The organism is Streptomyces sp. NPDC018000 (genome assembly GCF_044328025.1).
Classification (GTDB): Bacteria; Actinomycetota; Actinomycetes; order Streptomycetales; family Streptomycetaceae; genus Streptomyces.
Map to the genome: position 1 here is coordinate 225,204 of NZ_JBIRGM010000003.1, position 461,373 is coordinate 686,576.

Annotated in this window: 381 protein-coding genes, 8 tRNA genes, 15 pseudogenes and 2 riboswitches (2 of these 406 running past the window's edge); of the genes and pseudogenes, 208 read left to right on the top strand and 196 right to left on the bottom strand. The window is 69.5% G+C overall.

The window, feature by feature from the left end:
- Positions 1–239, top strand: the 3' portion of a protein-coding gene (locus tag ACH4EW_RS09520; protein WP_398253785.1) for a class F sortase. It extends 448 nt beyond the left edge of the window; the window shows 239 of its 687 coding nt (coding positions 449–687); its start codon lies beyond the left edge, outside the window; it ends in the stop codon at positions 237–239.
- A 142-nt stretch (positions 240–381) separates the two neighbouring features.
- Here ACH4EW_RS09520 and ACH4EW_RS09525 read toward each other — a convergent pair whose 3' ends face one another.
- The gene (locus tag ACH4EW_RS09525) at positions 382–1,254 is read right to left on the bottom strand and encodes an alpha/beta hydrolase (protein ID WP_398253788.1); all 873 of its coding nucleotides are present in this window, start codon (positions 1,252–1,254) and stop codon (positions 382–384) included.
- A 37-nt stretch (positions 1,255–1,291) separates the two neighbouring features.
- Here ACH4EW_RS09525 and ACH4EW_RS09530 point away from each other — a divergent pair, with 37 nt between their 5' ends.
- Positions 1,292–1,432: a hypothetical protein gene (locus tag ACH4EW_RS09530; RefSeq protein WP_398253791.1), complete on the top strand. Its 141-nt coding sequence runs from the start codon at positions 1,292–1,294 to the stop codon at positions 1,430–1,432.
- Between the two features lie 695 nt (positions 1,433–2,127).
- Here the strand turns inward: ACH4EW_RS09530 and ACH4EW_RS09535 are convergent.
- Positions 2,128–2,201: transfer RNA gene (locus ACH4EW_RS09535), tRNA-Lys, on the bottom strand.
- Between the two features lie 184 nt (positions 2,202–2,385).
- On the opposite strand from ACH4EW_RS09535, the gene ACH4EW_RS09540 reads away from it, so the two are divergent.
- From ACH4EW_RS09540 to ACH4EW_RS09550, 3 genes and pseudogenes are all read left to right on the top strand, one after another.
- Positions 2,386–3,774 carry a peptidoglycan-binding protein gene (locus ACH4EW_RS09540; RefSeq protein WP_398253793.1) on the top strand — a complete coding sequence of 463 codons (1,389 nt, stop codon included), beginning with the start codon at positions 2,386–2,388 and terminating at the stop codon, positions 3,772–3,774.
- Between the two features lie 181 nt (positions 3,775–3,955).
- Positions 3,956–5,077 (top strand): annotated as a pseudogene (locus ACH4EW_RS09545) (SPFH domain-containing protein); the annotation flags it as partial.
- 41 nt (positions 5,078–5,118) lie between these two features.
- Positions 5,119–6,807, top strand: coding sequence for an AMP-binding protein (locus tag ACH4EW_RS09550; protein WP_398253796.1), 1,689 nt, complete (start codon positions 5,119–5,121; stop codon positions 6,805–6,807).
- Between the two features lie 94 nt (positions 6,808–6,901).
- Here ACH4EW_RS09550 and ACH4EW_RS09555 read toward each other — a convergent pair.
- From ACH4EW_RS09555 to ACH4EW_RS09565, 3 genes are all read right to left on the bottom strand, one after another.
- A tRNA-Lys gene (locus ACH4EW_RS09555) sits at positions 6,902–6,975 on the bottom strand.
- A 152-nt stretch (positions 6,976–7,127) separates the two neighbouring features.
- A complete protein-coding gene (locus ACH4EW_RS09560) occupies positions 7,128–7,886 on the bottom strand; it encodes an IclR family transcriptional regulator C-terminal domain-containing protein (protein ID WP_398253798.1) in 759 nt (252 codons plus the stop codon).
- Between the two features lie 193 nt (positions 7,887–8,079).
- Positions 8,080–9,012 carry a D-2-hydroxyacid dehydrogenase gene (locus ACH4EW_RS09565; RefSeq protein ID WP_398253801.1) on the bottom strand — a complete coding sequence of 311 codons (933 nt, stop codon included), beginning with the start codon at positions 9,010–9,012 and terminating at the stop codon, positions 8,080–8,082.
- 219 nt (positions 9,013–9,231) lie between these two features.
- On the opposite strand from ACH4EW_RS09565, the gene ACH4EW_RS09570 reads away from it, so the two are divergent.
- Positions 9,232–10,047, top strand: a complete 816-nt coding sequence (locus ACH4EW_RS09570; protein WP_398253804.1) for a decarboxylase — start codon at positions 9,232–9,234, stop codon at positions 10,045–10,047.
- Between the two features lie 129 nt (positions 10,048–10,176).
- Complete coding sequence (locus tag ACH4EW_RS09575; RefSeq protein ID WP_398253806.1) at positions 10,177–11,277, top strand: LLM class flavin-dependent oxidoreductase; 1,101 nt, start codon at positions 10,177–10,179, stop codon at positions 11,275–11,277.
- A 58-nt stretch (positions 11,278–11,335) separates the two neighbouring features.
- On the opposite strand, the gene ACH4EW_RS09580 is transcribed toward ACH4EW_RS09575, so the two are convergent.
- Positions 11,336–13,207 (bottom strand): putative bifunctional diguanylate cyclase/phosphodiesterase, encoded by a 1,872-nt coding sequence (locus tag ACH4EW_RS09580; RefSeq protein WP_398253809.1) that lies wholly within the window; start codon positions 13,205–13,207, stop codon positions 11,336–11,338.
- 410 nt (positions 13,208–13,617) lie between these two features.
- Between ACH4EW_RS09580 and ACH4EW_RS09585 the strand changes: the two genes are divergently transcribed.
- Positions 13,618–14,862 (top strand): M6 family metalloprotease domain-containing protein, encoded by a 1,245-nt coding sequence (locus ACH4EW_RS09585; protein ID WP_398253811.1) that lies wholly within the window; start codon positions 13,618–13,620, stop codon positions 14,860–14,862.
- 64 nt (positions 14,863–14,926) lie between these two features.
- Here the strand turns inward: ACH4EW_RS09585 and ACH4EW_RS09590 are convergent.
- The 8 genes from ACH4EW_RS09590 to ACH4EW_RS09625 form a co-directional block, all read right to left on the bottom strand.
- A tRNA-Lys gene (locus ACH4EW_RS09590) sits at positions 14,927–15,000 on the bottom strand.
- Positions 14,991–15,692, bottom strand: a complete 702-nt coding sequence (locus ACH4EW_RS09595; RefSeq protein WP_398253813.1) for a bifunctional DNA primase/polymerase — start codon at positions 15,690–15,692, stop codon at positions 14,991–14,993. The genes ACH4EW_RS09590 and ACH4EW_RS09595 overlap by 10 nt, the downstream gene beginning before the upstream one ends.
- A 227-nt stretch (positions 15,693–15,919) precedes the next feature.
- The gene (locus ACH4EW_RS09600; RefSeq protein ID WP_398253816.1) at positions 15,920–16,261 is read right to left on the bottom strand and encodes a hypothetical protein; all 342 of its coding nucleotides are present in this window, start codon (positions 16,259–16,261) and stop codon (positions 15,920–15,922) included.
- Positions 16,262–16,375: 114 nt separating this feature from the next.
- Positions 16,376–17,710 carry an AAA domain-containing protein gene (locus ACH4EW_RS09605; RefSeq protein WP_398253818.1) on the bottom strand — a complete coding sequence of 445 codons (1,335 nt, stop codon included), beginning with the start codon at positions 17,708–17,710 and terminating at the stop codon, positions 16,376–16,378.
- Positions 17,707–19,320 carry a hypothetical protein gene (locus tag ACH4EW_RS09610; RefSeq protein ID WP_398253820.1) on the bottom strand — a complete coding sequence of 538 codons (1,614 nt, stop codon included), beginning with the start codon at positions 19,318–19,320 and terminating at the stop codon, positions 17,707–17,709. The genes ACH4EW_RS09605 and ACH4EW_RS09610 overlap by 4 nt, the downstream gene beginning before the upstream one ends.
- Positions 19,311–20,498, bottom strand: coding sequence for a hypothetical protein (locus tag ACH4EW_RS09615; protein WP_398253823.1), 1,188 nt, complete (start codon positions 20,496–20,498; stop codon positions 19,311–19,313). Before ACH4EW_RS09615 ends, ACH4EW_RS09610 begins: the two co-directional genes overlap by 10 nt.
- Positions 20,383–21,375 (bottom strand): phosphatase PAP2 family protein, encoded by a 993-nt coding sequence (locus ACH4EW_RS09620; RefSeq protein ID WP_398253824.1) that lies wholly within the window; start codon positions 21,373–21,375, stop codon positions 20,383–20,385. The genes ACH4EW_RS09615 and ACH4EW_RS09620 overlap by 116 nt, the downstream gene beginning before the upstream one ends.
- A gap of 506 nt (positions 21,376–21,881) precedes the next feature.
- Entirely contained in the window at positions 21,882–23,234 is a 1,353-nt protein-coding gene (locus tag ACH4EW_RS09625; protein WP_398253826.1) for a tetratricopeptide repeat protein, read from the bottom strand.
- Positions 23,235–23,474: 240 nt separating this feature from the next.
- Here ACH4EW_RS09625 and ACH4EW_RS09630 point away from each other — a divergent pair, with 240 nt between their 5' ends.
- Both ACH4EW_RS09630 and ACH4EW_RS09635 read left to right on the top strand, forming a co-directional pair.
- Positions 23,475–23,924 (top strand): hypothetical protein, encoded by a 450-nt coding sequence (locus ACH4EW_RS09630; RefSeq protein WP_398253829.1) that lies wholly within the window; start codon positions 23,475–23,477, stop codon positions 23,922–23,924.
- 142 nt (positions 23,925–24,066) lie between these two features.
- Complete coding sequence (locus tag ACH4EW_RS09635; RefSeq protein WP_398254767.1) at positions 24,067–25,008, top strand: spermidine synthase; 942 nt, start codon at positions 24,067–24,069, stop codon at positions 25,006–25,008.
- A gap of 319 nt (positions 25,009–25,327) precedes the next feature.
- On the opposite strand, the gene ACH4EW_RS09640 is transcribed toward ACH4EW_RS09635, so the two are convergent.
- The 3 genes from ACH4EW_RS09640 to ACH4EW_RS09650 form a co-directional block, all read right to left on the bottom strand.
- A tRNA-His gene (locus ACH4EW_RS09640) sits at positions 25,328–25,400 on the bottom strand.
- A 126-nt stretch (positions 25,401–25,526) separates the two neighbouring features.
- Positions 25,527–26,129 carry an oligoribonuclease gene (gene orn / locus ACH4EW_RS09645; protein ID WP_398253831.1) on the bottom strand — a complete coding sequence of 201 codons (603 nt, stop codon included), beginning with the start codon at positions 26,127–26,129 and terminating at the stop codon, positions 25,527–25,529.
- A 9-nt stretch (positions 26,130–26,138) separates the two neighbouring features.
- Positions 26,139–27,374 carry a helix-turn-helix domain-containing protein gene (locus ACH4EW_RS09650; protein ID WP_398253834.1) on the bottom strand — a complete coding sequence of 412 codons (1,236 nt, stop codon included), beginning with the start codon at positions 27,372–27,374 and terminating at the stop codon, positions 26,139–26,141.
- A gap of 938 nt (positions 27,375–28,312) precedes the next feature.
- Between ACH4EW_RS09650 and ACH4EW_RS09655 the strand changes: the two genes are divergently transcribed.
- On the top strand, positions 28,313–28,834 hold the full coding sequence (locus ACH4EW_RS09655; protein WP_362208252.1) for a universal stress protein: 522 nt from the start codon (positions 28,313–28,315) through the stop codon (positions 28,832–28,834).
- A 198-nt stretch (positions 28,835–29,032) separates the two neighbouring features.
- Here ACH4EW_RS09655 and glmS read toward each other — a convergent pair whose 3' ends face one another.
- From glmS to ACH4EW_RS09670, 3 genes are all read right to left on the bottom strand, one after another.
- A complete protein-coding gene (gene glmS, locus ACH4EW_RS09660; protein WP_398253837.1) occupies positions 29,033–30,862 on the bottom strand; it encodes a glutamine--fructose-6-phosphate transaminase (isomerizing) in 1,830 nt (609 codons plus the stop codon).
- 43 nt (positions 30,863–30,905) lie between these two features.
- Positions 30,906–31,181: a hypothetical protein gene (locus ACH4EW_RS09665; protein WP_398253840.1), complete on the bottom strand. Its 276-nt coding sequence runs from the start codon at positions 31,179–31,181 to the stop codon at positions 30,906–30,908.
- Positions 31,182–31,342: 161 nt separating this feature from the next.
- Positions 31,343–32,230, bottom strand: coding sequence for a DUF4429 domain-containing protein (locus ACH4EW_RS09670; protein ID WP_398253842.1), 888 nt, complete (start codon positions 32,228–32,230; stop codon positions 31,343–31,345).
- Between the two features lie 172 nt (positions 32,231–32,402).
- Between ACH4EW_RS09670 and ACH4EW_RS09675 the strand changes: the two genes are divergently transcribed.
- Entirely contained in the window at positions 32,403–34,037 is a 1,635-nt protein-coding gene (locus tag ACH4EW_RS09675) for a beta-N-acetylhexosaminidase (RefSeq protein ID WP_398253844.1), read from the top strand.
- Positions 34,038–34,100: 63 nt separating this feature from the next.
- Here ACH4EW_RS09675 and ACH4EW_RS09680 read toward each other — a convergent pair whose 3' ends face one another.
- From ACH4EW_RS09680 to ACH4EW_RS09720, 9 genes are all read right to left on the bottom strand, one after another.
- Positions 34,101–35,903 carry an IucA/IucC family protein gene (locus ACH4EW_RS09680; protein ID WP_398253847.1) on the bottom strand — a complete coding sequence of 601 codons (1,803 nt, stop codon included), beginning with the start codon at positions 35,901–35,903 and terminating at the stop codon, positions 34,101–34,103.
- On the bottom strand, positions 35,903–36,448 hold the full coding sequence (locus ACH4EW_RS09685) for a GNAT family N-acetyltransferase (protein WP_398253848.1): 546 nt from the start codon (positions 36,446–36,448) through the stop codon (positions 35,903–35,905). Before ACH4EW_RS09685 ends, ACH4EW_RS09680 begins: the two co-directional genes overlap by 1 nt.
- Positions 36,445–37,740: a lysine N(6)-hydroxylase/L-ornithine N(5)-oxygenase family protein gene (locus ACH4EW_RS09690; RefSeq protein ID WP_398253850.1), complete on the bottom strand. Its 1,296-nt coding sequence runs from the start codon at positions 37,738–37,740 to the stop codon at positions 36,445–36,447. The genes ACH4EW_RS09685 and ACH4EW_RS09690 overlap by 4 nt, the downstream gene beginning before the upstream one ends.
- Positions 37,724–39,172, bottom strand: coding sequence for a pyridoxal phosphate-dependent decarboxylase family protein (locus tag ACH4EW_RS09695; protein ID WP_398253852.1), 1,449 nt, complete (start codon positions 39,170–39,172; stop codon positions 37,724–37,726). The genes ACH4EW_RS09690 and ACH4EW_RS09695 overlap by 17 nt, the downstream gene beginning before the upstream one ends.
- A gap of 199 nt (positions 39,173–39,371) precedes the next feature.
- On the bottom strand, positions 39,372–41,345 hold the full coding sequence (locus tag ACH4EW_RS09700) for an Ig-like domain repeat protein (protein WP_398253854.1): 1,974 nt from the start codon (positions 41,343–41,345) through the stop codon (positions 39,372–39,374).
- A 313-nt stretch (positions 41,346–41,658) separates the two neighbouring features.
- A complete protein-coding gene (locus ACH4EW_RS09705; protein WP_398253857.1) occupies positions 41,659–42,825 on the bottom strand; it encodes an acyl-CoA dehydrogenase family protein in 1,167 nt (388 codons plus the stop codon).
- Positions 42,826–42,854: 29 nt separating this feature from the next.
- Entirely contained in the window at positions 42,855–43,793 is a 939-nt protein-coding gene (locus tag ACH4EW_RS09710; protein ID WP_398253859.1) for a hydroxymethylglutaryl-CoA lyase, read from the bottom strand.
- Complete coding sequence (locus ACH4EW_RS09715) at positions 43,790–45,877, bottom strand: acetyl-CoA carboxylase biotin carboxylase subunit (protein WP_398254769.1); 2,088 nt, start codon at positions 45,875–45,877, stop codon at positions 43,790–43,792. Before ACH4EW_RS09715 ends, ACH4EW_RS09710 begins: the two co-directional genes overlap by 4 nt.
- Positions 45,878–45,890: 13 nt before the next feature.
- Positions 45,891–47,513, bottom strand: a complete 1,623-nt coding sequence (locus tag ACH4EW_RS09720) for a carboxyl transferase domain-containing protein (protein WP_398254772.1) — start codon at positions 47,511–47,513, stop codon at positions 45,891–45,893.
- A 920-nt stretch (positions 47,514–48,433) separates the two neighbouring features.
- Here ACH4EW_RS09720 and ACH4EW_RS09725 point away from each other — a divergent pair.
- The gene (locus ACH4EW_RS09725; RefSeq protein WP_398253862.1) at positions 48,434–49,180 is read left to right on the top strand and encodes an IPT/TIG domain-containing protein; all 747 of its coding nucleotides are present in this window, start codon (positions 48,434–48,436) and stop codon (positions 49,178–49,180) included.
- Between the two features lie 220 nt (positions 49,181–49,400).
- Here the strand turns inward: ACH4EW_RS09725 and ACH4EW_RS09730 are convergent, their stop codons facing one another.
- Positions 49,401–49,529: a hypothetical protein gene (locus ACH4EW_RS09730; RefSeq protein WP_398253864.1), complete on the bottom strand. Its 129-nt coding sequence runs from the start codon at positions 49,527–49,529 to the stop codon at positions 49,401–49,403.
- Between the two features lies 1 nt (position 49,530).
- Between ACH4EW_RS09730 and ACH4EW_RS09735 the strand changes: the two genes are divergently transcribed.
- Complete coding sequence (locus ACH4EW_RS09735) at positions 49,531–50,475, top strand: IPT/TIG domain-containing protein (RefSeq protein WP_398253867.1); 945 nt, start codon at positions 49,531–49,533, stop codon at positions 50,473–50,475.
- A 12-nt stretch (positions 50,476–50,487) separates the two neighbouring features.
- Here the strand turns inward: ACH4EW_RS09735 and ACH4EW_RS09740 are convergent, their stop codons facing one another.
- The 3 genes from ACH4EW_RS09740 to ACH4EW_RS09750 all read right to left on the bottom strand — a co-directional run bounded on the left by ACH4EW_RS09740 (position 50,488) and on the right by ACH4EW_RS09750 (position 56,192).
- Positions 50,488–53,160, bottom strand: a complete 2,673-nt coding sequence (locus ACH4EW_RS09740) for a discoidin domain-containing protein (protein ID WP_398253869.1) — start codon at positions 53,158–53,160, stop codon at positions 50,488–50,490.
- A 75-nt stretch (positions 53,161–53,235) separates the two neighbouring features.
- A complete protein-coding gene (locus tag ACH4EW_RS09745; RefSeq protein WP_398253871.1) occupies positions 53,236–54,333 on the bottom strand; it encodes a threonine synthase in 1,098 nt (365 codons plus the stop codon).
- Positions 54,334–54,563: 230 nt separating this feature from the next.
- A complete protein-coding gene (locus ACH4EW_RS09750; protein WP_398254774.1) occupies positions 54,564–56,192 on the bottom strand; it encodes an IS200/IS605 family accessory protein TnpB-related protein in 1,629 nt (542 codons plus the stop codon).
- A gap of 339 nt (positions 56,193–56,531) precedes the next feature.
- Between ACH4EW_RS09750 and ACH4EW_RS09755 the strand changes: the two genes are divergently transcribed.
- From ACH4EW_RS09755 to ACH4EW_RS09780, 6 genes and pseudogenes are all read left to right on the top strand, one after another.
- A complete protein-coding gene (locus ACH4EW_RS09755) occupies positions 56,532–57,284 on the top strand; it encodes a GntR family transcriptional regulator (RefSeq protein WP_398253874.1) in 753 nt (250 codons plus the stop codon).
- Between the two features lie 430 nt (positions 57,285–57,714).
- Complete coding sequence (locus ACH4EW_RS09760; protein WP_398253876.1) at positions 57,715–57,912, top strand: SPOR domain-containing protein; 198 nt, start codon at positions 57,715–57,717, stop codon at positions 57,910–57,912.
- Between the two features lie 45 nt (positions 57,913–57,957).
- Positions 57,958–58,362, top strand: coding sequence for a (deoxy)nucleoside triphosphate pyrophosphohydrolase (locus ACH4EW_RS09765; RefSeq protein ID WP_382958247.1), 405 nt, complete (start codon positions 57,958–57,960; stop codon positions 58,360–58,362).
- 211 nt (positions 58,363–58,573) lie between these two features.
- The gene (locus ACH4EW_RS09770; protein WP_398253879.1) at positions 58,574–59,002 is read left to right on the top strand and encodes an ATP-binding protein; all 429 of its coding nucleotides are present in this window, start codon (positions 58,574–58,576) and stop codon (positions 59,000–59,002) included.
- Positions 59,003–59,194: 192 nt separating this feature from the next.
- A complete protein-coding gene (locus ACH4EW_RS09775) occupies positions 59,195–61,744 on the top strand; it encodes a SpoIIE family protein phosphatase (protein WP_398254777.1) in 2,550 nt (849 codons plus the stop codon).
- Between the two features lie 33 nt (positions 61,745–61,777).
- Positions 61,778–62,103 (top strand): annotated as a pseudogene (locus ACH4EW_RS09780) (hypothetical protein); the annotation flags it as partial.
- Positions 62,104–62,474: 371 nt separating this feature from the next.
- On the opposite strand, the gene ACH4EW_RS09785 reads toward ACH4EW_RS09780, so the two are convergent.
- The 4 genes from ACH4EW_RS09785 to ACH4EW_RS09800 form a co-directional block, all read right to left on the bottom strand.
- A complete protein-coding gene (locus ACH4EW_RS09785) occupies positions 62,475–63,677 on the bottom strand; it encodes a glycoside hydrolase family 1 protein (protein ID WP_398253882.1) in 1,203 nt (400 codons plus the stop codon).
- A 106-nt stretch (positions 63,678–63,783) separates the two neighbouring features.
- Positions 63,784–64,707, bottom strand: a complete 924-nt coding sequence (locus ACH4EW_RS09790; protein ID WP_398253884.1) for a carbohydrate ABC transporter permease — start codon at positions 64,705–64,707, stop codon at positions 63,784–63,786.
- Positions 64,704–65,696, bottom strand: a complete 993-nt coding sequence (locus tag ACH4EW_RS09795) for a carbohydrate ABC transporter permease (RefSeq protein WP_398253887.1) — start codon at positions 65,694–65,696, stop codon at positions 64,704–64,706. The genes ACH4EW_RS09790 and ACH4EW_RS09795 overlap by 4 nt, the downstream gene beginning before the upstream one ends.
- 5 nt (positions 65,697–65,701) lie before the next feature.
- The gene (locus ACH4EW_RS09800) at positions 65,702–66,952 is read right to left on the bottom strand and encodes a sugar ABC transporter substrate-binding protein (protein ID WP_398253889.1); all 1,251 of its coding nucleotides are present in this window, start codon (positions 66,950–66,952) and stop codon (positions 65,702–65,704) included.
- Between the two features lie 288 nt (positions 66,953–67,240).
- Here ACH4EW_RS09800 and ACH4EW_RS09805 point away from each other — a divergent pair, with 288 nt between their 5' ends.
- Entirely contained in the window at positions 67,241–68,251 is a 1,011-nt protein-coding gene (locus ACH4EW_RS09805; protein ID WP_398253892.1) for an acetylxylan esterase, read from the top strand.
- A 54-nt stretch (positions 68,252–68,305) separates the two neighbouring features.
- Here ACH4EW_RS09805 and ACH4EW_RS09810 read toward each other — a convergent pair whose 3' ends face one another.
- On the bottom strand, positions 68,306–69,364 hold the full coding sequence (locus tag ACH4EW_RS09810; RefSeq protein ID WP_398253894.1) for a LacI family DNA-binding transcriptional regulator: 1,059 nt from the start codon (positions 69,362–69,364) through the stop codon (positions 68,306–68,308).
- A gap of 524 nt (positions 69,365–69,888) precedes the next feature.
- Between ACH4EW_RS09810 and ACH4EW_RS09815 the strand changes: the two genes are divergently transcribed.
- The 7 genes from ACH4EW_RS09815 to ACH4EW_RS09845 all read left to right on the top strand — a co-directional run bounded on the left by ACH4EW_RS09815 (position 69,889) and on the right by ACH4EW_RS09845 (position 80,891).
- On the top strand, positions 69,889–72,249 hold the full coding sequence (locus tag ACH4EW_RS09815; protein WP_398253897.1) for an ABC transporter family substrate-binding protein: 2,361 nt from the start codon (positions 69,889–69,891) through the stop codon (positions 72,247–72,249).
- A 423-nt stretch (positions 72,250–72,672) separates the two neighbouring features.
- Positions 72,673–74,544 (top strand): translational GTPase TypA, encoded by a 1,872-nt coding sequence (gene typA, locus ACH4EW_RS09820; protein ID WP_398253900.1) that lies wholly within the window; start codon positions 72,673–72,675, stop codon positions 74,542–74,544.
- A 467-nt stretch (positions 74,545–75,011) separates the two neighbouring features.
- Entirely contained in the window at positions 75,012–76,655 is a 1,644-nt protein-coding gene (locus ACH4EW_RS09825) for an ABC transporter substrate-binding protein (protein WP_398253903.1), read from the top strand.
- Between the two features lie 149 nt (positions 76,656–76,804).
- Complete coding sequence (locus tag ACH4EW_RS09830; protein ID WP_398253905.1) at positions 76,805–77,731, top strand: ABC transporter permease; 927 nt, start codon at positions 76,805–76,807, stop codon at positions 77,729–77,731.
- Positions 77,724–78,674: an ABC transporter permease gene (locus tag ACH4EW_RS09835; protein ID WP_398253906.1), complete on the top strand. Its 951-nt coding sequence runs from the start codon at positions 77,724–77,726 to the stop codon at positions 78,672–78,674. The genes ACH4EW_RS09830 and ACH4EW_RS09835 overlap by 8 nt, the downstream gene beginning before the upstream one ends.
- A 14-nt stretch (positions 78,675–78,688) precedes the next feature.
- Complete coding sequence (locus tag ACH4EW_RS09840) at positions 78,689–79,747, top strand: ABC transporter ATP-binding protein (RefSeq protein WP_398253908.1); 1,059 nt, start codon at positions 78,689–78,691, stop codon at positions 79,745–79,747.
- Positions 79,740–80,891, top strand: coding sequence for an ABC transporter ATP-binding protein (locus ACH4EW_RS09845; RefSeq protein WP_398253911.1), 1,152 nt, complete (start codon positions 79,740–79,742; stop codon positions 80,889–80,891). Before ACH4EW_RS09840 ends, ACH4EW_RS09845 begins: the two co-directional genes overlap by 8 nt.
- Before the next feature lie 301 nt (positions 80,892–81,192).
- Here ACH4EW_RS09845 and ACH4EW_RS09850 read toward each other — a convergent pair whose 3' ends face one another.
- The 5 genes from ACH4EW_RS09850 to ACH4EW_RS09870 all read right to left on the bottom strand — a co-directional run bounded on the left by ACH4EW_RS09850 (position 81,193) and on the right by ACH4EW_RS09870 (position 87,365).
- Positions 81,193–82,278: an ABC transporter ATP-binding protein gene (locus ACH4EW_RS09850; protein WP_398253913.1), complete on the bottom strand. Its 1,086-nt coding sequence runs from the start codon at positions 82,276–82,278 to the stop codon at positions 81,193–81,195.
- A 26-nt stretch (positions 82,279–82,304) separates the two neighbouring features.
- Complete coding sequence (locus ACH4EW_RS09855) at positions 82,305–83,342, bottom strand: ABC transporter ATP-binding protein (protein WP_398253916.1); 1,038 nt, start codon at positions 83,340–83,342, stop codon at positions 82,305–82,307.
- A gap of 58 nt (positions 83,343–83,400) precedes the next feature.
- A complete protein-coding gene (locus tag ACH4EW_RS09860; protein ID WP_398253918.1) occupies positions 83,401–84,381 on the bottom strand; it encodes an ABC transporter permease in 981 nt (326 codons plus the stop codon).
- 105 nt (positions 84,382–84,486) lie between these two features.
- The gene (locus ACH4EW_RS09865) at positions 84,487–86,250 is read right to left on the bottom strand and encodes an ABC transporter substrate-binding protein (RefSeq protein ID WP_398253921.1); all 1,764 of its coding nucleotides are present in this window, start codon (positions 86,248–86,250) and stop codon (positions 84,487–84,489) included.
- A gap of 80 nt (positions 86,251–86,330) precedes the next feature.
- Positions 86,331–87,365, bottom strand: a complete 1,035-nt coding sequence (locus ACH4EW_RS09870; RefSeq protein ID WP_398253924.1) for an ABC transporter permease — start codon at positions 87,363–87,365, stop codon at positions 86,331–86,333.
- A gap of 367 nt (positions 87,366–87,732) precedes the next feature.
- Between ACH4EW_RS09870 and ACH4EW_RS09875 the strand changes: the two genes are divergently transcribed.
- The 5 genes from ACH4EW_RS09875 to ACH4EW_RS09895 all read left to right on the top strand — a co-directional run bounded on the left by ACH4EW_RS09875 (position 87,733) and on the right by ACH4EW_RS09895 (position 93,552).
- On the top strand, positions 87,733–89,370 hold the full coding sequence (locus ACH4EW_RS09875; protein WP_398253926.1) for an ABC transporter substrate-binding protein: 1,638 nt from the start codon (positions 87,733–87,735) through the stop codon (positions 89,368–89,370).
- 117 nt (positions 89,371–89,487) lie between these two features.
- Entirely contained in the window at positions 89,488–90,411 is a 924-nt protein-coding gene (locus tag ACH4EW_RS09880; protein ID WP_398253928.1) for an ABC transporter permease, read from the top strand.
- Positions 90,404–91,378, top strand: coding sequence for an ABC transporter permease (locus ACH4EW_RS09885; protein WP_398253930.1), 975 nt, complete (start codon positions 90,404–90,406; stop codon positions 91,376–91,378). The genes ACH4EW_RS09880 and ACH4EW_RS09885 overlap by 8 nt, the downstream gene beginning before the upstream one ends.
- Positions 91,379–91,391: 13 nt before the next feature.
- Positions 91,392–92,369, top strand: a complete 978-nt coding sequence (locus ACH4EW_RS09890) for an ABC transporter ATP-binding protein (protein ID WP_398253932.1) — start codon at positions 91,392–91,394, stop codon at positions 92,367–92,369.
- Positions 92,359–93,552, top strand: a complete 1,194-nt coding sequence (locus ACH4EW_RS09895) for an ABC transporter ATP-binding protein (RefSeq protein WP_398253934.1) — start codon at positions 92,359–92,361, stop codon at positions 93,550–93,552. The genes ACH4EW_RS09890 and ACH4EW_RS09895 overlap by 11 nt, the downstream gene beginning before the upstream one ends.
- Positions 93,553–93,593: 41 nt before the next feature.
- Here ACH4EW_RS09895 and ACH4EW_RS09900 read toward each other — a convergent pair whose 3' ends face one another.
- Complete coding sequence (locus ACH4EW_RS09900; RefSeq protein WP_398253936.1) at positions 93,594–95,726, bottom strand: alpha/beta fold hydrolase; 2,133 nt, start codon at positions 95,724–95,726, stop codon at positions 93,594–93,596.
- 225 nt (positions 95,727–95,951) lie between these two features.
- On the opposite strand from ACH4EW_RS09900, the gene ACH4EW_RS09905 reads away from it, so the two are divergent.
- The 4 genes from ACH4EW_RS09905 to ACH4EW_RS09920 all read left to right on the top strand — a co-directional run bounded on the left by ACH4EW_RS09905 (position 95,952) and on the right by ACH4EW_RS09920 (position 99,775).
- Positions 95,952–96,146 (top strand): hypothetical protein, encoded by a 195-nt coding sequence (locus tag ACH4EW_RS09905; protein WP_398253938.1) that lies wholly within the window; start codon positions 95,952–95,954, stop codon positions 96,144–96,146.
- A gap of 69 nt (positions 96,147–96,215) precedes the next feature.
- Positions 96,216–97,115 (top strand): N-acetyl-1-D-myo-inositol-2-amino-2-deoxy-alpha-D-glucopyranoside deacetylase, encoded by a 900-nt coding sequence (gene mshB / locus ACH4EW_RS09910; RefSeq protein ID WP_398253939.1) that lies wholly within the window; start codon positions 96,216–96,218, stop codon positions 97,113–97,115.
- Complete coding sequence (locus ACH4EW_RS09915) at positions 97,112–97,555, top strand: DUF6113 family protein (protein WP_398253941.1); 444 nt, start codon at positions 97,112–97,114, stop codon at positions 97,553–97,555. Before mshB ends, ACH4EW_RS09915 begins: the two co-directional genes overlap by 4 nt.
- A 417-nt stretch (positions 97,556–97,972) precedes the next feature.
- Entirely contained in the window at positions 97,973–99,775 is a 1,803-nt protein-coding gene (locus ACH4EW_RS09920; protein WP_398253943.1) for a peptidoglycan binding domain-containing protein, read from the top strand.
- 99 nt (positions 99,776–99,874) lie between these two features.
- On the opposite strand, the gene ACH4EW_RS09925 is transcribed toward ACH4EW_RS09920, so the two are convergent.
- The 3 genes from ACH4EW_RS09925 to ACH4EW_RS09935 all read right to left on the bottom strand — a co-directional run bounded on the left by ACH4EW_RS09925 (position 99,875) and on the right by ACH4EW_RS09935 (position 102,983).
- Positions 99,875–100,900 carry an alpha/beta fold hydrolase gene (locus tag ACH4EW_RS09925; RefSeq protein WP_398253945.1) on the bottom strand — a complete coding sequence of 342 codons (1,026 nt, stop codon included), beginning with the start codon at positions 100,898–100,900 and terminating at the stop codon, positions 99,875–99,877.
- A 10-nt stretch (positions 100,901–100,910) separates the two neighbouring features.
- Positions 100,911–102,200 (bottom strand): esterase/lipase family protein, encoded by a 1,290-nt coding sequence (locus ACH4EW_RS09930; RefSeq protein ID WP_398253947.1) that lies wholly within the window; start codon positions 102,198–102,200, stop codon positions 100,911–100,913.
- A 315-nt stretch (positions 102,201–102,515) separates the two neighbouring features.
- Positions 102,516–102,983: a class F sortase gene (locus tag ACH4EW_RS09935; RefSeq protein ID WP_398253949.1), complete on the bottom strand. Its 468-nt coding sequence runs from the start codon at positions 102,981–102,983 to the stop codon at positions 102,516–102,518.
- Here ACH4EW_RS09935 and ACH4EW_RS09940 point away from each other — a divergent pair.
- Together ACH4EW_RS09940 and ACH4EW_RS09945 are read left to right on the top strand one after the other, a co-directional pair.
- On the top strand, positions 102,937–103,167 hold the full coding sequence (locus ACH4EW_RS09940; protein ID WP_398253950.1) for a pentapeptide repeat-containing protein: 231 nt from the start codon (positions 102,937–102,939) through the stop codon (positions 103,165–103,167). The two genes, ACH4EW_RS09935 and ACH4EW_RS09940, sit on opposite strands and share 47 nt — an antisense overlap.
- Positions 103,168–103,599: 432 nt before the next feature.
- Complete coding sequence (locus tag ACH4EW_RS09945; protein WP_398253951.1) at positions 103,600–104,433, top strand: hypothetical protein; 834 nt, start codon at positions 103,600–103,602, stop codon at positions 104,431–104,433.
- Between the two features lie 948 nt (positions 104,434–105,381).
- On the opposite strand, the gene ACH4EW_RS09950 is transcribed toward ACH4EW_RS09945, so the two are convergent.
- Both ACH4EW_RS09950 and ACH4EW_RS09955 read right to left on the bottom strand, forming a co-directional pair.
- Positions 105,382–106,239, bottom strand: coding sequence for a tetratricopeptide repeat protein (locus ACH4EW_RS09950; RefSeq protein ID WP_398253952.1), 858 nt, complete (start codon positions 106,237–106,239; stop codon positions 105,382–105,384).
- Positions 106,240–106,257: 18 nt separating this feature from the next.
- Entirely contained in the window at positions 106,258–107,259 is a 1,002-nt protein-coding gene (locus ACH4EW_RS09955) for a GNAT family N-acetyltransferase (protein WP_398253953.1), read from the bottom strand.
- Positions 107,260–107,375: 116 nt separating this feature from the next.
- Between ACH4EW_RS09955 and fdxA the strand changes: the two genes are divergently transcribed.
- On the top strand, positions 107,376–107,696 hold the full coding sequence (gene fdxA / locus ACH4EW_RS09960; protein WP_018956287.1) for a ferredoxin: 321 nt from the start codon (positions 107,376–107,378) through the stop codon (positions 107,694–107,696).
- A gap of 135 nt (positions 107,697–107,831) precedes the next feature.
- Positions 107,832–108,929: a succinyldiaminopimelate transaminase gene (gene dapC, locus ACH4EW_RS09965; RefSeq protein ID WP_398253956.1), complete on the top strand. Its 1,098-nt coding sequence runs from the start codon at positions 107,832–107,834 to the stop codon at positions 108,927–108,929.
- Positions 108,930–109,006: 77 nt separating this feature from the next.
- On the opposite strand, the gene ACH4EW_RS09970 is transcribed toward dapC, so the two are convergent.
- The gene (locus tag ACH4EW_RS09970; protein ID WP_398253958.1) at positions 109,007–109,405 is read right to left on the bottom strand and encodes an ATP-binding protein; all 399 of its coding nucleotides are present in this window, start codon (positions 109,403–109,405) and stop codon (positions 109,007–109,009) included.
- A 170-nt stretch (positions 109,406–109,575) separates the two neighbouring features.
- Entirely contained in the window at positions 109,576–110,520 is a 945-nt protein-coding gene (locus tag ACH4EW_RS09975; protein ID WP_398253960.1) for a hypothetical protein, read from the bottom strand.
- A gap of 60 nt (positions 110,521–110,580) precedes the next feature.
- On the opposite strand from ACH4EW_RS09975, the gene dapE reads away from it, so the two are divergent.
- Together dapE and ACH4EW_RS09985 are read left to right on the top strand one after the other, a co-directional pair.
- Positions 110,581–111,660 (top strand): succinyl-diaminopimelate desuccinylase, encoded by a 1,080-nt coding sequence (dapE, locus tag ACH4EW_RS09980; protein WP_398253962.1) that lies wholly within the window; start codon positions 110,581–110,583, stop codon positions 111,658–111,660.
- A gap of 87 nt (positions 111,661–111,747) precedes the next feature.
- The gene (locus ACH4EW_RS09985; protein ID WP_398253964.1) at positions 111,748–112,497 is read left to right on the top strand and encodes a TIGR00730 family Rossman fold protein; all 750 of its coding nucleotides are present in this window, start codon (positions 111,748–111,750) and stop codon (positions 112,495–112,497) included.
- Between the two features lie 126 nt (positions 112,498–112,623).
- Here ACH4EW_RS09985 and folP read toward each other — a convergent pair whose 3' ends face one another.
- A complete protein-coding gene (gene folP, locus ACH4EW_RS09990) occupies positions 112,624–113,496 on the bottom strand; it encodes a dihydropteroate synthase (RefSeq protein WP_398253966.1) in 873 nt (290 codons plus the stop codon).
- A 273-nt stretch (positions 113,497–113,769) separates the two neighbouring features.
- Between folP and ACH4EW_RS09995 the strand changes: the two genes are divergently transcribed.
- Together ACH4EW_RS09995 and ACH4EW_RS10000 are read left to right on the top strand one after the other, a co-directional pair.
- The gene (locus ACH4EW_RS09995) at positions 113,770–114,231 is read left to right on the top strand and encodes a DivIVA domain-containing protein (RefSeq protein ID WP_398253968.1); all 462 of its coding nucleotides are present in this window, start codon (positions 113,770–113,772) and stop codon (positions 114,229–114,231) included.
- Positions 114,228–114,815 (top strand): DNA-3-methyladenine glycosylase I, encoded by a 588-nt coding sequence (locus ACH4EW_RS10000; protein ID WP_398253970.1) that lies wholly within the window; start codon positions 114,228–114,230, stop codon positions 114,813–114,815. The genes ACH4EW_RS09995 and ACH4EW_RS10000 overlap by 4 nt, the downstream gene beginning before the upstream one ends.
- A gap of 13 nt (positions 114,816–114,828) precedes the next feature.
- On the opposite strand, the gene ACH4EW_RS10005 is transcribed toward ACH4EW_RS10000, so the two are convergent.
- Entirely contained in the window at positions 114,829–115,641 is an 813-nt protein-coding gene (locus ACH4EW_RS10005) for an enoyl-CoA hydratase/isomerase family protein (protein WP_398253972.1), read from the bottom strand.
- A gap of 313 nt (positions 115,642–115,954) precedes the next feature.
- Here ACH4EW_RS10005 and ACH4EW_RS10010 point away from each other — a divergent pair, with 313 nt between their 5' ends.
- On the top strand, positions 115,955–116,122 hold the full coding sequence (locus ACH4EW_RS10010) for a DUF3117 domain-containing protein (protein WP_003966491.1): 168 nt from the start codon (positions 115,955–115,957) through the stop codon (positions 116,120–116,122).
- A gap of 161 nt (positions 116,123–116,283) precedes the next feature.
- Here ACH4EW_RS10010 and ACH4EW_RS10015 read toward each other — a convergent pair whose 3' ends face one another.
- Positions 116,284–116,949, bottom strand: a complete 666-nt coding sequence (locus ACH4EW_RS10015; RefSeq protein WP_398253974.1) for an O-methyltransferase — start codon at positions 116,947–116,949, stop codon at positions 116,284–116,286.
- Positions 116,950–117,131: 182 nt separating this feature from the next.
- Between ACH4EW_RS10015 and sigE the strand changes: the two genes are divergently transcribed.
- The 5 genes from sigE to ACH4EW_RS10040 all read left to right on the top strand — a co-directional run bounded on the left by sigE (position 117,132) and on the right by ACH4EW_RS10040 (position 122,041).
- Positions 117,132–117,893, top strand: a complete 762-nt coding sequence (gene sigE / locus ACH4EW_RS10020; RefSeq protein ID WP_398253976.1) for an RNA polymerase sigma factor SigE — start codon at positions 117,132–117,134, stop codon at positions 117,891–117,893.
- Positions 117,890–118,903, top strand: a complete 1,014-nt coding sequence (locus ACH4EW_RS10025; RefSeq protein ID WP_398253978.1) for a zf-HC2 domain-containing protein — start codon at positions 117,890–117,892, stop codon at positions 118,901–118,903. Before sigE ends, ACH4EW_RS10025 begins: the two co-directional genes overlap by 4 nt.
- A gap of 110 nt (positions 118,904–119,013) precedes the next feature.
- Entirely contained in the window at positions 119,014–120,678 is a 1,665-nt protein-coding gene (locus tag ACH4EW_RS10030; RefSeq protein ID WP_398253980.1) for a trypsin-like peptidase domain-containing protein, read from the top strand.
- A 99-nt stretch (positions 120,679–120,777) separates the two neighbouring features.
- Entirely contained in the window at positions 120,778–121,263 is a 486-nt protein-coding gene (locus ACH4EW_RS10035) for a sec-independent translocase (protein ID WP_398253982.1), read from the top strand.
- 118 nt (positions 121,264–121,381) lie between these two features.
- Positions 121,382–122,041, top strand: coding sequence for a hypothetical protein (locus ACH4EW_RS10040; RefSeq protein WP_398253984.1), 660 nt, complete (start codon positions 121,382–121,384; stop codon positions 122,039–122,041).
- Between the two features lie 91 nt (positions 122,042–122,132).
- Here the strand turns inward: ACH4EW_RS10040 and ACH4EW_RS10045 are convergent, their stop codons facing one another.
- Genes ACH4EW_RS10045 through ACH4EW_RS10055 form a run of 3 tightly spaced genes read right to left on the bottom strand, consistent with a single transcriptional unit; the run spans position 122,133 to position 125,130 of the window.
- Positions 122,133–123,266 (bottom strand): Mrp/NBP35 family ATP-binding protein, encoded by a 1,134-nt coding sequence (locus ACH4EW_RS10045; protein ID WP_398253986.1) that lies wholly within the window; start codon positions 123,264–123,266, stop codon positions 122,133–122,135.
- Positions 123,267–123,308: 42 nt separating this feature from the next.
- Entirely contained in the window at positions 123,309–123,866 is a 558-nt protein-coding gene (locus tag ACH4EW_RS10050) for a DUF1003 domain-containing protein (RefSeq protein ID WP_398253988.1), read from the bottom strand.
- Positions 123,856–125,130, bottom strand: a complete 1,275-nt coding sequence (locus ACH4EW_RS10055; protein ID WP_398253990.1) for a magnesium transporter MgtE N-terminal domain-containing protein — start codon at positions 125,128–125,130, stop codon at positions 123,856–123,858. Before ACH4EW_RS10055 ends, ACH4EW_RS10050 begins: the two co-directional genes overlap by 11 nt.
- A 204-nt stretch (positions 125,131–125,334) precedes the next feature.
- On the opposite strand from ACH4EW_RS10055, the gene ACH4EW_RS10060 reads away from it, so the two are divergent.
- On the top strand, positions 125,335–126,099 hold the full coding sequence (locus ACH4EW_RS10060; RefSeq protein ID WP_398253992.1) for a hypothetical protein: 765 nt from the start codon (positions 125,335–125,337) through the stop codon (positions 126,097–126,099).
- 81 nt (positions 126,100–126,180) lie between these two features.
- Here ACH4EW_RS10060 and ACH4EW_RS10065 read toward each other — a convergent pair whose 3' ends face one another.
- Together ACH4EW_RS10065 and ACH4EW_RS10070 are read right to left on the bottom strand one after the other, a co-directional pair.
- Positions 126,181–126,702 carry a hypothetical protein gene (locus tag ACH4EW_RS10065; RefSeq protein WP_398253994.1) on the bottom strand — a complete coding sequence of 174 codons (522 nt, stop codon included), beginning with the start codon at positions 126,700–126,702 and terminating at the stop codon, positions 126,181–126,183.
- A 33-nt stretch (positions 126,703–126,735) separates the two neighbouring features.
- Positions 126,736–127,851 carry a magnesium and cobalt transport protein CorA gene (locus ACH4EW_RS10070; RefSeq protein ID WP_398253996.1) on the bottom strand — a complete coding sequence of 372 codons (1,116 nt, stop codon included), beginning with the start codon at positions 127,849–127,851 and terminating at the stop codon, positions 126,736–126,738.
- A 409-nt stretch (positions 127,852–128,260) separates the two neighbouring features.
- Here ACH4EW_RS10070 and ACH4EW_RS10075 point away from each other — a divergent pair, with 409 nt between their 5' ends.
- Entirely contained in the window at positions 128,261–128,845 is a 585-nt protein-coding gene (locus tag ACH4EW_RS10075; RefSeq protein WP_398253998.1) for a suppressor of fused domain protein, read from the top strand.
- A gap of 124 nt (positions 128,846–128,969) precedes the next feature.
- Here the strand turns inward: ACH4EW_RS10075 and ACH4EW_RS10080 are convergent, their stop codons facing one another.
- Positions 128,970–130,202 carry an MFS transporter gene (locus ACH4EW_RS10080; protein ID WP_398254000.1) on the bottom strand — a complete coding sequence of 411 codons (1,233 nt, stop codon included), beginning with the start codon at positions 130,200–130,202 and terminating at the stop codon, positions 128,970–128,972.
- A gap of 157 nt (positions 130,203–130,359) precedes the next feature.
- Here ACH4EW_RS10080 and ACH4EW_RS10085 point away from each other — a divergent pair, with 157 nt between their 5' ends.
- From ACH4EW_RS10085 to ACH4EW_RS10095, 3 genes are all read left to right on the top strand, one after another.
- Complete coding sequence (locus ACH4EW_RS10085) at positions 130,360–130,998, top strand: DUF6758 family protein (RefSeq protein WP_398254002.1); 639 nt, start codon at positions 130,360–130,362, stop codon at positions 130,996–130,998.
- Positions 130,999–131,138: 140 nt separating this feature from the next.
- Positions 131,139–132,014, top strand: coding sequence for a PHP domain-containing protein (locus tag ACH4EW_RS10090; RefSeq protein ID WP_398254005.1), 876 nt, complete (start codon positions 131,139–131,141; stop codon positions 132,012–132,014).
- Between the two features lie 179 nt (positions 132,015–132,193).
- Complete coding sequence (locus ACH4EW_RS10095) at positions 132,194–132,799, top strand: MarC family protein (protein ID WP_398254007.1); 606 nt, start codon at positions 132,194–132,196, stop codon at positions 132,797–132,799.
- Positions 132,800–132,893: 94 nt separating this feature from the next.
- Here ACH4EW_RS10095 and ACH4EW_RS10100 read toward each other — a convergent pair whose 3' ends face one another.
- A complete protein-coding gene (locus tag ACH4EW_RS10100) occupies positions 132,894–133,046 on the bottom strand; it encodes a hypothetical protein (RefSeq protein ID WP_198676864.1) in 153 nt (50 codons plus the stop codon).
- A gap of 221 nt (positions 133,047–133,267) precedes the next feature.
- Here ACH4EW_RS10100 and ACH4EW_RS10105 point away from each other — a divergent pair, with 221 nt between their 5' ends.
- On the top strand, positions 133,268–134,155 hold the full coding sequence (locus ACH4EW_RS10105; protein ID WP_398254010.1) for an NYN domain-containing protein: 888 nt from the start codon (positions 133,268–133,270) through the stop codon (positions 134,153–134,155).
- A 17-nt stretch (positions 134,156–134,172) separates the two neighbouring features.
- Here ACH4EW_RS10105 and ACH4EW_RS10110 read toward each other — a convergent pair whose 3' ends face one another.
- Positions 134,173–135,021, bottom strand: a complete 849-nt coding sequence (locus ACH4EW_RS10110) for an alpha/beta fold hydrolase (protein ID WP_398254012.1) — start codon at positions 135,019–135,021, stop codon at positions 134,173–134,175.
- A gap of 121 nt (positions 135,022–135,142) precedes the next feature.
- Positions 135,143–136,975, bottom strand: coding sequence for a DEAD/DEAH box helicase (locus ACH4EW_RS10115; RefSeq protein ID WP_398254015.1), 1,833 nt, complete (start codon positions 136,973–136,975; stop codon positions 135,143–135,145).
- Between the two features lie 606 nt (positions 136,976–137,581).
- Here ACH4EW_RS10115 and ACH4EW_RS10120 point away from each other — a divergent pair.
- Positions 137,582–138,295: a ferritin-like fold-containing protein gene (locus ACH4EW_RS10120; RefSeq protein ID WP_398254017.1), complete on the top strand. Its 714-nt coding sequence runs from the start codon at positions 137,582–137,584 to the stop codon at positions 138,293–138,295.
- Between the two features lie 65 nt (positions 138,296–138,360).
- Here the strand turns inward: ACH4EW_RS10120 and ACH4EW_RS10125 are convergent, their stop codons facing one another.
- From ACH4EW_RS10125 to ACH4EW_RS10140, 4 genes are all read right to left on the bottom strand, one after another.
- Positions 138,361–138,630, bottom strand: coding sequence for a hypothetical protein (locus ACH4EW_RS10125; RefSeq protein ID WP_398254019.1), 270 nt, complete (start codon positions 138,628–138,630; stop codon positions 138,361–138,363).
- Between the two features lie 209 nt (positions 138,631–138,839).
- Positions 138,840–139,067 carry a DUF3107 domain-containing protein gene (locus ACH4EW_RS10130; RefSeq protein ID WP_398254022.1) on the bottom strand — a complete coding sequence of 76 codons (228 nt, stop codon included), beginning with the start codon at positions 139,065–139,067 and terminating at the stop codon, positions 138,840–138,842.
- 140 nt (positions 139,068–139,207) lie between these two features.
- Positions 139,208–139,849 (bottom strand): TetR/AcrR family transcriptional regulator, encoded by a 642-nt coding sequence (locus ACH4EW_RS10135; protein WP_398254025.1) that lies wholly within the window; start codon positions 139,847–139,849, stop codon positions 139,208–139,210.
- 168 nt (positions 139,850–140,017) lie between these two features.
- A complete protein-coding gene (locus ACH4EW_RS10140; protein ID WP_398254027.1) occupies positions 140,018–140,233 on the bottom strand; it encodes a hypothetical protein in 216 nt (71 codons plus the stop codon).
- Between the two features lie 109 nt (positions 140,234–140,342).
- Between ACH4EW_RS10140 and ACH4EW_RS10145 the strand changes: the two genes are divergently transcribed.
- The 8 genes and pseudogenes from ACH4EW_RS10145 (at position 140,343) to moeZ (ending at position 147,833) form a co-directional block, all read left to right on the top strand.
- Entirely contained in the window at positions 140,343–141,305 is a 963-nt protein-coding gene (locus ACH4EW_RS10145; RefSeq protein WP_398254030.1) for an alpha/beta fold hydrolase, read from the top strand.
- An 8-nt stretch (positions 141,306–141,313) separates the two neighbouring features.
- Positions 141,314–142,573, top strand: coding sequence for a DUF3152 domain-containing protein (locus ACH4EW_RS10150; RefSeq protein ID WP_398254032.1), 1,260 nt, complete (start codon positions 141,314–141,316; stop codon positions 142,571–142,573).
- Positions 142,573–142,725, top strand: a complete 153-nt coding sequence (locus tag ACH4EW_RS10155; protein ID WP_398254035.1) for a hypothetical protein — start codon at positions 142,573–142,575, stop codon at positions 142,723–142,725. Before ACH4EW_RS10150 ends, ACH4EW_RS10155 begins: the two co-directional genes overlap by 1 nt.
- A 180-nt stretch (positions 142,726–142,905) precedes the next feature.
- Positions 142,906–143,118 (top strand): annotated as a pseudogene (locus tag ACH4EW_RS10160) (transferase); the annotation flags it as partial.
- Positions 143,119–143,206: 88 nt separating this feature from the next.
- Positions 143,207–144,592: a hypothetical protein gene (locus ACH4EW_RS10165; protein WP_398254038.1), complete on the top strand. Its 1,386-nt coding sequence runs from the start codon at positions 143,207–143,209 to the stop codon at positions 144,590–144,592.
- A gap of 181 nt (positions 144,593–144,773) precedes the next feature.
- Positions 144,774–145,739, top strand: a complete 966-nt coding sequence (locus ACH4EW_RS10170) for an NAD-dependent epimerase/dehydratase family protein (RefSeq protein WP_398254040.1) — start codon at positions 144,774–144,776, stop codon at positions 145,737–145,739.
- On the top strand, positions 145,727–146,569 hold the full coding sequence (locus ACH4EW_RS10175; RefSeq protein WP_398254043.1) for a spherulation-specific family 4 protein: 843 nt from the start codon (positions 145,727–145,729) through the stop codon (positions 146,567–146,569). Before ACH4EW_RS10170 ends, ACH4EW_RS10175 begins: the two co-directional genes overlap by 13 nt.
- Positions 146,570–146,654: 85 nt before the next feature.
- On the top strand, positions 146,655–147,833 hold the full coding sequence (moeZ, locus tag ACH4EW_RS10180; RefSeq protein WP_398254045.1) for an adenylyltransferase/sulfurtransferase MoeZ: 1,179 nt from the start codon (positions 146,655–146,657) through the stop codon (positions 147,831–147,833).
- Positions 147,834–147,918: 85 nt separating this feature from the next.
- Here moeZ and ACH4EW_RS10185 read toward each other — a convergent pair whose 3' ends face one another.
- Positions 147,919–149,523, bottom strand: coding sequence for an alpha/beta hydrolase (locus tag ACH4EW_RS10185; protein WP_398254047.1), 1,605 nt, complete (start codon positions 149,521–149,523; stop codon positions 147,919–147,921).
- A 178-nt stretch (positions 149,524–149,701) separates the two neighbouring features.
- Positions 149,702–152,482: a YbhN family protein gene (locus tag ACH4EW_RS10190; RefSeq protein ID WP_398254050.1), complete on the bottom strand. Its 2,781-nt coding sequence runs from the start codon at positions 152,480–152,482 to the stop codon at positions 149,702–149,704.
- A 221-nt stretch (positions 152,483–152,703) separates the two neighbouring features.
- Between ACH4EW_RS10190 and ACH4EW_RS10195 the strand changes: the two genes are divergently transcribed.
- The 5 genes from ACH4EW_RS10195 to nudC all read left to right on the top strand — a co-directional run bounded on the left by ACH4EW_RS10195 (position 152,704) and on the right by nudC (position 162,872).
- Complete coding sequence (locus ACH4EW_RS10195; RefSeq protein WP_398254053.1) at positions 152,704–153,123, top strand: MGMT family protein; 420 nt, start codon at positions 152,704–152,706, stop codon at positions 153,121–153,123.
- Between the two features lie 212 nt (positions 153,124–153,335).
- The gene (locus tag ACH4EW_RS10200) at positions 153,336–156,803 is read left to right on the top strand and encodes an ATP-dependent helicase (RefSeq protein WP_398254055.1); all 3,468 of its coding nucleotides are present in this window, start codon (positions 153,336–153,338) and stop codon (positions 156,801–156,803) included.
- Between the two features lie 102 nt (positions 156,804–156,905).
- Complete coding sequence (locus tag ACH4EW_RS10205) at positions 156,906–160,433, top strand: UvrD-helicase domain-containing protein (RefSeq protein ID WP_398254058.1); 3,528 nt, start codon at positions 156,906–156,908, stop codon at positions 160,431–160,433.
- A gap of 52 nt (positions 160,434–160,485) precedes the next feature.
- On the top strand, positions 160,486–161,880 hold the full coding sequence (locus ACH4EW_RS10210) for a dipeptidase (RefSeq protein WP_398254060.1): 1,395 nt from the start codon (positions 160,486–160,488) through the stop codon (positions 161,878–161,880).
- 44 nt (positions 161,881–161,924) lie between these two features.
- Positions 161,925–162,872, top strand: a complete 948-nt coding sequence (nudC, locus tag ACH4EW_RS10215; RefSeq protein ID WP_398254063.1) for an NAD(+) diphosphatase — start codon at positions 161,925–161,927, stop codon at positions 162,870–162,872.
- A gap of 100 nt (positions 162,873–162,972) precedes the next feature.
- On the opposite strand, the gene ACH4EW_RS10220 is transcribed toward nudC, so the two are convergent.
- Positions 162,973–163,227, bottom strand: a complete 255-nt coding sequence (locus ACH4EW_RS10220) for a mycoredoxin (protein WP_093897475.1) — start codon at positions 163,225–163,227, stop codon at positions 162,973–162,975.
- 216 nt (positions 163,228–163,443) lie between these two features.
- Between ACH4EW_RS10220 and ACH4EW_RS10225 the strand changes: the two genes are divergently transcribed.
- The 5 genes from ACH4EW_RS10225 to ACH4EW_RS10245 all read left to right on the top strand — a co-directional run bounded on the left by ACH4EW_RS10225 (position 163,444) and on the right by ACH4EW_RS10245 (position 167,413).
- Positions 163,444–165,636 carry an ATP-dependent DNA helicase UvrD2 gene (locus ACH4EW_RS10225; RefSeq protein ID WP_398254067.1) on the top strand — a complete coding sequence of 731 codons (2,193 nt, stop codon included), beginning with the start codon at positions 163,444–163,446 and terminating at the stop codon, positions 165,634–165,636.
- Positions 165,637–165,800: 164 nt separating this feature from the next.
- On the top strand, positions 165,801–166,133 hold the full coding sequence (locus tag ACH4EW_RS10230; RefSeq protein WP_398254070.1) for a hypothetical protein: 333 nt from the start codon (positions 165,801–165,803) through the stop codon (positions 166,131–166,133).
- A 173-nt stretch (positions 166,134–166,306) separates the two neighbouring features.
- Positions 166,307–166,675 carry a WhiB family transcriptional regulator gene (locus ACH4EW_RS10235; RefSeq protein ID WP_030915514.1) on the top strand — a complete coding sequence of 123 codons (369 nt, stop codon included), beginning with the start codon at positions 166,307–166,309 and terminating at the stop codon, positions 166,673–166,675.
- 32 nt (positions 166,676–166,707) lie between these two features.
- A complete protein-coding gene (locus ACH4EW_RS10240; protein ID WP_398254780.1) occupies positions 166,708–167,031 on the top strand; it encodes a hypothetical protein in 324 nt (107 codons plus the stop codon).
- A 166-nt stretch (positions 167,032–167,197) separates the two neighbouring features.
- On the top strand, positions 167,198–167,413 hold the full coding sequence (locus ACH4EW_RS10245; protein WP_398254073.1) for a hypothetical protein: 216 nt from the start codon (positions 167,198–167,200) through the stop codon (positions 167,411–167,413).
- Positions 167,414–167,497: 84 nt separating this feature from the next.
- Here ACH4EW_RS10245 and ACH4EW_RS10250 read toward each other — a convergent pair whose 3' ends face one another.
- Entirely contained in the window at positions 167,498–168,892 is a 1,395-nt protein-coding gene (locus ACH4EW_RS10250; RefSeq protein ID WP_398254075.1) for an ABC1 kinase family protein, read from the bottom strand.
- A gap of 41 nt (positions 168,893–168,933) precedes the next feature.
- Positions 168,934–170,079 carry a ThiF family adenylyltransferase gene (locus ACH4EW_RS10255; RefSeq protein ID WP_398254078.1) on the bottom strand — a complete coding sequence of 382 codons (1,146 nt, stop codon included), beginning with the start codon at positions 170,077–170,079 and terminating at the stop codon, positions 168,934–168,936.
- Between the two features lie 220 nt (positions 170,080–170,299).
- On the opposite strand from ACH4EW_RS10255, the gene ACH4EW_RS10260 reads away from it, so the two are divergent.
- The 4 genes from ACH4EW_RS10260 (at position 170,300) to ACH4EW_RS10275 (ending at position 174,060) form a co-directional block, all read left to right on the top strand.
- A complete protein-coding gene (locus ACH4EW_RS10260) occupies positions 170,300–170,923 on the top strand; it encodes a M48 family metallopeptidase (protein ID WP_398254080.1) in 624 nt (207 codons plus the stop codon).
- A 107-nt stretch (positions 170,924–171,030) separates the two neighbouring features.
- Positions 171,031–172,593 carry a TerD family protein gene (locus ACH4EW_RS10265; RefSeq protein ID WP_398254083.1) on the top strand — a complete coding sequence of 521 codons (1,563 nt, stop codon included), beginning with the start codon at positions 171,031–171,033 and terminating at the stop codon, positions 172,591–172,593.
- 11 nt (positions 172,594–172,604) lie between these two features.
- Positions 172,605–173,285 (top strand): AIM24 family protein, encoded by a 681-nt coding sequence (locus tag ACH4EW_RS10270; RefSeq protein WP_398254086.1) that lies wholly within the window; start codon positions 172,605–172,607, stop codon positions 173,283–173,285.
- 19 nt (positions 173,286–173,304) lie between these two features.
- Positions 173,305–174,060, top strand: a complete 756-nt coding sequence (locus ACH4EW_RS10275; RefSeq protein WP_398254089.1) for an AIM24 family protein — start codon at positions 173,305–173,307, stop codon at positions 174,058–174,060.
- A gap of 77 nt (positions 174,061–174,137) precedes the next feature.
- Here the strand turns inward: ACH4EW_RS10275 and ACH4EW_RS10280 are convergent, their stop codons facing one another.
- Entirely contained in the window at positions 174,138–174,686 is a 549-nt protein-coding gene (locus ACH4EW_RS10280; RefSeq protein ID WP_398254091.1) for an NUDIX hydrolase, read from the bottom strand.
- Entirely contained in the window at positions 174,683–176,134 is a 1,452-nt protein-coding gene (locus ACH4EW_RS10285) for a zinc-dependent metalloprotease (RefSeq protein WP_398254094.1), read from the bottom strand. The genes ACH4EW_RS10280 and ACH4EW_RS10285 overlap by 4 nt, the downstream gene beginning before the upstream one ends.
- 192 nt (positions 176,135–176,326) lie before the next feature.
- Between ACH4EW_RS10285 and ACH4EW_RS10290 the strand changes: the two genes are divergently transcribed.
- From ACH4EW_RS10290 to ACH4EW_RS10300, 3 genes are all read left to right on the top strand, one after another.
- Positions 176,327–177,469, top strand: coding sequence for an SDR family oxidoreductase (locus ACH4EW_RS10290; protein ID WP_398254096.1), 1,143 nt, complete (start codon positions 176,327–176,329; stop codon positions 177,467–177,469).
- Between the two features lie 94 nt (positions 177,470–177,563).
- Complete coding sequence (locus ACH4EW_RS10295) at positions 177,564–178,025, top strand: molybdenum cofactor biosynthesis protein MoaE (protein WP_398254098.1); 462 nt, start codon at positions 177,564–177,566, stop codon at positions 178,023–178,025.
- 442 nt (positions 178,026–178,467) lie between these two features.
- On the top strand, positions 178,468–179,556 hold the full coding sequence (locus ACH4EW_RS10300) for a PDZ domain-containing protein (RefSeq protein ID WP_398254101.1): 1,089 nt from the start codon (positions 178,468–178,470) through the stop codon (positions 179,554–179,556).
- A gap of 30 nt (positions 179,557–179,586) precedes the next feature.
- Here the strand turns inward: ACH4EW_RS10300 and ACH4EW_RS10305 are convergent, their stop codons facing one another.
- Positions 179,587–180,156, bottom strand: coding sequence for a PPA1309 family protein (locus tag ACH4EW_RS10305; protein WP_398254104.1), 570 nt, complete (start codon positions 180,154–180,156; stop codon positions 179,587–179,589).
- A gap of 127 nt (positions 180,157–180,283) precedes the next feature.
- Here ACH4EW_RS10305 and ACH4EW_RS10310 point away from each other — a divergent pair, with 127 nt between their 5' ends.
- From ACH4EW_RS10310 to ACH4EW_RS10325, 4 genes are all read left to right on the top strand, one after another.
- Positions 180,284–183,223: a UPF0182 family protein gene (locus ACH4EW_RS10310; RefSeq protein ID WP_398254782.1), complete on the top strand. Its 2,940-nt coding sequence runs from the start codon at positions 180,284–180,286 to the stop codon at positions 183,221–183,223.
- 52 nt (positions 183,224–183,275) lie between these two features.
- A tRNA-Met gene (locus ACH4EW_RS10315) sits at positions 183,276–183,349 on the top strand.
- Positions 183,350–183,561: 212 nt separating this feature from the next.
- On the top strand, positions 183,562–185,670 hold the full coding sequence (locus tag ACH4EW_RS10320) for a tetratricopeptide repeat protein (protein ID WP_398254107.1): 2,109 nt from the start codon (positions 183,562–183,564) through the stop codon (positions 185,668–185,670).
- 79 nt (positions 185,671–185,749) lie between these two features.
- Positions 185,750–185,823, top strand: a tRNA-Met gene (locus ACH4EW_RS10325).
- Between the two features lie 63 nt (positions 185,824–185,886).
- On the opposite strand, the gene ACH4EW_RS10330 is transcribed toward ACH4EW_RS10325, so the two are convergent.
- The 4 genes from ACH4EW_RS10330 to ACH4EW_RS10345 all read right to left on the bottom strand — a co-directional run bounded on the left by ACH4EW_RS10330 (position 185,887) and on the right by ACH4EW_RS10345 (position 189,379).
- Entirely contained in the window at positions 185,887–187,029 is a 1,143-nt protein-coding gene (locus ACH4EW_RS10330) for an ABC transporter substrate-binding protein (RefSeq protein WP_398254110.1), read from the bottom strand.
- Between the two features lie 56 nt (positions 187,030–187,085).
- Positions 187,086–187,949, bottom strand: a complete 864-nt coding sequence (locus tag ACH4EW_RS10335; RefSeq protein WP_398254112.1) for an ABC transporter permease — start codon at positions 187,947–187,949, stop codon at positions 187,086–187,088.
- Positions 187,946–188,761 carry an ABC transporter ATP-binding protein gene (locus ACH4EW_RS10340; protein WP_398254115.1) on the bottom strand — a complete coding sequence of 272 codons (816 nt, stop codon included), beginning with the start codon at positions 188,759–188,761 and terminating at the stop codon, positions 187,946–187,948. Before ACH4EW_RS10340 ends, ACH4EW_RS10335 begins: the two co-directional genes overlap by 4 nt.
- 198 nt (positions 188,762–188,959) lie before the next feature.
- Positions 188,960–189,379: a Fur family transcriptional regulator gene (locus ACH4EW_RS10345; protein ID WP_093900545.1), complete on the bottom strand. Its 420-nt coding sequence runs from the start codon at positions 189,377–189,379 to the stop codon at positions 188,960–188,962.
- 161 nt (positions 189,380–189,540) lie between these two features.
- Between ACH4EW_RS10345 and ACH4EW_RS10350 the strand changes: the two genes are divergently transcribed.
- On the top strand, positions 189,541–190,992 hold the full coding sequence (locus tag ACH4EW_RS10350; RefSeq protein ID WP_398254118.1) for a catalase: 1,452 nt from the start codon (positions 189,541–189,543) through the stop codon (positions 190,990–190,992).
- A gap of 63 nt (positions 190,993–191,055) precedes the next feature.
- Here the strand turns inward: ACH4EW_RS10350 and ACH4EW_RS10355 are convergent, their stop codons facing one another.
- The 6 genes from ACH4EW_RS10355 to ACH4EW_RS10380 form a co-directional block, all read right to left on the bottom strand.
- Positions 191,056–191,469, bottom strand: coding sequence for a cyclic nucleotide-binding/CBS domain-containing protein (locus tag ACH4EW_RS10355; protein WP_398254120.1), 414 nt, complete (start codon positions 191,467–191,469; stop codon positions 191,056–191,058).
- A gap of 162 nt (positions 191,470–191,631) precedes the next feature.
- A complete protein-coding gene (hisN, locus tag ACH4EW_RS10360) occupies positions 191,632–192,432 on the bottom strand; it encodes a histidinol-phosphatase (RefSeq protein WP_398254122.1) in 801 nt (266 codons plus the stop codon).
- Positions 192,433–192,538: 106 nt separating this feature from the next.
- Positions 192,539–192,862: a DMT family transporter gene (locus tag ACH4EW_RS10365; RefSeq protein ID WP_398254125.1), complete on the bottom strand. Its 324-nt coding sequence runs from the start codon at positions 192,860–192,862 to the stop codon at positions 192,539–192,541.
- A 90-nt stretch (positions 192,863–192,952) separates the two neighbouring features.
- Positions 192,953–193,969 (bottom strand): ribosome small subunit-dependent GTPase A, encoded by a 1,017-nt coding sequence (gene rsgA / locus ACH4EW_RS10370; protein WP_398254127.1) that lies wholly within the window; start codon positions 193,967–193,969, stop codon positions 192,953–192,955.
- 3 nt (positions 193,970–193,972) lie between these two features.
- Complete coding sequence (gene aroA / locus ACH4EW_RS10375; RefSeq protein ID WP_398254130.1) at positions 193,973–195,289, bottom strand: 3-phosphoshikimate 1-carboxyvinyltransferase; 1,317 nt, start codon at positions 195,287–195,289, stop codon at positions 193,973–193,975.
- A gap of 24 nt (positions 195,290–195,313) precedes the next feature.
- Complete coding sequence (locus ACH4EW_RS10380; protein ID WP_398254132.1) at positions 195,314–196,027, bottom strand: M50 family metallopeptidase; 714 nt, start codon at positions 196,025–196,027, stop codon at positions 195,314–195,316.
- Between the two features lie 65 nt (positions 196,028–196,092).
- Here ACH4EW_RS10380 and ACH4EW_RS10385 point away from each other — a divergent pair, with 65 nt between their 5' ends.
- The 6 genes from ACH4EW_RS10385 to def all read left to right on the top strand — a co-directional run bounded on the left by ACH4EW_RS10385 (position 196,093) and on the right by def (position 201,038).
- The gene (locus ACH4EW_RS10385) at positions 196,093–196,908 is read left to right on the top strand and encodes an SOS response-associated peptidase (RefSeq protein ID WP_398254134.1); all 816 of its coding nucleotides are present in this window, start codon (positions 196,093–196,095) and stop codon (positions 196,906–196,908) included.
- 53 nt (positions 196,909–196,961) lie between these two features.
- Positions 196,962–197,621: an alpha/beta family hydrolase gene (locus ACH4EW_RS10390; protein ID WP_398254137.1), complete on the top strand. Its 660-nt coding sequence runs from the start codon at positions 196,962–196,964 to the stop codon at positions 197,619–197,621.
- Positions 197,622–197,944: 323 nt separating this feature from the next.
- A complete protein-coding gene (locus ACH4EW_RS10395; protein ID WP_189273941.1) occupies positions 197,945–198,601 on the top strand; it encodes a sigma-70 family RNA polymerase sigma factor in 657 nt (218 codons plus the stop codon).
- A complete protein-coding gene (gene rsrA, locus ACH4EW_RS10400; RefSeq protein WP_398254139.1) occupies positions 198,598–198,918 on the top strand; it encodes a mycothiol system anti-sigma-R factor in 321 nt (106 codons plus the stop codon). The genes ACH4EW_RS10395 and rsrA overlap by 4 nt, the downstream gene beginning before the upstream one ends.
- 384 nt (positions 198,919–199,302) lie before the next feature.
- Positions 199,303–200,295 (top strand): hypothetical protein, encoded by a 993-nt coding sequence (locus tag ACH4EW_RS10405; RefSeq protein ID WP_072483827.1) that lies wholly within the window; start codon positions 199,303–199,305, stop codon positions 200,293–200,295.
- Positions 200,296–200,399: 104 nt separating this feature from the next.
- The gene (gene def / locus ACH4EW_RS10410; protein ID WP_398254142.1) at positions 200,400–201,038 is read left to right on the top strand and encodes a peptide deformylase; all 639 of its coding nucleotides are present in this window, start codon (positions 200,400–200,402) and stop codon (positions 201,036–201,038) included.
- A gap of 84 nt (positions 201,039–201,122) precedes the next feature.
- Here the strand turns inward: def and ACH4EW_RS10415 are convergent, their stop codons facing one another.
- The 5 genes from ACH4EW_RS10415 to ACH4EW_RS10435 form a co-directional block, all read right to left on the bottom strand.
- The gene (locus ACH4EW_RS10415; protein WP_398254144.1) at positions 201,123–202,160 is read right to left on the bottom strand and encodes a ribonucleotide-diphosphate reductase subunit beta; all 1,038 of its coding nucleotides are present in this window, start codon (positions 202,158–202,160) and stop codon (positions 201,123–201,125) included.
- The gene (locus ACH4EW_RS10420) at positions 202,160–204,556 is read right to left on the bottom strand and encodes a ribonucleoside-diphosphate reductase subunit alpha (protein ID WP_398254146.1); all 2,397 of its coding nucleotides are present in this window, start codon (positions 204,554–204,556) and stop codon (positions 202,160–202,162) included. Before ACH4EW_RS10420 ends, ACH4EW_RS10415 begins: the two co-directional genes overlap by 1 nt.
- Before the next feature lie 143 nt (positions 204,557–204,699).
- Positions 204,700–204,835, bottom strand: a riboswitch (cobalamin riboswitch).
- Positions 204,836–204,992: 157 nt separating this feature from the next.
- The gene (gene mctP, locus ACH4EW_RS10425) at positions 204,993–206,630 is read right to left on the bottom strand and encodes a monocarboxylate uptake permease MctP (RefSeq protein ID WP_398254149.1); all 1,638 of its coding nucleotides are present in this window, start codon (positions 206,628–206,630) and stop codon (positions 204,993–204,995) included.
- Positions 206,627–206,881: a DUF3311 domain-containing protein gene (locus ACH4EW_RS10430; protein ID WP_398254151.1), complete on the bottom strand. Its 255-nt coding sequence runs from the start codon at positions 206,879–206,881 to the stop codon at positions 206,627–206,629. Before ACH4EW_RS10430 ends, mctP begins: the two co-directional genes overlap by 4 nt.
- A 459-nt stretch (positions 206,882–207,340) precedes the next feature.
- Positions 207,341–208,102, bottom strand: a complete 762-nt coding sequence (locus ACH4EW_RS10435) for a GntR family transcriptional regulator (protein WP_398254786.1) — start codon at positions 208,100–208,102, stop codon at positions 207,341–207,343.
- 330 nt (positions 208,103–208,432) lie between these two features.
- On the opposite strand from ACH4EW_RS10435, the pseudogene ACH4EW_RS10440 reads away from it, so the two are divergent.
- Positions 208,433–208,600 (top strand): annotated as a pseudogene (locus tag ACH4EW_RS10440) (carbohydrate ABC transporter permease); the annotation flags it as partial.
- A gap of 9 nt (positions 208,601–208,609) precedes the next feature.
- Complete coding sequence (locus ACH4EW_RS10445) at positions 208,610–210,169, top strand: glycoside hydrolase family 3 protein (RefSeq protein WP_398254153.1); 1,560 nt, start codon at positions 208,610–208,612, stop codon at positions 210,167–210,169.
- Positions 210,170–210,301: 132 nt separating this feature from the next.
- Here the strand turns inward: ACH4EW_RS10445 and nagB are convergent, their stop codons facing one another.
- Positions 210,302–211,087: a glucosamine-6-phosphate deaminase gene (nagB, locus tag ACH4EW_RS10450; RefSeq protein ID WP_398254155.1), complete on the bottom strand. Its 786-nt coding sequence runs from the start codon at positions 211,085–211,087 to the stop codon at positions 210,302–210,304.
- 124 nt (positions 211,088–211,211) lie between these two features.
- On the opposite strand from nagB, the pseudogene ACH4EW_RS10455 reads away from it, so the two are divergent.
- Both ACH4EW_RS10455 and ACH4EW_RS10460 read left to right on the top strand, forming a co-directional pair.
- Positions 211,212–211,422, top strand: a pseudogene (locus ACH4EW_RS10455) (glucosamine-6-phosphate deaminase); the annotation flags it as partial.
- A gap of 577 nt (positions 211,423–211,999) precedes the next feature.
- Entirely contained in the window at positions 212,000–213,466 is a 1,467-nt protein-coding gene (locus ACH4EW_RS10460) for a histidine kinase N-terminal domain-containing protein (RefSeq protein ID WP_398254788.1), read from the top strand.
- Positions 213,467–213,640: 174 nt separating this feature from the next.
- On the opposite strand, the gene ACH4EW_RS10465 is transcribed toward ACH4EW_RS10460, so the two are convergent.
- The gene (locus ACH4EW_RS10465) at positions 213,641–213,898 is read right to left on the bottom strand and encodes a WhiB family transcriptional regulator (RefSeq protein ID WP_003953983.1); all 258 of its coding nucleotides are present in this window, start codon (positions 213,896–213,898) and stop codon (positions 213,641–213,643) included.
- A 315-nt stretch (positions 213,899–214,213) separates the two neighbouring features.
- Positions 214,214–215,182 (bottom strand): diacylglycerol/lipid kinase family protein, encoded by a 969-nt coding sequence (locus tag ACH4EW_RS10470; protein WP_398254158.1) that lies wholly within the window; start codon positions 215,180–215,182, stop codon positions 214,214–214,216.
- 240 nt (positions 215,183–215,422) lie between these two features.
- Between ACH4EW_RS10470 and ACH4EW_RS10475 the strand changes: the two genes are divergently transcribed.
- Entirely contained in the window at positions 215,423–215,800 is a 378-nt protein-coding gene (locus ACH4EW_RS10475) for a hypothetical protein (protein WP_398254791.1), read from the top strand.
- A gap of 160 nt (positions 215,801–215,960) precedes the next feature.
- Here the strand turns inward: ACH4EW_RS10475 and ACH4EW_RS10480 are convergent, their stop codons facing one another.
- From ACH4EW_RS10480 to ACH4EW_RS10490, 3 genes are all read right to left on the bottom strand, one after another.
- Entirely contained in the window at positions 215,961–216,914 is a 954-nt protein-coding gene (locus ACH4EW_RS10480; protein ID WP_398254160.1) for an RNA polymerase sigma factor SigF, read from the bottom strand.
- Positions 216,911–217,324: an anti-sigma regulatory factor gene (locus ACH4EW_RS10485; protein ID WP_073781878.1), complete on the bottom strand. Its 414-nt coding sequence runs from the start codon at positions 217,322–217,324 to the stop codon at positions 216,911–216,913. Before ACH4EW_RS10485 ends, ACH4EW_RS10480 begins: the two co-directional genes overlap by 4 nt.
- Positions 217,325–217,611: 287 nt before the next feature.
- Entirely contained in the window at positions 217,612–217,872 is a 261-nt protein-coding gene (locus ACH4EW_RS10490; RefSeq protein ID WP_398254162.1) for a UBP-type zinc finger domain-containing protein, read from the bottom strand.
- Positions 217,873–217,907: 35 nt separating this feature from the next.
- Here ACH4EW_RS10490 and ACH4EW_RS10495 point away from each other — a divergent pair, with 35 nt between their 5' ends.
- Complete coding sequence (locus tag ACH4EW_RS10495; RefSeq protein WP_398254164.1) at positions 217,908–219,512, top strand: Na+/H+ antiporter; 1,605 nt, start codon at positions 217,908–217,910, stop codon at positions 219,510–219,512.
- Positions 219,513–219,591: 79 nt separating this feature from the next.
- On the opposite strand, the gene ACH4EW_RS10500 is transcribed toward ACH4EW_RS10495, so the two are convergent.
- The 3 genes from ACH4EW_RS10500 to ACH4EW_RS10510 form a co-directional block, all read right to left on the bottom strand.
- A complete protein-coding gene (locus ACH4EW_RS10500) occupies positions 219,592–220,485 on the bottom strand; it encodes a 1-aminocyclopropane-1-carboxylate deaminase/D-cysteine desulfhydrase (protein ID WP_398254166.1) in 894 nt (297 codons plus the stop codon).
- 348 nt (positions 220,486–220,833) lie between these two features.
- The gene (locus tag ACH4EW_RS10505) at positions 220,834–222,030 is read right to left on the bottom strand and encodes a globin domain-containing protein (RefSeq protein WP_398254168.1); all 1,197 of its coding nucleotides are present in this window, start codon (positions 222,028–222,030) and stop codon (positions 220,834–220,836) included.
- Between the two features lie 98 nt (positions 222,031–222,128).
- Complete coding sequence (locus ACH4EW_RS10510; protein ID WP_398254171.1) at positions 222,129–222,578, bottom strand: RrF2 family transcriptional regulator; 450 nt, start codon at positions 222,576–222,578, stop codon at positions 222,129–222,131.
- Between the two features lie 178 nt (positions 222,579–222,756).
- Between ACH4EW_RS10510 and ACH4EW_RS10515 the strand changes: the two genes are divergently transcribed.
- From ACH4EW_RS10515 to ACH4EW_RS10550, 8 genes and pseudogenes are all read left to right on the top strand, one after another.
- A complete protein-coding gene (locus ACH4EW_RS10515; RefSeq protein ID WP_398254173.1) occupies positions 222,757–224,163 on the top strand; it encodes a family 2B encapsulin nanocompartment shell protein in 1,407 nt (468 codons plus the stop codon).
- A gap of 22 nt (positions 224,164–224,185) precedes the next feature.
- A complete protein-coding gene (locus ACH4EW_RS10520) occupies positions 224,186–225,349 on the top strand; it encodes a family 2 encapsulin nanocompartment cargo protein polyprenyl transferase (RefSeq protein WP_398254176.1) in 1,164 nt (387 codons plus the stop codon).
- A gap of 214 nt (positions 225,350–225,563) precedes the next feature.
- A complete protein-coding gene (locus ACH4EW_RS10525) occupies positions 225,564–226,232 on the top strand; it encodes a DUF6304 family protein (protein ID WP_398254178.1) in 669 nt (222 codons plus the stop codon).
- Positions 226,233–226,326: 94 nt separating this feature from the next.
- Entirely contained in the window at positions 226,327–226,503 is a 177-nt protein-coding gene (locus ACH4EW_RS10530; protein ID WP_398254180.1) for a hypothetical protein, read from the top strand.
- A gap of 83 nt (positions 226,504–226,586) precedes the next feature.
- On the top strand, positions 226,587–227,570 hold the full coding sequence (locus ACH4EW_RS10535) for a DUF1648 domain-containing protein (RefSeq protein ID WP_398254182.1): 984 nt from the start codon (positions 226,587–226,589) through the stop codon (positions 227,568–227,570).
- Positions 227,571–227,572: 2 nt separating this feature from the next.
- Positions 227,573–227,932, top strand: a complete 360-nt coding sequence (locus ACH4EW_RS10540; RefSeq protein WP_398254184.1) for a GntR family transcriptional regulator — start codon at positions 227,573–227,575, stop codon at positions 227,930–227,932.
- An 88-nt stretch (positions 227,933–228,020) separates the two neighbouring features.
- Positions 228,021–228,194: pseudogene (locus ACH4EW_RS10545) on the top strand (reductase); the annotation flags it as partial.
- Positions 228,195–228,561: 367 nt separating this feature from the next.
- Positions 228,562–229,170 (top strand): annotated as a pseudogene (locus ACH4EW_RS10550) (reductase); the annotation flags it as partial.
- A gap of 106 nt (positions 229,171–229,276) precedes the next feature.
- On the opposite strand, the gene ACH4EW_RS10555 reads toward ACH4EW_RS10550, so the two are convergent.
- From ACH4EW_RS10555 to ACH4EW_RS10585, 7 genes are all read right to left on the bottom strand, one after another.
- Positions 229,277–229,756, bottom strand: a complete 480-nt coding sequence (locus tag ACH4EW_RS10555) for a VOC family protein (protein WP_398254187.1) — start codon at positions 229,754–229,756, stop codon at positions 229,277–229,279.
- 402 nt (positions 229,757–230,158) lie between these two features.
- Positions 230,159–230,743, bottom strand: a complete 585-nt coding sequence (locus ACH4EW_RS10560) for an RBBP9/YdeN family alpha/beta hydrolase (protein WP_398254190.1) — start codon at positions 230,741–230,743, stop codon at positions 230,159–230,161.
- 2 nt (positions 230,744–230,745) lie between these two features.
- A complete protein-coding gene (locus ACH4EW_RS10565; protein ID WP_398254192.1) occupies positions 230,746–232,071 on the bottom strand; it encodes an MFS transporter in 1,326 nt (441 codons plus the stop codon).
- A 31-nt stretch (positions 232,072–232,102) separates the two neighbouring features.
- Positions 232,103–233,020 (bottom strand): TauD/TfdA dioxygenase family protein, encoded by a 918-nt coding sequence (locus ACH4EW_RS10570; RefSeq protein WP_398254195.1) that lies wholly within the window; start codon positions 233,018–233,020, stop codon positions 232,103–232,105.
- A gap of 39 nt (positions 233,021–233,059) precedes the next feature.
- Positions 233,060–234,031, bottom strand: coding sequence for a quinone oxidoreductase family protein (locus tag ACH4EW_RS10575; protein WP_398254198.1), 972 nt, complete (start codon positions 234,029–234,031; stop codon positions 233,060–233,062).
- Positions 234,032–234,136: 105 nt separating this feature from the next.
- Positions 234,137–235,195: a 3-keto-5-aminohexanoate cleavage protein gene (locus ACH4EW_RS10580; RefSeq protein ID WP_398254201.1), complete on the bottom strand. Its 1,059-nt coding sequence runs from the start codon at positions 235,193–235,195 to the stop codon at positions 234,137–234,139.
- A 384-nt stretch (positions 235,196–235,579) separates the two neighbouring features.
- Positions 235,580–236,602, bottom strand: coding sequence for an AraC family transcriptional regulator (locus ACH4EW_RS10585; protein ID WP_398254204.1), 1,023 nt, complete (start codon positions 236,600–236,602; stop codon positions 235,580–235,582).
- 505 nt (positions 236,603–237,107) lie between these two features.
- Here ACH4EW_RS10585 and ACH4EW_RS10590 point away from each other — a divergent pair.
- Positions 237,108–238,613 carry a long-chain fatty acid--CoA ligase gene (locus ACH4EW_RS10590; protein WP_398254206.1) on the top strand — a complete coding sequence of 502 codons (1,506 nt, stop codon included), beginning with the start codon at positions 237,108–237,110 and terminating at the stop codon, positions 238,611–238,613.
- A gap of 143 nt (positions 238,614–238,756) precedes the next feature.
- Here ACH4EW_RS10590 and ACH4EW_RS10595 read toward each other — a convergent pair whose 3' ends face one another.
- Positions 238,757–240,301: a hypothetical protein gene (locus ACH4EW_RS10595; protein WP_398254209.1), complete on the bottom strand. Its 1,545-nt coding sequence runs from the start codon at positions 240,299–240,301 to the stop codon at positions 238,757–238,759.
- Positions 240,302–241,275: 974 nt separating this feature from the next.
- Here ACH4EW_RS10595 and ACH4EW_RS10600 point away from each other — a divergent pair.
- The gene (locus tag ACH4EW_RS10600) at positions 241,276–241,557 is read left to right on the top strand and encodes a hypothetical protein (protein WP_398254211.1); all 282 of its coding nucleotides are present in this window, start codon (positions 241,276–241,278) and stop codon (positions 241,555–241,557) included.
- Positions 241,557–242,906 (top strand): PP2C family protein-serine/threonine phosphatase, encoded by a 1,350-nt coding sequence (locus ACH4EW_RS10605; protein WP_398254213.1) that lies wholly within the window; start codon positions 241,557–241,559, stop codon positions 242,904–242,906. Before ACH4EW_RS10600 ends, ACH4EW_RS10605 begins: the two co-directional genes overlap by 1 nt.
- Positions 242,907–243,031: 125 nt before the next feature.
- Here the strand turns inward: ACH4EW_RS10605 and sodN are convergent, their stop codons facing one another.
- Positions 243,032–243,427, bottom strand: coding sequence for a superoxide dismutase, Ni (sodN, locus tag ACH4EW_RS10610; protein WP_072483792.1), 396 nt, complete (start codon positions 243,425–243,427; stop codon positions 243,032–243,034).
- Positions 243,428–243,607: 180 nt separating this feature from the next.
- On the opposite strand from sodN, the gene sodX reads away from it, so the two are divergent.
- Positions 243,608–244,066: a nickel-type superoxide dismutase maturation protease gene (sodX, locus tag ACH4EW_RS10615; RefSeq protein WP_398254215.1), complete on the top strand. Its 459-nt coding sequence runs from the start codon at positions 243,608–243,610 to the stop codon at positions 244,064–244,066.
- On the opposite strand, the gene ACH4EW_RS10620 is transcribed toward sodX, so the two are convergent.
- Entirely contained in the window at positions 243,970–244,599 is a 630-nt protein-coding gene (locus ACH4EW_RS10620) for a CGNR zinc finger domain-containing protein (RefSeq protein WP_398254218.1), read from the bottom strand. The two genes, sodX and ACH4EW_RS10620, sit on opposite strands and share 97 nt — an antisense overlap.
- Before the next feature lie 48 nt (positions 244,600–244,647).
- Here ACH4EW_RS10620 and ACH4EW_RS10625 point away from each other — a divergent pair, with 48 nt between their 5' ends.
- Entirely contained in the window at positions 244,648–245,451 is an 804-nt protein-coding gene (locus tag ACH4EW_RS10625; protein ID WP_398254221.1) for a class I SAM-dependent methyltransferase, read from the top strand.
- 66 nt (positions 245,452–245,517) lie between these two features.
- Here ACH4EW_RS10625 and ACH4EW_RS10630 read toward each other — a convergent pair whose 3' ends face one another.
- The 3 genes from ACH4EW_RS10630 to ACH4EW_RS10640 are packed head-to-tail and all read right to left on the bottom strand — an operon-like array spanning position 245,518 to position 248,206.
- On the bottom strand, positions 245,518–246,279 hold the full coding sequence (locus ACH4EW_RS10630; protein WP_398254223.1) for an amino acid ABC transporter ATP-binding protein: 762 nt from the start codon (positions 246,277–246,279) through the stop codon (positions 245,518–245,520).
- A complete protein-coding gene (locus ACH4EW_RS10635) occupies positions 246,276–247,226 on the bottom strand; it encodes an amino acid ABC transporter permease (RefSeq protein WP_398254226.1) in 951 nt (316 codons plus the stop codon). The genes ACH4EW_RS10630 and ACH4EW_RS10635 overlap by 4 nt, the downstream gene beginning before the upstream one ends.
- A gap of 29 nt (positions 247,227–247,255) precedes the next feature.
- Positions 247,256–248,206, bottom strand: coding sequence for an ABC transporter substrate-binding protein (locus ACH4EW_RS10640; RefSeq protein WP_398254228.1), 951 nt, complete (start codon positions 248,204–248,206; stop codon positions 247,256–247,258).
- Positions 248,207–248,747: 541 nt separating this feature from the next.
- Between ACH4EW_RS10640 and ACH4EW_RS10645 the strand changes: the two genes are divergently transcribed.
- The 3 genes from ACH4EW_RS10645 to ACH4EW_RS10655 all read left to right on the top strand — a co-directional run bounded on the left by ACH4EW_RS10645 (position 248,748) and on the right by ACH4EW_RS10655 (position 252,564).
- Positions 248,748–249,959: an NADP-dependent malic enzyme gene (locus ACH4EW_RS10645; protein WP_398254231.1), complete on the top strand. Its 1,212-nt coding sequence runs from the start codon at positions 248,748–248,750 to the stop codon at positions 249,957–249,959.
- A gap of 206 nt (positions 249,960–250,165) precedes the next feature.
- On the top strand, positions 250,166–251,131 hold the full coding sequence (locus ACH4EW_RS10650; protein ID WP_398254234.1) for a zinc-binding dehydrogenase: 966 nt from the start codon (positions 250,166–250,168) through the stop codon (positions 251,129–251,131).
- 38 nt (positions 251,132–251,169) lie between these two features.
- Positions 251,170–252,564, top strand: a complete 1,395-nt coding sequence (locus ACH4EW_RS10655) for a cellulase family glycosylhydrolase (RefSeq protein WP_398254236.1) — start codon at positions 251,170–251,172, stop codon at positions 252,562–252,564.
- A gap of 69 nt (positions 252,565–252,633) precedes the next feature.
- On the opposite strand, the gene ACH4EW_RS10660 is transcribed toward ACH4EW_RS10655, so the two are convergent.
- The 8 genes and pseudogenes from ACH4EW_RS10660 to ACH4EW_RS10695 all read right to left on the bottom strand — a co-directional run.
- A complete protein-coding gene (locus ACH4EW_RS10660) occupies positions 252,634–253,638 on the bottom strand; it encodes a helix-turn-helix transcriptional regulator (RefSeq protein WP_398254239.1) in 1,005 nt (334 codons plus the stop codon).
- 1 nt (position 253,639) lies between these two features.
- Positions 253,640–254,497 (bottom strand): DUF4097 family beta strand repeat-containing protein, encoded by an 858-nt coding sequence (locus ACH4EW_RS10665; protein WP_398254241.1) that lies wholly within the window; start codon positions 254,495–254,497, stop codon positions 253,640–253,642.
- Positions 254,498–254,792: 295 nt separating this feature from the next.
- The gene (locus tag ACH4EW_RS10670; RefSeq protein WP_224298382.1) at positions 254,793–254,975 is read right to left on the bottom strand and encodes a DUF6104 family protein; all 183 of its coding nucleotides are present in this window, start codon (positions 254,973–254,975) and stop codon (positions 254,793–254,795) included.
- A gap of 219 nt (positions 254,976–255,194) precedes the next feature.
- Positions 255,195–259,028: a multifunctional oxoglutarate decarboxylase/oxoglutarate dehydrogenase thiamine pyrophosphate-binding subunit/dihydrolipoyllysine-residue succinyltransferase subunit gene (locus ACH4EW_RS10675; protein ID WP_398254245.1), complete on the bottom strand. Its 3,834-nt coding sequence runs from the start codon at positions 259,026–259,028 to the stop codon at positions 255,195–255,197.
- 257 nt (positions 259,029–259,285) lie between these two features.
- Complete coding sequence (locus ACH4EW_RS10680) at positions 259,286–260,362, bottom strand: ATP-binding protein (protein WP_398254247.1); 1,077 nt, start codon at positions 260,360–260,362, stop codon at positions 259,286–259,288.
- Entirely contained in the window at positions 260,359–261,096 is a 738-nt protein-coding gene (locus ACH4EW_RS10685; protein WP_398254249.1) for a response regulator transcription factor, read from the bottom strand. Before ACH4EW_RS10685 ends, ACH4EW_RS10680 begins: the two co-directional genes overlap by 4 nt.
- Before the next feature lie 226 nt (positions 261,097–261,322).
- The gene (locus ACH4EW_RS10690) at positions 261,323–262,015 is read right to left on the bottom strand and encodes a spermidine synthase (protein ID WP_398254252.1); all 693 of its coding nucleotides are present in this window, start codon (positions 262,013–262,015) and stop codon (positions 261,323–261,325) included.
- A 147-nt stretch (positions 262,016–262,162) separates the two neighbouring features.
- Positions 262,163–262,576, bottom strand: a pseudogene (locus ACH4EW_RS10695) (nucleotidyltransferase); the annotation flags it as partial.
- Between the two features lie 220 nt (positions 262,577–262,796).
- On the opposite strand from ACH4EW_RS10695, the gene lon reads away from it, so the two are divergent.
- Positions 262,797–265,229 carry an endopeptidase La gene (lon, locus tag ACH4EW_RS10700; RefSeq protein WP_398254254.1) on the top strand — a complete coding sequence of 811 codons (2,433 nt, stop codon included), beginning with the start codon at positions 262,797–262,799 and terminating at the stop codon, positions 265,227–265,229.
- A gap of 123 nt (positions 265,230–265,352) precedes the next feature.
- Here the strand turns inward: lon and ACH4EW_RS10705 are convergent, their stop codons facing one another.
- Positions 265,353–266,111 carry a polysaccharide deacetylase family protein gene (locus ACH4EW_RS10705; RefSeq protein ID WP_398254794.1) on the bottom strand — a complete coding sequence of 253 codons (759 nt, stop codon included), beginning with the start codon at positions 266,109–266,111 and terminating at the stop codon, positions 265,353–265,355.
- Positions 266,112–266,335: 224 nt separating this feature from the next.
- A complete protein-coding gene (locus tag ACH4EW_RS10710; protein ID WP_398254256.1) occupies positions 266,336–267,193 on the bottom strand; it encodes a lysozyme in 858 nt (285 codons plus the stop codon).
- Positions 267,194–267,424: 231 nt separating this feature from the next.
- On the opposite strand from ACH4EW_RS10710, the gene ACH4EW_RS10715 reads away from it, so the two are divergent.
- The gene (locus tag ACH4EW_RS10715; protein ID WP_398254258.1) at positions 267,425–267,922 is read left to right on the top strand and encodes a MarR family winged helix-turn-helix transcriptional regulator; all 498 of its coding nucleotides are present in this window, start codon (positions 267,425–267,427) and stop codon (positions 267,920–267,922) included.
- Between the two features lie 34 nt (positions 267,923–267,956).
- Here ACH4EW_RS10715 and ACH4EW_RS10720 read toward each other — a convergent pair whose 3' ends face one another.
- Positions 267,957–268,742, bottom strand: coding sequence for a protein phosphatase 2C domain-containing protein (locus ACH4EW_RS10720; RefSeq protein WP_398254260.1), 786 nt, complete (start codon positions 268,740–268,742; stop codon positions 267,957–267,959).
- A gap of 365 nt (positions 268,743–269,107) precedes the next feature.
- On the opposite strand from ACH4EW_RS10720, the gene ACH4EW_RS10725 reads away from it, so the two are divergent.
- The 5 genes from ACH4EW_RS10725 (at position 269,108) to ACH4EW_RS10745 (ending at position 275,036) form a co-directional block, all read left to right on the top strand.
- Positions 269,108–272,044, top strand: a complete 2,937-nt coding sequence (locus ACH4EW_RS10725) for a nitrate- and nitrite sensing domain-containing protein (RefSeq protein ID WP_398254796.1) — start codon at positions 269,108–269,110, stop codon at positions 272,042–272,044.
- A complete protein-coding gene (locus ACH4EW_RS10730; RefSeq protein ID WP_398254263.1) occupies positions 272,041–272,520 on the top strand; it encodes a roadblock/LC7 domain-containing protein in 480 nt (159 codons plus the stop codon). Before ACH4EW_RS10725 ends, ACH4EW_RS10730 begins: the two co-directional genes overlap by 4 nt.
- A complete protein-coding gene (locus tag ACH4EW_RS10735; RefSeq protein ID WP_398254265.1) occupies positions 272,517–272,930 on the top strand; it encodes a DUF742 domain-containing protein in 414 nt (137 codons plus the stop codon). Before ACH4EW_RS10730 ends, ACH4EW_RS10735 begins: the two co-directional genes overlap by 4 nt.
- Entirely contained in the window at positions 272,911–273,561 is a 651-nt protein-coding gene (locus ACH4EW_RS10740; RefSeq protein ID WP_398254268.1) for a GTP-binding protein, read from the top strand. The genes ACH4EW_RS10735 and ACH4EW_RS10740 overlap by 20 nt, the downstream gene beginning before the upstream one ends.
- 227 nt (positions 273,562–273,788) lie before the next feature.
- A complete protein-coding gene (locus ACH4EW_RS10745) occupies positions 273,789–275,036 on the top strand; it encodes a styrene monooxygenase/indole monooxygenase family protein (protein WP_398254270.1) in 1,248 nt (415 codons plus the stop codon).
- 82 nt (positions 275,037–275,118) lie between these two features.
- Here the strand turns inward: ACH4EW_RS10745 and ACH4EW_RS10750 are convergent, their stop codons facing one another.
- The 4 genes from ACH4EW_RS10750 to ACH4EW_RS10765 all read right to left on the bottom strand — a co-directional run bounded on the left by ACH4EW_RS10750 (position 275,119) and on the right by ACH4EW_RS10765 (position 278,641).
- Positions 275,119–276,261, bottom strand: a complete 1,143-nt coding sequence (locus ACH4EW_RS10750; RefSeq protein ID WP_398254273.1) for an NlpC/P60 family protein — start codon at positions 276,259–276,261, stop codon at positions 275,119–275,121.
- 338 nt (positions 276,262–276,599) lie between these two features.
- A complete protein-coding gene (locus ACH4EW_RS10755; protein WP_398254276.1) occupies positions 276,600–276,866 on the bottom strand; it encodes a hypothetical protein in 267 nt (88 codons plus the stop codon).
- Between the two features lie 17 nt (positions 276,867–276,883).
- Complete coding sequence (locus ACH4EW_RS10760) at positions 276,884–277,639, bottom strand: TetR/AcrR family transcriptional regulator (RefSeq protein ID WP_398254278.1); 756 nt, start codon at positions 277,637–277,639, stop codon at positions 276,884–276,886.
- 66 nt (positions 277,640–277,705) lie between these two features.
- Complete coding sequence (locus ACH4EW_RS10765; protein ID WP_398254281.1) at positions 277,706–278,641, bottom strand: diiron oxygenase; 936 nt, start codon at positions 278,639–278,641, stop codon at positions 277,706–277,708.
- Positions 278,642–278,854: 213 nt separating this feature from the next.
- Between ACH4EW_RS10765 and ACH4EW_RS10770 the strand changes: the two genes are divergently transcribed.
- On the top strand, positions 278,855–279,973 hold the full coding sequence (locus ACH4EW_RS10770; protein ID WP_398254283.1) for a ferritin-like domain-containing protein: 1,119 nt from the start codon (positions 278,855–278,857) through the stop codon (positions 279,971–279,973).
- A 33-nt stretch (positions 279,974–280,006) separates the two neighbouring features.
- Here the strand turns inward: ACH4EW_RS10770 and ACH4EW_RS10775 are convergent, their stop codons facing one another.
- Entirely contained in the window at positions 280,007–280,891 is an 885-nt protein-coding gene (locus ACH4EW_RS10775) for an alpha/beta fold hydrolase (protein ID WP_398254286.1), read from the bottom strand.
- Positions 280,892–281,087: 196 nt separating this feature from the next.
- Here ACH4EW_RS10775 and ACH4EW_RS10780 point away from each other — a divergent pair, with 196 nt between their 5' ends.
- Positions 281,088–281,924, top strand: a complete 837-nt coding sequence (locus tag ACH4EW_RS10780; RefSeq protein ID WP_398254289.1) for a hypothetical protein — start codon at positions 281,088–281,090, stop codon at positions 281,922–281,924.
- Between the two features lie 9 nt (positions 281,925–281,933).
- Here ACH4EW_RS10780 and ACH4EW_RS10785 read toward each other — a convergent pair.
- Both ACH4EW_RS10785 and ACH4EW_RS10790 read right to left on the bottom strand, forming a co-directional pair.
- Positions 281,934–282,110: pseudogene (locus ACH4EW_RS10785) on the bottom strand (DUF3291 domain-containing protein); the annotation flags it as partial.
- Positions 282,109–282,350: pseudogene (locus tag ACH4EW_RS10790) on the bottom strand (amidase family protein); the annotation flags it as partial. The pseudogenes ACH4EW_RS10785 and ACH4EW_RS10790, both read right to left, overlap by 2 nt.
- Before the next feature lie 172 nt (positions 282,351–282,522).
- Between ACH4EW_RS10790 and ACH4EW_RS10795 the strand changes: the two are divergent.
- Positions 282,523–284,151 (top strand): IS200/IS605 family accessory protein TnpB-related protein, encoded by a 1,629-nt coding sequence (locus ACH4EW_RS10795; protein ID WP_398254799.1) that lies wholly within the window; start codon positions 282,523–282,525, stop codon positions 284,149–284,151.
- Here ACH4EW_RS10795 and ACH4EW_RS10800 read toward each other — a convergent pair.
- From ACH4EW_RS10800 to ligD, 8 genes and pseudogenes are all read right to left on the bottom strand, one after another.
- Positions 284,102–284,959 (bottom strand): annotated as a pseudogene (locus ACH4EW_RS10800) (amidase family protein); the annotation flags it as partial. The gene ACH4EW_RS10795 and the pseudogene ACH4EW_RS10800 overlap by 50 nt on opposite strands.
- A gap of 182 nt (positions 284,960–285,141) precedes the next feature.
- On the bottom strand, positions 285,142–286,599 hold the full coding sequence (locus ACH4EW_RS10805) for a penicillin-binding transpeptidase domain-containing protein (protein WP_398254291.1): 1,458 nt from the start codon (positions 286,597–286,599) through the stop codon (positions 285,142–285,144).
- A 55-nt stretch (positions 286,600–286,654) separates the two neighbouring features.
- Positions 286,655–288,034, bottom strand: coding sequence for an FtsW/RodA/SpoVE family cell cycle protein (locus tag ACH4EW_RS10810; RefSeq protein ID WP_398254294.1), 1,380 nt, complete (start codon positions 288,032–288,034; stop codon positions 286,655–286,657).
- Between the two features lie 155 nt (positions 288,035–288,189).
- Complete coding sequence (locus ACH4EW_RS10815) at positions 288,190–289,557, bottom strand: ATP-binding protein (protein ID WP_398254296.1); 1,368 nt, start codon at positions 289,555–289,557, stop codon at positions 288,190–288,192.
- Positions 289,554–290,330 carry a hypothetical protein gene (locus ACH4EW_RS10820; RefSeq protein ID WP_398254298.1) on the bottom strand — a complete coding sequence of 259 codons (777 nt, stop codon included), beginning with the start codon at positions 290,328–290,330 and terminating at the stop codon, positions 289,554–289,556. Before ACH4EW_RS10820 ends, ACH4EW_RS10815 begins: the two co-directional genes overlap by 4 nt.
- A 116-nt stretch (positions 290,331–290,446) precedes the next feature.
- Positions 290,447–290,788, bottom strand: coding sequence for a zinc-ribbon domain-containing protein (locus ACH4EW_RS10825; protein WP_398254300.1), 342 nt, complete (start codon positions 290,786–290,788; stop codon positions 290,447–290,449).
- A complete protein-coding gene (locus ACH4EW_RS10830; protein ID WP_398254303.1) occupies positions 290,785–292,956 on the bottom strand; it encodes a HEAT repeat domain-containing protein in 2,172 nt (723 codons plus the stop codon). The genes ACH4EW_RS10825 and ACH4EW_RS10830 overlap by 4 nt, the downstream gene beginning before the upstream one ends.
- A 237-nt stretch (positions 292,957–293,193) precedes the next feature.
- The gene (ligD, locus tag ACH4EW_RS10835; protein WP_398254306.1) at positions 293,194–294,093 is read right to left on the bottom strand and encodes a non-homologous end-joining DNA ligase; all 900 of its coding nucleotides are present in this window, start codon (positions 294,091–294,093) and stop codon (positions 293,194–293,196) included.
- 61 nt (positions 294,094–294,154) lie between these two features.
- Between ligD and ACH4EW_RS10840 the strand changes: the two genes are divergently transcribed.
- Together ACH4EW_RS10840 and ACH4EW_RS10845 are read left to right on the top strand one after the other, a co-directional pair.
- Complete coding sequence (locus ACH4EW_RS10840) at positions 294,155–295,234, top strand: Ku protein (RefSeq protein ID WP_398254309.1); 1,080 nt, start codon at positions 294,155–294,157, stop codon at positions 295,232–295,234.
- A 426-nt stretch (positions 295,235–295,660) separates the two neighbouring features.
- Complete coding sequence (locus ACH4EW_RS10845; protein ID WP_398254312.1) at positions 295,661–296,038, top strand: hypothetical protein; 378 nt, start codon at positions 295,661–295,663, stop codon at positions 296,036–296,038.
- 177 nt (positions 296,039–296,215) lie between these two features.
- Here ACH4EW_RS10845 and ACH4EW_RS10850 read toward each other — a convergent pair whose 3' ends face one another.
- From ACH4EW_RS10850 to ACH4EW_RS10865, 4 genes are all read right to left on the bottom strand, one after another.
- Positions 296,216–297,007, bottom strand: a complete 792-nt coding sequence (locus ACH4EW_RS10850; protein ID WP_398254314.1) for an ABC transporter permease — start codon at positions 297,005–297,007, stop codon at positions 296,216–296,218.
- On the bottom strand, positions 297,004–298,005 hold the full coding sequence (locus ACH4EW_RS10855) for an ATP-binding cassette domain-containing protein (RefSeq protein ID WP_398254317.1): 1,002 nt from the start codon (positions 298,003–298,005) through the stop codon (positions 297,004–297,006). The genes ACH4EW_RS10850 and ACH4EW_RS10855 overlap by 4 nt, the downstream gene beginning before the upstream one ends.
- 60 nt (positions 298,006–298,065) lie before the next feature.
- Positions 298,066–298,908 (bottom strand): DUF4097 family beta strand repeat-containing protein, encoded by an 843-nt coding sequence (locus ACH4EW_RS10860; protein ID WP_398254319.1) that lies wholly within the window; start codon positions 298,906–298,908, stop codon positions 298,066–298,068.
- A gap of 110 nt (positions 298,909–299,018) precedes the next feature.
- The gene (locus ACH4EW_RS10865) at positions 299,019–299,537 is read right to left on the bottom strand and encodes a toxin-antitoxin system HicB family antitoxin (protein WP_398254321.1); all 519 of its coding nucleotides are present in this window, start codon (positions 299,535–299,537) and stop codon (positions 299,019–299,021) included.
- Between the two features lie 541 nt (positions 299,538–300,078).
- Between ACH4EW_RS10865 and ACH4EW_RS10870 the strand changes: the two genes are divergently transcribed.
- The 5 genes from ACH4EW_RS10870 to ACH4EW_RS10890 all read left to right on the top strand — a co-directional run bounded on the left by ACH4EW_RS10870 (position 300,079) and on the right by ACH4EW_RS10890 (position 309,756).
- On the top strand, positions 300,079–301,695 hold the full coding sequence (locus ACH4EW_RS10870; protein ID WP_398254324.1) for a DUF2397 domain-containing protein: 1,617 nt from the start codon (positions 300,079–300,081) through the stop codon (positions 301,693–301,695).
- Positions 301,692–303,197, top strand: coding sequence for a TIGR02678 family protein (locus ACH4EW_RS10875; RefSeq protein ID WP_398254327.1), 1,506 nt, complete (start codon positions 301,692–301,694; stop codon positions 303,195–303,197). The genes ACH4EW_RS10870 and ACH4EW_RS10875 overlap by 4 nt, the downstream gene beginning before the upstream one ends.
- Entirely contained in the window at positions 303,194–307,300 is a 4,107-nt protein-coding gene (locus tag ACH4EW_RS10880) for a TIGR02680 family protein (protein ID WP_398254329.1), read from the top strand. Before ACH4EW_RS10875 ends, ACH4EW_RS10880 begins: the two co-directional genes overlap by 4 nt.
- Complete coding sequence (locus tag ACH4EW_RS10885) at positions 307,297–308,829, top strand: TIGR02679 family protein (protein ID WP_398254332.1); 1,533 nt, start codon at positions 307,297–307,299, stop codon at positions 308,827–308,829. The genes ACH4EW_RS10880 and ACH4EW_RS10885 overlap by 4 nt, the downstream gene beginning before the upstream one ends.
- Before the next feature lie 249 nt (positions 308,830–309,078).
- On the top strand, positions 309,079–309,756 hold the full coding sequence (locus tag ACH4EW_RS10890) for a DUF429 domain-containing protein (protein ID WP_398254335.1): 678 nt from the start codon (positions 309,079–309,081) through the stop codon (positions 309,754–309,756).
- A gap of 164 nt (positions 309,757–309,920) precedes the next feature.
- On the opposite strand, the gene ACH4EW_RS10895 is transcribed toward ACH4EW_RS10890, so the two are convergent.
- Complete coding sequence (locus ACH4EW_RS10895; protein WP_398254337.1) at positions 309,921–310,391, bottom strand: GNAT family N-acetyltransferase; 471 nt, start codon at positions 310,389–310,391, stop codon at positions 309,921–309,923.
- A 560-nt stretch (positions 310,392–310,951) separates the two neighbouring features.
- Between ACH4EW_RS10895 and ACH4EW_RS10900 the strand changes: the two genes are divergently transcribed.
- Positions 310,952–311,251: an NIPSNAP family protein gene (locus ACH4EW_RS10900; protein ID WP_398254339.1), complete on the top strand. Its 300-nt coding sequence runs from the start codon at positions 310,952–310,954 to the stop codon at positions 311,249–311,251.
- 1 nt (position 311,252) lies between these two features.
- On the opposite strand, the gene ACH4EW_RS10905 is transcribed toward ACH4EW_RS10900, so the two are convergent.
- The 3 genes from ACH4EW_RS10905 to ACH4EW_RS10915 form a co-directional block, all read right to left on the bottom strand.
- Positions 311,253–314,816, bottom strand: coding sequence for an AAA family ATPase (locus ACH4EW_RS10905; protein ID WP_398254341.1), 3,564 nt, complete (start codon positions 314,814–314,816; stop codon positions 311,253–311,255).
- A 357-nt stretch (positions 314,817–315,173) separates the two neighbouring features.
- On the bottom strand, positions 315,174–315,392 hold the full coding sequence (locus ACH4EW_RS10910; protein WP_398254344.1) for a DUF397 domain-containing protein: 219 nt from the start codon (positions 315,390–315,392) through the stop codon (positions 315,174–315,176).
- An 8-nt stretch (positions 315,393–315,400) separates the two neighbouring features.
- A complete protein-coding gene (locus tag ACH4EW_RS10915; protein ID WP_398254346.1) occupies positions 315,401–316,252 on the bottom strand; it encodes a helix-turn-helix domain-containing protein in 852 nt (283 codons plus the stop codon).
- A gap of 208 nt (positions 316,253–316,460) precedes the next feature.
- Between ACH4EW_RS10915 and ACH4EW_RS10920 the strand changes: the two genes are divergently transcribed.
- From ACH4EW_RS10920 to ACH4EW_RS10935, 4 genes are all read left to right on the top strand, one after another.
- Positions 316,461–316,877: an ATP-binding protein gene (locus ACH4EW_RS10920; RefSeq protein ID WP_398254349.1), complete on the top strand. Its 417-nt coding sequence runs from the start codon at positions 316,461–316,463 to the stop codon at positions 316,875–316,877.
- Positions 316,878–317,270: 393 nt separating this feature from the next.
- The gene (locus ACH4EW_RS10925; protein ID WP_398254351.1) at positions 317,271–319,016 is read left to right on the top strand and encodes an N-6 DNA methylase; all 1,746 of its coding nucleotides are present in this window, start codon (positions 317,271–317,273) and stop codon (positions 319,014–319,016) included.
- Between the two features lie 80 nt (positions 319,017–319,096).
- Positions 319,097–320,311 carry a restriction endonuclease subunit S gene (locus ACH4EW_RS10930; protein WP_398254354.1) on the top strand — a complete coding sequence of 405 codons (1,215 nt, stop codon included), beginning with the start codon at positions 319,097–319,099 and terminating at the stop codon, positions 320,309–320,311.
- The gene (locus ACH4EW_RS10935) at positions 320,311–323,454 is read left to right on the top strand and encodes a type I restriction endonuclease subunit R (protein WP_398254356.1); all 3,144 of its coding nucleotides are present in this window, start codon (positions 320,311–320,313) and stop codon (positions 323,452–323,454) included. Before ACH4EW_RS10930 ends, ACH4EW_RS10935 begins: the two co-directional genes overlap by 1 nt.
- Before the next feature lie 292 nt (positions 323,455–323,746).
- On the opposite strand, the gene ACH4EW_RS10940 is transcribed toward ACH4EW_RS10935, so the two are convergent.
- Positions 323,747–323,821 (bottom strand) — tRNA-Arg (locus ACH4EW_RS10940).
- Positions 323,822–324,290: 469 nt separating this feature from the next.
- On the opposite strand from ACH4EW_RS10940, the gene ACH4EW_RS10945 reads away from it, so the two are divergent.
- A complete protein-coding gene (locus ACH4EW_RS10945; RefSeq protein WP_398254359.1) occupies positions 324,291–325,640 on the top strand; it encodes a hypothetical protein in 1,350 nt (449 codons plus the stop codon).
- Positions 325,641–325,646: 6 nt separating this feature from the next.
- On the top strand, positions 325,647–326,741 hold the full coding sequence (locus tag ACH4EW_RS10950; RefSeq protein WP_398254362.1) for a recombinase family protein: 1,095 nt from the start codon (positions 325,647–325,649) through the stop codon (positions 326,739–326,741).
- Between the two features lie 126 nt (positions 326,742–326,867).
- On the opposite strand, the gene ACH4EW_RS10955 is transcribed toward ACH4EW_RS10950, so the two are convergent.
- A tRNA-Arg gene (locus ACH4EW_RS10955) sits at positions 326,868–326,939 on the bottom strand.
- Between the two features lie 238 nt (positions 326,940–327,177).
- On the opposite strand from ACH4EW_RS10955, the gene ACH4EW_RS10960 reads away from it, so the two are divergent.
- From ACH4EW_RS10960 to ACH4EW_RS11080, 25 genes are all read left to right on the top strand, one after another.
- The gene (locus ACH4EW_RS10960) at positions 327,178–327,591 is read left to right on the top strand and encodes a response regulator (RefSeq protein ID WP_398254364.1); all 414 of its coding nucleotides are present in this window, start codon (positions 327,178–327,180) and stop codon (positions 327,589–327,591) included.
- A 55-nt stretch (positions 327,592–327,646) separates the two neighbouring features.
- Complete coding sequence (gene nrtL, locus ACH4EW_RS10965) at positions 327,647–328,657, top strand: ArgS-related anticodon-binding protein NrtL (protein WP_398254366.1); 1,011 nt, start codon at positions 327,647–327,649, stop codon at positions 328,655–328,657.
- 26 nt (positions 328,658–328,683) lie between these two features.
- Complete coding sequence (gene lysA / locus ACH4EW_RS10970; protein ID WP_398254369.1) at positions 328,684–330,075, top strand: diaminopimelate decarboxylase; 1,392 nt, start codon at positions 328,684–328,686, stop codon at positions 330,073–330,075.
- Between the two features lie 95 nt (positions 330,076–330,170).
- Positions 330,171–331,523, top strand: coding sequence for a homoserine dehydrogenase (locus ACH4EW_RS10975; RefSeq protein ID WP_398254372.1), 1,353 nt, complete (start codon positions 330,171–330,173; stop codon positions 331,521–331,523).
- Between the two features lie 6 nt (positions 331,524–331,529).
- Complete coding sequence (gene thrC / locus ACH4EW_RS10980; protein WP_398254374.1) at positions 331,530–332,600, top strand: threonine synthase; 1,071 nt, start codon at positions 331,530–331,532, stop codon at positions 332,598–332,600.
- Positions 332,601–332,919: 319 nt separating this feature from the next.
- Positions 332,920–333,837 carry a homoserine kinase gene (thrB, locus tag ACH4EW_RS10985; protein WP_398254377.1) on the top strand — a complete coding sequence of 306 codons (918 nt, stop codon included), beginning with the start codon at positions 332,920–332,922 and terminating at the stop codon, positions 333,835–333,837.
- 385 nt (positions 333,838–334,222) lie between these two features.
- A complete protein-coding gene (rho, locus tag ACH4EW_RS10990) occupies positions 334,223–336,235 on the top strand; it encodes a transcription termination factor Rho (RefSeq protein WP_398254379.1) in 2,013 nt (670 codons plus the stop codon).
- A gap of 420 nt (positions 336,236–336,655) precedes the next feature.
- On the top strand, positions 336,656–337,759 hold the full coding sequence (locus ACH4EW_RS10995) for an LCP family protein (protein ID WP_398254381.1): 1,104 nt from the start codon (positions 336,656–336,658) through the stop codon (positions 337,757–337,759).
- 142 nt (positions 337,760–337,901) lie between these two features.
- A complete protein-coding gene (rpmE, locus tag ACH4EW_RS11000; RefSeq protein ID WP_019764351.1) occupies positions 337,902–338,126 on the top strand; it encodes a 50S ribosomal protein L31 in 225 nt (74 codons plus the stop codon).
- 156 nt (positions 338,127–338,282) lie between these two features.
- A complete protein-coding gene (gene prfA, locus ACH4EW_RS11005) occupies positions 338,283–339,359 on the top strand; it encodes a peptide chain release factor 1 (RefSeq protein ID WP_398254384.1) in 1,077 nt (358 codons plus the stop codon).
- Between the two features lie 42 nt (positions 339,360–339,401).
- Entirely contained in the window at positions 339,402–340,247 is an 846-nt protein-coding gene (prmC, locus tag ACH4EW_RS11010; RefSeq protein ID WP_398254386.1) for a peptide chain release factor N(5)-glutamine methyltransferase, read from the top strand.
- Between the two features lie 64 nt (positions 340,248–340,311).
- Positions 340,312–340,959 carry an L-threonylcarbamoyladenylate synthase gene (locus ACH4EW_RS11015; protein WP_398254389.1) on the top strand — a complete coding sequence of 216 codons (648 nt, stop codon included), beginning with the start codon at positions 340,312–340,314 and terminating at the stop codon, positions 340,957–340,959.
- The gene (locus ACH4EW_RS11020) at positions 340,956–341,597 is read left to right on the top strand and encodes a protein-tyrosine-phosphatase (RefSeq protein WP_398254392.1); all 642 of its coding nucleotides are present in this window, start codon (positions 340,956–340,958) and stop codon (positions 341,595–341,597) included. Before ACH4EW_RS11015 ends, ACH4EW_RS11020 begins: the two co-directional genes overlap by 4 nt.
- 156 nt (positions 341,598–341,753) lie before the next feature.
- Positions 341,754–343,019 (top strand): serine hydroxymethyltransferase, encoded by a 1,266-nt coding sequence (gene glyA / locus ACH4EW_RS11025; protein ID WP_398254394.1) that lies wholly within the window; start codon positions 341,754–341,756, stop codon positions 343,017–343,019.
- Positions 343,020–343,110: 91 nt separating this feature from the next.
- Positions 343,111–344,496, top strand: a complete 1,386-nt coding sequence (locus ACH4EW_RS11030) for an MraY family glycosyltransferase (RefSeq protein WP_398254397.1) — start codon at positions 343,111–343,113, stop codon at positions 344,494–344,496.
- Positions 344,497–344,757: 261 nt separating this feature from the next.
- Positions 344,758–345,195, top strand: coding sequence for a hypothetical protein (locus tag ACH4EW_RS11035; RefSeq protein WP_398254400.1), 438 nt, complete (start codon positions 344,758–344,760; stop codon positions 345,193–345,195).
- A 210-nt stretch (positions 345,196–345,405) separates the two neighbouring features.
- The gene (gene atpB, locus ACH4EW_RS11040; protein WP_398254801.1) at positions 345,406–346,242 is read left to right on the top strand and encodes a F0F1 ATP synthase subunit A; all 837 of its coding nucleotides are present in this window, start codon (positions 345,406–345,408) and stop codon (positions 346,240–346,242) included.
- A gap of 73 nt (positions 346,243–346,315) precedes the next feature.
- Positions 346,316–346,546: an ATP synthase F0 subunit C gene (atpE, locus tag ACH4EW_RS11045; RefSeq protein ID WP_030784624.1), complete on the top strand. Its 231-nt coding sequence runs from the start codon at positions 346,316–346,318 to the stop codon at positions 346,544–346,546.
- Positions 346,547–346,597: 51 nt separating this feature from the next.
- A complete protein-coding gene (locus ACH4EW_RS11050) occupies positions 346,598–347,131 on the top strand; it encodes a F0F1 ATP synthase subunit B (protein WP_398254803.1) in 534 nt (177 codons plus the stop codon).
- A complete protein-coding gene (locus tag ACH4EW_RS11055) occupies positions 347,128–347,943 on the top strand; it encodes a F0F1 ATP synthase subunit delta (protein WP_398254402.1) in 816 nt (271 codons plus the stop codon). Before ACH4EW_RS11050 ends, ACH4EW_RS11055 begins: the two co-directional genes overlap by 4 nt.
- Before the next feature lie 138 nt (positions 347,944–348,081).
- Positions 348,082–349,653 carry a F0F1 ATP synthase subunit alpha gene (gene atpA, locus ACH4EW_RS11060; RefSeq protein ID WP_398254405.1) on the top strand — a complete coding sequence of 524 codons (1,572 nt, stop codon included), beginning with the start codon at positions 348,082–348,084 and terminating at the stop codon, positions 349,651–349,653.
- A 3-nt stretch (positions 349,654–349,656) separates the two neighbouring features.
- Positions 349,657–350,571, top strand: a complete 915-nt coding sequence (locus tag ACH4EW_RS11065) for a F0F1 ATP synthase subunit gamma (RefSeq protein ID WP_398254407.1) — start codon at positions 349,657–349,659, stop codon at positions 350,569–350,571.
- Entirely contained in the window at positions 350,571–352,013 is a 1,443-nt protein-coding gene (gene atpD / locus ACH4EW_RS11070) for a F0F1 ATP synthase subunit beta (protein WP_398254410.1), read from the top strand. Before ACH4EW_RS11065 ends, atpD begins: the two co-directional genes overlap by 1 nt.
- A 110-nt stretch (positions 352,014–352,123) precedes the next feature.
- The gene (locus ACH4EW_RS11075; RefSeq protein WP_072483714.1) at positions 352,124–352,498 is read left to right on the top strand and encodes a F0F1 ATP synthase subunit epsilon; all 375 of its coding nucleotides are present in this window, start codon (positions 352,124–352,126) and stop codon (positions 352,496–352,498) included.
- A 134-nt stretch (positions 352,499–352,632) separates the two neighbouring features.
- A complete protein-coding gene (locus ACH4EW_RS11080) occupies positions 352,633–353,079 on the top strand; it encodes a DUF2550 domain-containing protein (protein WP_398254806.1) in 447 nt (148 codons plus the stop codon).
- Positions 353,080–353,181: 102 nt separating this feature from the next.
- Here the strand turns inward: ACH4EW_RS11080 and ACH4EW_RS11085 are convergent, their stop codons facing one another.
- The 3 genes from ACH4EW_RS11085 to ACH4EW_RS11095 form a co-directional block, all read right to left on the bottom strand.
- Positions 353,182–355,053 carry a glycosyl hydrolase family 18 protein gene (locus ACH4EW_RS11085; protein WP_398254412.1) on the bottom strand — a complete coding sequence of 624 codons (1,872 nt, stop codon included), beginning with the start codon at positions 355,051–355,053 and terminating at the stop codon, positions 353,182–353,184.
- A 178-nt stretch (positions 355,054–355,231) separates the two neighbouring features.
- Positions 355,232–355,882: a response regulator gene (locus ACH4EW_RS11090; protein ID WP_398254415.1), complete on the bottom strand. Its 651-nt coding sequence runs from the start codon at positions 355,880–355,882 to the stop codon at positions 355,232–355,234.
- The gene (locus ACH4EW_RS11095) at positions 355,879–357,075 is read right to left on the bottom strand and encodes a sensor histidine kinase (RefSeq protein WP_398254809.1); all 1,197 of its coding nucleotides are present in this window, start codon (positions 357,073–357,075) and stop codon (positions 355,879–355,881) included. The genes ACH4EW_RS11090 and ACH4EW_RS11095 overlap by 4 nt, the downstream gene beginning before the upstream one ends.
- Before the next feature lie 151 nt (positions 357,076–357,226).
- Here ACH4EW_RS11095 and ACH4EW_RS11100 point away from each other — a divergent pair, with 151 nt between their 5' ends.
- Positions 357,227–357,772, top strand: coding sequence for a hypothetical protein (locus ACH4EW_RS11100; RefSeq protein ID WP_398254417.1), 546 nt, complete (start codon positions 357,227–357,229; stop codon positions 357,770–357,772).
- Between the two features lie 55 nt (positions 357,773–357,827).
- On the opposite strand, the gene ACH4EW_RS11105 is transcribed toward ACH4EW_RS11100, so the two are convergent.
- The gene (locus tag ACH4EW_RS11105; protein WP_398254420.1) at positions 357,828–358,400 is read right to left on the bottom strand and encodes a cob(I)yrinic acid a,c-diamide adenosyltransferase; all 573 of its coding nucleotides are present in this window, start codon (positions 358,398–358,400) and stop codon (positions 357,828–357,830) included.
- 215 nt (positions 358,401–358,615) lie between these two features.
- On the opposite strand from ACH4EW_RS11105, the pseudogene ACH4EW_RS11110 reads away from it, so the two are divergent.
- From ACH4EW_RS11110 to ACH4EW_RS11125, 4 genes and pseudogenes are all read left to right on the top strand, one after another.
- A pseudogene (locus ACH4EW_RS11110) lies at positions 358,616–358,708 on the top strand (TetR/AcrR family transcriptional regulator); the annotation flags it as partial.
- A 166-nt stretch (positions 358,709–358,874) separates the two neighbouring features.
- The gene (locus ACH4EW_RS11115; RefSeq protein ID WP_398254423.1) at positions 358,875–359,723 is read left to right on the top strand and encodes a 3-hydroxyacyl-CoA dehydrogenase family protein; all 849 of its coding nucleotides are present in this window, start codon (positions 358,875–358,877) and stop codon (positions 359,721–359,723) included.
- 236 nt (positions 359,724–359,959) lie between these two features.
- Positions 359,960–360,283, top strand: coding sequence for an STAS domain-containing protein (locus ACH4EW_RS11120; RefSeq protein ID WP_073791897.1), 324 nt, complete (start codon positions 359,960–359,962; stop codon positions 360,281–360,283).
- A 244-nt stretch (positions 360,284–360,527) separates the two neighbouring features.
- Positions 360,528–363,047, top strand: a complete 2,520-nt coding sequence (locus tag ACH4EW_RS11125; RefSeq protein WP_398254425.1) for an ATP-binding protein — start codon at positions 360,528–360,530, stop codon at positions 363,045–363,047.
- 50 nt (positions 363,048–363,097) lie between these two features.
- On the opposite strand, the gene nucS is transcribed toward ACH4EW_RS11125, so the two are convergent.
- Entirely contained in the window at positions 363,098–363,769 is a 672-nt protein-coding gene (gene nucS, locus ACH4EW_RS11130) for an endonuclease NucS (RefSeq protein WP_093898543.1), read from the bottom strand.
- Between the two features lie 258 nt (positions 363,770–364,027).
- Between nucS and ACH4EW_RS11135 the strand changes: the two genes are divergently transcribed.
- Positions 364,028–364,420, top strand: a complete 393-nt coding sequence (locus ACH4EW_RS11135) for an SCO5389 family protein (protein WP_398254429.1) — start codon at positions 364,028–364,030, stop codon at positions 364,418–364,420.
- Between the two features lie 232 nt (positions 364,421–364,652).
- On the opposite strand, the gene ACH4EW_RS11140 is transcribed toward ACH4EW_RS11135, so the two are convergent.
- Positions 364,653–365,696: an LLM class flavin-dependent oxidoreductase gene (locus tag ACH4EW_RS11140; RefSeq protein ID WP_398254431.1), complete on the bottom strand. Its 1,044-nt coding sequence runs from the start codon at positions 365,694–365,696 to the stop codon at positions 364,653–364,655.
- A gap of 208 nt (positions 365,697–365,904) precedes the next feature.
- Between ACH4EW_RS11140 and ACH4EW_RS11145 the strand changes: the two genes are divergently transcribed.
- Positions 365,905–366,234: an ATP/GTP-binding protein gene (locus tag ACH4EW_RS11145; protein ID WP_398254433.1), complete on the top strand. Its 330-nt coding sequence runs from the start codon at positions 365,905–365,907 to the stop codon at positions 366,232–366,234.
- A gap of 21 nt (positions 366,235–366,255) precedes the next feature.
- Here the strand turns inward: ACH4EW_RS11145 and ACH4EW_RS11150 are convergent, their stop codons facing one another.
- The 7 genes from ACH4EW_RS11150 to mce form a co-directional block, all read right to left on the bottom strand.
- Positions 366,256–367,110 carry an ABC transporter permease subunit gene (locus ACH4EW_RS11150; protein WP_398254436.1) on the bottom strand — a complete coding sequence of 285 codons (855 nt, stop codon included), beginning with the start codon at positions 367,108–367,110 and terminating at the stop codon, positions 366,256–366,258.
- The gene (locus ACH4EW_RS11155; protein ID WP_398254438.1) at positions 367,107–368,300 is read right to left on the bottom strand and encodes an ABC transporter ATP-binding protein; all 1,194 of its coding nucleotides are present in this window, start codon (positions 368,298–368,300) and stop codon (positions 367,107–367,109) included. The genes ACH4EW_RS11150 and ACH4EW_RS11155 overlap by 4 nt, the downstream gene beginning before the upstream one ends.
- Positions 368,301–368,526: 226 nt before the next feature.
- A complete protein-coding gene (locus ACH4EW_RS11160; protein ID WP_398254440.1) occupies positions 368,527–369,306 on the bottom strand; it encodes an ABC transporter permease subunit in 780 nt (259 codons plus the stop codon).
- A gap of 5 nt (positions 369,307–369,311) precedes the next feature.
- On the bottom strand, positions 369,312–370,346 hold the full coding sequence (locus tag ACH4EW_RS11165) for an ATP-binding cassette domain-containing protein (RefSeq protein WP_398254442.1): 1,035 nt from the start codon (positions 370,344–370,346) through the stop codon (positions 369,312–369,314).
- 86 nt (positions 370,347–370,432) lie between these two features.
- A complete protein-coding gene (locus tag ACH4EW_RS11170) occupies positions 370,433–371,371 on the bottom strand; it encodes a cellulose-binding protein (RefSeq protein ID WP_398254445.1) in 939 nt (312 codons plus the stop codon).
- Positions 371,372–371,555: 184 nt separating this feature from the next.
- Positions 371,556–375,452 carry a polarized growth protein Scy gene (gene scy / locus ACH4EW_RS11175; RefSeq protein WP_398254448.1) on the bottom strand — a complete coding sequence of 1,299 codons (3,897 nt, stop codon included), beginning with the start codon at positions 375,450–375,452 and terminating at the stop codon, positions 371,556–371,558.
- A 203-nt stretch (positions 375,453–375,655) separates the two neighbouring features.
- The gene (gene mce / locus ACH4EW_RS11180) at positions 375,656–376,084 is read right to left on the bottom strand and encodes a methylmalonyl-CoA epimerase (RefSeq protein WP_398254450.1); all 429 of its coding nucleotides are present in this window, start codon (positions 376,082–376,084) and stop codon (positions 375,656–375,658) included.
- 135 nt (positions 376,085–376,219) lie between these two features.
- On the opposite strand from mce, the gene ACH4EW_RS11185 reads away from it, so the two are divergent.
- Together ACH4EW_RS11185 and meaB are read left to right on the top strand one after the other, a co-directional pair.
- Positions 376,220–377,419 (top strand): acetyl-CoA C-acetyltransferase, encoded by a 1,200-nt coding sequence (locus ACH4EW_RS11185; RefSeq protein WP_398254453.1) that lies wholly within the window; start codon positions 376,220–376,222, stop codon positions 377,417–377,419.
- A gap of 65 nt (positions 377,420–377,484) precedes the next feature.
- Positions 377,485–378,441, top strand: a complete 957-nt coding sequence (gene meaB, locus ACH4EW_RS11190; protein WP_398254456.1) for a methylmalonyl Co-A mutase-associated GTPase MeaB — start codon at positions 377,485–377,487, stop codon at positions 378,439–378,441.
- Between the two features lie 90 nt (positions 378,442–378,531).
- Here meaB and ACH4EW_RS11195 read toward each other — a convergent pair whose 3' ends face one another.
- Positions 378,532–379,134: a PepSY domain-containing protein gene (locus ACH4EW_RS11195; RefSeq protein ID WP_398254458.1), complete on the bottom strand. Its 603-nt coding sequence runs from the start codon at positions 379,132–379,134 to the stop codon at positions 378,532–378,534.
- Between the two features lie 117 nt (positions 379,135–379,251).
- Here ACH4EW_RS11195 and ACH4EW_RS11200 point away from each other — a divergent pair, with 117 nt between their 5' ends.
- Together ACH4EW_RS11200 and ACH4EW_RS11205 are read left to right on the top strand one after the other, a co-directional pair.
- Positions 379,252–379,914, top strand: coding sequence for a response regulator transcription factor (locus ACH4EW_RS11200; RefSeq protein WP_398254461.1), 663 nt, complete (start codon positions 379,252–379,254; stop codon positions 379,912–379,914).
- On the top strand, positions 379,911–381,383 hold the full coding sequence (locus tag ACH4EW_RS11205; protein WP_398254463.1) for an ATP-binding protein: 1,473 nt from the start codon (positions 379,911–379,913) through the stop codon (positions 381,381–381,383). The genes ACH4EW_RS11200 and ACH4EW_RS11205 overlap by 4 nt, the downstream gene beginning before the upstream one ends.
- A gap of 20 nt (positions 381,384–381,403) precedes the next feature.
- Here ACH4EW_RS11205 and ACH4EW_RS11210 read toward each other — a convergent pair whose 3' ends face one another.
- From ACH4EW_RS11210 to ACH4EW_RS11225, 4 genes are all read right to left on the bottom strand, one after another.
- Positions 381,404–381,880 (bottom strand): MarR family winged helix-turn-helix transcriptional regulator, encoded by a 477-nt coding sequence (locus ACH4EW_RS11210; protein WP_398254466.1) that lies wholly within the window; start codon positions 381,878–381,880, stop codon positions 381,404–381,406.
- A gap of 125 nt (positions 381,881–382,005) precedes the next feature.
- On the bottom strand, positions 382,006–382,770 hold the full coding sequence (locus ACH4EW_RS11215; protein WP_398254468.1) for an AIM24 family protein: 765 nt from the start codon (positions 382,768–382,770) through the stop codon (positions 382,006–382,008).
- Entirely contained in the window at positions 382,767–383,417 is a 651-nt protein-coding gene (locus ACH4EW_RS11220) for an AIM24 family protein (RefSeq protein ID WP_398254470.1), read from the bottom strand. The genes ACH4EW_RS11215 and ACH4EW_RS11220 overlap by 4 nt, the downstream gene beginning before the upstream one ends.
- On the bottom strand, positions 383,417–384,049 hold the full coding sequence (locus ACH4EW_RS11225; protein ID WP_398254473.1) for an AIM24 family protein: 633 nt from the start codon (positions 384,047–384,049) through the stop codon (positions 383,417–383,419). Before ACH4EW_RS11225 ends, ACH4EW_RS11220 begins: the two co-directional genes overlap by 1 nt.
- Positions 384,050–384,298: 249 nt before the next feature.
- On the opposite strand from ACH4EW_RS11225, the gene ACH4EW_RS11230 reads away from it, so the two are divergent.
- The 4 genes from ACH4EW_RS11230 (at position 384,299) to ACH4EW_RS11245 (ending at position 387,563) form a co-directional block, all read left to right on the top strand.
- Positions 384,299–384,649: a DUF3817 domain-containing protein gene (locus ACH4EW_RS11230; RefSeq protein WP_398254475.1), complete on the top strand. Its 351-nt coding sequence runs from the start codon at positions 384,299–384,301 to the stop codon at positions 384,647–384,649.
- Positions 384,650–384,852: 203 nt separating this feature from the next.
- On the top strand, positions 384,853–385,362 hold the full coding sequence (locus tag ACH4EW_RS11235; RefSeq protein ID WP_398254478.1) for a MarR family winged helix-turn-helix transcriptional regulator: 510 nt from the start codon (positions 384,853–384,855) through the stop codon (positions 385,360–385,362).
- A gap of 63 nt (positions 385,363–385,425) precedes the next feature.
- Positions 385,426–385,758 (top strand): DUF3817 domain-containing protein, encoded by a 333-nt coding sequence (locus tag ACH4EW_RS11240; protein WP_398254480.1) that lies wholly within the window; start codon positions 385,426–385,428, stop codon positions 385,756–385,758.
- Between the two features lie 104 nt (positions 385,759–385,862).
- Positions 385,863–387,563 (top strand): methylmalonyl-CoA mutase, encoded by a 1,701-nt coding sequence (locus ACH4EW_RS11245; RefSeq protein WP_398254483.1) that lies wholly within the window; start codon positions 385,863–385,865, stop codon positions 387,561–387,563.
- A gap of 82 nt (positions 387,564–387,645) precedes the next feature.
- On the opposite strand, the gene ACH4EW_RS11250 is transcribed toward ACH4EW_RS11245, so the two are convergent.
- Positions 387,646–388,275 (bottom strand): TetR/AcrR family transcriptional regulator, encoded by a 630-nt coding sequence (locus ACH4EW_RS11250; protein WP_398254485.1) that lies wholly within the window; start codon positions 388,273–388,275, stop codon positions 387,646–387,648.
- Between the two features lie 336 nt (positions 388,276–388,611).
- Here ACH4EW_RS11250 and ACH4EW_RS11255 point away from each other — a divergent pair, with 336 nt between their 5' ends.
- The 4 genes from ACH4EW_RS11255 (at position 388,612) to ACH4EW_RS11270 (ending at position 392,799) form a co-directional block, all read left to right on the top strand.
- Positions 388,612–389,592, top strand: a complete 981-nt coding sequence (locus ACH4EW_RS11255; protein ID WP_398254488.1) for a tetratricopeptide repeat protein — start codon at positions 388,612–388,614, stop codon at positions 389,590–389,592.
- A gap of 601 nt (positions 389,593–390,193) precedes the next feature.
- Positions 390,194–390,844 carry a DUF6230 family protein gene (locus ACH4EW_RS11260; RefSeq protein WP_398254490.1) on the top strand — a complete coding sequence of 217 codons (651 nt, stop codon included), beginning with the start codon at positions 390,194–390,196 and terminating at the stop codon, positions 390,842–390,844.
- A 97-nt stretch (positions 390,845–390,941) separates the two neighbouring features.
- Positions 390,942–391,511, top strand: coding sequence for a DUF6114 domain-containing protein (locus tag ACH4EW_RS11265; RefSeq protein WP_398254492.1), 570 nt, complete (start codon positions 390,942–390,944; stop codon positions 391,509–391,511).
- Positions 391,501–392,799: a hypothetical protein gene (locus ACH4EW_RS11270; RefSeq protein WP_398254495.1), complete on the top strand. Its 1,299-nt coding sequence runs from the start codon at positions 391,501–391,503 to the stop codon at positions 392,797–392,799. Before ACH4EW_RS11265 ends, ACH4EW_RS11270 begins: the two co-directional genes overlap by 11 nt.
- Before the next feature lie 94 nt (positions 392,800–392,893).
- Here ACH4EW_RS11270 and pyk read toward each other — a convergent pair whose 3' ends face one another.
- The 3 genes from pyk to pta all read right to left on the bottom strand — a co-directional run bounded on the left by pyk (position 392,894) and on the right by pta (position 397,784).
- Positions 392,894–394,324: a pyruvate kinase gene (gene pyk / locus ACH4EW_RS11275; RefSeq protein ID WP_398254497.1), complete on the bottom strand. Its 1,431-nt coding sequence runs from the start codon at positions 394,322–394,324 to the stop codon at positions 392,894–392,896.
- A 74-nt stretch (positions 394,325–394,398) separates the two neighbouring features.
- Complete coding sequence (locus tag ACH4EW_RS11280) at positions 394,399–395,655, bottom strand: acetate kinase (protein ID WP_398254500.1); 1,257 nt, start codon at positions 395,653–395,655, stop codon at positions 394,399–394,401.
- The gene (gene pta, locus ACH4EW_RS11285) at positions 395,652–397,784 is read right to left on the bottom strand and encodes a phosphate acetyltransferase (RefSeq protein WP_398254503.1); all 2,133 of its coding nucleotides are present in this window, start codon (positions 397,782–397,784) and stop codon (positions 395,652–395,654) included. Before pta ends, ACH4EW_RS11280 begins: the two co-directional genes overlap by 4 nt.
- A gap of 307 nt (positions 397,785–398,091) precedes the next feature.
- On the opposite strand from pta, the gene ACH4EW_RS11290 reads away from it, so the two are divergent.
- A complete protein-coding gene (locus tag ACH4EW_RS11290) occupies positions 398,092–399,117 on the top strand; it encodes an ATP-dependent 6-phosphofructokinase (RefSeq protein WP_398254505.1) in 1,026 nt (341 codons plus the stop codon).
- A 66-nt stretch (positions 399,118–399,183) separates the two neighbouring features.
- On the opposite strand, the gene ACH4EW_RS11295 is transcribed toward ACH4EW_RS11290, so the two are convergent.
- Both ACH4EW_RS11295 and ACH4EW_RS11300 read right to left on the bottom strand, forming a co-directional pair.
- Complete coding sequence (locus ACH4EW_RS11295; RefSeq protein WP_398254508.1) at positions 399,184–399,867, bottom strand: response regulator; 684 nt, start codon at positions 399,865–399,867, stop codon at positions 399,184–399,186.
- Positions 399,864–401,555 (bottom strand): ATP-binding protein, encoded by a 1,692-nt coding sequence (locus ACH4EW_RS11300; protein ID WP_398254510.1) that lies wholly within the window; start codon positions 401,553–401,555, stop codon positions 399,864–399,866. Before ACH4EW_RS11300 ends, ACH4EW_RS11295 begins: the two co-directional genes overlap by 4 nt.
- A gap of 131 nt (positions 401,556–401,686) precedes the next feature.
- On the opposite strand from ACH4EW_RS11300, the gene ACH4EW_RS11305 reads away from it, so the two are divergent.
- Positions 401,687–403,054 (top strand): cation:dicarboxylate symporter family transporter, encoded by a 1,368-nt coding sequence (locus ACH4EW_RS11305; RefSeq protein ID WP_398254513.1) that lies wholly within the window; start codon positions 401,687–401,689, stop codon positions 403,052–403,054.
- A 95-nt stretch (positions 403,055–403,149) separates the two neighbouring features.
- Here ACH4EW_RS11305 and ACH4EW_RS11310 read toward each other — a convergent pair whose 3' ends face one another.
- From ACH4EW_RS11310 to ACH4EW_RS11345, 8 genes are all read right to left on the bottom strand, one after another.
- Positions 403,150–404,034 (bottom strand): bile acid:sodium symporter family protein, encoded by an 885-nt coding sequence (locus ACH4EW_RS11310; RefSeq protein WP_398254515.1) that lies wholly within the window; start codon positions 404,032–404,034, stop codon positions 403,150–403,152.
- A gap of 63 nt (positions 404,035–404,097) precedes the next feature.
- On the bottom strand, positions 404,098–405,432 hold the full coding sequence (locus ACH4EW_RS11315; protein WP_398254518.1) for a Dyp-type peroxidase: 1,335 nt from the start codon (positions 405,430–405,432) through the stop codon (positions 404,098–404,100).
- 64 nt (positions 405,433–405,496) lie between these two features.
- The gene (locus tag ACH4EW_RS11320; RefSeq protein WP_398254520.1) at positions 405,497–406,510 is read right to left on the bottom strand and encodes a hypothetical protein; all 1,014 of its coding nucleotides are present in this window, start codon (positions 406,508–406,510) and stop codon (positions 405,497–405,499) included.
- A 44-nt stretch (positions 406,511–406,554) separates the two neighbouring features.
- Positions 406,555–407,088 (bottom strand): hypothetical protein, encoded by a 534-nt coding sequence (locus ACH4EW_RS11325; RefSeq protein WP_398254522.1) that lies wholly within the window; start codon positions 407,086–407,088, stop codon positions 406,555–406,557.
- Between the two features lie 115 nt (positions 407,089–407,203).
- A complete protein-coding gene (glgB, locus tag ACH4EW_RS11330) occupies positions 407,204–409,498 on the bottom strand; it encodes a 1,4-alpha-glucan branching enzyme (RefSeq protein ID WP_398254524.1) in 2,295 nt (764 codons plus the stop codon).
- Positions 409,499–409,561: 63 nt separating this feature from the next.
- Positions 409,562–410,968 (bottom strand): phosphotransferase, encoded by a 1,407-nt coding sequence (locus tag ACH4EW_RS11335; protein WP_398254527.1) that lies wholly within the window; start codon positions 410,966–410,968, stop codon positions 409,562–409,564.
- Between the two features lie 236 nt (positions 410,969–411,204).
- A complete protein-coding gene (treS, locus tag ACH4EW_RS11340; protein ID WP_398254530.1) occupies positions 411,205–412,911 on the bottom strand; it encodes a maltose alpha-D-glucosyltransferase in 1,707 nt (568 codons plus the stop codon).
- Positions 412,908–414,959 carry an alpha-1,4-glucan--maltose-1-phosphate maltosyltransferase gene (locus ACH4EW_RS11345; RefSeq protein WP_398254533.1) on the bottom strand — a complete coding sequence of 684 codons (2,052 nt, stop codon included), beginning with the start codon at positions 414,957–414,959 and terminating at the stop codon, positions 412,908–412,910. The genes treS and ACH4EW_RS11345 overlap by 4 nt, the downstream gene beginning before the upstream one ends.
- Positions 414,960–415,419: 460 nt before the next feature.
- On the opposite strand from ACH4EW_RS11345, the gene glgP reads away from it, so the two are divergent.
- Positions 415,420–418,023: an alpha-glucan family phosphorylase gene (gene glgP, locus ACH4EW_RS11350; protein WP_398254536.1), complete on the top strand. Its 2,604-nt coding sequence runs from the start codon at positions 415,420–415,422 to the stop codon at positions 418,021–418,023.
- A gap of 105 nt (positions 418,024–418,128) precedes the next feature.
- Here glgP and ACH4EW_RS11355 read toward each other — a convergent pair whose 3' ends face one another.
- The 6 genes and pseudogenes from ACH4EW_RS11355 to ACH4EW_RS11380 form a co-directional block, all read right to left on the bottom strand.
- On the bottom strand, positions 418,129–420,165 hold the full coding sequence (locus tag ACH4EW_RS11355; protein WP_398254538.1) for a M4 family metallopeptidase: 2,037 nt from the start codon (positions 420,163–420,165) through the stop codon (positions 418,129–418,131).
- Between the two features lie 404 nt (positions 420,166–420,569).
- Positions 420,570–422,170, bottom strand: a pseudogene (locus tag ACH4EW_RS11360) (peptide-N4-asparagine amidase).
- A gap of 190 nt (positions 422,171–422,360) precedes the next feature.
- Positions 422,361–423,383 carry an alcohol dehydrogenase gene (locus tag ACH4EW_RS11365; RefSeq protein ID WP_398254541.1) on the bottom strand — a complete coding sequence of 341 codons (1,023 nt, stop codon included), beginning with the start codon at positions 423,381–423,383 and terminating at the stop codon, positions 422,361–422,363.
- Positions 423,384–423,824: 441 nt separating this feature from the next.
- A complete protein-coding gene (locus tag ACH4EW_RS11370; RefSeq protein ID WP_398254543.1) occupies positions 423,825–424,793 on the bottom strand; it encodes a ferritin family protein in 969 nt (322 codons plus the stop codon).
- Positions 424,794–425,226: 433 nt separating this feature from the next.
- Positions 425,227–427,098, bottom strand: coding sequence for an ABC transporter ATP-binding protein (locus ACH4EW_RS11375; RefSeq protein ID WP_398254546.1), 1,872 nt, complete (start codon positions 427,096–427,098; stop codon positions 425,227–425,229).
- Positions 427,095–428,966 (bottom strand): ABC transporter ATP-binding protein, encoded by a 1,872-nt coding sequence (locus ACH4EW_RS11380; RefSeq protein WP_398254548.1) that lies wholly within the window; start codon positions 428,964–428,966, stop codon positions 427,095–427,097. The genes ACH4EW_RS11375 and ACH4EW_RS11380 overlap by 4 nt, the downstream gene beginning before the upstream one ends.
- A 165-nt stretch (positions 428,967–429,131) precedes the next feature.
- On the opposite strand from ACH4EW_RS11380, the pseudogene ACH4EW_RS11385 reads away from it, so the two are divergent.
- A pseudogene (locus tag ACH4EW_RS11385) lies at positions 429,132–429,575 on the top strand (ABC transporter ATP-binding protein); the annotation flags it as partial.
- A 76-nt stretch (positions 429,576–429,651) separates the two neighbouring features.
- Here the strand turns inward: ACH4EW_RS11385 and ACH4EW_RS11390 are convergent.
- Positions 429,652–430,851 (bottom strand): RNA-guided endonuclease InsQ/TnpB family protein, encoded by a 1,200-nt coding sequence (locus ACH4EW_RS11390; RefSeq protein WP_398254551.1) that lies wholly within the window; start codon positions 430,849–430,851, stop codon positions 429,652–429,654.
- Between the two features lie 58 nt (positions 430,852–430,909).
- Between ACH4EW_RS11390 and ACH4EW_RS11395 the strand changes: the two are divergent.
- From ACH4EW_RS11395 to ACH4EW_RS11425, 7 genes and pseudogenes are all read left to right on the top strand, one after another.
- Positions 430,910–431,095, top strand: a pseudogene (locus ACH4EW_RS11395) (response regulator transcription factor); the annotation flags it as partial.
- A 19-nt stretch (positions 431,096–431,114) separates the two neighbouring features.
- Positions 431,115–431,246 (top strand): hypothetical protein, encoded by a 132-nt coding sequence (locus ACH4EW_RS11400; RefSeq protein WP_398254554.1) that lies wholly within the window; start codon positions 431,115–431,117, stop codon positions 431,244–431,246.
- Positions 431,247–431,357: 111 nt separating this feature from the next.
- Positions 431,358–432,599 carry an Ig-like domain-containing protein gene (locus ACH4EW_RS11405; RefSeq protein ID WP_398254557.1) on the top strand — a complete coding sequence of 414 codons (1,242 nt, stop codon included), beginning with the start codon at positions 431,358–431,360 and terminating at the stop codon, positions 432,597–432,599.
- A gap of 29 nt (positions 432,600–432,628) precedes the next feature.
- Positions 432,629–433,396, top strand: coding sequence for an enoyl-CoA hydratase/isomerase family protein (locus ACH4EW_RS11410; protein ID WP_398254560.1), 768 nt, complete (start codon positions 432,629–432,631; stop codon positions 433,394–433,396).
- 251 nt (positions 433,397–433,647) lie between these two features.
- Positions 433,648–434,163, top strand: a complete 516-nt coding sequence (locus ACH4EW_RS11415; protein ID WP_398254811.1) for an ATP-binding protein — start codon at positions 433,648–433,650, stop codon at positions 434,161–434,163.
- 379 nt (positions 434,164–434,542) lie between these two features.
- On the top strand, positions 434,543–435,340 hold the full coding sequence (locus tag ACH4EW_RS11420; protein WP_398254562.1) for a polysaccharide deacetylase family protein: 798 nt from the start codon (positions 434,543–434,545) through the stop codon (positions 435,338–435,340).
- A complete protein-coding gene (locus tag ACH4EW_RS11425) occupies positions 435,340–436,497 on the top strand; it encodes a beta-propeller fold lactonase family protein (RefSeq protein WP_398254564.1) in 1,158 nt (385 codons plus the stop codon). Before ACH4EW_RS11420 ends, ACH4EW_RS11425 begins: the two co-directional genes overlap by 1 nt.
- A gap of 48 nt (positions 436,498–436,545) precedes the next feature.
- Here the strand turns inward: ACH4EW_RS11425 and ACH4EW_RS11430 are convergent, their stop codons facing one another.
- A complete protein-coding gene (locus ACH4EW_RS11430; RefSeq protein WP_398254567.1) occupies positions 436,546–437,184 on the bottom strand; it encodes a GNAT family N-acetyltransferase in 639 nt (212 codons plus the stop codon).
- Between the two features lie 165 nt (positions 437,185–437,349).
- Here ACH4EW_RS11430 and ACH4EW_RS11435 point away from each other — a divergent pair, with 165 nt between their 5' ends.
- A complete protein-coding gene (locus ACH4EW_RS11435) occupies positions 437,350–437,565 on the top strand; it encodes an EF-hand domain-containing protein (RefSeq protein ID WP_398254569.1) in 216 nt (71 codons plus the stop codon).
- Positions 437,566–437,637: 72 nt separating this feature from the next.
- On the opposite strand, the gene ACH4EW_RS11440 is transcribed toward ACH4EW_RS11435, so the two are convergent.
- The 3 genes from ACH4EW_RS11440 to ACH4EW_RS11450 form a co-directional block, all read right to left on the bottom strand.
- Positions 437,638–438,615: a terpene synthase family protein gene (locus tag ACH4EW_RS11440; protein WP_398254814.1), complete on the bottom strand. Its 978-nt coding sequence runs from the start codon at positions 438,613–438,615 to the stop codon at positions 437,638–437,640.
- 363 nt (positions 438,616–438,978) lie between these two features.
- Positions 438,979–439,257 carry a hypothetical protein gene (locus tag ACH4EW_RS11445; RefSeq protein WP_398254571.1) on the bottom strand — a complete coding sequence of 93 codons (279 nt, stop codon included), beginning with the start codon at positions 439,255–439,257 and terminating at the stop codon, positions 438,979–438,981.
- 41 nt (positions 439,258–439,298) lie between these two features.
- Positions 439,299–439,922 (bottom strand): nucleotidyltransferase domain-containing protein, encoded by a 624-nt coding sequence (locus ACH4EW_RS11450; RefSeq protein ID WP_398254573.1) that lies wholly within the window; start codon positions 439,920–439,922, stop codon positions 439,299–439,301.
- 234 nt (positions 439,923–440,156) lie between these two features.
- Here ACH4EW_RS11450 and ACH4EW_RS11455 point away from each other — a divergent pair, with 234 nt between their 5' ends.
- Positions 440,157–440,582: an ATP-binding protein gene (locus ACH4EW_RS11455; protein WP_398254575.1), complete on the top strand. Its 426-nt coding sequence runs from the start codon at positions 440,157–440,159 to the stop codon at positions 440,580–440,582.
- A gap of 42 nt (positions 440,583–440,624) precedes the next feature.
- Here ACH4EW_RS11455 and ACH4EW_RS11460 read toward each other — a convergent pair whose 3' ends face one another.
- The 4 genes from ACH4EW_RS11460 to gcvT all read right to left on the bottom strand — a co-directional run bounded on the left by ACH4EW_RS11460 (position 440,625) and on the right by gcvT (position 445,055).
- Positions 440,625–442,007, bottom strand: a complete 1,383-nt coding sequence (locus ACH4EW_RS11460; RefSeq protein WP_398254577.1) for an L-serine ammonia-lyase — start codon at positions 442,005–442,007, stop codon at positions 440,625–440,627.
- Positions 442,008–442,191: 184 nt separating this feature from the next.
- Positions 442,192–443,451: a serine hydroxymethyltransferase gene (gene glyA, locus ACH4EW_RS11465; protein WP_398254579.1), complete on the bottom strand. Its 1,260-nt coding sequence runs from the start codon at positions 443,449–443,451 to the stop codon at positions 442,192–442,194.
- A gap of 19 nt (positions 443,452–443,470) precedes the next feature.
- Entirely contained in the window at positions 443,471–443,848 is a 378-nt protein-coding gene (gene gcvH / locus ACH4EW_RS11470) for a glycine cleavage system protein GcvH (RefSeq protein WP_398254581.1), read from the bottom strand.
- A gap of 91 nt (positions 443,849–443,939) precedes the next feature.
- Positions 443,940–445,055 carry a glycine cleavage system aminomethyltransferase GcvT gene (gene gcvT, locus ACH4EW_RS11475; protein ID WP_398254583.1) on the bottom strand — a complete coding sequence of 372 codons (1,116 nt, stop codon included), beginning with the start codon at positions 445,053–445,055 and terminating at the stop codon, positions 443,940–443,942.
- A gap of 141 nt (positions 445,056–445,196) precedes the next feature.
- Positions 445,197–445,294, bottom strand: a riboswitch (glycine riboswitch).
- Between the two features lie 183 nt (positions 445,295–445,477).
- On the opposite strand from gcvT, the gene ACH4EW_RS11480 reads away from it, so the two are divergent.
- The 11 genes from ACH4EW_RS11480 (at position 445,478) to ACH4EW_RS11530 (ending at position 457,784) form a co-directional block, all read left to right on the top strand.
- The gene (locus ACH4EW_RS11480; RefSeq protein WP_398254585.1) at positions 445,478–446,155 is read left to right on the top strand and encodes an AAA family ATPase; all 678 of its coding nucleotides are present in this window, start codon (positions 445,478–445,480) and stop codon (positions 446,153–446,155) included.
- A 118-nt stretch (positions 446,156–446,273) separates the two neighbouring features.
- On the top strand, positions 446,274–447,044 hold the full coding sequence (locus ACH4EW_RS11485; protein WP_398254587.1) for an enhanced serine sensitivity protein SseB: 771 nt from the start codon (positions 446,274–446,276) through the stop codon (positions 447,042–447,044).
- Positions 447,045–447,219: 175 nt separating this feature from the next.
- Entirely contained in the window at positions 447,220–448,002 is a 783-nt protein-coding gene (locus tag ACH4EW_RS11490; RefSeq protein ID WP_398254589.1) for an enhanced serine sensitivity protein SseB C-terminal domain-containing protein, read from the top strand.
- Positions 448,003–448,449: 447 nt separating this feature from the next.
- Entirely contained in the window at positions 448,450–449,454 is a 1,005-nt protein-coding gene (locus tag ACH4EW_RS11495; RefSeq protein WP_398254591.1) for an ABC transporter permease, read from the top strand.
- A 95-nt stretch (positions 449,455–449,549) separates the two neighbouring features.
- Positions 449,550–451,322: an ABC transporter substrate-binding protein gene (locus tag ACH4EW_RS11500; RefSeq protein ID WP_398254593.1), complete on the top strand. Its 1,773-nt coding sequence runs from the start codon at positions 449,550–449,552 to the stop codon at positions 451,320–451,322.
- A 144-nt stretch (positions 451,323–451,466) separates the two neighbouring features.
- On the top strand, positions 451,467–452,468 hold the full coding sequence (locus ACH4EW_RS11505; RefSeq protein ID WP_398254817.1) for an ABC transporter permease: 1,002 nt from the start codon (positions 451,467–451,469) through the stop codon (positions 452,466–452,468).
- On the top strand, positions 452,465–453,565 hold the full coding sequence (locus tag ACH4EW_RS11510; protein WP_398254595.1) for an ABC transporter ATP-binding protein: 1,101 nt from the start codon (positions 452,465–452,467) through the stop codon (positions 453,563–453,565). The genes ACH4EW_RS11505 and ACH4EW_RS11510 overlap by 4 nt, the downstream gene beginning before the upstream one ends.
- Positions 453,566–453,600: 35 nt before the next feature.
- A complete protein-coding gene (locus tag ACH4EW_RS11515) occupies positions 453,601–454,806 on the top strand; it encodes an ABC transporter ATP-binding protein (protein ID WP_398254819.1) in 1,206 nt (401 codons plus the stop codon).
- An 18-nt stretch (positions 454,807–454,824) separates the two neighbouring features.
- Positions 454,825–455,496, top strand: coding sequence for a trimeric intracellular cation channel family protein (locus tag ACH4EW_RS11520; RefSeq protein WP_398254597.1), 672 nt, complete (start codon positions 454,825–454,827; stop codon positions 455,494–455,496).
- Between the two features lie 114 nt (positions 455,497–455,610).
- Positions 455,611–456,477 carry a thioesterase family protein gene (locus ACH4EW_RS11525; protein ID WP_398254599.1) on the top strand — a complete coding sequence of 289 codons (867 nt, stop codon included), beginning with the start codon at positions 455,611–455,613 and terminating at the stop codon, positions 456,475–456,477.
- 296 nt (positions 456,478–456,773) lie between these two features.
- Positions 456,774–457,784: a helix-turn-helix domain-containing protein gene (locus ACH4EW_RS11530; RefSeq protein ID WP_398254601.1), complete on the top strand. Its 1,011-nt coding sequence runs from the start codon at positions 456,774–456,776 to the stop codon at positions 457,782–457,784.
- 51 nt (positions 457,785–457,835) lie between these two features.
- Here the strand turns inward: ACH4EW_RS11530 and ACH4EW_RS11535 are convergent, their stop codons facing one another.
- Positions 457,836–461,373: the 3' portion of a S8 family serine peptidase gene (locus tag ACH4EW_RS11535; RefSeq protein ID WP_398254603.1), read on the bottom strand. 287 nt of this gene lie beyond the right edge of the window; only the last 3,538 of its 3,825 coding nucleotides appear in the window; the start codon falls outside the window, past its right edge; its stop codon occupies positions 457,836–457,838.

Genomic DNA, 461,373 nt, shown 5'->3' on the forward strand with positions numbered 1-461,373 from the left:
AGGTGGCCCGTGTGGACGGCACGGTCGCCGAATTCACCATCGACGACGTCCAGGTCTTCACCCGGGAACGCTTCGACGCCGACAAGGCGTACGGCCCTCACAAGAAGGGCCGCGCGGAACTCCGCCTGATCACCTGCGGCGGCACCTTCGACCGGGTGTCGCACTCGTACGAAGCGAATGTGGTCGTCTCGGCCTACTTGACCGGCGAGAAGTCCGGCGGGAGCGGCAGCGACCGATGACCCGGGAACTGCCATGCCCCAGAGTTCTTCTGACGCAGCGTCGACGTCGACGACCGAAACGGGTGACGAACTGGTCGACGCAAGGGTGAACGGCGTCCCCGTCGCCGAGAGACCGGCGGCGGGGACGCCGAAATGTGTGGAGCTAGACCAGGCCGGTCAAGAGGTCCGCGAAGAGTTGCGGCCGGCTGAAGTAGCCTACGTGTGACGTGGCGAGGGTGTGCACCTCGAACGGGTTGTCCGGGGTCAGCTCGTCTGCTTTCCGGATCATGTAGTCCTGGACGGCCGGGGTGATGCTGCGGTCCTCGGACAGGCGGACGTAGGTGTGCGGGACGCGACCCCACCCATCGGCCTGGACCACGGCCCCCGGCTCCAGCACCGAATAGTTCTCGTCCGGGTCCATCGAGTCCAGCAGCACTCGGAACTGGTTGTCGGTTGCGTCGGCCATAACGGCGGATTTCAGTTGGGCGAACAGGGCCGGGTCGGCGTGGGCGCTGCGCCAGTTCAGCCGGGTCACAGCGGGGTCAGGCACGTCCGGCACGGTGATCCGTGCCGCCGCCGCGTCCAGCAGGTTGTCGTCCACCACGTCCCACGACTCGGTCGACTCGGTGAGCATGGCCGGGGCGCTGAGGCACAGCGCGGAGAGGTAGACGACGCGGTCGAGCAGGTCCGGCACGGCGTTGGCGACGGCGCTGACCGTCAGGCCACCGAAGCTGTTGCCGACCAGGACGACCGGCCCGTGTTCGGCGAGCCGGCGCACGGCGTCCACCACGTGCTCCACGTTGTCCCGCAACGTGACACCACGCATCGGGGAGGAAGCGGCGGCCAGCGCCACAATGTCCTGGGGCTGCCGGTAGTAGGCGGCGGGGCTGTCGGCGCGGTCACCGTGGCCGGGTAGGTCGACGGCGTACGAACGGTGTCCGAGCAGGGCCAGTTCGTTCTGCAACGGGCCCCAGGCCCGTGAGTTGCTGGAACCGCCGTGCACGAAAACGAAAGTGGGGCGCGAGTTTGCGCGCATGTTGAAGATCCTCGTCATCCGGAGGTGAACGGTGGACGTGGACCCCGATGCCGGCGCGGCCGACACCACGGGTCAGAACGTCGACCGTGTGCGCGTGGCCTGCCAGTTGTGGATGACGGAACTCATGCCGACGATCATAACAGCGCGTCAGTTGATGCCATCGGTTCACGCGAGCTGACGGGTTCTCGGTGGGAAACCGCGGGTTCGTCGTCGTGCTCCACGGTGTTGGATCCGCGAGTTCAACTCCAACTCGCGACCGCGCCGCATCCTCGTTCTCTACTGCCAGTTCGTCGATCTCGGGCAGGAGGGCCCCCGCGAGCTTGCCGCCGCCGCAGAGCCAGACGTCCAAGCCGGTGTCCTCCTCCCGCTTGAGCTCGCGGACGAGGGCGAGCGGGACGGCCGGGACGACGGTGTCGAAGTGCCGGTTGGGCGCGTCGGTGAGGCCCACGGCGGCGCGGTAGGCGGTCGGGACGGTCTCGGGGTACAGCGTGTTGGTCCAGGCGGAGTAGGCGACGGTCTGCTGTTCGTCGCGCCTCCCGCGCGAGTGCGGTCAGCTGCGGCGACATGCCGGACTAGTGCCGCGACCGGCAGGGTTTGCAGCACATTCGATCCGGTTCGGTTCGCGCCGCGTCCCTCGGCCCCGATCGCAAGGGTGAGAAGGGTGGGTTGCCAGTCATACGTGCGGTTTGCGGAACGCTTGCGGAGGGGGTGCGTGGAGGCGTATGCGAGGACTCTTCGAGCCGCTGAGTGACGGGATGGTGACTGTGTGGCAGCTGTGTGCTGCCTATGGGTCCCGCGAAGGTGGCGATGCGGGGTCCGGTTCGCGAACGAGCAAGGCCCCCTCACATGCAGTGAGGGGGCCTTGACTCTGCGTGCGCCGCCAGGGACTCGAACCCCGGACCCGCTGATTAAGAGTCAGCTGCTCTAACCAACTGAGCTAGCGGCGCCTGCTGACCTGGAGAACTCTACCTGAAGGCGAGGTGTGCTCCTGACCATTTCCCATCCGTCACGGCCTGTCGGATGGTCGTTTTTTCTCTCCTGTCCGTCAAAATGCGACATGTCAGGAGAGTTGAGACACTGGCGCCCGTGCAGATGCGCCCAAAGATCTTGACGAATGCGGAGGGGAATCGCATGACTGTGCCGGCTTTCGAGGAGTACGTACCCGCCATCGACTGCACCTGTGCGGGGTGTGCCGCGCAACGGCGTGCCGCTGCCAGTGCCTTGCCCGTGCGGGACGGAGGTCATCCGGCCGCACATGGAGCGCGCCGCGCGCTCGTGCTGGTCACCACGGCCGGAGCGGTGATGAGCGCCGGCGTGGCCGAGGCGGCGAGTGCGCCGGGGGACCGGGCGACGGAGGCGGCCGGGGCCGCCCGTACGGACAAGGCGACGGTGTCGGTGGACCCGGTGGACCCGGCTGACGAGGGTGCCTCGCTCACCCCGGCCGATCCGGGTCCGGACAGTCCGCAGGGCGCACCGGGGCCGCGGCACGGCGCAGGTGCCTCGGGCCCGCCCTCGTCCACCGGGACCACGCTGCGCAAGACCAGCAGGGCCGCGATCATCAACCGTGCGAAGAAGTGGGTGTCCGCGCAGGTTCCGTACAGCATGAACAAGTATTGGTCCGACGGCTACCGGCAGGACTGCTCCGGCTATGTGTCGATGGCCTGGAACCTGCCCGGCAACGAGTGGACCGGCAGCCTCGCCAAGTACGGGACGCGGATCGCACGGGAGAAGCTGCAGCCCGGCGACATCCTGCTCTTCCACAATCCGTCCAACCCCTCGAAGGGCTCGCACGTCACGATCTTCGGCGGCTGGACCGACTCCACGCACACCCGTTACACGGCGTACGAGCAGACGAAGCCGCACACCCGCAAGCAGACGACGCCCATGGCGTACTGGACCAACTCCGGCAGCTACGTCGCGTACCGCTACAAGGGCCTCAGCAGCGGAAGCGGCAGTGGCGGCGGTTCGTCGACGAAAGCGTTCCCGGGCGCCGGGAATTTCGGCCCCGGCAGCAGAAACAACTACGTCACCCAGCTCGGGACGATGCTCGTGGACCGGGGCGGCAAGCGCTTCTACAAGGTCGGCCCCGGGCCGGGCTGGGGTGAAGCCGACCGGCGTGCGACCCAGGCCTTCCAGAAGGCCCAGGGCTGGAAGGGCAAGGAAGCGGACGGCATCCCCGGCCCCGACACCTGGCACCTCCTGGCCAACGGGACCGGTCGCGACATCCCCGGCACCCGGAGCGGGAGCCGGAGTGGGGGCGGCCAGGGTGATTCGAGCTCGGCTCCGACGTTTCCCGGGCGGGGCCACTTCCGGCCCGGCCAGTCGAACAGCCATGTCGACAAGCTCAGCAAGCAACTGGTGAAGAAGGGATTCGGCAAGTACTACCTGTCAGGACCCGGGCCCCGGTGGACCGAGGCGGACCGGCGCAATGTCGAGGCCTTCCAGCGGGCCCAGGGCTGGCGGGGCGGAGCGGCCGACGGCTACCCCGGTCCGGAGACCTGGCGACGACTCTTCGCGTGACAAAACGGACATGACGGAGGCGGGAATGGGATCCACGGTGTCGGACAGCTCCGGAACCCCGGAGAACGGGAGGGAACGGGAAGGGGAGCGGGAGAAGGCGCAGGCTTCGGCGCGGGCGCGGGGCTCGGACCGGGCGAAGGCGCGCGACGGGGCCGAGCGGTCCGGCGACGCCCCGTGGAGGACCGGGCGGCATCACGCGGTCATCGCCCATGAGCGGACCGCCACCATCCCCGTACACCTGCTCTTCCGCGAGGACGCCGAGCCCGCCGACTCGGCCGCGCCCCCCGCCGGTGCGATGCGGCGGGGAGCCGGTGGTGACCAGCCGGCGGCGGGGATGCGTCGGCCGCCGGCGCCGAGGGCGCCGCAGGTGCGGCCTCCGACACGGCCGGCGCCGACCGCTGATCCACAGCTTGCCGAGCGGCCGGGGCCCGCGCTGCCCGGCTGGCTGGCGCTGCTCGCCGCGCTGGCCGGAATCGTTGCCGGTGGCGTTGTCCTCCGGGAGGTCGGCGCGCTGCCCGCCGCCGCGCTCGCCTGGTTCGGAATCGGCTCGCGACCGTACGACGGGATAGGTCCCGGCGCCTGGGCGGCGCTCGCCGCGCTGGTGGTGGCGGTGCTCTTCGCGCTCGGCGGTCTGAGCCGCGGACGGGTCGGGTACGCCTGGGTGCTGACGCTCTTCGGCGAGTACCGGGGCACTGTGCGGCGGACCGGGCTGATGTGGATCAGCCCGCTGCTGCTGCGCCGCCGGGTCGACGTACGCCTGCGGCACTGGCGCAGCGAACCGCTCCCCGCCGTGGACGCCAACGGTACGGCGCTGCGCGTGGTCGTCCTGGTCGTCTGGCGGATCAAGGACACCGTACGGGCGGCGCTCGGGGTCGCGGACCACGAGGCGTATCTGCGCGAGCAGGTCGAGGCGGCGATGGCCCGGGTCCTCTCGCAGCTGCCCGCCGACGCCTTCCACGAGGACGCGCACACCCTGCGCAACGCGGAGGCGGTGGGTGATGCGCTGACCCGGATACTGAAGGCGGACTGCGAGCCGGCCGGCATCGAGGTGTACTCCGCGCAGCCGACCGGAATCGAGTACGCGCCGGAGGTCGCCGCGGCCATGCAGCGCCGCCGGATCGCCGCCATCGACGCCAAGCACCGTGACAGTGTGCTGACTTCGGTGGTCGACGCCGTGGACGACACTGTCAACCGGCTGACCGCGAGGGGGCTTGTGGAGTTGGACGACTACGAACGCAAGGCGCTGGTCAAGGACTTGACGGTGGCCTTTTACACCGGACGCGGTGGCGGGGAGGGGGCCTGAGGGATTCAATTCTGACGTACAGTCAGTTAACGTGCGGCGCCATGGGGAGCGCAGGCACCGTCGCGGAGCTCGTACAGCGCCAATGGGGCGACCACCGGCCCGGACTGAGATCCGAGGACACCGTCCTCAGCCATCACCAGGTCGCCTCGGGCGCTGCCGTACGGGCCGCGCTCCTGGCGGATCTGCTGCCGACGGGCAGCGAACCGCACCTCGGGGTGCTGCTGGACAACACACCCGAATTTCCTCTCTGGCTGAGCGCGGCGGCCCTGGCCGGGGCCGCCGTCGCCGGGATCAACCCCACCCGGCGCGGCGCCGAACTGGCCCGCGACATCCTGCACACCGACTGCCGTGTCCTGATCACCGAACGCACGCATCTGCCGCTGCTCGACGGCCTGGATCTGCCGGGCGTACGGGTGCTGGTCACCGACATCGACGAGTACGCCGAACTGCTCGCCCCGTACACCGGAGCGAAACCGGGCGACACGGTCCTGGCCGATCCCGGGCCCGGAACCCGGATGCTGCTCTACTTCACCTCGGGCTCGACCGGCGCTCCCAAGGCCGCGATCTGCTCCCAGGGGCGGCTGGCGGCGGCCGGGCAGTCCCTCGTCGAGCACTTCGGCGTCCGGCGCGAGGACATCCACTACATCTGTATGCCGATGTTCCACGGCAACGCGGTGATCGCCGACTGGGCGCCCGCGCTGGCGGGCGGGGCCGCGGTCGCGCTGCGCCGCCGCTTCTCGGCCTCCGGTTTCCTCGACGACGTACGGACGCACGGGGCGACGTACTTCACCTATGTCGGCCGCGCCGTGCAGTATCTGCTGGCCACCCCCGAGCGCCCCGACGACCGCGAGCACCCGCTGCGGCTCGGCTTCGGCACGGAGGCCGGTGCGGTGGACGCGGCCCGATTCCGGGAGCGGTTCGGGGTGCGGCTGGTCGAGGGCTACGGCTCCTCCGAGGGCGGCGCGGCGATCCAGCGGACCCCGGACACCCCGGAGCGTGCGGTCGGGAGGGCGGCGGCACGGGACGATCTCGCGGTCGTCGACCCGGAGACGGGTCAGGAGCGGGCCGCCGCGGTCTTCGACGCGTCCGGAAGACTGATCAACGGGGTGGACGCGATAGGGGAGCTGGTCAACCGGGGCCGTACGCCCTTCGAGGGGTACTGGCGCAATGAGGCGGCGGACGCGGACCGGCTGCGTGGGGGCTGGTACTGGACCGGGGACCTCTTCTTCCGGGACGCCGACGGCTTCCTGTACTTCGCGGGCCGCACGGACGACCGGCTGCGGGTGGACAGCGAGAACCTGGCCGCCGCGGTGATCGAGAACATCCTGTCCCGCTGGGAGGACGCGGCGGCCGTGGCGGTGTACGCGGTGCCGGATCCGGTCGCCGGAGACCAGGTGATGGCGGCGCTCGCGATGCGGGAGGGCGTCGCCTTCGACCCGTCCGCCTTCGCCGCGTTCCTCGGGGCGCAGACGGACCTGGGCACGAAGATGGCACCCCGCTTCGTACGGATCGTTCCGGCGATGCCGGTGACGGCGACGAACAAGGTGCACCGGGCGGGGCTGCGCCGCGAGGGGTTCTGGGACGCGGGGTCTGTGTGGTGGCGCGGCCGGGGTGGCGCGTATGACTTCTTCGGGGGCGAGCAACTGGCGGCCCTGCTGAGCGAGTACGAGGCACACGGGCGTGACGGCCTTCTGCTCTCGATCAAACGCCCGCCCGGTGCGGATGTGTAAGGCCGGTCGGTCCAAAACGTTCGTACATTTTGATAGGCAACACAACGCACTGGGCGGTTCACGTGTGTACGTGAACCGCCCAGTGCGTTGTCTGTGCGCCGCCAGGGACTCGAACCCCGGACCCGCTGATTAAGAGTCAGCTGCTCTAACCAACTGAGCTAGCGGCGCCTGCTGACATGAAAATAATACCTGCTTCCGAGGGGTGCTGATGACGACCGGACAAAACGGGACTCACCAATCCAAAACGAACTCTTTCAGCAAGATCAAGTCCGTCCCGGGGCACCCAGACCCCCTCGCGCGAACCTCCATGGACAGAACGCCTAGAGCGCCAGCGACAGAAGCACGGGTGCCGCCCGCCGATTCAGCGTGGCCGCCGCCGCGCGCAGGCGATGCGCATCCTCGACAGGCAGGGACAGTGCCAGGCAGCCCGCCGACGACCCGGCCGTGAGCGGTACCGCCGCGCACACCGTGCCGACCGCGTACTCCTGGAGGTCGAGCACCGGGACCGTCGCCGGCTGGCTGTCCAGCTTCGAGAAGAGCACCTTCTCGTTGGTGATCGTCCGCGACGTGAGCCGGGCCGTCTTGTGGCGCGAGAGGTGGTCGCGGCGGCCGTTCTGGTCGAGCTGGGCCAGCAGGCACTTGCCGACCGCCGAGGCGTGCGCGGAGGAACGGAAGTCCACCCACTCGTTGACCGCAGGGGTACGGGGACCGTCGGCGTACTGCGTGACGCGGATCTCGCCGTCGACGTACCGGCTGATGTAGACCGCCGCGCCGACCGAATCGCGCAGCTGCGCCAGCATCTGCTGGAGCCTGGTCTCCAGGGCCTGTCTGCGGGCCGCGCCGGAGCCGAGGAGCAGCAGCGAGGATCCGATGACATACGCGCCGTCGGTGACCTGCTCGACGTATCCCTCGCGGCGCAGCGTCAGCAGCAGGGGGGTGAGATGCCCGACGGGCAGTCCCGTCTCCCGGGAAATCTGGGTGTCCGTCACACCGTTGCTGTACTTGGAGACCGTTTCGAGAACACGAAGGGCGTACTGCACCGAATGGAACGGTGCGGTCGGTTCGGGCTTCAATGCCACGGTTTCCCCCACCAGGTTGCGGCCGCAAGCTCTGCCACCACGATAGCCTCCAAGAGTCCTTTCCGGGGCGGCTGTTGGCGACTCGATGGGGCGCCCCGGCGCGCAAGCCGAAGCGCACGCGTTTGGCATATGCCATTGTCACAGCCCTTAGGCGAGTGACGAGGTCACAGCACCGCGGTGAGGAACTCTCGCGTCAACCGCGCTGCTTGTCCACCACGTTCGGCAACGGCTCCCCGGCCGCCCAGAGTTCGTACATCTCCACGAACTGCTCGCCCAGCCGGTCCCGCCAGCCCGCCGTGTCGCCGCTCATGTGCGGCGACACGATCAGATCCGGTACGTCCCACAGCGGGCTCTGCGGCCCCAGCGGCTCCTGCTCGAACACATCGAGCGCCGCGCCCGCGATCCAGCGCTTGCGGAGCGCGGCGACCAGATCGTCCTCGACGACCATCGGGCCGCGCCCCACATTGATGAAGCGGGCCGACGGCTGCATCAGCCCGAAGAACCGCGCGTCGAACATGCCCCGGGTCGACTCCGTCAGCGGCGCCGCGCAGATCACCCAGTCGGCCATGGAGGCCAGTCGGTCCAGCTCTGCCACGCCGTGGATGGTGCGCCGCGCGCGACGTCCCACCAGCGCCACCTGGACCCCGAGGGCGATCAGCAGCCGGGCGATCTCCCGCCCGATCGGGCCCGCGCCGACGACCACCGCACGGCTGCCGGCGACCTGCGTGCTCTCCCTGTGCCGCCACAGCCGCCGGTGCTGGAGCTCCAGCGTGCCGGGAAGGTCCTTGGCGAACGCCAGCACCAGGCCCGTCACATACTCGGCGATCGGCCGCTCGAAGATGCCCCGCGCATTGGTCACCACCGTTTCGGAGGCCGTCAGCTCCGGGCAGAGCAGCCGGTCCACGCCCGCGCTCGCCGTATGCACCCATGCCGGGCGCGGTCCGTCACCGGGCCAGGCGGCCCGTACCGCGTCGGAGGTGAAGTCCCACACCAGCAGTACGTCGGCTTCCGGCAGCTGCGCGGCGAGTCCGGCCTCGTCCGTGTACCGGACGGCGGCCCGGCCGGTCAGCCGGCCGAGACGCGGCGACGGGTCGGTGTCCAGGACGAGCAGGGTGGGCTCTGACATGAGAGACGGTCGCTCCGCTGCGTCTGAGATGTGCGGATTGACCACGCTCGCATCCGCGCCCGACTTCGTCAACAGGTCGCAGTGGGGGCGGCGAGGGATGGGGGAATACTGGGGAGAGATGGGCGGAAAAAGTAACGAGACATCTCTTAATTGGGCATCTCGGACCCGACCGGCCTCCGAATACCCGTTCAGGCACCCGCAGGAACAGGAAGGGCGGACATGACGACCCTCGGTTTTCTCTACCCGGGCCACCACTATGCGGAGGACGACTTCCCTCGGATGGAGATCCTGCTCGACGCCGTCAGACTGGTCGTGAACCACACCGGCGTCGACGAGGACGTCTACGGGATCGACGCGCTGGTACGGACAGGCGCGCCCGAATGCCTGGCCGCCGGAGTGGCGGAGCTGCAGCGGGCCGGTGTCGAGTCCGTCGTGTGGGCGAGCAGCGGCGGAAGCTTCCTGTACGGCTGGGAGGGCGCCCATGAGCAGACCGCCGCCCTGGCCCGGGCGGCAGGCGTGCCCGCCTCCAGCACCTCCTTCGGTTTCATCCATGCGGTACGGGAGCTGGGCGCCACCCATGTCGCCGTCGCCGCGACCTATCCCGAGCACATCGCCGCACTGTTCGCCGCCTTTCTCCGGTCCGCGGGCATCGAGGTGGCCGCCACCCACGCTGCCTCTCTCGCCTCCGCCGCCGAGGCCGCCGCCTGGGACCTGGACAAGGTGAAGGAACTCGTCACAGCCGCGGACCGGCCGGAGGCCGAAGTGATGCTGCTGCCCGACACGGCCCTGCACACCGTCTCGCACGTGACGGAGCTGGAGAAACTCCTCGGCAAGCCGGTCCTCACAGGGAACCAGGTGACGGTCCGGGAAGGGCTGCGGCTGGCGGACCGCCGGACCTGGTCCCCGAGGCTCGGCAAGATCTTTGCCGAGCGCGAGGCGCCTCCGGCCCCGGTGGCCAGGTGGGGCGAGGGCCGGGAGCGCGCACACAGCGGAAAGAAGGGGTGGCCCGGAAAGCAGACCCACTCCGGCTGGTGAGCCGAGCGGAAAGCCGGTGGCCCACGGGTCGGCCGGACCGACCGGGGGGAATAAACGGAGACCACCTCCTGTTGCGGTGCTGCGGACGTATGAGCCGGACGAAAGCACATCACCGAAAGAGGCCAGGACGTGGACGAGATCCGAGGCGGCGGCGAGATCCGTGGCAAGGCGGAGGGGGCGGCCACCGTTCCGCTCTCCGTGCTGGACCTGGTGACCGTGGGCCAGGGCCGCACCGCAACCCAGGCCCTGCGCACCAGCGTGAACATTGCACAGCTTGCCGAGCGCCGCGGATTCCACCGCTACTGGGTCGCCGAACACCACTCGATGCCCGGCGTCGCCTCCTCCTCACCGGCCGTGATCCTGGCCCACCTCGCCGCCCACACCGAACGCATCAGGCTCGGCTCCGGCGGCGTGATGCTGCCCAACCACGCACCGCTCGTCATCGCCGAGCAGTTCGGCACCCTGGAGGCCATGGCCCCCGGCCGCATCGACCTCGGTCTCGGGCGTGCCCCCGGCACCGACGGCGTGACCGCGGCCGCCCTGCGCCGCACGGACCGGCTCGGCGAGGGTGCCGAAGACTTCCCGCAGCAGCTCGCCGAGCTGACCCGGTTCCTGGACGACGACTTCCCTGACGGCCACCCCTACGCCCGTATCCACGCGGTCCCCGGCCCGGTCCAGGCCACGGCCGAGGGCGGGGTCCAGTCCCCGGCCCGCCCGCCGATCTGGCTCCTCGGCTCCTCCGGCTTCAGTGCCCGGCTGGCCGGCGTACTCGGCCTCCCGTTCGCCTTCGCCCACCACTTCTCGGCCCAGAACACGGTGCCGGCCCTCGACCTGTACCGCGAGTCGTTCCGGCCGTCCGCGGTGCTCGACGCCCCGTACGCGCTGATCGGCGTCTCGGCCCTGGCCGCCGACGACGAGCGCGAGGCCCGCCGCCAGGTGCTCTCCGGCGCCCTGTCCATGGTCCGCCTGCGCACCGGCCGCCCCGGCCTGGTCCCGACACCCGAGGAGGCGGAGGCATACGCCTTCAGCCCCATGGAGCGGGAGTTCGTGGACAGCTGGCTGGTCAACATCGTCCACGGCACGGCGGACGAGGTCCGTACGGGCCTCGACGACCTGGCCAAGCGCACCGGCGCCGACGAACTGATGATCACCGCCAACGCGCACAGCGGCGAGGCCCGGCTGCGCAGCTACGAACTGATCGCGGACGCGTACGCGCTGCCGAGGCTCTGAGAGCCCGCCGGGGCTATCGCCCCCAGGTCGTAAGGCCGCCCCCATGTGCCGACCGGCCTCAGACCTTCAGGCTTCCGCCGCCGATCAGCTCGGCGATCCGCTCCGGGGCCACCGCGCGTGAGTACAACCAGCCCTGCCCGGTGTCGCAGCCGATTCTGCGCAGCCGTTCCGCCTGGCCTGCCGTCTCCACGCACTCCGCGGTGACCGTCAGGCCCAGGCGGTGCGCCAGTTCCACCATCGCCTCGACGATCGTCTCGTCGGCGGGGCTCGGGCGGTCGCCGTCGTCGCGGCGGAAGCCGCGTACGAACGAGCCGTCCAGCTTCAGTACGGAGACCGGCAGCCGGCTCAGATAGGCCAGGTTCGAGTAGCCGGTCCCGAAGTCGTCGATGGCGATCCGTACACCCATTTCACTGAGCGACTGCAGGGCCTGGAGCGGGCGGCCCGCCGAGCCCATCACGGCGGACTCGGTCAGCTCCAGCTGCAGCAGTCCGGGATCGAGACCGGTCTCGGCGAGGATCTCCGCGACATCGGTGACCAGGTCGGAGTCCCAGACCTGCCGTACGGCGACATTGACGCTGATGAAAAGCGGCGGTTCGTCCGGGTGGTCGAGCTGCCAGCGCCGGGCCTGGCGGCAGGCGGACCGCAGCACCCACCGGCCGAGCTGGACGATCGAGCCGTCCTCCTCGGCGATCGCAACGAACCGATTCGGCGAGAGCATGCCGAACTGCGGGTGGTTCCAGCGGACCAGTGCCTCCACCCCGCGTACGACTCCGTCGGCCATGCCCACCAGCGGTTGGTACTCGATGGTGAACTCACCGCGTTCGACGGCCGGCCGCAGGTTGGAGGAGAGCGTCTGCCGGGTCATCCGGTGGGCGTTGCGCTCCGGGTCGAAGACCGTCCAGCGGGCCTTGCCGTCCGCCTTCGCCCAGTACAGCGTGGTGTCGGCGGCCTGCATCAGAGCGGTTGCCGAGGTGCCGGCCACGGCCCGTTCCACCACCCCGATCGAGGCCGACACGGAGAGCCGCTGCCCGCCCAGGTCGAAGGGCTTCTGCAGTGCGGCGAGGACCCTGCGGGCCAGGTCGGTGAGCTGCTGTGTACCGGCGGAGCCCTCGACCAGGATCGCGAACTCGTCGCCGCCCAGGCGCGCCACGAGATGTGAACCGGGGCGGTGCGGGCCGTCCTGGGCCGCACAGTCGGTGAGCCGTGAGGCGACGGCGGCGAGCAGCCGGTCGCCGATCCGGTGGCCCATCGTGTCGTTGACGGCCTTGAAGCCGTCGAGATCGAGATAGCAGAGCCCGATACGGCCGCGTCCGGCGAGACTGTCGTCCTGGTATGGCCGGGGCTCCAGGGCGGCCGAGAGCCGTTCGAAGAACAGCGTCCGGTTGGGCAGCCGGGTCACCGGGTCGTGCATCTGGAGGTGGCGCAGCCGCTTCTGCAGCTCCCGCCGGTCGCTGATGTCCGCGACGGAGAGCAGCACCCGGCCGGGCCCGGGGCCTTCAGCCCGGCCGGCCTCCGGTTCGGGCATCGGCACGACGGTGATCTCGGCCCACATCGAGCGCCCGTCGGGGTGCTTGAGCGTGCGGGTGCAACGGAACCGTGAGCGCCGGCGGCGTAGCACCTCGCGGTACGCGTGCCAGGTACGGCCGTCCGCCGCGAGGTCGAGCAGATCGGCTGCCGACTGTGTGGACAGCGCCGCGGCGGAGAAGCCGAGGAGGCCGCCGAGGGCGTCGTTGGCGGTGACGACCAGGCCCTCGTGGTCGACGACGGCCATCGGGAGCGTGGCGGCGCGGAAGGCGGCCCGGTAGCCGTGCGGCTCGGACCCTTCGATTCCGGCAGGGGGCCACGGAGGGTGACGCTCCGTGCCCGACGGTCCTGCGGAATGGGGGGGTGTGCCTGCCGCGGGCCTCAGCCCTTCGGAGGTTCCGCTCACCGTTCGCTCCCGCCGTGCAGTTCTGTCCTGAACAGGTGTGGCCGGACTGGCCCGCCGCGCGGGACGCCGTTGTTCGGAGGCGGAAACCACGCGGGAAAGCCTGGTGAAGCATAGAGGTTGGTGCGTCGGCCGTTCCAGCGCCCAACCCCTTCACGCCCCGCGTACGCCCCGCATGGGTCAGTCGCGCGCCGATCCGGTTTGCCCGCGGCTGAACTTTTCTGAGCGGTTTCGTTCTCTCGCGATTTCCTGATGATTGAACGTGACTGTCCGTGAGGGTGAATGTCTCGGCCGAATGCTGACTCGACTGGGGCAGCTCAGCAGGACGAAAGCCTCGAATCGTCACAGTGTGAGTGAGTGACTGCATCTCGCACCCGGAGGTAGATGTGCCGCGCCAGCACAGAACCGGGGGAGTGGAGAGGCCGAGCCTGCGCGGTGTGGTCGCGGCCATGACCTCTCTTCTGGCGCTCGCTTCCACCTCCCTCGTCGCAGGGCCCGCCCTCGCAGTCACCGGCGAAGCGGGTGCGTGCGCGCTGCCCCGGACCGAGGTGCACCACTCGCTCGGCGTGAGGGACTGGAACAACGCCTATCCCCGCCCCGACCACCCCCTCGACGCGGTCATGGTCTTTCTCTCCTTCCCGGATCACCGCCCCACCACCACCCTCAGGGAACTCGCCACCGACCACTTCCCGGCGACCGCCCAGTTCTTCCGGCGCGCCTCGTACGGGAGGTTCACCCTGCGCCCGCACCCGCTGCGGCAGTGGATCCAGATGCCCAAGGCGTCCCACTGGTACGGCATACAGCGCGACTGGAACAACGTGCGGCGCAGCGCCTATCTGCGCGATGCCATCGCCGTGGCCGACCCGAAGGTCGATTTCTCCCGGTTCGACATCGTCTACCTGATCGCCGACCCGGACGCACCGGGGGTCGACTCCGATGCCACCAAGGTCATCAACTTCGACCGGCCGCTGCACGCCGACGGTACGGACATCCGGCGCGTCGTCACCGTCTTCGAACAGCACCCGCCGGACCACAATGTGCTGGCCCACGAGACCGGGCACGTCTTCGACCTGCCGGACCTCTACCACCGGCCGTCCGACGGCAAGGGGGACTGGGACACCTACGTCGGCGACTGGGATGTGATGGGCAGCCAGTTCGGTCTCGCGCCGGACTTCTTCGGCTGGCACAAGTGGAAGCTGGGCTGGCTGGACCGCAGGCAGGTGGTGTGCGTCCAGCGCAGCCGGGACATCACCCTGGAGTCGATGGCCACCGTACCCAAGCCCGGGGCCTCCATCGGTACCCGGCTCGCGGTGATCAGGACCGGTGAGGGCAGCGCCGTGGCCGTCGAGGCCCGCAGCGCGACCGGCAACGACCGGACGACCTGCACCGAAGGCGTCCTGCTCTACCGGGTGCGGAACGGGACCCCGTCCGGCAGCGGCCCGGTCGAGGTCATCGACACCCACCCCGGCACCGACGCCTGCCGGGACCGGTCCGTCTACGCACCGCTCGCGGACGCCCCGCTGCAGGTCGGCGAGACGTACAGCATCCCCGGCGCGCACGCCAGGATCGAGGTCGCCGACCGGACACCGTCGGGGGCCTGGACGGTCCGGATCGCCACGGGAACGCAAGGCTCCCGCGCACACGGAAAGACCCCCTGACGCAGGCATCCCGTGAACACGAAGAAGTCCCCCTCGCTTTCGCGAGGGGGACTTCTTCCGTCTGTGCGCCGCCAGGGACTCGAACCCCGGACCCGCTGATTAAGAGTCAGCTGCTCTAACCAACTGAGCTAGCGGCGCCTGCTGACGTCGTAGACATTAGCACCCTGACCGGCGGGAGGAAAAATCGAACTCCGGGCCGCTGACGAGGGCGTCGACCTGGTCACCCGCACACAGGCCCAGAGCAGTACGTCCGGGCCCGGCAGCCAGGGGCTGCGTGTATCGGGGGCTACCACCCAGCGGGGTCCGGGAGTGGAGGAGGCGCAGGTCAGGGGCGGTACGGTCACCGCGTCCCCGGTGCCGTGGCAGAGCAGCGACGGGACCTTGCCGCCGCCCGGCCCCCGCGCGTCCGTGCCGGTCCGCGGTTCGAGGCCGCCGCCCCACTCCTCCCAGTCGAGCAGCGACGGCAGCCGCTGGGCGGTGCCGGGGGAGGCGAAGAGCAGCATCCGTCCGCGGTGGGTGACGACGGGGCCGGAGCCGGGGCCGTCCGTCCACAGGTGTTCCAGCATCCGGCGCCCGAAGACGGTGGGCACATTCACCACGTCGAAGGCCGAACCGCACGGCAGCACCACGGGCGAGGAGGGGTGGGCCTCCCACTGGGCCAGTGTGCTGTGCGGATACGCCGCGGCGCCGGCGAGCCAGGCGGCACCGGCCGCCGTGACCTGAGCCGTCCGGTTCGCGGCCCGGTCCCGCAGGAGGGCGAAGATGTCGGCGCCGTGGTGGGGGCCGTCGCCGTGATCCAGGGTCATTTCGTCTGGCAGCCATGCGCTCATGCGCCCATGTCTACCGGGAGTGATCAAATGGATTCCGAGAGTTGCCGGAAACCGGGACAGGCTGGGGTAGGGAGGAGTATTTTGCGCTCGGGCATATGCCACTGGTTGGCCCCGGTGTCAGGACCCGGCACGGACGGCCGGTCCGGATGGTCCGGATGGTCCGGGGCGATTGCCGGTCGGGGCCGGGCACACGGGGTGCGGTGGCCGGGACGGAGCCGGTACCGCGGTCAGGGAGCGGATCCGCCCAGCAGGCTCCGGCCGAACTCGACCATCCTCTTGGCATAGTCCTCGGTCCACTCCGCACGCCGCGCAATGTCCGCTGTCGTCAGCCGGTCGAACCGGCGCGGATCGGCGAGCTGGGCCGCGGCGAGCGCCTGGAACTCGACCGCACGGTCGGTCGCGGCACGGAATGCCAGGGTCAGCTCTGTGGCGCGGGCCAGCAGCTCCCCCGGATCCTCCATCGACTCCAGGTCGAAGAAGTGCTCAGGATCGGCGACTGCCGCCGACGGCTCGAAGAGCAGGGGCGCGGGGCGCAGCCGCTGCTGCTCGTTCCGCTCGGGTTGTGCCATGTGGTGCTTCCTCCTTCGGTGGGCCCGACGGCCACCCTCCATTGTCCAACGCCGCGCAAGTGGGCCCCGCGGATACCGCGGAACGGGAGCACGGCCTGCGGTGGCCGGGTGCCGTCACGCCCCCCACCGCACCCGGTGCTCTGCCAGATGCGCCAGCACCGCGTGGTTCGCCTCCCAGCCGTCCGGGAACTTCATCGTGACCCCCAATTGCACCGGTTCCGTCGACGGGTGCTCGTCCAGCAGCTCCGCGACGCCCGCCCGGCACACCACGATGCACGCATGCCGGTGGCGCGAGGCCAGTACGCACAGCCGGCCCGTCTCCAGATGGAACGCCGTGGCGTCCGGGCGGCCGGACAGCGGGTGCAGGACCACCGTCACATCGAACTCGCGGCCCTGGAGCCGGTTCGCCGTGTCCACCGCCACGCCCGTCACACCCAGCTCCGCGAGCGCCGCCCGTACCGCCGCGGCCTGGTCGCGATGGGCGGTGCCGACCGCGACCCGGTCCGCCGTCACCGGAGCCGGATCCGGGGAGCGCTCGCTCGTCGCCGCACCACCTCGGTCGAGGAGCCGGCGCACGACCAGGGCCACCGCCCGTACCGCCTCCGGATCGGTGCGCGGGGTGTGCCGGGCCGGGAGTTCGAGCAGGCCCCAGCCGGACTCCGCGGCCTCGTCCAGCACCCGGTCCGGGGCCGATCCGTCGGACGCGACGCCGAACGACAGCCGCCGGTCGCCGTGGCCCGTACCGCTGCGGAAGGGGGTGTACGGGTAGAACGCGTCCGAGACCAGCGGCGCGGCGGAGGCGGGCAGCCGCCACGACACCGGCAGCCGGTGCTGCGGCAGCCGGGGATTGTGCGCGAGCAGCGTGGAGACCGCGCTCGCGGACGGGTCGTACGACAGCCCCGCCCACTGGTCCGCGCCGACGATCGAGAACGGGTCCAACTGGCCCGGATCGCCGACGAACAGCGCCCGCTCGAAGAGCCCCGCGACGGCCAGCAGCGCATCCGAACGCATCTGGTACGCCTCGTCGACGATCGCGTGGCCCCAGGGCTCGACGTTCTTCACATGCGCCCACTTGGCGGCCGTCGAGATGACGACGTCGAGTCCGGCGAGATCCGGCGCCTTGGCCGACTTCCGCACGTTGGCCAGGCCGTCCAGCACCTTGTCGTACGGGTCGGAGTCATTGCTGTGCAACCGGCCGACGGGCAGCCCCGGGTCCTTCTCGGCCAGCCGCACCACCAGGTCGTCGACCTGGGCGTTGGTCTGCGCGACCACCATCAACGGGTGCCCGGCCGCGGCGAGTTCGAGTGCGGCACGCACCACGAGCGTCGACTTGCCCGCGCCCGGCGGAGAGTCCACCACGATGCCGCGCGACGTACCACGCAGGGTGTCGGCGAGGATCGCGTCGGTCGCCCGCGCGGCCTGGGCGCCCGGGTCGAATACGGCCGTCACAGAAAGTCCTCCGCGGTCACGGGATCGGGATGCTCGGTGCGCTCACCGGCCGCGCCCGGCGGGCCGCCATGCGTCCAGGGCGTCTCCTCGGGGTCCGGCAGCTTCGGACCGCCGCGCTGATCGTGCTCGAACAGCGTCCAGGCGATCCGGTCGCCCGGCTCGGGCACCGAACCCGGGACCGGCTCCTTGCTCCGGCCCATCCGGTCGGTGATCCGCAGCACCAGCAGGGGTGCGGTCCCGTCCTCCGGCTCCGCGGCGTACCCCACGAACTCGGCGGTCTGCGGCTTTCCGTCCAGCGAGCGGTACACCTTGGTGCGCTCGCCGAGATGCGGGCGCTCGTCCGTGCGGACCGTGACCAGCGGGCGCGGGGACGGGCGCTTCGACTCGCTGTACGCCATCGCCACCTCCATCACATCGCCGACGAACGCCTCCCCGGCCAGCCGCCGCCCGGCCAGCACCAGCGGATCGTCCAGGGCCTCCTGCGCCTCCAGTTGGGCCTGCGCCGTCTCGCGCGAGGCCAGCTTCTGCGCCGCCGTCACCGCGTCGTCCCGGCGCGGCTGCGGCGGCTCACCGGACCGAACCCGGTCCCGGTGACCGGTGAACGACCAGCGGTCCCTCGTCCAGCGGTCCTCGGCCCGTGACCCCTCGGGCCGTTCCTTCAGCAGATCGAGCCCCCGCCACACCGCATCCCAGGTCGGCCGCATCACCCCGGCCAGCAGAGCCTTGATCTCCCGCTCGGCGGCGGTCAGTTCGGCGAGTCGGGCATCGGCCGCGAGACCGTCCTCGGCCGCCGCGAGCGAGGTGCGCGCCCGGTCGTACTTCTCGATGGCGGGCGCCAGCAGCCGGTTGTCGAACGCGGGGTCCGTGGCCGGACCGGCCGGCGGGCACAGCAGCTGGCCCTCGCCGTCCCGCCCCAGCTCCGCACGGAGCGCCGCCCGCGCCCCGGACTCACCCGCCGGGGCGTCGACCCACGCCAGCAGCGCGCCCAGATGCTGATCCTCCAGGCTGCTCTGCCCGGTCGCCCAGTGCCGGTTCAGCAGATCCGTCACGGCCAGCAGCAGCGAGGAGCCCGGCACCCTGGCCCGCTCCCCGTAGTGCGTCAGCCAGCGGCCCAGCAGCGGGACGCGGGCGGGGGCGGGGTACGGGGTGTCGGGATCGTCCTGTGCCGTGCGCCTGAACCGCATGGAGCGGCCGAGCAGCCGTACGAAATCGATGCCCGCCCGGCTCGGCACGATCAGCTGCGGCGCGTCCGCGCACAGCTCGACCTCGACCTTGACCTTCTTCCCGGTCTCCGGATCGGTCTCATTGCGCTCCGCGGGCTCGACGACATCCTCGTACGCCTCGATGTGCGGCAGCACCGCCTCGGCCAGCTCGGACAGGAACGCGAACCGCAGATCCCGGTCGCGCGGCTGCGAAACCGCCAGCAGCCGGGGCGCCTCCCGGTCGGTCCCGACGAGCGCGCCCAGCGGGGCGCCCGCCTCACCGGCGGTGGTCAGTGGCACCAGGACGAGCGGGCGGCCGGTGAGATGGCGGTGCAGGACCGTCGTCATCGGCTGTGCCCGGCCGCTCTCCACAGCCTCCAGCCGGGCCAGGGTGCTGATCAGCGACATGCCGCACTGCCCTCCAGCGCCTCGGCACGCAGCGCCGCCGCACGCCGCAGGGCCGCGACCGTCGGATCCGCCGGGTCGCCCTCCTTGCCGGCGGCGGCGGCCAGCACCGCCCCCACCGTCGTCAGCCCGCCGAGCTCGCCCCGCACGCTCCGCCCCAGCGCCTCCACCGCACCGGCCGCGCGGGCCTTCGCCCGGCAGTGGAAGGCCAGTTCACAAGCGGCCAGGCACTCCGGGGCATACGCCGCGCCGACCGATTCGACCGCGGCGACGAGCTGCTGCGGGGAGCACTCGGGATCGAAGGTGGTGCCCGCGGGCAGGGCCGCCGCGATGTCCTCGATCCGGGTCAGCCTGGTCAGCTGGCGTCGGGTGACCGCACGCTGCTTGCGTACGTCGACGACCGAGGCGGTCGGCAGATTGGAGAAGTCCTTCGGACAGACCAGCAGCACCCGGTGGCCGACCTGTGCGCCCTCGGTGAGCTCCGCGATCCGCTCCAGCGCCAGTACGTAGACGGCGGACTGCCGGGCCGCCGCACCGACCTTCGCCGCGTCGGCAGAACCGTCGATCACGGGGAAGGACTTGATCTCGACGACCGTCCAGGTGCCGTCGGGGTGCACCGCCACCGCGTCCGGCTCCAGATAGGCCGGGGAGCCCGCCACCTCCAGGGCCAGCATCGGGTGGTCCAGCAGCGCCCAGCCGCCCGACTCGGTCGCCTCCCGCAGCGCCAGCGCCGTACGCGCCGCGCGGCCCTCGGGACCGGCCGCGGTCAGATCGGGCACCAGGACCTCGCGCGGCGCCTCGGCGCCGGCGCCGAGGCGCTCGCACAGCAGCCGCATCAGCTCCGTACCGCCGTCGGCCTTGACCTTGGCCTCGAAGGCGTTGCCCCGGACGAAAGCGAACTGTGACTGGCCGAAGGGGGCCGGTGAACCGAGCGCCGTGGCCAGCGCGGCCTTGTCCACCCCGGCGCCGTCCAGCAGGGCGCGGCGCCGGCAGCCGGGGTTGGCGGCGAGAGCGGCCAGCGCTCGGGCATCCAGCGGACGCGGTGCGACAGCCGGGCCCCGCAGCTCAGCGAGCCGCTGCCGGAGTGTCGTCCCCCGCTGCTCCCGCCACTGCGGTGGCAGCGGCGTCGGCCCGGGGTACGCGACCGGCCGAGGCGTCTGCGTCGGCCGATGCCGCGGCATCGGTGGAGTCTGCGGAGGCGGTCCGCTGGCCAGGGATTCGCTCACCCGCCGAAGTCTTGCATCCGGCACTGACAACCGGGGACTCCGCGGTCCCGGCGAACCGCGGGAAGCGGGCCGCGAGCGGGCCCCTGACCCGGTCGACGATACGCATCACCGGTCCGGCCAGCAGGGCTCCGACGCCCATCACGGCAGCGCCCGCGACCGCGTCGAGGAAGTAGTGGTTGGCCGTGCCCATCACCACGAACGTGGTGACCAGGGGGTACGCGACACCCGCGGCCCGTACGAGCGGGTGCCGGCCGTGACGCCACAGCAGGATTCCGCACCAGAGCGCCCAGCCGACGTGCAGGCTCGGCATCGCCGCGTACTGGTTCGTCATTCCGCCCATGCCGCGCGGGGCACTCGCCTCGGCGCCCCACCAGCCGTACGAGCTGTACTGCGCCATCGTGTCGACGAAGCCGTACGTGGCGTGGAGCAGCCGGGGCGGGCAGGTCGGTATCAGCGCGAAGCCGATCAGGCCGAGCAGTGTGGAGGTCATCAGCCAGGTGCGGGCTTTGCGGTACAGGACCTGGCGGCGGCGGAAGAGCCAGACCAGCACGGCCGGGGTGACCAGATAGTGTAGGGACGCATATATGAAGTCGGCGGGTATGCCTATCGAGGGGTGGGCGGTCAGCAGCCGGTTGAGCGGGTGCTCGAAGTTGATGTGGAGCGTCTTCTCCAGGTGCAGGATGCTCAGACCGTGGTCGACGGCCGTGGACACGTCGCCGCGCGCCACCAGCCGGCCGGCCGAGTAGGCTGCGTACACCAGCGCCAGCAGCGGCACCTCGGTCCACCAACGAGGCCGCCGGCGCGGCACGTACGCGGTGCTGGCATGGTCCATTCGGAAGCTCTCCATCATGTGTTCATGCGACCGGCGGCGAGCGTTAAACCGTACGGTGCAGGTTGGCCACGGTTCCCCGGGGGTCCTTGCCGGATGCCCCGTGTGTGTACGGATTTCTCCGAGAGGGACGCCAGTTCGGCCCGGCCGGTTGCCTTTCGAAGGCGTGCGCGATGATGGGAAAGCCGGTGATCGTTCCGTCTCGATGCCCGGCCTCGATGAGGTTCACGATCGCCGGACGATCTCGATCCTGCCGACGCACGGCGGAAACCGGCCCGTCCTGCGACCAGTGCCGCGACCGGCAAGGTTCGCCCCGTCGCGACGCCCGGCACGCGCGCTCGCGGCGTTGGCCAAAAGCCCAGGTAGCTCCGCTACAAGGGCTTTTGACCGCCTTGCGATCACACGCACCGGCCGCCGCTCCTTGACGGGCGAACCTTGCCGGTCGCGGCACTAGGACGGAACCGGTCACATGATGCGGGGTGCGTGGAATTCCGCCGCTCGGCGGACTCCTACACCTCCGACTTCGAGACCCCCGCGTGCCGTTCCAGGAACCCCCGTACCTCCGCCGCACCCCGCTGCGGCGCCAGTACCCCCGCCGCCGCCGTCAGCATCGACCGGATACGGGACGACTGGACGCGGCCCAGCAGGTCCAGCACCTGGTGACCGGCCGTCGCCGCCTCCGCGGCCCGGCCCGCCCGGGCCAAATCCTGGGTCAGCTCGGCCCGGTACAGCGCCAGATTCCGGGTGAAGTGCGGGTCCTGGAGCCGCGTCGCCCGCAGCGCATGGTGGGCCGCCCGCGACCAGTCGCCCAGCGCCGACCAGCACTGCGCCTCCAGCATCTCCAGCTCCGCCTCCCGGAAGAAGGACATCCACTCCGGATCGGCGTCGGACGGACCGCGCTCGAACGCGGTGCGCGCCCGGCCGATCGCCCGTTCGCAGCCCGTACGGTCCCCGAGCCCCGCCCGGCCCCCCGCCTCCCGCAGCGCGAGCAGCGCCAGCAGTTGCGGCGAGCCCAGCGGCTGCGCCGCCCGCTGCCCGGCCTCGGCGGCGTGTACGGACTCGCGGGGCCGCCCCGTGTCCCTGGCCAGGAACGACGCATTGCAGAACGCATGCGCCTCCAACGCCGCGTCACCCGCCACCCGCGCCGTGGCCAGCGCCTCCGCATAGTGCGAGCGGGCGTCCTCGAACCGGCCCGAGTCGTGGGCCAGCCAGCCCACCGAGATGGCCAGTTCGCCCGCCACGGCGTGCAGCCGGTCGGCCGTGGAGCGCTTGGTGGCGGTTCTGGAGTCGAGCAGCGCGTACGCCGCCCGCAGCGGCTGGGACGCCTTGCGGTACAGGCCGTCACCGCCGTGCCGGTCGTCGAGCAGCCGGATCTGCCGTACCGCCTTTTCGACGGCGCTCACCTCGGCCTCTCCGACCCGGTGCCGGTCGGGCAGGGCGGCGGCAGCGGATGTGCCGTCGAGGCCGAGGCCCAGGGTTGCGGCCGCCATCGCGGTGGTGCCGCTCGTCATGAATACGCGACGCAGCACGTCGCTCTCCTCGTCGGTGTCGCTGTGGAACGTGGGGGGCGGTGGAGTTTCGGCAGTGGCCCATGCCCCCCGGCCGCGTACCGATTCGCGCGGTGAGAAGCCCAGGTCCGCCAGGGTGGTGCCGGGGAACATGTGCAGGAAGACCCGCTCGTACGCGTAGTTGGGGCAGCGGATCTCGCCGGACTCCACGCGTCCGATGTACCGGGCGTCGCACGCGACCTGCTCGCCGATCTCACGGGCGGACCTGCGTACCGCGGCAGCGAACTCCCCGGCGGAGCGCGATCCGCGCAGCCGCCGGAAGACGAGGTTGGGAACTGCCCCTGTCGACACCATGGCTGAGCCCTCTCTGGAGCAGCCGGGCTCCTGCTTTCGGTGTCCCGGCGGAGCAAGAACGTACCGGTTGTGACGGGCCGCACACACAGTGTTTGCGCATAAAGCGGATATCTCGCCCGCGATCCGCCATGAACTGCCACCCTTTGCGGCGGCGTGGCACCGTAGCCATTGACGCCGTCGGTGCGTTGGTTCTTGTGGAGACGGAATCCGGCTCCGCCCGGCGATGAGAGGAGAGGTCCCTTGTTGCACACCGGCATCGAGACCGGCTCGCGCATGACTGCGACGACCCCGGCCGCAACGGGTGCCACGGCGCCCGCCGCGCCGGCGGAGGACTACGGCGCCGTACCCTGCGACCTGGTGACCGTCCCGGCGCGCCAGGGGCTGGAGGCCGTGGACATCCTGCGCCGGGGCTCCGACCAGGAGGCCGTCGGCCCGGTCCTGCACGACGGCGCCTGCGACACCCTCGGCTTCCTGGTGCCCCCGGGGACCGCCGAGGCATGGGACGTACCGGGCAGCGCCTGTACGCAGACCGACGGCCGCGGGCTGCGCATCCCCGCCGAGCCGCCCGTCACCGGCAGTGGCTGGCTGCTGCCGCCCGAGGAGGACGCCCCGGTCACCGACCCGGCCGTGCTGCGGGCCGCCCTCGACCAGGCGGCCCGGCTGATCGAAGCGGCCGACAACTGCCGCTGACCGCCGGGGCCTGTCCGCGCGCCCACGGCTGACCGAGGGCTCCCCTCCGACGCGCCCATAATGGGCCGGTGGCCGGGATTCCCCGGCACGGCCGGCTGCGTGCCGGCCCGGAGCGATGAGCAGTGAGCAGGCACGAGCAGCAGTGGCACGTCGAGGAGCGTCGAGCGCAGGTACGGGCGCCCGTAAGCGGTCCGACCGCAAGGCCGACGGCAGGACCGAACGCGAGACCGGGCGTGGCGGCGCCGGGCGCAGGACCGAGCCCCTCACCGAACCGGTGGACGGCGGTCTCGCCGAGCTGGTGCCCGACCGGGAGCGCCGACGCGCCTGGACGCTGACGCTCGACGGCGCCCCCCAGTCCCATGTGGACCTCGACGACCCCACGTATCTGTCCTTCGAGTATCAGCGCAGGATCGGCCACATCGCCGACCTCGTCGCACCCCCCGGGCAGCCCCTGCACGTCGTGCACCTGGGCGGCGGAGCCTTCACGCTCGCCCGCTACATCGCCGCGACCCGGCCCCGCTCCACCCAGCAGATCGTCGAGATGGACGCCGCACTCGTGCAACTGGTCCGCCGGGAGCTGCCGCTGGACCCGCAGGCCAGGATCCGGGTCCGCGCCACCGACGCCCGCGCCGGGCTCGGGAAGATCCAGGACGGCTGGGCGGATCTCGTCATCGCCGATGTCTTCAGCGGGGCGCGTACCCCCGCACACCTCACCAGCACCGAGTTCCTCGCCGAGGTGCGCCGGGTCCTGAAACCCGGCGGGAGTTACGTGGCCAACCTCGCGGACGGGCCGCCGCTGACCCATCTGCGCGGCCAGATCGCCACCGCGGCCACGGTCTTTCCGGAAGTGGCGCTCGCCGCCGACCCGACCGTGTGGCGCGGCCGCCGCTTCGGCAACGCGGTGCTGCTCGCCTCGGACCTGCCGCTGAGGGTCGCGGAGCTGACCCGCCGGGTCGCGACCGACCCGCACCCCGGACGTGTCGAACACGGGCGCGCCCTCGCCGACTTCACCGGCGGCGCGGCGGCGGTGAGCGACGCGGACGCCAGGCCTTCACCGGCACCACCGCCCTCGGCGTTCGGCTAAGGGCTGTCCCGTAATCCGTCGTGCGCCCACCAGGGATTACGGGACAGCCCGTAGGGCGTGTTTCGAAAGCAGCGCCGTCCGCCCCCGGCCGGACGGGACAGCCCTTAGGGCCGCGACGGGGCAAACCCTGCCGGTCGCGGCACCAGGAAAGCGCTGGAGGCGTCGGCCGGGATGGCGGACACCGCGAGCGTCCGCAAGTCGTGCTCCTCACGGAACCGATCGTCCGCGACTGCTCGTGACGGCCGTCACATAGCCGCCTGGTGAGGGTGGCTCAGGCGCAAGAAGGGCCCCGGTCGATGACCGGGGCCCTTCCCTTCAGGGTGAGTAACGGGACTCGAACCCGCGACATCCTGGACCACAACCAGGTGCTCTACCATCTGAGCTATACCCACCATGTCCGGTCTTTTTCTGACCGGCCGAGAAAAAGTGTACAGGGTCCGAGAGGGTGCTCGCGCCCCGGTTGCCCAGCCGCTGATCCCGGCCCCCGAAAGGTCCATGACCAGCGGCTTCGCAACGTCCTACGGCGTGGGCGGCGCGACACTGGCCGCGATCGCCTTGGCGCGCTCCGAGTCCGGCCCGGGCTGCGGTACGAAGATCGCCTCGCGGTAGTAACGCAGCTCCGTGATGGAGTCACGGATGTCTGCGAGCGCCCGGTGGTTGCCGTTCTTGGCCGGACTGTTGAAGTACGCCCTCGGGTACCAGCGGCGCGCCAGCTCCTTGACCGAGGACACATCGACGATCCGGTAGTGGAGGTAGCTCTCCAGGGCCGACATGTCCCGCGCCAGGAAGCCGCGGTCGGTGGAGACCGAGTTCCCGCAGAGCGGGGCCTTGCCGGGCTCTTTCACGTGCTCGCGGACATAGGCCAGCACCTGGGCCTCGGCGTCGGCCAGCGTGGTGCCCTGGGCCAGCTCGTCGAGGAGACCCGAGGCGGTGTGCATCTGGCGCACCACCTCGGGCATCGTCTCCAGGGCCGTGTCCGGCGGGCGGATCACGATGTCCACCCCTTCGCCGAGCACATTCAACTCCGAGTCGGTGACCAGTGCGGCCACCTCGATGAGTGCGTCTTCCGTCAACGAGAGCCCGGTCATCTCGCAGTCGATCCACACCATGCGGTCGTTCATGCTCCCAGCCTACGGGGCACTCCGTTGACCCGGCAGGGTCGGGCGCTCGGTGGGGTACGCGTCGGGGCCCGGTCTTCCGTGCTCCTGCTGCCCCGCCCCGACCGTCGCCGACGTGACGACATGCGGATCCGTCGGGGTGGCCGCAGCCGTGACCCGCCGGCCCGCCGAGGTGCCCTGTGAGGGCACGATCGGTTCGGTCGGCGCGGTGGCGGCCTCCGCACCGGCGCCCTGCGGGCGGCGGGCCCGGTAGGCGGCCCGGTACGCGGCGGGGGAGGAGCCCAGCTGGCGCCGGAAGTGCCCGCGCAGTGCGACCGGCGAGCGGAAGCCGCAGCGGCCCGCGACCTCGTCGACCGAGTACTCGGACGTCTCCAGCAGTCGCTGCGCCTGCAGCACCCGCTGGGTGATCAGCCACTGGAGCGGTGCGCTGCCGGTGAGCGAGCGGAACCTCCGGTCGAAGGTCCGCCTGCTCATGTAGGCGCGCGCGGCCAGCGTCTCCACGTCGAACTGCTCGTGGAGATGCTCCAGCGCCCAGGCCACGACCTCGGCGAGCGGGTCGGAGCCGATCTCCTCAGGTAAAGACCTGTCGAGGTAGCGCTCCTGACCTCCACTGCGCCGCGGCGGCACGACGAGCCGGCGGGCCAGTGCCCCGGCGGCCTCCGTGCCGTGGTCGGTGCGGACTATGTGCAGGCAGAGGTCGATGCCGGCCGCTGTCCCTGCGGAGGTGAGCACATCGCCGTCGTCGACGAAGAGCTCACGCGGATCGACATGCACCGACGGATAGCGCTTGGCCAGCGTCGGTGCGTACATCCAGTGCGTGGTCGCCGGGCGGCCGTCCAGCAGGCCGGCGGCGGCGAGCACGAACGCGCCGGTGCACAGCCCGACGATGCGGGCCCCTTCCTCGTGGGCGCGGCGCAGCGCGTCCAGCGCCTCTGCGGGCGGCGGCGAGGTGATCGAACGCCAGGCGGGCACCACGACGGTGCCTGCCCTGCTGATTGCCTCCAGCCCGTAGGGTGCGGTCAGTTCGAGTCCCCCGGTGGTCCGCAGCGGCGCCTCTTCCCCGCCGCAGACGAGGAGTCGGTAGCGCGGAACTCCCGCGTCCTGGCGGTCGATTCCGAACACGGAGAGCGGGATCGAGCTTTCGAAGATGGGGCCGCCGCTGAACAGCAGTACGGCGACGACTTCTCGTCGTCGTCGTCCACTGAGCTTCCGTACAGCCTCCGTTGCGGCGGCGGAGTCCTGGCTCATGACGCTAAGCCCCCCTCGGTGTTCGCGTCTTCCTGGTCCTTACGGGCCTGTCGCTCCTGCACTTTTCCCCTCGGTCCTGCATGAGTCCCCGTCTTCGATACCCAAGATCGAATCTACTGCGTCCCGTGGTGCCGGCGTGACAAGTTCACCAAGCGGCGTTATGTCGACAAGGCAACTTGGCGGGAAGCGTTCGATCACGAAGGGTTTCATTCAGCGGCCGCGCAGGGAAGTGCGCCTCGCGCTCATGGCCCGTCCCCGTCGGGTGGAAGCGTACCGTTCGGTCTCTTCCTGCCTGGTGGCAAGGGGGTTGATCGGCCAATTCGGCAAGGAAGCGACAGGGGTGTGAAGTTGGCTGAAAATAGATGGTTGTGCATACGTGATTCGGTCAGTCGACCGGCGCACAACCCCGATGGGTGGCCGCTCCCTTGCGCCCCCTTGGCAGATCGGATGTTCGATCGTACGAAATGATGCAGCCGCGTCGGCGGGCAGCGTGATCCTGGCCGGCGGGCCGATATCGGTCCACGGCCGGCGGAGAGCTCCGGACGGGGCGGACGGGCCGGGGCGGGCGCGGAGTGGCTCCTGGGAGTGGACCGCCGGCCCGGCGCTCGGCGTCAAGGCGGCATCCGCGCCGGGGTGCTGCGGTCCCGGTGCGCCGCCCGGTGGGTGACGGATACGGCCCCGCCCGGTCACCGAGGGGAGTCGTTCCGGCCCGCCGGCGTCGATGTACAGGGCAGCGGACATTGCCATACGGGGTTCGCCTCGGGCATGCTCCGTGAAACGTCGCACGCGCTTTGTGCGGGTCTGGGCAGTGGAGGAGTGGCGCCGTACCCTTGGGGGTAAGGGGTTGGGAAGATGATTCCCGGACACTGCGACATCGCCCGCTGACGCACCTTCCCCAAGTCGCTCTCCTCACGAGGACTCTCTTCGCCGAGACACCGATGGCCGGTCACGAAATCCCCGAACCCGCCGACCGCAAGCAGGTAGCCGACCCCATGTCGGGCCCGCAGGCGGCCGAAGAAACACGTCATTCCTGCGATCCCGCCTTCCGGCATGGGGTCGTGGTCGGCTTCGACGGCTCGACGTCCAGTGAGCGCGCTCTCGCGTATGCCATCGGGATGGCCCGAAGATCAGGCTCCGGCCTGATCATCGTCCATGTCGCCAATCGGCTGCCGACGACCGTCTGGGCAGGCTGCGAGCCGCCCGTCTTCGTCGATGTGCCCGACCACCGCACCGAGGTACTCGGCCTGGAGCTCGCCTGCGCGGACTACCTCTCCGAGGTTCCCTGGGTGCTCGTCGAGCGCGGCGGGGACATCTGCCATGAGCTGGAGGAGGTCGGCCGGGAGTACTCGGCCGACGCCATCGTCGTCGGCTCCACGCACGGCATCGTCGGCCGCATCTTCGGCTCGGTGGCGGGACGTCTCGCGCGGCGCGCACAGCGCCCGGTCGTCGTCATTCCCTGAGCGTTCCCCGTCCCGGACGTCCCGGACGCCCCTGCCGTCACCTCTCTCACCGGTTCCGGCCCCGCAGCCGTCATGGCGTCAACTCGCCTGCGGAAACCGGCAGTCCGCCGATGCGCACCCGCACGGGAGCGGCCCCGTACCCGCGGTGACGGTGGGTACGGGGCCGCTCTGCTCCGGGCGCAGCCCGTGCGGGGATGCCTACTCGACGGTGACGGACTTCGCCAGGTTGCGCGGCTTGTCTATGTCACGGCCCATGGCCAGCGCCGTGTGGTACGCGAAGAGCTGGAGCGGGATGCCCATCAGGATCGGGTCCAGCTCGTTCTCGTTCTTCGGTACGACGATGGTGTGGTCGGCCTTCTCCTGCACCTGGTGGGCGACGGCGAGGATGCGGCCGCTGCGGGCCTTGATCTCCTCCATCGCGGCACGGTTCTTCTCCAGCAGGTCGTCGTCCGGCACGATCGCGACCGTCGGCATCGCGGGCTCGATCAGGGCCAGCGGGCCGTGCTTCAGCTCGGAGGCGGGGTAGGCCTCGGCGTGGATGTACGAGACCTCCTTGAGCTTCAGCGAGGCCTCACGGGCGACGGGGTAGCCGCGCACCCGGCCGATGAACATCATCGACTTGGCGTCCGCGTACTCCGCGGCCAGCTTCTTGATCTCGTCCTCGTTCTCGAGAATCTCGGCGATCTGCGCGGGCAGCCTGCGCAGCCCCTCGATGATCCGCTTGCCGTCGGCGACGGACAGGTCGCGGATGCGGCCCAGGTGCAGGGCGAGCAGCGCGAACGCGACCACGGTGTTGGTGAAGCACTTGGTGGAGACGACGCAGACCTCGGGGCCGGCGTGGACGTACGTACCGCCGTCAGCCTCCCGGGCGATTGCCGAACCCACCACGTTGACGACACCGAGCACCCGGGCGCCCTTGCGCTTGAGCTCCTGGACGGCGGCCAGCACGTCGTACGTCTCACCGGACTGGGAGACCGCGACGTACAGGGTGTCGGGATCGACGACCGGGTTGCGGTAGCGGAACTCGGAGGCGGGCTCGGCGTCCGCGGGGATACGGGCGAGCTCCTCGATCAGCTGCGCGCCGATCTGGCCCGCGTGGTACGAGGTGCCGCAGCCCAGGATCTTGATCCGGCGGACCCCGCGCGCCTCGCGGGCGTCCAGGTTGAGACCGCCGAGGTGCACGGTGGAGAAACGGTCGTCGATCCGGCCGCGGAGCACCCGGTCGACGGCGTCCGCCTGCTCGGAGATCTCCTTGTGCATGTACGTGTCGTGGCCGCCCATGTCGTACGACTCGGCCTCCCACTCCACGGTGGTCGGCGTGGCCGTCGTGGACGAGCCCTCCGTCGTGTACGTGCGGAAGTCGTCGGCCTTGAGGGTGGCCATCTCGCCGTCGTCGAGGGTGACGACCTGGCGGGTGTGGGCGACCAGCGCGGCGACGTCGGAGGCGACGAACATCTCCTTCTCGCCGATGCCGAGCACGACCGGGGAGCCGTTGCGGGCGACCACGATGCGGTCGTTGAAGTCGGCGTGCATGACGGCGATGCCGTACGTGCCCTCGACCGTGCGCAGCGCCTCGCGGACCTTCTCCTCCAGGGTCTGGGCCTGGGCGCGGGCGATCAGGTGGACCAGCACCTCGGTGTCGGTCTCGGAGAGGAAGACGACACCGTCGGCGACGAGCTTCGCACGGAGCTCGGAGGCGTTGTCGATGATGCCGTTGTGGACGACGGCGACCTTGTTGTCGGCGTCCAGGTGTGGGTGCGCGTTCTCGTCGCTCGGGGCGCCGTGGGTGGCCCAGCGGGTGTGGGCTATACCGGTGGTGCCGGTGAAACGCTTGGGAACGCGGGCCTCGAGTTCGCGGACCCGGCCCTTCGCCTTGACCATCTTCAGCACGGCGGGCTTCCCGGCCGACGCCTTGCCGGTGATGACGATGCCCGCGGAGTCGTAACCCCGGTACTCCAGTCGCTGCAGCCCTTCCAGCAGCAGCGGAGCCACATCACGCTTACCGATATATCCGACGATTCCGCACATAAAGTATCTGCCCCTCCATCGACGTACCTGTAGTGCCCGTTGCTCAGCCGTAGACGATGCGGCGCAGCTGGCGGAGCGAGAGCTCCGGCGGCGCGACCGCCCGGTGCGGCAGTTCGGCCGCGATCCGCTCGAAGATCTCCGTGTTCACCAGGCCGCCGGACTGCAGTTCGCGGTGGCGGCGGCGGACGAAGTCCTCGGTCGTCTCGTCGAAGTACGCCAGCACGTCAAGAACCACCCGGGCGGCCTCACCGCGCTGGAGCGCGGTGCTGCGCACCAGGTGATCAATGAGGTCGTCATGTGACGAGCGGCGTTCGAGCACTCGTTGATATTGCGGTGGACAGGGCGCTTACGCAACAATTCTGCCCGATATCGGGCAGGGGATGATGTGATTAGGCTCTCGGTCGGACCCAAAGGGGAGCCGAGGCGGTCCTCAGGCCGACCGGCACATGGGAGGCGGCGTCCCCCGTGTGCCGGTCGGCCTCAGAGACGCTTCAGGACGGCCTGTTTGGCGGTGGTGAACTCGTCGTCGGTGAGAATCCCCGCCCGGTGCAGCTCGCCCAGCTCTCGCAGCCGACGCAGCAGCACGTCGTGATCGTCGGCGGTCGGTGGTGCGATCTCTGCCCGGGAGCCCTCGACGGCGGCCGCGGCGCCCGTACCCGCCTCCGTCGGGTCCGGCAGCCGGACCAGTACCGCCGCCGCGACCAGTACCGCCGTGTACTCCTTCTTGGACAGCCCCCACAGATCCAGCGAATACGGGTCGAACTCGGCCGCCGGAGCCGGGGTCGGGCCCTTGCCCCGTACGAAGCGCAGATGCCCGTTCTCGAAACCCATGGCGGGCAGCCAGTGCACCCCGGTCACCTCCGACACCGGGAAGACGACCGGGCCGCCCGAGACCTTGGCCTCGTTGGCCTTCCAGTTCCAGGCGAGGCGGATGGTCTTCCCGTCGAACGAGGCCGTGCCGTCCCCGCCGCCTCCGGCGACCGGCACCGCGGGCCCCGGCAGCAGGAACCCGTCCACCGGCCCGGAAGGCACCTGCTCGATCAGCAGGGCGCTGCGCACCTCGCCGACGAAGTACTCCGCTGCTCCGCTCCGGTCCTTTTCCACCGTCAGCTGGTACGGATCCGCGGCGTCCTTGAGCCTGCCGTCCGCGGCCCGCAGGACCGGGCAGGCTCCTTCGCGCAGCCGCAGTCGCAGCCGGCCGCCCTTGCGGTCCGGTTCGAAGGCGATGCCCGACAGGGCCCGGAGCGGGACGACGCACTCACCCAGCTCCTGCCGCAGCGGATGAATGCCCTTCCCCCGGCCGGGCACGATCCGCACCGTCTCGCCGTCGAAGGTCCAGGTTCCGTCGCGCTGGATTATTTCTGCCATGGGCGGATTCTCTCAGCCGCATAACGGGGAAGCGGTCTACACCTTGACCGTGCGTGGGGCAGGCGATACGCATGGTGATGGTTCGTTGCTCAGGAGCTCCACAGGTGTGAGACCGACCGATGCCGCCCTCCATGGGCCGGTCGGTCCGAACCCGTCGAAAGGGACCCGGCTTGTGAGACTGCACAGGACACAGCGCACCGCCCTTCCCCGCCTACTCGGCTCGCTGCTGCTCGTCACAGCGGCCGGTATCTCCGGCGTCGGCGCCGCCCCGGAAGGGCAGGCGGCGAGCAGCGCCCCGGCCACCCCCGCCCCGCCCCGTCCGCTCGGGCAGATACTGCCTGCCCCCGCCGAGGCGAAGCCCGGCGGTTCTCCGTACACCATCACCGCGGACACCAGGATCCGTGTCGAGGACGACTCCCGCGAGGCCCGGAAGATCGGCGACTACCTGGCGGGCGTGCTGCGCCCGTCCACCGGGTACGCCCTGCCGGTCACCGGTCGCGGCGGCGACGGCATCCGGCTCCGGCTCGACTCCCACGACGGGGGATCGGGCGCCGAGGGCTACACCCTGAAGTCGAGCCCCGGCTCCGTCACCATCACCGCACGCCGGCCGGCAGGGCTCTTCCACGGCGTCCAGACGCTCCGTCAGCTGCTCCCGGCCGACGTGGAGAAGCACAGCCGTCAGAAGGGCCCGTGGAAGGTCGCGGGCGGCACGGTCAAGGACGCGCCCCGCTATGCGTACCGGAGCGCGATGCTGGACGTCTCCCGGCACTTCTTCTCCGTCGCCGAGGTCAAGCGCTACATCGACCAGCTCGCCCTGTACAAGATGAACAAGCTCCATCTGCATCTCTCCGACGACCAGGGCTGGCGGATCGCCATCGACTCCTGGCCGCGGCTCGCCACCTACGGAGGGCAGACGGAGGTCGGCGGGGGAGCCGGCGGCTACTACACGAAGAGCGACTACAAGGAGATCGTCCGGTATGCCTCCTCCCGCTATCTGGAGGTCGTGCCGGAGATCGATCTGCCCGGCCACACCAACGCGGCACTCGCCTCGTACGCGGAGCTGAACTGCGACGGTGTCGCGCCGCCGCTCTACACCGGCACCGGCGTCGGCTTCAGCTCGCTCTGTGTCCCGAAGGCCGTCACATACGACTTCGTGGACGACGTGGTCCGTGAGCTGGCCGCGCTCACCCCCGGCAAGTACCTCCACATCGGCGGCGACGAGGCGCACTCCACCAGCCACAAGGACTATGTGGCTTTCATGGACAGGGCACAGGCCATCGTCGGCACGTACGGCAAGACCGTGATCGGCTGGCACCAGCTGACCGGGGGCACGCCGGTGAAGGGCGCGGTCGCCCAGTACTGGGGTTACGACCGGACGGGCGCGGCCGAGCGCAAGCAGGTGGCGGCCGCCGCCGTGAACGGCACGAAGCTGGTGCTGTCCCCGGCCGACCGCAGTTACCTCGACATGAAGTACGACAAGGACACCAAGCTGGGCCTGGCCTGGGCCGGTTACGTCTCCGTCCAGCGCTCCTACGACTGGAACCCGGCGACGTATCTGGACGGCGCCCCGGAGGGTTCGGTCCTCGGCGTCGAGGCGCCGCTCTGGTCGGAGACGCTGACCAACAGCGACGAGATCGAACAGATGGCGTTCCCCAGGCTGCCCGGGGTGGCTGAGCTGGGATGGTCGCCCGCGTCCACACACGACTGGAACACGTACAAGGTGCGGTTGGGTGCGCAGGGGCCGAGGCTCTCGGCGCTCGGCGTCAACTACTACCGGGCGCCGCAGATTCCCTGGGCCGACCAGTGAGGTGACCGATGCCGTCCGGCGACCGTGGTGTTCCCGGTCGCCGGACGGACCCGGCAGATGCCCTCAGTCGCCGGACGGGCCCGGTTTCATGCACTGTCCGGCGATCGGGTTCTTCAACGTGCCGATCAGCTGCAGCGCCCCCGAAGGATCGGTCAGATCGACCATCTGCCTGTTGTTCCGCAGCTGAAGCCGGTTCAGGCAGGACAGCGCGAACTCCTGGGCGAACATGTCGTACTGCTCGAACTTGTCGGCGAGATACGGCACCGACTCCTGGTACCCCATGACGCATTGGGCGACAGTCCGCCAGAACGTCTCCTCGTCGAGTACGCCCTCGCTCGCCAGCCCCGCGCCCAGGAAGCGCAGGAAGCAGTCGAAGACGTCGGTGAGGACCGAGAGCAGTTTCATGTCCTCGGGAACCTCGGCGCGGATCCGCCCGACCTGCGGCGGCAGCACCGCGTCCGGGTCCATGACCGCGATCTCCTCGGCGATGTCCTTGAAGACCGTGCGCCGTACGACCCCGTCCTGAAGGACCAGGATGACGTTCTCGCCGTGCGGCATGAACACCAGGTCGTACGCGTAGAAGCTGTGCAGCACCGGCACCAGGTACGCGTCCAGGTAGTGGCGCAGCCACACCGCGGGGTCCAGCCCCGACTCGGCGATCAGCGCACCGGCGACGGAGTCGCCCTCGTGGTCGGTGTGGAGCAGCGAGGCCATGGTCGCGACCCGCTCGCCGGGGGCCAGGCCGGGGACGGGGCTCTCCCGCCACAGCGCGGCGAGCATTTTCAGGTACGGGGAGCCCTTGGCGGTGGCCGCCTCGTACGTCCGGTGGTGATAGCCGATGGCCGCCCGCTCCCGGATGATCGAAAAGCGGGCCTCGCGCAGCAGCTCGTCGCGCTCGATCAGCTCGGCCAGCCAGTCGTTGATCGCCGGGGTGGCCTCCATGTACGCGGCGGAGAGCCCGCGCATGAAGCCCATGTTGAGGACGGACAGCGCCGTTTTGACGTAATGCCGGTCCGGGTTGCCGGCGTTGAAGAAGGTACGGATGGACTGCTGAGCCAGGTATGCGTCGTCGCCTTCGCCCAGGCAGACCAGATGCTGCTGCGCCAGCTCCCCGGCGAAGGTGACGGCCAGCTTGTTCCACCACTGCCAGGGGTGGACGGGGATCAGCAGATAGCCGTCGAGATCGAGGCCGAGGCCGGACATCGTGGCCCCGAACCGGATCAGGGTCTCCTTGCCGAGCTCGCCCCCGATCAGCGTCTCGTAGTCGAGCCCGGTGCCTGCCGTGAAGGTGGCGCGGTCGCGACGGGCGGCGAGCCAGACCAGACGTATGCCGGCCGCCGCCTCGGGGGCGTACGCCCGGTACTCGTCCACAGCGAAGCCGAGCCGCCCGTTGCTGGCGACGAAGCAGGGGTGGCCCTCGGTCATGCCGGTCTCGATCGCCTGGAACCCGGCCCGGACCAGCTCGGCGGAGGTGACGGGCGGCTTGGTCAGCTTGTACGCGGTGCCGGCCAGGGTGGAGGAGATCTCCTCCAGGTAGACCGGGAGGACCTCTGCCGAGAGGCCGAGCGTGGAGCGCAGCTCGACGATGAACTCGGCCGCATCCAGAGGCAGTTCGCAGCCGCGCCGGTGGCGGGTGATCGAGCCGGCCTCGACCTGCCAGTGGTCGAGGGCGTAGATCCGTGCGGTGAAGCGGTACTCGGTCGCCGCGTCGTCGCTGCGCACCGAGTAGCGGTCGTCGCCGAGCGGTGCGGGGGTCAGCAGCCGTTCGTGGCTGAACTCGGCGAGCGCCTTGCGGATCAGCAGCCGGTTGGCGGTGGCCCAGCGCCCGGGGGTGAGATGGGCGACGCTGTCGATGGTGGCGGACATCAGAGTCCACCCCCGGTCGCCGTGGCGAACTGTTCCCTGGTGCAGGTGCTGAGCAGGGCGTTCTTCTCCGGCTTGGCTATCTCGCCCAGCACCTCGAAGCCGACCGCCTTGTTGAGTGCGTGCACCGCGCTGTTGCGTACATCCGGTTCGACGACGACCCGGCGTACGGACGGGTCGGTGAACATCGTCTCCATCACGGCGGTGATCACGCCGAGCGTGAAGCCGTGCAGCGGGGTGTCGGCCGGGGCGACCAGGAAGTGCATCCCGATGTCGCCGGGCTCGGCGTCGTACAGCCCCTTGAGCTCCACCTCGGCGGGGTCGTACCGCTCCATCAGGAAGGCGGGCTCGCCGTTGTGCAGCCCGATGAAGGCGTCGTGGTGCGGGTGGGCGGCGATCGCCGTGTACTCCCGCTCGACGTCCTGGAGCTTCGCTTCGCCCATCAGCCAGAAGGCGGCCTTGGGGTGGGTGACCCAGCCGTGCACCAGTGCGGCGTCGGCGAGAGGATCGAGGGCGCGAACGGTGAACGTACCGAGGGCAGTGCTCATACGGCGAACTCCTGGAAGGCGATGGACTTCTCGACCGGGTAGTACTCACGGCCGAGCAGCTCGCCGATGATGTACGCGTTGCGGTAGGCACCCATGCCGAGGTCGGGCGAGGTGATCGAGTGGGTGTGCGTGCCCGCGTTCTGCAGGAAGACGCCGTGCCCGGTGATGTCGATGGAGTAGTTGCGGGCCACGTCGAAGCGGCCCCGGCTGTCGTGGCGAAGCCGGTCGGCGATCGGCTCCAGGAAGGCCGGCGGGGCGTAGCGGTAGCCGGTGGCGAGGACCAGGCCCTCGGTGGTGAGGGTGTAGTCCTTGCCCTGCTCGTTCTGGTGCAGCCCCAGCGTGTACGTACCGCTGACTTCCTCATAACTCGCACTGTTCAGCGAGGAGTTGGCGATGAGCCGGGTCGGGGCGGGGCCGGGCAGGTTCTTCCGGTAGAGCAGGTCGAAGATCGCGTCGATCAGCTCGCCGTCGATGCCCTTGAAGAGACCCTTCTGTCCGGACTCCAGCCGGTAACGGGTCTCCTCGGGCAGGGCGTGGAAGTAGTCGACGTACTCCGGGGAGGTCATCTCCAGCGTCAGCTTGGTGTACTCCAGCGGGAAGAACCGCGGTGAGCGCGTCACCCAGTTCAGCCGGTAGCCGTGCACATCGATTTCGGAGAGCAGGTCGTAGTAGATCTCGGCCGCGCTCTGCCCACTGCCGACGAGGGTGATGGACTTCTTTGCCTGGAGGGCAGCCTTCCCTTCCAGATAGCGGGAGTTGTGCAGAAAGTCGCCGCCCAGACCCCGGCAGGCATCCGGGATGTACGGGGGAGTGCCGGTTCCGAGCACGAGCCGCGGCGCCCGGAAGACGCCGCCGGCTGCGCTGCGGACGGTATAGAGCGCGGTGCCCTCGTCGTACGTGACCGAATCGACGGTCGTGTCGAAGCGGACGCTGCCCAGCTTGGCGGCGGCCCAGCGGCAGTAGTCGTTGTACTCGGTCCGCAGCGGGTAGAAGTTCTCCCGGATGTAGAAGGAGTACAGCCGTCCGCGTTCCTTCAGATAGTTCAGGAAGGAGTACGGCGAGGTCGGGTCGGCCATGGTGACCAGGTCCGACATGAACGGCGTCTGGAGATGGGCCCCTTCGAGGAACATCCCGGAGTGCCATGCGAAGTCCGGCTTGGACTCCAGGAACACCCCGTTCAGCTCGTCGATCGGCTCGGTCAGACAGGCGAGCCCGAGATTGAACGGGCCGAGCCCGATCCCGACGAAGTCGTGGGCGCTGCGGGAATCGGGCGGCTCAGGAAGCGCGGTCAAGGGAGTCTCCCAGGTACTGCTCGGCATGGCCGGAGATCAGGTCGAGTACCGCGGCGATGTCCTGCGCGGTCGTTTCGGGGTTGAGCAGGGTGAACTTCAGGTACTGGCGGCCGTCGGCCTTCGTACCGGCGACGACGGCCTCACCGGAGGTGAAGAGGGCCTTGCGGGCGTGGAGATTGGCCCGGTCGATCTCGGCGGGCGCGGTGATGCCGGACGGGATGAAGCGGAACACCAGCGTGGACAGCTGGGGCTCGACGACGACATCGAATCGCGGGTCGGCGGCGAGCAGCCGCCAGCCCTCGACGGCCAGGTCGCAGACCTTGTCGAAGAGCTCACCGATGCCGTCGGCGCCCATGACGCGCAGCGTCATCCACAGTTTCAACGCGTCGAACCGGCGGGTGGTCTGCAGCGACTTGTCCACCTGGTTGGGGATGCGTTCGGCGGCCATCCGCTGCGGGTTGAGGTACTCGGCGTGGTACGTGGCATGGCGCAGCGTGGTCCGGTCGCGGACCAGCAGGGCGGACGAACTCACCGGCTGGAAGAAGGACTTGTGGTAGTCCACGGTCACCGAGTCGGCGTGCTCGATGCCGTCGAGGAGGTGGCGGCGCTCGCGGGAGGCCAGCAGCCCGCAGCCGTACGCGGCGTCGACATGCAGCCAGGTGGAGAACTGCCGGCAGAGCGCGGCGATTTCGGGCAGCGGGTCGATGGAACCGAAGTCGGTGGTGCCCGCGGTGGCGACGACGGCCATCGGTACGGAGCCCCCGGCGACGCACTGCTCCAGGGCGCGGGCCAGTGCCACGGTCTGCATGCGCTTGTTGTGGTCGACGGGGACCGGGATCACCGAGTCCGGTCCGAGGCCGAGGAGTTTCGCCGACTTCTGCACGCTGAAGTGACTGCATTCGGAGGTGAGGAAACGCAGTCGGGTGAAGTGGTGCGGCGGGGTCTTGGCCTCTTCGCGGGCGAGCAGCAGGGCCTGGAGGTTGGACTGTGTTCCGCCGCTGGTGAAGACGCCGTCCGCGGCCGGTCCGAGCCCGATCCTGGCCGCGGTCCAGTCGATCAGCCGCCGCTCGATCAGGGTGCCGCCGGCACTCTGGTCCCAGGTGTCCAGAGAGGAGTTGACAGCCGAGAGCACGGCCTCGCCGAGGACGGCGGGGATGACGACCGGGCAGTTGAGGTGGCCCAGGTAGCGGGGATGGTGGAAGTAGACGGCGTCACGGAGGTAGACGCGGTCGAGTTCGTCGAGGGCGGCGGACGCATCGCCCAGCGGCCGGTCCAGATCGATCGCGTCGACGACGGGAGTGAGCTCGTCGGCGGAAACTCCGGTGAACGGCCGTTCTGTGGCGGCGAGTTTGGCTGCGACCCGTTCGACTCCTGCGGTCACGGAGCGCCGGTAGTGCTCCGCGGTCGTGTCGTTGAGCAGGTGCGAACGCATGAAGGGTCCTCCCGGATGCGGGGAAACTTCATCGGCCCTCAGGGCAGAAGGAAGGGCGAGGACCCGATGTTGAAGTGAGGTTAGCCTAACCTAACTTCAAGCTTTTCCGGGAGTGCGGCGGCCCGATCCGCGCGTACGGGGGGCAGAAGGGCCCCCGGCGGGGGCCCTTCTCCGTCAGGCGGCAGTGGGGTGCTGCCGTCTACTTCGTGAAGTACAGGTACTTCCACGCGCCATGCGTCGTCGAGTTCACGCTGTCGCCCGAGGAACCCTTGATGTACGAGGAGCGCATCCGGGCGCGGATACCGGACTGGCCGGGGGCTTCGAGGCGGACCACGGACTTTCCGTCGGTGCGCAGCGCGAAGTACTCGGGGTCCGTGTCGTACCACTTGCCCTCGTAGTAGACCTGGAGCCCGAAGCGCTGCTGACGGCCCTTGTAGTACGTCATCGACGTGGTGAGGAACGGGTCGGTGCTCTTGTGGAACCAGTAGTACGTGGTGGAGCCGATCTTGCCCGTCTTGTAGTGCTTGGAGACGGAGGTGGAGACCTTCACCTTGGCGTACGCGGTCGACTTCACGGTCTTGGAACCCGAGCGGGCATCGCCCGCGTAGACCGCGGTGACCGCGGTGTTTCGGGTCATGCTCACGGTGACCGACAGGTTGCCCCTGGAGTTGACCGTGCCCTTCTTCAGCAGCTTCTTGGGCTTGTCGGCACCGAAGGGGTCGGCCCAGATCTCGACGGTGCGGTTCTTGTAGGTCTTGCCGAGGTGGGCGGTGAACGAGACTTTGGAGCCGTAGGAGTAGACGCCGCCGTTGCGGTTGAGAGTCAGGGAGGTGGCGGTGCGCGAGACGGCGACCGTGTCCTTGCCCGATGCGGGCGCGTGCGTGGCGTCACCCGCGTACTGCGCCGTGTAGGTGACGTTGCCGCCGGCGGGCGGGGTGTCGCTGAAGGAGAAAGCGCCGGTCGAACCGACCGTCTTCGTGCCGAGCGACTTGCCCTTGGGCGAGTCGATGTCGGTCCGGATGACGGTGACCTTCGTGCCCGCGGGGAAGGACTTGGCGGAGGTCAGTTTGCCGGTGACGCTGAGCTTCTTGGCTCGGGTCGCCTTGGCGGGCGCGGAGACGGAGACCTTGACGGGGTAGCGGGTGGCGTCGTCCAGGACGCGCAGGAACGGCCCGCCGTAGCCGTCGGCGAGTGCGAACAGCTTGGTCCCGTCAGGAGCCCAGGCCAGTCCCCGCGAGGTGATGATGTCACCGCCCGCCGTGCCCTGACCGTATGTGTACGTGCGGAACGGCGCCGTCGCACCGGGCTTGAAGATGTAGATGTCCTTGTCGTACGGGGCGTACGCCGACACGGCGACCGTGCCGTCCGGCGCGATCGCGGCGGAGCTGGGGTCATACGCCTCGACCCGATAGGCACCGGTACGGGTGAGGTCATCGGTGTTGATCGCGGTGGCCGCGTAGGGGGACTCGCCCGAGGCGGCGACGATCTTCTTGCCGTCGGTGCTGAGGGCGAAGTCGTTCATGTAGCTCGTGGCCTCGGGCGGCATGCCCTGCTTGCGCAGGACGGGCGTGCTCGTGGACGCGTCGTACACGGCCAGACTGGACCAGGTGCCGTGGGTACCGAGCACCAGAGTGTTTCCGGCGGACTCCAGTTCGGGGGCGTCGTAATAGCCGACGCCGGGGAGCTGGTCGAGGACGACCTCCGGGCTGTCCTGCGCGGGGTCGAACGAGCCCAGGTGGTGCGAGGGCTGCGCGCCGTACATGAACCAGACCCGCCCGCCCGCCACCGCCAGCGTCTGGGGCCGGGTGTTCTCACCGGTGCCGTACCGGGCGGCGGCCGTCGAGGTGGCCGTCTCGATGGCCACGACGGCGTCGCTGCCCGGAACGGCCGCATAGACGGAACGGGAGCCGGGCGCGATCGCCAGATCCTGTACGCCGGGAAGGTCCCGGACGGTCGCCACGACCTTGCCCGCGTAGTCGGTGACGACGACCTTGTTGCCTTTCGGGTCGCTGATGTAGACCCGCTTGTGGACACCGTCCACGGCCATGTCGCCGTACGACGAGATCGGCAGGGCCTTGCTCGAGTCGGCCACGGCAGGCCCCGTGGTGCCGACGGCCAGCGCCGTCGAGCTGAAGAGGACCGCGAGCGCGGTCGACACGGTGCGCGTACGCACGTTGATGTAACCCCCACAGTGAAACCCGGAGGATGAGCCGGGTGACGAGTCGGGCCGCGCGGCATCCGGACACCATTGTGTGAAGGCGGTGTGCGGGGCGCGGCCGTCACTGTGCAGGTTATGTCATGGCTGTGACAGGCGGGAGCGCATATACGTGGGGGCGGGTGTCTGGGAGTCGCTGACCGGCGCCCCGGCCGACCAGCACCTCGCCGAAGCCGCCGCCCATGGGGAGCGCGACCCGTACGCTGCCTTCACGTCGACCACGGCGCCGGCGGGCCCGGAACCCGGACCCGCCCGGCGCTCAGTCACCCCGTCAGGCCGGCAGCCCCAACTCCCGGGCGATCAGCATCCGCTGCACCTCGCTCGTGCCTTCGCCGATCTCCAGGATCTTGGAGTCGCGCCACATCCTGGCCACCGGGTATTCGTTCATGAAGCCGTAGCCGCCGTGGATCTGGGTCGCCTCGCGGGCGTTGTCGACCGCGACCGTCGACGAGTACAGCTTCGCGATCGCCGCCTCCTTCTTGAAGGGTTCGCCCGCCACCAGGCGCGACGCCGCGTCGCGCCAGCCGATGCGGGCCATGTGCGCGCGCATCTCCATGTCCGCGATCTTGAACTGGATGGCCTGGTTGGAGCCGATCGGCCTGCCGAATGCCTGGCGCTCCTTCGCGTACTTCACCGACTCGTCCACGCAGCCCTGCGCCAGGCCCGTGGCCAGGGCGGCGATGGCGATCCGGCCCTCGTCCAGGATGCGCAGGAACTGGGCGTAGCCGCGGCCCTCCTCGCCCAGCAGGTTCTCCAGCGGGACGCGGACGTCGGTGAAGGACAGTTCGCGGGTGTCCGAGGCGTTCCAGCCGACCTTGGAGTACGGGGCGGCGACGGTGAAACCAGGGGTGCCGGACGGCACCATGATCGAGGAGATCAGCGGGGCGCCGTTCTCCTTGTGGCCGGTCACCGCCGTGACCGTGACCAGGTCCGTGATGTCCGTACCGGAGTTGGTGATGAAGCACTTGGAACCGTTGATCACCCACTCGCCCGTGACCTCGTCGCGCACCGCCGTCGTGCGGGTGCCGCCCGCGTCCGAGCCGGCTTCCGGCTCGGTCAGGCCGAACGCGCCGAGCGCCTCGCCCGAGCAGAGCTTCGGCAGCCACTGCCGCTTCTGCTCCTCCGTACCGAAGCGGTAGACCGGCATCGCGCCGAGCGAGACCCCGGCCTCCAGGGTGATCGCCACGGACGAATCGACCCGGGCCAGCTCCTCCAGGGCGATCCCGAGGGCGAGGTAGTCGCCGCCCATGCCGCCGTACTCCTCCGGGAACGGCAGCCCGAACAGGCCCATCCGTCCCATCTCCCGCACGATCTCGTACGGGAACTCATGGCGCTCGTAGAAGTCGCCGATCTTCGGCGCGATCACATCGTGCGCGAACTCCTCGACGGTGCGGCGCAGTTCCTCGTGCTCGGCGGTCAGCCGGTGGTCCAGGGACATGGCAGGTGTCACTCCTTGTGGGACTGTGTTTATCGCACCGAGAGCGCGCGGACGGTACGGGACGGGCTGGGACGGCCCAGCTGTTCGGCGAGCCACACGCTGGTGGCGGTGAGCGCGTCGAGGTCGACCCCGGTCTCGATGCCGAGACCGTCGAGCATCCACACGAGGTCTTCGGTGGCGAGATTTCCGGTCGCGCTCTTCGCGTACGGGCAGCCGCCGAGGCCGCCCGCGGAGGCGTCCAAGGTGGTCACACCGTGCTGGAGCGCCGCGAGGGTGTTGGAGAGGGCCTGCCCGTACGTGTCGTGGAAGTGCACACCGATGGTGTCGGTGTGCACGCCCTCCTCGTTCAGCTCGGAGAGCAGGTCCTGCACATGGCCGGGCGTGGCGACGCCGATGGTGTCGCCGAGGGAGAGTTCGTCGCAGCCCAGGTCCATCAGGGCCTTGGCGACCCGGACGACCTGGTGGACGGGGACGGGTCCTTCCCACGGGTCGCCGAAGCACATCGACAGATAGCCGCGGACGTGCACCTTGTCGGCCTTGGCCCGGGCGACGACCGGCTCGAACATGGCGAGCGACTCGTCGACGGTGCGGTTGAGATTGCGTTGGGCGAAGGTCTCGGTCGCCGAGCCGAACACGGCGATATGGCGGGCGCCGAGCGCCAGGGCCCGGTCCAGGCCGCGTTCGTTCGGTACGAGTACGGGCAGGGCGACGCCCTCGATGTCTCCGAGGCGGGGGAACAGGTCCTCCGCGTCGGCCAGTTGGGGCACCCACTTCGGGTGCACGAAGCTGGTCGCCTCGATGGTGGTCAGGCCCGCTCCGGCCAGACGGTGGATGAACTCCGCCTTCACCTCGGTCGGTACGACGGCCTGCTCGTTCTGCAGCCCGTCGCGGGCGCCGACCTCATGGATGCGTACCCGTGGGGGCAGATCCCGGGCGGGCACGGTCATGGGCAGGGTGCGGGGTGTCATGCGTCCTCCCCGGGAGCTTCGGCGGGGGCCACCACGGCCAGGATCTGGTCCATGGCGACCGTGGCACCGGCGGCGACATCCAGCTCGGTCACGGTCCCCGCGTGGGGCGCGGAGATCACGTGTTCCATCTTCATCGCCTCGACGACGAGCAGGCTCTGGCCGGCCACGACCTCGTCCCCGACCGCCACCTTCACGACGGTGACGGTCCCCGGCATGGGCGCCGCGAGCGTGTCCGCCCCCGAACGGGCGCCGCCGGCCAGCGACGCCTCCACCGGGTCGTGATCCGTTACGTGCCAGGTGTCGCCGTCGCGGCCCAGCCAGGTCCCGTCCGGGGACGCGGCATGGGTGAACGTGTGGGTGACACCGGCCAGTTCGAGGACCAGGCGGTGCGGGGACAGCTCGATCAGCCTGGCCGTCTCCTTGCCGCCGGGCATCGGGGCCAGCGGGCCGCAGGCGCCCGTCGCGGGCTCCGGCGGCTGTGCGCCCTCCCCGACATGGCCGAACGTCAGCTCGGTGCCCGCCGGGCAGGAGCGCAGCGAGACCTGCACCGGGTCGTGACCCGGCAGCCGGAAGTCGTGCACCGTACGGGCCGGGGTGCCGCCCAGCCGCCAGCCGTTCGCCACGGAGAACGGGTCCACCCAGCCGGAGCCGTCCACGGGGGAGGCGCTCAGCGGGGAGGGCTGCCGCAGCAGCGCCGCCGCCGCGTACACCTCCTCCGGTACCCCCTCCGGCACCAGCCCGGCCACCTCGCGCTCCACCAGACCGGTGTCCAGATCGCCCGCCACCACCGCCGGGTGGGCGAGCAGCCGGCGCAGGAAGCCTGCGTTCGTCGGGACGCCGAGGATCACCGTGTCCGCGAGCGCCGTACGGAGCCGGCGCAGGGCGGCGGCGCGGTCGGGGCCGTACGCGATGACCTTCGACAGCATCGGGTCGTACAGGCTGCCGACCTCGCTGTCCGCGGCGAGGCCGGAGTCCGTCCGTACGCCGTTGCCCTGGGGCTCGTGCAGCGCGAGCACTCTGCCGCCGGACGGCAGGAAGCCGCGGAACGGGTCCTCCGCACAGATCCGGGCCTCGATCGCATGGCCGGTGAGCTTTATGTCCTGCTGCTCGTACGGGAGTTGCTCGCCCGCCGCGATCTTGAGCTGCCACTCCACCAGGTCCAGGCCGGTGATCAGCTCGGTGACCGGGTGCTCGACCTGGAGACGGGTGTTCATCTCCATGAAGTAGTACGAGGCGGGGTCGTTGCCCGGGACGATGAACTCCACCGTGCCCGCGCCCACATATCCGCAGCTGCGGGCCGCCTGGACGGCCGCCTCGCCCATCGCCGCCCGGGTCTCCTCGTCGAGCAGGACGGACGGCGCCTCCTCGATGATCTTCTGGTGGCGGCGCTGGAGCGAGCACTCGCGCTCGCCGAGGTGGACCACGTTGCCGTGGGCGTCCGCCAGCACCTGGATCTCGATGTGCCGGGGCCGGTCGATCCACCGCTCCACGAGCAGAGTGTCGTCGCCGAACGAGGCGCGTGCCTCGCGCCGGGCGGCCGCGATCTCGTCCGCGAGCAGCGCCTCGTCGCGCACCAGCCGCATGCCCTTGCCGCCGCCGCCCGCCGATGGCTTCAGCAGTACGGGCGTACCGATCTCTCGGGCTGCGGTGTCCAGCTGGGCGTCGGTGAGCCCGCTCCCGGACGAGCCCGGCACCACCGGGACTCCGGCCGCCGCGACCGTCTCCTTGGCCCGGATCTTGTCGCCCATCAGCGAGATGGCCGAGGCGGGCGGACCGATGAAGACCAGCCCCGCCTCCGCGCACGCCCGCGCGAAGCTCGCGTTCTCGGCGAGGAAGCCGTACCCGGGGTGGACGGCCTGCGCGCCGGTGCGGCGGGCCGCGTCCAGCAGCGCGGGCACGCTCAGATAGCTCATCGAGGCCGGCGCGGGCCCGATCCGTACCGCCGTGTCGGCCTCCCGCACATGCCGGGCGTCCGCGTCGGCGTCGCTGAAGACGGCGACGGACCGGACGCCGAGCTCGCGGAGGGTCCGGATGACCCGGACCGCGATCTCGCCGCGGTTGGCGACAAGAACGGTGTCGAACATCGTCATCTGTTCCTCACATCCGGAAGACGCCGAAGCCGGGCGCTGCGTGGTCCTTTTGGGGAAGTGGAGCGTTGGCGCACGCGGTCAGAGCGAGCCCCAGCACCTGCCGGGTCTCCAGCGGGTCGATCACGCCGTCGTCCCAGAGCCGGGCGGTGGCGTAGTACGCGTTGCCCTGCGTCTCGTACTGCTCGCGGATCGGCGCCTTGAAGGCTTCCTCGTCCTCGGTGCTCCAGTCGTCGCCCAGCTGGTCGCGCTTGACCGTCGCGAGGACGGACGCGGCCTGCTCGCCGCCCATGACGGAGATCTTCGCGTTGGGCCACATCCACAGGAAGCGCGGTGAATAGGCCCGCCCGCACATCGAGTAGTTACCGGCTCCGTACGACCCGCCGACCACGACGGTCAGCTTCGGCACACGCGTGCAGGCGACGGCTGTGACCATCTTGGCGCCGTGCTTGGCGATGCCGCCGGCCTCGTAGTCCCGCCCCACCATGAAGCCCGAGATGTTCTGCAGGAAGACCAGCGGGATGCCGCGCTGGTCGCACAGCTCGATGAAGTGGGCACCCTTCTGGGCGGACTCGGAGAACAGGATGCCGTTGTTGGCGACGATCCCGACCGGGTGGCCGTGGATTCGGGCGAAGCCGGTGATCAGCGTCGTCCCGTACTCCGCCTTGAACTCGGCGAACCGGGAGGCGTCCACCACCCGGGCGATCACCTCCCGTACGTCGTACGGCGTCCGGGAATCGACCGGGACGGCCCCGTACAGCCCCGCGGCATCGACCTTCGGCTCCTCGACCGGCTGCACCGACCACGGAAGCGCCCCGCGCTCGGGCAGCGTGGCGACGATGTTCCGCACGATCCGCAGCGCATGCGCGTCGTCCTCGGCGAGATGGTCGGTCACCCCCGACGTACGGGAGTGCACCTCGCCGCCGCCCAGCTCCTCGGCCGTCACGACCTCGCCGGTCGCGGCCTTCACAAGCGGCGGACCGCCCAGGAAGATCGTGCCCTGATTGCGGACGATCACGGCCTCGTCGCTCATCGCGGGGACGTACGCCCCACCTGCCGTGCACGAGCCCAGCACCGCCGCGATCTGCGGAATGCCGGCCCCCGACATCCGGGCCTGGTTGTAGAAGATCCGCCCGAAGTGCTCCCGGTCCGGGAAGACCTCGTCCTGCATCGGCAGGAAGGCGCCGCCGGAGTCGACCAGGTACAGGCAGGGGAGCCGGTTCTCCAGCGCCACTTCCTGGGCGCGCAGGTGCTTCTTCACGGTCATCGGGTAGTACGTGCCGCCCTTGACGGTCGCGTCATTGGCGACGATCACGCACTCCCGGCCGCTGACCCGGCCGATCCCGGCGATCACCCCGGCCGCCGGGGCGGCGCCGCCGTACAGCCCCTCGGCCGCCAGCGGGGCCAGCTCCAGAAAGGGGGAGCCCGGATCGAGCAAGGTGTCCACCCGGTCCCTGGGCAGCAGCTTGCCGCGCGCCACATGCCGGGCGCGGGCCTTGTCACCTCCGCCGAGCCTGGCCGTGGCGAGCCGCCTGCGCAGCTCGTCGGCGAGCGCGTGATGCGCCGCCTCGTTGGCCTGCCAGGCCTCGGAGGCGGGATCGGCCGCGCTCACCAGCACCGGTGCCTGCTGCATCGTGTCGAGCCCCCTTGCCCGTACCGCAGTGGTTACGACCTCGCCCACGATTGTCAGCGGCGTCGCCACCACTGCAAATCGTGGGCGAGGTCGTTAATGAGCGTTAACGTCTGCCTTCAGGTTAACGACCGCTAACAGCCTTGTCCAGGCCGATCGGCGGGTGCCCGCAGTGGTTCCGGCGGGTATCGGCCGCGTGCGTCCCGCAGGGGCGGGGGCGCGGCGGGCCCGGAGCGGTGGATTCGCCGGGTACGGCCTCGTCGCCGCGGACCCGGGACGCGAGCTGCCTCTCTCCGGCTGCCCGCCGTTTCTCCCGCTGTCCACCGTTCGAAGTCATCGGGGCCGCTTCGGGTTCCTGGGGCGCATGAGGGGACAGGCGGCGGATTCGCGTCCCCTCGGCGTGCCGATCGCCCCGCCCCTGTGCGCTCGTCTGTTCAGGTGGCCGGCTGTCAGGACGCTTGTGTCATATTCCATTTGTATGGGTCACTTGGGAATCCGAACCGGTGGGCCGCCCATCCCTCTCCGGGGGAGCGCGGAACCGTTCTGTTCGCCGGCCGTCCATGCGTGACGGACTCGGCATCGTTTGCTCCGGACGGCCGCGATGGGCGCCCCTGTAGAGGACTTGGACCCGACCAGTCGTCCCTGCCGGCCAGCGGCAGGGGCTGGTGCGACAGCCCCCGGCCTCTGCAAGGGAGCGGTGCGCGGGTCGTCCGCGCACACCGAGTACCTCGTCGTCGAGGCCACGAGCGTGGCCACGGACTCTCCGGCCCGCGTGCGGTCATTGCCGCCGTGAGCGAGTCGGCATCAGTCACGTGAGCACGACAGCGCCCGGTGGTCCAAGTCATGGCCATGGGCCTTGGTCTGGGTCTGACGTAGAGCCAACTTCCATACGTGACAGGTCAGTTCAAACGCGGAGGACGACCATGCCAATCACTCCGAACCAGGGATCCACCGGTGGCGGCACCACCGTCACCATCACCGGCACCAACCTCACGGGCACCACCGCTGTACTCTTCGGCGCCCACCCGGCCACCGCTGTCACCAACGTCTCGCCCACCCAGGTCACCGCTGTCTCGCCGTCCGGCTCCGGCACGGTCGATGTGACGGTGATCACCCCGGGCGGAACCAGCAATCCGGCACCGTTCTTCTATGTCGGCGCCCCGTTCAAGTCCGGTCTGAGCGTGAGCTCGGGCCCCACCGCAGGCGGCAACACCATCGTCATCAGCGGCACCGGCCTGTCCACCGCCACGGGGGTGTCGTTCGGCGCCAACACCGTTACGCCGACGGTGCTTTCGGACAGCCAGATCAGTGTCGTCGTGCCCGCGGGTGCGGCAGCCGGACCGGTGAGCGTCAGTGTGACCACCGCCGGAGGCACCAACAACGGTCTGTCGTACACGTACATCGACATCCCGACCATCACCGGGACCACTCCGGCTTCCGGGCCGACATCCGGCGGAACGGCGGTGACCATCACGGGCACCAACCTGACCTCGACGAGCCAGGTCACGTTCGGCGGCGTGCCGGCACCGTTCTCGGTCATCAACGCGACGACGGTGTCCGCCGTCACCCCGCCCGGCGCCGCCGGTGCGGTCGACGTCACGCTCTCCAACCCTGCCGGCACGGCCACGGACGTCGGCGCCTTCACCTATGCGGCAGGCCCCGGCATCTGATCCGCCACGAGCGCGGCACCGACTGCCGAAGCGGAACAGCGCCCGGCACCGGTACCGCCTACGGATGCATGACGTCCGCCCCGGTCCGGGACATTACGCGCCCGGCCGGGCGGACCCCCGGCACCACTCGCTCGGCGCCGCCCGGACAGGTCCGGGCGGCGCCCCGGTCCCCGCATCCCGTCCACAACGCCCCGATCACATCCCGTCGATCACATCACCCCTACAGGAGGACGGCTGTGGAGAGCTCCGACAGCTCAATGCCCCACGCTTCGCAATCGTCGACGGCCACGGCGGCCCCCGTCATCACCACGATCAGCCCTTCCTCGGGGGCCGCCGGAACGGTCGTCACGTTGACCGGCACCGGCTTCACCGGTGCCACCTCGGTCGGTTTCGGTACCGTGGCCGCCGCGTTCACCGCCGTCTCCGCGACACAGGTCACCGCGGTGGCCCCCGCCGCGCCCGTCGGCACCGTCGACGTCAGGATCACCACCCCCGGCGGCACCAGCGCCGGGATCCCCTACACGTATGCCGCCGTACCGGCTCTGGGTAGTGTGGCTCCGGCCCAGGGGCCACTCGCGGGTGGGAACAGCATCACCTTGTCCGGGACCGACTTCACCGGAACAACCGCCGTTCGCTTCGGTGCGAACGCGGCGAGTGCGTTCACCTTCGTCTCGCCGAACCAGCTGACCGCGGTTGTCCCCACCGGCATCCCGGGGCCGGTTGCCGTCACGGTCACCACGCCCGGCGGCACCAGCAGCCAAGCCGTCTTCTACTACTACCTCGCCGCACCGACTCTCAGTAATGTCGTTGCCGGGTCCGGCCAGGTCGGCGGTGGCAACTCCGTGACGCTGACCGGCGCGAATCTCCTTCAGGCCACGGCGGTTCGCTTCGGCGCGACGGCGGCGACCAACTACACCATTGTGTCGGCCACGGAGATCAGAGCGACGGCGCCGCCCGGTGCCGCCGGCACCGTCCCGGTCACCGTCACCACGCCCGGTGGCACGAGCAACGGTGTGACCTACGCGTATCTGAGTGCGCCGGTCGTCGTCGGCCTGGTACCCAACCAGGGGCCGACGGCAGGCGGCAACACCGTGACTCTCACCGGCACCGGACTGACGCATGCCACCGCAGTACTGTTCCACAGCGTGCCCGCCGCCTTCACCGTGGTCTCCGACACCCAGCTGACAGCCACGCCACCGCCCGGGGTGCCGGGCACGGTCAGCATCAGGGTCGTCACCCCTGGCGGCACCAGTATCGGCGTTCCTTACACCAGGGTTGACCCACCCGGCGTCTGAGCGGGACAGCCCTCAGGGCTGCGTGACCCTCAACTCTGTTACCCCTGGCGGCTTTTCCACGTCTTCCGAAGCGACCTTCAGCCGCACCTGCCGAGCCACCGCACCCGACCCGTACGGCCGCCAGTCCGTGCCGTTCACCGATGTCTCCAGGAGGTAGGAGGAGAAGCGTGCGTCCGTCCACTCCGGCTCGATCGAGGTCACCGGGGCCGCGCGCCCCAGGTCCACCGTCAGTGTGCCCGTCGCGCCGTTCGGGGACCAGGCCGTGGCCGGGCTGCCGTCCACCGCGGCGGCCGCGTACAGGCCGGGGGTCTCGGAAGTCGCCGTCGCCGGGCGGCAGCGGGCCGCGTCCGTCGTCCGGGCGAGGTCGGGGCGTCGGGTGGCGAGGGTGAGCGTGCTGGTCAGGAGGCGGGGACCGGTGGGGGTGTGGACGGTGAAGGGGGCGCCGGAGGTCAACCGGACCGTCGTCGTCAGGGGTCCGATCGCGATGTCGTACGTACGGCCCCGATAGCGCAGCCCCGTCAGCGTGACGCCCTTGCCCAGCTGCGGCGGCAGCAACGGATCGAGGCGCACTCCGTCCTCCCGCAGCCGAAGGCCCGTCAGACCGTGTGTGAGGACCTGGAGGAATCCGCCCTTCCCGGTGAGGAAGTCCTGGGCGGGGGAGCCCGACAGCCGGTCCTGCGCGCCCGCTTTCGCCCCCCGGGCCTCGCTGAACAGGGCGTACGGGCCGCGCATGAACGGGCGCACGGCACGCTGGAGATAGGTGTACGTTGCGCAGCCGGGTGCCCCGATCGCGGCTGCGCCGATCGCCTGGACCGAGTCCGTCATCGCAGGGCCGTCCGGATCGGTGCGCGCGGCGTAGTAGTCGAGCGTGGACGCCCGGGCACCCGGCTCCATCGGCCATTCGAGTGGGTAGATCAGCAGCACCGCGTCGGCCTGCTTGATCGTCGAGCCGTTGTAGCCCGCGTACTGAAGGAAGAGTTTCCGCTTCGGGTCGTACGGGATGCGCAGACCGTCTGCGATCCGCGTCCACACGGCCGGTGCGGGGTGCCCCAGCAACTGCGCCGCGCGGGTGGCGTTGCGCAGGGCGGTGGCCGCGACCGCGTTGGTGAAAACCCCGTCGGTGACGCCGTTGCTGTACTCGTCGGGGCCCGCGACGTCCTTCAACGAGTAGCTGTCGTCGTCGTTCGCGGTAACCCGCGAGGCCCAGAAGTCGGCGATCCCCTGAAGCAGCGGCCACCCGTGCCCGGCCAGCCAGTCGCGGTCCCCGGTCGCCAGGTAGTACTGCCAGACGGCGAGCGAGATATCGCCCTGGAGGTGAATCTGGGTGATGCAGTGCGGGGGGTCCCAGCTCTGGCACTCGGTCAAGAGCCTGCCCTTGCTCGCGCTCGTCCACGGGTAGAACAGGCCCCGGAATCCCAGCTTCTGAGCGTTGGCACGGGCGGCCTCGCGTGTGCGGTAGCGGTACTCGACGACCGATCGGGCCAGTTCGGGCCGGGTTGCGAGCAGCCCCGGGTACATCCAGGTCTCGGCGTCCCAGAACACCAAGCCGGCGTAGTTGTCGCTGGTCAGGCCGGCCGGTGCGATGCTGTCGCGGGACCCGGTCCGGGTGGAGGCGAGCAGTCCGTACTGCGCCGACCGCAGCCACTTCTGCAGCTCCGGACTGTCCGGTACGGAGATGTCGGCCGCCCAGGCCCGCCGCCAGGCGGCGGCGTTCGCAGCGAGCACACCGGACCAGCCGCGCCGGGCAGCGCGCCGGGACGCCTCACGGGCGGCAGTGCTCGGGGCGGACGCGGTGAGCGCGGTGTCCACTCCGACGTACTTCTCGAAGGTGTACGTGCGCCCGTCGCGTACCCGGAACGTGCTGCGTTCCCGGTCCGTGCTGCGTTCCCGGTCCGTGCTGTGCTCCCGGTCGGTGCCGCTCACCCGCTCCGACTCCGGTCCGTAGGTGCGCATCGTCTGGACGATCGCGCCCGCTGTTCCGGTGCCCCGCGTGCGGAACGTTCCGTCGCTGTTGAGCGTGATCCTGCGTGCGCCCCGCGGGTCGAGGCGGCCGGTGACGGTCGCCGTACCGTTCCAGTGCGGTGTCATGCGCAGTCGTACGGCGCCGGTGTGCACATCGGACCGGTCGGCGAGCACCTCGTACGTCAGGTCCGTCGCGCGCCCGTCGGCTGTGGTCCAGCGCAGCGACGTACGCACCAGGCCGCAGCGCAGGAACACCGTCTGACGGTAGTGCGAGATCCGGCCCGGAGGCGTGGCCGGGCCGTAGGTCTCGTCGCCGACGCGTACGTCGAGGTTCGTCCAGCTCGGCAGTGCGGCGACCACCTCGCGGCCGGCGGCGAGGTCCTTGTCGCGCCCGAACAGGCCGGAAACAAAGGCGCCGTCGTAGCGCGGAGTGAACAGCGGCCAGCCGGTCTTCTCGCTCGAAGCGGCGTATCCGGCGCCCGTGGGGGGCACTCGGTGGGCCAGATATCCGTTGCCGGCGTAGGGGGCGTATCCGCCGGCTTCGCCGAACCGGGTGGAGGTCGGCGCCCAGGAGGGGTCGGTGTCCCGGCCGCAGGCCGTGGACGCGGGCGGCAGGGGAGCGGCCGCGTACGAGAGAGGCGGCAGCGGCGCGAGCAGCGCGCCCGCGACGAGAGACGTCAGGGATGCCAGGGACGTGAGGAGACAGACGCGCGAGAGGCTCACCGTACGAAGGTATGGACGCGCGCGCCGAGCGGTGGTGCACGGCGCGCGGCGCGCGGGTGAACGGCCGGGGCCCCGTCAGCCGGCGAGGCCGGTTTTGAGGCCCGCGCCGCACAGGGGTACCACGACGCTCCGGTCCGTCCAGCCGCCGACCGCCGCCCAGCAGGCGACGCCCGTCGTCTCCACATAGAACCCGCGGGCGGCCAGATCCAGCTGCGCGGTGCGGATCTGATCCTCGGTCACCGTGAGGAAGGTGCCGCCCGATTCCCGTACCGCGGCCAGGATGGCATGGGCGCGCGGCGGGCGTGGGATGGCGATGCCCTCGGCAAGGGTGGGGGTGGCTGCGCCGGCCGGGGTGTCGAGCAGTCCGTCCGCATCCGCGCGGAAGGCGGCGGCCAGCGGTGATACGGCCTCGGCCTGTACGGCGATCAGCGCCGGGCGTTCGTCGATCAGCCCCTGGGCGTGGAGTTCGGCGGTGGCCAGGGCCGCGCCGAGGAGGAGGGTGCCGTTGCCGACCGGTACGGCGATGGCGTCCGGGAGCCGGCCGCCGAGGTCCTCCCACATCTCGTACACGTAGGTCTTCGTGCCGTGCAGGAAGTACGGGTTGAAGACATGCGAGGCGTAGAAGGTGCCTGGGGCGTCGGCGGCGGTACGGGCGGCCAGCGCGGTGGCCTCACGGCCGCCGGGGACGATCTCCAGGCGGGCGCCGTGGGCCCGGATCTGTTCGGTCTTCTTCGGGGACGTGCCTTCGGGGACGTACACCGTGCAGGGGAGTGAGGCGCGGGCGCAGTACGCGGCGACGGCCGTGCCGGCGTTGCCGCTGCTGTCCGCGATGACGCGTTCGGGCGAGAGGCGGCGGGCCAGTTCGGCGAGCATCACGGCGCCGCGGTCCTTGAAGGAGAGCGTCGGCATCAGGAAGTCGAGCTTGGCCGTGACCGTGCCGGTGAGCGGAACGAGCGGGGTGCGGCCCTCGCCGAGGGTGGTCGCCGGCGAGGCGAGGGGCAGCGCCTCTTCGTAACGCCACAGTGAATTTACGCGTCCGGTCAGGGAGTTGAGCGAGAGCGGCCCGGCGACCTCGAAATCGAGGTCCCAGGGGCCGCGGCAGACCGGGCAGCACCAGGTGAGGGTGGTGGTTTCTGCGCGGGTGCCGTCCTGTGGGCAGAGATACATGGCCATGCCTGTCAGCATGTCAGGCGTGTGGCGACCGAATGGTGAAGGGGTTGCACACCTCGACGCACCCTTGTGCGATTCCCATGGATCGGTCAACCTTTCGCTGTCGGCCGGGATTTGGGCGGCACGGAATCCCTTGATTGTCATGCCCATGTTCTTCCGGTTCGGTCCGGCTCTGCCTCCACCTCCAATTCCCATGGCCCCCACCAGTGCACGGCAATCGAGGAGGACCGTTCCTAACCAGTGCGCAGGAGTGGGTCCTGGACCCACTGCTGCGGTCTGGGCGCATCCCGAACGGTGTTGGATGCGCTGGGTTCCCGCTTTCGCTTCCCGTTCGGTGGCGGCCCTCCGGGGAGCCGGTCCGTTGCGGGTGGGCGGTTTCCGTCACGTCCTCGGTTGCCTGGCCTGGCCTGGGCGGTCCGATGCCCCGCACGATCGCTCCGGTCGTGTGGGGGCGGTGCCGTCCGACGCCGGATGGGGTGTCCGAGGGCGCGGCGTCCGATCGCGATGCCGGCGGCATCGTGACGGGACATTCTGCGGTGTGGGGTGGCCAGTGGTTTCTGCCAGTGCTGGGCACCCCATCGGGAGGTGTAGGCGGGGTCGACCGCGACGATGCTCAGGCCTTGTTCGGCGGCCATGGAGACCAGCCGGGCCTTGAGTCTGCCGGTCGGGATGCCGGAGATCATCTGCCGGAACCGCTTTTTGCGGCCGTGTTTCTCGCGGGTCTTGTCGGTGGTGAAGTCGAGGTCTTCGATGGCGATCGCGGCGGCACCGGTCTGCTTGGCCCAGTGCAGCAACTGGGTGAGGGCGTGGCGGATCTGTGCGTCGCGGTGGGTGGTGGTGCCGGAGAGGTCGTAGGGGAAGTGGTGGGGGTTGCCGATGGGGTTGCCGTGTGGGTCGAGGTGGTAGGCGGCGAAGTGGTCGGCGTTGGTGTCGACGCCGATCATGCCCCGGGCCCGGGCGGTCTCCAACGGGATGGTCTGGACGGTGGGGCGTTGCCAGGATGCGGTGAGGTACCAGCGGCGGCGGTCGGTGTCGAGGTGGATGCGGTAGGCGACGGCCCGGTTCGCGGTGATGCGGTCGGCCCACTCCACGCCCCGGTGCGCGAACGCGACGGTGGCGGTGAAGGTGTAGCGGCCGTGTTGGGTGTTGGCCAGGTGGGCGAGCGGGGCGGGCAGCTTGATGGACACCTCGCCGTCCGGGGTGACGCGGATCGTCTCGTTCCCGAACCGCTTCCCCGACTCACCATCCGCCGCGATGAACCAGCGCTCCGCCTCCCAACGCTCCCGCCACCGCTCTTCGGTGAGCTGGGCTTGGGTGAGGTGGTGGCGGGTATTGAGGAGACGTCTGCCACCCCGCACCACACGCACCCGCCCGGCCTGCCGGTCGGCGACGACAGCCGCATGCCGCGCCTCCAGCGCGGCCAGGCGCCGGGACTTGTGGAACCACCCACTCCGGGAGCGGTAGCCGCCCGGGGCCCGCTTCGTCCCCCGCTCGCCGATCGGTAGGGACAGGCGGTGGCGCAGCGTCCTGATCCCGGCTTCCAGTGTCTGGATGTGTGCGGCCTGGCTACGGCGTGCCAGTGCCCACTGGTCGTGCGTGGCCTTGGTGATCGAACCCGCGATCCGCGACGACGACAACGGCGTCAGGTCCCGCTTGCGCGACGCCCAGGTGTCCGCACCGTGCCCCAGACCATCCGCACAGCGGGTTTTGAGATCACGCGAAGCCAGACGGCCCTGATGCTCACCGACCGCGCGCAGAACACTCTCGTCGTGGGGCGTGAGGTGCTTGAGATGGTCCCGGATGGCCACCCCGCGAGGCCCGGGCACCACGAACGGTGCCGCCAACTCCCGCAAACCACCCACCACAACACCCCCTCCCACCGACGCCGGACACCTGCCACCCAGCCCAACGAGCAACAGCTGCCAAGGTCACCTATTCGGCCCCAGAACCCCCGTTCCCACCCCTATCAACCCCACCGACGGACTCACTTGACGGCTCCGTAGGTCGTCGAGTGTGTGTGGGGCGGCCGCATCCGAGGCCGCCCCACACGCCTTGCCGCCGGCGCATCTCCGGCGATCGGCGGCGGGAATGCACGAGATCATGACGAATCATCACTTCGGGTGAAACTCTGGCCTGCGCTTGCGATTCACAACCGACGGTTGTCAGGCTGTTGCAGACTGTCAACCTGTTGGGAGTGGCTTGTGGCTTTCGGTGAGCAGCCCGCCTATCTGCGCGTTGCGAGCGATCTGAGAGAGAAGATTGTCAGCGGTTCGCTGCCGCCGCATGCGCGCCTGCCCTCGCAGGCCCGTATCCGCGAGGAGTACGGAGTCTCGGACACCGTCGCGCTGGAGGCGCGCAAGGTGCTCATGGCCGAGGGGCTGGTCGAGGGACGCTCCGGCTCCGGTACGTATGTGCGTGAGCGCCCGGTCCCGCGCCGGATCGCCCGCTCCGGCTACCGGGCCGGGGGCGCGGCCAGCCCGTTCCGCCAGGAGCAGACGGCGGAGGGGGCGCGCGGGACCTGGGAGTCCCGCAGCGAGCAGGAGGCCGCGAGCGGTGAGATCGCCGGGCGCCTGGGTGTCGAACCGGGCGACCGGGTGATGCGTACGAGCTACACCTTCCGGGAGGCCGGGGAGCCGATGATGCTCTCCACCTCCTGGGAACCCCTCGCCGTGACGGGGCGTACGCCGGTGATGCTGCCGGAGGAGGGTCCGCTGGGCGGCTGTGGGGTGGTCGAGCGGATGGCCGCGATCGATGTTGTCGTGGACAACGTGGCCGAGCAGGTCGGTGCGCGCCCGGGGCTGGCGGAGGAGCTCCTGGCGCTCGGTGGCGTACCGGGCCACGTGGTGATGGTGATCGAGCGTACGTATTACGCATCGGGCCGCCCGGTGGAGACGGCCGATGTGGTGGTGCCCGCCGATCGTTTCCGGATCGGCTACCACCTTCCGGTCAGGTGACCGATGTGCGCAGGGCGCTGTCCGGTGTCACTGCCGACAAGCTGACGCCCTGTCCGGCCCCGTGGCCGAGGGGTAGCCACCGATTGTAGTGGCTTGTCATGTCCCGCTCCTTCTGTCCCGTTCGTGCCCGCACGCGGGACGACGAACGGGAAGGCGCGATGACGGACATGGCCGCATCGAGGGCGGTCGAGGTGCCACAGGGGCCTGGATGTCGCGGCGCCGTGGCCGGTGGATCGGGATGTAACTGCTGCGGGGCGCATCCAATGGGGTGCGCTTCCGTCATTCATGGCCGGAATGTATGGCCGGACCGGTATCTCTTTGTGAAATTACTTATCCGTTGAGTGAAGGTCAGGCGTAGGCTCCGGCATATGCATACCGCGGTTTCCTGGGGATCCTCAGAGATGTGCATGCCGTTCGAGGGAGGGGCGCGATGCCGGGCAGGGGTGCGATGAGCGACAGCGGTGCCGAGCTCCTGTGGCTGGTGATCCGGCAGGACGACAACGGCAATCGCTACCGCGTCGGCAGATATGCCACGCAGGGCGAGGCTCAGGAGATTGCCGACAAGCTCGACACCCATGGCCAGGAACAGCTCTATTGGGTGGAGCGCCTCGGGCAGGGCGCCCGGTAGGAGGCCGTCCGCCGGGAGCGGGGCGGGGGCGTTACGCTCCGGCTCATGAACGATCGTGTGGTGGTGGCCGGAGCCGTCTACGACCGTGGCCGCCTGCTGGCCGCGCGCCGGAGCGCCCCGCCCGAGCTGGCCGGCCGGTGGGAGCTGCCCGGCGGGAAGCTGGAACCGGGGGAGAGCGGCGAGCAGGCGCTCGTACGGGAACTCCGCGAGGAGCTCGGCGTGGAGGCGGAACCGCTGGAGCGCATCCCCGGTGAGTGGCCGCTCAAGCCCGGGTACGTGCTGCGGGTGTGGACGGCCCGCCTGGTGTCCGGGGTGCCCGCACCGCTCCAGGACCATGACGAACTGCGCTGGCTCGGGCCCGGCGAGAGCGACGCGGTCGACTGGCTGGACCAGGATCTGCCCGCGGTCGCGGAGGCGATGCGCCGCCTGCCGGACGGTGCGCCCCGCTGATACGGAATGCTGCGGTGAGTGCTGACGGTGTGGATTCCGGCGGCGCGCGCGGATTGCCCCGTGCGCCCCTCTTTCTGTCTGCATCTATTCGTGCGCGCGGCCATACATCCGTACGCCCCACGTGTCGATCCCGACGGTAATTCACCCCAAGTATCGGGTATGTCCTGATTAGTCCCTGTAAGCAGGACGTCCCCGTTGCAGGTCTTGGGAAGTGATCGGTGTGACCGACACCGAAGGCGACTGCGCCGAGTGGACCTTTCCGGCTGTGCCGGGCGCCGTGCGTTCCGCGCGGCATGCCGTTCATGAGGCGCTGCGCGGCTGGGGGCTCGACGCTGCTCTCGGGGATATGACAGTTCTGCTGGTCAGCGAGTTGGTGACCAACTCCATGCAGTACGCATCGGGCCCTATCGGCGTACGGCTGCTGCGCCCTCATCTCAACGGTCATGCCCCCGCCGCCCGCCCCGGACTGCTCGTGGAAGTCTCCGATCCGCTTCCGGATCCGCCCACCGAACGCAGGGCGGGACCCGACGACGAGGGCGGCAGAGGGCTGCAACTGGTGGCCTGTTCTGCTCGCCGCTGGGGGACCAGACGCGGAAAGACCGGCAAGACCGTGTGGTTCGAGCTGGCTCTGCCTGGTTAGGAGTGGGGTGGGACGCACAGCGATCACAGAGGTCGGGTAGAACCTGGCTGAAATGGACTGAGACCGTGCTGTGATCGTGAACGCCGTGCCGGTAGAGGCCGCAGTGCTGAATACTGCGGGCAGGACCGGTCCGGTGTGTGAGCTGGAGGGGACGGTCGCGTGAGCGAAATACCTGGGACGGCGGGCGACATTGTGTGGCAGAGCAGTCCGCCCGGCTCGATCTATGACTACATCAGGGTCGCCTCCTTCTCGATCGGCCCCGATGGCCTGATCGAGCAGTGGAGTCGGCGGGCCGCCGACCTCTTCGGCATTCCCGCAGATAAAGCGGTGGGCACGGATCCGGTTGAGGCGTTCATGCCTGCCGAACTGCGCACGGACGGCCACCGCCGGGTCCGCGAGATCCTCGACGGCAAGGAGTGGACAGGCCTCGTCCCCTTCCGGATACCGGACGAGGACCCCATGCACGGGCTCGCCGAGATCTATGTGATGCCGAGCGAGACGGAGACCGGGGAACGGGCCGCACTCTGCATCGTCGTGGACGTCCGCGCGCTGCGCCGCATCGAGACGGACCTTGCCGCGTCACAGGCCATATTCGGCCAGTCTCCCTTCGGTTTCGTGCTGTTCGGTATGGACCTCACGGTGCTACGGGCCAACCAGCGCTTCGCCACCGTCTTCGGCGGCCGGGCCGCCGACCACCGCGGCCGTACGGTCGACGACTACCTGTCCCGCTCCGAGGCCGACCGGCTCACCACCACGCTGGAGCGCGTCCTGGAGACCGGCGCATCCGTCACCGATCTCCAACTGGTCGGCACCGCGCCCGGCGACAGCGAAAGCCGCCACTGGTCCATGAACCTCTACCGTGTGCACAGCGGATCGGGCCGACCCATCGGCATCGCCGGACTGGCCACCGATGTGACCCGGCGGCACATCGCCGCCCGCGAGGCCGCCAGCGCCCGCCGCAATCTCGCCCTGCTCAACGAGGCCAGTGCCCGTATCGGCAACTCCCTCGATCTGGAGACCACCGCCCGCGAACTCCTCGATGTCGCCGTGCCCGGCTTCTGCGACCTCGCCGCCGTCGACCTCTACCAGGGGCTGCTCACCGGCGACGACGCGCCGCCCGGCAGCTGGGATTCGCTCCGTCAGGAATCCTTCGGCGGCTCCGTCGAACTGCGCCGCGTCGCCCTTGCCAGCGCCGTGTCGGACGCCCTGCCCGTCACCGCCGCACCCGACACGGGCACCGGCCCGCCCGCGCTCGGCGCCGTACACCGCTTCTCGTACAACTCGCCCTGCGCCATTGCCCTGCGCACCGGTCATGTCGAGGATGTGCCCGGCGACGACCGGGGCTTCGTCCAGTCCACGCTCGCCGTACCGATGGTCGCCCACGACAGGGTGGTCGGTCTCGTCCAGTTCTCCCGCACGAAGGGCAGCGAACCCTTCGGCGAGAGAGACCGTGCACTGGCCACCGAACTCGCCGCCCGCGCCGCGGTCTGCATCGACAACGCCCGCCTCTACCGGCGCGAGCACGAGCGCGCACTGATCCTTCAGCGCAGCCTCCTGCCCCCCGGCGACCCCGTGGCCGCCGGCCTGGACATCGCCTGCCGCTACCTCCCCGGCAACACCGCCACCGAGGTGGGCGGAGACTGGTTCGACGTGATCGAACTCCCCGGCCACCGGACCGCCCTCGTCGTCGGCGACGTGATGGGCCGTGGCCTGCGGGCCGCCGTGGCCATGGGCGAACTGCGCACCGCCGTACGGACCCTGGCTCTCCTGGACCTGGAACCGGCCGAGGTGCTCTCCGCACTCGACGAGGTCGCCCGGGGGCTCGGCACCCCCGGTGGCAGCACCCCCTCATCCGGCGGCTTCGGCGGCGCCCAGTGGCCCTCACGGGCCGCCCACAAGTCCCGCGAGGCAGACCTCTCCGAGGTCTACCTGGCGACCTGCGTCTACGCGGTCTACGACCCGGTCACCCGGCGGTGCACCTTCGCCAACGCCGGCCATCTCCCCCCTGCCGTGGTCGAGCCGGGCGAACCGGCCATGCTGCTCGACGTCCCGCCCGGGATGCCGCTCGGCGTCGGCGGCGAACCCTTCGAGGAGGTCGAGGTCGAGCTGAAGGAGGGAGCCCTGCTCGCCCTCTACACGGACGGACTCGTCGAGTCCCGCGACCACCCGCTCGACGAAGGGCTCGATGCCCTGCGCAGTGCGCTCGTCGAACCGGAACGGCCGCTCGAAGACGTCTGCGACCACGTACTGACCACCCTCGACACCCGGCACGGCGAGGACGACATCGCCCTGCTCATGGCCCGCATCCAGGGGCTGCCGGACGACGCGGTCGGCGACTGGCGGCTGCCCCGCGAACTCCGCTCCGTCGGCCGGGCCCGCGAACTGGCCCGTGGCCAGTTGCTCGCCTGGGACCTCGAGGAGCTGGTGGACACCACCGAACTACTGGTCAGCGAACTGGTCACCAACGCCCTGCGGTACGGGGAGGGCGAGATCCGGCTCCGGCTGCTGCGCGACCGTACGCTCGTGTGCGAGGTATGGGACGCGGGTCTCGTCCAGCCGCGGCGACGGCGGGCCCGCGACACCGACGAGGGCGGGCGCGGGCTGCAGCTGGTCGGGCTGCTGAGTGCGGCCTGGGGGTCCAGAAGGACACCGCGCGGCAAGACTGTCTGGTTCGAACTGGATCTGCCCGACGAGCAGCCGGCCGCCGAGCGCACGGTCGAGCAGCTGCTGAGCATGTTCTGAGCGGCGATGCCGGTCATACTGCGACGGCACACCGACGGCCACTACCTCTCGCTCCTCGACGACCTGCGCGAGCTCACACGGGCCCGCAAGGTCCCCCTGTCGATCGCCGCCCACCAGATCGACCCACTGCCGGCGGCGCGCAGCGTGGTGGGGGCGCTCAGTGGCCGCCTCTGCCGTTCTTCCACGAGGACGACATCGGACACCACGAGGCGGCGGAGACGGTCGCGGCCGCGGTCCGGGGCACCAGACTGGGGCTGGGGCGCACGGACCGCGGCCGGGAACGGTTCGGGGTCGCGCTCTACGTTGACTTCGCGGCGCGGGACGACGACTGGGCGGCGTACCGGAAGGGCTGGAACTGACGACCTCTCCCACTGCCGATCGTGGGTGAGGTCGTGACCTCCGCGCACGCCGCCACAGCGCAGATCAGATGGAGAACCGCTCCTTGGCGAGCAGCGGACGCACCTTCGACCGGAAGCGTGCGGCGGTCCATCAGAATCCCTTCGAAGAAGAGCCACCGGCTGTGGGTGGTGGGCGGATTTCGTTCGTCGGCCGCGAGGGCGCGGGGCGCCGTGATACGTGCGGCACCCGCGCGGGCGCCGCACGTGGGCGGGGCTGGATACGGGCGGCGCCGCACGCGGGCAGAGCTGTACGGGAACCGGCGTCCGTCAGGTACCGCCGGTTCCCGTACGGGCGGGAGCAGTCAGGTTGCTCCCGGTCGGGGGGGCCGACGTCAGTCGGCGATGCGCGGCAGTGCGCGCGTGCGGCCCATCTCGCCCAGCCAGACGGCGGACGGCTTGGGCAGGCGCTCGAAGGTCTCCGGGTTCCAGCCGATCAGGCCGAAGGTCGGCTTGTAGGAGCCCCACTCGTAGTTGTCGAGCGCGCTCCAGGCGAGGTAGCCCTGGATGTTCAGGCCGTCCTCCAGCGCGGACGCGACCTCGTTCAGCGCGCCGGTGTAGTAGTCGACCCGGCGGGTGTCGTCGTCGGTCGCGATGCCGTTCTCGGTCACGATCAGCGGCACGTCGTTGCCGAGGACCTCGGCGGTGTGACGCAGCGCGTAGCCGACCGCGGACGGGTAGTACTCCCACTGCGTGAGGGTGCGCTCGACGCCGTCGGCCGTCGGGATGGGGCCCTCGGGGCCGATCTTGGTCCGGGTGTAGGACTGCACACCGATCCAGTCGTCGCCGCGGGCGGCCTCGATGAAGATGTCCTCGCGAGGGTGACGGTAGGCCGCGGTGACCTCCTCGGCGCCGGGCAGGGCCTGGTAGACCTGGTTGGCGATGGTCCAGCCGACCTGGATGCCGGCGTCGATCGCCTTGACCTCCTTGACGGCCGCGTGGTGCGCGGCGATGACGGCCTGGGTGGTCTCGTCGTCGGGGGTCGGCAGACCGGCGGGCGGGAAGCTGTTGTCGCCCCGCTTGGCCTGGCCGGCCATCACGGCGATCATGTTCGGCTCATTGATGGTGCAGACGTGGCTGACGCCTTCGGCGATCACCGGTGCGCAGGCCGCGACGTAGCGGGCGAAGAACTCGACCGCGCCGTCGGCGGTCCAGCCGCCGCGCGCCTCGAACCACTGCGGCACGGTGAAGTGGTGCAGGGTGATCATGGGGCGCAGGCCGCGCTCGACGGCGCCCTCGACCATGCGGCGGTAGTGGGCGAGCTCGGCCCGGGAGAACTGGCCCTCGGCCGGCTCGATGCGGGCCCACTCGATGGAGAACCGGTAGTCGGTGAAGCCCAGTCCGGCCAGCGTGTCCATGTCCTCGTGCCAGCGGTGGTAGCTGTCGCAGGCGTCCAGGCTGGGCTCCTGGATGTGGGTGCCCGCGGCGTGCTCCTTGACCCACCAGTCGCTGTTGGTGTTGTTGCCCTCGATCTGGTGGGCGGCGGTGGAGGCGCCCCACAGGAAGCCTTCGGGGAACGGGACCTGGGTGTGATTCATCGCAAACTGTCTTTCTGGTGAAGAGGTGTGGCCGACGGGGGTGTGGGGCGCGGCCTCGTACGTTTCGGTGGGGCGGCCGGACGGGCCGGCCTGCCCAGGGGGTCGGCTACTTCATGCCTGCCGTGGCGATGCCCTGGGTGAAGTGCCGCTGGAGCGCGATGAAGACGACCAGGACGGGCAGCACGATCAGGAAGGACCCGGCCATCAGCACGCCGTTGGACCCGCCCGCCTGGTTGGGGTCGGTGGCGAAGGTGGCCAGGGCGACCGGAAGGGTGTACTTGTCGGGGTCGTTGGTCGCGATGAGCGGCCAGACGAAGTTGTTCCAGGAACCCAGGAACGTGAAGATCGAAAGCGTTGCCAGGGCGGGCTTCACCAGCGGCATCACGATCCGCCAGAAGATGTACCACTCACCGGCGCCGTCCATCCGGGCCGCTTCCAGCAGCTCGTCCGGGATCGACTGCATGAACTGCCGCATCAGGAAGACACCGAAGGCCCCGGCGGCGAACGGCAGCACCAGACCGGCGTACGAGTCGATCAGGTGCAGCTTGCTCATCAGCACGAAGAGCGGCAGCAGCATCAGGTTGCCGGGCACCATCAGGGCGCCGAGCACCAGGCCGAAGATCTTGTTGCGTCCGACGAAGTTCAGCTTGGCCAGGGCGTACCCGAGCATCGAGCAGAACACCAGGTTCGAGACGGTGACCAGCACCGCCACGATGACCGAATTCATGAAGTACAGCGGCAGATCGAGCTTGTCGAGCAGCTCCCGGAAGTTCTCCAGGGTCCACTCGGTCGGGATCCACACCGGCGGGCTCGCGGTCAGCTCCTGCGGCGTCTTGAACGCCGAGAGCGCCATCCACAGGAACGGCGCCGACATGATCAGCAGGCCGACCGAGAGCAGGACGTAGACGAGGGGACGCTTCGGATTGCGGGCCTTCTTCGCGCCGCCCGTCTCACCACCGGCCGGCTTCGCGTCCTCGGGCTTCTTCGACGGCGCCGTCGAGACGGCGCCCGGTGCACTGGTGGCGCTCATTTCGTGTTGTCCTTCAGCAGTCGGAGCTGCAGCACCGTGATGCCCATGATCACTACGAAGAGGACATACGCCATGGCACTCGCATAGCCCATGTGGAAGAAGTTGAAGCCCTCGCGGTACATGTTCAGCGAGACGGTGAGCGTGGAGTCCGAGGGGCCGCCCTGGGTCATCACGAACGGCTCCTCGAAGACATTGAGGTAGCCGATGGTCGTGATCACCGTGGCATAGAGCAGCGTGGGCCGCAGCAGCGGCACGGTGATGCTTCTGAACTCCTGCCAGGCACCGGCGCCGTCCAGCCGCGCGGCCTCCCGCACCTCGGTGGGAATGGCCTGTAGACCGGCGATGAAGAGCACCATGACCGTGCCGAGGTTGCGCCAGACCGCCATCGCGATCAACGAGGGCATGGCGAGCGTCTCGGATCCCAGGAAGTCGGGCGAGGTGAGGCCCACTTCGGAGAAGAGCCCCGCGACGAGCCCGTCGACCGGGTCGAGCACGAACCGCCAGACCACGGCGACCGCGACGATGCTCGTGACCACCGGGGCGTAGAAGCCGACGCGGAAGAAGGTCCGTGCCCGGTCAATGCCGTTGTTCAGCAGTACGGCGACGACCAGCCCGAGGAAGATCGTCAGGGGGACACCGATCACCACGAAGTACGCCGTGTTGAACAGCGCCGTGAGGAACCTGTCGTCGCTGAACAGATTGACGTAGTTCTCGAAGCCGACGAAGTTCGCGTCCCACGGGTTCGTGACATTGCGCAGCCCGAAGTCCGTGAAGCTCATCACCAGCGTCGCGACGATCGGGAACGCCATGAAGACGAGGAAGAGGATGAGGAAGGGAGTGGAGAACAGCCAGCCGGCCAGGTTCTGCACGCCCATCGAGGACTTCCTGCCACCCCGGCGACCTGTGGGCCCGGTGGCCGGGGACCCGGAAGTCCCCGGCCCGGCCTGCACCTTGGCCGGCTGAGCGGCCTTTGAGGTCATGGTGCGCATGACTCCTACTTCACGAGGCCTTCGATTTCGGACTGGGCCGTCTTGAGCGCGTCCTCGGCGGAGGCCTTGCCCTGGGTGACCTTGGCGATGGCCTGGTCGACCTTGTCGGTGATCTCCGTCCAGTTGGCCAGCGACGGGGAGGCCTTGGCCGTGTCCATCTGCTTCTTGAAGACCTGAAGGGTGGCGTCGTCGGCGAGGTCGCCGGAGGTCCAGGCGGAGGTGTTGGCCGGCAGGTCGTTGGTGCGCTTGTACCAGTCGGCCTGGCCCTTGGTGTCGGTCAGGTACTTGATGAACTCCGTGGCGGCCGCCTTGTGCTCACTGTCCTTGGAGATCACCAGGGAGGAGCCGCCGGCCATGGAGACGGAGGACTTGTCGGCGGGCACATTGGCCACCGCCCACTTGCCCTTGAGCTGCGGCTGGCCCTCGTTCAGCAGGGTGACGTGCCAGGGGCCGCCGAAGAACATCGGGACGCGGCCGTTGCCGAAGTCCTTCACCACGTCGTAGCCGGGCTGTACGGACTTGTTGGAGAGCCCCTTGTCGAAGTACGAGCCGTACTCCTCGAGTGCCTTGACGGCCTCGGGGCTGTCGATGACGACCTCGCCCTTGTCGTTGATGATCTCGCCGCCGGCCGAGTACAGGAAGGAGTAGAAGTTCTGCACCGTGTCCAGGCCGCTCGGCTGGATGGACAGGCCCCACTTGGTTCCGGCCTTCTTCTGGTAGGCCGACGCGAGGTCCTTCATCTCCTTCCAGTCGGTCGGGGCCTCGGTGATGCCGGCCTTCTCGGCCAGGTCGGTGCGGTAGTAGAGGACGCGGGTGTCGACGTACCACGGCACGCCGTACGCCTGACCGTCCACCTCGCCCTGCTGCCATCCGGCCGGGAAGAAGTCCTTCTCGTCGAACGTCTTGGTGTCGACCGGCTCCAGAACGCCGAGCTCGGCGAACTCGCCCATGTAGCTGCCGCCCATCTGCGCCACGTCAGGCAGGGTGCCGGCGGCGGCCGCGGAGACCAGCTTCTGGTGGGCGACGTCCCAGCCGACCGGGGTCACCTTCACGGTGATGTTCGGATTGGCCTTCTCGTACACCTCGGCCACATCCGCGAGCTTCTCGCCCTCGGCCCCCATGGCCCAGACGGTGATCGTCTGCTTCTCGTCCGCGGCGACGTCGTCGCCACCGGAACTGCCGCACGCGGTGAGACCGAAAGTGAGAGCGGATGCCACTGCGATACCGATCGCGGCGTTTCTGGCGGTGCGGGGCATGGAGGGCTCCTCCTCGAGCAATCCGAATGTATGCGCTGCCTGTAAGCGCATACATCACTCTGCGGCAGAGATTCAGGAATCCGCAAGAGGGTGCTAGGTCACACTCGTGCAACGTGCTGGACATCTGAATGTTCAACTTCGCACGGTAAGTATCCCGTTTGCGGAATGGGGAACGATGTGACCTATTCCGCGGCGTTGATCCATGTGGTCAGTGGTCAGTGGTCAGTGGTCAGTGGTCAGCGGTCAGCGGTCAGCACCGGCGTGGGCGGGGGCGATATTGTCGTGATCATGGCTCCGTTCGAACATGGCTTCCCCTTCGATCCCGCCTACGGGCGCACGCTCGACGACCTGCTGCTCATCCCCGCCCCCGCCGCCCCGGACGACTTCGCCGCCTTCTGGCAGGCCCGGTACGAGGAGGCCCGCAAGGTCGCCACGGAGCCGGAAATCGGCCCGCTGGAGGAGGAACGCGACGGGGTGCGGATCCATGGTGTGACCTTCACCTCGGTGGGCGGCGTGCGGCTCGGGGGCTGGGTCGCGCTGCCTGCCGAGGGGGCCGCGGAGTACGGATTCGTCATCGGGCACGGCTACGGCGGCCGGTCGGAGCCGGGCCCCGATGTGCCGCTGCCGCTGCCCGGAGCGGCGGCGATCCTGCCGTGCGTACGGGGGATGGGCAGCCGCGGGCTGCGGCCCGGCATACCCGACAAGGCCGCGGGCCATGTGCTGCACGGGATCGAGTCGCGCGACACGTATGTCATCGGGGACTGTGTGGCCGACCTGTGGTGCGCGGCCTCGGCCCTCCAGCAACTCGTGCCGAGCCTCGTTCCGCAGGCGGTGCCGGGGCGCGTGCCGGCGGCCGTGCCTCGGCTCGGCTATCTCGGGGAGAGTTTCGGGGGCGGGCTCGGGGCGCTCGCGCTGCCCTGGGACGACCGGTTCGGGGCCGCCCAGCTGACCGTGCCCACCTTCGGGAACCACCCGCTGCGGCTCACGCTGCCCTGCATCGGCAGCGGTGAGGCGGTACGCGGGTACTTCGCGGACCACCCCGGGGTCACCGACGTGCTGAGCTACTTCGACGCTGCCACGGCCGCCGCCCACCTCGAGCTGCCGACGCTGGTCGCCGCGGCGCTCTTCGACCCCTCGGTGCCGCCGCCCGGGCAGTTCGCCGTGCATAACGCGCTGGCCGGGCCGCGTGAGCTCCGGGTGCTCAGCGCGGGGCACTTCGGGTACGACGGACAGGCGGACGAGACCGCCGAGCTGTGCGCGAACCGGCGGCGGTTCTTCGCGGAGCACCTGGGGCGCTGACCCGCCCCGCGGGACGGGCCGGTGGCGGAAGTGCTGCTGAGCCCGCGCCGCGGGTCAGTGGCAGCCGCAGCTGGCCCGGCGGACCATGGATACCGGCAGCATCAGGGAGACCGGATCGCGGTCCCGGTCGGCGAGCCGCTGCACCAGCAGCTCGACGGCCTGCGCGCCGAGCTGTCGTATGGGCTGCCGCACGGTCGTCAGCGGCGGGCGTACGAGCCGGCTCAGCGGAATACCGTCGAACCCGGTCACGGCGATGTCCTCCGGGACCCGGACCCCGCGCCGTTCCAGCGCGCGCAGCGCGCCCACGGCCATCTGGTCATTCGCGAACAGCATCGCCTGCGGCCGTTCCCCGTCCCGGCCGAGCAGGGCATCCGTGACCCGCAGGCCCTCGGCCTGGGTCATCATCGTGGCCCGCACGGCCGGGGCGGACGGCACCGGGAGCCCCGCCTCGCGGCACGCCTCCTGGAAGCCCACGAACCGGGCCTCGGCGTCCGGGGACGCCGCCTCCCCGCCGATGAAGGCGAGGCGGCGCAGCCCGTGGTCCTCGATCAGGTGCCGGGTGAGCGCGCGCTGCCCGTCGGCGTTGGCGACGACGATGTGGTCGAGATGGTCGATGCCGCGCGGGCCCGCCAGCATGACCACCGGCAGCCGTCGCGAGATCACTTCGAGGTCGGCGGTGGGGACGGTGCCGGCCAGAACCGCGAATCCGTCCACCCGGCCCGCCACATTCGCGACGAGACTCTCCGGACCGCCCTTGAGCGAGGCGGCGATCAGCAGGGCGTACCCGTGCTGTCGGGCAGCGCGCTCCATGCCCCGGATGATCTGGTCGGAGTAGAGCATGAAGGCATGGTCGTCGTCCTCGTCGGTCGCCGCCGCCTCGGCCTCGGTGTCCGGGTCCGAGTAGTCGGGGAAGCAGAGGCCGAGCACACCGGTGGTGCGGCTGGCGAGTCCGCGGGCGCTGCCGCTCGGTACGTAGCCCAGTTCGCGGGCCGCCTCCAGGACCCGCTCGCGGGTCTGGGCGCGCACGGAATCCGGGGTGCGGTAGACCCGGGAAACCGTGGCAATGGAGACGCCCGACCGCTCGGCGACGTCGTACACCGTTGGGGCGCTCACTCGACCGACCGTCCGCTTCTTCTTCCGTGCCCAAGCACCTGCTGTTGCATGCACCGACCTTTTTTGAAAGCGCATTCACCCTAGGTCGCGGGCCGTGTGACGAGCAAGACCGCGCTGGAGGATGTCCGAAAGCAGACAGGCAACCTCGCGAGACGGCCTTGTGGTCGCGCACCCGACGGTGCGGGCCAGGTCGGCGAGGCTGTGCTGAACTGCCGTCAATCCTCCGTGCGTTGGCACGACTTGCTCTTGCGGCCTCACCCACGATTGGCAGCGGTCATCTTTCATGCGCCTGAGGATGTCGCGCGTCACGCCCCGGTTGTGAAGAGTCCAGGCCTGCCCGGTCTCGCGGGGCGTTCCGCCGCACGGGTGGGGTTCGAGGGCGCCGGCGCCGTGTCTGCACCGCCTCTCGCGCGGGGGCGCCTTCAGTGGACAGACGAAACCAGTCTGATCAACTGCAAATGCCACCAGAACAATCCTGTCCATCCGCGTGCGGGTGGACCGGGCCGGCCCCGGAGGTATCAGCCATGTCCCACGTCGGCGTCCCGCGGGGGACGGCCCGAAAGCGCCGTTTGCCAGGGCGTGTTTCGAAAGTCCCGTCCGGCCGGGGGCGGACGACGCCACTTTCGAAACACGCCCTGGCGCTGCTTGCGACGGGTGCCCTGACACTCCCCGTACTGGCCGGCTGCAGCTCCGACGACGGTGGTGGCTCTGCCGGGGCCGTCGCCCCCCAGGACATCGCGGTCGCGGCCCGGAACCAGGTCGCCGCGGGGGGCACGGTCAACTGGGCGATCGACGCCGTGCCCACCACCCTCAACGCCTTCCAGGCCGACGCGGACAGCTCCACCACCCGCATCACGGGCGCCCTGCTGCCGACGCTCTTCCCGCTGGACGCCAACGGCAGGCCGCAGCGCGACCCGGACTATCTGGAGTCCGCGAAGGTGGTCGAGCGCGAGCCCAGGCAGGTGGTGCTCTACCGGATCAACCCCCAGGCGGTGTGGAGCGACGGCCGGGACATCGGGGCGTCCGACTTCGTGGCCCAGTGGCGGGCGCTGAACGGCAAGCACTCCGCGTTCTGGACCGCCCGCAACGCCGGCTACGAGCGGATCGAGAGGATCGAGCGCGGCGCCGACGACCAGGAGGTCCGGGTCACCTTCGCCAAGCCGTACGCGGACTGGCGCTCGCTCTTCTCCCCGCTGTACCCGAAGGAGGTGACCGCCTCTCCGGACGCCTTCAACGAAGGCACGCGGACCACCCTCAAGGCCACTGCGGGACCGTTTCGGCTGGACAGCGTGGACACGGTGAAGGGCGAGGTCACCCTGGTCCGTAGCGCGCACTGGTGGGGCAGCCGGGCCAAGCTCGACTCGCTGGTCTTCCGGGCCGTCAAGCCGCAGGTCCGCATCGAGTCCCTGGCCCAGGGGAAGGCCGATGTCGCCGACATCGACGCCGCGGCGGCGGACCGGATCGTGCAGGCGGCCCGCGACAAGGGTGGCAACGGACAGCCGCTCGCCCATGGACCGGGCTCCGGGACGGGTCCGGCCGCCGCGCTGCGTTCCTGGGCCGAGGCACACGGCTCCGACGAAGAGGAGGCGGCGGCCGCGCAGGCGGCCAGGGAGAAGAACCGGGCAGCCGCCGAGGCGTACGCCGCCGAGCAGGGCAGGCTGCGCGCGTATGCGGTCCGCAAGTCGCTGGCGCCCGCCTACACCCAGCTCGCGCTGAACGGCGAGTCCGGGCCGCTCGCCGACGACCGGGTACGCAGGGCGGTCGGCCGGGCCCTGAACCGCCAGGAGCTCGTCGACACCGTACTCAAACCGCTCGGTCTGCCCGCCACGCCGCTCGGCAGCCACCTGGCCGTGGTCGGACAGCCGGCCTACAAGGACAGCAGTGGCGCACTCGGCGGCCAGGACACCGAGGCGGCGCAGGCGCTGCTGGCCGACGCGGGCTGGACACGGGAGGGCGCGGTCAAGAAGCCGGGCGGCGCCAAGGCGGGCAGCGAGGTCACGAAGGGCACGAAGGAGAAGGACGCCACTGCCGGGAAGGGCGACAAGGCGGCCCCGTCCCAGAAGCCCGGCAAGGCCGACAGCGGCAACGACAACAAGCCGGGCGACAGCGACGCAGCCGGCCACGCCCCCCAGGTCCTCGCCCCCGCCCCCGCCGCCGCGATCCACAGCGCCGCTCTGCTGCGCCAGGCCGGGTACCTGGCCGAGGCCGGCGCCTCCGAGGCCGCCGTCCAGGACCAGAGGCCGGGCGGCGCCGCCGGTGCGTACGCCCCCGCAGGCACCGCGGCCCCCGCCCAGGCCCCCGACACGCCCAGTGGCCCGCTCGGCAAGGACGGCAAGGCGCTGACCCTGCGCTTCGTCCTGCCGGCCGGGCCCGGGGCGCAACCGCTGCGTGCCGTCGGGGACAAGATCGCGGCGATGCTCGATTCGATCGGCATCCGTACGGCCATCACCAAGGTCTCCGACGACAGCTACTTCCAGGACCACATCGCTTCCGGCGACTTCGACCTGGCGCTCTACTCCTGGCCGGCGACCGCCTACCCGGCGACCGACGACCGCCCGATCTTCGCCAAGCCGGTGCCTGCCACCGACGGCTCCCTGCTGGTCGAGCAGAACTACACCCGCGTCGGTACGGACCACATCGACCAGCTCTTCGATCAGGCGGCCTCGGAGCTCGACGAGGGGACCGCCCAGGACCTGATGAAGCAGGCGGACGCCCGGATCTGGGCCGCCGCGGGATCGATTCCGCTCTATCAGCGTCCGCAGCTCGTGGCGACCGACAAAAAGCTGGCGAACGTCGGCGCCTTCGGCCTCGGCACGCCCCGCTACCAGGACATCGGTTTCAAGAAGCCGCAGCCTGCCGGAGCCCCGGCAAACAAGAAGAAGTAGCAGGTCAGCAAGGAGAAGTAGCAGGTCGGAACGGCGCCGGAAGCTCGGAACCGGCTCCAGTCCCTTGTCCGCCGGAGCCCCGGCGAGCAAGGTCGTGGGTACCTGCTGACCCGGGCGGCCGCTCCATCCCCCTCTGAGCCCCACACCGGAGCCCCAGCTCCGGGCCCCACCTCAGAGCCCGCTGCTTCGGAGCTCCGGCTCCGAAGTTGTTCGAGTCCCGAGTCCGCCCGCCGCATCGGCATCAGCCGCCTGACGCGAAGCCTTGGGCCTGTCCGGCCGCCGGTAACTCTTGCCCGGGAAGCCGCCACGGCGCCACCCCGTACCATAGGGGGTAGCCGTGGCGCGTCCGCCCGGCGGGCGTACGAGGACCCGAGAGCGACTGAGACGCCTGATCCCACGATCCGAGAGAAGCGCAAGCCACCCATGCCCACGCGCCACGACATCCGTAACGTAGCCATCGTCGCCCACGTCGACCACGGCAAGACCACGCTGGTCGACGCCATGCTCAGGCAGGCCGGTGCCTTCGCCGCGCACGCCGCCGAGAACCTCGACGAACGCATGATGGACTCGAACGACCTGGAGCGTGAGAAGGGCATCACGATCCTCGCCAAGAACACGGCGGTGAAGTATCACCCCAAGGACGGCGGGGACCCGATCACGATCAACATCATCGACACCCCCGGCCACGCCGACTTCGGTGGTGAGGTCGAGCGCGGTCTGTCGATGGTGGACGCGGTCGTGCTGCTCGTCGACGCCTCCGAGGGCCCGCTCCCGCAGACCCGCTTCGTGCTGCGCAAGGCGCTCGCCGCGAAGATGCCGGTCATCCTCTGCATCAACAAGACGGACCGTCCGGACTCCCGGATCGCCGAGGTCGTCGACGAGACGTACGACCTGTTCCTGGACCTGGACGCGGACGAGGACCAGATCGAGTTCCCGATCGTCTACGCCTGCGCCCGTGACGGCGTCGCCTCGCTGACCAAGCCGGAGGACGGCACCGTCCCGGCCGACAGCGAGAACCTGGAGCCGTTCTTCAGCACGATCCTGACGCACGTCCCGGCTCCGGAGTACGACGACGAGGCGCCGCTGCAGGCCCACGTCACCAACCTGGACGCCGACAACTTCCTCGGCCGTATCGCGCTCTGCCGCGTCGAGCAGGGTGAGCTGCGCAAGGGCCAGACCGTCACCTGGATCAAGCGCGACGGCACGATGTCCAACGTCCGCATCACCGAGCTGCTGATGACCGAGGCGCTCACCCGCAAGCCGGCCGAGGTGGCGGGCCCGGGCGACATCTGCGCCATCGCCGGTATCCCGGACATCATGATCGGCGAGACGCTGGCCGACCCGGAGAACCCGATCGCGCTGCCGCTGATCACGGTCGACGAGCCGGCCATCTCGATGACCATCGGTACGAACACCTCGCCGCTCGTCGGCAAGGGCGGCAAGGGCCACAAGGTCACCGCCCGTCAGGTGAAGGACCGCCTCGACCGCGAGCTGATCGGTAACGTCTCGCTCCGCGTCCTGGACACCGAGCGCCCCGACGCCTGGGAGGTCCAGGGCCGCGGTGAGCTCGCGCTGGCCATCCTCGTCGAGCAGATGCGCCGTGAGGGCTTCGAACTCACCGTCGGCAAGCCGGAGGTCGTCACCAAGCAGATCGACGGCAAGACGCACGAGCCGATCGAGCGCATGACGATCGACTCCCCCGAGGAGCACCTCGGTGCGATCACCCAGCTGATGGCCACCCGCAAGGGCCGCATGGAGACGATGACGAACCACGGTTCGGGCTGGGTCCGCATGGAGTGGATCGTTCCTTCCCGCGGTCTGATCGGCTTCCGTACGGAGTTCCTGACGCAGACCCGCGGTACGGGCATCGCGCACTCCATCTTCGAGGGCCACGAGCCGTGGTTCGGCGAGCTGCGCACCCGTCACAACGGCTCGCTGGTCGCGGACCGCGCGGGTTCGGTGACCCCGTTCGCGATGGTCAACCTGCAGGAGCGCGGTGTCATCTTCACCGAGGCCGGCACCGAGGTCTACGAGGGCATGATCATCGGCGAGAACTCCCGCGCCGACGACATGGACGTGAACATCACCAAGGAGAAGAAGCTCACCAACATGCGTGCGGCTTCCGCGGACACCACGGAGAACGTGGTGCCGGCCCGCAAGCTCTCCCTGGAGCAGTCCCTGGAGTTCTGCCGCGAGGACGAGTGCATCGAGGTGACCCCGGAGACCGTGCGTATCCGCAAGGTCGTCCTGGACCAGAAGGAGCGCGGCCGCGCCGCGTCGCGCGCCAAGCGCTGACCGCGTGCGGCCCCTGTCCCCGGTCCGGCCACCGACATCGGGTGACGGATTGTCAGGATGAGCCGCTCGAGTCATTGACATGAGGCCCGGGTTCCCGCAGACACTGTGGGGGCCCGGGCCTTTCGTCAACTCCTTTTCCCGCCCGAGCTGTCCGCATATCGAGCGTCGCTCTCCGGAACATGTGTTAACGGTCCGTTTCGGGGGTGTCTGTCTGGGATCACTTTGTCCGGATTTCGGTCAGCCATGCTGTGCTGATGTTGTAAAACCGAGACCCTTTAAGTGTGGTTTACGGCCCGTGCGTACTCAATAGTTGGCTCCACTGAGCTCGGGTCAATGGGTCACGCACTGTGGGGGGTGCCGACTCACGAGCACACTAGGGGCACTGAAACGATCGCCGTCAGGGGTGTCGGTGTATCAACTCCAGTGCCCTTCTTGTAGTCAAAAGTGGACTCATGAGGAGGAAACCCATGCGTGGTGCCAAGAGCGCCAAGTGGGTCGCGGGAGCGGCAATCATCGCCCTGACGGCGACCGCCTGTGGCGGTGGCGACAAGGACAGCGACAAGGGCATGAACTCGGGCAAGGCGGACCCGAACGGGATCCTGACCGCCCAGCTCGGCGAGCCGCAGAACCCGCTGCAGCCGGCCAACGCCAAGGAGAGCCAGGGCAGCCGTGTCCTGCGCACCATCTTCTCCGGCCTCGTCGACTACGAGCCCGGCACCGGCAAGCTCACGTACGTCAACGCCGAGTCCGTGACGCCGAACGCGGACTCGTCCGTGTGGACCGTCAAGCTCAAGCCGGGCTGGAAGTTCCACGACGGCACCACGGTCACCGCCAAGTCCTACGTGGACTCCTGGAACTGGTCGGCCAACGTCCAGAACAAGCAGACCAACTCCAGCTGGTTCCAGGACATCAAGGGCTACGCCGACGTCCACCCCGAGAAGGGTGCGCCGAAGTCGGACAAGATGTCCGGTCTGAAGGTTGTCGACGAGAACACCTTCACGATCACCCTGACCGGTCCGGTCTCGTACTTCGCGTACAAGCTCGGCTACGACGTCTGGGCGCCGCTGCCCGAGTCCTTCTTCAAGGACCCGAAGGCCGCCGGCCAGAAGCCGATCGGCAACGGCCCCTACAAGTTCGTCTCGTGGGACCACAAGAAGCTGATCAAGGTCCGGAAGTTCGACGACTACCAGGGCCCGAACAAGGCCAAGAACGGTGGCATCGACTTCAAGAACTACACCACCGCCGACGCCGCCTACTCGGACCTGCGGTCGAACAACCTCGACTGGATCGAGCAGATCCCGACGACCTCGCTGACGAGCTACAAGCAGGACCTCGGCGACCGCGCCATCGACGCCGAGTACTCCGCGGTGCAGTCGATCGTCCCCGCGTTCTACACCAAGCAGTTCAAGGACATCGACCCCAAGGTCATCCAGGGTCTGTCGATGGCCATCGACCGTGACACGATCACCAAGACCGTGCTGCACGGCACCCGTACCCCGGCCGACTCGTTCGTCGCCCGCGGTGTGCTCGGCTACAAGCCCGGTGCCCTCGGCGACGTCACGAAGTACGACCCGGCCAAGGCCAAGGCCCTCATCAAGGAGGGTGGCGGCGTCCCGGGCAACAAGATCTCGATCCAGTTCAACGCCGACCAGGACCACAAGCCCTGGGTCGACGCGGTCTGCAACAGCATCCGCAAGGCCACCGGTGTCGAGTGCATCGGCGACTCCAAGCCCGACTTCCAGGCCGACCTGAACGCCCGTGACAACAAGCAGGTCAAGTCCATGTACCGCGGTGGCTGGGTGCTCGACTACCCGGTCAACTCGAACTTCATGCGCGACCTGTACGGCACCACCGCCGCGGGCAACACCTCGGGCTACTCCAACAAGGAGTTCGACGCTCTCGCCTCGAAGGCCGACAAGGCCAAGACGCTCGACGAGACCGTCAAGCTCTACCAGGACGCCGAGCAGCTCCTGAAGAACGACATGCCGGCCATCCCGCTGTGGTTCTACAAGAACAACTCCGGCCAGTCGGAGAACGTGTTCGGCAAGATCGTCTACGGCCAGGACGGCGACCCCATCTTCACCGACGTCCAGGTGAAGGCCAAGAAGTAAGTATCGGGACCCGAAGGCCGGTTCCGCCGCTCCTCGTGTGGGGCGGCGGAACCGGCCCGTAGGCGTAGGCCCCGGGGCTCTCCCCCACACCCCGCGGCGGAGACAACTCTGAGAAGGCCATCGCCGACCCCTCACGGCATGGAGGCATGATGGGGCGTTACGTCGCAAGGCGACTGCTCCAGATGATCCCGGTATTCATCGGGACCACTCTGATTATTTTCCTCATGGTCCACATCCTTCCCGGTGACCCCATCCGGGCGATGTGGGGAGACAAGGCGGCGGACCCCGCGCAGGTCGCTGTACTGCGCCATGAGTTCGGGCTCGACCAGCCCCTGTGGAAGCAGTACATCGACTACATGGGCAATCTCTTCCAGGGCGACTTCGGGCAGACCTTCGGTGGTCGCGAAGTCATCGACGAGATGTCCGAGGCCTTCCCGGTGACACTGCGGCTGGCCGTCGTGGCCTTGCTCATCGAGATCGTCATCGGCGTCGGGCTCGGCGCCTGGGCGGGCCTGCGGGCCGGCAAGGCCGCCGACACCGGCGTGCTGATCTTCACCCTGATCGTCATCTCGATCCCGGTGTTCGTGCTCGGTTACCTCGCCCGCTTCGTCCTCGCGGACCAGCTCGGCTGGGTGGCACCGAACGTCCAGGACTCCACGGACTACTCGCAGTTGTTGCTGCCGGGCTTCGTGCTCGCCATGCTCTCCATGGCGTACGTGGCACGGCTGACCCGCACGACCTTCGCGGAGAACCTGCGCGCCGACTACATGCGTACCGCGATGGCCAAGGGCCTGCCGCGGCGCCGCATCGTCGGTGTCCACCTGCTGCGCAACTCGCTGATCCCGGTCGTCACCTTCCTCGGTACGGACGTCGGCGGCCTCATCGGCGGCGCGGTCGTGACCGAGGGCATCTTCAACGTCCAGGGTGTCGGGAACCTGCTCTTCAAGGCGCTGCAGCAGCGCGAGGGATCGACGATCGTCGGCGTTGTCACGGTCTTCGTCCTCGTCATCCTGGTGATCAACCTGCTCGTCGACCTGCTGTACGCGGTCCTGGACCCGAGGATCCGGTATGCCTGACGTGACCGAGACCAAGACCGAAGCGGTGGTGGACGCCACCGCCGCTCCCTCGGCCGCCGACGGCCACAAGGCCCAGGGCAAGCCGCGCAGCCTCTGGGGCGACGCCTGGTTCGACCTGCGTCACCGCCCGATGTTCTGGATCTCCTCGATCCTGCTGCTGCTCCTGCTGGTCATCGCCGCGTTCCCGGGGCTGTTCACCAGCGCCGACCCGCGCGACGGCGACCTGACCAACCACTTCCTGGCCAAGCCGGAGCTGACGCACTTCTTCCAGCCCGACTGGTTCGGCTACGACGGTCAGGGCCGCTCGATCTACGCGCGTGTCATCTACGGCACCCGCGCCTCGATCATGGTCGGCGTCGGCGTCACCGCGGTGGTCACCCTGGTCGGCGGCCTGCTCGGCATGCTCGCCGGATACTTCGGCGGCTGGCTCGACTCCGTGATCTCCCGGATCACCGACATCTTCTTCGGTATCCCCTTCCTGCTCGGTGCGATGGTCGTCCTCAACGCCTTCACCGAACGCAAGGTGTACGTGGTGATCCTGGCCCTCGCCTTCCTGGGCTGGACCTCGATCTGCCGTGTGATGCGGTCCTCCGTGATCACCGCGAAGCAGGCGGACTACGTGACGGCGGCCCGCGCGCTCGGCGCCGGCACCTCGCGCATCCTCTTCCGGCACGTCCTGCCGAACGCGATCGCCCCGACCATCGTCGTGGCCACCATCGCGCTCGGCGGGTACATCTCGGCCGAGGCGACGCTCTCGTACCTGGGACTCGGGCTTGCGGACCCGACGATCTCGTGGGGCATCGACATCTCCGAGGCCAGCAAGGCCATCCGGGACAACCCGCATGCCCTGCTGTTCCCCGCAGGAATGCTCAGCCTCACGGTCTTCGCGTTCATCATGCTCGGCGACGCGGTACGCGACGCCCTCGACCCGAAGCTGCGCTGAGGAGGGCGTACGACGTGACCAACATGGACAAGACAGCAGACATCCCGGAGCCCCGCGCCGGGGGGGCCGACGACGCCCTGCTCCTCGAAGTGCGCGACCTGCACGTGGAGTTCCACACCCGTGACGGAGTCGCCAAGGCCGTCAACGGTGTGAACTACAGCGTCGACTCGGGCGAGACCCTGGCCGTGCTCGGTGAGTCCGGTTCCGGCAAGTCCGTGACCGCCCAGGCGATCATGGGCATTCTCGACATGCCGCCGGGCAAGATCCCGCAGGGCCAGATCCTGTACCGCGGCCAGGACATGCTCACCATGAGCTACGAGGAGCGGCGGAAGCTCCGTGGCCAGAAGATCGCGATGATCTTCCAGGACGCGCTCTCCTCGCTCAACCCCGTGCTCTCGGTCGGCTACCAGCTCGGCGAGATGTTCCGTGTCCACCAGGGACTCTCCAAGAAGCAGGCCAAACTCAAGGCCATCGAGCTGATGGAGCGGGTGAAGATCCCTGCCGCCAAGCAGCGGGTCAGCGACTACCCGCACCAGTTCTCCGGCGGTATGCGCCAGCGCATCATGATCGCCATGGCGCTGGCCCTGGAGCCCGAGCTGATCATCGCGGACGAGCCGACCACGGCGCTCGACGTGACGGTCCAGGCCCAGGTCATGGACCTGCTCAAGGAGCTGCAGACCGAGTTCAACATGGGTCTGATCCTGATCACCCACGACCTCGGCGTCGTCGCCGACGTCGCGGACAAGATCGCGGTCATGTACGCGGGCCGGATCGTCGAGACGGCGCCGGTGCACGAGCTCTACAAGCGGCCCGCGCACCCGTACACCCGTGGTCTGCTCGACTCGATCCCGCGCCTCGACCAGAAGGGCCAGGAGCTCTACGCGATCAAGGGCCTGCCGCCCAACCTGCTCAAGATTCCGTCCGGCTGCGCCTTCAACCCCCGCTGCCCCAAGGCGGAGGACATCTGCCGCACGGAGATTCCGGCCCTGGTGCCGGTCTCCGAGCGGGACGGCGGCGAGCTGCCCGGACGCGGCAGCGCCTGCCATTTCTGGAAGGAGACGATCCATGGCTGAGCTCGACAAGACGGACGGTTCCATGGACGCCACCCCGAACGTCACCGATGTCGTGGCGGTCGACGCCGTCGACGAGTCGTCGGCGGTCGCGGCCATCGAGGCACCTGTGGAACGCGGTGAGCCGATCCTCCAGGTGCGCAATCTGGTCAAGCACTTCCCGCTGAACCAGGGCATCCTGTTCAAGCGCCAGGTCGGCGCGGTCAAGGCCGTGGACGGGGTCTCCTTCGACCTCTACCAGGGCGAGACGCTCGGCATCGTCGGCGAGTCGGGCTGTGGCAAGTCCACGGTCGCGCGGCTGCTGATGGCGCTGGAGACGGCCACGTCCGGCGAGGTCTTCTACAAGGGCCAGGACATCACCAGGCTGTCCGGGCGTGCGCTGAAGGCGGTGCGCCGGAACATCCAGATGGTGTTCCAGGACCCGTACACCTCGCTGAACCCGCGTATGACGGTCGGCGACATCATCGGGGAGCCGTACGAGATCCACCCCGAGGTGGCCCCGAAGGGCGACCGGCGCGCCAAGGTCCAGGAACTGCTGGACGTCGTCGGCCTCAACCCGGAGTACATCAACCGGTACCCGCACCAGTTCTCCGGCGGCCAGCGCCAGCGCATCGGCATCGCCCGAGGCCTCGCGCTCAACCCGGAGATCATCATCTGCGACGAGCCGGTCTCCGCGCTCGACGTGTCGGTGCAGGCGCAGGTCATCAACCTGATGGAGAAGCTCCAGGACGAGTTCAACCTCTCCTACGTCTTCATCGCGCACGACCTGTCCATCGTCCGGCACATCTCCGACCGGGTCGGCGTGATGTACCTCGGCAAGATGGCCGAGATCGGTACGGACACGCAGATCTACGACCACCCGACGCACCCCTACACCCAGGCGCTGCTGTCGGCGGTCCCGGTCCCGGACCCGGAGGCCCGCGAGCGCGGCGAGCGGATCATCCTCACCGGTGACGTCCCGTCGCCGGCGAACCCGCCGTCGGGCTGCCGCTTCCGTACGCGGTGCTGGAAGGCCGAGGACAAGTGCGCCACGGAGATGCCGCTGCTGGCGGTCCCCGAGCGCTTCAAGTCCTCGGACAGCCCGGCCGCGCACGAGTCGGCGTGCCACTTCGCCGAGGAGCGGAACGTCGTGGGCGCGGCCTCGTAACGCGACACGTGTGACACAGAAGGCCCGGAACCTCAGGTTCCGGGCCTTCTGCCGTGGTCGGCGTACGAGGTCGCCCTCCCCGTCCTCGTCGACCCCGGCCGCCTCCAGGCGCTCGGACATACGGAAGCGCCCGGAACCGATCGGTTCCGGGCGCCTTTCCCGTATACCCGGGAACCGGGCTCGCAGGTGGCTCGGGTCAATGGGCTCGCGTGCTCGGTTCCCTCGGGCCGGGGAAGCCCCGCGGTTCGCGGACCGATCAGGTCCGCGTCGACGAGGGTGCCCCGGGACCGGGCCAGGGGTGTCAGGCCTCGGTCTTGGGGGCTTCGGTGGTCTTCTCGAGCTTCAGCCCCTGAGAGGCGCCACGGGCCTGCGGGACGGACGAAGCGGTCCGGGGGTCCTCGGGGTAGTGGCAGGCCGTCAGATGGCCCTCCCGGCTGTCCTCGGCCCGTACCAGCGACGGAGCCTCGCTCGCGCACTTGTCCGTCGCCTTCCAGCACCGCGTACGGAAGCGGCAGCCCGACGGCGGGTTGACCGGAGAGGGGACATCACCGGTGAGCAGAATGCGCTCCCGGGCCGGCGCCTCGTCGGCCGTGGCCTCGGGCACCGCCGAGAGCAGCGCCCTGGTGTACGGGTGCCGCGGGTTGCCGTACAGGTCGTCCCGGTCGGCGATCTCCACGATCCGGCCGAGATACATGACCGCGACGCGCTGCGAGAAGTGGCGCACCACGGCCAGGTCATGGGCGATGAAGAGGAACGCGATGCCCAGCTCTTTGCGGAGCTCCTGCAGCAGGTTCACCACCTGGGCCTGGATGGACACGTCCAGCGCCGAGACCGGCTCGTCGGCAACGATCAGCTTCGGCTCCAGGGCCAGCGCGCGGGCGACCCCGATGCGCTGGCGCTGACCGCCGGAGAACTCGTGCGGGAAGCGGTTGTAGTGCTCCGGGTTGAGTCCGACGATCTCCAGCAGTTCCCGTACGCGCGCCTCGTGGCCGCCTGCCGGGTTGATGCCGTTGATCTCCATCGGCCCGGCGATGATCTTGCCGACGGTCTGCCGCGGGTTCAGCGAGGCGTACGGGTCCTGGAAGATCATCTGGATCTCGGAGCGGACCGGGGCCAGTTGCTTGCGCGAGGCGTGGGTGATGTCCTGCCCGCGGTAGGTGATCCGGCCGGCCGTCGGCTCCAGGAGCCGGGTGATCAGTCGGCCGGTCGTCGACTTGCCGCAGCCGGACTCGCCGACCAGGCCCAGGCTCTCGCCCGCGCCGACGGTGAAGTCCAGCCCGTCGACGGCCTGGACCGCGCCGACCGTCCGCCGGATCGGGAAGCCGCCCTTGATCGGGAAGTGCTTGGTGAGTCCGGAGACGTCCAGGAGGGGATCTGTGCTGCTCATAGTGGGGAAGTCCCGTCTCTTGTACGTCAGTTGGACCGGGTGTCGGCGAAGTCGGCGAAGAATTCGGTGCGCTGCTCCGGCGTGAGGTGGCAGGCGGCCCCGCGGCTGTCCACCAGCTCCAGCGACGGCTGATCGGTCGCACAGCGCTTGCCGCCGACCTGCTCGGTGAACGAGCACCGCGGATGGAAGCGGCAGCCGGTCGGCGGGTTGAGAAGGCTCGGCGGCGAGCCGGGGATCGGCGACAGCGGTACGTCGACCGGGCCGTCGAGGCTCGGCATGGACCCCAGCAGACCCCAGGTGTACGGGTGCTGGGGCGCCCGCAGCACCTCCTTCTTGGTTCCCCGCTCCACGCACCGGCCGCCGTACATCACCAGCACGTCGTCCGCGATGTCGGCGATGACGCCGAGGTCGTGGGTGATGAAGATGATCGCGGTGCCGGTCTCCTGCTGGAGGTCCTTGAGCAGGTCCATGATCTGGGCCTGCACGGTGACGTCGAGCGCGGTGGTCGGCTCGTCCGCGATCAGCAGCTGCGGGTCGCAGACCAGCGCCATGGCGATCATCGCGCGCTGGCGCATACCGCCGGAGAACTGGTGCGGATAGTCGTCCACCCGCAGGTCGGGCTGGGGGATTCCCACCTTGGTGAGCATCTCCACGGCCCGCGCCCGGGCCTCCCGCTTGGAGGCCCCGGTGTGCTTGCGGTACGCCTCGCCGATCTGCCGGCCGATGGTGTGGTAGGGCGACAGCGAGGCCAGCGCGTCCTGGAAGATCATGGCCATCTTGTTGCCGCGCAGCCGCTCCAGTTCCCGCTCCGATGCGGTGAGCAGATCCTGGCCGTCGAGCAGGATCTCGCCGTCGATCTCGGTGTGGTCGGGGTGGTGCAGGCCGAGGATCGTCAGGTTGGTGACGGACTTGCCGGAGCCGGACTCGCCGACGATGCCGAGGGTCCTGCCCTTCTCCACGTCGAAGGAGAGGCCGTCGACGGCCTTGACGACGCCGTCCTCGGTCGAGAAGTGAACGTGTAGATCCCTGACGGAGAGGAGGGGCTGCTGATCGGTGCTCGTCACGGGGACGCTCCAGGAGGATGTTGCGGGAGAAGGGGATGGGCCGGAACGGGGAGCGGGGTCAGGCGAGCCGGATCCGCGGGTCGATGAGGCCGTAGACGGCGTCCACGACGATGTTGGCGAAGACGATCGCGCCCGCCGCGACGATGGTGACCCCGAGGAGCATGGGCAGGTCGCTGGTGTTGACCGAGCGCACGGACAACTGGCCCAGACCCTGCAGGCTGAAGGTCACCTCGGTGATGATGGCGCCGCCGATCAGCGTGCCCAGGTCGATGCCGAAGATCGTGACGATCGGGCCCATCGCCCCGCGCCAGGCGAAGCGGAAGAAGACCGAGCGACGGGACAGGCCCTTGGCGCGTGCCGTGCGGACGTAGTCCTCGCTGAGCTGTTCGACCAGTTGGGAGCGGGTCATACGGGTGTAGTTGGCGGTGAAGATGATCGACAGCACCAGCCAGGGCAGCAGCAGTCCCGATGCCCACTTCACCGGGTCCTCGGTGAACGGTGTGTACGAGGGCTGGTCGAGCAGGCCCATCTGCTGCACCAGCAGGAACATCGCGATGTAGCCGACGAAGTAGATCTGGAGCGAGGAGCCGAGCAGCGAGGCCGAGCTGGCGATCTTGTCAAGCGCCTTGCCCTGCTTGACCGCGGCGAGCATGCCCGTACCGACACCGAGGATCACGAAGAAGAAGGCCGCGCCCAGCGAGAGCGAGAGGGTCAGCGGAAGCCGGTCCATGATCGTGCCGAAGACGGGCTCGCGGTTGGTGAACGAGTAGCCGAGACAGGGCGCCGGGCAGTGACCGTAGTTGCCGTAGTCACGGCCCATGAAGATGCCGGTCAGCCAGTTCCAGTACTGGACGGGCATCGGGTCGGCGATCCCCAGGTTCTGCTTGATCTGCGTGAGGAGCTCGGGTGTGCAGATCTTCCCGCAGGCCATCCGGGCGGGGTCACGGGGGATCGCGTAGAAGAGGTAGAAGGTGATGGCGCTGATGACCAACAGAATGACGATAGCGCCGGTCACGCGGCGGAGAAGAAATCGAAGCATGGGGTCGTGACTTTCCGGGTGGGGCGCCGTCGCCGAGGGGTGGTGAGCGGGGAGTGACCGGGACCGGGGAAGGGCGGCCGGTCCGGCCGCCCTTCCCCTGCCAGGTCACGCCATGGCGTAGAGCTTGGTGATCGCGATGCCGCTGTTGCCGCCGTCGAACATCACACCGCCGACCTTGGAGCCGTACAGCCAGTTGCGGATCGGCCAGTAGTCCGGCACGACCGCGGCCAGCTCCATGATCTGCCGGTCGATCGCGCCCCAGGCCTTGTTGGCCTCCTCGGCGTCGGTGATCTTGGCCGCGGCGTCGATGGCCTTGTTCACGCCCGCGTCGTTCAGCTGCGGCCAGTTGGAGGCGCCGTTGGCGATCACCCGGCCGTCGAAGGTGGGCTGAAGAGCGGTGTAGCCGCCGGGCCAGTCGGCGGACCAGCCGCATGCGAACAGGTCGTAGTGGTTGTCGATCTGGGCGATCTGGCTGTAGAAGGAGGTCTTGTCGACCTGCTGCGTCACCACGTCGAAGCCCGCCTTGGTGAGCGCGCTCTTGATGGCGACGGCCTGCTTGACCGCGTTGTCGGACTGCTGGAAGGCGATGACGATCTTCTGGCCTTCCTTGCCGGCCTCCTTCAGCAGCGCCTTGGCCTTCTCCGGGTCGCCGGCCGGCTTCGCCTTCTTGCCGTAGAGGTCGAAGTCGGCGTGGCCCGGGGTGAGCGGGCTGATGATGGTGGTGGCGATCTCGGAGGACGAGGCGCCGCCACGGATCAGCTGGCTCTGCTGCGACGGCCAGGCGTAGTTGAGCGCCTGACGGACCTTGACGTCCGTGATGCGCGTGGTGTTGATCGCGTAGTAGTACGTCGCGGCGTCGAGGTGCGTCATGACGCGCTTCTTCAGCGTCGCGTCGCCGAGCACCTTCTGGATGCGCTCCGGGGCGATCTCATTGAAGATCGACAGGGTGTGCTGGTCGTTGCCCTGGTCGGCGATGTAGCGGTCCGTGGTCGCCAGGTTCTGGAAGCCGAACTGCAGCTGGAACTTGTCCGGGTAGGCGTTGCGGATCGGGTCGGTCTTGGGGTCCCAGTGCGGGTTGCGCGACAGCGACATGGACTTGCCGACCTGGCGGGCGTCGATCTTGTACGGGCCGCAGGAGAACGGCTTCTTGTCGTAGTCCTCCTTGTTGTCCTTCTTCTTCGGAACCAGGGAGAAGGCGCGCATACTCAGCGTGAAGTTGAAGTCGCCGCGGGCTTCCTTGAGATGGAAGGTGACGGTCTTGCCGTCGATCTCGATCGAGTCGAGGTGCTTGCCCTCGTAGGGCCCCTTGTACTTGTCGCCGCCGACCAGCCACTCCTGCGGGTAGCGCGGGCCGAAGGTCACGAACTTGGCGAAGAGGCGCTCGAAGGTGTGGCGGACATCGTCCATCGTGACGTCGGAGCCGTCCTCCCACTTCACGCCGTCCTTCAGGGTGAACGACCAGGTCTTGCCGCCGTCCTTCGTGGTGCCGGCGTCGGTCGCGAGGTCGCCCACGAGCGTGGTGGTGCCTTTGTTGTCCACCTTGTAGCCGACCAGGCCGCGCATGAACAGCGGGGTGAGGAGGCCCTCGTAGGACGACCAGATCTGTGCCGGGTCCAGGTGGTCACAGTCGATCTGGTCCATCGTGTAGAGCGTGCCGCCCTTGACCGCGCCCGGGACCTCGGGGGCGGGGCCGGTGGAGTCGGCCTTGGTGCCGACCTGGATCACGGCCCCCTTGTTGCCGGTGACCTTCGGGGTGTCCTTGCCGCCCTTGCCGCCGCCCGCGTCACCGCTGCTGCATGCGCTCAGGACGGTGGAGCTCGCGGCCGCCACACCGGTGGCGATCAGGAAGTTTCTGCGGGAGAAAGACATGCGTATCGGTCCTTGGGATCGGTGGACGATGCAGGTACGACAGGCCGGGCCACAGCGGCCGGGCCGGATGGAGCGGGAAGCTAGCGCTTGGACTTCGGGTCGAGCGCGTCGCGTACCGAGTCGCCGAGCAGATTGAAGGCGAGCACGAAGGTGATCATGGAGACGCCCGGGAAGAGCATGAACGTGATGTCGTCCGTGTAGAAGGACGCTCCGCGCTGGATCATCACGCCCCAGTCCGGGGTCGGGTCGATGATGCCGACGCCGAGGAAGGCCAGGCCCGCCTCGGCCGTCACGAGGGACGGCAGAAGGAGGGTGGCCTGGATCAGGATCGGCGTCCAGAGATTCGGAAGCAGTTCCTTGAAGATGATCCGCGTGGGAGAGGCGCCGGTCACCTTCGCGGCCTCGACGAACTCCCGCTCGCGCAGCGCCAGTACCTGGCCGCGCAGCAGGCGGGCCATCGAGGCCCAGCCGAAGACGGTGAGCATGAGGATCAGACACGTGGCGCGCAGCGACGTCGGGATCTCGTCCTCCGGCGCCACGAACAGTGCGTAGACGACCGGCATGAAGGCGATGAAGAAAAGCGTCGACGGGAACGACAGCAGGATGTCGATGACCCGGCCGATGACGTAGTCCGTCTTGCCGCCCAGATATCCGGCGGTGACACCGATGACCACACCGATGACCGTGATGAGAATGGTGGCCGCCGCCGCGAGCAGCAGCGAGGTGCGGATTCCGTACAGCAGGAAGGTGAAGACGTCCCGGCCCAGCTGCGGCTCGATGCCGAACCAGAAGTCGCCGCTGATGCCCCCGTTGGGCAGCGCCGGATATCCGAAGCCGTTGAGCAGTTCCGGGTTGTCCTGGCCGTACTGCGTATACGGATTCTTGCCGTACAGCTTGGCGATCAGCGGCGCGGCCAGCGCTATCACGAAGAAGAACACGACGATGTAGGCGGAGAGCACGCCCGTCCTGTCGCGCTTGAAGCGCCGCCAGGCCAGCTGGCCTGGACTCCGTGCGTCGGCGCCCTTGTCGGGGCCTGCGGGCTGCCGGGACTCCTCAACGACTTCGGTGGCGGTCGTGTCCACCGAAGCGATGGGGGCCGGGGATGGCGTGGTCATCGAGCTCCTGTCCCCGTACGGAAAGCGGCTTCCTCCGGGCAGGAGGAGCTGAGGGGTTGGGATGGACCCAATCAATCGAGTTGACAACGGTCAATCAGCTGTGGAAGTCCACACTCGCTCTTTAGGTTCTTGACCAGAACTTGACAAAGAGTAGATGTCCTTCAGGTGGACGGTTGTTTTACACACCGGGGCAATCAAGGGTGACTCGGGCGGAGGTGTCCGATCACGGGTGTGTCCCTTTCGTTATGCGGGGCGCTCGAATGACTCGGTGACACATACACACGTACGGCCGCAGATGGGGTGTATTCGTTTCGCTTTGAGGTGATATCTGGCTCTACATGCGACGAAGACCTAGAGGAGGCACTCCATGCGCGGAGCCACACCGGCCAAGTGGGCCGCATGCGCGGTGGCCGTCGCCCTGACGGCGACGGCATGCGGCGGAGGGGGCAGCGGTGGCGGTGGTGGTGGCGGTGGGGTCAATGGAATCGTGAGCTCCTCCTGGGGTGACCCGCAGAACCCGCTGGAGCCGGCCAACACCAATGAGGTGCAGGGCGGCAAGGTCCTCGACCTGATCTTCCGGGGGCTCAAGAGGTATGACCCGAAGACCGGCGCGGCCGTCAATATGCTCGCCGAGAAGATCGAATCCCAGGACAATGAGAATTTCACGATCACCGTGAAGGACGGCTGGACCTTCAGTAACGGCGAGAAGGTCACCGCGAAGTCCTTCGTGGACGCCTGGAACTACGGGGCACTGCTGAAGAACAATCAGAAGAACGCCTACTTCTTCGGTTACATCGACGGATACGACAAGGTCCACCCCGACTCCGGAAGTTCCAGGGCGAACACGCTCTCCGGCCTCAAGCTCGTCAACGACAAGACCTTCAAGGTCAAGCTGTCGCAGAAGTTCTCCCTCTGGCCCGACACCCTCGGCTATCCGGCCTTCGCCCCGCTGCCCAAGGCCTTCTTCACCGACCACGCAGGCTGGCTGTCCAAGCCGATCGGCAACGGCCCGTACACCATCGACACGTACACCAAGGGCTCGTCGATGAGCCTGCGCAAGTGGGACAGGTACCCCGGGGACGACAAGGCGCAGAACGGCGGAATCGACCTCAAGGTCTACACCGACAACAACATCGCCTATACCGACCTGACGGCCGGTAACCTCGATCTCGTCGACGATGTGCCCGCCTCGCAGCTGCAGAACGTCAAGGCGGACCTCGGCGGCCGGTACATCAACACCCCGGCCGGCATCGTCCAGACCCTCGCCTTCCCCTTCTACGAGAAGAAGTGGGACACGCCCGGCGGCATCAAGGTCCGCCAGGGCCTGTCGATGGCGATCAACCGTGAGCAGATCACCAGTCAGATCTTCCGGAAGACCCGAACCCCCGCCTCCGACTGGACCTCCCCGGTCCTCGGAGTGGACGGCGGCTTCAAGAAGGGGCTGTGCGGTGCGCCCTGCGAGTACAACGCGGCGAACGCCAAGAAGCTGATCCAGCAGGGCGGCGGCATTCCCGGCGGCCAGCTCAAGATCTCGTACAACGCGGACACCGGCTCGCACAAGGAGTGGGTGGACGCCGTCTGCAACAGCATCAACAAGGTGATGGGCAACAACAAGGCGTGCGTCGGCGCCCCCGTCGGCACCTTCGCCGACTTCCGCAGCCAGGTCTCCCAGCAGAAGCTGACCGGTGCCTGGCGGGCCGGCTGGCAGATGGACTATCCGCTGATCCAGAACTTCCTGCAGCCGGTGTACTACACCGACGCCTCGTCCAACGACGGCAAGTGGAGCAACAAGCAGTTCGACGGCCTTGTCAACAAGGCCAACGCCGAGTCCGACAAGGCCAAGGCCGTCTCGACCTTCCAGGACGCGGAGAGGGTCCTGGTCGCGCAGATGCCCGTGATCCCGCTCTGGTACCAGAACGGCAGCGCCGGCTACTCGGAGCGGATCACCAATGTGTCGCTGAACCAGTTCAGCGTCCCGGTGTACGAACAGATCAAGGTCAAGTGACCCGTTGAGGCCGGGTGGCCGGTCGCGGCACTGGCACCGGTCACCCGGCTTCCGCATCCCCCGACGCGTCATTCCCCAGCCCCGCGCCTTCGGCCCTCGCGCCCCCCGGAGCCCTTCATGGGACGTTATGTGATCCGGCGGCTGCTGCAGATGATCCCGGTCTTCTTCGGCACCACGTTGTTGATCTTCCTCATGGTGAACGTGATGGGCGACCCCATCGCGGGCCTCTGCGGTGAACGCCGGTGCGATCCGGCGACCGCCGCCCGACTCCGCTCGGAATTCGGCCTCGACAAGCCCGTCTGGCAGCAATACCTCACCTACATGGGCAATGTCTTCACCGGTGACTTCGGCACCGCGTTCAACGGGCAGAAGGTCACCGAGCTGATGGCCACCGCCTTCCCCGTCACGATCCGGCTCACCGTCGTCGCGATCGTCTTCGAGACCGTCATCGGCATCAGCCTCGGTGTCGTCACCGGGCTGCGCCGCGGCCGCCCCGTCGACACCACCGTGCTCGTCCTGACCCTGGTCGTCATCTCCATCCCGACCTTCGTCACCGGCCTGCTGCTGCAACTCCTCCTCGGAGTGGAGTGGGGGGTCATCAAACCCTCCGTATCGCCCGAGGCGCCCTTCAACGAACTCCTCGTCCCCGGGCTCGTCCTCGCCTCCGTCTCCCTGGCCTACGTCACCCGCCTCACCCGGACCTCGATCGCCGAGAACACCCGCGCCGACTACGTCCGTACCGCCGTCGCCAAGGGCCTGCCCAGGCGACGCGTCGTCATCCGGCACCTGCTGCGCAACTCGTTGATCCCGGTCGTCACCTTCATCGGTACGGACGTGGGCGCCCTGATGGGAGGCGCGATCGTCACGGAGCGGATCTTCAACATCCATGGCGTCGGTTACCAGCTCTACCAGGGCATCCTGCGCCAGAACTCCCAGACCGTCGTCGGGTTCGTCACCATTCTGGTCCTCGTCTTCCTGGTGGCGAACCTGATCGTCGACCTGCTGTACGCCGTACTCGACCCGAGGATCCGCTATGCCTGAGCAGACACCGGACGAGGCGATCTCGCCGGCCGGAGCGGGAGGTGCGATGGACCTCGCCCTGGAGGAGGGCGCGACCCTCGAAAGGACACCGGGCGGTCCCGAAGGCACCGGCCCCGCCGAGAAGCCGCGCAGCCTGTGGTCCGACGCCTGGCGGGACCTGCGCCGCAACCCGGTCTTCATCGTCTCCTCCCTGGTCATCGCCTTCCTGGTGATCATCTCGATCTGGCCGTCGCTGATCGCGGGCCAGGACCCCCTCGATTGCGACCTGGGCAAGGCTCAGGAGGGCTCGCAGCCCGGTCACCCCTTCGGCTTCGACGGACAGGGCTGCGACGTCTACACCCGTACCGTCCACGGGGCCAGGAACTCGGTGACCGTCGGCGTCTGCGCCACCCTGGGCGTCACCCTGTTCGGCGGCCTCCTCGGCGGCCTGGCCGGATTCTTCGGCGGCTGGTGGGACTCGGTCCTCTCCCGCATCACCGATGTCTTCTTCGGTATCCCGGTGGTCCTCGGCGGCCTGGTCTTCCTCTCCGTGGTCATCAGCTCCACCGTCTGGCCGGTGATCGGCTTCATCGTGCTGCTCGGCTGGCCGCAGATCGCCCGTATCGCCCGAGGTTCCGTGATCACCGCCAAACAGAACGACTACGTGCAGGCGGCACGGGCGCTCGGCGCCTCCAACTCACGGATGATGCTGCGCCACGTCACCCCGAATGCCGTCGCCCCGGTGATCGTCGTCGCGACCATCGCGCTCGGTACGTACATCTCGCTGGAGGCGACGCTCTCCTTCCTCGGCGTCGGCCTGAAACCACCGGCCGTCTCCTGGGGCATCGACATCTCCGCCGCGTCCCCGTACATCCGCAACGCCCCGCACATGCTGCTCTGGCCCGCCGGAGCGCTGGCGATCACCGTGCTCGCGTTCATCCTGCTCGGCGACGCGGTGCGCGACGCCCTCGACCCGAAGCTGCGCTGAGGAGCCCGGTGCCATGTTGCTCGAAGTGCGCGATCTGCACGTGGAGTTCCACACCCGCGACGGGGTGGCCAAGGCCGTCAACGGGGTCGACTACTCGGTGGCCAGGGGCGAGACGCTGGCCGTCCTCGGCGAGTCCGGCTCCGGAAAGTCGGTCACCGCACAGGCGATCATGGGCATTCTCGACACGCCCCCGGGAAGGATCAGCGGCGGCGAGATCCTCTTCAAGGACCGCGATCTGCTGAAGATGAAGAAGGGCGAGCGCCGGAAGATCCGCGGCCAGGAGATGGCCATGATCTTCCAGGACGCGCTCTCCTCCCTCAACCCGGTGCTCAGCGTGGGGGAGCAGCTCGGCGAGATGTTCGTCGTCCACCGCGGTATGTCCCGCAAGGACGCCAGGCTGAAGGCCGTCGAGCTGATGGACCGGGTCCGTATCCCGGCCGCGAGGGAACGCGTCGGGAACTACCCGCACCAGTTCTCCGGCGGAATGCGCCAGCGCATCATGATCGCCATGGCGCTGGCGCTGGAACCCTCGCTGATCATCGCTGACGAACCCACCACCGCCCTCGATGTGACCGTCCAGGCCCAGGTGATGGACCTGCTCGCCGAGCTCCAGCGCGAGCTGCACATGGGTCTGATCCTGATCACCCACGACCTCGGTGTCGTCGCGGACGTCGCCGACAAGATCGCCGTGATGTACGCGGGCCGGATCGTCGAGTCGGCCCCCGTCCACGAGATCTACCGGGCACCCGCCCACCCGTACACCAAGGGGCTGCTCCAGTCGATCCCGCGCCTGGACCAGAAGGGGCACGAGCTGTACGCGATCAAGGGTCTGCCGCCCAACCTGCTGCGCATACCGCCCGGTTGTGCCTTCAACCCGCGCTGCCCGTTGGCCCAGGAGATCTGCCGGGGCGAGGTGCCGCCTCTCTTCGAGGTGGCCGAGCACCGTGAGAGCGCCTGCTACTTCTGGAAGGAGACGCTCGATGCGCACTGAACCGGGGAGCACCCGCGCGGGCGGCGAACCCATTCTGGAGGTCCGCGATCTGGTCAAGTACTACCCGCTGACCCGGGGCGTCCTGATCAAGAAGCAGATCGGCGCCGTCAAGGCGGTCGACGGGGTCTCCTTCGACCTGGCGACGGGCGAGACGCTCGGCATCGTGGGGGAGTCGGGCTGCGGCAAGTCGACCGTGGCCAAGATGCTGGTGCATCTGGAACAGCCGACCGCCGGCTCGATCAGATACAAGGGCGAGGACATCACCAAGCTGTCGGGGCGCGCCCTGAAGGCCGTGCGCCGCAACATCCAGATGGTGTTCCAGGACCCGTACACCTCCCTCAACCCCCGGATGACGGTCGGCGACATCATCGGGGAGCCGTACGAGATCCACCCCGAGGTGGCCCCGAAGGGCGAGAGGCGCAGAAGGGTCCAGGATCTGCTGGACGTCGTCGGCCTCAACCCGGAGTACATCAACCGCTATCCGCACCAGTTCTCCGGCGGCCAGCGTCAGCGCATCGGCATCGCCCGCGGCCTGGCCCTGAACCCCGAGATCATCGTCGCCGACGAGCCCGTCTCCGCCCTCGACGTCTCCGTGCAGGCGCAGGTCGTCAATCTGCTGGACCGGCTCCAGGCGGAGTTCGGGCTGAGTTATGTCTTCATCGCGCACGACCTCTCGATCGTCCGGCACATCTCCGACCGGGTGGGCGTGATGTATCTGGGCCGGATCGTCGAGATCGGCACCGAAGAGCAGATCTACGACCACCCCACGCATCCGTACACCCAGGCACTGCTCTCCGCCGTCCCGGTGCCGGACCCGATGGCCCGCGAGTACCGGGAGCGGATCATCCTGCACGGCGATGTCCCCTCGCCCGCCAACCCGCCCTCCGGCTGCCGCTTCCGCACCCGCTGCTGGAAGGCGCAGGAGCGGTGCGAACGGGAGGTGCCGCTGCTGGCAATCCCTGCGGCCTTCCGGCAGACGGACACACCGGCCAGGCATGATTCGGCCTGTCACTTCGCGGAGGAGAAACAGGTCGTGCCGCAGGAGAGGCTGCTGGAGACGCCGGGGGAGACGGTGGTGGGAGAAGCCGGGGTCGAGGAGAAGCCGGACGAGCCGGGCCGGGAGGACGCCGTGGGCGAGGGGAACGGCCCGCCGCCCCCGCCCCAGCCCCCGCCGGGCTGGTGACGGGGGCGGCCGGAATCGGCCACCGGGCGCCCCCGGTCAGGTCACCCCCGCAGCCCCAACGACCGCTTCAGGAAGTCCACCTGGAGCAGCAGCAGATTCTCCGCCACCTGCTCCTGCGGTGTCATGTGCGTCACCCCGCTGAGCGGCAGCACCTCGTGCGGGCGCCCTGCCGAGAGCAGCGCCGACGACAGCCTGAGCGAGTGCGCGACCACCACATTGTCGTCCGCCAGACCATGGACGATCATCATCGGCCGGACCTGGTCCGCGGCCTCGGAGAGCCCCTCGTCCGTCAGCACCGAGTTGCGCGCGTAGACCTCCGGCTGGTTCGCCGGGTCGCCGAGGTAGCGCTCGGTGTAGTGGGTGTCGTACAGCCGCTGGTCGGTCACCGGCGCGCCCACCACCGCCGCGTGGAAGACATCCGGCCGCCGCAGCACGGCCAGGGCGGCCAGATAACCGCCGAACGACCAGCCCCGGATCGCCACCTTGCCGAGGTCCAGCGGGAATCGTCCGGCGAGCGCGTGCAGCGCCTCGACCTGGTCGTCCATGGTGAGGACGAGGTCGTTCTTGACGGCCTTCTCCCAGCCCGGTGAACGCCCCGGTGTGCCCCGGCCGTCCGCGACGACCACCGCGAAGCCCTGATCGGCGAACCACTGCGACGTCAGATGCGGATTGTGGGCGGCGAGCACCCGTCGGCCGTGCGGGCCGCCGTACGGATCCATGAGTACCGGAAGCGGGCCGTCCGACTCTTTGTACCCCTCGGGGAGCAGCACGGCGCACGGAATTCTCCGTGCGCCCCCCTCGGTGAGGTGCACCCGCGCCGACAGAACCGGCTCTTCCGCATGACTGGCGACGGTGGCGATCCGCTTGCCGTCCCGGAGCACATCGGCACGGGCCCCCGGCCGCGCCGGCGACTGGGAGACCAGCACCGTCACGCCGCCCGCGCGGACGGCCGAATGCACTCCCGCCCCCTCGGAGACCCGCTCGACGCCCAGCTCATTGACCCGGTACACATGGCTCTCGCCGATCTCCGGCTCCGCGGCCTCCTCGCCCGCCGACGCCGAGACCAGGACATCCGACTCACCGATGTCCAGGACCGCCTGGAGCTGCAACTGTGCCCCGGTCAGCAGCCGGTCGCCGACCGCGAGCACCCGCGCCCCGCCCTCGTCCGCGATCCGCACGAGCCGCCCGTCCGGCGCCCAGGCGGGCACACCGGGGAAGATTTCCAGCCATTCCGGGTCCTCGTCGACGTGCACCGTCCGCGTCGTACCCGTCTCCGCGTCCACCGCGAGGAAGAGCTGGCTCTGCTGGTCACGGGCCTGTACCAGCAGCAGCGGAGCCCCGGCCGACGACCAGTGCACCTGCGCCAGATACGGGTGGCGCGCCCGGTCCCAGACCACTTCGGTACGGGCGCCGTCCAGGCCCACCACGAAGAGCCGCACCTCGGCGTTGGGCGTCCCCGCCGCCGGGTAGGCGACCTCGGCGGGCCTGCGGTCCGGATGCGCGGGATCCGCGATCCACCACCGCCGTACGGGGCTGTCGTCGACCCGGGCGACCAGCAGCCGGTCCGACTCCGGCGACCACCAGAAGCCCCGGGAGCGCTGCATCTCCTCGGCCGCGATGAACTCCGCGAGGCCGTAGGAGACATGTTCGTCCTCCGGCTCCGCGAGCGCCCGGTCTCCGTCGCCCTCGGCGCCCACGACGCGCAGAGCGCCCTTCGACACATACGCGATATGGCGCCCGTCCGGCGACGGCCTCGGGTCGATCACCGGCCCCGGCACCGGCAGCGCCCGCGCCGTACCGGCCCGCAACTCCGCGACGTACACCTTCCCGGAGAGTGCGAAAGCGGCCAACTCGGCTGCTGCGTCGACCGCGTAGCCGACGATCCCCGACGAACCCTCGCGGCTGCGCTCGCGCCGGGCCCGCTCCTGGGCCGACAGCCGCTCCGCCGAACCGCCGAGCAGCGTCTCGGGGTCGGCGACGACGCGCTCCTTCGGTGTGCCGCCCTCCGGCAGATCCAGCACCCACAGCCGGCCCGATCGGTCCGTGCCGGAGCCCGACCGGAGGAAGACCACCCGCTCTCCGTCGGGTGAAACGGTGAACGCGCGGGGAGCGCCGAGGGTGAATCGCATCGTCCTGGCGTGCTGACGGGGGAATGAGATCTTCTGCGAAGTCATGAGCCCGAACCTAGGGCATGTTCCGAAAGCAGCGTCGTCCCCGGCCGGACGGGACTTCCGGAACATGCCCCGGTACCCGACCACCCGGTCGTGCGCCCCTCGTGCTGCTGTGCCCCGATCAATGCGGTGCCACGGATAGTTATGATCCGTAGCGCTTGGCGGGTATGAACCTGCTGGCTCCATGTGTGCTGCCCGTCCCGACCGTACTGATGGAGGTGAACCGCCGTGGCACTCTCGATTTCGGCGGTGGTGCTGCTGGCGATCGTCGTCGTCCTGTTGATCCGCAAATCCGGACTGAAGGCCGGACATGCGTTGGTCTGCGGGCTGCTCGGTTTCTATCTCGCCAGCTCGTCCATCGCGCCGAGCATTTCGAACCTGACCACCAATGTGGCCAGCATGATCGGAAGCCTCAAGTTCTGAGCCCCGGCTCGTCGGCGGCCGGTGTGCGGTCGCGGCCGGCTTCAGGAGCTGTCTCGTAGGGTGGTCCCCATGACGGACCATCCCGCCCGGCGTCTGCTCCTGGTGCACGCGCACCCCGACGACGAGTCGATCAACAACGGCGCCACCATGGCCAGGTATGCGGCCGAGGGTGCCCAGGTCACCCTGGTGACCTGCACACTCGGCGAGGAGGGCGAGATCATTCCGCCCGCGCTCGCCCATCTCGCGGCAGACCGGGACGACGCCCTGGGCCCCTACCGCCAGGGCGAACTTGCCGCGGCGATGAAGGAGCTCGGGGTCACCGACCACCGGCTCCTCGGCGGCCCGGGACGCTTCCGCGACTCCGGAATGATGGGCGCCGAGCAGAACCACCGCCCCGGAGCTTTCTGGGACACGGACGTGGACGACGCAGCCGGGTACCTCGTGGAGGTGATCCGCTCGGTGCGCCCGCAGGTCCTCGTCACCTACGACCCCGACGGCGGCTACGGGCACCCCGACCACATCCAGGCGCACCGCGTGGCGATGCGCGCCGCGTCGCTTGCCGCCGATCCCGCGTATCGCACCGGATCGGGCGCGGTGCACGCCGTCGCCAAGATCTACTGGAACCGGATGCCGCGTTCGGTCGCCGAAGAGGGCTTCGCACGCCTGCGGGACACGGCGCCGGACGCCTTCCCGGGGATCGCCGCCATCGACGACGTGCCGGGTGTGGTCGACGACACGAGGATCACCGCGCAGATCGACGGCTCCGCCCATGCGGCGGCCAAGGGTGCGGCGATGCGGGCCCATGCCACGCAGATCACCGTGGACGGCTCCTTCTTCGCCCTCTCCAACGACCTCGGGCAGCCCGTTTTCACCACCGAGTACTACGAGTTGGTACACGGTGCCTCCGGAGCCCCTCAAGGGGCGCGCGAAGACGATCTGTTCGCCGGTGTACCGGGGGCGGAACAGTGAGCGGCAAGCAGCGCACACCGCACACCGGCCCGCCCTCCAGGGACGTTCGGGGCGCAGGTCTCGCCGCGCCCCTCAACCCCGGGCGGATCGCCGCCTATGCGGGCCTCGCCGTGCTCGGCGTGCTCGTCGGGATCACCGGGGCGCTCGTCCAAGCCGCCTGGTTCCCGGCCGGGTTGCTGCTCGCGCTGGCCGCCTGCGCCGGACTGTTCTACGGCGGGCGATGCGTCTTCGGCACCCAGCTCGGCACCCTGGCACCCGCGGCGGGCTGGCTGATTTCGATCGTTGTTCTGCTTGGCGGACGACCGGAGGGCGATTATGTCTTCGGTGATGAATTGGGCCTCACGCTCTACCTGCTGGGCGGGATGGCGATCGCTGTGATCTGTGCCACCATGTCGCGGTCACCCCAACCGGGCGCCGACAGCGGCCGATCTGGCAAGTAATGTGCCACGTCCGATCCCGTAATGCCCCTTGTCCGTCCGGGGGTCACGCTGTCGTTTCCCCCGGTCGCGGGGTGCCTGTCGGCGGCGGCCAGTAAAGTGGTTCGCGCGCCGAGCCGTCCCCTGGCCTGCGGCATGGGGGAAGTACGGGCGCGGAGCCAATCGGGAGAACCTGCTTTGAGTCGTGAAACTGACAGTTCGTCCTCCGGGTCCCGGGGGCGCGGAGGAGCCGCGTACCCCTCGGGGACGCCGCCGTACGGATCCCGCCAGTATCCGTCGCCGCACCCTTCGCAGGACGCCCCGGAGCCTGCGGACCGGCCTCAGTCCGAGGCGCCGAGGACCGAGACGACGCTGACAACGCGCATCCGGATCAACATTCCGGGATCGCGTCCCATTCCGCCGGTTGTCATGCGTACGCCCATGAGCGACGCCGACACCACCGATGCCGAGCGCACGGCCACCATCCCGCGCCCCGGCACGCCCGCGCCGGGCGGCACGTCGGGTGCGGGCGACGCCGCGCCGGGCGCCGAGGCGAAAGCCGGTTCCGTGCCCGTGGAACCGGCTGCCGACAAGCCGGCCAGGGAGAAGAGCAGCAGCGACTGGTTCGCCCCGCGCAAGGCCCCCACGAACACCTCGGTCGTCGGCGGCAGCGCGACCGGCGCCGATGGCCCCACGGGCGAGGCGCCCACCCCGCCCCGCGCTGGCCTGCCGTACTTCTCGGACGGCCCGCAGCCCACGGGCGACCAGGACGCACCCCGCCCCGGCGGCCCTGCGGGCCCCGCAGCCGGCCCGCGCCCTACGCCGAACCTCGGGGTGCGTACGCCGGGCCCCTCCGGACCCACCACGGGCCCGGTCACCGGCACCTCGTCCCTCACCCCGAACCTCGACGGAGCGGGCGGCCCCGGCCCCGGCCCCGGCGGTCCGGGGGGCTCCGACGGTCCCGCGGGTTCGCAGGGCCCCGGCACCACCGGTGGCGTCCCGCCGCGGATGTCCGACGACACGGCGGTACTGACGCCCCAGTTCGCGGCCCCGGCCTCCGCCGGGCCCGGCGGCAATGTCTCCGGTGACACGCTCACCAGCGGCCTCCCCGTCGTTCCGCCGGAGCATCACTCGCCGTTCCCGAGCCCCGGCGGCCCCGGTGGCGGGCGTCCCGATCTGGCGCCCCGTAGCGCGGACGACGCGATGGGCACCGGACCGGCAGGACGCGGCGGTCCCGTCGCCCCCTCGCCCACCCCCGCCGCCGACCGCCCCACGCCGACGCCCGCGCCGGCGAAGAAGGGCCGCTCCAAGCTGGTGCTCCTCTGCGCCGGTGTCGTCGGTCTGCTCGCTGTCGCGTACGGCGCCGGACTGCTGATGAACCACTCGGACGTCCCCAAGGGCACCACCGTCCTCGGCGTCGACATCGGCGGCGGCACGAAGGAGGAGGGCGTCGCGAAACTGGACGCCGCGCTCGGCAAGCGCGCCGAAGCACCCCTCCAGCTGTCCGTGGACGGCAAGAAGACCGAACTCGCACCGGACAAGGCCGGGCTGAGCCTGGACAGTCAGGAGACCGTGCGCTCCGCAGCGGGCAGCGACTACAACCCGGTCTCCGTCATCGGCTCCCTCTTCGGCGGCGAGCGCACCGTCGACCCGGTGCTCCCGGTCGACGAGGAGAAGCTCGGTGTCGCGCTGACGGATCTGGCGGGCGTCTCCGGCACGGCCACCGACGGCACGATCAAGTTCGAGCCGGGCAAGGCCGTCGCCGTACCCGGCAAGTCGGGCAAGGCGTTGGACGTCAAGCAGTCGATGACCTCGGTGCGCGACGCGTACCGGACCCAGGTGGAGACCGGCCGGGCAAGCACCGTCGAACTGCCCGTCACCACCCGCGAGCCCACCATCGACCAGGCCGAACTGGACCGGGCGATGAAGGAGTTCGCGGAGCCCGCGATGTCCGGCATGATCACCATCAAGGCCGGACCCAAGCAGATCCCGTTCGGCCCGGAAAAGTCGCTGCCACAGATCCTCACGATGGTGCCGGTCAACGGCCGACTGGTCGAGCACTACGACAAGAAGGCCATCGACACCCTCTGCGACGGCGTCTTCGACGGCATCATGATCACCAAGGGTGACGGCAAGCAGCACCAGCTGAGTGCGGACGACGTGGCACACGCCATGCAGACGGCGCTGCTCGGCAAGACCCCCGCCGAGCGGACCGTCACCATCGACCTCGGCGGCAACGGATAACCCGCCCCACCGCCGCGAGCCGCAACGCGTCCTCGCCCCCGTCCGGAAACCCGGCCGGGGGCGAGGTCGTTGGCGCTGTCTGATCAGTGACGCATACCGTTATGCCGACAGGATTCCCAGCAGTGCCGCGCCGAACTCGTCGGGGCGTTCCAGATGCACCGAGTGCCCGGCGCCGGGCACGGCGACCTCCCGCACCAGGCCGCCCTGTGCCGCGTAGCGGTTCAGGACGTGGCGTGTCTGAGCGACCATCGGCTGGGCGGGCGTCCCGTCCCAGCCCGGCACCTCGCCGATCGAGCCCAGGTGCGCCAGGTCGAACATCGAGGTGTCCGAGACGATCAGGTCGTCCTCGCCGCGTATCCACAGCACCGGAGGCTTGGGGTCGATCAGGTGCAAGTCGTCGATGCGGAAATAGAGCGGAGAAAGGCAGTTGAGGACTCCACGGGTGCCGGGTGCGACGCCCGGCCAGGCGGGGGACGCCGTGCTGTCGCCCGGGTAGTGGTCGTCGCCGATACGCGTGGTGAGCATGGACGCGACGTACTCGTCCTCGTGCTCGGGGCGCCACGGCGGCTTGACGTAGCAGTTCGTCAGGACGGAGCGAGGTGAGAGCGGGGAGTCCTCGCCGTGGTCGCCCTTGGCGAGCCGCGCGACGAACTCCGCGTTGGCCGTGCCGCCGCCCGAGCCTGCCCCGTCCTCGGAGTTGAGGGTTCCCTCCACCCCCTGCGTACCGCCGAAGCCGTACGGGGAGACCGGGCTGATCAGGGTCACGGACCGCACCGCGTCCGGATGGTCGCACAGGTACTGCATGACCACGCCCCCGCCCATGGACCAGCCCACCAGGTGTGCCCGGTCGACGCCGAGGGCGGCCAGCAGTGCGGCGAGGTCGTCGACGTGGTCGCGCACGCCGCGTGTCGCGTCGATGGGCAGCGGGTCGGTGCCGCCGAAGCCGCGCAGATCCACGGCGATGGGGCGGTAGCGGTCCGGGAGGCCGGTCAGGGTGGTGCGCCAGAACGCGGAGGACGAGACGTTGCCGTGGATGAAGACGACCGGTTCGCCCTCGTCCCGGACATCGGTGATCTGCTGGGTGAGCCGCTCGGTGGGGACGCGGCGGGTACGGAGTGCGGTCATGTCAGGTCCTTCACGAGAGCCAGGTGGCGACCTGGGCGGTGGCTGAGCTGTGCCAGCCCAGCTGGAGGTGGTTGGCGGTCAGGATGGTGGCCTTGCCGCCGACCGTGGGGATGCCGGTGGTGTCGAGTGCGCTGGAGATGAAGACGACGCCGTCGCTGGGTCCGCGGTTCTCGTTGAAGATGCCGACGATGTTGGGGGATCCGCCGGCCAGCAGATAGGTGGTGACGGAGGCGGGTACTCCGGCGCTGTGCAGCGGCGCGATCAGCGAGCCGGCGTCGATGGCGGCCTGGATGCCGGTGCCCGCGGTGTAGAAGCCCTGGCCGCCGTAGTACGTCGTGTACCAGTCCTGTGCGGCGCCGTCGACTCCGTACACGCCGTCCCAGCGGGCCAGCATCTGGCGCTGGCCGGGGTAGTTGTCGTGGCCGTCAGAGGGAGTCATGGAGAACTCGGGGTGCGCGGTGTAGAGGCCGTAGCAGGTCATACGGGAGTGCGGGGAGGGGGCGTTGATCTTTCCTCCGCACTCCGGCCAGATGGAGAAGTCGTGCGCCCAGCCGTGTGCGTAGGGGTAGTCGTAGCCGCCGTTCGGGCCGCCGAGTGTGATCAGCTTCCGTACGTCACCGGCGTAGGCCCGGCCCCAGCTCGGCTTGACGGAGGAGACGTAGGCGCGGGTCGACATCTCGCCCTTGCTCCAGCCGACCAGATCGACCTTGCTCACGCCCAGCTTCGCCTTGATGACGGCGATCGCGTCGCCGACGATCTGGGCCTGCATCAGGTTGTCGCCCTGCTTGTGGGCGAAGCCGACGGCGAAGACGCGATGGCCGCGCGCGGACAGGTCCTGCATCAGCCCGGTGGACGGGCAGGACATGGTGCCGCAGCCGTAGCCGCCCGACTCACCCGGGTTGGCCCAGGCGCGGTCCGCGGTGTCGTTCGCGCCGTGCACGAGGAGGACGGGCGTGGTGCGGGTGCCGGTGTTCCAGCCGGGGGCCGAGTAGAGCAGGAAGCGGCCGGAGTACGGGCGGGAGACGCCGCCGAAGTACGTCACGCGCTTTCCGTCCTGGTCGCCGCGGCCATCCGGCGGGTAGCCCTCGGTACGGAATCCGGTGGTGGTGTCGAGATAACGCTCCACCTTCTCCCAGCCGTTGGTGACGGTGCCCGCTCCGTAACTCGCCTCAAGGGTGAGGTAGGGGGGCTGCTCGGCGGCGGCCGCGGTGCCACCGGCGGCCGGCAGTCCGGCCACCACTGCGATCAGGAGGGCGAGCAGCAGCCGCCACCGGCCTTCAAGGCTTCGTCTGTACCGCATGTCCTGGCTCCCTTGTCCACGCTTCATGACGCTGTCCGGCGCGGCGCACACGTTAGGCAGAGGCGTGAGTGGGAGGGCATGTATGCGGGCGCCACAAGGGAGGCGGGCCGTATGGGGCGGCGGCCCGGCATGCGCTCGGTGCTGAGGCGGCCAAGCCTTGTCCGTCGGCCATGGGGACCGGTCGGGCCTGCGGATGCGGGCACGTCGGCCGACTCCGGTACGCGGAAAGCCGGTCGGGGCGGTGCGGACTCACGGTCCGCGCCGCCCCGTAGGATTTTCCGGCCGGTGAATGGCTGCGGCGCGGTGCCGACTGCCTCAGCCGTTTTTGGAGGAATCGAGGTGGGCGAAGGCCACCACGTTGTCCTCGTAGTCCTTGATGGCCCTGTTGTACGGGCCTCCGCACGTGATCAGGCGCAGCTGTGCGTCCGGGGTGTCGGCGTAGACCCGCTTGTTCGGGAACTTCGCCTTGCTGAATGTCTCGACGGAGTCGACCCGGAACGTGGCGACCGAGCCGTCGGCGCGGATGATGTTGACCGTGGAACCGGGCTTGAGGAACTGGAGCTGGAGGAACACGGCAGGACCGGTTGTCGTGTCGACATGGCCCGCCACGATCGAGGTACCGCGCTCACCGGGGGTGACACCGCCCTTGAACCAGCCCACCAGGTTGCTGTCGTTCGGCGGCGGCGGGTTCAGCTGACCGGTGGGGCCGATGGACAGCTTGGTGAACGGTGCGTTGATGGCAAGGGACGGAATCTGCAGCTGCTTCGGGACGGAGCGCGACATCGCAGGGCCGACGGCGGACTTCGACGGGGCGGACTTCGACGGGGCGGACTTCGACGGGGCGGACTTCGACGGGGTGACGGGACGGGGGGCGGTATGGGAGCCGAGAACCTCGGGTACGACGGGCGCGATGGCGACGGGCGGGGTCGGTGGCTTGTCGTCGACCGAGGGGTTGATGGTGTCGTAGATGAGGAGCATGCCGAGCCCGGCTGCCATGGCGGGCCACATCAAGGCGCGGCTCAGTGTGGTTCGGGGGGCAGTCCGGGATGGGGTGGAGCCGGGCGACTGCGAGGCGGCCATGGGAACGTGCCTTTCGGTTGTGCGGTTGTGCGGTGTTGCGGAGAAGGGGGAAGGAGGAGACGGAGGGGGAGGGGAGGGGAAACAAGTGGCACAGGGGGTGCAGGGGTGTGCGGACGAAGCCGTCGCGGCCGCCGCCCCGAGGGACGACGGCCGCGACAGATGAACGACCGGTCAGCCGTTGGGTCTCCGGTCAGGCGATCGAGCCCCCCGACGACTGACGGCGGCGCAGCTTGTACGCACCGACGCCGATGCCACCGATCAGCAGCGCCGAGCCGGCGGCCAGGCTGCTGCTGGTCGTCGCCATCCCACCGCCACCCGTGTGGACGCCGCCGCTGGGCTTGCTCTCACCCTGGTCGCCGGCCTGGTTGCCCTGGTCGCCGGCCTGGTTGCCCTGGTCGCCCTGGTCGCCGGCCTGGTTACCCTGGTCGCCGGCCTGGTCGCCCTGGTCGCCGGCCTGGTCGCCCTGGTCGCCGGCCTGGTTACCCTGGTCGCCGGCCTGGTCGCCCTTGTCGCTGCCGCTGCTGCCTTCGTCGCCGCCGCGGCCACCCTCGTCGCCGCTGCTGCCTTCGTCGCCGCTGCTGCCTTCGTCGCCGCTGCTGCCTTCGTCGCCGCCGCGGCCACCCTCGTCGCTGCCTTCGTCGCCGCCGCGGTCACCCTTGTCGCCGCCGCGGTCGGCGAGGACGCCGGCCATGAAGCCGCCACCGGTGTGGACGCCGCCGCTGGGCTTGCTCTCGCCCTGGTCGCCGGCCTGGTTGCCCTGGTTGCCGGCCTGGTTGCCGGCCTGGTTGCCCTGGTTGCCGGCCTGGTCGCCCTTGCCGCTGCCGCTGCTGCCTTCGTTGCCGCCACGACCGCCCTCGTCGCCGCTGCTGCCTTCGTCGCCGCCGCGGCCGCCCTCGTCGCCGCTGCTGCCTTCGTCGCCGCCACGACCGCCCTCGTCGTCGCCGCTCTTGTCGCCGCCACGACCGCCCTCGTCGTCGCCGCTCTTGTCGCCGCCACGACCGCCCTCGTCGTCGCCGCTCTTGTCGCCGCCGCGGCCACCCTCGTCGCCGCCGCGGCCACCCTCGTCGCCGCCTTCGTCGCCGCCACGACCGCCTTCGTCGCCGCCGCGGCCGCCTTCGTCGGAGTCGGACCCTCCGCGCTCGTCGCCGCGTGAGGACGAGGGTCCGTTGCTGTGTCCCGAGTCCGCTGCCGAGATCATGGCGTAGGCGGAGGGACCGGTAATGGCAAGGACCGCCGTAACAGCGGCCGTAGCGAACAGTGTGCGGGCAGAGCGCATCTGAACACATTCCTTTCGCCGCAGCTGCGAAGAGTGGCTGGATGCCGACTCATTGTGGCGCAGTAGCGACGTGATCCACCGTCAGTCAAAATGTGGATTTACGCCAACGGGAAATGCCGCGTGAGGATCATGTCGTGAGCCCTTCGGGTGGCGAAATACTGATAATCACCCCGTTGGCGCGCATTCGGCGCCGCGTGAGGTTTGGGTAGCGGCGGTCCACTCGTTTGCCAGCTTTTCTGACCGGTGAGGCGATCGCTGCCCCGGCCTGCGATGATCGCTCAGTGAACGCCAACACATCGCAGTAGATGTGGAGTTGAGGTCAGTTCTGTGCGTGCGCGATGCCTCGGTGAAGCGCCGCCCGGAGCCGACTTTGAATCCATTTGGCGGCGCTTGTGATGCGCCGATGCCCGAGCTGTTTTTCGATCGCCGTATGTGAAGGTGGAGGGAGGGGCGGACGGGCCTGTGAATCGATCGCTTTGCGGGGCGGACCCCTGCTGTACTCCTCGCGGCACTCGATCGGCCGAGGAGAAGATCACATGCGGAACTCGCATGTTCATTCAGGCTGAATTTCCACCGATCTCGAAAAACAGGGAGCTTCGTGCACCTGCTGAATCCGGGAATTCTGGCGCCGCCACTAAGGGCTGTCCCGCGTAGTCCCTGGTGGGCGCGCGACGGCAGCTGCTTCCCCAAGCTCTCGGCTGCGCTCGAGCAGGGGAGGCCCCATCCTCGCCGCGTTGTCGGAACGCCCCAATACATCCAGTATTCGGGCGTCCCTCCGCCTTGCGATGCACCGCGCGCCGACCACCACGGATTACGGGACAGCCCTTAGTTCAGCAGCGCCCGCGCCGCCCGCGCCCGTCGCCGGATCGCCTCCGCCGCCTCGGGTTCGACCCTGTCGACCACATCCGCGTACTCCTCCATCTCCGCCGCCCCGCGCAGAAACTGCCCGCTCTGTACGAGCAGCTGCGCCCGCTCGTAGCGCAGCCTGGCCGGATGAGAGGGCAGCAGCAGCGACAGGTCCACTGCCCACAGCGCCACATCCGTCCGCTCCGGACGGGCCGCCGCCCACGCCCTGATGTTGTTCAGGATCCGCAGCACGATCTCCAGCGGCCGCGCGGGCACCAGCATCGACTCCTCCAGCGGCTGCCCGGTCACCCCCGCCACCAGCAGCTCCGCGTCCTGCCCGGTCATCGGCCGGCCACCGTCGAACGGGTCGGCCAGCACCCGCTCCGAAGGATCACCGAACCCGACGACGAAGTGACCGGGCAGCGCCACCCCGTATACCGGAGCGCCCGCCCGCCGCGCGACCTCGATCCACACCACGGACAGCAGGATCGGCAGCCCGCGACGCCGGCGCAGCACTTCGTGCAGCAGCGACGACTCCAGCCGCTGGTAGTCCGCCGACGAGCCCGCGAAACCGCACCGTTCGCCGAGAAATTCGGCAAGGGCGAAGGCCCAGGCCCGGCCGCCCCGCGCCCCGTACGGAAGCCGGCCTGCCAGCTCGTCCAGGTCGATCTGCGCCGCGTCGATCCCGTTCGCGTCCAGTGCCGGGTCGGCCACCGCGCCCAGCAACAGGCAGAGCAGCGCGAGGTCCGGCCGCTCGGCGCGCGCCTCCTCGGCGAACTGCCGGCGCAGCTCGTCCAGGCCGGGGCGCTCGGGCTGCTCGGGGTGGTGAGGATTCATCGGGTTCGTCCGTCTCCGTCAGGCCGACCGGAAGTGGTGATACAGATGATGGACCGCGAACCCCATGCCCTCGTACAGCCCCCGCGCACCCTCGTTGTCCGTCTCCACCTGGAGCCACGCCGCCGACGCGCCCTCGTCCAGGGCCTTGCGGGCGAGCGCGGTCATCACGGCGGTGGCGAGCCCGCGGCGCCGGTACGCGGGACCGACCTCGACGGCCATGAAACCGGCCCACCGCCCGTCCACCACGCACCGCCCGATCGCCGCGGGCGCCGCGCCCCCGGTGTCACCGGGCACCGACGCGAACCACACCGAGGGACCACCGCGCAGCACCTCCAGGACGTGCGGCCCCGGGGTGTCGAAGCGTTGATAGCGGGAGAGCCACGTCTCGTCGAGGTCCCGGCTCAGCCGAACCCCCGACACATCCGCGTCAAGATCACCGATCGGTGCCAGCGCGGCGATCCGTACCTCCGCCGTCACCTCGCGCCGCCATCCGCGCTGCTCCAGCTCCGCGCAGAGCTGCTCCTGGGTGCCCTCGGCGCCGGTCGCGGTCTGGATGTACGCGGGCAGGCCCCGCTCCCCATACCACTGCCGGGCGCGCCCGAGCGCCTCGTCGAGCGGCAGGCCCGGATCGCCGAGCGGCAGCACGGAGTTGGCGCGCCGGGTGAACCCCTGCGCGGCGCGCAGCTGCCAGTCGCCCAGCGGCTCGCTCTCCACCGGCTGCCAGGCACGGGCGCAGATGGGCGCGAGCTCGTCGAAGGAGGCCGCGGGGCCGCGCCGCCGGGCAGGGGCGGAGGGCACGACCTTGCCCGCCACCAGCGTCGATTCCGCGATGCGGATGGAGTCTCCGCTTTTCGTTGTGATCGACAGCACACCGCTGTCCCACGATGTGAGAACACCGACCGTGTCGGTGAACTTCGGTCCTTGTGGGCCACGCTCGGTCGTACGCCGGACTGATACCCGTTTGCCCACATCGGCCGGTGTGATTCGGACTTCGAGTTGTCCGCCGATGGTGAATTCCACAGTTCTCTCAGCCCCTCCTGTTCGGTTCGTGCCCGGGAACGGAGATACTAGGTGGGGGCATCGACGACGCCGCGCCCCGCGCGAGAGCCAACGCCCTACCGAGGAGGAACGACAGCGTGACCTACGTCATCGCGCAGCCTTGTGTCGACGTAAAGGACAAGGCCTGCATCGAAGAGTGCCCCGTCGACTGCATCTACGAGGGCCAGCGGTCCTTGTACATCCACCCGGACGAATGCGTCGACTGTGGAGCCTGTGAGCCAGTGTGCCCGGTCGAGGCGATCTTCTACGAGGACGACACCCCGGAGGAGTGGAAGGACTACTACAAGGCGAACGTCGAGTTCTTCGACGACCTCGGGTCGCCCGGTGGTGCCTCCAAGCTGGGCCTGATCGAACGCGACCACGCGTTCATCGCCGCGCTGCCGCCGCAGAACCAGTAGTCAGCGGCCGGCACGTGCGTCGCCTCGGTCCCGTACGGCTCGTCACCGTGCGGGACCGAGGTGTTTTCGCGCCCGAGCGCCCCGAGTGACCCTCGGAGCGACCCTCGGAACTCCCGTACGAGAAAGCAGAGATCCGTGTCCGCAGTCTCCTCCCGTCTCCCGGTCTTCCCCTGGGACAAGCTCGCGCCCTGCAAGTCGACGGCCGCCGCCCACCCGGACGGCATCGTGGACCTGTCCGTCGGCACGCCCGTCGACCCGGTGCCCGAGCTGATCCAGCGGGCGCTCGTCGCCGCCGCGGACAGCCCCGGCTATCCGACGGTGTGGGGGACCACCGAACTGCGTGACGCGATCACCGGCTGGGTGGAGCGGCGGCTCGGCGCGGTCGGGGTGGCGCACGAGAACGTCCTGCCGGTCGTCGGCTCCAAGGAACTGGTGGCCTGGCTGCCGACCCAGCTCGGTCTCGGTGCGGGCGACAAGGTGGCGTACCCCCGCCTCGCCTATCCGACGTACGAGGTGGGCGCACGGCTCTGCGGCGCCGAGCCCGTCGTCTACGACGACCCGACGGAGCTGGACCCGGCCGGCCTGAAGCTGCTCTGGCTCAACTCGCCGTCCAACCCGACCGGCCGCGTCCTGTCCAAGGACGAGCTGATCCGGATCGTCGCCTGGGCGCGCGAGCACGGCGTGCTGGTCTTCAGCGACGAGTGCTACCTGGAGCTGGGCTGGGAGGCCGAGCCCGTCTCCGTGCTGCACCCGGATGTCTGCGGTGGTACGTACGACGGCATCGTCGCCGTCCACTCGCTCTCCAAGCGCTCCAACCTGGCCGGATACCGCGCGGCCTTCATCGCGGGTGACGCGGCTGTGCTCGGCGAACTGCTGCTGCTCCGCAAGCACGGCGGAATGATGACGCCGGCCCCTGTCCAGGCGGCGACGGTCGCGGCGCTCGGCGACGACGAGCACGTCGCCGAGCAGCGGACCAGGTACGCGGACCGGCGCGCGGCCCTGCGCACGGCGCTGGAGGCGCACGGCTTCCGGATCGAGCACAGCGAGGCGAGCCTCTACCTGTGGGCGACGCGCGACGAGCCGTGCTGGGAGACCGTGGCGTACCTGGCCGGGCTCGGCATTCTGGTGGCGCCGGGCGACTTCTACGGGACGGCCGGTGACCGCTTCGTACGCGTCGCGTTCACGGCGACGGACGAGCGGGTGGCCGCCGCGGTCAAGCGGCTGGCCCGATAGCAGGCAGTACACGCGCGAGGGGCCTCGGGAGTGCGCACTCCCGAGGCCCCTCGCGCGTGATGTGCCGACGGATCGGGTCAGCCGATCGGCAGGCCCTGGGTGGGCAGGCCGCCCTTGGGTGCACCGCCGGTGGCGCCGCCGAGGAGCCCGCCCGCGCTGCCCGCGCCACCGCCGGCGGCGTTCTGCACGGCGGGGGCGGCCTGGGTGCGGGCCTTGCCGACGGTCTTGCCCGCGGTCGGGAGGGTCGTCCCGACGATCTTGCCGCCGGTCCCGCCCGCCGTCTTGGTGCCCTGCTTGGACGCGCCGTCGACCGTCTTGCCGAAACCGGTGCCGTCGACGGTGGTCAGACCGCCGAGCTCAGGGGCCTGCGGGAGCTCCGCGGCACCTGCGGCACCGGCCGCGCCGACCACGGGGGCGGCACCCGCGGCGATCAGCAGCGCGGCACGGGCGATCCGGCGGGTCAGGGGGAGGGACATGATGCTCCTTCGACGGGATGAGGAATCTGTCTGGCCGTTGATCGGACGCAATGACAACCGTCGTGAGGGCGGGGGAGGTTGCGGTGAGCCGCGGTAAAGAGTCGGCAATGCGTCACATAATCCACAGCGGAGGAATCCGGACACACGCCCTGGTGCCGCGACACACGTCCTCAGGGCGCGAGCCGCATGCGGACCTCGGTGGTGCCCGATTCCCCCTCCGTCTGCCAGCCCGACCCGGCCTTCCACACCCGGCCCGCGTACGCGACTTCGTCCAGGTGGAGCACCTCGGACTGCGCGACTGCCCAGTGCGCGAGCTCCCAGCCGCGCCGCGCCGAGTCGTCGCCCCCGGAGGCGTGGGCCGCCCGCACCGGCACCGAGACCGTGCTCGTCGCCGACGCACCGGCCGCGCCCGTCCCGTTCTCCGGCGACGGCTTCTGCGCGGGCAGTACGTCCTTGCCGAAGGTGCGCACCAGTTCCGCCCGCACCTTCGCCGCGTCGGCCTTCGCAGCCGTCGTCCGTGGCGGCGTGCAGCTCAGCGCGGCAGGCGTACGGCCGGTCAGCGCGGCCGCGAGCAACGCCGCGTCCGGCTCGTGCTTCGCGTACGCCTGCGGGAAACCACTGCGCTGGACCCGCTGCGCGGCGACCGTCAGCGGCAGCCGCGAATAGCCGGGGATCTCGGCCAGATGCCGGTAGAACTCCCCCGCGGAGTAGACCGGGTCCAGGATCTGCTTCTCGGTGCCCCAGCCCTGCGAAGGGCGCTGCTGGAACAGCCCCAGCGAGTCCCGGTCGCCGTGCTCGATATTGCGCAGCCCGGACTCCTGCAACGCGGTCGCCAGCGCGATCGTCACCGCCCGCTCCGGCAGTCCTCGCGAGGTGCCGACCGCGGCAATCGTCGCGGCGTTCGAAGCCTGTTCCGGGCTCATCCGATACGTACGGCCCTTGCCGGCCGAGCCGTCGGCGGACTCCACGGTGCAGCCTTGGGACACCTTGCTGCCGGTTATGTACTGCATGGTCAGATAGCCGCCCAGCGCGGCGAGTACGAAAAAGGCGGCCGCGATACGGAAGAGGCGGCTGCGGCCGGTGTGTCGGCGGGCGGGGGAGACGGTCCGGGGCACGGAGCCACCGTACTGGAGTGCCCGCCCGAGGCCGAGGGCCCAGTCCTTTAGGGTCGGTTCATGCCCGAAAGCACCCTTGACCTCACCCTGGACGGCCCGGCGCTCACCGCCCGGCTCGTCGACTTCCCGTCGGTCAGCGGTCAGGAGGAGGAGCTCGCCGACGCGATCGAGTCGGCGCTGCGAACCCTTCCGCATCTGACCGTCGACCGGCACGGCAACAACGTCGTGGCCCGGACGAACCTGGGCCGTGCCGAGCGGGTCGTGCTCGCCGGACACATCGACACCGTGCCGATCGCCGACAACGTGCCGTCCCGGCTCGACGACGACGGCGTGCTGTGGGGCTGCGGCACCTCCGACATGAAATCGGGCGTCGCCGTCCAGCTGAGGATCGCCGCGACCGTGCCCGAGCCCAACCGCGACCTCACCTTCGTCTTCTACGACAACGAAGAGGTCGCAGCGCACCTCAACGGGCTCGGTCATGTGGCCGACGCCCACCCCGAGTGGCTGGCGGGCGACTTCGCCGTCCTCCTGGAGCCCTCCGACGGCCAGGTCGAGGGCGGCTGCCAGGGCACCCTGCGGGTCTTCCTCCGCACGGAAGGGGAGCGGGCCCACTCCGCACGCAGCTGGATGGGAGCCAACGCCATCCATGCCGCCGCCCCGGTCCTCGCCCGCCTCGCCGCGTACGAACCGCGCCGGCCGGTCATCGACGGTCTCGAGTACCGAGAGGGCCTGAACGCGGTACGGATCGAGGGCGGCGTCGCCAACAACGTCATCCCCGATGCCTGCACCGTTGTCGTGAACTACAGGTACGCCCCCGATCGCACCGCCGAGGAGGCGCTGGCCCACGTCCACGAGGTCTTCGCGGACTGCGGCGTCGCCGAATTCACCGTCGACGACCACTCGGGCGCTGCCATGCCCGGCCTCGCCCACCCCGCGGCCAAGGCATTCATGGCGGCGGTCGGCGGCACCGCCCGGCCCAAGTTCGGCTGGACCGATGTCTCCCGCTTCGGCTCCCTCGGCGTCCCTGCGGTGAACTACGGCCCCGGCGACCCGCTCCTCGCGCACAAGCGCAACGAGCACGTGGCGGTCGACCGGATCACCCACTGCGAGGAGCGGCTCCGCTCATGGCTTACCAGCTGACCGACGGTATTCCTCTGTCCGTAACCTCCATCGATCTACCCTGACCTGAAACAGGTGGTCATCGATCGTCGTCGGAGGGAGCAGGTCATGGGCAACTTCGAAGGAGCGCACGTCCCCGAGGAGCAGCGGCAGGGCCCGGTACTGCGCCGCAGGGAGCAGGTGCAGCCCGGCACCACCGATCAGCGGCTGCTGGACACCGAGGGGGACTCCGAGTGGGTGCACACCGACCCATGGCGGGTGATGCGCATCCAGTCGGAGTTCGTAGAAGGATTCGGCGCCCTCGCCGAGCTGCCGAGCGCCATCAGCGTCTTCGGCTCGGCCCGCACCCCGGCCGGCGGACCGGACTACGAGGCGGGCGTAAGGATCGGCAAGGCCCTGGTCGAGGCCGGCTTCGCGGTGATCACCGGAGGCGGCCCCGGAGCCATGGAGGCGGCGAACAAGGGGGCACGGGAGGCGAAGGGCGTCTCGGTCGGCCTCGGTATCGAGCTGCCCTTCGAGTCCGGCCTCAACCCGCACGTCGACATCGGAGTCAACTTCCGGTACTTCTTTGTCAGAAAAACGATGTTCGTGAAGTATGCCCAGGGATTCGTCGTTCTGCCCGGCGGCCTCGGCACGCTTGACGAACTGTTCGAGGCCCTCACCCTCGTCCAGACGGGCAAGGTCACCCGCTTTCCGATCGTGCTGTTCGGCACCGCGTACTGGAGCGGACTCGTGGACTGGCTGCGGGACACGGTGGTGGCGCAGGGCAAGGCGTCCGAGCACGACCTGCTGCTGTTCCATGTCACGGACGACGTGGACGAGGCGGTCGACCTCGTGACGAAGGAGGTCGGCCGGTAGAACCGGGGTCTCCGCCCGGACATCCTCAAGCCCTTCCGGCGATTGAGGCCGACCGGTAAATACCGGTAAGCCGACCGGCTGAATGGGGGGAGAAGGAGCGGGGTCCGCGGCGGAGCCCCGATCCGTTCACGCCAGCCCGCGCCGCGCGACGGCCGGCTCCCTGTGCCCCGCGATGGACGCCACCATGTCCAGCACCTGCCGTGTCTCCGCCACCTCGTGCACCCGGTACACCTGCGCCCCCAGCCATGCGGACACGGCCGTCGTCGCCAGCGTCCCGATGACCCGTTCCTTCACCGGCCGGTCGAGCGTCTCCCCGACGAAGTCCTTGTTGGACAGCGATACGAGGACCGGCCAGCCGGTCTCCGTCATCTCGCCGAGCCGGCGCGTCGCCTCCAGTGAGTGCCGGGTGTTCTTCCCGAAGTCATGACCGGGGTCGATCATGATCCCGTCCGGCCTCACCCCGAGTCCGACCGCCCGCTCGGCCAGCCCCACCGTCACCCGCAGGATGTCCGCCATCACGTCGTCGTACGCGATCCGGTGCGGCCGGGTCCGCGGCTCGGCGCCGCCCGCGTGCGTACACACCAGCCCGGCGCCGTACCGCGCGGCGACCTCCGCGAGCTTCGGGTCCACTCCGCCCCAGGCGTCGTTCAGCACATCCGCGCCGGCCTCGCAGACCGCCTCGCCGACATCGTGGCGCCAGGTGTCGACGCTGATCACCACATCCGGGTGGCGGCGCCGGACCTCCGCGACGAAACCCACCGTGCGACGGGCCTCCTCCTCGGCGGTCACCTCCTCACCTGGTCCCGCCTTCACACCCCCGATGTCGACGATCGCCGCGCCGTCCGCGATCGCCTGCTCGACCCGGGCCAGTGCCGGCTCGTCCTGGAACGTCGCGCCCTGGTCGTAGAAGGAGTCCGGGGTACGGTTCACGATCGCCATGATCACCGGTTCGTGCGCACCGAATTCACGCCGCCCCAGCCTGAGCGCACCGCTTCGCATCCCGTGTTTCTCCTCTGGTAGATCGCCCCGTGGGTCGCCTGCGACCCTAACGATCTCGCCCACGATTGTCAGCGGCGTCGCGGCGTCTGGGACCTCCGCCTCCGGCGTTGTCGTCAGTCGCCGACGCTCCGCGTCGCCTCCCTCCTCCGCCTTGGATTCGAAGGCCCCAGAAACCGCTCCTTCTTCCACTGCCAATCGCGGGCGAGATCGTCACTGTCACCGCCGCATGGCACGATCGGACCCGGACAGGTTTCCGCTCCCGGGGAGATACGCGTGTTCTGGTTCTTGCTGCTGGCGATGGTGGTGGTCGTGGCTGCGGTCACCCTCGCGGTGCTCGGCGGGGGGAAGAGCACGGTCCTGCAGGACGTGGCGCCCGAGCAGCTGACCGACCCGCTGCCCGCGACGCGCCCGGTCGGCCGCGAGGACGTCGAGGCGCTGCGGCTGCCGGTGGCCGTACGCGGCTACCGCATGACGGATGTCGACGAGGCGCTCGGCCGGCTCGGCGCCGAGCTCGCCGAGCGGGACGCGCGGATCGCGGAACTGCAGTCGGCGCTGGCCGGCGCGCAGGCGACCGCGGCCGGCCGCCCCGATCTCCTCGAGCGGCCGCAGGACCGGCCGGAGCCGACGGGGGAGCGGCCCGAGGACCGTCCGAGGGCACCGTGGGAGGCGCCTCGGAAAGACCCCGGGCAGGACCCGCGGCAGACGGAGCGCCCCGGAGAGGAGCCCCAGCGATGAGCGGTGGCACAGAAGCGGCCCCGGACGGCGGTCTGCGCTGCCCGTGGGGGCTCTCCACCGAGGACTACCTCACGTACCACGACACCGAATGGGGCCGCCCTGTCCACGGCGACGACGCCCTCTTCGAACGTCTCTGCCTGGAGGCGTTCCAGTCGGGACTTTCCTGGCTGACGATTCTGCGCCGCCGGGAGGGCTTCCGCTCCGCCTTCGCCGGATTCAAGATCCCCGCGGTGGCGGAGTTCACCGGCGCCGACAAGGAGCGCCTCCTCGCCGACGCCGGCATCATCCGCAACCGGGCGAAGATCGAGGCCACCCTCGCCAACGCCAAGGTGCTGGCCGGCTGGCGCGCCGGCGAGCTGGACGAACTGATCTGGTCCTACGCCCCCGATCCGGTCGGCCGCCCGGCCCCGCGCACCATCGGCGACGTGCCCGCGGTCACCCCTGAATCCACGGCGCTGGCCAAGGACCTCAAGAAGCGCGGCCTGCGCTTCATCGGTCCCACGACGGCCTACGCCCTGATGCAGGCATGCGGCCTGGTCGACGACCACCTGGCCGACTGCGTGGCGCGCGGCACCGGGGCGTAGACCCGGCCGGCTGCTACCGGCCGATGTACTTCGGCTTCTCCTTGTTCAGGAACGCCTGCACCGCGATCATGTGGTCCTCGGACGCCCCCGCCCTCGTCTGGAGTTCGTCCTCCTTCTCCAGCGCCTCGCTCAGCGTGTGATTGGCGCCGTGGGCCAGGGACTCCTTGAGCGCGGCGTACGCCACCGTGGGGCCGGACGCCAGGGTGCGGGCCACCGCGGCGGCCTCCGCGGCCAGGTCGGCGGCGGGCACCAACTTGTTCACGATGCCCAGCTCATGGGCGTCCTGCGCGGAGATCGAGCGCGGGAAGAGCAGCAGGTCGGCGGCGCGGCCCTGCCCGATCAGGCGGGGCAGCGTCCAGGAGACGCCCGAGTCGGCGGTGAGTGCGACCCCGGCGAAGGAGGTGTTGAACGAGGCGGTGTCGGCGACCACCCGGTAGTCGCAGGCGAGCGCGAACCCGAAACCGGCACCGGCGGCGACACCGTTCACCCCGGCGACGACCGGCTTGGGCATCTCGGTGATGGCCCGCACGATCGGGTTGTAGTGCTCCTGCACGGTGCTCAGCGCGTTGCCGCCGCCGGACTCACGGGCCTCGTCGAGCTTGCCGACGTGCTCCTTGAGATCCTGGCCGACGCAGAATGCGCGCCCGGTCGCGGTGAGCAGAACAGCCCGCACGGCGATGTCGGCCGCCGCGGACTTCAGTGCGTCACGGAGTGCCACCTTGGCCGCGGTGTTCATGGCGTTCATCGCGTCGGGACGGTTGATGGTGATCACCGCGAGCCCGTCGCTCACTTCGTAGAGCACGCTGTCCGCCATCTGGTCGGCCATTTCGCTGTCCCCTCTGCGCCTTGGGCAATGCCTGTCCAGGCAAGCATGGCCGACTCGGGCGGGAGCGGACATGTGACCTGCATCTAACAATTGCGCTCCGATGGAAGGGGGGAGGGGGCGGAGTATCGCAGCTGGATCGCCGAATTGGGTGGTTTTGAGAGAGCGCGTTGCGCAAGCGATGCCGAACGATGTTGGTCATTGGGGTCTGTGATGCGGGATAATGGCTTAGAAGCAATGTGTTCGATGCCGGTGACACAGCGCCTGTCATGGGGCCGCCGGTTGCGATGAGCTGGTTTCAGGAAGGGGAACGAGCATGGCGGCCATGAAGCCGCGGACGGGCGACGGCCCGCTCGAGGTGACAAAGGAGGGGCGGGGCATCGTCATGCGCGTTCCGCTCGAAGGCGGCGGTCGGCTTGTCGTGGAGCTGACTCCGGACGAGGCCGATGCACTCGGCGATGCCCTCAAGAAGGTCGTCGGCTGAACAGAGGCGCCCACACTTCATCACTGCCCCGGCACGGTGTCCGTGCCGGGGCAGTGATGCATCCGAACTCGACAGAACCAAGACCGACCTGCGCCTGAGGACACACCTGGTCCCCGGGCACGGGTCAAGGACCCTGCCCGACGCCGGGCCACGCCGGCCCTTCAGCCCCGCCGCACCGCGCACAGCAACCCGTCGCCCACCGGCAGCAACGTCGCGATCAGCTCCTGGCTCTCCCGTACCGCACGCAGCAGCTCCCGCAGCCGCAGCACCTCCGCGGGCTGCGCCGCCGAGTCGACCGTACGGCCGTCCGCGAAGACGCCCTCGAAGCAGACCAGGCCACCAGGTCGCAGCAGGCGCAACGATTCAGCGAGGCAGTCCAGGCTCTCCAGCCGGTCGCCGTCGCAGAACACAAGGTCGTATCCGCCGTCCGCGAGCCGCGGCAGTACGTCCAGGGCGCGGCCGGGAATGAAGCGGGCCCTATTGGCGGCGAACCCCGCGGCCCGGAACACCTCACGGGCGAACTGCTGGCGCTCCGGCTCCGGGTCGACCGTGGTCAGCACCCCGTCGGGCCGCATGCCGTACAGCAGATAGAGTCCGGACACGCCGGTCCCGGTGCCGATCTCGGCCACCGCTTTGGCGTCCGTCGTGGCAGCGAGCAGGCGCAGCGTGGCGCCGGTACCTGGCGACACCGAGCGGAGCCCTGCCTCCCGAGCCCGGTCCCGGGCCCAGCGCAAGGCTTCGTCCTCGGGGACAAAGGCGTCGGCGAACGCCCAGCTCGTCTGCCGGTTGGCGGTAATGACCCTCTCCTGTCCCCGTAGTTGGCGCAACGGTGACTGTATCCGCTGCACCCGGGAACCCGCAGATGGGACCGGGCGTTGAGCAGAGGCGGGGGGAAGCCCGTGGAATCGGCCCGCAGATCGGGTCCGGGAGCCACGGGCCGACGGTTCCCGGGGTGATCCCCGGCCCCAGCAGGAAAAAGGCTTATCCGGAGCTAACGGGCGAGGTCGCTATGGTAGGGGCTCCACTGGACACCACCAGAGCCGATAGGGGAGGTGCGGCTGCGCCTGTGGATCGGGGAGGAGTGCTGCGGCGCTTCCTCAGGTCGGCGGGTGAGCCGAAATCCGTGATCAACATTGCTGACCGTTCTTCCAACCACTCCGCAACGACCGCGACCTTCGCCTCAGACGCGGACTCCCAGGCGTGGACGCCGCCCTCATGGGAAGAGATCGTCAGCACGCACAGCGGCCGTGTCTATCGCCTTGCCTACCGGCTGACGGGCAACCAGCACGATGCGGAGGACCTCACGCAGGAGGTCTTCGTGCGCGTGTTCCGGTCGCTGTCGACCTATACGCCGGGCACCTTCGAGGGCTGGCTGCACCGCATCACGACCAATCTGTTCCTGGACATGGTCCGTCGTAAGCAGCGGATCCGCTTCGACTCCCTCGGCGACGACGCCGCCGAGCGGCTGCCGAGCCGTGAGCCGTCCCCGCAGCAGGTCTTCAACGACACCCACTTCGACGCGGATGTGCAGCAGGCGCTGGACACCCTTGCGCCCGAATTCCGTGCCGCCGTGGTGCTCTGTGACATCGAGGGCCTCTCGTACGAGGAGATCGCCGCGACGCTGGGCGTGAAGCTCGGCACCGTGCGCAGCCGTATCCACCGCGGTCGCTCGCACCTGCGCAAGGCGCTGAAGCACCGTTCGCCCGAGGCCCGTGCCGAGCAGCGTTCCCTGGCGGGCGCGATCCTGGCGGTGGAGGGCGGAACGGCGTGAGTGGCACAGTTCCGTCCCCCGCGGAACAGCATCTGGGGGACCGGCTCGCCGCGCTTGTCGACGGTGAGCTGAAACACGATGCCCGCGAGCGGGTGCTCGCCCACCTCGCGACCTGCGCCAAGTGCAAGGCCGAGGCTGCCGCCCAGCGGCGCCTGAAGAGTGTCTTCGCGCAGTCGGCCCCGCCTTCGCCGTCCGAGGGGTTCCTCGCCCGGCTGCAGGGCCTTCCCGGGGGACCTGGGGGTGACGACGACAACCGGGGGAGACCATTCGGCGGCTCCGGGCGTTTCACCGACGGGCTCTTCCCCGTGATCCAGTCGCCCGGCAGCCGCTCGGATTCGCCGGAGAATTCGCCACTGGGGAGTTTCGGCTTCCTGCCGGCTTCGCACGGCTCGACCGCCGTACTGCCGGGTGGCTCCTCCCGTCCGGGCTTCCGGATCCATGAGGTCGGCCGCGAGTCGGACCGGTCGCCGTGGCGCGGCCGGAGGTTCGCCTTCGCAGCCGCCAGCGCCGTATCGCTGGCGGCAATCGCCCTGGGCGGTGCCCTGCCGACGGGCGCGGGTCCCAGCTCCTCGACCCTGGCCGAAGGAGCCGGAAATGGGGTGAACACGCCCGACGCCGCATCAGGCAGCGAGAGTGACAGCGCGGTGAGCCGCCGCGGCGGTGGCAGCCAGGGCACCCTTGCCGCGACGGAGGCGGGCGGCCGTTCGACCGCAGCCGCTGCCCCAGCACTGCCCACCGTGCAGGAGGCCACACCGGTGGCGCCTTCCACCGCTCCCGCGCTGCTCTCCACGGGAAGCCTCGTCTCCACGGGAAGCCTCGCGGGAAACACCTTCGCCGTTCAGGTTCCTCCCAATGTGTCCGTGCCACCGCTGATACGCCCGGCCGGCACCACCCCGCTCTTCACCCAGGTGCTCGGACTCGCCTCAGCGCCGCCGCCCTGGACGCCGCCCTCGGCCTCGGCCGTTCCTACCCCCGCCGATCGCGGTCTGCCGATTCCCTCCCCCCGGTGACCGGGATCTGCGCAGACATTCGCAAACCTGGTTGAATTCCGGGAGGAATTCCGGGAGGGACGTCCCTGTCGGGGCGTGCAGAGGCCAGTTGCGGCAGTTGCGGGGAGAGCATGGAAGACGGGAAGCCGACCGGGCCGAAGGCGAAGTGGTGGAGCCGGCCCACACCGGGGGGCGCCACCCACAATGCGCCGGACGAGCCGTCCCCTGCCGAGGACGAGGTGCCCACGGCCGATGCGACTGGCGTGGCGGGCGTGGCGACAGCGCACGCAGCCGACGCGCTGCCCCAGCCGTCGGCATCCGAGCCGGTGACACCCCCGCCCGCACCCGAGACCGTGGCGTCCGTACCGGCCACACAGCCCGTGGCGCCCCTGCACGAGCCCGATGAGTACAGCACCCCGCCGTACGGCGGCCCCGGCCCCTGGGCGCCCGCACCACCCGTTCAGCGACCGGTCCCGACCCCGGCACACGGCACCCCCGTACCCCCGCAGTACGCGGGGACGAGCGGCGCCGGCATACCCACCTCACCCGCCCCCGGCTTCACGCCCCCGACCCATGCGTCTGCGCAGCCCCAGTCGGCGCAGTGGCTCCAGTACGACCCCTGGGGTGCGCCCCGGCAGCCGCTGACCAGCCCGGGCCCGCCGCTCGGGGCCGACGGCGGCCGCACGAAGAACCGCCGCGGCTCCCTCCTCATCGGTGCGGTGCTGCTCGCACTGGTGGCGGGCGGCATCGGCGGCGGCATCGGCGCCTACGTCGAGCGCAACGGCGGCCTCACCCAGGTCGAGCTTCCGCAGACCGGCCGAAACAGCGGCGACCGCGCCCCGGACAGCGTCGCGGGCATCGCCGCCAGCGCCCTGCCCAGCGTGGTCACTCTCCATGTCAGCGGCACCAGTGAATCCGGCACCGGTACGGGATTCGTTCTCGACAAATCCGGCCACATCCTCACCAACAATCATGTCGTCGCCCCGGCCGGGTCCTCCGGCGAGATCACTGTGACGTTCAGCGGCGGCGAGACCGCGCGCGCCGAAGTCGTCGGCAAGGACAGTGGTTACGACCTGGCCGTCGTCAAGGTCACCGGCGTCTCCGGCCTCAAGCCGCTGCCACTGGGCAACTCCGACAATGTGCAGGTCGGCGACCCCGTGGTGGCCATCGGCGCCCCCTTCGACCTGTCCAACACCGTGACCTCCGGCATCATCAGCGCCAAGGGCCGGCCGATCACCGCGGGCGGCGAGAAGGGCGACGGCAGCGACATCAGCTACGTCGACGCGCTGCAGACCGATGCCCCGATCAACCCGGGCAACTCCGGCGGTCCGCTCGTCGACACCGATGCCCATGTCATAGGCATCAACAGCGCCATCCGTGCCGCCGACAGCGGTTCGACCCCCGAGGGCGGACAGGCGGGTTCCATCGGACTCGGCTTCGCCATTCCGATCAATCAGGGCAAGCGGGTTGCCGAGGAGCTGATCAACACCGGAAAGGCCACCCACCCGGTGATCGGCGTCACTTTGGACATGAAGTACACGGGGGACGGCGCCAAGGTCGGTACGAAGGGTGCGGCCGGCAAGCCTGCGGTGACCCCCGACGGCCCCGGGGCCAAGGCCGGGATCAAGCCGGGGGACGTCATCACCGAGGTGGACGGCAGCCGGGTGCACAGCGGCGAGGAGCTGATCGTGAAGATCCGCGCCCACCGGCCCGGCGACCGACTGGACCTCGGCCTGACCCGCGGTGGTAAAGACCTGTCCATCTCTTTGACTCTTGGTTCGGCAACCGGCACGTGACGGCCACGCGACGCTACCGCGCGGACAGTTTCGACCGGTACCGTGTGCCGGGTCCGGACCACAACCGACCTGGTCTCGGAGAACACGAGGAGCAACAAGGTGTTCAATGACATAGGGGCACTCGAGCTGGTGACGCTCGCGATCCTTGGCGTGCTGATCTTCGGCCCGGACAAGCTGCCCAAGGTTATCCAGGACGCCTCGCGCTTCGTCCGTAAGATCCGTGAGTTCTCGGAGAGTGCCAAGGAGGACATCCGTACGGAGCTCGGCCCGGAGTTCAAGGACTTCGAGTTCGAGGACCTCAACCCCAAGACGTTTGTCCGCAAGCAGCTCATGGACGGCGATGACGATCTGGGGCTGAAGGAGATCCGCGACAGCTTCGATCTGCGCAAGGATCTGGCCGAGGTCACCGACGCGGTGAACGGCCGGGAGAGCGCGGCCGTGGAGTCCGCGGGCTCCTTGAGCGGCGTGTCGAGCGGTTCGGCGATCACCGCGTCCAACGGCTCCGCCGGTACCCCGGACCTGCTCCAGAAGCGTGAACAGCCCGCGAAGGCCGACCACCCGCCGTTCGACGCAGACGCCACCTGACAGCAGTCAATCCCGACTCGGCCGGACGGTATGGCTATTCTCCATCTGTCCGGCTGTGAGGACGCCCGTGGAGGGCGGGCCGCTCCGGACACAAGGGATCGAGGAGGCGGCCGGGCAGATGGAGACGACGAGTCGGGTGGGCGCGGAAGGTGCGCCGAGCACAGTCACCGCAGAGGGTGTATCGGCGGCCCGGCGTACTGTCGACGGTTATCTGGCAGCCCCGTTTCCCTGGTACGGACTGGACGAGGCCTTCACCGGGCCGCGTTGGCTGATGCAGGTGGGCACCGCGGCGGACGGCACGGTGCAGCACGGTTCCATCGGGCACGGTGACGAGCCGTTGGTACGGGTCGGCTCGGGTGCCCAGAAGCAACGATTCGCCGTCGTCGTGACGGTGGCCAGCAGCCCGGTGCGGGGCAGCGGTGACGGCAAGGGGGTTCTGGACGCGACCACGGTCTCATCCGCGGCCTGGCTGGCCGGGTCCGGTCTGCTCGCCTGTACATGGCCCCCGCAAATGGATCACACACGGCGTGACGACTGGCTGGACCAGCAGACGGAGGCAGCGTTCGAACTCGCCGACGATCTGGACGGTCCCGCGTGGTCGGCCTTGTCGCTGCCGGTCGACGGTGTCCCGGTGTCGTTCCACTACCGCGAGTCCGAGTTCGGCTGGACGCTGGCGGGGTCGACGCAGAGCGGGGCGCACATCGGGGCGTACGGGCGGGGGATGAGCGCGTACGGGCTGGCGTTCTCGGTCGTCGGCGACATCGCGGGGTACGTGTAGCGGGGCGGTTGGCGATGACCGGTTGCCGCTTTGTCCTCAGTCGCCGGACGGCCTGAAAAGTCAGGCCGTCCGGCGATGCCTTCGTCCCCGCTCAGAACTTGTTGCGCGGGGTGATTCCCAGCGACATGCCCGACAGACCGCGCTGACGGCCTCCCAGCTTGTCCGCGATGGTGCGAAGCGCCTTGCCGGCCAGGGAGTCGGGGTCGGACAGGACGACCGGCTTGCCCTCGTCGCCGCCCTCGCGCAGCCGTACGTCGATCGGGATGGAGCCGAGCACCGGCACCTCCGCGCCGACCGTCCTCGTCAGGCCCTCGGCGACCTTCTGGCCACCGCCGGTACCGAACACATCGACCATCTCGTCGCAGTGCGGGCACGGCAGGCCCGACATGTTCTCGACGACACCGACGATCTTCTGGTGGGTCTGCACGGCGATCGAACCGGCCCGTTCGGCGACCTCGGCCGCCGCCTGCTGCGGGGTCGTGACGACCAGGATCTCGGCGTTCGGCACGAGCTGTGCCACCGAGATCGCGATATCACCGGTGCCCGGCGGCAGGTCGAGCAGCAGGACGTCCAGGTCGCCCCAGTACACATCGGCGAGGAACTGCTGGAGCGCTCGGTGCAGCATCGGCCCGCGCCACACCACAGGGGCGTTGCCCGGGGTGAACATGCCGATGGAGATGACCTTCACGCCGTGCGCCGACGGCGGCATGATCATGTTCTCGACCTGGGTCGGCTTGCCGTCAGCGCCGAGCATCCGCGGCACGCTGTGCCCGTAGATGTCCGCGTCCACGACACCGACCTTGAGGCCGTCGGCCGCCATCGCGGCTGCCAGGTTCACCGTGACCGACGACTTGCCGACGCCGCCCTTGCCGGATGCCACCGCGTAGACCCGGGTCAGCGAGCCGGGCCTGGCGAACGGCACCTCGCGCTCCGCCATGCCGCCGCGCAGCGAGGACGCGAGTTCCTTGCGCTGTTCATCGCTCATCACATCGAGCGTGACGTCGACCCGCGAGACGCCCTCGACGCGGGCGACCGCGTCGGTCACGCTCTTGGTGATCGTCTCGCGCATCGGGCAACCTGAGACCGTGAGATAGACCGTGACAGCGACTGCACCGTCAGCATCGATCTCGACCGACTTCACCATGCCGAGTTCGGTGATCGGACGGTGGATCTCCGGGTCGTTCACTGTCGCCAGTGCCTCAAGCACCGCGTCTTCCGTAGCCATACTGTCGATAGTACGGGTGCGTGCAGCGCTCCTTGCAGGCCGTCAGCGGTCTTCGTCGCTCTCGGCCGGGAATGGGGTGCGCCGGTCGTCCAGGTCCCTCACGAGGTCTTCCAGTTCGGAGCGGATCCAGTCGCGGGTGGCGACCTCGCCGAGACCCATCCGCAGTGACGCGATCTCCCGGGTGAGGTACTCGGTGTCCGCGATGGAGCGCTCGTTCTGCTTGCGGTCCTGCTCGTAGGTGACCCGGTCGCGGTCGGTCTGCCGGTTCTGCGCGAGCAGGATCAGCGGGGCCGCGTACGAGGCCTGGAGCGACAGCATCAGCGTCAGGAAGATGAACGGGTACCCGTCGAACCGCAACGCCACGGGCCCGAAAGCGTTCCACACCACCCAGACGAAGATGAACAGTGTCATCCAGGCGATGAAGCGCCAGGTGCCCAGGAAGCGGGCGATCCGTTCGGAGAGCCGGCCGAACGACTCGGGGTCGTATTCGGGCAGCAGCCGCCGCCGCGGAGGCTTCGGCTGGTCCAGCCGGTAACGGGGCGGGCGCACGATGCCCGAGGCACCCGTCGGCACCCTCTTCGCGCGGTCCTCAGCGGCCACGGGCGACGTCCTCCTCGCCGTGGAAGTCGGTCTCCCGCCAGTCCTCGGGCAGCAGGTGGTCGAGCACGTCGTCGACGGTCACCGCGCCGAGCAGCGATCCGCTCTCGTCCACGACCGGTACCGAGACCAGGTTGTACGCGGCCAGATAGCTCGTCACGGTCGGCAGCGGGGTGTCCGGCGCGAGAGGGACGAGATCGCTGTCGACGATCGAGCTGACCAGGGCGTACGGCGGGTCCCGCAGCAGCCGCTGGAAGTGCACGGTGCCCAGGTACTTGCCGGTCGGTGTCTCGTCCGGCGAGCGGCATACGTACACCTGGGCGGCGAGCGCGGGGGACAAGTCCGCCTGCCGGACCCGCGAGAGCGCGTCGGCGACCGTCGCGTCCGGCCGCAGAATGATCGGCTCGGTGGTCATCAGACCGCCGGCGGTCCGTTCCTCGTACGACATGAGGCGCCGCACATCCGCCGCGTCGTCCGGACGCATCAGGGTCAGCAGCCGCTCCTTGTCCTCCTCGGGGAGTTCGGACAGCAGGTCGGCAGCGTCGTCCGGGTCCATCGCCTCCAGGACGTCGGCGGCGCGCTCCTCCTGGAGCTTGCCGATGATCTCCACCTGGTCGTCCTCCGGAAGCTCCTCCAGGACGTCGGCGAGCCGGTCGTCGTCGAGTGCGGCAGCGACCTCGGCCCGTCGCTTCGGCGACAGATGGTGCAGCGCGTTGGCCACGTCGGTCGGGCGCAGCTGCTCGAACGTGGCGACCAGCGACTCGGTGCCCTGCCCGTGCTCCTCCAGCGAGAATCCGCTGACCGCCGACCACTCGACCGTCAGGGTTTCGCCCTTGCGCCGCAGCGCCCCGCCCTTGCCCTTGCGTACGAAGTACTTGTCGATCTCCCAGTCGCGGCGGGCCGGGAGCTGCGACACGGAGACGTCGAGGACGGTGACCTCCTCGCCGGTCTCCACGAGGCGGACCCGCCGGTCCAGGAACTCGCCGAGCACCAGGCGTTCGGTGGGCCGCTGTTCGAAGCGCCGCATGTTGACCACACCGGTGGTGATGACCTGACCGGACTCGATTCCCGTCACACGGGTCATCGGGAGAAAGATCCGGCGACGGCTGAGCACCTCGACGACCAGGCCGAGCAGCCGGGGCGGCCGGCCGCCGACCCGCAGCATCGCGACCAGGTCGCGGACGCGGCCCACCTGATCGCCGGTGGGGTCGAAGACCGGGACGCCGGCGAGGTGCGAGACGAAGACCCGGGGGGCGCCTGCCGCCATGCTGCGCCTCCTTCTTCCGTGTACGACTTCTCCGACCGGTCCATTTGGCTGCTAATTGACCGTTATGACGGAATCAGGCTAGCCCGTACCGCTCCAGGCCGCCCCGGTGGAACCGTCCGTACGGCTCTCTGCCGGAAGGTGTGAACGGCACGGGTACGCTGCCGTCTGCCACCCCCCACCATGCAGCTGAGAGGCAGTGCGCCAGTGACCTCTTCCGTCCCGCCCGTCCGGGCCCGACGCCGCCGGACCGCCCTCGCCGTTGTGCTCTGCGTGGGGCTGACCACCGCGCTGACGTCATGCGGCGAGGATCCGGACAAGGGGACCAACGGCGTCGGCAAGCTCGACGCCACGGAGATCGAGAAGAAGGCACAGGCCGCGGCGGACTCCGCCGATGCGGTGCGCCTCGCCGGGACGCTGGTCAGCAAGGGCGGCACGTACAAGCTCAATATGCAGCTCAGGGAGAACGGAGGCGCCGGTTCCGTCGTCTCGAAGGACAGTACCTTCGAGCTGCTGCGGATCGGTGACGAGCTCTATCTGAAGGCGGACGCCGGGTTCTGGAGCCACGACGAGAAGTCCGGCACCGGGAGCGACGCGGGCGGGGCGGCGGCGGACAAGCTGCAGAACAAGTACGTGAAGGTGCCCGAGGGCGATCCCACGTACAAGCAGATGCGCGGATTCACGGACAAGGAGTTGCTGCTCGACGGGTTGCTCACCCTGCACGGCACCCTCAACAAAGGCGACCGGAAGAAGGTCGGTCCGACCCGGACCGTTCAGATCACCGGCGGCAACGGCGAGGGCGGCACGCTCGACGTCTCGCTGGAGGGCACCCCGTATCCGCTGCGATTCGCGCGCGGCGGTGGCGGAGGGACCGTGATGCTGTCCGACTGGGGCAAGGACTTCGAGCTGGAGGCCCCGGCGAAGACCGATACGGTCGACTACGGGCAGCAGCTGCCCGAGACGTCCTCCTGAGAGCGGGCCGCAGGGTACGCGGCCCGGAAGGGGGCCTGGCCGGCGCCCGCAGAGGCTCTGCCCGGCGGTTCAGCGCCCGGGTCAGCCCTTGCGTCCCCGCTTCAGCAGCCGCGGCAGTCCGGCCGGCACCGGCCGCCGTGTGGTCGCGGACGTCGGCAGGGGCGCAGCGGCCAGCGAGCCGTCCGGCAGCTCCGTACGAAATTCGCCGGGTGTCAGCCGCAGCACCCGGCACTCGCGTGCCCACCGCTCCGTCATCTGTTCGGCGTCCGGTGCGTTCAGCCGCTTGCCCTTGAGCTCGGCGACGGCGGCCTCCCACTCCTCGGAGTGCGGCGCGAGCTCCGTCACGGCGGCCGTCCAGGCGACCAGCCGGCCGCCCTTGTCCTTGCTGCGCACGGTCACCTCGGCGGCGGACCCGTCGCCGAGACCGGCCGGGAGCGGCTGCTCGCCGGGGCCGTCGCCGACCAGATGCGCCGCACCCTCGTGCCATACGTGCCACAGCGCCCGCGCGGGCCCGGTGCCCCGCACCCAGATGAGGCCCGACTTCTTGGTGGCCTCCTCGACGAGAGCCCGGCCCAGCGGCACGTCAGCGGCAGCAGCAGTCATACCTGAACTCTATTAGAGCCAGCCGTTGGAGCATCAGAGCCAGCCGTTGCGCTTGAGTGTGCGGTGGATGGAGAAGCAGACCACTCCGATGACGCCCAGCACCATCGGGTAGCCGTACTTCCAGCGCAGCTCGGGCATGTGATCGAAGTTCATGCCGTAGACACCGCAGATCATCGTCGGTACGGCGACGATGGCCGCCCAGGACGTGATCTTGCGCATGTCCTCGTTCTGCGCGACGGTCGCCTGCGCCAGGTTGGCCTGGAGGATCGAGTTCAGCAGTTCGTCGAAGCCGATGACCTCTTCGTGCACCCGCGCCAGGTGGTCGGCGACGTCACGGAAGTACTTCTGGATGTCCGGGTCGATCAGTCGCATCGGCCGCTCGCTCAGCAGTTGCATCGGCCGCAGCAGCGGCGACACGGCCCGCTTGAACTCCAGAACCTCACGCTTGAGCTGATAGATCCGGCCCGCGTCCGAGCCGCGCGGGCTGCCCTTGGCGGGAGTGGAGAAGACCTCGATCTCCACCTCGTCGATGTCCTCCTGGACGGCGCCCGCCACCGCGATGTAGCCGTCGACCACATGGTCGGCGATGGAGTGCAGGACAGCGGAGGGTCCTTTGGCGAGCAACTCGGTGTCGTCCTGCAGCCGGTGCCGCAGCGCGCGCAGCGAGCCGTGGCCGCCGTGCCGCACGGTGATGACGAAGTCCCGGCCGGTGAAGCACATCACCTCGCCGGTCTCGACGACCTCGCTGGTCGCGGTGAGCTCGGCATGCTCGACGTAGTGGATGGTCTTGAAGACGGTGAAGAGTGTGTCGTCGTACCGCTCCAGCTTCGGTCGCTGGTGGGCGTGGACGGCGTCCTCGACGGCGAGCGGATGGAGGCCGAACTCTCGGGCGATACCCGCGAATTCTTCCTCGGTCGGCTCGTGCAGGCCGATCCAGGCGAAGCCGCCCTCCTCGCGCACTTGGAGCATCGCCTCGTGCGGCGTGAGGCAGGTGCCGCTCTTCACGCGCCGTCCGTCGCGGTAGACCGCGCAGTCGACGACCGCGCTGGAGGCGGACGGGTCACGGGTGGTGTCGTAACTGCTGTGCAGGGCGTTGCTCTTGCGGAGGGACGGGCGCACGGCGGCGCGCAGGTCGCGGATCATCGACATGGCTGGCTCCTTCACGGAGGGCCGTCGTCGGGCACGTGGAACAGCCCGGAATGGGGACGTGTGCTCACGTCCGCAAAGCGGGCGGCACCGCAGCGGCACGATGACGGCGTTCGCTACAGACAGGCAAAAAAGGGGCGCTCTTCCGTCATGCGCAATGCCATGGGCCTTGACCGAGAAGGCTTCAGATCACCCAAGAGAGGTGAGGAACGGAAGGGCGGTTGGTACTGCATGATCGACTTCGATCCATTGCAGCCCCACCTCCTCCAGCCGGTCCCCCGTGGGGGATGACGTTTCGTCGGGGCTGAGAGCGACGCTTCTGCGTGCTGCCCCTACCAGCGGCCAAGACTATCAGCCGACTGAGGGCCAATCCTTTACTTTGCCCATTCCATACGCGACCTATGCTCGCACGATGGGAGAAATTCTTGCTCTGGTCGAGGCCCGGTTGCTGACAGCCCTCGGCGAACCGGACGCGCGCGCTGCAGTGACGTTTCTCGGGACGGACCGCATCGAGGTGCTCCGCTTCGTCGACGGCGACCTGGTGCGCTACGCCACGCTCGGCATGTCCGCACAGCCGATGGCCGACCCGACCGCGGCTCTCGCGGACCCGGTGAAGGGCCCGCGCGCCGAGCTGGTCCTCTCCGTGCGCGCCGGACTCGCCGACACGGACAAGGTGCTGCGCCCGCTGGCCGTGCTGGCTGCCACCCCGCAGGTCGAGGGGTTGGTCGTGGCGCCGGGCGCCTCGCTGGACGTCGGTGAACCGCTCTGGCCCGGGGCGCCGTTCAGCTCCGTACTGGTTGCCGAGCCGGGGGGTCTGGTGCAGGACCTGGAACTGGACGAGCCCATGGATCCGGTGCGGTTCCTGCCTCTGCTGCCGATGACGCGCAACGAGGCTGCGTGGAAGCGGGTCCGCGGCGCGCAGGAGCTCCAGGAACGCTGGCTGTCGCACGGTACGGATCTGCGTGATCCGCTGCGTGGAGCCGTGACGCTGGACTGAGACACACGTCATGTCCGGACTGAGACACAGGTCATGGGCACAGGTCATGCCGGGCATGCGGGAAGCCCCGCCGCGCAGCCAGGAGGGGGAGCCGCGGGCGGGGCAGAACCGGGTTTTGTCGCGGTCAGTCGGCGAAGACCGTGACGCCGTCCTCGGCGGCGTGCCTGGGCTCCAGCTCCCGCGCCTCGTGGGTCAGCGCCGCACGCCGGATCCAGACGACGGCCGCACCGACGACTGCCGCGACCGCGGCGATCACGAACGGGATGTGGACGTTGCTCCACTCCTCGATCTTCGGTGCGAGGTACGGAGCGGCGGCTGCGGCGAACCAGCGGACGAAGTTGTAACCCGCGCTCGCCACCGGGCGCGGCGCGTCCGACACACCGAGCGCCAGCTCTGTGTAGACGGTGTTGTTCATGCCGATGAAGGCACCGGAGACGATGGTGCAGACGATGGCGGTGGTGTGGTTGCCGTATCCCAGGATCAGCAGGTCGGCGGCGAGCAGCACCAGCGAGGCGCCGAGCACCTTCAGTGATCCGAAACGCTTCTGCAGCCGCGGGGCGACGAGCACCGAGAAGACGGCGAGCAGCAGACCCCAGGCGAAGAAGACCGCACCTGACCTGTACGGCGTCAGGTTCAGCACGAACGGCGTGAACGCCAGGATCGTGAAGAACGCGTAGTTGTAGAAGAACGCCGAGGCGGCGACGGAGGCCAGGCCGCCGTGGCCGAGCGCCTTGATCGGGTCGAGCAGCGAGGTCTTCCTGGCGGGCTTGGGCTGTTCCTTCAGGAACGCCGTGATGCAGATGAAGCCGATCGCCATCAGCGCGGCCGTGCCGAAGAACGGGTAGCGCCAGTTGGCGTCACCGAGCAGGGCGCCGAGCAGCGGTCCGCAGGCCATGCCGAGGCCGAGCGCCGACTCGTAGAGAAGGATCGCCGCCGCGCTGCCGCCGGCCGCCGCACCGACGATCACGGCGAGCGAGGTCGATACGAAGAGCGCGTTGCCCAGCCCCCAGCCGGCCCGGAAGCCGACGAGTTCGCCGACGGACGACGAGGTGCCGGAGAGCGCGGCGAAGACGACGACGAGCGCGAGGCCGGTCAGCAGCGTCTTGCGGCCACCGATCCGGCTGGACACGAAGCCGGTGACCAGCATCGCCACGGCGGTGATCAGGAAGTACGAGGTGAAGAGCAGCGACACCTGGCTCGGCGTCGCCTCCAGGCCCTTGGCTATGGACGGGAGAATCGGGTCCACCAGCCCGATTCCCATGAACGCGACAACAGAGGCGCCCGCCGTGGCCCAGACGGCCTTCGGCTGGCGCAGGATGCTGCCCGCTCCCTGATCGAACGGATCCTCTCCCTGCATGGGTCTTCTCACTCTCCACTAGGTCGCTGCGGAGTACACAGAATAAGTTAGAGGAGCTAATGAGTGCAAGCTACATCTAATTGTGCTGGTGGGGGCCACGCTCCGGACGGGTGATCAACCTTGACGCGGCGACGGTCCTGGAGGACCGTTGGTCGCTATGAGGGGCGAACCCAGTTGCCCGAAGTGCGGAGGCCGGGTCAGGGCGCCCGGTCTCTTCGTCGATACCTGGCAGTGTGCGGTGCATGGCAGTGTGCAGCCGCTGCAACCGGTCGTCCCGCCCAGCGTCGAGGCGCTGAGTGTCGTGGTGCAGCGCGCTCAGGTTCCGGTGTGGATGCCCTGGCCGCTGCCGGTGGGCTGGCTGTTCACCGGTGTGGCGAGCGCGGGTGACGACCGCAGTGGCGGTCGTGCCACCGTCGTCGCCTGTTCCGGCCCCGGTCCCGTCGGTGGTATCGGCGAGCTGCTGCTCGTCACCGAGGAGCTCGGTGTCGGACTCGGAGCGCGCTACGCCGGGATCGACGGCCTCGACCCCGGTCTCCACCTGGACGTGGACGGTCCGCCGGACGTCAAGATGCTCGCTGCCGGACGACCCACCCCGTTGTGGCACGTCAAGGGTGCCCCCGAGGACCGGGCGGTCTTCGCAGGTGAGGCGCGCGGGCTCTGGCTCTGGGCGATCGTCTGGCCCGAGCAGTCGGGGCTCCTGATGTACGACGAGCTGGTGCTCGCCGATCTGCGCGAGGCCGGCGGTGAGATGGACCTCGTACCGTGCGGGGCGCTCACACCGCGCTTGCTCAACTGAGACCTGCCGGGAGCGCCCGGCGGACCGGCTCCAGCGCCTCGGAGGCTTGCAGGGCCTCCGGGCCCGGCCCGGCATCGCTCGAATGCCGGTTATCCTTGGACGTCCCCTTATGTCCGGCCCCGAGCACTGGAGTACGCGTCGTGCGCATCGACCTGCACACCCACTCCACCGCGTCGGACGGTACGGACACCCCCGCCGAGCTGGTGCGCAACGCAGCCGCCGCGGGCCTCGACATCGTCGCCCTCACCGACCACGACACCGTGCGCGGCCACGCCGAGGCGATTGCCGCCCTTCCGGCGGGACTCACCCTCGTCACCGGCGCCGAGCTCTCCTGCCGGATCGACGGTGTGAGCCTGCACATCCTGGCGTACCTCTTCGACCCCGATGAGCCCGAGCTGGCACATGAACGCGAGCTGGTGCGCGACGACCGTGTGCCGCGCGCCCGCACCATGGTGGGCAAGCTCCAGGCGCTCGGCGTGCCGATCGAGTGGGAGCAGGTCGCGAGGATCGCCGGGGACGGATCGATCGGCAGGCCGCACATAGCCACCGCGCTCGTCGAACTCGGCGTCGTCGAAACCGTCTCCGACGCCTTCACGCCCCAATGGCTCGCCAACGGCGGACGCGCGTACGCCGAGAAGCACGAACTCGACCCCTTCGACGCGATCCGGCTGGTCAAGGCCGCCGGCGGCGTCACCGTCCTCGCCCACCCGCTCGCCGTCAAGCGCGGTGCGGTGGTGTCCGAGTCGTCGACTGCGCGGCTCGCCGCCGCAGGCCTCGACGGCATCGAGGTCGCCCACCCGGAGCACGAGGGCCTCGACGAGCAGACCAGGGCCAGGCTGCGCGGGCTCGCCCGGGAGCTGGGGCTGCTGACGACCGGGTCCAGCGACTACCACGGCAGCCGCAAGACCGTCGGACTCGGCGATTACACCACCGACCCCGAGATCTACGGCGAGATCACCCGGCGCGCGACGGGCGCCTTCCCGGTGCCGGGCACCGGCGGACCCCGCCCCGTGTAGCGACGCACGCGTCATCGCCGGGGTGTGAAGCCCTGCGCCGCACTGTCAGGCGGCCGGCCGCGTACTGCTGCTCGTCCCACTTCTGCTTTCCCCTTCTGCGCCCCGGCCACCAGGCCCCGTCATGGCTTCGGGGTGCGCTCTTTCAGACTGTTTCTCGCTCTCTTCTCGCAAGGCTCACTGTGTTCGACTTCGCTGTCTTCGGATCCCTTTTTCTCACGCTTTTTGTGATTATGGATCCCCCTGGGATCACCCCGATCTTTCTCGCCCTCACCGCGGGCCGCCCCGCCAAGATGCAGCGCAGGATGGCGCTCCAGGCGGTGGCCGTCGCCTTCGGTGTGATCGCCGTCTTCGCTGTGTTCGGCCAGCAGATCCTCGACTATCTGCATGTCTCCGTACCGGCCCTGATGATCGCGGGTGGGCTTCTTCTGCTGCTGATCGCGCTCGACCTGCTGACCGGCAAGACCGACGAGCCGACGCAGACCAAGGACGTCAATGTGGCGCTCGTACCTCTGGGAATGCCGCTGCTCGCCGGTCCCGGTGCGATCGTGTCGGTGATCCTCGCGGTGCAGAACGCCGACAGCGTGGGAAGCCAGATCGCGGTCTGGTCGGCGATCATCGCCATGCACATCGTGCTCTGGCTGACCATGCGCTACTCGCTGCTGATCATCCGGGTCATCAAGGACGGCGGTGTCGTGCTGGTGACCAGGCTCGCCGGAATGATGCTCTCCGCCATCGCTGTGCAGCAGATCATCAACGGGGTCACCGACGTCATCCAGAACTCCTGACGGCGCTCACGGATACCACGGCGCCCCCGTACGGACCTTCCGTACGGGGGCGCTTCGTCTTTTACGACCCGGGGGCCGATAGCGTCGTCAGGCGTTACGAAGCCGAGCTTTCGGCCGGGCGGATATAGATGCGCTGGCCTATGGCTGCGGCCTGCTGCACGATCCGGTTGACGGAGGCGGCGTCCACGACGGTGCTGTCCACGGCGGTACCGTCGACATCGTCGAGTCGCATGATCTCGAAGCGCATAGGGCTTCCCTTCGTCTGATCCTCCTGCTGGAGAACTGCTGGGAGGACGGGTAACCCGTCCGCAAGGATGAGAGCACCCGACGCCGGTGTCTTGCGCTCCACGGGGTTTACAACGGCTTGGCCGTTGCAAACATTCCCTACGCTAAGGAAATTTTTTGGATGTCTAAGTATCAGCAGGTCACCGAGCGCGATCCGGCGACGAGGTCCACGACGAGGCCCGAATGACCGAGGCAGAGATCCGCGAGCGTCTGGACCGCACCAACGAGCTGCTCCAGCGTGTGCTCGCCGAGGTGTCGAAGACCCCCTCGACCCATGCGATCTTCGTGGACGCGGGCTATGTGTACGCCGCGGCCGGACTGCTCGTCACCGGCACCGAGGACCGCCGCTCCTTCGACCTCGACGCGGAAGGGCTGATCGAGGCCTTCATCGACAAGGCCCGCACGATCTTCGCGGACAGCAGACTGCTGCGTGTGTACTGGTACGACGGAGCCAGGCGACGCATCCACACCGTCGAGCAGCAGTCCATCGCCGAACTCCCGGACGTCAAGGTCAGACTCGGCAACCTCAACGCCAACAATCAGCAGAAGGGTGTCGACTCACTCATCCGCACCGACCTCGAATCGCTGGCCAGGCATCGCGCCATCAGCGACGCGGCACTGGTCGGCGGCGACGAGGACCTGGTGTCCGCGGTCGAGGCGGCGCAGGGGTACGGGGCCCGGGTCCACCTGTGGGGCATCGAGGCGGGGGACGGGCGCAACCAGGCCGAACCGCTGCTCTGGGAGGTCGACAGTCAGCGCACCTTCGACCTGGACTTCTGCCGCCCGTACGTCACCAGACGCCCCGTCACCACATACGAGGACGAAACCCCCGCGCCCTCGCGCGAAGACGTCCGCTTCGTCGGAGCGCAGATCGCCGCGGCCTGGCTGGCCACCCGTGGCCGCGAGTCCCTCGCCGATCTGCTGCCCGGACACCCCTACCTGCCCGGTTCCGTCGACCAGGACCTGTTGGTCGAGGCCGAACGGCTGCTGCAGCACTCGCTACGCGGCCACGCGCATCTGCGACGCGCGCTGCGTGACGGTTTCTGGCAGCACCTGCAGGCGCAGTACTGAGTTCTGACGGCCGTCGCCTACAGGCTGTCCCAGAAGGAGACGAGCGCGGCCGCCGTCTGCTCCGGACGATCCGTGTTGGGAGAGTGCTCGGCGCCCGCGATCCGTGTGCGGCGCGCACCCAGCCGCTGCGCCATCTCATCGAGCAGCGGCACCGGCCAGGTGTCGTCGCGCTCGCCGGAGAGCACATGGACGGGCAGAGGTACGGCGGAGAGTTCGGCCACCCGGTCCGGCTCGGTCGCCAGCTGCCGGCCGGTGGCGACCAGCTGGGCGGGCTGGTGGCGCAGCCAGCGCCGGCGCAGGGCCTCGCCGTCCGTCGCCGCGTCCTCGGGCGGGTCGAAGGCGCGCATCGCCTCCCACACCTCGGCCATGCTCAGTGTCGCGAGCGCGTCGCTGAGCATCTTCACCTTGAGCTGCTGGGCCTCGGCGACCTGGGCGGGTCCGGACGACATGAGGGTCAGTGAACGGAACGGCGAGGCGTCGAGCAGTACGGCGGCGCGGGCGATCTGCCCGCCGAGCGAGTGCCCGACCAGATGCACGGCGCCCTCGCCGCCGACGCCGGCAGCGGCCGCCTGCGCGAGCACATCACGGGCCAACTCGACCTGAGCGTATGTCGCCTGACGATCCGTCCCCTGGGTCTCGTACTGCCCGCGACCGTCCACGGCGACGGTCCGGTACCCGGCGGCACAGAGTGGTTCGAGCAGCGCGATGAAGTCCTCCTTGCTGCCTGTGTAACCGGGCAGCAGGAGGGCGGTGCCGCGTGGCGTGGTGCGCGGGGAGGCGTCCAGCACGGCGAAGTCCCCGCGCGCGGTGCGGAGCTGGCGGGTGTGGGCGCAGGGGGGCGGGGTGAAGGTGGGCGGCCGACTCATGGGACGAGGGTATGTCCTGGAACGCCGGACGGGCTTGGGGATGCCCTCAAGCCCGTCCGGCGAAATCAAGCCCCAGGGGCGGTGTCCGGGGCGGATCCCCGGATCAATCAGCGCTCCGCGCTCAGCCCTCGGTCTTGGCGGCAGCCGCACGCGGCGCCCGCCGCCTCCGCGGCTTCGCCTCGCCCTCGGCGACCGGAGCCTGGGCCACAGTCTCCGTCTTCGGCTTGGCGGCCGCACGGGTGCGGCGACGCGGCCTGGTCTCCGGGCTGGGCTCGGAGATCGGCGCGATCTGGAAGTCGACCTCGTCCTCGGCCGGCTTGACGACGCGGGCGCGGCGACGCGGCTTGGTCACCGTCTTCGCCTCGGGCACCGGCTCGGCGATGGGCGCGATCTGGAAGTCGACCTCGTCCGCGACCGGCTTCACGACGGCGGCCCGGGTGCGGCGGCGGCGCGGCTTGGTCTCGGTCGCGGTCTCGACCTCGGTCTTCGTCGCGACGGCGGCGGCCGGAGCCTCCACCGCGGCCACGGCGGTCTCGGCTGCGACGTCCGGGGCACCGGCGCGGGTGCGGCGACGGCGGCGCGGCGTACGCGGCTCCGACGGGGCGTCGGCCACCTCGTTGGAAGGTGCCGGCACCGTGGCAGCGGTCTCCTCGACCGCGCAGCCGCCCCGCGTACGACGACGCTGACGCGGCGTACGAGGCGCACGCTCCTCACGGACGGCGGGCGCCGAAGACGCGGCGGAGGACTTGCGGCCGCGGCCGCCCGTCTCGCCCAGGTCCTCGATCTCCTCGGCCCGCAGACCCGCACGGGTCCGCTCGGTACGCGGCAGAACACCCTTGGTGCCGGCCGGGATGTCGAGCTCCTCGAAGAGGTGCGGCGAGGTGGAGTACGTCTCGACCGGGTCGTTGAACTCCAGGTCGAGCGCCTTGTTGATCAGCTGCCAGCGCGGGATGTCGTCCCAGTCGACCAGCGTGATCGCGATGCCCTTGGCACCGGCACGGCCGGTCCGGCCGATGCGGTGGAGGTACGTCTTCTCGTCCTCAGGCGACTGATAGTTGATGACGTGTGTCACACCCTCGACATCGATACCCCGGGCCGCCACATCGGTGCAGACCAGCACGTCCACCTTGCCGTTGCGGAACGCGCGCAGCGCCTGCTCACGCGCGCCCTGGCCGAGGTCGCCGTGGACCGCGCCGGAGGCGAAACCGCGCTTCTCCAGCTGCTCGGCGATGTCGGCGGCCGTGCGCTTCGTACGGCAGAAGATCATCGCGAGTCCGCGGCCGTTGGCCTGCAGGATGCGGGAGACCATCTCCGGCTTGTCCATCGAGTGGGCCCGGAAGACATGCTGCGAGATGTTCGCGACGGTCGCGCCCTCACCGTCGGGCGAGGTGGCGCGGATGTGCGTCGGCTGCGACATGTAGCGCCGCGCGAGACCGATGACGGCGCCCGGCATGGTCGCCGAGAACAGCATCGTCTGCCGCTTCGGCGGAAGCATGGTGATGATCTTCTCGACGTCGGGCAGGAAGCCCAGGTCGAGCATCTCGTCGGCCTCGTCGAGTACGAGCGCGCGGACGTGGGAGAGGTCGAGCTTGCGCTGTCCGGCGAGGTCGAGCAGTCGGCCGGGGGTGCCGACGATCACATCGACGCCCTTCTTCAGGGCCTCGACCTGCGGCTCGTACGCGCGGCCGCCGTAGATCGCGAGAACGCGGACGTTACGCACCTTGCCGGCGGTCAGCAGGTCGTTGGTGACCTGCTGGCAGAGTTCGCGGGTGGGGACGACGACCAGCGCCTGCGGTGCCTCGGTCAGCTGCTCGGGCTCGGCACGGCCCGCCTCGACGTCAGCGGGGACGGTGACGCGCTCCAGCAGCGGCAGACCGAAACCGAGGGTCTTGCCGGTGCCGGTCTTGGCCTGGCCGATGACATCGGAGCCGGAGAGTGCGACGGGGAGCGTCATCTCCTGGATGGGGAACGGGGAAACAATGCCGACGGCCTCAAGGGCCTCGGCCGTCTCGGGAAGAATCCCGAGTTCTCGGAACGTAGTCAGGGTGCTGCCTCTTCTGTGAGACGCGGTCCGAGGCGAACGCTGGGGGTCGTACCGTGCCGGGGTTGGTCATCCGGCCGTGGATGGGCCGGGTGGCGCGGGACCACTGCCGTCGCTCGAGCGCTCGTGCCGCTGAGGGGGCCCCTCATCTGCGGTCGCACGTGGCGTACGCCCCGCGTGGAGGGCTGTCGGGTCGGAGCCGATCGGGCCACCGACCGGGCATCCTGATTCAATTTCGCGCCACCCGTACAAAATACTCAGTAGACGCAATACCACTGTACCCCGGATTCGCGCATCCGTGCTGGGTGCATCGCAAAGGACCCCGCCGAGCAGTGCTGGACGGGGGATTTCCTGATGCCGAGCGCGGGCTATTCTGCGCTTCGTGACTCCTCCCCGAGGGGCTTCTCACTCAACTGCGAAGCAGTCTCATGACGGACAAGCCCTGCCCGACGCATCACGCGTGGCAGGAAAGTACCAGCCGCATGCGATGCTCCGCTGACATATCGGAAAGGTTGCGCCGTGGCAGAGAGCGAGCACACGGGTATCGCCGCGCAGGACTGGGTCACCGCGTCCGTGGAGCCGCAGTACCGAGCAGCGGTGGTGGACCTGCTGGGAGCACTTGCGTACGGGGAACTGGCGGCCTTCGAGAGGCTCGCCGAGGATGCCAAACTCGCGCCGACGCTGGCCGACAAGGCCGAGCTGGCAAAGATGGCCTCCGCCGAATTCCATCACTTCGAGCGGCTGACGGAACGGCTGACCGCGATCGATGTGGAGCCGACGGGCGCGATGGAGCCGTTCGCCAAGGCGCTTGACGACTTCCACCGCCAGACCGCGCCGTCGGACTGGCTGGAGGGCCTGGTCAAGGCCTACGTCGGCGATTCGATCGCCAGTGACTTCTACCGTGAGGTCGCCGTCCGGCTCGACTCGGACACCCGCTCCCTCGTCCTCGGCGTCCTCGACGACACGGGGCACGGCAACTTCGCCGTCGAGAAGGTGCGCGCCGCGATCGAGGCCGACCCGCGTGTCGGCGGGCGGCTCGCGCTGTGGGCGCGCCGGCTGATGGGCGAGGCGCTCTCGCAGGCCCAGCGGGTGGTGGCCGACCGTGACGCACTGTCGACGATGCTCGTCGGGGGCGTGGCTGACGGGTTCGACCTGGCGGAGGTCGGGCGGATGTTCTCGCGGATCACGGAGGCGCACACCAAGCGGATGGCTGCGCTCGGGCTGGCCGCGTAGTTGGTTCACGGCCGTCCGGCGTCCGTTCCCACGGGTGCCGGACGGCCAGGGCGTGCCGGACGGCTTCAGGCCGCCGCTGATCGGCTCAGGCGGTGGTCACGGGGGCGGATCAGCAACGAGAGCGTGACGGCCCCGATCAGCACCGCGCCGATCAGCGTGGCCACGACGTGGCCCGGGCTCAGCACCGAGTGCATGAGAAACGCCCCGAACAGGGCGCCCAGAGCGCCGGTGGCAAAGACGGCACGGCGGGACGGGAGCCGCTGCGGCAGCGAGCGGAGCGCCACCCAGGCGAGGGCGAGTCCGAGCATGGCGGAGCCCAGGAATTCCAAGATCACAAGTGATCACCTCGCGAGTTGCGGGGCGGGTAAATCGGTCGTTAGCGGTACTACCCGGGGGATGCGGAACGCAACCCTCGCCGGACAGGGTTCGCAGAGGAATCGCCCGGCCGACGCAAACGCGGGCCGAAAGCGGTCGGGAACGGAAAGCGGCCCGGTGGGGAATTCCCACCGGGCCGCTGCCACCGTCACTGCGTCGAGCGTGCTGCCTACAGCGCGCCGAACCCCACGCGGCGCGCGCTGGGCTCGCCGATCTCCACGTACGCGATCCGGTCGGCCGGCACCAGGACCTTGCGGCCCCTCTCGTCCGTGAGGCTGAGCAGCTGCGCCTTACCGGTGAGAGCCTCGGCGACCGTGCTCTCGACCTCTTCGGCGGAAAGCCCGCTCTCCAGAACGATCTCCCGGGGCGTGTGCTGCACCCCGATCTTGACCTCCACGGCTATGTCCCTCCGACGGTCAGCCCTGCGCGGTGAACCGCGCCGTACGCGCACACATTAGCCCGCTGAGGGGAACCGTCAGCGGTCGGTGGGCAACGCCCGCAGCGAACACGGGCGGCGGCCGCACCCGGCGGCTTCCGTCAGTGCTGATCGATGCCGTGCAGCGGGAACCCCGCGATGCCCCGCCAGGCCAGCGAAGTGAGCAGTTGCACCGCTGCGTCCCGCGGAATGGCGGACTGGCTGGAGAGCCAGTAGCGGGCGACCACCTGGGAGACACCGCCCAGACCGACCGCGAGCAGCATGGACTCGTCCTTGGACAGTCCCGTGTCACCGGCGATGACGTCGGAGATGGCCTCCGCGCACTGCAGCGAGACCCGGTCGACGCGCTCGCGCACCGCGGGCTCATTGGTCAGGTCCGACTCGAAGACCAGCCGGAACGCGCCGCCCTCGTCCTCGACGTACGCGAAGTACGCGTCCATCGTCGCGGCGACGCGCAGCTTGTTGTCGGTCGTCGACGCCAGCGCCGTACGGACCGCCTGGAGCAGCGACTCGCAGTGCTGGTCGAGCAGGGCCAGATAGAGCTCCAGCTTGCCCGGGAAATGCTGATAGAGCACCGGCTTGCTGACCCCGGCCCGCTCGGCGATGTCGTCCATCGCGGCGGAGTGGTATCCCTGCGCCACAAATACTTCCTGCGCGGCGCCCAGCAGCTGGTTGCGTCGGGCGCGGCGAGGCAGTCGAGTGCCCCGCGGGCGCGCCTCCTCGGTCTGCTCGATGGCTGTCACGCCGCCTCCCAAATGTGTGATCGGACACAGCTTTTCCGTGCACGCTGCGCCATACAGCCATCGTACTTTTGAGTAACCCGGGTGCGCGCGGCGCGGACGCAGAATTTCACGGACCGGACGGCTGCGGTAGCCACAGATGTGTCGATCGGTGGGGCAAATCGGGGCATATCAGCGGTAATCATCTTCATCCTGTGCGACCACACGAGCCTGCTCCGCCGCATCCGCCTCATTGGCGCTGTTCCGGTCGATGTCCGTGAGCGGTTCGTCCTGCCGCTGCTGGAGATCGGCCCGCTGCTCGGCGGCGTCCGCCCGGGGCGTCTCCTGGTCCGGTTCGTCCGGCTGGATGTCCTCGAAGGTCTCAGGGTCGCTGGGGTCGACCGTCATGGTGACTCCCTTCCTCGCTTCGAGCCTAGGAGCTACCCCTGCGAGCCGCTATGCGGTCTGTGACCGCGAACACATGAAGCGCGGCGTGATCGTCTCGTAACATTGCCGCATGTCTTCGACCGAGCTGCCGGGAGTCCGCGCCGCCACCGCGGTGGCCCCCACGGTGACCACCCCCAGAGTCGCGGAGGGAGAGGAGCTGCACTCCGTCACGCTGCCCGGACTGACGCTTACCGTCCGGTCCCGGCCGCCGGAGCGGACCGGGCTGCCGCCCGCGCTCTATGTGCACGGGCTCGGCGGCTCCTCGCAGAACTGGTCGGCGTTGATGCCGCTGCTCCAGGACATGGTGGACGGCGCGGCGGTCGACCTGCCCGGTTTCGGCGACTCGCTGCCGCCGGACGACGGCAACTACTCGGTCACCGGGCATGCCCGTGCCGTGATCCGGTTGCTCGACGCGCAGGAGCGCGGGCCCGTCCATCTGTTCGGCAATTCGCTGGGCGGCGCCGTGGCCACCCGGGTTGCCGCGGTCCGGCCCGACCTGGTGCGCACCCTCACTCTCATCTCGCCCGCGCTCCCCGAGATCCGGGTGCAGTGGCCCGCCGTACCGACCGGACTGCTCGCCGTTCCGGGCGTCGCGACGCTGTTCGCCCGGATGACCAGGGACTGGACCGCGGAAGAACGCACGCGCGGCGTCATGGCACTCTGTTACGGCGATCCGACGCGCGTCTCCGAGTCGGACTTCCGTGCAGCGGTGGCCGAAACGGAGCGTCGGCTGGAGCTGCCGTACTTCTGGGACGCGATGGCGCGCTCGGCACGTGGCATCGTCGATGCGTACACACTGGGCGGGCAGCACGGACTGTGGCGCCAGGCCGAGCGGGTGCTCGCACCGACCCAGCTCGTGTACGGCGGACGGGACCATCTGGTCTCGTACCGGATGGCACGCAGGGCGTCCGCGGCCTTCCGCGACTCGCGGCTGCTGACACTGCCCGACGCGGGGCACGTGGCGATGATGGAGTACCCGGAGGCGGTCGCCCAGGCGTTCCGGGAACTGCTCGACGAACGCGGCGGGAGCTGATCCGGGGCGTGGGACGGCATAGTCGAAAAGGCCCCGAATCCGCAGGGTCGGATGTCGAGGCCGCCGTCGCGAACGCGGGCAGCGAGCGCGAAGGCATACGTCCGGGGCCCGGCAGCGGGCGGCGCCGGAAGCCGTCCGACACGCCGGACGGTGCGGACGGGCACACCCCGTTCCGGCAGACCGGCCACGTCCGCGGCGGCCACCCCGAACAGCATGAGTCCGGCGGCGGCTGGGGGACCGGGGCTCAGCAGACAGTGTCCGGGCGTCAGCAGCAGGCGGGCGCCCAGCCGTTGGTACCAGGACCGCGACGCGAGTTCGTCGAGGCGTTCGACACACCACCCGCTCCGCCCGCACCCCGTGGACCTTCCGCCCCACCGGCCCCGCCCGCCGCCCCGTACAGCTCGGTCGGCGAGCGGAACGAGCAGTCGCCGTGCGGGGAAGCCGAATCGCCGACGCCCGCCAAGGGCACCAGGGGCCGCACCCTCACCGGTATCGCGGCTGCCGCGGTGACCACCGTGCTCGCGGTGGTCGTGGCCGGGCAGGTCGCCCACGACGACGGCGGCGGGACCAGTGCCGCGCAGCCCGCGGGCGTCGACCGGAACGGCACCGACGGTGCCTCCCGCTCGGACGGCCGGCCGGCCCGGAAGGCGACACAGGGCAAGCCCCTTTCGTACGCGGAGAAGATGGCCAAGGCCTATCCGATCTCCCCGGAACTCCACGGGTCCGGGGAGTTCGAGGCGGTTCCGGGCACGGCGAAGGCCCCTGGCAGCGGTCGCAAGTACCGCTACCGGATCGATGTCGAGAAGGGCCTCGGGCTCGACGCCTCGCTCTTCGCCCGGGCCGTCCAGGAGACGCTCAACGACGATCGCAGCTGGGCGCACGACGGCGCCATGACGTTCGAGCGGATCTCCTCCGGCGACCCCGATTTCGTGATCACCCTGGCCAGTCCCGGGACCACTGGGGAGTGGTGCTGGAAGTCGGGCCTGGTCACGACCGAGGACAACGTCTCGTGCGACTCCGCGGCGACCGAACGCGTGATGATCAACGCCTACCGCTGGGCGCAGGGGTCGCCGACGTTCGGCCCGGACAAACTCTTCGCCTACCGCCAGATGCTGATCAACCATGAGGTCGGTCACCGGCTGGGGCACGACCATGCGAGTTGTCGCACGCCGGGAGCCCTCGCGCCGGTGATGCAGCAGCAGACCAAGTCCCTGGACATCGACGGGATCAAGTGCCGGCCCAACCCATGGGTGTATCCGGTGGACTGATGGTGTCGATTCGGTTCACGTCCCCGCATGGGGGAGAACTCGTCGACGCCGTGAAGCATGTGGACCTTCCGGTGGTCGTCGGCCCGGTGCTCATCACCCGGCGGTGCGCCGCGCAGCCCGCAAGGAGCCGGCTGCGCTCCGACCCTGTGTGACCGATCGCCCCCATAGCCCGACAGAACGCCGGCGGTGCGGGAAAGTTACGACGGTTCACCCCTTTCGGTGGTGCGACGGACAACCGTCCGTCGCACCACCGGCGTATCCGCTTACGGTCGTCCCCCTGTGCGTCGCCGTTCCAGCGGCGGCCACCCATAAGGGAGATCGGGGGTGTACTCGTGCGGATCGGACTCCTCACCGACGGTGGTCATCCGTATGCGACCGGTGAGTCCAGACTCTGGTGCGACCGTCTGGTGCGCGGACTCGCGCGGCACGAGTCCGCTCTCTTTGTGCTCAGTCGCTCCTCCGACCAGGAAGCGCAGGGCTGGGTCCAGCTCCTGGCGCAGGCCGGCCGGGTGCGGACGGCGCCACTGTGGACGGCCGACGAGGACGTCCCGGCAGGCGCGGCCGACCGCACGTCCAACCGGGCCGCCGAGCCCCGGACCGTCTGCGCGGCATTGTGGGGAGCGGGTGGCGGCGATGTGTGAACAGCAACGGGGCCCGGCCGGCCCGGACCCGGCAGTGGTGGCGGCAACTGCGGTCGAGCCCGTGGGCGTGCCGGACGACGGTGCTCGGGACGAGGCTTCTCGCGTCGCCGAGGACGGTGACGTATCGGCCGAAACTGCTCCCGTCACGGCTCCGGGCGCCGAGCCCGCCCCCGCCCCGAAGGCCACCGAGAAAGCCGCCGCGGAGCAGGCCCCCAGGGAGGGAGCCGAGGCTCCCCGCGCCCCCGAGATCGCGAGTGCCGTTCCGGCGTGCAAGCTCCACGCCTCGCGCCGAGGCCCCGCCGACCCGGTGAAATCGCTGATGCACCGCCATCGCGAGCTGTGCGAGCGGGCCGTCGATCCGCTGGAGATCGCCGCAGGGCTCGAAGCCCATGGCGTCACCGACCGCGCCGCAGCCCGCTACCGGCACCGCGATGTCTTCTCACTCGGCGAGGAACTCTTCGCCCCGGTTCCCACCGCGGCGGGGGCGCCCGCAACAGGACTTCGCGCGCCCGGGCGCGACACCGAGACGCGCGCCGAATGGTCGCTCCGCGCACTGGTGCCGGGCGCCGCCTGCATCGCGACCGTCGGTGCACTGAGGCTCACCGAGGGGGTGCTCGGAGGTCAGGGACGGCTTGTGATCGCCCTCACCGGAGCGCTCGTCGCCATGGTCGGACTCGCCCTCAGCCTGCGCAGCGGCCCCCTGCACGCCGAAGGCCGGTCCTCGGGCACCGCCCATGTGTACGGCTGCTGGCTCCTCGGCCATGTCCTGTACGGCGACGCGCTGCTCGACCAGGTACTCAGCGGCGGCCCCGAAGGCCCGTGGACGCTCACCCCCGCACCGCTGCTGGGGCTGGCGTTCTCCGTCGCCCCTGCCGCCTGGTGCGCGCACCTCTTCTCCGTACACGCGCACCGCAAACTCGTCGGCAGCAGCGCACCGGAGGAGTTCGCCGCAGGTGTGCGCCCCCTGCTGTTCGGAGCTGTCGCACTCCATCTGTGCGTCCTCGCCGGGCTGCTCTACGTCGCGCATCTGGGATACGGGGGCGGCGGCGCCTTCGTCGGGGCGGCCGCGCTCGGTGTGCTGCTCCTGCTGGCTCGGTTGCTGACCGTGCACGGCTTCCCCGAACCCGCCGCCGTCGGGCTCGCCACTGCCTGCGCCCTCGAAGCACTGGCACCCGCCCTGGTCCTGGCCGGGCGGCTGCCCGATCTGCACTTTCTCGCCCGTCCCGTCGACGCCCTTGTCGTGGTGGCCGGCACCGAAGCCGTACCCGCCGTTGCCTGTGGCGCAGCCGCGCTCGGGCTGCTGATCACCGCCACCGTCGCTCTCTCCCGGGCATCCGCCCACACCACACCCGGTGACGAAAACCGCTCCACCGCGTAACCCACGCGACCGAAGCCGCACCACCGCTCCACCCCGCGTACGAACCACCCGCACACAGACCGCGGAGCCGACGCCGCGGGTCTTCCCTCCGTACCGCACCACACTTCCCTGAGGAGACACTGGACATGACCCCCCAATCCCCCGCACCGGCAGCCCGCCGTCGGCACCAAGGGGGCGCGCGATGAGGGTGCTGCTGCTCGGAGCCAACGGATTCCTCGGCCGGTTCGTGGCGGACCGCCTGCTCGCCGACCCCGCCGTGCACCTCACGGCGCTCGGCCGCCGAGACGACTCCGACGTACGGTTCGACCTCGCCGGCGGCAGCCCCGGCGCGCTGACCCGTTTCCTGGACGCCGTCCACCCCGGAGTGGTCGTCAACTGCGCGGGCGCCACCCGCGGCGGGGCCCGGGATCTGACCCGCCACAACACCGTCGCCGTCGCCACCGTCTGCGAGGCGATGCGGCGCAGCGGCTGTACGGCCCGGCTCGTCCAGGTCGGCTGTTCGTCGGAGTACGGGCCGTCGCAGCCCGGCTCGTCTACCGCGGAGGACGCAATTCCGCGCCCCGGCGGGCCGTACGGCGTCAGCAAGCTCGCAGCCACCGAACTCGTCCTCGGCTCCGGCCTCGACGCGGTCGTGCTGCGGGTCTTCTCCCCGGTCGGCCCCGGCACCCCGGCCGGTTCCCCGCTCGGCAGGCTCGCCGAGGCGATGCGCCGGGCCATGCAGTCCGGTGACGGCGAGCTGAAGCTCAGCGGCCTCGGCGTGCAGCGCGACTTCGTGGACGTACGCGATGTCGCGCGCGCCGTGCACGCCGCCTCGCTCTCCGCCGCGCAGGGCGTCGTCAACATCGGCACCGGCCGCGCCGTGCGGCTCCGGGACGCGGCCGCCGTCCTCGCCAGGGTCGCCGGGTACGCGGGCGCGCTCCACGAACTCGACGCGCCCCCGCCCCGGCTGCCCATCGGAGCCCCGCGCACCTCCACCGAATCGGTCATCGAACATCTCTCGGCGACCCCGTCCCCCTACCCGGACGGTTGCGGAGCCTGGCAGCAGGCCGACGTCCGCACCGCCAGGGACCGGCTCGGCTGGCGCCCCCGGATCAATCTGGAGGAGTCCCTCGCCGACATCTGGATGGAGGCGGCGTGCCGTATCTGACCCCCACCCGTACCGCCCGCCGGACCAGCGGTGCCGAACAGCTCGGTTTCGGCGTCCCCGGTTACGCGCATCCGCTGCTCGCCCCCACCGAATGGGCCGAGCTCATCCGCCCCGGCACCCCGCTGCACTGGGCGGTCCTCAACATCGACAACGGCCCCGGCGCCCGCCCCGACCCGCACTGCCTGGAGGCCGCGGGCCGGCTCCGCAACGCACGGGAGCGGGCCGTGCACGGCGAGGCCCCGCGGGACTCCGTCCGGGCTGCGGGCGGCCGACTGCTCGGCCATCTCGATCTGGCCTTCGGCAGTCGCCCCTTCGGCGAGCTGATCGCCGACGCGCAGTCCTTCCTCGACTGGTACCGCGTCGACGGCTTCTATCTCGGCCGGTGCCCGGCCGGGCGTGCCGACCTCGCGTCGGTCCGCCGTCTCACCAGCACACTCGCCACGCTTCTCGACGACAGCGGCAGCGACCCCGTGGAGCAGCGCGGGGAGCAGCGCAGGCTGCTGGTGCTGGGGCTGGGCACCCATCCGTATCCGGGCTATGCCGAGGCCGCCGACCAGCTGGTCACCTTCTCCGGACCGTGGGCCGACTACCGCTGGTCGCAGGTGGCGGAGTGGACCGCCGCCTACCCGCCGGACCGGTTCGCACACTTCGTCCACGGCGTTCCGCGAACCCACCTCGAAGAGGCCATGCGCATCGCCCGCTGGCAGGGCGCGGGCACGGTCTTCTTCACGGACCGGGACGACCGGCACGGACAAATGGACCCATTCGCGGCGCTGCCCAGGTACTGGGATGAAGTTGTCTCGCGGATCGGACTTGGTATCTCGGAATGAGAAGCGGCGTGGCAGTGTTACGGGAAGAACAACCGTACGTAGATGACGTACGTAGAAACCGACCACCTGCATTGTTGAGGTTCCTGTGTCGCTGCCACCCTTGGTCGAGCCGGCCGCTGAGCTCACCGTCGACGAGGTCCGCAGGTACTCCCGCCACCTGATCATTCCGGATGTCGGGATGGAGGGACAGAAGCGGCTGAAGAATGCAAAGGTGCTCTGTGTGGGCGCCGGCGGTCTCGGTTCGCCGGCCCTGATGTACCTCGCCGCCGCCGGTGTCGGCACGCTCGGCATCGTGGAATTCGACGAGGTCGACGAGTCGAACCTGCAACGCCAGATCATCCACAGTCAGGACGACATCGGCCGCTCCAAGGCCGAGTCCGCCAAGGACTCGGTGCTGGGCATCAATCCGTATGTGAATGTGGTCCTTCACGAGGAGCGGCTCGAAGCCGACAACGTGATGGACATCTTCGCCCAGTACGACCTGATCGTGGACGGCACGGACAACTTCGCCACCCGCTATCTGGTCAACGACGCAGCCGTACTGCTGAACAAGCCGTACATCTGGGGCTCGATCTACCGCTTCGACGGCCAGGCTTCCGTCTTCTGGTCCGAGCACGGCCCCTGCTACCGCTGCCTCTACCCGGAGCCGCCCCCGCCGGGCATGGTCCCCTCCTGCGCCGAGGGCGGCGTGCTCGGGGTGCTCTGCGCCTCGGTCGGCTCCATCCAGGTCACCGAGGCCATCAAGCTGCTCGCCGGTATCGGCGACCCGCTGGTCGGCCGACTGATGATCTACGACGCCCTGGAGATGCAGTACCGCCAGGTCAAGGTCCGCAAGGATCCCGACTGCGCGGTCTGCGGCGAGAACCCGACCGTCACCGAGCTCATCGACTACGAGGCCTTCTGCGGCGCCGTGTCCGAGGAGGCCCAGGAGGCGGCGCTCGGCTCCACGATCACTCCCAAGCAGCTCAAGGAGTGGATCGACGCGGACGAGAAGATCGAGATCATCGACGTCCGTGAGCCGAACGAGTTCGAGATCGTCTCCATCCCCGGCGCCCGGCTGATCCCGAAGAACGAGTTCCTGATGGGCAATGCCCTCCAGGACCTCCCGCAGGACAAGCGCATCGTCCTGCACTGCAAGACCGGTGTGCGCAGCGCCGAGGTCCTCGCGGTCCTCAAGTCGGCGGGCTTCGCCGACGCGGTGCACGTGGGCGGCGGCGTGATCGGCTGGGTCAACCAGATCGAGCCCGAGAAGCCGGTGTACTAAGACCGACCGGCCTGAACGCTCAGCATGCCGAAGGGGCCGGTCCGCGCACTGCGGACCGGCCCCTTCGGCATGCACGCGTTCCGCGTCATGTGCAGGTCTTGCCGACCGGCGGAACCTTGCCGTTCAGGAGATAGTCGCCCACGGTCGTCTGCACACAGGCGTTGCCGCTGTTGTACGCGCCGTGCCCCTGGCCCTTGTATGTCATCTGCACACCGACACCCTTGCCCAGCGCGTCGGCCATCGCCTTCGCTCCCTTGTACGGGGTCGCCGGGTCGCCGGTGTTGCCGATGACGAGGATGGGGGCAGCGCCCGGCGCGCTGACGTCCGGCGTCTCCCAGGCGCCCGCCACCGGCCAGCCGGTGCAGGCCATCAGGCCCCAGCCCAGATAGTCACCGAAGACCGGCGAGGCGGACCGGAACTCCGGGAGCTTCGCCTTGGTCTGGTCCGCGGTGAACCGCTGCTTGGAGTCGGCACAGTTGATGGCGGTGTTGGCGGCCATCGAGTTGTCGTAGCGACCGTTGTTGGCACGGCCGTTCAGCGAGTCCGCGAGGGCGAGGAGCAGCGCGCCATTCCCGCCGTCGGCCTCGTCCACCCCCTGCTCCAGCAGCGGCCAGGTCTCCTGGGAGTAGAGGGCGGCTGCGATGCCGGTGGTGGCCAGGGTCTGTGTCAGCTGCCGGGACCCGAGCCCCGGGATCGGCTTCTTCTCCAGCCGGCTGAGGAGGCCGGAGATCCCCTGCTCGACCTCCTTCCCGGTGGTACCGGGGAGCCTGCAGGCTTCGCCGCGGTCCGCGCAGTCCTTGGTGAAGGTGTCCAGCGCGAGCTGGAACCCCTTGGCCTGGCCGAGCGAGGACTGCTCGTAGTTCTGGGTCGGGTCGATCACCGCGTCCAGCACCGACCTGCCGACGTTCTTCGGGAACAAGTGCGCGTAGACGCCGCCCAGTTCGGTGCCGTACGAGATGCCGAAGTAGTACAGCTTCTTGTCTCCGAGCACCTGACGCATCAGATCCATGTCGCGGGCGGCGTTGGTGGTGCCGACGTGGGGGAGGTCCTTGCCGGAGTTCTTCTTGCATGTCAACGCGAACGTTTTGGTGTTCTTGACGAAGGCGTTCACCTCGGCGGGGGTGTCCGGAGTGCTGTCGGTCTCGTAGCGGGCGTCGAGCTGCCGGTCGGTCTCGCACTCCACGCCCGCGCTGCGGCCGACCCCGCGCGGGTCGAAGCTGACCAGGTCGTAGCGCGCGCGGAGCTTGTCGTAGTCGGTGCTGAAGGCGGGCAGGGTGGCGACACCGGAGGCGCCGGGACCGCCGAAATTGAAGATGAGGGAGCCGATCCGCTTGTCCGTGTTCTTGGCTCTGCCACGGATGAGCGCCAGCTCGATCGTCTCGCCGCCCGGATTTGCGTAGTCGAGCGGGACCTTCATGAAGGAACACTCCCAGGGGGTGCCGCCCGGCAGGGGAGACGGTGCCTCTCCGCTGCCCTGCTCCGGGGACGGGGCCGGGCAGGGCTTCCACGTCAGCTTCTGGGAGGCGAGGTCGCCGGAGTTGCTCGCTTCGACGGCATTCGCCGCAAGCGGAGAGTTCTGCGGCCCGTCCGGGCCGTCCTTGTTGCCGCTCTCCGAGCAGGCGGTGATGGGAAGGAGCACGGAGACGGCGGCGGCGAGAGCGGCGGCACGCAGGGCGGGGGAGGTCCTCATGGCCCCATCGTGTGGGCGGGACCGGACCGGTGCACGAGGCACCGGTCCAAGCGGGTGGCAGAGTGTCACCCGGTCGCCCGACCGGCCTTGCGGACAGGCCCGCCCTACAGCTGAGGAGCCGTCAGATCTTGCCGTACGGATCAGATCTTGCCGTACGGATCAGAGCTCGCCCTGCGGGTCAGAGCTCGCCCTTGCGGGTCAGATGGTTGAAGCAGAGCCAGCCGGGAAGCACCGGCAGCCACAGCGTCAGGAGGCGGTACAGCAGAACGGCCGGTGCCGCGACCTCCTTCGGCAGGCCGACCGCGATCAGCCCCAGCGTCAGCGCACCCTCGACCGCACCCATTCCGCCCGGTGTGGGCGCCGCCGACCCCAGCGCGTTACCGGCCAGGAAGACCACCGCGATGCTGGCGTAGCTGAGATGTGGCACATCCGGACCGCTGAACGCCCGGACCGACGCGTCCAGACACATCACGAACAGGCCGGTCAGCAGCAGCATTCCGCCGATGCCCGTCACCAGCTTCTGCGGCCGCTGAACCACGTCGAGCATGCGCGGAACGACTCCGGCGAACAGCGACCGCACCCGCGTCACCACGAACTTCCGCAGGAACGGAACCGCCGTCACCACCAGCACCAGCACGGCGACCGTCAGCAGCCCGGCGATCACGGTCCTGGAAGGGGTGAGCGAGGACGGGGTCCTCTCCGTGCCGGTCAGGTAGCCGAACAGCGCAAGCAGCAGAATGTGACAGCCGAGACCGAACAGCTGCGAGGCGCCCACACTCGCCACGGCGAGCCCCGGACGAACCCCGGCACGCTGCAGGAAGCGGGTGTTCAGCGCCACACCGCCGACCGCGGCCGGGGCGACGATCTTCACGAAGGACCCGGCTACCTGCGCCAGCACGGTTTTGCCGAACGGCACCCGCTCCGGCACGAAGCCCAGCAGGCTCATCGCCGCTGCGACATAGCTGAGGGCAGAGAAGCCGACCGCGGCCGCCACCCAGCCCCACTCCGCCTGCTCGACGACGGCACCGAAGTCGGCCTGGGTGACCTGTGAAATGAGGAAGTACGCGGCGATGGCGCCGGCGATGCAGCTGACCAGGGTGCGCGCCTTGATGCGCTCCAGCCGTACCGGTTCGACCGGTGCCTGCGGCCGGATCAGCAGCACCTGCCGCCGCATCTGGGAGAGCAGATCCTCCTCGCGCGCCTCTTCCAGCGCGTCTTCCAGGGCCCGCTTCTCGGCCTGCTTCTGATTGCGCAGCGACTTTCGGGCAACCTTGCGATCGGGGCCCGCACCGGGGGCGGAGGTCTCTTGAGCCGTCCCGTATTCCAGCGCCCTGGCCCGCTTGGCCGCGTCCGAGGCGTCGAGCACCGCCTCGCGCTCCCGCTGCGAGCGTTCCCGGGCGAGCCGGCGCAGGGTCGCCCGGGTGGAGCGGCTCAGCGCGAGCGGCTGGAGCAGCGGCAGACAGTCCGCGACGGCATCGGGGCCGAGCACCTCCAGAGCGCCGGCGACGGCCCGCTCGGCACCCACCCGCAGACCGGTGGTGGTCAGCAGCTGCGCGACATCCATCCGCAGGACCAGATCACCGGCCGCGATCTCGCCGCCGCGCAGATCGGTGACGAACACCTTGCCGGCACGATCCACAAGGACGGCGTCGCCGGTGAGCCTGCGGTGCGCGATGCGCCGCGACTGGAGCGCCTTCACCTGACGCCAGGCGCCGCGCACCAGTTCGTCGGTGATCTCGGAGTCCTCCAGCGCGTCCAGGGAACGGCCGCCGATGTGCTCGTACACCAGCATCACGGCGTCGGGCCCGAGCTCGGAGGTGGCGATCAGCTTGGGTGCGTTGGCCCCGGCGGCGATCGCCGCGTACGCGAGCAGCGCCTCCTGCTCCAGCGCCTGGCGCAGCGACTGGATGGAGCGGTGCGGGGTGATGCCGCGCAGGGTGAGCCTGCGCCACATCCGGTAGAAGAAGCCCTGGGCCTGTTGCTCGCGGTCGACGACCGTCACATCGAGCGGTGGCCCGTTCTCCAGGGTGACGAGATAGCGGCGCCCGCGGTCGCTCTGGTCGCCGGAGTCGGGAGCTTCCTCGGCGCGCATCGCGCTGACCGGGTGGAAGCCGACACGGCGCAGACCGGCCATCAGATGCTGACCGGTCGGCCGTACGTTCGGCGAGCCGACCGCGTACAGCGTGCCGTACGCCACGCTCCAGCCGATCAGCACGGTCAGGACGATCGAGAACGGGGTCGTATAGCCGCCGACCAGCATGGCGAACGCGTCGAGCAGCAGTACCACCCACAGCACGACCCGCCAGCGCGGCCGTCTCGCCATCCCGACCGCCGTCATATAGGCGATCACGGGGGCGAGATAGCCGTGCACGGGATCGGTGAGCCCGTCACCGGGCTGCGGCTGGGTCAGGGCGTCCTGAATGGTGGCCGGCGCGGACTTGGCCACCCAGAGGTCGGTGGCGAGCGTGACCCCGTGCGCCAGTACGGCGGCGAGCACGCCGTCCGCGATCCGTAGTCCGTCGCGTTTGATCAGCCGCTCGATGGCGAAGGCGACCGGGACGAGCAGCACGGCGATGCTGGAGATCAGACCGGCGCTCTTGATCAGGATGTCGGGTGCCTGGCCTGTGCCTTTGCTGATGTCCTGTTCGAGACCGGTGGTCGTGCCGTGGGCGAACGCGGCGATCGACAAAAGGACGGCGATCGCCAGGACGCCGATGAGGAGCCGCATGAGATCGGAGGGGCGGTGCACCCGGGCGGGGAGCAACGGTTCGTCCCCCGAGACGCGCTCGGTCTGTTCCGCCGCGGCCGTCGAGAGCGCCGAGCCGATCGGGTGCTCGGGCCCCTCCCCTTGCTCCGTACCGCGCTTTTCCTGCTCCGCACCGGGCTTTTCGACGGGTCCGTCCGACGCGTCCGGGCGCGGCTCGGTGTCAGGGGCGTCCGCCGCCTTCGGTGGCTGCACGCCCTGCTCCTTCGTCGCCTCTGAATGGTCTTCGTGGTCTCGTATCACCGGTCACCGCCCGCACGATGGTGGCACGGCCCGGCGGCCGAGAAGGGCGTCAGGGTGCACTGCGCGGACACGCGAAGCGCAACATACGCTCCTTTGCTCCCGCGCGCACGCCCCGTGAACGGGCGCACACGGATCGGGCCGGACTGTCGGTGGTGTACGGCAGGATGGAGTGGATGAGCCAATACCGGACGAGCGGCGATGGGACCAGCGGCGACCGGACGATCGAGGAGTTGCCGGAGTACGCGGAGCGGGTGCTCGATGTCGCCGAGCTGATTCCGCCCGGCCGTGTCATGACGTATGGAGATGTCGCCGAGTGGCTGGGCGACGGCGGCCCGCGCCAGGTCGGCCGGGTCATGGCGCTGTACGGGGCCGCGGTGCCGTGGTGGCGCGTGGTGCGTGCGGACGGGGCACTGCTGCCCGGCCACGAACTGCGGGCGCTGGACCACTACCGCGAGGAGGGCACCCCGCTGCGCGAGGCGTCGCGCAGCGCGGAGGGCCATCTGCCGCGCCTCGACATGAAGCGGGCGCGGTGGGACGGCGTCACCGGCGGTACGGACGCGGACAGGTACAAGGGCGAAGGTGCTCACATCTGACAGCTTGGGCCATTCGGGGGCGCAACGGGCGGCGCCGGGCCCGATGCGTGATGTGGAACACGAAGCGACACTGGACGGCGCCCATGGCGCGGAACGTGACGAGGCACGCAGCTCACCCGTCCCGGACCGCGCCCTCGCTGGCGTAGCGTCGACAGTTCGCGGTACGCACCGCACCCTCATCACCAGTACACCCACCAGGACCGGCGATCCACGTGAGCTCCTCCTTCACCCGGCACAGTCCGCCCCGCCAGGCACGGCAGGGGGTCCCCCCACGCCCGCAGGGGCGTAGGAGGACCGCGGGCGCGTACCGACTGGTGCGCACCCCGCCGGGCTCCGTGGATCCCCCCCTCCTGGACGCAGCGCAACGTGCGGTGGTTGATCATCCCGGCGGCCCGCTCCTGGTGCTCGCCGGACCGGGCACCGGCAAGACGACCACGCTCGTCGAGGCGGTCGCCGCACGTGTCGCACGAGGCGGCGACCCGGACCGCATCCTGGTCCTCACCTTCAGCCGCAAGGCCGCCGTGGAGCTGCGCGACCGGATGGCCGCCCGGCTCGGTGCCGCCCGCGGTCCGCAGGCCACCACGTTCCACTCCTTCTGTTACGCACTGGTCCGCGCCCATCAGGACGCCGACCTCTTCGCCGAACCGATGCGGCTGCTCTCGGGACCGGAACAGGACGTCACCGTCCGTGAGCTGCTCGCCGGCCAGCTCGGACTGGAACAGGACGGCTTCGCCCGCATCCGCTGGCCCGACGAGCTGCGGGCCTGTCTGACCACGCGCGGTTTCGCCGACGAGGTACGGGCGGTGCTCGCCCGCAGCCGTGAGCTGGGTCTGGGCCCGGACGCGCTGGCCGACTTCGCCCGCCGCACCGGCCGGCCGGACTGGGGCGCCGCCGCCGAGTTCCTCGCCGAGTACCTGGACGTGCTGGACGCGCAGGGGGTGCTGGACTACGCGGAGCTGGTGCACCGGGCCGTGCTGCTTGCGGAGCGCCCCGAGGTGTCGGCGCTGCTGGCCGGGCAGTACGACGCGGTGTTCGTGGACGAGTACCAGGACACGGACCCGGCACAGGTGCGGCTGCTGCATGCGCTGGCCGGAAACCGGGGGAGCGCCCCCGGCGGCGGGGGCGGCCGGGACCTGGTCGCCTTCGGTGATCCGGACCAGTCGATCTATGCCTTCCGGGGTGCGGATGTGAACGGCATCCTCGATTTCCCGGAGGTGTTCCGGCGGGCGGACGGCGCCCCGGCCCCCGTCGGGGTCCTCACGACCTCGCGCCGCTCCGGCGGAGAGCTGTTGGCCGCCACCCGGCTGCTCACCCGCCGGATGCCGCTGACCCGGCTGCCCTCGGCGAAGGTCCGCGCCCACCGGGAACTCGCCGCGGTCCGCGAGGGCGGCGGCGTGGAGGCGTACACCTACCCGACCGCCTCCGCCGAGCTCGACAACATCGCCGATCTGCTGCGCCGGGCGCATCTGGAGGACGGCGTCCCGTGGAACGAGATGGTGGTGCTCGTACGGGCCGGAGGCCGCACGATTCCCTCGGTGCGCAGGGCCCTGACGGCGGCGGGTGTCCCCTTGGAGGTCGACGGCGACGATCTCCCTCTGCGGCATGAACCGGCGGTGGCCCCGCTCCTCACGGCCCTCCGCGCGGTCGCCACGGCGGCCCTGCACCCGCGCGCGCCGGGCGCGGAGAAGCAGGCCCCGGCCTCAAAGGAAGCGGAGGCTCCTGCTCCTCCTGACCGGGAACCCGATCAGGCCCCCGATCAGGCCCCCGATCAGGCCCCCGATCAGGAAACCGCCCCCGAAGCGCCGTCCTGGCTGGACACCGAAACCGCCCTGACCCTCCTTGCCTCCCCCCTCGGCTCCATGGACGCGGCCGACCTGCGCCGACTCGGCCGGGCCCTGCGCGACGAGGAGCGGGCTGCCGGGAATCGCGTACCACCGCCCTCCGGCGACCTGCTGGCCCGGGCGCTCGCCGAGCCCGAACGGCTCGTCACGCATGATCCGGCGTACGCCCGCGGCGCCCAGCGCCTCAGCGCGCTCCTGCGCAAGGCGCGCGAGCTCCTCGAAGGAGGCGGTACCGCGGAAGAAGCCCTGTGGGAGCTGTGGGCCGGCACTCCGTGGCCGGGGCGGCTGGAGCGTGCCGTGCTGCGCGGAGGTGCGGGCGGCCGCAACGCCGACCGCGACCTCGACGCCGTCTGCGCGCTCTTCGAAACCGCGGCCCGCGCCGAGGAACGCACCGGCGGGCGCGGCGCGCTCAACTTCCTGGAGGAGGTCGACGCCCAGGACATCGCCGCCGACACCCTCTCCAGGCGCGCGGTGCGCCCCGATGCCGTACGGCTGATGACCGCGCACAGGTCGAAGGGCCTGGAGTGGCGCCTCGTCGTCGTCGCAGGAGTGCAGGAGGGGCTCTGGCCGGACCTGCGCCGCCGCGGTTCGCTGCTCGAAGCGGACCGGATCGGCCGTGACGGCCTGGCCGAACCGCTCACCCCCGGTGCGCTCCTCGCCGAGGAACGCCGCCTCTTCTACGTCGCTGCGACCCGCGCCCGCGAGCGTCTCGTCGTCACCGCGGTCAAGGCGCCCGCCGACGACGGCGACCAGCCGTCCCGCTTCCTCACCGAGCTCGGCGCCGAACCGCGCGATGTCACCGGCCGGCCGCGCCGCCCGCTCGCCGTCGCCGCGCTCGTCGCCGAACTCCGTGCCACTACCGTCGACCCCGACGCCTCGGAAACCCTGCGCGAGGAAGCCGCCCACCGCCTCGCCCGCCTCGCCGCGCTCACCGACGACGAGGGCCAGCCGCTCGTACCCGCAGCCCACCCCTACCGCTGGTGGGGCCTGTACGAGCCGACCCGCTCCGCCGTCCCGCTCCGCGACCGGGACCAGCCCGTGGCCCTCTCCGGCAGCGCGCTCGACCAGCTCGCCAACACCTGCGCGCTCCAGTGGTTCCTCGGCCGCGAGGTGAAGGCCGACGCCCCGGCGACGGCCGCACAGGGCTTCGGCAACGTCGTCCACGTACTCGCCGACGAGGTGGCTTCCGGGCGCACCCCCGCCGATCTGGCCGTCCTGATGGAGCGGCTCGACTCGGTCTGGGACGGGCTCGTCTTCGACGCCCCCTGGAAGTCCCAGCAGGAGAAGGAACAGGCCAGAGCCGCCCTCGAACGCTTCCTGCGCTGGCACGTCATGGACCGCGCCGGCCGCACCCCCGCCGCGAGCGAGCACGACTTCGACGTGACGCTGGAGGCGGGGGAGTACGAGGTACGCATCCGCGGCTCCATGGACCGCGTCGAACAGGACGCCGAGGGCCGCGCGTACGTCGTCGACTTCAAGACCGGCAAGCAGTCCCCGACCAAGGACGAGGTCGCCCGCCATCCCCAGCTCGCCGTGTACCAGCTGGCCGTCCGGGAAGGGGCGGTCGACGAGATCTTCGACGGCAGCCGTCCCGTGCCCGGCGGCGCCGAACTCGTGCAGCTGCGCCAGCCCGCCCCCAAGAAGGAGGGCGGCGACGCACTTCCCAAGGTGCAGGCCCAGGAACCGCTCTCCGACGAGTGGGTCTCCGACCTGCTGGCCACGGCCGCCGGGCGGGTCCTGGACGAACGATTCACCCCCACGACCGGCCAGCACTGCACGCACTGCACCTTCCGGGCCTCGTGCAGCGCACAGCCGGAGGGCCGTCACATCCTGGAGTGAGAGTCTTCCCGGCCGCTCGGCCGGGGCTTGCGGGCCACCCGTCCGCCGGGACCGTCCGTCGGCCCCGGCACGTTGTCGGTGCGTCCGGTTAGCCTCTGTCGGGTGTCCTCACGCATCACCGATCCCGAGCAGCTGAAGGAGCTCCTCGGGATCCCGTTCACCCCGGAGCAGACGGCCTGCATCACAGCGCCGCCCGCCCCGCAGGTGATCGTGGCCGGAGCCGGGTCGGGAAAGACCACGGTGATGGCAGCGCGCGTGGTGTGGCTGGTGGGGACCGGCCAGGTCGCCCCGGAGCAGGTCCTCGGACTCACCTTCACCAACAAGGCGGCGGGCGAGCTCGCCGAGCGCGTCCGCAAGGCCCTGATCGCGGCCGGGGTCACCGATCCGGAGGTCATCGATCCGGACAATCCCCCGGGCGAGCCCAGCATCTCCACGTACCACGCCTTCGCCGGCCGGCTCCTCACCGAGCACGGGCTGCGCATCGGCCTCGAACCCACCACCCGTCTTCTCGCCGACGCCACCCGCTACCAGCTGGCCGCCCGCGTACTGCGCGAGGCGCCCGGCCCCTATCCGGCCCTGACGAAGTCGTTCCCCACGCTGGTCAGCGATCTGCTGGCCCTCGATGCCGAGCTGGCCGAGCATCTCGTACGCCCCGAACAGCTCGCGGAGTACGACACCGAACTGCTTCGTACGCTGGAAACGGCCCGGCTCACCAACGCCGAGCTGCGCAGGATTCCCGAGGCCGCCCGGGCCCGTCGCGAGCTGCTGCAGTTGACCCGCCGCTACCGCGAGGCCAAGAAGAGCCGTGACCTCCTCGACTTCGGAGACCAGATAGCCCTCTCCGCCGAGCTGGCCCTCACCCGCCCGGAGGTCGGTGCGATCCTGCGCGACGCATTCCGCGTCGTGCTGCTCGACGAGTACCAGGACACCTCCGTCGCCCAGCGCCTGCTGCTGTCCGCCCTTTTCGGCAGGGGCCCCGAGGCAACGGCCACGGAGGCGGAGTCCGGCGCGCCCACCGGGGCGGTGGCCACCGGGCACGCGGTCACCGCCGTCGGCGACCCCTGCCAGGCGATCTACGGCTGGCGCGGTGCCTCCGTGGCCAACCTCGACGACTTCCCACTCCACTTCCCGCACGCCGACGGCACCCCCGCCACCCGCTACTCCCTCAGCGAGAACCGGCGCAGCGGCGGCCGCCTCCTTCACCTCGCCAACGGCCTCGCCGCACCCCTGCGCGCGATGCACGAAGGCGTCGAGGCACTGCGCCCGGCCCCGGGCGCCGAGCGTGACGGCGTCGTCCGCTGCGCCCTGCTCCGTACCCACACCGAAGAGATCGACTGGCTCGCCGACTCGATCGCCCACCTCGTGAGGACCGGAAAGGCGCCCGGCGAGATCGCCGTCCTGTGCCGCACCGCGGGCGACTTCCCGCAGATCCAGGCCGCGCTGGTGGCCCGCGACATCCCGGTCGAGGTCGTCGGCCTGTCCGGGCTGCTGCACCTGCCCGAGGTCGCCGACCTCGTCGCGGTCTGCGAGGTTCTCCAGGACCCCGGCGCCAATGCCTCCCTGGTCCGGCTGCTCACCGGCCCCCGCTGGCGGATCGGCCCCCGCGACCTGGCACTCCTCGGCCGCCGCGCCCGCCTCCTCGTCCACCGAGCCGCCCACGGCGGCGAGGACGACTTCGACCCCGACCGCCGCCTCGCCGAGGCCGTCGAAGGCGTCGATCCGGCCGAAGTGATCTCGCTCGCCGACGCGCTGGACACCTTCCTCGAATCGGGCGGAGGAGAGGACGACGGACTTCCGTTCTCCACCGAGGCCCGCATCCGCTTCGCCCGGCTGGCTGCCGAACTGCGCGACCTGCGCCGCTCGCTGGCCGACCCCCTGATGGACGTGCTGCACCGCGTCCTCGCGACCACCGGCCTGGAGGTCGAGCTCTCCGCGTCGCCGCACGCCCTGGCCGCCCGCCGCCGCGAGACCCTCGCCAACTTCCTCGATGTCGCGGCCCGCTTCGCCGCCGTCGAAGGCGAGGCCACCCTCCTCGCCTTCCTGGGCTTCCTGCGCACGGCTGTCCAGTACGAGAAGGGCCTGGACAATGCCCTGCCCGGCGGCGAGAACACCGTCAAGGTCCTCACCGCCCACAAGTCCAAGGGGCTGGAGTGGGACGTCGTCGCGGTGCCCGGCCTGGTCACCGGACAGTTCCCCAGCAGCCAGTCCCGCGACGCCTGGATCTCCCAGCCCAAGGTCCTCCCGCACGCCCTGCGCGGGGACACGGCCACCCTCCCCGTCATCCACTCCTGGGACGCCAAGGGGCTCAAGGGCTTCAAGGAGGAGATGAAGGAGCACCAGCACACCGAGGAGCTCCGCCTGGGATACGTCACCTTCACCAGGCCCCGCACTCTGCTGCTGGGCTCCGGCCACTGGTGGGGCCCGAACCAGAAGAAGCCACGCGGACCGTCCGACTTCCTGCATGCGCTGTACGAGCACTGCGCGGCCGGACACGGCGAGATCGAGGCATGGGCGGACGAACCGGCCGAGGACGAGGAGAACCCGGCGCTCGCCGAGAAGGAGGCCGAGCAGGCGTGGCCGCTTCCCCTGGACGACACCGCCCTGACCCGCCGCCGGGCCGCCGCGGACACGGTGATGGCACATCTGGAGGCCCTGGCCGAGGCGGGGGGCGTGCCGGATGCGTACGAGGCGACGTCCGGCACACCGGATCCGTACGACGCCCCTTATGACCACGAACTGTTCCCCGACAGTGAGGCGTACCCGGACGAGGACCCGTTCCCCGACAGCGAGGCGTACCCCGACGAGGCCGACGACTGGGACGCCCTGTCGACGGAGCCCCCGTCGGCCCCGGCCCCCACGCCACACCTTCCCGCCCCCACGCCACACGTCCCCGCGGCCCGCACGCCCGAGCCTGCCGGGGAACAGCGCCTCACCCCCGAGGAATCCCGCACCCTCGCCTCCTGGGACCGCGACCTCGACGCCCTCACCGGCGAGCTGCGCCGCGCCCGCGCCACCGTGCGCGACGTCCTCGTGCCCGCCTCGCTCTCCGCCACCCAGCTGCTGCGTCTCGCCGACGACCCCGACGGCTTCGCCCAGGAGCTGGCCCGCCCCATGCCGCGGCCCCCGCAGCCCGCGGCCCGCCGGGGCACCCGTTTCCACGCCTGGGTGGAGTCCCGCTTCGAGGAGCTGCCGCTGCCCATGCTCGGGCCCGACGAGCTGCCCGGCGGCGGCGAGAGCGACGCCGAGATCGCCGACGAGCGCGACCTCGCCGCACTCAAGGAGGCCTTCGAGCGCACCCCGTACGCCCGCCGTACTCCGTACCGTGTGGAGACGCCGTTCCAGATCACCCTGGCCGGCCGGGTGATCCGGGGCCGTATCGACGCGGTGTACCGCACCGGGGACACCTACGAGATCGTCGACTGGAAGACCACCCGCACCAACACCGCCGACCCCCTCCAGCTCGCGGTCTACCGTCTGGCCTGGGCCGAGCTGCACGATCTGCCGCTCACCGATGTCACCGCCACGTTCCTGTACGTACGCAGCGCGGAGACCGTCCGCCCCACCCGCCTCCCGGGCCGGGCGGAGCTGGAGCGGCTCCTGCTGGACGAGCCACCTCCCGCGGGAGCCTAGTGCCTCGCCCAGCGGGGCAAACCCCACTGGGCGAGGCACTAGGCTCAAGGCCATGAGCGACACCCCGGACAGCGCCGTCCGTACGTACACCGAACAGCACCGCACAGCCTTCCTCGACGACCTCGCCGCCTGGCTGCGCATCCCGTCCGTATCCGCCCAGCCGGTCCACGACGGGGACGTACGACGCAGCGCCGAGTGGCTGTCCGCCAAGCTCGAGGAGACCGGTTTTCCGGTCACCGAGATCTGGGAGACGCCCGGCGCTCCCGCGGTCTTCGCCGAGTGGCCGTCCGACGACCCGGACGCCCCGACCGTTCTCGTCTACGGGCACCACGACGTGCAGCCCGCCGCCCGCGAGGACGGCTGGGACACCGACCCGTTCGAGCCGGTGATCCGCGACGGCCGCATGTACGGACGGGGTGCCGCCGACGACAAGGGGCAGGTGCTCTTCCACACCCTCGGCGTCCGGGCCCACCTCGCCACCACCGGCCGGACCACCCCCGCCGTCAACCTCAAGCTGCTGATCGAGGGTGAGGAGGAGTCCGGTTCACCGAACTTCCGCGCCCTGGTCGAAGAGCAGGCCGGCCGGCTCACCGCCGACGCCGTGATCGTCTCCGACACCGGCATGTGGGACGAGACGACCCCCACGGTCTGCACGGGCATGCGCGGCCTCGCCGAGTGCGAGATCGAGCTGTACGGCCCCGAGCAGGACATCCACTCCGGCTCCTTCGGCGGCGCAGTGCCCAACCCGGCGACCGCCGTGGCCCGGCTCGTCGCCGCACTGCACGACGCGGACGGACGGGTCGCGATCCCCGGTTTCTACGACGGCATGACGGAACTCACCGACACCGAGCGCGCACTCTTCGCCGAGCTGCCCTTCGACGAGGCCGCCTGGCTGCGTACCGCCAAGTCACGAGCGGCATCGGGCGAGGCCGGCCACTCCACGCTGGAGCGAATCTGGGCCCGTCCCACCGCCGAGGTCAACGGCATCGGCGGCGGCTACCAGGGCGCCGGAAGCAAGACGATCATCCCGTCCTCCGCTCTGGTGAAGATCAGCTTCCGGCTGGTCGCCGGCCAGGACCCCGACCACATTCAGCAGGCCGTCCGGGCCTGGGCCGAGACGCAGGTCCCGGCCGGTGTCCGTCACCGGATCACCTTCGCCCCCGCCACCCGCCCCTGTCTGACCCCGCTGGACCACCCCGCCCTGCAGGCCGTGGCCCGTGCCATGGGACGAGCCTTCGGCCAGAAGATCCTCTTCACCCGTGAAGGAGGCTCGGGCCCCGCCGCCGACCTGCAGGACGTGCTCGGCGCACCCGTCCTCTTCCTGGGCATCTCCGTACCGTCCGACGGCTGGCACGCCCCCAACGAGAAGGTCGAGCTCGACCTCCTGCTCAAGGGCGTGGAGACAGCCGCCCACCTCTGGGGTGAGCTGGCCGTCGCACTCCGCTGAATCCTCTGAACACCCGATCCGTCCCGGGGGAGTAGGAAGCACCTGTGAGCACCTTCGACAACGCCACCGCAGACCGGCCCATCGGTCTCACGGCGCCCAGCGGCATCGACCGCGCGGCGCACCACCGCCTCGACGAGGCATGGCTGTCCGCCGCGTGGAGCCACCCGACCACTCGTGTGTTCGTCGTCTCCGGCGGGCAGGTGCTGATCGACGACACGGCCGACGGCGGTACGGAGATCGTCATGACCCCGGCCTTCGAGGCCCCGGTCACCGAGACCCACCGCTACTTCCTCGGCACCGACGAGGACGGCATCAGCTACTTCGCGCTCCAGAAGGACTCCCTGCCCGGTCGCATGGACCAGCCGGCCCGCCCGGCCGGACTGCGCGAGGCCGGACTGCTGCTCGGCCCCCGCGACGCGGGCCTGATGGTGCACGCGGTGGCCCTGGAGAACTGGCAGCGCCTGCACCGCTTCTGCTCGCGCTGCGGCGAGCGCACGGTCATCGCGGCGGCCGGCCACGTCCGCCGCTGCCAGGCCTGCGGCGCCGAGCACTACCCGCGTACCGACCCTGCGGTCATCATGCTGGTGACGGACGATCAGGACCGCGCCCTGCTGGGCCGCCAGGTGCACTGGCCCGAGGGCCGCTTCTCGACGCTCGCGGGCTTCGTCGAGCCGGGGGAGTCGATCGAGCAGTCCGTGGCCCGCGAGGTGTTCGAGGAGGTGGGCGTCACGGTCGGCGAGGTCGAATACATCGCCAGCCAGCCCTGGCCGTTCCCGTCCAGTCTGATGCTGGGATTCATGGCACGGGCGACCTCGCCGGAGATCAACGTCGACGGCGAGGAGATCGAGGAGGCGCGCTGGTTCTCCCGCGAGGAACTGACGGCGGCCTTCGAGTCGGGCGAGATCATGCCCCCGTTCGGCATCTCGATCGCGTCCCGTCTGATCGAACTCTGGTACGGCAAGCCGCTCCCGAAGCCGGGCACCGTCGGCTGACGCACGGCGTACGTGCGTGCAGCGCCCCGACGCGCGTACAGCCGCGCCCCCTCCGGGCTCGACCGGAGGGGGCGCGACTTGTGCTGCGGGAGCGGCGGGATCAGGCGGCGAGCGCCTGCTTCACCTGGGCCAGGGACGGGTTCGTCATGACGGCCTCGACACCGGTGGAGCCGACCACCAGGACGGTGGGAACGGTCTGGTTGCCGCCGTTGGCCTTCTCGACGAAGGCCGCGGAGTCCGGGTCCTGCTCGATGTTGATCTCGTTGTACGCGATGCCTTCGCGGTCCATCTGGCTCTTGAGCCGTCGGCAGTAGCCGCACCACGTGGTGCTGTACATCGTCACAGTGCCCGACATTCTTCGCACTCCTCTGTCTCGTCAGTCTTGTCAGACTCGTCTGTCTCATCCGTCTCATCCGGCACGCGGAGAAGCGGGAAAGTGCGTCGCCGCACGGAAAGGGAACGTACGTGAGCCGATCACCATTCCCGCCGTCGGCCCCGCATTAGTACGACAGATGCGGCCCCCTGTGGACAACTTCCGCGTCCGCCTCTCCCGACCTGGCAGCATGGCGGGGTGACATCAGCAACGCATTCCTCCCTTTTCCCACAGGTGCCCGAGTCGGCCGACGCCGTGCTCGATGGCCTGGACCCCGAGCAGCGCGAGGTCGCCATGGCCCTGCACGGCCCGGTGTGTGTGCTGGCGGGAGCCGGTACGGGCAAGACGCGTGCGATCACGCATCGCATCGCCTACGGGGTGCGCGCCGGGATACTCCAGCCGGCAAGTGTGCTTGCCGTCACGTTCACCAACCGGGCCGCGGGCGAGATGCGGGGGCGGCTGCGCCAGCTCGGCGCGGGCGGGGTGCAGGCGCGGACGTTCCACTCCGCCGCCCTGCGCCAGCTCCAGTACTTCTGGCCGAAAGCGGTCGGCGGCGACCTGCCCCGGCTGCTGGAGCGCAAGGTCCAGCTGGTCGCGGAGGCCGCGGCCCGCTGCCGTATCCGGCTCGACCGCAACGAGCTGCGGGACGTCACCAGCGAGATCGAGTGGGCGAAGGTCACTCAGACCGTGCCCGCCGACTATCCGGCCGTGGTCGCCAAGACCCAGCGCGACGCCCCGCGCGACACCGCAGAGATCTCCCAGATCTACGCGATGTACGAGCAGCTGAAGCGCGACCGCTCGGTGATCGACTTCGAGGACGTGCTGCTTCTCACCGTCGCCATCCTCCAGGACCGTCACGACATCGCCGACCATGTCCGCCGCCAGTACCAGCACTTCGTGGTCGATGAGTACCAGGACGTCAGCCCGCTCCAGCAGCGGCTGCTCGACCTCTGGCTCGGCGACAGGGACACCCTGTGTGTGGTCGGTGACGCCAGTCAGACGATCTACTCCTTCACCGGAGCCACGCCCGACCACCTGCTGAACTTCCGCACCCGTCACCCGAACGCGACGGTGGTCAAGCTGGTCAGGGACTACCGCTCCACCCCCCAGGTCGTCCATCTGGCCAACGGGCTGCTCGGCCAGGCCCGCGGCCGCGCCGCCGAGCACCGGCTGGAACTGGTCTCGCAGCGCGAGCCCGGCCCCGAGCCCGTCCATGCGGAGTACGCGGACGAGCCCGCGGAGGCCGAGGGCACCGCCCGCCGCATCCGCGATCTGATCGTCGCGGGCGTCCCGGCCGGTGAGATCGCCGTGCTCTACCGGGTCAACTCCCAGTCCGAGGTCTACGAGCAGGCCCTGGCCGACGCGGGCGTGCCGTACCAGCTGCGGGGCGCGGAGCGCTTCTTCGAACGCGCGGAGGTACGGGAGGCGGGCGTCGCCCTGCGCGGCGCGGCCCGCGCGGGGGGCAACGACTCCCTGCTCGACGACGCGGAGGGACTGCCGGCGCAGGTGCGCGCGGTGCTCTCCACCAAGGGGTGGACCACCCAGCCGCCCGCGGGCTCCGGCGCGGTGCGAGACCGCTGGGAGTCCCTGGCCGCACTGGTCCGGCTTGCCGAGGATTTCGAACAGGCCAGACCGGGGGCGACGCTTTCCGATCTGGTGGCGGAGCTCGACGAGCGCGCAGCCGCCCAGCACGCCCCCACGGTCCAGGGAGTCACGCTCGCCTCGCTGCACTCGGCCAAGGGCCTGGAGTGGGACGCCGTGTTCCTGGTCGGGCTGAACGAGGGCATGATGCCCATCACCTACGCCAAGACCGACGAGCAGATCGAGGAGGAGCGCCGGCTGCTGTACGTCGGCGTCACCCGGGCGCGCTTCCACCTCTCGTTGTCGTGGTCGCTGTCCCGCTCGCCGGGAGGCCGCGCCGGACGACGCCCGAGCCGGTTCCTGAACGGACTGCGCCCCGGCTCGGTGGCCCTCGGTACGCGCGGCACGGCCCGAGGCGGCGGGATCGAACGGGGCCCCGGACCGGTCGCCAAACGCGGCCGTCGAGGCCCTGCCCGGTGCCGGGTCTGCGGCAAGACCCTCACCGATGCGGGCGAGATGAAGCTGATGCGCTGCGACGACTGCCCCTCCGACATGGACGAGGCGCTGTACGAGCGGCTGCGCGACTGGCGGGCGGTCCGGGCGAAGGAGATCGGTCAGCCGGCGTACTGCGTGTTCACGGACAAGACGCTGATGGCGATCGCCGAGGCGGTGCCGGACAGCGCGGGTGAACTGGCCGGGATCTCCGGGGTCGGCGCGCGGAAGCTGGACCGGTTCGGGACCGCGGTTCTCGCCATTTGCGCAGGTGAGATGGTGGAAGAAGGGCTCGGGAACGCTGTTGACGAGGTGTGAGAAAAACTCGTCGAAAAAATAGTTTGCGCCCGCCCCAGTCATCACCATAGGTTCTTAACCACGGGAACAGCGACTTCTCTGAAGCCCTGGTCCTGTGCTGTACTCATCCGAATACGTAGGACCGGCCCGCCGGTCCCCCGAGACGCCGAGAGGAGGCGATTGAAGTGATCAGCATCATCAAGACCAACAAAATGACCGATCTCTCGGTCGTCTCCGCCTGCTCGCTCGGCCTTGCCTGCTCTTCGGATTCCTCGCTGCGTGGCACCGGTCTGTCCGGCATTTTCGCCGTCAGCCCGCTGTCCCTGTCGAACCTTCCCGTGCAGGAGCGCAATGAGCGACCGACCCAGGCACCGGCAGCAGCAGTAGCGAAGGGACAGGCCCAGGCCTATGCCTTTGCGGCCGTCGGTGCAGGAGCGGAATCCGGCGCCAAGAAGCAGACGACGCACCACACGATGTGGGCCTTCCGTGGGCCTGAACCCTGGAGTGATCCAGCCTGATTCAGAATCAGGCCGGCGCCTTCAGGGCCGCGGAACCCCACTCGGGATCCGCGGCCCTTTTGTTTTGTCCACACGTGACGAGACAGCGCGAAGGAGCCTCGGGACAAGCAGTACCGGTACCAGCCGCCACCCGGCCAACAGGCCGGAACGACCAGACGAGGACACCACCCGCCGTGCAACTCGAAGCGCACGCCCCGTCCGTACCGCCTTCCGAAACGATCCCGCCGCCCGGCCTCACGGAGGACTCCACCTTGATCCCCCTCACTGCGCTCACCGCGCTCGACGACGCCATCGAGAACCTCGGCGTGCCCGTCCCCTGCCGCTCCTACGACCCGGAGGTCTTCTTCGCCGAGTCGCCGGCCGACGTCGAGTACGCCAAGTCCCTCTGCCGCACCTGCCCGCTCGTCGAGGCCTGCCTCGCAGGTGCCAAGGAGCGTCGCGAGCCGTGGGGCGTCTGGGGTGGTGAGCTCTTCATCCAGGGCGTTGTCGTTGCTCGCAAGCGGCCGCGTGGCCGTCCGCGCAAGAACCCGGTCGCGGCGTGACCGCCGGACTGGGGGTCACGGCCCCCAAACCCATGAAGCGCATCGGAACCATCGACCGTCCCCACACCCACGATCCCCGAAATCAGGCACCAATGTCCGTCCCCACGAATGAGCCCGTCGGCTCCGCAACACCGAACGTCACAATCACCGGCGCGAACGACTCGCGTCAGAACAGGACCCGCGAGATGCAACTCATCCCAGAAGCCCTGGCTCGTGCTCATATGCACGACCGACTGAGGGAAGCCGACACGCAACGCCAAGCCGTGCGCCTGGCCACCGCGCGCCGGATGCAGCGCCGGGCCGAGCGCGCCTCGATGCGCGCCCGCCGTGCGCTGGCCATGGCAGTCATGCACTAGTCAGGCCGAACACCAGCAGCACCCGCTGCCGGGCAGCCGCTCTGCCCGGCAGCAATCAGTACCCATAGTCAGTACCCCTTCCGCGGGGCCGGTACCAACGGGCCGGCCCCGCAGTCGTGCTGTGTGGTGCCGCGCGGCACAGCACCGACGGAGTTATCGTCACGAGGTGGACGAGGAGACTCATCACCGGATTCAGCAACCCGCGCAGAGGGGCGCCGCCATGGTCGTCTGTGCCCTGTGCGGTACCTCCGCCGACAGCGAGGGCGCACCGCCGACCTGGATCTGCTCCGTGGAGAACGGCAGACACCAGTACTTCTGCGAAGAGTGCGCCCGCACCAATATCAGGGCGATCGAAAGCCGTCTCGACTCCGCCTGGTGGTGACGCCCTGGGCATGACGGCCCGGGGCGTGACGTCCCGGACCGCGAGTGGTACCCCGGAGTCGGTGCTGGGGGCTCGAAGCTTCCCCTATGCGCCGGCGGCCGCGTCGCCCGCGAACTCCTGCATCGCCGGCTCCTGCTCTTCCTCCATCAGGAACCCCGGTACCCAGGACTCGAGTTCGTCGCGCAGCCGTACCGTCGCACCCAGCTGGCACAGCACCCCGATCGTGCTCAGCGTCACCCGGTGTATCAGCAGATAGGCGGGCGGCAGATTCAGCTGTTTGCCGAGCTGATGAGCGGGGGAGCGGGGGTCCGCAATCCGGGCCGCTTGATTGCGCATCCAGCTCCGGGTGAAGGTGAACTCCTCCACCTGCGCCGGTTCGATGATCGGAAGCAGGTAGTCGAGCACTGCATCCGGGTCGAGGCCGGTCGAGTCCTTGATGAATCCCTCCTCGCGCAACAGCTCGTACACCGCATCCGCATCACCCGACAGCGTCAGCCGCAAGGAGTCCCCGATGGGCTGAGGCAGACCACCCGGCAGCCGGTCCACCGTGCCGAAGTCCAGCACGCCGAGCCGCCACTGCCCGCTCTCGCCGGCCTCATCATCCGGGGGCAGCAGCCGGAAGTTGCCCGGATGCGGGTCCGCGTGCAGCAGCCCGGTGCGCGCGGGGCCCGAGAAGAGAAAACGCGCCAGCAACTGACCGGCCCGGTCCCGCTGCTCCGGTGTGCCCTCCGAGATCACTTCGGCCAGCGGAACACCGTCCATCCACTCCGTCACCAACACCTGGCCGGACTGGTGCACCACACCTGGGATCACGACATCCGGGTCGGCCGCGAACTCCTCGGCATGGTCCCGCTGCGACCGTGCCTCCTGCTCGTAGTCCAGCTCCTCCGAGACCCGGTCGCGCAGCTCAGCGATGAGTGGCTTGATGTCCATTCCGGGGATCAAAGGACCGAGCAGCCGGGCGAACCTGCCGAGTTGATTCAGATCCGAGAGCAGCGCCTCTCCGGCGCCCGGATACTGCACCTTCACCGCCACGTCCCGCCCGTCGTGCCACACCGCCCGGTGCACCTGACCGATCGACGCGGCGGCCGACGGTTTGTCCTCGAATTCGAGGAACAGTTCACGCCAGTCCTCGCCGAGGCGCTCCTCCAGCACCGCGTGCACGGTGCCGCTGGGCAGGGGAGGCGCGGCTTCCTGCAGTTTGGTGAGCGCCGCCCGGTACGGTCCGGCGACCTCCTCGGGCAGCGCCGACTCGAATACGGACAAGGCCTGCCCCAGCTTCATCGCCCCGCCCTTCAACTCACCCAGGACCTTGAAGAGCTGGTCCGCAGTGCGCTGCTGCACCTCCCGGGCGACCAACTCCGCCGACTTCCCACCGATCCGCCTGCCCAGACCCCACGTGGCGCGGCCGGCCAAGCCCAGTGGCAGGGCGGCCAGCTTGGCGGTACGGGTGACCGCTTTCAGGGGAAGATCAGACATGAGCCCCTCCAAATCCCAGACCGCCGTACCGCGTGCGGCGGTTACCCGGCCATTGTGTCGTGCGTCGCTACGACCCCGGAGACGCGCTCCTCCTCAGTGTGCCCAGCCGCTCCACAGGAACAGCCGAGGTGCGCCCCGATCGGCTCGGATCGCCAGTCCAACAGCGGCAGCGCGGCCTCCCAGCGCGTCCCTGTACTGGCGGGCAGCTCCCCGTCCAGAAAGGACAGCGCATGGGCGGCCGCCAGACCGGCGACCGCCGTCGCCAGCCCCAGGTCACAGGCCTGCACGGCGGCGCGCCGCCCGGACTGCCACTGAGACAGCATCCTGGGCCACTGCTCATCCCGGTCCGCGCGCTCCAGCGCCAGACACCCCGCGCACGCCGTACCCCCGGGCAGGACCAGGGGCCCGACCACTCCCGTCGCCTCCATCACTCCGGCATAGAGATGGGGAGTTCCCGAAGCGATCCACGGTTCTGCCGGGCGTGGGTCGGGGACGTACGCCGCGAAGCCGTCGCGAGGGGCGACAACGATCAGAGACAGCCCCGGCTCACCACCCGCCGGGGAACCCGCCGTCTCCGATGCCCGGGGAGCCGAACGTGCGGCGGACCTGCGCACCAACTGCCGGGCGGCGGTGTCCCTGCGCTCCCCGACGGCTGCCGGTGGAAGCCCGCCGGGTGAGACGTCCCCCGGTTCGGTGCACCCGCCGTCCAGAACCTCCACCCGGCCCACCCCGGAACCGGACAACACCGCCGCGATCGCGGCACCGACCCGGCCCGCACCCCGCACCTGGACCCGCATCGCCCGGCGGGCCGCCAGCCGCCGCATCCCGCCGCCCGGCTCAGGATGGACGACGGAGAGTGACGCCAGATCGGGGCGGTGCCGCTCCAGGGCGTCAGGCCGGTTCCGTAACGCATCGGCCTCCGGGCCGGCGGCCCGCACATCGTCGATCAGGCCGGCGTCCGTCAACCGTCCCACCAATGTGTCCACGTGATGGTCCGACAGATCCAGTGCCCGGGCTTCCTCGCGCAGCAGCGGCAGGCCGCGCGTACCGTCGAGCAGCTCCAGAAAACAGCCCGTCGCGAAATCCATCGGACCGAGTGTCACCGCATGAGAGGGGGTCACCCCGAATTGCACGGTGCTCCGGTCGCGCCACGCGCGGCGCAATGCGGGCTTCAACATCGGATACACGGCGTTCCTCCGGTCTTTGTTCCATGATCTTTGTGCGTGGGCTGTGGCTCGGATCTCCGCGAGAGCCGTTGTCAGAATGCAGGCAGGCGGCGAAGTGTGCAGAAAGTTATCCACAGGCATGGGGTATTAGTCGTTCAAATGGTGCACGTCGTGGAGCGGATCACGCGCGAACCGTCCCGGAGGCGGGACTTCCCCCACTGACATTGGGTAACGTCATGGCGTGCCCGCCGACCCGTCACCCGGAATCGCCGGGGAGACCCCCGCGCGCAGCGCCGGAACCCATCAGCGCAGCGCGGCAAACCGTCCGCCGCGTGCCTCGGCAACGAGCGCGGTCGAGGTCCGCAGGAGCACCCGCCGCAGCAGAACGGTCTCCGCGTACCGGGAGGGTGACCGCACCATCGTGCTCATCCCCGCCCGGATGTCGGAGGCCGAGGAGCAGCGCTGGGTGAACGTGATGCTCGACAAACTCGCGGCCCAGGAGAGCAGACGCATCCTCGGCGACAGCGAACTCGCCGAGCGGGCCGAGCGGTTGTCCGCCCAGTACTTCCAGGGGCGGGCCAGGCCCGCGTCGGTGCGGTGGGTGACCAATCAGAACACCCGATGGGGATCATGCACCCCGGCGGAGGGCAGCATCCGCCTGTCGCACCGGCTGCAGGGCATGCCCGAGTACGTGGTCGACTACGTACTGGTCCACGAACTGGCCCATCTGCTCGTCCCCGGCCACGGTCCGCGCTTCTGGCGGCTGCTGGAGGCGTATCCCCGTACCGAGAGGGCCCGCGGCTACCTGGAGGGCGTGGTGGCGGCCGACCGGCTGCCGCATCTGCCCGCCGCACGCGGTGAGTGACGTTCGGCGATTGTGTGCCGGGTGTGTACCGACTCAGCTCAATGTCGGAGTTTGCGGCTAGCCTGGCGCGACGCATTCACATTCGGGATGGGGGACGGTCGTTACGCATGGCCAGGGAATTCCAACGCGGCCACAAGGCCAAGATCAGCGATCTCACGCCGGGGACGGACCTGTACGTAGGTGTGCAGATCGCCGGCCCGGGACTGACCTTTGACATCAGCTGCTTCGGCCTCGATGCCAATGAGCAGCTCTCCGACGACCGGTATTTCATCTTCTTCAATCAGCCCAAATCGCCCGAGGAGTCCATTCAGCTCCTCGGCGCCCAGGCCGGTGACAACGAGTCGTTCCGGGTCACTCTGGACCGTATTCCGGCGAACATCCACAAGCTGTCGTTCACGGCGACGGTCGACGGCGCCGGGCAGATGTCCCAGATCGGCCCCGGGTACATCCGGATCGTCGCGGGTGGCGAGGAAGTCGTCAGGTACGCCTTCACCGGTTCGGAGTTCACCACCGAGCGTGCGGTGATGCTGGGTGACTTCTACCGGAAGGACGTCTGGCGGTTCGCCGCCGTCGGTCAGGGCTTCGACGGTGGCCTCGACGCGCTGTTGAAGAACTTCGGCGGCGAGGTCGCCGAGGAGGAGCCCGCCGCACCTCAGCCGCAGGCAGCCGCCCTGCCGTTCGCCCCGCCCGCCCAGGCGGCCGCACCGTCCTTCGGAGCGCCGGCCGCGCAGGCCCCGGCCCCCACGCCGCAGCAGCAGATGCGCGCCGCGCCCACGATTGCAGCCCCGATGGCACCGCACGCCGGCATGGTGCCGCCGCCCGCCCCCGCGCCGGCTCCGTACGGGCAGCCAGGCCAGCCGCCCCAGCAGCCGCAGTTCGGGCAGATCCCCGGCCCGCAGCCTCCCGCCCCGTACGGCCAGCAGGCTCCTGCTCCGTACGGACAGCAGCCTCCCGGAATGCAGCCGCCCGGTACGCCCCAGGGAGTACCGCAAGGCGCGCCGCAGGCCGGTGCCGGTCTTCAGGCGGCGCTCCAGCCGTACAAGGAGACGGCCACCGGGCAGCGTTGGACCCCGCAGAACCAGCAGCTCATGCGGGTCGACCTCACCATGGGTGGTACGCCCGTGCTCGCCCGCCAGGGCAGCATGGTGATGTACCAGGGCAAGGTCGACTTCGGCTACAAGGGTGCCGGTTTCGCGGGCCGCATCGTCGGCAATTCCACCGGCCAGGAAATGCAGCTGATGCGTTGCACCGGCCGCGGACAGGTCTTCCTTGCCGAGGACGGGTCCCATCTGCACGCCATCGAGCTGCAGGGCGACGGCATCTGCGTCTCGGCGGAGAACGTCCTCGCCTTCGACGAGTCGCTGCAGTATGAGGTCCGCAGGATCGATGGCCATGGCATCCCCGGTGGCGCGCTGTTCACCATGCAGTTCCAGGGCACCGGAACAGTCGTCGTCAAGACGCATGGTGTCCCCGTCGTCCTGCCCGTGACCCCGACCACCTTCGCCGACTGCAATGCCGTCGTGGCCTGGTCGTCCGCGTCCCAGGTGATCATCTCCAGCCAGGTCCGGCTGCGCCGCAACGCGTACCCGGGACACAGCGGAGAGACCGTGAACCTTCAGTTCCGGGGCGCCCCCGGCAACTTCATCGTCGTCCAGCCCTACGAGGTCTGAGGGAGCCCGTCATGAACCAGCAACTCGCGGGCTACGCCCCGACCCCCGTCACGGCCCGTATGGAGAACCACGGCCGCACGATGCTCAAGGTCGCCATGGCCACCGGCCAGGACCTCTACGCACGTACCGGCTCGATGGCCGCCTACGAGGGCTTCATCCAGTACGAACCCAACCCGCCCGCCGTCCGCCAGATCGCCTCCCAGTGGATCAGCGGCGAGGGCGCGCCGATCATGAAGTGCTCCGGTGACGGACTGCTCTACCTCGCCGACTACGGCGCCGATGTGGTCGTCATCAACCTCAACAACGACTCGCTCTCGGTCAACGGCACCAATGTCCTCGCCTTCGACAGCCATCTCACCTGGGGCGTGGAGCGGGTGAAGGGCCTCGCCAAGTTCGCCGGCCAGGGCTTGTGGAACGTCTGCATCTCGGGCACGGGCTGGGTCGCCATCACCTCGCGCGGCACACCGGTCGTCGTCGACTGCGGACGCGGTGAGGACGAGACCTACGTCGACCCGGACGCCCTCGTGGCGTGGTCCCCGAACCTCAAGGTGAAGGGCAAGCGCAGCTTCAAGGCCTCCTCGCTCATCGGGCGGGGCAGCGGCGAGGCGTACCAGATGGCTTTCTCCGGGCAGGGCATCGTCGTCGTCCAGCCGAGTGAGGACAGTACCGACCGCCTGTGGATCCGGAACTGAGGGGGAGGGAGAACACACCATGCAGAGTCCGCTTTTCAGCTACACGGAACAGCAGTCCCAGGACCGGTACACCGTCCAGAACCCGCAGCTCCTGCGGGTCTCGCTGACCGGTCAGGACGATGTCCTCGCCCGCAAGGGCGCCATGGTCGCCTACCAGGGACTGATGGAGTTCGACGGCGAGTACCGGACGCACGCACAGCATCGTGCCCGCGCGAGCACCGGTGAGGGCCTCGACCTGATGCGCTGCTCCGGGCAGGGCACCGTCTACCTCGCCAACCTCGCGCAGCACATCCATGTCGTGGACATCGACCACGACGGCATGACGGTGGACAGCGCCTACGTCCTGGCGCTCGACTCGGCGCTGCACACCGAGGTCATCGCGGTGGACAGCCAGTACGGCATCTCGGGCACCGGCAAGTACCAGCTCAACATCTCCGGCACCGGCAAGGTCGCTCTGATGACCTCGGGCCAGCCGCTGATGATGCAGGTCACGCCGGACAAGTACGTCAACGCCGATGCCGACGCGATCGTCGCCTGGTCCAGCACGCTGCGGGTGCAGATGCAGGCCCAGACGCACTCCTCGGGCGTCTGGCGGCGGCGTGGCAACACCGGCGAGGGCTGGGAGCTCAGCTTCCTCGGCCAGGGCTTCGCCCTGGTCCAGCCGAGCGAGGTGCTGCCCCCGCAGAACCACGAGATCGGCCAGGGCATCCGGGCCCAGTACGGAATGGGCCGGCAAGGCGCCCACGGCCAGAACCAGAACAACTCCTGGAACTGAGCCACAACGCACCGGCACGGCATGGGTGAGGGGCGGTCTCCCTGGAGACCGCCCCTCACCCATGCCGTATGTCGCTCCTACCCGCGCTGCTCCAGCGCGGCGCGGACGCGCGTCATCAGCCGTACGACCGACGTATCGGCCACCGACGCGACCTCGTCGTACGGGAACCAGCGCAGGTCCAGTGATTCGTCGCTGATCTGCGCCGTCGCGCCCGATGGCGCGAGCGCCGCGAACTGCACATCCAGGTGCCAGTGACAGGGCGCGGGGATCGGGTGGCGGTCCAGCGTCACCGGTCCGCCCGCGAGCAGGGACAGACCGCTGATGCCGGACTCCTCGGTGGCCTCACGCAGCGCCGCGGCGGCCAGCGTCGTGTCCTGCCGCTCGCAGTGGCCGCCCAGCTGCAGCCACATCTGCAGCTTGCGGTGCAGGGTGAGCAGGACCCGGCCGCGCTCCGGATCGACGACCAGTGCGCTGGCCGTCAGATGCCCGGCTTCGCAGGCCTTCCACATGCCGTCGGGATGCCGGGCCAGATGGTCCAGATAGACCTGACGCAGTTCCTCCTGGGCCGGGTCCACCGGGTTCTCGTACCCCTTCAGTACGAGAACGGCGTCGTCGTACAGGCTCACTGGTCGGTTTCGCCCTTGCCGCCGCTCTTCCCGTCGTCGGTTCCTTCGGAGCCCGCGTCGCCCGCTTCGGCCTCCGGCTTCTGCGAACCCTTCGCGGCCTCGCCGAGCATCTTGTCCAGCTCGGAGAAGTCCAGCTGCTCGTGGTGCACAAATCCGTCCGGATCGTCCAGGTCCTGGGCCGTCGGCAGCATGTCGGGGTGCTCCCACAGGGCGTCGCGCCCGTCGAGACCGCGGGCGTCCGTGAGCGACGCCCACAGGCGCGAGGCGTCGCGCAGCCGCCGCGGACGCAGCTGAAGGCCGATGAGCGTGGCGAACGTCTGCTCGGCCGGCCCGCCGGAGGCACGGCGCCTGCGCATGGTCTCGCGAAGTGCGTCCGCCGAGGTCAGACGGGACTTCGCGGCCTCGTGCACCACTGCGTCCACCCAGCCCTCGACCAGTGCGAGTGCCGTTTCCAGCCTGGCCAGAGCGGCCTTCTGCTCCGGCGTGTCCTCCGGCTGGAACATGCCCTGCTGAAGAGCGTCCTGCAGCTGCTCGGGCTGCGATGGGTCGAACTGGCCGACCACATCCTCCAGCTTGCTGGTGTCGACCTTGATGCCGCGCGCATACCCCTCGACGGCGCCGAACAGATGCGAGCGCAGCCACGGAACATGGGCGAAAAGCCGCTGGTGGGCGGCCTCGCGCAGGGCGAGATACAACCGCACCTCGTCCTGCGGCACGCTGAGGTCCTTGCCGAACATCTCGACGTTCAGCGGAAGGAGCGCCGCCTTGCCCGCCGGGCCCAGCGGCAGCCCGATGTCGGTCGAACCGACCACCTCGCCCGCCAGCACACCGACGGCCTGCCCGATCTGCTGGCCGAACATCGCGCCGCCCATCGACCGCATCATGCCGAGCAGCGGGCCCGCCATCGCCTGCATCTCCTCGGGCAGCACATCACCCATGGCCAGACCGACGCGCTCGGCCACCGGGTCGACCAGCTTCTGCCAGGCGGGGAGGGACGCCTCGACCCACTCCGCACGGCTCCACGCCACAGTGGAGACCGAGCCGGAGGGCAGCGACGTCACGCCGTCCAGCCAGAGGTCGGCGAGCCGCAGCGCCTCGTCGACCGCGGACCGCTCGGGCTGGCTGACGCTTGCGTCCTTGGTGCCGTCCGGCGTGCCCTGCGAGACCGTCTGGCGGGCGATCTGCTTGGCCATGTCCCAGTTCACGGGACCGCCCTCGTAACTCAGCATCTGGCCGAGCTGCTGGAAGGCGGCACCCAGGTCGTTGGGGTTCATCGTGCCGAACATCGCCGCGAACGGGTTGTCCCCGCCCGCGCCGAGCCCGAAGCCGAACGGGTTCGCCGGCCCGCCGGAACCCTGCCCACCTCCGGTGGGGTCCTTCTTCTTGCCCTCGTCGCCGTTCTCCGGCTCCTCCGGCGGAAGGCCGAATCCGAATGGGGTGTCACTCACGGGTTTCCTCGGCTCGTAGGGCCGCCGGCTCGAACCGACGGCGACTGCCCGACATCACCATCCAGCGTAGACACCAAAAGTCCGCTTGGGGCCTCAGTGCTCCGCCGGCTCCCGGCCTGCGGCAGGATGGACGCCACCTGGTACGTACGCGTCATTCGGGTACGTACTGAAGACAACCGCTGGAGACGCCCGGTGAGTTCCCCAGATCCTCAGGTTCGCGCAGCGCGAAACCCGTCCGACCCCCCGACCGAGAACAAACCCGCACAGAGCCGCTCCAAGAGCCGTGGCCCCGTCGTCGCGGTCACCGGAGCCGCGGGGGGCGTCGGTGAGCTGCTCACCGCTCGTCTCGCGGCATCCGAGGAGATCAAGCAGGTCATCGCCATCGATGAACGCCGAGGAGAGGTCTCCGAGGCGACCTGGCACATCCTCGACGTACGGGACCCCGCCATCGCGGAGAAGCTGCGCGGCGCGGATGTCGTCGTGCATCTCGCACTCGATCTCGACCTGGAGACCGACCCTGCCGCCCGCACCGCCTACAACGTGCGTGGCACCCAGACCGTGCTGACGGCCGCCGCGGCCGTCGGGGTCCACCGGGTCGTGCTGTGCACCTCGGCGATGGTCTACGGGGCGCTGCCCGACAACGACATCCCGCTCGCCGAGGACGGCGAGCTGCGCGCCACGGCCGAGGCCACCGGCGTCGGCGACCTCCTGGAGATCGAACGGCTCGGCCGACGCGCGCCCCGCGCCCACCCCGGACTCAATGTGACCGTGGTCCGGCCCACCGTCCTGGTCGGCGGTACGGACACCGCGCTGACCCGCTACTTCGAGTCGCCGCGCCTCCTGGTCGTCGCCGGATCGCGCCCCGCCTGGCAGTTCTGCCATGTCGACGACCTGGTCACGGCCCTGGAGTACGCCGCGCTGGAGAAGATCGACGGCGAGTTCGCGGTCGGCTGCGACGGCTGGCTGGAACAGGAGGAGGTCGAGGAGCTGAGCGGCGTCCGCCGGATGGAACTGCCCTCCGCCGTGGCACTCGGCGCCGCCGCCCGGCTGCACCGGATCGGCCTCACCCCTTCCCCGGCGGGCGATCTGGCGTACACGATGCACCCCTGGGTGGTCAGCGTGAGCCGGCTGCACGACGCGGGCTGGCGCCCGAGCTGGACCAACGAGGAGGTGCTCGCCGCGCTCCTCGAAGAGGTCGAGGGCCGGCACACCGTTGCCGGGCGCCGACTCGGCCGCAAGGACGCCACCGCGGCGGGCGCCGCCGGTGCGACCGTGGCGCTGCTCGGCACAGCCGCCCTGGTTCGCCGCGCCCGCAAGGCCCGCCGCCGGATCTGACGGGACGCCTGCAGAAGGTTTCCAGGACCAGGAGCGGCCCGCGGATGGAAAGAGCAATTCCACGATGTCGTTGCGGTACGGCACGATGGACCCCATGGCTCCCACCCACGACCACCCCGGCGAGCGGGCGGCAAGCGACCCCGTCCGGCTGCTGGCGATTCGCGACACGCCGTTGTCGGTCGACGAGATCTTCCGGGCTGTGGGGGACGACGCCGCGGGCGGCACGGCGCTCTTCGTCGGCACGGTGCGCAACCACGACGGCGGTCAGGACGTCGGCGCGCTCGGGTACACCTGCCACCCCTCGGCACAGGACGAATTGCGCCGGGTGGCCGAGAAGGTCGTCGCGGAATTCCCGGTCCGGGCGCTGGCCGCCGTCCACCGAGTGGGTGACCTCCAGGTGGGCGACCTCGCTGTGGTCGTCGCCGTCGCCTGCGCCCACCGTGCCGAGGCGTTCGAGGCGTGCCGCAAGCTGATCGACGATCTCAAGCACGAAGTTCCGATCTGGAAACATCAGCGCTTTTCGGACGGTACCGAGGAGTGGGTCGGCGCCTGCTGAGTGCAAGCCGATCGGGTGGTTGTACGCCTCGATTTGCGTAATCGCACCCCTGCCGCGAGCGTTATTCCTGCAGATGGTTAATCTGCTGATAGGCCAGTTGCGGTTGCTCACGGGGCAGGGAGGTCGTAATGGCAGCACTCGCTTGGCTGCTGATTCCGCTTTTCGCTGCACTGGGTGCTGCGATATGGGGCAGCTGGGTCACCCGAAATCGTACGGCCTGTGATGTCTCGGAACTCGCCGGGTACGCCCGGTTCCGTGAGGCGATGGAGAAATCGCACTCCGGTTCCGATGCTGCCTGACCCTCGATCGACCGTACGCAGTCGCCAGTCCGCTAGCGACGCCGGGTGCCGACGCCCTTCGGTACAGCACCACTCCAGGCTCCCCGCCCCGTCCGGACCGGCCCGGACCGTGCACTGACAGACCCTTCCCGTACTGTCGTTCCATGCCACGCCGCACCGCGACGATGCTCGCCTCCACGCTGATCCTCATCGCGCTGCTCTGCGCAGGCGTGCTGATTCCAGTGCCGTATTCGGAGATGTCTCCCGGGCCGACCGTGAACACCCTCGGCAAGGCCGAAGGTGAACCGGTCCTGCAGATTTCCGGACACAAGACGTACCCGACATCCGGCAACCTCAATATGACGACGGTCAGGGTCACCGGCGCCGACTACAAAATGAACCTGGTCGAGGCCGTCTACGGCTGGCTGGCCCACGACAGCGTGGTCGTACCGCACGAAACCCTCTACCCCGGCGGCAAGACCGAGCAGCAGTCCACGCAGGAGAACGCCGAGGAGTTCAGCCAGTCCCAGGAGAGCGCCAAGGTCGCCGCCCTGAACGAGCTGGACATCCCGGTGTCGTCGCGCGTCGTGGTCTCCACGGTCATGAAGGGCAGCCCCGCCCAGGGCAAGCTGCACGCCGGCGATGTGATCAAGCAGGTCGACGCCACGGCGGTCAAGCAGCCAGAGGACGTCGCGAAGCTCGTCACCCGCCACAAGCCCGGCGAGGACGTCACGTTCACGATCATCCCGGCGAAGAAGGCGCAGGCGGCGGAGAAGGCAGGCAAAGAGCCCGAGGGCAGCCGGAAGGTCGTCATCACCACCGCGAAGGCTCCCAAGGAGAACCGCGCGATCGTCGGCATCCAGGCCGGAACGGACCACACGTTCCCGTTCCGGATCGACATCAAGCTCGCCGATGTCGGCGGCCCGAGCGCAGGCCTGATGTTCTCCCTGGGCATCATCGACAAGCTGACGCCCACCGATCTCACGGGCGGCAAGTTCATCGCGGGCACCGGCACGATCGACGACAAGGGCAAGGTCGGCCCGATCGGCGGCATCAACATGAAGCTGGTCGGCGCACGCGACGCGGGCGCCCGGTACTTCCTGACGCCGGAAGACAACTGCAAGGCCGCCGCCTCCGACACCCCGAGCGGGCTCACGCTGGTGAAGGTGAAGACGATCGACGACGCGACGAAGTCGCTGGAGAAGATCCGGGCGGGGGACACGGCCGACCTGCCGAGCTGCTCGGCAGGCTGACCGCGCCCCCTCGGCGGGGAAGCGGCGGGGTCAGGCCTCGAAGGTCGCGGCCAGTGCGTCGGCCAGCCCGGGCACCAGGCCGGCGCCGGTCCGCACCTCGCTCGGGGAGTCCTTCGCGCGGAGCCGTACGGCCGACTCGCGCGCGCCGTCCCGAAGGACGGCCACGGTCATCCGTACCTCCTGGCGCTCCGGGTGCTTGGCGACCCACTTGGTCAGCTGGGCATCGCTGAGCCCCTCCGGCACGGAGGCCTCGGCGGACGGCGGCAGCATCAGTCGCTCCACCGTCATCGCGCATCCGATCACCGCGTCGGGCCAGGCGATCGTGGCGAGGAATTCGTCCAGGGCGGTGCCGGGTGGAAGCTCCTCCTGCTCGATGGGGGTGAGTGAGGCGGTCGGGGAGTCGGAGCTGTCGAGACCGAGCTGCGCGGCGAGGCCGGGCTCCTGGGCCCGCAGCCGGACGGTGTCGACGAGGGCGAAGAGCCGGGCCGGCTGGTCCCAGCCGAGGCCGGAGATGTACTCGTCGATTTCGAGCACTGCGACGGTGAGGGGGCTCGCGGCCATCGGGGGGCCTGAGGGGGAAACGTTGGGCATGGCCAACATCCTGCCTCCTTCCGCCCCGGTAACGGGAACTAGGTAAAGCCTCAGTAAGTTGCATATGTGGGCTCTACGATCGTGGGCCCGCTTCACACGACCCGCGAACTTCGAGGTGCGCACGTTGGCTTTCCAGATGCCGGACCGCGGCGGAGGCCCGACCGGGCCACGGATCAGAGTCGGCCGCCCGTCCCGGCGCGCCCGTACCCTGCTCATGACACTGGGCGTCCTGGCGATTCTCGCCATGGCGTTCATCATGTTCGCCGGGTTCTGGACGGACTGGCTCTGGTTCAGGTCGGTCGACTATTCGTCCGTATTCACCACCACCCTGTGGACCAAGATCGGGCTGTTCCTCGTCTTCGGACTGCTGATGGCGATCGCTGTCGGCCTGAACATCTGGCTCGCGCACCGGCTCCGGCCGCCGCTGAGCGCGATGTCGCTGGAACAGCAGAGCCTGGACCGCTACCGGATGAGCCTCGCCCCTTACAAGAAGTGGGTGCTGCTCGCGATCACCACGCTCGTCGGACTGATCGCCGGAGCATCCGCCTCCGGTCAGTGGCGCACCTGGCTGACGTATGCGAACGGCGTGCCCTTCGGTCAGAAGGACCCCCAGTTCCATCTGGATGTGTCCTTCTACGCCTTCGACCTGCCTTGGTACCGCTTCCTGCTGGGCTTCGGCTTCGCGGCCACGGTGCTCTCGCTGATCGCCGCCGCGCTGACCCACTATCTGTACGGTGGGCTCCGCATCACCAGCCCCGGCGCGCGGGCGACCGGCGCGGCCACCGGCCATCTGTCGGTGCTCATCGGTGTCTTCGTGTCGCTGAAGGCCGTGGCGTACTGGCTCGACCGGTACGGCCTGGCCGTGAAGTCCAGCGACTTCAAGGCCACGGACAACTGGACGGGCCTGCGGTACGTCGACGCCAACGCCTACCTTCCGGCGAAGACCATCCTGTTCTGCATCGCCGCGATCTGCGCCGTGCTCTTCTTCGCGACGCTCTGGCGCCGCACCTGGCAGCTTCCGATGATCGGCTTCGGCCTGATGGTGCTCTCGGCGATCCTGATCGGCGGGCTGTACCCGGCGATCGTGCAGAAGTTCCAGGTCCAGCCGAACGAGCAGGCCAAGGAAGCGCCGTTCATCCAGAAGAACATCGAAGCGACGCGTGACGCGTACGACATCGACGACGCGCAGGTTGACGACTACTCGGGCAAGAGCACGACGAACGACGACGCCAAGCTGCGCGCCAGCGCGGACGATGCCGCCAGTTACCGGGTGATGGACCCCAACGTCGTCTCCCCGGCCTTCCAGCAGCTCCAGCAGAAGAGGAACTACTACCAGTTCCCCAAGACGCTGGACGTGGACCACTACAAGGACGCCGCCGGCAAGGACCAGGACACGGTCATCGGTCTGCGCGAGCTCAACCTCGACGGCATCCCCAAGCGCAACTGGATCAACGACCACTTCACCTACACCCACGGCTACGGTGCCATCGCGGCCAAGGGCACGACGACCGGCAAGAACCCGAAGGGCTCCCCGGACTTCACGGAGTCCGGTCTGCCGACCACGGGTGACCTCGGCCCGGGCACGTACGAGCAGCGGATCTACTACGGCGAGAAGACCGAGCAGTACTCCATCGTCGGCGGGCCCCAGAAGGAGCTCGACTACGAGGAGGACGGCGAGAAGACCACCAGCTACAAGGGCAACAGCGGGGTCAGCCTCTCCAACGCCTTGAACCGTGCCGCGTACGCCGTGGAGTTCAGCGAGCCGCAGATCCTCTACTCGGGAGCCATCGGCGAGGGCTCGCGAATTCTCTACAACCGCACGCCCAAGGAGCGCGTCGAGGCGGTGGCCCCGTGGCTGACCATCGACGGCGACGCCTATCCGGTCGTGGTGAACGGCCGCATCCAGTGGGTCGTCGACGCGTACACCACCACCAACGGCTACCCGTACGCCTCCCGCACGACGCTCGGTGACACCACGGCCGACTCGCTGACCACCAACCAGCGCGCGGTCGTCGCCCAGCAGAACCAGGTCAACTACATCCGTAACTCGGTGAAGGCCACCGTCGACGCGTACGACGGGACGGTCAAGCTGTACGAGTGGGACACCGAGGACCCGGTCCTCAAGACATGGAGCAAGGCGTTCCCGGGGACGGTGACGCCGCGGGCCGACATCCCGAAGGAACTGATGGATCACCTGCGGTACCCGCAGGATCTGTTCAAGGTGCAGCGCGAGCTGCTCACCCGCTACCACGTCACGAACCCCGCCCAGTTCTACAGCGGCAGTGACGCGTGGCAGGTCCCGGACGACCCGACCAAAAAGGAGTCCGGTGCCGTCCCGCCGTACTACCTGAGCCTGAAGATGCCGGACCAGACGGCCCAGAAATTCTCGCTGACGACGACGTTCACCCCGAAGGGGCGGCCCGACCTCGGGGCGTTCATGGCGGTGGACGCCGATGCGACCAGCGAGGACTACGGCAAGATAAGGCTGTTGAGAGTCACCTCCACGGTGAAGGGCCCCGGCCAGGTACAGAGCGAGCTCAACGGCAACGACGACGTCGCCGAGTTCGTGAGAAACCTCAAGGGAACCGACTCCGACATCGAATACGGCAACCTGCTGACGGTGCCGCTCGAGGGAGGCTTCCTCTACATCGAGCCGGTCTACACGCGCGGTGGTACGCAGAACTATCCGCTGATGCGCAAGGTCGCCGCCTCGTACGGGTCGAAGACGGTCTTCGAGAACAGCCTCGGGGAGGCGCTCAACGCGGTCTTCGGGGTGACGGAACCCGGCACCACTCAGCCGCCCGAGGAGGCCACCCGGCCACCGGGCAACACCACGCAGCCACCGGCCACCGGTGACGCGGCGCTGAAGAAGGCGATCGCGGATGCGCAGAAGGCCTATGCGGAAGGCGAAGCAGCCCTGAAGAAGCAGGACTGGAGCGCCTACGGCAGGGCCCAGGCGGATCTGCAGGACGCGTTGCAGCGGGCGGCGGCCGCCCAGCCCAAGTCGGGCAGTGCGAATAATGCGGGCAATTCGGGTGGTACGAATAGAAAGTCCGATGCCGGTAGTAGTGGCTGAGTGACTCGGTAAAGGCTCACCCTCGCGTCGTGGTACGGTTTCAGCACAACGGCGCGGGGTGGAGCAGCTCGGTAGCTCGCTGGGCTCATAACCCAGAGGTCGCAGGTTCAAATCCTGTCCCCGCTACTGAAAGACGAAGGCCCGGATCCTTTCGAGGATCCGGGCCTTCGTCGTGCCGCGACGACTTTCTTGTGCGGTCGCTGTGAAGCGCGGTTCGCGGGGCACGAGTTGAGCCCGGACATGTTTGACTTGTCTCTCTGTGGGCATGTCGACAAAACGCCGAAGTGACCTTGCTGCTGCGGTATACCGGCTGTACGCGGGTTGTAGGTGGTGCGACGATGGTATTTATGGGGGACAGGGCAACTCTGTTGGAGACAGGGCGGTTTGCACAGCGCCGCGTATATCGGCCGGATAGTGTGACGAATGCGGCATTTGGTGTTGCTGCCGCGGAGAACAGCGAGACCACTGAAACCACTGAGATCATCGGGACGACCGAGACTGCCGAGACTGTGGGGTGCGCCGCGACCGTCGAGAGCACGGAGAGCGCCGGGGCCACCGGGAGCGCCGCGGCCAATGAGGCTGCGGAGAGCCCCGAGATCCGGGAGAGCCCGGAGAGCGCCGAGAGTGAGGCGCGCCACCGTCGCGCCGCCGACGCCGGGGACACCACGTCGATGAGTGTCCTCGGTGCCCTGTTGCTGCGCCGCGGCGATCTGGACGGCGCCGAGCCCTATCTGCGTGCGGCCACCGCCGATGGTGACCGGGCCGCGGCCAACAACCTGGGTGTCCTCCTCCACCAGCGCGGATACACCGACGACGCGGCCGACTGGTGGCGTATCGCAGCCGTCGCGGGTTCCGCCGCCGCCGCGCACGCCCTCGGCCGTCACTATCGCGAGCGGGGCGACGAACCCGGCGCCGAGTACTGGCTGCGGCAGTCCGCCGAGCAGGGCCACGCGCTGGGCGCGTACGCACTTGCCGACCTGCTGGAACACCGCAGCGACGTCGGTGCCGAGCGCTGGCTGCGTGCCGCCGCCGAGCAGGGGCACCGGGAGGCCGCCTACCGCCTCGCGCGCATGCTGGACCGCCACACCGCCGACGACCCGCACGACGCGTTCGGCCGCCCGGGCCTGGGCCCCGCACCTGGCCCCGGACGCGGCGCGAGCGCCGCCGATCGTCCGGGCGCCGCCGCCCGTTCCGCCGTACGCAGGGACGACGGCCCCATAGCCGGTCCGGTGACCGGGCGCGTGGGCGAGGCCGAGCAGTGGTACCGGCAGGCCGCCGCGCGTGGCCACCCACGTGCCGCCCTGCACCTCGGCGCCATCCTCGAACAGCGCGGCGAGCCCAAGGAGGCCGGCCGCTGGTACCTCATCTCCGCGAAGGCCGGCGAGGCGCGGGCCGCCTGCGCGCTCGGATTCCTGCTGCGTGACGCGGGCGACGAGGAGAGCGCTGCCGTGTGGTGGCTGCGCGCCGCACAGGACGGCGACGGGAATGCCGCCAACGCCCTGGGCGCCCTGCACGCCGCCCGTGGCGAGCAGCAGACCGCCGAGCGCTGGTACCGCGCCGCCATGGACGCGGGCGACGTCAACGGGGCCTACAACCTGGGGCTGCTCTACGCGGCCCAGGACCGTACGCCGCAGGCCGAGCAGTGGTACCGCCGCGCCGCGTACGCGGGCCATCGCGAGGCCGCCAACGCGCTGGCCGTACTCCTGCTCCAGGCGGGCGACGCGACCGGCGCCGAGCCCTGGTTCTCCAAGGCGGCCGAGGCGGGCAGCGTCGATGCGGCCTTCAATCTCGGCATCCTGCACGCCGGACGCGACGAGGACCGTGCGGCACTGGTCTGGTACGAGCGGGCCGCGGCTGCAGGCCACACCGAGGCCGCGCTCCAGGTCGGCATGGCCCTGCTGCACCACGGCGAGGAGCAGGAGGCCGAGCGCCATCTGCGCTGCGCGGCGGGCGGCGGCAGCGCCGAGGCCGCCTTCCGGCTGGCCGGGGTGCTGGACTCGCGGCAGCCGCCGCCCGGACCTCCCGCGCTCGGCGAGACGATGCCGGAGAAGACCGAGTGCGAGGAGTGGTACGAGCGGGCCGCCGAGCAGGGGCACCGCCGCGCCCAGGTGCGGGTGGGCATGCTCGCGGCGGCCCGTGGCGATGTGGACAGTGCGGCCCGCTGGTATCGCGAGGCCGCCGAGTCGGGCAGTCGCAACGGCGCCTTCAACCTCGGGCTGCTGCTGGCCCGTGAGGGCAGCGAGCGCGAGGCCGCGCTGTGGTGGAGCCGCGCCGCGAACGACGGGCACGGTCGCGCCGCCCTGCGCCTCGCCCTGCTGGCCGCCCGCCGCGGGGAGCTCGCCGAGGGGCAGCGCTGGTGCGCGCGGGCAGTCGAGCTGGGCCCGGCGGAGGTCGCCGAGAGGGCTGCCCGGCTGTGCGAGGCGCTGCATCAGGAGCTGACCGCGTAGCGGTGCGCGGCGGCCCCGCGCCGCCCGCAGGAACGGATTTGCGCTGGTCCAGGGCGTCACGTACTGTTGATTTCAACGACGCGGGGTGGAGCAGCTCGGTAGCTCGCTGGGCTCATAACCCAGAGGTCGCAGGTTCAAATCCTGTCCCCGCTACTGAACGCAGAAGGCCGGATCCTCGAAAGGGTCCGGCCTTCTGCACATGCCCATGCGCGTGAGTCAGAGCTTGTGGCCCACCGCCTCCGAGTACATCGCCCGGTCGACGGCCTTCGTCTCCGGCACCGGGGTGCCCTGCGAGACGCCCGAATCGGCGTATGCCTTCTGCAGCCGGTCCGTCGTGCCCTTCCGTATCTCCCAGTCCATCCGCATCGACGGGGTCGACCGCAGCGTGGCCTCGTCGGTCTTCAGCAGCTTCGCCAACTCGGCGACGAAGGCAGGATCGGATTTGTAGTTGTCGGCGAAATACGTGTTCACCGTCCGGATGTAGGCACGGAGAAAGGCGACGCCCGCGTCCGGATCCTTGATCAGCAGTGTCGGGCCGAAGAGCAGGCCGCCGAGCGGTTCACCGACGGGCTGGCCGCCCAGGAACGCGTACTTCTTGTCGCCGTCCACCTTGCGCCAGACCGGGTCGAGCAGCCAGGCCGAGTCCACACCACCGTTCTGCAGCGCGGTCAGCACATCCGCGGAACCGAGCTGCTGGAAGCTGATCTTGCCGAGGTCGCCGCCGTGCTTCTTCAGGGAGGTGTCCATCGGGTACGCGATGACCGAGCCCTTGCCGATCATCGTGCCCAGCTTCCGGCCCGCCATCTCGATGTGACCGGCGCTCTCGCCGTTCCTCAGACGCACCCACAGGCCGCTTTTGGAGGTGGGATCGGGGGAGAAGTTCCCAGCCACCCACTTGATGTCGAAGCCGCCGTTGATGCCGTTCATCACGGCCGCCTCGGGAGCCGCCCACTGGGCGTCCACATCGCCCTTGGCGAGCAGCGGCAGGGCGTCCGGGGTGGGCAGCACCTTCAGCTCGACGTCCAGCCCCTCCTTCGCGAACTCGCCCTTCGCCACCGCGACCTGGAGCGGAGCGACGTACTCCGCGCTCAGGGTGCCGGTGGCGACGGTGATCGTCCGCTTCTTCGCCAGGGGCTGAGCGGCTGGGGCGCCCTTTTCGCAGCGGGCCGGTTTCCGGTCGGGGGCGAGGTCGGCCGGGTCGGTCCAGCTGCCGGCGCCACAGCCCGGGACAGGCTTGACGGTGCGCGGTGCGGCGGCGGCGCTGTCACCGCCGGAGTCGTTCCCGGCGCAGCCTGCCGCGCCGAGCAGGGATGCCGTGATGAGCACAGCGGTGCAGGTGAAGGTGGTGCGTGTACGCACAGTGCCTCCGTACGAAGAACCTGGGGAGCCGTTCAGGACTAGTGCCGCGACCGGCACTAGCTGCGGCCGCGGTCGCGCGGGGCCCACGGTGTGAGCAACCGCCCGGCGATCCGCACCAATTCGGAGAAGACGACACCGAGGACCGCCACACACACGATGCCGACGAACATCACGTCGTTCTGGAACAGCGCACGGGAGTCGAAGATCAGATGGCCGAGACCGTCGGCCGCCGCGATCTGTTCGGAGGCGACGATGACGAGCACGGCCACCCCTGCCGCGATCCGTGCCCCGACCAGGACCGCGGGCAGCGACGCGGGCAGCAGCACATGGCGGAACATCTGCCAGGGCGACGCGCCGAAGACCTGACCGGCATCACGGTGGCCGACCGGGACGGCGAGCACGGCCGCCATGGTGGAGATCCAGACGAAGAAGAAGACGGTGGCGGCGACCAGGGCGATCTGCGGCCCTTCACCGAGGCCGAACATATTGAGGAAGACCGGCAGGAGGGCCAGCTTCGGCACGACGTACAGAGCATCGAGCAACGGCTCCAGTGCCGCCCGTACGAGGGGGAGCGAGCCCATCAGCAGGCCGAGCGCGTATCCCGCGACGGTGCCGATCGCGTAGCCGCCGAGGACCCGCTTGAGCGTGGCCCACACATCCGGCCACAGTTCACCGGCGCCCGCCCGGTCCCAGCCGTCCGCCAGGATGGTGGAGGGGGCGGGGTAGATCCGGTCGTCGATCCAGGACTGTGCCGCGGCCAATTGCCAGAGCAGCACGAGCAGCAGCGGTACGGCCACGGCGAGCGTGAGTTCCAGGGCGCGGCGCCTGCGGTGGGTGCGTACCGGATGGAGCTCCTGCGGGCCCGGCCTGCGGATCAGTACGCCGTCGTCGGGCCTCGTGACATTCACGGTGGTGTTCATGCCGGGATCGCCTCCCTTCGCACTTCGCCGCGCAGCAGCTCCCACAACTCGCTCTTCAGCGCGGTGAATTCGGGTGCCGACCTGACCCCGCCGGTACGCGGCCGGCCGAACGGCGGGCGGCGTTCGGCGATGATCCGCCCCGGTCTGGCTGACATCACCAGCACCCTGTCCCCGAGCACGATCGCCTCTTCCAGGCTGTGGGTGATGAAGAGGGTGGTGGTACGGGTGGTCTGGGTGAGGTCGAGCAGCTCGTCCTGGAGGATCGTGCGCAGCTGGGCGTCGAGCGCCGCGAACGGCTCGTCCATCAGCAGCATTTCGGGTTCGACGGCCAGGGCGCGGGCGATCGCGACCCGTTGCCGCATCCCGCCGGAGAGGGCGGCCGGATACGCTCCCGCGAAGTCGGAGAGCCCCATCCGGGCCAGCCAGTCGCGCGCTCTGGCGTCGGCCTCCTTTCGCGGTACGCGCTGGATGTCGAGACCGAACCGGACATTGGCGAGCACGGTCTTCCAGTCGTAGATCCCGTAGTCCTGGAAGATCATCGCCGCCGGGCGGGGTGAGGTCGTGCGGATGGACAGCTCGCCGGAGCTGGGGCGGAGCAGTCCGGCGGCGATCCTGAGCAGCGTGGACTTGCCGCAGCCGGACGGCCCGACGATGCAGGTGAACTCGCCCGGTGCGATGGAGAGATCGAGCGGGCCGAGGGCGGACAGGGTCTTGGCGCCGCGCCCGAACGAGCGTGTGAGTGCGTCGGCGCGGAGTTTGGGACTGGTGGCTGTGGCTGTGGCTGCGGGTGGGGTCGGGTGCGGATCTCCCACGGGTCTCTCCTCGCGCGTATCGAGGTGCGGATCCGCCGCGGGGCGGACGCGATCGCCGCCGACAATATGACTGCCCGTCAGATTCGTGAAGGGGGTGCGCGCGTGGTGAGGGCGGGGATGCGTGTCATCCCTTGCCGGTGTTCATGCGGAAGGCCTCGGTGCGTGCGATGCTCGCACCGAGGCCTTCCGTGGCAGGAATCAGGTCGTCGCGGCGCAGTTCGGGCAGATGCCGCGGTAGGTCACCTCGACATTGGAGACCGTGAAACCGAATCGCTCGTCGCTCGGCAGATCCGCCAGCGGGTCTCCCGCCGGGTGTACGTCGCGGATGGTGCCGCAGCTCGCGCAGACGAGGTGGTGGTGGGGACGGTGTGCGTTCGGGTCGTACCGCTTGGCCCGGCGATCCGTGGAGACCTCGATGACCTCGCCGAGCGTCACCATCTCGCCCAGGGTGTTGTAGACGGTGGCGCGGGAGATCTCGGGCAGCTTGGCGACGGCCCGGGCGTGGACCTCGTCAGCAGTCAGGTGCACATGGTCCCCGTCGAGGACCTCGGCCACGACGCGCCGCTGCGCAGTCATGCGCCAGCCGCGTCCGCGAAGTCGTTCCAACAGGTCACTCATGACAACAAGCCTAACAGTGGAGGGATCGGGTTCCGAACGGGTGTGACTTTGGATGCTCACTTGACTTGGACTATGTCCATTGTAGGATCGGGACCGGCATAGGCCAAGGGACAGGCTGTGCAGGACATGACGAATGTGCAGGAACGACGCAGGAGGCGCACGTGACGCAGGGACCGCTCACCACGGAGGCCGGCGCACCGGTCGCCGACAACCAGAACAGTCAGACCGCAGGCGTCGGCGGTCCGGTCCTGGTACAGGACCAGTCGCTCCTGGAGAAGCTCGCGCACTTCAACCGTGAGCGCATTCCGGAGCGGATCGTGCACGCCCGCGGCGCCGGTGCGTACGGCACGTTCACGCTGACCCGCGACGTCTCGCAGTGGACGCGGGCGAAGTTCCTCTCCGAGGTCGGCAAGCAGACCGAGACGTTCCTCCGCTTCTCGACCGTCGCGGGCAACCTCGGCTCGGCCGACGCGGTGCGCGACCCCCGCGGCTTCGCGCTGAAGTTCTACACCGAAGAGGGCAACTACGACCTCGTCGGCAACAACACCCCGGTGTTCTTCATCAAGGACGCCATCAAGTTCCCGGACTTCATCCACACCCAGAAGCGCGACCCGTACACCGGCTCGCAGGAGGCGGACAACGTCTGGGACTTCTGGGGTCTGTCGCCCGAGTCCACCCACCAGGTGACCTGGCTCTTCGGTGACCGCGGCATCCCCGCCACGCTGCGTCACATGAACGGGTACGGCTCGCACACGTATCAGTGGAACAACGAGGCCGGCGAGGTCTTCTGGGTCAAGTACCACTTCAAGACCGACCAGGGCATCAAGAATCTCACCCAGGCCGAGGCCAACAAGCTCGCCGGTGAGGACCCGGACAGCCACCAGCGCGATCTGCGCGAGGCGATCGAGCGCGGCGACTTCCCGTCCTGGACGGTGCAGGTCCAGGTCATGCCGGCGGCCGAGGCGGCCACGTACCGCTTCAACCCGTTCGACCTCACCAAGGTGTGGCCGCACGCGGACTACCCGCCGATCGAGATCGGGAAGCTGGAGCTCAACCGCAACCCGGAGAACATCTTCGCGGAGACCGAGCAGTCGATCTTCAGCCCCGCGCACTTCGTACCGGGCATCGGTCCGTCCCCCGACAAGATGCTCCAGGGCCGTCTCTTCGCGTACGGCGACGCCCACCGCTACCGCGTCGGCATCAACGCCGACCACCTGCCGGTGAACCGCCCGCACGCAACCGAGGCGCGTACCAACAGCCGCGACGGCTACCTGTACGACGGCCGCCACAAGGGTGCGAAGAACTACGAGCCGAACAGCTTCGGCGGCCCGGTGCAGACGGACCGGCCGCTGTGGGAGCCCACCCCGGTCACGGGCGAGATCGGTACGCACGTGGCCCCGAGCCACGCCGAGGACAACGACTTCGTGCAGGCCGGGAATCTCTACCGGCTCTTCTCCGAGGACGAGAAGGCCAGGCTGATCGACAACCTCGCCGGGTTCATCGCCAAGGTGTCGCGCGATGACATCGCCGAGCGCGCGATCAACAACTTCCGTCAGGCGGACGGTGACTTCGGCAAGCGTCTGGAGGCCGCGGTCCAGGCCCTGCGCGGCTGACAACGACGCCTGTCGTCGGCGGTGGGCCGGGCCCTCCTCGGAGGGGACCGGCCCACCGGTCGTTCATGGGGCTCGGCCGACGAGTTCCGCGCGATGGCGGCGCCTGGTGGGCGCCCAGCAGCGCAGGATGTCGCGGACCGAGACGATGCCGACGGGCCCGTGGTCGTCCAGCACGATCAGATGGCGGAATCCTCCGTGCGTCATGGCCTCCGCGGCCTCTTCAAGGGTCCAGGTGGGCGCGGCGAAGACCACATCGGTGGTGGTGTGGGCGGAGGCGGTCTCGATATCGGGATTCCGTCCCGAGCCGACCGCGTCGAGGATGTCGCGCTCGGTGAGAATGCCGAGCCCGCTGGTGTCCCGGTCGAGGACGACTGCGGCTCCCACGTGCCGGACCGACATCAGCCGGGCGGCATCGCGGAGCGTATGGGTGGGTCCGATGGTGAGGACCAGCGTGCTCATGGCGTCACGGACGAGCATGAAGGGAGCCACCTCCTTCGTGAAGCGACCGTGTGAGTCGATTCACAATTTCACAAGCGGGGACTCTCAGACTTGCATCGATGCGGTATCGGGACAAGGGGGGACCAGATCGTTCGAGGGGCGTGCGGTGGTGCGCGACGCCCCTCGGGGGCGCGATCCGGATCAGTAGCGCTGGTTCAGATAGCCCAGCAGTTCGTGGTGGAGCAGTCCGTTCGAGGCCGCAGCGTTGCCGCCGCCGGGGCCGGAGACCCCGTCCAGGCTGGTGAACTTCCCGCCCGCCTCCTGGACGATGATCGCGTTCGCGGCCATGTCCCAGAGCGAGAGTTCCGGCTCCGCGCAGATGTCGACCGATCCCTCGGCGACCATCATGTACGGCCAGAAATCCCCGTACCCGCGAGTGCGCCAGCAGGCCCGGGTCAGATCCATGAACCCGTCGAGCCGGCCCTGCTCCTCCCAGCCGCTCAGTGACGCGTACGCGAACGAGGCATCCGCGATCCGCCCCACCTTCGACACCTGCAACCGGGTCGCGGAGGTCAGGCTGCGGCCGGAGAAAGCACCCGCACCCTTCGCCGCCCACCAGCGCCGGTTCAGCGCGGGGGCCGAGACCACACCCACCACCGGCTGGAACCCCTCCTCACCGGCTTCCATCAGGGAGATCAGCGTCGCCCAGACCGGCACACCGCGTACGTAGTTCTTGGTGCCGTCGATCGGGTCGACGACCCAGCGCCGAGGGCCGGTGCCCTCGATCCCGTACTCCTCGCCCAGAATCGCATCGCGCGGGCGCGCCCGATGGAGGTGGCCGCGGATCAGTTCCTCGGCGGCCTTGTCGGCCTCGCTCACCGGCGTCATGTCCGGCTTGGTCTCGACCTTGAGGTCCAGAGCCTTGAACCGGTCCATCGTCGCCGCGTCGGCGGCGTCCGCCAGCACATGGGCGAGGCGCAGATCATCGTGGTAATCGGGCATGTCGTCACAGTATCGACCGCAGGTGAACAGAGCTACAGGACCCCGCGGCCGCTCGAACCATTGAAAGTCCGGAGCGGCGCCGACGAGGTGTGAGTGCGACGCGCGGTCAGCGGGACGAGCCCGAGAGCTGCAGCCCGATCACTCCGACGATCACCAGGGAGATCGACACCAGCTTGAGGGTGGAGACCACGTCGCCGAGAAAGACCATGCCGTAGGTCGCGGTGCCCGCCGCGCCGATGCCCGTCCACACGGCGTAGGCGGGCCCCACGTCGAGTTTCTTCAGCGACAGCGTCAGCAGACCGAAGCTGCCGAGGGCAAAGACGCAGAACGCGATGGTCGGCCAGAGCCGGGTGAAACCGTGCGAGAGCTTCAGACAGACCGCGAAGCCGGTCTCCAGAAGTCCTGCGACCACGACCAGCAGCCACGCCATCGTCAGTGCCCTCCCACGTCGGTGACCGCCTTGCTCAGCTGGGTGCGATTATGCACTTACCAGCGGCGGCAGACGGCAAACGTGCCCGGGTCAGTCGCCTTCGCGTCGCTCCCGGGTGGCCATCAGCCGCCGCAGCGATTCCAGCCGCGCCGGATCTGCGTGGCCGTCCGCCACCCAGGCGTCGAGGGCGCATTCCGGTTCATGACTGTCGTGGGTGCAGCCGCGAGGGCAGTCGGCGGCGGCCGGCTCCAGGTCCGGGAACGCGTGGATCACCCGGGACGGGTCGATGTGGTTGAGCCCGAAGGAGCGCACACCGGGGGTGTCGATCACCCAGCCGCGATAGTTGGGCAGAGGGAGCGCCAGCGCGGATGTGGTGGTGTGCCGGCCACGGCCGGTGACCGCGTTGACCACGCCGGTGGTACGCCGCCGGTCCTTCGGTACGAGTGCGTTGACCAGCGTCGTCTTCCCGACACCGGAGTGCCCGACGAAGGCGGTGACCCGGTCGTTCAGCTGCTCGCGGACCCGCTCCGCCGCGTCGCCGTTCTCCAGCTCCTCACGGCTGGTGACCACGAACGGGACCCCCAGCGGGGTGTACGCCTCCAGCAGCTTGTCCGGGGAGGCCAGATCGGACTTGGTCAGCACCAGGAGCGGGGAGAGCCCGCCGTCGTACGCGGCGACAAGACAGCGGTCGATCATCCGCGGGCGGGGTTCCGGGTCGGCCAGTGCGGTGACGATCGCCAGTTGGTCGGCGTTGGCGACGACCACCCGCTCGTACGGATCGTCGTCGTCCGCCGTCCGGCGCAGCACTGAGCGGCGCTCACCGATGCGGACGATACGGGCAAGGGTGTCCTTGTCGCCGGACAGATCGCCGACGATGGACACGGTGTCACCCACCACTGCGGCCTTCCGGCCCAGCTCACGGGCCTTCATCGCCACGACCGTACGGCCGTCGACGAGACAGGTGAGGCGGCCGCGGTCGACGGTGAGGACCATGCCCTCCTCGGCGTCCTCGTGCTTCGGGCGGGTATGCGTACGAGGCCGGTTGCCCTTCGGGTTGGGGCGGAACCGGATGTCGTCCTCGTCGGGGTTCTTGCCGTAGCGGCGCATGTCTCAGGCCCCGAGCATTCCGGTCCACATCTGCGGGAAGTCCGGCAGGGTCTTGGCGGTTGTCGCCACGTTCTCGATCTCCACTCCGGGGACGGCAAGGCCGATGATCGACCCCGCGGTTGCCATCCGGTGGTCGTCGTACGTATGGAAAGTACCGCCGTGCAGCGGTCGGGGCCGGATGTGCAGCCCGTCGGCGGTCTCGGTGACATCGCCGCCGAGCTCGTTGATCTCCTTGGTGAGCGCGGCCAGCCGGTCCGTCTCGTGCAGCCGCAGATGGGCGACACCACTCAGCGTGGACGGGCCGTCGGCGAGGGCCGCGACCGCCGCGATGCCCGGTGTGAGCTCGCCGACCTCGCCGAGGTCGACGTCGATGCCGTGGATACGGCCCGAACCGGTGAAGGTGAGGCCGCGCTCGGTCAGCTCGCAGCTGCCGCCCATCGCGGTGAAGATCTCCCGCAGGGCGTCACCGGGCTGCGTGGTGCGCTCGGGCCAGTCGGGGATGGTGACCCGGCCGCCGGTGACCAGCGCGGCGGCGAGGAACGGCTGGGCGTTGGAGAGGTCGGGCTCGACGGTCAGATCGCGGCCGAGCAGAGCGGAGGGGGAGACCCGCCAGACGTTCGGCTCGCCGCCCGTCTCCGGCTCGTCGACCTGGGCGCCGACGGCCCGCAGCATGTCGACGGTCATCCGGATGTGCGGCATGGAGGGGAGCCTCGCGCCGGTGTGGCGCACCTCCACCCCCTGGTTGTAGCGCGGCGCCGACAGCAGCAGCGCCGAGACGAACTGGGAGGACGAGGAGGCGTCGATCGACACCGGTCCGCCGTCCAGCGCACCGCTGCCGTGCACGGTCATCGGCAGCGAGCTGCGCCCGTCGTCGTCGATCCGGGCGCCCAGTACCCGCAACGCGTCGATCACGCCGTGCAGCGGGCGTTCGTACGAACGGGGGTCGCCGTCGAAGCGGATCGGGCCGTCGGCGAGGGCCGCGACCGGTGGCAGGAAGCGCATGACCGTACCGGCATTGCCGACATCGATCGTGGTGGGGCCGTGCAGCCCGGCCGGGATGACCCGCCAGGCCTCGCCGGAGCCGTCCGGGCCGACGCCTTCCTCGATGCCGACACCCATCGCGCGCAGCGCCTCGGCCATCAGCAGGGTGTCGCGGGAGCGCAGCGGGCGGCGCAGCCAGCCGGGCTCGGCGGCGAGAGCGGCGAGGACGAGGGCGCGATTGGTGACCGATTTCGATCCGGGCACGGTGACGGTCGCGTCGACGGCGCCGCTCGCTCGGGGGGCGGGCCAGAGGGCGGGGTGCACGGAACTTTCGGTCATGGGCTTAACTTTACGACCCGGCGCTCATAGGCCGAGCAGCCAGCGCCCGCCGCCGGTCAGTGAGCAGAGCGACACCGCGTGGAAGAGGAACAGCCAGAGCGCGGCCGGTGCATCCGTCAGCCGCGACAGCTGGTCCGCGTCCGAGTCCGGCGCTCCGCCGCGCCGGCGCTTCGACTGGAGCTCGAAGGCCGGGCGTACGCCGCCGAGCAGCAGGAACCAGACCACCGTATACGCGAACAGCGACTGCACGGCAGGTGAAGCGAGCCAGGACACCAGCAGGAAGGCCGACCCGGTGAAGATCACGGTCAGTGCCCCGAACACATTGCGGATCATCACCAGCATCACCGCGAGCAGGGCTGTGGCCAGCCACAGCAACAACGTGATCCTGCCGTTGACCAGCAGCCACGCCCCGCCCAGGCCCAGCAGCGGCGGGGCGGTGTAGCCGGCAGCCGCGGTCAGGATCATCCCGATGCCGGTCGGTTTGCCGCGGCTGACCGTCAGCCCGCTGGTGTCCGAGTGCAGCCGGATGCCGGACAGCTGCCGACCGGTGAGCAGTGCGATCAGCCCGTGCCCGCCCTCGTGCGCGATGGTGATCGCGTTGCGGCTCAGCCTCCATATCGGGTTCGGTACGACGGCGATCAGTGCGAGCGTTCCGGTCACCACCACCAGCCACTGCTCGGGCGCGGGCTGGGTGCCGAAAACGCGGTCCCACAGATTGCCCAGATCGGTGCTGTCCATGGCGTGGGCGGCTCCTTGCGGTATTGGCGTCTTGTCGTAGTGACGGTCGTGGCAGTCTGGCACTTATGTGCGGACGGTATGCAGCGAGTCGGCGGCCCGAGGATCTGACCGGACTCTTCCGGGTCGAGAAATGGGAACCGGCGGAGACCTTGGCGCCCGACTGGAACGTGGCGCCGACCAAGGAGGTCTACGCCGTCCTGGAACGTCCCGTGAAAGACGCAGATGATCAGCGTCCGGTTCGCCAGTTGCGCGCCCTGAAATGGGGGCTTGTACCGTCCTGGGCGAAGTCCCCCGAGGGCGCCGCACGCATGATCAACGCCCGTGCGGAGACCGTCCACGAGAAGCCGTCCTTCCGCCGCCCCTTCGTCTCCCGGCGCTGCATCCTGCCCGCCGACGGCTACTACGAGTGGGTCACAGGTGCCGATGAGCGGCAGCTGGAGGAGAGGGGGAGGAAGAAGCGGCCGCGGAAGCAGCCCTACTTCGTGACACCCGCCGACGGATCGGTCTTCGCGATGGCCGGACTGTACGAGTTCTGGCGCGACCGGACCCTGCCGGACGGCCACCCCATGGCCTGGTGGGTGACGTGCTCGGTGATCACGACCGAGGCGGAGACCACCCCGCTCGCCGTCGCCCCCGCCGAGGGCCCGGCCGCGCTCGCCGACATCCACCCCCGGATGCCGCTGATGCTGACCCCGGACCGGTGGGACGCCTGGCTCGACCCGTCGCGCACCGACGTCGAGGAGCTCAAGGGGCTGCTCGCACCGCCGCCGGGCGGGCTGATGCGGGCCTATCCGGTGGCCACGGCCGTCAGCAACGTCCGCAACAACGGTCCCGAGCTCCTGGAGGAGCTGGCCGCGCCGGAGGCGAGCACACTCTTCTGAACCGCTTCCGATGGCCCCCTTCCGACCGGGTGGCCCCCTTCCGACCGGGCAGGATGGGCTGCGTGAGTACTACAGAGACAGGCCGTGAGGCCGAGACGGTCGACACGGACGCCGGGACGGCCCGGATCACCTGGCTTCCCGCGGAGAACGCCCGCCTGGTGCTCGCCGTCAGCCATGGCGCGGGCGGCGGCATCGAGACCCGTGACCTCCGGGCCCTGGCCGCCGCGCTGCCCGCCCATGGGGTGACCGTTGCCCTGGTGGAGCAGCCGTGGCGGGTCGCCGGAAAGAAACTCGCGCCCGCCCCGAAGACCCTGGACACCGGATGGCGGGGCCTGTGGCCCGCACTCGCCGCCGCGGGGCTGCCCGTCGTCGCGGGAGGACGCAGCGCCGGGGCACGGGTGGCCTGCCGTACGGCGACCGAGCTCGGTGCCCTCGCCGTCCTCGCGCTCAGCTTTCCGCTGCACCCTCCGGGGAAACCGGAGAAGTCCCGCAAGGACGAGCTCCTCGGGTCCGGCGTACCCACGCTCGTCGTACAGGGCGGCAATGACCCGTTCGGGCGGCCCGCCGAATTCCCTCCGGGAGAGTACGAGATCACCGAGGTGCCGTACGGCGACCACGGGTTCGCCGTGCCGAAGAAGTCCGGCCTGACCGAGGACGAGGCGATGGAGATTCTCACCGCCGCCGTGACCGCGTGGCTGTCCACCCTCGTCTGACGTACGCCCTGCTGCGGGTGGAGCCGGTCACACCCATGGCAACAGCCCGGGCGCACCCCCGGGAATGTTGAGCAAAGGGCCACTGTTGTCGGTGACATCGGTTCATCAACGTCGTATGTGGAGAGGGAGTCCGTCGCATGGGTTCGACCATCTGCCCGCGCCGCTCGAACGCCGCTGACCTGGAGTGGACGGTCCTGCACACGGCCAAGACCACTCCCGAGCGGGCACTGAGCGGATCGGATCGACAGCCCGTCTCCAAGCAGGGTCGACTATTCTCCGATTCGAGCGGGTCCGGTTTCGGCTCCGCCACAGCGTTGGAGGAGGTGGGTCCGGTCACTGGGACCGACACAGGGACCGACGACGGCCGCGCACAGGAGACGACCGCGGAGCGCAACGCGCGCTTCGAGCGGGACGCTCTCGGTTTCCTCGACCAGATGTACTCGGCCGCGCTGCGCATGACGCGCAACCCCGCAGACGCCGAGGACCTGGTCCAGGAGACGTATGCCAAGGCGTACGGCTCCTTCCACCAGTTCCGTGAGGGCACCAACCTCAAGGCGTGGATGTACCGCATCCTCACCAACACGTTCATCAACTCGTACCGCAAGAAGCAGCGTGAACCTCAGCGCAGCGCCGCCGAGGAGATCGAGGACTGGCAGCTGGCGCGCGCAGAGTCGCACATGTCGACCGGTCTGCGCTCCGCGGAGTCGCAGGCTCTCGACCACCTGCCCGACTCGGATGTGAAGTCCGCTCTGCAGGCGATCCCCGAAGAGTTCCGCATCGCCGTGTACCTCGCCGATGTAGAGGGTTTTGCCTACAAGGAGATCGCGGACATCATGGGGACTCCCATCGGTACGGTGATGTCCCGACTGCACCGGGGCCGCCGCCAACTGCGCGGCATGCTGGAGGACTACGCCCGTGAGCGCGGGCTCGTCCCGGCCGGTGCCGGAGAGTCGGACGATCGGAAAGGCTCGGGCTCATGAGCTGCGGAGAGCCGCACGAGACGGACTGCTCAGAGGTCCTCGATCATCTCTACGAGTTTCTCGACCACGAGATGCCCGACAGCGACTGCACCAAGTTTGAGGTGCACTTCGAGGAGTGCTCCCCGTGCCTGGAGAAGTACGGCTTGGAGCAGGCCGTGAAGAAGCTGGTGAAGCGCTGCTGCGGCCAGGACGAGGTGCCGACCGATCTGCGCTCCAAGGTGATGGGCCGGATCGATCTGATCCGCTCCGGGCAGGCGGTGCCCGAGCAGGACCTGACGGCGCCGGAGACCGGTCAGCCGTCCGCCGCCGCTGAGTGAAGCCCGGCAGCCGTCACTCGTAGCCGCGCCCCCGTGCTGTACGGCCGCCGGACATGAGCCGGGGCTCTCCGGGAGTGAGCTGACCGTGCCGGAGTACGCGGCCCCGATGCACGACATCGGCCGGCTCTTTCTCGTCGGCATACGACGACCTCTCCGGGGAAGGTCTCATCGGGCCGCTGGGTGCGCTGGAACAACTCAGGCCCGGTACCGGTCATGACCATCAGCCCGAGGTCGTGGGATCAATGACCCGGGTCCTGGCCCGGGGCGGTCCGACCCCCGTCCTGCCCGGGTAACCCATGGGTAATGAGCGGGCGTCCGGCCCGGCATGGTTGGATGCGAAGAAGAGCGGAAAACGAGGGTGTCCAGTCGGGACGGGCGGGAATCGTGAGGATCTTCGGGAAGGTACGGCATCGGCCCTCCGCCTCTTGGCGGCAGGCCACGGACCGCGCGTTCACGCTGATCGGCGACGGCCGGTACGAGGACGCGGGCGCGCTGCTGACGCGTGCGGCGGACCTGGAACCCTGGCTCTCGGAGTCGTGGTTCAACCTGGCGCTGCTGCACAAATTCCGGCATGACTGGGAACAGGCGAGAGCCGCCGGCCTGAGGGCCGTCGCGCTGCTCGACAAGGAATCGGGCGCTCCCGACTGGTGGAACGTCGGGATCGCCGCTACCGCGCTGCAGGACTGGCCGCTGGCGCGCCGAGCCTGGCAGGCGTACGGCCTCAAGGTGCCGGGCGCGGGCCAGCACACCTCCGCGGCCAACAGCGAGCCGGTCGGGATGGAGCTGGGCAGCGCCGCGGTACGGCTGTCGCCGGAGGGCGAGGCCGAGGTCGTCTGGGGCCGCAGGCTCGATCCGGCCCGGATGGAAGTGCTCTCCATCCCGCTGCCGTCGTCCGGCCGCCGCTGGGGCGAGGTCGTCCTGCACGACGGCGTGCCGCACGGAGAGCGGGTCACCGCGGCCGGACCCTCGTACCCGGTCTTCGACGAGATCGAGCTGTGGGCGCCGTCGCCCGTACCCACCTGGGTCGTGCTGCTCGAAGCGGCCACCGAGGCGGACCGGGACGCCCTGGAGCAGCTGGCGTCCGACGCCGGGTTCGCCGCCGAGGACTGGTCGTCCTCCGTGCGGCTGCTCTGCCGGGCCTGCTCGGAGAGCCGGATGGAGAGCGACGAGGGCGACGGCGAGCACCTGGACCCGCACGACCACAGCGAGCCGGGGCATCCGGGCCCGCTGGGACACCGCACAGCCGGTGAGCTGTGGGTGCCCGAGCGCGAGTGCGGGATAGCGGCACCGGCCGGGCTGGTGCGCGGCCTGCTGGACGGCTGGGTGGCGGACAGCCCGGACAGCCGTGAGTGGCGGGATCTCGAAGAAGTCTGCTGACCGGTACCCGTAGGCTGTACGGGCACCGGTCGCGGTGCTCGGGTGCCCGGGCCCCGGCCCATCGGATGTCCGGGTTCAGGTTTTGAGGAAGGCATACGGCGGACATGGCGCAGCAGGAGACGGACGAGCAGATCAGCGTCGACGACGAAGGTTTCGTCGTGGACACCGAGGAGTGCGAGGCGCGCGAGGCGGCACATCGTGAGCGCGGCACATCCCGTCCGATCACGGTGGTGGGCAACCCGGTGCTGCACAGGGAGTGCAAGGACGTCACCGAGTTCGACGACGAGCTGGGCCGGCTGATCGACGACATGTTCGCGAGCCAGCGGACGGCGGAGGGCGTGGGCCTGGCCGCCAACCAGATCGGCGTCGACCTGAAGGTCTTCGTCTACGACTGCCCGGACGACGACGGCGTGCGGCACGTGGGCGCCGTCTGCAACCCGGTGCTGGAGGAGCTGGCGCCCGAGGACCGGGTCCTGGACGACTCCAACGAGGGCTGCCTCTCCGTCCCGACGGCGTACGCCTCGCTGGCCCGCCCGGACTACGCGGTGGTCCGCGGACAGGACGCCAAGGGCAACCCGGTCAAGGTCCGAGGCAACGGCTACTTCGCCCGCTGCCTCCAGCACGAGACGGACCACCTGTACGGATACCTGTACATCGACCGGCTCTCGAAGCGGGACCGCAAGGACGCGCTGCGGCAGATGGCGGAGAACACGCCGCGCTACGAGATCGTGCCGAACGACTGAGCATCCGGTTGCCACCGGGCGGGCCCGGTCTCCCTTGCGAGGGCGACCGGGCCCGTCGGCCAGACGGGACTTTCGAAACACGCCCTAGAAGTCGTCGTCGAAGGCGACCGAGCCCTCCACCGCCACCTGGTAGGCAGACGGCCGGCGCTCGAAGAAGTTCGTCAGCTCCTGCACGCCCTGCAACTCCATGAACGAGAACGGGTTCTCGGAGCCGTAGACCGTCGGGAAGCCCAGCCGGGTGAGCCGCTGGTCGGCCACGCACTCCAGGTACTGGCGCATGGACTCGGTGTTCATGCCCGGCAGCCCGTCGCCGCACAGATCGCGGCCGAACTGCAGCTCCGCGTCGACGGCCTCCTTCAGCATGTCGGTGACCTGCTGCTGGAGCTCGTCGTCGAAGAGGTCCGGCTCCTCCTTGCGGACGGTGTCCACGACTTCGAACGCGAAGTTCATGTGCATCGTCTCGTCGCGGAATACCCAGTTGGTGCCCGTGGCGAGACCGTGCAGCAGACCCCGCGAGCGGAACCAGTAGACGTACGCGAACGCGCCGTAGAAGAACAGCCCCTCGATGCACGCCGCGAAGCAGATCAGGTTCAGCAGGAAGCGGCGGCGGTCGGCCTTCGTCTCAAGGCGCTCGATCTTCTCGACCCCTCCTTGCCCATCCAGGGCGGCCATCCACTTGAAGCAGAACTGCGCCTTCTCACGGATGGACGGAATCTCCTCGACCGCGTCGAACGCGGCGGCACGGTCGTCCGGATCGGGCAGATAGGTGTCCAGCAGCGTCAGATAGAACTGGACGTGCACGGCCTCCTCGAACAGCTGCCGCGACAGATACAGCCGCGCCTCGGGGGAGTTGATGTGCTTGTACAGCGTCAGCACGAGGTTGTTGGAGACGATCGAGTCGCCGGTCGCGAAGAACGCGACGAGCCGGCCGATCATGTGCTGCTCGCCGGGCGACAGCTTGGCGAGATCGGCGACGTCGGAGTGGAGGTCGACCTCCTCCACCGTCCAGGTGTTCTTGATCGCGTCGCGGTAGCGCTCGTAGAAGTCCGGGTAGCGCATGGGCCGCAGGGTCAGCTCGAAGCCCGGGTCGAGCAGGTTCTTCTCTGAGTCGGTGGAGTTCATCACTGGCAGGCCTCGCAGGACTCGGGGTTTTCGAGGGAGCAGGCGATCGCGTCCGCGTCGGGAGCCTCGGCCTGCTGTACGGGAATGGGTGCGGCGGTCGCGGCCCGGCCGGAGGCCGCGCGGGCGATCCGGGTCGCCGGGCGCGAGCGCAGGTAGTACGTCGTCTTCAGCCCCTGCTTCCAGGCGTACGCGTACATCGAGGAGAGCTTGCCGATCGTCGGCGTCTCCATGAACAGGTTCAGCGACTGGCTCTGGTCGAGGAATGGCGTACGGGCCGCCGCCATGTCGATCAGACCGCGCTGCGGGATCTCCCACGCCGTGCGGTACAGCGCCCGAACATCCTCCGGGATCCAGGCGAAGCCCTGCACGGAACCGCTTGCCTCTCGCAGTGCCTCACGGGTCCGCGCGTCCCACACGCCGAGCTGCTTCAACTCATCCACCAGATATGCGTTGACCTGGAGGAATTCACCGCTGAGCGTCTCGCGCTTGAAGAGGTTGGAGACCTGCGGCTCGATGCACTCGTACACACCCGCGATCGAGGCGATGGTCGCCGTCGGCGCGATGGCGAGCAGCAGCGAGTTGCGCATCCCGGTCTTCGCGACCCGGGCGCGCAGCGCGTCCCAGCGCTCCGGCCAGTTCAGCTCGGTGTCGTAGTGGTCGGGGTGCAGCACGCCGCGTGCGGCACGCGTCTCGGACCAGGCGGGCAGCGGGCCGGACCGCTCGGCGAGGTCGCAGGACGCCTCGTACGCGGCGAGCATGATCCGCTCGGAGATCTTCATGGAGAGCGCGCGGGCCTCGGGGGAGTCGAACGGCAGCCGCAGCTGGAAGAAGACGTCCTGCAGACCCATGGCACCCAGGCCGACGGGGCGCCACTTCGCGTTGGACCGGCCGGCCTGCTCGGTCGGGTAGAAGTTGATGTCGACGACCCGGTCGAGGAACGTCACGGCGGTGCGGACGGTGGCGTCCAGCCGCTCCCAGTCGATGCCACCGTCGGCCACGAAGGCGCCGAGGTTGACCGATCCCAGGTTGCAGACGGCCGTCTCGCCGTCATCGGTGACTTCGAGGATCTCGGTGCACAGATTCGACGAGTGGACGACGCGGCCCGGCTCGGCGGTCTGGTTCGCGGTCCGGTTGGAGGCGTCCTTGAAGGTCATCCAGCCCTGGCCGGTCTGCGCGAGGGTACGCATCATCCGGCCGTACAGCTCACGGGCCGGAATCGACTTGCGGGCCAGCCCCTTGGCCTCGACGGCCCGGTACGCGGCGTCGAACTCGTCGCCCCACAGGTCGACCAGCTCGGGCACGTCGGCGGGTGAGAACAGCGACCAGTCCCCGTCCGCGTCGACCCGGCGCATGAACTCGTCCGGGATCCAGTGCGCCAGGTTGAGGTTGTGCGTACGACGCTGGTCCTCACCCGTGTTGTCGCGCAGCTCCAGGAACTCCTCGATGTCCGCGTGCCAGGTCTCCAGGTAGACGGCGGCGGCGCCCTTGCGGCGGCCTCCCTGGTTGACCGCGGCGACAGAGGCGTCGAGCGTCTTCAGGAACGGCACGATGCCGTTGGAGTGCCCATTGGTGCCTCGGATCAGCGAACCGCGGGCGCGGATGCGGGAGTACGAGAGACCGATGCCGCCCGCGTGCTTGGAGAGCCGGGCCACCTGGTGGTAGCGGTCGTAGATCGAGTCGAGCTCGTCGAGCGGGGAGTCCAGCAGATAGCAGGAGGACATCTGCGGGTGCCGGGTGCCGGAGTTGAAGAGCGTGGGGGAGGAGGGGAGGTAGTCGAGGCGGCTCATCAGACCGTACAGCGAGGCGACCTCGTCCAGCGCGCGTGCCGAGTCGTCATCGGCGAGACCGGACGCGATCCGCAGCATGAAGTGCTGTGGCGTCTCGATGACCTGACGGGTGTGCGGGTGGCGCAGCAGATAGCGGCTGTGCAGGGTCCGCAGCCCGAAGTAGCCGAACCGGTCGTCCGCGCCGTCGGCGAGCGCCTGCTCGACCAACGCGTCGAGGCGGTTCGCGTGGAGCTCCACGAACGCGGCCGTACGATCCGCGATCAGACCCTCGCGGTGTCCGACGGCGACCGAGGCGGAGAAGGACACCGCGCCCTGACCGGCTGCCTCGTCCGCGATGGTGCGGGTGAGGAGTCGGGCGGCGAGCCGGGAGTATGCCGGGTCCTCGGAGATCAGACCCGCGGCGGCCTCGCTGGCCAGCGCACGCAACTCTGCCTCGTCCGAACGGGCGTTGCGGCCGCGCAGCGCGGCGGCGGCGACGCGACCGGGGTCGGTGTCGGGCAGATCGACGGTGAGGTCGGTCAGGACCCGCAGCAGTGCGGTCCCCGGTCCGTCGTTCGTGGTTGCCGCGGACTCGGCGACTGAAGCCGGATCGGCTGGCGCGATGGTCACGTGGTGCTCTCCCTCGCTCGGCTCGGGGCCGGGCGGGGGAGCGGGGCAGCCGCGCTGAGGCATGCCCGAGGAAGGAGGGCAGCATTGCGTGCGGCGTCCACCGGCCCATCCGCGAGGCCCGGACGTCTGGCATCCGGTTCGGTCGAGCCGGATGCGCTGTCGGCAGGTCCTCGGACTTACTTGAGGGTGTACAAAAGCACACCGAATACACCGTTGCGGGACAGTTCCGGATTCGCACCGGATTTCCCTGCGGCGACAGCGAGCATGAGCATACATGTGGGGGCCGCCTGATGTGACGGCCCCATATGTTGTGTCACGCAACATGAGCCGGGGTGACGGGGCAAGCCGTGCGAACCCCTCTCGGAGCAGACGAACGGCCTGCCGCGCCCCGGTGAGAAGGGCTCGACGGGCCGCCGTCCGGCCGTGGTGGCGGTCGTCAGTGGCCGCCGCCCGGCGCCCCCGCCGTGGCCCGCGGGAGCTCCACCTGGACGCCCGGGTCGCCCGCGTCGGCCGTGTAGTCGGCCGGGGAGGTCTCGTCGATTCCGACGGGCGCCCTCACCGCGTGCAGGATGAAGGTGAGTGCCACCGTCACCACCACGTTCAGCACAAACGCAGTCAGACCGATGTAGCCGATCTCGCCGATGCCCGGGATCTCCTTGGACGACCCGCCGAAGTGCGCCTGGGTCGGGCTGGCGACCCCGTACGCGGCCACTGTCCCGTACACCATGCCGACCGCCCAGCCCGCGAGCAGCGCCCAGTGGTGGAACCAGCGGGTGAACAGGCCGCCGACCAGGGCCGGCATCGTCTGGAGGATCCAGATCCCGCCCAGCAGCTGGAAGTTGATCGCGACCGTCTTGTCCATGGTGAGGACGAAGGCGAGCGCGCCGACCTTCACCAGCAGCGACACCAGCTTGGAGACCTTGGTCTCCTGCTCCGGGGTCGCGTCCGGCTTCAGGAAGTCCTTGTAGATGTTGCGGGTGAAGAGGTTCGCCGCGGCGATCGACATGATCGCGGCGGGCACCAGCGCGCCGATGCCGATGGCGGCGAACGCGACGCCCGCGAACCAGTCGGGGAACATGTTCTCGAACAGCTGGGGGATGGCCAACTGCCCGTTGTCCACCTTGATCCCGGCGGCGATCGCCATGAAGCCGAGCAGCGCCAGCAGGCCCAGCATCAGCGAGTACAGCGGCAGGATCGTGGTGTTGCGCCGGATCACATCGCGGCTGCGGCTGGAGAGCGTCGCCGTGATCGAGTGCGGGTACATGAAGAGAGCCAGCGCCGAACCCAACGCCAGTGTGGCGTAACCCCATTGGCCCGCCTCGCCCGGTGCGAGCGCGCCGCGCGGCTTGCCGGTTGCCGGGCTGGTCTGCGAGAACGCCTCGTTCGCCTTGGCGAAGATGTCGTCGAAGCCGCCCAGCTTGATCGGGATGTAGATGATCGCCACCGCGATGACCAGGTAGATCAGCCCGTCCTTGACGAACGCGATCAGCGCGGGTGCCCGCAGCCCGGACGAGTAGGTGTACGCGGCGAGCACCGCGAACGCGATCAGCAGCGGCAGATCCTTGACGAACCAGTGGGTGTTCTCGCCGCCGCCGACGCCCATCACGTCCAGCACCGCCTGGATGCCTACGAGTTGGAGCGCGATGTACGGCATCGTGGCGAGGATGCCCGTGACGGCGACCGCCAGTGAGAGCCCCTTCGAGCCGAAGCGCCCGCGGACGAAGTCCGAGGTGGTCACGTACCCGTGCTTGTGCGAGACCGACCACAGCCGCGGCAGGAAGGTGAAGATCAGCGGGTACACGAGGATGGTGTACGGCACCGCGAAGAAGCCGGCCGCGCCCGCAGCGTAGATCGCCGCGGGAACGGCGACGAAGGTGTACGCGGTGTACAGGTCGCCGCCGAGCAGGAACCAGGTGACCCAGGTGCCGAACGACCGTCCGCCCAGGCCCCATTCGTCGAGGCTGGCATCGTTTTCGGCCTTCCGCCAGCGCGCCGCCAGGAAGCCCATGACCGTGACGGCCAGGAAGAAGAAGATGAAGACGCCGAGCGCGACGCCGTTCACGCCGTCCTTCATGCCGACGCACCCCCCTTGCGGGCGCGCTGGTCACGCTGCCACAGCTTGTAGGCGATCGTCGTGAGTGCGGTGGAGATCAGCACCCAGAGCATCTGGTACCAGTAGAAGAACGGAATACCGATGAAGGTGGGGTCCACCTTCGCATACGAACTCACCCAGAGCATCGCCACGAACGGCGCGATGAGACAGAGGGCGATGATCACCCGCACGGGCGTGACGGTGGGTGGCTTTCCTTGTGGGCCTGCTGGCATGCGGCGACTCCGTCCCCTCGCTGATCACCTGGTGTAGGACCGACCGGCACATGGGGGGCGGCGTCGCGGGGCTGGGCACGCACATCTGCCGCGTTGTCGTCAATCACCATGGCTCCTTCCCCAAGCTCTCGGCTGCGCTCGAGCAGGGGAGACCCCATCTGCCTCAATCCTCCGCCTTGCAGCTGCACGCACCCAGCCCCGCTCCTTCTCCCACCCCCCATGTGCCGGTCGGTCCCATGCGCAGGAAATCTAGGGGAGGCTTCCGGTTACCGTCACCCCGTGCCCGCATTGCAGTCCGGAAACGGTCCCGCGAGTGGGCGCGAATGTTCGAAACGCTGCCAAACGTACGGCATTTGGTCCGTGTCAAGGTGTGCGAAAGGCCCCCGTGGAGCGGCGGATTCCACGGGGGCGTGACGGTTGTGCGCAGGGTGCGAGTGGCCGGGATCCGCCGACAGACTCTCAGCCGGTCGGCCGCTTCAGACGCGCCACGAACTTGTACCGGTCGCCGCGGTACACCGAGCGCACCCACTCCACCGGCTCGCCCCGTCCGTCGAGCGAGTGCCGGGACAGCATCAGCATCGGCAGGCCCACATCCGTACCGAGCAGTCCGGCCTCGCGCGGGGTGGCGAGCGAGGTCTCGATGGTCTCCTCGGCCTCGGCCAGCCGGACGTCGTACACCTCCGCCAGGGCGGTGTAGAGCGAGGCGTACTTCACCAGTGAACGGCGCAGCGCCGGAAAGCGTTTGGCCGAAAGGTGTGTGGTCTCGATCGCCATCGGCTCCCCGCTGGCGAGCCGCAGCCGCTCGATTCGCAGCACTCGCCCACCGGTCGTGATGTCGAGCAGCCCGGCGAGCGTCTCGTCCGCCGTGACGTAGCCGATGTCCAGCAACTGGGACGTCGGTTCGAGTCCTTGGGCGCGCATGTCCTCGGTGTACGAGGTGAGCTGCAGGGCCTGCGAGACCTTCGGCTTGGCGACGAAGGTGCCCTTGCCCTGGATGCGCTCCAGCCGGCCCTCGACGACCAGCTCCTGGAGCGCCTGGCGCACGGTCGTGCGCGAGGTGTCGAACTCGGCGGCCAGGGTCCGCTCCGGTGGCACGGGGGTACCCGGCGGCATGGTGTCCGTCATGTCGAGGAGATGTCGCTTCAGCCGGTAGTACTTCGGGACGCGCGCCGTCCGCGTGGCCGCGCCCGTCCCGTGCTCCGTACTGCCCCCGTCACTCATGGCCCGCCTTCCCGACTGCTGTGCTGCTGCCGTCACCGGCTCCTCCGTCTGTCGCGGCTCACATGGTGGCACGGTCCGGTCACGGCTCGTCGCCCTCCCTCAGGTGTCGGTCCGGTAACGGACGCGAGTGCACTTCTTGTACACCCTTGACACCCCTAAAGGTCTAGGCCAAGCTCCCCGTGCTGGTCTAAACCATTAAAGACCAGATCCGGCCCCAGCAGTACTCGTCGAATGTCTTCGCGGTGGGCGGGGTTGCGGTATCCCCGAGGAGGGTTTGGTGTGAAGCGCGAGCTCATCGCGGCGGTCGGCGTGGGCATGGTGATCGGCCTCGCAAGGACGCTGCCGCTGCGGCTCTCCCCGTTCCAGAGCCAGTTCGGCGACGACCGGGCCGCCACCATGGCGGCGGCCTCGATCTGCGCCGTCCCGATCCTCGCCCTCTTCGTCCTCCTGCAGCGCAGGGCCGCAAGCGGCCTCACCGACGGCGCCGTGAAGGGATAACACCGCTCCATGACCACGCTGATATCCACCACGGACACCGTCACCCGCGACGCCCTCGCCGTCCTGCAGCCCGGATTCACCGGCACCACCGCCCCGGACTGGGTGCTGCGCCGGATCGACGAAGGCCTCGCCTCCGTCGCCCTCTTCGGCCGCAACGTCCGGACGCCCGAGCAGGTTGCCGCGCTCACCGGCCGGCTCAGCGCCGAGTGCGACGCCCTCCTCGTCGCGATCGACGAGGAGGGCGGTGACGTCACCCGCCTCGAAGTGCGTACCGGCTCCTCCTTCCCGGGCAACTTCGCGCTCGGCCACGTCGACGACGTGGCGCTGACCCGTGAGGTCGCCCGGGAACTCGGCCGTCGGCTCACCGAGTGCGGCGTCAACCTCAACTGGGCGCCGTCCGCGGACGTCAACTCCAACCCGGGCAACCCGATCATCGGCGTACGGTCCTTCGGCGCCGACCCCGAGCTCGTGGCCCGGCACACCGCCGCGTACATCGAGGGCCTCCAGGCCGCCGGAGTCGCCGCCTGCACCAAGCACTTCCCCGGACACGGCGACACCGCGACCGACTCGCACCACGCGATGCCGCGCATCGACGTGGACCTGGAGACCCTGCACGCCCGTGAACTGGTGCCCTTCAGGGCCGCCATCGCCGCAGGCTCCAAGTGCGTGATGAGCGCGCACATCCTGCTGCCCGCCCTCGACCCGGACCGCCCCGCGACCGTGAGCCCGCAGATCCTCACCGGCCTGCTGCGCGAGGAGCTGGGGTACGACGGCCTGATCGTCACCGACGCCGTGGAGATGCAGGCCATCGCCGGGACGTACGGCATCGAGCGCGGCTCCGTCCTCGCGATCGCCGCGGGGGCCGACGCCCTGTGCATCGGTGGCGGTCTGGAGGACGACGGCACGGTGCTGCGGCTGCGCGACGCGCTGGTCGCGGCGGTACGCAGCGGTGAACTCGCCGAGGAGCGGCTCGCGGACGCCGCCGCACGGGTACGTGCCCTCGCGTCCTGGACGCAGGGAGCCAAGGGGACCGGTTCGGAGCCGGGCGCGGCAGTGCGGGAGGGAACCGCCCCCGGCACCGGAATCGGTACCGACATCGGCCTGGTCGCCGCCCGCCGCGCGGTGAAGGTGACCGGCTCCGTCGAGCCGCTGACCGGCCCCGTGTATGTCGCCGCGTTCACCTCCGAGTCGAACATCGCGGTCGGCGACGAGACCCCGTGGGGCGTCGCCGCGGAGCTGGGCCGGCTGCTGCCGGGCACGGAGACCGACACGTACAGCAGCGAGACCGAGGCGCCCGTCGCCGCGGTGCTGCGGGCTGCGGGGGAGCGGCGCATCGTCGTGGTCGTCCGCGACGCGCACCGCCACGGCTGGACGGCCGAGGCCCTCGACACCCTGGTGGCGGAGCGCCCCGACACGGTCGTGGTCGAAATGGGTGTCCCGCAGGCGGCGCCCAGAGGCGCCCTGCACATCGCCACCCACGGCGCGGCCCGCGTCTGCGGACTCGCGGCCGCGGAGACCATTGCCGGTGCCGGTCGCGAAAGTGGGGGCACGGACTGCCCCCGGTCCTGAAAGCAGGTCCGTCCGGCGATTGAGGACAAGCTCGGCCGCAGGACGCGTAACGGCATACGAGAGGGTCGGAGCACCCACCACGGGTGCCCCGGCCCTCTCCCCGTGTGCTGGACGGGACTTTCGAAACACGTCCTAAAGACCCTGCCACGGTGGCTTCGTCGCATATGTGGCCCGGAAGTAGTCCGCCAGCTTCAGCTTCGACGCGGCAGCCTCGTCCACCACCACCGTCGCATGCGGATGCAACTGCAGTGCCGACGCGGGCACGATCGAGGCCACCGGCCCCTCCACCGTCCGCGCCACGGCGTCCGCCTTGCCCTCGCCGGTGGCGAGCAGGATCGAGTGGCGGGACTCCAGGACGGTGCCGATGCCCTGGGTGATCACATGGTGAGGCACCTGCGTGATGTCGTTGTCGAAGAAGCGCGCGTTGTCGAGCCGGGTCTGCTCGGTGAGCGTCTTGATCCGGGTACGGGAGGCGAGTGAGGAGCACGGCTCGTTGAAGCCGATGTGCCCGTCGGTGCCGATGCCGAGAAGCTGCAGGTCCACCCCGCCGGCGTCGGCGAGCGCCTTGTCGTACGCCTGGCAGGCGGCCGGGATGTCCTCGGCGGAGCCGTCGGGGCCCATGAAGGATGCCTCGGACAGGCCGAGCGGTTCGACGACCTCGCGCAGCACCACGGAGCGGTAGGTCTCGGGGTGGCCCGCCGGCAGACCGACGTATTCGTCGAGCTGGCAGATGCGGGCGCGCGAGGCGTCCACGGCGCCGGAGCGGACCTTGGACGCCAGCGCCTGGTAGATGGGCAGCGGGGTGGAGCCGGTGGCAACGCCGAGAAGAGCGTCGGGCTTGCGGTTCAGCAGGGCGCCGATGGCCTCCGCGATGAGTTCGCCACCTGCTTTGGCGTCCGGAACGATGACAACTTCCACGCGTGGCCTGCCGATCTGGAGAGATGAATCACGTGGTATAGACCAATCAAGGTCCAATCTAGCAGAATCCGGTAACGCGGACATGACGGCCGTACCCGTCCCGGCCGCGGTTCGCCGGCGGGCGTCCGGCGCAGGTTTGCTGCACGGCCCGCTCGCTGTCGTCGACAACATCTCCCCGGTGATCGCCGTCGTCACCGACGGCCGGGGTCGCCGAAGAGGTCCGGTCGATCCTGGAGATCCTGCCGCTGCAGATGCCGGCGTACGAGGTGACGATCGCCCGCGGCCAGGATCCGGACGCGCCACGCGCGCCGGCCGAGGTCGCCGAGACCCGCTGATCACGGGGCGAGGCGCGGGCGGGGGCCGTGGAAACACCCGCGGGCTGCGGTGCCGGACGGGACCCTCGGCCCGTCCGGCACCGCAGCCCGGAGTAACGACCTCGCCCACGATTGTCAGCGGCGTCGCGGTGTCTGGGGCCTCCGCCTCCGGCGTTGTCGTCAGTCGCCGACGCTCCTTCCCCAAGCTCTCAGCTGCGTTCGAGCAGGGGAGACCCCATTCGACTCCCTCCTCCGCCTTGGACTCGAAGGCCCCAGACAACCGCTCCTTCTCCCACTGCCAATCGTGGGCGAGGTCGTAAGACCGACCACCGAGGACGGCCTGCTCGGCCGGTGGTGTGCGGTGCCCCCGGCCGGGGAGAGGTGCCTGCGCGGTCAGGGCAGAGAGCGCGGGTACCTCGATCCGCTCTCCTGTGCGGCGGGAGCGGAAGCTCTGTCTTGAGCATTGTGGACTAGACCATTCACCGTGTCCATCCATTGGAGCACCGCAATTTTCCGGCCCTCCCCCCTGCACGTACGGCCAGGTCGTTCGGTTCGGAACCACTGCCCGTCCGCGGGTACGCTCGCACACGTGCCCTCCATGAACGACCTCGTCCGCCAGCACACAGCCCTCAGCGACACCGACCTGGAGTGGCTGCATCTGCTGGTCTCGGAGTGGCAGCTGCTCTCCGATCTGTCCTTCGCCGACCTCGTGCTGTGGGTTCCCACCCGCGACGGTACCCGCTATGTGTCCGTGGCCCAGATGCGGCCCAACACCGGCCCCACCTCCTACCAGGACGACATGGTCGGCCACTTGGTGCCGCGGGGCCGCCGTCCGCTGCTCGACGCGGCGCTGGACGAGGGCCGGATCGTGCGCGAGGGCGACCCGGAGTGGCGCGAGGAGGTGCCGGTACGGGTCGAGTCGATCCCCGTACGCCGTGAGGGCCGGGTTCTCGGCGTCATCGCCCGGAACACCAACCTCCTGACCGTCCGTACGCCGTCCCGGCTGGAGCTCACCTACCTCCAGTCGGCCTCGGATCTGGCCCAGATGATCGCCGCCGGGTCCTTCCCGTTCCCCGGCCAGCAGGTCGACATGGACGCATCGCCGCGCGTCGGCGACGGGCTGATCAGGCTCGACGCCGACGGAGTCGTCCAGTACGCCAGCCCCAACGGCCTCTCCGCGTACCACCGCCTCGGCCTCGCCTCCGACCTGGTCGGCCAGCACCTGGGCGGGATCACCGCCGAACTCGCCCCCTCCCGCGGCCCGGTCGACGAGGCCCTGGTCAAACTCGCCAGCGGTTACGCACCCCGTGAGTTCGAGGTCGAGTGCGCGGGCGGGGTGATCCAGCTCCGGACGATCCCGCTCAAGCCCAAGGGGGTCAGGATCGGCTCCCTGGTCCTCCTCCGGGACGTCACCGAACTGCGCCGCCGCGAGCGCGAGTTGATCACCAAGGATGCCACCATCCGGGAGATCCACCACCGGGTGAAGAACAACCTCCAGACCGTCGCCGCCCTGTTGCGGCTCCAGGCTCGCCGGATGGACTCCGCCCAGGGCCGCGAGGCGCTCAACGAGGCGGTACGGCGCGTCGGCTCGATCGCCATCGTCCATGAGACGCTGTCCCAGAATCTGGACGAGCGGGTGGAGTTCGACGAGATCGCCGACCGGGTCATCGCGATGGTTGCCGAGATCTCCCCGGGCAAGGTGACCTGTCGCCGTACGGGACGCTTCGGCATTCTCGACGCCGAAGTGGCCACACCGCTGGCGATGGTGCTCACCGAAGTCCTGCAGAACGCCCTGGAGCACGCCTTCACCCTCGCCGAGTCCGGCACGGTGGAGGTGTCCGCGATACGGGGCGGTTCCTCCGCCGGGACGCGGCTGCTGATCACGGTCCAGGACGACGGCTGCGGACTGCCCGAAGGTTTCGACCCGCAGCACGCCGGCAACCTGGGGCTGCAGATCGTGAGGACCCTGGTGGAAGGCGAGTTGAGCGGCACCTTCGCCATGGTCCCGGCCCCCGAGCGCGGCACCCAGGTCGTCCTCGACATCCCGGTCCGCGCCGCGAAGTAGCCCCGGCGGCCGACAAGGCGCGAACACAGCAGTGAGCCCGGACCGTTGATCACGGTCCGGGCTCACTGTTCATGCATGCGCTTCGGGGGTACTGCGCGCTGCGACTCGGGGGGCGGGGTTGTGCGTACGCTCTGTACGCGCCGCCTGGCTGAGGCTCGTAGCGGTGGCGTCGGATCAGGCGCTGGCGTTACGCGCCCGGTTGCGAGCGGCGCGACGCTTCATCGCGCGGCGCTCGTCCTCGCTGAGGCCACCCCAGACGCCGGAGTCCTGGCCGGACTCGAGCGCCCACTGCAGGCACTGCTCCATGACGGGGCAGCGACGGCAGACGGCCTTGGCTTCCTCGATCTGCAGCAGCGCAGGACCGGTGTTGCCGATGGGGAAGAACAGCTCGGGGTCTTCCTCACGACAAACGGCGTTGTGACGCCAGTCCATGGCTGCTACCTCTCCTTGGTATTACACGTGCTTGTGAATGTGAACGCTTTCACGAATCCCCCCGCAGATGACCGGCCGACGCCCAGGTGAACTGGTTGTGGTCCTGTGAAGTGAGGAGGGGTTCTGGCTCTCAGTGGAGGCCGTTGTTGCGGGCCGTCCCGATCGCCACGTAGAGATTCGCAAACCTCAGCGGCGGATACAACCCCTTCTGGAAAGTTTTTTTTGATTCCTCGGTGTCGGCTAGGTCACAGCCGTACTTCTATGGGGTGGAGCCCAGCCCAAACGTTCGACTTGAAGGACTTTGGGCCCTTCCACTCACACAATCACACGCAGTGCACGGCGTACGCCTGTGAACGTCACACTGGTACGCACTCCCAGGTGGTCGCCATCCATCTGGAAGGGCAGCGGCACCTTTGAATGCAAGGTGAAGTCCGTGAGGTCGTGAAGTGAAATGGCATGCTTGCCGGACGGGCCCTTCTCCGGGGTCGAAGTGAGCAACTGGGTTCCGTAGCGGGCGACCGCCGGGGTGGAGAGCCGCTTCAGTCCGAGCACGTCCAGGCCGGTGTCGAAGGTGGCCTTCGGGGACGCGTACATGGGGCGATTCCCCAGGTAGGTCCAGGGTGCGGTGTTGGAGATTATGGACAGCGCGAGGTCGGTGACCGGTTCCTGTCCCGGGGTCTCCAGTGTCATCGTCCCGTGCCGCCGGTGCGGCTCCTCCAGGAATTGCCGGACCACCTGGCGTACGTACAGCGCATGCGTCGAGCGCTTGCCGCGTTCGCGCTGCTGTTCGACCCGGCCGACCACGCCCGCGTCGAATCCGAGCCCGGCGCAGAAGGTGAACCAGCGCTCCGGGGCCGACTCGTCCACGGTGCCGGGGGTGCCGGCCGCCAGTCCGAGACCGACCGTGCGTTCGGTGCGGTGGGCGAGCGCGTCCAGGATCGCGCCGGTCGCCTCCACCGCGTCGTTGGGCAGGCCCAGGGCGCGCGCGAAAACATTGGTGGAGCCGCCGGGAACCACTGCGAGCCTCGGCAGGTTGTCCAGGTCGGGGCCGTTGTGGAGCAGTCCGTTGACGACCTCGTTGACCGTGCCGTCGCCGCCCAGGGCGACCACCAGGTCGATCTCCGAGGAGTCCGCGGCCTGCCGCCCCAGGTCCCGGGCATGACCCCGGTACTCCGTGGTCACGGCCTCCAGCTTCATCTCGCTGGCCAGTGCGTGGATGAGCACATCGCGCGTCCGCGCACTGGTGGTGGTAGCAGCTGGATTGACCACAAGAAGTGCGCGCATGACGGCCAGACTACCTACCGCGCGGTATCCCTCTGAAGTCCTGTCCCATGACCTTCACGCTCGGTGACGACCCGGGCGCGGTCGTCCGGGGGCGGCCGTCCGCTCCGTACCGTTTCCGACCCCGACTTCGCTTTCGCAGGGCCGGGATGTAAACCTGCAAGGGTGAGTACTCAGCAGAACACGCCCTCCTCGCCGCCCTCGCCGTCGGTCGAACCGGCGAAGCCGAGCAGGATCACTCTCGTGGCCGGACTCACCGCCCTGGAGGGGGCGGCGCTCGTCGGCGGCGGGATCTACATGCTGGTGATGGGGCTGCTCGGGAGCCCCGAGAGCGCGCAGCAGGCGGAGATGGGCGGCCTCACGCTGATCGCGCTCGGCCTGATCCCGCTGTTCGCCGCGCGTGGTCTGCTGCGGCGACGCAGCTGGAGCCGGGGCCCCGCGCTCATCACGCAGATCATCGCGCTTCCGGTGGCCTGGACGCTGCTGAGGTCTCATGGCGCTTTGATCCCGGTCGGGATCGTCCTTGCCGCGGTGGTCCTGACAGCGCTCTACCAGCTGGTCAGGCCGACCACGGTCGAGGCACTCGGCATTCGCCGACCGGGCACCACGCCGGACGCCTGAACCGAACGCCAGGTGTTCCGGTCGGCGGGTGAGGCGGCCTTCGGGTGCCGTCGCCCCTCCGGCGCAGGCGCCGCACGCACGAGCCGGCTGCCGGGCGCAGCCGCTCCGCGCGTGGGCACGACCGTTTCCGCCGCCCCGTGCCCCGCATCGGCCCTTCGCGCTACTCCTCGACGAGCAGCCGCTCGCGCAACTGTGCCAGAGTGCGGGCCAGTAGCCGCGAGACGTGCATCTGCGAGATGCCGACTTCCTGCGCGATCTGCGACTGGGTCATGTTGCCGAAGAAGCGCAGCAACAGAATCCGCTTTTCGCGCGGCGGCAGGTCCTCCAGCAGCGGCTTGAGCGACTCCCGGTACTCGACGCCCTCCAGCGCCTCGTCCTCCGAGCCCAACGTGTCCGCGACCGCCGGGGACTCGTCGTCCGTGTCCGGCACGTCCAGCGAGAGTGTGCTGTACGCATTGGCCGACTCCAGGCCCTCCAGGACCTCTTCCTCGGAGATGCCCAGCCGCTCCGCCAGCTCGTGCACCGTCGGCGAGCGGCCGTGCTGCTGGGAGAGTTCGGCGGTGGCCGCGGTGAGCGAGAGCCGCAGCTCCTGGAGTCGGCGCGGCACCCGGACCGCCCAGCCCTTGTCGCGGAAGTGGCGCTTGATCTCGCCGACGACCGTGGGGGTCGCGTACGTCGAGAACTCGACGCCGCGGTCCGGGTCGAACCGGTCCACCGACTTGATCAGGCCGATCGTGGCGACCTGGGTCAGATCGTCAAGCGGCTCGCCGCGGTTGCGGAACCGGCGGGCCAGATGCTCCACGAGCGGCAGATGCATCCGCACCAGCTGATTGCGCAGCTCCGCCTTCTCGGCCGACCCGTCGGGAAGCTTGCGCAGTTCGATGAACATCGCCCGCGCTCCGCTGCGGTCGTGTGGATCGTGGTGCCTGTGCTCGCTCATCTGGCCTGCCCGCTCCGCCTGCGACTGCTCCACCGCGACCGTACGGCCCGCAGTCCCGTCCGCCCCGTCCACCGGGTGGGGCAGGGCCTGCTGTTCCGGGATGCCTGCTTCGCGCACCACCCCTGGTCGGATCGTCTCGTCCCGCACAGGACCGTCCCCGTTCCCGTTGCTCACGCCGGCCCGGGTCCCGCGCCGCGCTGTTTGTAGAGGCTGATGCTGACAGTACGGTCGTCGGCGACCGAGGAGTCGACCTTTCCGGCCAGTGCGGAGAGCACCGTCCAGGCGAAGGTGTCTCGCTCCGGCGCCCGGCCGTCCGTGGTCGGGGCCGACACCGTCACCTCGAGAGAATCCTCGATGAGCCGGAAGACGCAACTGAGGACGGAGCCCGGCACGGCCTGCTGAAGCAGGATCGCGCAGGCCTCGTCGACCGCGATGCGAAGATCCTCGATCTCGTCGAGGGTGAAGTCCAAGCGCGCTGCGAGACCGGCCGTTGCCGTACGCAGCACCGACAGGTAGGCACCCGCAGCGGGCAGCCGGACCTCTACGAAGTCCTGATTCCCGGGCTCGCCTGCGATCTGGGACACCCTCACCTCCAAGGTGGCACAAACTCTTCCGAGGATCCGGGAAGGGTGGCCCCGGAGCCATGCGGTATGTCGTCGGATCTGGTCCGGCGACGCTATCGCGATCCATGATGCCGTGTCGCCGGACCCCTGGAGCATGCCCGGCGGATCATGGACGGAGGCGCGCCAGATCTCCTGACAGGCCCCAGCCCATGACTGTCACTCATGGTAAGCCCACGAGTACACACGGTGGGTAGGGGTCTGCGGTGGCCAATTACGAACGACCGGCGCCGGATTGACGTACCCAGGCGTCAGACGATCGAACCGTCCTCGAAGCACCAGCGCCAGTTTTCGCCCGATTCGAAGCTCCGCATCACCGGATGACCGGTCTCCTTGAAGTGCCCGGTGGCGTGCTGCAGCGGCGACGAATCGCAGCACCCGACATGGCCGCAGAGCAGACAGAGTCGTAGCTGCACCGGGTGGGTGCCCGCTTCGAGGCATCCGAGACAGGTCCCGCTGAGCGGGGCCGGCTCGGGGTGCGGCAGTTCGGAGACGTGCGGGCAATCGCTCATGATTGCCAGATTACGACGGATGCGAGGACCGTGAAATGGACGCATTGCCGCTGGTGGCATTGGTCGCGGCCAGTGCGGCCGTGGCGGGGGCCGCCCGCCGCACCCCTGTGCCGGCCCCCCTGCTGCTGGTCACGGCGGGGCTGATCGCCTCGTATCTGCCCGGGGTGCCGACGTACACCCTGGACGCGCACATCGTGCTGCCGCTGCTGCTGCCGCCATTGCTCTACACGGCGGCCGTCGACAGCTCGTACCTCGATCTGCGGGCCAATATCCGGCCGATCGCGCTGCTCTCCGTCGGTTATGTCCTGTTCGCGACCGTCGCGGTCGGCTGGCTGGCGTACCGCCTCGTGCCCGACCTGCCGCTCACTGCCGCGCTGGTGCTCGGCGCGGTCGTCGCTCCACCGGACGCCGTCACGGCCGCCGCGATCGCCCGCCGGGTCGGGCTGCCCGGCAGGGTCACGACGATCCTGCAGGGTGAGTCCCTGGTGAACGACGCCACCGCGATCACTGCCTACAAGGTGGTGCTCGCGGCCGCCGTCGGCGAGGGCATGAGCTGGAGCGCCGGGATCGGCGAATTCCTCCTTGCCGCGGTCGGCGGGGTCGTGGTCGGCCTGGCGCTGATGGTGCCGCTGCACTGGCTCCGTACACATCTCAAGGAAGCCCTGCTGCAGAACACGTTGTCGCTGCTGATCCCCTTCGTCGCGTACGCGGCGGCAGAACGCGTGCACGCCTCCGGGGTGCTCGCAGTGGTCGTCGTCGCGCTCTATCTGGGCCATCGGTCCTGGCAGGTCGACTTCGCTACCCGGCTCCAGGAGGAGGCCGTCTGGAAGATGGTCGCGTTCATCCTGGAATCCGCGGTCTTCGCGCTGATCGGACTCCAGCTGCCCTTCGTGCTGAAGGGGCTCGGTGCGTACGCGGTGACAGACGCACTCTGGTACGCGGTGGCCGTGTTCCTCGCAGTCGTCGTGGTCCGCTTCATCTGGGTCTACCCGGCGACGTTTCTGCCCAGGTGGCTGTCGAAACGGATCAGGGAGCGCGAGCCCGGGACCAACTGGACGGCGCCGCTGATTGTCGGCTGGGCCGGGATGCGCGGGGTCGTCTCGCTCGCCATCGCCTTCTCCGTCCCGATGGTCACGACCGACGGGCAGGACTTCCCGGCCCGCGACCTGGTGCTGTTCCTGACTTTCACCACCGTCATCGGGACCCTCGTCATCCAGGGGCTCAGCCTGCCGCTGCTGGTACGCGCCCTGAAGCTTCCGGGGCGCGATGTGACGGCGGAAACCCTGGCCGAGGCGCAGGCGCAGGGCGAGGCGTCCATGGCCGCCGAGGCGCGCCTGGAGGAGCTGCTCACCGACCGGCGCAACTATCTGCCCGGACCGCTCGCCGACCGGCTGCGCGCCGTTTTGGCGCGACGCCGCAACGCCGTGTGGGAGCGGCTGGGCGCGTCCAATCCGATGACCGGGGAATCTGCGGACGAGACATACCGTCGCCTGGCCAGGGAAATGATCGACGCCGAGCGCGAGGTCTTCGTACGGCTGCGGGACGAGCGGCAGATCGACGACGAGATGCTCCGGACGCTGCTCAGACGGCTCGACCTCGAGGAGGCGGCGGCCTACCGGGAGGAGTCGCAAGCGCCCTGAGAGGCTGTCGGGCGGCCGCCCGATCAGAGGTCACCCGACAGCCTCCGAGCTTGGCGTTCTACCTCGCTGAGGGGTGCGCCTACGGCCGGCCTGTGACGACGGCCGCGACCGTGGTTCCCGCGGGGAACGCCCCCTCCTCGGCCAGCGCGGTGAGCGCGTACAGCAGCTTGGCGACGTAGAGCCGCTCCACCGGCAGCCCGTGCCGCTGCTCGAAGTCGTCCGCGAAGTCGTGCAGCTGCGGGGTCGTACGGGCGTAGCCGCCGAAGTGGAAGCGCTCGTCCAGAAACCACGACCCGGCAGGCCCGCCGAACGCCTCCTGCTGCAGTTTCCGTACCGCGTCACCGAGGAAACCGCCGCGCAGCACCGGGATGCCGAGGGCGCGCTGCCCCGGGGCGAGGCCGGCGGCCAGTCCGGCGAGGGTGCCGCCGGTACCGCAGGCGACCGCGACCACATCGGCCCTGTCGCGCAGCTCGCGCCCCAGCTCCGTACAGCCCTGTGCGGCCAGGGCGTTGCTACCGCCCTCCGGGATGACACAGCACTCCCCGAAGGTGCTCAGCAGCCCCGCCAGGACCTCTGGATCGGCCTTCGCGCGGTACGTCGCGCGGTCCACGAAGTGCAGGGTCATCCCGTCGGCGGCGCACTGGGCGAGCGAGGGGTTGAGGGGACGGCCGGCCAGTTCGTCACCGCGTACGACCCCGATGGTGGGGAAGCCGAGCAGCCGCCCGGCGGCGGCGGTGGCCCGCAGATGGTTGGAGTACGCGCCGCCGAAGGTCAGCACGGTGCGCCCGGCGGCAGCCCGCAGGTTGAGGGAGAGCTTGCGCCATTTGTTGCCGGGCAGATCGGGGTGGATCAGATCGTCGCGCTTGAGCAGCAGCCGTACGCCGTGGCGCGCGAAGCGTTCGTCCTCGGCCGGTTGCAGGGGGGACGGAAGCAGCGGCTGCAGCCGGGAGAGGTCGAGTGCTTCGGAGGGCATGCCGCAATTGTCGCCCTGCCGCGCCGTGTCGGGTGGATACGGGTCCCTTCAGGCGGTCGCGGATCCGGTCCCGCACGGAGTCCAACGGGAAGCCGCAAGGATCGATCGTGCCGGGCTGCCACTTCTGCGCGTGGGGGATGGGGCCCTGGGCCGGCCGGCACACGGGGCGGCGTTGCGGGGCTGGGCACGTACATCTGCCGCGGTGTGGTCGGTCACCATGACTCCTTCCCCGAGCTCTCGGCTGCGCCGAGCAGGGGAGACCCCATCTGTTTCGACCCTACGCCGTGCAGCTGCACGCACCCGGCCCCGCGAATCGGTCCGGTCGATTCCGCGAGGAACGGGCCGGGTTCAGGGCTGGGCGAGCCACAGGTCGGGGCCGAACACCTCGTAGTGGATGTCAGCCGCCGGGACGCCCTTGGCCAGCAACTGGGTGCGTACGGCACGCATGAAGGGCAGTGGTCCGCAGAGGTAGGCGTGGGTGCCGGGGGCGACCGCGAGGCCGCTCAGGTCCACCTGTCCGGTGCGGTCGGCGGGGTGGCCGGGCTCCGGGTTCTCGTACCAGAAGTGTGCGGCGGCGTCGGGGAGTTTGCCGGTGAGCAGGGCGTGGTCGGTGCGCATCGCGTGGTCGGCGGGGGAGCGGTCGCCGTGCACGACGGTGACCGGGGCGCGGTGTCCGGTCGTCGTGAGGTGTTCCAGCATCGAGAGCATCGGCGTGCAGCCGATGCCCGCGGAGGCGAGCAGGAGAGGGGCGTCGGCGGAGTCGAGTACGAGATCGCCGTACGGGGCGGAGACACGCAGCCGGTCGCCTGCCCCGACCTCGGCGTGCAGGTGACGGGAGACCTCGCCGTCGGGGGAGCCGCCGCCGTGCACCCGCTTGACGGTGATCGAGCGGAGCGCGGAGCCGGGGGAGCTGGAGAGGCTGTACTGGCGTATCTGGCGGGCCCCGTCGGGGAGTTCCACCTGTACGGAGACGTACTGGCCGGGGCGGAAGGCGGGGGCGGGTGCGCCGTCGGCCGGGCGGAGCTGGAAGGTGGCGACATCCGCCGTCTCCTCGATCCGGGCGGCCACCTCCCACTCGCGCCACACGTCACCGGCGACGACGCCCTGCTGTGCGTACAGCCGCTCCTCGATCGAGATCAGGGCGCCCGCCATCAGCCAGTAGACCTCGTCCCAGGCGGCGGCGACCTCCGGGGTGACCGCGTCGCCGAGCACCTCGGTGATGGCCGCGAACAGGTGGGTGTGCACGATGTCGTACTGCGCGGCGGTGACACCGAGCGAGGCGTGCTTGTGCGCGATCCGGCTGAGCATCACGTCGGGACGGGTGTCCGGGTGCTCGACCAGTTGGGTCGCGAAGGCGGCGATGGAGCCCGCCAGAGCCTGGCGCTGGGCACCGGACGCCTGGTTGCCGCGGTTGAAGAGGTCGCGCAGCAGCTCGGGGTGGGCGTCGAAGAGCTTGCGGTAGAAGAGATCGGCGATGTCTCCGATGGCCGCTCCCACGGCGGGGAGGGTGGCGCGGACGGTGGCGGTCGAGGTCTCGGAGAGCATCGGTTACTCCTGGATTCTTGAATTGGTATTTGAGATTCGCATTTTTGGGCAGGGTGAATCCGGGCGATGGCGCCCGTGGTGCGGTGGTGTGTGGTGGTTCAGCCGTCGGCCGGGCGGCTGCGGCTGATGCCGATGAGCAGCGGTCCGGTGGGGGAGGTGACGAGTTCGGTGACGGTGATCGGATCGAGCGAGGCGTAGAAGGCGTCCTCCGCCTGGCGCAGGGCGCCGCGCAGTCGGCAGGCCGAGCGCAGGGGGCATGGGGTGGAGCCCTCGCACTCGACGACGTCGCCGGGTCCTTCCAGCTCCCGGACGAGGCCGCCGATCGAGGCGGTCCGGCCCGCTCCGGTGAGGCTGAGTCCGCCGCCGCGCCCCCGGCGCGCCTCGACGAGGCCGAGGTGCTGGAGCTTGGCAACGACCTTCGCGGTGTGCGTGTACGGCACCCGCATGGTCGCCGCCACCTCCCGGGTGGTCGGCGGATCCTCGTTCTCCGCGACGGCGAGGCGCATCAGTACGCGCAGCGCCACGTCGGTGAATCTCGTCAGCCGCATGACCGGCACTGTAGATAATTTGCATCAAGGATGCAAATTAATGGCACCCGCGGGCATCGCTGAGCGTCATGCCCAGCCCGAAGACCGAATAGTCACACTCTTTTGTGTAATGGCGCGCCGACTCTCCGCGCTGAAAGGCTTCTTCGCACAGGTCAGCCGATGATCGAGAGGACGTCAGATGTCCGTTGGTGAAGAGGTTCAGAACGCGCCGGTGCCGCCGCAGCAGAGTCTGGGCACGGCGGCGGCGCGGAACCTCGCGACGACCACCAAGTCAGCTCCGCAGATGCAGGAGATCACCTCACGGTGGTTGCTGAAGATGCTGCCATGGGTGCAGGTACAGGGTGGCACCTACCGGGTGAACCGCAGGCTGAGCTACTCGGTCGGAGACGGCCGAGTGACCTTCGTGCAGACCGGTGACCGGGTCGAGGTCATCCCCGCCGAGCTCGGAGAGCTCCCCGCCCTGCGGGACTTCGGTGACGAAGAGGTGCTTGGAGAGCTGGCCCGGCGGTGTGAGCAGCGAGACATCGCCGCCGGCCAGGTGCTGGCCGGCGCCGGGGACGCGGCGGACCGTGTCTTCCTGCTGGCGCACGGCAAGGTCGAGAAGGTGGGCACCGGCCCCTACGGGGACGAGACGGTGCTCGGGGTCCACGCCGACGGGGCCTACTTCGGCGACCGCGTACTGATCGACGGCGACGCCGTCTGGGAGTACACGGCCCGTGCCGTCACCGCCTGCACGGTGCTGACGCTGAAGCGGGCCGATGTGCTGAATCTCGCCGAGCGCGCGGATTCGCTCCGTACCCATCTCGCCGGTCTGCTCAGCATTCCGCAGCAGCGGACCAACAAGTACGGCGAGGCGGAGATCGATCTCTCCGCCGGCCATGTCGGCGAAGCCGTCGTCCCGCACACGTACGTGGACTACGAATCCGCGCCGCGCGAGTACGAACTGAGCGTCGCCCAGACCGTGCTGAAGGTTCACAGCCGGGTCGCCGACCTCTACAACCAGCCGATGAACCAGACCGAGCAGCAGTTGCGGCTCACGGTCGAGGCGCTGCGCGAGCGCCAGGAGCACGAGCTGATCAACAATCGCGAGTTCGGCCTGCTCAACAACTGCGACTACGGGCAGCGCCTCCAGCCGCACGACGGGGTGCCCGGCCCCGACGACATGGACGAACTGCTCTCGCGCCGCCGCGGCTCGAAGCTCTTCCTCGCGCACCCGCGGGCCATCGCCGCATTCGGCCGTGAATGCAACAAGCGCGGTCTGGTGCCGGAGAGCGTGGAGGTCGGCGGACACCATGTGCCCGCCTGGCGGGGCGTACCGATCTTCCCGTGCAACAAGATCCCGGTCACCGACGCCCGGACCACGTCGATCATCTGCATGAGGACGGGTGAGGCCGAGCAGGGCGTCATCGGACTCCAGCAGACCGGCATCCCCGACGAGATCGAGCCCAGTCTGTCGGTCCGCTTCATGGGCATCGACGAGCAGGCGATCATCTCCTACCTGGTGACGGCCTACTACTCCGCAGCCATTCTCGTGCCGGACGCCCTCGGCGTACTGGAGAACGTAGAGGTCAGCCGTTGGCGGTAGCCCATCGGGGGCTCGGACGGCGATGTCCGGGCCCCCGTCAACCTCCGCCACCGGGCAGCCGCGCCCGGGGCGGCCTCGGGAGGACGCCTCAGTGAAGACCCACCACGTACCCCAACCACCCACACCACGGGCCCCGGGTGACAACGACCCGGCCGCCCTCGCAACGCAGAGTCATGAGGCCGCAGCCCTTCTGGAACAGACCCGCACCTTGGTCGATCCCCAACTGCACGCCGCCGTCGACTCCTTGCCCGGATCTATCCGCCGCGTAGCGATGTACCACTTCGGCTGGCAGCAGGCCGACGGCACCCCGTCATCGGAACGGGCGGGCAAGGCGATCAGGCCCGCGCTCGTCCTCGCCGCCGCCCGGGCGCTGGGCGGCGACCCGCAACGGGCGGTACGGGCAGCCGTCGCCGTGGAGCTGGTCCACAACTTCACCCTGCTGCACGACGATGTCATCGACGAGGACCGGACCCGCCGGCACCGGCCCACGGCCTGGGCGGTTTTCGGTATCCCGGACGCGGTCATCGCCGGTGACGCCATGCTCGCCCTCGCCCAGCGGCTGCTCGCCGAGGACACCGGCCCGGCCTCGGCCCGCGCCTCGGCGAAGCTCTCGACCTGTGTCATCGAGCTGTGCGCAGGCCAGCAGGCCGACTGCGCCTTCGAGGACCGCGGTCCGGACGAGGTGTCGCTGGACGAGTGCCTCACGATGGCCACCGCGAAGACGGGCGCCTTACTCGGCTGCGCCTGCGCACTGGGTGCGCTGTACGCCGGCGCGGGGGAGCGGGCGGTCGGCGCGATGGACGGATTCGGCCGGGAGGCGGGCCTCGCCTTCCAGCTCATCGACGATCTGATCGGCATCTGGGGGGATCCGGCACAGACCGGGAAGCCGGTCGGGGCGGATCTCGTCGCCCACAAGAAGTCTCTGCCCGTGGTCGCCGCCCTGACCTCCGGCACGCCCGCAGCGGCCGAACTCGCCGCGTTCTACCGGGGGGCGATGAACACACCCGGCGAGGTGAGCCTCGCCGCCGATGCCGTCGACCGGGCCGGCGGCCGGGACTGGGCGCAGATCTGCGCGGGGGACCGGATGGCACGCGCGGTCCACCACCTGTCCCGGGCGGTCCCCGACCTGGCCTCGGCGGGCGACCTCCTGACCCTGGCGGAGTTCGTCACCCGCCGGACGCACTGAGCACGGAGAGGAGGGGCGGTACGCAGAGCGGGATCGGAGAGGGCGCAGAGGCAGGAGCGGAGAGCCGAGACCGATGAAGGGAGCGGAGCAAGGAGAACAGAGCAGGGAGAACGGAGCAGGGAGAACGGAGCAAGGTGCCGAGGTCGCAAGGCCCGTGAGGTGAAGGGGAGGGCGGCAGGTCGGCTGTCATGGGCACGGGCTACAGTCCCTGCCCATGACAGATGAGTCATGGGCAGGGTGGTACCGGGACCGGCAGGGTTCCGACGCCGTCATCCTCACCACCGACGGACAGCAACTCCGCCTCAGGATAAGGGGCATCGACTTCGAGGGCGAAAGCTTCGACGGCCTCGCCCCGGTGGCCGGCACGCCGTCGGCCGACGACCTTTTCGCCCTGGTGAACGGCGCGTTGGGCGACTGCGTCCTGGAGTGGGACCTGCCGCTCCCGGTCCTGTGGGACGGAGCCGTCCATCAGGCCACGCTCAGCTGCCTGTTGTCGCTGCGTCGCCCCGATCCGTATCTCTACCTGGAGCTGCAGTTCGGCGGGGCGGCCTACGGATCCCATCGCGCCGAGAGCGACTTTGCGTCCGCCCTGGCCACGATCCAGCGTGCCCTGCCGCCCGGCGTGCGCCTGCAGACCTGCATCGCCTGCGCTTTCTCGGACTACTTCCCGGCCCCCGGCCGCGGCCTTTCCGGCGGCCTCGCCTGCTTCCGGGGCACCAAGGACGCCTACCGCGGGGCGGCCGGTGAGGGCGATGTCCTGGACCTGTGGGACCGGCGGACCGGATTCGTCCAGGAGATCTGGAGCTGCCGCGAGTACGAACCCCGCCCGGACCGGGGCGCCGGCACCGGGCACCGGGGCGCGTTCCCGCTGGAACTCGCCTGATCTTCCCTGTCCGGCCGGTCGTTGTCGGCCGGTCGGCCTGATCCCGGCAACCGCTTCGTGGACTCGGCTCCGGCCGGGCCGGGAAGACGGAGCGGTGCCATGCCAGTCGTCGGCGGCGTCGATGCCGGACGTGACGCTGCGACTGCGGCCGGCGTTCGTCGTGGTGGGCGCCGTACTGTTCGCGCTCGCCGTCCTCCGACTGCTCGCGCTCTCTGCCCTCCAACTGCTCGTCGGGCTGTCCCTGACCGCAGCGAGGGTGGTCCGCACCTGATCCCGCCGGCTGGGTACCGGCGTGCCGCCACATCTTTGCCAGACCTCCATTGTTCTACTAGCATGCGAACAAGGGAGGTTTTCATGAAGCGTAAAAATCTGGGCCGTGCGACGCTCGTCGCCCTGCCGTTCCTGCTCGCGCTCGTCGTCGACCTGGTGCTGCTCGCCGTCTTCCGCGACCGGCTTCCCGGACAACTGGCCAGCCACTACCAGGCCGATGGCCGGGCCGACGGGCATGCGGGGCAGGTGTGGCACGCCGTGACCAACGTCCTGCTGTTCTCCATGACCGGTGCTCTGTGGGCGCTCACAGTGGTGCGGGGGAAGTTCTACGGATGGGCCTACCGCTGGCTGGTCGCCGGTGGCTATGCCTTCGCCGGATTCCTCGGCTGGGTGATGGCCGCCGTGCTCCTCGCCAACGTGGATGCCGGTGAGAATGCGCAGGGGGAGGCGCAAGGTGTGTTGTTCCCGATGTGGCAGCTCGCCGTCGCCCTGGGGGTTGCCGTGCTCGCCGGAGGGCTGGGGATGGCGCTGACCGCGCTCGCTTCCGTACCGAAGCAGCCGGCCGCGACCGGGCAGGCCGGGGACGGTGCGCGGATCGCGCTCGCCGACGGGGAGGTCGCCGGATGGGCGCGCAGCGCCGGGAGCTGGTGGCTGCCGCTGATCGCGCTGGCGCTCGTGGCCGCCGGGGCGGTGCTGCTGTTCGTCTCGGGATGGGCGGCCGCGATTCCGCTGCTGCTCCTCGGCGTGCTGCTGGCCGCCTTCGCCCGGCCGTACGTGGTGGTGGACCGGCGCGGCATCACCATCTCGGGAATGCTGCCCTGGCCGCGCCTCAGAGTGCCGCTCGACCGGATCGAGGCCGCGACCAGCAGGGACATCAACCCCCTTGCGGAGTACGGGGGCTGGGGCTACCGCATCCGTCCAGGACGGAGCGGTTTCATGATCCGTTCCGGTGAGGGAATCGTGGCGACACTGGCCGGCGGCCGGGACTTCGCGGTGACCGTCGACGACTCGGCGACCGGTGCCGCGCTCCTCAATACCCTGATCGACCGGCGACGGGCGGATCACTGACCATGCTGTTCCGGGTCGATCCCACCTCCACCGTGCCGCTCGGCGATCAGATCGCGGCGTCCGTGCGCCGCGCCGTCGCCGAGGGGACGGTGGTGCCGGGCGAGCGCCTGCCGGCCGCCCGGGTGCTCGCCGAGTCCCTCGGGGTCAATGTCCATACGGTGCTGCGGGGATATCAGCAGCTCCGCGAGGAGGGGCTGATCGAACTGCGCCGGGGGCGCGGCGCGGTCGTCACCGGCGGCGCATCCCCGCACCGGGCCCGGCTGCTGGAGCGCGTACGCGAAGTGGTGGCGGACGCGCGCGAGCTGGGGATGACGGAGGAGGAGCTGCTGGCCCTGGTCCGTACCGCACTCAACAACCCGTAGGCCGGTGCGGGCCGTGGCGGCGGCCCCGGCGCGGCCCGCCGGGAGGCGGCCCAGCGGCCTGCCGGGTACCACCACTAGCTGCTGCGCCACCGCAGCCCGCTCGGCCGTACGGGATGCGGCCCGTCTGCTGGCCGACTGGGCCGCCCGGTACGCATACGTTTCCAGTCGTTCCGTGTACGACTACCCGGCCCTGGCCGGTCTGCCCGAGGACGCGCCACTGGTGGCCGGTGCCTCGCCCGACGCCGATGGGGACGTCTCGTACCGTTCCTTTGGACTGAGTGGGAGTGAGTCCGCTCAGCCGCACGCCCCGAACGGTCTTGGGCGCACTGGTCCCCGGCATACTCACCCCCGGGGCGGCGACACGCATCCTGTGCGTGGTCCGGTCCTGGGAGGCCGGTTCCCTGCGCAATCTGGCCATGTGGATGTGGTCAGAGGCGACGGGGAGGCCCTGAACCATCTCTCCGGTGGAGCAGGGGCCCCGCACGCTGGCACCGCACCCGGCGTCCCAGATCGCACGATGACGTTACTCCCGCCCAGCCAGGTCGCCGCAAGCCTGCGGGCCGACCATCACACGATCGAGCTAAACCGACCTCATACATGCTCCCCAACGAGCAGTTGCCACCCCCCTTGCCAAACGCGGCGGCGAACTGGCCGCACTCGACGCCTTCGGGGACCGAGCCCTGCTGGCCCGCGCGGGACTGATCCTGGGCCCCTGGGAGAACATCGGCAGGCTGCCCTGGTGGCTGCTGCGGATCGCTCGCGGCGGACCCGTACTGGCCCCGGGCCCAACGGACCTGATGCTCCAGTACATCGATGCCCGCGATCTCGCCAACTGGATCCTGGACGCAGATCGCAGCAGTCTGCACGGGCCGTACAACCTGGTCAGCCGCCCGGGTCACGCCACCATGGGGCAACTGCTCGACGCCTGTGTACGCGCCACCGGCTCCGACGCGGAACTCCGCTGGACCCCCGCGGAGACCATCCTCGCGGCAGGTGTGGAGCCCTGGAGCGATCTGCCGGTCTGGCTGCCGCCGGGCGAGCTGTACGACGCCATGCACCGGGGCGACGTCAGCAAGGCGTACGCGGCCGGGCTGCGCTGCCGACCGGTCGATGAGACGGTTGCCGACACCTGGAAGTGGCTGGTCGAACTGGGCGGTGAGGCCCCGCAACGGCCGGACCGGGCTGCGGTCGGTCTGGACCCGCGGGTGGAGGCCGAACTGCTGGCGGGGACGGCCTGACGCGCGCTCGCACGCAGGTAGTGGCGCGTCGGAGAGAACGGGCTCACCCGCCGATGAGGCAAGGAGATGCCGGACGGAGCGTCCTTCGTTCGGCATCTCCGCCTTGTCAGCCCTCGGCGTGCGCTTTCTGCAGTGCGGCGATGTCCAGCTTCTTCATGGTCATCATCGCCGCGGTGGTCCGTGCGCCCTTCTCGGCGTCCTGGTCGCCGATCAGACCGGTCAGTGCCTCCGGGACGACCTGCCAGGAGAGGCCGTACCTGTCCTTCAGCCAGCCGCAGGTCCCCTCTTCGCCCCCGTCGGTGAGACTGCTCCAGTAGTAGTCCACCTCGTCCTGGTCCGAGCAGTGGATCTGGAACGAGATGGATTCGTTGAAGGTGAACTGCGGCCCGCCGTTCAGCCCGACGAATTTCTGGCCGTTGATCTCGAACTCGACCGACATCGCCGATCCGGCAGGCCCGGGCCCTGCTTCGGTGTAGCGGCCGATCCTGCCGAGGCGGGAGTTCTTGAAGACCGAGAGGTAGTACTCCGCCGCCTCCTCGGCCTGCCCGTCGAACCACAGACATGTGGTGAAGCCATCGGTGGTCATCGCTGTCTCCTGTCGTGAGCGCATGTCCCGTCGTGTGCGCATGTCCACCCATACCGACTGATCCCGTCCCGGAAACTCATCGGTCACGTATGTGGGGCATCGGCGTCGTGGCCAGGAACGGGTACCGGCACGATGCCCCCGGACCTGCCGAGCACCGGCAAGGTCATGACGATGGCGGAGATCCCGTGGGGCGGCACGGCCTCGTGCCGGGTAAACGGCCTGCTCCTGCCAGGTGTTGACTTTACGCTCACCGGAAGGGGACCGTGTCGCAGCCGACCGGCCCAGGCGTGGAAGCGCCGACGAGATGGGCCGCCGGCACGTATCCGACGGTGCGGGCTCGAACGCACGGCTCCCCCCTGCCCGAGAAGGACAGGAGGGAGCGCGAGGGACCGGCGTCGTGCGTCAGGCGGACGCGTCGGACGAGACTCGGCTGAGCTCGCGGATGAACTCCTCCGCCCGAGGCCATTCGCCGTAGCCGGAGGCAGGGTTGAGGTGTCCGACCGGGCCGAGGTTCTCAAGGCGACTTCCCCATGCCCGGGCGAGACCGGCAACGCGATCGAAGTCGGCCAGGGGATCGTTCGTGCTCGCCGCGACGATGCTGGGGAAGGGCAAGGGCGTCCGCGGTACAGGCGTCCAGCCGTTCTCGCTCAGGGCTTCCGGGGTGGGGTAGCCCTCGGGCATCGGGGTGGCGAAGTCGGGGGGTGCCGCCAGCAGCGCCCCTCTGACCGGACGCCGGTGGCGTTGCGCCCAGTGCACGGTGGTCATCACGCCGGCGCTGTGGGCGACCAGCACGACCGGCCCGGAGATGTCCGACAGTGCCTCCTCCAAGGCGGCGACCTGAGCGTCGCAACTGATCCTGTCGTTGGTCAGCGGCGGAACCACACGGGCGTCGGCGGTCTTGTTCGCGAGGATCGTCTGCCAGTGTTCCGGCACGTGATCGCGCAGTCCGGGGACGATCACGACCGTCGGTGGTGCGGCAGGGTGCATGACTACAGCTCCAGGTTCTTGAGGGCCGCATCGGGGAGCAGCCCCAGGCGGCGCAGATCTTTCTCGTAGAAGAGCTTGCCGACGGAGAAGGCAACTCCCCCGGCGACCGCGACAAGCGGGATCACCTGCAGCGCCCCGAGCAAGCCCATGCGGTCCGCGAGCACCCCTGTCACTGCGGGCCCCGGGGCAAGCCCGAGCAGGCTGTTGGCCAGGGTGAGCGTGGCGAAGGCCGTCGCCGCGATCGCGGGAGGGGTCAGATTCGCCACCATGGCGGCCGCCGGGCCGGCCGTGGCGCAGCACAACAGGGTTCCGGCACCGATCAGCACGAGCTGCAGCGGACCGGTCGGCAGCCGGAATCCCGCCGTCAGCAGCACCAGCGACCCGAAGCTGCAGGTGATCGCAACGGTCCACTTCCGGGCCGCAACCCGGCGGCTGAGCTGGTCCGAAGCGATCCCTCCGCCGATCATGCCGATGCCGGTGATCAGTGCGAAGACCCCGGCAACCAGCCCGGCCTTTGCGGAAGGCATGGAGTAGTAGCGGTTGAGGAAGCTGGGCATCCAGGCGAGCAGGGCCATCGCAATGAACATCTGCAGCCCGCTGCCGATGTAGGCGCAGACCACGGAGACCGAGGAGAACAGCCGCGGCAGCAGGGTCCGGACCGGTTCCCGTTCGCCGGATGCGGCGTCAGCGGCTCCGGTCGCCGAACCCAGCCTCTTCTCCGTGACCACGAGGCCGTAGATCACGACCAGTACCAGCCCGAAGATCCCCATCACGCCGAAGGCCCAGCGCCAGCCCAGGTGTTGGGCGACCACGCCGCCGACCGATACGCCCAGCACGGATCCGAACGACCCGCCCGCGATGAACGCTCCGGAGAGCGTGGCCCGCAGACGGACAGGGAAGACGCTGAGGACCACGGCGATACCGACGCTCCCGTAGGCCGCCTCACCCACACCGACGATGAATCGGCCCAGGAACATCTCGCCGTAGCTCGCCGACAGTGCACAGCCCAGCGTCGCCACACTCCACACCGTCGCAGCGATGACAAGACTCTTGACTCTGCCCCAGCGGTCCGCCAGGAGCGAAAGAGGGAACGTGAGCAGACCGACCATCAACGCCACGATGCCGCTGAGGGAGCCCAGTTGGGAGTCCGACAACAGCCACTCCGCCTTCAGCAGCGGAAAGACGGCGTTGAGGACCTGCCGCGACAAGTAGTCGGACAGCAGAAGCCCGAAACTCAAGGCGAACACCAGCCAGGCATACCTGCGGGATACGGCCGGAACATCGGGAGACGTCGCCGGCACCGCGGTGCCGACAGTGTGAAGTCCCATAGGCATCACCTTTCTCGTCTCTTGGCAAGGCTCAGAAGGGTCTGTCGCCGACGATCCCCGCGCGCTCCATCTTGCGGACGGCGGGCCAGTAGTCCTGGACGGCATAGTGCTGTGTGGAGCGGTTGTCCCAGATGGCGAAGCTGTTCTTCTGCCAGCGCCAGCGCACCTGGTACTCGGGGACGGCCGCCTGGCTGATCAGGTAGGCCAGCAGGTTGCCCGCCCCGGGCGCGTAGTCCTGGCCGAAGCGCACGTTCTCGGGCGTGTGGTAGTTCGCAAAGTGTGTGGTGAAGGCGTTGACGAAGAGGATCTTCTCGCCGGTCTCGGGATGGGTGCGCACCACCGGGTGCTCCGGGTCCGGGAACCGGGCCTTCAGCTGGTGGCGCTGCTCCATCGGCATGACGGCACCGAAGGTGGCCTCGATGCTGTGCCGCGCGCGCAGGTCCGCGATCTGCGTCTTTACGTGTTCGGGCAGCCTGCGGTAGGCCTCGGCCATATTGACCCAGATCGTGTCGCCGCCCACCTCGGGCGTCTCCACGCAGCGCAACACGGCCCCCATGGGCGGGCATTGCCGCCAGGTCGCGTCGCAGTGGAGTGCGTTCTCGTAGTGCTCGGGCTTGCTGGTCAGGTCCTTGTAGATACGCACCAGCCCCGGGTGGTCCGGGTCGCTGTCGGCCACCGGGTGGTCCTCCAGCGGGCCGAAGCGCGAGGCGAAGGCGACGTGCTCGGCGTGGCTGATGTCCTGGTTCCGCAGGAACAGGACCTTGTACTGCAGCAGCAACGCCTTGAGCTCGGCGAGCAGTTCGTCGTCGCGCGCGGCGTCGCCGAGGTTCACATCGAAGAGCTCTGCGCCGATGGTGCAGGTCAGCGGCTCAACCTTGATCGAGGTGCGCAGGACGCCCGGGCGCACCAGGGCGGGCGTGTCTTCCCTCGGGCTGACGGTTTGAGACATGTGCTCACTCCTGGGGGTGACGTGCGGGGCACGGCGTGCTCAGAGGACGAAGACGGAAGACCCGGTGGTCCGGCCCGATTCCAGATCGCGGTGTGCCTCTGTCGCGTTCTCGAGTGCGTAGCGCTGATTGATCTGGATCGTGATGCGTCCGGACGCGACGTGGCCGAACAGCTCACCGGCCAGTGCGTCCCGTTCCGCCGGCTCGGCGATGTAGTCGGCGAGCGCGGGCCGCGTCACGTACAGCGAGCCGTGGATGGCGAGTTTCATGGCGTCGAGCGGCGGGACTCCGGAGGAGGTGCCGAAGCACACCAGCAGGCCGCGACGCTGCAGCGAGGCCATGGATCCGTCGACGGTGTCCTTGCCGATGCTGTCGAAGACGACCGGGACGCCCTTGCCGTCGGTCAGCTCGCGCACCCGCTCGGCCACGTTCTCGCGCCGGTAGTAGATGATGTGATCGCAGCCATGGGCCTGGGCGATCTCGGCCTTCTCCTCGGTGGAGACCGTGCCGATCACGGTGATGCCGAGCAGCTTCGCCCACTGGGAGAAGATCAGTCCGACGCCACCCGCGGCCGCGTGGAGGAGTACGGTGTCGCCGGCCTTCAGCGGGTGGATTCGGCGTAGCAGGTAGGCCGAGGTGAGGCCGCGCATGGTCATCGCGGCGGCGGTCTCGCAGCTGATCTCGTCCGGCAGTTTGATCAGCGAGTCCGCAGGCATGACCCGCTCCGTGCTGTATGCGCCGAGCGGGCTGCCGGTGTAGGTCACGCGGTCGCCCTCAGCGACGTGCGTCACATTCTCGCCCACGGCCTCGATCACCCCCGAGGCCTCGACGCCGAGTCCTGCGGGCAGCGGGGCCGGGTACAGGCCGGAACGGAAGTAGGTGTCGGCGAAGTTGAGTCCGACGGCGACGTGCCGGATCCGTACCTCGCCCGGGCCCGGGTCGCCGACGGTGGTTTCTTCCCACCGAAGGACGCCGGGGCCACCGGTCTCGTGGAAGCGAATGGCGTGTGCCATGACGTGCTCCGTTTGTTCGTGAGTGGGGTGGCGGTCGCGGGCCGGCCCTGACCGGCCGGGACCGGATGCCGTGTCCGTCCCGCGACCGCCGCTCGTGGGGTCGGGTCAGCTCTTGACGTCGCGCAGCATGGAGCCGCGCCGGCCGGGACGGCGGTTGGGCACCATGCCGAGCTCGGCCAGGGTCTGGTCGGCGTCGGCGTACCACTCGCCGATCCTGTAGATCTTCTTCGCCTCCGGCCCGGTGGCGATCTCCCGGCCGATCGCGTCGGCGATCTGAACCATCTGTTCGACCTGCTCCACGGAGGACATCCGCTCGCTCTTGCGCCGCCACAGGTTGTCCTCGTTGCCCACCCGCACATGCGCGCCCAGGGCGATGCCGATCGCGTTCATCGGCGCCACCGCCCGCATGGACGCCTCGATGGTGAGTACGGCGCCGTCCGGGACGCGACGGACGAACTCGATCAGGTCGGCCGGGTGGCGACCCGCGAAACCGCCGCCGATGGCAACGTAGTTGAGGACCATCGGCCCGCTGTAGATGCCCTTGCGGATCAGCCGCTCCACGGTCTCCAGCTGTGCCATGTTGGCGAGTTGGAAGTGCGGCTGGATGTCGTTGGCGCGCAGCCGCTTGAGGTGCTCCAGGTAGAAATCGGGACCTGCCTCGACCACCATGTCCCGGTAGGCCTTGTAGTACCCCGGCTTGGCAATCGAGGTGCCCTCGATGTCCTCGTCGTCGAAGATCTCGACGATATTCATCTGGTTGGTGTTGATCGCGATCGTCACCTGGTCCGGCCTGGGGGTGATCTCGGCCAGCATGTGGCGGGTGTCGTAGCTGAGCCACTTGGCGTCGGCGCCCTCGTCCTCGGGAGCGAAGGAGATCGACCCGCCGATCTGGAGAACCATGTCCGGCACGGCCTCGCGCAGCCGGGCCATCAGCTCGTTGAACATGGAGAGGCGCTTGGAGCCGTGGCCGTCCAGTTCTCGCACGTGGATGTGCAGCACCGTGGCGCCGGCGTTGTAGCAGTCGACCGCCGCCTGTACGTGCTCGTCCATGGTGAGCGGGAGGTCGTCGGCGTCACCGGGCAGCCACTCCGGCCCGTAGGGCGCGGCCTGGATGACCAGTTTCTCCTGGTTCTCCGGGTAGAGGGAGTCGTCGAAGAAATGCACGGGCCATCTCCTTTGAGGTCGGGGCTTCACTCGCTGCACGCATCGCTGCCTGCGATGCGAGGCCCGAGTGGATTGGTGAGGAGCGGAGTGAGATCGCAGACGGGATGCCCTGACTGCTGGGGTGGGCAGACCGGATATGATCAACGGGTCCCGGAGGGAGACGCGGCTTCAGGCAGGGTCCCTGTTCATCCTCGTGGGGCCGACGAACTCCCTTGCGGTAATGCAACGTTAAGGGCCTGTTACGCCGGACGCTTAACCGTAGGCGACAGCAGACTTGTCAATTGGGGACCTGCCCCGACCGGTCGGCGCAACTTCCGAGGCACGCCCCAGCGCCGCGACCGGCGAGGTTTGCCGGTCGCGGCGCTGGCCGGTGATCGCCGGCGGTCAATCCTCGGCGAGAGCCTGCTGCCTGGACCTTTGGACGCGCCACTGCCTGGGGCTGCAGCCGAACCGCTCGCTGAACCAGCGGGAGAAGGCACTCGGTGCGGAGAATCCCAGCAGCCCGGAGATCTCGGTCAATGAGCGGCGCGGGTTCGCCACGAGCTGCTCCGCGAGCTGGGTACGTGTCGCATTGAGGAGCGAGGAGAAGGTCTCGCCCGAGGCTGACAGGTGCCGGTGGACGGTTCTCCGGTCGACGCCGAGACTGCATGCGACCTGCTCGATGGAACAGCGCCCGGTCGGCAGCAGGACCTCGATCAGCTCGCGCACGCGGCCCAGCACGGTGGTGTCCTTCGACACTGCGATCGACTCGAAGTACTGCCGGGCGTAGGTCCGCAGGAGCGGATCGGACATGGGATTGAGAGCATCGAGATCGTCGGCGTGGAAGACGATCCCGTTGAATTCCTGGTCGAATTCCACTACGGGGCCGAAGATGCGCCGGTGAGTCCGGGCGTCCGCCGGAGCGCCGTGCGTGAAGCACACGGACACGGGCTGCCACCGCGCACCGAGGAAACCGCGAAGGACCTGGTGGAACGCACCGACGGCCAGCTCTGTGGCCTGGCGGGCAGCCATGGCCCCACCCAGCTCCAGGCTCACCTTGAGGGTGGCCAGGCCGTTCGCCTCGGAGAGCCGGCTACGGAGCATCTCGTTGTACATGTACTCATGGCCGACCAGAAGCTCGATCGCGCTGCGGACGTCGGGCTCCTCGCGTATGACCAAGCTGATGGGGCCGAGATTGGAGAAGCGGCGGCGCTCGGCGAGGAGCAGACCGAAGTCCTCGCGGTGCGAGGCCGCCGCCGAGAGCTCGAGCAACTGGATCACGGCCAGGCCGGAGATCCATCTGTCCTGGACCGCCAGACCGACGGGGTCCAGGCCCACGCGCTTCATCAGGGCCTGCGGGTCGATGCCGGGGGACTGGCTGACCTCGATGTAGCTGCTCAGTGCCGCATTGCGGACAAGGGGCTTCATGGGCGCTCTCCAGAGGGATCTGTCCCGAAGTGTTAGGTCATGTGTCACGTGAGGTCAAGCACTGACCCAAGCCGTGACCTAGCGTGGCAGCACTGCGATGGGGCACGCCGCCTGGATTCGCGTAGCGGCAGATCGGAAATCCGGCGGAGAACACCATGGCAAACAGTCCAACCGTTGACCAGCCCTGGAAGATCGTTACGGAGCCCCCGTGCGGATCAACGGCCCAGAGTTCCCGCACCGGATCCGTCGGATTCTTCCGCGGTGAAAGAAGACGGGTCGTTCGCGCGATTTCCGGCCCGCAGGCTGTGCTGCGATGGGGGCTGACTCTGTGTCAGCGGCGTGAGCTGCCACCGGACGTCCGGGGGGATCTGCACAGCCCCGATGGCGGACCCGGCCGCGGGGAGATCAACCCGCGTGACGTGGTCGCCCACAGAACTGGGCAAGTCCGGCCGGATCACACCGCCATCGATGACTGCGACCAGCAGCACAGATCAAAGGGGAAACCATGAACAACCTGGCCACACTTCTGACGGAAGCCGCCCGGGCAGACGGCGGCCGGGTCGCCATCCGCCAGGAAGAGACCGTACTCACCTATGCGCGATTGAACGACACCGCCGCCCGGATCGCCACCCTGCTGCAGACCAAGGGTGTCCGGCCAGGCGATCGCGTGGCATTGGCCATGCCCAACGTCACCTACTTCCCGGTCGCGTACTACGGCATCCTCCGTGCCGGCGGCGTAGTGGTACCGATGAATCCTCTGTTGAAGGCGCGAGAAATGGCCTTCACCCTCCGGGATTCCCAATCCCGGATCATGCTGGCGTTCCCGCTGTGCGCGGACGAAGCCGCAAAGGCCGCAGCAGAGACCGGAGTCGAATGCCTGATCACGGACCCGGCGGCCTTCGACGCCCTGCTGGAGGCCACCGAACCGATGGTGGAGGTCGCCGACCGGACGGAGAACGACACCGCCGTGATCCTCTACACCTCGGGCACGACAGGGACCCCGAAGGGTGCCGAGCTGACTCACCGCAACCTGATGTCCAACGCGGCCACCGCAGCCGAGACGCTGCTGTGCGTCGGGCCGAACGACGTACTGTTCGGCGGGCTGCCGCTGTTTCACGCCTTCGGGCAGACCTGCGCTCTCAACGCCGCCGTGGCCGCGGGCGCAACCCTGACCTTGCAGCCCCGGTTCGATCCGGCCAAGGCGCTGAAGAGCATGCACCAGGACGGGGTTACGGTCTTCGTGGGTGTCCCCACGATGTACACCGCCCTGCTCCAGGCCGGGATCCCCGACGGCCACGACCTCTCACCCCTGCGCGTGGCCTGCTCCGGTGGAGCTTCTCTGCCGGTCGAGGTACTGCACGCCTTCGAGCGGGAATTCAATGTCACCGTGCTGGAGGGATACGGGCTCTCGGAGACTTCGCCTGTCGCCGCGTTCAACTCCCCCGACCGGCCCCGTAAGGCCGGTTCGATCGGTCTCCCCGTCCGCGGAGTCGAGCTCAGGCTCGTCGCGGACGATGGCACCGCGGTCGGCCCGGGCGAAGTCGGTGAGATCGCGATCCGCGGTGAAAACGTGATGAAGGGCTATTGGAACCGCCCTGATGCGACTGCGGAAGCCGTCCGGGACGGGTGGTTCCACAGTGGTGATCTGGCCCGTACCGACGAGGACGGCTACTACTTCATCGTCGACCGGAAGAAGGACCTCATCATCCGCGGCGGATACAACGTCTACCCGCGCGAGATCGAGGAGGTGCTCTACGAGCACCCGGCCGTGGCCGAAGCCGCCGTTGTCGGCGTGCCGCACGAGGTCCACGGGGAGGAGGTGGCCGCCGTAGTGACACTCCGGCCCGGTGCACAGACCACGGCCGACCAGGTGCGCGACTTCGTCAAACAGCGGGTGGCCGCCTACAAGTACCCGAGGATCGTCACATTCACCGACGCACTGCCCAAGGGGGCAACCGGCAAGATCCTCAAGCGTGAGATCGTCGTCGAGCTGGAGGCACCCGAGGACTGAAGCGATCCGGGTTCCACTCTCAGTACTGACGCACTGCTCATGCACTCGGTGCACCGCTCGCCGACCTCGCTCGCGCGGAGCGGGCCGGCCGACTGCGATGCCGCGTCCGTGTTTCGCCGCTCAGCCTGACCGTCCTGGTCTGGTCAGGGAAGGGGGCAGGTGAGCGGCAGGACGCGTTCGGTCAGCCGCCCGGTGAGGTGGGTGTCGGTGACGGCTGCTTCGGAGAGCCAGTCCGTTGCGGTCAGCCGGTCGACCAGCTGCTGCAGCTCGCCGGGACCCACCGGGCAGCAGGCGGCGAGAGAGTCCAGGGCGACGCCGGTTCCGCCGGGGCCGAGTCGTCCGTCGGCGCTGGTCCGGGTGGCCAAAGTCAGGGCGAGCAGCCGGGTACTTGCGGTGGCCTTGGCCTTGCGGAGTTTCTTGTCCGAGACGACTTTCTGGGCCCATCCGCTGAGCTTGGGCCGCATCTTCTTGCCGAACATGAACGGGCCCGTTCCGTCCCCGTGAGGCACGAGGGACGGGACGGTGACCGGGGTGGGGTTCTCGGGGCGGGAGGCGAGCAGGTCACCGGCGGTGCCGGGAAGGCACAGCCAGCCGCAGCCGGTCAGCTTCTCGACCAGGTCCTCCGGATCGGTCAGGCCCAGCGCGGTGACGTCCTGCCCGACGAGGTTGCCGGTGCCGGTGTGCGCGGTGCGCAGGGTCAGCATGACCACCAGCAGCCGTGCCTCGGGGCCGGGCAGCGGGCTGTGGTCGGCCACGTGAGCGAGGACGGAGCGTACGTGTTCCCATTGCGTCGGCCCGGTCAGCAGCCGGGGCACCGCCGGCCCATCGCTGTCCGTACTGACGCCGGTGCGCTGCTGGTGCTGGAAGCGGGCGGCGGTGGCGGCCTGCTCGGCGCGCCGGGCCTCAAGTCGCAGATTGATGTCTCCGGTGACATCGGCCCAGGTGGTGAAAGCGCGTGCCTTGCGCTCATGGAGGTCGGCGAGCAGCGCCAGGTCGGGTTCGGGGCGCTGCTGGTAGGCGCGGAAGAGCTCACCGAGCTCGACGAGCTCGTCCCGCAGGACGACGGGCTGCAGGTCGTACGGGACGACCCGCTGTGCGATCTTCCCGTACGGGCGGCGGCGCCGCGTCGGAGCGGAGCGGGGGGCCGGTACTTCCCGCGGGCCCGGCGCAGGCGAGGGACGGTCGGAGAACTGCGGCGTGCCGGCAGGAGCGGTCGACGGGCGGTCGGCAGCAGCCGGGGCGTCTGCCGCCGGGCCGGAGGCGGCCCGAGCGGTGGTGACGACCTGTGCCCCGGGGGTGGCGGCCGCGCAGCGTGAACAGCACTCCAGGGCCTGCCACCAGCGCCCTTCCCGGTCGGTGACCACGGCCAGGACGACCGCCCCGCCGCACCGCCAGGGCTGGGCACGCATCTGCCGGTCGTCGGGACGGATGTGCATGCGGCAGCTCTCGGCCCGGCACGCGCAGTACACCTCGGCCCGAGGTCCGGGAGCGGCCCGCAAGTGGGCCTTGATGTGGGCGACCGCGGCCGCACGGCCGGCGGCCGCGGACGGCAGACGCTGCTCGGCACAGGAGGGACGGCTGCACGAGACGCGCACCGCCGCACTGCCACGACCGGCAGCGTCCAGACGCACCGTCCACCTGCGCCCCAGCACCCGCTCATCCAGCTCGCTCGCAGTGGCCTCCGTCATCCCGTTCTTCCTCCCGTGCCGTGTCCGTCCCCCATTGCCCGCACCCGTCCTCACCGCGACGGACGGGGCGCGGGCGCGGGCCCACCGTACGCGGGCAGGCAGCCCGATGACCGGTAAACCCGCCCGGTTCACCAGGAGCAGTGGCTGGGCCGCCGCAGACGTATGGGAACCGTACGTCACCCTCCGGGCCCTCGGTGAGGATCAACCGTGCTCGCCTGCGCCCGCCCCATGCCGCAGGGAGCCGTATCAGCGGCGTCTTCTCACGCTACCTGCGCGCCGAGTTCACCGACCGCGTCAACCGGACCACCTGCACGGACGCTTCCGGTCCGGCTCCTGCTTCACCGGATCCTGCGACGGCGCACCACTCCAAGCGGTCAAGGACTGCATCGAGAAAGCAGAGCAGCATTCCGGAACGATGCCGCGACGCTCCGCGCCGCAGGGTTCAGGACCGGATTCCCTCCCCGCCCTGAAAGTGGGATTTCCTCCGAAAGAGTGATGGGGCCCTTCCCCCGATGAGGGAAGGGCCCCATGAACGAGCGCTGGGCAGGCCTTGCACCTGCATCTCCCCGCAGGAAGCGGGGCGTCTTTCCTTGGACCACCAACGCAGCGTCAGTTGCCGCGCGTTGCGGCGAACTGCCAAGATCAACTATAGCGCATGCGTGCCGTCGGCCAGGCCGACGCCACCGACGAAGCCGCACCGCGCCGGGCACGGGCCGAGCGCGCCGGCCGGGCGGCCGACGCACTGGACCGTCGCGCTGCGCCGCGGTTCGCAATCACGCTTCCGTCGTCAACACGCTGCGGATCTCCGCCCGCCTGTGGCCGGGCGAAGAAAACGGCACCCGCTCCGGCAACGAGCTTGGGAGCCGCTTCGTATGAAAGTGTGTGACATGCCGCTTTCGGTGTAATGCGTTGGTCGGGGTGTTTGGGCGCGTCACTCTGTGCGGGTTGATCACGGTCGTGTCAGGAGATTGTGGGTGCACAGATCGCGTGAGTTGCTGCATGAGCGGATTCACCGGGACAAGCGGCAGAACCCTGAGAAGTCGGGGCGGGCGCCGGCCCGGAAGGACCGTTTCTCGCAGAACACGGTGACCAAGGCACTCGGACAACCGATGCCGCTGAAGCGGAAGAAGCCGCCGCGGGAGAGTGTGCTTGGGTCGGTGTCCACGATCTCGACGAACCGTTCACGGAACGCCAGCAGCCGCAGCCACCACCTGAAGGCTACCGAACGCGAATACCGCGCTGCCGGGCGCTCGTGATGGCGGGCCAAGGAGAAGAGCCCGAACAGCCGCAGATTCCCGACCTGACGCTGCGGCTGGATGCCCAGCTGGACCAGATCGCCCAGCAGCTACGGGAGCTGGCCACCACCAAGGGCCGGCTGCAGGGCCTGCTGAATGCGGTGCTGGCGATCAGCCGGGAGACGGATCTCCCTACAGTGTTGCACCGTATCGTGACCACAGCAATGGACCTGGCCGGCGCCCGCTACGGGGCGCTGGGGGTGCTGGACGAGTCCGGTGAGCAACTGGCGCAGTTCATCACGGCGGGCCTGTCCGACTCCGAGCGCGCCGACCTGGCCGGCATTGAATTCCCCCTCGGCCGCGGGGTCCTCGGGCACCTGATCCACCACCCCGTCGAACCCCTGCGCATCGATGACATCGCCTCCCACCCCGCCTCTGTCGGGTTCCCGCCTGGCCACCCCCACATGCGCACCCTCCTGGGCGTCGCCGTCAGCGTCCGCGGCACCATCTACGGTGACCTCTATCTGTCCGAACGCCGTGACGGACGGCCCTTCGACCGTGACGACGAGGACATCGCCGTCACCCTGGCTGGCGCCGCCGGCATCGCGATCGAAAACGTCCACTTGTTCGAGGAGCTCCGCCGTAGCGCCGAACACTTCCAGCGGATGCTGCTGCCCACCCTGCCCGACCTGCACCCCTTCACCGGCGCCTCCATCTACCGCCCCGCCCCCACACCCGGCCGCCTCGGCGGAGACTGGTACGACGCCATCTGGCTGCCCGACAACGCATGCGCCGTCGTGATCGGCGACGTCGTCGGCCACGACCTGCGCGCAGCAGCCGCCATGGCCCAGACCCGCAGCATGCTGCGCGCCCTGCTGTTCGACCGCCTCACCCCGCCCAGCGCCGTCCTGTACCAGCTTGACCGCACCCTGCAAGCCATCACCGACCTGCCCGTCACCACCGCCTGCCTGGCCCGCATCGAACCCGGACAAGGGGGCTGGAGGCTGCACTGGAGCACCGCCGGCCACTTTCCCCCGCTCCTGATCACCCCCGACCAGCTCACGGAGTACCTCTACGCCGAGCCCGGCCTTCCCCTCGCGGTGGACACCGAACAACACCGCCCCGACCACACCCGCACTCTGCCCCCCGGCGCCACCGTGGTCTTCTTCACCGATGGGCTCGTCGAGCACCCCGGCCACTCCATCGACCACGGCCTGGCCCAACTCGCCGAACTCGCCGCAGGCCATGTCCATCTGCCACTGGACGACTTCGTACGGTTCCTCGCCGACCACCACCCCAGTGACGGCCATGACGACATGGCCATCCTCGCCCTTCGCACCCCGCGCAACTATCGACCTGGGGGCCGATAGGGAGCGGGCCTACCGAACCACGCCCGAAGAGGCGAGCAAGGAGAGGCCCGATCGCTCGAAGCGGTCGGGCCTCTCTCATGTGCGCGCTGACCTGGCATCCGGTCGGAAGCCGAACGGCAGGGCGATCAAGCCTTCTTGGTCTCCCAGAAGATCTTGTCGATCTGGGCGATGTAGTCCAGTGCCTTCTGGCCCGTCGCCGGGTCCGTGGAGGCCTTCGCAGCCGACAGCGCCTTCAGTGCGTCGTTGACCAGCTGGTGGAGCTCCGGGTACTTCTCGAAGTGCGGGGGCTTGAAGTAGTCGCTCCACAGCACCGAGATGTGGTGCTTCGCGAGCTCGGCACGCTGCTCCTTGATGACCACCGCGCGGGCCCGGAAGTGCGGGTCCTCGTTGGCCTGGTACTTCTCCTGGACGGCCTTGACGGACTCCGCCTCGATGCGGGCCTGGGCCGGGTCGTACACGCCGCAGGGCAGGTCGCAGTGGGCGCTGACCTTCACCTTGGGGGCAAACAGGCGGGAAAGCATTGAGCTGTCCTTCCTCGTGATCGTCTTCTCAGGTGGGACATTACTCCGTGAGAGGCGGGTTTTAGCGGGTGCCCCCATGGGCTTAGGCCAAAAGTCCAGGGTGAGGATGGGCCCAGTGGCCGAATGTACGGAACGCTGTGCAGGACGGTGTACTGGACGGACCGGGGAGGTGCCGGAGAGATGCGGGAGGTGCCGGAGTTGCCTGAGCTGACGCCGGAGCAGCCTGGGCGGGGGCCGGCTGCGCGGGTGCCGTTCCAGGTGGTGGAGGTGACGGGGCCGTCGATGGTGCCCACGCTCCATCACGGGGACTGGCTGTTCGTGCAGTACGGGGCGACGGTGCACCCCGGGGACGTGGTGATTCTGCGGCATCCGTTCCAGCAGGATCTGCTGATCGTCAAGCGGGCAGCCGAGCGCCGTCGGGGCGGCTGGTGGGTGCTGGCCGACAACACCTTCGCAGGCGGTGACAGCACGGATTACGGGACGGTTCCCGAGGAGCTCGTCCTGGCCAGGGTCCGGGCGCGCTACCGGCCGCTGAAGAAGGATCAGCGGTCGCTGTGGGGTGTGGCGACCTGGGCGGTTTCCGCGCTGCGGCCGGTGTCGGCGGCGCGTTCCGTCTCCAGGCGCTTGCGGGCCCGGTAGGCGGCCACGTTGGCGCGGGTCGCGCAGCGGTCCGAGCAGTAGCGGCGGGAGCGGTTGGTCGAGGTGTCGAGGTAGGCGTTGCGGCACGGCGTCGCCTCGCACAGGCCGAGCCGGTCCACACCGTACGAGGTGAGATGGAAGGCGAGGCCCATCGCCGCGATGGCGGCGTACCCGGCCGTCGCGTTCGACGGGTGGTCGGACAGGTGCATGTGCCAGTCCGGTTTGCCGTCCTCGTCGCGGAAATCGTGCCCGGAGATCTGCGGGCTGACCGGGAACTCCAGCAGCAGTGAGTTGAGCAGGTCGACGGCGAGTGTCTCGTCACCGCCGTCGGCCGCTTCGAAGACCGCGCGCAGCCGTGCCCGTACGGACCGGAAGCGGGTCACATCCGCATCGGTCGCCCGCCGGGCTGCCTGTTGGTTGACGCCGAACAGCTCGCGGACCGCCTCGACGGAGGTGAGGGAATCCTTGTTGCGGGCCGGCTCCTCCGTGTTGACCAGACGCACGGCATAGTCCGAGTAATAGGCCAGTTCCACTTGTAGTCCTTACGGCGTCGGTCTAAGGTCGGTGCAGCGCACGGTGTAATGGGCTTTTGCCTTTCCAGGGTATTACATGGGAGGTTCCTTGTGACGGAGACAACGACAGGTACCGACTGGGCGGCCTGGCAGGAGAGCTGGGACCGGCAGCAGGAGTGGTACATGCCCGACCGCGAGGAACGGTTCCGGGTGATGCTGGACATGGTCGAGGCCATGGTGGGGCCCCGGCCGAGAGTGCTCGATCTCGCTTGCGGTACGGGAAGTATTACGGACCGGCTGCTCAAGCGGTTCCCCGAGGCCACCAGCACGGGCGTCGACCTCGACCCGGCACTGCTCGCCATCGCGCGCGGTTACTTCGACGGCGACGAGCGCGTCACTTTCGTCGCCGCCGACCTCAAGGACCCGGACTGGGCCGGGAAGTTGCCGTACGACTCGTACGACGCCGTCCTCACCGCCACCGCCCTGCACTGGCTGCACACCGAGCCGCTCACCGCGCTCTACCGGCGGATCGGCGGGCTCGTCAGGGACGGCGGCGTGTTCATGAACGCCGACCACGTGATCGACACCGAGACCCCCCGGATCAACGCGGCCGAACGCGCCCACCGGCACGCAGCCATGGACCGTGCCAAGGCAGCGGGCGCGCTCGACTGGGCGGACTGGTGGGCCCTCGCCGCGAAGGACCCGGTCCTCGCCGGGCCGACCGCCGAGCGGTACGAGATCTACGGCGAGCACGCGGACGGCGACATGCCGTCCGTGCGGTGGCATGCCGACACCCTGCGCGACGCGGGCTTCGCCGAGGCGCGGGCTGTCTGGGCGTCCCCGTCGGACACCCTGGTGCTCGCGGTGAAGTAGGAGCAGCACGCGCAGGAATGGGCGGTACGGGCCGGTCCAGGTCCGTACCGCCCTCCTCCTGCCTTCTCAGAGCACCTTCGACAGGAACGACTTCGTCCGGTCGTGCTGCGGGTTGGTCAGTACGTCGCGCGGGTGACCCGACTCGACCACCACACCGTCGTCCATGAAGACCAGCGCATCGCCGACCTCACGGGCGAAGCCCATCTCATGGGTCACGACGACCATCGTCATGCCGTCCTCGGCGAGACCGCGCATGACGTCCAGGACATCGCCCACCAGCTCCGGGTCGAGCGCCGACGTCGGCTCGTCGAAGAGCATCAGCTTCGGCTCCATGGCCAGGGCGCGGGCGATGGCCACCCGCTGCTGCTGGCCGCCGGAGAGCTGGGAGGGGTAGTTCTTCGCCTTGTCGGCCAGGCCGACCCGGTCCAGCAGCTGCTCCGCCCGTGCCCGGGCTACGGCCTTCGCCTCTCCCTTGACCTGGACCGGGGCCTCCATGACGTTCTCGATCGCCGTCATATGAGGGAAGAGGTTGAAGCGCTGGAAGACCATGCCGATGTCCTGGCGCTTCAGGGCGACTTCGCTGTCCTTGAGCTCGTAGAGCTTGTCGCCCTTCTGGCGGTAGCCCACCAGTTCGCCGTCGACGTACAGCCGGCCGGCGTTGATCTTCTCCAGGTGGTTGATGCACCGCAAAAAGGTCGACTTGCCGGAACCGGACGGGCCGATCAGACAGAAGACCTCACGCGGGGCGACCTCCAGGTCGATGCCCTTGAGGATGTGCGCGGCGCCGAAGGACTTGTGGACGCCCTCGGCCTTCACCATGGCGGTCATGCCATGCCTCCCTTCGGGCGGCCCAGGGACAGCAGATTGGCCCTGACCTTCTGCAGCGGGGTGGGCGGCAGGCTGCGGGTCGACCCGCGTGCGTAGTACCGCTCCAGGTAGAACTGACCGATACTCAGCACCGAAGTCATGATCAAGTACCAGGTCGCGGCCAGGAAGTACATCTCGACCGGGGCTCCGGACGACTGCCCGATGTCCTGGGCGTACTTGAACAGCTCGTAGAACTGCACGGCCGCCACCAGCGACGTCGTTTTGAGCATGTTGATGACTTCGTTGCCCGTCGGCGGCACGATCACCCGCATCGCCTGCGGGATCACGACGCGCCGCAGGGTCTTGCCGTGGCTCATGCCCAGCGCGTGCGACGCCTCCGTCTGGCCCTCGTCGACCGAGAGCAGACCCGCACGGCAGATCTCGGCCATGTAGGCGGCTTCGTTGAGGCCCAGGCCGAGCAGCGCCGTCAGCAGCGGCGTCATGAAGCTCGACCAGTAGTCCTTGTAGATCGGCCCGAGGTTGATGTACTCGAAGACCAGGCCCAGGTTGAACCAGACGAACAGCTGGACCAGGACCGGGGTGCCGCGGAAGAACCAGATGTAGAACCAGGCGATCGACGAGGTCACCGGGTTCTTCGACAGCCGCATGACGGCCAGCAGGACGCCGCCGACGACGCCGATCACCATCGACAGGGCGGTCAGCAGCAGGGTCTGGCCCACGCCCTTGATGATGCGGTCGTCGAAGAAGTAGTCCGGGATCGCACCCCAGTTGATCCTGCCCTGGCTGAACGCGTAGACGATGGCGGCGAGTGCGGCGATGGCGATGACGGCCGAGACGTACCGGCCGTAGTGCCGTACCGGAATGGCCCTGATCGCCTGAGGTCCGGTCGGCGGGGTGGGGGGTATGGGCGGCTGGTCGGCCGGGCCCGTCTTTTCGATGTCAGTCACAGCGAGTGCCTTTCAGCGCCGGTGCCTCTTCAGGATCCGCCATTCACCTTGGCCTCGGTGACCGCGCCGGCCTCGACGCCCCACTTGGCGATGATCTTCCCGTACTCGCCGTTCTTGATGATCGCGTCCAGGGCCGCCTGCACGGCCTTGGTCAGCTGGTCGTTGCCCTTGGCGATGGCGATGCCGTACGGGGCGGCCTCGACCTGCTCACCGACGAGCTGGAAGTCCTTGCCGCCGCCCGAGGTCTTCACCGCGTACGCGGCGACCGGGAAGTCGGAGGAGACGGCGTCGGCGCCACCGCTGCGCAGCCGGGTCTGGGCCTCCAGGTCGTTGTCGAACGTCTCCAGGGCGATCTTCTTGCCACCCGTACACTTCTTCGACTCGGACTTGGCGAGGTCGTGCGAGACGGTGCCCCGCTGGACGGCGATCTTCTTGCCGCAGAGGTCCGCCCAGGTCTTGATTCCCTGGTCGTCGCCCTTCCTGGTGTAGATCGAGACACCGGCGGTGAAGTAGTCGACGAAGTCGACACCCTCGCCGACCTTCTTCTTCGTCTCGGAGTCGATGCCCTCCTGGCGGTCCTTGGTGTCGGTCATCGACGACATCGCCAGGTCGTAGCGCTTGGAGCGCAGGCCCGTGATCAGCGTGTCGAACGTGCCGTTCTCGAACTGGAACTTCACGCCGAGCTCCTTGCCGAGCGCGGCGCCGAGGTCGGGGTCGATGCCGACCGTATTGCCGGACTTGTCCTTGAACTCGACCGGTGGGTATGCGATGTCCGAACCGACCTTGATGACGCCCTTGTCCTTGATCTCCTGTGGCAGCAGTGCGGCGGCCGCGGAGTTCTCGGCCTTGGCCTTCGTCGAACCGGAGCTCTTGGTCTGGTCGCCACAGGCGGTCAGCAGCATGGTGCCGGCGACCGCGATGGCGCAGGCCGCTGCAATCCGGGACTTCGCGGCCGTACGGCGGGTGGTGCTTGCGGTCATGATCGGGTTTCCTCCGGCAGGTGAGGGTGATGTTGCCAGGCAGGTGCGGACATACGACACCGGATGCCGCCGCCCTGGGCGGTTACGGCATCTTGCCATTCGGATTCGCCCAAACAAGGGGCCAGTCATGTCAAAATCGGGTAACGGGCGAGCCCCGAACCTCAAGGGAACCTCAGAGGTCGCGGCACGTCGGGGCCGGACCGTCTCCAGGGATTTCATCTCCGTGCCGGAGATCTGTGGTGTGTCTCGACTGGTGGACGTCATTTCGTCGCTTCCCGGCCGGTCTTATCCAGAAACTCGACTATGAGTCGTGTCACCGCGGCGGTATGGACTCGTCCGTAATGCTGTCGGTCCGGTAAGAAAGACCTTTACACCCCTCATCCGGGGCTCAGGGCGCGTGTGCGGCGCGCCCGCGCGTATGTATTCACCCCTGCCGGGGCGGGCCAACCGCCGGGCGCAGGGAACGTACGCGGTGCCCGCCCACCCCTCCTCAACCAGGAGTGGCCACCCTCAAACGATGAAGACCTAAGGGGCCAACACCATGGCAGCGGAGATCGTCAATCCTCGCAGCGACAGTACAACCGACAGCGCCACCGATGAGCCGTTCGATCCGGCCTTCGCGCTCCACCGCGGCGGCAAGATGGCCGTGCAGGCCACCGTGCCCGTCCGTGACAAGGACGACCTTTCCCTCGCGTACACGCCCGGCGTCGCCAAGGTGTGCAGCGCCATCGCCGAGAACCCGGAGCTGGTCCACGACTACACCTGGAAGTCACAGGTCGTCGCCGTAGTGACGGACGGCACCGCGGTGCTCGGCCTCGGCGACATCGGTCCCGAGGCGTCCCTCCCCGTGATGGAGGGCAAGGCGATTCTGTTCAAGCAGTTCGGCGGCGTCGACGCGGTCCCGATCGCGCTCGCCACCACCGACGCGGACGAGATCGTCGAGACGGTCGTCCGGCTCGCGCCGTCCTTCGGCGGCGTGAACCTGGAGGACATCTCGGCGCCGCGCTGCTTCGAGATCGAGCGCAAGCTGCAGGAGCGGCTCGACATTCCGGTCTTCCACGACGACCAGCACGGCACCGCCGTCGTGACGCTCGCGGCCCTGCGCAACGCCGCGAAGCTGTCCGGCCGGAACCTCGGCGACCTGCGCGCCGTCATCTCCGGCGCCGGTGCGGCCGGGGTCGCCATCGCCAAGTTCCTGCTGGAGGCGGGGCTCGGCGACGTCGCCGTGGCCGACCGCAAGGGCATCGTCAGCCGGGACCGCGAGGACCTGACCGACGTCAAGCGCAAGCTGGCCGAGCTCACCAACCGGGCCGGGATCTCCGGACCGCTGGAGAGCGCGCTGGCCGGCGCGGACGTCTTCATCGGCGTCTCCGGCGGTACGGTCCCCGAGGCGGCCGTCGCCTCGATGGCGCCCGGCGCGTTCGTCTTCGCCATGGCCAACCCGAACCCCGAGGTCCACCCCGACGTCGCGCACAAGTACGCGGCTGTCGTGGCGACCGGGCGTTCCGACTACCCGAACCAGATCAACAACGTGCTGGCCTTCCCCGGCATCTTCGCCGGTGCCCTTCAGGTCCGGGCCTCCCGGATCACCGAGGGCATGAAGATCGCCGCGGCGAACGCGCTGGCGGATGTCGTGGGCGATGAACTGGCGGCGGACTACGTGATTCCGTCGCCGTTCGACGAGCGGGTGGCTCCTGCGGTGACGGCCGCTGTGGCCGCGGCGGCACGGGCAGAGGGCGTGGCTCGGCGCTGACGTCCGGGGTGGGGCGGGGCGCGGGTTCCCGGGTGCGGGGTGCGCCTGCGGCGGGCTTGTTCCCCACCCCGCCCCTTTGCGTAACAGCGGCTCCGCCTCCGGACCGCCGCTCCCCAATCGCCGGCGGGGGCTGGTCCCGCCCCCGCGGTGCGCGTCACACCCGTAGCCGGTTACGCGGGCCCGCGCCCCGGCCTATCGTCGAGGCCATGTTCGCCGCCTACGCATCCCGCATCGACCGCGACCACCCCCTCGACGGCCTTGAGCTGGGCGAACGCCCGGCCCCCGAGGCGCGTCCCGGCTGGAGCACCATCAGCGTCCGGGCCGCCTCCCTCAACCATCACGACCTCTGGTCCCTGCGCGGTGTCGGTCTCGCCGAGGACAAGCTGCCGATGATTCTCGGCTGCGACGCCGCAGGGATCGACCAGGACGGCAACGAGGTCGTCCTGCACTCCGTCATCGGCCAGACCGGGCACGGCGTCGGCCCGAAGGAACCCCGCTCCATCCTCACCGAGCGCTACCAGGGCACCTTCGCCGAGCAGGTCACCGTCCCCAGCTGGAACGTGCTGCCGAAGCCCAAGGAGCTCACCTTCGAGCAGGCCGCCTGTCTGCCCACCGCCTGGCTCACCGCGTACCGGATGCTCTTCACCAACGCCGGGGTTCGTCCCGGCGACTCCGTACTCGTCCAGGGCGCGGGCGGCGGCGTCGCCACCGCCGCGATCGTGCTCGGACGGGCGGCCGGGCTGCGGATCTACGCCACCAGCCGCGACGAGGCCAAGCGTAGAAGGGCCGTCGAACTCGGTGCGATCGAGGCGTACGAGCCGGGCGCGCGGCTGCCGCAGCGTGTCGACGCCGTCATCGAGACCGTCGGCGCCGCCACCTGGTCCCACTCGGTCAAGTCGCTGCGCCCCGGCGGCACGCTCGTCATCTCCGGCGCTACCAGCGGCGACCGGCCCTCGCATGCCGAGCTGACCCGGATCTTCTTCCTGGAGCTGAAGGTCGTCGGTTCGACGATGGGTTCCAAGGACGAGCTGGAGGACCTGCTGGCGTTCTGCGCGACAACCGGAGTGCGTCCCGTCATCGACGAGGTGCTACCGCTGGACCGGGCCCGCGAGGGGTTCGAGCGGCTGGCCTCGGGCGACCAGTTCGGAAAGATTGTGCTCACTTGCTCTTGAGGTGTGCGGGGTGAGCTGCTGTCATCTGCGTCATGCGAATGCGGATGGGAAGCTTACTCACCTCGGTCGTCACCTCACTCGTGCTCGCGGCGGGGGTGCTCGCCCCCGCCGCCCACGCGCGCCCCGCACCACCACCACCGGACCGTCCCGGCATTCCACGCCTCACCGACGACGAGGGCCGCACCCTCACCCTGCGCGGCTGGAACGTCGCGGACAAGGCGAACAGCGGTGAACAGGCTCTCACCGGCATCACCGAGAAGCACTTCCGCGATCTGCGTGCCAAGGGCTTCAACTTCGCCCGGCTGCTCATCTTCTGGGACGATCTGGAGCCGCGCCGGGGCCAGTACAGCGCCGCGTATCTGCGCCGGATCGAGCGAATCCTGGACTGGGCACGGAAGTACGACATCCAGGTGGTGCTCGATGCCCATCAGGACGTCTTCGGCCCGGCGTTCGGGAGCCGCGGCATCCCGGCCTGGGCGACCCGCACCGACGGGCTGCCCTTCACCCCGCACCCCGACGACTGGTTCTCCGAGTACTTCGAGCCCGCCGTGCAGCGCGCCTTCACCCACCTCTACGAGGATCCCGATCTCCAGCGCGCCCAGGCGCGGATGTGGCAGGTCGTCGCCGACCGCTTCGAGCACCACCCCGCAGTCCTCGGCTATGACTTCATCAACGAGCCGATGGGGGAGATGCAGGAGGGCGAGGACCTGGCAATGGCCGCCCGCCGCATCGAGGCCCGGCAGCTCACCCCCATGTACAACCGGCTGGTCCGCGCGGTCCGTTCGGTCGACCGCACCAACTGGCTGTTCATCGAACCCACCCCCATCGTCGGCGAGGGCATCCCCACGGGACTGGGCACCGTCGACGACCGGCGGATCGTCTACGCACCGCACTTCTACAACGCCGCCATGGAGGCGGGCGGCGACTACGACCCGTCAGCCGGCTGGCTCGAGGCGTACGAGGCCGCCGTCACCACGTACCCGGCGCAGCAGCGTATTCCGGTGGTCGTCGGTGAATGGGGCCCGCTGAACAACACACTCCCGCGGATGGGCCGCTTCTACCGGGACGCCATGGCCTCACTGAACCGCTACGCCTCGGGCTGGGCGGGCTGGGTGTGGTGCTACGGCCGCGGCTACTGTGCCCTGGACGAGCACGGGGCCTTCGCCGAGAACAAGGAACGGACCGCCACACCGTACGCGCCCGCCGTCGCCGGAACCGTCCACTCGGACACGTACGACGACACCACCGGCGTCTACCAGCTCTCCTACACGGCGGGCCGCCGCGGCACCACGGAGATCTCCCTGCCGCCGACGGCCGCGGAGTGGCGGGTCTCGGTGGCCGGCCGTGCCGCGGTCCGCCGGCACGGGGGAGAGGTACGGATCCGGGCCCGTGAGGGGGTTCGTGTCACGGTCACGGTCACCCCGGCGGCGTGACCGAGCCGGACGGGCTCAGCGGCCCTCCTCACCGGTCCGTCCGGCGTTCGCCCCGGACCGGTCCCCGCTTCACCCCGCCTTTCCGTCGTCCTTCCGCAGCAACGCCCCGATGTGGGCCGCGGCCGTCGACAGATGGCGGCGGGCCTCCGTCAGCTGGGCCTCTGTGACGCCCCGGTCCCGGGCTGCGTCGCGGATGTCGTCGCGGAAGCGGTCGAGCAGGCGGTCCAGATCACGGGCCGGGTCACCGGTCCCCGCGGTGTCCTTGCCCCATTCCGGGGCGGCGTCGGAGGGCTCGGGCTTGGTGGACGGGGGCCAGCTGCCCGTCCTCGCGAAGCTGCCCAGCTGGCCGGTGATCTCGGCCAGTCCCTCCCGTACGCCCGAGGGCCAGTCTCCGCGCGCGAAGTGCTCCTGGACCTGGCGAGCGGCGTTCTGCATCTGCTCGCGCGCCCTGTCCTGGGCCTCCTTGGCCTGACGCCGGGCCTGCTGCGCGTCCTCGCGGGCGCGGCGGGACTCGTCCTTCGCCCGGCGGGCCTGCTCCTTCCACTCCTGCTTGGCCTTGCGCAGCTCCTCCTTCGCGGCGCGCCATGCCTCCTTGTCGCCGAAGTCACCGAAGTCGCCGAAGTCACCGAAGTCGCCGAAGGTGGACTTCCAGTCGCTCTTGCGCCCGGTGGGACCGGCGGAGGTGTGCCTGTTCTCGCGCGCCGCGGCCCGCATCTCGCTGCGCAGCTTGCCGGCGGCGCCGTGTACGTCGTCCCGGATCTCGGCGGCCAGTTCGGAGACGGAGTCCCTGATCTCCTGTTCCAGATCGGCCAGTTCGTCCGTGCGGCCGGCGAGTTCGGCGCGGCCCGCGTCGGTGATCGAGTAGACCTTGCGGCCGCCCTCGGTGGCATGGGTGACGAGGCCTTCGGCCTCCAGCTTGGCGAGGCGCGGATAGACCGTGCCCGCCGAGGGCGCGTACAGCCCCTGGAAGCGCTCCTCCAGGAGCCGGATCACCTCGTAGCCATGGCGAGGGGCCTCGTCGAGCAGCTTCAGCAGATAGAGGCGGAGGCGGCCGTGGGCGAATACGGGGGGCATGTCAGAGCACCTTTCCGGTCGGCTCGGCATCGTACGGATCGTCCTCGGCCGGTGGGCGGCGCAGCAGGGCGATCGATCCCGAGACGGTCGTCGCCCTCAGCTTCCCGGCCCCGGCGCCGAGTGTGCCGGTGATCTTCTTCGCCCCCCACTGGCCGCTGACCCGCAGATCCTCGAAGCCGTTGGAGACGGCGCCGCTCGCGGTGTTCGCCTCGACCGTCGCGTCCGCCGGGTGCGGCAGCCGGATGGCGACCTCGCCGGACACCGTCGCCAACTGGATGTCCGTGGGCTTCCCGGTCGGGTCCAGGTCCAGCACCATGTTGCCGCTGACCGAGTCCGCCCGTACCGAGGGCCCGGCGCCCTCGACGACCGTCAGATCGCCCGAGACGGTCATGAAGCGCAGTTCGCCGGTGACCGACTGGGCCTCCACGCTGCCGGAGACGGTCTCGGCCCGGACCGGACCCGCGAGCCCGACGAGCGTGGTGTCGCCGGTGACGCCCCGTATGTCCGTACGCCCGCGGATTCCGGATACGACGGCTCCGGCGCCGACCACGCCCACCTCCACCGCCGACCCGGTCGGCACGGCGAGTGAGACGACAGCGCTCCGGTGCCAGCCCTTGGGGTCGAACCACTTGAGGAAGCCGTTCCACGGCAGGCCCTCGTACGCGACCGTGAGGGTGCCGCCCTCCTGGGTCACGATCAGCGGCGGGCCCTCGATCGCGGAGATCTCCAGCCGGGCCGTCGGCTCCTCGGTGCCGACGACATTGACGGTGCCCCCGACGATGCGCACATTGAGCGATGTCACGGGGTCGTCGAAGGTCAGCTTCTGGGGCTCGGCGACGGCCCATGTCGACACAGGCATGGATCTGACCTCCGGGGGAGCGCAGAATGACGCAACATATCGCGTCTCTTGAAGAACACGATATATCGCGCCTCGGGGAAGTCAAGGGAAGTCGAGTGGCATCACGAGGTCATCAATCGATCAAAAGATGTCAAATGTGGGCAAATTGCCCCAATGTGTGAGCGTGAACGCGACACCCCCGGGGGCTGCTGCTGTGCCGCCGTACGGCCGGTGGCCCATCTGCTGGGCGTCGCCCGGTCGGCTACGTCTGGCGGCTGGGGTCTTCGCGGGGAGCGAGGGCGTCGGGCCGGTCCGGCTACTCGTCCTCGTCCTCGTCGTCGAGGCGGGCCAGCCAGGTGGCGAGGCGCTCGACCGGCACCTCGAAATCGGGATTGAGATCGACGAACGTACGCAGCTGCTCGGCGAGCCACTCGAGAGTGACCTCTTCCTCGCCTCGCCGCTTCTCCAGTTCCTCGATACCGCGGTCGGTGAAATACATGCGGCAAGCCTAATGCCTGGTGACAGCCCCTCGAAGGCCGGGAGCACGTCCCCGGGCGCGGCCCGCGGCAGCCGTGCGAGCCCGTCACGAACCGGCCCGCGGCACCCCGGCGTCATGGCCCGGATCGCCCACGACCTCTGATCGGCACCACAGACCGAGGGGCCCGGTCCCGCGAGCAACTCGCGGGACCGGGCCCCTCGTTGTGCGTACAGTGACCGGTCAGGCCTCGAAGACCTCGGCGACCAGCTGTGCCTGCTCGGCCTGGTGGCGCTTGGCCGAGCCGACCGCCGGGGACGAGCTGTGCGGCCGCGAGATGCGACGCAGGCGCTCACCGTGCGGGACGTCGGCGCCGACGGCCAGGTCCAGGTGGTCGATCAGGTTCAGGGCGATGAACGGCCAGGCGCCCTGGTTGGCCGGCTCCTCCTGGGCCCAGAGGTACTTCTCGGCGTTCGGGTACTTGGCGATCTCGGCCTGCACCTCGGCGCCCGGCAGCGGGTACAGGCGCTCCAGACGGATAATCGCGGTGTCCGTGACGCCACGCTTCTCGCGCTCGGCCTCCAGGTCGTAGTAGACCTTGCCGGCGCAGAAGACGACCTTGCGGACGTCGTTCGCGTTCACCGTGTCGTCGCCGATCACCGGGCGGAAGCCGCCGGTGGTGAACTCCTCCGCCTTCGACGCGGCCGCCTTGAGGCGGAGCATCGACTTCGGGGTGAAGACGACCAGCGGCTTGTGGTGCGGGTTGTGCACCTGCCACCGCAGGAGGTGGAAGTAGTTCGACGGCAGGGTCGGCATGGCGACCGTCATGTTGTTCTGCGCGCACAGCTGGAGGAAGCGCTCCGGGCGGGCGGACGAGTGGTCCGGGCCCTGGCCCTCGTAGCCGTGCGGCAGCAGCAGCGTGACGCCGGAGGTCTGGCCCCACTTCTGCTCGGCCGAGGAGATGAACTCGTCGACGACGGTCTGCGCGCCGTTGACGAAGTCACCGAACTGGGCCTCCCAGACGACCAGCGACTCCGGACGGGCCAGCGAGTAGCCGTACTCGAAGCCCATCGCCGCGTACTCGCTGAGGAGCGAGTCGTAGACGTTGTAACGGGCCTGGTCGTCGGAGAGGTAGAGCAGCGGGGTGTAGTCCTCGCCGGTCACCTGGTCGACGAGGACCGCGTGCCGCTGGCCGAAGGTGCCGCGGCGGGTGTCCTGGCCGGCGAGCCGGACCGGGGTGCCCTCCATCAGCAGCGAACCGATGGCCAGGGTCTCGCCCATGCCCCAGTCGATCGTGCCGTTCTCCACCGAGGCCGCGCGACGCTGCATCTGCGGCATCAGACGGGGGTGGACGGTGATCCGGTCGGGGATGTTGACCTGGGACTCCGCGATGACCTTCACGACCTCCTGGGAGACCGCGGTGGTCACGTCGACCGGGAACTCGGGCTGGACCTCGGGGGCGTGTGCCGGAGCCGGCAGCGAGGTGGCCTCGCGGACCTCCGCGAAGACCTTCTCCAGCTGGCCCTGGAAGTCCTGGAGGGCCTGCTCGGCCTCTTCCAGCGTGATGTCGCCGCGACCGATGAGGGACTCGGTGTAGAGCTTGCGCACCGAGCGCTTCTTGTCGATCAGGGTGTACATCTGCGGGTTGGTGAACTCCGGGTTGTCGCCCTCGTTGTGACCGCGGCGGCGGTAGCAGATGAGGTCGATCACGACGTCCTTGTTGAACGCCTGCCGGAACTCGAATGCCAGGCGCGCGACACGGACGACGGCCTCGGGGTCGTCACCGTTGACGTGGATGATCGGCGCCTCGATCATGCGCGCCACGTCCGTGGCGTACATCGAGGAGCGCGAGGACTCCGGGGCGGCGGTGAAGCCGACCTGGTTGTTGATCACCACGTGCACGGTGCCGCCGGTGCGGTAGCCGCGCAGCTGCGACATGTTGAGCGTCTCGGCGACGACGCCCTGGCCCGCGAAGGCCGCGTCGCCGTGGAGCGCGACGGGCAGGACAGTGAAGTCCGTGCCGCCCTTGTTGATGAGGTCCTGCTTGGCACGGGTGATGCCCTCCAGGACCGGGTCGACCGCCTCCAGGTGCGAGGGGTTGGCGGCCAGAGAGACCTTGATCTGCTCGCCGTCCAGACCGGTGAAGGTGCCCTCGGCGCCCAGGTGGTACTTCACGTCGCCGGAGCCGTGCATCGACCGGGGGTCGAGGTTGCCCTCGAACTCGCGGAAGATCTGCGCGTACGACTTGCCGACGATGTTCGCCAGCACGTTCAGCCGGCCGCGGTGGGCCATGCCGATGACGACCTCGTCGAGGCGGGCCTCGGCGGCGGAGTCGATGACCGCGTCGAGCAGCGGGATGACGGACTCGCCGCCCTCCAGCGAGAACCGCTTCTGACCGACGTACTTGGTTTGCAGGAACGTCTCGAACGCCTCGGCGGCGTTCAGCCGGCGCAGGATGCGCAGCTGCTCCTCGCGCTCGGGCTGCTGGGTGCGCGTGCGCTCCACCCGGTCCTGGATCCACTTGCGCTGCTTCGGGTCCTGGATGTGCATGAACTCGATGCCGGTGGTGCGGCAGTACGACTCACGCAGCACACCGAGGATGTCGCGGAGCTTCATCATCGACTTGCCGGCGAAACCGCCGACCGCGAAGTCCCGCTCCAGGTCCCACAGGGTGAGGCCGTGCTCGGTGATGTCCAGGTCGGGGTGCTTGCGCTGGCGGTACTCCAGCGGGTCGGTGTCGGCCATGACATGACCGCGGACCCGGTAGGAGTGGATCAGCTCGAAGACCCGCGCGGCCTTGGTCACGTCGTTGTCGTGCGACGCGTCGATGTCCGTGAGCCAGCGGACCGGCTCGTACGGAATGCGCAGCGACTTGAAGATCTCGTCGTAGAACTCGTTCTCGCCGAGGAGGAGCTGGGCGACGATCCGCAGGAACTCGCCGGAGGCGGCGCCCTGGATGACCCGGTGGTCGTACGTCGAGGTCAGCGTCATGATCTTGGAGATGCCCAGCTTGTTCAGGGTGTCCTGGGAGGTGCCCTGGAACTCTGCCGGGTAGTCCATCGCGCCGACGCCCATGATGAGGCCCTGTCCGGGCATCAGGCGGGGCACCGAGTGCACGGTGCCGATGCCGCCGGGGTTGGTCAGCGAGGCGGTGACTCCGGTGAAGTCGTCCATGCCGAGCTTGCCGTTGCGGGCGCGGCGGACGATGTCCTCGTAGGCCTGCCAGAACTCGAAGAAGTTGAGCGTCTCGGCCTTCTTGATGGCCGCGACGACCAGCTGGCGGTCGCCGTTCGGCTTCACCAGGTCGATGGCCAGGCCGAGGTTGACGTGGTCCGGCTTGACCAGGGTCGGCTTGCCGTCCTTCAGCGCGAAGGAGTGGTTCATCGCCGGCATGGCCTTGAGGGCCTGCACCATCGCGTACCCGATGAGGTGCGTGAAGGAGATCTTCCCGCCCCGGGCGCGCTTGAGGTGGTTGTTGATGACGATGCGGTTGTCGAAGAGCAGCTTCACCGGAACGGCGCGGACGGACGTGGCCGTCGGCAGCTCCAGCGACGCGTTCATGTTCTTCGCGACGGCGGCCGACGGGCCGCGCAGCGTCACGTACTCCGGTCCTGCCGGGGCCTCGGTGGCCTCAGCCGCGGCGGGCTTGGCCGGGGCAGGCGCGGCGGCCTTCGCGGCCGGAGCCGGGGCTGCCTTCGCCGGGGCCGCCGGAGCAGCGGCGGCGGGAGCGGCCTGTGCGGGCGCCGGAGCCACGGGCGCGGCGGCCTTCGCGGCCGGAGCCGGGGCCTGCGTCCCAGTGGCCTGAGGTGCGGTGGTCGGTGCGGTGGCGGTCGGGATCACCGCAGCCCCCGCGGCTGCGGCGCCGGGAAGGGGCTTGTCCGCCGTGCCGGACGTACCCGGCTTGTAGTCGGCGAAGAAGTCCCACCAGGCGCGATCGACCGAACTGGGATCCTGGAGGTACTGCTGGTAGATCTCGTCGACGAGCCACTCATTGGGGCCGAAAGCTGCAGCCGGGTCCGAACCCGGGGTGGCTTGGTCGGTCGAGATGCTCGAGTTACTGGGGGACTGAGACGACACGGCGGCAACCGCCCTCTTCCGCTTCACAAGGTGATGGACAGCGGAAATCAAGGCTACGCCTCCCCGGCCGTTCCATGCAGGCCGGGCCGGTCTTCGTCGTGCAAGTCACATCGGAAGGCGGGTTTCGGTGCAGGAAATGGCGGGAAACAAGCATGGTTCCGCTTCGCTTCGGGCACGCGGGACCGCGGTTACGGCCCCCTGGACCGTACCTCTTGAACGGGACACGCAGAACGTGCCCTTCCGGTTCGAACCTTATGTCAACCTTGCGGTGTTCGAATCCCCGGAAGAGTGACCTGGATGCGGCAGCCGCGAGCAGATTCGGCCACGCCGATTCGTCCACCGTGCAGATCCACCGCCCAGCGGGCGATCGCCAGGCCCAGGCCCGTACCGCCGTCACTGCCCGGACCGTGCGGGGACGGTACCTGGCCGCGGTTGAAACGCTCGAAGACCCGGTGCCTCTCGGACTCAGGAATGCCCGGGCCCTCGTCCAGAATCTCCAGTGCCAGGGACTCCGGTCCGGCCCCGCGCCGGGCCAGCACGGTGACCCGGCCGTGCGGCGGGCTGTGCTTGACGGCGTTGTCGACCAGATTGGCCACCACCTGGTGCAGCCGTTCCGTATCCGCGTGCGCGGTCAGCTCGGGCGGCGACACATCCAGATGCAGATGCACGTCCTTGCGGGTGTGATTCCCGGAACCGGAAGGCAGCCGGCGGTGCGAGGCGGCGAGGTTCGCCTCCTTCAGCACACCCGACAGATACGGCCACACCTCGAAACGGCGGGCCTTCAGTGTGACGACCCCGTTGTCCAGGCGGGACAGGTCCAGCAGCGTCTCCACCAGCCTGCCGAGCCGCTCGGTCTGCTGCAGCGCCGTACGCATGGTCTCCGGATCGGCCGAGGACACCCCGTCCACGACGTTCTCCAGCACGGCTCTCAGTGCCGCGATGGGTGTCCGTAGCTCATGCGACACATTGGCCACCAGCTCCTTGCGGTTCCGGTCCACGGCCTCCAGATCGTCCGCCATGCGGTTGATCGTCTGGGCCAGATCGCCGAGTTCGTCACGCCGGTCGGCGCCGCTCACCCGTCTGGTGTAGTCACCGTGCGATATCGACCGGGCCACGGTCGTCATCTCGTCCAGCGGCGCCGTCAGACCGTGCGCCACGAACTGGGTGATCAGCAGGGTCGCGATCATCGAGAACACCGTGATGAAGCGGAACTCGGTTCTGGTACGCAGGGCCACCATCAGCAGCCCGGTGGTGATGAACACCGAGACCACCACGAGCGTGCCCAGTTTGGCCTTGACCGAGAAAGGGCGCAGTCCGGGACCGGGCCGGGTCATGGCGACAGGGTCTCCAGGGCGTAGCCGACCCCGTGCACGGTACGGATCCGCTCCGCACCGATCTTCCGGCGCAGCGCCTTGATGTGGCTGTCGACGGTACGGGTGCCGGAGGCGTCCGCCCAGTCCCAGACCTCGGCCAGCAACTGCTCCCGGGAGAGCACCGCGCGTGGGGTATTGGCCAGGCAGACCAGCAGATCGAACTCGGTCGGCGTGAGGTGGACGTCCTCGGCGCGCACCCGGACCCGGCGCTGCGCGTGATCGATCTCCAGCTCGCCGAGGCGCAGTATGCCGCTGCGCGGTGTCACCGCGGCCAGCGCCGCACGCTCGACCCGGCGCAGCAGGACGTGCACCCGCGCTGCCAGCTCGCGCATCGAGAACGGCTTGGTCATGTAGTCGTCGGCGCCGACCCCGAGGCCGACCAGCATGTCGGTCTCGTCGTCCCTGGCGGTCAGCATCAGCACCGGCACCGGCCGCTGGGCCTGTACTCGGCGGCAGACCTCCAGGCCGTCGAAGCCGGGGAGCATGATGTCGAGCACCATCAGATCGGGCTGCCACGCCTCCGCCGCGTCCACGGCCGCGGGCCCGTCGAGTGCGGTCTGCACCAGAAACCCCTCGGCCCGTAGCCGGGCGGAAATGGCATCGACGATCGTGACGTCGTCCTCGACCACCAGCACCCGGCGCTGCGCGCCCGGCGTGGCTGCGACACCGTTGTGGGTGGTGTGTGTCTGTTCCATCGCCCCGCCCCTGCCCGCTCTCACGGGGGTCATTCCCCCGGAGGCACGGTCTTCGCTTGTGGATTACATGGGTGTGAATCCCGTTACCGGTCAGCAGCGTAAAGGCAGCGGACGGCTCTCGGCTACGCAGGGTATAGCGGCTTGGACACGACGAAGTGACGGTGCGTCGGCCTTGTGGCGCTCAGCCCCGGGGCTTTTGGGGGCCGAGCGCGCCCGGCAGGCGGTTTCAGACTGTTCGAAGTGCGAGATGAACCACGTCGGGAACACCTCGGGCAACACTTACCTCTTCAGTCCTTACCCCGCTGAATCCGGCATTCCGCAAGGCTTGTTCGAAGTCGGCGGATGGTTGGGCGGACCACACCGCGAGAACGCCGCCCGGTGTCAGCCGCTCCCGGCAGTCCGCCAGACCGGCGGGGGAGTACAGGCTCGTGTTGTCCTCGGTGACGGTCCAGTCCGGTCCGTTGTCGATGTCCAGACACAGGGCGTCGTAACGGTCCGTAGTCGTATGCAAGTACGCAATGAGATCGGTCGTCAGGATCGCGGTCCGCGGATCGGCGAGCGCCGCACCGGAGATCCCGGCCAGCGGCCCCTCAAGATGCCAGTCCACGATCGCCTGCTCCCGCTCGACGACGGCGATCCGCCCCCACCGCGGCTCGGCGGCGGCCCGGACGAGCGAGAACCCGACCCCGAGACCCCCGATGAGCACCGCCGGTGCTGCCCGGTCGGCGGGCAGTGCGGCCAGCGCCGCGTCGATCAGCAGCCGCTCGGAACGCCCGTCGGAGGTGTCCATGAGAAAGCACCCATTGGCGATGATCTCGAAGTCGTCCCCCCGCTCCCGCAGAACGACCTCGCCGTACGGGCCTTCGCGGCGGTCGAGCGTGACGGGGGCGAGGCGTTCGGGGCCGTGGCTGTCGAGCATGGCGCGGATCTCCGGTGGATGGCGGACACAGTCCCTGCCATCCTGGCCGCTCGACGCGGCTGAAGGCCAACGGATTGCCGGATCTGCCCGATCCATCCGATCTATCTGATCTGTCCGGGGGAGTGTGTGCGGTCACGGGAGCGGCGGTCAGGGGCGTGGGGCCTTCTCGCCGTGCACTGCGAGATACTCGGCTGCCAGCCAGGGCGCCAGATCGTCGATGAGCATCGTGAGGACGGCCGGGTCGGCGGAGGGGGTGCGGCCCGTGCGCGCGGCCACCCGCATCTGCTCGATCCGCTCCGGATGGTCCGGGTAGTAGCGGGCGAACACCTCGGCGGACTCCGCCAGATCGCTGGTCCAGCCGCCCCACTGAGGCATGACCAGCGTGAAGCCCGTGCGGACGATGCGGCGGGCGGCGCCGCGGCTGAGGCTCAGGCGCTCGGTGTCCGTGGTGGCCTCGGCGGCTCGCCTGTGCCAGCGCGGGAGCGAGAGGACCAGGTCGCCGTTGGTCTCGCGGGCGAGCAGCGGGGTGGGGCGGTAGCGCGGAAGCTGCACGGCGAGGTCCTCGATGTCGCGCCGGACCAAAGGCTCCGAGGCGTCGGATCAAAGCGGATGCGTACGCGGTTTCCCGCTACGGGCACGCTCTGACCTGCCCCCGCCGTTCCTGTCCGCCGCCCAAGGGTGTCGCCGGTCCGATCGCTCGCAGCGAACGGCGCCGGGGAACAATGGCTGGCTCAGGAGCATTGAGTCTGGATAACTCAACTTGAATGCCGAAGGGGAGATTATGGCTAGCCAGCCCAATGCGGTCACTCCGCTCGCCCTGCCCGTGCTGCCGCTCGACGACGAGGTCGTCCTGCCCGGGATGGTGGTGCCTCTGGACCTGTCCGACACCGATGTACGTGCCGCCGTGGAAGCCGCACAGGCAGCGGCCCGCGAGGGCGGCGGCAAGCCCGAGGTGCTTCTTGTGCCGCGGATCGACGGGGCGTACACCGGCACCGGTGTCATCGGCACCGTCGAACAGGTCGGACGGCTTTCGGGCGGGGACCCGGGCGCGCTCATCCGCGGCCGTGGCCGGGTCCGGATCGGGGCCGGGACCAGCGGACCGGGTGTCGCGCTCTGGGTGGAGGGGACGCGGGTGGACGCGGTCGTCCCCGATCCACTGCCCGGAGCCGCCGCGGAGCTGGTCAAGGAGTACAAGGCACTCGCCACCAGCTGGCTGAAGAAGCGCGGCGCCTGGCAGGTCGTGGACCGGGTCCAGCAGATCGAGGACATCTCCGCGCTCGCCGACAACTCCGGATACTCACCCTTCCTCACCACTGACCAGAAGGTGCAGCTCCTGGAGACCGTGGACGCGGTCGCCCGGCTGAAGCTCGCCATCCAGTGGCTCCGTGAACACCTTGCCGAGCAGGACGTCGCCGAGTCCATCGCCAAGGACGTCCAGGAGGGCGTCGACAAGCAGCAGCGCGAATTCCTGCTGCGGCGCCAGCTCGAAGCCGTACGCAAGGAGCTCGCCGATCTCAACGGCGGTCCTGGCTCCGGCGCGGACGAGTCCGACGACTACCGGGCGCGTGTCGAGGCCGCCGGTCTTCCCGAGAACGTCCGCGAGGCGGCGCTCAAGGAGGTCGACAAGCTGGAGCGTTCCTCCGACCAGAGCCCTGAGGGCTCCTGGATCAGGACCTGGCTCGACACCGTCCTCGAACTGCCGTGGACCGAGCGGACCGAGGACGCGTACGACATCCGCGGCGCCCAGGAGATCCTCGACGCCGAGCACGCGGGCCTTAGGGACGTGAAGGAGCGGATCACCGAGTACCTGGCGGTACGCAAACGGCGTTCCGACCGCGGTCTCGGGGTCGTCGGCGGGCGGCGCGGCGGTGCCGTGCTGGCGCTGGTGGGTCCTCCGGGCGTGGGCAAGACCTCGCTCGGTGAATCCGTCGCACACGCCATGGGGCGCAGGTTCGTCCGCGTGGCGCTCGGCGGTGTGCGGGACGAGGCGGAGATCCGCGGCCACCGGCGTACCTACGTCGGTGCCCTGCCGGGACGTATCGTCCGGGCCATCAAGGAGGCCGGTTCGATGAACCCGGTCGTCCTGCTCGACGAGATCGACAAGGTCGGCTCCGACTTCCGGGGCGATCCGGCCGCCGCCCTCCTCGAAGTCCTCGACCCGGCGCAGAACCACACCTTCCGCGACCACTACCTGGAGGTCGAACTCGACCTCAGCGATGTCGTCTTCCTGGCGACGGCCAATGTGCTCGAAGCCATTCCGGAGGCCCTGCTCGACCGCATGGAGCTGGTCAGGCTCGACGGCTACACCGAGGACGAGAAGGTCGTCATCGCCCGTGACCACCTGCTGCCGCGCCAGCTGGAGCGGGCCGGTCTGGAGAAGGACGAGGTGACGCTCGACGAGTCCGCGCTGCGCAAGCTGGCCGGCGAGTACACCCGTGAGGCGGGCGTACGAAACCTGGAGCGGGCCGTCGCCCGGCTGCTCCGCAAGGTGGCGGCTCAGCACGAACTGGGCGACCGGGAACTGCCGTTCGCGGTCACCGAAGCGGATCTGCGCGGTCTGATCGGACGTCCGCACCACGTCCCGGAGTCCGCTCAGGACCCGGCCGAGCGCCGCACCGCGGTGCCGGGCGTGGCCACCGGGCTCGCGGTGACCGGTGCCGGTGGTGACGTGCTGTTCGTGGAGGCGTCGCTGGCCGACCCGGAGACCGGGGCGTCCGGACTGACCCTCACCGGCCAGCTCGGCGACGTCATGAAGGAGTCCGCGCAGATCGCGTTGAGCTTCCTGCGGTCGCACGGCGCGGAGCAGGAGCTGCCGGTCGCGGATCTGAAGGACCGCGGCGTGCACATCCACTTCCCGGCGGGCGCGGTTCCGAAGGACGGCCCCAGCGCCGGCATCACCATGACGACGGCGCTGGCCTCGCTGCTCTCCGGACGGCTGGTCCGTACCGATGTGGCGATGACCGGTGAGGTCTCGCTGACCGGGCGGGTGCTGCCGATCGGCGGCCTGAAGCAGAAGCTGCTGGCCGCGCACCGGGCGGGGATCACCACCGTGGTGATCCCGAAGCGGAACGAGGCCGACCTGGACGATGTCCCGGCCGAGGTTCTCGATGCCCTGGAGGTCCATCCGGTGACCGACGTCCGCCAGGTGCTGGAGATCACCCTCGCCCCGGCCTCCGCGGCCAGGACCGAGGAGAGGATCCCGGCCGCGGCGTAGGCGCCATGGCGTGACGGGCGTGGTACCACGTGCGCGACCGGTACGGGCGGCCCGCCTCCCCGGCGACGGGTGGGCGGGCCGTTCCGTGTGCGCCGGGCGTTCCCACGCTTCGGGCCGCACGGCTCAAGGGCGGTAGATGGTCCCCGGGACCGGCTCCGCGGGCGCCATCAGCTGAGGGACGGTGACGAAGGTGTAGCCCTCCTCCTTCAGCGCGTCGATGATGCCCGGCACGGCGGGAACCGTCCCCTTGTAGATGTCGTGCAGCAGGATGATGCCGTCCCGGCTCGCCTGGTCCAGGATGCGCTTCTTGATCAGCGCCGAGTCGGTCGTGGAGTAGTCCTTGGCGGTCGCACTCCACAGGATCTGGGAGAGCCCCAGGTCCTTGCTGATGTCCGAGACGGTGTCGTCGGTACGGCCCTGCGGCGGGCGCATCAGGCGCGGCTTCTTGCCGGTGATCTCCGCTATCGCGTCCTGCGTCTTCTCCAGCTCGGCGCGTATCTCGGCGGGCTCACGGTCCGTCAGGATCTCGTGGGTCCAGGTGTGGTTGGCCACCTCGTGCCCCTCGACGGCGAGCCTGCGCACGGTGTCGGGGTGCTTCTTGACGTGGTACTTGCCCAGCAGGAAGAAGGTCGCGTGCACCTTCTTCTCCTTGAGGATGTCCAGCAGGTGCGGGGTGTCCTTGCCGGGTCCCGCGTCGAAGGTCAGGGCTATGCACTTCGCCTTGCGGCAGTCCACCGGGCCGAATGAGCCCTTGGCGTCGGAGCCCGCGTCGCCGCGCGCGGAGGCCGGTGCGGTGGTCTGCATGGAGCAGCCGCTCAGCGTCAGGGTGAGTGCCGTCACAAGAGCGGCGGCCAACCCGGTACCGATCGACTTCGTCTTCATGGACAAGGCGGGTCACTCCTCCGTAGCTGAACAAGGCGCACGGCGTGCGGCAGAGAAGGACTATACATACGGTGTATACGCCGGGTGTATAGAGGGTCTTCGTTGTCGGCTCGGAGGGCGGAATGCCTCGTCAGGGGGCACGAACGGGGCAGAGCCCCGGCGACCGGGTCGCCAGGGCTCTGTTGTGCGAAGCGCCGGACCGGGTGGGTGCGGCACGGGTCGGCTCAGCCGTTGGCGAGAGCCTGTACGCGGTCGTAGGCGCCGTTGAAGCGGTTGTGGTCGCCCACGTACGGGCCGGACTCGGTGTACTGCCACATCGTGTAGTAGCCCCAGCCGGCCGGGAGTTCACCGACCGTGCTGTTGTAGCGGGCCACCCACAGCGGGTTGGTGGCGCCGAAGCTCGCATTGTTGCCGGTGCAGGTCGTCCACCAGCTGGTCGAGGTGTAGATGACCGCGTCGCGTCCGGTGCGTGCCTTGTAGGTGTTCACGAAGTCGCGGATCCAGGACACCATGGCCGACTGGCTCTTCCCGTAGCACTGGTTGCCGTACGGGTTCCACTCGATGTCGAGCACGCCGGGCAGGGTCTTGCCGTCCCTGGACCAGCCGCCGCCGTGGTCCACGAAGTAGTTGGCCTGTGTGGCGCCGCTCGTGGTGTCCGGGGTGGCGAAGTGGTACGCACCCCGGATCATGCCGATGTTGTATGAGCCGTTGTACTGCTGCGCGAAGGAGGGGTTCGTGAAGTACGTCCCTTCTGTGGCCTTGACGTAGGCCCACTTCACGCCGCTGTTCCAGAGCGTCGCCCAGTCGACGTTGCCCTGGTGGCCGCTGACGTCCACGCCTTCGGTCTGGACGGCGCGGGTGTCACGCGGCAGTCCGCCCTGGCCGTCATGGGCGACGACGCCCATGCCCATCGTGGCCGTGCCGCGCGCGGGCTTCTTGGCCGCTGCGGCGGTGTCGTGGGTGCCTGCGGCGCTCGCCGCGCCGGGCAGGGTGAGGAGTAGGGAGAGGGCTGCGAGCAGAGTTCCGGCTGCGGCGAAGCGTGGGCGACGCGATGTTCCGGTTCTGGATCTGAGCACCGGCATGTGAGTGCCTCCGAGGACTTGGTGGGGGGACGTGCTGATCCCAGGGGGGCGTCGGGTGAACGAACCCCTGTCGGCATGTCATGGTGTGAACATGCCATGCATGACGCTACGCACGTAGACCCGTGCCGCGGAAGGGGGGCGTGACACTGCCGTTGGTCTATGCCTGCGAAATACTGGCCAAGCTGCGGCGATGACCAGCGGAGAAAGTAACTTTCAGTGTCGGGAAAGCTTATGAGGGGTGTTGACGTGCACGGGAGCGAAAGCGGTAGTGAACCCGGCGCGACCGGAGAAAATGGTGTGGACCACGCATTCCTAGCGCTGGAGCGGGAGTTGGCCGTCTTTCTGCGCCGTGCGCGCGCCAGCTCCGGGGAAATGGCGCGCGAGGTGCACCCCGAACTCGAGGCTGCCGCGTACGGACTTCTCGTACGGCTGGAGTCGGCCGGACAGCAGCGGGCCACCGATCTCGCGGCCTACTTCGGGGTCGGCAAGGCGACCATGAGCCGTCAACTGCGCGCCCTGGAGGGCCTCGGACTGGTGGCGCGCGAGCCCGATCCGGCCGACGGCCGGGCCGCCCTCGTCCACCTCACCGCCGACGGCCTGGCCCGCTATCGCAGCGTCCGCGACGCCCGCCGCGACCGCTATGCGCGCAAGCTCGCCGACTGGGACCGGGCCGAGGTGGCCGAACTGGCCCGGCTGCTGCATCACTTGAACGCCCGAGCCGAGGACTGACGCCCCGCGCCGGCCCGCCTCTCCCGGTGGGCCGTCACAGCACCGCGTAGACCGCCGTCGCGTCGTCATGGGTCTTGCCGCGGCGCAGGCATGTGCGCTCCCTGTCCGCGTCCTCCAGTGCCCGGACGCGGTCGATCAGTCCCTGTGCGCCTTCTTTCCGGAGCACCTCGAGGCAGTCCGCCCAGTCGCCCTCGCGGAACATCTCGGTCCAGCGGGCCGCCCCGTCGGTCATCGCGGCCACCACCCGTACCTGGCCGAGCGGGGTGCGCCCGGTGACCGCGCGGGCCGCCACGGAGGGGTCGGCGGCGGCGGTGAAGAAGCCGCCCTCCTTGTTGCGTACCTGTGCGTCGGTGATCGCTTCGTCGGCCAGCGAGCCCGGCGGCAGACGGTCCAGCCGGTCGTCCAGGAGAGGGCGCACGGTCCCGTCCGGTGCCTCGAACAGCAGTACGGAATCGGAGAGCACCAAGTGTTCGATCTCGCGTTCGTCCCAGCGCGCCATGACCACGGTCGCCTGCGGCGTCCTCGCGTGAGAAAGGTCACACAGGGTGCGGTGTGCATCGGCGGTGTGCCGGATGGATTCGGCCAGGATCTCCTGGAGGGTCAGATCCCGTCGCGAACCAGACAGTTCGATCAGTGTGCCACCCAGCCGTGCGGTGAACCAGGGGACCGAGTGCACACAACCGTCGTCACCCCGAGGCGGAGTCACTCCGTCGAGCAGGATCAGCGTCCCACCCCGGCCGGAAGCGGGCAGGGCGGTGGCGGCCCAGTCCTCGTTCGGCCGTTCGGCGCTACCGGCGACGGTGGCGAGTTCGATTCGCATACAGCCAGTCTGCACGACGCCTTCACGAGCCCTGCGCTGCCCAGGATTGGCCCGCATCAGCAGGTCAGGCGGATGCCAGGAGCGGAAGGAAAGGCTCCGTGCGGCGTGCGGGTGGGCATCCTGCCAAAGCCTGGGCGGAAGTTCCAACCGACGGTCCAGGTGTGCCGGACGCGCCCCGGGGGGAGAGTTGTTTGTCAACTCCGGAGTGATGTTCACTCGTTCAGGTGGCGGAGTGGTTGATGTGTGCCCCCCTCTCAAAAGCACTGGAATGGTCGGAAGCCGTACCAGGGGTCGGGGCGCTCGTTCACATGTGACCGTGCGTCACCTCTGCTTCAAGGGCGGACGAGTCAAGAATGCGAGCACCGGTGCAGAAGAAGCGGCCTCGGAGCAAGGGCAACAAGCACAGCGGTTCCGGGGTTACGCCTCCGGCACCCGCCGAGAGCGAGGGCACCAGGCGCAGCGTGCGCGTACGCAGTCGGCTGGTTGCCGGTGTCGCGGTCGTCGGTATCACCGTCATCGCGGCGGGCACGCCCGCGGTCCTCAGCGCTTCCGCCGACCTGAACGAGTCGCAGCGGCTGGTCACGCTCGCCGAGCTGAACCAGCAGGCCATCGCGCTCGCCCACGCCCTCGCGGACGAGCGTGACGAGGTCACCGCCTACATCGCGGCCGGCCGAGACGAGGAGTCCGGCCCCAAGGCGGAAGGCAAGGGCGACCCCGGCAGCCGCAGTGCCCGCGTCGACCAGCAGGTGGACGAGATCAGAGACGCGGCCCCGGCCGCACTGCGCCGGGACCTCTCCAGGATTCCCTCCCTGCGCCGCGACGCGCTCAGCGGCAAGGGCACCGCGCTGGAGGCCCATCAGGCGTACTCCGAGGTCATCGCCAAGCTCCACGACCTCGCCGACGAGCTCGCCGAGAAGACCCCGCCGCGCATCGCGGAGTCCACCCGGGCCCCGCTCGCCCTCGGCCAGGCCACCGAACGGGCCTCCGCCACCCGCGGACTGCTGGTCGCCGCGCTCTCCGTGCCCCACGAGGCCACGACCCCGGAGATCGACCCGGCCACCGGGCTGCCCCTCCAGACCCAGGGCGAGGGCGGCAGCAAGGACGACCGCACCCGTGACGAGCTGAGCGCCGCCGCCCAGCAGGCCCGGGTCGGCGAACTCTCCTCACTCGCCGACTTCGACCAGGCCGCGGGCTCCACCGCCCGCGACAAGCTGTCGTCCACCGTCACCGGGCCCGAGGTCAACAGCGCGGAGAAGTACCTCAACTCCCTCACCGACCGCCCCGAGCTGTCGGGAACCGACCAGCAGGCCGACAGCAAGAAGGTCGAGGCGGCACTCTCCGCCCGGATCGACCGGATGCGGAGCGTCGAGTCCGCCCTCGGCACCGCACAGGTCCAGCGCCTGGAGCAGCTGCGCGACGACGACGTCACCGCGCTCGAACTGCGGATCGCGCTGCTCGGCGGCTGTCTGCTGATCGCCGTCGGCGTCTCCACCGCCGTGGCCCGCACCCTCACCCAGCCGCTCGCCGTCCTGCGGATCGGTGCAGCCCGCCTCGCCGCGGAACCCGCCACCGCCGAGCCGGTCCGCTACACCGGCCGCAACGACGAGTTCGCCCAGGCCGTACGGTCCATCAACGCCCTGCACGGCAAGCTGCACGGTCTGCTCCACGAGTTCAACGGCCGCTTCGAGAACCTGGAGACCGAGCGTGCCGAGCTGATCGCCGGACGCGAGGCCCTCAGCGTCCAGCGCGCCGAACTCCAGGTCATGACCTCCGACCTCACCGCCCAGCTGGAGCGGCTGAAGAACACGGTCCACCACACCTTCGTCAACCTCTCGCTGCGCAACCTCGGCCTCGTCGAGCGCCAACTCGGTGTCATCGAGAGCCTGGAGGAGCGGGAAGACGACCCGGAGCGGCTGGCCACCCTCTTCAAGCTCGATCACATGGCCACGGTCATGCGCCGCCACAGCGAGAACATGCTGGTCCTCGCGGGCGCCGAGCACGGCCACGGGCACGCGGGCTCGATCCCGCTGGTCGACGTGTTGCGTGCGGCCGTCTCCGAGATCGAGCGGTACGAGCAGGTCACCATCCAGTCCCTGCCGCCGCACGCCCAGATCGCCGGTTTCGCCGCGGACGACCTCAGCCACCTCGTCGCCGAACTCCTGGAGAACGCGACCTCCTTCTCGCCGCCGGACACCCAGGTCCAGCTCTCGGGCTGGCTGATGGAGACCGGAGAGGTGATGCTCTCCGTCCAGGACGAGGGCATCGGGATGTCCGCCGTACGGATGGGCGAGCTCAACACCCGGCTCGCCGACCCCACGTTGTTCGAGGCGGGGGAGCAGAGTGCGGACGGGGCCGGGCTCGGCCTCCAGGTCACCTCCCTGCTGGCCGCGCGCCACGGCGTACGGGTCCAGCTGCGCGACCACAAGGGCAGTGGGGGGGTCACGGCGGTCGTCGTCCTGCCCCAGACCATGCTGCCGAAGGGCCCATCGGACGCCACACCGCCGCCCGTGAAGATTCCCGGGGACGCGCCCGCGCCGAACTTGCCGGAGTCGTCCGCCGAGGCCAACTCCAACGCACTGCCGGGGCGTACGCTCGCCCAGCCCGGCGACCCGCTGATCGCCGCGGCCGAGCGGACCATCCGCGAGTCCGAGGCCGCTTCCGAGCCCGTGCCGGGGGCCGCTTCCGAGCCCGAGTCCGAGCACGGGCACGGGCACGCGGCGGGCCACGTCCCCGCCCCCGCTCCGGTCGCTGCCGAGGCCGAGGCCGAGACCGAGACCACGATGCAGGTACGGCTCCCGGTGGTTCCGAAGCCCGCGGACGCCCCGGAGTCCACGGCGCCCGACCCGTACACCATCGGCCCCGACCGTCACGAGCGCACCGTCGACGAGTCCCCGGAGCCGTACACCGCGCCGACGACGGCCCCCGCGCCCGTCGCCGAAGCCCTGCCAGGCCCCCGGCAGCCGGAGCAGCACACGCAGCCACAGGAGGAGCGCATCACGGACAAGGGGCTGCCCAAGCGCACCCCCAAGATCGCCAAGCCCACCGAGGCACCCGGAACCGAGCGCAAGGGAAGCCTGGACAAGGAGGTGCTGCGCAGTCGGCTCGGCGGCTTCCACCAGGGCGCGAAGGACGGCCGTCGGGACGTCGAGGCCGAGATCGCCGAGACCACGGCGACCCAGCCGTTCCCCGGGGCCCCCGCACCCGCCGGGCGCTCCGCGCTCACCGAGCACAGTGAGCCGGCCGACCGTAGCGACGGCCGAACCGATGAGACGGGGGACACAGTCGAGGAGGCACGCAGGTGACTGCGCCCAGCACATTGGGGATGAGTACCGAGGCCCGGAACCTTCACTGGTTGCTGAGCAATCTGGTGGAGGAGGTGCCAGGGGTCCACTCGGTCACCGTTGTCTCGTCCGACGGGCTGATGCTGCTCTCCTCCGACCCCGGCCATCTGACCGCTCAGGACGCCGGTGGGCAGGACGGCCCCAAGGGCTCCAGCGCCGACCTGGCCACCATCGTCTCCGGCATCGGCAGCCTCACCATCGGCGCCGCCAAGCTGATGGACGGCGGCGGCGTCAAGCAGACCATGGTGGCCATGGACGAGGGCAGCGTCTTCGTCATGTCGATCAGCGACGGCTCGCTGCTCGGTGTGCACGCCACCCCGGACTGCGACATGAGCGTGATCGCCTACCACATGGCACTTTTCGTCGGCCGAGCCGGACACGTACTCACCCCCGAACTCCGCAGTGAACTGCGCAAATCGATGGAGAGCGCCCAGTGACGCCCGCTGTTGGACCCGCCCCCAAGCTCCCCGTCCGCGGGTCCGACCGAAGGCCGGCACGTGTCCGCCCGTACTCGCTCACCGGCGGTCGCACCCGCTCCGGTCACGTCCTGCTCGTCGAGACGTTCGTCGCCGCGATCGAAGCGCCCGAGGAGCGCCGCGAGCTGACCAACGGCAACCTGGCCATCCGTGTCATGCCGGAGCTCCAGGCCATCGTGGAAATCTGCCGCCGGATGCGTACGGTCGCCGAGATCTCCGCCCTGTTGAAGATCCCGCTCGGCGTGGTCCGGGTGCTGCTCAGCGACTTGGCCGACCAGGGAAAGATCCGCGTGTACGGGACCGGTCACGGCACCGGCCAGCCCGACCGCGCACTGCTCGAAAGGGTGCTCGATGGACTCCGCCGTCTCTGAGTCGCCGCTCTTCGCCCCGCGCCGGCCGGAGGCCAAGGACCAGGCCGAAGAATCGCTGCAGGCCTGGCAGCTGGACCGCACCAGGGCCCCCATCGCCACGAAGATCGTGGTCGCGGGCGGGTTCGGCGTGGGCAAGACCACCTTCGTGGGGGCGGTCTCCGAGATCACCCCGCTGAAGACCGAAGCGATGATGACCCAGGCCAGCGAGGAGACCGACGATCTCTCCGCGACGCCCGACAAGGTCACCACGACCGTCGCGATGGACTTCGGCCGGCTCACGCTCGCCGACGACCTCGTGCTGTACGTGTTCGGCACACCGGGCCAGCAGCGCTTCTGGTTCATGTGGGACGACCTGGTGCGCGGCGCGATCGGAGCGGTCGTGCTCGCCGACACCCGACGGCTCGCCGACTGCTTCCCCGCACTCGACTACTTCGAGAGCTGCGGCCTGCCGTACATCGTCGCCGTCAACCACTTCGAGGGAACACCGGGGTACGAGGCGGAGGACGTCCGGGAGGCCCTGACCGTGCCTCCGCACGTGCCTGTTGTGATCATGGACGCGCGTAACAGGAACACCGTCGTCGAGTCGCTGCTGGCCCTCGTCGGCCACGCCCTCGACGCCAGCCCGGCATAGGAAGGCGCCGAAGATCTCGTCCGGGCTCGCGACGCCCGGCACGCACATCTGCGGCGTTGCCGAAACGGCTTGGTCGCTCCTTCCCTCAGGCTCTCAAGGAGCAGGGGAGGCCCCATCAGAGGCCATCCGGGCTTCTCGCAGCTGCGCGCACCGAACGCCGCTCCCCGATCCGGCCAAGATCTTCAACACCCTCCTGGCTTGCACGCAATACGTAACGGAGAACCGCGATGCGGAAGATACTCATAGTCGGAGCCGGTCAGTCCGGTCTCCAGCTCGCCCTCGGACTGCAGTCCAAAGGGTACGAAGTCACCCTGATGTCCAACCGCACCTCCGACGAGGTCCGCTCCGGCCGGGTCATGTCGACGCAGTGCATGTTCCACACCGCGCTCCAGCACGAGCGTGACTACCAGCTCAACTTCTGGGAGTCCCAGGCCCCGCGCATCGAGGGCCTCGGCGTCTCGGTCGCCGCGCCCGACTCGTCGCGCGCCGTCGACTGGGTCGGAAAGCTGAACGGCTACGCCCAGTCCGTCGACCAGCGCGTGAAGATGGCCGGCTGGATGGAGACCTTCGCCCAGCGCGGCGGACAGCTCGTCATCCACGGTGCCGCCGTCTCCGACCTGGACTACTTCTCCCGCGCCTACGACCTGGTGATGGTCTCCGCGGGCAAGGGCGAGCTGGTCTCCATGTTCGGCCGGGACGCGTCCCGTTCGCCGTTCGACGCCCCGCAGCGTGCCCTGGCCGTCGCATACGTCCACGGCATGGGCCCGCGCCCCGAGCACCCCGATTTCGACGCGGTCCGCTGCAACCTGGTCCCCGGCGTCGGCGAGCTCTTCGTGATGCCGACCCTGACCACGTCCGGCCGTGCCGACATCCTGTTCTGGGAGGGCATCCCGGGCGGCCCGCTCGACGTGTTCCGGGACATCAAGGACCCCTCCGAGCACCTCGCCAAGACGCTGGAGCTGATGGAGCGGTTCACGCCGTGGGAGTACGCCCGCGCCACCAAGGTCGAACTGACCGACGCCAACGGCACCCTGGCGGGCCGCTACGCCCCGACCGTCCGCAAGCCGATCGGCCGGCTGCCCAGCGGCGGTCTGGTGCTCGGCGTGGCGGACGTCGTCGTCGCCAACGACCCGGTCACCGGTCAGGGCTCCAACTCGGCCTCCAAGTGCGCCAACACGTACCTGGAGTCGATCATCGAGCACGGCGACCGGGAGTTCGACGCGGACTGGATGCAGGCCACGTTCGACCGTTACTGGGACATCGCGCAGCACGTCGTGAAGTGGACCAACGCGATGCTCGGCGTACCGCCGGAGCACGTGCTGAACCTGATCGGCGCCGCGGGCCGGCTCCAGCCGGTCGCCAACCGCTTCGCCAACGGCTTCAACAATCCGGCGGACTTCGAGAACTTCTTCTTCGACCCGGAGAAGACCGACGCGTACCTGGCCGAGGTGTCCGGGGCGGCACAGGCCGCCTGACCGCAGCAGTCGGGCCGGGTCCCGTCGGGAATCCGACGGCACTCGGCCCGACTGTCATGTGCGGATGTCACGGACCGGCTGCCTAATGCTGGGGCGCCGACGACGAGCTGTACCCCGCGTCCGAGCCCGAGGACGCTCCCTGCGGGAGCTGTGGCGGCGTGTACGCGGAGAGCGGCGCGCTCCGCGGATCCGGCCGTACGGCACCCAGCAGCGGATTCGACGCCACCGGCGAGACCTTCACCTGCGAGCCGGGCCGTGGCGCCTGCACCACCTGGCCGTTGCCGATGTACAGCGCAACATGAGTGGCCTTCGGGAAGTAGATCACCAGGTCGCCCGGACGCAGTGCGTTCAGCGGCACCTTCGGCAGCTGTCGCCACTGCTCCTGCGAGGTCCGCGGAATGAAGCGGCCCGCCTTCGCCCAGGCCTGCGAGGTGAGCCCCGAGCAGTCGAACGAGTCCGGCCCCTCGGCGCCCCACACGTACGGCTTGCCGACCTGCCGGATCGCGTACTCGACCGCCTCGCCGCCCGCCCGGGACGGAGACCTGGTCGAGGACAGGGACCCGGAGGCTGCCAGGGCGCTCTGAACCTTCGTCATGCCCTGCTGTTCCAGCCGGGACAGCTCGGCGAGCTGCGTGCCGGAGAGTGTGGCCAGCTTCGCCTCGACAGCCTCCAGCCGCGACTGCACCGCGTCCCGCTGCTTCTTCTGCCTGGCGGCCAGGACCCGCTGCCGGTCCAGCACCTTGCGGGACTCGGTCGCCAGGTCGTCGGCGCGCTTCTCGGCGTCGGTGAGCCGCTTCACGGTCGCCGCCCGCCCGGCCGCCGCATGCCGGATCACATGCTCCTGGTTCAGGAAGTGCTCGGGATCGCGGGCCAGCAGAAGCTGCATGTACGAGGAGATGTCGGAATGCCCCTGGTACTGCTCACGCGCCAACTGCCCCGCGTCGTCACGGCTTTCGGACAGCGCGGTACGGGCGGTGACGAGGGAGGCGTCCAGCTTCTTCGCCTGCGCCTTGCGCTTCTTCAGCTCCGCCGCGGTCCTGTTGTACGTCTCGGTGGCCTCCTCGGCCTGCTGGTACAGCTTCTGCAGCTCGGTCAGCAGCTGGGCGACGCTTTTGTTCGCCTTCGCCTTCGTCCCCGTGGCCACGGGTGCGGCTGCTGCCGGCGAGGTTACGACGAGCACGGCCAGGGACGCGGTGCAGACCGTTCGCAGGACTCCGCCTGACATGACATCACCTCCGGTGACGGGGCGAATCCCGGGACTACCCCATGAGTGAGCGCAACGGCTCAATACGGTCACTCGATGTCGTGACAGGCAAGAACCGCACGGCATGGCGGCAGACGTGTTCGCCCGGAAGGCGGCGGTCGGGCGGCCAGGGCGTTTTTCGAAAGTAGCGTCGTCCGCCCCGGCCAGACGGGACTTTCGAAACACGCCCTGGGCCAGGGCGAGGTCGTCAGGCGACCGGGAACGCGTAGAAGATCCGGTCGCGCTGGACCACGGAAGCGGGCTCGCGTCGTCCAGGTCGTCAGACCGGCCGAGCCCCGGCCCGGCCGGGTCCCGCCCCCTCAGCCCGGTTTCGACCAGGGCCACTTGGGGGTGTGCCGCTCACGGCCCTCGGGTGCGTACTCGTACACCCAGCCGCGCGGAATCCCCAGCCGTTTGGAGTGGCCGGCCGACACCCGGCGGTACGCGTACACGGTGGCGGGCCCGCCGTCGGCGGCCGGTACCGGGACCTCGTACCACTTGGGCGGATGGCCGGTCGGACCGACGAGGACGGGCAGTACCCGCCCGTCCAGGGGCCCTCCGGTGAAGGGGGTGTTCTCGCTTCTCACCACCCCAGTCTGACCGATCAATCCTCGGGCAGCAGATGGGCCGCCCCGTCGGCCACCGGGATCAGCCGTTCCGCCAGCCGTCCGGCCGGACCCGCGGCGGTCTCCTGCGGCAGCAGCTCGGCCACCGTCGACGCGGTCGCCGGGTCCGTCGCCGCCGTCGCGGCCAGCACCGCGATCAGCTGGTCGACCAGCCAGTCGCGCAGTTCGGCCGCGGCGGGCTGCTTCCCCTCGTCCAGCCAGATCAGGGACGCCGCCTCGACGGCTGCGATCCAGGTGCGCACCATCATCCGCAGCCGGGGCCCGGGCTCGGCCCCGGCATCCGCGCCGCCCCGGCCCAGGTGCAGCAGGATCTGCTCGGCCGCCGCCCGCCGGACCTCGTCGACGATCGCGGTCGTACGCGAGGTCTCGACGACGCTCCCGCCGCGCAGCAGTGCGCTGAAGCCGGCGTCGTGCCCGTCCACGAAGGCGAGATATCGGTCGAGTACTCGCACCACCCGCTCGGTGGGCGGCCCCACGGGCGGCTCGCTGAAGCACAGGATCAGTTCCTCGGCGGCGGACCTGAGCGCCGCCTCGTACAACTGCTGCCGCCCGCCCGGGAAGTAGCGGTACACGAGCGGACGGGAGACCCCGGCGACCGTCGCCACCTCGTCGAGCGAGACCTCGTCGGGGGCCCGGTGTGCGAACAAGGTGAGTGCCGCACCGAGGAGTTGGGCGCGGCGGGCCTCGACGCTGAGCCTTCGGTATGCACGGGTCGGCGGCACGGCAGCGGTCATGCCATGAAGCCTAATCCCCATCACGGGGGAGGCCGTAAGCGCTCCGAACGGGCAACGGGCTTCGGCTCAGGCAAGCAGGCCGGAGCTCTTCCACAGCCTGCGTCCCACCCCGTTGAGTACCCCGATGTCGTCCAGGAAGTCCGTCAGCCGCTTCGCGCCGGTCTGCATGATCTCCGCCCGGTGGCCGCTCGCCTTCACCTGGGCGACGGCCTCGCGGCGGTCCAGGCCGATGTTCTCGTACACCAGCGGGTTGATGAAGCAGACGGAGAAGACACGGGCCGCCTCGCCGCAACCGACCCGGGCGAGCTCGCGCTCCCAGCGCGGGGCGGTCACCATCTGGCGGCGCAGTTCCTCGCGGGCGTACCGGACGTGCCGTGCCTCCTCGACGACATGGATGCGGGTCACACCGCGCACCAGCGTCTGGACGCGCTCGTCCGGGAACGTCAGCCGTTGCATCCAGTCGAGGATCTCCTCGCCGAGCAGGGTCGAGGCGAACGAACCGGGCGTGGTGGAAACGGTCTTCAGTACGCGTGCGAGGTTGTGATAGACGCGCGGCACGGGATATTCGGGCGAACCGGTCCACTTGATCAAGCGGGCGAACATCATCGAGTGGCGGCACTCGTCGGCTATCTCGGTGAGTGCGTAGCGGACGTGGTTGCTGGTCACCGGCTTGTCGTAGATGTGCCGGACCAGCAGCTGCATGAGGATGATCTCGAACCAGATGCCCAGTGAGGCCAGTGACGCCGCCTCGTGCCTGGCCAGGTCCAGCCGCTGCTCCTCGGGCATCCTCCGCCACAGCGGGGTGTCGTAGAGCGAGACGAGCTCGGGCGGCCAGAACCACTTGCCGTCCTCGATCGCCGAGTCCCAGTCGATTTCCTTGTCCGGATCGAAGGAATGCTTGGCCGAGGATTCGAGCAGCCGCTCCGCGATCTGCTCGCGGTCCCGGAGCGGGCCGAGTGCATCGCGAAGCAACTGCACGTCGCTTTCGGTCACTGGCGTCATGGCTGGAGGCACCTCACACATGGGTTACCGGCGGTCACTTCTTATGAGACTCCATGTCAGCAAGGTCGTCAATCCCTTGCGTACGACTTGTTGACCCGGCGTCTACCAACGTGTGAACCTGCCAACTGACGCAAGCGTCAAGGGATTTGGGTTGACCGCCCCCATGTTGCCGGTCGGTCATATCGGAGCACGCAAGGCGAAAGGGAGCCGTCCGTGGCGACACACGACCTCTACACCACTGCCCCCGACACACCGTTGTGGCAGGTGCCCGCCTCCGGCGCCGCCCGCTTCAGCTGGGACTACGACGACGGCCGCGAACGCCTGCTCGCCCTCTACCAGAAGGGCAAGGACAAGCAGTGGGACGGCAACAAGCGCATCGACTGGTCCCTGGAGGTCGACCCCGCCGACCCGCTCGGCACCCCGGACGAAGGCCTCACCCTGTACGACACGCCGCACTGGGCGAAGATGACCGACAAGGACCGGGGCGAGCTGCGCAAGCACTACACCGCCTGGCAGTTCAGCCAGTTCCTCCACGGTGAGCAGGGCGCCATGGTCTGCGCGGCCAGGATCGTGGAGTCCGTCCCCGATCTGGACGCGAAATTCTACTCCGCGACCCAGACCATGGACGAGGCCCGGCATGCCGAGATATACAGCCGGTTCCTGCACGAGAAGGTCGGGATGCTCTACCCGATCAACGACAACCTCCAGGGCCTGCTCGGCGACACTTTGCGCGACTCCCGCTGGGACATGCCCTACCTCGGCATGCAGGTCCTCATAGAGGGCCTCGCCCTGGCCGCGTTCGGCATGATCCGCGACACGACGACCAAGCCGCTGCCCAAGCAGATCCTCGCGTACGTCATGCAGGACGAGGCCCGGCATGTCGCTTTCGGGCGGATGGCGCTGCGCGACTACTACAAGCAGCTGAGCGACGCCGAACTGCGCGAACGCGAGGAGTTCGTCATCGAGGGCTGCTATCTGATGCGCGACCGGCTCAGGGGTGTCGAGGTGCTGGAGAACTTCGGCATCGGCAGGCGGGAGGCCGAGGAACTTACCGAGCAGTCACCGTTTGTCCAGCTCTTCCGCAAGCTGCTGTTCAGCCGGATAGTGCCGTGCGTCAAGGACATCGGCCTGTGGGGCGAACGGCTCCAGAAGGCCTACGTCGACATGGGCGTCTTCGAGCTCGGCGACTCCAGCCTGGACCTGCTGATGGCCCAGGACGAGGAACTGGCCGAGCAACTGGACCGGGACCGTTTCGCGGCGGAGGAACGGGCCAGGGTCGCGGAGGTCGAGGAGGCGATAACGCAGGGGGAGTCGAGCCCGTCCGGGGAGTGAGAAGACAACGGCTGTCCGGCAGGGAGCGGGAACTCACAGCCGTGAGACGAATCCCCGCACCAGCTCCGCCACCTGCTCCGGCACCTCCAGCAGCATCGCGTGTGTCGCTCCGATGCCCTCGGCTGTGACGCCCGCCCGTTCCGTCGCCAGCTTCGTCAGATCCCGGGCCAGGCCCTGTCCGTACGCGTCCATCAGCTCGTCCAGCCACTCCAGGCCGGGCGTCGGCGGCACCCGGTGCAGGGCCCGGACAAGCAGCAGCGGGCAGGGGATACGACGGAACAGTGCGAAGAGATCGAGGGTGTCCATCGCGTCCAGCATCTCCAGGGCGCACTCCTGGGCCGGCAGCAACTGGAAGCCGCCGTCGGGGAGTTCTCGCACGCTGGCGCGGAACGATGCCTCGGCCCGCTCGTAGGGGATGCCCAGCCCCACGCTGTACGTGGCCTGTTGCTCGACGTACTCCGCGGGCATCCGCTGCGCCGCCGACGCCCGGGTCATGTCACCGATGTCGGCCAGCCGTCGGGCCACCTCGTCCGGGTCCAGCCCCGGGTACTGCGCGGGCGATCCCCACCAGAATCCGTCCAGGTTCACCGCCCCCGGCACCAGGCCCGGCCGCTCGGCCGCGTACAGCGCGGCGACCATCCCGCCCAGCGAATGCCCGACGGGGATCACGGGGCCCGTGATCCCCAGGGCGACGAGGGTCTCGTCCAGGTCGCTCAGTACCGCGTCGAAGGACCACGACGAAGAGGTGCTGAGGCCGTGGCCGGGCAGGTCGACGGCGAGCACCCGGTGGCCGGCGGTGAGTTGCGGGGCGACGGCGTCCCAGTCGGCGAGGGAGCGCGAGGCCCCGTGGAGCAGCAGGAGGGCCGGACGGCCGTCGTCGTCGGGGCCGCTGTGATCGCGTACGTGAAGAACGGTCATGGGGCCACGGTAGGACGCCAAAAGCGGCCCAACATCGTTCGACAGCAGGAGGGAACAGGGCACCTCCGGCGGCCATAATGGATGTATGCCATCCGCCGCCCCGGAAGGAGACGCGGGTGCGGTGGCGGTCGTTGTTGCGGCGACACTGTCGGGTCGGTTCGAAATCGCGTTCGCATGCGTGACGTAACGTGGTGCCATGACCATGCCACCGCAGCCGCCACAGGGCCCGTACGGGCCACCGCAGCCGCACCACGGCCCGTACGGGCCCCCGCAGCCCCAGCCCCAGTACAACGCGTACGCCCAGCAGACCCCGTACGGCCATCCGCAGCAGCAACTTCCGCCGCAGGGTCCGTGGGGGCAGCCGGGGTTTCCCGGCCTGCCCGGCGCGCAGCTGCCGAAGAAGAGGCGGACCGGACTCGTCATCGGGATCACGGTCGCCGTACTCGCGGTGGTGGGCGGGCTCGGCTACGCAGCCTTCAAGCTGGTGGATGCCGGCAACGCGGTCGCGGGCAGCTTCCCGTCGGCGGAGTACAGGCTCACCGTGGAGAAGAAGCTGCTGGACGGTGAGTTCACTCTGACTGAGGACATGTCGCAGACCCAGGGCAAGGGGGTCGAGGACACCTACGATCCCAGCATCCGGAATCCGAAGGCGGCCGTCGCGCAGTACACCTCACCCGAGGGTGGTGTGCTGGTTCTGTCCGGGATGTGGGGGCAGCTGCGGAACCCCGAGTCCGCGCGGGGCAAGATCCTTTCGGGGGCTGCGGAGGCGGAGGGTGCGACCCTTGCCGTACCCGCCAAGGAGTTCACCCCCGACGGATACGGCATCACGGTCGAGTGCCAGGTCGTGCGGCAGAAGACCGGCGGCGTGTCGAGCAGCCTCCCCATGTGCGCCTGGGGCGACGGAAACACGGGCGCCATGGTCGCCGTGGTCACGCCCAGGACCGCGATGATGGACCCGCAGTCCGTCGACCTGAAGCAACTGGCGGCGGACACCGCGAAGGTCAGGTCCGAGTCGCGGAAGCCGATCGGCTGATCAGTCCGTTCAGCCCGCAGCCGGGGCGGGTGCCGGGAAAGTCGTGCGTAGGGTGAACGCCCGCTTCGTCGAGCCGTGTTCACGTAGATGGCGCAGGCGCTCCTCGGCGTCCGGCATCGTCGGGCGCACGCCCGCCGGCACCCACCACAGGGCGGTCATGGCCTCCTCCACCCGCTCGAACCATTCATGACCGCACGGTAATCAGCACATTCTCCACCGCAAGGGCCATACCGGGCAGCGAGACGTCCGCCCCGCGCTGCGCGACCAATTGGAGTCCGACCGGGCAGCCGTTCGCCGTGAATCCGGCGGGCACACTCGCGGCGGGATGACCGCTGAGGTTGAACGCCCAGGTCAGCGCCGTCGAGTAGAGCTCGCCCGGACCGTCGTGGCCGTGCGTCGGTTGGGGGTGAGCAGCAGAGGGGTTGCGAGCTGCTGCCGGTTTGCTGCGCTGAAGTGAGTTGTGGTGAGCGGGAGTGGGTCCTGTCGGTGGGTTCGCGGGGTGGGAACGGGAGTTCCGGAGCCGAATGGGTGACCTTGGCGGTTGCTGCTCGTTGGGCTGGGTGGCAGGTGTCCGGGGTCGGTGGGAGGGGGCGGTGTGGTGGGTGGTTTGCGGGAGTTGGCGGCGCCGTTCGTGGTGCCGGGGCCTTGCGGGGTGGCGGTCCGGGACCGTCTGAAGCACCTCACGCCCCAGGACGAGAACGTGCTCCGCCTGGTCGGTGAGCATCAGGGCCGTCTGGCCTCGCGTGATCTCAAAGCCCGCTGCGCGGATGGTCTGGAGCACAGCGCGGACACCTGGGCGTCACGCAAGCGGAACCTGACCGCGCTGTCGTCGTCACGGATCGCGGGCACGATCACCAAGGCCACACACGACCAGTGGGCACTGGCCCGCCGCTGCCAGACCGCACACATCCAGACACTCGAAACCGCGATCAGGACGCTGCGCCACCGACTGTCCCTCCCGATCGGTACGCCGGGGACGAAGCGGGCCGCGGGCGGCTACCGCTCCCGGCGTGAGTGGTTCCACAAGTCCCGGCGCCTGGCCGCCCTGGAGGCGCGGCATGCGGCTGTGGTCGCCGACCGGCAGGCTGGACGGGTGCGTGTGGTGCGGGGCGGCAGACGTCTCCTCCACACCCGCCACCACCTCACCCAGGCCCGGCTGGCCGAGGAGCGGTGGCGGGAGCGGTGGGAGGCGGAGCGTTGGTTCATCGCGGCTGATGGTGAGTCGGGGAAGCGGTTCGGGAACGAGACGATCCGCGTCACCCCGGACGGCGAGGTGTCCATCAAGCTGCCCGCCCCGCTCACCCACCTGGCCAACACCAAACACGGCCGCTACACCCTCACCGCCACCGTCGCGTTCGCGCACCGGGGCGTGGAGTGGGCCGACCGCGTCACCGCGAACAGGGCCGTCGCCTACCGCATCCACCACGACACCGACCGCCGCCGCTGGTACCTCACTGCCTCCTGGCAACGCCCCCTTGTGCAGACCATCCCGCTGGCCACCGCCCGCGCCCGGGGCGTGGTCGGCGTCGACACCAACGCCGACCACTTCGCCGCCTACCACCTCGACCCACACGGCAACCCCATCGGCAACCCCCACCACTTCCCCTACGACCTCTCCGGCACCACCACCCACCGCGACGCACAGATCCGCCACGCCCTGACCCAATTGCTGCACTGGGCCAAGCAGACCGGTGCCGCCGCGATCGCCATCGAAGACCTCGACTTCACCACCGACAAGACCCGCGAGAAACACGGCCGCAAAACGCGGTTCCGGCAGCTGATCTCGGGTATTCCGACCGGCAGGCTCAAGGCGCGGCTGGTCTCCATGGCCGCCGAACAAGGCCTTGCGATCGTGGCCGTCGACCCTGCCTACACCTCGATGTGGGGTGCACAGCACTGGCAGAAACCGCTGGCCACCCCGCACCGCAGAATGTCCCGTCACGATGCCGCCGGCATCGTGATCGGACGCCGCGCCCTCGGACACCCGGTCCGGCGTCGGACGGCACCGCCCCCACACGACCGGAGTGATCGTGCGGGGCATCGGACCGCCCAGGCCAGGCCAGGCAACCGGGGGCGTGAGGGAACCCGCCCACCCGCAACGGATCACGCCCCTGGAGGCGTGCCGCCGAGCGGGACGCGAAAGCGGGAACCCAGCGCATCCAACACCGTTCGGGATGCGCCCAGAACGCAGCAGTGGGTCCAGGACCCACTCCTGCGCACTGGTTAGGAACGGTACGGGCGAACAGGGCGTCGAGCCGGAGGTCGTTCTCGCGCCGGATCTCCGCGGCGGCCGGGGACGGCTCCCCGCCCCGGACCGCCTGCCATGCCTCTCGCGGGTCGAGCAGCTCGCACGTACGGTCCACGAGCCGCACCACCCCGCTCGCCACGAGCCGCCGGGCCGCACGCCGGACGACCGACTCGACTTCCGGATCGACCTCCGCGTACCCCAGATCGGGGCTGAAGACAGCAGGGATCGGAAGGTCCGCCGTCGCCGGTTCGCAGCCGTCCAGGACACAGCGCAGATAGGTCTGGGCGTGAGCCACCGAGCGGGTCAGCACCCCGGCGGAAGCGAGCCCGGACCGGTCGGGGGAGGGCAGCAGGCCATTCGTCGTCTTCAGGCCGAACACCCCGCACCACGCCGCCGGAATCCGTACCGACCCCGCCCCGTCGCTGCCGGTCGCCAGCTCCACCAGATCCGCCGCGACCGCCACCGCCGAACCCGCCGAGGAGCCGCCGGGCGTGCGGTCGGGGCGCCACGGGTTGACCGTACGGCCGTGGGCGCCCAGCCCCCAGGTCTGCCACGGCGTGCCGGGGCCGGGCACCGAGGTCGCGCCGACCGGGACGCCGCCGGCCGCGACCAGCCGGCGGGCCGCGTACGAACGGATACCGGTCGACCCCTTGACCGCGAACGGCAAACCGGCCAAAGGAAGTTGACGTGCCTGCTCCTCGTCGGCGAGCGCCCTTCCGGGCCACACCTCGATGAACGCGCACAGGCGCGGATCCTCCCGCCCGATCCGCTCCAGTGCCCGGCCCACGCCCGCATCCGCCACGCGATCACGACCTCGCCCACGATTGTCAGCGGCGTCGCGGTGTCTGGGACCTCCGCCTCCGGCGTTGTCGTCAGTCGCCGACGCGCCGCGTCGACTCCCTCCTCCGCCTTGGATTCGAAGGCCCCAGACACCGCTCCTTCTCCCACTGCCAATCGTGGGCGAGGTCGTCAGTCTGTCAGGGCCGCCTCCATGACGGAACGGGCGATCGGGGCAGCGCTGCCACCGCCGCTGATGTCGGCCCGGTTCGCCGCGGCGTCCTCGACGACCACGGCTACCGCGACGGCGGGCTGCGTCGCGGCCGGCGCCTGTGCCCAGGAGATGAACCAGGCGTACGGCCTGCCCGAGTTGTCGATGCCGTGCTGTGCGGTGCCGGTCTTGCCACCGACCTTCACGCCGTCGATCGCGGCGTGGGACCCGGTGCCCCGCTCCACGACGTCGACCATCATCCGCCGCAGTTGCATGGCCGTCCGCCAGCTCATCGCCTGGTGGTAGGTGCGTGAGCCGTTCCGGTGGACGGTCGAGCCGCTGCTCGTGGTCGTACGGTCCACCAGATACGGGTACTTGAGGTCGCCGCCGTTCGCCACGGCCGATGCCACCATCGCCATTTGGAGCGGTGTCGCCGTCGTGTCGAACTGCCCGATCGACGAGAGCGCCAGCTGGTCGTCGCTCATCTCGGTGTCGAAGTTGCTCTTCGCCACCCCCGACGGGATCTTCAGCCCGGAGTCGTTGAAGCCGAACTTACGCACCGCGTCCACCATGTCCGTCAGCCCGACCCGCACCCCCAGCTCCGCCAGCACGGTGTTGCAGGAGACCCGGATCGCCTCGGCGAGCGAGGCGTTCTCACAGCCTTCCGCCTCATTGGGGAGCGTGGTCGTCGTACCCGGCAGCACATAGGGGGACGGGGTGTCGGTCCTGGCGTCGGGATCGGTGACGACGTCGGTGTCGAGGGCGGCCGCCGCTGTCACGATCTTGAAGGTGGAGCCCGGCGGATAGGTCTGCCGGATCGCCCGGTTGAGCATCGGCCGGCTCTTCGACGCGTTCAGCAGCTGCCAGGCGTCGGTGACGGACGAACCGGTGCCGGAGAGCAGCCCGGGATCGTACGAAGGGGTCGAGACCAGCGCCAGGATTCTGCCGGTCGACGGCTCGACGGCGGCGACCGCGCCCCGCCGCCCGCCGAGCCCGTTGTAGGCGGCGCGCTGCATCGAGTCCTTGATGGTCGTGACGACATTGCCGCCGGGCTGCTGGCTGCGGGTGATCTCGTTCCACAGAGGGAACGGGGCGAGCATCGAGTCGGTGCCGGAGAGGATGTCGTCCTCGGCGTTCTCGATCAGGGTCGTGCCGTACGTCTGCGAGGCGTAGCCGGTCACCGGCGCGTACAGCGGGCCGTTCTTGTACGTGCGCTCGTACTTGAGCTGCTCACCGGTGTTCTCGGAACCGGTGACGGAGTTGCCGCCGACCAGGATGTTGCCGCGCGGCTGGCTGTAACGGGTGATCGTGAGACGGCGGTTGGCGGGGTTGTCGTTCAGGCTGTCGGCCTGGAAGACCTGGATGCGGGCGGCGTTCAGCAGCAGCGCCACGAGCAGGAGCAGACAGAGCGCGGCGGCTCGGCGGATGTAGCGGATCACGGCCTGGCCTCCGGGGCTCGCGGCGGGTACGGGATCACGGCTCGCGGGTACGGGATCACGGCTCGTCCTCCGCCACCGGCGCGATGACTCCGGTCTCCACGTGGTCGGGGTGGGGTCTGCGGGCCTGGTCGCTGATCCGGATCAGCAGCGCCACGATGATCCAGTTGGTGACGACGGACGAACCACCCTGGGCGAGGAACGGCATCGCCATGCCGGTCAGCGGGATCAGCCCCATCACCCCGCCCGCGATCACGAACACCTGGAGCGCCAGGATCGAGGCGAGGCCGATCGACAGCAGCCGCCCGAAGGTGTCGCGCAGGGCGAGGCCGGCCCGGTATCCGCGGGCGACCAGCAGCGTGTACAGCAGGAAGATCGCGGTCAGCCCGGTCAGACCGAGCTCCTCGCCCGCGGTCGCCAGAATGAAGTCGGACTTGACGGCGAAGCCGATGAGGATGGAGTGACCGAGCCCCAGCCCGGTACCGAGCATCCCGCCCGCGGCGAACGCGAACAGCGACTGGGCCAGCTGGCTGGGGCCCTCACCGGCGGCGATGGAGGCGAACGGGTCGAGCCAGTCCTGGACCCGGCTGTGCACATGCGGTTCCAGGGAGCCGACGACGAACGCGCCGACGGCGGCGAGCACCAGGCCCACCGCGATCCAGCCGGTCCGGCCGGTCGCCACGTACAGCATGATGACGAAGAGGCCGAAGAAGAGCAGCGAGGTGCCCAGATCGCGTTCCAGGACCAGCACACCGACGCTGAGCAGCCAGATCGCCACGATCGGGCCGAGCACCCGGCCGGTGGGGAGCTGGAGCTTCCAGATCTGGCGGCCGGTGTAGGCGAGGGCATTGCGGTTCGCGGCGAGATACGCGGCGAAGAACACGGCGAGCAGGATCTTGGCGAACTCGCCCGGCTGGAAGGAGAATCCGCCGATCCTGATCCAGATCTTGGCCCCGTTCACCGCCGGGAAGAAGATCGGCACGATCATCAGGACCAGGGCGGTGGCGACCGAGAGATAGGCGTACCGCTGGAGCACCCGGTGGTCGCGCAGGAAGACGACCACCGCGATGAAGAACGCCACGCCGAGCGTGGACCAGATCAGCTGGGTGGGGGCCGCCTGGTCCTTCGGTGTCTCCAGGTCGAGCCGGTAGATCAGCACCAGGCCGAGCCCGTTGAGCAGCACGGCGATGGGCAGCAGCAGCGGATCGGCGTACGGGGCACGGAAGCGGACCGCGAGATGGGCGAGGAGGGCGAGCAGCCCGAGGCCCGCGCCGTAGGCGGCGACGTCGGGCGGGACCGCGCCGCTCCTGGCCAGGCCGACGGCGGCGTAGCCGTAGACGGAGATGAGGACGGCCCCGATGAGGAGCAGCAGTTCGACTCCGCGCCGCTTGGGCAGCCGTAGATCGGGCGGGGGTGCGTCCGCCGTCGTTGCGGTCATGCCACGCAACGTAGCAAGTGGTGGTGTCTATGTCCCTTATGTCATAGCGGGTATGTCTACCGATATGTTCATCGGGGTCTGCGTGGTGGCCGGTGCCGGCGCGGTGTGAGCCGACGGCCCTCATTCCTTGTACGGCCTCTCACCCATACGGCGCCTCACCCCTTGTGCTGCGGCCCGGATTCCGGATCGTCCCGGCTCTCCGGCGCATCGTCGCCCGGTCGTACGTACTCGGGGAGCGTCAGCCGGGCCACCGCCCCGCCGTCCTCGGCGTTGGAGAAGGCGAGGTCGGCGCCGATCACCTCCGCCTGGCCGACGGCGATGGTCAGCCCGAGCCCGTGTCCCTTGGCGCCGCCCTCGGTACGGAACCGCTGCGGTCCGCTGTGCAGCAGATATTCCGGAAAACCCGGACCGTGATCGCGTACGGTCACCACCGGCCCGTCGATCGTCAGCACCACCGGGGGGCGGCCATGCTTGTGCGCATTGGCGATCAGATTGCCCAGCACCCGCTCCAGACGCCGCTTGTCGGTCTCGACCTGTACGTGCGCCTGCGGTCGCCCTGTGCCCGTCTGTCCGAAGCGGACCTCGGTCTGCGTTCCGGAGGCGCGCACCACGCGTTCGACGAGCGGCGCCAGTTCGTGGACATCGAGATCCCCGTGCTCCGTATGGGTGTCGAGCCGGGAGATCTCCAGCAGATCCTCCGTCAACCCGCGCATCGTCCGGACCCGGTCCCGCACCAGTTCGGACGGTCGCCCCGGCGGCAGCAGTTCGGCGGCGGCCGAGAGGCCGGTCAGCGGGGTGCGTAGTTCGTGCGCCACATCGGCGGTGAACCGCTGCTCGGTCAGCAGCTTGTGCTGGAGCGTGGACGCCATCGTGTCCAGCGCACCGGCGACAATCGCCACCTCGTCCTGCGGGCGCGAAGGGTCCGCCGTACGCGGGTCGTCGACGCGGGCGTCGAGGTCGCCCGCACTGATCCGGCGGGCCACCTGGGCCGTCTGGTGCAGCCGTCGGGTGACCCGGGTGACGGCGAACGCGCCGACGAGCAGGGTGGCGCCGGTGGCCAGCAGGGAGGAGCCGACGATCGCCCCGTCGAGATCGTTGATCGTGCGGGCGCTCTGGCTGTAGTCCACCTCCGTGGCCAGCGCGCGGCCGTCGGCCGGAGCCGCCGCCCACATGACCGGACGTCCGTTGTGATAGGCGACGCGCGTGCCCCGCCGACCGCTGACGGCCAGGGCGCGCAGGGAGGCGGGCAGCCCCGGGGGATCGATGCCGGAACCCGGCGGTAGTGGCTCGCCCGTCTCGTACGCGACGGTGACGCCCTCAAGGCGGGTCAGCGCCTCCGCGCGGGCCTGGCCGACCGTCTGACGGGTCACCGCGGTGTGGACCAGCACGCTCAGCAGCGCCGCGAGGGCACAGCACATCACCGTGATGAAGACGGCCGCCTTCCAGGTGAGCGTCGCGGTCCAGGAAGGCGCGCGCGGCCTGCGCCACTTCGTCCCGCCCCGCCCGGCCCCGTGCCGCCTCATCGGCGCTCGGCGGACACACCGTCGGGCGGTGCGGCGGTGGGGCCGGCGGTCGTGGGCCCGGCGGTCGGCCGGGTGGTCGGGGGGTGCGGCTGCGGGGCCCGGGACGCGGGCATCCGCAGGATCTCGTCCCGGGCGGGCAGCATCGCGTGCTGCCGGCCGTCCCAGGACCAGGCGGTGCGGTACTCGTACCCGGTGATGGCCGATGGCACCCGCATGATCAGATCCCGCCCGGCCAGCTCGACGCTGATCACGGCGTCCGTGGTGGACAGGATCCGGGTCAGCCCGCCCGCCTCCGGCATGTAGACCCGTACGGAGAGCTGGCGTCCGGGCATCCGGATGCCGAGCACCATCTCGTCCTTGCCGTCGCCCGTGAGATCACGGTAGTAGGGCTGCAGCACGGGACAGGAGGCGGGCTCGGTGCGGCACGCAAGGATGTGGCGGACGGTGTCGGCGGGGAGGTCGGCCGAACCGCTGGGCCGGTTCGGCCGGGCCTTGAGACCGGCCTGCACCACCGCCACTGGGTTCAGACGGTGCACATCGCCGTCCGGCACCGATATCCCCGGGATACGTGCGGTCTCGCCCTCGCCGTAGTCGTACGGAGCGGCGGAAGCGGGCGGCAGTTCGGGCCAGAGCCTGGCGGGCCCCACGGCATCCGGAACCGGTCCGGCGCTCCGCAGCCCGCCGCCGGTGTTACAGCCGGCCAGCAGCACTGCGCCGACGACGGCCCCGAGGGCCGCCGCCGCGCGACACCGCACCCGGCGATGTGGACGCATGAAGCCCTCCCTTCCCGCGGTCCATGCCTCATAGACCTTATTCGGAAGGAAGTCCTTTTTACCTATTTAGTACCTATCGGTTTCGTGCCGGGGCGGGGCGCTGTTCGGGTGCTGCTTCAGTGCTGGTAGGGGTTCTGGCCCTGTCCGCCCGGTGCGTATCCCGGCTGTCCCTGCCCCTGCCCCTGCCCCTGCGCCTGCCCGAACGGATTGCCGTTCTGCGAGGCGGCATGCTGCGTCAGCAGCTGTTCGGCCTGCTCCTTCGGGATCTGCTGCTCCCCGCCGCAGAACGTGCACTGCGTCGCGAACTTCGTCGAGAACGGGAACAGCGGCACGAAGAACAGCGTGAACTTGGTGACCCGCTTGCGCAGCGTGTGCGCGGCCGGATTGCCGCACCAGCCGCAGACCATCGTCAGGACGGCCAGTTGGTACAGATAACCCCGCGTACCGAAAATGATCACGTTGTAGGTCCCTTCCCCGGATGACCCGAAAGCGCCTGACGGCAGAGCGCCAGCAGCTTTTCGTCCTCGTATGTGTCGTGGCTGCCGTATCCACCGTCCATCGCGTTGTGACGGCGTGCGGAGGCGAGCTCGGCGCTCAGCACACGCGCCACGTCCGACCCTGCACCAGCGATACCCATCCGCGCCAGACATTCCGCCACCCGGACCCTGATGTGACGATTCTTCTCCCAGGCCGCCAGGAGCACCGGCACGGACTCCTCGGCGCGTCCGGACACGTCCCACAGCGCGATCGCCGCATCCACCCGCAGCCACAGCTCCTCGTGCCCGAGCAGTGCGCGCAGCCGGGGCGCGGTCACCGCCGCCCGCGTCCCGAGCCTGCCCAGCGCGTTCACCGCGGACCGCCGCTCGTGGACCCGCTCCGCCTGCAAGCCCTCTATCAGCACCGGGAGCACGGTGTCGGCATCCCCGTCGACCGCCCACAGGGCCTGAGCGACCTCCGTCGCCGAAGTGTTGCCGGGGCGGCGCAGCAGCGTACGCAGCTCCGGTACGACACTGTGCGCCGCGGGCCCGAACGAACCGAGCGCCCGCAGAGCCGCCGTACGCAGCCACTCGCCCCGGTAATCCGGCGCGCCGCGCAGCACCCGCAGCACCTCCGGCATCGCCTCGTGCGCCCGTAGCGCGGTCAAGCCCGTGAGCAGCGGGCTCACCCGGTCGTACGCCCCCTCGTCGAGATGGACCTCGCCGAGCCTGCGGCGCAGCACAGCGGTCAGCGGGGCCGCTGCCACCCCCATACAGTCGATGGCGAACCCCACATCGTGCGGCACCTCGGGCCGCTCCAGCGCGGCGGCCAGCGCGGGCACGGCGCGGGCATCGCCCAGCCCGGCCAGCGCCTTCACCGCACTGCCGAGCCCCGGAGGCCCGCTCGGCCAGTCCTGAACCCACGCGCCGGGGTCCGCCGCCACCCGCGCCGCAAGCGCGTCGGCGGCGGGCGCGGCGAGACCGAAGAGATCCTCCAGCACATGCGCGGCAGCCTCGGCCAGCCGTGGCTCAGGGGTGGCGAGCTGTTCACCCACCAGCCGGACCAGCTCCTCGTACGATCCGCGCCACACCCGGACCAGCCCGCTGCTCATCCGGAGCGCATCGATCCGCTGCTGGTGGTCGGGGCTGCGCAGCTGATCCGTCAGCAGCGCCGTCCGCTCGGCGACCCGGTCGTCGAGCCCGACATGCAGCGTCCGCAGCAGGTCCGCCGTCCAGGGGACGGAGCGCCCCGAAGTCCCTTCGTCGGACAGCGCCCGCAACTGCCCCACGGTCACAGGCGCGGCCCGCTCCTCGACGGGAGGCTCCCCGGCCGGCTCCGAATGCGCGTCGACAGCCGTGACCGCCTCGGCCGCACCGGCCTGCGCATCGATCGCGGGAGCCGCCCCGGCCCGGCGCACCGGCACCGAGCGCAGCTGCCGCAGCAGCCCCGTCACCACCCGTACGACATCACCCGGCAGGGCATCCGGTGCGCACCGCGCCAGCTGGGCCAGCGCGGCCAGCCGCAGCCCTGGCGGGAACCCCTCACCGGCCAGTCGGGTCAGCCAGCCGGCCACCTGTCCGGCCAGCCCCTGATGGCGCAGAGCCACCCGCCCGGCGGCCTCGACCAGGGCGAGCCGTACCTCCTCGGCCGGCTCCACCGGCAACCGCTCCCGCAACAGCGCGAGAACCCGCACGGGGTGGCTGTGGAGCGTGGCGAGTGCCAAGGGCGCGGCGAGCCGCACGCCCCGGTCCTCGTCGGCCATCAGCTCGAAGAACACCCCGGCGCCCACGGTGACGGCGGTCGCCGCCATCGCGTAGTTCGCCGCGGCCTCGATCTCCTCCTCGTCGAGCTCGTCCTCGTCGTCCCCGTCCAGATCGATGCCGCCGATGCTGGTGAGCAGCTCGACGATGCTGCCCCGGTCCCGGATCCCCGGATCCGCGACCAGCTCGAAGAGAAAAGGAATGCAAGCCAGCGTGCAGGCGTACACATCGCCCTGGTGGTGGACGGCCCCGTACATGCCGTCCAGCGCCGCCTCGCGCTCCGCCGGATCGGCGGACGCGAGACCCCGCAGCATCGCCGGCACATCATCGGCAGGCCCGTAGGCATGCTCCATCGAGGCCCAGTCGACCTCGTCGATCCCTGCGAACACGCCATCGCCTCCCCACACAATTCCACCAAGCAGTGTCTGCGAGGAGTGTGCACCACGGCTCGGACGTTCCGCCCTCGACATGCTGTCTTTTCCTGACGGACATGACAAGATCGTCCGCTATGCGCTATGCGCTCCGGGGGCGAATTTCGGACGTGTCGATCGACCGATGGAATCAGCCCGTCCGGCGATCGAGGGCCGGACGGCGGTCGGCGCCACCCGGCTCGGGCCCCGCCCGCCTTACCGCCCGGCGGCCGGCAACCGCCGAGCCCGGTCCGGGTCGATGAGCGGCCCCAGCAAGTCTCCGTACCGATCCAGCCGCGCCCCCATGTCGCCGGCCAGGAAGACCAGATTTCCCGGGTTCCGGCACTCCTCGATCTCCGCCCAGGTGACGGGCGCCGAGACGGTCGGTTCGGACCGGGCGCGCAGCGTGTAGGGCGCGGCGGTCGTCTTCGACGCCGCATTCTGGCTGAAGTCGACGAACACCTTCCCCGGCCGCAACGCCCGCGTCATCCGGTACACGACCAGCTCCGGAAGGTCCTGCCCCGCCTCGACGGCCAGTCCTTTCGCGTACGCCGACACCCGATCGGCGGGGGTCGGCTCCAGCGGTACGAGCAGATGCAGCCCCTTCGACCCCGAGGTCTTCCCGTACGCGCGCAAGCCGTCCGCCGCCAGCCGCTCGCGCAGCCACAGCGCCACCGTGCAGCACTCCACCACGGTCGCGGGTGCGCCGGGGTCCAGGTCGAACACCATCCGGTCGGCGATCCCGGGAGTGTCGGCCTGCCACTGCGGGGTGTGGAATTCCACCACCAGATTGGCCGCCCACATCAGCGAGGCCAGGTCCTGTACGACCACCTGTCTGGCCTGTTTGTCCTCATGGTGCGGCACGGCGGTGGTCCGTACCCAGGACGGCGTACCCGGCGGCGGATTCTTGGTGAAGAAACGCTGCCCGTCCGGCCCGTCCGGATAGCGCAGGAAGGACACCGGCCTGTTGTGGAGATGCGCGAGCAGGACCCCCGCCGCGGTGGCCGCGTAGTAGTGGAGCACCTCGCCCTTGGTGGTTCCGGTGGCCGGATACAGCACCTTGTCGAGATTGCTGAGCGCCAGCCGCCGCCCCTCCACCTCTGTGATCGGCGTCATACGATAAGAATCACACGTTTCCTGGATCTAAAGGTATTGATACGGACACAAGGGGTGAATAGTGCGGTCCATCTGGAACGGCGCCATCTCCTTCGGGCTGGTCAGCATCCCGATCAAGCTGGTCAACGCCACCGAGAACCATTCGCTCTCCTTCCGCCAGATCCATCTCGCCGACGGCGGCCGGATCCGCTACCGGAAGGTCTGCGAGATCGACGAGCAGGAGGTCACCGCCGCCGACATCGGCAAGGCGTACGAGGACGCCGACGGCTCGGTGATCCCGATCACCGACGAGGACCTCGGCTCCCTCCCGCTCCCCACCGCCAAGACGATCGAGATCGTCGCCTTCGTGCCGGCCGCCTCGATCGACCCGCTCCAGATGGACGCGGCGTACTACCTCTCCGCCAACGGGGTCCCGGCGGCCAAGCCGTACGTCCTGCTGCGTGAGGCGCTGAAGCGGAGTCAGAAGGTCGCCGTGGCGAAATACGCGCTGCGCGGCCGCGAACGGCTCGGGATGCTGCGGGTGGTCGACGATGTGATCGCCATGCACGGTCTGCTCTGGCCGGACGAGATCCGCAGCCCCGAGGGCGTCGCCCCGGAGATCGAGGTCACGGTCCGCGACGCCGAACTGGACCTGGCCGACGCGCTGATGGCCACCCTCGGCGAGGTCGACATGGACTCGCTCCACGACGACTACCGCGAGGCGGTCGAGGCGCTCATCGCGGCGAAGGCGGAGGGCCGGACCCTGGAGCCGGCGGGGGCGGACGCCTCGGGCGGCGGCAAGGTCATCGACCTGATCGCAGCGCTGGAGAAGAGCGTCCGGGCCGCGAAGGAGGCCCGTGGCGAGGAGCCGGAGGCCGGGCAGAAAACGGCGGAGGCCACCGTAGCCGAGGTCACTTCGCTCACCGGCCGCAAGAAGTCGGGCGGAACCGGGGCGAAGAAGAAGGCCGCGGCGTCCACCAAGAAGACGGCCGCGAAGAAGCCGACGCCGAGCAGGGCGCCCGCCAGGAAGACCGCCGCACGGTCGACGGCGAAGTCGTCCGCCAAGACGACGACGAAGAAGACCACCGCGAAATCGGACACGTCGCCGGCGACGACGCCGGCGACGAAGAAGGCGGCTCCTCGCAAGCGCGCGTCGGCCTGAGGGCGTGGCACGGAAACGGGCCGGCTCGCGAGGACGGACGTCACGCCACGGCGGACACCTTTGGCTTACGCAGAGTCGGATAGAGGGCCAGAGCCCAGCCCACAAGAGTCGCGCCGAATACAACGTTGATCACGAGGATCAACCACCGGGTCCTTGTTGCTCCGGTTGAAGGCGATCAGCGACGGCAGAAGGTACAACGCCGCGCCGATCACAACGGCTATAGCGGTCAACACCGTTCTCATGGAGGCCCTTTGCTCGAAGAATCGGCGCGGTAACTGCACATGGTCGAAGCTGCTGAGGCCGCGTCACGTGTGCGGGCGCAGGCTCGGCCCCCTCGCCCTGGACCGAACCCGGACCGGCGAAGGCGCGAAGGCACGAATGACCGACTGACCACAGGTCGCACGGTTCCGCGCCTATGCTCGCTGGATGGAGCAGAGCGAAGTAGTGAAGCGTGTGGTGGGAATCCTCACGGAGGCGGGCGAGATCCGCCGGCTCCTCGAAGAGAACGTCGACCGTGACGACGTGGAAACCGATTCGAGTGTGGTGACCGCGCTCCTGAACGAGACGATGCCCCGGATCACGATCCCCGAGGACGCCTCGATCGAAGAGGTCGCGGCCCTCGTCGGGCGGGAGGTCGGCGGCGCGGTGGAACAGCTGGTCGGTGCGTTCACCCTGGCCTTCGCCATGCTGGCCCAGGTGCACGACTCCGGGCAGACGGACGTGTCCTCCGCCGACGTGCTGCAGGACCTGGCGCTGCGAGCAGAGCAGATCGGCTCGGGCGGCCCGGAGGATGAGGACCCGTAGAACCACACGGCAGGCTGTCACCCACGCGGCCACGGACGCCCGTCGACGCTCTCGGCATCGCGGTTGGGGCGGATGGTCCGGAACGACGACGGGGCGGCGTACGCCGACGCGGTGTCGGGGTACGCCGCCCTGGAGCGGGACGAGCTGGGGGTCGCGGCCTGTAATGCTGCCGGCCCGCTACTTCGGGTCGCGGTTGAACAGCGACTTGGACCAGACGTAGCCGAGCGCGGCCAGCCCCAGGCACCAGACGACGGCCAGCCACCCGTTGTTGCCGATCTCGGTGCCGAGCAGCAGGCCGCGCAGCGTCTCGATGGCCGGGGTGAACGGCTGGTACTCGGCGATCGGCTGGAACCAGCCCGGCATCGCGTCGACCGGCACGAAGGCGCTGGAGAGGAGCGGCAGGACCATCAGCGGCATCGCGCTGTTGCCGGCCGCCTCGGCGGTCGGGCTGGACAGGCCCATCCCGACCGCGATCCAGGTGAGCGCCAGGGAGACGAGCGCCAGCAGCCCGACCGCCAGGATCCACTCCAGGACGGTGGCGTTCGTGGCCCGGAAGCCGATCGCCACGGCGACGGCCCCGACGAGCACCACGCTCATCACGCACTGGAGCACGCTGCCGATGACGTGCCCGATGAGCACCGAGCCGCGGTGGATCGCCATCGTGCGGAAGCGGGCGATGATGCCCTCGGTCATATCCATGGCGACGGACACCGCGCTGCCGATGGTGGTGCCGCCGATGGTCAGCATCAGGATGCCCGGGACGACGTACGCAAGGTACTCGGACCGGCCGGCATCGCCGTCCCCGATGCCGGCGCTCATCACATCGCCGAAGATGTAGACGAACAGCAACAACAGCATGACCGGCGTGAACAGCAGGTTCAGCGTCATGGACGGGTAGCGGCGGGCATGCAGCAGATTGCGGCGCAGCATCGTGGACGAGTCGCGTACGGCAAGGGAGAGGGAGCTCATCGGACAGCCTCCTTGGGCTGGTTCGGCTGGTCGGTGCTGCCGGTCAGGGCGAAGAACACGTCGTCGAGGTCGGGGGTGTGCACGGTCAGCTCGTCCGCCTCGATGCCGGCCGAGTCCAGCCAGTCGAGGACGGAGCGCAGCTCGCGCTGGCTGCCGTCGCTGGGGATCTGCAACGACAGCGCCTCGTCGTCCCTGGTGACCTCGCGCAGAGCGGAGGCGGCTGACTGGTACGCGGCCGGGTCGGTGAAGCGGAGCCGGACGTGTCCGCCGGGGATGAGCCGCTTCAGCTCTTCGGCGGTGCCCTCGGCGGCGATCTTGCCGTCGTGGAGCACGGCGATGCGGTCGGCGAGCTCGTCGGCCTCCTCCAGGTACTGGGTGGTGAGGAAGACGGTGACGCCGCCCGTGACCAGCTCGCGGATGATCTGCCACATGTTGTGGCGGGAGCGCGGGTCGAGGCCGGTGGTCGGCTCGTCGAGGAAGATGATCCGCGGGTTGCCGACCAGCGTCATGGCGATGTCCAGGCGGCGCTTCATACCGCCGGAGTAGCTCTGGGCGGGCTTCTTCGCGGCGTCGACGAGGTCGAAGCGCTCCAGCAGCTCGGCGGTGACCCGCCGCCCCTCGCGCTTGGACAGGTGATGCAGGTCCGCCATGAGGAGCATGTTCTCCTCGCCGGTGATCAGCCCGTCGACGGCGGAGAACTGCCCGGTGACGCCGATCGCGGCACGCACCTCGTTCGGTGATGTGGCGATGTCGTGGCCCGCGACCTGGGCCTGCCCGCCGTCGGCGGTGATGAGCGTGGACAGGATCTTCACGGCGGTGGTCTTGCCGGCGCCGTTGGGCCCGAGCAGCGCGAACACGGACCCGGCCGGGATGTGCAGATCGATGCCGTCGAGGACGGTCTTGTCGCCGTACGACTTGCGCAGACCGGTGGTGGAGACGGCGGCCGGCGACGGGTGACCGTCGCCCCGCCTGGACGTGGGCATGACAGATGAAGGCATGGTGCCCTCCGTTCGAAGGCTGAAGTGGATGAGGGATGGGGCCGGTTGAGGATGTGGCGCTCAGGCCTTGGCGCGGCGGATGTCGATGTTGCCGTGCCGGGTGCGGGCGCGGACCTTGACGGTGTCCTCGGTCTTCTCCGGCGTCTCGGACGCGGTGAGCGTGTTGCGCACCTGTCCGGAAACCGAGCTGACGTCGAGCCAGGCGGCCGTGCCCTCGCGGACGCCGACCTCGATGGCACCGTAGGAGGTCTCCAACTGGACGGTGCCGCTGGCGACTTCGCCCAAGCGCAGAGTGCCGTGGGCGGTGGTGGCGGTGACCGAGTCCTCGGCGCGCCGGATCTCGATGTCGCCGTTGGCGCCGCTCACCCGCAGCTCGCCGGTCGCGGCGTCGACGGTCGTGGTGCCGTGCGAGTTCTTCAGGACGGCGGGGCCGTCGACGAGGCCGATGCGCAGGCTGCCGGAGCTGGTGGTGATCTCGGCCATGCCCTCGACCCGGTCCACGGTGATCGAGCCGTGCGACGCGGTCAGCTTCAGCGGGCCGGTCGCGTCGAGGCGGACGTCCCCGGACGAGGTCTTCACGCGGACCTCGCCGAGCCGGCCCTCGCCGAGCACCTGGGTCCAGGCGCCGGTCATGTCGACGCGTGAGCCCGTGGGCAGTTCGACCGTCACGTCGACGGTGCCGGTGCGGCCGAACATATTGGACTTGGGCGTCCTGACGGTCAGTACGCCACTCGCGTACGTGACCGCGGTCTGGTCGGCCGCCCGTACGTCCTGGTCCCGCTTCGGGTCGCGGGGCTGCACCTCGACGACGGTGTCCGTGCGGTCACCGGCGGTGAACTGGATGGAACCGGCCTCCACGTGCGCCGTGGCCGAGATCGGTTCGGGAGTGTCGAAAGAAGGCATGGCTGTCCCGTCCTCGTGAGTCTTCAGGACGTCCCCGCTGGTGGGACGTGGTGTGGGTGAGGTGGTGCGGGTGAAGTCGTGCGGGTGAAGTGGTGCGGGCGGCGGCGCGGTCAGCGCACCCAGCCCGTGAAGCTCTGTCCGACGGTCCGGGTCTTCTCGGGCGTACGCGGCCGGGTGCCGCCGTCGACCGCGGCCGACACGGCGCGCACCAGCCACGCGTTGACCGACAGGCCCTCGCGGGTCGCGGCCTCCTCGGCGCGGGCCTTGAGGTGGGCCGGTAGCCGCAGGTTGACGCGGGCGGTGCCGCCCTCGTCGCCGTCGGCCGGGGCCGGGGTCCTGAACGGTTCGACCGGCGCGGCCGGCTCCGCGGGGGCGCCGCTGTCGGTGGGCGGCGGGGTCACCACGAAGTCGGGGTCGAGTCCGCGCAGCCGTACGTCGACCGAGCCGGGGGCGAGTTCGCGGGTGACCTCGTCCATCGCGGCGGAGAGCACGTTGAGCATGGCCAGCCGGGTCGCCGACTCCAGGGGAGCGGTGAGCCTCTCGGCCAGCTCACGGGCTTCGTCGCCGCCGGCTTCGGCGGCCACCGCGAGTTCGCGGCGAAGGGTGTCGACATACGGGGTGAGGTCCATAACGCCATCATGGCACCATGATGGCGCCATGTGCAAGCCTGGGTGGCACCGTATGTGGGGTGGGCTCCAGGATGGGCGCCCTACCTGCGGAAACGTGAAGAGGGAGACCCGAGTCATTGTGGCGCCATGCGTGCTCCTGCGCTTGTGAGGCGTGGAAAGGCGCCGGATGGGACCGGGTGGCACCGGGCGGCGCCAAGTGGCGCCACTCGGTGTCATGTGATGCCATGTGACGCCAGGTGATGCCACAAGAAGGTGACCTGTCCCGCCACGCGCCCACCCGCCGCGACGGCGGACCCCGTGGCCAGGCAACCGACGGAGCCCACCGCCCGCCGGTGACGAACCGCCCGCCGGTGACGAGCCACGCGCTGCCGTAAGCCTCCGCGCCTGCGGCGCCGACCGGCGGTCATTACCCTCCCCGCGGCGCCGAGGTCAAGGAATCCCGCGCGATTGGCGGCCGAACCGCCGCGTGCGACAAGGTGGGGTCACGCCGAAGCCCGCGCGGGTGCGTGCCGTACCAGCAGACAACGCTCCAAGGAGTCCCGTGTCCGACCTCGCCGCCGCGCCGTCCGACGGCGCCTTCGGTATCGACGCCTTCACGCTGGAAGACCGGCTGCGGCTGTTCCACTTCGCGGCGGCCGAGAAGCGCCACGCCTACTTGTGGGTGCTGCGCGCCGTGGATCTGGGCCGGGCGGACTACCAGGTGCTGCTGCACGAGGGCCAGGTGCGCGCCCGCCTCGGCCGGCTGGCGGAGGGGCATCCGCAGGCGTCGCTGGACGGGGAGGACGTGGGAGCGCTGCTGGAGGCGCTCGCCGACTGGCAGGTGCTGGACCGCAGTTACGACGGGACGCGCGCGGCGACGCTCGCCGAGTACCGCAACCGGCACTACGTCTACCAGTTCACGCAGGCCGGACACCGGGCGTTCCGCGCGGTGGAGGACGTGCTCGGCGCGAGCACCGAGGACGCGGCGCTGTCCCGCCTGGTGTTCCCGGACATCCTCGCCGACCTGGGCGCGCTCGCGGACGCGGTGCATGCGGGGGACGCGGAGGAGGTCTACCGCAAGCTGTCCCGGCTGGATCAGGCGCTGTCGGACATGGCGCAGCGCGCCGCCCGTTTCTACCTGATGCTCGGCGACCTGGCGCGCACCAACGACACCCGGCCCGAAGTGTTCCTGGCGCACAAGGACGCGCTGCTGGCGCACATGCGGGAGTTCCACTCCGAACTCGCCCGCTACGCACCCCTGTTGGCGGCAAAGACCGCCGAGGTCGCGGCGGTGCACGGGCAGGGCGGGGTTCGGCTCGCGGAGCTGGCGGCCGAGGCGGACGAGCGGCTGTTCCGGACGCCGGTCGAGCGGGAGGCGGACTGGCAGCGGCGCTGGGCGGGCGTCGAGCAGTGGTTCACCGCCCGGCCGGCAGGCTGGGCTGCTGATGGCCGCAGGCCCCCGTCCGCCGAGGATGGCGGCGGGAGAGGCGCGGGCGGCGCGGAGCGGCGCAGCGAGGCGGACCGGCTGCAGGACGCGACGATGACCGGGATCGCGGCGGTCACCGCGCTGCTGCGACGGGTCACCGAGGCACGGCGCGGCGGAGTGAGCCGCGAGTCGCAACTACGCCACCTGGCCCAGTGGTTCGCGAACTGCCCGGGCGACGAGGACGCTCACGCGCTGTACCAGGCGGTGTTCCAACTGGGTTCCCCGCGCCACGCGGGCGTGCTGTACGAGGACCCCGAGGAGATCCCGGCCCGCACCTCGTGGTGGGAGGCCGAGCCGGTCGAGTTGTCCCGCACCCTGGTGCGCACCGGCCGTACTCCGGCCCCGCGCGCGCCCGGCCGGATCGAGCGGGACGAGGCCGGGCGGGCCCTGCTGCGCGAGCGGCAGCTGGCCGAGACCGCCGCGCGCCGGGCGGCTGTTCAAAGGCTGGCCGAACACGGGCCGTACGAGGACGAGTTGGACGAGGCGGAGACACAGGCGCTGCTCGCCCTGCTGGACCTGGCGCTCGCCGCCCGGGCGCCCGCCCCGGTCAGCCGCCGTACCGGCCCGCTGGGGGCGGGCAGCCAGCACGGCGTACGCCTCACCCTCCACCCGCACGCCGGGGCGACCAGCGTGCGCACCGTGCGCGGCACGCTCCACCTGGACGGGCTGCGCCTGGAGGTGACTGCCGCATGAGTACCGTCCCCGCACCTCGCCCGGCCGCCGACGTCGACACCCACCAGCTCGCCGACTACCAGAAGGCGATGCGGCTGATCCTGCGCCACCCGCTGGTCACCGAGGTGTACCCGGACCCGGGCGCCCTCCCGCTCGTACGCCGGTTCGCGCCGCAGCTGCGCCGCGACCTGGCGGACGCCTTCGACTACCGGCTGCTCCTGACGTACGGCACCGCGCGTCTGCTGCGCGCCCAGGACGGCCTGGACACCACGCGGCCCGCGCTCACCCGCACCGGCCGTCCCTTCGACCGCCGCCGTTACGCGCTCCTCGCGCTCACCCTGTCCGCGCTGGGCCGGGCGGGCACCCAGGTGGTGCTCGGCGAGCTGGCGGACGCGGTGGCTGCGGAGGCCGGGCAGGTGGACGGGCTCGGCATGGACACCGGGCGGAAGGCCGACCGGGACGCCTTCGTCGACGCGGTCACGTTCCTCACCGGGCGCGGGGCGCTGCGCATGGCCGACGGCTCGGCCGCGGACTGGGTCAGCGACCCCGATAAGGCGGAGGCGCTGTACGACATCGACCGCGAGGTCGTCGACGCCCTCTTCCGGCCGGGCAGGGTGCTGCAGCACCTGGAGTCGGTGACCGGGCTGCTGGCGGCGGCAGGTGCGGGCATGCTCTCGCAGGGCCGCGAGGCGCAGCGGCGGCAGGCGTCACGCGCCGCGCGGCGGCTCGTCGTCGAGCGGCCCGCCGTCTACTACGCCGACGTGGACCCGGCCCTGCACGGGCAGTTGCGCGCGCCCGCCCTCGCCCAGGACGTGGAGCGGCTGACCGGGCTCACGCTGGAGCGGCGGGCGGAGGGCGTGGCGCTGGTGGACCCCGCACGGCGGATGACGGACCTCGCCTTCCCGGCCGGCGGCACGGTGGCGCAGGCCGCGCTGCTGCTGGCCGTGCGGATCGCCCAGTACGTGCAAGGTCCTGCCCGCTCCCGGATCGAGCACCTGCCGCACGCGAGCGCCGCCGAACGGCTCGCCCAGGCGGCGGCCCGGCTGGATGCGGCGCTGCCCGCGCGCCCGGCCGCCGCCGAGCAACTGCTGGCCGAGACGGAAGCCGAGCAGCTGCTGGCCGGGACGGAGGACGACACCGCACCCCCGCCGCCCGGTGAGGCCCCCGACACGGACGAGGCCCGCTACCCGTTCGTCACCGAGGCGTGGCTGCGTCGGGCGTTGAAGGCGCTGGTGGACGAGTTCGGCGCGGGCATGTCCGCCACTCACCTGGCCGACCGGGACCGGCTCCTCGACGAGGCGCTCGCCCTGCTGGCCGCCATGTCCCTGGTGGCCCGGGTCGACGGCGGCGTCCTGGCCCTCCCGCTGCTGGCCCGCTACCGGGGCGCCCGCGCCGAGGTGAAAACAGCCCGCCGCGCCGCGCCCCGACCCTCGGCCCAGGAAACCCTGTCCACCCCCGAGGCCGACCCCCTCGCCGATTCCCTCACCGATTCCCTCACCGATTCCAAGGACGGCAGCGCGTGACCCGCTTCCAGCCCACCCGGGCCGGCATCGTCAACCTGTGGGACTACCGCGACGAGGAGTTCTGCTTCGCCGACGGCTGGCTGGTGCTGCGCGGCGCCAACGGCAGCGGCAAGACCAAGGCGCTGGAAGTCCTCTTCCCGTACGTTCTGGACGGCCGGATCGACCCCAAGCGGCTCAACCCGTTCGCCGCCGAGGACCGCACCATGAAGTCCAACCTGCTCTACCGCGGGCAGGAGAGCGCGCTCGGCTATGTGTGGCTCGAACTCCGTCACCAGGACACCGGAGAGGCGGTCACGGTCGGCATCGGCCTGCACGCCCACCGGCACCGCGACACCCCGCAGCGCTGGCACTTCGTCACGTCCGGCCGCGTGGGCAGGGACTTCTCCCTGCTCACCGCCGACGACCGGCCGCTGACCCGCAAGCAGCTCGCCGCCGAGCTGGGCGAGGAGGTGCTCGTCGGCTCGGCCGCCGACTACCGGGCCGCGATCGACCGCCGCCTGTTCGGGCTCGGCAGGGAGCGCTACGAGCAGTTCCTCACCCTCGTGCTGACCCTGCGCCGCCCGCAGCTGGCGAAGAACCTCGACCCGGCGAAGCTGTCGGACACACTCTCCGACGGCCTGCGCCCGCTGGACGACGATCTGATCGCGGAGGCGGCCCGCTCCTTCGACGACATGGAGTCCGTGGCCCGCACCCTGGAGGGCCTGGCCGCCGCCGACGAAGCCACCCGCGCCTTCCTCGCCACGTACTCCACCTACCTGCGCGTCCACGCCCGCTGGGCGGCCGACGCGCTCAGCCGCCGCCGCGCCGCCACCGGCGAGCAGCGGCAGGCCGTGGCGGACGCCGCACGCGCATGCCAGGAGGCCGAGGGGCGGCGCTCCGAGGCGGAGGCGGCGGTGGAGAGCTGCCAGGCGGCGCAGTCCGCACTGCGCGCCCGCCTTGACCAGCTGAAGTCCTCCGCCGCATACCAGGCGGTCGAGCAACTGGCCGATCTGGAGCGGCTGGTGCGCACCTGCGAGGAGGCGCTCTCCGCCGCTGTGCACACCGCCGAGCGGCGGGCCGCGCAGACCGCCCGTGCCGAAGCACGAGCCGCCTCCGCCCGCGGGCTCCTCCAGGAGCTGGTGGCGGCGGCCTCCCGTACCGCGGCCGAGCTCGCCGACCGGGCGCTCGCCGCGGGCATCGGCTGGGGCGAAGCGGACGCCGATGAAGCGGGGCTCGCCGAGCGGGCCGCCGCCCGCGCCGCCGAGCGGCAGGACGCGGTACGGGCCGTGCGCGGCGCCCTCGCCGCCGGCCGGGAGGCGGACCAGGCGCACACGCTCGCGCAGCGCGCGGCCGACGACGCGGGCCAGGCGGCCGGCGAGGCCGAGGAAGAGGTACGCCGACACGAGCTCGCGGTCGACGAGGCCCGGCAGACCGCCGAAGTACGGCTGTCCGCCTGGGAGTCGGCACACCCGGAACTGCTGGACGACGCCGGACTGGCCGCCGTGCGAGAGGCCCTGGCGGCGGTCGGCGAGGCAGGCGCGAGCGCGCTGCCGTCCGCGTTCGACGAGGCCGCCCGCGAGCGCCTGGCAGCGCTGCACGAGCGACGCCACACGCTGCGCGGCGAGCGCGAGACGCTCCTGCGGGAGAGGGAGCACACCGCGGGGGAGCGGGCGGAGGTGGCCGCCGAGCGGGACGACGCCCCGCCGCGCCACCCCGGCCGCACCGCCGACCGTGCCGGGCGGGACGGCGCGCCGCTGTGGCGCCTGGTCCGGTTCGCGGACGGGCTCGGCGAGGCGCGGGCCGCCGCCGTGGAGGCCGCACTGGACGCCTCGGGAATGCTGGACGCCTGGCTCGCCCCCGCCCCGGCCGCCCGGCACGAGGGCGAGGACGCCTGGCTGGAGCCCTCGGCACCGGTGACCGGGCCGAGCCTGGCCGACGCCCTCGTGCCCGAGGAATTCCCCGAAGAGGACGCGCCCGTACCCGCACCCCGGATCGCCGCCCTGCTCGCCTCGATCGCGCTCGGACACGGCGAAGGCACCGGCGAAGGCACCGGCGCGCGGGTCGGCGAAGGCACCGGCGCGCGCGTCGGCCAGGACGGCGGCTGGGCACACGGCGTCACCGTCGGCCGCGCCACGAAGGCGCACCCCGAGTACATCGGCGCCACCGCGCGGGCCCGCCGCCGCGCCGCCCGCCTGGACGGGCTGGACGCCCGCCTGGCCGAGCTGGAGCGCCAACTCCTCGTCCACGAACAGGATCTGGACCGGGTGGCGGCGCGTGTGGAGGCGTACGCGGCAGCCCGTACCGCGTTGCCGGCCACCGCGCCGATCGCCGCCGCGCTGCGTGAGGCGCACACCGCCGCAGGCGCCCTGCGCTCGGCGCGCCAGGCCTCCGAAGCGGCCCGCGCCCGCCTGGACGAGGCCTCGGCCCACCGCGCCGCCGCCGAGCGACGGCTGCGCCGCACCGCCGCCGAGCACGCGCTCGACCCGGAGCGGACGGACGCGGTGGCGGACGCGGTGCACCGCTTCGAGTCCGCCGCCCGCGACCTGATGCAGTGCCGGCGCGAGCACGCCCGGCAGCAAGAGACCGTGGACGAGTCCGCCGCCCGCCTCGCGGAGGCCGCCGAGGAGGAGCAGGCGGCCCGTGACGCCGAGCGCGCCGCACGCCTCAACCACACCGAGGAGAAGGCCAAGCTGGACGCACTGCACGAGGCGGTCGGCGCCGAGGCCGAGCAGGTGCTCGCCGAAGTGGAGCGCGCCCGCGTCGAACTGGCCGGGGCCGAGGGCGGATACGAACGAGCGGTCGCATCCGAACGGGCCGCGTTCGCCGAGGCCACCGGGGCCGCCGAACGCGCGACGGCGGCCCGCGTCGCCCTGGCCACGGCCGCCCGCGAGGAGCTGCAGACCGCGCGCGCCCTCGGCCCGTACGCCACCCGGGAACTCCTCGACCTGCTCGGCTGTCCGCCCGAGGCCAACTGGCCCGCGCAGGAAGCCGACTGGTCCGGTGACGAGCTGCCCGCTGCCGCGGTCGCCGTGCACGAGGCGATCCTGTACGCCACCCGCGACCTCACCCCCACCGACAACTCCCTCAAGCAGTCCACCACCCGCCTCACCAAGGCCCTGGAGGACCTGCAGACACAGCTGACCGCCGCCGGGCAGGACTACCACCCTTCCTGGGACAGCGCCGACGGCGTCATCACCGTGCGCGTCACCGACGAGACCGGGCCGCTCCCGGCCGCCGTGTTCGCCGGGCGGATCGCCGCCGCCCGGCACGACCAGCAGATGCTGCTCTCCGAGGCCGAGCAGCGCATCCTTCAGGACGCCCTGCTCACCCGCCTCGCCCAGCAGATCCACGAGCGCACCCTGGACGCCCGCGACCTGATCCGCGGCATGGACCGCGAGATGCGAGCCCGGCGCATGTCCTCGGGCACGACCGTCGGTGTCGCCTGGCAGCTGGCCGACCATCTCGACGACACCCAGCGCGCCGTCTGCAAGCTGCTCGACACCGACGCCACCCGCCTCACACCCGACCAACTCGCCTCGATGCGCGCCCACTTCGCCGACCGCATCAAGGCCGAACGCGCGGGCCACCGCGAACAGCCCTACCGCGAACTCCTCGCCCGCGTCCTGGACTACCGCACCTGGCGCACCTTCGCCTTCCACCTGGCGCGCCCCGGCGGCGAGGAGGAACGCCTCACCCGCGCCCGCCACTCCCGCCTCTCCGGCGGCGAGCAGTCCGTCTCCCTCCACCTGCCGCTGTTCGCCGCCGCGCACGCCATGCTCAACTCGGCCGCGTCGCACGCGCCCCGACTGCTCGCCCTGGACGAGGCGTTCGCCGGGGTCGACGACACCGGTCGCAGCGAACTGATGAGCCTGGCCGCCCAGTTCGACCTGGACCTGTTCATGACCGGCTACGACCTGTGGGCCGCCCACACGGACGTGCCCGCCTGCGCCCACTACGACCTGGCGCACTCCGCCGTCGACCACACCGTCAGCGCCCTGCTGTTGCTGTGGGACGGCAAGGCACTGATCGCCGACGACGCCGACGACCTCGCCCGCGCCCTCGGCTCCCCCGGCACCCGCGTACGCCCCGCCCGCCCCGCCCGCCCCGAAGAGGACGCCGGGTGAACCTGACCGAGGACGCGGACGCCGAGCTGCGCGGCCCGGGCTGGCAGCGGCTGCTGCGAGCGGCCCGCCGCCGCCTGGAGCGCGACGGGGCGAACGAATCGACCCTCTCCCGCGCATCCGTGTCCCTCGCCGACCCCACCGACGCGGAACGCCGCACGGTCATCGGCCTCACCGGCAGCTACCGCCCCGGCACCGTCAAAAGGCTGAGCGTCCGCCTCGCCGACCTGGACCGTGCGCTGCGCGCCCGCTGCGGCCCCGAAGGAGGCCTGATCCCCGTACTGGCCTGCCTGCACGGCCCGCTGCGCGACCGCCCCGCCGAACGCGCCCGGCTCGCCGAACACCGCGACCACCTCGCCGAGACACTCACCGCCTCCCCGCTCAGCGGGCAGGGCTGGTACGACACCTGGCGCGACCAGCTCGCCGCCGACGGCACCCTCACCCGCCACGCCCGCACCGCCACCCCGCTCGCGGCCCAGGCGCGCGCCGTGCTGGAGGCCCTCGCGAACACCCCCGGCGACTGCCTCGTCCCCCTGCCCGTCCTCGCCGAACGCACCTGCGGCGACACCAAGGCCCTCACCCCCGGCAGCCGCCTGGAGCACCTCGTTCTGCGCGCTCTGGCGCTGCGCGCGGGCCTGGACGCCGTCCCCGCCGGCCACACCGCACGCCGCGCCCTGTGGGAGACGGCCGGAGCCGTCACCGACGACCTCGCCAGCCAGGTCCTCGTCCTCGGCCTGCGCTGCCACCCGGACACCGTGACCGGACGCTGGCTGACCGAGGCAGCCGACGCGGGCCTGTCCTTCCGCCTCACCCTCCGCCAGCTCACCGCTCACCCCGTACGACCGCTGCCCGGCGAGGTGTACGTGTGCGAGAACCCGGCCGTACTGCGCACCGCCGAAGCCGAACTCGGCCCCGCCTGCCCCCCGTTGATCTGCACCGAGGGCATCCCCTCGGCCGCCTGCCACCACCTCGCCACCGCCACCCGCGAAGCGGATTGCACCCTGCACTGGCGCGCCGACTTCGACTGGACAGGACTGCGCATCACCGCCGACGCCGTCCACCGCCACGCCGCACGCCCCTGGCGGATGACCACCCAGGCGTACACCGCGGCCCTCGCCGAGGGCGACTCCGTACCCCTCAAGGGCAGCCCCGCCCCCTCCCCCTGGGAACCCGCCCTCGCGGACGCCCTGCACGCCGGGGGCCGGGCGGTCATGGAGGAGCGCCTCCTCACCCGCCTCCTCGCCGACCTGCGGCTCGCGGAGAGGCCGATCCACTCCGACCCGCAGCCGATTCCGCGCACGCAGAATGCTGTCGCCGCCGCTCTGCCCCCTGCACAGCGCATGGAGTTTTACCGCGAGATGGGCGAAGCCACCCCGGAGACGATCGGGCACGTCCTGACGAACTGGTGGCTCCTCGTGCAGGTTGCAGGCGACCCTCGGACCGCTCGCACCGCCGCCGCGGTGAAGGCGGGCACCGCTCCTGGTCGCCCCGCGTCCACGGTCATGCGAGAGCTGCGGGAGCGTGGACAGTGAGCGACGGGTCCGACCCGTACGAAGGTCCGGAAGAGGAAGTCCGCTGACTCTTTCACCACAGGTCGAAGAGGTCCTCTTCAGCCTCGACACCCCCGCCGACGTGATGTCGGCCGTCTCCTCCGTCATGGTCGAAATGCGTGAGGCCCTGGAACTGGGCGCCGACAGGTGGGAACGGCGGCGGGCGGTAGTTTCTGGGACCGTGGGTGCTGCTATGTTGCGGCTCGGCTTGTGCGCGAGGGTTGGTGTGGGATGGACGTCCTTGGGGTCGACGCCTGTGGTAAGCAGGGGTGGGTCGGGATCAGACTCACGGACGGCGCGTACGCGGGCAGCCTGGTGGATCCCCGGATCGAGAGGCTGATCGAGCGCGCCGCCGAGGTGGATGCGATCGCCGTGGACATGCCGTTGGGCCTGGTCGAGAAGGGCTGGCGCGCCGCAGATCTCGCGGCCAGGGCGCTGCTCGGGGTGCGGCGCAGCAGCGTTTTCCCCATAGCGCCAAGAATGGCGTGGCAGGAGCAGGACTACAGGGCGGCCGCCGACCGATGCCAGGAGCTCACCGGTAATCGGCTGAGCCGGCAGGCGTGGGCGCTGAGACCGAAGCTGCTTGAGGCGCGGGCGTGTTGGCTCGCCGATGAGCGGATCCACGAGGTGCACCCCGAGGTGTCCTTCTACGCCTTGGCCGACGGAGTGCCGCTGGCTTACGCCAAGAAGACCTGGCGCGGCCAGAACCTGCGCCGCTCCCTGCTGTCCGAGGCCGGCCTCGTGCTTCCGGACGAGCTTGGCGAGGCGGACCGCATTCCCGTGGACGACGTGCTCGACGCCGCTGTCGCGGCCTGGTCGGCGCACCGGATCGTGCTCGGGACAGCGAACCGGGTTCCTGAGGTGCCCGAGCCGGATGCAGAAGGGCGCCTCGTCGAGATTCGATACTGATCAATCCATCAAGTATCGAATGGGTCCCGGCGCACCGCCGTCATACGCGTATTTACGATGCCTTCGTGGCAAAGGCGCGCATCACCTGCCACGTCGCGTTCCGTTTCACCGAGGGGCGATCGCTTTCCGTATGAGCTCACCGAGATGAGCTCACCGAGATGAGCTCACCGAGCGGGGAAGGTGAGCCGCAGAACGATCTCGCCGTCGTCGATCTCCCCGGTGGGCTCGAACCCGAACTTCTGGTAGAAGGGCCACGGTTCGCCGTCGCCGGGATCGTAGCTGGTCAGCAGCTCGGTGGCGCCGTCCGCGCGAACCAGGTCGGCGATCTGCGTGAGCGCCTCTCGGCCGATCCCTCGCCTCTGGTGCCGCTTGTCGACGAGGAGGCGCCAGATGAAGTGCCGCCCTTTGTAAGGACCAGCCGGCGGCTTCCACGACAGCATCACGAAGCCGACTGGCTCGTCGCCGCGGTACATGGCGCGGTACCAGGGATTGGCCTCCGGTTTCCTTGTCGCATCCTTGAGCGACTTGGAGACGGAGGCGACGAACTGCTTCTGGTCACGTCGGACGCGGAGGGCACGAACGGCATCCCGGTTGTCGTCGGTGATCTCCCGCAGGTGCACGCCTGGGGACGTCATGCCACACCTCTTCCTGCATTCGGCAGCTGCGCCATCCGGGCCGACGTGAAGAGCCGCTGCCGTGCGCAGTCCGCTGTGCGTACGCAATTTCAAGGACGTCAGATTGGACGTCTCCGCAGCGTATTCGACGCAGCGGAACTGGAACGGGACTGGCACGCCGGGCTGAGTCCGCGTCCGAGGTAGCTGCTTTGATCTGGGTAGACGCTCCAAGATCCTGTCGATGAATAGTCCACAGACGGCGTCATAGGGTCGCTCAGGGCGGCACACGCCTGCACATACAGGGGACTCGGAGCATAGGGACGGCCGGTACCGCTGGTCGGCGGCGGGCAGTTGGTCGTTCAAACGGTGGTGCGGCTGAACCGGTAGGCCGACAAGAAAGACGCTCGGCCGGAGAGCGAACCAGCGGCTCTTTCGGACTCCGATGCTCGATGGTGAGGCGGTCGGCAGGCGTCCCGTCGCGTACGGTTAAATCGGTGGCTTCGGCCGGTGGTCCGTCATGCTCGGGTGGAGCGATGGGACGGTCTGCCGGTTTCCCTCGACTCGACAGGAGACGCCCCGCGATGCCCAGAACCACGCAGTTGCGTACGTACACCGCCCGTGACGGGCTACTCGACGAGTGGGTGGAGCGGTGGCGCAGTGACATCGTGCCGCTGCGGCTGGAGTTGGGCTTCGAGATCGGTGCGGCCTGGGTTGACCGGGAGCGCAACCAGTTCATCTGGCTGATCTCCTACGACGGTCCCGAGACCTTCGCGGAGCGAAACGCGATGTACTGGGCGTCGCCGGAACGCAAGGCGATGGGCCTCGACCCGGACGACTATCTCATGCGCACCGACGACCGTACGGTCGAGCAGCGCTACTGACTCAAGCGGGATCCGGCGGCAGCAGGTGATGCCGCCGCTCCTCGGCGTCGAGGGTGCGGAAGACCCGCCCGCGCGCCCGAGCCTCGAGCCGGTCGTAGTCGGGGTCCGCCGGCCACACACGCGCGGTCCCGTCGGTGGACGCCGTGAGCAGCCGGGTACCGTCCCCGGACCAGGTCACCGAGGTCACTTTGTCCCGGTGGACCCCGACGACACCCTCCTCCTCGAACGTGATGGCGGACCAGAGCCGTACCGTCCGGTCGTCCGAGCCGGTCGCGATGCGGCGGCCGTCCGGTGACCAGGCGATGGCACGGACCCGCCCCTCGTGTCCCTTCAGCACGTCGATACGTCGCCCCGTGGCCGCGTCCCACACGGCGGCCGTCCAGTCGCCGGACGCTGTGGCTACGCGCTCCTCGTCGGGGGACCAGGCCGCGTCTTCCACATAGTTGCCGTGCCCGCGGAGCACGGTCAGCTGGGTGCCGTCGGTGGTGTCCCACAGGCGGCAGGTGCGGTCATCGGAGCAACTGGCCAGCTTTCGCCCGCTCGGGGACCATGCCACGCGCCCCACCCAGTCCTGGTGTCCCGTTAGTTTTCGCAGCTCCGTGCCGTCGACGGCCGACACGATGCGTACGGAGCCGTCGTGTCCGCCGGTCGCGATCCGCCGGGCGTCCGGGGACCATGAGCATCCCTCGACGGGTTCGCCCTGCAGCTCGAACACTGTGCCGTCCGCGCCGTCGACGACGCGGAACAGGCCGTCCGCGGTGCTGAGGGCGAGGCGGTCGCCGTGCGGTGCCCACGCCACGCTCCAGACGCGTTCGCCGAGTGTTGACACCGGCCCGGCGGGTGCACCCGACTCCGCGCTCCAGACACGGGCGGTGCCGTCGTCCGAGGCGGTGGCGAGACGGGTGCTGTCCCCGGACCACGCGGCCTGGTTGACCGGCCCGTCGTGCCCGTGGACCAGGACGGACTCGGCGCCCTGCGGCTTCAGGTCCCATACCCGGCCGGTACCGTCCGTCGATGCGGTGGCGAGCCGGGCACCCGACGGTGACCACACGACGGACCACACCGTGTCGGTGTGCCCGCGCAAGACCGCCACCTCCTTCGCGTCCTCTGTGCTGACGACACGAACGGTCCGGTCGGACGACGGGGTCGCGAGCATCCGGCCGTCCGGCGAGAAGGCAGGGTTCCACACGTAGTCGGTGTGGCCGCGCAGCAGCAGCCGCAACGCGCCCGTTCGGGCGTTCCAGATCCGGGCGGTGTGATCACCGGAACCGGTCGCCAGCAACTCCCCGTCCGGCGACCATGCGACGCCTTCGACGAATTCCGTGTGGCCGGTCAGGGTCGCCGTGGCCGATCCCGTCGCCGCGTCCCAAACGATCACCGTTCGGTCGTGCGAGGCGGTGGCGAGGCGGGTGCCGTCCGGTGCCCAAGCGACGCCCCAGACGTCGCCCGTGTGGCCGCGCAGTTCGTGCGTGATCCGGCCGGTGTCGGCCTCCCATAGTCGTACGACCTGGTCCCTGAACGTGGCGGCGACCAGCAGCCCGTCTGGCGACCACGCCACCTGCCGTCCGATGTCCCCAGCACCGGTGAGATGCCGGACTGGTTCACCGGATGCGACGTCCCAGACGCGCACGATGTGATCGCGGCCCGCGGTGGCCAACCGTGTTGCGTCGGGGGAGAAGCACACCGACTCGACCATGGCCCCGTCGCACGGCAGCACGCACAGCTGACGTCCCGAGCGTGCGTCGTACACGCGGGCCGTACCATCCCTGGATGCGGTGGCCAGCAGATTCCCGTCGGCGGACCAGGCAATGTCCCGAACCGTGTCCGAGTGTCCGTCCAGCTGGGTACGGAGGTGTCCGGCGGCAAGCGCTGTCATGAGTCCGCGCCGCGCGGCCGGCGTCGGCGCGCACTCGCCGAGTGCGGCCAGGGAGAGGAGTAGAGCCCGTTCCGGCTCGGTCTCCGCACTCGCGATCACCTGACGGCCGATGCTGTCGGAGACGCGACTGAGGAAGGCCAGGTCCCGGCGCTGCGAGGCGTCAACGAGCGCCTGGGCGGTAGCCGACGCCTGGCCTGCCTCCTCCAGCGCGACCAGCCACCTCTGGGCGACGGCGAGTCGCTCACCGGTGAGGAGGTAGTCCATGCTGCGCCCGGACCGTTCCCAGTCGGCGGCCCACCGTTCCAACTCTGCCCGCTCCCGGAGGCGTTCGGCCCGCGCCTCGGCCTCCTGTCGCAGCGGCGCCCACTGGCGGAACAGGGCCTCGTGCGTCACCTCTGCGTACGCCTCCCGGTGTGCGCTCACGTCCCCCGCCGTTCCTTCCACCGCGTCGGACCGGATGAGGCGCGCGTCGATGAACGCGTCCACCACGTACCGCTCCTGGTCGGTGAGTTCGGACAGACGTACCGGGCGGCGGGCGAGGTCGCGCTCTTCGAACGTGACGAACTTCAGCAGTACCCGCAGGGCGAACTCGATGCCGTTCGGGGGGTTGAGGGCTGCCACGGTGTTGTCGGCCTGCCGCGCAAGCGCCCCAGCCACGCCCCCGAGCCGCTGGTACTTCTCCTCGGTGACTGTGCCGCCCGGCCCGCAGGCGAAGTACAGCTCCTGGAGGAGGTAGGCGAGGAGAGGAAGTGCGTCGTCCGTGCCAGTGTCGTCCACGATGGTCTCGACGAGACCGGGGGCGAACGAGATCCCCACCAGGGCGCCCGGCCGCTCGACGACCTGAGCGAGTTGAGCCCTGCTCAACGTGCCGATCGCCACCGGATGCTGCAAAAGCTGCGCGTGCCTGGTACTGAGGAGCCTCCCCAGCAGATCCACCCGGCAGGTGGCGAGGACCCGGACGGTGGGCTCCTGCCTGAGGCATGTGTGCAACGCTTCCAGGAACTGGGCCCGTTCTCGCTCGCTTGCAAGGGTGACAAGCTCCTCGAACTGGTCGATCACGAGCAGGGTCCGGCGGAACTGCCCGCTGCGCAGCCGTGACACCTCGGCCGCCAGGCTGTCCGGTCCCTGCCGCAGCCGTCGCACCACCGCACTGACCGACTCGGAGCCGCCGCCGGCCACGACCAGGGATGCCGCCAGAGCGTTGAGCGGGTTCGACCCTGGTGTGAACGTCGGCACGATGGTCCACCGGCGCCGGCGCAACCGAGGCATCACCCCGGCCCGTACCAGCGAGGACTTGCCGCTGCCGGAGGCTCCGGTCAGCAGCAGGAACCGGTCGACCGGGCGGGGCCCGGAGGCGTGCAGCCTGCGCGTGAGCTCGGCAGCCTGTGCCTCCCGGCCGAAGTAGACGGTGGCCTCGTCCTCGCTGTAGGCGTCCAGCCCTGGGTACGGAATTCGGTCACGCGGCCACTCCGTTTGCTCGGGCGCCGGGTTCTCCAGCCGGTACACAACGACCTGACCGATCACCATGGCGACGATGAGCAGCCCGATGGCCGGTATGGCCCCCCGCCGGATGACCTCCAGTGCCCAGGGCACGTGGGTCGCGTTGGTGGCGTAGTTGGTGGCGATGCCGAGAAGGCAGGCGACCAGCGCCAGCATGATCTGGAGTGCCACTTGCAGGCGCTGCCTCATGCGGCACCTGCCCCGTCTCGGCGTGCTCGATACCCGCGCACCACTGTCACGCCCCCGTCACGTTCGTCATCCTGTGCCCCTTCGTGCACTGGGACCGCGCGAGTCCACGGTCCGGAGATGTGCGAGGAAGCCCTGGACATCATCAGCGGGTGACAAGGCAGGATTCAAGAACACCTGCCGAAACCGGCCACCCGGACACTCGACCAAGAGGCGTCCGGACGGGCACCCGATATTCGTGAACCGCTCCTCAATCGCCGGCGCTGGCAAACTTGGCTGCGCGGTTCAGCCGCTGGTGGCGACAGTGCCGTTGCAAGTGTTCGCGTGCGAGTGAGCGACGGCTCGGGGGAACGAGGTGGATCAGCCTCGGAACCTGGTGGAGTCCGTCGCAGTGGAGTGAGCTTTCAGGGCCTCGACGAAGGCGGTGAAGGCTCCGGTCGGGAAGGAGAGGGTTGCCCCGGCTGGGGCTTTGGAGTCGCGTATGGATACACGAGTGGGCGCGTTGGCGATCTCCACACAGTCGTTGCCGTCGCCCGGACCCGAGTAGGACGACTTCCGCCAGTTGCTGGGAGTGGTCATTGGACGCCTCACAGTTCCTTCGCCAGCCTGTGGATGAAGTCACGGGACTGGTTGGGTTGGAGTGATACGGCTTCCACTCTACGGAAGAGCGTTCGAAAGGCGTCCAGTTGGGCCTCTGAGTCGATGAATGCGGTGCCGTGGGGTGCATCTCGGACCACTGTGTCGAGCTTGGGTACGGCGCCGCCCGCGTATTTCATCGTGCTCGTGGCTCCGGCGAAGCCATCCAGATCGAAGGGGATGACGCGCAGAGTGATGTGCTCCGCTTCGGAGAGCTCCAGGAGACTGGAAAGCTGGGCCCGTGAGGCGGTGCGGTCGCTGACTCTGATCCGCAGGGCTGCTTCGTGGATGACTGCTTCGTAGGGGACCGGGGCGGGTTCTTCGAGGATCACCTTGCGCTGCATCCGGTGGCGGACACGCAACTCAAGCTCATGATCCGGAAGTTCAGGAACTCTGAAGGAGTAGACGGCGCGGGCGTAGTCCTCCGTCTGAAGCAAACCGGGGATGTGCGGCAGTGCAACCTCTTGCAGGAACGTGGCGTGGTGCTCCAACTCGGCGAGGTCGAGGAACGGTGCGGGCAACAGCCTGCGGTACTCCTCCCACCAACCACGTGTCCGGTCGGTTGCCATCGCTGCCAAGGCGTCGATGAACACGTCGTCCGTACAGGCGTAGTGCGCCGCAAGGCGGCGCAGCCGCTGCTCGCTCACGCCCGAGATGGCGGCTTCGATCTGGCTCATCTGGACTGAGCTCGCGCCGAGCAGGCTCGCAGCCTCGGTTGCCTTGAGTCCTGCGGCCTCACGCAGCTTCCGCAGTTCGGCGCCCAGGCGTACCTGACGCGCTGTGGGGTGCCGTCTTGCTGGCACGGCGTCCTTCTTTCCTTCAACGTCCCTGCTTGGACAACTCGTTCGGGGGTCAGGTTACGCGACCCGCTTGCGCGGACTGAAATTTATGACCTACCGTCAGTGATGAGACGTACACGCTGCGGAAGTGCACCGCTCCGTCCTGCTGCGACGGCTGCGGCAACGCCACCGCCTGCCCGGTAACCAACCCCACCCAAAACGGAGCTGACGCATGCCCGAAAATCTGACCGAACCGTGGGAGTACTGCCTCTACATCCCGAACGACCTACGCGCTGTCACCATCAGCCGCCGCACACTCCGCCTCATCCTCACCATGCACGGCCTGATCCGCCTGGTCGACACCGCCGAACTCCTCGCGACCGAGCTGATCTCCAACGCCGTACGCCACACCAAGGGCCCGGCCGCACTACGATTGCGTTGGTCGGCGGGGGTTCTGAGGCTCGGGGCCTGGGATGCCGACCCCGAGCCACCGGAGCAGCCCGTGTCTCTTGAGCAGGTGGCCGACGCGGTGGAGGAAGGGCGGGGGCTGGCGCTGGTCCAGGCGTGCGCCGACCTGTGGGGCTGGCAGCCGCTGGCGAGAGACGGCAGCCGGGGGAAGGTCGTATGGTGCGAGTTGGCCGCCGCGTAAGCCGCTCCGGCACTGATTGGTAGATGCGTTCCATCACCTGGATGCCCGACCTCACGGATGGTCCACGGCTCCTAGCAGCCGTGGACGCGGGCCGTTTCGCTTCGCTGTTGCGTTCCGGGCGTGAGCTTCGCGTCGTAGTCGGCGATCTGACGGGCCACCGAGACGCTGGCGGCAGTTCGAATCAGGGGCCCCTCGGTGTCGTGCCGGCGCATCTCCATCTCGCCGCAGTGGAAGTCCGCCGTGCCTGGTTCGTTCTTGCCGATCCGGCAACACGTGCAAGCACCCGGCCCATCGGCAAGAGCACGTCGAGGTCCCATAGCTGAACCATGGGACGCTGGCTGCTGCCTCTGGCAAAGTGATCGTCACTGCTAGACCATTCTCGTGAGGAACCTTGTGAGCACGCTCGGTAGCTTCATCTGGTCAATCGCTGACCAGCTTCGGGGCCCCTATCGCCCCAACCAGTACGGGACAGTGATTCTTCCGTTCACGATCCTGAGACGGCTTGACTGCATACTCGAGCCGGACCGCGCGGCGGTACGGGAGCTGGCTGCGAGGTACGAGAACCCGAACCGGCTCAAGGTTGAGGTCAAGAAGGCCACGGGGCGGACGTTCCACAACACCTCCAACTACGAGTTCGTGAACCTGCTGGCCGATGCGGACGGGCTGGCGGACAACCTCGCTGACTACATCGACCGGTTCTCCCCCGACGTGGACGTGTTCGAGTACTTCGACTTCAAGAAGGAGATCCTGGCCCTGGAGAAGGCCGGGCTCCTCCGCGAGATCGTCAAGTCCTTTGGCGCTGTCGATCTCCACCCCGATGTGGTGTCGAACTCCGACATGGGCGATGCCTTCGAGTACATCATCCGCAAGTTCAACGAGGCCGCGAACGAGACCTCCGGAGACCACTACACGCCGCGCGATGCGATCCGGCTGCTGGTCGACCTGCTCTTCGCGGAGAAGGACGTCGACCTCACCGAGGGCGGCATCATCCGGTCGCTGTACGACCCCACCGCCGGCACCGGCGGCATGCTCTCCCTGGCCGAGGAACACCTGCTGGCGCAGAACCCCGAGGCGAAACTGAGCCTGTACGGCCAGGAGTACAACCCGCAGTCATACGCCATCTGCAAGTCCGACCTGCTCGCCAAGGGTCATGACGCGACCAACATCGCGTTCGGCAACACGCTCACCGACGACGCCTTCAAGGGGCGCCAGTTCGACTTCTGCATGTCCAACCCGCCCTACGGGGTGGACTGGAAGCAGTACGCCAAGGCGGTTAAGGAGGAGCGCGACTCCGCCGGCCCCTACGGCCGCTTCGCGCCGGGACTCCCCGCAACCTCGGACGGCCAGATGCTCTTCCTGCTCCACTTGGCCCACAAGATGCGTGCACCTGAGGACGGCGGCGGCCGCGTCGGCATCATCATGAACGGCTCACCGCTCTTCAACGGCGCCGCGGAATCCGGCCCCTCCAACATCCGCAGGTGGCTGCTGGAGAACGACCTCGTCGAGGCGATCGTCGCCCTGCCGACCAACATGTTCTTTAACACTGGCATCGCCACCTACATCTGGATCCTCGACAACACCAAGCACCCCGACCGCCAGGGCAAGGTCCAACTCATCGACGGCACCTCGTTCTGGACCAAGATGCGCAAGAACCTCGGCTCCAAGGGACGCGAGATCAACGACGCCAACCGCGCCAAGGTTGTGCGGCTGTACGCCGACTTCGAGGATGCCGACCCCGAACTCTCCAAGACGCTGCGTAACGATGAGTTTGGCTACTGGACCATCACGGTCGAGCGTCCCCTGCTGGATGAGAACGGGAACCCTGTCGTCGATCGCAAGGGCAATGCGAAGCCCGACTCGAAGAAGCGCGACACCGAAAACGTGCCCTTCATCTACGGCGGCGCGAACACCGGCGCGACACGGGAGCGCGAAACCATCCAGGCGTACTTTGACGCGGAGGTGAAGCCGCACGTTCCAGACGCCTGGATCGACTGGTCGAAGACCAAGATCGGCTACGAGATTCCCTTCACCCGCCACTTCTACAAGTACGTTCCGCCCCGCCCGCTTGCCGAGATCGACGCTGACCTGGAGAAGCAGGTCACCAAGATCCTCGGATTGCTGCGCGAGATCGAGGGGTGATGATGCCGTACGCCGAGTATCGGGACAGCGGTGTCCCTTGGGTTGGTCGCATCCCTAATGGCTGGGACACAGTGCCGTTGATGTCCGTGCTCCACGAGTCGAAGGTCAAGAATGTAGGGCTGACCGAGAGTAACCTTTTGTCCCTCAGCTTTGGACGCATCATCCGAAAAGACATCGACGCCGTCGGTGGCCTCCTGCCTGAGTCCTTCGAGACGTATCAGATTGTCGAGCCGAACCATCTGGTCTTCCGTTTCACTGACCTTCAGAACGATCAGCGCAGCCTGCGATCGGCGCGCGTGACTGAGCGCGGGATCATTACTTCCGCATACGTCTCAGCGAGGCCAAGCGGAATCGACCCGCGTTACGCCGAACACCTAATGCGGTCGTACGACCTCACGAAGGTCTTCTACGGTCTGGGCGGGGGTGTTCGCCAATCGTTGAAGTTCTCGGATGTTGCTCGCTTGCCGGTCGTCCTGCCACCGGCTGAGGAGCAGCGCGCAATCGCTGATTACCTCGACCGAGAGACGGCCTGCATCGACACGCTCATCGAGGAGCAGCAGCGTCTGATCGACATGCTTCGCGAACGGCGGTTTGCGCTCCGCGTCAACGTCGCCTTGCACGGAACAGCGCCGACCGAGGAGATCGAGAGCACCCTGCCGTGGGCAGCAAAGCTCCCCGCGGATTGGCGCGTTGTCCCGCTGACGTCAGTTGCTGAGATCGCAAGTGGGCACACGCCGAGCCGTTCCCGCGAGGACTGGTGGCGGGACTGCCATATTCCGTGGGTAAGCCTCCACGACGTCGGGACGATGCGGTCCGTCAAGTATCTACACGACACGACACAGCGCATCAGCGACGCTGGGATCGCCAACAGCTCTGCCCGACTCCTCCCGGCACAGACCGTTGTCCTCTCTCGAGACGCTACTGTCGGTCGTACGGCGATCATGGGCGTTCCGATGGCGACATCGCAGCACTTTGCGGTGTGGACGTGCGGCCCGGATCTTGACCCTGAGTACCTCTGGGTCTTGTTCGGGGATGCTATGCAGCCCTTCTTTGACTCGTTCCAGAACGGATCGACGATCCGAACGATCGGGATGGGGGACCTGAAGGCCTTCCGTATCCCGCTCCCGCCGCTCGACGAGCAGCGCCGCATCGTCGAATGCCTCGATGAGGAGACCGCGAAGATCGACTCGCTCATCGTTGAGACGGAGCGGTTCGTCCAGCTCGCCAAGGAGCGGCGGTCGGCGTTGATCACAGCAGCGGTGACGGGGCAGATCGACGTACGAGAGGTGACGTGATGGCTGACCACAACGAGGTGGTCTTCGAGACAGAGATCTGCGAGCACCTGGAGACGCACGGCTGGCTGTACTCGAAGAACGACCATGACGGCGGGGAGTACGACCGGGAGCGAGCGCTGTTCCCGCAGGATCTGTTCGCGTGGCTGGAGGCAACGCAGAAGTCGGCCTACGAGAAGGCGTTGAAGGCGGCGGGCTCGCAGGCGAAGTTCCTCGACGTGCTGACCGCGGCACTCGACCGGCCGCTGGAACATGGCGGTGGGACGCTGAACATCCTGCGTAACGGGGTGCAGTACATCGGCGGCGGTCGGTTGAAGATGGCGCAGTTCCGTCCGGAGACGTCGCTCAACGAGACCACGACGGCGCACTACGAGGCGATGCGGGTGCGGGTGGTGCGGCAGGTGTACTTCTCGACCGCCGACCAGCGCATTATCGATCTGGTGTTCTTCGTCAATGGGCTCCCGGTGGCCACGGTGGAGCTGAAGACCGACTTCACCCAGTCGCTGGACGAGGCGGTCAACCAGTACAAGCAGGATCGCAATCCGTTGACGAACGGGCGGCCGGAGCCGTTGTTGTCGTTCGGTCACCGGGCGCTGGTGCATTTCGCGGTCTCGAACGACCTGGCGGCGATGACCACGAGGCTGGAGGGGGAGAAGACCCACTTCTTGCCGTTCAACATCGGCTTCGACAGCGGTGCCGGCAACCCGCCCGGCGCGGACGGACGGTCGTCGACGGCGTACCTGTGGGAACGCGTCTGGGAGAAACACGCCTGGCTGAACATCATCGGGCGGCTGGTGATCGTGCAGACCAAGGAAGAGTGGGACGTCACTACTGGTACGTCGGTGCGGCGTACGAGCATGCTCTTCCCGCGGTTCCACCAGTGGGAGGCCGTCACGAGCATCGTCGAGGCGGTGAAGGAGGAGGGTGTCGGGCAGCGGTACTTGATTGAGCACTCGGCCGGGTCGGGGAAGACGAATACCATCGCCTGGACGGCCCACCGGCTGGCGCGGCTGCATGTCGATGATCGGAAGGTCTTCGACTCGGTCATCGTGGTCGTGGACCGCACCGTGCTCGACTCCCAGCTGCAGGATGCGATCCGGCAGATCGACGGCACGGGCAAGATCGTCGCGACTATCAGCCCCGAGGACGTCCGCAAGGCTGGCGCGAAGTCGAAGTCGGGTCTGCTGGCGCAGGCGTTGAAGAACGGTGAGCTAATCATCGCGGTGACGGTGCAGACCTTCCCACATGCGCTGAACGAGATCCGGACCGACGCTGGCCTGAAGGGCAAGCAGTTCGCCGTCATCGCCGATGAGGCGCACTCCTCCCAGTCGGGTCAGATCTCCTCAAAACTGAAGCAGGTGCTGACGGCCGAGGAGGTCAAGGAAATCGAGGAGGGTGGCGAGGTCGATGTGGAGTCGGTGCTGGCCTCGGAGATGACCGAGCGGGCCGAGTCGGAGAACATCTCCTACTTCGCCTTCACCGCGACGCCGAAGAACAAGACCCTTGAACTGTTCGGTCGCAAGGACGCCGACGGGAAGCCGCGCGAGTTCCACCTGTACTCGATGAAGCAGGCGATCGAGGAGGGCTATATCCTCGACGTGCTCAAGGGCTATCAGTCCTACGACACTGCGTTGAAGATCGCCGGCAGGGCCGAGAGCGGCGACGGAGGTGAGGTCGAGGAGGCCGCAGCCCGCAAGGGTCTGATGCGATGGGTGCAACTCCACCCGACGAACATTAGCCAGAAGGTGCAGATCATCGTCGAGCACTTCCACGCCAACGTCGCCTACCTCCTCGAAGGCAAGGCGAAGGCGATGGTGGTGACCGACTCGCGCAAGTCCGCGGTGAAGTACAAGCTGGCCATCGACGCCTACATCGCCAGGCGCCGCGCCGAGGACGCCTCGTACAACTACCGCACCCTGGTCGCCTTCTCCGCCGGGGTGACGATGACCGAGGACGAGACCTGGCACAGCGACTGGGGCCCGCAGCCGTCGAAGGACGACGAGTTCACAGAGGCCAACATGAACCCCGGTGCTGGGGCTGATCTGGCGGCTGCGTTCAAGGGCGAGACGTACAAGATCATGCTGGTCGCCAACAAGTTCCAGACCGGCTTCGACCAGCCCCTGCTCTCGGCGATGTACGTCGACAAGAAGCTGTCGGGGGTCACCGCGGTGCAGACGCTCTCGCGACTCAACCGCACCCACCGCACCGCTGGTGGGGAGCAGAAGCGCAAGACGTTCGTCATCGACTTCGCCAACAAGCCCGAGGACATCAAGGCGGCCTTCGAGCCGTACTTTAAGAACGCGACCTTGGAGACCGAGACCGATCCGTACGTCGTTGTCCACCTGGCTGCCAAGCTTGCCCAGGCCGGAATCTACACCGAGGACGACGTCCGCAAGGTCGCCGCGCTGTGGGTGACCCGGAAGGGCAACAACGCGCTCTCGGCGGCGATCAGCCCGGCGCAGCACGACTTCCGGCGCCGCTACGCGCGGGCGATCGAGGAAGAGGACAAGGTCACGCTCAAGGCGCTCGACCTATTCCGCAAGGATGTCTCCACCTACGTGCGCCTCTATGACTTCATGTCCCAGATTGTCGACTACGGCGACCCCTACATGGAGATGCTCTCAATCTTCCTGCGTCTCCTGGAGAAGGTCATCGCCGAGTCCGCCTGGGCCGCCGACGTCGACCTCTCCGACGTGGTGCTGGTCGGGGTCAAGCACAACAAGGCGATCCCGGTCGACATCTCGCTCGTGGGCGATGGGCAGCTGAAGGGCATCAGCGCCGCCGGCACGGGCACGAAGAAGGATCCGAAGTACGTCGCGCTTCAGGTTGTTATAGACAAGATGAACGACCTCTTCGGCGCCGAATCGTTCGCCGAGTCCCAGGTCCGGGAGTTCGTGCAGGGGCTCGTCCAGCGGTTGCTCGCCGACCCGAACCTGATCAAGCAGACCAAGGTGAACTCCAAGAAGCAGTTTGTGGAGTCACAAGACTTCCAAGCAGCCGTTACGGAGGCGGTTGCAGACAACCAGGACGCCCACAACGCGATGGCTGACTACTTTTTCACCGACGGGCCGGCTATCAACTCGATCATTGTCGCCCTCGCGGATGCCTTCTACGAAGCAGCGGTCGATCAGCAGGTGGATTCTTAGATACGGCAGCACGCATGTTCCGCCCCAGCAGACCACCTCGCTGCGGAGGTGAGGGCAAGCAGGATTTGTGGCCCTGCTGCCCGAGCCCGGACCCAGTAGGCCGCGCCTACCACTACGCTGAGCGCGGCGCGCAAACGGCCGCTGACCTGCACGGCAAGGTCGGACTTTGGCTCCTCGGTTTCCAGGCCCGGGCCGCCGCGATACTGGGCGATGCGGAGACCGTACAGGTCGCCAACGAGCAGGATCCCTCCCGTCCAGCGGACGGGAGGGATCCTGACCTGGTGTTTTGTTGTGCCCCCGGCAGGATCCGAACCTGCGACACCTTCTTTAGGAGAGAGGCTGGCGAACGCTGCCGCTGACCTGGGGCTTCGATATCAGGCAGGGTGGATGACAACTCGACTGTAGAACAAACTCGTTGACCGTAGCTGATCTTTACATCTGGCACGGTTGTGGCACGAACCTCAGCCGACGACAGCCAGCCACGAGGGCGGGTGCGTCGACCGATCAGGCGCGCGTGTGTCTCGCTGCCCCCCATCGACCTCGGCAACGCTGTCCCGCGACGTCCGTCAGAGCAGGCCGCGATGGCGGAACCGTGGTGGCGGGGCATTGAAGACCCCTTCACCTCGAACGGTTGGCTACAAGCTCATTGCGGCGAAGAACAGTGACGAGTGACCCTCGCGGCATCTAGATTCGCCGCATGAAGGTGATCAGGTCGTGGATCCACGGTTCCGAAAGCCGACAAGTTGGGCGCCATCCCGTAGTAGGCATGGGGCCACGCATAGCCAACCCAGAGCAATAGATGCCGTTAGGGGAATTTTGTGGCGTATGTCATAATTTTGACCAAGGAGGACGAAAAGGAGCTTCACGGTAAGCTCACGATTCGCCAGTCCTTCACTTGGAATATCCCAGGGAGGTTGCGTCGCAATTTCGACGAAACCGGCCCTAATTTGACTCTCATCTTCGTCGCCGATGACGAGCAAAAGCTACCTATCAGCAATAAGGGCGACATGGAAAATGTGTCCCTTGCCTGGGTTGGTGCAATACTTAGCGGAATCCATCAGAAGTCAACCTCGTTGGACTATCGCGCACGCATTAAGTTGGTCCGTAAGGTGTCGCGACCTGTATCCCTGGCAGACCTGGCTCGCGTCCTCCGGAAGCATGAGGGGCGCGCCCTTCAAGTCGCCGCCATGGAGCCTTCCGGAATCTACTCGCTCGCCAAGGATATGGCCAGGGCGACGCTCGGAGCTATCCGGTACCTGCGCCCCGAAATGAACGAACTGTTGGACTTCCTTGAAGTGGCGGTGAATTCAGACTCGCTAGACTCGACCTCGCCCGAAGATCAATTCTGGCGCGAAGAGCGTGACGCTATGCGCACGGTATTGCGAATCGGTCAATTCTCCACGGCTCTTGCGGGGATATGGCGCAGGCCGGCTGACAGGAACGCACCGTACTTGGCTGGCTTGATACGCGACCCCACCGAGGCGGCCCTTATGGAGCATGACACGCGCTTCTTCGGTGGATGGGCCGGGGGTAAGTATCCGCAAGGGAGGTGCGATATCCAGGTCTTTACAGATGGGGCTCGACGGCTGGAAATAGCTAACGTAAATGCCACGCCCATAGAAGGTAGGCTCGGGACAGATTTGATCTATTATCACCACGGTACTCACAGTTTTACACTCGTCCAGTACAAGAAACTGAGCCACGGTGGGCGCCCTATGTACGTAGGCCCTAATGACCGACTGCATGTTCAGATTGACCGACTTGAAGCCGTGAATAAGCAAAGTCGGGTGCCGGAATTCGCACGCGATTGGCGATTGTCTAGTGATCACTGCTTCATCAAGCTTGCTCACTGGACAGAAGAAGACTCCGCGGGCGACGCAGCACCAACGAATGGCCTGATCTTGCCGGTGACGTATGTTCATCTGTTGCTGCGAGATTCTGCAACTGCTACTCGCGGGGAAGGGCGGAAACTTGGCTACGAGCAAGTGGAGCGCTATCTCACTAATTCGCAGTTTATCGAACTTGTTCAAGATGGCTTCATCGGCAGCGTGGGTGTTGACGTGGAAACCCTTCGAAATATTGTTGACGAGCGCGTAGAGCAAGGGCAAGGAACGCTTGTAGCGATAGAAGCAAGCAACGAGACGCCGTCCGAGAGGAGGCGGAGAAACCACTCCCGCAGCACCTAGTGTCTCGTGATTCCGTTTGATTTACTTGGCGCCGATGGGTTCGTTGTTCACGGCATGGATCTCTCCTCTGAACAGATGAATGATTTGCGGGAGTTGGCGAGCTCGCGTCATTCTTCTGCTGATGTGGCCTTGCGGGCCCGGATTGTGTTGTGGTCCGCCGAGGGGCGGCGTCGCAAGGATGTTGCCGAACTCGCCGGAGTGGTGCCGGTGACGGTGGACCGCTGCAAGGCCCGCTATGCCACGCGCGGGCTGGCCGGCCCGGAGGAGAAGCGTCGTGGAGGACCGCGCGATCAGGTGCCGCCGCGGACGCGGGGAAGGGTGATCGCGCTGACAAAGGTTTCGCCTCCGGCCGATTCGGGTCTTTCGCACTGGTCCACGCGAACCCTGGCCGATCACCTGAAGCGGCGCGAGGGCATCTCGGTGCCCTGGCACTACATCGCGAGGATCTGGCGCGAGGAGCACCGGCCCATCCCCGACCCGCCGCGGGCCTCAGCGGTCACCTACATCTTCCAGCTTCGCGGGCTGGACAAGCTCGGCTACGACGCCATTGCCGACCGTCTGAACCTGGACCTCGTCGGGTACCCGCCTCCTGAACCGATCGGCCCCGACGCGGCCTTGGGTCGCTGGAGCGGATCCGCTGTGCGAGAGATCCTGCGCAACCCCAAGTACACGGGCTACAAGGTCTGGAACCGCCGCGCGACGAAGAAGGGCGGCCACAACAACGACCCGAAGGACTGGGTGTGGTCTCCGCGGCCCACCCACGAGCCTCTCGTCACCAAGGAGCTGTTCGACACCGTCTCCACTGTGGGCCGTAAACGCCAGGGATCCCGCACCACCCACGGAGCCAACGCTCACCCGGCTACCAAGCGCCCTACCTCCTGCGACATCTGTGACCGCCGCATGTTCAGTAAGACCCGCCACGCAGATCCCGCCGACACCGCGGCTCTGCTGGATGCGCTCCCGCACCTCGATGTGGACCTTGTCCTGGTTACCGGAGGAGATCCAACGGCGGCTCTACAACGCCCTCGGGTTGGAGGTCCGCCGCAGCTGGCCCCGCGAAGAACTGACCCTGCGGGTGCGGATCCCGGGCTGCCTGCTTGATGGACTGGTGTCCGTCACCCGTGAGCTGGAGCCATGGAACAAAAAAATCGGGCGCCTGCACATACGCGAAGACCCCGGCCTCAGCGTTTCCGCTGGTGACGGGGTCTTTGGGCACCTCATACAGGGTGCCCCCGGCAGGATTCGAACCTGCGCACACGGCTCCGGAGGCCGATGCTCTATCCCCTGAGCTACGGGGGCGTATCGCTGTGTTGCTCGGCGACGGGAGAAACACTACCAGCTTCCGCAGGGTGACCGTGAACAGCTATTTCCGCGCAGTCGGAGGCGGCGGCGCGGGCCGCGTACAAGGGCTGCGGGGTGGTCCTGGGTACATCCGGCCACCCCGAGCGCCACACGTCCGGGGTCGGAAATGGGCAAAACCCGGACGCAGCCCCTACGTCCCGCCTACGCTCGGAGTGTGTCAAGGGCGTGTGGCCGCGTGCTTGTTGTCGACGACAACGAGGTCATCCGGCAGTTGATCAGGGTCAATCTCGAGCTTGAGGGCTTCGAGGTCGTGACCGCGGCCGATGGTGTCGAGTGTCTGGATCTGGTGCATCGGGTCCGCCCCGATGTGATCACGCTCGATGTCGTCATGCCCCGGCTGGACGGTCTGCAGACCGTCACCAGATTGCGCTCCGATCCGCGGACCAGGCATCTGCCCGTGGCGATCATCAGTGCGTGCACGCCTTGCGGGGTGGACGGCGGGGGCGCCGCAGACGTCGATGCGTTCCTGGCGAAGCCCTTCGAGCCGAGCGAGCTGGTGCGGCTCGTACGGCAGTTGATGGACAGGGAGGACCCGCCGCCGCTCGACGGCAGACATGGTGCCGGGCGGGCGGAGAGTGCCGCAGGGTGACCGCATGGCGAAACCGGGTCGCGGGGCGCCCCCCTTCCTCCCATACGCTTGTCCTGTGACCCCCGCCGATCTCTCCAGGACCGTGCTGCACGCCGTGCGCCGCGCGGTCGACGAGGACGCCTTGCGCGCGCCCGTGCCCGCGCGCGTGCGGGTGGAGCGGACCCGGCCCGGCGGGCGTGGTGACTACGCCTGTGCCGTCGCCCTTCAGCTGGCCGGGCCCGCCGCGCTGCCGGCCAGGGAAGTGGCCGAGATTCTTCGGGAGAGGATTCTTCGGGAGCGAGTGCAGGGCGCGCCGGGGATCGGTGGCGTCGAGGTCACCGGGCCCGGGTTCTTGAACTTCACCCTGGACGGTGACGACGGCCTGGCCGCCCTTGTCGGGGCCGTCGACGCCCGCGGTACGGAGTACGGGCACGGGGACGCCCTCGTCGGCGTATCCGCCTCGTTCGCACCCGTCGACGAGCTGCGCGCCCGTGTCGTCACCGAGACCGTCGAGCGGCTGCTGCGGACCCAGGGGGCGGAAGTCGGGGCGCGGGCGGCCGGCGGGGAGGCGCTGCATGTGGTGCCCGTGCCTGCCGCGGACGGTGATCTCTTCGCGAGGCTCGGGAGCGACGCCGCACGCTGGGCACTGCTGCGGGCCGCCCCGCACGACCGGGCCCGGTGCGCGGGGAGCGACGAGCTTCTCGTACAGCGGGAGAGCAATCCGCTGTTCCGGGTGCGGTACGCGTACGCCCGGACCCGTGCCCTGAGCCGGAACGCCGAGCAGCTCGGATTCCGGGCCGCGTACGAGGAGAACGTGGACGCGCCCGTCCTCGGTGCGCGTCTCGCCGATCATCCCGGTGTGCTCGCCGCCGCGGCCCGCCACCGTGAGCCCGACCGGCTTGCCCGGCAGCTGGAAGCGGTCGCGCAGGCCTTCTTCGACTTCCACGACGGCGCCGCCCCACTCCCCGTCGGTGACGAGAAACCCTCGGCCGCCCACCGTTCCCGGCTCGCCCTCGCCGAAGCCACCGGGACGGTGCTGGCAGGCGGCCTGTCCCTGCTCGGCATCAGCGCACCAGAAGTCCTCTGAGAGTCCCGAGAGAGCAGAGCAGCACCATGAGCCGATCCGCACACCCCGCCGGACCCCGTCACGCCGATGTCATGACGGAGGGGCACTACACGGCCCCGCCCGCCGATCTCAACGTCCTGGACGAGAAGGTCTGGGCCCGTACCGTCGCCCGTAACGAGGACGGTGCGATCACCGTCGGCGGGATCGAAGTGACGCGGCTGGCCGAGGAGTTCGGCACCCCTGCCTACTTCCTCGACGAGAGTGACTTCCGGGCCCGCTGCCGGGCCTGGGCCGACGCCTTCGGGCGGGACGCCGATGTGTTCTACGCCGGGAAGGCGTTCCTGTCGCGGGCGATCGTGCGCTGGCTCAAGGAAGAGGGGCTCAACCTCGACGTCTGCTCCGGGGGAGAGCTGACCTGCGCACTGGACGCCGGGATGCCCGCCGAGCGCATCGCCTTCCACGGCAACAACAAGACCGTCGCGGAGATCGAGCGGGCGGTCACCGTCGGCGTCGGGCGGATCGTGCTCGACTCCTTCCAGGAGATCGCCCGGGTCGCGCACATCGCGCAGCAGCTCGGCAAGCGGCAGCGCGTACAGATCCGGGTGACCGTCGGTGTCGAGGCGCACACCCACGAGTTCATCGCCACCGCGCACGAGGACCAGAAGTTCGGGATCGCGCTTGCCGGGGGACAGGCCGCGGAGGCGGTACGCCGGGCGCTCGCCCTCGACGGGCTCGAACTCGTCGGTATCCACTCGCACATCGGCTCTCAGATCTTCGACATGGCCGGCTTCGAGGTCTCCGCCCGGCGCGTGGTGCAGCTGCTCGCCGAGGTGCGCGACGAGCACGGCATCGAGCTGCCCGAGATCGACCTGGGCGGCGGGCTGGGCATCGCCTACACCTCCGAGGACGACCCGCGCGAGCCGCACGAGATCGCCAAGGCGCTCGGCACCATCGTCACCCGTGAGTGCGAGGCGGCCGGGCTCGCCACCCCGCGGATCTCCGTCGAGCCGGGACGCGCCATCGTCGGCCCCACCGCGTTCACGCTCTACGAGGTCGGCACCGTCAAGCCCCTGGAGGGGCTGCGTACGTACGTCAGCGTCGACGGCGGCATGTCGGACAACATCCGCACCGCGCTGTACGACGCCGAGTACAGCGTCGCACTCGCCTCGCGCACCTCCGACGCCGAGCCGATGCTCGTGCGCGTCGTCGGCAAGCACTGCGAGAGCGGTGACATCGTGGTCAAGGACGCGTTCCTGCCGTCCGACCTGGCGCCCGGCGATCTGATCGCGGTGCCCGCCACCGGTGCGTACTGCCGCGCCATGGCGAGCAACTACAACCATGCCCTGCGTCCGCCCGTCGTCGCTGTGCGCGACGGGGAGGCGCGAGTGATCGTCAGGCGCGAGACGGAGGAAGATCTCCTGCGTTTCGATGTCGGTTGATGAAATAGATGTCTCAGGATCCGGACGGGTGACAGAAACTCCCGTCCGGTGAGTGAGACTGGTCCATACGTCAGATGTAAAGGAAACGAGGTCGGATGATGCGTACGCGTCCGCTGAAGGTGGCGCTGCTGGGCTGTGGAGTGGTCGGCTCAGAGGTGGCGCGCATCATGACGACGCACGCCGACGACCTCGCCGCGCGCATCGGCGCGCCGGTCGAGCTCGTCGGCGTCGCCGTGCGCCGGCCCTCCAAGGTGCGGGAGGGCATCGACCCCGCACTGATCACCACCGATGCGACAGCCCTGGTCAAACGCGGCGACATCGACGTCGTCATCGAGGTCATCGGCGGCATCGAGCCCGCCCGTGCCCTCATCACCACCGCCTTCGAGCACGGCGCGAGCGTCGTCTCCGCCAACAAGGCGCTGCTTGCCGAGGACGGCGCCGCTCTGCACGCCGCCGCCGGGAAGTACGGCCGGGACCTCTATTACGAGGCCGCCGTGGCCGGCGCCATCCCGCTCGTACGGCCGCTGCGCGAATCCCTCGCCGGTGACAAGGTCAACCGGGTCCTCGGCATCGTGAACGGCACCACCAACTTCATCCTCGACCGGATGGACACGAGCGGAGCCGGATACTCCGAGGCGCTCGACGAGGCCACCGCCCTCGGATACGCCGAGGCCGACCCGACCGCGGACGTCGAGGGCTTCGACGCCGCCGCCAAGGCCGCGATCCTCGCCGGTATCGCCTTCCACACCCGGGTCGGGATCGGTGATGTGCACCGCGAGGGCATCACCGAGGTCACCGCCGCGGACATGGCCTCCGCCCGCCGCATGGGCTGCACCGTCAAACTCCTCGCCATCTGTGAGCGTGCCGCCGACGGGCAGTCCGTCACCGCGCGTGTGCACCCCGCGATGATTCCGCTGAGCCACCCGCTGGCCTCCGTCCGAGAGGCGTACAACGCGGTCTTCGTCGAGGCCGAGGCGGCCGGACAGCTCATGTTCTACGGTCCCGGCGCCGGCGGCTCGCCGACCGCCTCCGCGGTCCTCGGCGACCTCGTCGCGGTCTGCCGCAACAAACTCAACGAGGCCACCGGCCCCGGTGAGTCCGCGTACACGCGCCTGCCGGTCAGCCCCATGGGCGACGTCGTCACGCGGTACCACATCAGCCTCGACGTGGCCGACAAGCCTGGCGTACTCGCTCAGGTGGCAACGGTCTTCGCCGAACAGGGCGTATCGATTGATACCGTCCGTCAGCAAAGTAGAAATTCAGGCAGTGGCGACGAAGTCGCCATCGAGCAGGGTGGCGCCGGGCGGCGAACGGGCGGCGGCGACGCCTCCCTCGTCGTCGTCACCCACCGCGCGCTCGACGCCGCCCTCTCGGCGACCGTCGAAGCGCTGCGCAAGCTCGACACCGTGCACGGTGTCGCCAGCATCATGCGTGTTGAAGGGGAGTAAGGACCCATGACCAGCAAGGGCACCCACCAGTGGCGCGGCATCATCGAGGAGTACCGGGACCGCCTTCCGGTCACGAGCACGACGCCGGTCGTCACGCTTCGTGAGGGCGGTACGCCGCTCGTTCCCGCTCAGGTCCTCTCCGAGCGCACGGGCTGCGAGGTGCACCTCAAGGTCGAGGGCGCCAACCCCACCGGGTCCTTCAAGGACCGCGGTATGACGATGGCGATCACCCGGGCCAAGGAGGAGGGCGCACGGGCCGTCATCTGTGCCTCCACCGGCAACACCTCCGCCTCCGCCGCCGCGTACGCGGTGCGGGCCGGGATGGTCTGCGCCGTCCTCGTACCGCAGGGCAAGATCGCGCTCGGCAAGATGGGCCAGGCGCTCGTGCACGGCGCCAAGATCCTTCAGGTCGACGGCAATTTCGACGACTGCCTGACACTGGCCCGCTCGCTCTCGGACAACTACCCGGTGGCGCTCGTCAATTCGGTCAACCCGGCCCGTATCGAGGGCCAGAAGACCGCCGCGTTCGAGATCGTCGACGCGCTCGGCGACGCCCCGGACGTCCATGTCCTCCCGGTCGGCAACGCGGGCAACATCACCGCGTACTGGAAGGGTTACAAGGAGTACGCGGGCGACGGCATGGCCACGCACACTCCGCGCATGTGGGGCTTCCAGGCCTCCGGCTCCGCGCCCATCGTCCGCGGTGAGATCGTCAAGGACCCGTCGACCATCGCCACCGCGATCCGGATCGGCAACCCGGCCTCCTGGCAGCACGCGCTGGACGCCCGGGACGAGTCGGGCGGTTTCATCGACGAGGTGACGGACCGTCAGATCCTGGCCGCCTACCGGCTGTTGGCCTCCCAGGAGGGTGTCTTCGTCGAGCCCGCGTCGGCCGCGTCCGTCGCCGGTCTGCTGAAGGCCGCCGAGGAGGGCAAGGTCGACCCGGGTCAGAAGATCGTCTGCACGGTCACCGGCAACGGGCTCAAGGACCCCGACTGGGCCGTCGCGGGCGCTCCGCAGCCGGTCACGGTCCCGGTCGACGCGGCCACCGCCGCCGAGAAGCTGGGCCTCGTGTAACCAGTGCCGCGACCGGGCCTCGCGCAACAGGTTCACCTGTCGGTGAGGACCGAGCCGAGCTCCACCGCCCCTTCTCGGGGCGGAGAGCGCATAGGAGGCGGGCGACACGCATCGTGCGCCTCCTGTGCGCCCTATGTCGCCACAGAACTTTCCTTCGATAAGCTGTAACCGACCCGCCCCGCCGCATCTGCCGCGGTGCAAGGGCCGTTGCAGCCGTCGGGTTCCCCGGAATTCCACTCCGCGCCGCCACGACCTTCCGCAAGCATTGAGAAAACGCTTCACCACCCCCCGCTGTCTCACAAGGAGAGTCGTCCAACCGATGGCCGGTCCCGCCTTCCGAGCCGCCGCCGTCCGGGTGCGCGTCCCCGCGACCAGCGCCAACCTGGGCCCGGGCTTCGACGCCTTCGGCCTGTCGCTGGGGCTGTACGACGACGTCGTCGTCCGCGTGGCCGACTCCGGACTGCACATCGACATCGCGGGTGAGGGCGCGGACACGCTGCCCCGCGACGAGAGTCACCTCCTCGTACGCTCCCTGCGCACGACCTTCGACCTGCTCGGCGGACAGCCCCGCGGCCTGGAGGTCGTCTGCGCCAACCGCATCCCGCACGGGCGCGGCCTCGGCTCCTCCTCCGCGGCCATCTGTGCCGGCATCGTCGCCGCCCGCGCCGTGACGAGCGGCGGTGACGCCCGGCTCGACGACGCCGCGCTGCTGGAACTCGCCACCGAGATCGAGGGCCACCCCGACAATGTCGCGGCCTGCCTGCTCGGCGGATTCACACTTGCCTGGATGGACGGCGGATCGGCCCGCGCGATCAGGATGGATCCCGCAGATTCCATCGTTCCGGTGGTTTTCGTCCCCAGCAAGCCGGTCCTGACCGAGACCGCCCGCGGACTGCTGCCCCGCACGGTCCCGCACGTCGACGCCGCCTTCAACGCCGGCCGTTCCGCGCTCCTCGTCGAGGCCCTGACCAGACGCCCCGAGCTGCTGCTCACCGCCACCGAGGACCGGCTGCACCAGGAGTACCGCGCCCCGGCGATGCCGCAGAGCGTGGAGCTCGTGAACCGGCTGCGCGCCGACGGCGTTCCCGCGGTCATCTCCGGTGCCGGGCCGACGGTGCTCGCGCTGGCCGAGGACGGTACGGCCGACAAGGTCGCACGGCTGGCGGGTGAGGGATGGGCGGCCAATCGGCTGACTCTCGACGCCCCGGGTGCGAGCGTGCTGCCGCTCGCCCCGTAGCCGAGAAGTGATTGCCGGTGAGTGAGAGGGGGAATGTTTGTTGGAGCCGGTAGTGTTAACCTCAAGTCTGCAACCGACGTCTATGTGGCGCGTTGCTTCGTGTCCCTTTCCGGGACCACCATTTCTTCCGGGAGCCTCCCCAACTGCCTGAGCAGCCTGCCTGAGCAGTTTCGTGCACGCTCCGGAACCGGCACGACACCCCTCGCTTGTCCAGGAGTGGGCCGAGCAGGGGGATGCTCGCGCCGGACCCTTGCACACCTTCATTCCTCCGCCGTACCCGGCGGACCACCGCCCCGGCACGGTCCGCAAGAAGAAGACCGCAGTCGGACAGCACAACCGGTCGCCGAGCCAGAAGGCCGACGTCCGCTCCAGGGAAGGACCCTTCGTGAGCGACACCACCGATCTGATGGGCGTGACTGCCGACAAGACCGTCGACAGCGCCGCGCCCGCCGAAGGTGCTGCCACTGGCACCACCGCACGGCGCCGCCGCTCCGGCACCGGCCTTGACGGCATGGTCCTGGCCGAGCTGCAGCAGGTCGCGTCCGGCCTCGGCATCAAGGGCACTGCGCGGATGCGCAAGGGCCAGCTGATCGAGGTCATCAAGGAGGCGCAGGCCGGTAGCTCCGCCGCGCCCAAGGCCGCCGCGCCCGCCGCGGATGCCGTGACCAAGCCGAAGCGCCGTGCCACCTCCAAGGCGCGCACCGGGGACGAGTCCCCGGCCGCCGCGCCCGCCGAGAAGGCCGCCGCGCAGCAGCAGATCGACATCCCCGGCCAGCCGGCCAGCGACGACCAGCCCACGGGCGAGCGTCGTCGGCGCCGTGCGACCGCTCAGGCGGGCAGCCCGGAGAGCAAGGCGGAGAGCAAGCCGGCCGCCGAGGCCAAGGCTCAGACGCAGGCCGAGCCGAAGAGCGACGAGCGCGCCGAAGCCAAGGCCGAAGCCGCCGCCGACACGGCCGAGGGCCGCCGGGGCGACCGCCAGGACCGCGGTCAGCGCGGCGACCGTCAGGACCGGGGCGAGCGCGGGGAGCGCCGCGACCGTCAGCGCGACCGCCGCGGCAAGGGCGACGAGCAGGGCGGCCAGGGCCAGCAGAGCGGCCAGCGCCAGCAGCGCCAGGGCCAGCAGGGCAGCGGCCCGCAGGACGACGGTTACGACGACGAGGCAGGCGGTCGTCGCGGTCGTCGCGGCCGCTACCGCGACCGTCGTGGCCGTCGTGGCCGTGACGAGTTCGCCAGCGAGGTTCCGGTCTCCGACGACGACGTCCTGATCCCCGTCGCGGGCATCCTGGACATCCTCGACAACTACGCGTTCATCCGGACCTCCGGCTACCTGCCGGGCCCGAACGACGTGTACGTCTCGCTCGCCCAGGTCCGCAAGAACGGCCTGCGCAAGGGTGACCACGTCACCGGTGCGGTGCGCCAGCCCAAGGACGGCGAGCGTCGCGAGAAGTTCAACGCGCTCGTCCGCCTCGACTCGGTCAACGGCATGGCGCCCGAAACCGGCCGAGGCCGCCCGGAGTTCCAGAAGCTGACCCCGCTCTACCCGCAGGACCGGCTCCGCCTGGAGACCGACTCCAACGTCCTGACGACGCGGATCATCGACCTGGTCGCACCGATCGGCAAGGGCCAGCGAGGCCTGATCGTGGCCCCGCCGAAGACCGGCAAGACCATGATCCTTCAGGCGATCGCCAACGCGATCACGGTCAACAGCCCCGAGTGTCACCTGATGGTCGTCCTCGTGGACGAGCGTCCGGAAGAGGTCACCGACATGCAGCGGTCGGTGAAGGGCGAGGTCATCTCCTCGACCTTCGACCGTCCCGCCGAGGACCACACCACCGTCGCCGAGCTGGCCATCGAGCGTGCCAAGCGTCTCGTCGAGCTGGGTCACGACGTGGTCGTCCTGCTGGACTCCATCACCCGCCTCGGCCGTGCGTACAACCTCGCGGCCCCCGCCTCCGGCCGCATCCTGTCCGGTGGTGTCGACTCGACCGCGCTGTACCCGCCGAAGCGCTTCTTCGGTGCCGCGCGCAACATCGAGGACGGCGGTTCGCTGACCATCCTGGCCACCGCGCTCGTCGAGACCGGCTCGCGCATGGACGAGGTGATCTTCGAGGAGTTCAAGGGCACCGGCAACATGGAGCTCAAGCTCGACCGGAAGCTCTCGGACAAGCGCATCTTCCCGGCGGTGGACGTCGACGCGTCCAGCACCCGTAAGGAAGAAATCCTGCTCGGCAGTGACGAGTTGGCGATTGTCTGGAAGCTGCGCCGGGTGCTGCACGCGCTCGACCAGCAGCAGGCGATCGAGCTCCTCCTGGACCGGATGAAGAAGACCCAGTCCAACGCGGAGTTCCTGCTCCAGATCCAGAAGACGACGCCGGCTCCGGGCAACGGCAACGACTGACGTCGTACCCGGATCGGCTGAATCACAGGGCCGCCCTCGTCACTCCGGTGACGGGGGCGGCCCTGTGTCGTAGGGCCCGCGAATGTGACGCAGTCGATTCGACGCCTTCCGGTCGGTCAGAGACCTTCGCCACACAACCGTCACGGCGAAAGAGGCCACCACGATGCCCGCACCTGGAGAGAAACCGCAGGTGAGCGCGGGATCACTAACTGTTCATCAAGGTCACGCGTCCCTTTTGCCCTCACGCGGACGTGACAGGTCACTGTGCAACCCTTCTTCGTGCTGCGACGTCGTACGAAGTAGAAAGACGTCGTACGAAGTGGAAACAAGTCGCGAAACAAGTCACCAAAGCCGACAAAACCAGTGCCCGAACACCGCTGCAGGGGGTAGCCGGGAGACGCTGACGACCGGAGGAGAAGGATGAGCGGGCACAGAGGGAGCGGTGGCCGAATACGCCCGACCGGCAAACGCCGCAAGAGGCCTTCCCGCCGCCGCAGGGCGAAGGTGATCGCCGCCTGGACCCTGGCTGGTGCCCTGGCCGTCGCAGGCGGCGGGCTCGGATACGCCTACTTCAAGCTCAACGGCAATCTGAAGGCCGTCGACATCAACGCGGCGCTCGGCAAGAACCGCCCCGACAACGTCGACAACGGCTCCCAGGACATCCTCGTACTCGGCTCGGACTCCCGTTCCGGCGCGAACTCCGAGTACGGCGTCGACGAAGGAACGGCCCGTTCCGATACCGCGATGGTCGTGCACATCAACAAGGGCCACAAGAGCGCCTCCGTCGTCTCCATCCCGCGCGACACCCTCATCACCCGCCCCGACTGCACCAGCGACACCACGGGACAGCCCGTCCCGGGCGAGCAGCGCGCGATGTTCAACTCGGCGTACGAGGTCGGCGGACCGGCCTGTGCGGTCAAGACCGTCGAGTCCATGTCCGGCATCCGCATGGACCACTACGTCGAAGTCGACTTCACCGGCTTCAAGAAGCTCATCGACGAGCTGGGCGGCGTGGAGATCACCACCACCCAGGCGATCCACGACCCCAAGAGCCATCTGGATCTCGAACCCGGCACCCACACGCTCGACGGCGAGCAGTCGCTGGCCCTCGTCCGCACCCGCAAGGGCGTCGGCGACGGCAGCGACCTCGGACGCATCCAGCTCCAGCAGGCGTTCATGAAAGCGCTGATGGAACAGGCCAAGAGCGTCGGCGTGTTCACGAACCCGAAGACTCTCTTCGACCTCGCGGACGCGGCGACCAAGGCCCTCACCACCGACTCCGAGCTGGGTTCGGTCGAGGAACTCACCAGCTTCGCGAACGGCCTCAAGGGGCTCGACGCGGACAACGTCCACATGGTCACTCTGCCCGTGCAGTACGACCCGGCCGACCCGAACCGCGTCATACCGCTGGAGGAGGCCGACCAGCAGGTGTGGACGGCGCTCAAGCACGACAAGCCCATCCCCGCCTCCGCCACCGAGAAGTCGGCGGGCGACAAGGGATCCGCGGGCAGCGTCGTGCAGTGACCGGGCGGGCCGGGAATAGTTGCGGCCCGCCCCCGGTTTTGGGAGATACGGCCAGTCCTGGCAGACTGGTACGTCGGCCCCGGTTCACGGACACGCAATCCGCGCGTACGACCCGGCGCCCTCCCGAACCTAGGAGAAACCCTTGAAGCGCGACATCCACCCCGAGTACGTCGAGACGCAGGTCAGCTGCACCTGTGGCGCCTCGTTCACGACCCGGAGCACCATCGACGGCGGCACCATCCGCGCCGACGTCTGCTCCGAGTGCCACCCGTTCTACACGGGCAAGCAGAAGATCCTCGACACCGGTGGCCGCGTGGCCCGCTTCGAGGCCCGCTTCGGCAAGGCTGCCGGCTCCGCCAGCAAGTAGCGAGCCACTGCGCCGGTTCTCGGCGCCCTCTTCCCGGGGGCGCCGAGACCGGCGTTTTTTTCCGGCCCGGGCTACCGGCCGTCCCCGTAACCCGGGCCCGGACAGCATCAAGCCGTCCAGCAGGCACGTTTGAGTGAAGAAACCAGGAGCCCGGAGATGTTCGAGGCGGTCGAGGAACTGATCGGTGAACAGGCCGATCTCGAGAAGAAGCTCGCGGACCCGGCGGTCCACGCCGACCAGGCCAACGCGCGCAGGCTCAACAAGCGCTACGCCGAGCTGGCCCCGATCGTCGGCACGTACCGCTCCTGGAAGCAGACCGGGGACGACATCGAGACGGCACGAGAGCTCGCCGCCGACGACCCCGACTTCGCCGACGAGGTCAAGGACCTGGAGAAGCAGCGCGAAGAGCTCACCGAGAAGCTCCGCCTCCTCCTGGTCCCGCGCGACCCCAGCGACGACAAGGACGTGCTCCTGGAGATCAAGGCGGGCGCGGGCGGCGACGAGTCCGCCCTGTTCGCCGGCGATCTGCTGCGGATGTACCTGCGCTATGCCGAGCGCGTCGGCTGGAAGACCGAGATCATCGACTCCACCGAGTCCGAGCTCGGCGGCTACAAGGACGTCCAGGTCGCCGTGAAGACCAAGGGCGGCAACGGCGCCATCGAGCCCGGCCAGGGCGTGTGGGCCCGGCTGAAGTACGAGGGCGGGGTGCACCGCGTGCAGCGGGTGCCGTCCACCGAGTCCCAGGGCCGTATCCACACCTCCGCCGCCGGTGTGCTCGTCACTCCCGAGGCCGAGGAGGTCGATGTCGAGATCCACGCCAACGATCTCCGCATCGACGTCTACCGCTCCTCGGGACCCGGCGGCCAGTCCGTCAACACCACGGACTCGGCGGTCCGCATCACACACCTGCCGACCGGTGTCGTCGCCTCCTGCCAGAACGAGAAGAGCCAGCTCCAGAACAAGGAGCAGGCCATGCGTATCCTGCGTTCGCGACTGCTCGCCGCCGCCCAGGAGGCCGCCGAGCAGGAAGCCTCGGACGTACGGCGCAGCCAGGTGCGTACGGTCGACCGTTCCGAGAAGATCCGTACGTACAACTTCCCGGAAAACCGCATCTCGGACCACCGCGTCGGCTTCAAGGCGTACAACTTGGACCAGGTGCTCGACGGCGACCTGGATTCCGTGATCCAGGCCTGTGTCGACGCCGACTCCGCCGCCAAGCTCGCCGCCGCATAAGTTCAAACCCGCCCCGCCCGTAACCCCGTACGGAGAACCGCGATGAACCTGCTGCTCGCCGAGGTGGCCCAGGCCACCCAGCGGCTGGCCGACGCCGGTGTGCCTTCACCGCGATTCGACGCGGAGGAGCTCGCCGCGTTCGTGCACGGTGTCAAGCGGGGCGAGCTGCACCGTGTGCCGGACGCGGACTTCGACGCCCGCTACTGGGAGGCCATCGCCCGCCGCGAGGCCCGCGAACCCCTGCAGCACATCACCGGACGCGCCTTCTTCCGCTACCTGGAGCTCCAGGTCGGACCCGGTGTCTTCGTCCCCCGCCCGGAGACCGAATCGGTCGTCGGCTGGGCGATAGACGCCGTCCGCGCGATGGATGTCGTCGAGCCGCTCATCGTCGACCTCTGCAGCGGATCGGGCGCCATCGCCCTGGCCATGGCCCAGGAGGTTCCCCGCTCACGCGTGCACGCCGTCGAACTCTCCGACGACGCCCTGAAGTGGACCAGGAAGAACGCCGAGGGGTCGCGGGTCACCGTCCACCACGGAGACGCGCTCACGGCCCTTCCCGAGCTCGACGGCCAGGTCGACCTGGTCATCTCCAACCCGCCGTACATCCCGCTCACCGAATGGGAGTACGTGGCACCCGAGGCCCGGGACCACGACCCGCAGATGGCCCTCTTCTCCGGCGAGGACGGCCTCGACACCATCCGCGGCATCGAGCGCACCGCACACCGCCTGCTGCGCCCCGGCGGCCTCGTCGTCATCGAGCACGCCGACACCCAGGGCGGCCAGGTGCCGTGGATCTTCACCGAGGAACGCGGCTGGGCCGATGCGGCCGACCATCCCGACCTGAACAACCGGCCGCGGTTCGCCACGGCCCGCAAGGCCACGCCGTGAGCGGCGGCCACCACCCGCACGACCTGTACCCGTCACACCCGTACATGCTTGAGGAGGCCGGCTGATGGCACGGCGATACGACTGCAACGACGCGACCGATCGCACGACGGGTCTGCGCGAGGCCGCGTCCGCCGTCCGCCGCGGCGAACTGGTCGTGCTGCCCACCGACACCGTGTACGGGATCGGTGCGGACGCCTTCAGTGCCGAGGGCGTCGCCGACCTGCTGGCAGCCAAGGGCCGCGGCCGCAACATGCCGACGCCCGTCCTGATCGGCTCCCCGAACACCCTGCACGGACTGGTCACCGACTTCTCCGAGCAGGCCTGGGAGCTCGTCGACGCCTTCTGGCCCGGCGCCCTCACACTCGTCGCCAAGCACCAGCCGTCGCTGCAGTGGAACCTCGGGGACACCCGCGGCACCGTCGCCATCCGGATGCCCCTGCACCCGGTCGCCATCGAACTGCTCACCGAGGTCGGCCCGATGGCCGTCTCCAGCGCCAACCTCACGGGACACCCGGCCCCCGAGGACTGCGACGCCGCCCAGGAGATGCTCGGCGACTCCGTCTCCGTGTACCTCGACGGCGGCCCGACGCCCGGCATCGTGCCCTCGTCGATCGTCGACGTGACCGGCAAGGTCCCCGTACTGCTGCGCGCCGGTGCGCTCTCCGTCGAGGAACTCCGCAAGGTGGTACCCGACCTCGAGGTGGCCAGTTGACCGCCCCTGAGGGGCGTGGCATAGCGGGGCAGGCCGACACTTTCCGCATCCTCCACGTCAGCACCGGCAACGTCTGCCGCTCACCGATCACCGAGCGGCTGACCCGGCACGCCCTGGTGGACCGCCTCGGAGATCCGCGCCAAGGCGGACTGATCGTGGAGAGCGCGGGCACCTGGGGCCACGAGGGCGCCCCCATGGAGGCCAACGCCGAGACCGTCCTCGCGGATTTCGGCGCCGACACCACCGGCTTCGTCGGCCGGGAACTGCTCGACGAGCATGTGATCCGCGCCGACCTGGTGCTCACCGCCACCCGCGACCACCGGGCACAAGTGATCTCGATGGGTCACTCGGCCGGCCTGCGGACCTTCACCCTCAAGGAATTCACCCGGCTGGTCCGGGCCATAGACCCCGCCACGCTGCCCGACCCGCGCGAGGAGGGCGTCGTCGAGCGTGCCCGCGCACTGGTCCGTGCCGCGGCCGCGCTGCGCGGCTGGCTGCTGGCCCCCACCGTCGAGGCCGACGAGGTGTACGACCCGTACGGCGCGCCGATCACGTTCTTCCGGTCCATCGGCGACGAGATCAACCAGGCCCTCGACCCGGTGCTCACCGCGCTGACCGGCGTATCCACCCCGCACTGACGAGCGCGCCTGTGCCACTCTGACGGCCGTACGCACGGGCCGGCCACTGGGGGCCGGGCGGGTGGACGGCGTCGCCGCACAGCGGGCAGGGGGCCCGTCACGGGCCTACATTGGAGCTGACGCCAGCGCACCTCTCCCCAGGCCCGGAGCCGTCAGATGCCGGTCACCACTCCTGCCGCACCCACCCTCGCCGCCGGGGCCGCCCTGCCGCAGGACTTCGGCGCCCTGCTCCGGGAGGACCCGAAGATCGCCGCCGTGCTGCTGGAGGAACTGCACCGGCAGTCGAGCACCCTCCAGCTGATCGCCGCCGAGAACTTCACCTCGCCCGCGGTCCTCGCCGCCCTCGGCTCACCGCTCGCCAACAAGTACGCCGAGGGCTACCCCGGTGCCCGCTACCACGGCGGCTGCGAGCAGGCCGACGCCGCCGAACGCATCGCCTGCCGGCGGGCCACCTCGCTCTTCGGCGCCGAACACGCCAACGTCCAGGCGCACTCCGGCTCCTCCGCCGTCCTCGCCGCATACGCGGCCCTGCTGCGCCCCGGCGACACGGTGCTCGCGATGGGACTTCCCTACGGCGGGCATCTCACCCATGGCTCGCCCGCGAACTTCTCCGGCCGCTGGTTCGAGTTCATCGGTTACGGGGTCGACTCCGAGAGCGGCCTGATCGACTACGAGCAGGTGCGCACCCTGGCCCGCGCGCACCGGCCCAAGGCGATCGTCAGCGGCTCGATCTCGTACCCCCGCCATCCCGACTACGAACTGTTCCGGGAGATCGCCGACGAGGTGGGCGCGTATCTCATCGCCGACGCCGCGCACCCGATGGGGCTGATCGCCGGGGGAGCGGCGCCGAGCCCCGTCCCGTACGCCGATGTGGTCTGCGCGACCACGCACAAGGTGCTGCGCGGTCCGCGCGGCGGGATGATCCTGTGCGGTGCGGAGCTGGCCGAGCGGATCGACCGGGCGGTCTTCCCGTTCTCCCAGGGCGGCGCGCAGATGCACACGGTCGCCGCGAAGGCCGTCGCGTTCGCAGAAGCGGCCACGCCGACGTTCACGGCGTACGCCCACCGAGTGGTGGCCCATGCCCGGGTGCTGGCCGCAGGTCTGGAGGCCGAGGGCTTCGAGATCACCACGGGCGGCACGGACACCCATCTGATCGTCGCGGACCCGGCCCCGCTGGGCGCCGACGGGGCGACCGCCCGCGCCCGGCTGGCAGCGGCGGGCCTGGTGCTGGACACCTGCGCGCTTCCGTACGGGGACGCCCGGGGCATCAGACTCGGCACCGCGGCCGTCACCACTCAGGGTATGCACGACGCCGACATGGCACGGCTGGCCGTGCTCCTCGGAGCGGCGGTACGTGAGGAGGGCGACATCCGCGCGGAGGTCGAGGAACTGGCCCGGAAATATCCGCCCTATCCGGGATAGACGTGGTCCATGCAACCATCGGCCCGGCCTCCGTGTCCTCAACCATGAGCCCGACGTTTTAAGGTGTGGGCTGAGATGGCCGGCGAAATCTGTGGGGCAGCCCGTGCGTGATTATCTGCTGACGCTCTGTGTCACGGCCGCGGTTACCTATCTGCTGACCGGCCCGGTGCGCAAGTTCGCCATCGCGGTCGGGGCGATGCCCGCGATCCGTGCGCGTGACGTCCACCGAGAACCGACACCGAGGCTCGGCGGCATCGCCATGTTCGGCGGACTGTGCGCCGGACTGATCGTCGCGTCCCATCTGCACAACCTCGACTGGGTCTTCCAGCTCTCCAACGAGCCGCGGGCGCTGCTCTCCGGGGCCGCGCTGATCTGGCTGATCGGTGTTCTGGACGACAAGTTCGAGATCGACGCACTGATCAAGCTCGGCGGGCAGATGATCGCCGCCGCGGTCATGGTCCTCCAGGGCCTGACGATTCTGTGGCTGCCGATCCCCGGCGTCGGCACCGTCGCGCTCACCCAGTGGCAGGGCACGCTGCTCACGGTCGCTCTGGTCGTCATCACCATCAACGCGGTCAACTTCGTCGACGGTCTGGACGGTCTCGCGGCGGGCATGGTGTGCATCGCCGCCGCGGCGTTCTTCCTGTACACGTACCGGCTCTGGTACGGGCACATGATCGAGGAGGCGGCCCCCGCGACGCTCTTCATGGCGATCCTGATGGGTATGTGCCTGGGCTTTCTGCCGCACAACATGCATCCGGCCCGGATCTTCATGGGCGACTCGGGTTCGATGCTGATCGGCCTGGTGCTGGCGGCCGGAGCGATCTCGGTCACAGGGCAGGTCGACCCGGACACGATGAAGCTCTTCGCCGGCAGTGAGCGCGAGGCCACCCACGCGATGCTGCCGGTCTTCATCCCGCTGCTGCTGCCGCTGACCATCATCGCGATCCCGGCCGCCGACCTGGTGCTGGCGATCGTGCGGCGTACGTGGAACGGCCAGTCGCCGTTCGCGGCGGACCGCGGCCATCTGCACCACCGGCTGCTGGAGATCGGCCATTCGCACAGCAGGGCTGTGCTGATCATGTACTTCTGGTCCGCTCTGATCGCCTTCGGCGCGGTCGGTTACTCCGTGCACTCGGCGTCCCTGTGGATCGTGCTGGTGATCATGGGGATGAGCGCGCTGGGCCTCGTACTGCTGCTGATGCCCCGCTTCACCCCGCGTGCGCCGTACTGGGCGGAACGCTTCGTACCGCCTCGCTACCGCCGCTCTCGCGGCAGGCGCACGGCGCCCGAAGCGGAACCCTCATCCGTACCCGAGGCCCAACAGGGGCCGCTGGAAACACAGATGGGGCAGGAGGGCCACGAGGGCCAGGAGCGGGCCCCGATCGTCGTGGGAGTCTCCGGCGTCAACGGGGCGACTGCCATCGGCCCTCGTTCGCGTTTTTCGGACAGAGATAGGGCTGATTCCACTCGGTGACAACTCGGTCATCAAGGCGCAATACCAGACAAGCCATTGAGTTGTCTTGCTCACACGCGCAGATCCACTCTCACGTGTGACAGCAAGCACACTTTCTTGGTAAAGACCTCATCAAATAGTTTGTGATACCGTTCACTAAGCCCGGTGACGGAGTTGAGGGACCTGAGTGCCACGGTCCATCGGCCCAAGGCATCGACTCGGACCGGGCCTACGCTCGTCCATGACGACACACTGCCCATCCCCTGCAAGCGGAGCTGCCCCATGCCGTCCAACGACGCCCGGACTCTCCTTCAAGCCGCCGTACCCACCGCTGTCGTCGGCGCTGTTGCCGCCGCCATCAGTGGTGGCGTCGCGGGCGGCAAGGGAGCCCTTGGCGCGGTCGTTGCGACGATCGTGGTGATCCTGTTCATGGGGATCGGACTCGCGGTACTGCAACGGACCGCGAGGTCCCTGCCCCACCTGTTCCAGGCGATGGGGCTGATGCTGTACACAGCCCAGCTTCTGCTGCTGTTCATCTTTGTCGCCGCATTCCAGGACACCACGATGTTCAACCCGAAGGCCTTCGCGATCACACTGGTCGCGGCGACCCTCGTGTGGATCGGCGCACAGGCGCGTGCACACATGAAGGCCAAGATCCTTTACGTCGAACCCGAGTCCGACAAGCGTGAGAAGCTCGAAAACACGGGGTCGAAGCCGTGAAGGGTAGGGGCGGGATAAGCAAGGGTTCAAGACCCTGCTATCGTCCGGTTCCAACTGCGGCATTGCGGGCGCGGGCATGTGAGCTGACGCCTGCTCGATCGCGAGGCTCAATGCCTGACTGCCGCTCACACATCCGTTACACCAGTCCAGTGCCGAACCGCGGCTGCGCGCCGCGCCGACACAACGAGGTTGCCGTACCTATGCGCCACGCTGAAGGAGCCCGCGGTGAGTGCTGACCCGACACAGGTGCTCGCCTTCGAGACCGATTGCCACATCTTCGACGGTTGTGGTTTCCCGGCACCCGGCTTGCACTCGTTCCTGTTCGAGCCCATCTGGGGCGACGCGGACAGCAACCTGTACTTCAACAAGCCGATGCTGCTGGCCCTGCTCGGCTCGATCATCGTCGTCGGTTTCTTCTGGGCCGCCTTCCGCAAACCGAAGGTCGTCCCGGGCAAGCTGCAGATGGTTGCCGAGGCGGGCTACGACTTCATCCGCCGCGGCGTCGTCTACGAGACGATCGGCAAGCGCGAGGGCGAGAAGTACGTTCCGCTCGTTGTCTCGCTGTTCTTCTTCGTCTGGATGATGAACCTCTGGTCGATCATCCCGGTCGCGCAGTTCCCGGTGACGTCGATCATCGCCTACCCCATCGGGCTGGCGCTGATCGTCTACGTCCTGTGGGTCAGCCTGACCTTCAAGCGCCACGGCTTCGTCGGTGCCCTCAAGAACTTCACCGGCTACGACAAGAGTCTCGGCCCGGTGCTGCCGCTGGCCATGCTCATCGAGTTCTTCTCGAACCTGCTGGTCCGGCCCTTCACCCACGCGGTCCGACTCTTCGCGAACATGTTCGCGGGGCACACGCTCCTGCTGCTGTTCACGATCGCCAGCTGGTACCTGCTCAACGGCATCGGGATCGCCTACGCAAGCGTCTCCTTTGTGATGGTCATCGTGATGACCGCGTTCGAGCTCTTCATCCAGGCGCTGCAGGCGTACGTCTTCGTGCTCCTGACCTGCACCTTCATCCAGGGCGCGCTCGCCGAGCACCACTGAGCATCCCGCACTCGACCCTTATTCGTCCGGTGGCCAACCCCCACCGGTCCGTGAAAGAGAAGGAAGAACTGGCATGTCCCAGACCCTTGCTGCCGTCACCGGCTCCCTCGGCTCCATCGGTTACGGCCTCGCCGCCATCGGCCCCGGCGTCGGCGTCGGCATCATCTTCGGTAACGGCACCCAGGCTCTCGCCCGTCAGCCCGAGGCTGCCGGCCTGATCCGCGCCAACCAGATTCTCGGCTTCGCCTTCTGTGAGGCGCTCGCCCTCATCGGTCTGGTCATGCCGTTCGTCTACGGCAAGTGATCTTCGGATTCACGACCAGCCAACTAGACGAAAGGCACTGATGTGAGCCAGATGCTTACGGTCGCGGCTGAGATGGAAAACCCTCTCATCCCGCCGATTCCCGAGCTCGTCATCGGCCTCATCGCCTTCCTCATCGTCTTCGGCTTCCTCGCCAAGAAGCTCCTCCCGAACATCAACAAGGTTCTGGAAGAGCGCCGCGAGGCGATCGAGGGCGGTATCGAAAAGGCCGATGCGGCCCAGACCGAGGCCCAGAGCGTTCTTGAGCAGTACAAGGCTCAGCTCGCCGAGGCCCGTCACGAGGCCGCTCGCCTGCGCCAGGAGGCGCAGGAGCAGGGCGCCGTGATCCTGCAGGAGATGCGGGCGGAAGGCCAGCGGCAGCGCGAGGAGATCATCGCTGCCGGCCACGCCCAGATCGAGGCCGACCGCAAGGCCGCGGCCGCCGCGCTGCGTCAGGACGTGGGCAAGCTCGCCACCGACCTGGCCGGCAAGCTCGTCGGCGAGTCCCTCGAGGACCACGCCCGGCAGAGCGGCACCGTCGACCGGTTCCTCGACGAGCTCGAGGCGAAGGCCGAGGCTGTCCGATGAACGGCGCGAGCCGCGAGGCACTGGCTGCCGCACGTGAGCGTCTCGACGCGCTGACCGACAACACGTCGGTCGACGCGGCGAAGCTCGCCGAGGAGCTGGCCGCCGTAACGGCGCTGCTCCAGCGCGAGGTATCGCTGCGGCGGGTCCTGACCGACCCGTCGCAGGCCGGCGAGGCCAAGGCCGAGCTGGCCGGACGACTGCTGCGCGGTCAGGTGGGCGGCGAGACCGTCGACCTGATCTCCGGCATGGTCCGCTCCCGCTGGTCGCAGTCGCGCGACCTGGTCGACTCGGTCGAGGAACTGGCGAACATCGCAGACCTCACCGCCGCCCAGCGCAGCGGAGACCTCGACGACGTCGAGGACGAGCTGTTCCGGTTCGGCCGGATCGTCGCCTCCGACAAGGAGCTGCGCGCCGCGCTCACCAGCCGGTCCGCGTCCGCCGCCGCCAAGGGCCGGCTGCTGCGCAGCCTGCTCGGCGGCAAGTCGCGGCCCGCCACCGAGCGCGTCGTCGTGCGGCTTGTCACCCAGCCGCGTGGACGTAGCCTGGAAGCGGGACTGGAGTCCCTCTCCAAGCTTGCCGCGGAGCGCCGGGACCGCATGGTTGCCGTGGTCACCTCGGCAGTGCCGCTGAGCGATCGGCAGAAGCAGCGTCTCGGCGCCGCACTGTCGAAGATCTACGGTCGGCCGATGCACCTGAATCTCGATGTGGACCCCACGGTCCTCGGCGGGATCGCGGTGCGGGTCGGTGACGAGGTCATCAACGGCACCATCGCGGAGCGCCTCGACGAGGCGTCCCGCCGCATGGCCGGCTGACGAGCACAGCGCAGCAACAGAACACAGCAAGACCAGCGGCCCGGTTGGGCCGTGCAGAAACTGCAGAAGATTCCTGGGGGTCGGCCCCCAGACCCCCTTAAGAAACTTCGGGCCCAACAAGGAGAGCAGGGAACCCAGATGGCGGAGCTCACGATCCGGCCGGAGGAGATCCGGGACGCGCTGGAGGACTTTGTCCAGTCGTACAAGCCGGACGCGGCCTCGCGCGAGGAGGTCGGTACGGTCAGCGTTGCCGGCGACGGCATCGCGAAGGTCGAGGGTCTTCCCTCGGCCATGGCGAACGAGCTGCTGAGGTTCGAGGACGGCACCCTCGGTCTCGCCCTCAACCTTGAGGAGCGCGAGATCGGTGCCATCGTCCTCGGCGAGTTCAGCGGCATCGAAGAGGGCCAGCCGGTGCAGCGCACCGGTGAGGTGCTCTCCGTCGGCGTCGGTGAGGGTTACCTCGGCCGCGTCGTCGACCCGCTCGGCAACCCGATCGACGGTCTCGGCGAGATCGCGACCGACAGCCGCCGCGCCCTCGAGCTGCAGGCCCCTGGCGTCATGGTCCGTAAGTCGGTGCACGAGCCCATGCAGACCGGCTACAAGGCCGTCGACGCCATGGTGCCGATCGGCCGCGGCCAGCGTCAGCTGATCATTGGCGACCGTCAGACGGGTAAGACCGCTCTGGCAGTCGACACGATCATCAACCAGCGCGACAACTGGCGCTCGGGCGACGTGAACAAGCAGGTGCGCTGCATCTACGTCGCCATCGGTCAGAAGGGTTCCACCATCGCCTCCGTGCGCGGTGCCCTGGAAGAGGCCGGCGCGCTCGAGTACACGACCATCGTCGCCGCCCCGGCGTCCGACCCGGCCGGCTTCAAGTACCTGGCGCCGTACACCGGTTCGGCCATCGGTCAGCACTGGATGTACCAGGGCAAGCACGTCCTGATCATCTTCGACGACCTCTCGAAGCAGGCCGACGCCTACCGCGCCGTGTCGCTTCTGCTGCGCCGTCCGCCGGGCCGTGAGGCCTACCCGGGCGACGTCTTCTACCTCCACTCGCGTCTGCTGGAGCGCTGCGCGAAGCTCTCCGACGAGATGGGCGCCGGTTCGATGACGGGCCTCCCGATCGTCGAGACCAAGGCGAACGACGTGTCGGCGTTCATCCCGACCAACGTCATCTCCATCACCGACGGCCAGTGCTTCCTGGAGTCCGACCTGTTCAACGCCGGCCAGCGTCCGGCCCTGAACGTCGGTATCTCGGTCTCCCGTGTCGGTGGTTCCGCCCAGCACAAGGCCATGCGCCAGGTCTCCGGCCGACTCCGTGTCGACCTCGCCCAGTACCGCGAGCTGGAGGCGTTCGCCGCCTTCGGTTCCGACCTGGACGCGGCTTCGAAGGCGTCGCTGGAGCGCGGTAAGCGCATGGTCGAGCTGCTGAAGCAGCCGCAGTACAGCCCGTACCCGGTCGAGGAGCAGGTCGTCTCCATCTGGGCCGGCACCAACGGCAAGATGGACGACGTCCCGGTCGAGGACATCCGTCGCTTCGAGAGCGAGCTGCTGGAGCACCTGCGCCGTGAGCGCAAGGAGCTCCTGACCAGCATCGCCGAGGGCGCCAAGATGTCCGACGACACGCTGCAGGCGATTGCCGACGCGGTCGCCACCTTCAAGCGGCAGTTCGAGACCTCGGACGGCAAGCTCCTGGGCGAGGGCTGATCGATGGGCGCTCAGCTTCGCGTTTACAAGCGCCGCATCCGCTCCGTCACCGCCACGAAGAAGATCACCAAGGCGATGGAGATGATCGCCGCTTCGCGCATCGTCAAGGCGCAGCGCCAGGTGGCGGCGTCGACGCCGTACGCGACCGAGCTCACCCGTGCGGTGACCGCGGTGGCGACCGGCTCCACCACCAAGCACCCGCTGACCACCGAGGCCGACACTCCGGCACGGGCCGCGATCCTGCTCATCACGAGCGACCGCGGTCTGGCCGGCGGTTACTCCTCCAACGCCATCAAGGCCGCGGAGCGACTGACCGAGCGGCTGCGCGGTGAGGGCAAGGAGGTCGTCACGTACGTGATCGGCCGCAAGGGTGTCGCCTACTACGGATTCCGCGAGCGCAAGATCGAGGAATCGTGGACGGGCTTCACCGACAGCCCCACGTACGCGGATGCCAAGGGGGCTGCGGCCCCGCTGATCGAGTCGGTCAGCAAGGAGACCGCCGAGGGCGGCGTGGACGAGCTGCACATCGTCTTCACCGAGTTCGTGTCGATGATGACGCAGAACCCGGTGGACGACCGGATGCTGCCGCTCAGCCTCGGCGCTGCGAAGGACGAGGACGGCAAGGGCGAGATCCTGCCGCTGTTCGACTTCGAGCCGTCGGCGGAGGACGTCCTCGACGCCCTGCTTCCGCGGTACGTCGAGAGCCGGATCTACAACGCGCTGCTGCAGTCGGCTGCTTCCGAGCACGCCGCCCGCCGCCGTGCGATGAAGTCGGCCACCGACAACGCCGGTGAGCTCATCAAGAGCCTCTCCCGGCTTGCCAACGCGGCCCGCCAGGCCGAAATCACCCAGGAAATCAGCGAGATCGTCGGTGGTGCCAGTGCGCTCGCCGACGCGACCGCGGGGAGTGACAAGTAATGACGACGACAGTTGAGACGGCCGTTGCCACGGGCCGCGTCGCCCGGGTCATCGGCCCGGTCGTCGACGTGGAGTTCCCCGTCGACGCGATGCCGGACATCTACAACGCGCTGACCGTCGAGGTGGCCGACCCGGCCGAGGACGGCAAGCTCAAGACGCTGACGCTCGAGGTCGCCCAGCACCTCGGCGACGGCCTGGTCCGCGCGATCTCGATGCAGCCCACCGACGGTCTGGTCCGCCAGGCCCCGGTGACCGACACGGGCACCGGCATCACGGTCCCGGTCGGCGACATCACCAAGGGCAAGGTGTTCAACACCCTCGGTGAGATCCTGAACAAGCCCGAGGCCGAGGCCGAGGTCACCGAGCGCTGGCCGATCCACCGCAAGGCGCCCAACTTCGACCAGCTCGAGTCCAAGACCGAGATGTTCGAGACCGGCGTCAAGGTCATCGACCTTCTCACCCCGTACGTCAAGGGTGGAAAGATCGGTCTGTTCGGTGGTGCCGGTGTCGGCAAGACCGTTCTGATCCAGGAAATGATCTACCGCGTGGCCAACAACCACGACGGTGTGTCGGTGTTCGCAGGCGTCGGCGAGCGCACCCGTGAGGGCAACGACCTCATCGAGGAAATGGCCGACTCGGGTGTTATCGACAAGACGGCGCTTGTCTTCGGTCAGATGGACGAGCCGCCGGGCACCCGTCTGCGTGTCGCGCTGGCCGGTCTGACCATGGCGGAGTACTTCCGCGATGTGCAGAAGCAGGACGTGCTCTTCTTCATCGACAACATCTTCCGGTACACCCAGGCCGGCTCCGAGGTGTCCACCCTGCTCGGCCGTATGCCGTCCGCGGTGGGTTACCAGCCGAACCTGGCCGACGAGATGGGTCTGCTGCAGGAGCGCATCACGTCGACCCGCGGTCACTCGATCACCTCGATGCAGGCGATCTACGTCCCCGCGGACGACCTGACCGACCCGGCCCCGGCCACCACCTTCGCCCACCTCGACGCGACGACGGTTCTCTCCCGTCCGATCTCCGAGAAGGGCATCTACCCGGCCGTGGACCCGCTGGACTCCACGTCCCGGATCCTGGACCCGCGCTACATCGCGCAGGACCACTACTCGGCGGCCATGCGTGTCAAGGGGATCCTCCAGAAGTACAAGGACCTCCAGGACATCATCGCGATCCTCGGTATCGACGAGCTGGGCGAGGAGGACAAGCTCGTTGTCCACCGTGCCCGTCGTGTCGAGCGCTTCCTGTCGCAGAACACCCACGTCGCCAAGCAGTTCACCGGCGTGGACGGTTCGGACGTTCCGCTCGACGAGTCGATCGCCGCGTTCAACGCGATCTGCGACGGTGACTACGACCACTTCCCCGAGCAGGCGTTCTTCATGTGCGGTGGCATCGAGGACCTCAAGGCCAACGCCAAGGAGCTCGGCGTCTCCTGAGCCCATGGCTCACCGAGGGGGGCGGGTGCGTCCCGTCCCCCTCACCACGCCCCGTAGAATTGACCCAACACCCGGCATGAACGGCCGGGTGGTGACCCGAGGAGCCACCCTTGGCTGCTGAGCTGCACGTCGAGCTGGTCGCCGCGGACCGCAGTGTCTGGTCCGGCGAGGCCACCCTGGTCGTCGCGCGCACCACGTCCGGCGACATCGGCGTCATGCCCGGTCACCAGCCGCTTCTGGGTGTGCTGGAATCGGGCCCGGTGACGATCCGTACGAGCGACGGCGGGACCGTGGTCGCCGCTGTGCACGGCGGTTTCATTTCGTTCGCGGACGACAAGCTCTCGATGCTCGCGGAGATCGCGGAGCTGGCGGACGAGATCGATGTCCAGCGCGCCGAGCGTGCGCTGGAGCGTGCGAAGTCGGACACGGACGCCGCCTCCGAGCGGCGCGCCGAAGTGCGACTGCGTGCGGTGGCGGTGCGCTAGCGCCCCGCCACAACGTAGCTTTACCCTCAGCCGCGGCCCGAGCTGGAGACCACTCCAGACCGGGCCGCGGCTGAGGCGATGCAGGTGCGGTTCTGGGGTTTCCGTTACTCGACGACGCGAGGAGGTCGGTGGAGATGTTCCTCGCGCTGTGGGTGGGCGGGCTGGTCGTCGCACTGATCGCAGTTGGTCTCTTCGTCTTCGGTCTGCGCCGGCGGCTGATTCAGCGCTCCGGCGGGACCTTCGACTGCAGCCTGCGATGGAATGTGCCGGAGGAGCCCGACCTCTCGGGCAAAGGCTGGGTGTACGGGGTCGCCCGGTACAGCGGCGACCGGATCGACTGGTTCCGGGTCTTCTCGTACGCTCCCCGCCCGCGCCGGGGTCTGGAGCGTTCCGCGATCGAGGTGGTCGCCCGTCGGCTGCCCGAGGGCGAGGAGGAGCTGGCGCTCCTGTCCGACGCCGTGGTGCTCGGCTGTTTCCATCGTGGGACCCGCCTGGAGCTGGCCATGAGCGAGGACGCACTGACCGGGTTCCTCGCCTGGCTGGAGGCGGCTCCGCCCGGCCAGAGGGTGAACGTGGCCTGAGAGCCGAAAAACCGGGGAGACAGGGGGCGGGCCCGTCTCCCCGGCTGCTTTTCGGGGTTGTGCGCGGTACTGAATGGGGGCTGGACCGACCGGCGGTCGGTCCTACTTCAGACCGTTGTTGATCGCGCTGACGAGTTCACCGTTGGTGGTGTCCCCGCTGAATTCCCAGAAGAACGCGCCTCCCAGGCCCTGGCCCTTCGCCCAGGTCATCTTGGACGCGATGGTGGCCGGGGTGTCGTAGCTCCACCAGTTGGTGCCGCAGTGTGCGTACGCCGTACCGGCGATCGTGCCGGTGGCCGGGCAACTGGTCTTCAGGACCTTGTAGTCCTCGATGCCCGCCTCATAGGTGCCGGGCGCCGCTCCGGTGGCGGTGCCGCCGGGCACGTCCTGGGTGACACCGGTCCAGCCGCGGCCGTAGAAGCCGATGCCGAGCAGCAGCTTCGACGCGGGAACGCCCTGCGCCTTCAGCTTGGCGATGGCGTCGGCGGAGTTGAAGCCGGCCTGCGGGATGCCGCTGTAGGAGGTGAGCGGGGAGTGCGGGGCGGTCGGGCCCTTCGCCTCCCAGGCACCGAAGAAGTCGTACGTCATCACGTTGTACCAGTCCAGGGACTGGGCCGCGCCGGCGTAGTCGGTGGCGTCGATCTTGCCACCGGCGGAGGCATCGGCGGTGATGGCGGCCGTCACCAGGTTCTTGCTGCCGAACTTCGTGCGCAGCGCCGAGGTGATGCCCTTCAGGGCGGCCGGTCCGCTGGTGTCACAGGTCAGACCGCAGGCGTTGGGGTACTCCCAGTCGATGTCGATGCCGTCGAAGACATCGGCCCAGCGGGGGTCCTCGACCAGGTCGTAGCAGGACTGGGCGAACGCGGCCGGGTTCTTCGCGGCCTCACCGAAGCCGCCGGACCAGGTCCAGCCGCCGAAGGACCACAGGACCTTGATGTTCGGGTACTTCGCCTTGAGCTTGCGCAACTGGTTGAAGCTGCCGCGCAGTGGCTGGTCCCAGGTGTCGGCGACGCCGTCGACGGACTTGTCGGCGGTGTACGCCATGTCGTAGTCGGCGTAGGCGTCACCGATCGCGCACTTGCCGCCGGTCACATTGCCGAAGGCGTAGTTGATGTGCGTGATCTTCGCGGCCGAACCCGAGGTGTCCAGGTTCTTGACGTGGTAATTCCGGCCGTAGACACCCCAGTCGGTGAAGTAACCGAGGTTGATCTTGCCGCCGGTGCCGGGGTTGCCGCCGCCACCGGTGGTGTGGACCTTGACCGCGCCGCTTACCGGACCGGTCTGGCCGGCGGTGTCACGGGCCTGCACGGTGTACGAGTAGTCGGTGCCCGCGGTGAGACCGGTGTTGGTGTACGTCGTACCGGTGACCGTTGTGACGACGGTGCCGTCGCGCAGGACGTCGTAGTTCTTGATGCCCTTGTCGTCGGTCGCCGCGGTCCAGCTCAGCTTGACCGAGGTGTCGGTGATGCTGGTCGCGGTGGGGGTGCCCGGCGCCGAGGGGGCGTTGTCGCCGGGGACGCTGCCGCCGTCGCAGGAGGCGCCGTTCAGCTTGCAGCCGGTGGGGGCACCGGGGCCGGTGCCGTTGAAGCCGAAGGAGACACTGGCGCCCGGTGCGACCGAGCCGTTCCAGCCGAGGTTCTTGGCGGTCCAGTGGGTTCCGGAGTTGGTGACGGTGGCGTCCCAGGCGGAGCTGACCGCGGTGCCCGAGGGGAAGTCCCACTCGATGGTCCAGGAGGAGAGGGCGGTGGTGCCGGTGTTCTTCACCGTCCACTGGCCCTCGAAGCCGCTGCCCCAGTCGGACTTCTTGACGTACGTGGCGGTCGCCGAGGTGGTGGCTTCGGCGGGGGAGGCCAGGCCGACCATCGCGGCGAGCGGAAGGAGCAGTGCGGTGAGGCCCGCGACCGCTCTGGATCTGGTGGCTCTGCCGGTCCCGAGTCCGAATCGGGCCCGGCGTAAAGGGGTTTCAGTGCTCAACGGTGCTCCTCGGGTGAGGTCCGGAGAAACGGGGGGTGGTCCGTGGACTGCAAACCCTGCGCCGCCCTGAGCACGCCTTGACACGGCGAACTCACCGCAGTGTGTTCGGTGAGACTAGGAAGGTCTGGACCAATCGTCAAGAGGTTCAGACCAAAGTTCGGGGTGGTCGGTCCAAGCCTCAGATGCCCAACTCCTGTGCCATCACTGCCGCCTGGACGCGGCTGCGCAGCTCCAGTTTGCCCAGCACCCTGCTGACATGTGTCTTCACTGTCGCCTCGGCCATCGAGAGCCGGACCGCGATCTCGGCGTTCGACAGCCCCGCACCGAGACAGCTCAGCACCTCCCGCTCGCGCCGGGTGAGCGCGTCGAGCGCTGCCGGGTCGGGCGTGTTCGCACGCCTGACGGGGGTGGCCCCGGCGAACTCCGCGATCAGGCGGCGCGTCACGGCCGGGGCGATCATCCCCTCGCCGCGCGCCACCGTGCGTACGGCTTCGAGCAGATCGTGCGCATCGGTGTTCTTCAGCAGGAAGCCCGCAGCCCCCGCCCGCAGTGCCCCGAAGACGTACTCGTCCAGATCGAACGTCGTCAGCACCAGCACATCCGCGAGCTTCTCGGCCACGACCTGCCGGGTCGCCGACACCCCGTCCAGCCGCGGCATCTGAACGTCCATCAGCACCAGATCCGGCCGCAGCTCGCGGGCCAGGCGCACCGCCTCCTCCCCGTCCCCGGCCTCGCCGACGACCTCGATGTCCGGCGCGCTGCGCAGAATGAGCACCAGCCCCGCACGGACGGCCGACTGGTCCTCGGCGACCACAACCCGGATCGTCATCCCCTTACGGTCCCTTCCTCCACGGGCAGTTCGGCCCGTACCCGCCAGATCTTCGTCCCGTTGCCGGTGCTCACCGGACCCGCCTCGATCTCTCCGCCCAGCAGCGCCACTCTCTCCCGCATCCCCACCAGGCCGGCCCCCGACCCTGGTGCGCGCGGACCGGGACGGTCGCCGAACACACTGCTGACCTCCACCATGAGCAGCTGCCCGGCCCGTCCGAGCCGCACCACGACCGGGCCGGGCGCGGCATGCTTGAGCGCGTTCGTCAGGGACTCCTGGACGATCCGGTACGTGGCCAGCTCGACCGGCGCGGGCAGCTGGTCCCGCTCGCCGCGGTTGTCCTCGAACGTGCAGGTCAGCCCGGTCGAAGCGGCGTTCGTGCGGGCCTGTTCGACCAGTGCGTCCAACGAGGCGAGCGTCGGCGAGGCGCTCGGCTCCGGACCGGCGCCGCCGGCACGCAGCAGTCCGATCAGCCGGCGCATCTCGGCAAGACCGTCGACGCTGTTCTCCCGGATCACCCCCAGCGCCTCGCGCGAGGTCTCCGGGGTGTCGATGGAGAGCGCGGCGGTGGAGTGGATGGCGATGGCGGAGAGATGGTTCGCCACCATGTCGTGGAGCTCGCGGGCCATCCGGGTGCGCTCGGCGGTCACCGCCTGGGTACGGTCCATCTCGGCCAGCAGCGCGGTCTGATCGGCGTGCAACCGGGCGGTCTCGGCGGCCTCCCGGTGGTTGCGGACGCTGACACCGGTGATGGCGGGCAGGAACGAGATCATTCCGGAGACGACGCCGACGAGCAGCGCCTGGGGATCGCGGAACCATGCCAGGAACCCGATCGTGACCGCGACCGTGATCAGAAACGTGGTGACCGGGATACGGCGGGCGGCGGACGGTGTCCCGTACAGCACGGCCGCGTACATGAGGTCCGTGAACATCACTACGGTCGCCAGGTTCCCGACCGTGAACTGGTCCGCGACCAGCGCGAGCGTGCCGATGACCAGCGCGGTCTGCGGGGCGGTCCTGCGCACCAGTTCCAGCAGTGAGACGACGGTGAGCGGCACCAGGGAGAGCCACGGGGCGACGAAGGTCCGGTTGCCCTGCAGGTGCAGTCCGAGCATCCACAGGAACAGGCCGCCGAGGAGGCCGATGACGGCGATCAGTACGTCGTGACGGTGCGGGCGGGCGTAGGAGAGCACCCTCCCATCCAACACGGTGGCCTCCCCCAGGACCTCCCTACCGGGGGTGAGGCCCGAGTACATCGAAGGATGCAGTCACGGTTCGTCACTGACGACGACGACCGCGGGCGCCGTGGCCGGAAGGATGGAAGGGACCGGAAGGAGAAGTACCGTGATCGTCACGCTGATCGTGCTCTGCGAAGTCGGCTTCTGGGTGCTGTTGGCTGCGGGGCTCGCACTGCGGTACCTGGCGAAGAAGCCGCGGCTGGGTGCGGCCGTGCTCCTGTGCGAGCCGCTGCTGGAGATCGTGCTGCTGGTGGTCACGGCCATCGACCTGAAGAACGGGGCCGAGCCCGACTGGAAGCACGGTCTCGCAGCGGTCTACATCGGCTTCACGGTGGGGCTCGGCCACTCCACGATCCGCTGGGTCGACGCCCGGGTCGCCCACCGCTTCGCGGGCGGCCCGCCGCCGGTGAAGCCGCCGAAGTACGGGATGGAGCGTGCGGTGTACGAGTGGAAGACCGCGGCGCGGTGGACGGTCGCGGCCGTGACGGCGCTGGCGCTGCTGCAGGCGGCGATCTGGTACGTGGGCGGGGACGGGGATGTGACGTCGCTGCAGTCGTGGCAGCGGACGATGCTCTTCGTGATCGGGATCAACGTGGTCATCGCGGGGAGCTACACGCTGTTCCCGAAACGGTCACCGGGGGCGTCCGGGTGACGCTTGTCCTCAACCGCCGCACGGCCGAGCCCGTGCGGCGATCGGGACGCAGCGGCTACCGCTCGCCGCCCGGTACCCACAGCACGTCGCCGACCGCCTTGTTCGCCGTCCTCGCGAGGATGAACAGCAGGTCGGAGAGCCGGTTGAGATACGTCGCCGTCAGCGCGTTCATCACCTCGCCGTGCACCTCCAGCGCCGCCCACGTGGACCGCTCCGCACGCCGGACCACCGTGCACGCCTGGTGCAGCAGCGCCGCCCCCGGCGTCCCGCCCGGCAGGATGAAGCTGCGTAGCTTCTCCAACTGCTCCAGGAAGTGGTCGCAGTCGGCCTCCAGCTTGTCGATGTAACTCTGCTCGACGCGCAGCGGCGGATACTTCGGTTCCTCGACGACCGGGGTCGACAGATCCGCGCCCACGTCGAACAGGTCGTTCTGCACACGGACGAGGACCTTCACGACATCCTCGGAGAGCTGCCCGAGCGCGATCGCCGTACCGATGACGGCATTGGCCTCATTGGTGTCGGCGTACGCGGAGATCCGCAGATCGGTCTTGGCGGTCCGGCTCATGTCGCCGAGGGCGGTGGTGCCCTGGTCGCCGGTGCGGGTGTAGATGCGTGTCAGGTTGACCATACGACCAGCCTAGGCTGCGCCGGCCAGGAGATGGCCGACCGCTAAGGGCTGTCCCGTAATCCCTGGTGGGCGCGCGACGACAGCTGTGGCACCTCGCCGCGTTGTCGGGACGCCCGAATACATCCAGTATTCGGGCGTCCCTCCGTCTTGCGATGCACCACATCTGACGCCGCGCGCTGATCCACCACGGATTACGGGACAGCCCTTAGGCGGTCGACGTCTCGCGCGAGGTACTCGTCCTGCTCGACGAGATCGAAGACCTCCTCGGCGAGAAGGTCCTCAACTACGCCCGGCGCGCGGTCGGATGACGTGTGCCGGTGTGATGTCCGTCATCTGAGACGTGACGCGCATCTCTTCACGGCCCCAGAGTCCCTCACGGGTACTAATCTCCGCCGGAGAGCATGTGAGCAACTGTGAGGACCGTGCCGTGCAGGGACCAACTGCAGGGGCGAACAGAAACCAAGGGGTGTACACGTGGCCAGGAAGCTCGCCGTCATCGGAGCCGGACTCATGGGATCCGGCATCGCGCAGGTCTCCGCCCAGGCGGGCTGGGACGTCGTGCTGCGTGATGTCACCGACGAGGCCCTGATCCGTGGTCGTGACGGCATCAAGGCCTCGTACGACAAGTTCGTCTCCAAGGGGAAGCTGGAGGCGGCCGACGCCGATGCCGCGCTCGGCCGCATCACCACCACCACCGACCTCGACGCGGTCGCCGACGCGGATGTCGTCGTCGAGGCCGTCTTCGAGAAGCTCGAGGTCAAGCACGAGATCTTCCGGGCCCTCGACAAGATCGTCCGGGACGATGCCGTTCTCGCCTCCAACACCTCCGCAATCCCGATCACCAAGATCGCGGCCGTGACGGAGCGCCCCGAGCGCGTCGTCGGTGTGCACTTCTTCTCGCCGGTTCCGATGATGCAGCTCTGCGAACTCGTGCGCGGCTACAAGACCAGCGACGAAACCCTCGCCACCGCAAGGGAGTTCGCCGAGTCCGTCGGCAAGACCTGTATCGTCGTCAACCGGGACGTGGCCGGCTTCGTCACCACCCGGCTGATCTCGGCGCTCGTCGTCGAGGCCGCCAAGCTGTACGAGTCGGGCGTGGCTTCGGCCGAGGACATCGACATCGCCTGCAAGCTGGGCTTCGGTCACGCGATGGGGCCCCTGGCCACGGCGGACCTGACCGGGGTCGACATCCTGCTGCATGCCACGAGCAACATCTACACCGAGTCCCAGGACGAGAAGTTCGCCGCGCCGGAGCTGATGCGCCGGATGGTGGACGCAGGTGACATCGGCCGCAAGAGCGGGCAGGGCTTCTACACGTACTGATCGTTTTCGGTCCTCCGGTTGCCTGATCTGCCGTCGGTCAGGCCCGGAGGTCCTGGGGGCTTCTCCTGGAATCGATGGATCCGTGTGGGTCCTCGCCGGGCCTTGGTCACTCCGCGGGGTGATTTCGGTGTCGGTTCGCTTACAGACGGCAACTTCCCTGTCTCTGTCACGGTCAGTTGTGACAGAGACAGAACAGACGAACGAACCTTGCTATGGAGCAATTCCGGGGAGCGCATATGCACATCAGGGGCGACCACGTCGAGCTGGTCGTCGGGGGCCGCCTCGACGTCCGTAGCGCGGCGGACGCCCGTACGGCCCTGCACTCGGCCCTCGACGACGGAGTCGGCGACCTGGTGCTCGACCTGACCGAGCTGGATTCCTGGGACGCCACCGGGCTCGGTGTCATCATGGGCGCGCACCGCCGGGCCGGCCGGGCCGGACGACGGCTCGTGCTGCGGGGTGTGCCGCCGCAGATGCAGCGCCTGTTGGTGGCGACCCGGTTGCACCGCATTCTGGCCATCGAGGGCGGAATCGCCGCGGACTCCCTGCCGCGCGTCTAGGGCGTGTTGCGAAAGTCCCGTCTGGCCGGGGGCGTCCGGCCCAAGGTGCGCAATCCGCGTGAGAAGCGTGCGCTTCGGGCGGTGTGGCCCCCCGACTGTGCGCGGACACAGGGCGACGGTCTAGGGTTCGGCCGTCCGCCGATTCACGAACCCACCGGGCGGACACCGGACCGGAAACGACAGCGGGGCGTGCGAGGCTCGGAGGGGCAAGCAATCGTGCGCGACGCGTCTGGGGGCTTTGGCGATGGACCCGACACACCGGCGGCCGGAAGAGTACGGCCGGGACAACGACAGCTTCGGTGAGGGAACCAGCCGACGGCAGCCGTCCCGCGATTCTTCCCCGAGTTCTCAGCTCCGTTCGAGCAGGGGAGGCCCCATCACCGCGGATTTCGGTCAGCAAACGCCGCAACAGGCGCGTGTCGTCCGACTGATATCGGGTGACTATCTCCTCACCGTCAACCCGGTCGACGGCAGCGAGGTCGAGTTGTGCCCGCCCGGGGAACATCCAGATCTGCCGGTCCGGCGCACCGCGGCCGAGCGCACCGACCGCGAACGCGCCACCGCACCGCCCGTGCCGCCGGGACCGCCCGCTTCCCAGCCGCCCCTCCTGGAGCGTGCGGAAGAGCGCGAACGGCTGGCACGCCTGCTGGCCCGAGGCCGCTCGGTGCGGGTCACCGGACCGGCTGGAACCGGTCGTACAGCGCTGCTGAACGCCGTCGCCGCCGACTGCGCGGACCTCGCACCGGACGGAGTCGTACGGCTCTCCGGCTACAAGCGGACCGCCACCGACCTGCTGTACGGACTCTTCGAGGCCGTCCATGACGCGCGGCTGCACCGGCCCGACCGCGCCGGTCTCCTCGAAAAGGTCCGGAGCATCGGCGCCGTCGTCGTACTCGACGACCTGGAATTCGGCGGGGCCGCCCTGGAGGAGCTGCTCGACGCCACTCCGGAGTGCGCCTTCCTGTTCGCGACGACTCCGGATGTCGCCGCACCCACCCCGGACTCGCACATCGAAGAGGTCTTCCTCGCAGGCCTCGGCCGCAGCTCCTCGATCGACCTGCTGGAGCAGGTCGTCGAGCGTCCGCTCACCGAGGAGGAGGCGAACTGGGCGGGAGACCTCTGGTTCGAGTCCGAGGGACTGCCGCTGCGCTTCGTCCAGGCGGGTGCCCTGCTGCGCCAGCGCGACATCCTGCGCACCGACCCCGACGCGTTCGGCGGCCTCGACGCCCGGCCCGCCGAAGCGCCCTTCGGGCACGACGAGGAAATCGACGGCGTCCACATACCGCTGCCCAGCCTCGGCGAGGGCGCGGCGCCCGCCGCACTGCTCGCCTCACGGCTGAGCGGGTCCGCCCGCGACACCCTGCGCTTCGCGGTCGCACTCGGCGGCGAGGTGCCGCATCAGGCGCACCTGCCGGCGCTCGTGGGGGACACCCACGCCGACGCCGCGCTCGGTGAACTGGCCGGCTGCGGACTGCTCTCCCCGGCCGGTGCCCGCTACCGGCTGGCCGCCGGAGTCCTCGTCCAGCTGGAGGCCGCCGGATACGGAGAAGACAGCATCGACCGGGCCCGGACGGCGGCCCAGCACTACGCATGGTGGGCCGGGCATCCCTCGGTCACCCCCGTACGGGTGACAGCCGAAGCCGACGCCGTCATCGCGGCGATGGCACAGCTCGTCCCCGGCGACGGGGCGGGGCAGACCAGCGTGGCCGTGCTACTGGCCCGCAGCGCCTCCCCGGCCTTCGCGGCAGGACTGCACTGGGGCGCCTGGGAGAAGGCCCTGCGGATCGGCCAGGAGGCGGCCAGGATCGCCGGGGAGGTCGCCGAAGAGGCGTACTTCCACCATGAGTTGGGCGTCCTCGCCCTCTGCACCGGCAATCCGGACCGGGCCAGGGCCGAGCTGGAGACCGCGATCGGCATGCGCGGGGTGCTCGCCGACAAGGCGGGCGCGGTGGCCGGACGACGCGCGCTCGCCCTGGTGGCGGACCGCTCCGGTGGCCCGCTGCCCGGCGGGCCCGTCCCGGTGGGCGATGACATGCCGGCCCCGTGGTACGAGGAGCCGGTGCCGTCGCCCGTCGGCCCGGCGGAAGCCGTGACGCAGGCGTTGCCGCGGCCGTACGAGGACGTCACCGCGGTGATACCCCGGCAGAGCGCCCCCGCAGCCGCCTCAGGAGCGCGAGGAGGCCGTTTCGGAGCGCTGGGCGGGCCCCGGCGCAAACTGGCCGCGGCGGGCACGGGCGTCCTCCTGGCCGCTGTACTCGGCACGGTGGTGGCGCTGGGGATGTCGTCCGGCGACGGCGATGCCCAGCGGAATCCGGGTGTCACGACCGAGGAGCCGGCGGGCCGGGACGACAGCGAGGACGGAGCCCCGGCCGACGGGCCCACGGACGGTTGGACCCCCGGAGACACGACATCCAGCGGCAGCGCGGAGACGCCGGCCCCGTCGGGCAGTCAGCCCACGCCTGGCGTGAGCGGTACGCCGTCCATGGGAGCGACGGGACCGAGCGGCACCCCGTCGTCGGACACGCCGTCCAGCGACAAGCCGTCTTCGGGCAAGCCGACCGAGTCGTCCGGCCCGACGGAGTCGTCCACGCCGACGAAGCCGAGCAGCCCGAGCCCGACCCCGACGGAGACCGACTCCCCGGACCCGACGGACTCGGCGACCCAGACCCCGCCGACATCGCCGAACACCTCCGACTCGGCGAACGGGCCTTCTTCTTCGCCGTCAGCGGCGGCCAGTGCGGACAGCAGCCCGACGGTGGCCTGAGAAGTCGCCGAACGCCGGACGGGTCCTGCGCGTCCGGCGTTCGCGGAAGGTCAGAACAGGCGGAGTTTGTCGTCCTCGATGCCGCGCAGCGCGTCGTAGTCGAGCACCACACAGCCGATCCCGCGGTCCGTCGCCAGCACCCGCGCCTGCGGCTTGATCTCCTGCGCCGCGAAGATGCCCTTCACGGGGGCGAGGTGGGGGTCGCGGTTGAGCAGCTCCAGATAGCGGGTCAGCTGCTCCACGCCGTCGATGTCGCCGCGCCGCTTCAGCTCCACGGCCACGGTCTGGCCGTCGGCGTCCCGGCACAGGATGTCGACCGGTCCGATGGCGGTGAAGTACTCACGGCGGATCAGGGTGTAGCCCTCGCCGAGTGTCTCGATCCGGTCAGCGAGAAGTTCCTGCAGATGTGCTTCGACGCCGTCCTTGATGAGGCCCGGGTCGACACCCAGCTCATGGGACGAGTCATGGAGGATTTCCTCCATCGTGATGATCAGTTTCTCGCCCGCCTTGTTGACCACGGTCCAGACGCCCGCGGTGTCGTCGGCGCCCTCCTTGAGGGTGCAGGGCGGTGACATCCAGTTGAGAGGTTTGTACGCCCTGTCGTCGGCGTGGATCGAAACACTCCCGTCCGCCTTCACCAGGATCAGACGGGGAGCGGAGGGCAGGTGGGCGGTGAGCCGGCCGGCGTAGTCCACGGAGCAGCGGGCGATGACGAGACGCATGGTCGGCAACGCTACTCGACGACGGGTGCTCCACGCGATTCTCCCCCTGCCGCACTACGGGCCCGGACCGGGGCGCTGGGGCTTGTCCCTCTTTGCCCCCTTCGTTATTGGCCGGTTGTGTTCCCAATCTCCTGGTGCGGCCAGGACTGCGCCCTTACGGTGGAAGCAGGAGGTCGCCGTCTGTGCACGCTGCGTCGCCGCCCTCCTGCCCTGCCCGTAAGGCCCCGGCCCGGCGTCGGGGTCGCGAGAGGAGAACCCATGTCGCTCGACGTCTCACCGGCGCTGTTGGAACAGGCCGAGCGAGGCGAGGTCGACGAAGCCGACTTCGTCGACTGCGTCCGGACCTCCCTGCCCTACGCATGGGAGATGATCAGCTCCCTGGTGGCTCGGCTGAAGGTCGACGGCGGAGAGTTCGCCGACAACCAGACGCCCCCGCCGGACGAGCAGGCACGTGGCCAGCTGCTGCGCGCGCTCGCGAGTGATGCGATACGTGGCGCTCTGCAGCGGCACTTCGGGGTGCGTCTGGCATTCCAGAACTGCCACCGCGTCGCGGTGTTCCCGCTGGACGCCTCGGTCGACGAGCGCCTGGCCCGTTTCACCTCGGTGAGGGGCCAGTTGCTCAATCAGTCGCCCGAACTACGGGACTGCTAAACGCTTCTGTTGCCGTTCCGGGCCGGGGGGTGCACCTGGCTCCGGGGCGGCAGCCCCCAGGTGCCGGCCTTACGACCTCGCCCACGATTGTCAGCGGCGTCGCGGTGTCTGGGACCTCCGCCTCCGGCGTTGTCGTCACTCGCCGACGCGCCGCGTCGACTCCCTCCTCCGCCTTGGATCCGAAGGCCCCAGACGCCGCTCCTTCTCCCACTGCCAATCGTGGGCGAGGTCGTTATGTGAGCAGCGGCAGTACTTCGGTGCCCAGCCGCGCTACGTTCTCCTCCGTGGCTGCCAGATCTCCCGAGCCCTCCACCAGGAGCGCGAAGCGGGTGATGCCTGTTCGCTCGGCGGTGGCGGCGAGCCGGTCGGCCGCGAGCCGGGGCGGGCCCACCGGATGAAGGCCGCACAGCAGTTCCGTATAGGCGACCGGGTCGCGCATCACCCGGTGCCGGCCGTCGACCGTGACATGGGCGTCCAGGCCCTGTCGCAGCCAGCCGGGCATCGCCTTCACGAGCGTCTCCACGGCGTCCTCGGCACGGTCGGCGATCTGGGCCACCCCTGCGGACACATGTCCGGCCTCCCGGACGCTCTCGGGCGAGCGGCCCGCGGCGAGGGCGGCGGAGCGCCACAGGGCGACCATCTCGGCCTTCTCCTCGTCCCCGCAGTGCATACCGAGCAGCATCGGCAGACCGTTCTCCGCGGCGAGCTTCACCGTTCTCGGCGAGGTGCACGCGACGATCACCTCGGGCCCGCCGGGGCTCTCGCCGTCGTCCACGCCGAGCAGTTCGTCGGCCCGGGGGACCACCGCCACCTCGCGGAAGCCGTACCGCTCCCCGCTCCCCGCCACCCGTGGCTTGGTCAGCCAGTCGAGCAGCAGCTCCAAGGACTCCGGGAAGCCCTTCTCGTACGCCTCCAGGCCTCCTCCGAACACCTCCAGGTCCACCCAGGGGCCGCCCCGGCCGACGCCGAGCGTGAACCTGCCGCCGCTGGTGAGATGGAGCAGCGCGGCCTGTTCGCCCAGCGCGACCGGATGCTGGGTCGGCAGCACGCTCACCGCCGTACCCACCCGGATCCTCCGGGTGCGGCCGAGCAGCAGCGCGGCCAGGGTGACAGCGGACGGGCAGACTCCGTACGGCACGAAATGATGTTCTGCCAGCCAGACCGAGTCGAGCCCGGATTCCTCCGCGAGCTCGGTGGACCGGATCGCGCGATGAAGCGCTTCCCCCGGTCCCTGTCCCGGAAACTGGGCTGCCAGTACGAACGTTCCCACACGCATCGCCTATTGCCTCCTTGCGGCCGACGCGGCTTCCGTACTGGCAACAACGTCTGACACGTGCCAAGGGCACGGTCCGGCAGCAAGCTGTTGCGATTTTCCGGTAACTCACCCCGCCCGGGGTGCTGTCCCGTGCGGCGCGGGACACCCGGCTCGGCCAAATGGCCCTACGCTGGACGGGAACTGTCCAGTCTGCCCCGTGAGGTGTTACGTGTCCCCGCGCCGCAACCGCCCCCGAGGCGGCGAGAGTCCCTACGACAGTGCAGCGGTGCCGGCGGCCCGGTACGGCGGCGGCGGACGCACCGAACAGTGGCAGGGTGAGGGGTGGTCGGTCCGCCCGGTGAGCGGCGCGAGCGCGGCCGGCAAGCGGTACCGCTGCCCCGGCTGCGACCAGGAGATCCCGTCCGGCGTTCCGCATCTGGTGGCCTGGTCCGAATACGGCGGGATCGACGACCGCAGGCACTGGCACAAGGCCTGCTGGAACGCGAAGGACCGCCGCACCACGCAGGTGCAGCGGTCCAGGAACGCGCCTCGTTACTGAGCTACGGCGAACGGCGGCCGGTCAGGCGTCGCGCTTCTCCAGCGACAGGTAGGCCCCGATCAGGGCCACGCCCGTGACGCCGAGCATGATCCACAGCGGCTCCCAGCCGGTCGGCCCCGACCCGGTGACCGAGGTGTCGTAGAACGCACTGAGCTGGCTGGGGATCGAGTACTCGAAGAGCGCCTTCTGTACGGCACTGAGCGACGTCGCGAACATGAACATGCCCAGCACCAGTGGCAGCAGCACCACCCCGATCATGACCGTGATCGCACCCGCGGAGTGCCGGATGAGAGCGCCGACCGCGAGTGAGAGCAGCCCCAGGGTCGCGATGTAGAGGCCGACGCCGACCGTGGCGCGCAGCCACTCGCCACCGGTGGGCGCCACTCCGCCGAGGATGGACGTCTGCAACGCGCCGACCAGCGTGGTCGTCACGGTCGTGATGACGAAGGTGAGCAGGAAGAAGACGACCGCCTTCGCGGTCAGCACCCGCGCGCGGCTGGGGCAGGCAGTCAGCGTCGTACGGATCATGCCGGTGCCGTACTCGGAGGCGATGGTCATCACGCCGAGCGTGATCACACAGATCGAACCGAGGAGCACCCCGAAGAAGCCGAAGCTGAGCACCGGGACGTCGCCCATCTCGGTGTCGGCCATGTTCATGAGCGCGGCCACCGCCAGTCCGAGGCCGAGCAGCAACACGATCATGACGCCGAGCGTCCACATCGTGGAGCGCACCGAACGGATCTTGGTCCATTCGGAGGCGAGCGCATCGCCGAGGGTGGCGCGGCGCACCGGGATCGGTGAGGCGTACAGAGGGGCCGATGCGTCCTGCCAGTTCTGCTGCTGGTACGGCGCCTGCGGGGTCGGCGGGGTGGTCATCGGGCGTCCTCGCTGGTCTTGCGCTCGGTCAGGTCTGCAGGGGCTGCGGCGGGCGCCGGCGGGGCCGCAGGGGCTGCGACTGGTGGCGCCGGGGCGGCAGGGGCGGGGGCGGCTGGTGCCGGCGGGGCTGCCGCGTACGGGTTCTGTCCGGGCGGTGGCGGGGCGTACCAGGCCTGCTGCGGCATCTCCGGGACCGGCGGCTGCGGCGCCCCGTAACCGGGCTGCTGTCCGTACCCGCCGTGCACCGGCTGCTGCAGCCCGGCCTTCTGGTCCACCGTCGAGCGGTAGTCCACGGCGCTCTGCGTCATCCGCATGTACGCCTCCTCGAGCGAGGCCTGGTGCGGCGAGAGCTCCCACAGCCGGACATCCGACTCGTGAGCCAGGTCGCTGATCCGCGGTAGCTGCAGACCGGTGATCCGCAGGGCTCCGTCCGGCTCCGACATGACCTGGCCGCCCGCCTCGGTGAGCGAGGCGGTCAGCTTCTCCCGCTGCTCCTGCACACCGTCCGCGACCCGCACCCGGGCGAAGTCGGCCGAATTGGCGGAGATGAAGTCCTTGACGCTCATGTCGGCGAGCAGCTGCCCGCGGCCGATCACGATCAGATGGTCGGCGGTGAGTGCCATCTCGCTCATCAGATGGCTGGAGACGAAGACCGTACGGCCCTCCGCCGCCAGCATCTTCATCAGATTGCGGACCCAGAGGATGCCCTCGGGGTCGAGACCGTTGACGGGCTCGTCGAAGAGCAGCACCTGCGGGTCGCCGAGCAGCGCCGCCGCGATGCCGAGCCGCTGGCCCATACCGAGCGAGAAGCCCTTGGACCGCTTCCGCGCGACGTTCTGGAGACCGACCACACCGAGCACTTCGTCGACCCGGGCGGCCGGGATGCCCGCGAGCTGGGCGAGTGACAGGAGGTGGTTACGGGCGCTGCGCCCGCCGTGCACCGCCTTCGCGTCCAGCAGCGCGCCCACCAGCCGCGGAGCGTTCGGCAGACTGCGGAAGGGGTGGCCGCCGATCGTGACATGGCCGGAAGTCGGTCGGTCCAGGCCCAGCATCATGCGCATGGTGGTGGACTTGCCCGACCCGTTGGGACCGAGGAATCCGGTGACGGTACCCGGCCGCACCTGGAAGGAAAGGTTGTACACGGCCGTCTTCGCGCCATAGCGCTTGGTCAGGCCGACTGCCTCGATCATGCTCCAGCCCCATCGACTTTGTCTCTCGTCGGGGGCCACGCCGTCCGGCCGCACGCCCCCCGTAAGAGTTATGAGGATATCCAGGCCTTGACGGTTCCGGCCAAGTCGTTACGAGAGCGCGTCGCTTCCCCGGCAGAGCGGACGGAGTGCTTCCGGGCTTGTTCGGTTCATGTGTCCGCCCGCCTGCCGTGCATCCCCGCCGGCAGGCCGTGCATCCGCCCGCCAGTCATGCGTCCCGCTTCTTCAGTAGGAGATAGCCGCCGATCAGCGCGGCCACCACCCACGCGACCAGAATGCCGAGCCCGCCCCACGGCCCGTACGGAGCGGGGTTGCTGTTCATGGCGTCCGGAACCACCTGCATGATCTTGGATCCGGCCCGGTCGGGGAAGTAGTGGGCGACCTTTTTCGCGCCCGGGACCACCGACAGGATCTGGGAGACCAGGAAGAAGAACGGCATCAGGATGCCGAGCGACAGCATGGAGCTGCGCAGCATCGTCGCCACACCCATCGAGAAGATCCCGATCAGGCCCATGTAGATGCCGCCGCCGACGACCGCGCGCAGGACATGTTCCGCACCGATGTCCGTGCGGTGGTCACCGAGGAGGAACTGCCCGAGGAAGAACGTGGTGAAGCTGGTGGCGATGCCGACCACCAGGGCCAGTACACCGGCCACCGCGACCTTGCTGAAGAGGAACGAACCGCGCTGGGGCACGGCAGCCAGCGAGGTGCGGATCATGCCCGAGCTGTACTCCGTACCGACCACCAGCACACCGAAGACGACCATGGCCAGCTGGCCGAGGACCATGCCGGAGAAGCTGATGAAGGTCGGGTCGAAGGTGGCCCTCTCCATCGGAGGGAGCTGGTCGAACTGGGCGTTCATCAGGGCACAGAGCGCCGCGCTCATCGCGACGGTGACGGCGAACGCGGAGATCAGGGTCCAGACGGTCGACGAGACCGTACGGATCTTGGTCCACTCGGAGGTCAGGACCGCGGGTACCGATGCCATCGTCGTCACGCCCCCTTGACGGTGCCGGAGGTGCCGGCTGCACCCGGCGTGCCGTTCACGGCCGTACCGGCGGCGATCCGCTGGTTCCACTGGTCGCCCCAGTGCGGTCCCACGGGCGGCGGTGCCTCACCGGGCTCCGAGTGCGCGTGGTACTCCACGGAGTCCGCCGTCATCTGCATGAACGCTTCCTCCAGGGAGGCCCGCTGGGAGCTCAGCTCGTGCAGCACGATCTGATGCCGGGCGGCGAGATCGCCCAGCGCCTCGGTGGTGGCGCCGTCGATCTCCAGCGTGCCGCTGCCCGTCTCGACCACGATCAGGCCCTCCTCGTGCAGCACATCCCGCAGCCGCTCCTGCTGCGGGGAGCGCAGCCGCACATAACTGCGGGAGTTCTGGTGGATGAAGTCGGCCATCGAGGTGTCGGCGAGCAGCCGGCCCTGGCCGATCACGATCAGATGGTCCGCGGTGAGTGCCATTTCGCTCATCAGATGCGAGGAGACGAAGATCGTCCGGCCTTCCGCGGCGAGCGACTTCATCAGAGTGCGGATCCAGTGAATTCCCTCGGGGTCGAGACCGTTGACGGGCTCGTCGAAGAGCAGCACCTGCGGGTCGCCGAGCAGCGCCGCCGCGATGCCGAGCCGCTGGCTCATACCGAGGGAGAAACCCTTCGACTTCTTCTTCGCCACCGCGCTCAGACCGACGGTGTCCAGCACCTCCGCGATCCGGCTCCGCGGGATGCGATTGCTCTGCGCGAGACAGAGCAGATTGCTGTACGCGCTGCGTCCGCCGTGCATCGACTTCGCGTCCAGGAGCGCCCCGATGTACTTGAGGGGTTCTTCCAGGTCGCGGTAGTGCTTGCCGTTGATGCGCACCGTACCGCTGGTCGGGTTGTCGAGATCGAGCATCATCCGCATCGTCGTGGATTTGCCCGCCCCGTTGGGGCCCAGAAAGCCCGTCACCATTCCAGGGCTGACGCGGCATGAAAGCCGGTCGACGGCAACCTTGTTGCCAAAGCGCTTGGTGAGACCAACAAGCTCGATCATGCGTTCACGCTAGAACGGCCGCGCGCCCGGCGCCACCACAGGGGCGGCACCGGGCGCACAAGGGGTACAGCTGCAATACGCCGGGGTCAGCGGCCCTGCTGAGCCGGGACCCCGCGGGTGACCGGCTCGTCGTCGGCGGAGGAGCCGGCGGCGGCCACCGCGGCGCCGGTCAGCGTCGCCAGCATCTCGCGGACGTTGGTCAGCTGGGCGTTGATCGAGTCGCGGCGGTTGGTGAGCGCCGCCAGCTCGCGCTCCGATTCGCTGCGGATCCGGTCGGCCTTGGCGTTCGCGTCGGCCACGATGTCCTCGGACTGGCGCTGCGCGGTCTCCACCGTCTGACGGGCCCGGCGCTCGGCGTCCGTACGGAGCTTCTCGGCCTCCAGGCGGAGCTGCTCGGCGCGGTGCTCGATCTCGGCGAGGCGCTTCTCGGCCTTGGCCTGACGGGACGCGAGGTCGCGCTCCGACTGGTCGCGGCGCTTGGCCAGGTTGGTCTCGAAGTCCGCAGCGGCCTGGGCGGCCTTGGCGCGGGTCTCCTCGAAGAGGGCGTCCGCCTCCTCGCGCTTCTGCGCGGCGTCCTTCTGGGCGTCCGCACGCAGCGTACCGGCCTCACCCTTGGCCTTCTCAACGATGCGGACGCCCTCGTCCTCGGCCTTCGCCTTGCGCTCGGCGGCGAACGTCTCGGCGTCGTTGCGCACCTGCTGGGCGGCCGACTCGGCGAGCTCACGGTGCTGCTCGGCCGAGCGACGGGCCTCCTCACGCAGCTCCTTCGCCTCCTCCTCGGCCAGACGGAGAATCTTCTCCACGCGTGCACCGAGACCGGCGTACGACGGCTCCGCGTCGCTCACCTGGGCCTGGGCGCTCTGCGTTTCGAGGTGGAGCTCCTCGATGCGCTTTTCCAGAGACGTGATGCGGGTGAGAGCACTGTCACGGTCGGCGACGAGCTTGGTAATGCGGTCATCCACCTGACCGCGGTCGTATCCACGTCGCACGAGCTCGAAGCCGAAGGGGGAGGAAGGGTCGCTCATGAAATTCCTGTCGAATGAGACCGGTGAGGTGTTAGAGGGAATCCTAGGGGCCATGGCGGCGTGTCATCGAGCGGATGCCCGTTTGATCTGGAGAATGACACCCCTTTTGAGTGGCCGGCCCCCGCAACTCTTGCCACTCGGGGGTTTGAACGTCCTTGACGAGGCACGGGAGATGACCGGGCGGCTACCCATCGGACGACTTGCCGTTCGATCGATTGCCCGCTGAGGCCCCGGCCTTGACGCCATTGGCGGAGCCGCCCCCCGCGCCCTTGCTGCCGGCCGTCGGTGTCTCGAACGACTCCAACGCCTCCAACACGTCCTGGACACGGGAGATTTCGGTGTTGATGTCCTCGCGCCGACGCACCAGCAGATCGAGCTCGCGCTTGCCCTCGTCCACCGTGCGCTTCGCCTCGGCCTGGGCGTCGGCCCGCAGCTTCTCGGCCTCGCGGACCACCGTGGCCTTCTTCTGCTCGGCCTCCTTCAGCAGCGACTCGGCCCGCTTCACCGCGGCGATCCGGACCTTGCTCGCCTCTGAATTCGCGTCCGCCAGCAGCTCCTTGGCCTTGGCCGCCGACTCGTCGCGCTGCTCGGTCGCCGCCTTCATCAGCTTGTCGACACGCTCGCCCGCCGTCTTCATCTGCTCGGAGGTCTCCCGCCGGGCCCGGTCGTGCAGCTCCTCGATCTCGCTCTCGATCCGGGTCCTGAGCTCCTCGGCACGCTCCCGGATGGCCGTGGCGTCCCGGCGCGCGCCGACCAGCAGCTCATCCGCGTCCGTACGGGCGCGCTCCACCAGGGAGTTGCCCTCGACGGTCGCCTCCGAGGTGATCCGCACGGCCTCATTGCGGGCCGCGCCGACCATCGTGTCGGCCTGCTCCTCGGCCTCGGTGGCGGCGCGCAGCGCCTCCTCCTGGGCCTTTTCGATGAGCTGGTCCGCCTGCTCGGCGGCATCGGCACGGCGCTTCGCCGCGGCCTCCCGCGCCTCGTCGAGCAGCCGGTCCGCCTCCTCGCGGGCCTCAGCACGCATCTGCTCGGCCGCCGCCTCCGCGTCGGCGCGTACGTGCTCCGACTCCTCGCGGGTGCGGGCCGCGTGCTCCTGTGCGGAGGCGACGGTGGCCGCCGCCTTCGCGCGCAGCCGCTCGGCCTCGTCCGCGGCATCGTCCGCCACCCGTGCTGCCTGCTGCGTCGCCTCGTCGACCAGCAGGGTCGCCTGCTGTGTCGCCTCCTCGCCGAGCTGCGTGGCCTTCTGCGTCGCCTCGTCGACGAGCTGGGTGGCCTGCTGCGTCGACTCCGTGCGGATCCGCTCGGCCTCGCTCTTCGCCTCACCCACCAGCCGGTCGGCCTGGACCGCGGCATCGGAACGCATCCGGTTGGCGTCCTCACGGGCCTCGGCCCGGCTGCGCGCCGCGTCCTGCTCGGCCGAGGCCAGCGCGTCGGAGGCCTCGGTACGCATCCGCTGGCTGTACTCGGCGGTGTCCGCGCGCAGCCGCTCCGACTCGGCGATCGCATCGGAGACGGTCCGCTCGGCCATCGCCTTCGCGGCCTCGGACTCCTCCTGCGCCTCCCGGCGGATCCGGCTCGCGTCCTCGCCGGCCCGCTCCCGCTCCGCGTGCGCGTCGGAGCGGACCCGGTCCGCCTCCTCCTGCGCCTCGGACTTCGTCCGCTCCGCGACATGCTCGGCGGCGGAGCGCAGCCCGGCGATCTCCTCCTCGGCCTGCTCCTGCAGCCCGCTGACCGAATCCCGTACCTGCTGGGCTGTCTGCTCGGCCGCGGAGACCAGCTCGGTCGCCCGGCTGTCCGCCTCCTCGACCAGACGCTGCGCCTCGGCCTGCGCCTGCTCGACCCGCTTGCGGGCGGAGGCGAGGAGCTCCTCGCTCTGCTCGCGGGCCCGCTCGCGCTCCTGATTCGCCTCGGCGCGCGCAGCGTCGAGGGTCTCCTCGGCCTCACGGCGGCGCCGGTTCGCCTCCTCCTGAGCGGCGGCCAGCGCCTCGGCGGCCTCCGTACTCACCCGCTCCGCGGCGGCAGCGGCCTCGGAACGCACCCGGTCGGCGCTCTCCTGCGCCTCGGACTTGAGCCGCTCCGCCTCGGCCGCCGCCTCGCTGCGCAGCCGTACGGCGACGGACTCGCCCTCCGCACGCGACTGCGAGGCATCCGCCACGGCCTCGTCGCGCAGCCGCTCCGCCTCGGTCTCCGCCTGTTCCCGCAGTGCCCGCAGCCGCTCGGCGGCCTCCGCGCGCAGCCGCTCGGACTCCTCGTTCGTCTCGCGCCGGATGCGCTCCGCCTCGGCGCGCGCGTCCGTGAGCGCCTGCTCGGCGGTGGTGACCTTGGTCTCGGCCTCGGTGTGCAGCCGGGCCAGCTCCTCGGCCGCCTCCGCCTGCTGGGCCGCGACCGTACGCCCGGTCTCCTCGCGCAGCTCCGCCGCCGCCTGCTCGGCCGCGGTGGTGGTGGACCGGGCCTGCTCCTCGGACTCCGTACGCAGCTGCTCGGCCTCGGCTCGGGCGCGCTCCAGGGCCTCCTCGGCCTGCTTGCGCAGCGTGGTGGCGCGCTCGGCCGCTTCGGTACGGACCCGCTCGCTCTCCGCGCCCGCGGTGCCGCGCAGCTCCTCCGCGTCGGCCTTCGCCTTGGACAGCAGCTCCTCGGCGGTCTTCGCGCCTTCCTCGATCTGCTGGACGGCCTCGCGGCGGGCCTCGCCACGGATCCGCTCGCCCTCGGAGACCGCCTCGGAGCGCAGCTGCTCGGCCTCGCCGCGCAGCCTGCGCGCCTCCTCCTGCAGCTCGACCGTCTTGGCCCGGTACTCCTTGGTGTCGTCCTTGGCCGCGCCCTTGAGCTGATCGGCCTGCTCCGCGGCCTCGCCGCGCAGCCGGTCCGCCTCGGCCTCCGCCTCGCTGCGGATCCGGTCGGCCTCCTCGCTCGCCGCCCTGGTGGTGGACTTCGCGTCGTCGGACGCCTTGGTCAGCACCTCCTCGGCGGCCCTGGCTGCCTTGGCGAGCTGGGCAGCGGCGTCCTCGGCGGCCGCGGTGCGGGCCTTCTCGGCCGCCTCCGACTTCAGCCGGTCCGCCTCGGCACGGGCATCGGCGAGTGCCTGCTCGGCCTCCGCCTTGAGCGACTCGGCGTCCTTGGTGGCCTCGCCGACCAGCCGGGCGATCTCCGACTTGGCCGTACGGGTGCGCTGCTCGTTCTGCGACTCGGCGGCGGCCAGCCGCTTGACGGCGGCCTCCTTCGCCTCGGCGGTGACCTTCTCGGCCGCCAGGCGGGCCTCGCGCAGCTGGGTCTCGGCCTCCTGCATGCGCTGCTCGGCGGCTCGGTTCAGCTCGGCGGTCTGCTGCCGGGTCTGTTCGGTCTCGGCCGTCGTCGCCGCACGCAGCTGCTCGGCGTGGCTGGTGGCCTCCTGCGCCTGGCTGGAGGCGGCGTTCAGCAGCCGCTCGGCGTCCTTGCGGGCGCGCAGCAGGATCGTCTCGGCCTCGGCACGGGCCGACTCCGCCTCGGAGCCGAGCCGCTGCCGGGTCTCGTCCGCCAGCCGGCCCGCCGCGGCGCGAGCGGCCGCCAGGGACTGATCGGCCTCGGCCCTGGACTCGTCCAGCAGCCGGCGCGCCTGGGACTCGGTCCTGGCCCTGAGCTGCTCGGCCCAGGCGACGTTCTCGTTGACATGGGCCTCGACGGTCTGGCGCCGCTCGGCCAGCTCCTGGTCGAGCTGCTGGCGCCGCTGCACGGCCTCGTTGTGCAGCTCGGCCTGGAGCCGCGCCTGGTGCTCGGCGTGCTCCTGGAGGATCCGCTGCGTCTGCGCACGGGCGTCACGGAGCTCCCGCTCGGCGTCGGTCCGCAGCTGTTCGGCCTGGATCTGGGCATTACGGAGCAACTGCTCGGTCTGGTAGCCGATGTCCGCGCTGTCGTAGGCGGGACGGGTCGCGAGATTGCGCCGAGCCTCGTGCAGCTTGGCGCGCAAGACCTCGACCTGGTAACCGAGGTCCTCGGCGTGCTGGACGGCCTTCTCCCGGTCGGTCTTCAGCCGGTCCATCTCGGCCTCGAACCGCGAGAGATGGTCGACTTCAGCTCGGTGGCTCTCCTGGCGTTCGTAGCCCCGCACTGCGCGGTCCCATCCTTCCCCGAGCTCTCAACTTCGTTCGAGCAGGGGAGACCCCAACCCTGGTCGCAACTCTCCAACGAGTACCGTTCGCCGGTGAACGGTCTCCCGGGGAATGGTGGCAGATCAACGGCTGCGGACGCGGTGCGGCCCCGACCCGGCCCCGGCCCGGAACAGCCCACTCTACCGGGCCAGGTATCCGGAGGTCAGTGCTCCGCTGCTGAGGTGACCAGTTCGGTGAGGACGCCGTGGCAGTCCTTGGGGTGCAGGAAGGTGATCCGCGACCCCATCGACCCGGTCCTGGGCTCGTCGTACAGCACCCTGATCCCCTTCTCCCGGATGTCCGCCGCGTCGGCGTCGACGTCCGCGGTGCCGAAGGCGATGTGATGGACACCCTCCCCGTTCTTCGCCAGCCACTTGCCCACGGCCGAGTCCTCCCGGGTCGGCTCCAGCAGCTGGAGGTAGGAAGCACCGCCGTCGGACGTATCGTTGATCTTGAGCATGGCCTCCCGTACGCCCTGCTCCTCATTGATCTCGGAGTGGAACACCTCGAACCCGTAGGTCGAGCGGTAGAACTCGACGGTCTTGTCGAGGTCGAAACAGGCGATCCCGATGTGGTCGATTCGCGTCAGCATGCAACCAGTGCAGCGCTCCACCGATGGTTACGCAACGTGCGCGCCATCACACTCGCTGCCGGATGACGGGCGAGGTACCGCTCAGTACATTCGTGTAAACCCTCGTTCACTCCTAATCCCAAGGGGCTGCGCCTCATGTCTGGAACGACTGGTACCACCTCAGTGATCGTCGCGGGCGCGCGTACGCCCATGGGCCGCCTCCTCGGCTCGCTGAAGAGTTTCTCCGGGGCCGATCTCGGCGGCTTCGCCATCAAGGCCGCGCTGGACCGGGCCGGCATCGGCGGCGACCAGGTCGAGTACGTGATCATGGGCCAGGTGCTGCAGGCCGGTGCGGGCCAGATGCCGGCACGCCAGGCCGCGGTCAAGGCGGGCATCCCGATGAACGTCCCCGCGCTCACCGTCAACAAGGTGTGCCTGTCCGGACTCGACGCGATCGCGCTCGCCGACCAGCTGATCCGCGCGGGTGAGTTCGACGTGGTCGTCGCCGGTGGCCAGGAGTCCATGACGAATGCCCCGCACCTGCTCCCGAAGTCCCGCGAGGGCTACAAGTACGGTGCGATCGAGATGCTCGACTCCATGGCGTACGACGGTCTGACCGACGCCTACGAGAACATCCCGATGGGTGAGTCCACCGAGAAGCACAACACCCGTCTGGGTCTGAACCGCGCCGAACAGGACGAGATCGGCGCCCTCTCCCACCAGCGCGCCGCCGCCGCCCAGAAGAACGCCGTCTTCGAGGCCGAGATCACCCCGGTCGAGATCCCGCAGCGCAAGGGCGACCCGGTCCTCTTCTCCAAGGACGAGGGCATCCGCCCGGAGACGACTGCGGAGTCCCTCGGCAAGCTGCGCCCGGCCTTCACTAAGGACGGCACGATCACCGCGGGCACCTCGTCGCAGATCTCCGACGGCGCCGCCGCGGTCGTCGTGATGAGCAGGACCAAGGCCGAGGAGCTGGGCCTGGACTGGATCGCCGAGATCGGCGCCCACGGCAACGTGGCGGGCCCGGACAACTCGCTCCAGTCGCAGCCGTCCAACGCCATCAAGCACGCCCTGAAGAAGGACGGCCTGGAGGTTGCGGACCTCGACCTCATCGAGATCAACGAGGCGTTCGCGGCGGTCGCCGTCCAGTCGATGAAGGATCTCGGCGTCACCTCGGACAAGGTGAATGTCAACGGCGGCGCCATCGCGCTGGGGCACCCGATCGGCATGTCCGGCGCCCGTGTGGTGCTGCACCTGGCGCTGGAGCTGAAGCGGCGCGGCGGTGGCATCGGTGCGGCGGCGCTGTGCGGCGGCGGCGGTCAGGGCGACGCACTGATCATCCGCGTCCCCAAGTAGGAACGGCCCGGGCAAGCAGTACGTAGTAGTACACGTAGAGCACGCAGCGAGTGAACGGAGCGGTGATGGTGGACGTCCCCACCCTGGTCGAGCAGGCCCGTGCGGGCCGGCCGCGGGCCGTGGCCCGGCTCATCTCCCTGGTGGAGGGGGCGTCGCCGCAGCTGCGCGAGGTGATGGCGGCCCTGGCGCCGCTGACGGGCAACGCGTACGTCGTCGGCCTGACCGGCTCACCCGGTGTCGGCAAGTCGACATCGACGTCGGCGCTGGTCTCGGCGTACCGGCGGGCCGGCAAGCGGGTCGGCGTCCTGGCCGTCGACCCGTCCTCGCCCTTCTCCGGAGGGGCGCTCCTCGGCGACCGGGTACGAATGTCGGAGCACGCCTCCGACCCGGGCGTCTACATCCGCTCCATGGCCACTCGCGGGCACCTGGGCGGCCTCGCCTGGTCGGCACCGCAGGCGATCCGGGTACTGGACGCCGCAGGCTGCGAGGTGATCCTGGTGGAGACGGTCGGCGTCGGCCAGTCGGAGGTGGAGATCGCCTCCCAGGCCGACACCTCCGTCGTCCTGTTGGCGCCCGGCATGGGCGACGGCATCCAGGCGGCGAAGGCCGGAATCCTGGAGATCGGCGATGTGTACGTCGTCAACAAGGCCGACCGGGACGGCGCGGACGCCACAGCGCGCGAGCTCAACCACATGCTGGGCCTCGGCGAGTCCCGCGGCCCCGGCGACTGGCGGCCGCCGATCGTGAAGACGGTCGCCGCCCGGGGCGAGGGCATCGACGAGGTCGTCGAGGCGCTGGAGAAGCACCGGGCGTGGATGGAGGAACACGGAGTTCTCGCCGATCGGCGCATGGCCCGTGCGGCCCACGAGGTCGAGACGATCGCCGTCACACGGCTGCGTGAGCGCATCGGCGATCTGCACGGCGACCGCCACATCGGCGCGCTCGCCGAACGCATCGTGGCGGGGAGCCTCGACCCGTACGCGGCGGCGGACGAGCTCGTGGCGGGACTCACCGAGGCCTGACCGGACGGTGCCCGGGGCGGCGTGCGGGTCGCGCCCCGGGCACCGTTCAGCCGGAATCGCCCGCCCCCAGGCCGACCCCCGGGCCGGGCCTCAGTCGTCGCCCTCGTGGTCCTCGTCCCGGCCGTGGTCGTCGTCCACCCGGTCCGCCGTCACCGTGCCCGTCTTCGCGTCGACGTCCAGCTCGTGCTGCTTGCCGTCCTTGCCCCGGACGTCGACCTCCCAGAGCGGCGCTCCGCCGCTCCGGTCGTCGCCGTCGTCCAGGTCGACCGATGTCACCGTCCCGGGCGCCGCCTTCAGCGCGGCGTCGACCGCCGCGTTCAGCGACACGGGGGCGGATCCGGGCGCCTGCCGGTCGTGGTCGTCGTCATCGTCCGAGACGTGCTTGCCGAGCACCTTGCCGTCGCCCGCGTCCACCGTCACGTCGTGCCAGGCCTTGTCGGAACCGTACACATCGACCTCCCAGACCAGCCCGCCGTCCTCGTCCTCCAGCTCGGCCTCGGTGACCGTCCCCGGGACGGCCTTGACGGCGGCCGCGACCGCGTCCTCGACACCGACGCGGGCGGTGCTGCCGCTCGCCGCGCTGCTCCTGGTGTCGTTGTCGTGGCTGTCGTCGTCCGCGAAGGCGACGGCTGTGGCGCCGCCGCCGACGAGCACGGCCGTGGTGACGGCGGCGATGACGATCTTTCGCTTCATGGGTTCCTCCCTGATCGGGTGGCCGGTTTCGGCATGGACCACCTTGCCGGGGTGATGCTGAGCGCAGCCTGAAGCCACCTGAAGCCGTCTTCAGGTTCGGTTTGGGACCCTGGAGCTATGCGTCTGTTGATCGTGGAGGACGAGCGGCGGCTGGCGATGTCCCTGGCCGGGGGGCTCACCGCCGAGGGTTTCGCCGTGGACGTCGTGCACGACGGCCTTGAAGGGCTGCACCGGGCCGCCGAGGGAGCGTACGACCTCGTCGTCCTCGACATCATGCTGCCCGGGATGAACGGCTACCGGGTCTGCGCCGCCCTGCGTGCCGCCGGCCAGGAGGTGCCCATCCTGATGCTGACGGCGAAGGACGGGGAGTACGACGAGGCGGAGGGCCTGGACACCGGGGCCGACGACTACCTGACCAAGCCTTTCTCGTACGTGGTGCTGGTGGCCAGGATCAGGGCGCTGCTGCGGCGGCGGGGTGGCGGCTCCCGCTCGCCGGTGGTCACCGTCGGCTCCCTGCGCATGGACACCGCCGCCCGCCGGGTGCACCTCGGCCCGGCCGAAATCGCCCTCACCACCAAGGAGTTCGCCGTACTGGAACAGCTGGCGCTGCGGGCGGGGCAGGTGGTGAGCAAGGCGGACATCCTGGAACACGTCTGGGACTTCGCCTACGACGGCGACCCGAACATCGTCGAGGTCTATGTCAGCGCGCTGCGGCGCAAGCTCGGCGCCGCGGCCATCCGTACGGTGCGCGGTGCCGGTTACCGGCTGGAAGCGCTGTGAGGTCGGTACGGGCCAGGGCCGCGCTCGGAGCCACGGCGGTGGTGGCCGTGGCACTGATCGGCGCCGGGCTGGCCGTACTCCTCGTCCTGCGCGCCAACCTCACCGACCAGGCGGGGCTGCAGGCCGAGGTGGTGGCCCGCGAGGTGGCCGGGCAGCTGGCCCTCGACGTGCCGTACGACCGGCTGGAGATGCGCGAGGAGGAGGACCATCCGGTCCAGGTGACCGACGAGCACGACCGCGTCGTGGCCGTCTCCAAGGACCTTCAGGCGATCTCGGGCACCGGTACGGATCAGGTCACCCCGGCCCCGTCAACGGCCGCCGGGAAGTCCGGCGGCAACGGCGGCGACGACGGAAGCGATGACCACGGGGACGATGACCACGCGGACGACGGCAACGGCGGTCACAGCACCCCCGGACGCGGTGAAGTCGACTCCGGTGACCCGGACTTCAGCAACGGCACCGCCACCGTCGACGGCGACACGGCCGACTACCGCTTCGCGTCCGTGCAGGCGACCACCTCCGCCGGGGTGACCCTGACCGTCCACGCGGGCGCCCCGCTGGCCGCCGAGCAGGAGGCCGTGAGCACGGTGCGCGGGTCGATGCTGATCGGGCTGCCGGTGCTGCTGCTCGTCGTCGCCGGGGTGACCTGGCTGGTGACCCGGCGGGCGCTGCGCCCGGTCGAGGGCATCCGCCGCGAGATGGCCGCGATCACCGCGTCCGAGGATCTGAGCCGGCGGGTGCCGGAACCCGGTTCGCGCGACGAGATCGCCCGGCTGGCCCGTACCACCAACGAGACCCTGAGGGCCCTTGAGGCATCGGTGGACCGGCAGCGGCGTTTCGTGGCGGACGCCTCGCACGAACTGCGCAGCCCGATCGCCTCCCTGCGCACCCAGCTGGAGGTGGGCGCCGCGCATCCGGAGCTGCTGGACGTGCCGGGCGCGGTCGCCGACACCGTACGGCTGCAGGCGCTGGCGGCCGATCTGCTGCTGCTGGCCCGGCTGGACGCGGGGGAGCGGCCGGGCCGTACGACGCTGGACCTGGGCGCGCTGGTCCATGAGGAGGTCTCGCAGCGCACCGGCGACCGGCTTCCGGTGGCGGTGTCCGTGCCGGACTCCGGAGCTTTCGAAACGGCCGGTTCGCGTGGGCAGTTGGCGCGGGTCATCGGCAATCTGCTGGACAACGCCGAGCGCCATGCGCGCAGCACTGTGACGGTCTCGGTGCGTGGGGAGCGGGGCGGCGTGGTCGTCGCGGTCACCGACGACGGGGCAGGGGTGCCGCCGGAGGAGCGTGAGCGGATCTTCGAACGTTTCGTACGCCTCGACGAGGCCCGTACCCGGGACGAGGGCGGCGCCGGTCTCGGTCTGGCCATCGCCCGTGACGTCGTGGTGCGGCACGGCGGCCGGCTGACGGTGGACACGGCGCCGGAGGGCGGCGCGCGGTTCGAGCTGTGGCTGCCGGGTACCGGCTGAACGCCACCCCGCCCCGCAGGTCACACCTTGCCGCGGCGCCCCCGCAGATGGTCCGCGACCGGGGCCAGCGCCGCGCGCAGGTCCGCCAGTGCCTCCGGCGTCAACAGGTCCATGAAGTGCTTGCGCACCGACGCCACATGGTGCGGCGCCACCTTCCGCATCGTCTCGGCACCGTCCTCGGTGAGGACCGCGTACAGTCCGCGCCGGTCGGACTCGCAGTTCTCCCTGCGGACCAGTCCCGCGCTCTCCATGCGGGTGATCTGGTGCGAGAGCCTGCTCTTGGACTGCAGCGTCGCGGCGGCGAGGTCGCTCATCCGCATGCGCTGGTCGTCCGACTCCGAGAGGTTGACCAGGATCTCGTAGTCGTTGTTGGTCAGGCCGAACGGCTGGAGGTCCTTCTCCAGTTGGTGCATCAGCAGCCTGCTGACGTCCAGGTGGGTACGCCAGGCGCACTGCTCCGCTTCGTTCAGCCAGCGAGTGGCCGTCTCGGTCTCCATATGTGGATTCTACCTAAGAAGTTGAAAGCCGGACGAGGTCGGGATGTGTGACGTCCGGCAGCCGCTCGAAGACGGGCTCGGCCGCGGTGTGCAGACGCTTGACGTCACACTCCGCAGACTACCGCTCACAAACCGAAGCGGCGTTGGAGGTCCCCGAGCTGACCCGGCAGACGGGGTGTGGAGCCAGGTTGACCCGCACCACCCGGCACCCCCGTCTGCGCCGACGTCGCCCCCGTCGGCTGCTCGGGCATCAGGATCTCGGTCGACTGGAGCAGCACCGTGCCCGCCCCGACGAACTCGAACTGGTGCTCCTCGCCCGAGGTGCCGCCCACGCCCGTGATCGACCGCAGCCCGCCCAGCACCCCCGTCATATAGCCGTGGTCGTAGTGGTGGCACGGCGAGGGACAGTCCGCCCAGCCGACCAGGGCCTGCGGATCGACGCGCAGCGGGGGCTCCATGAAGACCACCGGACCGTTGGACGCGGCCACGAACTTCCCCGTACCGATCAGCGTCAGAAAGCCCGGCACGATGGACTGCTTGAGCGCCAGCGTCGGCTGGTAGGCGAGGAGGTTGCCGGACCGGATGGTCAGATTTCCGTCGTCCAGGTCGTAGGAGTTCACATCGAAGGCCCGGTCGGCGAGGAGCATCTTGCCGCTGCCCTCGGCCACCACCCAGTCGCTCGCGTGCAGCGGCGAGTGGAAGCTGGTACGGAGCAGTCGCTCGAAGCTGCCGTGGCCGATGCCGTTGAACTCGATCCGCCCGTAATAGGCGATCATCTTGCCCTTCTGCAGGAACCACTGGCTCCCCTTGAGCTCCACGCAGAAGGTGTACGAGTTGACGTTGTCGTCCGACGGCAGCGTCATCGGGTCGAAGACCACGGGCGTGCTCACAGCTTCTCCTCCGAGGTCTGGACGTACACCGCGCCGCTGCCGCTCAGCTCCAGCTGGAACGCCTCGCCGGAGCCGCGTCCCACCATGTCCCGCCAGCCGAGCGCGGTGGAGAGCTTGTTGCGTACGTCGCCGTGGTGGGCGACATACGCCTGCGGGTCCACATGCACCTCGCGGCCCGGCGTGATCGGCAGCTCGATCACGCCGCCGTGCGCCATCACCGCGACCGCGCCATGACCCTTGAGGGTCGTGGTGAACAGCCCCTGCCCGGTCACCTGGCCGCGCACCATGCCCATCACTCCGCCCTGCGAACCCATGAACATCGTGCCCTGCTGCAGCGTGCCGTCGAAGGCGAGCAGCCGGTCGGCCTCCACGTACAGGGTGTCGCCGGACAGGTTGATCACCTGGATGTGATGGCCGCCGTGGCCGAACATCACCGTTCCGTTGCCTTCCACCGTCATCAGCGGAGCCGCCTCATTGGCCACCCGGCGGCCGATCATCGACATCACGCCGCCCTGGCCGCCCTGGATGTTCGGCGTGAACGACACGTCGCCGCGGTACGCGAGCATCGCGCCGCGCTGGCTGTACATCTTCTGGCCGGGGAGCACCGTCGCCTCGACCATCTTCGAGTTGATCTCACGGAACGGCATCAGACGTCGCCCCCGATGGTGTTCCGCTCGCTCGGCTGGACGTAGACGAGACCCTCGCCCTCGAACCGGATCTGGAAGGACTCGCCCGATCCCTCGCCCATCAGCGTCCGGAAATTCACCCCGGACTGGAGGTGCTGTTGCAGATTGCCCTGATGGGCGACGTAGGCGCCCGGGTCGACGAACAACGGGTACTGGGCCGAGACCCGCAGCGCCACCGCCGAACCGTCCGACATGATCGCCGCCTGACCGGTGCCCTCGACGGTGGTAGTGAACAGGCCGTTGCCGCTCGCCCCGCCGCGCAGGCCGGTGAAGGTGGTGCCGGTGCGCAGCCCGGCGTCGGTGCAGAGCAGATTGCTCGCCTCGACGTAGAGCTTGTCACCGTGCAGCGAGACGAGGCTGATCTCGCTCGCGCGGTCGGCGAAGTAGCAGGTGCCCTGCCCCTTCACCTCCATCACGGTCATCTGCTCGCCGGTCAGCCGGCGGGTCACCATGCCGCGCAGGCCGTCGCCGCCACCGGTCATCTTCTTGAACGTCATCCGGCCGTCGTACGCGACCATCGAGCCATTCTTCGCCTTGACGGCGTCGCCGGTCAGGTCGACGGCGAGCGTTCTGCTGCCTTGGAGTCGGAACATTGCCACAGAGTGACGGTAGCGGCAGTCAGCCTGCCGGGACAGAGCCCCGGTGAGGAACCGGCACCCCGAACCGTCCCCGACACGCATCCGGTACGGGACGGAGGCGGGCGGCGCACGCGGCGGCGGGGCGGGACGTTTCGCGACACATGCCGCCCCCGCCACCGAGTGCCGCAGCCGCCGATGCCACAATGGGTTTCGCTTGTGCCTCTATTCACAAGCTGTCACGATCCTCCCACCGAAGGTGCCCTTGTGGACATCAAGACCGCTACCGCCCTGCACCGGCTGCGCCTCATCTCGATTCCCGAGGCGCTCTCCTTCCCGGCGCTGATCATCTTTGGCTCGATCCTCAGCCGGGTCTCGGACATCGACTTCCTGATGATGCCGCTCGGCATCATCCACGGCGTGCTCTTCGTGATCTACTCCGTCCTGCTCCTCGACGTCTGGTCCAAGACCAAGTGGCCGCTGAAGCGCATCGCGTTCTTCTTCCTGCTCGCCCTGGTGCCGTTCGGCGGGCTGTACGGCGACAAGGTGCTCAAGCGCTACGAGGCCGACGGTGTCATCGCCGCCCGCGCCCGCAGGGAAGGCGTGGTCAGCGCGTGATCGTCGCGTTCTCGGTCAGCCCGCTGGGCGTCGCGACCTGACACCCCGCCCGTTCACGTGATCCGACGAGCCCCCGGCCCCACCCGGCCGGGGGCTCGTCCCGCTCCCGCGCGCCGGATGGAGAACAGTACCCACCGACCGTATTCGGACCGAAGTTCGAGACAGGGCTGACCGGCATATGACCAATGGGTAAGGTCGATGCCGTGCCGAAGCCGCTCAGTCTCCCCTTCGATCCCATCGCCCGCGCCGACGAACTCTGGCGGCAGCGCTGGGGTCCGGTGCCCTCGATGGGGGCGATCACCTCGATCATGCGCGCACAGCAGATCCTGCTCGCCGAGGTCGACGCGGTCGTCAAACCGTACGGACTGACCTTCGCCCGGTACGAGGCACTGGTGCTGCTCGCCTTCTCGAAGGTCGGTGAGCTGCCGATGTCCAAGATCGGTGAGCGGCTCATGGTCCACCCCACCTCCGTCACGAACACCGTGGACCGACTGGTGCGCTCCGGCCTGGTCGCCAAGCGCCCCAACCCGAACGACGGCCGCGGAACCCTCGCCTCCATCACCGGCAAGGGCCGCGAGGTCGTCGAGGCGGCGACCAGGGACCTGGTCGGCATGGAGTTCGGGCTCGGGGTGTACGACGCCGAGGAGTGCGCGGAGATCTTCGCCATGCTCAGACCCCTGCGGGTGGCGGCGGGGGATTTCGAGGAGTCGTAGGACACCATTTCGAGGTCCGGCCCGCTGCAAGATCGCCCCGGACGTCCGGTTAGGCTCGATGCCATGAAACGCAGTGTGCTGACCCGGTACCGGGTGATGGCCTACGTCACCGCAGTCATGTTGCTGGTGCTCTGCACCTGCATGGTTTTCAAGTACGGCTTCGACAAGGGTGAGGACCTGACGCTCGTCGTCTCCCAGATCCATGGCGTGCTCTACATCATCTACCTGATCTTCGCCTTCGACCTGGGCTCCAAGGCGAAGTGGCCGATGGGCAAGCTGCTCTGGGTGTTGATCTCCGGCACCATCCCGACGGCCGCGTTCTTCGTCGAGCGCAAGGTCGTCCGCGAGGTCGAGCCGCTGGTTGCCGACGGTTCTCCCGTCACCGTCAAGGCCTGAGCCACCCAGGCCCGGCCCGGCCCGCACCACCCGAACCGCCCCGTGCGAAGCACCGGGCGGTTTGCCATCGACATTTACTAGGACGTCCTAGTAAATTCGATGGTATGGACGCTGACGCGATCGAGGAAGGCCGCCGCCGCTGGCAGGCCCGTTACGACAAGGCCCGCAAGCGAGACGCGGACTTCACCACACTCTCCGGAGACCCCGTGGAACCCGCGTACGGCCCCCGCCCCGGGGACACGTACGAGGGATTCGAGCGGATCGGCTGGCCCGGCGAGTACCCCTTCACCCGGGGGCTCTACCCGACCGGCTACCGCGGCCGGACCTGGACCATCCGCCAGTTCGCCGGCTTCGGCAACGCCGAGCAGACCAACGAGCGCTACAAGATGATCCTCGCCGCGGGCGGCGGCGGGCTCAGCGTCGCCTTCGACATGCCGACGCTGATGGGCCGCGACTCCGACGACCCCCGCTCGCTCGGCGAGGTCGGGCACTGCGGCGTGGCCATCGACTCCGCCGCCGACATGGAGGTCCTCTTCAAGGACATCCCCCTCGGCGACGTCACGACGTCCATGACCATCAGCGGACCGGCCGTCCCCGTCTTCTGCATGTACCTGGTCGCCGCCGAGCGCCAGGGCGTCGACCCGGGCGTGCTCAACGGCACGCTCCAGACCGACATCTTCAAGGAGTACATCGCGCAGAAGGAGTGGCTCTTCCAGCCCGAGCCCCATCTGCGCCTCATCGGCGACCTGATGGAGCACTGCGCCCGCGACATCCCCGCCTACAAGCCGCTCTCCGTCTCCGGGTACCACATCCGCGAGGCCGGGGCGACGGCCGCGCAGGAACTCGCGTACACCCTCGCCGACGGCTTCGGCTATGTGGAACTCGGCCTCTCCCGCGGGCTGGACGTCGACACCTTCGCGCCCGGTCTCTCCTTCTTCTTCGACGCGCACCTCGACTTCTTCGAGGAGATCGCCAAATTCCGCGCGGCCCGCCGGATCTGGGCCCGCTGGATGAAGGAGACGTACGGCGCGAAGACCGACAAGGCGCAGTGGCTCCGCTTCCACACCCAGACCGCCGGTGTCTCGCTCACCGCCCAGCAGCCGTACAACAACGTCGTGAGGACGGCGGTCGAGGCGCTCTCCGCGGTCCTCGGCGGCACCAACTCGCTGCACACCAACGCCCTCGACGAGACCCTCGCGCTCCCCTCCGAGCAGGCCGCCGAGATCGCGCTGCGCACCCAGCAGGTGCTGATGGAGGAGACCGGCGTCGCCAATGTGGCCGACCCGCTGGGCGGTTCCTGGTACGTCGAGCAGCTCACCGACCGGATCGAGGCCGACGCCGAGAAGATCTTCGACCAGATCAAGGAGCGCGGCACCCGGGCCCACCCGGACGGGCAGCACCCCATCGGGCCCATCACCTCCGGCATCCTGCGCGGCATCGAGGACGGCTGGTTCACCGGCGAGATCGCCGAGTCCGCCTTCCGGTACCAGCAGTCGCTGGAGAAGGGCGACAAGCGCGTCGTCGGCGTCAATGTCCACCACGGCTCGGTCACCGGCGACCTGGAGATCCTGCGGGTCAGCCACGAGGTCGAGCGCGAGCAGGTCCGGGTGCTCGGCAGCCGCAAGGACGCCCGCGACGACGCACGGGTCAAGTCGGCGCTGGACGCGATGCTGGCCGCCGCCCGCGACGGCTCCAACATGATCGGGCCGATGCTCGACGCGGTACGGGCCGAGGCGACGCTCGGTGAGATCTGCGGGGTCCTGCGCGACGAGTGGGGCACCTACACGGAGCCGCCCGGCTTCTGACGGTCGGGCTGACGGCCCCGGACCGGGCGTACCGGCTGGTCGCCCCGGGCCGGGCCGCGCCCCGCGGCTCCAGCCCGCCCCGCTATGTGGAGGCCGCCGACCCCAGCCCCGCGAGCAGCAGCACGGTGAAGCGCCGGGCCCAGTCGGCATCGACGGGCTCGGCGCTCACCAGGGCCCGGTGCACGACCGCGCCGGCGATTACATCGAAGATCAGATCGGCGGTCGTCGCCGCCACGGCCTCGTCCTGCTCGACGGGCAACTCGCCGCGTTCCTGGGCCCGTTGACGCCCCTGAAGCACCAGTCGCTTCTGCCGCTCCACGATCGAGTCGCGGATCCGGGTCCGCAGCGCCTCGTCGCGGGTCGACTCCGCGACCACCGCCATCAGCGCCGTCTGGGTCTCCGGCCGCTCCAGCAGTGCGGCGAACTGCAGCACCACCGCCTGCACATCGGCCGACAGGCTGCCCAGATCAGGCAGTTCCAGCTCGTCGAACAGGACCGCGACGGCGTCCACGACCAGCTCGTTCTTGCCCGCCCACCGCCGGTACAGGGTCGTCTTGGCGACCCCGGCCCGCGTCGCCACATCGCCCATCGTCAGCTTCGACCAGCCGAGATCGACCAGGGAGGCTCTGGTCGCCTCCAGGATCGCCTCATCGGCCGCGGCACTGCGCGGACGTCCCGTTCGAGGGGGTTTGGGGTGGCTGCGGCTCAGCATGCCGTGACCATACCGGTCAGTAAGTAGAGCCGGCCGGTCGCGCTCACCGTGAGACAGATCACCGAACGGTGAGACAGATCACCGAACGCACTTGTGCGCGAAGGGCGCAGGGAAGTTACGCTACGACCCGTAGCGTAAAGGCGGTGGTCATGCCGTCGTGACGCCACAACCGAACGACAGCCACAGGCACCGGGTGGGGACCCGGCGCCGAAACGGGTCTTTCAGGGGCCCTCGGACCGCTTCCGTCCGTGCCCCCGCACACCGGCGGGGACCGCGGACGGGTGCGGTTCCCGTATCGCTTTCCGTATCGGTGCGCCAAGGGGGGAGGATGTACGTATGCAGCCTAGGAACATGTCCATGAGCGGCGTCGTCGACCTCGCCGCGGTGAAAGCGGCCGGCGAGGCCAAGGTGAAGGCGGAGCAGGCCCGCGCCGAGGCCGCCCGGCAGGGTGGTGGCGGTGCCGTGTCGCCGTCCGCCCTGGTGATCGATGTCGATGAGGCGGGCTTCGAGAACGATGTCCTGCAGCGCTCCGCCGAGGTCCCGGTCGTCATCGACTTCTGGGCCGAGTGGTGCGAGCCGTGCAAGCAGCTGGGGCCGCTCCTGGAGCGCCTGGCCCATGAGTACAACGGCCGCTTCGTCCTGGCCAAGATCGATGTCGACGCCAATCAGATGCTGATGCAGCAGTTCGGCATCCAGGGCATCCCGGCGGTCTTCGCGGTCGTCGCCGGGCAGGCCCTCCCGCTCTTCCAGGGCGTGGCCCCCGAGGCCCAGATCCGGGAGACGCTCGACCAGCTGATCCAGGTCGGCGAGGAGCGGTTCGGGCTCACCGGAATCGTGGTCGACCAGGACGCGGCCGCTGCCGAGGGAGCCGCCCAGGCTCCGGCCGAGGCGCCCGCCGGACCGTACGACGCCCTGCTCGAAGCGGCCGTACAGGCCCTGGACGCCAGTGACTTCGCCGGTGCCATCCAGGCGTACAAGAACGTCCTGTCCGACGACCCGGCCAACACGGAGGCCAAGCTCGGTCTCGCCCAGGCCGAACTGCTCGCCCGGGTCAAGGACATGGACCCGCAGCAGGTCCGCGAGGACGCCGCGGAGAAGCCGGCCGATGTCACGGCGCAGCTCGCCGCCGCCGATCTGGATCTGGTCGGCGGCCATGTCGAGGACGCCTTCGGGCGGCTCGTCGAAACGGTACGCCGCACTTTCGGCGACGACCGGGACACGGCGCGGCTGCGGCTGCTGGAGCTGTTCGAGGTGATCGGCCCCGATGATCCGCGGGTCGGCGCCGCGCGTACGGCGCTGGCGCGCGTTTTGTTCTGATGTGACAACGCGGCCGCGGCACCCGTCGGGGTGCCGCGGCCGTTTTCGCGAACACGCGATAAGCGGCGACCTTGCTTTACCAAATCTTGATAAGAGTACGCCCTGTTACTCGCAGTAAAGCACCCCTCGGGATCTGTCCGCATATGGACCCCGATTCACCCTTTCGTCCTTCCGTTCGGCGCCACCCTGTGTGGCTGGGCGGTACTCCCCGGTCACGCATCGGTTATCGGGTCGTTACTAGCGAGTAACGAACCCCTTGTGCCACGGGCGGGAATGCACCACGATCGGCCACGCTCGGTCCAATAACGCCAGCCCGGCTGCCAGTTCGGGCGGCGGCCCAGTTGGGTCCCCACCGAGTGGGTCGGCGGCAGTGGAGCCGGCTCCGGACAGGGGGGTTCCTGCCGTCCGGGCAGGGCCTGTCCGAAAAGGTTGCGCGAACGCGTGGCCAGTGGTTGTCGCTCGGGGGTGATCGCCGGTGATTCGGACGCGGTTCCTGCCTCCGTACGCGGGCGCTCTCCTTTCCGAGGACGTAGCACTTCTCCCATCCCAGGACGGGCCAAGACCCGTACCGGAGATGTACGTCCGAGAAGGAGGAAAATTTATGAGTTCCCAGGTTCGTGGCGGTACCAGATGGAAGCGCTTCGCTCTGGTCATGGTGCCGAGCGTCGCCGCGACCGCCGCCATCGGCGTCGGGCTCGCGCAGGGCGCCCTCGCGGCGTCGTTCAGCGTGTCCGGCCAGGACTTCAAGGTACGTGCGGATAGCCTCGTCGGCCACAACTTCGTGCAGTACGGCAGCGTGGCCACAGGCAGGGACCCCGAGGGCAAGAACGGGGCACACGCCGTGGCCGTGTCCGGCTTCAGCGATGCCGAGATCACCAACATGTGCCAGTCGGTGGTCACTCCGAACCTTCCGTTCGGTCTCGGCACTGTCACGCTGGTGCTGAACGCGGGTACGAAGACGCCGGTCAAGGCGACCAACCTGTACCTGGACATCGCCGAGCTCGACGCGGACGCCTCGTTCAGGAACATCGACATCGGTGTTGCCGCGGGTTCCCTCAAGAAGAACCCGGAAGACCCTAAGTCGATAGGCATCCAGCCTCGCACCCAGGCGAACGAGGACGGCTTCGCGCAGCGCGCCGAAGTGGCCAAGCTGACCAACGTGCGGCAGAGGGCGTGGGCGACCACCGCCGGCACCTTCAAGCTCAGCAACCTGAGCTTGCGGCTGAAGTCTGGCAACGAGCCTTGCTACTAGGGCACTTGCCCAGGGTGGCCGGGGTGCCCGCCACGGACCTCCGGCCGCCCGCCCTTTCTCTTCTCACAGCAGTACCGGTTCCAGGGAGCTGTTTTCCATGAGCCCCGAGTCCACAGGGCAGAACGAGCACTACCTCCGCGTCTTCCGGCGGGGATTCCGAACCTGGCGGGGTGACCGGCCGTTCTGGGCGGGCCTGTTCACCATGGTGGGTGGTCTGCCCATCGCGTACTTCCCGTACGCCAACATGCATCTCGGCAACGTCACGCTGGCGATGTCCACGACCGCCGGTGCGGGATCGCTGATCATCGGGGTCCTGCTGATCACGCTGGGCCTCACGATGTGGTTCCACCACATCGTGAGAGTGTTCGCCGGAGTTGCCGCGATCCTGCTGGCGCTGATCTCCATTCCGGTCGCCAACATCGGCGGATTCCTGATCGGCTTCCTGTTCGCCCTGCTCGGTGGAGCGCTCTCCATCTCCTGGGCCCCGGGCGAGCCGAAGCCCGATGCGGCGGATGCCGGTGCGGAAGGCCGGACGTCCCAGGATGCCGGTTTCGGGAAGCAGGAGCCCGAACCCGAGTTCCACAGCACGGCGGTGGTGCCCCAGCAGCAGCCGGAGCAGTACGACACGACAGTTGAGGTCGACGGCGGGGGGCATCGTGCGGGGTGACGAGACGCAGCTGAACTCGACCGGGGAGGACCTCCGGACGAGAAGCGGACCGCGCCACGCGGCCCCCAGGAAGTCGTTGTTGACGAAGCTGCACATACCCGCGGGCAAGGCATTCGCACTTGCCGCGATGCCGACGGCCGTCTTCGTGGGCATGGGGCTCACCCCCAAGCTCGCGCTGGCTGACGACAGTTCGGACATCCCCTTCGCGCCCGGCCCCTGTGTGACCCGCTCCGACGAGCCGAGCGAGTCGCCCTCCCCGTCCGCGTCGAAGACCAAGTCGCCGTCCCCGTCTCCCTCCGCCACCGACTCCGGTGACGAGGGCGACACGACGACACCGGAGCCCTCGGCGACCCCGTCCACGAGCGACGTGGCGAAGCCGGAGGCGAAGGCCGCCGACGCACCGGCCGCCGTCTCGCCGAGCTCCTCGCCCACACCCACGCCTACGAAGTCGAGCAACCCGCTCGACCCGCTGGGCGTCGGCGACGCACTCAGGGACATCCTCCACGGACCGGACAAGGCGACGGCGAGCCCGTCCCCGAGCGCCACCACCGCGTCCCCGAAGCCATCGGCGAGCGACGCCGCCGAGCCGGCGGAGAAGGCCGCGGAGAAGCCGGCGGAGAAGTCCGCGGTGAAGCCCACGGGCGACGCGGCCGCGAAGGAGACGGCCGACAAGACCGCCGCCGCCATCCGCGAGGCCGCGGAGAAGGCCGACGCGTCGGTCGAGGAGCTCGACGACAGCGCCAAGGGGCTCGACGCCAAGAAGGACGAGGACATCCCGGACGGCGCCAAGCCGCGCTTCCCGTGCCCGACGGCCGACCCCGAGGCCCTGGCCGCGGCCGACCTGGAGACGGGCATGCCGCTGCTTCCCACCGATCCTTGGATCCTGGAAAGTTCGCTGCTCACCCTGAACGGGCTCGACTACGAGGGCATCGTCGAGGTGAAGACGTACGACGGCACCATCAAGAAGGTGCTGAAGTTCACCGCGAGCTCCATCGACATCAAGGACCTTCACCAGCTGACGGTCGGACCGGCCGGCACCACCGGCCATGTGCAGGCGCGGAAGGGTTTCACGTCCACCATCCGCGACGGCACGGTGACCATGTACACGGAGGAGCTGAAGGGTAATCTCTTCGGCCTCATCCCGGTCACGTTCAGCCCGCAGACACCGCCGCCGCTGAACGTACCCTTCGCCTTCTTCACCAAGGTCAAGGTGACCCAGGCCGGCCAGTTCGGCGGCACGCTCACGGTGCCGGGGTTGCACAACTACTTCACCGGCGGCAACAGCTAGCAGACACCGACCCGTTCGGGAGCCGCACAGAGCGCTGTGGGCCGCACTCCGGGAGGAGTGCGGCCCACAGTTTTGCCGTACGGCTGCCGCCGCGTCAGTCGCGCGCCCCGCCCCCCACATGGTGCACCCGCACCATGTTCGTCGTGCCCGGGATGCCGGGGGGCGAGCCGGCCGTGATGACCATCGTGTCGCCCTCGTTGTAGCGGTCCAGCTTGAGGAGTTCCGCGTCGACCAGGTTCACCATCGCGTCCGTGTTGTCCACGTGCGGTACGACGTGGGCCTCGACGCCCCAGCTCAGGGCGAGCTGGTTGCGGGTGGACTCGTCCGTGGTGAAGGCCAGGATGGGCTGCGCGGCGCGGTAGCGGGAGAGGCGGCGGGCCGTGTCACCGGACTTGGTGAAGGCGACCAGCGCCTTGCCGTTCAGGAAGTCCGCGATCTCGCAGGCGGCACGGGCCACCGAACCGCCCTGGGTACGGGGCTTCTTGCCCGGTACCAGCGGCTGGAGGCCCTTGGAGAGCAACTCCTGCTCGGCGGCGACGACGATCTTCGACATCGTCTTGACCGTCTCGATCGGATACGCGCCCACGCTGGACTCGGCCGACAGCATGACCGCGTCCGCACCGTCCAGGATCGCGTTGGCCACGTCGGACGCCTCGGCGCGGGTCGGCCGCGAGTTGGTGATCATCGACTCCATCATCTGGGTCGCCACGATGACCGGCTTGGCGTTCCGCCGGCAGAGCTCCACCAGGCGCTTCTGCACCATCGGGACCTTCTCCAGGGGGTACTCGACGGCCAGGTCGCCACGGGCGACCATCACACCGTCGAACGCCATGACGACGCCCTCCATGTGCTCGACGGCCTGCGGCTTCTCGACCTTGGCGATGACGGGGACCCGGCGGCCCACCTCGTCCATCACCTTGTGGACGTCCTTGATGTCATTGGCGTCCCGCACGAAGGAGAGCGCCACCAGGTCGCAGCCCATCCGCAGGGCGAACCGCAGGTCCTCGACGTCCTTCTCGGACAGGGCCGGGACGTTGACCGCCGCGCCGGGCAGGTTGATGCCCTTGTGGTCGGAGATGACACCGCCCTCGATGACGATGGTCTTGACCTGGGGGCCCTCGACCGCGACGACCTTCAGCTCGACATTGCCGTCGTTGATCAGGATCGGGTCGCCCTTGGCGACGTCGCCGGGCAGGCCCTTGTAGGTCGTGCCGCAGATCGACTTGTCACCGGGGACGTCCTCCGCGGTGATGGTGAACTCGTCCCCGCGGACCAGCTCGACAGGGCCCTCCGCGAACTTCGCCAGGCGGATCTTCGGGCCCTGGAGGTCGGCGAGCACACCGACCGCACGGCCGGCCTCGGCGGCGGCCTTGCGGACCCGGTCGTAACGGCCCTGGTGCTCCTCGTGGCTGCCGTGGCTGAAGTTGAAGCGGGCCACGCTCATGCCCGCCTCGATCAGAGCGACGAGCTGCTCATGGGAGTCGACGGCGGGACCGAGTGTGCAGACGATTTTGGAACGGCGCATGAGGCGGATCCTATCGGTTTGTTTCGCTACGGAATATTCCGTCTGGTGGAAGATACAAAGGGGCGCGAGGGTGCTCAGTTGTGGGCCTGTCCGACGAGCGCGAAGGTCTGGACGGCGATCTCCAGTTCCTCGTCCGTCGGCACCACGGCGACCGCGACCCGTGCGCAGTCGGGCGAGATCAGCCGCGGTGCGCCGGACGGTACGGCGTTCAGCTCCGCGTCCACCGCCAGGCCGAGCCCTTCGAGACCGGTGATCGCAGCCTCCCGTACGGGCGCCGAGTTCTCCCCGACCCCCGCCGTGAACACCACGGCATCCACCCGCCCGAGGACCGCCGAATAGGCGCCGATGTACTTCTTCAGCCGGTGTACATAGATGTCGAACGCCAGCGCCGCACGCTCGTCGCCCTCGTCGATCCGGCGCCGGATCTCCCGCATGTCGTTGTCGCCGCAGAGCCCGACCAGACCGCTCTTCTTGTTGAGCAGTACATCGATCTCGTCCGTCGACATCCCCGCCCGCTCGAGGTGGAAGGTGACGGCCGGATCGATGTCGCCGGAGCGCGTACCCATCACCAGCCCCTCCAGCGGGGTCAGCCCCATCGAGGTCTCCACGCACCGGCCACCCGCCACCGCCGACGCCGAGGCGCCGTTGCCCAGGTGCAGCACGATGACATTGACCTCCTCGGGGGTGCGTCCCAGCAGCTCGGCGGCCTTGCGGGAGACGTACGCGTGCGAGGTGCCGTGGAAGCCGTAGCGCCGGATGCGGTGCGCGTCGGCGGTCTCCACATCGATCGCGTACCGCGCCGCGTACTCCGGCATCGTCGTGTGGAACGCCGTGTCGAAGACCGCCACCTGCGGAAGGTCCGGACGCAGCGCCTGGGCGGTACGGATGCCGACGATGTTCGCCGGATTGTGCAGCGGGGCCACCGGGACCAGGCGCTCGATCTCCTCCAGCACCTCGTCGTCGATCACCACGGGCTCCGTGAACCGCAGCCCGCCGTGCACCACCCGGTGGCCGATCGCCGCCAGTGCGGGGGAGTCCAGGCCAAGGCCGTCGGCCGCCAGTTCCTCGGCCGCCGCCTTCAGCGCGGCCTCGTGGTCGGCGACCGGGCCTATGCGCTCACGCGTCAGCCCCCCGCCGACCAGCCGGGTGTGCACCAGCCGGGAGGTCTCCTCGCCGATCCGCTCGACCAGTCCGACCGCCAGCCGGGTGTGGTCGCTCATGTCCAGGAGCTGGTACTTCACCGACGAGGAGCCGGAGTTGAGCACGAGTACGCGATTCGCGGCCACGGTGACCGGGCTCGCGGTGCCGCCTTCTGCGGTCGGGGTGGTCATGCGGTTCGCTCCTTGCCCTGTGCCTGGATCGCCGTGATGGCCACGGTATTGACGATGTCCTGGACGAGCGCGCCCCGGGACAGATCGTTGACGGGCTTCCGCAACCCCTGGAGCACCGGACCGACGGCCACCGCGCCCGCCGAGCGCTGCACGGCCTTGTAGGTGTTGTTGCCGGTGTTCAGGTCCGGGAAGATCAGCACCGTCGCCTGACCCGCCACCTCGGAGCCCGGCAGCTTCGTCGCGGCGACACTCGGCTCCACCGCGGCGTCGTACTGGATCGGACCCTCGATCCTGAGATCCGGCCGGCTCTCGCGCACCCGGGCCGTCGCCTCGCGCACCTTGTCGACATCGGCGCCCGATCCCGAGGTGCCCGTCGAGTACGACAGCATCGCGATCCGCGGCTCCACGCCGAAACGGGCGGCGGTCGCGGCCGACTGCACCGCGATGTCCGCGAGCTGCTCCGCGTCCGGGTCCGGGTTGACCGCGCAGTCGCCGTACACCAGGACCTTGTCGGCGAGGCACATGAAGAAGACGGAGGAGACGATCGCGGCCCCCTCGGCCCTCCCGTCTCCCGCCGCCGCCCTGCCCGACGCGCTCCGCGCGGCCCCCTTTGTCTTGATGATCTCGAACGCGGGGCGGATCGTGGCCGCGGTGGAGTGCACGGCCCCGGAGACCATGCCGTCCGCGAGCCCCTCCTGGACCATCAGGGTGCCGAAGTAGTTGACGTCCGCGACGACGTCGTACGCCAGCTCCACCGTGACCCCGCGGTGCGCGCGCAGCTGTGCGTACCGCTCGGCGAACCCCTGGCGCAGCTCGGAGGTCTGCGGGTCGATGAGGTGCGTACCGGCGAGATCGATGCCGAGGTCCGCGGCCTTCTTGCGGATGACATCGACGTCGCCGAGGAGCGTGAGGTCGCAGACGTCGCGGCGCAGCAGTACGTCCGCGGCGCGCAGCACCCGTTCCTCGGTGCCCTCCGGCAGGACGACCCGGCGCCGGTCGGCGCGGGCCTGCTCCAGCAGCTCGTGCTCGAACATCATCGGGGTGACGCGGCCGCTGCGGGCCACCGAGATCCGGTCCAGCAGGGCGCCGGTGTCCACATGGCGCTCGAACAGGCCCAGTGCGGTCTCCGCCTTGCGGGGCGTCGCCGCGTTCAACTTGCCTTCCAGCGCGAAGAGTTCACCAGCGGTGGGGAAGGAGCCGCCGGCCACGGAGACGACCGGGGTACCCGGTGCGAGTCTCGCGGCCAGCCTGAGTATCTCCTCGCCGGGGCGTTCGTTCAGGGTCAGCAGCACACCCGCGATGGGCGGGGTCCCGGCGGTGTGCGCGGCCAGCGAGCCGACCACCAGATCCGCCCGGTCCCCGGGCGTGACCACCAGGCAGCCCGGCGTCAGCGCCTTCAGCAGGGTCGGCAGCATCGCACCGCCGAAGACGAAGTCCAGCGCATCCCTGGCCAGCCCGGAGTCGTCGCCGAGCAGCACCGTGCCGCCGAGCGCCGCGGTGATCTGGGCGACGGTCGGCGCGGAGAGCGCCGCATCGTCCGGCAGGACGGAACAGGGGACGGGCAGCCGGGCCGCCAGGCGCTCCGCGATGACATCGCGGTCCTCGGCCGCCACCCGGTTCACGATCATCGCCAGGACGTCGCAGCCCAGGCCGGTGTACGCCCGGTAGGCATTGTGGGTCTCGGCCCGTACGGACTCCGCGGGCTGGCCCTTCCCGCCGACCACCGCGATGACCGAGGCGCCGAACTCATTGGCGAGGCGGGCGTTGAGCGCCAGCTCGTCGGGGAGCTGTGTGGCGGCGAAGTCGGTGCCGAGGACCAGCACGACCTCGTACTTCTGGGCCACCAGATGGAAGCGTTCCACGAGCCGGGAGACCAGCTCGTCCGTGCCCTGCTCCGCCTGGAGCGCGGATGCCTCGTGGTAGTCCATGCCGTAGACGGACGAGGGGTCCTGGGGGAGCCGGTAGCGGGCCCGTAGCAGCTCGAACAGCCGGTCGGGTCCGTCGTGGACGAGCGGCCGGAACACCCCGACCCGGTCCACCTGACGCGTCAGGAGCTCCATGACTCCCAGATCGACGACCTGGCGGCCGTCTCCCCGGTCGATCCCGGTCACGTACACGCTGCGCGTCACGCGTGCTCTCCCGTCCATCTTTACGGTTTGGGATGGTATTGCCATGTTGACGATACCTGCGGGCGTCAAGACGCCGCCCGCCGGGCGAAAGGCCCTCCGCGGAGGGCGGAAGGGCCCCCGCCCGTCCGGCCGGACCGCCGCCGGATTCACTGCTGCATCCGGCGGAACACCCGTGCGGGAATTCCCCGGAGCGGCCGAGAACGCAAGGTTTAGACCTGACGTGGGACAATCGTTGTGGTTCACGGTACGGGGATTGTGCGGTTGCCCCCGAAATGGACAGCCCTCAGCGAGCAGGAGACACAGCACGATGCGCATCGGAGTTCTCACCGCCGGTGGCGATTGCCCGGGCCTGAACGCAGTGATCCGGTCGGTCGTGCACCGTGCCGTGGTGGGTCACGGCGATGAAGTGATCGGTTTCGAGGACGGGTTCAAGGGACTCCTCGACGGCCACTTCCGCCCCCTCGATCTCAATGCGGTCAGCGGCATCCTCGCCCGTGGGGGCACCATTCTCGGCTCGGCCCGGCTGGAGCGCGACCGGCTGCGCGAGGCCGCCGAGAACTGCGCCGAGCTGAGCCGCCGTTACGGCATGGACGCCCTCATCCCGATCGGCGGCGAAGGCACCCTCACCGCCGCGCGGATGCTGTCGGACGCCGGAATGCCCGTCGTCGGCGTCCCCAAGACCATCGACAACGACATCTCCGCCACCGACCGGACCTTCGGCTTCGACACCGCGGTGGGCGTCGCCACCGAAGCCATAGACCGCCTCAAGACCACCGCCGAATCGCACCAGCGGGTCATGGTCGTCGAGGTGATGGGCCGCCACGCCGGCTGGATCGCGCTGGAGTCCGGAATGGCGGGCGGTGCGCACGGCATCTGCCTTCCCGAGCGCCGCTTCCAGGTCGAGGACCTGGTCAAGATGGTCGAGGAGCGCTTCGCACGCGGCAAGAAGTTCGCGGTCATCTGTGTCGCCGAGGGCGCGCACCCGGCCGAGGGCTCCATGCCGTACGCCAAGGGCGAGATCGACCAGTACGGCCACGAGCGCTTCCAGGGCATCGGAAACAGGCTGGCCATCGAGCTGGAGACCCGGCTCGGCAAGGAGGCCCGTCCGGTCATTCTCGGCCACGTGCAGCGCGGCGGCACACCGACCGCGTACGACCGGGTGCTCGCCACCCGCTTCGGCTGGCACGCGGTGGAAGCCGCGCACCGGGGCGACTTCGGCCGGATGACGGCTCTGCGCGGCAACGACATCAGGATGGTTCCGCTCGCCGACGCCATCACCCGGCTCAAGACGGTGCCCGGGAACCGGATGGACGAGGCCGAGTCGGTCTTCTGACCCGGACGCGCGCGGCAGCCGCCACCAGCAGTGGCCGACGGCCCTGAGCGTCCCTCTTGCGGACGGTCAGGGCCGCTTGTGCCCCTGGGTCACCCACCGGTAGTACAGCTCCGGTCGCCCGATCTGGCCGTACTGCGGACTGCGTACCGCGCGCCCCACAGTCACCAGATGTTCCAGATAGCGGCGCGCGGTGATCCGCGAGATGCCCAGCTCCATCCCGGCCGTGCCCGCCGTCACCCCATCGGGGGCGGCTCGCAGCACCCGGGTGACGGCCTCCAGCGTCGGGCCGCTCAGCCCCTTCGGCAGCCGGGTCGGCTGTGGTGCGCGCAGTGCGCCGAGCGCCCGGTCCACCTCGTCCTGACCGCTCGCCTCCCCGGCCGCCGCGCGGAACTCGGCATAGCGGACCAACCGGTCGCGCAGGGTGGCGAAGGTGAACGGCTTCAGCACGTACTGGACGACACCGAGCGACACCCCCTCGCGGACCACCGCCAGATCACGTGCCGACGTCACCGCGATGACATCCGCCGAGTGCCCGGCCGCCCGCAGCGAGCGCAGCAGCTGCAGACCGTGCCCGTCGGGCAGATACAGATCCAGGAGCAGCAGATCGACGGGCATACGGTCCAGTGCCCGCACCGCCTCCGCGCGCGAGTGCGCCACCGCGGCCACCGTGAATCCGGGGACGCGGCCCACGTACAGCTGATGGGCGTCCGCGGCGACGGGGTCGTCCTCGACGACCAGCACCTGGATCACGCGGTGGCCTCCTTCGTGGTGTGCGCGGTGCGGTCGCCGATGGCCAGCGGCAGCCGCACGGTGAACTCCGCACCGCCGTCCGGGCCGCGGTCCAGCGCCACCGTTCCGGCGTTGCGATGCACTGCCTGCTGTACGAGGGCCAGCCCGATCCCCCGGCCCGCCCCGTGTGTCGACCAGCCCCGGTCGAACACCTCGGCGGCTTTGTCCGGATCGATCCCGGCCCCGGTGTCGGCGACCCGCAGCAGCAGTTCGTCCTCCCCGGCGAGCGCGGTGACGGTGACCCGGGCGCGGGCGGGCCGGCCCGGCACCGCCACCCGCTGGGCGGGCACGGCCTTTGGGCCGGGCGTACCGGCCACCTCCTCCGACGCCGCGTCCACCGCGTTGTCGATCAGATTGCCGAGGATCGTCACCAGGTCCCGTGGCGGCAGCGCCGCGGGCAGGGCGCCGTCGTCGATCAGGCTGTCGTCCGCGAGCACCAGCTCCACCCCCCGCTCGTTCGCCTGCGCAGCCTTGCCGAGCAGCAGTGCCGCCAGCACCGGTTCGGCGACGGCGCCCACCACCCGGTCGGTGAGGGCCTGGGCCAGTTCCAGTTCGGCGGTGGCGAAATCCACCGCCTCCTCGGCCCGGCCCAGTTCGACCAGCGAGACGACCGTGTGCAGCCGGTTCGCGGCCTCGTGCGCCTGTGAGCGCAATGCCTGGGTGAATCCCCGCTCGGAGTCCAACTCGCCTGACAGTGCTTGGAGTTCCGTGTGATCGCGCAGCGTCACGACCGTACCGCGCTGCTCCCCGCCCACCACCGGACGAGTGTTGACCACGATCACCCGGTCGGCCGTCAGATGCAGCTCGTCGACCCGCTCCTCGGCGGCGAGCAGCGCGCCGGTCAGCGGCGCCGGCAGATCGAGGTCGGCGACCCTGCGCCCGACCGCGTCCGGCCCCAGCCCGAGGAGCTCCCGGCCCGCGTCGTTGATCAGCGCGATCCTGCGCTGCCCGTCGAGCATCAGCAGTCCCTCGCGCACCGCGTACAGCGTGGCCTGGTGGTAGTCGTGCATCCGGCTCAGCTCGGCGGCGTTCATGCCGTGCGTGTGCCGCCGGAGCCGGGCATTGATCACATACGTACCGATGCCGCCGAGCGCCAGCACCCCGGCCGCCGTCAGCCCCAGCGCCCCGAGCTGCGCCCGCACCTGCGAGGAGACCCGCTCGAGCGTGATGCCCGCACTGACCAGGCCGGTGATCCTGCCGCCGTCCCGGATCGGGGTGACGACCCGGATCGAGGGTCCGAGCGTGCCGGTGTACGTCTCCGTGAACGTCTTGCCGCGCAGCGCCTGCGCGGTGTTCCCGAGGAATTTCTCGCCGATCCGGTTGTCGTCCGGGTGCGTCCAGCGGACCCCGTCCGGGGACATGATCGTGACGAAGGCGATCTCGGTGTCCCTGCGGACCTTCTCCGCGTACGGCTGCAGCACGGCGGACGGGTCCGGAGTGCGGATCGCCTCCCGTACGGACGGCGAGTGGGCGATCGCCAGTGCCGCCGCCCTGGCCTGCCGGGCCGCGGTCTCCTTCGCGTGCTCGCTGCCCGAGACGTAGGCGAAGAACGCGCATGCCGCCACCACGGCCGCGACCAGCACCACCTGCATGGCGAAGAGCTGGCCGGCGAGGCTGCGAGGGCGGGTACGGGGCAGGGGGAGACGCATGGCAACAGTCTGCCTGGCCGAAAACATATGAACGAAATGTACGTAACGGTGACCGGCGCCACAGGGAGCGGGATAGTCACCACGCCCCCCAGGGACGGGGGAGCGACCCGGACGAGCCGAGGAGAACCCCCGTGGGAGTGGCAGCCGCCAAGCGGGACCGTACGCATTATCTGTATCTCGCCGTGATCGCGGCTGTGGTGCTCGGCATCCTCGTGGGCTTCGTGGCCCCGGACTTTGCCGTCGAACTCAAGCCGATCGGTACCGGCTTCGTAAACCTCATCAAGATGATGATCTCGCCCATCATCTTCTGCACGATCGTGCTGGGCGTCGGTTCGGTGCGCAAGGCCGCCAAGGTCGGCGCGGTCGGCGGCCTCGCCCTCGGCTACTTCCTGCTGATGTCGACCGTCGCACTCGCCATCGGTCTGCTCGTCGGCAACATCCTGGAGCCCGGCCAGGGCCTCCACCTCACCGAAGAGGTGCGCGCCGCCGGCGAGAAGCAGGCGACGGGCCCCGGCGAGTCCACCGCGGACTTCCTGCTCGGCATCATCCCGACGACGATGGTCTCCGCCTTCACCGAGGGCGAGGTGCTGCAGACCCTGCTCGTCGCTCTGCTCACGGGATTCGCACTCCAGGCCATGGGCTCGTCGGGCGAACCGATCCTGCGCGGCATCGGCCACATCCAGCGCCTCGTCTTCCGCATTCTCGCCATGATCATGTGGGTGGCCCCGGTCGGCGCGTTCGGTGCGATGGCGGCGGTGGTCGGCGAGACCGGCATCGACGCGCTGAAGTCCCTCGCGGTCATCATGGTCGGTTTCTACATCACCTGCGCGCTCTTCGTCTTCGTGGTGCTCGGCACCATCCTGCGGCTGGTCGCCGGCGTCAATCTGTGGTCCCTGCTGAAGTATCTGGGACGCGAATTCCTGCTGATCCTCTCCACCTCGTCGTCGGAGTCCGCCCTGCCGCGCCTCATCGCGAAGATGGAGCACCTGGGAGTCAGCAAGCCCGTCGTCGGCATCACCGTGCCGACCGGCTACTCCTTCAACCTCGACGGCACCGCGATCTACCTCACGATGTCCTCGCTCTTCATCGCCAACGCGATGGGCGACCCGCTGAGCGCGAGTGAGCAGATCTCGCTCCTGCTCTTCATGATCGTCGCCTCGAAGGGCGCGGCCGGAGTCACCGGCGCGGGTCTCGCCACCCTCGCGGGCGGCCTCCAGTCGCACCGCCCCGAACTGGTGGACGGCGTCGGACTGATCGTCGGCATCGACCGCTTCATGAGCGAGGCCCGCGCCATGACGAACTTCGCGGGCAACGCGGTGGCCACCGTCCTGGTCGGCACCTGGACCAAGGAGATCGACAAGGAGCGGGTGAACCAGGTCCTGTCCGGTGCGCTCCCGTGGAACGAGCAGATGCTCAACCACGACGACGTGCACGGCGACGGCACGGGCGTTCCGGAGCCGCGGGACGGCGACCGGGAACTCACCATGACGAAGGCATAGTGCCGCGACGGGCACAGCGGAAGGGCCGTCGCGGGAACTCCCGCGACGGCCCTTCGTGCTTGCCTCGGCCTGTCCCGTGAACAGCGCGCCCCCGGTCAGCGCGGCTCGTCGGTGGCCGGGCCACCGCTTCTCCGGCCACTGAGTACCGCGGCGATCGGCAGGGCCGCTGCCAGGCCGCTGAGCACGACCGCGGCAAGCGCGCCCAGGATGGCGGGCTCATTGTCGAAGGCAATGCCGATCGCGGCCAGGGCGGGCCCCACGTTGCGCACCGAGGCGACGCTTCCCATGGTGGTGCGGCGCACCGGCGGGCCCGTGGCCAGCAGCGTGCCGACGGTGAAGGCAGCGACCGCGAGAACGAACCCGGCCAGGAGGGTGAGTGAGCCGAGCAGTGTAAGGACGTCACGCCAGCTGCCCAGGAGCATGCCCGCCAGCACGATCAGGAACGTCACGTTCGAGACGGTGGCCGCCGGGGGGTGCCACGATCGTGCGGTGGGTGCCGCGTAGCGGCGCAGCAGGAGGCCGATGACGAACGGTACGAGCTGCAGGAGGGCCACGGTCCGCACCAGCGCCACGACATCGAGGGAGACCCCCTTGCCGACCTCGGCGGCGGTGAGGATGCCGTTGGCGGTCGGCGCGAAGGTGAGGCTGCCGATGGTGGCGAGCAGCACCTGCATCGCCGCGCCGGCGACGACGTCGCCGTTCTGCACCATGGCCAGCTTCGCCCCGAAGGGGCCGCCCGGTGACGAGGCGACCAGGACGAGCGCGATGAACCCGGCGGCGGGCAGGCTGAAGAGCGCGCCGATGCCCCAGCCGAGCAGCGGGATGACCACCCCGTTGGCGACCAGTGCAAGCAGGAGCAGCGGAACGTTGCTGAAGATCCCGCGCAGCGCCGCGAACGTGGCCCCCAGACCGGCAGCGAACATGGTGGCCGCGATGAAGATCACGGTGACGGCGTTGAACAGCAGGTGCAAGGTGTCCATAGGGCATTCCACTTGGATGGCGGGGCGTCCCGGGGCGGTGCCACGGCGCGCGTCGCCGCACTGTCAGTTCCGGAGTTCGCCGAGCCGGCGCAGGGCGCTCAGGCCCGGCAGGAAGCAGTACTCGCCGCCGCGTGTGACGACGAACCGCGGCAGTGGGGACAGACGCCTTCGCAGCGGCCGCCGCGGGACGGTGCAGCCGGTACGGCCGTCGTGGGACCCGGTGATGGGGTCTTTGGCGCTGCCCGCGCCGAAGAAGACGCCGTCGTTCATCCACTCGGACTGGACGAATTCGAACTGCCGCCCGAGGTGGGCGCCGATGAAGGCGAACATCAGGCCGCGGTCGGCCCCGTCGTCCTCCAGCACGCCCTCGGGCAGTGGCGGACCGTAGACGGCGCCGCGTCTGATCAGCCGGTGCAGTCGCACTTCGCCCGCTACCGACGCGTCGCGGGGGTTGGCGCGGCGGATGTGGCAGCCGCCGGGGGTCGTGAAACCCGCCGGGTCGTCGCGCTCGTAGAAGAAGGTGTTGCGGCGATGCGGGTCGGCACCGAGAGCGGGATCGTCGTGCTGCGGACTGAGCGCCAGCGGAGCACCGCTGCGCCAGCGTCCCATGATCTTGGCTGCCAGCAGTTCCTCGTCCTCGGAGCTGGTGGAGTTGTCCTGCAGGTAGCGCCTGAACGCGGCGACCCGCTGGTGGAGTTTACGGAAGACCGCGTAGCTGCCGTTGCGCCCCAGCTCCTCCGGCTGCACGCTCTGGACACCGCCGATCTCGTCCCGGTGGCCGAGCACGAACTCGCCGGCCTTCAGCGGCACCTCCAGTTCGTTCGATCCGGCGATGCCGCTCCCTTCGATGGCCGGCTGGCTGACGCCGTCGCGATAGCCGAAATGCTCGGCCTCGGTGGGCAGCGAGTAGCAGTCCTGCCGCCAGATCGCGGTCACACCGGGAAGGCGGTCGTAGGCGGGGCGGGCCCGGTCTATGGCTGCCTCCAACTGTGGGACGTCAGGTGCGACCGCCGTGAACACCACATGGACATCCGACGTGCCCAGGGGCGCTTCCCAGTGCTCGGGGCTGCTCTCGCCGATGTCGCCCAGAGCCTTGGCGCGGGCGGCCATCCCCTGACGGAACTCCCAGGCGAACGTGTCGAGCGAGGTGCGCGGCACGCCCAGCGCCTCAAGTCCGTAACAGGTGACCGCGACGCTCACCCAGGTCTCCCCCAGAGGGCTGGCCGAGTCGGCGGCCGAGGTTGCCACCGTGCTCGCGCGGCGCATCAGCTCCCGTCCATGCGTCCGGTCGTCGATGCGGAACAGCAGGTACGTCGCTGCGTACGGGGTCGGGCGAGGGCTGAGAACCCCGGCTTGGATGTCGTCGAGTTCCAGCGCAACCCGCGTGTGCCCGCTCACGGTTCCGCCTCCTTACTACGGCACCACTACGGCACCGAACTACGGCACCGATTGGAGAACGGCGCTACTTCGAGACGAGGTTCCGCCAGAAGTTCCGCAGGCTTTCGTCGCCGCCGAACAACGAGCTGAAGATGGTGGAGTCCGCCAGGAGCACGTCGCCGGCCCGCTCACCGCTGGGGGGCATCCAGAGGAACATGTTGAATTCGGTGTTGCCGGCCTCGGTGAACGGATGCGGCCTGGAGGTGTCGATCGGCTGCCTGGCCAGCACATGAATGACATCCGGTTCGTCGGTCGTCACGGCGTAGTGCGGCAGGTGCATGTGGAAGTTGAAATTGGTCACCCCTTCCAGCCACCCTTTCGCGTCCAGGTCCCTGGCCGTGGAGAGCGGAGCGATCTTGTTCGGTTCTCGCACCGCGGGACGCAACCCGTAACGGTTCTCGACAGGCACCCCGAGCCCCTGCATCAAGCCCCGGACGTGCGTGGCGAAACGCTGCTGGCGAGGTACCAGAGGATCGCCGTGATGGCGGTACTCCATGTCCCGTACGGCCAGGTCGTCCGATGCCCCGACGTCATGGTGCGGCCCCAGGACCAGACAGGTGCCCTCTCGGCTCAGGAAGGCCCGCAGCGCATCGATCTCCCCGGGCTCGGCCTCCTGCCCGGTGATCATGTGGTCCAGCCCGAACACGAACAGGGTGTCGGTGTCGGCCAGTACGCGCTCGTCGACCGGGGTACGGAAGCCGGCCTGGTCGATGCGTTGATACACGGGGACGGGGTGTCCGGTGATCTCCTCGACGAACTGCTGGAATGGCACCCAGGCCCAGAAGAACAACTCCAGTGATCCCGAGATGCCCTGCTGGAACCGCAGTGGGTCGGACCACTTCGGGTCCTCGTAGGCGGGCCAGGCCACGCGCCGGACTTCGGTCAGGGTGGAGAACCGGTTGTCGAGCTCGGCAGTATTGTGGCCTGCCTCGGCCGGATAGCTCCACGAGACGTAGATGCTCACCCGTCGCCGACCAGCGGTGTAACCACGCGGGACGTGGTTCTGGTTGTAGGTACGTGCGGTTTTGACCTTGCTCATCCCGTCTCCCATCCGCAGTGGGACAGGCGTGCTGCAGCCCGTTCTCACTGCATCTGGTCGAGCATCTCCGACAGGGAACTCTTGATCTGCAGAGCCTTTTTGATCTCGTCGGCGCTTACGTACGGATACTCCCCGTACTCGATGAAGCTCGGACAGTGGTGTTCACGCACGAACCTGATGAACGCCTCAGGGTTGGTCTTCCAGTCCTCGGGGAACCCTTCGAGGTTCTCGAAAGCCGTGCTCACCCCCGCCTTGCCGAAAAGCGCGACGGCGTCTTCCGTGTACTTGTCGAAATCGGTGTCGAAGATCCCCTGATACATGAAACGCGTATCGTCGTCGAAGAGCACCCAGCGCAGGTAATGCAGCTTCAGCGGCGCGAGTAGATACGGATCGCGTTCCAGCGCCTCGGCCAGGCGGTAGCCGTACTGGCGTATCGCGTCTGCCGCGCCCGGTTTGACCTTCGCGATGATGGTGAACCCATAACATGCCGGTGTCTTCGGGAAAATGGGGCCGTATTTCCCCTGTTCGAGATGGTCGGTCTCCTTGGGGATGACGGCCGCCTGCGGCTTGATCTTCATCTCTGCTCCTACGCCACGTCTGGCCGGGAACTCCCTCATCGTCTCACGCAGCCAGTCCGTCTGCCCGGCGGGCAGTAACCGGCCGTCTCCGGGCCGCGAGCCCCGCAGTTGTCGCTCACACCGGCTCGAACCAGACCGTCGCCAGTGGCGGCAGCGTCAGCAGCAAGCTGCCGGGCCGGCCGTGCGCGGCCTCCGGTTCGGGCTTCACCGGCCCGGGATGGTGGACATCGCTGCCGCCGTACCGGACGGCGTCCGTATTGAGGACCTCCGCCCACGCGACCTGACCACCGAGGACGTCCGGTACGCCGATGCGGTAGTCGTGCCGCACCACCGGGGAGAAATTGCTGACGGCGAGCAGCGGCGAGCCGTGCGCGTCGTAGCGCAGGAAGGCGAAGACATTGTCGTCGGCCGCACCGCCGTCCACCCAGTCGAAGCCCTCCGGGACGGTGTCGCGCTGCCAGAGCGCGGGGGTGGCGCGGTACACCGCGTTCAGGTCCCCGACCAGGGTGCGTACGCCCCCGTGGTCGCTCTCCGCCGCATACGAGGGGTCGAGCAGCCACCAGTCCGGACCGTGCCCCTCCGACCACTCCGCCCCCTGGGCGAACTCCTGTCCCATGAAGAGGAGTTGCTTCCCCGGGTGCGCCCACATGAAGCCGAGGTACGCCCGGTGATTGGCGCGCTGCTGCCACCAGTCGCCGGGCATCTTGCTGACCAGCGCTTGCTTTCCGTGCACCACCTCGTCGTGGGAGATCGGCAGGACGTAGTTCTCGCTGTACGCGTACACCATCGAGAAGGTCATCTCGTTGTGGTGGTACTTGCGGTGCACCGGCTCCTTCGACACGTATGCGAGGGAGTCGTGCATCCAGCCCATGTTCCACTTCAGCCCGAAGCCGAGCCCCCCGAAGCCGTCGGGGCCGACATGGTGGGTGGCGCGGGTGACGCCGTTCCAGGCGGTGGACTCCTCGGCGATGGTGACGACGCCCGGATTGCGCCGGTAGACGGTGGCGTTCATCTCCTGGAGGAAGGCGACGGCGTCCAGGTTCTCCCGGCCGCCGCGCTCGTTCGGCGACCATCCCCCGTCCTCGCGCGAGTAGTCGAGGTAGAGCATCGAGGCGACGGCGTCGACCCGCAGCCCGTCGATGTGGAACTCCTCGCACCAGTAAGTGGCGTTGGCGACCAGGAAGTTGCGTACCTCCGTGCGCCCGTAGTCGAACTCCAGCGTGCCCCAGTCCGGATGCGCCGCCCGCGACGGGTCGGAGTGCTCGTACAGCGGGCGGCCGTCGAACTCCGCGAGCGCCCAGTCGTCGCGCGGGAAGTGCGCGGGTACCCAGTCGACGATGACGCCGATGCCGGCCCGGTGCAGCGCGTCGACGAGGAATCGGAAGTCGTCCGGTGTGCCCATGCGTGACGTCGGGGCGTAGAAACCGGTGACCTGATAGCCCCAGGAACCGCCGAAGGGATGCTCGGAGACCGGCATCAGCTCCACATGTGTGAACCCGAGGTCCTTTACGTAAGCGGGGAGTTGGGAGGCGAGCGCGCGGTAGGTGAGCCCCGGCCGCCAGGACGGCAGATGGACCTCGTACACGGAGAACGGCGCCTCGTGCACCGGCACGTCCCCGCGGTGCGCCATCCATTCCTGGTCCTGCCACTCGTGGTGCGAGGCCGTCACGATCGAGGCAGTGGCGGGCGGGACCTCGGTACGGCGGGCCATCGGGTCGGCGCGTGTGGTGTGCGAACCGTCCGGGCGACAGATGTCGAACTTGTAGAGCGTGCCCTCCCCGATCGCCGGCAGAAACAGCTCCCACACCCCGCTGGATCCGAGCGAGCGCATCGGAAAGCCGGTGCCGTCCCAGTAGTTGAAGTCCCCGATGACCCGCACACCGCGGGCGTCGGGGGCCCACACCGTGAACCGGGTGCCCGCGACGCCCTGGTGTTCCATCGGCTGAGCGCCGAGCGCGGTCCACAGCTCCTCATGGCGTCCCTCGCCGATCAGATGCAGATCGAGATCACCGAGCGCGGGCAGGAAGCGGTACGGATCCTGCACCTCGATCTCGTTCTCCCCGTAGGTCACCAGGAGTTGGTACTCGGGGAGTGCGGGCATCGGCAGCAGCCCGGAGAAGAGGCCGTCGCCGTCGTCGTGCAGCTGTGCCCGCAGCCCCTTCGCGAGCACGGTCACGGACCGCGCGTACGGGCGCAGCACCCGGAAGGTCACACCGCCGCGGACCATATGGGCGCCGAGCAGGTCGTGCGGGGCGTAGTGCTCACCGGCGAGCAGCCGGGTTCGGTCGCCGTGGTCGAGGGGGCGTGCCCGTCGTACGCCCTGGCTGCCGGCGCCCCGGCGGCGACGGGGCGGCGCGGCATCGGTACCGGTGGCGGCGGGCGTTCTGCGGGACGGCTTGCGGGCGGTCACGGGGACAGCCTCCTCGGAGGGTGTTGTCGGGGCGGAACCGGGCGGGCGACGGCACTTGGGCCGTCAGTCGGAGACGGTGGCCAGCCGGTGGATCGCGGCCATCGGCACCGGAAGCCAGTCGGGCCGGTGCCGTGCCTCGTACAGCACCTCGTACACCGCCTTGTCGGTCTCGTGGGCGCGCAACAGCTCCGGTTCGCTGCGTGGGTCGAGGCCCGAGGTGTTGGCGTAGCCCTCGCAGTAGGCGGTCCGGCAGCGGGCCGCCCACTCGGCGTTCCACGGGCGGTGCGAGCGGGCCGCGTAGTCGAAGGAGCGGAGCATGCCGGCGATGTCGCGCACCGGAGGCTGCGGACGGCGGCGCTCGGGCAACGGCCGGGCGGGCTCGCCCTCGAAGTCGATCAGTGACCAGAATCCGTCGGCCGCGCGGAGCGTCTGGCCGAGATGGAGATCGCCGTGGACACGCTGGGCCGCCCAGTTGCGGCCCCGGTGCCCCAGCGCGGCCACCGCGTCGAATGCGGTCCGCAGCCCCGGGACGTACGGCATGAGCGCCGGTACCGCCTGGGCGGCGGCCTCCAGCCGCTGCACCATTGCGGCGGCGAGATGCTCGGTCTGGGCGCGGCGCAGGGCGGGTGTCGGCAGGGCGGCGGCCAGCGCCGTGTGCACCTCGGCGGTGGCCCGGCCCAGCGCGTGGGCCTCGTCGGTGAAGTCGCGGCTCTTGGCGAGGGCGCGCAGTGCGAGCTGCCAGCCGTCCTGTGCGCCGCGCAGGAACGGCTGCAGCACGCCGAGGGTGAGCGGCTCGGGTGCGGTGGCCTCGAACCAGGCGACGGGGGCGGGCACCCGTCCGCAGCCCTCGCGCGCGAGCGCGAGCGGAAGTTCCAGATCGGGGTTGGTGCCCGGGAAGATCCGGCGGAAGATCTTGAGGATGTAGGCGTTGCCGTAGACGAGCGAGGTGTTGGACTGCTCGGCGTCGAGCACCCGCGGTGCGAGCCCCGCGGCGATGGGCGCACCGCCCCGGTCGAAACGCAGGGAGCCGAAAGTGCCGGGGGTGCGGAGCCTCTCCAGCAGGAGTTCGGCCAGGCGCGGGTCGTGCAGCGCCTCGTAGACGGTGCGGCCGGTGAGCGGTCCGTCGGTCACATGGCCGATGAGCGCGGGCGCCAGCCGTGGGGGCAGCACGGACCGTACGCCGAGCAGCAGTTGGTAGCAGTCGTCCGGTGACTGCGCGGGCATGGACGGCTGGTGGACCCGGACCAGCAGGTGGAGCAGTCCGGCCCCGGCCCCGGTACCGGCGCCGACGCAATCGCTGCCCACCGGCAGCATTTCGGTCGTCGACACCAGCGAGAACGCGGTGATCGGCCGTCCCTTGCCCGCGAACCACCGCTGCCGGGGCAGCCATTGGTGCAGCAGAGGGGCGAGTGACGGCAGCAGGGCTGTGTTGGCAGCCAGAGCGACCCGAGTGGATGCAGCCTCCGACATGGCACAGCGTCCTTTCCCCGGGCACCCACAGGATGCGAAGAGTGTCCCGGATTGCGGCAATAGCTGTCCGGCTGTGCGGGACGTGTCGGGTCAGGATGGTCCGTACGGACTCGACTCGAGGGGATCGAAGCACCGGACGGGACGCGGAAGGGCCGGGAAGCGCTCGATGCGGGGTGAGTGATCCGTGCGGGGCGGTGGAAACCGCCCCGCGGTGAGTGGTGAGAATTGACGCCCGGTCAGCTCGTCGGTACGTCCTTCCGCAGCCGGAACCAGTAGAACCCGTAACCCGCGAGAGTCAGCAGGTAGGGCCACTGGCCGATGGGGGGGAAGCACACCCCACCGATCAGTTCCACCGGATGACGCCCGTTGAACGACCGCAGATCCAACTCCGTCGGCTGCGCGAACCGCGAGAAGTTGTGCACGCACAGCACGAGATCGTCCCCGTGCTCCCGGGTGAAGGCGAGCACGGCGGGGTTCGACGACGGCAGTTCGCTGAACGAGCCGAGACCGAAGGCGTGGTTCTGCTTGCGGACCTCGATCATCCGCCGTGTCCAGTGCAGCAGCGACGACGGAGAGGCCATCGCCGCCTCGACATTGGTGACTTGGTAGCCGTAGACCGGATCCATGATCGTGGGGAGGTAGAGCCGCCCGGGATCACTGGAGGAGAACCCGGCATTCCGGTCGGGCGTCCACTGCATGGGGGTGCGTACGGCATCCCGGTCGCCCAGCCAGATGTTGTCGCCCATACCGATCTCGTCCCCGTAGTAGAGGATCGGGGAGCCGGGCAGGGACAGGAGCAGCGCCGTGAACAGTTCGATCTGGTTGCGGTCGTTGTCCAGCAGCGGTGCCAGCCGCCGCCGGATACCGATGTTGGCCCGCATCCGTGGATCCTTGGCGTACTCCGCGTACATGTAGTCGCGCTCTTCGTCCGTGACCATTTCGAGGGTGAGCTCGTCGTGGTTGCGCAGGAAGATGCCCCACTGACAGTTCTTCGGGATCGCCGGTGTCTTCGCCAGGATTTCGGAGACCGGGTAGCGGCTCTCGCGCCGGACGGCCATGAAGATCCGTGGCATCACGGGGAAGTGGAAGGCCATGTGGCACTCGTCGCCGCCGGCCTGGAACTCGCCGAAGTAGTCGACGACGTCCTCCGGCCACTGATTGGCCTCGGCGAGCAGCACGGTGTCCGGGTAGTGCGCGTCGATCTCCTTGCGGACCCGCTTGAGGAAGTCGTGCGTCTCCGGGAGGTTCTCGCAGTTGGTGCCCTCCCGCTGGTAGAGATACGGCACGGCGTCCAGACGGAACCCGTCGATGCCGAGGTCCAGCCAGAAGCGCAGCGCGGAGATGATCTCCTCCTGCACCATCGGGTTCTCGTAGTTGAGATCGGGCTGGTGCGAGAAGAACCGGTGCCAGTAGTACTGCTTGCGGACCGGGTCGAAGGTCCAGTTGGACGTCTCCGTGTCGACGAAGATGATCCGGGCGTCCTGGAACTGCTTGTCGTTGTCGGCCCAGACGTAGTAGTCGCCGTACGGCCCTTCCGGGTCGGTGCGGGACTGCTGGAACCAGTTGTGCTGATCGCTCGTGTGGTTCACGACGAAGTCGATGATCACGCGCATCCCGCGCTGGTGCGCGGCGTCGACGAACTCCACGAAGTCGGCCAGATCACCGAACTCCGGCAGCACGGCGGTGTAGTCGGACACGTCGTAGCCGCCGTCGCGCAGCGGCGACGCGAAGAACGGCGGCAGCCAGAGACAGTCGATGCCCAGCCACTGCAGATAGTCGAGCTTGGCGGTGATGCCCTTGAGGTCGCCGATGCCGTCGCCGTTGGAGTCCTGGAAGGACCGGACGAGGACCTCGTAGAAAACGGCACGCTTGAACCAGTCGGGATCGCGGTCCTTGGCCGGGGTGTCCTCGAACATGTCGTGGACGGGCTCATTGACGATCATGGTGTGGGTGACCCTCCGGTCGGCGGGGACGGTCGCAGGACCACGATGTGCGCGGGCGTGACGCCCGGCTCCAGACGCACATAGAAGGTCCTGCCCCAGTGATAGGTGTCGCCGGTGAGCTCGTCGCGCACCGGCACGCTCTCGTGCCAGTCGAGGCCGAGTTGCGGCATGTCCAACGAGACCGTGGCCTCCTGGGTGTGGTGCGGGTCGAGGTTGACGACCACCAGAACGATGTTCGAACCCGAACGCTTGCTGTACGCGATCAACGCGTCGTTGTCCGCGGAGTGGAAGTGCACGTCGCGCAGCTGCTGCAACGCCGGGTGGCGGCGCCTGATGCGGTTGAGCGAAGTGATGAGCGGAGCCAGCGAACGGCCCTCACGCTCTGCCGACTCCCAGTCCCTGGGCCGGATTTCGTACTTCTCCGAGTCCAGGTACTCCTCGCTGCCGGGCCGGACCGGGGTGTTCTCGCACAGCTCGTACCCCGCGTACACACCCCAGGTCGGGGAGAGCGTCGCGGCGAGAACGGCCCGCGCCTCGAAGGCCGGACGGCCCCCGTCCTGGAGGTAATCCGGCAGGATGTCCGGGGTGTTCACGAAGAAGTTGGGCCGCATGTAGGAGGCGGATTCGCCCGAAAGCTCCGTGACGTACTCGGTGATTTCCTGCCTGGTATTGCGCCAGGTGAAATACGTGTACGACTGCTGGAAGCCGATGGCGGCGAGCGTCTTCATCATTGCGGGCCGGGTGAATGCCTCGGCCAGGAAGATCACATCCGGGTCGGTCCGGTTGATATCGGCGATCACCTTCTCCCAGAAGATCACCGGTTTGGTGTGCGGATTGTCGACGCGGAAGATCCGTACCCCGTGATCCATCCAGAAGCGCAGAATGCGTAACGTCTCCGTGATCAGGCCGCGCAGGTCCTTGTCGAAGGCGATCGGATAGATGTCCTGATACTTCTTCGGGGGATTCTCGGCGTAGGCGATGGTGCCGTCGGCACGGTGGTGGAACCACTCGGGGTGTTTCTCGACCCAGGGATGGTCGGGAGAACACTGGAGCGCGAAATCCAGCGCGATCTCCATGCGCAGGGTACGGGCGGTCCCGACGAAATGATCGAAGTCGTCGAGGGTGCCCAGCTCGGGATGGACGGCGTCGTGACCGCCCTCTGCGGAGCCGATCGCCCAGGGCACGCCCACGTCGTGGGGAGCGGGGGACAGCGAGTCGTTGGGGCCCTTGCGGTGGGTGGTTCCGATGGGGTGGATGGGTGGGAGATAGACGACGTCGAAACCCATGGCGGCGACCGCGGGAAGCCGCTCGGCAGCCGTACGGAAGGTCCCGCTGATGATCCTCGCCGGCTGTTTGGCAGCCTTTCCGGGCTTCCCCGCCCTGGCCTTCGTCTTCGCCCCGGCCGCTTCGACCGGTTCGGCCCTGGCCCCCTCCGAGCGGGGGAAAAGCTCGTACCAGGAGCCGAACAGGGCCCGCCGGCGCTCGACCACCAGAGGAAACGGGCGGGATGCGGTGACCAGTTCGCGCAGCGGGTGACGGGTGAGCGCGGCCTGCGCTTCGGGGGCGAGCGCCGCGGCGAGCCGGGCGGCGGCCGGGCGGGACTCGTCGCGCAGCGCGTCGGCCGCGGACAGCACCGCCTCGCGCCCGTCCCGCTTGGGTACGCCCGCGGCGGCCCGCTCGTACAGCTCGGCACCCTCCGCCAGGACGAGCGCGGTGTCGATCCCCGCCGGGATCTTGATCCGGGCGTGCTGCTGCCAGGTGGTGACCGGGTCGCTCCAGGCCTCGACCGCATACATCCAGCGGCCCTCGGAGACCGGGGTGACATCGGCGCCCCAGCGGTCGGTGCCAGGGGCGAGTTCACGCATCGGAGTCCAGGGACCGGGGCGTCGACTCGGATCCAGCAGGACCACATTGGCCGCGACTGCGTCATGGCCCTCGCGGAAGACGGTCGCGGTGACCTGGAAGGTCTCTCCGGCAACAGCCTTGGCGGGCCTTCTGCCGCAGTCGACGAGGGGACGGACGTCGAGGACGGGAATGCGACCGATCATGGAATCACCTGAGGGGCTGGAGCGCGGGCTGAACGGGGCGCGATGCGGCAGCGGAGGGCGAAATACGCGCACCGCGACCGATGGAGTCCGTCCTTTCTAGCCGCTCCGTCGACGGCTGACGGGGTGTGGGCATGGCCGCTCCTGTCCGCATTCACTCGAATGGCACTCGAATGGCTGGGGCGCGGATGTGTTGCGCGGATGCGAACCGGATGAACGCCTGTCCCGCGGGTGCCTCGCATTCGTGCTGCATTCGTGCTGCATTCGCGTGGTTCCGGGATTACGACCTCGCCCACGATTGGTAGCGACGCCGCTGACAACCGTGGGCGAGGTCGTTACGGAAGCCCTTGGGCGGCAGATGCGCCTGGACCGGCCGACCCGCCGATGGCGTCGAGGGTGACGGATAGAAGCACACCGTGGTGCGTCCCCTCGGATTCGTACGCCCCCTGCAAAGGTGGAATACGTGAAGGCCATTCGTCGATTCACCGTGCGTCCCGTCCTCCCCGACCCCCTTCAACCGCTCAGTGATCTCGCCCGCAATCTGCGCTGGTCCTGGCACACCGAGACCCGTGAGCTCTTCCAGGCCGTCGACCCGGAGATCCGGCGGACGGCGGAATGCGACCCGGTGCGGCTGCTCGGTTCCGTATCCGCCGGGCGACTCGCCGAGCTGGCCCGGGACCGGCAGTTCCTGCACCGGCTGGCCGAGGTGTCCGCAGACTTCAGGGACTACCTGGACGGTCCCAGGTGGTACCAGGAACGGCTGGCCCAGGGAGCAGAGCTGCCGGCCGCCGTTGCCTACTTCTCGCCCGAGTTCGGGGTGACCGCCGCACTGCCCCAGTACTCCGGCGGGCTCGGCATCCTCGCCGGCGACCATCTCAAGGCCGCCAGCGATCTGGGCGTCCCCCTCATCGCGGTCGGCCTGCTCTACCGGCACGGCTACTTCCGCCAGAGCCTGTCCCGCGACGGCTGGCAGCAGGAGCACTATCCCGTACTCGATCCGAACGAGCTGCCGCTCACCCTGATCCGCGAAGCCGACGGAACCCCGAGCCGGGTGGTGCTCGCCCTTCCTGGCGGCCGTTCGCTGCGCGCCCACATCTGGCAGGCCCAGGTCGGACGCGTTCCGCTGCTGATGCTCGACTCCGGTGTGGAGGAGAACGCGCCGGGCGAACGCGAGGTGACCGACCGGCTCTACGGCGGCGGCAGCGAACACCGGCTGCTGCAGGAGATGCTCCTCGGCATCGGCGGCGTACGGGCCGTGCGCACGTACTGCCGCCTGACGGGGCATCCGGCACCTGAGGTGTTCCACACCAACGAGGGGCACGCCGGCTTCCTCGGACTCGAACGCATCCGTGAACTCTCCGGCACCGGACTCGACTTCGACTCGGCGGTGGAGTCCGTGCGGGCAGGCACGGTCTTCACCACTCACACGCCCGTGCCCGCCGGGATCGACCGGTTCGACCGCGAGCTCGTCGCCCGGTACTTCGGGGACGACGGCGAACTCCCGGGAGTGGGCGTCGAACGCATCCTGCAACTGGGCATGGAGACCTACCCCGGCGGTGAGCCCGAGCTCTTCAACATGGCGGTGATGGGGCTGCGGCTCGCCCAGCGGGCCAACGGCGTCTCCACCCTCCACGGGTCGGTCAGCCGCGAGATGTTCGCCGGCCTGTGGCCCGGCTTCGACGCGGCGGAGGTACCGATCACCTCGGTGACCAACGGGGTCCACGCACCCACCTGGGTCGCGCCCGAGATCCTCCGGCTGCGCAAGGGATACGGCGGCACTCCCGGACGCTGGGACTCCGCCGTCGACGTCCCGGACCGGGAACTCTGGGACCTGCGAGGGGCCCTGCGCGGACAACTGGTCACCGAGGTGCGCGAGCGGCTCCACGCCTCATGGCGCACCCGGGGCGCGGAAGCGGCCGAACTCGGCTGGATCGACAGCGTGCTGGACCCGGAGGTGCTGACGATCGGCTTCGCCCGCCGGGTGCCCTCGTACAAGCGGCTGACGCTGATGCTGCGCGACCGCGACCGGCTGAGGGAACTGCTGCTCCACCCCACCCGCCCGATCCAGATCGTCGTCGCCGGCAAGGCCCACCCCGCCGACGACAGCGGAAAGCGGCTGGTGCGGGAGCTGGTGCGGTTCTCCGACGATCCCCGGGTGCGCCATCGCATCGTGTTCCTGCCGGACTACGGGATGGCCATGGCGCAGAAGCTCTACCCGGGATGCGACGTCTGGCTCAACAACCCGCTGCGCCCCCTGGAAGCCTGTGGTACGAGCGGCATGAAGGCCGCGCTCAACGGCTGCCTCAACCTCTCGGTCCTCGACGGCTGGTGGGACGAGTGGTTCGAGCCGGACTTCGGATGGGTGATCCCGACGGCCGACCAACTGGCCATGGACGAGGACCGCCGTGACGATCTGGAGGCGGGCGCCCTCTACGAGCTGATCGAGGACAGGGTCGCGCCGCGCTTCTACGACCGGGGCGGCGAAGGGCTCCCGGAGCGCTGGATCGAGATGGTCCGCCGCACGCTGGGCGCCCTCGGGCCCAAGGTTCTGGCAGGACGCATGGTGTCCGAGTACGTGGAGCGGCTGTACGCGCCCGCCGCGGTCGCGCAACGTGCGCTGGACTCCGGTACGGCGCGGCAGCTCGCGGACTGGAAGGCCAGGGTCCGCGCCGCCTGGCCGCGCGTCGCCGTCGACCATGTGGAGGCGGTGGCGCCCAACGCGGCGGACGGCTCGGCCGAGCTGGGGTCGACGCTGGTGCTACGGGTCCGGATCGCCCTCGGGGTGCTGGAGCCGGACGACGTGGAGGTGCAGGCGGTGGCCGGCCGGGTGGACGCCGCCGACGGGATCTCGGATGCCCAGGTCTTCCCGTTGAAGCCCGCCGGGGGCCAGGACCTGGAAGGCCGCTGGCTGTACGACGGTCCGCTGGCCCTCGATCGCACCGGGCCGTACGGCTACACGGTGCGGGTGCTTCCCGCCCATCCGCTGCTGGCGACCAGCGCGGAACTCGGCCTGGTGGCGCTGCCCACGGAGTCGACGGGGGACAGTGCGGGCCTGCTGATGCGCTGATCTGCCGTCCTGTGGCTGACCTGCGCCCGCGGCACACAGGAAACCGCCCGGGAGGAGCGTGCGCTCCTCCCGGGCGGCTCGGCCGGGTCAGGCCCGGCTCCGGGTTCAGAAGGTCAGCTTGAAGCCGTTGATGGTGCCCTTGTCGCCCGAGTAGAGGTCCTGGACCTTGAGCTTCCAGGTGCCGTTGGCGACCTCGGACGAGGCGTCGACCGTGTAGGTCTCCACGACGTTGTCCGCCGAGTCGCCGAGCTGGGCGCTCTTCAGCCGGTAGGCCGTGCCGTCCGGGGCGACGAGGTCGATGGCCAGGTCACCGCGGTAGGTGTGGGTGATGTCCACGCCGACCTTGAGGGTGCTGGGGGCGTTGCCCGTGACACCGGTGACGTCGACCGAGGTGGTGACGGCCGCGCCGCGGTCCGGGACGGCGACCTTGGTGGTGTTCTCGAAGACCTTGCCGCCGGGGTCGGGGTCGCCGCCGCCGGGGCGCGAGCCGACGTTGATGGCGGCCCAGGCGTCGGCGACGGACTTGTACTCGGCGCTGGTCGTGCCGTACAGGTCACCGGCCACGGCGAGGGTGCCGGTGCGGGCCGCCGCGTAGTTCGTCGTGGACGTGAACTTGGTGGTGAGCGCCTTGAACCAGATCAGGGCGGCCTTGTCGCGGCCGATGCCGGTCACCGGCAGACCGTCGGAGGTCGGGGAGTCGTACGAGACGCCGTCGATGACCTTGGCGCCGCTGCCCTCGGAGAGCAGGTAGAAGAAGTGGTTCGCCGGGCCCGAGGAGTAGTGGACGTCGATGTTGCCGATGCCCGAGTACCACGAGTCCTTGGACGAGCCATCCTTGCTGGGCTTGTCCTGGTAGCGCAGCGGAGTGCCGTTGCCATTGATGTCGATCTTCTCACCGATGAGGTAGTCGCCCTTGTCGGTGGAGTTGTTGGCGTAGAACTCGACCGCGCTGGCGAAGATGTCGCTGGTCGCCTCGTTGAGGCCACCGGACTCACCGCTGTAGACCAGGTTGGCGGTGGCGGCGGTGACACCGTGCGACATCTCGTGCGCGGCCACGTCGAGGGAGGTCAGCGGCTTCGCGTTGCCGGTGCCGTCGCCGTACGTCATGCAGAAGCAGCTGTCCTGCCAGAACGCGTTGACGTAGTTGTTGCCGTAGTGGACGCGGGAGTACGCGCCGACGCCGTCGCCCCGGATACCGGTGCGGCCCTGCACGTTCTTGTAGTAGTCCCAGGTCTCGGCCGCGCCGTAGTGCGCGTCGGCGGCGGCCGTCTCGGCGTTCTGCGGCGTGCCGTCGCCCCAGATGTCGTCGGAGCCGGAGAAGAGCGTCCCGGTGCCGGAGGTCCCGCGGTTCAGGTTGTTGGTCTTGTGGTTGCCGCGGCCCGTGTCGGTCAGCGTGTACGACGGTGCGGTGCCGAGGGTGACCTGGCCGCTGTACTGGGTGTTCCCGGTGCCGTTCTCGACGCCCTGCCACTCGTACAGCTTCGCGCCGGTGGTGGCGTCCGTGATGACGTGCAGCTCGTTCGGGGTGCCGTCGTGCTGGAGGCCGCCGACGACCGTCTCGTAGGCGAGCTGCGGCTTGCCCTGCGCCATCCAGACCACCTTGCGGGGTGCCCGGTCGGCCTCGGTCTTCTTGGAACCGTCGGCCTTGGCGAGCCCGAGCGCCTGCTTCTCGGCCACGGCGGGCGCGACGTCGGCCGCCGTGTCCACGGCCTTCAGCTGGGAGCTGGAGACCTTGGACGCCTTGGTGACGCTCTCGGTCGCCCCGGCCTTGGACTCCTGGACGACCAGGTCGCCGCCGAGTACCGGAAGTCCGGCGAAGGTGCGCTCGTAACGCGTGTGCGTGGTGCCGTCGTTGTCCTGGACGACATCCCGGACGACGAGCTTCTCCTGAGAGCCGAGACCGAGTTCCTTGGCCGTGGCAGCCTTGCCGGCGTCGGCCTCGCGGATCAGCTCGGCGCGCTTGGCGGGGGTGAGTTGCTTGGCCAGGGCACCGCGGTCGGCGCCGGCGGTCGCCGACGCTGCCGCGGTGTTGCTGCCGGGGTTGGCGGTGGCCGTGCCGGTCTGGACTCCGACGGCGAGGAGGGCAGCTGCGGCTATCAGAGCGCCGGTCGCGGTGGCACGACGGTTGGGCGTGGATCTCACGCGGACTCCTTCTGCGAGGGGGGTACCAGCGGCCGGTGGGCCCGGCCGGGGCGAACGAGAAGTGCGCAGAACGGGGTGAAGAGTGTCAGCCGGAGGACGTTCCTGTCAGGACCGCGTCAAGAATTTGGCCGGAACTCGTTCGTTGCCGAAAAGGTCATGTTCGTTAAGCGGACGTTTCGCCGGTCATCACCGCGATGCCGTACCAGCGTTCGTCGCAGCCCGAATTCGAAGAGCGAGTCCAGCTCGAGCTCGAACTCATCATGTTCGAACGGCGATTTGCGGAACGGTGGTCACCACTGGCCGAGATGGCATTGACTGTGGCTCATTTCCTACCTTCCGCTCCGGCCCGGTCAACTACCACCACCACCTGGGGCCCGACACGCACAGCCGGGCCCCAGGTGGGCTCAGCCCGTACGGTCCTCCGTCAGGATGCCCTGCTCGGTCCGCAGTGTGCGGTCGTAGCTGCCCTCCGACCCGTCCAGCCGGTAGCGCCCGCTCGACGTGCCGACGGCGTGGCGCTGGTCACGCGGGACACCCAGCGTCCAGGCGGCGTCGCCGGTGTACGTGTCGTCGAGCCGCGACCAGGAGATGCGCTTGCCGGCGCGTACGACCGAGGTGTCCGCGCGGTCCCCGAGCGTGAGGACGGTGCGCAGCCGGTCGTCCGTGCCGATCGTGGTCTCGCCGTCCATGGTGTAGACGCGATGGGTGTGCGCGACCCGCGCCGGGCCGCGGCCGTCCACGGTCACCGTCTCGTCGTCGTCCCAGCGTGACGTGAGCCCGTCGGTGTTCTCGCCCTCCGTCCAGTGGTGGGCTGAGGTATTGGCGAGGGTGCGCGAGACGGTGGTCTCGACGCGCCCGTGCGAGGTGTTCACATAGCCGGCGACGGTGAGCCGGTGGCCACCCTTGGTGTCGAGCCGGTTCAGTGAACCGGGCGTGAATGTCGTCGAGTTGGAAAGATCACTCTGATCGTGCTTCGTGAGCGCCCCGGTGACGTGCTCGCTGCCCTCGTCCTGCCAGACGAGGACGTTCGTGGCCGTGCTCCAGCCGCTCTGCCCCTCGGGCAGGCCCGCGACCGACACCTCGACGCGGTGCTCGCGCCCGTCGTTGAGGATGCCGGCGAACGGCGTCAGGTCGTACTCGATCGGCTTCACGTCGAAGGCACGCGGCGCTGGAACGACGTACCACAGGAAGGGGTTGGACCAGCCGCCGGTCCACACGTTCGGGAACGGCGCCGCGATTCCCGCGAGTTGGCCGTCGACCTTGACCTGCACCTCGCGGTACGGGCCCTTGTCCGCCGTGCACGAGTAGGACGCGGCGTCCGGCACGGTCAGGTACCAGAACTCCTCGCAGCCGCCGCCGGATCCGGTGGCGTACACCTCGGCGACGATGCGCTCGGAGTTACGCGGCGTGGTCAGCGTGGCGCCCTCCAGCCGGAGGACCTTGTCCGGCGTCTCGGCGGCCTTCGTACTGCCCTTCGCGGCATAGAAGGTCAGCGTGACCTTGACGTCGATGACGCCGGTGTATGTCTCGTTGACTACATTGCCGATGAGTATTTCGACGGGCTGCTCGCGGCGCAGTGTGTCGCTGTAGTGGGTGACGTCCTTCTCCACCGACCAAGTGATCCCGTCGACGGAGGGTTCGGGCGTGGACGTACGGAACACCTCGACGCCGCCCATGCGGAGGTAGCCGAGCCGGTCGTACTGACGGCGCCCTTCACCTTTCCGTCGAGGCGCAGCACCACCTTGCTCCAGCGGTCTCCGCACTCCTTGGGTGGGGCGTAACTTCCCCTGTACGGCGTGAAATCGCGGAACTGCGCCTCCGCGATGCTGACTTCGCAGGATCGGGTGTCGGGCTTCTCGATGGCCGGCGCCGCGGTCAGCGGGTCGTGCCAGTCGGTGCCGAACTCCACGGGAACCGACTCGGCCGCGGCCGCCGGGCTCGCGCCGAGCACCGATCCGGCGGCCAGCACCAGTCCGGCGAGCATGGACGTGATCTGTCGTCTCATGAGGCAGGAGTGAAGCGCGGGACGAACAAGTGCGCCAGGGGCGAAATTCCGATCTTGGCGTGATCTGTGCGCTCGTGCGGAAAAAACGATTGTCGCGGACTCCGGCGGAACGCGAACCTTGCACGGTTACGTCGCAGCTGCTGTGCCCGGAGCCGCCCTCGCCCCGCCGTCCTGTGCGGGGCCGGGTGCGTCAGCCGGTGGTGAGAACCATCCGGAAGCGGGCGGCGCCGGACATCATCTTCCGGTACGCCTCAGTGGCCTCGTCCAGTGGCACGACCTCGGTCATCGGGCGGATCCGGTGCAGCGCGCTGAACGCCAGGGTGTCCTGTACGTCCTGCGCGGTGCCTGACGGGTGGCCCCTGACGACCTTGCCGTTCATGAGCAGTTGAGTCGGGCTGATCCCCAGCGGTTCGGTGTCCGCGCCGATGACCACCAGCTCGCCGCGGGGAGCGAGCCCGTCCACGGTCGCCGTGATCGCCCCGGAGTTGGCGGCGGTCGCCAGGACGGCCCTGGCGCCGCCGAGGGCCTGCAGCGCGTCCGCGACGGAGGTGTTCGCCGTGCTGTCGATGTAGTGGAGCGCACCGAGTTCCTTCGCGAAGTCGGCCTTGGCGGCTCCGCGGGCGATGGCCACGGTCTCGAAGCCCATGGCGGCCGCGTACTGCACCCCCAGGTGGCCGAGCCCGCCGATGCCGAGCACCGCCACCAGGTCACCCGGCCGGGCGGAGCTGCGCCGCAGCCCGTTGAACGTGGTCACGCCCGCACAGGCCATGGGCGCCGCATCGGTCGCGTCCAGCCCGTCGGGGATCCGGGCCAGGGCGTCCGCCGGCGCGATCACCTTCTCGGCATAGCCACCGTCGTACGTCCAGCCGGGGACCTTCAGGTACTGGCACACGACGAAGTCGCCCTGCCTGCACGGTGTGCAGTGGCCGCAGCTGCCGCCGAACCAGCCCACCGCCACGCGGTCGCCCACCTGCCAGGCGTTCTGCGTTCCCTCACCGAGCTCCTCGATCCGCCCGGCGATCTCATGCCCGGGGACCAGCGGAAACCGTACGCCCGGAAGCGCAGCGTTCACGAAGAGGGCGTCGCTGTGGCAGATCCCGCAGGCATCCACGGCCACCCGCACGTGGCAGGGGCCCGGCTGCGGTATCTCACGCTCGACGATCTCGAACGGACCGGCGGCGGCGGCGACTTGCGCGGATCGATAGACGCTCATCTTCAACTCTCCGGGATATGAGTGGACGGCGGCCCCCGGAATGAGCAGACCACCTACGGCCCGATCGCGCGCGCCGAGTGGTGCAGGCGAGGGCCTGGCTGCTCGGCCGCGCTGGTCTTCGTCGGGTTCGAAGGCGGTCCGCATGGCTAGTGCCGCGACCGGCAAGGTTTGCCCCGTCGCGACGCCCGGCACGCGCGCTCGCGGCGTTGGCCAAAAGCCCAGGTAGCGCCGCTACCAGGGCTTTTGGCCGCCTTGCGATCACACGCACCGGTCGCCGCTCCTTTACGGGCAAACCTTGCCGGTCGCGGCACTAGTTGGGCGGTAGGCGGTGAGCCGACAACAGCCGTACCGGCGGCGGCCCGGTGCGCCCTGTGGCTGTGGCGCGTCGGCCGGCCGGACGTTCTTGCTCGTGTCCGGCCGGTCTCGCGGCTTGGTCAGCGGTCAGCGCAGCTGGTCGAGTGCCTGTTGGAAGGCGGCCGCGCGTTCGGCCTTGTCGGCGGCGATGTTGCTGAAGTAGCGGTCGGCAGCGGTGTCACCGACGGCCTTCGCCTGCTTGGCAAACCCGGGGTAGATGGTGGTCGCCTCGGAGCGCTCCCCGGTGACGGCCTTGTCCAGGTTCTCCTTCGTGGTGCGCACCAGCCCGGCCAGTGCAGCCTCACCGGCGAGGTGCTCGTTCAGCTCCACTGCGGCTGTCCCTTCCCACAGGCGGGCCAGTGCGGGGTTTCCGCTCTGCTTCGCCTGCTCTGCGAACAGCATGTACTTGGCGTAGGCCAGAGCCTCGCCGTGCATCGCGGTGTCCAGGTTGGCTTTCGTGCGGGCGGCGTTCACCTGCGGCAGCCCGGCGAGTACCGCGACCGGGTCGGCCTTCTGTGGTACCGGGATGGTGCCACGGCCGGAGGTCAGGACGTCGAGTGCCGTACGGAAGGCATCGCGGTGACGGCCCTCGTCCGCGGCGATCTCCGTGAACAGGTCGGCGGCCTTCATATCCCCGTCCTGCCGGGCCCGAGTCGCGAAGTCGCGGTACATGATTTGGTTCTCGTATGTCTCCCCGCTGATGGCCTGACGCAGGTTGGCCGCGTTCCCGCCGGCGATGCCGGCCAGCGTGGCCGCCTCGCGCAGGTGCTCGTTCAGCTCGGTCTGCGCAGTGTTCGGGAAGAGCCGTCCGATGTCGGCGTGGCCCTCGCGGTCGGCTTGAGCGCCGAAGAGGCTGTAGATGGCGTCAGCGAACGCCTCATCCTTCATGGCAGTGGTCAGGTCGGAGCGGGTCTGCGGGGCCAGGGCCTTGGCGGCGTTGTAGGTGACCTTGTGCTGATCGGTCGACGCGACAAGGGCCACGGCCGTAGCCGCCTGAGACGCGGCGGTAAGTGTGCACAGGCCGACCAGAAGCGTACGAATCGAGTGGCGGACCATGATGCCTCCTTACGGGCACTGCTGGTGCGAGTGCCCCCTCCTCATGCGACCCTCAGACGCTCGCCCCCGCCCCTTCACGTGGCCCATTCGAGTGGACACGCACAGTGAGATCGTTCAGCGTTGCCGCTCCAGGGCGAGGTCAGCGGTGGTGATGGACGACATTCGACTCGGACTGCATCGGGCTCTTGAACGGAGTCGCGGGGCGGCGACTTCAAGCCGCGTCCGTCCGGGGCGGGGGTGTGCGCGGAGGCGAATGCAGCGCCCCGCCGCCGGTGTGCGTCGGCTGGTGACCGCTCGAAACGTTTGCGAGCCGTCCACCACGATGCTGCTCTTCACAGGTCCGCTCGCGCCACGCTGCAGACGCAGCCTCGGCTCCGCATACGGACGGACCGTGGCGTGTCCGGAACCCTGTGCGGCGGAGAACCCCTCCCCGTCACGTCAGGCTCTCCCGCCACGCCCGGTGGAGCCCGGCGAAGCGGCCCGTGCCGCCGATGAGTTCGGCCGGGGCGCCGTCCTCCACGATGCGCCCGTGCTCCATCACCAGGACCCGGTCCGCGATCTCCACGGTCGACAGGCGGTGGGCGATCACCACCGCGGTGCGGCCGTGCAGCACCGTGTCCATGGCACGCTGCACCGCCCGTTCGCCGGGGACGTCCAGAGAGCTCGTCGCCTCGTCGAGGATCAGCACCGCCGGGTTCGCCAGCAGGGCCCGTGCGAACGCGACCAACTGGCGCTGACCGGCCGAGATCCGGCCGCCCCTCTTGCGTACGTCCGTGTCGTATCCCTCGGGCAGTCCGGCGATGAAATCGTGCGCGCCGATCGCCTTCGCGGCCTGCTCGATCTCCTCACGGCTCGCGTCCGGGCTGCCGATCGCGATGTTCTCGGCGACCGTCCCGGAGAACAGGAACGCCTCCTGCGTCACCATCACCACACCCCGCCGCAGCTCGGGCACGGCCAGATCCCGCAGATCGGTCCCGTCCAGCAGCACCCGGCCGTCGGTCGGGTCGTAGAAGCGGGCCAGCAGCTTGGCGAGCGTCGACTTGCCCGCACCCGTCGAACCGACCACGGCCACGGTCTGGCCGGCCGGGATCGTCAGATCGAAGCGGGGCAGCACCTCGCCGCCCGTCCGGTACGCGAACCGCACCGAGTCGAAGACGACCTCGCGGCCCGGGTGCTCACCCGTGAGCGCGGGCAGCTCCTGCGGATCCGACGTCTCGGGCACGGAGGGGGTCTGGGCGAGCAGGCCCGCGATCTTCTCCAGCGAAGCCGCGGCCGACTGGTAGGAGTTGAGGAACATGCCGAGCCGGTCGATCGGGTCGTACAGCCGGCGCAGATAGAGCACGGCCGCGGCCAGCACACCGAGCGCCAGCGTGCCCGACGCCACGCGGTACGCGCCCCACAGCACGATCCCGGCGACCGCCGTGTTGGCGACCAGCCGGGAGCCGACGACATAGCGCGCCATCTCCAGCATCGCGCCGCCGTTCTTCCACGCGTGTGTGCTGTTGAGGTCCTCGAAGTGCCTGTCGTTGATCCGCTCGCGGCGGAATGCCTGGACGGGACGGATGCCGTTCATCGACTCGGCGAACTTCACGATGACCGCGGCGATCGCCGTCGAGCGCGCCGCGAAGAGCACTCCGGCCCGCCGTCGGTAGAGCCGTACCAGCAGATACAGGGGGGCGAAGGACAGCACCGCTACCGCGCCGACACCGAAGTCCAGCCAGAGGAGCACCAGCGAGATGGAGACGAAGGACAGGACGATGCCGATCAGTTCCTGCAGTCCCTCGCTGAGCAGTTCGCGCAGCGACTCCACATCCGTGGTGGAACGGGAGATCAGCCGGCCCGACGTGTAGCGCTCATGGAAGTCCACGCTCAAGGCCTGCGCGTGGCGGAAGATCCGCCCGCGCAGATCGAGCAGCACGTCCTGGTTGATCCGGGCGGAGGCCACGATGAACGCGTACTGCACGGCTCCCGCGGCCGCCGAGCACAGTGCGTACCCCACCGCCACCGCGATCAGCGGCCCGTACTCCTCGTCCCGGAAAGCGGGCACACCGCTGTCGATGGCGTACGCGACGAGCAGCGGGCCCGCCTGTACCGCCGCCTGCTGGATCAGCAGCAACAGCGCGGACACCAGCAACCGACCCCGGTGCGGCCGGAGCAGCGAAATCAGCAGTGCGCGGGTCGCACCACGGGGCGTGGGCAGATCGTCCCGGTCGAACCGATCCCCGCCACCGTCGGAGAGGGACGGGTCCTCGGGCTTCTTCGGTGCGTCGCGTTGCTCGGCGGGCCCGGTCGTCGTACTGGTCATCGGATGCGGCCCTTCTCGGCAGGGACGTCCGGCACCAGGCGGTCCTCCTCGGACGGGTCGGGGAAGGCGTCCTCGGCACGTGCCGCCTCCTGTGTGCTTCCGGCGCCCGACATCAGCCACGCGTACTCCGCGCTGCTGCGCAGCAGTTCCTGATGCGTGCCGACAGCGGTGATGCGGCCCTCCGACAGCAGCGCCACCCGGTCCGCGAGCATCACGGTGGACGGACGGTGCGCGACGACGATCGCCGTCGTCTCCTCGAGCACCTGCCGCAGGGCGGCCTCCACCAGCGCCTCCGTGTGCACATCCAGGGCGGAGAGAGGATCGTCGAGCACCAGGAAGCGGGGGCGGCCGACCACGGCGCGGGCCAGTGCGAGCCGCTGCCGCTGCCCGCCGGAGAGACTGAGCCCCTGCTCGCCGACCTGGGTGTCGATGCCCTCGGGCAGGTCGTACACGAAGTCGGCCTGCGCGACCGTGAGCGCCCGCCGCAGCTCTTCCTCCCCGGCGCCTTCGGCGCCCATCAGCACGTTCTCCCCGACACTCGCCGAGAAGAGCGTCGGCTCCTCGAACGCCACGGACACCAGCTCGCGCAGCTCCTCCCGGGGCATGGTGGTGATGTCCCTGCCGTCCAGCGTGATCCGTCCCGCGGTCGCCTCGTGCAGCCGCGGCACGAGCGCGGTGAGCGTCGTCTTCCCCGAACCCGTGGCCCCGACCAGGGCCATCGTCTCGCCGGGGCGGATGCGCAGATCGACCCGGGACAGTACGGGTACGGAACCGGCGCCCGCATCGGGGTAGCGGAACTCCACGCCCTCGAAGACCATTTCGCCCTGGCCGGCCGTGTCCCTCGGCGCGCGGCTGCCGGCCGCGGCCGTGTCCTCCTCCTCGGCCACATCCATCACTTCGAAGAACCGCTCGGTCGCCGTCGCCGACTCCTGGCTCATCGCCAGCAGGAAGCCGATCGACTCGATCGGCCACCGCAGCGCGAGTGCCATGGAGAGGAAGGCGACCAGCGTGCCCGCCGACAGCCCGCCGTCCGCGACCTGGACCGCGCCGAGGACCAGCGCCGCCCCGATGGCCAGCTCGGGGATCGTGGTGATGGCGGCCCAGATGCCCGCGAGCAGGCGCGCCTTGCCGAGTTCCGTGCTACGAAGCCGCTGCGAGAGGGCACGGAACGCGAGGGCCTGGCTGCGGTGTCGGCCGAAGCCCTTGATGATGCGGATGCCCAGCACGCTCTCCTCGACGACTGTCGTCAGATCGCCGACCTGGTCCTGCGCCTTGCGTGCCACGAGCGAGTACTTCGTCTCGAAGACCGAGCAGAGAATCACCAACGGCACCACCGGGGCGAGCAGTACCAGCCCCAGCGTCCACTGCTGCATCAGCAGAATGATGAAACCGATCAGGATCGTCGTCCCGTTGACCAGCAGGAAAGTCAGCGGAAAAGCCAGGAACATGCGCACCAGCATCAGGTCCGTGGTCCCGCGCGACAGCAACTGCCCCGATGCCCAGCGGTCGTGGAACGCCACCGGAAGCCGCTGCAGATGCCGGTACAGGTCGGCCCGCATCGCCGCTTCGACCCCGGCCAGCGGCCGGGCCACCAGCCAGCGCCGTATCCCGAAGAGCACGGCCTCGGCGATGCCCAGCAGCAGCAGGTACAGCGCGCCCAGCCAGACTCCCCCCGGGTCACGGTCCGCCACCGGGCCGTCGACGATCCACTTCAGTACGAGGGGGATCACCAGGCCGGTACAGGAGGCGACTATCGCGACCAGCGCGGCGCCGAACAGGCGGTTCCGCACCGGCTTCACATAGGGCCACAACCGCATCAGCGAGCGTACGACGGACCGTTTACTGGGCTCTACATCTTCTTCGGGCATCACAGGCGAGCCTACGATTCACCACGGACATCGCTCATGTGGTTTTTCGGCCGTCCGGCGGTGCCGGAACCCGTTGGTCGTACCCCGTATCAACCGATCGGCCGATGCCGCTTCGAGCGCGATGGACGATGGTGCGCCGCTTCCTGAGAAACGATTCTCGTAGGCATGGCAATCATCGAAGTGAACGCGGTGCACAAGGCCTACGCCGGGCGCCCCGCGGTCGACGGAGTGAGCTTCTCCGTCGACGAGGGGGAGATCTTCGGGATCCTCGGCCCCAACGGAGCGGGCAAGACCACCACCGTCGAATGCATCGAGGGGCTGCGGGTCCCCGATGCCGGTACGGTCCGCGTCGCCGGTCTCGACCCCGTCGCCGACCACGACCGGGTCACCCGGCTGCTCGGCGCGCAACTCCAGGAGAGCGAGCTCCAGCCCAAGCTGACCGTGGCCGAGGCCCTGGAGCTGTACAGCGCCTTCTACCCGGACCCCGCCGACTGGCGCGCGCTGGCCGAACGGCTCGGACTGCACACCAAGTACGGCACCAGGTTCGCCAAACTGTCCGGTGGTCAGAAGCAGCGGCTGTCCATCGCGCTCGCCCTGGTCGGCAACCCGACAGCGGCGTGACGGTCCTTCGGTCCTTCTGGTCACCCACTTCGTGACTCTTCCACCCCCTGGGGGTGGCTTCTCGCTATGCCGGTTGGGCTTCGCGACGGACCAGCCCGGCCCGTAGAACGTTGATTGCTCCGACTGTGTCGGCGTGCGCGGTGTGGCCGCACGAGGTGCAGTGGAACTTCTCCTGGGTGGGCCGGTTCTCCTTGGCGGTGTGGCCGCATGCGGGGCACCGCCGGGAGGTGTTGCGGGGGTCCACGGCCATCACTTCCCGTCCGGCGCTTTCAGCCTTGGCGGTCAGGATCGTCAGGAACACCCCCCAACCGGCATCGCTGATCGATCGGTTCAGCCCGGCCTTCGCCCCCGCCCCGTTGGGCAGGAAGCTTCCAGGCTGATCAGGGTCCAGCTTCGGTGCGGGGGCCCGGCTCATATGGGAGATCTTGAGGTCTTCGTGCGCGATGAAGTCATGCGCGCGTACGAGGCCGAGCGCGGTTTTGTGCGCGTGGTCAAGGCGCCGGCGACGGACCTTGCGGTGCAGGGCGGCGACTTTCTCCACGGCCTTGCGGCGGCGCTTGGAACCGCGTTTGCACCGGGACAGTGCCCGCTGAGCCCTTTCGAGCTTCTCCGTAGCCTTCCGCCCGTGACGCGGGTTCTCGACGAACCCGCCGCCCGAATCCGCGAGGAAGTTGGCAATGCCCAGGTCGATGCCGACCATACTGCCGGTCGCCGGGAGCGGCTCAGGCCGGGGCTGTTCGGCGGTCAGCACGACGAACCACTTACGGCCCTCGCGCTTGACCGAGACCGTCTTGACCCTGCCCACCACCGGCCGGTGCTGGTGCACCTTGACGTGCCCGACCCCCTGGATGCGCACGCGCGTGACCGGATCGTGCGGGGTGGAGTCCCAACGGCAGCCGTCTCCGTCCTTCGGGAAGACGACCGTGTCGAAGTGCCCTACGCCCTTGAAGCGCGGATAGCCCGGCTTCTCACCGGCCTTGACGCGGCGGAAGAACGCAGCGAACGCCTTGTCCAGACGCCGCAGCGTCGCTTGCTGGCTGGAGAACGACCAGCGGCCCTGACGCTCCGGGTCGAACGCCCGGATCTCCTTGAGCTGCACGGACTGCTGCCCGTACCGGACCGTGGTCTTCGAGGTGTGGTGCCAGGCGTCGCGGCGCTCCTGTAATGCCCCGTTGTAGAGCGAGCAGTGATCACGCAGCATCTCACCAAGCGCAATCTGCTGACCTGAGGTGGGCCGCAGGAGGAACTTGTACGCACGAATCACCCGGCCCACCCCTCCCCGATCCGATCCAACGGAGCCACACTACTCTTGGGAGTCGATGTCGGGCCGTGAGCGCGAGGTGCTCGAACTCGTCGCGAAGGGCACCTCGAACCGTGGGATAGCCGCCGAGCTGTTCATCAGCGAGGCCACGGTGAAGACCCACCTCACCCATATCTTCGCCAAGCTCGGCGCCAAGGACCGGGCCGCCGCCGTCGCGGTCGGCTACGACCGGGGCATCCTCGGCTGATCCTCACTCCCTGACAATCGTGGACGAGGTCGTGAGCGGCTGCACCGCCGGATCCGTCTTCAGCCGGAAGGCGCGCTTCCCGCAGGAAGCGATCCTGAGCACGGGCAAGTTGGGACTGAACGGTGACATCCGCGGGGTCATCTTCCCGTGATCAGTGTGATTATCTTTCGCTGAGCGCGCATGTGCAGCGCGCGGGGGCGGGGGCCTGCAGGGCTCCTGGGGCCTTGGCGGGGGCCAGGCCGTGTGAGGGGAGACGAGCACATTGAACGGGCAGCCGATATCGGGGACCTCGGCCGGGGCGAACAGCGGGCGGCGCGGGCGAGGGAGCACCGGACCGCTGGCTCTGGGACTGGGCGCGCTGCTGTTGCTGGTGACGGCGTGCGGCGGCGCAGACGACACCGGCAGCGCGGGCAAGGACCGCAAGGCCGAGGACACCACCGCCTCGCAGGCCGTGGTGACCGTTGCGCCGAAGGACGGGGAGGAGTCCGTCGCCACCAGCGGGGCACTGAAGATCTCCGCCGAGCAGGGGAAGCTGACCACGGTGAAGGTCGCCGACCCCAAGGGCACCGAGGTCGAGGGAAAGATCGCGGCGGACGGCACGAGCTGGACGCCGGACCAGCACCTGGCCGTGGCGACCAAGTACAAGGTCCACGCAGTCGCCAAGGACGCGAAGGGCCGTGAGTCGGCGAAGGACACCAGCTTCACGACGCTGGTCCCGCAGAACACCTTCATCGGGCAGTACACACCGGAGGACGGCTCCACGGTCGGCGTCGGCATGCCCGTCTCGATCCACTTCACCCGTGGCATCACCGACCCGGCCGCGGTCGAGAACGCCATCAAGGTGACGGCCGAGCCCTCCGTACCGATCGAGGGCCACTGGTTCGGCAACGACCGCCTCGACTTCCGCCCCGAGGAGTACTGGGCCGCAGGCACCAAGGTCACCGTGAAGCTCAACCTCGACGGCGTCGAGGGGCGCCCGGGCGTCTACGGCAAGCAGGCCAAGACGATCTCCTTCACCATCGGCCGCAAGCAGGTCAGCACCGTCGACGCGAGCACACACCGGATGAAGGTCGTCCGCGACGACAAGCAGATCAAGGACATCCCGATCTCCGCGGGTGCCCCGGCGACCACCACGTACAACGGTCAGATGGTCATCAGTGAGAAGCTCAAGGTGACCCGGATGAACGGTGACACCGTCGGCTTCGGCGGCGAGTACGACATCAAGGACGTGCCGCACGCGATGCGCCTGTCCACCTCGGGCACCTTCATCCACGGCAACTACTGGGGCGGCTCGGGCGTCTTCGGTTCGGCCAACACCAGCCACGGCTGCGTCGGTCTCCAGGATGTGCGTGGTGGCTGGAGCAAGGAGACCTCGGGGGCCTGGTTCTTCGACAACTCGCTCATCGGCGACGTCGTGGTCGTGAAGAACTCGCAGGACAAGACGATCCAGCCGGACAACGGCCTCAACGGCTGGAACATGTCCTGGTCGGAGTGGACCAAGTAGGACCGACCGGTCGGGCTAACCTGCCTCTCATGACCGTAACCCTCGAAGTACGCGACGGCGTCGGCACGATCCTGCTGGACCGTCCGCCCATGAACGCCCTGGATGTCGCCACCCAGGACCGGCTGCGTGAACTCGCCGAGGAGGCGACCCGGCGCGACGATGTGCGTGCCGTGGTCCTCTACGGCGGCGAGAAGGTGTTCGCGGCGGGCGCGGACATCAAGGAGATGCAGGCGATGGATCACACGGCGATGGTCGTACGGTCCAAGGCGCTGCAGGACTCCTTCACCGCGGTGGCCCGGATCCCCAAGCCCGTCGTCGCCGCAGTCACCGGCTACGCGCTGGGCGGCGGCTGCGAGCTGGCGCTCTGTGCCGACTTCCGGATCGCCGCCGACAACGCCAGGCTGGGCCAGCCCGAGATCCTGCTCGGACTGATCCCCGGAGCGGGCGGCACCCAGCGCCTTGCCCGGCTGATCGGTCCCTCCCGGGCCAAGGACCTGATCTTCACCGGCCGTCATGTGAAGGCCGAGGAGGCCCTGACGATCGGTCTGGTGGACCGTGTGGTGCCCGCAGCCGAGGTGTACGAGCAGGCGCACGCCTGGGCCGCCGAGCTGGCGAAGGGGCCCGCCCTCGCGCTGCGCGCCGCCAAGGAGTCCGTCGACGCCGGCCTGGAGACGGACATCGACACCGGGCTCACGATCGAGCGGAACTGGTTCGCCGGTCTGTTCGCCACCGAGGACCGGGAGCGCGGTATGCGCAGCTTTGTGGAAGAAGGTCCGGGCAAGGCCAAGTTCCTCTGATCGAACACAAGTTGGGTACAGAGTGACGCGGGTTCATCCTTGCGGGCGGATGAGCCGGGCCATGAGGGAACCTTGAGGCCCGGCTGCCCGAAAAGGCCGGCAGCCCCGTTGGGATGCGATGTCTGTGCAGCTCAGAAGGGGTGTGCCGAACCGCATTCGGCCAGCGGCATATGCCTGCCGACTTCTCCCGAACGATGCACTCCGGGTGTGGATTCCTTATGGAGCGGCCCCGGAGTGCTCGCCTTGCGGCCATGATGGTGTGCATGGCGGGCCTGGAGGGTGTGGAACAGCCGCGACCGCGCAGCGGCGCGACAGCGGCGCGCGGGATGCCGACAGTCGATGACGAACAGGCGTTCAGAGCGCTGGAGTTGCTCGGAAACCCGGCGGAGGGCGAAGTCCGGCTGCCGTCCCGCCCGGAGTCCGCGGCCACTGCCCGAAGACTCACCTCGTGTGTGGTGCTGCGCCAGTGGGCGCTCTCCCCACAGACCGCCGAATACGCCGTGCTGCTCGTCTCGGAGCTCGTCGGCAACGCGGTAAGGCACACCGGCGCCCGGGTCTTCGGGCTGCGGATGCTGCGCCGTCGTGGCTGGATCAGGATCGAGGTGCGCGACCCCTCGCGTGGGCTGCCGTGCCTGATGCCCGTCCAGGAGATGGATATCAGCGGTCGGGGGCTCTTCCTCGTCGACAAGCTCTCCGACCGGTGGGGCGTGGATCTGCTGCCGCGCGGCAAGACCACCTGGTTCGAGATGCGGATCTCCGACCGCTGACCGCCCTGGCGGGCTCGTGCCCGGATACCTGGCGGGCTCGTGCCCGGATACACAGAAGCCCCCGGTCTGCCGTGGTGCGGCGCTTCGGGGGCTTCTGTGGGGGCCGTGAAATGGGGGGTGTGTTCACGGCCGCTCGTGACGACTGGCTCGGGTCAATGCCGTCGTGTGACCAACTATGGCAGACGGGCGACCTCACCGCCAAAGGTGCAAACCATGCATTGATGGCCATAACATGACATTCATCAGGTGAATCGTAGGTGTGATGGGTCACTTGCCTGGAAAATCATGAATATTTATGGGATTCGCCGGATGATTCATTCGCATCGCCCATAAGTCTAAAATGTTATTTTTTGCACATTCAACCCCTACTGTTCTGCGCATGAACGCCTCCGATGCTCCGGTGCACCGCCGCAGCGCCCTGCGTGCGGGAGCAGGGGCCGCCCTGGTCGGCGCCCTCGCCGCCGGATGCGCGGACGGCGGCGACGCCCCCGGTACGTCGGCCAGGACCGTCCCGACCGCAGTGACCCCGAAGAACGCGGCCCCGCACCCCGCGCCCGCCCCGCACCGTTTCCCCGGGCAGCCGGTCCAGATCGACCACGGCCCCCGCGACCGCGCCCGCGTCGCCCTCACCTTCCACGGCCAGGGCGACCCCGCCATCGCCCGGACCGTACTCGCCGAGGCCGAACGCGCCCACGCACGGATCACGGTCCTCGCCGTCGGCAGCTGGCTCGACGAACACCCCGAGATGGCCCGCCGCATCCTCGACGGCGGCCACGACCTCGGCAACCACACACAGCGCCACATCGACATCTCCTCGATGGGCGAGGCCGAGGCGTACGCGGAGATCACCGGCTGCGCCCAGCGGCTGCGCCGGCTCACCGGCTCCATCGGCACCTGGTTCAGGCCCTCGCGCACCCGGTACGCCACCCCGCTCGTCCAGCGGCTCGCCGCCAGGGCGGGCTACCCGCACGTCCTCTCGTACGACGTGGACTCCCTCGACTTCACCTCTCCCGGCGCCGCGGCCGTCACCCGCAAGGTGGCCGGGGAGATCCGCAACGGATCGGTGGTGAGCCTGCATTTCGGCTACGCGGACACGGTCGCCGCCCTGCCTCTCCTCCTCACCGAAATCGACCGCCGCCGACTGAGCGCGGTGACGACCACGGAGCTGCTGACCTGATGCTTCCCTCCACCAAGCACACTGCGGCCCTGCTCGGGGGCGTCCTGCTGGCGGTACTCACCGGCTGCGGCACCCCCGCCGAGAAGGGAAACGCCGCGGCCACCACACCGTCCAGCAGGGCGAAGCCCGCACTGCCCGGCATGCCGCCGGTACTCGACGCCAAGGACGTCTACGCGGCCGACCGGCCCGGGAAGCTCTCCCCGGTCGTCAAGGACTTCCCGTCCCGCGTGTACGTCCCCAACACCAACTCCGACACGGTGTCGGTCATCGATCCCGCGACATACAAGGTCATCAGGACCATCGAGGTCGGCCGCCAGCCGCAGCACGTCGTCCCGTCCTGGGACCTGAAGACCCTGTGGGTCAACAACGACATCGGTGACAGCCTCACCGCCATCGACCCGGCCACCGGGAAGGTGGGCCGCACGGTGCCCGTCTCCGACCCGTACAACCTCTACTTCACGCCGGACGGCAAATACGCCGTGGTGATGGCATCGATGGACCGCGAACTGGTCTTCCGCGACGCCCACACCATGAAGACGGCCAAGACCGTCCCGGTCAGCTGTGCGGGCGTCAACCACGCCGACTTCTCCGCGGACGGCCGGTACTTCATCGTCTCCTGCGAGTTCTCCGGCGAACTCCTCAAGGTCGACACGGCGAGGATGAAGATCGTCGGCCAGCAGAAGCTGCCGGTCAAAGGCGCGATGCCGCAGGACGTGAAGCTGTCACCCGACGGCGGAACGTTCTACATCGCGGACATGATCGCGAACGGGGTGTGGGCGCTGGACGGGGAGAAGTTCACCACCCCGAAGCTGCTGCCCACCGGCAAGGGCGCCCACGGCCTCTACGTCAGCCGCGATTCCAAGGAGATGTACATCTCCAACCGGGGCGAGGGCTCCATCTCCGTCTTCGACTTCACACAGCGCAAACTGGCGAAGAAATGGCACCTGCCGGAAGGCGGCAGCCCCGACATGGGCGGAGTCTCCGCGGACGGCAAGGTCCTCTGGCTGAGCGGGCGATACCACTCCGAGGTGTACGCGATCGACACCGTCAGCGGCAAACAGCTCGCCCGGATCCCGGTGGGCAGCGGCCCGCACGGACTCGCCGTCTACCCGCAGCCGGGCCGCTACTCGCTCGGCCATACCGGCGTGTTCCGCTGACAGCCAGGCATCAACCACGAGCCGTGGCGCAGCCGATCCGCTGAACACTCATTCCGCGACCAGGAGGGCCTCCGAGCCCACCGGCCGGTAGCCGGCCGCCTGGAACGTCCGCACACTGCGGGCGTTCCCCGGCGACTGCTGCGCCCACACCACCGAGTCGGGCACCAGATGCCGGGCCGCCCGCGCCAGCCGTTCGCCCAGCCGTCTGCCGCGCGCTTCCTCGGCCACCTCGATCGCGGTCTCCCAGCGCCCGGCGACTCCCCGGCCGAGGATCACCACACCGCCGTCGGCGGACCAGACCCGCACCTCGTCGCGGTACTTCATCGCCCGTGCCACCCGCGGATGCTCCGGGTCCTCGATCTCCCGCAGCGCGATCTCCGGTTCGCCGGGCAGTGCGTCCGCCACCGTCAGCAGATCGATGGTGTTCATGTGCCGACCGCTGCGGTCCAGCAGCGCGCTCAGGAAGTACGGATTCATTGTCGCGGCGAGCGCGTCGCCGGGGGTGGCGGCCAGCACGGCCCGCACCCACCGCGGATCCTCGTCGGTGAATACGACGGAGTGCGCGGTGAACGCCAGCACTCCCGCATCCCGGGCACCCGGCTGCCTTACCACCGTCGTGGACCCGTCCGGCGGGGGAAACCGTCCGTGCGCCGCAGCCGCAAGGATCTTTGCCAGTGCGTCGTCCATCAGCGTCCCGCTCCCCGGTCCGGACCGCGGTCCGCCGGGCGGCGGACCCCCCACCCATGATCGACTACCGGCCGCCGCGACCGCCACCCGTCGCGCCCGTTAATCTGGCCTCCGCAATCAGACACTGGTCAGGCACTGGTCAGGCATTTACGAAGGGGCGGAACCATGGCGGACATCGAGTCGGCACGCAAGGCATTCGAGCGGTTCGATCTCAACGGCGACGGGCTGATATCGGCTGCCGAGTACAAGAGCGTGATGGCTCAGCTCGGCGACCCCTACGTCACCGAGCCGGTGGCCCAGGCCGTCATCAACTCGCACGACGGCAATGGCGACGGACTGCTCACGTTCGACGAGTTCTGGGCGGCGCAGAACAAGGCCTGATGGCCGGGAGGTCCCCCGGCCCACGGGCCGGGGGCCGCCGCCCGCGCTGCCGCGCCATGCTCTGCCGGCCGGTCAGTCGGCGAAGTAGCTCGACAGCGACTTCCGTTCGTCGATCTCCAACAGATCGGGACGGGTATAGCGCTCCGCTCGGGCGTGGTAGTCGAAGTCGCCCCGGACCATCCCGCGGTAGTCCTGCACGCACCGCTCCAGCGCGGCCCGGGTGCGGCCGTTGATCCCGGCCGCCTCGATTTCGTCGATCACTTCCTTCTCGGCGCGCTGCACCCGGTCCGCTATCTCCGCGAGCTGCGCCCCGGCCTCGTCGACGGCCTCCTGGAAAGTGAGTCCGCTGTCGCGCTGAATGAGCCGTACCGCATTGTGCTCGTAACCGAGAAGTGCCTCCTTCTCGAAGGAGCAGATGTCGTTGCAGAGCCCCGAGTGATCGGTTACCGCGTTGCGCAGAGCGACATAGGCGGGAAGGCTGCGGGCCGATTCCGGAAGGTCGATTCCGGCGGTGATCTCATGCAGATCCAGGAAGGGCTGCATGGCCACCGAATCCCGCCGGTGCTTCACGAATTCGTTCCTGGTCGGCACCTGTCCGGCGGCTCGTTCCACCGCCTCGGCGTAGTAGGTCCACAGCCAGGAGACCGTATCCCGCCGGAACTGCCGGATCCAGCGCGCCGAGCGGTCGTGGTACGTCCGGGCGCGCAGGCCCACGAGTGCGTACTCCATCGTGCTGCGCGGCTGTTCGCCGTCGAGTACGGCCACCAGCCGGTCGATCGTCGCCTCGCACATCCGGGGATCACGTCCGGCGGGGCCGTCGTCGAACTCGTCGTCGACGAGGAAGGCCCAGAAAAGCCACTGACAGAAGAGATCGAGATGCTGCTGTGAAGCAGTGGGGAACATGAGGGAAATCCAGAGTTCTGGCCTGGTCCGGATCATCTTCTTCCGGGCTGTCGGAGAGAGTGCGAGACCATTGGATTCGGCCCATTCCCAAGCGGCCTTCCTGGTCTCCTCGATGCCGGGATTGCATCCCGCGCTCTGGAACGGCATATGAAACTCTGGCAGCGCAATCTGGCTCATTGGTGCCCCTCGTCGAGACGATGCGGACGAACGATACGAACGGGGAACTGATCGAATTCACGCGTAGGTGCCAGTACACATCGGGGGCGGACCGCCCGCCCCCACCCACCCTTGGCCAGGGGGTCATCGTGCGAGACAAGGCCGACAACCGTGCTCACTCTCCTCTGCCGGGGGCCGGGGCATCGGGGCCGGGCTCGCGGGCCCGCGGTGGCAAGCGCCCTTGGCTCAGGACGGTGGCATCACCATGCGTGACCCACAGTCAACCTTCTGTGGTCGAGCGAGGGAAGTCGTTCGTGACCAAAACTGCCTGATCGTCATTGAACGAGCGGACATCTACCCGACCACCTCACTCACCGCGCGGCTGATGTGTCCGCGCACCACGTCGGCGGAGACGTAGGCGAGCGCCCTTGCCAGGGATTCGGTGGCCGCGGCGAAGCAAGTCTGCTGTTTGCGCAGGTAGGCGTCCAGGAAGGGGACGACAGCGCTCTGGGCGCTGCCGCGAGCCTGTCGTACGAACAGCACGGTGAGGGAGAACGCCCAGCACGCGTGGAGGAAGCCGAAGACAGGACGAGGGACGCCGCGCCAGGGCGAGCAAGTCGTGTCGCTCACCATGACCCGGCCCCGGAACCCCGGCCTCTACGACGTACCGTTGCTCACGTTCGGCTGACCGGCGGGAGCCGCCTGAGCCAGGGGTGATCGGGTGCGATCACACTGATCGCGTCCGCCAGCCAGGCGCGTGCCGGAGCGTCGAGCACCGGCAGTACCGCTTCGAAGTCGGTCTCGTCCTTCTCCCGGGTCACCTTCGCCTTGTAGAAGAGCTGCACCTCGGGCGCGAGATACGGGATGCCCGTCTTGCTCGTCCGCCCGAGCCGATCGATCGGGAGCCGGATCGCCGGGTCCCGCCGTGAGACCCACTGGGTGCCCTCGGCCTCGTCCAGCATGAGCTGCACCGACCAGGGCGCCTCCGGCCTTCGCCGGCACCAGATGTCGTGGAGCGGCGGCCGAAGGACCTCCCCAGGACGCCACGGTCGCAATTCCCCCTGGCCGGGTGGGTCAGCCACGAACAGGTCCCAGTCGTGCAGCAGATCACGTACGAGGGCCTGGTCGCGCCGGAGGACGAGAACGTCGAGATCACCGTGTGCGCGTACCTCGCGGCCGACCGCGAGTTCGATCGCGTAGCCGCCAGCGATCCACCACGGGAAGCCCGCCTTGACGAAGACCGCAGCCACATCCTCGGGACGATCCGGTACCCAGCGTCCCAATACGTCAGCACTCACCCGCCCATACTCTCAGTGACCGTATGCGCGGCAGTGAAGGCCAGCGGCGGTCTCGCTGGAGCGCCTTGTCGCTTGCTGGTCCCTTTGCTCATAAACGCCCATGAGCTTCGGGGGCTTCGGCGTCCATCGTTGAGTACGTGACTCGCGACCGGCCTCGTGGCTGGTGCTTGAGCCACGATCCTCCCGGGGCCGCGTGCCCGAAGCCAGGGCGCTTCCTGCGGCCGTACGCCTCTCGTGGCGAACGCACACGAGCACGCGTGCGGGCCGTACGAGGTACACGTCCGCTCGGCCGCCGGGAGGTTCATCTGCGAGATCCACGACGGGGATCCTCTGCTCCCCACGGGTCTCTACCTCGGTGCCACGCCCTCGCCGGGCACCGAACCGGCCGAGGGGGCATGCGGATTGCTCGTAGAGCGGGGACGGGGCCTGCGCATCGTGAACGAGCTGGCCCAGGGGCAGTGGGGGTTCCACGTCACGGAACGTGGCGCCAAGGCCGCCTGGATCGTGCTCGCCACGGCGTTGGCGGACACGTCCGACGGGAAGAGTGCTGGCGGCGCTCGGGCATCCTGTGTCGGGTTCGAGGCGGCCGGCCTCGCCCACCAGGTCGTGGCCAACGGAGCGGGCGCCATGCTCAAGGCCACCGAGGAGGGAAGGCCCTGACAGCACTGAAAGGCGCGAACGCGCTGGTCAGGGCCCGTTTCCCTAGCACTCGATGATGTTGACCGCCAGCCCGCCGCGCGCCGTCTCCTTGTACTTCACGCTCATGTCCGCGCCCGTCTCCTTCATGGTCTTGATGACCTTGTCCAGGGAGACCTTGTGGCTGCCGTCGCCGCGCAGCGCCATCTTCGCCGCCGTGACGGCCTTGACCGCGGCCATGCCGTTGCGCTCGATGCACGGGATCTGGACGAGACCGCCGACCGGGTCGCAGGTCAGGCCGAGGTTGTGCTCCATGCCGATCTCGGCGGCGTTCTCGACCTGCTCGGGGGTGCCGCCCAGGACCTCGGCGAGGGCGCCCGCGGCCATGGAGCAGGCGGAGCCGACCTCGCCCTGGCAGCCGACCTCGGCGCCGGAGATGGAGGCGTTCTCCTTGAAGAGCATGCCGATGGCTCCGGCGGCCAGGAGGAAGCGGACGACGCTGTCCTCCTTCTCCGCCTCGGTGGCGCCGCCCGCCGCGAAGTTCATGTAGTAGTGCAGCACGGCCGGGATGATGCCCGCGGCGCCGTTGGTGGGCGCGGTGACGACGCGGCCGCCCGCCGCGTTCTCCTCGTTGACCGCCATCGCGTAGAGGGTGATCCACTCCATCGCGTGGCTCTGCGGGTCGCCCTCGGCACGCAGTTGGCGGGCCGTGTTCGCGGCGCGGCGGCGGACCTTGAGACCGCCGGGCAGGATGCCCTCGCGGGACATGCCGCGCGCGACGCAGGCCTGCATGACGTGCCAGATGTCCAGCAGCCCCGAGCGGATCTCGTTCTCGGTGCGCCAGGCCTTCTCGTTCTCCAGCATCAGCGAGGAGATGGACAGGCCGGTGTCCTTGGAGAGCCGCAGCAGTTCGTCACCGGTGCGGAAGGGGTGCTTCAGCACGGTGTCGTCGAGGACGATCCGGTCCTCGCCCACCGCGTCTTCGTCGACAACGAAGCCGCCGCCGACGGAGTAGTACGTCTTCTCCAGGAGGGGGGCGCCCTCGTGGTCGAAGGCGAAGATCGTCATGCCGTTGGCGTGGTACGGAAGCGCCTTGCGGCGGTGCAGGACCAGCTGCTCGTCGGCGTCGAAGTCGATCTCGTGCATGCCGAGCAGATTGATCCGGCCGGTGGTACGGATCCGCTCCACCCGGTCGTCGGCGGACTCCACGTCGACGGTACGGGGCGACTCGCCCTCCAGGCCGAGCAGGACGGCCTTGGGGGTGCCGTGGCCGTGACCGGTCGCACCGAGCGAGCCGTACAGCTCGGCGCGTATGGAGGCGGTGTGGGCGATGAGGCCCTCGTTCTTCAGCCGGCGCGCGAACATGCGGGCCGCGCGCATCGGGCCGACCGTATGGGAGCTGGACGGGCCGATGCCGATCGAGAACAGGTCGAAGACCGAGATGGCCACGGAGAACTCCTAAGGATTGGTAGACGTCGTTGTCTGCCGGGTGATGCGGTACGGACCGGTCGGCCCGAAGAGCAGCGGGACAAGGGTTGGGGCACCGCGCCCACTGCCCAGTGTGCGCGGTGCCCCGCCCGAAAGGTGACGAACTGTGTCCCGGATTACTTTTCGGGACGACCTCTGTCCCGGACTACTTCAGGCCGGGGTACAGCGGGAACTTCTCGGCCAGCGCGGCGACGCGGGCCTTCAGGGCATCCGCGTCGTAGGACGGCTTGAGTGCCGACGCGATGATCTCCGCGACCTCGGTGAAGTCCTCGGTCTGGAAACCGCGGGTGGCCAGGGCCGGCGTACCGATCCGCAGACCCGAGGTGACCATCGGCGGCCGCGGGTCGTTCGGGATGGCGTTCCGGTTGACCGTGATGCCCAGCTCGTGCAGCCGGTCCTCGGCCTGCTGGCCGTCCAGCTCGGAGTTGCGCAGGTCGACGAGGACCAGGTGGACGTCCGTACCGCCGGACAGCACGGAGACACCGGCCTCGGTGACGTCGGGCTGGACCAGGCGCTCGGCGAGGATGCGGGCGCCGTCCAGGGTGCGCTGCTGGCGCTCCTTGAACTCCTCGGTCGCCGCGACCTTGAACGAGACCGCCTTGGCCGCGATCACGTGCTCCAGCGGACCACCCTGCTGACCCGGGAAGACCGCCGAGTTGATCTTCTTGGCGAGTTCCTGCGTCGACAGGATGACGCCACCGCGCGGACCGCCGAGGGTCTTGTGCGTGGTGGTCGTGACGACATGGGCGTGCGGCACCGGGTTGGGGTGCAGGCCCGCGGCCACCAGGCCGGCGAAGTGCGCCATGTCGACCATCAGGTACGCGCCGACCTCGTCCGCGATGCGGCGGAAGGCGGCGAAGTCCAGCTGGCGGGGGTACGCGGACCAGCCGGCGACGATCAGCTTCGGCTTGGACTCCTTGGCCAGCCGCTCGACCTCGGCCATGTCCACGACGCCGGTGTCGTCGACGTGGTACGGGACCACGTTGTAGAGCTTGCCGGAGAAGTTGATCTTCATGCCGTGGGTCAGGTGACCGCCGTGGGCCAGGTTCAGGCCCATGATCGTGTCGCCCGGCTTCAGCAGCGCGAACATCGCGGCGGCGTTGGCCTGCGCACCGGAGTGCGGCTGGACGTTGGCGGCCTCGGCGCCGAACAGAGCCTTGATGCGGTCGATGGCGATCTGCTCGACGACGTCGACGTGCTCACAGCCGCCGTAGTAGCGGCGGCCGGGGTAGCCCTCGGCGTACTTGTTGGTGAGGACGGAGCCCTGGGCCTCCATGACCGCGACCGGAGCGAAATTCTCCGAGGCGATCATTTCGAGGGTGGACTGCTGACGGTGGAGCTCGGCGTCGACAGCGGCGGCGACGTCCGGGTCCAGCTCATGGAGGGAGGAGTTGAGAAGCGACATCAGGTGGTCCCTTTGGGTCTCAGTTGCCGGAGAACTCGGTGTACTCGTCGGCGGAGAGGAGGTCCTTCGGCTCCTCCGCGACACGTACCTTGAACAGCCAGCCGCCCTCGAAGGGAGCGGAGTTCACCAGCGACGGGTCGTCCACGACGTCCTGGTTCGCGGCGGTGATCTCACCGGTCACCGGCGAGTACAGGTCGCTCACCGACTTGGTCGACTCCAGCTCACCGCAGGTCTCGCCCGCGGTCACCGTGTCACCGACCTCGGGGAGCTGGGCGTAGACGACATCGCCGAGCGCGTTGGCGGCGAACTCGGTGATGCCGACCGTGGCCACACCGTCCTCGACGGCCGACAGCCACTCGTGCTCCTTGCTGTAACGCAGCTGCTGGGGGTTGCTCATGACCTGAATTCTCCTGTATGCGGGGGAGTGCTGATGAACGGTGGTCTTACGGTGTGAGACGCGACTGCGTCACTTCTGAGGTGCGCGGACGTCACTTCTGGCGCTTGTAGAACGGCAGCGCCACGACCTCGTACGGCTCGTGGCTGCCCCGGATGTCCACTCCGACGCCCGTGGTACCGGGCGTGGCGTGCGCGGCGTCCACGTACGCGATGGCGATCGGCTTGCCCAGGGTGGGCGACGGGGCGCCCGAGGTGACCTCGCCGATGACCTGGCCCTCGGCGACCACGGGATAACCGGCGCGCGGCACCCGGCGGCCCTCGGCGACGAGTCCGACCAGCTTGCGCGGCGGGGCGGTCTCGGCACGCTCGGCGGCGGCCTGGAGGGCCTTGCGGCCGACGAAGTCGCCCTCCTTCTCGAACTTCACGACCCGGCCCAGACCGGCGTCGAACGGGGTCAGGTCGGTGGTCAGCTCGTGTCCGTAGAGCGGCATGCCGGCCTCCAGGCGCAGCGTGTCGCGGCAGGAGAGCCCGCACGGGATCAGGCCGTGGGAGGCGCCCGCCTCGGTGAGGGCCTTCCACAGGTGCTCGGCGTGCTCGGGGGCGACGAACAGCTCGAAGCCGTCCTCGCCGGTGTAGCCGGTACGGGCGATCAGCGCGGGGACGCCGGCGACCGTGCCGGGCAGACCGGCGTAGTACTTCAGGCCGTCCAGGTCGGCATCGGTGACGGAGGCAAGGATGGCGGGGGACTCGGGGCCCTGGACGGCGAGCAGCGCGTACGCGTCGCGGTCGTCGCGCACCTCGGCGTCGAAGCCGTCGGCCCGCGCGGTCAGCGCGTCCAGCACGATCTGGGCGTTCCCGGCGTTGGCGACGACCATGTATTCGGTGTCGCCCAGGCGGTAGACGATCAGGTCGTCGAGGATGCCGCCGTCCTCGCCGCAGATCATCGTGTAGCGGGCGCGGCCGACGGCGACGGTGCCGATGTTGCCGACCAGCGCGAAGTTCAGGAACGCCGCGGCCGCGGGGCCGGTGACGGTGATCTCGCCCATGTGCGACAGGTCGAAGAGACCGGCGCTGTTGCGCACCGCGTTGTGCTCGTCGCGCTCACTGGCGTACCGCAGGGGCATGTCCCAGCCCGCGAAGTCGGTCATGGTCGCGCCCAGCGAACGGTGCAGGGCGTCGAGGGCGGTAAGACGGGGGGCGGTGCTCATGGATGTGGCTCCCGGGGCATGACGACGAGGACAATCCCTCCCCATCTGTCATCGGAACCTGAGAGGTTCGCCGAGAGCCCCGGAAGGGCTCGGCTTGCACCTTGGGTGGAGCCGCAGAAGCGGCCCGCTTTTCAGATCTGCCTCATCCACGCGGTACGGGGCCTGAGAGATTCAAGGGAGGAACTTGCTCCTTCGGCGCCCGGCACATGCAGTGGCCGGAACTCTCCCGCGCGGATTCAAGCGGCCTTTATGCAGTTGGCCGGGTCATCATTGCATGCATCTCCCCGGAGTGGGGCCCCGGTCCCTCACGGGAAAACAGCGGCGTGGACGGTCGCGCCGTATTACCTTTTCTTTACACTTCATGGGCATACGTGGGATGACCCTCGTGGGCATACGTGGGGTGACCCGACAGGGGGAGGGTGATGACCTTGCACCGGTACGCGACGACCGCGGGGGTCGCGCAAGGCGCGATGCCCGCACAAACAGGGGCTCCGGCCACGGAAACGCTCGGCACGCACGCGCCCGTCGTGCGGGATCTGCGGGAGCGGGCCGGGCGCAGCCCGCGCAGCCTGCATTTCGCGGCGGGCGACGTTGTGGTGGTCTCCGGGCTGCCCGGCAGCGGCAAATCGACACTCATCCGGCGGGCGGTCACTACGGCCCGCACCATCGACTCCCAGGACACCCGGGACCGCTGGGCGGGGCTTATGCCGCGTTTGCTCCCGTACGCCCTCTACCGCCCCGTCGTCCGCATCGCCCACTACTGGGGACTGCGGCGGGCGCTGCGCTCCGGTGAGTCCGTCGTCGTCCACGACTGCGGAACCCAGGCGTGGGTACGCGGCTGGCTGGCCCGTGACGCGCGGCGCCGGGGCCACGCCCTCCACCTCGTCCTGCTCGACGTCACACCGCAGACGGCGAGGGAGGGCCAGCGGGAGCGCGGACGCGGCGTATCCGGATATGCGTTTGCCCGGCACCGCAGGGCGGTGGGGAGGCTGCTGCGGAACACCGAGGCCGGCCTGTTGCCGCCCGGGTGTGCTTCGGCGGTGCTGCTGGACCGGGAGGCGGCGGGGAAGCTGGACCGGATCGCGTTCGCGGACGCATAGGGCCTGAGAGGGCGAGGGGTTTGAGGGGGGCGCGGGGTCTGAGGGAGCGAGGGGCCGTAGCCACCTGGCGGCCGGACGTTAATCTTCTGCCGGAAGGCTCGGGCAAGAAGGGGAAGCAGTGGACATTCCGGCACAGGTCCAGTCCCATCCGCAGAGCGGATGGCCGGTCAATGAGCTCGAAGAAGTTCTGACGGCCTCGGTGGGCAGCCCGGAGGCGGGCGGACGGCTCGTCGAGGTGCTGGGGCGCAGTGACGTCTGGGTGCCCCTGCCCAACGGCGGCGGACCCGACTCCCCGGACCTGGACCTGCCCACGCTGGAGATCGAGGGCGCTGCGTACGTTCCCGTATTCAGCTCCGAACAGCAGTTCCTCAGCTGCGTCGGCACCCGTATGTCCTACACCGTCGCGCCCGCCCGCGAATTCGCCCGCGGCCTGCCCCCGCAGCTCGGCATCGCCGTGAACCCGGGCGGCGCCGTCGGAATGCCGCTGCCGCCGCCCGCCGTGGCGGAACTCTGCCGCGCCGGACGCACCCCGCTGGACGGTCCGGCCGGCGGAGGCAGGGTCCGGCTGTTCGAGCCGGCCTGGCAGGAGGAGCCCGTCGACTTCCTCTCCGCGGCGGCCGGCGAATTCGAGGAGAGCGGTGTTGTGCTCACCGCCCGCCGGACGCTGGCCAGCATCGAAGGCGGCGAGCCCGTCCTCTTCATCGGCGTCGAGCTCACCACCTGGGAGGGCGCCGGAGGCAATGCCCCGATGGATGCCCTCGGCCGCGCGCTCGGCCGGGTCGAGGTGCCCTGGCCGGTCAATCTGGTCCTGCTCGATGTGGCGCAGGACCCGGTCGGCGACTGGATGCGGGAGAAGATCCGGCCGTTCTACCAGCGCGCCGACCGGTAGTACCCGGCGCCGCGCTCGCGGATGCCTTCGGAGTGGATCACCACGCCGGCCCAAGGCGTCAAGCCGGTGTCAGGACCGGCGCATAAGCTGGTTTGATGATCCCAGGCATCATGCCGCTCCCGTGTGCCCCGGGAGCGGCGGGCCGACACAGTGGATCGAAGAGGGGCGGGACCAGGTGAGTGCGTCAGGCACCGCGGCGGCCGGGCAGGTCGAGCACATGCTGCGCCAAGTGACGCCCGGGCGCTACGACGCGTACGAGGCACTGCTGCAGGCGCTCGCGCACGGCCGGATCTGGATGCTCCTCTGGCACGGCCAGGCAGGCTCGCCCGACGCCCAGTACGGGAACATGGAGATCGACGGCCTCGGCTACGCCCCGTGTGTGACCTCCGCCCAGGAACTCTCGGCCAGCGGCTGGAACCGGGCCCATGAACTGGTCGGCGGCCGCGACATCGCCCGCGCCCTCTTCCCCGACCGCTGGGGCATCTGGCTCAACCCGCACGCCCCGGGCGGCGGCGTCGGCATCCCCTGGCTGGACCTGCGGCGGATCGCCACCGGCCTCGACCGGATGCCCGCGGGCCCGCTCCGGCTCACCGAGCCGGCCATCGAGATCCCGCAGTTCTATGCCCTGCTCACGCAGAACGCCCATCACACCCCGGCGATCCGCTCGCTGCGCCGTGCCTGGGTGCAGCCCGCGCTCGGCGTCCCGTATCTCGCCATCGGTCTCGACCTCTACGACACGAGCCAGCCATCGGTCGACGCGGTGCGTGCGATGATGCAGCAGTCGATCGGCGCGGTCCCGGAGGGGCTGCCCGTCTCCACCGTCGCCATGTCCGACGAGTACGACCCGGTCGCGATGTGGCTGCGCGCCAACTCCCGCCCGTTCTACGACCGCGAGGCCCACGCACCGGCGGCCCCGGTGGCGGGCTACGGCTATCCGCCGCCGCAGGGCGCGTACTGACCCTGCCGGCAGCGGAGTTGTACGCCCGGCACCCGAAATAGCGCTGTACGCACCCGACTTCCGGATCGCGGCCGGCCGCTCCCGCGCATGCTCGGGTGGATCGGCGCGTCGCCCGGACCCTCGCCACAGGCGTGAACTCCCCATGTCCGAGATCTCCGTGCTGGGGGTGTCTGATGGTGAAAGCGACGCGAATCTGTGCGCGTGCCCTCTTCCGCCTCAACTGACCTGTGTTCGGGGGGCGTTCACTTGCGTCCGGATAACGGAACGCCCCTGACCGCATCACGGTTAGGCATCCATTCGCCTGACGGTATGGCTACCTCGCGCGACGGCAATGAAGACTCCCGCAGCAAGGGCGTCCTGCCGCCTCTGCGTACGACTGACTGATCCGCGCCGCCACAGCGGCCAGTTCGGCCCGGCCACCGCCGGTTGAGAGGGGTCCTTGCCACGATGACGGCACCACTGCACGAGCCGACCAAGGAAGCGGACTCGATCGCGACCGACGGTCCCGCAGTCGACTCCGGGGTGAAGAAGGTCGAGGGACGCTCCCTCAAGCAGATTGCCTGGCACCGCCTCAAGCAGGACAAGGTCGCTCTGACGGGTGGCATCGTTGTCCTCCTCCTGATCGTGGTGGCCGTCTTCGCGCCCCTGATCGTGGGCCTGCTGGGGCACCCGCCGAACGAATTCCACCAGGACGAGCTCGATCCGCTGACCAATCTCCCCCAGGGAGCCCTCGGCGGCGTGAGCGGCGACTTCCTCTTCGGCGTCGAGCCCAACAAGGGGCGCGACGTCTTCAGCCGGATCGTCTACGGCGCCCGGATCTCGCTGCTCGTGGCGTTCCTGGCGGCCCTGGTCGCCGTGGCGCTCGGCACGCTCTTCGGGATCATCGCCGGTTACTTCGGCGGCTGGGTGGACGCGGTGATCAGCCGGGTGATGGACGTGCTGCTGTCCTTCCCGCAGCTCCTCTTCATCATCTCCCTCGTCTCGGTCCTCCCCGACGACCTGCTCGGCCTCACCGGCAGCGGGGTGCGCATCGCCGTACTCGTCGCCGTCATCGGCTTCTTCGGCTGGCCGTACGTGGGCCGCATCGTCCGAGGCCAGACGCTCTCGCTGCGCGAACGCGAGTACGTGGAAGCGGCGCGCAGTCTCGGCGGCGGGCGGGTGCACATCCTCTTCCGTGAGCTGCTGCCGAACCTGGTGGCACCGATCACCGTCTACGCGACGCTCATGATCCCCACCAACATCCTGACCGAAGCGGCCCTCAGCTTCCTCGGCGCCGGTGTGCGGCCGCCCACCGCCTCCTGGGGCGGAATGCTGCGGGACGCCCTGGAGACGTACGAGCACGACCCGATGTTCATGGTCTTCCCCGGCGTGACGATCTTCATCACCGTACTGGCCTTCAACCTCTTCGGGGACGGGCTGCGCGACGCCCTGGACCCCAAGGGGACCCGATAGCCAACGACTTGCCCCTGCCGCACTGTCAGGTGGCTCTTCCCATGGTTCTCCGGCAAGCAACGGCCTGGGACCGCGATCTCGGAGGTTGCGAGAAAATGTCCACAGTTACCTCGAAACGACGGCTCACCGCTGGTGCGGCCCTCGTGGTCGCGGCGCTGATGACCACCACCGCGTGCGGCGGCGGCGAAGACGGCGACGGCGGCGGCAAGACGAAGGCTGCCGGCTTCAACGCGGCGTTCAACAAGGTCGCCAACCCGTCCACCAAAAAGGGTGGAACGCTGAGGATGGTCGGCAAGCAGGACCTCGACTCCGCCGACCCCCAGCGTGCCTACTACGGCATGGCCTGGGACTTCATGCGCTTCTACACCCGCCAGCTGGTCACGTACGACACCAAGCCGGGCGCCGCCTCCACCAAGCTGGTCGGCGACCTCGCCACCGGCCCCGGTGAGATCACGGACGGCGGCAAGACGTACACGTACAAGCTGCGGCCCGGCCTCACCTGGGAGGACGGCTCCAAGCTGACCTCCAAGGACGTCAAGTACGGCATCGAGCGCATCTGGGCGACGGACACCATCACCGGTGGCCCGCAGTACCTGAAGCAGAGTCTGGACCCCAAGGGCGAGTACAAGGGCCCCTACAAGGACTCGTCCCCGGACAAGCTCGGCCTGAAGGCGATCGAGACGCCCGACGACAACACCATCATCTTCAAACTGCCCAAGCCCAACGGTGACTTCGAGCAGTTCCTCGCCATGCCGTCCGGCTCGCCCGTGAAGGCGTCGCAGGACACCAAGGCGAAGTACACCCAGCGGCCGTTCTCCTCGGGCCCGTACAAGTTCGAGTCGTACAAGCCGGGCAAGAGCATCGTGCTCGTCCGCAACGACAAGTGGGACAAGTCCTCGGACCCGGTGCGTGCCGCGCTCCCGGACAAGGTCACCGTGACGATCTCCGCCAACCTGGAGGAGAACGACAAGAAGCTGATGGAGGGCGACTACGACGTCGACCTCAACGGCACCGGCATGACCCAGTCCGGCCGCGTCACCGCCGTTTCGGAGCACAAGGACAGCGTCGACAACATGCAGACGCCCTTCGTCCGCTACGTCGCGCTCGTCCACACGACGAAGCCGCTGGACAACGTCCACTGCCGCAAGGCCGTCTTCTACGCCACGGACTTCGCCAGCCTTCAGCAGACCCGTGGTGGCGAGATCGCCGGTGGCGAGATCGCCAACAGCGCGCTCCCGGCCTCCATCAAGGGCCACAGCGACTACGACCCGTACGGCGTCCTCGCCCGCAAGGGCAAGCCGGACACGGCCAAGGCCAAGGACGAGCTGAAGCAGTGCGGCAAGCCCAACGGCTTCTCCACCAAGCTCACCGCCCGTAACAACAACCCGGGCGAGGTCGACGTCGCCGAGGCGCTCCAGGAGCAGCTCGGCAAGGTCGGCATCAAGATCGAGGTCGACCCGATCGACGGTGCCGAGGCGTCCAGCATCACCGGTTCGCCGTCCGTCGTGAAGAAGCGCGGCTACGGCATGACGATGAGCGGCTGGGGCCCGGACTTCCCGTCCGGCCAGGGCTTCGGCCAGCCGCTGTGGGACAGCCGGTTCCTGGCCGAGACCGGTAACTACAACGAGTCGCAGATCAACGACCCGAAGATCGACAAGCTCTTCGACGACGCGATCGCGGAGACCGACCCGGTCAAGGCCGGCGAGATCTACAAGGCTCTCGACAAGCGGATCCTCGACCAGGCCGACTGGATGCCCTTCATCTACGAGAAGAACATCACCTGGCGCGGCGACCGGCTGACCAACGTCTACATGTCCGACGCCTTCAGCGGCCGTTACGACTACGTCTCGCTCGGCGTCGTCAAGTAGTCGCTGTAGTCAACAGCATTTGCAGTCAACCCGGTTGACTGCCCCACCGCCGCCGAAACCCGCCAGTCCGAAGGGCAGGTGATGGCCAAGGCGGTGGCCGGGAGCCCCCGCAAGGGGTTCCCGGCCACCGCCGGGCCGCGCACAGTGCTTGCTTATCTCATCCGGCGCCTGTTCGCCGTAGTCATCATGGTGCTCGTCGTACTGCTCGCGACCTTCACCATCTTCTTCATGCTGCCCAAGTGGGCGGGTCAGGACGTCGCCGTCCTCTTCGCCGGCAAGGCCACGGGTGCCGAGCAGCTCCAGGGCATCCGGATCAAACTGGGTCTCGACGACCCCCTTCTCGTCCAGTTCTGGGACTTCGTCAAGGGAATCCCGATGGGGCGCGACTACGCGAACGGTGACGACGTCACCCACTGCGCCGCACCCTGCTTCGGCTACTCCTTCCGCACGGAGGTACCGGTCTGGACCACCCTCAAGGACGCCCTGCCCGTCACCGGCGCACTGGCCGCCGGTGCCTGCGTCCTGTGGCTCCTCGGCGGCGTCGCCACCGGTGTGGTGTCCGCGCTCAAGCGCGGCAGCATCTGGGACCGTGCCGCGATGACCACCGCCCTCGCCGGCGTCTCCCTGCCGATCTTCTTCACCGGCATGGTCGCGATGGGCCTGTTCGTGCACACCTTCGGCTGGGTGCACATGGCCGACAACCTCTCCACGGACGACAGCATCGGCACCTGGTTCCAGACATTGATCCTGCCGTGGATCGTGCTCGCCTTCCTGAACGCCGCGATGTATGCCCGGCTCACCAGAGCCACCATGCTCGAAGTGCTCGGCGAGGACTACATCCGCACCGCCCGCTCCAAGGGTCTGGGCGAGGGCACCGTCATCACCCGGCACGCCCTGCGCTCCGCGATGACGCCGATCCTCACCGTCTTCGGCCTCGACATCGGCGTGCTCCTCGGTGGCGCCGTCCTCACCGAGTCCACCTTCAACCTGCCGGGGCTCGGGCTCGCGGCGGTTCAGGCCATCAGCAACAAGGACCTGCCCGTGATCCTCGGCGTCACACTGTTCGCGGCTCTCGCGATCGCCGTCGCCAACCTCGTCGTCGACATTCTGTACGCCGTCATCGACCCGCGAGTGAGGCTGGGATGACCGAACTGCACAAGAGCGGTGCCGCGCTGGGCGAACCTGCCCGGGCCGGCTCGCCCGCTCCCACCGCCTTCCTCGAAGTGCGCGACCTCAAGGTGCACTTCCCGACCGACGACGGTCTGGTCAAGTCCGTCGACGGGCTCACCTTCCAGCTGGAGAAGGGCAAGACCCTCGGTATCGTCGGCGAGTCCGGCTCCGGCAAGTCCGTCACCTCGCTCGGCATCATGGGCCTGCACACCGCGGGCCAGTACGGAAAGCGCAAGGCACAGGTCTCCGGCGAGATCTGGCTGGACGGCAAGGAACTGCTGTCCGCGGACCCGGACGAGGTGCGCAAGCTGCGCGGCCGCGACATGGCCATGATCTTCCAGGACCCGCTGTCCGCGCTGCACCCGTACTACACGATCGGCAAGCAGATCGTGGAGGCGTACCGGGTCCATCACGACGTGGACAAGAAGACCGCCCGCAAGCGTGCGATCGAGATGCTCGACCGGGTCGGCATCCCGCAGCCCGACAAGCGCGTCGACAGCTACCCGCACGAGTTCTCCGGCGGGATGCGCCAGCGCGCGATGATCGCCATGTCGCTGGTCAACAACCCCGAGCTGCTGATCGCCGACGAGCCGACGACCGCGCTGGACGTGACCGTCCAGGCGCAGATCCTCGACCTGATCCGGGACCTGCAGAAGGAATTCGGCTCCGCGGTCATCATCATCACCCACGACCTCGGCGTCGTGGCCGAGCTCGCCGACGACCTCCTGGTGATGTACGGCGGGCGCTGCGTCGAGCGCGGACCGGCCGAGAAGGTGTTCTACGAGCCCCGGCACCCCTACACCTGGGGTCTGCTGGGCTCGATGCCGCGCCTCGACCGCGACCAGACCGACCGGCTCATCCCGGTCAAGGGTTCCCCGCCGTCGCTCATCAACATCCCGTCGGGCTGTGCCTTCAACCCGCGCTGCCCGTACGCGGATGTGCCCAAGGACGACGTGACCCGTACCGTACGGCCCGAGCTGCAGGAGGTCGGCAGCCGGCACTGGGCCGCCTGCCACATGTCGCAGGAGCAGCGGGAGCGTATCTGGACCGAAGAGATTGCGCCCAAGCTGTGAGCGAGGACAAGGCCGTGACGAGCGAGGACAAGGGCGTGGACGTTCCGGCGCAGAGGTCTGCCGGGAACGGCGCGGCGGTCAAGGACGCAGCCTCCCGCGAGGTGCTGCTCAAGGTGACCGGGCTGCAGAAGCACTTTCCCATCAAGAAGGGGCTGTTGCAGCGCAGCGCCGGTGCCGTGAAGGCCGTCGACGGGATCGACTTCGAGGTGCGCTCGGGCGAGACCCTGGGCGTCGTCGGAGAGTCGGGCTGCGGTAAGTCGACGATGGGCCGGCTGATCACCCGGCTGCTCGAACCCACCGCGGGGAACATCGAGTTCGAGGGGAGGGACATCACGCACCTGGGCGTCGGCGCAATGCGGCCGATGCGCCGGGACATGCAGATGATCTTCCAGGACCCGTACTCCTCGCTGAACCCCCGGCACACGATCGGCACGATCGTGGGTGCCCCCTTCAAGCTGCAGGGCGTCACGCCCGAGGGCGGCGTCAAGAAGGAGGTGCAGCGGCTGCTGGAGGTCGTGGGCCTCAACCCCGAGCATTACAACCGCTATCCGCACGAGTTCTCCGGCGGCCAGCGCCAGCGCATCGGGATCGCCCGCGCGCTCGCGCTCAACCCCAAGCTGGTCGTGGCGGACGAGCCGGTGTCGGCGCTGGACGTCTCGATCCAGGCGCAGGTGGTGAACCTGCTCGACGACCTCCAGGCCGAGCTGGGTCTGACGTACGTGATCATCGCCCATGACCTCTCGGTCGTCCGGCACGTCTCGGACCGGATCGCGGTGATGTACCTCGGCAAGATCGTGGAGCTGGCCGACCGCGAGTCGCTCTACAAGGCGCCGATGCACCCGTACACCAAGGCGCTGCTCTCGGCGGTCCCGATCCCTGACCCGAAGCGCCGTTCGGCCAAGAGCGAGCGCATCCTGCTGAAGGGCGACGTGCCGTCGCCGATCTCGCCGCCCAGCGGCTGCCGCTTCCACACCCGGTGCTGGAAGGCGACGGAGATCTGCAAGACGCAGGAACCGCCGCTGGCCGCGCTGCAGACCGGGCACCAGGTGGCCTGCCACCACCCGGAGAACGCGCCCGGCCAGGCGCCCGGCGAGACGGTGGCGGCGGCGCGGGAGGCGATCGAGATCGTCGAGGTGCGGAAGCCGGAGGCCGGCACGGTGCGGAAGCCGGAAGCCGGCGAGAGCGCCGCGGATGACGGCACCGCATCGTCCGATACGCCGGAGGAGAACCCGAAGGAGTAGTACCGGCACAATTGCCCGGTGCTCAACGAACTGTTCACGCCCTCCGTCCAGCATGCGCTCGACATCGCCGGGATCTTCGTCTTCGCGATCTCCGGCGCTCTGCTCGCCGTACGCAAGAACTTCGATGTCTTCGGCATCGCGGTACTTGCCGAGGTCACCGCGCTGGGCGGGGGGCTGTTCCGTGACATCGTCATCGGAGCGGTCCCGCCCGCGGCGTTCACGGATCTCGGCTACTTCACCACCCCGCTCATCGCCGCCGGTCTGGTGTTCTTCCTGCATCCGCACGTCGAACGGATCCAGGTGGCCGTCAATGTCTTCGACGCGGCCGGCCTCGGGCTGTTCTGCGTCACGGGCACCGTCAAGGCGTATGCCTACGGCCTCGGCCTCACCGCATCGGCGACCCTGGGGCTGGCCACCGCGGTCGGCGGCGGTGTACTGCGCGACGTCCTGGCCAACGAGGTGCCGTCGCTGCTGCGCTGGGACCGCGACCTGTACGCGGTGCCCGCGATGGTCGGCGCCATCATGATCGTGCTGTGCATCCGCTTCGACGCGCTCAACGCCTTCACCAGCGGCGCCGCGGTCATCGTGGCGTTCGTGCTGCGGCTGCTGGCGATGCGCTACCACTGGCGGGCCCCGCGTGCCTACAACCGGCGGTCGGCGACGGCCGAGGAGGGCCCCGCGGCCTCCTGACGCGGCTTCGCGCCCCGGCCGACGCCGTGTGCCGACATCGCCCGGCACCTTCCGGCATCTTCCGGCCACAAAAAAGCTACCGCTCAGTAATACAATCGGTGTACGGTGCATCGCATGGCACAGGCAGCAGGGCAGGCAGCGCAGACCACGCAGGCAACCATCGGGGACAGCGAGTTCGACCGCGACACCGCCGTCACACTTCGCGAAGAAGGCGTCTACGACGCCGAGCTCTCCGCCGGATGGACAATCATCCAGGCAGTCAACGGCGGCTATCTGCTGGCCATGCTCGGCCGCGCACTCGGCGAGGCCCTGCCGCACCCCGACCCCTTCTCGGTCTCCGCGCACTACCTCACCGCGTCCGTCCCCGGCCCCGCGGTGATCCGGACGCAGACCGTCCGTACCGGCCGCACCCTCTCCACCGGCCAGGCCTCCCTCTTCCAGTACGCGCAGGACGGCACCGAGATCGAGCGCATCCGCGTCATCGCCACCTACGGCGATCTGGACGCGCTGTCCGACGAGGTACGCACATCGGCGAAGCCGCCGGCCATCCCGGCGCGGGAGCACTGCCTCGGTCCGAGCGACAGCCCGGCCCCGATCCCCGGCAGCTCCGCCATCACCGAGCGGCTCGACATCAAGCTCGACCCGGCGACGATCGGCTGGGCCGTCGGCGCACCCTCCGGCAAGGGTGAGATGCGCGGCTGGTTCGGCCTCGCGGACGGCCGCGACGCCGACCCGCTCTCGCTCCTGCTCACCGTCGACGCCCTGCCGCCCACCTCGTTCGAGCTGGGCCTCAAGGGCTGGACGCCGACCATCGAACTCACCACCCACATCCGCTGCCGCCCCGCCCCCGGCCCGCTGCGCGTCTCCATCACCACCCGCAACCTCGCGGGCGGCTTCCTGGAGGAGGACGCGGACGTCTGGGACAGCGCGGACCGGCTGGTGGCCCAGTCCCGCCAGCTGGCCAGGGTGTCGCGTTCCTGAAGCACCGATCCCAGTAGGGGCCCGCCGGATTGGCGGGCCCCTGCACGTGTGGGGCGTGTGGGGCGGGCGGCTCAGGCTGGTCAACCTCGGCCGGCTGAACCGGGCGGAGCGGACCCCGCTGCCGCGGTGCCCGGGTCCCGGGACACCACGCGCCTGTCGTACGCCCCGCCTCGGGCTTGCGGAAACTGCGGTCTCTTCTGATCGCTCGGCAGGGCCGCCCGCATCCTGTTCGATTTCGATCATGGATGGCACAGTGGGCGTCCGTCCGGGGTGGGCTGCGGCGAGGGAGAGGGCGCGTGCTGGAGATAGCGGGGATCGGGGCAGCGGAGGAGCGGGTCTACCGCCACCTGGTGGAGGTACGAGGTGCGGGCGTGGACGAGATCGTCCAACGGCTCCACATCCGGGAACGCGAGGCGGCGTCGCTTCTGTCCTCCCTGCATGACAAAGGCCTGGTCGGGCGGCTGCCGGGCGGCGGCGGCATGCGGTACGTACCCGTCTCGCCGGACGTGGCGCTCCAGCCTCTGCTGGCGCGCGGCCAAGAAGCGCTGGAGTGGGCACGGCGTGGAGTGGAGCAGCTGGCCGAGGAGTACCGGGCGGGCGGCCGGCGCCATGACGCCGGGCAACTGGTCGAGGTGATCACCGGGGCCGGCGCCATCCGTCAGCAGCTGCGTCAACTCGCCTACGGGGCCCGCAGTGACCTGCGGTGGTTCTGCAAGGCCGATCCCGTGGCGCTGCGCGCCCAGGACAACGACGAGGAGTTCGAGCTGCTCGCCCAGGGCATCCGCTACGAGGCGATCTACGAACGGGCCTGCCTGGAGCAGCCCGGCATGGTCGACAACGTCGCCCAGGGCATCCGCGCCGGTGAAGTGGCCCGTGCCACCAGCACACTCCCCGTGCGCATGGTCATCGTCGACAGCTCTGTCGCCGTCTGCCCGCTGATGCCGGGCAGCACGACCGGCGCCCGCGGCGAGCCGACCGCTGCGATCATCCGCAGCAGCACTCTCCTGGACGCCCTCGTCGCCCTGTTCGACATCCAGTGGGCGGCGGGGACCCCGCTGCACGTCACGGAGGCGGGCGAGCTGGCCGACTTCGCCGGCGGCATGGGACCGGGCGGCAGTCTCGCCGACGACGAGCGCTATCTGCTCTCCCTGGTCGTCGCGGGCGTGACGGACAAGGCGATCGCCACCCAGCTGCGTGTCAGCCACCGCACGGTGCAGCGCCGGATCACCGCGCTGATGCAGCGGGCGGGCGCGACGACGCGTACGCAGCTGGTGTGGCAGGCGGCGCGGCGCGACTGGCTGTCGTAGGACGCACGGAAGCCGCGACCGGGGCCGGTCGCGGCTTCCGGATCTCGCGTACTACCTCAGCGCGTACGCCCGCTCGATCTCCTGCGTCACCTCGTTGCCCGCGTCGTCCCAGGCGCGGACCCGCAGCGTGACGTACCCGCTGGTGCGGGCAGTCGAGGGGTGGGTGACCTGGACACGGTAGGCGCCGTCGCCCCGGGCGGAAGTCCTCGCCGCCCGCCAGTGCTCGCCGTCGTCGTACGAGACGGACACCTCCATGCCCTTCACGGAACGGCCCGTCAGACCGTCCTGGTGGCGGGCGCTCACTCCGAAGGCGAAGGACCCGGAGTCAGGGGCGGAGCCCTGGAGGTCGGTGGCCACGTCGTAGTCGAGCTGGAGGAGGGGAAGCAGGGACTCCTTGCCCTCGGCCGGGCGAGGGGCCGTGAACGACCAGCGGGTGCTGGTGGCCCGCGAGAGGGTGCCCTCGGGGCTGGTGCGCTTCACATTCAGGTCCAACTGGTAGCGGCCGTCGTCCCCGCCCGCGGGGAAGGTGCCCCACGCCCGGGGGCCTTCGGCGAGGATCTCGCCGTCGCGACGCAGTACGGCCCGGGTCTCGTCGGGGTAGGGGGTGTCGGCGTCCTGGCGGGGCAGGGCGTAGCCGTAGTGGCCGGAGGCGGTGTCGGCGAACTCGGGGATCCCTATGGTCAGCTTGTCGCCCTTGCGGTGGGCGAGCCCTTCGACACCTCGGGGGATCGCCGGGCGCACCACGGGGGCGTACCAGCTCTCCGTGGCGTGCTCACCGGGCCGGTAGGTGCGCAGGGGGCCGATCATGCCGGTCCCCGCTGCCTGGATCGCCCAGGTGTTGCGGGGGTTGACCCAGTGCAGCCACCGGGTGTCGGCGGGACCGCTCAGGTACTCCGTCCGCACCTGCCCGGTGCGGACGTACCGGGACCGAATGGAGAGGTACACGTCCTCTCCCTCCCACGGACGCCAGGACAGCCGGTCCTCCGCGATGTAGCGCGCCCCGCCCGTGTCCGGGTAGCGCGAGACCACGGTGGCCGTGTTCTTCGGCCCGACCTTGTGGACCACGTGCTCGGGGACGCGCTGTTCGGAGAGCTGCACGACGTCGTAGAGGTAGGGGCTTTCCGGGGTTCCCTTCAACTCCAGCACGGTGCCCGGCGCGCGCAGCCGCTGCGCGGCAGCGTGGGAGGCGTACAGCCCGATCGCGGGCAGCCGCTGGCCCACCGGCTGCCAGGTCGCGGACGCGTACCTGTTGCCGCCGGCGGTGGTGACAGCGGCCGCGGCTCCGGCTCGGGCGGCCGAGGCCACCGCCTCGTCGTACTCCACCCCCTCCAGTTCCACGAGCACCGCCGCTCCGCGGACGTCTATGCCCCGTGCGCGCAGCGCCGCGTAGTCCTCGGGGCGTCCGTGACCGGCGTCCACCACCCGCAGGCGCCGCACGCCTTCCACAGCGGGGGAGTTGTGGAGCAGACGGACGGGGACACCGGCCGCGGCGGTGGCGGAGACCGCGCGTGCGCGGAGCATCGGTGCGGTCAGCTGCCAGCGGGAGGAGAACTCGAAGGTTCCCTCGGTGAACTCCTCGGTGGGCGTGACGTAGAGGAGCTGTCCGCCGCTGTGTCCGCTGGTGAAGAAGCTGGCGAACTCCCGGTCGCCGTTTTTCCAGTGGGTGGAGAAGACCAGCGGGCCCCGCTGCTCGGCCCGCTTGGGGGTCTGGATCTTCACGGGGACCGCCTTGCGTGCGTCGAGCACCAGGTCCGTGGCGCCGTCCACCCGCAGGTGGGGGTTGACCACCAGGCTGTTGGTGACGTTGTCCTCCGTGTGCTGCGTGATGACGCCGTGCAGGTAGTACATGCCCTCGGGCATGTCCACCGTCAGGCTCTTCCCCGCCGGCACCTCCTCGACGACATCGAAGCGGCCCGTGGGACCCAGCAGGATCAGCGGGAAGATGGTCGCCGGCTGCCCGGCGCGGTCGATGCCGCGCACGGTGACCTTGTGCGTGACCGGGTCCTTCACCGCGGAGAGAACGGTGTGCGTGATGGCCTGCCCGTCGGCCGAGGTGGCGGTGAGGCGGCCGCTGTAGACGCCCTCCGGCAGCGCGGGCGCGTCGAGGGTCACGGTCACGTCGGTGGTGCCGTGGGCGGGCACGGTGACCTGCGCGGGGGCGCCTATGGCGCCTGCCGGGGCCGGGGAGCCGTAGAGCTTGTCGAAGGTGGTGCCCAGGGTGAGCGACACGGGCGCGTCGCCGTCGTTGGTGTAGGTGACGCTCACCTGCCGCGGGCCCGAGTCCGGTGCCAGGGCGCCGAAGGTGGTGGTGCCGGTGGCGCGCACCTGCTGGCGCACCGAGCGCGCCACGTCCACCCGGCCGGTGCCCTGCTCGTAGACCGTCTGGTCGGGGGCGGTACGCGTCGTGCTCATCAACGCGTCCTTGAGCTGCTGGGCGCTCCAGTCGGGGTGGCGCCCGGCCAGGATCGCTGCCGCGCCCGCCACGTGCGGGGTCGCCATGGACGTACCCGACGCGGCGGTGTAGGCCGCGTCCACCGGGTTGCCCATGGACGTGCCGGCCGCGCGGGCGGCGACGATGCCGACGCCGGGGGCGGTGAGGTCGGGCTTGACGCCGTTGTCCCCGACGCGCGGGCCGCGGCTGGAGAAGGGGGCCAGCTTGTCGTCGCGGTCGACGGCGCCCACGGTCAGCGCGCTCGCCGCGGCGCCCGGGGAGCCCACTGAGTAGTCGGAGCCCGTGTTGCCCGCCGCGACGACGAAGAGGGTGCCGGTCTCCTCGCTGAGGCCGTCGAGGACGAGGCTGAGTACGTCCGTGCCGTCGGTGGGCTGGCCGCCCAGGCTCATGCTGACGATGTCGGCGCCCGAGTGGGCGGCCCAGTCCATGCCGCCCATGATGGCGGAGTACGAGCCGGAGCCGTTGTCGTCTAGCACCTTGCCGATCAGCAGCCGTGCCCCCGGTGCCACGCCCTTGCGCGAGCCGCCCGAGGCGGTGCCGCTGCCGGCGATGGTGGAGGCGACGTGGGTGCCGTGGCCGTGGCCGTCGTTCGCGGTGGATTCGTCGGTGAAGTTGCGTACTTCGCCGAGTTTTCCGGCCAGGTCGGGGTGGGCGGCGTCGACGCCGGTGTCCAGGACGGCGACGGTCGCGCCGTGTCCGTCGTAGCCGGCCTTCCACGCCTCGGGCGCACCGATCTGCGCGGTGCTGCGATCGAGGGAGGCGTGGACCTTCGCGTCCAGCCACAGCTTCTCGACGCCGCCCTCGAAGGCCGCGTTCTCGAAAGAAGCGTTCTTGGAAGCGTTCTTCGCGCCGCCCTCGGCGCCGCTCTTGGCGAGCGCGTCGTCGTCGATGGCCTTCCAGAAGCGCCCGGCCTGCTTCTTGTCCGCCTTCAGTGCCGAGCCGCGCAGGCTCTTGATGACCAGGCCCTTGCGCGAACCGGTGGGCGCCCCCTTGGACGTGGGGTTCGTGCCGCCGGTGTAGCGGGCGATCAGCGGGATGGCGGAGGTGTGGGCGTCGTCGTACCCCTGCTTGACCAGGGAGGTGATGTTGAACAGCTGCCGGTCCAGTTTGCCGGAGGCGATGTACGGGAGCGCGGCG

Excerpts from the sequence above, each read along its gene's own strand:
- ACH4EW_RS10250 (WP_398254075.1), bottom strand. The coding sequence starts at position 168,892 with ATGTCTGATCTTCCCCTGAAAGCGGTCACCCGTACCGCCAAGCTGGCC.
- ACH4EW_RS09970 (WP_398253958.1), bottom strand. The coding sequence starts at position 109,405 with ATGTCCCTCCCCCTGACCCGCCGGATCGCCCGTGCCGCGCTGCTGATC.
- ACH4EW_RS10855 (WP_398254317.1), bottom strand. The coding sequence starts at position 298,005 with ATGCCTTCATCTGTCATGCCCACGTCCAGGCGGGGCGACGGTCACCCG.
- ACH4EW_RS10100 (WP_198676864.1), bottom strand. The coding sequence starts at position 133,046 with ATGCGCTTCGAGATCATGCGACTCGACGATGTCGACGGTACCGCCGTG.
- ACH4EW_RS11380 (WP_398254548.1), bottom strand. The coding sequence starts at position 428,966 with ATGCCCGAAGAAGATGTAGAGCCCAGTAAACGGTCCGTCGTACGCTCG.
- ACH4EW_RS09940 (WP_398253950.1), top strand. The coding sequence starts at position 102,937 with ATGGCAAGGGACGGAATCTGCAGCTGCTTCGGGACGGAGCGCGACATC.
- ACH4EW_RS09550 (WP_398253796.1), top strand. The coding sequence starts at position 5,119 with ATGGGGAGCGCAGGCACCGTCGCGGAGCTCGTACAGCGCCAATGGGGC.
- ACH4EW_RS09830 (WP_398253905.1), top strand. The coding sequence starts at position 76,805 with ATGGGGCGTTACGTCGCAAGGCGACTGCTCCAGATGATCCCGGTATTC.
- ACH4EW_RS10055 (WP_398253990.1), bottom strand. The coding sequence starts at position 125,130 with ATGGCGGCAGGCGCCCCCCGGGTCTTCGTCTCGCACCTCGCCGGCGTC.
- ACH4EW_RS10890 (WP_398254335.1), top strand. The coding sequence starts at position 309,079 with ATGGACGTCCTTGGGGTCGACGCCTGTGGTAAGCAGGGGTGGGTCGGG.
- sodX (WP_398254215.1), top strand. The coding sequence starts at position 243,608 with ATGCGGGAGGTGCCGGAGTTGCCTGAGCTGACGCCGGAGCAGCCTGGG.
- ACH4EW_RS09655 (WP_362208252.1), top strand. The coding sequence starts at position 28,313 with ATGGCCGGTCACGAAATCCCCGAACCCGCCGACCGCAAGCAGGTAGCC.
- ACH4EW_RS10975 (WP_398254372.1), top strand. The coding sequence starts at position 330,171 with ATGATGCGTACGCGTCCGCTGAAGGTGGCGCTGCTGGGCTGTGGAGTG.
- ACH4EW_RS11320 (WP_398254520.1), bottom strand. The coding sequence starts at position 406,510 with ATGAGCAAGGTCAAAACCGCACGTACCTACAACCAGAACCACGTCCCG.
- ACH4EW_RS10650 (WP_398254234.1), top strand. The coding sequence starts at position 250,166 with ATGTTCGCCGCCTACGCATCCCGCATCGACCGCGACCACCCCCTCGAC.
- folP (WP_398253966.1), bottom strand. The coding sequence starts at position 113,496 with ATGCGAAGCGGTGCGCTCAGGCTGGGGCGGCGTGAATTCGGTGCGCAC.
- ACH4EW_RS09600 (WP_398253816.1), bottom strand. The coding sequence starts at position 16,261 with ATGGCACAACCCGAGCGGAACGAGCAGCAGCGGCTGCGCCCCGCGCCC.
- ACH4EW_RS09595 (WP_398253813.1), bottom strand. The coding sequence starts at position 15,692 with ATGAGCGCATGGCTGCCAGACGAAATGACCCTGGATCACGGCGACGGC.
- ACH4EW_RS09920 (WP_398253943.1), top strand. The coding sequence starts at position 97,973 with ATGAGCGACGCCGACACCACCGATGCCGAGCGCACGGCCACCATCCCG.
- ACH4EW_RS11430 (WP_398254567.1), bottom strand. The coding sequence starts at position 437,184 with ATGGACGACGCACTGGCAAAGATCCTTGCGGCTGCGGCGCACGGACGG.
- ACH4EW_RS10045 (WP_398253986.1), bottom strand. The coding sequence starts at position 123,266 with ATGGCTACGGAAGACGCGGTGCTTGAGGCACTGGCGACAGTGAACGAC.
- ACH4EW_RS10345 (WP_093900545.1), bottom strand. The coding sequence starts at position 189,379 with ATGAGTGACCTGTTGGAACGACTTCGCGGACGCGGCTGGCGCATGACT.
- rsrA (WP_398254139.1), top strand. The coding sequence starts at position 198,598 with ATGAGCTGCGGAGAGCCGCACGAGACGGACTGCTCAGAGGTCCTCGAT.
- ACH4EW_RS10555 (WP_398254187.1), bottom strand. The coding sequence starts at position 229,756 with ATGACCACCGATGGCTTCACCACATGTCTGTGGTTCGACGGGCAGGCC.
- ACH4EW_RS10265 (WP_398254083.1), top strand. The coding sequence starts at position 171,031 with ATGGCCAGGGAATTCCAACGCGGCCACAAGGCCAAGATCAGCGATCTC.
- ACH4EW_RS11185 (WP_398254453.1), top strand. The coding sequence starts at position 376,220 with ATGTCTGGAACGACTGGTACCACCTCAGTGATCGTCGCGGGCGCGCGT.
- atpD (WP_398254410.1), top strand. The coding sequence starts at position 350,571 with ATGACGACGACAGTTGAGACGGCCGTTGCCACGGGCCGCGTCGCCCGG.
- ACH4EW_RS10310 (WP_398254782.1), top strand. The coding sequence starts at position 180,284 with ATGCCGGACCGCGGCGGAGGCCCGACCGGGCCACGGATCAGAGTCGGC.
- ACH4EW_RS10525 (WP_398254178.1), top strand. The coding sequence starts at position 225,564 with ATGACAGATGAGTCATGGGCAGGGTGGTACCGGGACCGGCAGGGTTCC.
- atpE (WP_030784624.1), top strand. The coding sequence starts at position 346,316 with ATGTCCCAGACCCTTGCTGCCGTCACCGGCTCCCTCGGCTCCATCGGT.
- ACH4EW_RS11065 (WP_398254407.1), top strand. The coding sequence starts at position 349,657 with ATGGGCGCTCAGCTTCGCGTTTACAAGCGCCGCATCCGCTCCGTCACC.
- ACH4EW_RS10665 (WP_398254241.1), bottom strand. The coding sequence starts at position 254,497 with ATGCCTGTGTCGACATGGGCCGTCGCCGAGCCCCAGAAGCTGACCTTC.
- lon (WP_398254254.1), top strand. The coding sequence starts at position 262,797 with ATGGCTAGCCAGCCCAATGCGGTCACTCCGCTCGCCCTGCCCGTGCTG.
- ACH4EW_RS11170 (WP_398254445.1), bottom strand. The coding sequence starts at position 371,371 with ATGAGCGACCCTTCCTCCCCCTTCGGCTTCGAGCTCGTGCGACGTGGA.
- ACH4EW_RS09715 (WP_398254769.1), bottom strand. The coding sequence starts at position 45,877 with ATGTTCGACACCGTTCTTGTCGCCAACCGCGGCGAGATCGCGGTCCGG.
- ACH4EW_RS09900 (WP_398253936.1), bottom strand. The coding sequence starts at position 95,726 with ATGACTTCGCAGAAGATCTCATTCCCCCGTCAGCACGCCAGGACGATG.
- ACH4EW_RS10560 (WP_398254190.1), bottom strand. The coding sequence starts at position 230,743 with ATGCACCCTGCCGCACCACCGACGGTCGTGATCGTCCCCGGACTGCGC.
- ACH4EW_RS10155 (WP_398254035.1), top strand. The coding sequence starts at position 142,573 with ATGGTGTCGATTCGGTTCACGTCCCCGCATGGGGGAGAACTCGTCGAC.
- ACH4EW_RS09865 (WP_398253921.1), bottom strand. The coding sequence starts at position 86,250 with ATGTCTTTCTCCCGCAGAAACTTCCTGATCGCCACCGGTGTGGCGGCC.
- ACH4EW_RS11125 (WP_398254425.1), top strand. The coding sequence starts at position 360,528 with ATGGACCCGACACACCGGCGGCCGGAAGAGTACGGCCGGGACAACGAC.
- ACH4EW_RS10895 (WP_398254337.1), bottom strand. The coding sequence starts at position 310,391 with ATGACGTCCCCAGGCGTGCACCTGCGGGAGATCACCGACGACAACCGG.
- ACH4EW_RS10430 (WP_398254151.1), bottom strand. The coding sequence starts at position 206,881 with ATGCCAGCAGGCCCACAAGGAAAGCCACCCACCGTCACGCCCGTGCGG.
- ACH4EW_RS09695 (WP_398253852.1), bottom strand. The coding sequence starts at position 39,172 with ATGCGTTCGCACCTGCTCAACGACACGACCGCGGAGCACTACCGGCGC.
- ACH4EW_RS10355 (WP_398254120.1), bottom strand. The coding sequence starts at position 191,469 with ATGCTCGTCCGTGACGCCATGAGCACGCTGGTCCTCACCATCGGACCC.
- ACH4EW_RS09805 (WP_398253892.1), top strand. The coding sequence starts at position 67,241 with ATGGCTCCGTTCGAACATGGCTTCCCCTTCGATCCCGCCTACGGGCGC.
- ACH4EW_RS11090 (WP_398254415.1), bottom strand. The coding sequence starts at position 355,882 with ATGACGATCCGGGTTGTGGTCGCCGAGGACCAGTCGGCCGTCCGTGCG.
- ACH4EW_RS09930 (WP_398253947.1), bottom strand. The coding sequence starts at position 102,200 with ATGCGGTACAGACGAAGCCTTGAAGGCCGGTGGCGGCTGCTGCTCGCC.
- ACH4EW_RS11420 (WP_398254562.1), top strand. The coding sequence starts at position 434,543 with ATGAACGCCTCCGATGCTCCGGTGCACCGCCGCAGCGCCCTGCGTGCG.
- ACH4EW_RS09845 (WP_398253911.1), top strand. The coding sequence starts at position 79,740 with ATGGCTGAGCTCGACAAGACGGACGGTTCCATGGACGCCACCCCGAAC.
- dapE (WP_398253962.1), top strand. The coding sequence starts at position 110,581 with ATGCCCGAAAGCACCCTTGACCTCACCCTGGACGGCCCGGCGCTCACC.
- ACH4EW_RS10465 (WP_003953983.1), bottom strand. The coding sequence starts at position 213,898 with ATGGACTGGCGTCACAACGCCGTTTGTCGTGAGGAAGACCCCGAGCTG.
- prmC (WP_398254386.1), top strand. The coding sequence starts at position 339,402 with ATGAACCTGCTGCTCGCCGAGGTGGCCCAGGCCACCCAGCGGCTGGCC.
- ACH4EW_RS09850 (WP_398253913.1), bottom strand. The coding sequence starts at position 82,278 with ATGAGCAGCACAGATCCCCTCCTGGACGTCTCCGGACTCACCAAGCAC.
- ACH4EW_RS10605 (WP_398254213.1), top strand. The coding sequence starts at position 241,557 with ATGGCGGGCCAAGGAGAAGAGCCCGAACAGCCGCAGATTCCCGACCTG.
- ACH4EW_RS09685 (WP_398253848.1), bottom strand. The coding sequence starts at position 36,448 with ATGAGCACTGCCCTCGGTACGTTCACCGTTCGCGCCCTCGATCCTCTC.
- ACH4EW_RS10645 (WP_398254231.1), top strand. The coding sequence starts at position 248,748 with ATGGCAGCGGAGATCGTCAATCCTCGCAGCGACAGTACAACCGACAGC.
- ACH4EW_RS10570 (WP_398254195.1), bottom strand. The coding sequence starts at position 233,020 with ATGTCTCAAACCGTCAGCCCGAGGGAAGACACGCCCGCCCTGGTGCGC.
- ACH4EW_RS10080 (WP_398254000.1), bottom strand. The coding sequence starts at position 130,202 with ATGCAGGGAGAGGATCCGTTCGATCAGGGAGCGGGCAGCATCCTGCGC.
- ACH4EW_RS10860 (WP_398254319.1), bottom strand. The coding sequence starts at position 298,908 with ATGCCTTCTTTCGACACTCCCGAACCGATCTCGGCCACGGCGCACGTG.
- ACH4EW_RS10510 (WP_398254171.1), bottom strand. The coding sequence starts at position 222,578 with ATGCGGCTGACGAGATTCACCGACGTGGCGCTGCGCGTACTGATGCGC.
- ACH4EW_RS11035 (WP_398254400.1), top strand. The coding sequence starts at position 344,758 with ATGCCGTCCAACGACGCCCGGACTCTCCTTCAAGCCGCCGTACCCACC.
- ACH4EW_RS11195 (WP_398254458.1), bottom strand. The coding sequence starts at position 379,134 with ATGAAGCGAAAGATCGTCATCGCCGCCGTCACCACGGCCGTGCTCGTC.
- rsgA (WP_398254127.1), bottom strand. The coding sequence starts at position 193,969 with ATGCGCCGCTACGGCAAGAACCCCGACGAGGACGACATCCGGTTCCGC.
- prfA (WP_398254384.1), top strand. The coding sequence starts at position 338,283 with ATGTTCGAGGCGGTCGAGGAACTGATCGGTGAACAGGCCGATCTCGAG.
- ligD (WP_398254306.1), bottom strand. The coding sequence starts at position 294,093 with ATGACGCCGATCACAGAGGTGGAGGGGCGGCGGCTGGCGCTCAGCAAT.
- ACH4EW_RS10625 (WP_398254221.1), top strand. The coding sequence starts at position 244,648 with ATGGGCTTTTGCCTTTCCAGGGTATTACATGGGAGGTTCCTTGTGACG.
- ACH4EW_RS09785 (WP_398253882.1), bottom strand. The coding sequence starts at position 63,677 with ATGAATCACACCCAGGTCCCGTTCCCCGAAGGCTTCCTGTGGGGCGCC.
- ACH4EW_RS09710 (WP_398253859.1), bottom strand. The coding sequence starts at position 43,793 with ATGACACCCCGCACCCTGCCCATGACCGTGCCCGCCCGGGATCTGCCC.
- ACH4EW_RS11425 (WP_398254564.1), top strand. The coding sequence starts at position 435,340 with ATGCTTCCCTCCACCAAGCACACTGCGGCCCTGCTCGGGGGCGTCCTG.
- ACH4EW_RS10775 (WP_398254286.1), bottom strand. The coding sequence starts at position 280,891 with ATGACCGTTCTTCACGTACGCGATCACAGCGGCCCCGACGACGACGGC.
- ACH4EW_RS11510 (WP_398254595.1), top strand. The coding sequence starts at position 452,465 with ATGACCGAACTGCACAAGAGCGGTGCCGCGCTGGGCGAACCTGCCCGG.
- ACH4EW_RS10575 (WP_398254198.1), bottom strand. The coding sequence starts at position 234,031 with ATGGCACACGCCATTCGCTTCCACGAGACCGGTGGCCCCGGCGTCCTT.
- ACH4EW_RS09720 (WP_398254772.1), bottom strand. The coding sequence starts at position 47,513 with ATGCAGCAGGCACCGGTGCTGGTGAGCGCGGCCGATCCCGCCTCCGAG.
- meaB (WP_398254456.1), top strand. The coding sequence starts at position 377,485 with ATGGTGGACGTCCCCACCCTGGTCGAGCAGGCCCGTGCGGGCCGGCCG.
- ACH4EW_RS10445 (WP_398254153.1), top strand. The coding sequence starts at position 208,610 with ATGACCACGCTGATATCCACCACGGACACCGTCACCCGCGACGCCCTC.
- ACH4EW_RS11365 (WP_398254541.1), bottom strand. The coding sequence starts at position 423,383 with ATGAGCGTCTATCGATCCGCGCAAGTCGCCGCCGCCGCCGGTCCGTTC.
- ACH4EW_RS10655 (WP_398254236.1), top strand. The coding sequence starts at position 251,170 with ATGCGGATGGGAAGCTTACTCACCTCGGTCGTCACCTCACTCGTGCTC.
- ACH4EW_RS11375 (WP_398254546.1), bottom strand. The coding sequence starts at position 427,098 with ATGACCAGTACGACGACCGGGCCCGCCGAGCAACGCGACGCACCGAAG.
- ACH4EW_RS10875 (WP_398254327.1), top strand. The coding sequence starts at position 301,692 with ATGAGTACCGTCCCCGCACCTCGCCCGGCCGCCGACGTCGACACCCAC.
- ACH4EW_RS10300 (WP_398254101.1), top strand. The coding sequence starts at position 178,468 with ATGCCACGCCGCACCGCGACGATGCTCGCCTCCACGCTGATCCTCATC.
- ACH4EW_RS10495 (WP_398254164.1), top strand. The coding sequence starts at position 217,908 with ATGGACGCATTGCCGCTGGTGGCATTGGTCGCGGCCAGTGCGGCCGTG.
- ACH4EW_RS10220 (WP_093897475.1), bottom strand. The coding sequence starts at position 163,227 with ATGTCGGGCACTGTGACGATGTACAGCACCACGTGGTGCGGCTACTGC.
- ACH4EW_RS11255 (WP_398254488.1), top strand. The coding sequence starts at position 388,612 with ATGCAGCCTAGGAACATGTCCATGAGCGGCGTCGTCGACCTCGCCGCG.
- ACH4EW_RS10520 (WP_398254176.1), top strand. The coding sequence starts at position 224,186 with ATGTCCGGGCCCCCGTCAACCTCCGCCACCGGGCAGCCGCGCCCGGGG.
- ACH4EW_RS09725 (WP_398253862.1), top strand. The coding sequence starts at position 48,434 with ATGCCAATCACTCCGAACCAGGGATCCACCGGTGGCGGCACCACCGTC.
- ACH4EW_RS11240 (WP_398254480.1), top strand. The coding sequence starts at position 385,426 with ATGAAACGCAGTGTGCTGACCCGGTACCGGGTGATGGCCTACGTCACC.
- ACH4EW_RS09570 (WP_398253804.1), top strand. The coding sequence starts at position 9,232 with ATGACGACCCTCGGTTTTCTCTACCCGGGCCACCACTATGCGGAGGAC.
- ACH4EW_RS10500 (WP_398254166.1), bottom strand. The coding sequence starts at position 220,485 with ATGCCCTCCGAAGCACTCGACCTCTCCCGGCTGCAGCCGCTGCTTCCG.
- ACH4EW_RS10845 (WP_398254312.1), top strand. The coding sequence starts at position 295,661 with ATGGAGCAGAGCGAAGTAGTGAAGCGTGTGGTGGGAATCCTCACGGAG.
- ACH4EW_RS10905 (WP_398254341.1), bottom strand. The coding sequence starts at position 314,816 with ATGAGGCAGCGCCTGCAAGTGGCACTCCAGATCATGCTGGCGCTGGTC.
- ACH4EW_RS10270 (WP_398254086.1), top strand. The coding sequence starts at position 172,605 with ATGAACCAGCAACTCGCGGGCTACGCCCCGACCCCCGTCACGGCCCGT.
- ACH4EW_RS10690 (WP_398254252.1), bottom strand. The coding sequence starts at position 262,015 with ATGCTCGACAGCCACGGCCCCGAACGCCTCGCCCCCGTCACGCTCGAC.
- ACH4EW_RS09540 (WP_398253793.1), top strand. The coding sequence starts at position 2,386 with ATGACTGTGCCGGCTTTCGAGGAGTACGTACCCGCCATCGACTGCACC.
- ACH4EW_RS11290 (WP_398254505.1), top strand. The coding sequence starts at position 398,092 with ATGCGCATCGGAGTTCTCACCGCCGGTGGCGATTGCCCGGGCCTGAAC.
- ACH4EW_RS11415 (WP_398254811.1), top strand. The coding sequence starts at position 433,648 with ATGATGGTGTGCATGGCGGGCCTGGAGGGTGTGGAACAGCCGCGACCG.
- ACH4EW_RS10595 (WP_398254209.1), bottom strand. The coding sequence starts at position 240,301 with ATGACGGAGGCCACTGCGAGCGAGCTGGATGAGCGGGTGCTGGGGCGC.
- pyk (WP_398254497.1), bottom strand. The coding sequence starts at position 394,324 with ATGCGCCGTTCCAAAATCGTCTGCACACTCGGTCCCGCCGTCGACTCC.
- ACH4EW_RS10815 (WP_398254296.1), bottom strand. The coding sequence starts at position 289,557 with ATGAGGCGGCACGGGGCCGGGCGGGGCGGGACGAAGTGGCGCAGGCCG.
- thrC (WP_398254374.1), top strand. The coding sequence starts at position 331,530 with ATGACCAGCAAGGGCACCCACCAGTGGCGCGGCATCATCGAGGAGTAC.
- hisN (WP_398254122.1), bottom strand. The coding sequence starts at position 192,432 with ATGCCCGATTACCACGATGATCTGCGCCTCGCCCATGTGCTGGCGGAC.
- ACH4EW_RS09985 (WP_398253964.1), top strand. The coding sequence starts at position 111,748 with ATGGGCAACTTCGAAGGAGCGCACGTCCCCGAGGAGCAGCGGCAGGGC.
- ACH4EW_RS11140 (WP_398254431.1), bottom strand. The coding sequence starts at position 365,696 with ATGCGTGTGGGAACGTTCGTACTGGCAGCCCAGTTTCCGGGACAGGGA.
- ACH4EW_RS10240 (WP_398254780.1), top strand. The coding sequence starts at position 166,708 with ATGAAGCGCATCGGAACCATCGACCGTCCCCACACCCACGATCCCCGA.
- ACH4EW_RS09870 (WP_398253924.1), bottom strand. The coding sequence starts at position 87,365 with ATGACCACGCCATCCCCGGCCCCCATCGCTTCGGTGGACACGACCGCC.
- thrB (WP_398254377.1), top strand. The coding sequence starts at position 332,920 with ATGGCCGGTCCCGCCTTCCGAGCCGCCGCCGTCCGGGTGCGCGTCCCC.
- ACH4EW_RS09815 (WP_398253897.1), top strand. The coding sequence starts at position 69,889 with ATGTCCCACGTCGGCGTCCCGCGGGGGACGGCCCGAAAGCGCCGTTTG.
- ACH4EW_RS09680 (WP_398253847.1), bottom strand. The coding sequence starts at position 35,903 with ATGTCCGCCACCATCGACAGCGTCGCCCATCTCACCCCCGGGCGCTGG.
- ACH4EW_RS10470 (WP_398254158.1), bottom strand. The coding sequence starts at position 215,182 with ATGCGCGCACTTCTTGTGGTCAATCCAGCTGCTACCACCACCAGTGCG.
- ACH4EW_RS11500 (WP_398254593.1), top strand. The coding sequence starts at position 449,550 with ATGTCCACAGTTACCTCGAAACGACGGCTCACCGCTGGTGCGGCCCTC.
- ACH4EW_RS10540 (WP_398254184.1), top strand. The coding sequence starts at position 227,573 with ATGCTGTTCCGGGTCGATCCCACCTCCACCGTGCCGCTCGGCGATCAG.
- ACH4EW_RS10660 (WP_398254239.1), bottom strand. The coding sequence starts at position 253,638 with ATGCCCCCCGTATTCGCCCACGGCCGCCTCCGCCTCTATCTGCTGAAG.
- mshB (WP_398253939.1), top strand. The coding sequence starts at position 96,216 with ATGACGGACCATCCCGCCCGGCGTCTGCTCCTGGTGCACGCGCACCCC.
- ACH4EW_RS09765 (WP_382958247.1), top strand. The coding sequence starts at position 57,958 with ATGAACGATCGTGTGGTGGTGGCCGGAGCCGTCTACGACCGTGGCCGC.
- ACH4EW_RS10930 (WP_398254354.1), top strand. The coding sequence starts at position 319,097 with ATGTCCGTGCTCCACGAGTCGAAGGTCAAGAATGTAGGGCTGACCGAG.
- ACH4EW_RS10715 (WP_398254258.1), top strand. The coding sequence starts at position 267,425 with ATGAGGGGTGTTGACGTGCACGGGAGCGAAAGCGGTAGTGAACCCGGC.
- orn (WP_398253831.1), bottom strand. The coding sequence starts at position 26,129 with ATGAACGACCGCATGGTGTGGATCGACTGCGAGATGACCGGGCTCTCG.
- ACH4EW_RS10170 (WP_398254040.1), top strand. The coding sequence starts at position 144,774 with ATGAGGGTGCTGCTGCTCGGAGCCAACGGATTCCTCGGCCGGTTCGTG.
- ACH4EW_RS10295 (WP_398254098.1), top strand. The coding sequence starts at position 177,564 with ATGGCTCCCACCCACGACCACCCCGGCGAGCGGGCGGCAAGCGACCCC.
- ACH4EW_RS10085 (WP_398254002.1), top strand. The coding sequence starts at position 130,360 with ATGAGGGGCGAACCCAGTTGCCCGAAGTGCGGAGGCCGGGTCAGGGCG.
- ACH4EW_RS09610 (WP_398253820.1), bottom strand. The coding sequence starts at position 19,320 with ATGTCGCTGATCAGCACCCTGGCCCGGCTGGAGGCTGTGGAGAGCGGC.
- ACH4EW_RS09935 (WP_398253949.1), bottom strand. The coding sequence starts at position 102,983 with ATGTCGCGCTCCGTCCCGAAGCAGCTGCAGATTCCGTCCCTTGCCATC.
- ACH4EW_RS10850 (WP_398254314.1), bottom strand. The coding sequence starts at position 297,007 with ATGAGCTCCCTCTCCCTTGCCGTACGCGACTCGTCCACGATGCTGCGC.
- lysA (WP_398254369.1), top strand. The coding sequence starts at position 328,684 with ATGAGCCGATCCGCACACCCCGCCGGACCCCGTCACGCCGATGTCATG.
- ACH4EW_RS10185 (WP_398254047.1), bottom strand. The coding sequence starts at position 149,523 with ATGAGGACCTCCCCCGCCCTGCGTGCCGCCGCTCTCGCCGCCGCCGTC.
- ACH4EW_RS09705 (WP_398253857.1), bottom strand. The coding sequence starts at position 42,825 with ATGTCCCTGGACCACCGGCTGACCGCCGAGCACGAGGAACTGCGCCGC.
- ACH4EW_RS11210 (WP_398254466.1), bottom strand. The coding sequence starts at position 381,880 with ATGGAGACCGAGACGGCCACTCGCTGGCTGAACGAAGCGGAGCAGTGC.
- ACH4EW_RS10565 (WP_398254192.1), bottom strand. The coding sequence starts at position 232,071 with ATGGGACTTCACACTGTCGGCACCGCGGTGCCGGCGACGTCTCCCGAT.
- ACH4EW_RS10780 (WP_398254289.1), top strand. The coding sequence starts at position 281,088 with ATGACCATGCCACCGCAGCCGCCACAGGGCCCGTACGGGCCACCGCAG.
- ACH4EW_RS11440 (WP_398254814.1), bottom strand. The coding sequence starts at position 438,615 with ATGCCGTTCCAGAGCGCGGGATGCAATCCCGGCATCGAGGAGACCAGG.
- ACH4EW_RS10305 (WP_398254104.1), bottom strand. The coding sequence starts at position 180,156 with ATGTTGGCCATGCCCAACGTTTCCCCCTCAGGCCCCCCGATGGCCGCG.
- glyA (WP_398254394.1), top strand. The coding sequence starts at position 341,754 with ATGCCGGTCACCACTCCTGCCGCACCCACCCTCGCCGCCGGGGCCGCC.
- ACH4EW_RS10210 (WP_398254060.1), top strand. The coding sequence starts at position 160,486 with ATGAGCGACACCCCGGACAGCGCCGTCCGTACGTACACCGAACAGCAC.
- ACH4EW_RS11300 (WP_398254510.1), bottom strand. The coding sequence starts at position 401,555 with ATGCGTCTCCCCCTGCCCCGTACCCGCCCTCGCAGCCTCGCCGGCCAG.
- ACH4EW_RS09875 (WP_398253926.1), top strand. The coding sequence starts at position 87,733 with ATGCGCGGAGCCACACCGGCCAAGTGGGCCGCATGCGCGGTGGCCGTC.
- sigE (WP_398253976.1), top strand. The coding sequence starts at position 117,132 with ATGGTAGGGGCTCCACTGGACACCACCAGAGCCGATAGGGGAGGTGCG.
- ACH4EW_RS10385 (WP_398254134.1), top strand. The coding sequence starts at position 196,093 with ATGTGCGGACGGTATGCAGCGAGTCGGCGGCCCGAGGATCTGACCGGA.
- ACH4EW_RS10365 (WP_398254125.1), bottom strand. The coding sequence starts at position 192,862 with ATGGCGTGGCTGCTGGTCGTGGTCGCAGGACTTCTGGAGACCGGCTTC.
- ACH4EW_RS11220 (WP_398254470.1), bottom strand. The coding sequence starts at position 383,417 with ATGCCGTTCCGTGAGATCAACTCGAAGATGGTCGAGGCGACGGTGCTC.
- nucS (WP_093898543.1), bottom strand. The coding sequence starts at position 363,769 with ATGCGTCTCGTCATCGCCCGCTGCTCCGTGGACTACGCCGGCCGGCTC.
- ACH4EW_RS10195 (WP_398254053.1), top strand. The coding sequence starts at position 152,704 with ATGAGCCAATACCGGACGAGCGGCGATGGGACCAGCGGCGACCGGACG.
- ACH4EW_RS10720 (WP_398254260.1), bottom strand. The coding sequence starts at position 268,742 with ATGCGAATCGAACTCGCCACCGTCGCCGGTAGCGCCGAACGGCCGAAC.
- ACH4EW_RS11120 (WP_073791897.1), top strand. The coding sequence starts at position 359,960 with ATGCACATCAGGGGCGACCACGTCGAGCTGGTCGTCGGGGGCCGCCTC.
- ACH4EW_RS10630 (WP_398254223.1), bottom strand. The coding sequence starts at position 246,279 with ATGACCGCCATGGTGAAGGCCGAGGGCGTCCACAAGTCCTTCGGCGCC.
- ACH4EW_RS10000 (WP_398253970.1), top strand. The coding sequence starts at position 114,228 with ATGAGCGGTGGCACAGAAGCGGCCCCGGACGGCGGTCTGCGCTGCCCG.
- ACH4EW_RS10640 (WP_398254228.1), bottom strand. The coding sequence starts at position 248,206 with ATGACCGCAAGCACCACCCGCCGTACGGCCGCGAAGTCCCGGATTGCA.
- ACH4EW_RS10335 (WP_398254112.1), bottom strand. The coding sequence starts at position 187,949 with ATGAACACCACCGTGAATGTCACGAGGCCCGACGACGGCGTACTGATC.
- ACH4EW_RS11525 (WP_398254599.1), top strand. The coding sequence starts at position 455,611 with ATGGCACAGGCAGCAGGGCAGGCAGCGCAGACCACGCAGGCAACCATC.
- ACH4EW_RS11250 (WP_398254485.1), bottom strand. The coding sequence starts at position 388,275 with ATGCTGAGCCGCAGCCACCCCAAACCCCCTCGAACGGGACGTCCGCGC.
- ACH4EW_RS10415 (WP_398254144.1), bottom strand. The coding sequence starts at position 202,160 with ATGAACTCCACCGACTCAGAGAAGAACCTGCTCGACCCGGGCTTCGAG.
- atpA (WP_398254405.1), top strand. The coding sequence starts at position 348,082 with ATGGCGGAGCTCACGATCCGGCCGGAGGAGATCCGGGACGCGCTGGAG.
- ACH4EW_RS10515 (WP_398254173.1), top strand. The coding sequence starts at position 222,757 with ATGTCCGTTGGTGAAGAGGTTCAGAACGCGCCGGTGCCGCCGCAGCAG.
- treS (WP_398254530.1), bottom strand. The coding sequence starts at position 412,911 with ATGATCGTCAATGAGCCCGTCCACGACATGTTCGAGGACACCCCGGCC.
- ACH4EW_RS10910 (WP_398254344.1), bottom strand. The coding sequence starts at position 315,392 with ATGACCACTCCCAGCAACTGGCGGAAGTCGTCCTACTCGGGTCCGGGC.
- ACH4EW_RS11080 (WP_398254806.1), top strand. The coding sequence starts at position 352,633 with ATGTTCCTCGCGCTGTGGGTGGGCGGGCTGGTCGTCGCACTGATCGCA.
- ACH4EW_RS11245 (WP_398254483.1), top strand. The coding sequence starts at position 385,863 with ATGGACGCTGACGCGATCGAGGAAGGCCGCCGCCGCTGGCAGGCCCGT.
- ACH4EW_RS11480 (WP_398254585.1), top strand. The coding sequence starts at position 445,478 with ATGACCTTGCACCGGTACGCGACGACCGCGGGGGTCGCGCAAGGCGCG.
- ACH4EW_RS09625 (WP_398253826.1), bottom strand. The coding sequence starts at position 23,234 with ATGGTGTCGACAGGGGCAGTTCCCAACCTCGTCTTCCGGCGGCTGCGC.
- ACH4EW_RS11410 (WP_398254560.1), top strand. The coding sequence starts at position 432,629 with ATGACCGTAACCCTCGAAGTACGCGACGGCGTCGGCACGATCCTGCTG.
- ACH4EW_RS10040 (WP_398253984.1), top strand. The coding sequence starts at position 121,382 with ATGGAGACGACGAGTCGGGTGGGCGCGGAAGGTGCGCCGAGCACAGTC.
- ACH4EW_RS11345 (WP_398254533.1), bottom strand. The coding sequence starts at position 414,959 with ATGATCGGTCGCATTCCCGTCCTCGACGTCCGTCCCCTCGTCGACTGC.
- ACH4EW_RS09670 (WP_398253842.1), bottom strand. The coding sequence starts at position 32,230 with ATGGCAGAAATAATCCAGCGCGACGGAACCTGGACCTTCGACGGCGAG.
- ACH4EW_RS10115 (WP_398254015.1), bottom strand. The coding sequence starts at position 136,975 with ATGACGCTCCCCGTCGCACTCTCCGGCTCCGATGTCATCGGCCAGGCC.
- ACH4EW_RS09925 (WP_398253945.1), bottom strand. The coding sequence starts at position 100,900 with ATGACCGCACTCCGTACCCGCCGCGTCCCCACCGAGCGGCTCACCCAG.
- ACH4EW_RS09525 (WP_398253788.1), bottom strand. The coding sequence starts at position 1,254 with ATGCGCGCAAACTCGCGCCCCACTTTCGTTTTCGTGCACGGCGGTTCC.
- ACH4EW_RS10535 (WP_398254182.1), top strand. The coding sequence starts at position 226,587 with ATGAAGCGTAAAAATCTGGGCCGTGCGACGCTCGTCGCCCTGCCGTTC.
- mctP (WP_398254149.1), bottom strand. The coding sequence starts at position 206,630 with ATGAAGGACGGCGTGAACGGCGTCGCGCTCGGCGTCTTCATCTTCTTC.
- ACH4EW_RS10760 (WP_398254278.1), bottom strand. The coding sequence starts at position 277,639 with ATGACCGCTGCCGTGCCGCCGACCCGTGCATACCGAAGGCTCAGCGTC.
- ACH4EW_RS11265 (WP_398254492.1), top strand. The coding sequence starts at position 390,942 with ATGAGCCCCGAGTCCACAGGGCAGAACGAGCACTACCTCCGCGTCTTC.
- ACH4EW_RS10005 (WP_398253972.1), bottom strand. The coding sequence starts at position 115,641 with ATGGCCGACCAGATGGCGGACAGCGTGCTCTACGAAGTGAGCGACGGG.
- ACH4EW_RS11055 (WP_398254402.1), top strand. The coding sequence starts at position 347,128 with ATGAACGGCGCGAGCCGCGAGGCACTGGCTGCCGCACGTGAGCGTCTC.
- ACH4EW_RS10380 (WP_398254132.1), bottom strand. The coding sequence starts at position 196,027 with ATGGACAGCACCGATCTGGGCAATCTGTGGGACCGCGTTTTCGGCACC.
- ACH4EW_RS10995 (WP_398254381.1), top strand. The coding sequence starts at position 336,656 with ATGAGCGGGCACAGAGGGAGCGGTGGCCGAATACGCCCGACCGGCAAA.
- ACH4EW_RS10320 (WP_398254107.1), top strand. The coding sequence starts at position 183,562 with ATGGTATTTATGGGGGACAGGGCAACTCTGTTGGAGACAGGGCGGTTT.
- ACH4EW_RS10590 (WP_398254206.1), top strand. The coding sequence starts at position 237,108 with ATGAACAACCTGGCCACACTTCTGACGGAAGCCGCCCGGGCAGACGGC.
- ACH4EW_RS10585 (WP_398254204.1), bottom strand. The coding sequence starts at position 236,602 with ATGAAGCCCCTTGTCCGCAATGCGGCACTGAGCAGCTACATCGAGGTC.
- ACH4EW_RS10670 (WP_224298382.1), bottom strand. The coding sequence starts at position 254,975 with ATGTATTTCACCGACCGCGGTATCGAGGAACTGGAGAAGCGGCGAGGC.
- ACH4EW_RS09825 (WP_398253903.1), top strand. The coding sequence starts at position 75,012 with ATGCGTGGTGCCAAGAGCGCCAAGTGGGTCGCGGGAGCGGCAATCATC.
- ACH4EW_RS10010 (WP_003966491.1), top strand. The coding sequence starts at position 115,955 with ATGGCGGCCATGAAGCCGCGGACGGGCGACGGCCCGCTCGAGGTGACA.
- ACH4EW_RS11135 (WP_398254429.1), top strand. The coding sequence starts at position 364,028 with ATGTCGCTCGACGTCTCACCGGCGCTGTTGGAACAGGCCGAGCGAGGC.
- ACH4EW_RS10165 (WP_398254038.1), top strand. The coding sequence starts at position 143,207 with ATGTGTGAACAGCAACGGGGCCCGGCCGGCCCGGACCCGGCAGTGGTG.
- ACH4EW_RS10740 (WP_398254268.1), top strand. The coding sequence starts at position 272,911 with ATGGACTCCGCCGTCTCTGAGTCGCCGCTCTTCGCCCCGCGCCGGCCG.
- ACH4EW_RS11050 (WP_398254803.1), top strand. The coding sequence starts at position 346,598 with ATGCTTACGGTCGCGGCTGAGATGGAAAACCCTCTCATCCCGCCGATT.
- ACH4EW_RS11445 (WP_398254571.1), bottom strand. The coding sequence starts at position 439,257 with ATGGTGAGCGACACGACTTGCTCGCCCTGGCGCGGCGTCCCTCGTCCT.
- ACH4EW_RS10065 (WP_398253994.1), bottom strand. The coding sequence starts at position 126,702 with ATGACTGCTGCTGCCGCTGACGTGCCGCTGGGCCGGGCTCTCGTCGAG.
- ACH4EW_RS09800 (WP_398253889.1), bottom strand. The coding sequence starts at position 66,952 with ATGCCCCGCACCGCCAGAAACGCCGCGATCGGTATCGCAGTGGCATCC.
- ACH4EW_RS09620 (WP_398253824.1), bottom strand. The coding sequence starts at position 21,375 with ATGGACCATGCCAGCACCGCGTACGTGCCGCGCCGGCGGCCTCGTTGG.
- ACH4EW_RS10390 (WP_398254137.1), top strand. The coding sequence starts at position 196,962 with ATGGGCTGCGTGAGTACTACAGAGACAGGCCGTGAGGCCGAGACGGTC.
- sodN (WP_072483792.1), bottom strand. The coding sequence starts at position 243,427 with ATGCTTTCCCGCCTGTTTGCCCCCAAGGTGAAGGTCAGCGCCCACTGC.
- ACH4EW_RS11160 (WP_398254440.1), bottom strand. The coding sequence starts at position 369,306 with ATGGCATCGGTACCCGCGGTCCTGACCTCCGAGTGGACCAAGATCCGT.
- ACH4EW_RS10030 (WP_398253980.1), top strand. The coding sequence starts at position 119,014 with ATGGAAGACGGGAAGCCGACCGGGCCGAAGGCGAAGTGGTGGAGCCGG.
- ACH4EW_RS11260 (WP_398254490.1), top strand. The coding sequence starts at position 390,194 with ATGAGTTCCCAGGTTCGTGGCGGTACCAGATGGAAGCGCTTCGCTCTG.
- ACH4EW_RS09615 (WP_398253823.1), bottom strand. The coding sequence starts at position 20,498 with ATGCCGCGGCATCGGCCGACGCAGACGCCTCGGCCGGTCGCGTACCCC.
- ACH4EW_RS10460 (WP_398254788.1), top strand. The coding sequence starts at position 212,000 with ATGAACGACCTCGTCCGCCAGCACACAGCCCTCAGCGACACCGACCTG.
- ACH4EW_RS10140 (WP_398254027.1), bottom strand. The coding sequence starts at position 140,233 with ATGACGGTCGACCCCAGCGACCCTGAGACCTTCGAGGACATCCAGCCG.
- ACH4EW_RS11105 (WP_398254420.1), bottom strand. The coding sequence starts at position 358,400 with ATGGTCAACCTGACACGCATCTACACCCGCACCGGCGACCAGGGCACC.
- ACH4EW_RS11165 (WP_398254442.1), bottom strand. The coding sequence starts at position 370,346 with ATGATCGAGCTTGTTGGTCTCACCAAGCGCTTTGGCAACAAGGTTGCC.
- aroA (WP_398254130.1), bottom strand. The coding sequence starts at position 195,289 with ATGACCGAAAGTTCCGTGCACCCCGCCCTCTGGCCCGCCCCCCGAGCG.
- ACH4EW_RS11325 (WP_398254522.1), bottom strand. The coding sequence starts at position 407,088 with ATGAAGATCAAGCCGCAGGCGGCCGTCATCCCCAAGGAGACCGACCAT.
- ACH4EW_RS10075 (WP_398253998.1), top strand. The coding sequence starts at position 128,261 with ATGGGAGAAATTCTTGCTCTGGTCGAGGCCCGGTTGCTGACAGCCCTC.
- typA (WP_398253900.1), top strand. The coding sequence starts at position 72,673 with ATGCCCACGCGCCACGACATCCGTAACGTAGCCATCGTCGCCCACGTC.
- ACH4EW_RS11225 (WP_398254473.1), bottom strand. The coding sequence starts at position 384,049 with ATGTTCCGACTCCAAGGCAGCAGAACGCTCGCCGTCGACCTGACCGGC.
- ACH4EW_RS11200 (WP_398254461.1), top strand. The coding sequence starts at position 379,252 with ATGCGTCTGTTGATCGTGGAGGACGAGCGGCGGCTGGCGATGTCCCTG.
- ACH4EW_RS11150 (WP_398254436.1), bottom strand. The coding sequence starts at position 367,110 with ATGACCACCCCGCCGACCCCGCAGGCGCCGTACCAGCAGCAGAACTGG.
- ACH4EW_RS10685 (WP_398254249.1), bottom strand. The coding sequence starts at position 261,096 with ATGGAACAGACACACACCACCCACAACGGTGTCGCAGCCACGCCGGGC.
- ACH4EW_RS11335 (WP_398254527.1), bottom strand. The coding sequence starts at position 410,968 with ATGTCGGAGGCTGCATCCACTCGGGTCGCTCTGGCTGCCAACACAGCC.
- ACH4EW_RS09895 (WP_398253934.1), top strand. The coding sequence starts at position 92,359 with ATGCGCACTGAACCGGGGAGCACCCGCGCGGGCGGCGAACCCATTCTG.
- ACH4EW_RS10680 (WP_398254247.1), bottom strand. The coding sequence starts at position 260,362 with ATGACCCGGCCCGGTCCCGGACTGCGCCCTTTCTCGGTCAAGGCCAAA.
- ACH4EW_RS09950 (WP_398253952.1), bottom strand. The coding sequence starts at position 106,239 with ATGAATCCTCACCACCCCGAGCAGCCCGAGCGCCCCGGCCTGGACGAG.
- ACH4EW_RS09795 (WP_398253887.1), bottom strand. The coding sequence starts at position 65,696 with ATGCGCACCATGACCTCAAAGGCCGCTCAGCCGGCCAAGGTGCAGGCC.
- glmS (WP_398253837.1), bottom strand. The coding sequence starts at position 30,862 with ATGTGCGGAATCGTCGGATATATCGGTAAGCGTGATGTGGCTCCGCTG.
- ACH4EW_RS09835 (WP_398253906.1), top strand. The coding sequence starts at position 77,724 with ATGCCTGACGTGACCGAGACCAAGACCGAAGCGGTGGTGGACGCCACC.
- ACH4EW_RS09565 (WP_398253801.1), bottom strand. The coding sequence starts at position 9,012 with ATGTCAGAGCCCACCCTGCTCGTCCTGGACACCGACCCGTCGCCGCGT.
- ACH4EW_RS10110 (WP_398254012.1), bottom strand. The coding sequence starts at position 135,021 with ATGAGTCGGCCGCCCACCTTCACCCCGCCCCCCTGCGCCCACACCCGC.
- ACH4EW_RS10505 (WP_398254168.1), bottom strand. The coding sequence starts at position 222,030 with ATGCTCTCCGAGACCTCGACCGCCACCGTCCGCGCCACCCTCCCCGCC.
- ACH4EW_RS10935 (WP_398254356.1), top strand. The coding sequence starts at position 320,311 with ATGGCTGACCACAACGAGGTGGTCTTCGAGACAGAGATCTGCGAGCAC.
- ACH4EW_RS10275 (WP_398254089.1), top strand. The coding sequence starts at position 173,305 with ATGCAGAGTCCGCTTTTCAGCTACACGGAACAGCAGTCCCAGGACCGG.
- glyA (WP_398254579.1), bottom strand. The coding sequence starts at position 443,451 with ATGTCGCTTCTCAACTCCTCCCTCCATGAGCTGGACCCGGACGTCGCC.
- ACH4EW_RS10745 (WP_398254270.1), top strand. The coding sequence starts at position 273,789 with ATGCGGAAGATACTCATAGTCGGAGCCGGTCAGTCCGGTCTCCAGCTC.
- ACH4EW_RS10490 (WP_398254162.1), bottom strand. The coding sequence starts at position 217,872 with ATGAGCGATTGCCCGCACGTCTCCGAACTGCCGCACCCCGAGCCGGCC.
- def (WP_398254142.1), top strand. The coding sequence starts at position 200,400 with ATGGCGCAGCAGGAGACGGACGAGCAGATCAGCGTCGACGACGAAGGT.
- mce (WP_398254450.1), bottom strand. The coding sequence starts at position 376,084 with ATGCTGACGCGAATCGACCACATCGGGATCGCCTGTTTCGACCTCGAC.
- ACH4EW_RS10820 (WP_398254298.1), bottom strand. The coding sequence starts at position 290,330 with ATGCGTCCACATCGCCGGGTGCGGTGTCGCGCGGCGGCGGCCCTCGGG.
- ACH4EW_RS10105 (WP_398254010.1), top strand. The coding sequence starts at position 133,268 with ATGACCGAGGCAGAGATCCGCGAGCGTCTGGACCGCACCAACGAGCTG.
- ACH4EW_RS09745 (WP_398253871.1), bottom strand. The coding sequence starts at position 54,333 with ATGGCCATGTATCTCTGCCCACAGGACGGCACCCGCGCAGAAACCACC.
- ACH4EW_RS11370 (WP_398254543.1), bottom strand. The coding sequence starts at position 424,793 with ATGGTCCGCCACTCGATTCGTACGCTTCTGGTCGGCCTGTGCACACTT.
- ACH4EW_RS10145 (WP_398254030.1), top strand. The coding sequence starts at position 140,343 with ATGTCTTCGACCGAGCTGCCGGGAGTCCGCGCCGCCACCGCGGTGGCC.
- gcvT (WP_398254583.1), bottom strand. The coding sequence starts at position 445,055 with ATGAGCACCGCCCCCCGTCTTACCGCCCTCGACGCCCTGCACCGTTCG.
- ACH4EW_RS11015 (WP_398254389.1), top strand. The coding sequence starts at position 340,312 with ATGGCACGGCGATACGACTGCAACGACGCGACCGATCGCACGACGGGT.
- ACH4EW_RS11435 (WP_398254569.1), top strand. The coding sequence starts at position 437,350 with ATGGCGGACATCGAGTCGGCACGCAAGGCATTCGAGCGGTTCGATCTC.
- ACH4EW_RS09650 (WP_398253834.1), bottom strand. The coding sequence starts at position 27,374 with ATGAGCCAGGACTCCGCCGCCGCAACGGAGGCTGTACGGAAGCTCAGT.
- ACH4EW_RS10810 (WP_398254294.1), bottom strand. The coding sequence starts at position 288,034 with ATGACCGCAACGACGGCGGACGCACCCCCGCCCGATCTACGGCTGCCC.
- ACH4EW_RS10070 (WP_398253996.1), bottom strand. The coding sequence starts at position 127,851 with ATGTCGATGATCCGCGACCTGCGCGCCGCCGTGCGCCCGTCCCTCCGC.
- ACH4EW_RS09790 (WP_398253884.1), bottom strand. The coding sequence starts at position 64,707 with ATGAGCGCCACCAGTGCACCGGGCGCCGTCTCGACGGCGCCGTCGAAG.
- ACH4EW_RS09760 (WP_398253876.1), top strand. The coding sequence starts at position 57,715 with ATGCCGGGCAGGGGTGCGATGAGCGACAGCGGTGCCGAGCTCCTGTGG.
- ACH4EW_RS10900 (WP_398254339.1), top strand. The coding sequence starts at position 310,952 with ATGCCCAGAACCACGCAGTTGCGTACGTACACCGCCCGTGACGGGCTA.
- ACH4EW_RS10865 (WP_398254321.1), bottom strand. The coding sequence starts at position 299,537 with ATGGACCTCACCCCGTATGTCGACACCCTTCGCCGCGAACTCGCGGTG.
- ACH4EW_RS10705 (WP_398254794.1), bottom strand. The coding sequence starts at position 266,111 with ATGAAGACGAAGTCGATCGGTACCGGGTTGGCCGCCGCTCTTGTGACG.
- ACH4EW_RS11495 (WP_398254591.1), top strand. The coding sequence starts at position 448,450 with ATGACGGCACCACTGCACGAGCCGACCAAGGAAGCGGACTCGATCGCG.
- ACH4EW_RS11155 (WP_398254438.1), bottom strand. The coding sequence starts at position 368,300 with ATGATCGAGGCAGTCGGCCTGACCAAGCGCTATGGCGCGAAGACGGCC.
- ACH4EW_RS09885 (WP_398253930.1), top strand. The coding sequence starts at position 90,404 with ATGCCTGAGCAGACACCGGACGAGGCGATCTCGCCGGCCGGAGCGGGA.
- ACH4EW_RS09860 (WP_398253918.1), bottom strand. The coding sequence starts at position 84,381 with ATGCTTCGATTTCTTCTCCGCCGCGTGACCGGCGCTATCGTCATTCTG.
- ACH4EW_RS09880 (WP_398253928.1), top strand. The coding sequence starts at position 89,488 with ATGGGACGTTATGTGATCCGGCGGCTGCTGCAGATGATCCCGGTCTTC.
- ACH4EW_RS11280 (WP_398254500.1), bottom strand. The coding sequence starts at position 395,655 with ATGACCACCCCGACCGCAGAAGGCGGCACCGCGAGCCCGGTCACCGTG.
- ACH4EW_RS10750 (WP_398254273.1), bottom strand. The coding sequence starts at position 276,261 with ATGTCAGGCGGAGTCCTGCGAACGGTCTGCACCGCGTCCCTGGCCGTG.
- ACH4EW_RS10710 (WP_398254256.1), bottom strand. The coding sequence starts at position 267,193 with ATGCCGGTGCTCAGATCCAGAACCGGAACATCGCGTCGCCCACGCTTC.
- ACH4EW_RS10435 (WP_398254786.1), bottom strand. The coding sequence starts at position 208,102 with ATGAGTGACGGGGGCAGTACGGAGCACGGGACGGGCGCGGCCACGCGG.
- ACH4EW_RS11310 (WP_398254515.1), bottom strand. The coding sequence starts at position 404,034 with ATGGACACCTTGCACCTGCTGTTCAACGCCGTCACCGTGATCTTCATC.
- ACH4EW_RS10765 (WP_398254281.1), bottom strand. The coding sequence starts at position 278,641 with ATGACGCCAGTGACCGAAAGCGACGTGCAGTTGCTTCGCGATGCACTC.
- ACH4EW_RS10920 (WP_398254349.1), top strand. The coding sequence starts at position 316,461 with ATGCCCGAAAATCTGACCGAACCGTGGGAGTACTGCCTCTACATCCCG.
- gcvH (WP_398254581.1), bottom strand. The coding sequence starts at position 443,848 with ATGAGCAACCCCCAGCAGCTGCGTTACAGCAAGGAGCACGAGTGGCTG.
- ACH4EW_RS09890 (WP_398253932.1), top strand. The coding sequence starts at position 91,392 with ATGTTGCTCGAAGTGCGCGATCTGCACGTGGAGTTCCACACCCGCGAC.